At 37.4% G+C, this 461,373-nt stretch carries 405 protein-coding genes, 2 tRNA genes, 3 rRNA genes and 64 pseudogenes (2 of these 474 running past the window's edge); 212 read left to right on the top strand and 262 right to left on the bottom strand.

Annotated elements, in window-relative coordinates:
• Nucleotides 1–1,667, bottom strand: a pseudogene (locus L3081_RS02845) (Tex family protein) (it extends 722 nt beyond the left edge of the window).
• A 239-nt stretch (nucleotides 1,668–1,906) separates the two neighbouring features.
• On the opposite strand from L3081_RS02845, the gene L3081_RS02840 reads away from it, so the two are divergent.
• The 5 genes from L3081_RS02840 to L3081_RS02825 all read left to right on the top strand — a co-directional run bounded on the left by L3081_RS02840 (nucleotide 1,907) and on the right by L3081_RS02825 (nucleotide 5,637).
• Nucleotides 1,907–2,485 (top strand): SDR family NAD(P)-dependent oxidoreductase, encoded by a 579-nt coding sequence (locus tag L3081_RS02840; RefSeq protein ID WP_274620297.1) that lies wholly within the window; start codon nucleotides 1,907–1,909, stop codon nucleotides 2,483–2,485.
• Nucleotides 2,445–2,687 (top strand): SDR family oxidoreductase, encoded by a 243-nt coding sequence (locus L3081_RS26270; RefSeq protein WP_274620296.1) that lies wholly within the window; start codon nucleotides 2,445–2,447, stop codon nucleotides 2,685–2,687. The genes L3081_RS02840 and L3081_RS26270 overlap by 41 nt, the downstream gene beginning before the upstream one ends.
• Nucleotides 2,688–2,844: 157 nt before the next feature.
• Complete coding sequence (locus tag L3081_RS02835) at nucleotides 2,845–3,546, top strand: alpha/beta fold hydrolase (RefSeq protein WP_242283298.1); 702 nt, start codon at nucleotides 2,845–2,847, stop codon at nucleotides 3,544–3,546.
• A gap of 232 nt (nucleotides 3,547–3,778) precedes the next feature.
• Entirely contained in the window at nucleotides 3,779–5,152 is a 1,374-nt protein-coding gene (locus L3081_RS02830) for a DNA-3-methyladenine glycosylase 2 family protein (RefSeq protein ID WP_242283297.1), read from the top strand.
• A complete protein-coding gene (locus L3081_RS02825; RefSeq protein ID WP_242283296.1) occupies nucleotides 5,149–5,637 on the top strand; it encodes a methylated-DNA--[protein]-cysteine S-methyltransferase in 489 nt (162 codons plus the stop codon). The genes L3081_RS02830 and L3081_RS02825 overlap by 4 nt, the downstream gene beginning before the upstream one ends.
• A gap of 61 nt (nucleotides 5,638–5,698) precedes the next feature.
• Here L3081_RS02825 and L3081_RS02820 read toward each other — a convergent pair whose 3' ends face one another.
• Nucleotides 5,699–6,310: an FMN-dependent NADH-azoreductase gene (locus L3081_RS02820; RefSeq protein ID WP_242283295.1), complete on the bottom strand. Its 612-nt coding sequence runs from the start codon at nucleotides 6,308–6,310 to the stop codon at nucleotides 5,699–5,701.
• Nucleotides 6,311–6,595: 285 nt separating this feature from the next.
• Here L3081_RS02820 and L3081_RS02815 point away from each other — a divergent pair, with 285 nt between their 5' ends.
• The 4 genes and pseudogenes from L3081_RS02815 (at nucleotide 6,596) to L3081_RS02800 (ending at nucleotide 11,340) form a co-directional block, all read left to right on the top strand.
• Nucleotides 6,596–7,714, top strand: a complete 1,119-nt coding sequence (locus L3081_RS02815) for a bifunctional alpha/beta hydrolase/OsmC family protein (RefSeq protein WP_242283294.1) — start codon at nucleotides 6,596–6,598, stop codon at nucleotides 7,712–7,714.
• Between the two features lie 35 nt (nucleotides 7,715–7,749).
• A pseudogene (locus L3081_RS02810) lies at nucleotides 7,750–9,618 on the top strand (monovalent cation:proton antiporter-2 (CPA2) family protein).
• 3 nt (nucleotides 9,619–9,621) lie between these two features.
• Nucleotides 9,622–10,515 carry a LysR family transcriptional regulator gene (locus L3081_RS02805; RefSeq protein ID WP_242285509.1) on the top strand — a complete coding sequence of 298 codons (894 nt, stop codon included), beginning with the start codon at nucleotides 9,622–9,624 and terminating at the stop codon, nucleotides 10,513–10,515.
• A gap of 128 nt (nucleotides 10,516–10,643) precedes the next feature.
• Nucleotides 10,644–11,340, top strand: a pseudogene (locus L3081_RS02800) (pirin family protein).
• Between the two features lie 88 nt (nucleotides 11,341–11,428).
• Here the strand turns inward: L3081_RS02800 and L3081_RS26265 are convergent.
• The 13 genes and pseudogenes from L3081_RS26265 to L3081_RS02745 all read right to left on the bottom strand — a co-directional run bounded on the left by L3081_RS26265 (nucleotide 11,429) and on the right by L3081_RS02745 (nucleotide 19,257).
• A complete protein-coding gene (locus L3081_RS26265; RefSeq protein ID WP_274620295.1) occupies nucleotides 11,429–11,683 on the bottom strand; it encodes an Orn/Lys/Arg family decarboxylase in 255 nt (84 codons plus the stop codon).
• Complete coding sequence (locus L3081_RS26260; RefSeq protein ID WP_274620436.1) at nucleotides 11,673–11,912, bottom strand: Orn/Lys/Arg family decarboxylase; 240 nt, start codon at nucleotides 11,910–11,912, stop codon at nucleotides 11,673–11,675. Before L3081_RS26260 ends, L3081_RS26265 begins: the two co-directional genes overlap by 11 nt.
• Nucleotides 11,913–11,987: 75 nt before the next feature.
• A pseudogene (locus L3081_RS02795) lies at nucleotides 11,988–13,586 on the bottom strand (Orn/Lys/Arg decarboxylase N-terminal domain-containing protein); the annotation flags it as partial.
• A 733-nt stretch (nucleotides 13,587–14,319) separates the two neighbouring features.
• Nucleotides 14,320–14,682: a ferredoxin reductase domain-containing protein gene (locus tag L3081_RS02790; protein ID WP_242285506.1), complete on the bottom strand. Its 363-nt coding sequence runs from the start codon at nucleotides 14,680–14,682 to the stop codon at nucleotides 14,320–14,322.
• A complete protein-coding gene (locus tag L3081_RS27880) occupies nucleotides 14,660–15,190 on the bottom strand; it encodes an FAD-binding oxidoreductase (RefSeq protein WP_242283293.1) in 531 nt (176 codons plus the stop codon). The genes L3081_RS02790 and L3081_RS27880 overlap by 23 nt, the downstream gene beginning before the upstream one ends.
• An 84-nt stretch (nucleotides 15,191–15,274) precedes the next feature.
• The gene (locus L3081_RS26250; protein WP_338027080.1) at nucleotides 15,275–16,366 is read right to left on the bottom strand and encodes a PepSY-associated TM helix domain-containing protein; all 1,092 of its coding nucleotides are present in this window, start codon (nucleotides 16,364–16,366) and stop codon (nucleotides 15,275–15,277) included.
• On the bottom strand, nucleotides 16,326–16,607 hold the full coding sequence (locus L3081_RS26245) for a PepSY-associated TM helix domain-containing protein (protein ID WP_274620293.1): 282 nt from the start codon (nucleotides 16,605–16,607) through the stop codon (nucleotides 16,326–16,328). Before L3081_RS26245 ends, L3081_RS26250 begins: the two co-directional genes overlap by 41 nt.
• A gap of 108 nt (nucleotides 16,608–16,715) precedes the next feature.
• Nucleotides 16,716–17,150 carry a DUF2271 domain-containing protein gene (locus L3081_RS02770; RefSeq protein WP_242283292.1) on the bottom strand — a complete coding sequence of 145 codons (435 nt, stop codon included), beginning with the start codon at nucleotides 17,148–17,150 and terminating at the stop codon, nucleotides 16,716–16,718.
• A gap of 222 nt (nucleotides 17,151–17,372) precedes the next feature.
• A complete protein-coding gene (locus L3081_RS02765; protein WP_242283291.1) occupies nucleotides 17,373–17,771 on the bottom strand; it encodes a PepSY domain-containing protein in 399 nt (132 codons plus the stop codon).
• A 120-nt stretch (nucleotides 17,772–17,891) separates the two neighbouring features.
• Nucleotides 17,892–18,458 (bottom strand): ferredoxin reductase domain-containing protein, encoded by a 567-nt coding sequence (locus L3081_RS02760; protein ID WP_242285500.1) that lies wholly within the window; start codon nucleotides 18,456–18,458, stop codon nucleotides 17,892–17,894.
• A 28-nt stretch (nucleotides 18,459–18,486) separates the two neighbouring features.
• Complete coding sequence (locus L3081_RS02755; protein WP_242283290.1) at nucleotides 18,487–18,762, bottom strand: hypothetical protein; 276 nt, start codon at nucleotides 18,760–18,762, stop codon at nucleotides 18,487–18,489.
• Nucleotides 18,744–19,028 carry a hypothetical protein gene (locus L3081_RS02750; protein ID WP_242283289.1) on the bottom strand — a complete coding sequence of 95 codons (285 nt, stop codon included), beginning with the start codon at nucleotides 19,026–19,028 and terminating at the stop codon, nucleotides 18,744–18,746. Before L3081_RS02750 ends, L3081_RS02755 begins: the two co-directional genes overlap by 19 nt.
• A gap of 4 nt (nucleotides 19,029–19,032) precedes the next feature.
• On the bottom strand, nucleotides 19,033–19,257 hold the full coding sequence (locus L3081_RS02745) for a hypothetical protein (RefSeq protein WP_242283287.1): 225 nt from the start codon (nucleotides 19,255–19,257) through the stop codon (nucleotides 19,033–19,035).
• Between the two features lie 298 nt (nucleotides 19,258–19,555).
• On the opposite strand from L3081_RS02745, the gene L3081_RS02740 reads away from it, so the two are divergent.
• From L3081_RS02740 to L3081_RS02730, 3 genes are all read left to right on the top strand, one after another.
• Entirely contained in the window at nucleotides 19,556–19,945 is a 390-nt protein-coding gene (locus L3081_RS02740; protein WP_242283285.1) for a response regulator, read from the top strand.
• An 80-nt stretch (nucleotides 19,946–20,025) separates the two neighbouring features.
• Nucleotides 20,026–20,217, top strand: coding sequence for a winged helix-turn-helix domain-containing protein (locus L3081_RS02735; protein WP_242283283.1), 192 nt, complete (start codon nucleotides 20,026–20,028; stop codon nucleotides 20,215–20,217).
• A gap of 111 nt (nucleotides 20,218–20,328) precedes the next feature.
• Nucleotides 20,329–21,531 carry a sensor histidine kinase gene (locus L3081_RS02730; RefSeq protein WP_242283281.1) on the top strand — a complete coding sequence of 401 codons (1,203 nt, stop codon included), beginning with the start codon at nucleotides 20,329–20,331 and terminating at the stop codon, nucleotides 21,529–21,531.
• 53 nt (nucleotides 21,532–21,584) lie between these two features.
• Here the strand turns inward: L3081_RS02730 and L3081_RS02725 are convergent, their stop codons facing one another.
• The 7 genes from L3081_RS02725 to hemN form a co-directional block, all read right to left on the bottom strand.
• Complete coding sequence (locus tag L3081_RS02725; RefSeq protein WP_242283280.1) at nucleotides 21,585–22,235, bottom strand: cytochrome b/b6 domain-containing protein; 651 nt, start codon at nucleotides 22,233–22,235, stop codon at nucleotides 21,585–21,587.
• A 1-nt stretch (nucleotide 22,236) separates the two neighbouring features.
• Nucleotides 22,237–22,704 carry a hypothetical protein gene (locus tag L3081_RS26240; RefSeq protein ID WP_274620292.1) on the bottom strand — a complete coding sequence of 156 codons (468 nt, stop codon included), beginning with the start codon at nucleotides 22,702–22,704 and terminating at the stop codon, nucleotides 22,237–22,239.
• Between the two features lie 7 nt (nucleotides 22,705–22,711).
• Complete coding sequence (locus tag L3081_RS02720; RefSeq protein ID WP_274620291.1) at nucleotides 22,712–23,917, bottom strand: tetrathionate reductase family octaheme c-type cytochrome; 1,206 nt, start codon at nucleotides 23,915–23,917, stop codon at nucleotides 22,712–22,714.
• 259 nt (nucleotides 23,918–24,176) lie between these two features.
• Nucleotides 24,177–24,467 (bottom strand): hypothetical protein, encoded by a 291-nt coding sequence (locus tag L3081_RS02715; RefSeq protein ID WP_242283278.1) that lies wholly within the window; start codon nucleotides 24,465–24,467, stop codon nucleotides 24,177–24,179.
• 51 nt (nucleotides 24,468–24,518) lie between these two features.
• On the bottom strand, nucleotides 24,519–25,715 hold the full coding sequence (locus tag L3081_RS02710; protein WP_242283276.1) for an NnrS family protein: 1,197 nt from the start codon (nucleotides 25,713–25,715) through the stop codon (nucleotides 24,519–24,521).
• A gap of 60 nt (nucleotides 25,716–25,775) precedes the next feature.
• Entirely contained in the window at nucleotides 25,776–26,825 is a 1,050-nt protein-coding gene (locus L3081_RS02705) for an NAD(P)/FAD-dependent oxidoreductase (protein ID WP_242283274.1), read from the bottom strand.
• Nucleotides 26,826–27,026: 201 nt separating this feature from the next.
• Nucleotides 27,027–28,427, bottom strand: coding sequence for an oxygen-independent coproporphyrinogen III oxidase (gene hemN, locus L3081_RS02700; RefSeq protein ID WP_242283273.1), 1,401 nt, complete (start codon nucleotides 28,425–28,427; stop codon nucleotides 27,027–27,029).
• A gap of 343 nt (nucleotides 28,428–28,770) precedes the next feature.
• On the opposite strand from hemN, the gene L3081_RS02695 reads away from it, so the two are divergent.
• From L3081_RS02695 to L3081_RS02655, 11 genes are all read left to right on the top strand, one after another.
• A complete protein-coding gene (locus tag L3081_RS02695; RefSeq protein ID WP_242283271.1) occupies nucleotides 28,771–29,217 on the top strand; it encodes a c-type cytochrome in 447 nt (148 codons plus the stop codon).
• A gap of 9 nt (nucleotides 29,218–29,226) precedes the next feature.
• On the top strand, nucleotides 29,227–29,562 hold the full coding sequence (locus L3081_RS26235) for a cbb3-type cytochrome c oxidase subunit I (protein ID WP_274620290.1): 336 nt from the start codon (nucleotides 29,227–29,229) through the stop codon (nucleotides 29,560–29,562).
• Complete coding sequence (locus L3081_RS02690) at nucleotides 29,519–30,208, top strand: cbb3-type cytochrome c oxidase subunit I (protein WP_338027079.1); 690 nt, start codon at nucleotides 29,519–29,521, stop codon at nucleotides 30,206–30,208. Before L3081_RS26235 ends, L3081_RS02690 begins: the two co-directional genes overlap by 44 nt.
• Nucleotides 30,133–30,471 carry a cbb3-type cytochrome c oxidase subunit I gene (locus L3081_RS02685; protein WP_242283269.1) on the top strand — a complete coding sequence of 113 codons (339 nt, stop codon included), beginning with the start codon at nucleotides 30,133–30,135 and terminating at the stop codon, nucleotides 30,469–30,471. Before L3081_RS02690 ends, L3081_RS02685 begins: the two co-directional genes overlap by 76 nt.
• A 13-nt stretch (nucleotides 30,472–30,484) precedes the next feature.
• Nucleotides 30,485–30,628, top strand: coding sequence for a hypothetical protein (locus L3081_RS02680; RefSeq protein ID WP_242283267.1), 144 nt, complete (start codon nucleotides 30,485–30,487; stop codon nucleotides 30,626–30,628).
• A 40-nt stretch (nucleotides 30,629–30,668) separates the two neighbouring features.
• Nucleotides 30,669–32,540, top strand: coding sequence for a nitric oxide reductase activation protein NorD (locus L3081_RS02675; RefSeq protein ID WP_242283266.1), 1,872 nt, complete (start codon nucleotides 30,669–30,671; stop codon nucleotides 32,538–32,540).
• Nucleotides 32,541–32,606: 66 nt separating this feature from the next.
• Complete coding sequence (locus tag L3081_RS02670) at nucleotides 32,607–32,870, top strand: hypothetical protein (protein ID WP_242283265.1); 264 nt, start codon at nucleotides 32,607–32,609, stop codon at nucleotides 32,868–32,870.
• Nucleotides 32,860–33,510 (top strand): ATP-binding protein, encoded by a 651-nt coding sequence (locus L3081_RS02665; protein WP_274620289.1) that lies wholly within the window; start codon nucleotides 32,860–32,862, stop codon nucleotides 33,508–33,510. Before L3081_RS02670 ends, L3081_RS02665 begins: the two co-directional genes overlap by 11 nt.
• A complete protein-coding gene (locus L3081_RS26230) occupies nucleotides 33,482–33,679 on the top strand; it encodes a CbbQ/NirQ/NorQ domain-containing protein (protein WP_274620288.1) in 198 nt (65 codons plus the stop codon). The genes L3081_RS02665 and L3081_RS26230 overlap by 29 nt, the downstream gene beginning before the upstream one ends.
• A complete protein-coding gene (locus L3081_RS02660) occupies nucleotides 33,666–34,235 on the top strand; it encodes a cytochrome c oxidase subunit 3 family protein (RefSeq protein ID WP_242283264.1) in 570 nt (189 codons plus the stop codon). The genes L3081_RS26230 and L3081_RS02660 overlap by 14 nt, the downstream gene beginning before the upstream one ends.
• Before the next feature lie 5 nt (nucleotides 34,236–34,240).
• The gene (locus L3081_RS02655) at nucleotides 34,241–34,549 is read left to right on the top strand and encodes a cytochrome C oxidase subunit IV family protein (protein ID WP_242283263.1); all 309 of its coding nucleotides are present in this window, start codon (nucleotides 34,241–34,243) and stop codon (nucleotides 34,547–34,549) included.
• 33 nt (nucleotides 34,550–34,582) lie between these two features.
• Here L3081_RS02655 and L3081_RS02650 read toward each other — a convergent pair whose 3' ends face one another.
• The 22 genes and pseudogenes from L3081_RS02650 to L3081_RS02560 all read right to left on the bottom strand — a co-directional run bounded on the left by L3081_RS02650 (nucleotide 34,583) and on the right by L3081_RS02560 (nucleotide 54,889).
• Nucleotides 34,583–35,062, bottom strand: a complete 480-nt coding sequence (locus L3081_RS02650; protein ID WP_242283262.1) for a cytochrome P450 — start codon at nucleotides 35,060–35,062, stop codon at nucleotides 34,583–34,585.
• Nucleotides 35,063–35,109: 47 nt separating this feature from the next.
• Nucleotides 35,110–35,724, bottom strand: a complete 615-nt coding sequence (locus tag L3081_RS02645; protein WP_242283261.1) for a cytochrome P450 family protein — start codon at nucleotides 35,722–35,724, stop codon at nucleotides 35,110–35,112.
• 68 nt (nucleotides 35,725–35,792) lie between these two features.
• Nucleotides 35,793–36,791 carry a nitric oxide reductase transcriptional regulator NorR gene (gene norR, locus L3081_RS02640; protein WP_242283260.1) on the bottom strand — a complete coding sequence of 333 codons (999 nt, stop codon included), beginning with the start codon at nucleotides 36,789–36,791 and terminating at the stop codon, nucleotides 35,793–35,795.
• Between the two features lie 41 nt (nucleotides 36,792–36,832).
• Complete coding sequence (locus tag L3081_RS02635; protein ID WP_242283259.1) at nucleotides 36,833–37,333, bottom strand: GAF domain-containing protein; 501 nt, start codon at nucleotides 37,331–37,333, stop codon at nucleotides 36,833–36,835.
• 127 nt (nucleotides 37,334–37,460) lie between these two features.
• Nucleotides 37,461–37,931, bottom strand: a complete 471-nt coding sequence (locus tag L3081_RS02630) for a hypothetical protein (RefSeq protein ID WP_242283258.1) — start codon at nucleotides 37,929–37,931, stop codon at nucleotides 37,461–37,463.
• A 22-nt stretch (nucleotides 37,932–37,953) separates the two neighbouring features.
• Nucleotides 37,954–38,091: a cytochrome C oxidase subunit IV family protein gene (locus L3081_RS28870; protein ID WP_420839691.1), complete on the bottom strand. Its 138-nt coding sequence runs from the start codon at nucleotides 38,089–38,091 to the stop codon at nucleotides 37,954–37,956.
• A gap of 134 nt (nucleotides 38,092–38,225) precedes the next feature.
• The gene (locus tag L3081_RS02625; protein ID WP_242283257.1) at nucleotides 38,226–38,852 is read right to left on the bottom strand and encodes a cytochrome c oxidase subunit 3 family protein; all 627 of its coding nucleotides are present in this window, start codon (nucleotides 38,850–38,852) and stop codon (nucleotides 38,226–38,228) included.
• A 288-nt stretch (nucleotides 38,853–39,140) separates the two neighbouring features.
• Nucleotides 39,141–39,596: a hypothetical protein gene (locus L3081_RS02620; protein ID WP_242283256.1), complete on the bottom strand. Its 456-nt coding sequence runs from the start codon at nucleotides 39,594–39,596 to the stop codon at nucleotides 39,141–39,143.
• 27 nt (nucleotides 39,597–39,623) lie between these two features.
• Nucleotides 39,624–40,052, bottom strand: a complete 429-nt coding sequence (locus L3081_RS02615; protein ID WP_242283255.1) for an FTR1 family protein — start codon at nucleotides 40,050–40,052, stop codon at nucleotides 39,624–39,626.
• The gene (locus tag L3081_RS26225; RefSeq protein WP_338027243.1) at nucleotides 40,040–40,210 is read right to left on the bottom strand and encodes a hypothetical protein; all 171 of its coding nucleotides are present in this window, start codon (nucleotides 40,208–40,210) and stop codon (nucleotides 40,040–40,042) included. The genes L3081_RS02615 and L3081_RS26225 overlap by 13 nt, the downstream gene beginning before the upstream one ends.
• Complete coding sequence (locus tag L3081_RS02610; protein ID WP_338027078.1) at nucleotides 40,197–41,456, bottom strand: c-type cytochrome; 1,260 nt, start codon at nucleotides 41,454–41,456, stop codon at nucleotides 40,197–40,199. The genes L3081_RS26225 and L3081_RS02610 overlap by 14 nt, the downstream gene beginning before the upstream one ends.
• A 275-nt stretch (nucleotides 41,457–41,731) precedes the next feature.
• Nucleotides 41,732–41,941 (bottom strand): GGDEF domain-containing protein, encoded by a 210-nt coding sequence (locus L3081_RS26220; RefSeq protein ID WP_338027242.1) that lies wholly within the window; start codon nucleotides 41,939–41,941, stop codon nucleotides 41,732–41,734.
• A gap of 2 nt (nucleotides 41,942–41,943) precedes the next feature.
• A complete protein-coding gene (locus tag L3081_RS02605) occupies nucleotides 41,944–43,290 on the bottom strand; it encodes a response regulator (protein ID WP_274620286.1) in 1,347 nt (448 codons plus the stop codon).
• A gap of 143 nt (nucleotides 43,291–43,433) precedes the next feature.
• Nucleotides 43,434–43,811, bottom strand: coding sequence for a response regulator (locus L3081_RS02600; protein WP_242283254.1), 378 nt, complete (start codon nucleotides 43,809–43,811; stop codon nucleotides 43,434–43,436).
• A gap of 19 nt (nucleotides 43,812–43,830) precedes the next feature.
• Entirely contained in the window at nucleotides 43,831–44,343 is a 513-nt protein-coding gene (locus L3081_RS02595; RefSeq protein WP_242283253.1) for a response regulator, read from the bottom strand.
• The gene (locus tag L3081_RS02590; RefSeq protein ID WP_242283252.1) at nucleotides 44,340–46,898 is read right to left on the bottom strand and encodes an ATP-binding protein; all 2,559 of its coding nucleotides are present in this window, start codon (nucleotides 46,896–46,898) and stop codon (nucleotides 44,340–44,342) included. The genes L3081_RS02595 and L3081_RS02590 overlap by 4 nt, the downstream gene beginning before the upstream one ends.
• A 155-nt stretch (nucleotides 46,899–47,053) precedes the next feature.
• Nucleotides 47,054–48,691, bottom strand: coding sequence for a translocation/assembly module TamB domain-containing protein (locus L3081_RS27875; protein WP_242283251.1), 1,638 nt, complete (start codon nucleotides 48,689–48,691; stop codon nucleotides 47,054–47,056).
• On the bottom strand, nucleotides 48,648–50,909 hold the full coding sequence (locus L3081_RS02580) for a translocation/assembly module TamB domain-containing protein (protein WP_242283250.1): 2,262 nt from the start codon (nucleotides 50,907–50,909) through the stop codon (nucleotides 48,648–48,650). Before L3081_RS02580 ends, L3081_RS27875 begins: the two co-directional genes overlap by 44 nt.
• Nucleotides 50,906–51,421 (bottom strand): autotransporter assembly complex protein TamA, encoded by a 516-nt coding sequence (locus L3081_RS02575; RefSeq protein ID WP_242283249.1) that lies wholly within the window; start codon nucleotides 51,419–51,421, stop codon nucleotides 50,906–50,908. Before L3081_RS02575 ends, L3081_RS02580 begins: the two co-directional genes overlap by 4 nt.
• Complete coding sequence (locus L3081_RS02570; RefSeq protein WP_242283245.1) at nucleotides 51,387–52,664, bottom strand: autotransporter assembly complex protein TamA; 1,278 nt, start codon at nucleotides 52,662–52,664, stop codon at nucleotides 51,387–51,389. Before L3081_RS02570 ends, L3081_RS02575 begins: the two co-directional genes overlap by 35 nt.
• A gap of 185 nt (nucleotides 52,665–52,849) precedes the next feature.
• Nucleotides 52,850–53,705 (bottom strand): annotated as a pseudogene (gene fghA, locus L3081_RS02565) (S-formylglutathione hydrolase).
• A gap of 53 nt (nucleotides 53,706–53,758) precedes the next feature.
• Nucleotides 53,759–54,889 (bottom strand): S-(hydroxymethyl)glutathione dehydrogenase/class III alcohol dehydrogenase, encoded by a 1,131-nt coding sequence (locus L3081_RS02560; RefSeq protein WP_242283243.1) that lies wholly within the window; start codon nucleotides 54,887–54,889, stop codon nucleotides 53,759–53,761.
• Between the two features lie 122 nt (nucleotides 54,890–55,011).
• Here L3081_RS02560 and L3081_RS02555 point away from each other — a divergent pair, with 122 nt between their 5' ends.
• Nucleotides 55,012–55,878, top strand: coding sequence for a LysR family transcriptional regulator (locus tag L3081_RS02555; protein WP_242283241.1), 867 nt, complete (start codon nucleotides 55,012–55,014; stop codon nucleotides 55,876–55,878).
• Nucleotides 55,879–55,902: 24 nt separating this feature from the next.
• Here L3081_RS02555 and L3081_RS02550 read toward each other — a convergent pair whose 3' ends face one another.
• Both L3081_RS02550 and L3081_RS02545 read right to left on the bottom strand, forming a co-directional pair.
• A complete protein-coding gene (locus tag L3081_RS02550) occupies nucleotides 55,903–56,952 on the bottom strand; it encodes a CNNM domain-containing protein (protein WP_242283239.1) in 1,050 nt (349 codons plus the stop codon).
• A 114-nt stretch (nucleotides 56,953–57,066) separates the two neighbouring features.
• Nucleotides 57,067–57,297 carry a hypothetical protein gene (locus L3081_RS02545; protein ID WP_242283238.1) on the bottom strand — a complete coding sequence of 77 codons (231 nt, stop codon included), beginning with the start codon at nucleotides 57,295–57,297 and terminating at the stop codon, nucleotides 57,067–57,069.
• A 373-nt stretch (nucleotides 57,298–57,670) separates the two neighbouring features.
• Between L3081_RS02545 and L3081_RS02540 the strand changes: the two genes are divergently transcribed.
• The 3 genes from L3081_RS02540 to L3081_RS02530 all read left to right on the top strand — a co-directional run bounded on the left by L3081_RS02540 (nucleotide 57,671) and on the right by L3081_RS02530 (nucleotide 60,868).
• Nucleotides 57,671–58,438 carry a SapC family protein gene (locus tag L3081_RS02540; protein WP_242283236.1) on the top strand — a complete coding sequence of 256 codons (768 nt, stop codon included), beginning with the start codon at nucleotides 57,671–57,673 and terminating at the stop codon, nucleotides 58,436–58,438.
• Between the two features lie 188 nt (nucleotides 58,439–58,626).
• Nucleotides 58,627–60,186 carry a coiled-coil domain-containing protein gene (locus L3081_RS02535; protein WP_242283234.1) on the top strand — a complete coding sequence of 520 codons (1,560 nt, stop codon included), beginning with the start codon at nucleotides 58,627–58,629 and terminating at the stop codon, nucleotides 60,184–60,186.
• A gap of 82 nt (nucleotides 60,187–60,268) precedes the next feature.
• A complete protein-coding gene (locus L3081_RS02530) occupies nucleotides 60,269–60,868 on the top strand; it encodes a YjaG family protein (RefSeq protein WP_242283232.1) in 600 nt (199 codons plus the stop codon).
• Between the two features lie 65 nt (nucleotides 60,869–60,933).
• Here the strand turns inward: L3081_RS02530 and rsmD are convergent.
• Nucleotides 60,934–61,519: pseudogene (rsmD, locus tag L3081_RS02525) on the bottom strand (16S rRNA (guanine(966)-N(2))-methyltransferase RsmD).
• A 53-nt stretch (nucleotides 61,520–61,572) separates the two neighbouring features.
• On the opposite strand from rsmD, the gene ftsY reads away from it, so the two are divergent.
• The 4 genes from ftsY to rpoH all read left to right on the top strand — a co-directional run bounded on the left by ftsY (nucleotide 61,573) and on the right by rpoH (nucleotide 65,845).
• A complete protein-coding gene (gene ftsY / locus L3081_RS02520) occupies nucleotides 61,573–63,018 on the top strand; it encodes a signal recognition particle-docking protein FtsY (protein ID WP_420839690.1) in 1,446 nt (481 codons plus the stop codon).
• Nucleotides 63,019–63,064: 46 nt separating this feature from the next.
• Nucleotides 63,065–63,763, top strand: a complete 699-nt coding sequence (gene ftsE, locus L3081_RS02515) for a cell division ATP-binding protein FtsE (protein WP_242283231.1) — start codon at nucleotides 63,065–63,067, stop codon at nucleotides 63,761–63,763.
• Complete coding sequence (ftsX, locus tag L3081_RS02510; protein ID WP_242283229.1) at nucleotides 63,756–64,733, top strand: permease-like cell division protein FtsX; 978 nt, start codon at nucleotides 63,756–63,758, stop codon at nucleotides 64,731–64,733. Before ftsE ends, ftsX begins: the two co-directional genes overlap by 8 nt.
• A 257-nt stretch (nucleotides 64,734–64,990) precedes the next feature.
• On the top strand, nucleotides 64,991–65,845 hold the full coding sequence (gene rpoH / locus L3081_RS02505; RefSeq protein ID WP_242283227.1) for an RNA polymerase sigma factor RpoH: 855 nt from the start codon (nucleotides 64,991–64,993) through the stop codon (nucleotides 65,843–65,845).
• Nucleotides 65,846–66,120: 275 nt separating this feature from the next.
• Here the strand turns inward: rpoH and L3081_RS02500 are convergent, their stop codons facing one another.
• The 9 genes from L3081_RS02500 to L3081_RS02460 all read right to left on the bottom strand — a co-directional run bounded on the left by L3081_RS02500 (nucleotide 66,121) and on the right by L3081_RS02460 (nucleotide 75,258).
• Complete coding sequence (locus L3081_RS02500) at nucleotides 66,121–66,735, bottom strand: PEP-CTERM sorting domain-containing protein (RefSeq protein ID WP_242283226.1); 615 nt, start codon at nucleotides 66,733–66,735, stop codon at nucleotides 66,121–66,123.
• An 11-nt stretch (nucleotides 66,736–66,746) separates the two neighbouring features.
• Nucleotides 66,747–68,048 (bottom strand): ExeM/NucH family extracellular endonuclease, encoded by a 1,302-nt coding sequence (locus L3081_RS02495; protein WP_242283224.1) that lies wholly within the window; start codon nucleotides 68,046–68,048, stop codon nucleotides 66,747–66,749.
• Nucleotides 68,045–70,726, bottom strand: coding sequence for an endonuclease (locus L3081_RS02490; RefSeq protein ID WP_242283222.1), 2,682 nt, complete (start codon nucleotides 70,724–70,726; stop codon nucleotides 68,045–68,047). The genes L3081_RS02495 and L3081_RS02490 overlap by 4 nt, the downstream gene beginning before the upstream one ends.
• A gap of 462 nt (nucleotides 70,727–71,188) precedes the next feature.
• Entirely contained in the window at nucleotides 71,189–72,430 is a 1,242-nt protein-coding gene (locus L3081_RS02485; protein WP_242283220.1) for a DUF4932 domain-containing protein, read from the bottom strand.
• A 240-nt stretch (nucleotides 72,431–72,670) separates the two neighbouring features.
• Entirely contained in the window at nucleotides 72,671–72,883 is a 213-nt protein-coding gene (locus L3081_RS02480; RefSeq protein ID WP_242283218.1) for a hypothetical protein, read from the bottom strand.
• 91 nt (nucleotides 72,884–72,974) lie between these two features.
• Nucleotides 72,975–73,139, bottom strand: a complete 165-nt coding sequence (locus L3081_RS02475; protein ID WP_242283216.1) for a hypothetical protein — start codon at nucleotides 73,137–73,139, stop codon at nucleotides 72,975–72,977.
• Between the two features lie 116 nt (nucleotides 73,140–73,255).
• On the bottom strand, nucleotides 73,256–73,480 hold the full coding sequence (locus L3081_RS02470; RefSeq protein WP_242283215.1) for a hypothetical protein: 225 nt from the start codon (nucleotides 73,478–73,480) through the stop codon (nucleotides 73,256–73,258).
• A gap of 186 nt (nucleotides 73,481–73,666) precedes the next feature.
• On the bottom strand, nucleotides 73,667–74,158 hold the full coding sequence (locus L3081_RS02465) for a DUF3592 domain-containing protein (RefSeq protein ID WP_242283213.1): 492 nt from the start codon (nucleotides 74,156–74,158) through the stop codon (nucleotides 73,667–73,669).
• Between the two features lie 206 nt (nucleotides 74,159–74,364).
• Entirely contained in the window at nucleotides 74,365–75,258 is an 894-nt protein-coding gene (locus L3081_RS02460; RefSeq protein WP_242283210.1) for a LysR family transcriptional regulator, read from the bottom strand.
• A 140-nt stretch (nucleotides 75,259–75,398) separates the two neighbouring features.
• Here L3081_RS02460 and L3081_RS02455 point away from each other — a divergent pair, with 140 nt between their 5' ends.
• Nucleotides 75,399–76,031 carry an NAD(P)-dependent oxidoreductase gene (locus L3081_RS02455; protein ID WP_242283208.1) on the top strand — a complete coding sequence of 211 codons (633 nt, stop codon included), beginning with the start codon at nucleotides 75,399–75,401 and terminating at the stop codon, nucleotides 76,029–76,031.
• A 291-nt stretch (nucleotides 76,032–76,322) separates the two neighbouring features.
• Here L3081_RS02455 and L3081_RS02450 read toward each other — a convergent pair whose 3' ends face one another.
• From L3081_RS02450 to L3081_RS02440, 3 genes are all read right to left on the bottom strand, one after another.
• On the bottom strand, nucleotides 76,323–76,532 hold the full coding sequence (locus L3081_RS02450) for a DUF6463 family protein (RefSeq protein ID WP_242283207.1): 210 nt from the start codon (nucleotides 76,530–76,532) through the stop codon (nucleotides 76,323–76,325).
• A 297-nt stretch (nucleotides 76,533–76,829) separates the two neighbouring features.
• Nucleotides 76,830–77,141, bottom strand: coding sequence for a DUF4124 domain-containing protein (locus L3081_RS02445; RefSeq protein ID WP_242283205.1), 312 nt, complete (start codon nucleotides 77,139–77,141; stop codon nucleotides 76,830–76,832).
• 684 nt (nucleotides 77,142–77,825) lie between these two features.
• Nucleotides 77,826–78,368, bottom strand: coding sequence for a carboxymuconolactone decarboxylase family protein (locus L3081_RS02440; RefSeq protein WP_242283203.1), 543 nt, complete (start codon nucleotides 78,366–78,368; stop codon nucleotides 77,826–77,828).
• 111 nt (nucleotides 78,369–78,479) lie between these two features.
• Between L3081_RS02440 and L3081_RS02435 the strand changes: the two are divergent.
• Nucleotides 78,480–79,066 (top strand): annotated as a pseudogene (locus tag L3081_RS02435) (TetR/AcrR family transcriptional regulator).
• 100 nt (nucleotides 79,067–79,166) lie between these two features.
• Nucleotides 79,167–79,457 (top strand): hypothetical protein, encoded by a 291-nt coding sequence (locus L3081_RS02430; RefSeq protein WP_242283202.1) that lies wholly within the window; start codon nucleotides 79,167–79,169, stop codon nucleotides 79,455–79,457.
• Nucleotides 79,458–79,736: 279 nt separating this feature from the next.
• Here L3081_RS02430 and L3081_RS02425 read toward each other — a convergent pair.
• Nucleotides 79,737–79,916 (bottom strand): annotated as a pseudogene (locus tag L3081_RS02425) (NAD(P)/FAD-dependent oxidoreductase); the annotation flags it as partial.
• 103 nt (nucleotides 79,917–80,019) lie between these two features.
• On the opposite strand from L3081_RS02425, the pseudogene L3081_RS02420 reads away from it, so the two are divergent.
• Nucleotides 80,020–81,205, top strand: a pseudogene (locus tag L3081_RS02420) (BaiN/RdsA family NAD(P)/FAD-dependent oxidoreductase).
• A gap of 129 nt (nucleotides 81,206–81,334) precedes the next feature.
• On the opposite strand, the gene L3081_RS02415 reads toward L3081_RS02420, so the two are convergent.
• From L3081_RS02415 to L3081_RS02325, 20 genes are all read right to left on the bottom strand, one after another.
• A complete protein-coding gene (locus L3081_RS02415) occupies nucleotides 81,335–81,853 on the bottom strand; it encodes a hypothetical protein (RefSeq protein ID WP_242283201.1) in 519 nt (172 codons plus the stop codon).
• A gap of 104 nt (nucleotides 81,854–81,957) precedes the next feature.
• Nucleotides 81,958–82,842, bottom strand: coding sequence for an IS982 family transposase (locus L3081_RS02410; protein ID WP_242282747.1), 885 nt, complete (start codon nucleotides 82,840–82,842; stop codon nucleotides 81,958–81,960).
• 99 nt (nucleotides 82,843–82,941) lie between these two features.
• A complete protein-coding gene (locus L3081_RS02405) occupies nucleotides 82,942–83,694 on the bottom strand; it encodes a phospholipase D-like domain-containing protein (protein WP_242283199.1) in 753 nt (250 codons plus the stop codon).
• A gap of 43 nt (nucleotides 83,695–83,737) precedes the next feature.
• Complete coding sequence (locus L3081_RS26210) at nucleotides 83,738–84,406, bottom strand: HsdM family class I SAM-dependent methyltransferase (RefSeq protein WP_274620285.1); 669 nt, start codon at nucleotides 84,404–84,406, stop codon at nucleotides 83,738–83,740.
• Nucleotides 84,403–85,278 (bottom strand): type I restriction-modification system subunit M, encoded by an 876-nt coding sequence (locus tag L3081_RS26205; protein WP_274620284.1) that lies wholly within the window; start codon nucleotides 85,276–85,278, stop codon nucleotides 84,403–84,405. Before L3081_RS26205 ends, L3081_RS26210 begins: the two co-directional genes overlap by 4 nt.
• 426 nt (nucleotides 85,279–85,704) lie before the next feature.
• The gene (locus L3081_RS02395) at nucleotides 85,705–86,202 is read right to left on the bottom strand and encodes an HNH endonuclease (protein ID WP_242283198.1); all 498 of its coding nucleotides are present in this window, start codon (nucleotides 86,200–86,202) and stop codon (nucleotides 85,705–85,707) included.
• Nucleotides 86,199–87,953 (bottom strand): AAA family ATPase, encoded by a 1,755-nt coding sequence (locus L3081_RS02390; protein ID WP_242283196.1) that lies wholly within the window; start codon nucleotides 87,951–87,953, stop codon nucleotides 86,199–86,201. The genes L3081_RS02395 and L3081_RS02390 overlap by 4 nt, the downstream gene beginning before the upstream one ends.
• Nucleotides 87,953–88,171, bottom strand: coding sequence for a hypothetical protein (locus tag L3081_RS02385; RefSeq protein WP_242283193.1), 219 nt, complete (start codon nucleotides 88,169–88,171; stop codon nucleotides 87,953–87,955). The genes L3081_RS02390 and L3081_RS02385 overlap by 1 nt, the downstream gene beginning before the upstream one ends.
• A gap of 4 nt (nucleotides 88,172–88,175) precedes the next feature.
• Nucleotides 88,176–88,661 carry a restriction endonuclease subunit S domain-containing protein gene (locus L3081_RS02380; protein ID WP_242283190.1) on the bottom strand — a complete coding sequence of 162 codons (486 nt, stop codon included), beginning with the start codon at nucleotides 88,659–88,661 and terminating at the stop codon, nucleotides 88,176–88,178.
• On the bottom strand, nucleotides 88,636–88,794 hold the full coding sequence (locus L3081_RS02375) for a restriction endonuclease subunit S domain-containing protein (protein WP_242283188.1): 159 nt from the start codon (nucleotides 88,792–88,794) through the stop codon (nucleotides 88,636–88,638). Before L3081_RS02375 ends, L3081_RS02380 begins: the two co-directional genes overlap by 26 nt.
• A 447-nt stretch (nucleotides 88,795–89,241) precedes the next feature.
• Nucleotides 89,242–89,763 (bottom strand): restriction endonuclease subunit S domain-containing protein, encoded by a 522-nt coding sequence (locus L3081_RS02370; RefSeq protein ID WP_242283186.1) that lies wholly within the window; start codon nucleotides 89,761–89,763, stop codon nucleotides 89,242–89,244.
• Between the two features lie 2 nt (nucleotides 89,764–89,765).
• Complete coding sequence (locus tag L3081_RS26200; RefSeq protein WP_274620283.1) at nucleotides 89,766–91,706, bottom strand: type I restriction-modification enzyme R subunit C-terminal domain-containing protein; 1,941 nt, start codon at nucleotides 91,704–91,706, stop codon at nucleotides 89,766–89,768.
• Nucleotides 91,675–92,571, bottom strand: a complete 897-nt coding sequence (locus L3081_RS26195) for a DEAD/DEAH box helicase family protein (RefSeq protein WP_274620282.1) — start codon at nucleotides 92,569–92,571, stop codon at nucleotides 91,675–91,677. Before L3081_RS26195 ends, L3081_RS26200 begins: the two co-directional genes overlap by 32 nt.
• 48 nt (nucleotides 92,572–92,619) lie before the next feature.
• Nucleotides 92,620–93,534: a restriction endonuclease gene (locus L3081_RS02355; protein ID WP_242283183.1), complete on the bottom strand. Its 915-nt coding sequence runs from the start codon at nucleotides 93,532–93,534 to the stop codon at nucleotides 92,620–92,622.
• A 32-nt stretch (nucleotides 93,535–93,566) separates the two neighbouring features.
• Nucleotides 93,567–94,592: a DUF4917 family protein gene (locus tag L3081_RS02350; RefSeq protein WP_242283180.1), complete on the bottom strand. Its 1,026-nt coding sequence runs from the start codon at nucleotides 94,590–94,592 to the stop codon at nucleotides 93,567–93,569.
• 2 nt (nucleotides 94,593–94,594) lie between these two features.
• The gene (locus L3081_RS02345; RefSeq protein ID WP_242283177.1) at nucleotides 94,595–95,395 is read right to left on the bottom strand and encodes a hypothetical protein; all 801 of its coding nucleotides are present in this window, start codon (nucleotides 95,393–95,395) and stop codon (nucleotides 94,595–94,597) included.
• Nucleotides 95,382–96,107: an NYN domain-containing protein gene (locus L3081_RS02340; RefSeq protein WP_242283175.1), complete on the bottom strand. Its 726-nt coding sequence runs from the start codon at nucleotides 96,105–96,107 to the stop codon at nucleotides 95,382–95,384. Before L3081_RS02340 ends, L3081_RS02345 begins: the two co-directional genes overlap by 14 nt.
• Nucleotides 96,108–96,329: 222 nt before the next feature.
• On the bottom strand, nucleotides 96,330–97,046 hold the full coding sequence (locus L3081_RS02335; protein ID WP_242283172.1) for a hypothetical protein: 717 nt from the start codon (nucleotides 97,044–97,046) through the stop codon (nucleotides 96,330–96,332).
• Nucleotides 97,047–97,108: 62 nt separating this feature from the next.
• Complete coding sequence (locus L3081_RS02330; RefSeq protein ID WP_242283169.1) at nucleotides 97,109–98,947, bottom strand: SUMF1/EgtB/PvdO family nonheme iron enzyme; 1,839 nt, start codon at nucleotides 98,945–98,947, stop codon at nucleotides 97,109–97,111.
• Nucleotides 98,948–99,192: 245 nt separating this feature from the next.
• Complete coding sequence (locus tag L3081_RS02325; protein ID WP_242283166.1) at nucleotides 99,193–99,432, bottom strand: helix-turn-helix domain-containing protein; 240 nt, start codon at nucleotides 99,430–99,432, stop codon at nucleotides 99,193–99,195.
• Nucleotides 99,433–99,911: 479 nt separating this feature from the next.
• Here L3081_RS02325 and L3081_RS02320 point away from each other — a divergent pair, with 479 nt between their 5' ends.
• The gene (locus tag L3081_RS02320; RefSeq protein ID WP_338027073.1) at nucleotides 99,912–100,082 is read left to right on the top strand and encodes a DEAD/DEAH box helicase family protein; all 171 of its coding nucleotides are present in this window, start codon (nucleotides 99,912–99,914) and stop codon (nucleotides 100,080–100,082) included.
• Between the two features lie 77 nt (nucleotides 100,083–100,159).
• Here the strand turns inward: L3081_RS02320 and L3081_RS02315 are convergent.
• From L3081_RS02315 to L3081_RS02300, 4 genes and pseudogenes are all read right to left on the bottom strand, one after another.
• Nucleotides 100,160–100,299 (bottom strand): annotated as a pseudogene (locus L3081_RS02315) (FAD-binding protein); the annotation flags it as partial.
• Between the two features lie 13 nt (nucleotides 100,300–100,312).
• Complete coding sequence (gene ftnA / locus L3081_RS02310; RefSeq protein ID WP_242283164.1) at nucleotides 100,313–100,840, bottom strand: non-heme ferritin; 528 nt, start codon at nucleotides 100,838–100,840, stop codon at nucleotides 100,313–100,315.
• A gap of 150 nt (nucleotides 100,841–100,990) precedes the next feature.
• Nucleotides 100,991–102,697, bottom strand: a complete 1,707-nt coding sequence (locus tag L3081_RS02305) for a methyl-accepting chemotaxis protein (RefSeq protein WP_242283161.1) — start codon at nucleotides 102,695–102,697, stop codon at nucleotides 100,991–100,993.
• Nucleotides 102,637–103,005: a hypothetical protein gene (locus L3081_RS02300; RefSeq protein WP_242283159.1), complete on the bottom strand. Its 369-nt coding sequence runs from the start codon at nucleotides 103,003–103,005 to the stop codon at nucleotides 102,637–102,639. Before L3081_RS02300 ends, L3081_RS02305 begins: the two co-directional genes overlap by 61 nt.
• A 175-nt stretch (nucleotides 103,006–103,180) precedes the next feature.
• Between L3081_RS02300 and L3081_RS02295 the strand changes: the two genes are divergently transcribed.
• A complete protein-coding gene (locus L3081_RS02295) occupies nucleotides 103,181–103,741 on the top strand; it encodes a UbiX family flavin prenyltransferase (RefSeq protein WP_242283157.1) in 561 nt (186 codons plus the stop codon).
• A 92-nt stretch (nucleotides 103,742–103,833) separates the two neighbouring features.
• Here the strand turns inward: L3081_RS02295 and L3081_RS28865 are convergent.
• Nucleotides 103,834–105,888: pseudogene (locus L3081_RS28865) on the bottom strand (TonB-dependent receptor).
• A 253-nt stretch (nucleotides 105,889–106,141) separates the two neighbouring features.
• Between L3081_RS28865 and L3081_RS02275 the strand changes: the two are divergent.
• The 4 genes from L3081_RS02275 (at nucleotide 106,142) to L3081_RS02265 (ending at nucleotide 108,322) form a co-directional block, all read left to right on the top strand.
• Nucleotides 106,142–106,408, top strand: coding sequence for a hypothetical protein (locus L3081_RS02275; protein ID WP_242283148.1), 267 nt, complete (start codon nucleotides 106,142–106,144; stop codon nucleotides 106,406–106,408).
• 4 nt (nucleotides 106,409–106,412) lie between these two features.
• Nucleotides 106,413–106,712 (top strand): hypothetical protein, encoded by a 300-nt coding sequence (locus tag L3081_RS02270; RefSeq protein ID WP_242283144.1) that lies wholly within the window; start codon nucleotides 106,413–106,415, stop codon nucleotides 106,710–106,712.
• A gap of 105 nt (nucleotides 106,713–106,817) precedes the next feature.
• Nucleotides 106,818–107,174: a hypothetical protein gene (locus L3081_RS27870; protein WP_338027072.1), complete on the top strand. Its 357-nt coding sequence runs from the start codon at nucleotides 106,818–106,820 to the stop codon at nucleotides 107,172–107,174.
• On the top strand, nucleotides 107,165–108,322 hold the full coding sequence (locus L3081_RS02265) for a PepSY-associated TM helix domain-containing protein (protein WP_338027071.1): 1,158 nt from the start codon (nucleotides 107,165–107,167) through the stop codon (nucleotides 108,320–108,322). The genes L3081_RS27870 and L3081_RS02265 overlap by 10 nt, the downstream gene beginning before the upstream one ends.
• 47 nt (nucleotides 108,323–108,369) lie before the next feature.
• Here the strand turns inward: L3081_RS02265 and L3081_RS02260 are convergent, their stop codons facing one another.
• From L3081_RS02260 to prlC, 16 genes and pseudogenes are all read right to left on the bottom strand, one after another.
• Complete coding sequence (locus L3081_RS02260; protein ID WP_242283142.1) at nucleotides 108,370–109,575, bottom strand: urate hydroxylase PuuD; 1,206 nt, start codon at nucleotides 109,573–109,575, stop codon at nucleotides 108,370–108,372.
• A gap of 89 nt (nucleotides 109,576–109,664) precedes the next feature.
• Entirely contained in the window at nucleotides 109,665–110,981 is a 1,317-nt protein-coding gene (guaD, locus tag L3081_RS02255; RefSeq protein ID WP_242283139.1) for a guanine deaminase, read from the bottom strand.
• Between the two features lie 131 nt (nucleotides 110,982–111,112).
• Nucleotides 111,113–111,664: an ureidoglycolate lyase gene (locus L3081_RS02250; protein WP_242283136.1), complete on the bottom strand. Its 552-nt coding sequence runs from the start codon at nucleotides 111,662–111,664 to the stop codon at nucleotides 111,113–111,115.
• A 63-nt stretch (nucleotides 111,665–111,727) separates the two neighbouring features.
• Nucleotides 111,728–112,081 (bottom strand): hydroxyisourate hydrolase, encoded by a 354-nt coding sequence (uraH, locus tag L3081_RS02245; protein WP_242283134.1) that lies wholly within the window; start codon nucleotides 112,079–112,081, stop codon nucleotides 111,728–111,730.
• The gene (gene uraD / locus L3081_RS02240; protein ID WP_242283130.1) at nucleotides 112,078–112,596 is read right to left on the bottom strand and encodes a 2-oxo-4-hydroxy-4-carboxy-5-ureidoimidazoline decarboxylase; all 519 of its coding nucleotides are present in this window, start codon (nucleotides 112,594–112,596) and stop codon (nucleotides 112,078–112,080) included. Before uraD ends, uraH begins: the two co-directional genes overlap by 4 nt.
• Before the next feature lie 11 nt (nucleotides 112,597–112,607).
• Nucleotides 112,608–113,681, bottom strand: a complete 1,074-nt coding sequence (alc, locus tag L3081_RS02235) for an allantoicase (protein ID WP_242283127.1) — start codon at nucleotides 113,679–113,681, stop codon at nucleotides 112,608–112,610.
• Between the two features lie 76 nt (nucleotides 113,682–113,757).
• A complete protein-coding gene (gene allB, locus L3081_RS02230) occupies nucleotides 113,758–114,690 on the bottom strand; it encodes an allantoinase AllB (RefSeq protein WP_242283125.1) in 933 nt (310 codons plus the stop codon).
• The gene (locus L3081_RS02225; protein WP_242283122.1) at nucleotides 114,677–114,841 is read right to left on the bottom strand and encodes a hypothetical protein; all 165 of its coding nucleotides are present in this window, start codon (nucleotides 114,839–114,841) and stop codon (nucleotides 114,677–114,679) included. The genes allB and L3081_RS02225 overlap by 14 nt, the downstream gene beginning before the upstream one ends.
• Nucleotides 114,842–114,855: 14 nt before the next feature.
• Nucleotides 114,856–115,110, bottom strand: a complete 255-nt coding sequence (locus L3081_RS02220) for a hypothetical protein (RefSeq protein ID WP_242283120.1) — start codon at nucleotides 115,108–115,110, stop codon at nucleotides 114,856–114,858.
• Nucleotides 115,107–115,568, bottom strand: a complete 462-nt coding sequence (locus tag L3081_RS26190) for an XdhC family protein (RefSeq protein ID WP_274620281.1) — start codon at nucleotides 115,566–115,568, stop codon at nucleotides 115,107–115,109. Before L3081_RS26190 ends, L3081_RS02220 begins: the two co-directional genes overlap by 4 nt.
• Nucleotides 115,569–115,578: 10 nt before the next feature.
• Nucleotides 115,579–116,124: a xanthine dehydrogenase accessory protein XdhC gene (gene xdhC / locus L3081_RS26185; protein ID WP_274620280.1), complete on the bottom strand. Its 546-nt coding sequence runs from the start codon at nucleotides 116,122–116,124 to the stop codon at nucleotides 115,579–115,581.
• Between the two features lie 10 nt (nucleotides 116,125–116,134).
• Nucleotides 116,135–118,518 (bottom strand): annotated as a pseudogene (gene xdhB, locus L3081_RS02210) (xanthine dehydrogenase molybdopterin binding subunit).
• Nucleotides 118,511–120,007, bottom strand: coding sequence for a xanthine dehydrogenase small subunit (gene xdhA / locus L3081_RS02205; RefSeq protein ID WP_242283117.1), 1,497 nt, complete (start codon nucleotides 120,005–120,007; stop codon nucleotides 118,511–118,513). Before xdhA ends, xdhB begins: the two are co-directional and overlap by 8 nt.
• 481 nt (nucleotides 120,008–120,488) lie before the next feature.
• Nucleotides 120,489–121,304: a class I SAM-dependent methyltransferase gene (locus L3081_RS02200; protein ID WP_242283114.1), complete on the bottom strand. Its 816-nt coding sequence runs from the start codon at nucleotides 121,302–121,304 to the stop codon at nucleotides 120,489–120,491.
• The gene (locus tag L3081_RS02195; protein WP_242283112.1) at nucleotides 121,304–122,035 is read right to left on the bottom strand and encodes a DNA-3-methyladenine glycosylase I; all 732 of its coding nucleotides are present in this window, start codon (nucleotides 122,033–122,035) and stop codon (nucleotides 121,304–121,306) included. The genes L3081_RS02200 and L3081_RS02195 overlap by 1 nt, the downstream gene beginning before the upstream one ends.
• 4 nt (nucleotides 122,036–122,039) lie before the next feature.
• Nucleotides 122,040–124,113 (bottom strand): annotated as a pseudogene (prlC, locus tag L3081_RS02190) (oligopeptidase A).
• Nucleotides 124,114–124,311: 198 nt separating this feature from the next.
• Between prlC and L3081_RS02185 the strand changes: the two are divergent.
• The 5 genes and pseudogenes from L3081_RS02185 (at nucleotide 124,312) to polA (ending at nucleotide 133,777) form a co-directional block, all read left to right on the top strand.
• Complete coding sequence (locus L3081_RS02185; protein WP_242283109.1) at nucleotides 124,312–127,449, top strand: two-component regulator propeller domain-containing protein; 3,138 nt, start codon at nucleotides 124,312–124,314, stop codon at nucleotides 127,447–127,449.
• Between the two features lie 185 nt (nucleotides 127,450–127,634).
• A pseudogene (locus tag L3081_RS28860) lies at nucleotides 127,635–128,887 on the top strand (putative bifunctional diguanylate cyclase/phosphodiesterase).
• A 72-nt stretch (nucleotides 128,888–128,959) separates the two neighbouring features.
• Nucleotides 128,960–129,916 (top strand): annotated as a pseudogene (locus tag L3081_RS02170) (FAD-dependent oxidoreductase); the annotation flags it as partial.
• On the top strand, nucleotides 129,911–130,327 hold the full coding sequence (locus L3081_RS02165; RefSeq protein ID WP_338027236.1) for an NAD(P)/FAD-dependent oxidoreductase: 417 nt from the start codon (nucleotides 129,911–129,913) through the stop codon (nucleotides 130,325–130,327). The pseudogene L3081_RS02170 and the gene L3081_RS02165, both read left to right, overlap by 6 nt.
• Before the next feature lie 653 nt (nucleotides 130,328–130,980).
• Nucleotides 130,981–133,777: pseudogene (gene polA / locus L3081_RS02160) on the top strand (DNA polymerase I).
• A 131-nt stretch (nucleotides 133,778–133,908) separates the two neighbouring features.
• On the opposite strand, the gene recG reads toward polA, so the two are convergent.
• The 8 genes and pseudogenes from recG to L3081_RS02120 form a co-directional block, all read right to left on the bottom strand.
• On the bottom strand, nucleotides 133,909–135,996 hold the full coding sequence (recG, locus tag L3081_RS02155) for an ATP-dependent DNA helicase RecG (protein ID WP_242283104.1): 2,088 nt from the start codon (nucleotides 135,994–135,996) through the stop codon (nucleotides 133,909–133,911).
• A gap of 15 nt (nucleotides 135,997–136,011) precedes the next feature.
• Nucleotides 136,012–136,718, bottom strand: a pseudogene (gene trmH / locus L3081_RS02150) (tRNA (guanosine(18)-2'-O)-methyltransferase TrmH).
• A 140-nt stretch (nucleotides 136,719–136,858) separates the two neighbouring features.
• Complete coding sequence (locus L3081_RS02145; protein ID WP_242283101.1) at nucleotides 136,859–137,248, bottom strand: RidA family protein; 390 nt, start codon at nucleotides 137,246–137,248, stop codon at nucleotides 136,859–136,861.
• 59 nt (nucleotides 137,249–137,307) lie between these two features.
• Nucleotides 137,308–139,415 (bottom strand): annotated as a pseudogene (gene spoT, locus L3081_RS02140) (bifunctional GTP diphosphokinase/guanosine-3',5'-bis pyrophosphate 3'-pyrophosphohydrolase).
• 194 nt (nucleotides 139,416–139,609) lie between these two features.
• On the bottom strand, nucleotides 139,610–139,897 hold the full coding sequence (gene rpoZ, locus L3081_RS02135) for a DNA-directed RNA polymerase subunit omega (RefSeq protein ID WP_242283100.1): 288 nt from the start codon (nucleotides 139,895–139,897) through the stop codon (nucleotides 139,610–139,612).
• A gap of 100 nt (nucleotides 139,898–139,997) precedes the next feature.
• Complete coding sequence (gene gmk, locus L3081_RS02130) at nucleotides 139,998–140,630, bottom strand: guanylate kinase (RefSeq protein ID WP_242283098.1); 633 nt, start codon at nucleotides 140,628–140,630, stop codon at nucleotides 139,998–140,000.
• A 109-nt stretch (nucleotides 140,631–140,739) separates the two neighbouring features.
• Nucleotides 140,740–141,930, bottom strand: a pseudogene (locus tag L3081_RS02125) (amino acid aminotransferase).
• 179 nt (nucleotides 141,931–142,109) lie between these two features.
• A pseudogene (locus L3081_RS02120) lies at nucleotides 142,110–142,821 on the bottom strand (DUF445 family protein).
• Between the two features lie 257 nt (nucleotides 142,822–143,078).
• Here L3081_RS02120 and L3081_RS02115 point away from each other — a divergent pair.
• The 8 genes from L3081_RS02115 to L3081_RS02080 all read left to right on the top strand — a co-directional run bounded on the left by L3081_RS02115 (nucleotide 143,079) and on the right by L3081_RS02080 (nucleotide 150,821).
• Entirely contained in the window at nucleotides 143,079–144,023 is a 945-nt protein-coding gene (locus tag L3081_RS02115) for an OmpH family outer membrane protein (RefSeq protein WP_242283096.1), read from the top strand.
• Nucleotides 144,024–144,110: 87 nt separating this feature from the next.
• Nucleotides 144,111–144,434: a hypothetical protein gene (locus L3081_RS02110; protein ID WP_242283094.1), complete on the top strand. Its 324-nt coding sequence runs from the start codon at nucleotides 144,111–144,113 to the stop codon at nucleotides 144,432–144,434.
• A gap of 78 nt (nucleotides 144,435–144,512) precedes the next feature.
• Nucleotides 144,513–144,866 (top strand): hypothetical protein, encoded by a 354-nt coding sequence (locus L3081_RS02105; protein WP_242283093.1) that lies wholly within the window; start codon nucleotides 144,513–144,515, stop codon nucleotides 144,864–144,866.
• Nucleotides 144,867–145,150: 284 nt separating this feature from the next.
• Entirely contained in the window at nucleotides 145,151–145,990 is an 840-nt protein-coding gene (locus L3081_RS02100; RefSeq protein ID WP_242283091.1) for a peptidylprolyl isomerase, read from the top strand.
• Between the two features lie 6 nt (nucleotides 145,991–145,996).
• Nucleotides 145,997–146,464 (top strand): transcription elongation factor GreB, encoded by a 468-nt coding sequence (gene greB, locus L3081_RS02095; protein WP_242283089.1) that lies wholly within the window; start codon nucleotides 145,997–145,999, stop codon nucleotides 146,462–146,464.
• An 83-nt stretch (nucleotides 146,465–146,547) separates the two neighbouring features.
• Nucleotides 146,548–147,516, top strand: a complete 969-nt coding sequence (locus L3081_RS02090) for an extracellular catalytic domain type 1 short-chain-length polyhydroxyalkanoate depolymerase (protein ID WP_242283087.1) — start codon at nucleotides 146,548–146,550, stop codon at nucleotides 147,514–147,516.
• Nucleotides 147,517–147,679: 163 nt separating this feature from the next.
• A complete protein-coding gene (locus L3081_RS02085) occupies nucleotides 147,680–150,001 on the top strand; it encodes a TonB-dependent receptor (RefSeq protein ID WP_242283086.1) in 2,322 nt (773 codons plus the stop codon).
• Between the two features lie 151 nt (nucleotides 150,002–150,152).
• The gene (locus tag L3081_RS02080; RefSeq protein WP_242283084.1) at nucleotides 150,153–150,821 is read left to right on the top strand and encodes a response regulator; all 669 of its coding nucleotides are present in this window, start codon (nucleotides 150,153–150,155) and stop codon (nucleotides 150,819–150,821) included.
• A gap of 11 nt (nucleotides 150,822–150,832) precedes the next feature.
• Here L3081_RS02080 and L3081_RS02075 read toward each other — a convergent pair whose 3' ends face one another.
• The gene (locus tag L3081_RS02075; RefSeq protein ID WP_242283082.1) at nucleotides 150,833–154,294 is read right to left on the bottom strand and encodes a PAS domain-containing hybrid sensor histidine kinase/response regulator; all 3,462 of its coding nucleotides are present in this window, start codon (nucleotides 154,292–154,294) and stop codon (nucleotides 150,833–150,835) included.
• Nucleotides 154,295–154,456: 162 nt separating this feature from the next.
• Between L3081_RS02075 and L3081_RS02070 the strand changes: the two genes are divergently transcribed.
• The 10 genes from L3081_RS02070 to L3081_RS02035 all read left to right on the top strand — a co-directional run bounded on the left by L3081_RS02070 (nucleotide 154,457) and on the right by L3081_RS02035 (nucleotide 161,479).
• Nucleotides 154,457–155,341, top strand: coding sequence for an MFS transporter (locus tag L3081_RS02070; RefSeq protein ID WP_242283080.1), 885 nt, complete (start codon nucleotides 154,457–154,459; stop codon nucleotides 155,339–155,341).
• On the top strand, nucleotides 155,316–155,675 hold the full coding sequence (locus tag L3081_RS02065) for a hypothetical protein (protein WP_242283079.1): 360 nt from the start codon (nucleotides 155,316–155,318) through the stop codon (nucleotides 155,673–155,675). The genes L3081_RS02070 and L3081_RS02065 overlap by 26 nt, the downstream gene beginning before the upstream one ends.
• Nucleotides 155,663–156,598, top strand: a complete 936-nt coding sequence (locus L3081_RS02060; RefSeq protein ID WP_242283078.1) for an alpha/beta hydrolase — start codon at nucleotides 155,663–155,665, stop codon at nucleotides 156,596–156,598. Before L3081_RS02065 ends, L3081_RS02060 begins: the two co-directional genes overlap by 13 nt.
• A gap of 310 nt (nucleotides 156,599–156,908) precedes the next feature.
• On the top strand, nucleotides 156,909–158,087 hold the full coding sequence (locus tag L3081_RS02055; protein ID WP_242283077.1) for an acyl-CoA dehydrogenase family protein: 1,179 nt from the start codon (nucleotides 156,909–156,911) through the stop codon (nucleotides 158,085–158,087).
• The gene (locus L3081_RS26170) at nucleotides 158,084–158,602 is read left to right on the top strand and encodes a CaiB/BaiF CoA transferase family protein (RefSeq protein WP_274620279.1); all 519 of its coding nucleotides are present in this window, start codon (nucleotides 158,084–158,086) and stop codon (nucleotides 158,600–158,602) included. Before L3081_RS02055 ends, L3081_RS26170 begins: the two co-directional genes overlap by 4 nt.
• A gap of 23 nt (nucleotides 158,603–158,625) precedes the next feature.
• Complete coding sequence (locus L3081_RS26165) at nucleotides 158,626–159,117, top strand: CoA transferase (RefSeq protein ID WP_274620278.1); 492 nt, start codon at nucleotides 158,626–158,628, stop codon at nucleotides 159,115–159,117.
• Nucleotides 159,117–159,359 carry a hypothetical protein gene (locus L3081_RS02045; RefSeq protein WP_242283075.1) on the top strand — a complete coding sequence of 81 codons (243 nt, stop codon included), beginning with the start codon at nucleotides 159,117–159,119 and terminating at the stop codon, nucleotides 159,357–159,359. Before L3081_RS26165 ends, L3081_RS02045 begins: the two co-directional genes overlap by 1 nt.
• Nucleotides 159,356–160,336, top strand: coding sequence for an acyl-CoA dehydrogenase family protein (locus tag L3081_RS02040; RefSeq protein WP_242283074.1), 981 nt, complete (start codon nucleotides 159,356–159,358; stop codon nucleotides 160,334–160,336). The genes L3081_RS02045 and L3081_RS02040 overlap by 4 nt, the downstream gene beginning before the upstream one ends.
• Entirely contained in the window at nucleotides 160,327–160,440 is a 114-nt protein-coding gene (locus L3081_RS27860) for a hypothetical protein (RefSeq protein ID WP_338027070.1), read from the top strand. Before L3081_RS02040 ends, L3081_RS27860 begins: the two co-directional genes overlap by 10 nt.
• A 67-nt stretch (nucleotides 160,441–160,507) precedes the next feature.
• Complete coding sequence (locus L3081_RS02035) at nucleotides 160,508–161,479, top strand: NAD(P)H-dependent flavin oxidoreductase (RefSeq protein WP_242283073.1); 972 nt, start codon at nucleotides 160,508–160,510, stop codon at nucleotides 161,477–161,479.
• Nucleotides 161,480–161,533: 54 nt separating this feature from the next.
• Here the strand turns inward: L3081_RS02035 and L3081_RS02030 are convergent, their stop codons facing one another.
• Nucleotides 161,534–162,430, bottom strand: a complete 897-nt coding sequence (locus L3081_RS02030) for a LysR substrate-binding domain-containing protein (RefSeq protein ID WP_242283071.1) — start codon at nucleotides 162,428–162,430, stop codon at nucleotides 161,534–161,536.
• 206 nt (nucleotides 162,431–162,636) lie between these two features.
• Nucleotides 162,637–163,428 (bottom strand): 2-(1,2-epoxy-1,2-dihydrophenyl)acetyl-CoA isomerase PaaG, encoded by a 792-nt coding sequence (gene paaG / locus L3081_RS02025; protein WP_242283069.1) that lies wholly within the window; start codon nucleotides 163,426–163,428, stop codon nucleotides 162,637–162,639.
• 375 nt (nucleotides 163,429–163,803) lie between these two features.
• On the opposite strand from paaG, the gene L3081_RS02020 reads away from it, so the two are divergent.
• The 6 genes from L3081_RS02020 (at nucleotide 163,804) to nhaC (ending at nucleotide 171,226) form a co-directional block, all read left to right on the top strand.
• Nucleotides 163,804–165,462, top strand: coding sequence for a thiamine pyrophosphate-binding protein (locus L3081_RS02020; RefSeq protein ID WP_242283067.1), 1,659 nt, complete (start codon nucleotides 163,804–163,806; stop codon nucleotides 165,460–165,462).
• A 27-nt stretch (nucleotides 165,463–165,489) separates the two neighbouring features.
• Nucleotides 165,490–166,692: a pyridoxal phosphate-dependent aminotransferase gene (locus L3081_RS02015; protein ID WP_242283066.1), complete on the top strand. Its 1,203-nt coding sequence runs from the start codon at nucleotides 165,490–165,492 to the stop codon at nucleotides 166,690–166,692.
• 11 nt (nucleotides 166,693–166,703) lie between these two features.
• Nucleotides 166,704–167,459 carry an aldehyde dehydrogenase family protein gene (locus L3081_RS02010; protein WP_242283065.1) on the top strand — a complete coding sequence of 252 codons (756 nt, stop codon included), beginning with the start codon at nucleotides 166,704–166,706 and terminating at the stop codon, nucleotides 167,457–167,459.
• Nucleotides 167,390–168,211, top strand: a complete 822-nt coding sequence (locus L3081_RS02005) for an aldehyde dehydrogenase family protein (protein ID WP_242283063.1) — start codon at nucleotides 167,390–167,392, stop codon at nucleotides 168,209–168,211. Before L3081_RS02010 ends, L3081_RS02005 begins: the two co-directional genes overlap by 70 nt.
• Nucleotides 168,212–168,246: 35 nt before the next feature.
• Complete coding sequence (locus L3081_RS02000; RefSeq protein WP_242283062.1) at nucleotides 168,247–169,587, top strand: MmgE/PrpD family protein; 1,341 nt, start codon at nucleotides 168,247–168,249, stop codon at nucleotides 169,585–169,587.
• A gap of 175 nt (nucleotides 169,588–169,762) precedes the next feature.
• Nucleotides 169,763–171,226 carry a Na+/H+ antiporter NhaC gene (gene nhaC / locus L3081_RS01995; RefSeq protein ID WP_274620277.1) on the top strand — a complete coding sequence of 488 codons (1,464 nt, stop codon included), beginning with the start codon at nucleotides 169,763–169,765 and terminating at the stop codon, nucleotides 171,224–171,226.
• A gap of 249 nt (nucleotides 171,227–171,475) precedes the next feature.
• Here the strand turns inward: nhaC and L3081_RS01990 are convergent, their stop codons facing one another.
• The 8 genes and pseudogenes from L3081_RS01990 to L3081_RS01955 all read right to left on the bottom strand — a co-directional run bounded on the left by L3081_RS01990 (nucleotide 171,476) and on the right by L3081_RS01955 (nucleotide 179,428).
• Complete coding sequence (locus L3081_RS01990) at nucleotides 171,476–172,051, bottom strand: LysR substrate-binding domain-containing protein (RefSeq protein ID WP_242283058.1); 576 nt, start codon at nucleotides 172,049–172,051, stop codon at nucleotides 171,476–171,478.
• Nucleotides 172,018–172,392, bottom strand: coding sequence for a LysR family transcriptional regulator (locus tag L3081_RS01985; RefSeq protein WP_242283057.1), 375 nt, complete (start codon nucleotides 172,390–172,392; stop codon nucleotides 172,018–172,020). The genes L3081_RS01990 and L3081_RS01985 overlap by 34 nt, the downstream gene beginning before the upstream one ends.
• Before the next feature lie 14 nt (nucleotides 172,393–172,406).
• Nucleotides 172,407–173,616 (bottom strand): annotated as a pseudogene (gene pcaF, locus L3081_RS01980) (3-oxoadipyl-CoA thiolase).
• Between the two features lie 5 nt (nucleotides 173,617–173,621).
• Nucleotides 173,622–175,181, bottom strand: coding sequence for a 3-hydroxyacyl-CoA dehydrogenase (locus tag L3081_RS01975; protein WP_242283056.1), 1,560 nt, complete (start codon nucleotides 175,179–175,181; stop codon nucleotides 173,622–173,624).
• Between the two features lie 12 nt (nucleotides 175,182–175,193).
• Entirely contained in the window at nucleotides 175,194–175,982 is a 789-nt protein-coding gene (gene paaF, locus L3081_RS01970; protein ID WP_242283055.1) for a 2,3-dehydroadipyl-CoA hydratase PaaF, read from the bottom strand.
• Between the two features lie 12 nt (nucleotides 175,983–175,994).
• Nucleotides 175,995–177,677, bottom strand: a complete 1,683-nt coding sequence (locus L3081_RS01965; RefSeq protein WP_242285473.1) for an electron transfer flavoprotein-ubiquinone oxidoreductase — start codon at nucleotides 177,675–177,677, stop codon at nucleotides 175,995–175,997.
• Nucleotides 177,678–177,749: 72 nt separating this feature from the next.
• Nucleotides 177,750–178,679: pseudogene (locus L3081_RS01960) on the bottom strand (electron transfer flavoprotein subunit alpha/FixB family protein).
• Nucleotides 178,679–179,428, bottom strand: a complete 750-nt coding sequence (locus L3081_RS01955) for an electron transfer flavoprotein subunit beta/FixA family protein (RefSeq protein ID WP_242283053.1) — start codon at nucleotides 179,426–179,428, stop codon at nucleotides 178,679–178,681. Before L3081_RS01955 ends, L3081_RS01960 begins: the two are co-directional and overlap by 1 nt.
• A gap of 467 nt (nucleotides 179,429–179,895) precedes the next feature.
• Between L3081_RS01955 and L3081_RS28855 the strand changes: the two are divergent.
• Nucleotides 179,896–182,473, top strand: a pseudogene (locus tag L3081_RS28855) (TonB-dependent receptor plug domain-containing protein).
• Nucleotides 182,474–182,570: 97 nt separating this feature from the next.
• On the top strand, nucleotides 182,571–182,966 hold the full coding sequence (locus L3081_RS01945) for an acyl-CoA thioesterase (protein ID WP_242283051.1): 396 nt from the start codon (nucleotides 182,571–182,573) through the stop codon (nucleotides 182,964–182,966).
• 12 nt (nucleotides 182,967–182,978) lie between these two features.
• Here L3081_RS01945 and L3081_RS01940 read toward each other — a convergent pair whose 3' ends face one another.
• On the bottom strand, nucleotides 182,979–183,890 hold the full coding sequence (locus tag L3081_RS01940) for a LysR family transcriptional regulator (protein WP_242283049.1): 912 nt from the start codon (nucleotides 183,888–183,890) through the stop codon (nucleotides 182,979–182,981).
• Nucleotides 183,891–183,995: 105 nt separating this feature from the next.
• Here L3081_RS01940 and L3081_RS01935 point away from each other — a divergent pair, with 105 nt between their 5' ends.
• Together L3081_RS01935 and L3081_RS01930 are read left to right on the top strand one after the other, a co-directional pair.
• Nucleotides 183,996–184,427, top strand: a complete 432-nt coding sequence (locus tag L3081_RS01935; RefSeq protein ID WP_242283047.1) for a VOC family protein — start codon at nucleotides 183,996–183,998, stop codon at nucleotides 184,425–184,427.
• A gap of 1 nt (nucleotide 184,428) precedes the next feature.
• Entirely contained in the window at nucleotides 184,429–185,049 is a 621-nt protein-coding gene (locus L3081_RS01930; protein WP_242283045.1) for a glutathione S-transferase family protein, read from the top strand.
• Nucleotides 185,050–185,210: 161 nt separating this feature from the next.
• Here L3081_RS01930 and L3081_RS26160 read toward each other — a convergent pair whose 3' ends face one another.
• The 8 genes from L3081_RS26160 to L3081_RS01905 form a co-directional block, all read right to left on the bottom strand.
• A complete protein-coding gene (locus tag L3081_RS26160) occupies nucleotides 185,211–185,402 on the bottom strand; it encodes an efflux RND transporter permease subunit (protein WP_274620276.1) in 192 nt (63 codons plus the stop codon).
• Nucleotides 185,347–185,739: an efflux RND transporter permease subunit gene (locus tag L3081_RS26155; protein ID WP_274620275.1), complete on the bottom strand. Its 393-nt coding sequence runs from the start codon at nucleotides 185,737–185,739 to the stop codon at nucleotides 185,347–185,349. The genes L3081_RS26160 and L3081_RS26155 overlap by 56 nt, the downstream gene beginning before the upstream one ends.
• Nucleotides 185,708–186,217 (bottom strand): efflux RND transporter permease subunit, encoded by a 510-nt coding sequence (locus L3081_RS26150; protein ID WP_274620274.1) that lies wholly within the window; start codon nucleotides 186,215–186,217, stop codon nucleotides 185,708–185,710. Before L3081_RS26150 ends, L3081_RS26155 begins: the two co-directional genes overlap by 32 nt.
• Nucleotides 186,204–186,326, bottom strand: a complete 123-nt coding sequence (locus L3081_RS26145) for a hypothetical protein (RefSeq protein ID WP_274620273.1) — start codon at nucleotides 186,324–186,326, stop codon at nucleotides 186,204–186,206. The genes L3081_RS26150 and L3081_RS26145 overlap by 14 nt, the downstream gene beginning before the upstream one ends.
• Nucleotides 186,327–186,333: 7 nt before the next feature.
• Nucleotides 186,334–188,166 (bottom strand): efflux RND transporter permease subunit, encoded by a 1,833-nt coding sequence (locus tag L3081_RS01920; RefSeq protein ID WP_242283043.1) that lies wholly within the window; start codon nucleotides 188,164–188,166, stop codon nucleotides 186,334–186,336.
• A 136-nt stretch (nucleotides 188,167–188,302) separates the two neighbouring features.
• A complete protein-coding gene (locus L3081_RS01915) occupies nucleotides 188,303–189,421 on the bottom strand; it encodes an efflux RND transporter periplasmic adaptor subunit (protein ID WP_242283041.1) in 1,119 nt (372 codons plus the stop codon).
• A gap of 186 nt (nucleotides 189,422–189,607) precedes the next feature.
• On the bottom strand, nucleotides 189,608–190,894 hold the full coding sequence (locus L3081_RS01910) for an ABC transporter permease (RefSeq protein ID WP_242283039.1): 1,287 nt from the start codon (nucleotides 190,892–190,894) through the stop codon (nucleotides 189,608–189,610).
• Entirely contained in the window at nucleotides 190,894–191,625 is a 732-nt protein-coding gene (locus tag L3081_RS01905) for an ABC transporter ATP-binding protein (RefSeq protein WP_242283037.1), read from the bottom strand. Before L3081_RS01905 ends, L3081_RS01910 begins: the two co-directional genes overlap by 1 nt.
• Nucleotides 191,626–191,719: 94 nt before the next feature.
• On the opposite strand from L3081_RS01905, the gene L3081_RS01900 reads away from it, so the two are divergent.
• On the top strand, nucleotides 191,720–192,298 hold the full coding sequence (locus tag L3081_RS01900) for a DUF3299 domain-containing protein (RefSeq protein WP_242283035.1): 579 nt from the start codon (nucleotides 191,720–191,722) through the stop codon (nucleotides 192,296–192,298).
• Between the two features lie 61 nt (nucleotides 192,299–192,359).
• On the opposite strand, the gene L3081_RS01895 is transcribed toward L3081_RS01900, so the two are convergent.
• Both L3081_RS01895 and L3081_RS01890 read right to left on the bottom strand, forming a co-directional pair.
• Nucleotides 192,360–193,031, bottom strand: a complete 672-nt coding sequence (locus L3081_RS01895) for a DUF1826 domain-containing protein (protein ID WP_242283034.1) — start codon at nucleotides 193,029–193,031, stop codon at nucleotides 192,360–192,362.
• Between the two features lie 44 nt (nucleotides 193,032–193,075).
• Nucleotides 193,076–193,471, bottom strand: a complete 396-nt coding sequence (locus L3081_RS01890; RefSeq protein WP_242283032.1) for a MerC domain-containing protein — start codon at nucleotides 193,469–193,471, stop codon at nucleotides 193,076–193,078.
• Between the two features lie 698 nt (nucleotides 193,472–194,169).
• Between L3081_RS01890 and L3081_RS26140 the strand changes: the two genes are divergently transcribed.
• The 9 genes and pseudogenes from L3081_RS26140 (at nucleotide 194,170) to istB (ending at nucleotide 202,185) form a co-directional block, all read left to right on the top strand.
• Complete coding sequence (locus tag L3081_RS26140) at nucleotides 194,170–195,054, top strand: hydantoinase/oxoprolinase N-terminal domain-containing protein (protein WP_338027064.1); 885 nt, start codon at nucleotides 194,170–194,172, stop codon at nucleotides 195,052–195,054.
• Nucleotides 195,041–196,558, top strand: coding sequence for a hydantoinase/oxoprolinase family protein (locus L3081_RS26135; RefSeq protein ID WP_274620272.1), 1,518 nt, complete (start codon nucleotides 195,041–195,043; stop codon nucleotides 196,556–196,558). Before L3081_RS26140 ends, L3081_RS26135 begins: the two co-directional genes overlap by 14 nt.
• Nucleotides 196,555–197,247: a hydantoinase B/oxoprolinase family protein gene (locus L3081_RS26130; RefSeq protein ID WP_338027063.1), complete on the top strand. Its 693-nt coding sequence runs from the start codon at nucleotides 196,555–196,557 to the stop codon at nucleotides 197,245–197,247. The genes L3081_RS26135 and L3081_RS26130 overlap by 4 nt, the downstream gene beginning before the upstream one ends.
• Nucleotides 197,237–197,782: a hydantoinase B/oxoprolinase family protein gene (locus tag L3081_RS26125; protein WP_274620271.1), complete on the top strand. Its 546-nt coding sequence runs from the start codon at nucleotides 197,237–197,239 to the stop codon at nucleotides 197,780–197,782. Before L3081_RS26130 ends, L3081_RS26125 begins: the two co-directional genes overlap by 11 nt.
• Before the next feature lie 298 nt (nucleotides 197,783–198,080).
• Complete coding sequence (locus tag L3081_RS01875) at nucleotides 198,081–198,242, top strand: hypothetical protein (RefSeq protein WP_242283030.1); 162 nt, start codon at nucleotides 198,081–198,083, stop codon at nucleotides 198,240–198,242.
• Entirely contained in the window at nucleotides 198,178–198,603 is a 426-nt protein-coding gene (locus L3081_RS01870; RefSeq protein ID WP_338027234.1) for a winged helix DNA-binding protein, read from the top strand. Before L3081_RS01875 ends, L3081_RS01870 begins: the two co-directional genes overlap by 65 nt.
• A 137-nt stretch (nucleotides 198,604–198,740) precedes the next feature.
• Nucleotides 198,741–199,624 (top strand): annotated as a pseudogene (locus L3081_RS01865) (glutaminase).
• A gap of 289 nt (nucleotides 199,625–199,913) precedes the next feature.
• Complete coding sequence (istA, locus tag L3081_RS01860; protein WP_242283028.1) at nucleotides 199,914–201,407, top strand: IS21 family transposase; 1,494 nt, start codon at nucleotides 199,914–199,916, stop codon at nucleotides 201,405–201,407.
• Entirely contained in the window at nucleotides 201,400–202,185 is a 786-nt protein-coding gene (gene istB / locus L3081_RS01855) for an IS21-like element helper ATPase IstB (protein ID WP_242283027.1), read from the top strand. The genes istA and istB overlap by 8 nt, the downstream gene beginning before the upstream one ends.
• Nucleotides 202,186–202,824: 639 nt before the next feature.
• On the opposite strand, the gene L3081_RS01850 is transcribed toward istB, so the two are convergent.
• Nucleotides 202,825–204,972 carry an ATP-binding protein gene (locus tag L3081_RS01850; RefSeq protein WP_242283026.1) on the bottom strand — a complete coding sequence of 716 codons (2,148 nt, stop codon included), beginning with the start codon at nucleotides 204,970–204,972 and terminating at the stop codon, nucleotides 202,825–202,827.
• An 85-nt stretch (nucleotides 204,973–205,057) separates the two neighbouring features.
• Here L3081_RS01850 and L3081_RS01845 point away from each other — a divergent pair, with 85 nt between their 5' ends.
• On the top strand, nucleotides 205,058–205,210 hold the full coding sequence (locus L3081_RS01845) for a hypothetical protein (protein ID WP_242283024.1): 153 nt from the start codon (nucleotides 205,058–205,060) through the stop codon (nucleotides 205,208–205,210).
• 169 nt (nucleotides 205,211–205,379) lie between these two features.
• Here L3081_RS01845 and L3081_RS01840 read toward each other — a convergent pair whose 3' ends face one another.
• The 11 genes from L3081_RS01840 to L3081_RS01790 form a co-directional block, all read right to left on the bottom strand.
• Nucleotides 205,380–206,360, bottom strand: coding sequence for a hypothetical protein (locus L3081_RS01840; protein ID WP_242283023.1), 981 nt, complete (start codon nucleotides 206,358–206,360; stop codon nucleotides 205,380–205,382).
• A 17-nt stretch (nucleotides 206,361–206,377) separates the two neighbouring features.
• The gene (locus L3081_RS01835) at nucleotides 206,378–207,085 is read right to left on the bottom strand and encodes a hypothetical protein (protein WP_242283021.1); all 708 of its coding nucleotides are present in this window, start codon (nucleotides 207,083–207,085) and stop codon (nucleotides 206,378–206,380) included.
• The gene (locus L3081_RS27825; protein WP_242283020.1) at nucleotides 207,085–209,244 is read right to left on the bottom strand and encodes an ATP-binding protein; all 2,160 of its coding nucleotides are present in this window, start codon (nucleotides 209,242–209,244) and stop codon (nucleotides 207,085–207,087) included. The genes L3081_RS01835 and L3081_RS27825 overlap by 1 nt, the downstream gene beginning before the upstream one ends.
• On the bottom strand, nucleotides 209,241–209,579 hold the full coding sequence (locus tag L3081_RS01825) for an ATP-binding protein (protein WP_242283018.1): 339 nt from the start codon (nucleotides 209,577–209,579) through the stop codon (nucleotides 209,241–209,243). The genes L3081_RS27825 and L3081_RS01825 overlap by 4 nt, the downstream gene beginning before the upstream one ends.
• A 1-nt stretch (nucleotide 209,580) precedes the next feature.
• Complete coding sequence (locus L3081_RS01820) at nucleotides 209,581–210,927, bottom strand: site-specific DNA-methyltransferase (RefSeq protein WP_242283016.1); 1,347 nt, start codon at nucleotides 210,925–210,927, stop codon at nucleotides 209,581–209,583.
• Between the two features lie 119 nt (nucleotides 210,928–211,046).
• Nucleotides 211,047–212,648: a Tn7-like element transposition protein TnsE gene (locus L3081_RS01815; RefSeq protein ID WP_242283014.1), complete on the bottom strand. Its 1,602-nt coding sequence runs from the start codon at nucleotides 212,646–212,648 to the stop codon at nucleotides 211,047–211,049.
• Complete coding sequence (locus L3081_RS01810) at nucleotides 212,648–213,469, bottom strand: TnsD family Tn7-like transposition protein (RefSeq protein ID WP_242283012.1); 822 nt, start codon at nucleotides 213,467–213,469, stop codon at nucleotides 212,648–212,650. Before L3081_RS01810 ends, L3081_RS01815 begins: the two co-directional genes overlap by 1 nt.
• A gap of 135 nt (nucleotides 213,470–213,604) precedes the next feature.
• Nucleotides 213,605–213,868, bottom strand: a complete 264-nt coding sequence (locus L3081_RS01805; protein WP_242283011.1) for a Rho-binding antiterminator — start codon at nucleotides 213,866–213,868, stop codon at nucleotides 213,605–213,607.
• On the bottom strand, nucleotides 213,849–214,133 hold the full coding sequence (locus tag L3081_RS01800; RefSeq protein ID WP_242283009.1) for a DUF2024 family protein: 285 nt from the start codon (nucleotides 214,131–214,133) through the stop codon (nucleotides 213,849–213,851). The genes L3081_RS01805 and L3081_RS01800 overlap by 20 nt, the downstream gene beginning before the upstream one ends.
• Nucleotides 214,134–214,620: 487 nt before the next feature.
• A complete protein-coding gene (locus L3081_RS01795) occupies nucleotides 214,621–215,154 on the bottom strand; it encodes a MarR family winged helix-turn-helix transcriptional regulator (protein WP_242283007.1) in 534 nt (177 codons plus the stop codon).
• Between the two features lie 443 nt (nucleotides 215,155–215,597).
• Complete coding sequence (locus L3081_RS01790; protein ID WP_242283005.1) at nucleotides 215,598–216,521, bottom strand: diiron oxygenase; 924 nt, start codon at nucleotides 216,519–216,521, stop codon at nucleotides 215,598–215,600.
• Between the two features lie 358 nt (nucleotides 216,522–216,879).
• Here L3081_RS01790 and L3081_RS01785 point away from each other — a divergent pair, with 358 nt between their 5' ends.
• The 3 genes from L3081_RS01785 to L3081_RS01775 all read left to right on the top strand — a co-directional run bounded on the left by L3081_RS01785 (nucleotide 216,880) and on the right by L3081_RS01775 (nucleotide 220,168).
• Entirely contained in the window at nucleotides 216,880–217,845 is a 966-nt protein-coding gene (locus L3081_RS01785) for a flavin reductase family protein (protein WP_242283004.1), read from the top strand.
• A gap of 276 nt (nucleotides 217,846–218,121) precedes the next feature.
• Nucleotides 218,122–218,565 (top strand): glutamine amidotransferase-related protein, encoded by a 444-nt coding sequence (locus tag L3081_RS01780; RefSeq protein WP_242283003.1) that lies wholly within the window; start codon nucleotides 218,122–218,124, stop codon nucleotides 218,563–218,565.
• Nucleotides 218,566–218,815: 250 nt separating this feature from the next.
• Nucleotides 218,816–220,168 (top strand): YncE family protein, encoded by a 1,353-nt coding sequence (locus tag L3081_RS01775; protein ID WP_242283002.1) that lies wholly within the window; start codon nucleotides 218,816–218,818, stop codon nucleotides 220,166–220,168.
• An 87-nt stretch (nucleotides 220,169–220,255) separates the two neighbouring features.
• Here L3081_RS01775 and L3081_RS01770 read toward each other — a convergent pair whose 3' ends face one another.
• The gene (locus L3081_RS01770) at nucleotides 220,256–220,417 is read right to left on the bottom strand and encodes a hypothetical protein (RefSeq protein WP_242283001.1); all 162 of its coding nucleotides are present in this window, start codon (nucleotides 220,415–220,417) and stop codon (nucleotides 220,256–220,258) included.
• A 112-nt stretch (nucleotides 220,418–220,529) separates the two neighbouring features.
• Between L3081_RS01770 and L3081_RS01765 the strand changes: the two genes are divergently transcribed.
• The 9 genes and pseudogenes from L3081_RS01765 (at nucleotide 220,530) to glyA (ending at nucleotide 227,247) form a co-directional block, all read left to right on the top strand.
• Nucleotides 220,530–221,252 carry an MOSC domain-containing protein gene (locus L3081_RS01765; RefSeq protein ID WP_242282999.1) on the top strand — a complete coding sequence of 241 codons (723 nt, stop codon included), beginning with the start codon at nucleotides 220,530–220,532 and terminating at the stop codon, nucleotides 221,250–221,252.
• 360 nt (nucleotides 221,253–221,612) lie between these two features.
• Entirely contained in the window at nucleotides 221,613–222,116 is a 504-nt protein-coding gene (locus tag L3081_RS26115) for an MIP/aquaporin family protein (protein ID WP_274620269.1), read from the top strand.
• The gene (locus L3081_RS26110) at nucleotides 222,107–222,280 is read left to right on the top strand and encodes an aquaporin (RefSeq protein ID WP_274620268.1); all 174 of its coding nucleotides are present in this window, start codon (nucleotides 222,107–222,109) and stop codon (nucleotides 222,278–222,280) included. The genes L3081_RS26115 and L3081_RS26110 overlap by 10 nt, the downstream gene beginning before the upstream one ends.
• Before the next feature lie 343 nt (nucleotides 222,281–222,623).
• Nucleotides 222,624–223,130: a thiol peroxidase gene (tpx, locus tag L3081_RS01755; RefSeq protein ID WP_242282997.1), complete on the top strand. Its 507-nt coding sequence runs from the start codon at nucleotides 222,624–222,626 to the stop codon at nucleotides 223,128–223,130.
• A gap of 55 nt (nucleotides 223,131–223,185) precedes the next feature.
• Nucleotides 223,186–223,803, top strand: coding sequence for a globin domain-containing protein (locus L3081_RS01750; protein ID WP_242282995.1), 618 nt, complete (start codon nucleotides 223,186–223,188; stop codon nucleotides 223,801–223,803).
• 28 nt (nucleotides 223,804–223,831) lie between these two features.
• Nucleotides 223,832–224,014, top strand: coding sequence for a ferredoxin reductase domain-containing protein (locus tag L3081_RS01745; protein ID WP_242282994.1), 183 nt, complete (start codon nucleotides 223,832–223,834; stop codon nucleotides 224,012–224,014).
• Complete coding sequence (locus tag L3081_RS01740; RefSeq protein WP_242282992.1) at nucleotides 224,008–224,361, top strand: NO-inducible flavohemoprotein; 354 nt, start codon at nucleotides 224,008–224,010, stop codon at nucleotides 224,359–224,361. The genes L3081_RS01745 and L3081_RS01740 overlap by 7 nt, the downstream gene beginning before the upstream one ends.
• A gap of 110 nt (nucleotides 224,362–224,471) precedes the next feature.
• Nucleotides 224,472–225,685: pseudogene (locus L3081_RS01735) on the top strand (pyridoxal phosphate-dependent aminotransferase).
• Between the two features lie 304 nt (nucleotides 225,686–225,989).
• A pseudogene (gene glyA, locus L3081_RS01730) lies at nucleotides 225,990–227,247 on the top strand (serine hydroxymethyltransferase).
• Between the two features lie 777 nt (nucleotides 227,248–228,024).
• Here the strand turns inward: glyA and L3081_RS01725 are convergent.
• The 18 genes and pseudogenes from L3081_RS01725 to L3081_RS28850 form a co-directional block, all read right to left on the bottom strand.
• Nucleotides 228,025–228,624, bottom strand: a complete 600-nt coding sequence (locus L3081_RS01725; protein WP_242282990.1) for a MarR family winged helix-turn-helix transcriptional regulator — start codon at nucleotides 228,622–228,624, stop codon at nucleotides 228,025–228,027.
• 32 nt (nucleotides 228,625–228,656) lie between these two features.
• Nucleotides 228,657–229,103 (bottom strand): TlpA disulfide reductase family protein, encoded by a 447-nt coding sequence (locus L3081_RS01720; protein ID WP_242282988.1) that lies wholly within the window; start codon nucleotides 229,101–229,103, stop codon nucleotides 228,657–228,659.
• A 185-nt stretch (nucleotides 229,104–229,288) separates the two neighbouring features.
• Complete coding sequence (locus L3081_RS01715) at nucleotides 229,289–229,582, bottom strand: DUF2024 family protein (protein ID WP_242282986.1); 294 nt, start codon at nucleotides 229,580–229,582, stop codon at nucleotides 229,289–229,291.
• Between the two features lie 286 nt (nucleotides 229,583–229,868).
• Complete coding sequence (locus tag L3081_RS01710; protein WP_242282985.1) at nucleotides 229,869–230,615, bottom strand: hypothetical protein; 747 nt, start codon at nucleotides 230,613–230,615, stop codon at nucleotides 229,869–229,871.
• Between the two features lie 111 nt (nucleotides 230,616–230,726).
• Nucleotides 230,727–230,984, bottom strand: coding sequence for a thioredoxin family protein (locus L3081_RS01705; RefSeq protein ID WP_242282984.1), 258 nt, complete (start codon nucleotides 230,982–230,984; stop codon nucleotides 230,727–230,729).
• 639 nt (nucleotides 230,985–231,623) lie between these two features.
• On the bottom strand, nucleotides 231,624–232,739 hold the full coding sequence (locus L3081_RS01700; RefSeq protein WP_242282983.1) for a TnsD family Tn7-like transposition protein: 1,116 nt from the start codon (nucleotides 232,737–232,739) through the stop codon (nucleotides 231,624–231,626).
• Complete coding sequence (locus L3081_RS01695; RefSeq protein ID WP_242282982.1) at nucleotides 232,684–233,136, bottom strand: TniQ family protein; 453 nt, start codon at nucleotides 233,134–233,136, stop codon at nucleotides 232,684–232,686. Before L3081_RS01695 ends, L3081_RS01700 begins: the two co-directional genes overlap by 56 nt.
• A gap of 1 nt (nucleotide 233,137) precedes the next feature.
• A complete protein-coding gene (locus L3081_RS01690; protein WP_242285467.1) occupies nucleotides 233,138–234,796 on the bottom strand; it encodes an AAA family ATPase in 1,659 nt (552 codons plus the stop codon).
• Nucleotides 234,797–234,798: 2 nt separating this feature from the next.
• Nucleotides 234,799–236,883, bottom strand: coding sequence for a DDE-type integrase/transposase/recombinase (locus L3081_RS01685; RefSeq protein WP_242282981.1), 2,085 nt, complete (start codon nucleotides 236,881–236,883; stop codon nucleotides 234,799–234,801).
• Nucleotides 236,870–237,694, bottom strand: coding sequence for a TnsA endonuclease C-terminal domain-containing protein (locus tag L3081_RS01680; protein WP_242282980.1), 825 nt, complete (start codon nucleotides 237,692–237,694; stop codon nucleotides 236,870–236,872). Before L3081_RS01680 ends, L3081_RS01685 begins: the two co-directional genes overlap by 14 nt.
• 145 nt (nucleotides 237,695–237,839) lie before the next feature.
• On the bottom strand, nucleotides 237,840–239,672 hold the full coding sequence (gene glmS, locus L3081_RS01675; protein WP_242282978.1) for a glutamine--fructose-6-phosphate transaminase (isomerizing): 1,833 nt from the start codon (nucleotides 239,670–239,672) through the stop codon (nucleotides 237,840–237,842).
• A 16-nt stretch (nucleotides 239,673–239,688) separates the two neighbouring features.
• Nucleotides 239,689–240,459, bottom strand: coding sequence for a DeoR/GlpR family DNA-binding transcription regulator (locus tag L3081_RS01670; RefSeq protein WP_242282976.1), 771 nt, complete (start codon nucleotides 240,457–240,459; stop codon nucleotides 239,689–239,691).
• A gap of 200 nt (nucleotides 240,460–240,659) precedes the next feature.
• The gene (locus L3081_RS01665) at nucleotides 240,660–240,908 is read right to left on the bottom strand and encodes a type 2 periplasmic-binding domain-containing protein (RefSeq protein ID WP_242282975.1); all 249 of its coding nucleotides are present in this window, start codon (nucleotides 240,906–240,908) and stop codon (nucleotides 240,660–240,662) included.
• A 10-nt stretch (nucleotides 240,909–240,918) separates the two neighbouring features.
• Entirely contained in the window at nucleotides 240,919–241,395 is a 477-nt protein-coding gene (locus L3081_RS01660; protein WP_242282973.1) for a type 2 periplasmic-binding domain-containing protein, read from the bottom strand.
• A gap of 29 nt (nucleotides 241,396–241,424) precedes the next feature.
• Nucleotides 241,425–242,796, bottom strand: a pseudogene (glmU, locus tag L3081_RS01655) (bifunctional UDP-N-acetylglucosamine diphosphorylase/glucosamine-1-phosphate N-acetyltransferase GlmU).
• 66 nt (nucleotides 242,797–242,862) lie between these two features.
• Entirely contained in the window at nucleotides 242,863–243,609 is a 747-nt protein-coding gene (locus tag L3081_RS01650) for a hypothetical protein (protein WP_242282971.1), read from the bottom strand.
• Between the two features lie 56 nt (nucleotides 243,610–243,665).
• Nucleotides 243,666–245,303, bottom strand: coding sequence for an alkaline phosphatase family protein (locus L3081_RS01645; RefSeq protein WP_242282969.1), 1,638 nt, complete (start codon nucleotides 245,301–245,303; stop codon nucleotides 243,666–243,668).
• Nucleotides 245,304–245,333: 30 nt separating this feature from the next.
• Nucleotides 245,334–246,918: pseudogene (locus tag L3081_RS28850) on the bottom strand (alkaline phosphatase).
• A gap of 353 nt (nucleotides 246,919–247,271) precedes the next feature.
• Between L3081_RS28850 and nirB (L3081_RS01635) the strand changes: the two are divergent.
• The 3 genes and pseudogenes from nirB (L3081_RS01635) (at nucleotide 247,272) to L3081_RS01625 (ending at nucleotide 251,107) form a co-directional block, all read left to right on the top strand.
• A pseudogene (nirB, locus tag L3081_RS01635) lies at nucleotides 247,272–249,802 on the top strand (nitrite reductase large subunit NirB).
• 12 nt (nucleotides 249,803–249,814) lie between these two features.
• On the top strand, nucleotides 249,815–250,162 hold the full coding sequence (gene nirD / locus L3081_RS01630) for a nitrite reductase small subunit NirD (RefSeq protein WP_242282967.1): 348 nt from the start codon (nucleotides 249,815–249,817) through the stop codon (nucleotides 250,160–250,162).
• 9 nt (nucleotides 250,163–250,171) lie between these two features.
• Nucleotides 250,172–251,107, top strand: a complete 936-nt coding sequence (locus L3081_RS01625) for a PhzF family phenazine biosynthesis protein (RefSeq protein ID WP_242282965.1) — start codon at nucleotides 250,172–250,174, stop codon at nucleotides 251,105–251,107.
• A gap of 385 nt (nucleotides 251,108–251,492) precedes the next feature.
• On the opposite strand, the gene L3081_RS01620 is transcribed toward L3081_RS01625, so the two are convergent.
• The 14 genes and pseudogenes from L3081_RS01620 to L3081_RS01555 all read right to left on the bottom strand — a co-directional run bounded on the left by L3081_RS01620 (nucleotide 251,493) and on the right by L3081_RS01555 (nucleotide 264,086).
• Entirely contained in the window at nucleotides 251,493–251,915 is a 423-nt protein-coding gene (locus L3081_RS01620; protein ID WP_242282963.1) for a F0F1 ATP synthase subunit epsilon, read from the bottom strand.
• A gap of 60 nt (nucleotides 251,916–251,975) precedes the next feature.
• A pseudogene (gene atpD, locus L3081_RS01615) lies at nucleotides 251,976–253,359 on the bottom strand (F0F1 ATP synthase subunit beta).
• A gap of 84 nt (nucleotides 253,360–253,443) precedes the next feature.
• Entirely contained in the window at nucleotides 253,444–254,307 is an 864-nt protein-coding gene (gene atpG, locus L3081_RS01610) for a F0F1 ATP synthase subunit gamma (RefSeq protein WP_242282961.1), read from the bottom strand.
• 38 nt (nucleotides 254,308–254,345) lie between these two features.
• Nucleotides 254,346–255,887, bottom strand: a complete 1,542-nt coding sequence (atpA, locus tag L3081_RS01605; protein ID WP_242282960.1) for a F0F1 ATP synthase subunit alpha — start codon at nucleotides 255,885–255,887, stop codon at nucleotides 254,346–254,348.
• Nucleotides 255,888–255,902: 15 nt separating this feature from the next.
• Nucleotides 255,903–256,438, bottom strand: a pseudogene (atpH, locus tag L3081_RS01600) (F0F1 ATP synthase subunit delta).
• Nucleotides 256,439–256,450: 12 nt separating this feature from the next.
• Nucleotides 256,451–256,921: a F0F1 ATP synthase subunit B gene (gene atpF / locus L3081_RS01595; RefSeq protein ID WP_242282958.1), complete on the bottom strand. Its 471-nt coding sequence runs from the start codon at nucleotides 256,919–256,921 to the stop codon at nucleotides 256,451–256,453.
• Nucleotides 256,922–256,969: 48 nt separating this feature from the next.
• The gene (atpE, locus tag L3081_RS01590; protein WP_076417406.1) at nucleotides 256,970–257,191 is read right to left on the bottom strand and encodes a F0F1 ATP synthase subunit C; all 222 of its coding nucleotides are present in this window, start codon (nucleotides 257,189–257,191) and stop codon (nucleotides 256,970–256,972) included.
• A gap of 89 nt (nucleotides 257,192–257,280) precedes the next feature.
• A pseudogene (gene atpB, locus L3081_RS01585) lies at nucleotides 257,281–258,048 on the bottom strand (F0F1 ATP synthase subunit A).
• Nucleotides 258,049–258,106: 58 nt separating this feature from the next.
• Nucleotides 258,107–258,493: an ATP synthase subunit I gene (locus L3081_RS01580; RefSeq protein WP_242282954.1), complete on the bottom strand. Its 387-nt coding sequence runs from the start codon at nucleotides 258,491–258,493 to the stop codon at nucleotides 258,107–258,109.
• A gap of 397 nt (nucleotides 258,494–258,890) precedes the next feature.
• A pseudogene (locus L3081_RS01575) lies at nucleotides 258,891–259,783 on the bottom strand (ParB/RepB/Spo0J family partition protein); the annotation flags it as partial.
• Nucleotides 259,784–259,805: 22 nt separating this feature from the next.
• Nucleotides 259,806–260,632: pseudogene (locus tag L3081_RS01570) on the bottom strand (ParA family protein).
• 37 nt (nucleotides 260,633–260,669) lie between these two features.
• Nucleotides 260,670–261,296, bottom strand: coding sequence for a 16S rRNA (guanine(527)-N(7))-methyltransferase RsmG (gene rsmG / locus L3081_RS01565; RefSeq protein ID WP_242282951.1), 627 nt, complete (start codon nucleotides 261,294–261,296; stop codon nucleotides 260,670–260,672).
• Nucleotides 261,297–261,313: 17 nt separating this feature from the next.
• Nucleotides 261,314–263,205, bottom strand: a pseudogene (gene mnmG, locus L3081_RS01560) (tRNA uridine-5-carboxymethylaminomethyl(34) synthesis enzyme MnmG).
• Nucleotides 263,206–263,630: 425 nt separating this feature from the next.
• On the bottom strand, nucleotides 263,631–264,086 hold the full coding sequence (locus L3081_RS01555) for a flavodoxin domain-containing protein (protein ID WP_242282949.1): 456 nt from the start codon (nucleotides 264,084–264,086) through the stop codon (nucleotides 263,631–263,633).
• Between the two features lie 289 nt (nucleotides 264,087–264,375).
• Between L3081_RS01555 and nirB (L3081_RS01550) the strand changes: the two genes are divergently transcribed.
• The 5 genes from nirB (L3081_RS01550) to L3081_RS01530 all read left to right on the top strand — a co-directional run bounded on the left by nirB (L3081_RS01550) (nucleotide 264,376) and on the right by L3081_RS01530 (nucleotide 272,401).
• Nucleotides 264,376–266,097, top strand: coding sequence for a nitrite reductase large subunit NirB (gene nirB, locus L3081_RS01550; protein ID WP_242282947.1), 1,722 nt, complete (start codon nucleotides 264,376–264,378; stop codon nucleotides 266,095–266,097).
• A 156-nt stretch (nucleotides 266,098–266,253) separates the two neighbouring features.
• Complete coding sequence (locus tag L3081_RS01545; protein WP_242282945.1) at nucleotides 266,254–267,720, top strand: NarK family nitrate/nitrite MFS transporter; 1,467 nt, start codon at nucleotides 266,254–266,256, stop codon at nucleotides 267,718–267,720.
• Between the two features lie 3 nt (nucleotides 267,721–267,723).
• A complete protein-coding gene (locus L3081_RS01540; RefSeq protein WP_242282943.1) occupies nucleotides 267,724–269,493 on the top strand; it encodes a bifunctional protein-serine/threonine kinase/phosphatase in 1,770 nt (589 codons plus the stop codon).
• 179 nt (nucleotides 269,494–269,672) lie between these two features.
• On the top strand, nucleotides 269,673–270,752 hold the full coding sequence (locus tag L3081_RS01535; protein ID WP_274620265.1) for a molybdopterin-dependent oxidoreductase: 1,080 nt from the start codon (nucleotides 269,673–269,675) through the stop codon (nucleotides 270,750–270,752).
• A gap of 41 nt (nucleotides 270,753–270,793) precedes the next feature.
• Nucleotides 270,794–272,401, top strand: coding sequence for a molybdopterin-dependent oxidoreductase (locus L3081_RS01530; protein WP_338027060.1), 1,608 nt, complete (start codon nucleotides 270,794–270,796; stop codon nucleotides 272,399–272,401).
• 7 nt (nucleotides 272,402–272,408) lie between these two features.
• On the opposite strand, the gene L3081_RS01525 is transcribed toward L3081_RS01530, so the two are convergent.
• The 6 genes and pseudogenes from L3081_RS01525 to rpmH form a co-directional block, all read right to left on the bottom strand.
• Complete coding sequence (locus tag L3081_RS01525) at nucleotides 272,409–272,729, bottom strand: hypothetical protein (RefSeq protein WP_242282941.1); 321 nt, start codon at nucleotides 272,727–272,729, stop codon at nucleotides 272,409–272,411.
• Between the two features lie 11 nt (nucleotides 272,730–272,740).
• Nucleotides 272,741–274,172: pseudogene (mnmE, locus tag L3081_RS01520) on the bottom strand (tRNA uridine-5-carboxymethylaminomethyl(34) synthesis GTPase MnmE).
• Between the two features lie 139 nt (nucleotides 274,173–274,311).
• Nucleotides 274,312–275,945: pseudogene (gene yidC, locus L3081_RS01515) on the bottom strand (membrane protein insertase YidC).
• A gap of 151 nt (nucleotides 275,946–276,096) precedes the next feature.
• Nucleotides 276,097–276,345, bottom strand: coding sequence for a membrane protein insertion efficiency factor YidD (yidD, locus tag L3081_RS01510; protein ID WP_242282939.1), 249 nt, complete (start codon nucleotides 276,343–276,345; stop codon nucleotides 276,097–276,099).
• Nucleotides 276,312–276,695, bottom strand: a complete 384-nt coding sequence (gene rnpA / locus L3081_RS01505; protein ID WP_242282937.1) for a ribonuclease P protein component — start codon at nucleotides 276,693–276,695, stop codon at nucleotides 276,312–276,314. Before rnpA ends, yidD begins: the two co-directional genes overlap by 34 nt.
• A 36-nt stretch (nucleotides 276,696–276,731) precedes the next feature.
• The gene (gene rpmH / locus L3081_RS01500; RefSeq protein WP_011045771.1) at nucleotides 276,732–276,866 is read right to left on the bottom strand and encodes a 50S ribosomal protein L34; all 135 of its coding nucleotides are present in this window, start codon (nucleotides 276,864–276,866) and stop codon (nucleotides 276,732–276,734) included.
• A 583-nt stretch (nucleotides 276,867–277,449) separates the two neighbouring features.
• Between rpmH and dnaA the strand changes: the two are divergent.
• From dnaA to L3081_RS01465, 7 genes and pseudogenes are all read left to right on the top strand, one after another.
• Nucleotides 277,450–278,815: pseudogene (dnaA, locus tag L3081_RS01495) on the top strand (chromosomal replication initiator protein DnaA).
• An 85-nt stretch (nucleotides 278,816–278,900) separates the two neighbouring features.
• Nucleotides 278,901–280,010 (top strand): DNA polymerase III subunit beta, encoded by a 1,110-nt coding sequence (gene dnaN, locus L3081_RS01490; protein WP_242282935.1) that lies wholly within the window; start codon nucleotides 278,901–278,903, stop codon nucleotides 280,008–280,010.
• Nucleotides 280,011–280,033: 23 nt separating this feature from the next.
• Entirely contained in the window at nucleotides 280,034–281,230 is a 1,197-nt protein-coding gene (recF, locus tag L3081_RS01485) for a DNA replication/repair protein RecF (RefSeq protein WP_242282933.1), read from the top strand.
• Between the two features lie 34 nt (nucleotides 281,231–281,264).
• A pseudogene (gene gyrB / locus L3081_RS01480) lies at nucleotides 281,265–283,709 on the top strand (DNA topoisomerase (ATP-hydrolyzing) subunit B).
• A 149-nt stretch (nucleotides 283,710–283,858) separates the two neighbouring features.
• Nucleotides 283,859–284,808, top strand: a pseudogene (gene glyQ, locus L3081_RS01475) (glycine--tRNA ligase subunit alpha).
• Nucleotides 284,808–286,883 (top strand): annotated as a pseudogene (glyS, locus tag L3081_RS01470) (glycine--tRNA ligase subunit beta). Before glyQ ends, glyS begins: the two co-directional pseudogenes overlap by 1 nt.
• A 218-nt stretch (nucleotides 286,884–287,101) precedes the next feature.
• Nucleotides 287,102–287,323, top strand: a complete 222-nt coding sequence (locus tag L3081_RS01465) for an HP1242/YdcH family protein (protein ID WP_338027059.1) — start codon at nucleotides 287,102–287,104, stop codon at nucleotides 287,321–287,323.
• A 68-nt stretch (nucleotides 287,324–287,391) separates the two neighbouring features.
• On the opposite strand, the gene tusA is transcribed toward L3081_RS01465, so the two are convergent.
• Nucleotides 287,392–287,637, bottom strand: coding sequence for a sulfurtransferase TusA (gene tusA / locus L3081_RS01460; protein WP_242285461.1), 246 nt, complete (start codon nucleotides 287,635–287,637; stop codon nucleotides 287,392–287,394).
• 101 nt (nucleotides 287,638–287,738) lie between these two features.
• Between tusA and L3081_RS01455 the strand changes: the two genes are divergently transcribed.
• From L3081_RS01455 to L3081_RS01440, 4 genes and pseudogenes are all read left to right on the top strand, one after another.
• The gene (locus tag L3081_RS01455) at nucleotides 287,739–289,673 is read left to right on the top strand and encodes a transglycosylase SLT domain-containing protein (protein ID WP_242282931.1); all 1,935 of its coding nucleotides are present in this window, start codon (nucleotides 287,739–287,741) and stop codon (nucleotides 289,671–289,673) included.
• 129 nt (nucleotides 289,674–289,802) lie between these two features.
• A complete protein-coding gene (pepQ, locus tag L3081_RS01450; protein ID WP_242282929.1) occupies nucleotides 289,803–291,134 on the top strand; it encodes a Xaa-Pro dipeptidase in 1,332 nt (443 codons plus the stop codon).
• A gap of 5 nt (nucleotides 291,135–291,139) precedes the next feature.
• Complete coding sequence (locus L3081_RS01445) at nucleotides 291,140–291,760, top strand: YigZ family protein (protein ID WP_242282928.1); 621 nt, start codon at nucleotides 291,140–291,142, stop codon at nucleotides 291,758–291,760.
• A gap of 45 nt (nucleotides 291,761–291,805) precedes the next feature.
• Nucleotides 291,806–293,256: pseudogene (locus L3081_RS01440) on the top strand (TrkH family potassium uptake protein).
• A 39-nt stretch (nucleotides 293,257–293,295) separates the two neighbouring features.
• Here L3081_RS01440 and trkA read toward each other — a convergent pair.
• The 4 genes and pseudogenes from trkA to def all read right to left on the bottom strand — a co-directional run bounded on the left by trkA (nucleotide 293,296) and on the right by def (nucleotide 297,599).
• Nucleotides 293,296–294,672, bottom strand: a complete 1,377-nt coding sequence (gene trkA, locus L3081_RS01435) for a Trk system potassium transporter TrkA (RefSeq protein ID WP_242282927.1) — start codon at nucleotides 294,670–294,672, stop codon at nucleotides 293,296–293,298.
• Nucleotides 294,673–294,720: 48 nt separating this feature from the next.
• Nucleotides 294,721–296,066: pseudogene (rsmB, locus tag L3081_RS01430) on the bottom strand (16S rRNA (cytosine(967)-C(5))-methyltransferase RsmB).
• Nucleotides 296,067–297,060, bottom strand: a pseudogene (gene fmt, locus L3081_RS01425) (methionyl-tRNA formyltransferase).
• Nucleotides 297,061–297,083: 23 nt separating this feature from the next.
• Nucleotides 297,084–297,599: a peptide deformylase gene (def, locus tag L3081_RS01420; RefSeq protein WP_242282925.1), complete on the bottom strand. Its 516-nt coding sequence runs from the start codon at nucleotides 297,597–297,599 to the stop codon at nucleotides 297,084–297,086.
• Between the two features lie 127 nt (nucleotides 297,600–297,726).
• Here def and L3081_RS01415 point away from each other — a divergent pair, with 127 nt between their 5' ends.
• The 10 genes and pseudogenes from L3081_RS01415 (at nucleotide 297,727) to L3081_RS01375 (ending at nucleotide 304,496) form a co-directional block, all read left to right on the top strand.
• Complete coding sequence (locus L3081_RS01415) at nucleotides 297,727–298,830, top strand: LysM peptidoglycan-binding domain-containing protein (protein WP_242282923.1); 1,104 nt, start codon at nucleotides 297,727–297,729, stop codon at nucleotides 298,828–298,830.
• A gap of 69 nt (nucleotides 298,831–298,899) precedes the next feature.
• On the top strand, nucleotides 298,900–300,015 hold the full coding sequence (gene dprA, locus L3081_RS01410) for a DNA-processing protein DprA (RefSeq protein WP_242282921.1): 1,116 nt from the start codon (nucleotides 298,900–298,902) through the stop codon (nucleotides 300,013–300,015).
• Nucleotides 300,016–300,046: 31 nt separating this feature from the next.
• Nucleotides 300,047–300,520 carry a DUF494 family protein gene (locus L3081_RS01405; protein WP_242282919.1) on the top strand — a complete coding sequence of 158 codons (474 nt, stop codon included), beginning with the start codon at nucleotides 300,047–300,049 and terminating at the stop codon, nucleotides 300,518–300,520.
• A 125-nt stretch (nucleotides 300,521–300,645) separates the two neighbouring features.
• Nucleotides 300,646–301,236 (top strand): DNA topoisomerase family protein, encoded by a 591-nt coding sequence (locus L3081_RS01400; RefSeq protein WP_242282917.1) that lies wholly within the window; start codon nucleotides 300,646–300,648, stop codon nucleotides 301,234–301,236.
• Nucleotides 301,237–301,304: 68 nt separating this feature from the next.
• Nucleotides 301,305–301,809, top strand: a pseudogene (gene purE, locus L3081_RS01395) (5-(carboxyamino)imidazole ribonucleotide mutase).
• A gap of 82 nt (nucleotides 301,810–301,891) precedes the next feature.
• Nucleotides 301,892–302,455, top strand: a complete 564-nt coding sequence (gene tsaC / locus L3081_RS01390; protein WP_242282915.1) for an L-threonylcarbamoyladenylate synthase type 1 TsaC — start codon at nucleotides 301,892–301,894, stop codon at nucleotides 302,453–302,455.
• Between the two features lie 200 nt (nucleotides 302,456–302,655).
• Nucleotides 302,656–303,327, top strand: a complete 672-nt coding sequence (locus L3081_RS01385) for an OmpW/AlkL family protein (RefSeq protein WP_242282913.1) — start codon at nucleotides 302,656–302,658, stop codon at nucleotides 303,325–303,327.
• 115 nt (nucleotides 303,328–303,442) lie between these two features.
• Nucleotides 303,443–304,024, top strand: coding sequence for a shikimate dehydrogenase (gene aroE, locus L3081_RS01380; RefSeq protein ID WP_420839689.1), 582 nt, complete (start codon nucleotides 303,443–303,445; stop codon nucleotides 304,022–304,024).
• Nucleotides 304,014–304,256 carry a hypothetical protein gene (locus L3081_RS28845; RefSeq protein WP_420839688.1) on the top strand — a complete coding sequence of 81 codons (243 nt, stop codon included), beginning with the start codon at nucleotides 304,014–304,016 and terminating at the stop codon, nucleotides 304,254–304,256. Before aroE ends, L3081_RS28845 begins: the two co-directional genes overlap by 11 nt.
• A 9-nt stretch (nucleotides 304,257–304,265) precedes the next feature.
• Nucleotides 304,266–304,496, top strand: a complete 231-nt coding sequence (locus L3081_RS01375; RefSeq protein ID WP_242282911.1) for a hypothetical protein — start codon at nucleotides 304,266–304,268, stop codon at nucleotides 304,494–304,496.
• Nucleotides 304,497–304,550: 54 nt separating this feature from the next.
• Here L3081_RS01375 and L3081_RS01370 read toward each other — a convergent pair whose 3' ends face one another.
• A complete protein-coding gene (locus tag L3081_RS01370) occupies nucleotides 304,551–305,090 on the bottom strand; it encodes a gamma carbonic anhydrase family protein (RefSeq protein ID WP_242282910.1) in 540 nt (179 codons plus the stop codon).
• Between the two features lie 808 nt (nucleotides 305,091–305,898).
• Here L3081_RS01370 and L3081_RS01365 point away from each other — a divergent pair.
• The 13 genes and pseudogenes from L3081_RS01365 to hemB all read left to right on the top strand — a co-directional run bounded on the left by L3081_RS01365 (nucleotide 305,899) and on the right by hemB (nucleotide 319,527).
• Nucleotides 305,899–307,435 (top strand): 16S ribosomal RNA (locus L3081_RS01365).
• A 227-nt stretch (nucleotides 307,436–307,662) separates the two neighbouring features.
• Nucleotides 307,663–307,739, top strand: a tRNA-Ile gene (locus tag L3081_RS01360).
• A gap of 680 nt (nucleotides 307,740–308,419) precedes the next feature.
• Nucleotides 308,420–311,312, top strand: a 23S ribosomal RNA gene (locus L3081_RS01355).
• Between the two features lie 178 nt (nucleotides 311,313–311,490).
• A 5S ribosomal RNA gene (rrf, locus tag L3081_RS01350) occupies nucleotides 311,491–311,605 on the top strand.
• The 16S, 23S and 5S rRNA genes sit together here with 1 tRNA gene alongside, the layout of an rRNA operon.
• Before the next feature lie 430 nt (nucleotides 311,606–312,035).
• Complete coding sequence (locus L3081_RS01345) at nucleotides 312,036–313,583, top strand: putative bifunctional diguanylate cyclase/phosphodiesterase (protein WP_242282908.1); 1,548 nt, start codon at nucleotides 312,036–312,038, stop codon at nucleotides 313,581–313,583.
• 140 nt (nucleotides 313,584–313,723) lie between these two features.
• Nucleotides 313,724–313,972 carry a twin-arginine translocase TatA/TatE family subunit gene (gene tatA, locus L3081_RS01340; RefSeq protein ID WP_242282906.1) on the top strand — a complete coding sequence of 83 codons (249 nt, stop codon included), beginning with the start codon at nucleotides 313,724–313,726 and terminating at the stop codon, nucleotides 313,970–313,972.
• A 3-nt stretch (nucleotides 313,973–313,975) separates the two neighbouring features.
• Entirely contained in the window at nucleotides 313,976–314,443 is a 468-nt protein-coding gene (gene tatB / locus L3081_RS01335; protein ID WP_242282904.1) for a Sec-independent protein translocase protein TatB, read from the top strand.
• On the top strand, nucleotides 314,440–315,288 hold the full coding sequence (gene tatC, locus L3081_RS01330; protein ID WP_242282902.1) for a twin-arginine translocase subunit TatC: 849 nt from the start codon (nucleotides 314,440–314,442) through the stop codon (nucleotides 315,286–315,288). Before tatB ends, tatC begins: the two co-directional genes overlap by 4 nt.
• A 14-nt stretch (nucleotides 315,289–315,302) precedes the next feature.
• Nucleotides 315,303–315,734, top strand: coding sequence for a hypothetical protein (locus tag L3081_RS01325; RefSeq protein WP_242282900.1), 432 nt, complete (start codon nucleotides 315,303–315,305; stop codon nucleotides 315,732–315,734).
• A pseudogene (locus tag L3081_RS01320) lies at nucleotides 315,734–316,531 on the top strand (TatD family hydrolase). Before L3081_RS01325 ends, L3081_RS01320 begins: the two are co-directional and overlap by 1 nt.
• 124 nt (nucleotides 316,532–316,655) lie before the next feature.
• A complete protein-coding gene (locus L3081_RS27820) occupies nucleotides 316,656–317,132 on the top strand; it encodes a 7TM-DISM domain-containing protein (RefSeq protein WP_242282898.1) in 477 nt (158 codons plus the stop codon).
• Entirely contained in the window at nucleotides 317,098–318,474 is a 1,377-nt protein-coding gene (locus tag L3081_RS01310) for a sensor domain-containing diguanylate cyclase (protein WP_242282896.1), read from the top strand. Before L3081_RS27820 ends, L3081_RS01310 begins: the two co-directional genes overlap by 35 nt.
• 10 nt (nucleotides 318,475–318,484) lie before the next feature.
• Nucleotides 318,485–319,527 (top strand): annotated as a pseudogene (hemB, locus tag L3081_RS01305) (porphobilinogen synthase).
• Between the two features lie 75 nt (nucleotides 319,528–319,602).
• Here the strand turns inward: hemB and L3081_RS01300 are convergent.
• On the bottom strand, nucleotides 319,603–320,538 hold the full coding sequence (locus tag L3081_RS01300) for a Ppx/GppA phosphatase family protein (RefSeq protein ID WP_242282894.1): 936 nt from the start codon (nucleotides 320,536–320,538) through the stop codon (nucleotides 319,603–319,605).
• An 18-nt stretch (nucleotides 320,539–320,556) separates the two neighbouring features.
• Nucleotides 320,557–321,823, bottom strand: a pseudogene (gene rhlB / locus L3081_RS01295) (ATP-dependent RNA helicase RhlB).
• 170 nt (nucleotides 321,824–321,993) lie between these two features.
• On the opposite strand from rhlB, the gene trxA reads away from it, so the two are divergent.
• The 5 genes and pseudogenes from trxA (at nucleotide 321,994) to L3081_RS01270 (ending at nucleotide 326,685) form a co-directional block, all read left to right on the top strand.
• Nucleotides 321,994–322,320 (top strand): thioredoxin TrxA, encoded by a 327-nt coding sequence (gene trxA / locus L3081_RS01290; protein ID WP_242282892.1) that lies wholly within the window; start codon nucleotides 321,994–321,996, stop codon nucleotides 322,318–322,320.
• A gap of 299 nt (nucleotides 322,321–322,619) precedes the next feature.
• Nucleotides 322,620–323,878 (top strand): annotated as a pseudogene (gene rho, locus L3081_RS01285) (transcription termination factor Rho).
• Nucleotides 323,879–323,960: 82 nt separating this feature from the next.
• A complete protein-coding gene (ubiD, locus tag L3081_RS01280) occupies nucleotides 323,961–325,457 on the top strand; it encodes a 4-hydroxy-3-polyprenylbenzoate decarboxylase (protein ID WP_242282890.1) in 1,497 nt (498 codons plus the stop codon).
• A 16-nt stretch (nucleotides 325,458–325,473) separates the two neighbouring features.
• Nucleotides 325,474–326,199, top strand: a complete 726-nt coding sequence (gene fre, locus L3081_RS01275; RefSeq protein WP_242282888.1) for an NAD(P)H-flavin reductase — start codon at nucleotides 325,474–325,476, stop codon at nucleotides 326,197–326,199.
• A 39-nt stretch (nucleotides 326,200–326,238) separates the two neighbouring features.
• Nucleotides 326,239–326,685 carry a GNAT family N-acetyltransferase gene (locus L3081_RS01270; protein ID WP_242282886.1) on the top strand — a complete coding sequence of 149 codons (447 nt, stop codon included), beginning with the start codon at nucleotides 326,239–326,241 and terminating at the stop codon, nucleotides 326,683–326,685.
• 7 nt (nucleotides 326,686–326,692) lie between these two features.
• Here the strand turns inward: L3081_RS01270 and L3081_RS01265 are convergent, their stop codons facing one another.
• From L3081_RS01265 to cyaY, 6 genes and pseudogenes are all read right to left on the bottom strand, one after another.
• Nucleotides 326,693–327,919: a heme biosynthesis HemY N-terminal domain-containing protein gene (locus tag L3081_RS01265; RefSeq protein WP_242282884.1), complete on the bottom strand. Its 1,227-nt coding sequence runs from the start codon at nucleotides 327,917–327,919 to the stop codon at nucleotides 326,693–326,695.
• A pseudogene (locus L3081_RS01260) lies at nucleotides 327,916–328,862 on the bottom strand (uroporphyrinogen-III C-methyltransferase). The gene L3081_RS01265 and the pseudogene L3081_RS01260 overlap by 4 nt, the downstream one beginning before the upstream one ends.
• 157 nt (nucleotides 328,863–329,019) lie before the next feature.
• Nucleotides 329,020–329,193, bottom strand: coding sequence for a hypothetical protein (locus tag L3081_RS01255; protein WP_242282882.1), 174 nt, complete (start codon nucleotides 329,191–329,193; stop codon nucleotides 329,020–329,022).
• Nucleotides 329,194–329,261: 68 nt separating this feature from the next.
• Nucleotides 329,262–330,041, bottom strand: a complete 780-nt coding sequence (locus tag L3081_RS01250) for a uroporphyrinogen-III synthase (RefSeq protein ID WP_242282880.1) — start codon at nucleotides 330,039–330,041, stop codon at nucleotides 329,262–329,264.
• Between the two features lie 37 nt (nucleotides 330,042–330,078).
• Nucleotides 330,079–331,026: a hydroxymethylbilane synthase gene (hemC, locus tag L3081_RS01245; RefSeq protein ID WP_242282878.1), complete on the bottom strand. Its 948-nt coding sequence runs from the start codon at nucleotides 331,024–331,026 to the stop codon at nucleotides 330,079–330,081.
• A gap of 22 nt (nucleotides 331,027–331,048) precedes the next feature.
• A complete protein-coding gene (gene cyaY / locus L3081_RS01240) occupies nucleotides 331,049–331,375 on the bottom strand; it encodes an iron donor protein CyaY (protein WP_242282876.1) in 327 nt (108 codons plus the stop codon).
• Between the two features lie 169 nt (nucleotides 331,376–331,544).
• Between cyaY and L3081_RS01235 the strand changes: the two genes are divergently transcribed.
• From L3081_RS01235 to L3081_RS01200, 9 genes and pseudogenes are all read left to right on the top strand, one after another.
• Nucleotides 331,545–331,676: a lipoprotein gene (locus L3081_RS01235; protein ID WP_242282874.1), complete on the top strand. Its 132-nt coding sequence runs from the start codon at nucleotides 331,545–331,547 to the stop codon at nucleotides 331,674–331,676.
• The gene (gene dapF, locus L3081_RS01230; protein ID WP_242282872.1) at nucleotides 331,676–332,506 is read left to right on the top strand and encodes a diaminopimelate epimerase; all 831 of its coding nucleotides are present in this window, start codon (nucleotides 331,676–331,678) and stop codon (nucleotides 332,504–332,506) included. The genes L3081_RS01235 and dapF overlap by 1 nt, the downstream gene beginning before the upstream one ends.
• Before the next feature lie 112 nt (nucleotides 332,507–332,618).
• A complete protein-coding gene (locus L3081_RS01225) occupies nucleotides 332,619–333,305 on the top strand; it encodes a DUF484 family protein (protein ID WP_242282870.1) in 687 nt (228 codons plus the stop codon).
• Between the two features lie 17 nt (nucleotides 333,306–333,322).
• Nucleotides 333,323–334,084 (top strand): HAD-IA family hydrolase, encoded by a 762-nt coding sequence (locus tag L3081_RS01220; RefSeq protein ID WP_242282868.1) that lies wholly within the window; start codon nucleotides 333,323–333,325, stop codon nucleotides 334,082–334,084.
• 87 nt (nucleotides 334,085–334,171) lie between these two features.
• Nucleotides 334,172–336,359: pseudogene (uvrD, locus tag L3081_RS01215) on the top strand (DNA helicase II).
• 208 nt (nucleotides 336,360–336,567) lie between these two features.
• Complete coding sequence (locus L3081_RS01210) at nucleotides 336,568–336,828, top strand: response regulator (protein ID WP_242282866.1); 261 nt, start codon at nucleotides 336,568–336,570, stop codon at nucleotides 336,826–336,828.
• A complete protein-coding gene (locus tag L3081_RS01205; protein WP_274620264.1) occupies nucleotides 336,816–337,556 on the top strand; it encodes a response regulator in 741 nt (246 codons plus the stop codon). Before L3081_RS01210 ends, L3081_RS01205 begins: the two co-directional genes overlap by 13 nt.
• Before the next feature lie 35 nt (nucleotides 337,557–337,591).
• Entirely contained in the window at nucleotides 337,592–337,831 is a 240-nt protein-coding gene (locus L3081_RS26080; RefSeq protein WP_274620263.1) for a GGDEF domain-containing protein, read from the top strand.
• 163 nt (nucleotides 337,832–337,994) lie between these two features.
• Nucleotides 337,995–338,651: an HAD family hydrolase gene (locus L3081_RS01200; RefSeq protein WP_242282865.1), complete on the top strand. Its 657-nt coding sequence runs from the start codon at nucleotides 337,995–337,997 to the stop codon at nucleotides 338,649–338,651.
• Nucleotides 338,652–338,727: 76 nt separating this feature from the next.
• On the opposite strand, the gene gabT is transcribed toward L3081_RS01200, so the two are convergent.
• Together gabT and L3081_RS01190 are read right to left on the bottom strand one after the other, a co-directional pair.
• Nucleotides 338,728–340,008 carry a 4-aminobutyrate--2-oxoglutarate transaminase gene (gabT, locus tag L3081_RS01195; protein WP_242282862.1) on the bottom strand — a complete coding sequence of 427 codons (1,281 nt, stop codon included), beginning with the start codon at nucleotides 340,006–340,008 and terminating at the stop codon, nucleotides 338,728–338,730.
• Nucleotides 340,009–340,051: 43 nt separating this feature from the next.
• Nucleotides 340,052–341,512 (bottom strand): annotated as a pseudogene (locus tag L3081_RS01190) (NAD-dependent succinate-semialdehyde dehydrogenase).
• Nucleotides 341,513–341,625: 113 nt separating this feature from the next.
• Here L3081_RS01190 and L3081_RS01185 point away from each other — a divergent pair.
• Both L3081_RS01185 and L3081_RS27815 read left to right on the top strand, forming a co-directional pair.
• A complete protein-coding gene (locus L3081_RS01185) occupies nucleotides 341,626–342,270 on the top strand; it encodes a LysR family transcriptional regulator (RefSeq protein ID WP_338027058.1) in 645 nt (214 codons plus the stop codon).
• On the top strand, nucleotides 342,224–342,544 hold the full coding sequence (locus tag L3081_RS27815; RefSeq protein ID WP_338027057.1) for a LysR substrate-binding domain-containing protein: 321 nt from the start codon (nucleotides 342,224–342,226) through the stop codon (nucleotides 342,542–342,544). The genes L3081_RS01185 and L3081_RS27815 overlap by 47 nt, the downstream gene beginning before the upstream one ends.
• Before the next feature lie 114 nt (nucleotides 342,545–342,658).
• On the opposite strand, the gene L3081_RS01180 is transcribed toward L3081_RS27815, so the two are convergent.
• From L3081_RS01180 to L3081_RS01115, 14 genes and pseudogenes are all read right to left on the bottom strand, one after another.
• Nucleotides 342,659–342,844, bottom strand: a complete 186-nt coding sequence (locus L3081_RS01180) for a hypothetical protein (RefSeq protein WP_242282860.1) — start codon at nucleotides 342,842–342,844, stop codon at nucleotides 342,659–342,661.
• A 67-nt stretch (nucleotides 342,845–342,911) separates the two neighbouring features.
• Nucleotides 342,912–343,525: pseudogene (gene ureG / locus L3081_RS01175) on the bottom strand (urease accessory protein UreG).
• 39 nt (nucleotides 343,526–343,564) lie between these two features.
• Nucleotides 343,565–344,302, bottom strand: a complete 738-nt coding sequence (locus tag L3081_RS01170; RefSeq protein WP_242282859.1) for an urease accessory protein UreF — start codon at nucleotides 344,300–344,302, stop codon at nucleotides 343,565–343,567.
• Entirely contained in the window at nucleotides 344,265–344,729 is a 465-nt protein-coding gene (locus L3081_RS01165) for an urease accessory protein UreE (protein WP_242282856.1), read from the bottom strand. The genes L3081_RS01170 and L3081_RS01165 overlap by 38 nt, the downstream gene beginning before the upstream one ends.
• Before the next feature lie 272 nt (nucleotides 344,730–345,001).
• Nucleotides 345,002–346,703, bottom strand: a pseudogene (gene ureC, locus L3081_RS01160) (urease subunit alpha).
• Between the two features lie 12 nt (nucleotides 346,704–346,715).
• Nucleotides 346,716–347,024 (bottom strand): urease subunit beta, encoded by a 309-nt coding sequence (locus L3081_RS01155; RefSeq protein WP_242285459.1) that lies wholly within the window; start codon nucleotides 347,022–347,024, stop codon nucleotides 346,716–346,718.
• 129 nt (nucleotides 347,025–347,153) lie between these two features.
• Nucleotides 347,154–347,456 carry an urease subunit gamma gene (locus tag L3081_RS01150; RefSeq protein ID WP_242282855.1) on the bottom strand — a complete coding sequence of 101 codons (303 nt, stop codon included), beginning with the start codon at nucleotides 347,454–347,456 and terminating at the stop codon, nucleotides 347,154–347,156.
• Nucleotides 347,457–347,513: 57 nt separating this feature from the next.
• Nucleotides 347,514–348,419 carry an urease accessory protein UreD gene (locus L3081_RS01145; RefSeq protein ID WP_242282854.1) on the bottom strand — a complete coding sequence of 302 codons (906 nt, stop codon included), beginning with the start codon at nucleotides 348,417–348,419 and terminating at the stop codon, nucleotides 347,514–347,516.
• A gap of 39 nt (nucleotides 348,420–348,458) precedes the next feature.
• Nucleotides 348,459–349,154: an urea ABC transporter ATP-binding subunit UrtE gene (gene urtE / locus L3081_RS01140; protein ID WP_242282853.1), complete on the bottom strand. Its 696-nt coding sequence runs from the start codon at nucleotides 349,152–349,154 to the stop codon at nucleotides 348,459–348,461.
• A 67-nt stretch (nucleotides 349,155–349,221) separates the two neighbouring features.
• Nucleotides 349,222–350,034 (bottom strand): urea ABC transporter ATP-binding protein UrtD, encoded by an 813-nt coding sequence (urtD, locus tag L3081_RS01135; protein ID WP_242282852.1) that lies wholly within the window; start codon nucleotides 350,032–350,034, stop codon nucleotides 349,222–349,224.
• Nucleotides 350,031–351,199 (bottom strand): annotated as a pseudogene (gene urtC, locus L3081_RS01130) (urea ABC transporter permease subunit UrtC). Before urtC ends, urtD begins: the two are co-directional and overlap by 4 nt.
• A gap of 12 nt (nucleotides 351,200–351,211) precedes the next feature.
• Complete coding sequence (gene urtB / locus L3081_RS01125; RefSeq protein WP_242282850.1) at nucleotides 351,212–352,882, bottom strand: urea ABC transporter permease subunit UrtB; 1,671 nt, start codon at nucleotides 352,880–352,882, stop codon at nucleotides 351,212–351,214.
• Nucleotides 352,883–353,115: 233 nt separating this feature from the next.
• Nucleotides 353,116–354,399: an urea ABC transporter substrate-binding protein gene (gene urtA / locus L3081_RS01120; RefSeq protein ID WP_242282848.1), complete on the bottom strand. Its 1,284-nt coding sequence runs from the start codon at nucleotides 354,397–354,399 to the stop codon at nucleotides 353,116–353,118.
• A 93-nt stretch (nucleotides 354,400–354,492) separates the two neighbouring features.
• Nucleotides 354,493–355,482: an outer membrane beta-barrel protein gene (locus tag L3081_RS01115; protein ID WP_242282846.1), complete on the bottom strand. Its 990-nt coding sequence runs from the start codon at nucleotides 355,480–355,482 to the stop codon at nucleotides 354,493–354,495.
• Nucleotides 355,483–355,802: 320 nt separating this feature from the next.
• Between L3081_RS01115 and L3081_RS01110 the strand changes: the two genes are divergently transcribed.
• From L3081_RS01110 to L3081_RS01090, 5 genes are read left to right on the top strand one after another with little or no spacing between them, the layout of a single operon-like run.
• The gene (locus tag L3081_RS01110; RefSeq protein ID WP_242282844.1) at nucleotides 355,803–357,239 is read left to right on the top strand and encodes a purine-cytosine permease family protein; all 1,437 of its coding nucleotides are present in this window, start codon (nucleotides 355,803–355,805) and stop codon (nucleotides 357,237–357,239) included.
• A gap of 40 nt (nucleotides 357,240–357,279) precedes the next feature.
• Nucleotides 357,280–357,723 (top strand): hypothetical protein, encoded by a 444-nt coding sequence (locus L3081_RS01105; protein ID WP_242282842.1) that lies wholly within the window; start codon nucleotides 357,280–357,282, stop codon nucleotides 357,721–357,723.
• A complete protein-coding gene (locus L3081_RS01100) occupies nucleotides 357,686–358,030 on the top strand; it encodes a sensor histidine kinase (protein ID WP_242282841.1) in 345 nt (114 codons plus the stop codon). Before L3081_RS01105 ends, L3081_RS01100 begins: the two co-directional genes overlap by 38 nt.
• Before the next feature lie 22 nt (nucleotides 358,031–358,052).
• Entirely contained in the window at nucleotides 358,053–359,174 is a 1,122-nt protein-coding gene (locus L3081_RS01095) for an ATP-binding protein (RefSeq protein WP_242282839.1), read from the top strand.
• Nucleotides 359,164–360,051: a response regulator transcription factor gene (locus L3081_RS01090; RefSeq protein WP_242282837.1), complete on the top strand. Its 888-nt coding sequence runs from the start codon at nucleotides 359,164–359,166 to the stop codon at nucleotides 360,049–360,051. The genes L3081_RS01095 and L3081_RS01090 overlap by 11 nt, the downstream gene beginning before the upstream one ends.
• Before the next feature lie 255 nt (nucleotides 360,052–360,306).
• Here the strand turns inward: L3081_RS01090 and L3081_RS01085 are convergent.
• Nucleotides 360,307–360,382 (bottom strand) — tRNA-Arg (locus L3081_RS01085).
• Between the two features lie 609 nt (nucleotides 360,383–360,991).
• Here L3081_RS01085 and L3081_RS01080 point away from each other — a divergent pair.
• The 6 genes from L3081_RS01080 to prsR all read left to right on the top strand — a co-directional run bounded on the left by L3081_RS01080 (nucleotide 360,992) and on the right by prsR (nucleotide 368,381).
• A complete protein-coding gene (locus L3081_RS01080) occupies nucleotides 360,992–361,762 on the top strand; it encodes an efflux RND transporter periplasmic adaptor subunit (RefSeq protein WP_476728544.1) in 771 nt (256 codons plus the stop codon).
• A gap of 5 nt (nucleotides 361,763–361,767) precedes the next feature.
• Nucleotides 361,768–363,264 (top strand): efflux RND transporter permease subunit, encoded by a 1,497-nt coding sequence (locus L3081_RS26075; RefSeq protein ID WP_274620262.1) that lies wholly within the window; start codon nucleotides 361,768–361,770, stop codon nucleotides 363,262–363,264.
• Nucleotides 363,265–363,269: 5 nt separating this feature from the next.
• Nucleotides 363,270–364,838: an efflux RND transporter permease subunit gene (locus tag L3081_RS26070; protein WP_274620261.1), complete on the top strand. Its 1,569-nt coding sequence runs from the start codon at nucleotides 363,270–363,272 to the stop codon at nucleotides 364,836–364,838.
• Between the two features lie 3 nt (nucleotides 364,839–364,841).
• Nucleotides 364,842–366,053: a hypothetical protein gene (locus tag L3081_RS01070; protein ID WP_242282836.1), complete on the top strand. Its 1,212-nt coding sequence runs from the start codon at nucleotides 364,842–364,844 to the stop codon at nucleotides 366,051–366,053.
• Nucleotides 365,966–366,880, top strand: a complete 915-nt coding sequence (gene prsK, locus L3081_RS01065; RefSeq protein ID WP_338027232.1) for an XrtA/PEP-CTERM system histidine kinase PrsK — start codon at nucleotides 365,966–365,968, stop codon at nucleotides 366,878–366,880. The genes L3081_RS01070 and prsK overlap by 88 nt, the downstream gene beginning before the upstream one ends.
• Nucleotides 366,881–367,025: 145 nt before the next feature.
• Entirely contained in the window at nucleotides 367,026–368,381 is a 1,356-nt protein-coding gene (prsR, locus tag L3081_RS01060) for a PEP-CTERM-box response regulator transcription factor (protein ID WP_242282834.1), read from the top strand.
• A gap of 114 nt (nucleotides 368,382–368,495) precedes the next feature.
• Here the strand turns inward: prsR and prsT (L3081_RS01055) are convergent, their stop codons facing one another.
• Complete coding sequence (gene prsT, locus L3081_RS01055) at nucleotides 368,496–371,297, bottom strand: XrtA/PEP-CTERM system TPR-repeat protein PrsT (protein WP_242282832.1); 2,802 nt, start codon at nucleotides 371,295–371,297, stop codon at nucleotides 368,496–368,498.
• Between the two features lie 234 nt (nucleotides 371,298–371,531).
• On the opposite strand from prsT (L3081_RS01055), the gene L3081_RS01050 reads away from it, so the two are divergent.
• Nucleotides 371,532–372,461 carry a PEP-CTERM sorting domain-containing protein gene (locus L3081_RS01050; protein ID WP_242282831.1) on the top strand — a complete coding sequence of 310 codons (930 nt, stop codon included), beginning with the start codon at nucleotides 371,532–371,534 and terminating at the stop codon, nucleotides 372,459–372,461.
• A 176-nt stretch (nucleotides 372,462–372,637) separates the two neighbouring features.
• Here L3081_RS01050 and L3081_RS01045 read toward each other — a convergent pair whose 3' ends face one another.
• From L3081_RS01045 to L3081_RS01020, 7 genes are all read right to left on the bottom strand, one after another.
• Nucleotides 372,638–373,702, bottom strand: a complete 1,065-nt coding sequence (locus L3081_RS01045) for an XrtA/PEP-CTERM system-associated ATPase (protein ID WP_242282829.1) — start codon at nucleotides 373,700–373,702, stop codon at nucleotides 372,638–372,640.
• Nucleotide 373,703: 1 nt separating this feature from the next.
• Nucleotides 373,704–373,919: a hypothetical protein gene (locus L3081_RS01040; RefSeq protein WP_242282828.1), complete on the bottom strand. Its 216-nt coding sequence runs from the start codon at nucleotides 373,917–373,919 to the stop codon at nucleotides 373,704–373,706.
• A gap of 94 nt (nucleotides 373,920–374,013) precedes the next feature.
• Nucleotides 374,014–375,315 (bottom strand): TIGR03016 family PEP-CTERM system-associated outer membrane protein, encoded by a 1,302-nt coding sequence (locus L3081_RS01035; protein ID WP_242282827.1) that lies wholly within the window; start codon nucleotides 375,313–375,315, stop codon nucleotides 374,014–374,016.
• The gene (locus L3081_RS27810; RefSeq protein WP_338027056.1) at nucleotides 375,275–375,589 is read right to left on the bottom strand and encodes a P-loop NTPase family protein; all 315 of its coding nucleotides are present in this window, start codon (nucleotides 375,587–375,589) and stop codon (nucleotides 375,275–375,277) included. The genes L3081_RS01035 and L3081_RS27810 overlap by 41 nt, the downstream gene beginning before the upstream one ends.
• Nucleotides 375,582–376,172: a P-loop NTPase family protein gene (locus L3081_RS01030; RefSeq protein ID WP_338027055.1), complete on the bottom strand. Its 591-nt coding sequence runs from the start codon at nucleotides 376,170–376,172 to the stop codon at nucleotides 375,582–375,584. The genes L3081_RS27810 and L3081_RS01030 overlap by 8 nt, the downstream gene beginning before the upstream one ends.
• Before the next feature lie 3 nt (nucleotides 376,173–376,175).
• Nucleotides 376,176–377,765, bottom strand: coding sequence for an XrtA system polysaccharide chain length determinant (locus L3081_RS01025; RefSeq protein ID WP_242282826.1), 1,590 nt, complete (start codon nucleotides 377,763–377,765; stop codon nucleotides 376,176–376,178).
• Between the two features lie 174 nt (nucleotides 377,766–377,939).
• Complete coding sequence (locus L3081_RS01020; RefSeq protein ID WP_242282825.1) at nucleotides 377,940–378,578, bottom strand: XrtA/PEP-CTERM system exopolysaccharide export protein; 639 nt, start codon at nucleotides 378,576–378,578, stop codon at nucleotides 377,940–377,942.
• Between the two features lie 319 nt (nucleotides 378,579–378,897).
• On the opposite strand from L3081_RS01020, the pseudogene L3081_RS01010 reads away from it, so the two are divergent.
• The 5 genes and pseudogenes from L3081_RS01010 to L3081_RS00990 all read left to right on the top strand — a co-directional run bounded on the left by L3081_RS01010 (nucleotide 378,898) and on the right by L3081_RS00990 (nucleotide 384,136).
• A pseudogene (locus L3081_RS01010) lies at nucleotides 378,898–380,300 on the top strand (TIGR03013 family XrtA/PEP-CTERM system glycosyltransferase).
• A gap of 86 nt (nucleotides 380,301–380,386) precedes the next feature.
• Nucleotides 380,387–381,715, top strand: a complete 1,329-nt coding sequence (locus tag L3081_RS01005; protein ID WP_242282823.1) for an Ig-like domain-containing domain — start codon at nucleotides 380,387–380,389, stop codon at nucleotides 381,713–381,715.
• A gap of 125 nt (nucleotides 381,716–381,840) precedes the next feature.
• Entirely contained in the window at nucleotides 381,841–383,454 is a 1,614-nt protein-coding gene (locus L3081_RS01000) for an Ig-like domain-containing protein (RefSeq protein ID WP_242282821.1), read from the top strand.
• Nucleotides 383,442–383,681 (top strand): hypothetical protein, encoded by a 240-nt coding sequence (locus L3081_RS00995; protein WP_242282820.1) that lies wholly within the window; start codon nucleotides 383,442–383,444, stop codon nucleotides 383,679–383,681. The genes L3081_RS01000 and L3081_RS00995 overlap by 13 nt, the downstream gene beginning before the upstream one ends.
• Nucleotides 383,678–384,136, top strand: coding sequence for a LamG domain-containing protein (locus tag L3081_RS00990; RefSeq protein ID WP_242282818.1), 459 nt, complete (start codon nucleotides 383,678–383,680; stop codon nucleotides 384,134–384,136). The genes L3081_RS00995 and L3081_RS00990 overlap by 4 nt, the downstream gene beginning before the upstream one ends.
• A gap of 15 nt (nucleotides 384,137–384,151) precedes the next feature.
• On the opposite strand, the gene L3081_RS00985 is transcribed toward L3081_RS00990, so the two are convergent.
• The 14 genes from L3081_RS00985 to L3081_RS00925 all read right to left on the bottom strand — a co-directional run bounded on the left by L3081_RS00985 (nucleotide 384,152) and on the right by L3081_RS00925 (nucleotide 395,646).
• A complete protein-coding gene (locus L3081_RS00985; protein ID WP_242282816.1) occupies nucleotides 384,152–384,946 on the bottom strand; it encodes an acyltransferase family protein in 795 nt (264 codons plus the stop codon).
• Nucleotides 384,900–385,199: an acyltransferase family protein gene (locus L3081_RS28840; RefSeq protein WP_420839686.1), complete on the bottom strand. Its 300-nt coding sequence runs from the start codon at nucleotides 385,197–385,199 to the stop codon at nucleotides 384,900–384,902. Before L3081_RS28840 ends, L3081_RS00985 begins: the two co-directional genes overlap by 47 nt.
• A gap of 1 nt (nucleotide 385,200) precedes the next feature.
• The gene (locus tag L3081_RS00980) at nucleotides 385,201–385,902 is read right to left on the bottom strand and encodes a GDSL-type esterase/lipase family protein (RefSeq protein ID WP_242282814.1); all 702 of its coding nucleotides are present in this window, start codon (nucleotides 385,900–385,902) and stop codon (nucleotides 385,201–385,203) included.
• Between the two features lie 55 nt (nucleotides 385,903–385,957).
• Nucleotides 385,958–386,944 carry a polysaccharide deacetylase family protein gene (locus L3081_RS00975; RefSeq protein WP_242282812.1) on the bottom strand — a complete coding sequence of 329 codons (987 nt, stop codon included), beginning with the start codon at nucleotides 386,942–386,944 and terminating at the stop codon, nucleotides 385,958–385,960.
• Nucleotides 386,944–388,134: a hypothetical protein gene (locus tag L3081_RS00970; RefSeq protein WP_242282810.1), complete on the bottom strand. Its 1,191-nt coding sequence runs from the start codon at nucleotides 388,132–388,134 to the stop codon at nucleotides 386,944–386,946. Before L3081_RS00970 ends, L3081_RS00975 begins: the two co-directional genes overlap by 1 nt.
• Complete coding sequence (locus L3081_RS00965; RefSeq protein WP_338027229.1) at nucleotides 388,134–388,898, bottom strand: glycosyltransferase family 2 protein; 765 nt, start codon at nucleotides 388,896–388,898, stop codon at nucleotides 388,134–388,136. Before L3081_RS00965 ends, L3081_RS00970 begins: the two co-directional genes overlap by 1 nt.
• Nucleotides 388,899–388,901: 3 nt before the next feature.
• Nucleotides 388,902–389,282, bottom strand: a complete 381-nt coding sequence (locus L3081_RS00960) for a glycosyltransferase (protein WP_242282808.1) — start codon at nucleotides 389,280–389,282, stop codon at nucleotides 388,902–388,904.
• A 15-nt stretch (nucleotides 389,283–389,297) separates the two neighbouring features.
• Nucleotides 389,298–389,783, bottom strand: a complete 486-nt coding sequence (locus L3081_RS00955; RefSeq protein ID WP_242282806.1) for a glycosyltransferase — start codon at nucleotides 389,781–389,783, stop codon at nucleotides 389,298–389,300.
• Nucleotides 389,784–389,800: 17 nt separating this feature from the next.
• Nucleotides 389,801–390,487, bottom strand: a complete 687-nt coding sequence (locus tag L3081_RS00950) for a glycosyltransferase (protein WP_242282805.1) — start codon at nucleotides 390,485–390,487, stop codon at nucleotides 389,801–389,803.
• Between the two features lie 3 nt (nucleotides 390,488–390,490).
• A complete protein-coding gene (locus L3081_RS00945; RefSeq protein ID WP_476728549.1) occupies nucleotides 390,491–391,252 on the bottom strand; it encodes a glycosyltransferase in 762 nt (253 codons plus the stop codon).
• Between the two features lie 4 nt (nucleotides 391,253–391,256).
• Entirely contained in the window at nucleotides 391,257–391,613 is a 357-nt protein-coding gene (locus tag L3081_RS00940) for a glycosyltransferase family protein (protein ID WP_242282801.1), read from the bottom strand.
• A gap of 28 nt (nucleotides 391,614–391,641) precedes the next feature.
• Nucleotides 391,642–392,994, bottom strand: a complete 1,353-nt coding sequence (locus tag L3081_RS00935; RefSeq protein ID WP_242282799.1) for a phenylacetate--CoA ligase family protein — start codon at nucleotides 392,992–392,994, stop codon at nucleotides 391,642–391,644.
• Nucleotides 392,995–393,289: 295 nt separating this feature from the next.
• Nucleotides 393,290–393,784, bottom strand: a complete 495-nt coding sequence (locus L3081_RS00930; RefSeq protein ID WP_242282797.1) for a hypothetical protein — start codon at nucleotides 393,782–393,784, stop codon at nucleotides 393,290–393,292.
• A gap of 332 nt (nucleotides 393,785–394,116) precedes the next feature.
• On the bottom strand, nucleotides 394,117–395,646 hold the full coding sequence (locus L3081_RS00925) for a glycosyltransferase family 4 protein (RefSeq protein ID WP_274620260.1): 1,530 nt from the start codon (nucleotides 395,644–395,646) through the stop codon (nucleotides 394,117–394,119).
• Between the two features lie 90 nt (nucleotides 395,647–395,736).
• Here L3081_RS00925 and L3081_RS00920 point away from each other — a divergent pair, with 90 nt between their 5' ends.
• The 4 genes and pseudogenes from L3081_RS00920 (at nucleotide 395,737) to L3081_RS28835 (ending at nucleotide 400,433) form a co-directional block, all read left to right on the top strand.
• Complete coding sequence (locus L3081_RS00920; protein ID WP_242282794.1) at nucleotides 395,737–396,840, top strand: GNAT family N-acetyltransferase; 1,104 nt, start codon at nucleotides 395,737–395,739, stop codon at nucleotides 396,838–396,840.
• A gap of 19 nt (nucleotides 396,841–396,859) precedes the next feature.
• Nucleotides 396,860–397,786, top strand: coding sequence for a glycosyltransferase family 2 protein (locus L3081_RS00915; RefSeq protein ID WP_242282793.1), 927 nt, complete (start codon nucleotides 396,860–396,862; stop codon nucleotides 397,784–397,786).
• A 105-nt stretch (nucleotides 397,787–397,891) separates the two neighbouring features.
• On the top strand, nucleotides 397,892–399,214 hold the full coding sequence (locus L3081_RS27805) for an O-antigen ligase family protein (protein WP_242282792.1): 1,323 nt from the start codon (nucleotides 397,892–397,894) through the stop codon (nucleotides 399,212–399,214).
• A gap of 155 nt (nucleotides 399,215–399,369) precedes the next feature.
• Nucleotides 399,370–400,433, top strand: a pseudogene (locus L3081_RS28835) (acyltransferase family protein).
• Here the strand turns inward: L3081_RS28835 and L3081_RS00895 are convergent.
• The 10 genes and pseudogenes from L3081_RS00895 to xrt form a co-directional block, all read right to left on the bottom strand.
• Nucleotides 400,427–401,293, bottom strand: a complete 867-nt coding sequence (locus L3081_RS00895) for a glycosyltransferase (protein WP_242282789.1) — start codon at nucleotides 401,291–401,293, stop codon at nucleotides 400,427–400,429. The pseudogene L3081_RS28835 and the gene L3081_RS00895 overlap by 7 nt on opposite strands.
• A gap of 285 nt (nucleotides 401,294–401,578) precedes the next feature.
• Nucleotides 401,579–402,055, bottom strand: a complete 477-nt coding sequence (locus L3081_RS00890; protein ID WP_242282788.1) for a lipopolysaccharide biosynthesis protein — start codon at nucleotides 402,053–402,055, stop codon at nucleotides 401,579–401,581.
• 112 nt (nucleotides 402,056–402,167) lie between these two features.
• Nucleotides 402,168–402,833, bottom strand: a complete 666-nt coding sequence (locus L3081_RS00885) for a lipopolysaccharide biosynthesis protein (protein ID WP_242282787.1) — start codon at nucleotides 402,831–402,833, stop codon at nucleotides 402,168–402,170.
• Between the two features lie 281 nt (nucleotides 402,834–403,114).
• Nucleotides 403,115–403,858, bottom strand: coding sequence for a hypothetical protein (locus L3081_RS00880; RefSeq protein ID WP_242282786.1), 744 nt, complete (start codon nucleotides 403,856–403,858; stop codon nucleotides 403,115–403,117).
• A 98-nt stretch (nucleotides 403,859–403,956) separates the two neighbouring features.
• Nucleotides 403,957–405,074 (bottom strand): annotated as a pseudogene (gene rfbB, locus L3081_RS00875) (dTDP-glucose 4,6-dehydratase).
• A 112-nt stretch (nucleotides 405,075–405,186) separates the two neighbouring features.
• Complete coding sequence (rfbD, locus tag L3081_RS00870) at nucleotides 405,187–405,951, bottom strand: dTDP-4-dehydrorhamnose reductase (protein WP_338027053.1); 765 nt, start codon at nucleotides 405,949–405,951, stop codon at nucleotides 405,187–405,189.
• Between the two features lie 29 nt (nucleotides 405,952–405,980).
• Entirely contained in the window at nucleotides 405,981–406,526 is a 546-nt protein-coding gene (rfbC, locus tag L3081_RS00865) for a dTDP-4-dehydrorhamnose 3,5-epimerase (protein ID WP_242282785.1), read from the bottom strand.
• A gap of 75 nt (nucleotides 406,527–406,601) precedes the next feature.
• A complete protein-coding gene (gene rfbA / locus L3081_RS00860; RefSeq protein WP_420839685.1) occupies nucleotides 406,602–407,402 on the bottom strand; it encodes a glucose-1-phosphate thymidylyltransferase RfbA in 801 nt (266 codons plus the stop codon).
• Nucleotides 407,403–407,434: 32 nt separating this feature from the next.
• The gene (locus L3081_RS00855) at nucleotides 407,435–407,794 is read right to left on the bottom strand and encodes a hypothetical protein (RefSeq protein ID WP_242282784.1); all 360 of its coding nucleotides are present in this window, start codon (nucleotides 407,792–407,794) and stop codon (nucleotides 407,435–407,437) included.
• A gap of 225 nt (nucleotides 407,795–408,019) precedes the next feature.
• Nucleotides 408,020–408,775, bottom strand: a complete 756-nt coding sequence (gene xrt / locus L3081_RS00850) for an exosortase (protein WP_242282783.1) — start codon at nucleotides 408,773–408,775, stop codon at nucleotides 408,020–408,022.
• 209 nt (nucleotides 408,776–408,984) lie between these two features.
• On the opposite strand from xrt, the gene L3081_RS00845 reads away from it, so the two are divergent.
• From L3081_RS00845 to L3081_RS00830, 4 genes are all read left to right on the top strand, one after another.
• The gene (locus L3081_RS00845; protein WP_242282782.1) at nucleotides 408,985–410,799 is read left to right on the top strand and encodes a tetratricopeptide repeat protein; all 1,815 of its coding nucleotides are present in this window, start codon (nucleotides 408,985–408,987) and stop codon (nucleotides 410,797–410,799) included.
• Nucleotides 410,799–411,746 (top strand): tetratricopeptide repeat protein, encoded by a 948-nt coding sequence (locus tag L3081_RS00840; protein WP_242282781.1) that lies wholly within the window; start codon nucleotides 410,799–410,801, stop codon nucleotides 411,744–411,746. Before L3081_RS00845 ends, L3081_RS00840 begins: the two co-directional genes overlap by 1 nt.
• Nucleotides 411,747–411,916: 170 nt before the next feature.
• Complete coding sequence (locus L3081_RS00835; protein ID WP_242282780.1) at nucleotides 411,917–412,210, top strand: hypothetical protein; 294 nt, start codon at nucleotides 411,917–411,919, stop codon at nucleotides 412,208–412,210.
• Nucleotides 412,211–412,291: 81 nt separating this feature from the next.
• Complete coding sequence (locus L3081_RS00830) at nucleotides 412,292–412,756, top strand: PEP-CTERM sorting domain-containing protein (protein ID WP_242285434.1); 465 nt, start codon at nucleotides 412,292–412,294, stop codon at nucleotides 412,754–412,756.
• A 110-nt stretch (nucleotides 412,757–412,866) separates the two neighbouring features.
• Here the strand turns inward: L3081_RS00830 and L3081_RS00825 are convergent, their stop codons facing one another.
• The gene (locus L3081_RS00825; protein ID WP_242282779.1) at nucleotides 412,867–413,757 is read right to left on the bottom strand and encodes a ThiF family adenylyltransferase; all 891 of its coding nucleotides are present in this window, start codon (nucleotides 413,755–413,757) and stop codon (nucleotides 412,867–412,869) included.
• Nucleotides 413,758–413,974: 217 nt separating this feature from the next.
• On the opposite strand from L3081_RS00825, the gene L3081_RS00820 reads away from it, so the two are divergent.
• From L3081_RS00820 to prsT (L3081_RS00805), 4 genes are read left to right on the top strand one after another with little or no spacing between them, the layout of a single operon-like run.
• A complete protein-coding gene (locus tag L3081_RS00820) occupies nucleotides 413,975–415,420 on the top strand; it encodes a mannose-1-phosphate guanylyltransferase/mannose-6-phosphate isomerase (protein ID WP_242282778.1) in 1,446 nt (481 codons plus the stop codon).
• Nucleotides 415,420–416,820 (top strand): phosphohexomutase domain-containing protein, encoded by a 1,401-nt coding sequence (locus tag L3081_RS00815; RefSeq protein WP_242282777.1) that lies wholly within the window; start codon nucleotides 415,420–415,422, stop codon nucleotides 416,818–416,820. The genes L3081_RS00820 and L3081_RS00815 overlap by 1 nt, the downstream gene beginning before the upstream one ends.
• Before the next feature lie 49 nt (nucleotides 416,821–416,869).
• A complete protein-coding gene (locus tag L3081_RS00810) occupies nucleotides 416,870–417,724 on the top strand; it encodes a tetratricopeptide repeat protein (RefSeq protein ID WP_242282776.1) in 855 nt (284 codons plus the stop codon).
• Nucleotides 417,661–419,622 carry an XrtA/PEP-CTERM system TPR-repeat protein PrsT gene (prsT, locus tag L3081_RS00805; protein WP_242282775.1) on the top strand — a complete coding sequence of 654 codons (1,962 nt, stop codon included), beginning with the start codon at nucleotides 417,661–417,663 and terminating at the stop codon, nucleotides 419,620–419,622. The genes L3081_RS00810 and prsT (L3081_RS00805) overlap by 64 nt, the downstream gene beginning before the upstream one ends.
• Before the next feature lie 163 nt (nucleotides 419,623–419,785).
• Here prsT (L3081_RS00805) and L3081_RS00800 read toward each other — a convergent pair whose 3' ends face one another.
• Nucleotides 419,786–420,604: a PEP-CTERM/exosortase system-associated acyltransferase gene (locus L3081_RS00800; protein WP_242282774.1), complete on the bottom strand. Its 819-nt coding sequence runs from the start codon at nucleotides 420,602–420,604 to the stop codon at nucleotides 419,786–419,788.
• Between the two features lie 139 nt (nucleotides 420,605–420,743).
• The gene (locus L3081_RS00795) at nucleotides 420,744–421,601 is read right to left on the bottom strand and encodes a patatin-like phospholipase family protein (RefSeq protein WP_242282773.1); all 858 of its coding nucleotides are present in this window, start codon (nucleotides 421,599–421,601) and stop codon (nucleotides 420,744–420,746) included.
• Between the two features lie 156 nt (nucleotides 421,602–421,757).
• On the opposite strand from L3081_RS00795, the gene L3081_RS00790 reads away from it, so the two are divergent.
• The 11 genes and pseudogenes from L3081_RS00790 (at nucleotide 421,758) to L3081_RS00740 (ending at nucleotide 430,767) form a co-directional block, all read left to right on the top strand.
• Entirely contained in the window at nucleotides 421,758–422,522 is a 765-nt protein-coding gene (locus L3081_RS00790; protein WP_242282772.1) for a S1 family peptidase, read from the top strand.
• 314 nt (nucleotides 422,523–422,836) lie between these two features.
• Complete coding sequence (locus tag L3081_RS00785; protein WP_242282771.1) at nucleotides 422,837–424,474, top strand: TonB-dependent receptor; 1,638 nt, start codon at nucleotides 422,837–422,839, stop codon at nucleotides 424,472–424,474.
• 74 nt (nucleotides 424,475–424,548) lie between these two features.
• Nucleotides 424,549–425,094, top strand: a complete 546-nt coding sequence (locus tag L3081_RS00780) for a TonB-dependent receptor domain-containing protein (RefSeq protein ID WP_338027228.1) — start codon at nucleotides 424,549–424,551, stop codon at nucleotides 425,092–425,094.
• 26 nt (nucleotides 425,095–425,120) lie between these two features.
• A complete protein-coding gene (locus tag L3081_RS00775) occupies nucleotides 425,121–425,672 on the top strand; it encodes a TonB-dependent receptor domain-containing protein (RefSeq protein ID WP_338027227.1) in 552 nt (183 codons plus the stop codon).
• A 92-nt stretch (nucleotides 425,673–425,764) separates the two neighbouring features.
• Nucleotides 425,765–427,107: pseudogene (locus L3081_RS28830) on the top strand (DUF5690 family protein).
• 66 nt (nucleotides 427,108–427,173) lie between these two features.
• Nucleotides 427,174–427,983 (top strand): phosphonoacetaldehyde hydrolase, encoded by an 810-nt coding sequence (phnX, locus tag L3081_RS00760; protein WP_242282769.1) that lies wholly within the window; start codon nucleotides 427,174–427,176, stop codon nucleotides 427,981–427,983.
• Complete coding sequence (locus tag L3081_RS26055) at nucleotides 427,980–428,579, top strand: FAD-dependent oxidoreductase (RefSeq protein ID WP_274620259.1); 600 nt, start codon at nucleotides 427,980–427,982, stop codon at nucleotides 428,577–428,579. Before phnX ends, L3081_RS26055 begins: the two co-directional genes overlap by 4 nt.
• Entirely contained in the window at nucleotides 428,521–429,387 is an 867-nt protein-coding gene (locus L3081_RS26050; protein WP_274620258.1) for an FAD-dependent oxidoreductase, read from the top strand. The genes L3081_RS26055 and L3081_RS26050 overlap by 59 nt, the downstream gene beginning before the upstream one ends.
• On the top strand, nucleotides 429,387–430,007 hold the full coding sequence (locus L3081_RS00750; RefSeq protein WP_242282768.1) for an HD domain-containing protein: 621 nt from the start codon (nucleotides 429,387–429,389) through the stop codon (nucleotides 430,005–430,007). The genes L3081_RS26050 and L3081_RS00750 overlap by 1 nt, the downstream gene beginning before the upstream one ends.
• An 18-nt stretch (nucleotides 430,008–430,025) precedes the next feature.
• Entirely contained in the window at nucleotides 430,026–430,253 is a 228-nt protein-coding gene (locus L3081_RS00745) for a winged helix-turn-helix domain-containing protein (protein WP_242282767.1), read from the top strand.
• Between the two features lie 73 nt (nucleotides 430,254–430,326).
• Nucleotides 430,327–430,767 carry a UTRA domain-containing protein gene (locus L3081_RS00740; RefSeq protein ID WP_242282766.1) on the top strand — a complete coding sequence of 147 codons (441 nt, stop codon included), beginning with the start codon at nucleotides 430,327–430,329 and terminating at the stop codon, nucleotides 430,765–430,767.
• A gap of 114 nt (nucleotides 430,768–430,881) precedes the next feature.
• Here L3081_RS00740 and phnW read toward each other — a convergent pair whose 3' ends face one another.
• From phnW to gpmI, 4 genes and pseudogenes are all read right to left on the bottom strand, one after another.
• The gene (gene phnW, locus L3081_RS00735) at nucleotides 430,882–431,973 is read right to left on the bottom strand and encodes a 2-aminoethylphosphonate--pyruvate transaminase (RefSeq protein WP_242282765.1); all 1,092 of its coding nucleotides are present in this window, start codon (nucleotides 431,971–431,973) and stop codon (nucleotides 430,882–430,884) included.
• Between the two features lie 285 nt (nucleotides 431,974–432,258).
• Nucleotides 432,259–432,996: a divergent polysaccharide deacetylase family protein gene (locus L3081_RS00730; protein WP_242282764.1), complete on the bottom strand. Its 738-nt coding sequence runs from the start codon at nucleotides 432,994–432,996 to the stop codon at nucleotides 432,259–432,261.
• Nucleotides 432,997–433,078: 82 nt separating this feature from the next.
• Nucleotides 433,079–434,164, bottom strand: coding sequence for a murein hydrolase activator EnvC family protein (locus L3081_RS00725; RefSeq protein WP_242282763.1), 1,086 nt, complete (start codon nucleotides 434,162–434,164; stop codon nucleotides 433,079–433,081).
• Nucleotides 434,165–434,302: 138 nt separating this feature from the next.
• Nucleotides 434,303–435,890 (bottom strand): annotated as a pseudogene (gene gpmI / locus L3081_RS00720) (2,3-bisphosphoglycerate-independent phosphoglycerate mutase).
• Nucleotides 435,891–436,144: 254 nt separating this feature from the next.
• Between gpmI and L3081_RS00715 the strand changes: the two are divergent.
• The 4 genes from L3081_RS00715 to gpsA all read left to right on the top strand — a co-directional run bounded on the left by L3081_RS00715 (nucleotide 436,145) and on the right by gpsA (nucleotide 438,603).
• Complete coding sequence (locus tag L3081_RS00715; RefSeq protein ID WP_242282762.1) at nucleotides 436,145–436,564, top strand: rhodanese-like domain-containing protein; 420 nt, start codon at nucleotides 436,145–436,147, stop codon at nucleotides 436,562–436,564.
• Nucleotides 436,565–436,615: 51 nt separating this feature from the next.
• Nucleotides 436,616–436,891, top strand: coding sequence for a glutaredoxin 3 (gene grxC / locus L3081_RS00710; RefSeq protein WP_242282761.1), 276 nt, complete (start codon nucleotides 436,616–436,618; stop codon nucleotides 436,889–436,891).
• A gap of 127 nt (nucleotides 436,892–437,018) precedes the next feature.
• Nucleotides 437,019–437,489 carry a protein-export chaperone SecB gene (secB, locus tag L3081_RS00705; protein ID WP_242282760.1) on the top strand — a complete coding sequence of 157 codons (471 nt, stop codon included), beginning with the start codon at nucleotides 437,019–437,021 and terminating at the stop codon, nucleotides 437,487–437,489.
• A gap of 109 nt (nucleotides 437,490–437,598) precedes the next feature.
• Nucleotides 437,599–438,603: an NAD(P)H-dependent glycerol-3-phosphate dehydrogenase gene (gene gpsA, locus L3081_RS00700; RefSeq protein ID WP_242282759.1), complete on the top strand. Its 1,005-nt coding sequence runs from the start codon at nucleotides 437,599–437,601 to the stop codon at nucleotides 438,601–438,603.
• Nucleotides 438,604–438,668: 65 nt separating this feature from the next.
• Here gpsA and trmL read toward each other — a convergent pair whose 3' ends face one another.
• Nucleotides 438,669–439,133 carry a tRNA (uridine(34)/cytosine(34)/5-carboxymethylaminomethyluridine(34)-2'-O)-methyltransferase TrmL gene (trmL, locus tag L3081_RS00695; RefSeq protein WP_242282758.1) on the bottom strand — a complete coding sequence of 155 codons (465 nt, stop codon included), beginning with the start codon at nucleotides 439,131–439,133 and terminating at the stop codon, nucleotides 438,669–438,671.
• Nucleotides 439,134–439,213: 80 nt separating this feature from the next.
• Here trmL and L3081_RS00690 point away from each other — a divergent pair, with 80 nt between their 5' ends.
• Together L3081_RS00690 and L3081_RS00685 are read left to right on the top strand one after the other, a co-directional pair.
• The gene (locus L3081_RS00690) at nucleotides 439,214–439,501 is read left to right on the top strand and encodes a hypothetical protein (RefSeq protein WP_242282757.1); all 288 of its coding nucleotides are present in this window, start codon (nucleotides 439,214–439,216) and stop codon (nucleotides 439,499–439,501) included.
• Nucleotides 439,502–439,509: 8 nt separating this feature from the next.
• Nucleotides 439,510–440,157, top strand: coding sequence for a cation diffusion facilitator family transporter (locus L3081_RS00685; protein WP_242282756.1), 648 nt, complete (start codon nucleotides 439,510–439,512; stop codon nucleotides 440,155–440,157).
• A 69-nt stretch (nucleotides 440,158–440,226) separates the two neighbouring features.
• Here L3081_RS00685 and L3081_RS00680 read toward each other — a convergent pair.
• A pseudogene (locus tag L3081_RS00680) lies at nucleotides 440,227–441,227 on the bottom strand (alpha/beta fold hydrolase).
• A gap of 131 nt (nucleotides 441,228–441,358) precedes the next feature.
• Nucleotides 441,359–441,619 (bottom strand): ubiquinone biosynthesis accessory factor UbiK, encoded by a 261-nt coding sequence (gene ubiK / locus L3081_RS00675; protein ID WP_242285423.1) that lies wholly within the window; start codon nucleotides 441,617–441,619, stop codon nucleotides 441,359–441,361.
• A gap of 256 nt (nucleotides 441,620–441,875) precedes the next feature.
• On the opposite strand from ubiK, the pseudogene rep reads away from it, so the two are divergent.
• Nucleotides 441,876–443,895 (top strand): annotated as a pseudogene (gene rep / locus L3081_RS00670) (DNA helicase Rep).
• 35 nt (nucleotides 443,896–443,930) lie between these two features.
• Here rep and ubiB read toward each other — a convergent pair.
• The 3 genes from ubiB to ubiE form a co-directional block, all read right to left on the bottom strand.
• Nucleotides 443,931–445,592: a ubiquinone biosynthesis regulatory protein kinase UbiB gene (gene ubiB, locus L3081_RS00665; RefSeq protein ID WP_242282755.1), complete on the bottom strand. Its 1,662-nt coding sequence runs from the start codon at nucleotides 445,590–445,592 to the stop codon at nucleotides 443,931–443,933.
• The gene (locus L3081_RS00660) at nucleotides 445,589–446,197 is read right to left on the bottom strand and encodes a ubiquinone biosynthesis accessory factor UbiJ (RefSeq protein WP_242282754.1); all 609 of its coding nucleotides are present in this window, start codon (nucleotides 446,195–446,197) and stop codon (nucleotides 445,589–445,591) included. Before L3081_RS00660 ends, ubiB begins: the two co-directional genes overlap by 4 nt.
• A 111-nt stretch (nucleotides 446,198–446,308) precedes the next feature.
• Entirely contained in the window at nucleotides 446,309–447,100 is a 792-nt protein-coding gene (gene ubiE / locus L3081_RS00655) for a bifunctional demethylmenaquinone methyltransferase/2-methoxy-6-polyprenyl-1,4-benzoquinol methylase UbiE (RefSeq protein WP_242282753.1), read from the bottom strand.
• A 546-nt stretch (nucleotides 447,101–447,646) separates the two neighbouring features.
• On the opposite strand from ubiE, the gene L3081_RS00650 reads away from it, so the two are divergent.
• From L3081_RS00650 to L3081_RS00615, 8 genes and pseudogenes are all read left to right on the top strand, one after another.
• On the top strand, nucleotides 447,647–449,626 hold the full coding sequence (locus L3081_RS00650) for a methyl-accepting chemotaxis protein (protein WP_242282752.1): 1,980 nt from the start codon (nucleotides 447,647–447,649) through the stop codon (nucleotides 449,624–449,626).
• A 457-nt stretch (nucleotides 449,627–450,083) separates the two neighbouring features.
• Nucleotides 450,084–451,058: a DUF1852 domain-containing protein gene (locus L3081_RS00645; RefSeq protein WP_242282751.1), complete on the top strand. Its 975-nt coding sequence runs from the start codon at nucleotides 450,084–450,086 to the stop codon at nucleotides 451,056–451,058.
• An 80-nt stretch (nucleotides 451,059–451,138) separates the two neighbouring features.
• A pseudogene (locus L3081_RS00640) lies at nucleotides 451,139–452,168 on the top strand (methionine synthase).
• Between the two features lie 365 nt (nucleotides 452,169–452,533).
• Nucleotides 452,534–453,363: pseudogene (locus tag L3081_RS00635) on the top strand (sulfite exporter TauE/SafE family protein).
• Nucleotides 453,364–453,539: 176 nt separating this feature from the next.
• The gene (locus tag L3081_RS00630; RefSeq protein ID WP_242282750.1) at nucleotides 453,540–454,421 is read left to right on the top strand and encodes a LysR family transcriptional regulator; all 882 of its coding nucleotides are present in this window, start codon (nucleotides 453,540–453,542) and stop codon (nucleotides 454,419–454,421) included.
• A gap of 112 nt (nucleotides 454,422–454,533) precedes the next feature.
• Complete coding sequence (locus L3081_RS00625; RefSeq protein WP_242282749.1) at nucleotides 454,534–454,740, top strand: ParD-like family protein; 207 nt, start codon at nucleotides 454,534–454,536, stop codon at nucleotides 454,738–454,740.
• A complete protein-coding gene (gene map / locus L3081_RS00620; RefSeq protein WP_242282748.1) occupies nucleotides 454,733–455,515 on the top strand; it encodes a type I methionyl aminopeptidase in 783 nt (260 codons plus the stop codon). Before L3081_RS00625 ends, map begins: the two co-directional genes overlap by 8 nt.
• A gap of 103 nt (nucleotides 455,516–455,618) precedes the next feature.
• Entirely contained in the window at nucleotides 455,619–456,503 is an 885-nt protein-coding gene (locus tag L3081_RS00615; protein WP_242282747.1) for an IS982 family transposase, read from the top strand.
• A 158-nt stretch (nucleotides 456,504–456,661) separates the two neighbouring features.
• Here L3081_RS00615 and L3081_RS00610 read toward each other — a convergent pair whose 3' ends face one another.
• The 4 genes from L3081_RS00610 to L3081_RS00595 all read right to left on the bottom strand — a co-directional run bounded on the left by L3081_RS00610 (nucleotide 456,662) and on the right by L3081_RS00595 (nucleotide 459,264).
• Complete coding sequence (locus L3081_RS00610) at nucleotides 456,662–457,462, bottom strand: hypothetical protein (protein WP_242282746.1); 801 nt, start codon at nucleotides 457,460–457,462, stop codon at nucleotides 456,662–456,664.
• Nucleotides 457,462–457,881 (bottom strand): hypothetical protein, encoded by a 420-nt coding sequence (locus L3081_RS00605; protein ID WP_242282745.1) that lies wholly within the window; start codon nucleotides 457,879–457,881, stop codon nucleotides 457,462–457,464. The genes L3081_RS00610 and L3081_RS00605 overlap by 1 nt, the downstream gene beginning before the upstream one ends.
• Before the next feature lie 4 nt (nucleotides 457,882–457,885).
• Nucleotides 457,886–458,647: a hypothetical protein gene (locus tag L3081_RS00600; RefSeq protein WP_242282744.1), complete on the bottom strand. Its 762-nt coding sequence runs from the start codon at nucleotides 458,645–458,647 to the stop codon at nucleotides 457,886–457,888.
• 203 nt (nucleotides 458,648–458,850) lie between these two features.
• Nucleotides 458,851–459,264 carry a GFA family protein gene (locus L3081_RS00595; RefSeq protein WP_242282743.1) on the bottom strand — a complete coding sequence of 138 codons (414 nt, stop codon included), beginning with the start codon at nucleotides 459,262–459,264 and terminating at the stop codon, nucleotides 458,851–458,853.
• A gap of 364 nt (nucleotides 459,265–459,628) precedes the next feature.
• Between L3081_RS00595 and L3081_RS00590 the strand changes: the two genes are divergently transcribed.
• Nucleotides 459,629–459,886, top strand: a complete 258-nt coding sequence (locus tag L3081_RS00590; protein WP_242282742.1) for a hypothetical protein — start codon at nucleotides 459,629–459,631, stop codon at nucleotides 459,884–459,886.
• Between the two features lie 310 nt (nucleotides 459,887–460,196).
• Nucleotides 460,197–461,373: the 5' portion of a hypothetical protein gene (locus L3081_RS00585; RefSeq protein WP_242282741.1), read on the top strand. The gene runs 101 nt beyond the window's last position; the window shows 1,177 of its 1,278 coding nt (coding positions 1–1,177); it begins with the start codon at nucleotides 460,197–460,199; the stop codon falls past the right edge of the window.

The raw sequence follows: 461,373 nt of genomic DNA, 5'->3' as shown, positions 1-461,373 counted from the left end.
GAGCAACACCTTTCAATTGGTTTCTATTAGTAAAAGCGCCTTGTTCATCTCGAAACTGAACAATATTATTAGCCATCGTCTTATTTAAACCAAAGAACACGGGTTAGTAAAGCTGCTGAAGCTGAATTAAGATCTACCCCAACGGCATTTACACAATCTTCAACAACATCATCTAAGCTTTTACTTAGCCGGCTCTGACTCACGTCATGTTGATATTGACCAACGCCTATCGCTTTAGGATCTATTTTTACAAGTTCAGCAAGAGGATCTTGTAATCGTCTGGCAATAGAGACAGCTCCACGTATTGATACGTCAAGATCAGGAAATTCTTTCGCTGCAAATTCAGAGGCGGAGTATACCGATGCTCCCGCTTCACTGACTGTCATTTTTTTCGGCTTTGCTTGGCCTGTTGTTGAATCAAATTGAGCGATAACTTCACTCACTAATTTGTCACTTTCACGCGATCCTGTACCATTGCCAATAGCAATCAATTCTACTTTATGTTGACGACAAATATTAACCAACGTACGGATAGACTTTTCCCAATGATTTTGCGGTGCATGAGGAAAAATTGTAGTGGTATGCAACAATTTACCGGTAGCATCAACAACGGCTACTTTACACCCTGTGCGTAAACCAGGATCTAAGCCAAGCGTTACCTTAGCGCCGGCAGGCGCAGCCATTAATAAATCAGCCAAGTTTTCAGCAAAAACTTTAATCGCTTGTAATTCGGCTTGCTCACGCAACTGAGTTAAAAGTTCATTTGTTAAACTGATACTAAATTTACTTTTCCATGCTAATCGTACTGTACTCGCTAAAAAATCAGCCGCTTTTTGATCTTGGCTTGGCGAAAAACATCTCAAAGTTAAATGGTCACTAATAAGCTGCTCTGCACTAGAAATCGTTTGTTTCTCTTGGCTAGGATCAACATCAATTTTTAACTGTAAAAACCCTTCATTACGGCCTCGTAACATAGCTAGCATACGGTGTGAAGGTATCGATTTTAACTTTTCGCTGTGTTCAAAATAATCGCGAAATTTAACTGCTTCGGTTTCTTTACCTTTAACAACTTTACTGGTTAGATGTGCTTGTTTGATTATGTGAGTACGAAGTTTAAGTAACAAATTGGCATCTTCACTAAAGCGCTCTGCCAAAATAAAGCTAGCCCCCTCTAATACCGATTTAATATCATCAAAACCTGCGTCCGTTTTTGTTCTTTTATCGAGATATAACTGCGCTTCATGCTCAGGATCAAGCTGCCAATTATTAAATAAACTATTTGCTAACGGCTCAATACCCGCCTCAATGGCAATTTGCCCCTTGGTTCGGCGTTTAGGTTTGTAAGGCAAATATAAATCTTCTAAACGGGTTTTATTATCGGCATCTGCGATTTGCTTAGCAAGGTCGCTAGTTAGCTTATTTTGTTGCTCAATGCTCGTTAAAATAACCTGACGTCGAGCCTCTAAATCACGTAAATAAGTTAGCCGCGTTGCCAATTCACGCAGATGATTATCTGTTAAGCCCTGCGTTGCTTCTTTTCTATAACGAGCGATAAAAGGTACTGTTGCACCATCATCCAACAAATTAATTGCAGCATTAACTTGTGACGTTTTAACATTTAGTTCATGAGCAATTTGCTCGCTGATTTGCTCTGCAGTAGTTGACATTGATTTACCGTTCCAACATTAATTAAAGTGTAATTTTCCAATAAGGTAGATCATATCAGATAGTTGCTCTATCTAATAACCTCAAATCGAAAATATCCCATCCTTGTAATTGACTGGCATGTTATACAGCTCAGCGTCTAGCACTATGGTGCTAAATATAAAGTAAAGTAATTGCGTTAAAATTATCGATAACAGGTTGACTCAATGTCGATTATTGAATGATTAATGGGAATATTAATATGCTTAAAGGTAAAACAGCACTCATCACAGGCTCAACCGGTATTGGCTTAGCAACAGCACATACACTAGCAGAACAAGGCATTAATTTAGTTTTACATGGGTTAATGGATCAAGCTGAAGGTGAAGCTTTAGCACAAGAGTTTGCCACAAAATATCATATCAAAACATATTTTGATAACGCCGATTTAATGGATGCTGACGCTATTTCAGCCTTTATGGCTCACGCTAAAAGCATCATGGGGTCTATTAATATTTTGATCAATAATGCGGGTATTCAGCACACTGAAAGTGTTGAAAATTTTCCAGTAAGTAAATGGAACGCCATTATTGCTATTAACTTGAGCGCAGCTTTTCATACTATTCAGCAATCAATACCCGAGATGAAAGCCGAAGGTTGGGGCCGTATCATCAACATTGCGTCTGTTCATGGCTTAGTGGGTTCAGTCAACAAATCCGCTTATGTCGCTGCCAAACATGGCATCATTGGTTTAACAAAAGTTGTTGCGTTGGAGTGCGCGGAATCAGGGATTACTGCCAATGCCATTTGTCCTGGTTTGGGTAGACACACCATTAATTAATAATCAGATTAAGGATATTGCTCAAAAAGAACAGGTTGATTTTGAACAAGCTAAATATAATTTAGTTACGGCCAAGCAACCCTTACCCGAAATGATGAATCCTCGTCAAATAGGTGAATTTATTTTATTTTTATGTAGCGATAGTGCACGCAGTATTACGGGATCAGCTCTACCGATGGACGGCGCATGGACCGCTCAATAATTCACAAAACTAATTTTTAACCATGCTTTATGGCACTAAAGAGCCACTTATTTTTGTTTATTTTTTAGCTAACCTTAAGATGTTCTAATTTTAACTAATATGAACATCTCTTGGCTAAATAAAGCCAAAAAGTCAAAAACTTAAAAAGGCGAATAAAATGAAAATAACAACATTGCTTAATAAATCATTATTAGTTTTAGGCTTGCTAATGACCACGGCATTTGCACAAGCGGCTTGTGTTGATAACGTAGTACTTGTTCATGGTAATACCGGCTCTCCATCAGACTGGGATAATACCTATGAGTTATTACTTACCAAAGGTTATAGCAGCAATCAAATTTATCGTCCTTCATGGGGGAGCAGCTATGCCGCTAATAATAATCATAGTGGCTCAGAAGAAACACCGGTAAGAAATGATATAACCGCCGCATTAAATTCATCTTGCACTGGAAAAATTGATGTTATCGGGCACTCAATGGGCGTTACCCTAGCTGCCCAACAAATTATTAAGCTCAATAAAAGCAGTCAGGTAGATAGTTTTGTTGGTGTTGCAGGGGCTTATCGTGGTTTATGGACATGTGGTACGTACCCTTGGAATATTTGGTCACCAACTTGTGGTGCTAGTGGTTTATCAATATCTAGCCCCTTCCTTGACTGGCTCGGTACCAAAGTTATCGCAAATCGCATTTACTCTATTAAAAGTTGGAATGACCAAATAGTGTGCGGTAGCGGTGTTTGTTCTGTCGGTGGTATACACTCAAGTCGTATACCCAACGAGAATGCTAGTTATACTTATGCACTGGGTCATTTTGGTTTACAAACATACACTGCTAGCAAGCAAGTTGCGTTAATTCAATAATATACCTATGTGAATTGGATTTCAGTTCGAAAAAAAGGGGGTAATAAATTACTCCCTACATCGAACCTAAAAGCTAAGTTGCACTTCAGTCCGACAAAAGAAATATTTTAGCTATCATTTGATAAATTAATGTCTTAAAACCAACAAAAGAATGACTATTGAGTTCCGATTTTGGCTAGTCTTATTTATTTTTATAGTAAACTCTTTATATCAAAACCGTGCAGAGTAGATTATGAAATTCAGTGAGATGCAATCAGCTCGTCTTTCCAAAGACCCACGTTTTGACGGTTTATTTTTTATTGCCGTCAAAACAACGGGTATCTATTGTCGTCCAATTTGCCCTGCGGTTAGTCCAAAAGAAGAAAATGTGATCTATGTCAGCACAGCCATCGAAGCCGCTAATTTGGGTTGTCGCCCCTGTTTACGCTGTCGTCCTGATAGTGCCCCAGGCTCTAATCCTTGGAAAGGCACAAATACCACGTTTGAACGGGCTATCAAACTGATTAATAACGGTGAATTAATTGACCACTCTATAGTTCAGCTTAGTGAGCGATTAGGTATTAGCAGTCGTTATTTGAATAGCTTATTTCAAGCGAGATTAGGTATTAGCGCCAAAAAATATGCGCTTTACCAACAAGCTTTATTTGCAAAAAGCCTATTGCAACAAAGTCATTTAGCCGTCAGCGAAGTCGCTTTTGCTTGTGGTTTTGCTAGTGTTCGCCGTTTCAATGACTATTTTGCTCAGAATTTAAAAACTACTCCATCTAAAATACGCAAAAACAAGGCAGACAAAAGCCAATGTATTCAATTATTTCTTAGTTACCGACCACCTTACAATTGGCCTCATTGTCGTGATTTTTTGCAAGTTCGTGCCATCGAGTCCATGGAATGGCTCACCGAACATTCCTATGGCAGAGCCTTTACATGGCCCTGTGCAAATGGCGCATTATGCACGGGTTGGTTTGATGCTCGCCATCAGCCAGAAAAACACGGATTTATTGTTAATATTCAACTGAGTGATTCAAAACAATTACTGCCAGTAGTTAAGAATATTCGCCGTTTATTAGATTTAGATGCCAATAGCCAACAGATAGACCAACAATTGAAAGCAAGCGGTAAATTGGATACGGTAATTCCGGGTTTGCGCTTACCGGGTATATGGAATTTATTTGAGGCGGGCTGTCGTGCTATTCTAGGGCAACAGATTTCTGTGGTTGCAGCATTAAAGTTAGTTCGCACGCTAGTGCATGGCTATGGTAGCTCGTTAGATAACAAAATCTTTTTCCCCACGCCAAAGCAAGTGGCAAACTCAGATTTATTACTTTTGAAAATGCCTAACAGCAGGCGTGAAACCTTGCTTCGCTTTGCTCATTTTATGATGGAGCATCGAGATGATCAACATCCAGACACTTGGTTATCACTTAAAGGCATAGGACCATGGACTGTAAATTACGCTAAAATGCGCGGCTTAAGTGATAGTAATATTTGGCTAGGCTCAGATTTAGGCATAAAAAAAGCCTTAGCAGCGCAACAGATCGAGTTGCAACCAAGCAATAGCTCGCCATGGCAATCTTATTTAACTATACATATTTGGAACTTATTATGAGTTTTATTAAAGACGATGGCTCGGCTCAGTACCGTAGTAACTTATCAACACCCATGGGTGATTTTTTTGTTTTATGCTCAGAGCATTCGCTTCAACGTGCCGAATTTTTTGATTCTAAACCTGCTTTAGAACAAGCAACCTGCCTATGGCCTGAAAACCCCTTAAGCCTTCATGCTAAACAACAACTACTAGAATATTTTGGTCAAAAACGACAACGTTTCGATTTACCCTTAAACCCCAAAGGCACAGATTTCCGTTTACAAAGTTGGCAGGCGTTATTAAACATTCCCTTTGGTCAAACGGCGTCTTATAGTGAACAAGCTCAAGTAATGAACAAGCCAAAAGCGGTTAGAGCCGTTGGTGGTGCTAATGGTGCTAATCCTATTTCTATCATTATCCCCTGTCATCGGGTGATAGGAAAAAACGGCAGCCTTACCGGTTATCTTGGCGGTTTTATCAAAAAAACAATGGTTATTACATTTTGAACAAAGTCTGGCATTAAACAAGCAAGACTTTGAACTAAATTAGCTAACAAGCACTGCATAGTTAGTAAGATTGGTATAACTTGCTCACTATTGTGCTTATCTCTTTTCTCGCTTGAATTAAACTCTCCTCCTTGGTCGGCATATTCAAGCCTTCAGCATAGACAAATTCAACATCAGTTATACCAATAAAGGCGAACACATCTTTAAGGTATTGGCTTTGAGTATCTTTAGAGGTTCCTTTATAGACTCCCCCACGCGCCGCAACAATAATCACTTTTTTATCGGCTAACAAACCAACAGGACCTTGCTCTGTGTATTTAAACGTAATACCGGCTCTAGCTATTCGGTCAATCCAGGCTTTAAACGTTGAAGGAATACCAAAGTTATACATTGGCATGCCAATAACAAGCACATCACTTGCTTTTAACTCTTCAATTAACGTATCTGAAATAGAAGCTAACTGCACTTGCTCTTCACTGCGCTCGTTTACTGGCATCATCCATGCTGTCATTTCTGGTTGAGTTAAATGTGGCAGTATTGGTGTATTTAAATCTCGTGCAACAATAATAACGTTAGACTGTAACGCTAAACTAGAGGTCAGTTCTTTTGACAATAAAGACGAATTACCCTGTTCGCCGTTAATAGATGAATTAATAACAAGTATATTTTTCATAATAAGTACCTTTCTTAGGAATTAAATAATGTATAAGTTGACTAAGTATTCATTAATTATCACTAGATTAAAATCATTAAAAAAAGCACTATTCATTCTAATAAAAAGAATGTACGTTATTAGTGATTAATTTAACATAGCCATAATATTAAAAGCATAGTTTCTATTGCCTATACTGTTAACATTACTAAAAACAGAATAATAAACCTCACATCGGGTTAATAAGTTAGGTTTTTGTCAGTAAATTCTTTAAAATTTATATGCTAATAAACGAAGGGGACAGTGATGGAAAAGCGTGTTGAATTTATCAGTAACGGTCAAAAGCTAACAGGGTTATTAGAATTTCCCTCTGGAACAGTTAAAGCTTATGCGCTTTTTGCTCATTGTTTTACCTGTGATAAGGCGAATACAGCAGATTCCGTTATTGTAAGAGCATTAGTTGAAAAAGGTTTTGCCGTTTTACAATTTAATTCTACAAAATCAGAGAATAGCGATTTTTCCAATGCTAATTTTGCCTCAAATCTTGACGATCTAAAATCAGCAGCTACGTTTTTAAAACTAAATTATGCGGCGCCACAACTATTGGTTGGTCATAGTATCGGAGGCGCTGCAGCACTTGCAGTCGCGAGTGATATTAAATCAATATCGGCTGTTGCAACAATTGGTGCGCCTGCGCTCTCTGGGTATATTACACAAGACATTACAAACAAAGACGATAAAACCAATCCGCCACAGTTTATATTGAAAGGTAAATCCGTATTGTTGATGCATAGCCCTGTGGATACTATGGTTTCGATAAACGAAGCGGAGAAAATATATTCACACCTTAAACATCCTAAAAGCTTTATCTCGTTAGACACTGCTGACCATTTTCTTTCCACTCATTCAGATGCTGTTTATGTTGCAACAGTGATCAGTAGTCAAGCTGATAAATACATACAAGCATCTGAAAAGACTGGCGAAACTATTATTAAACCTGAAAAGGGTACCATTGTCGTATCAGAGAAAGATCATAATTTCACTGTCAATGTTGCCAGTGATGATCATTCTTGGTTGGCTGATGAGCCACTAAACCTTGGTGGTAAAAATTTAGGGCCCGATCCATATGAGCACCTTTTAGCAGCTTTAGGGGCTTGTACAGTAATGACATTAAGAATGTATGCCAAGCATAAGAAAATAGATTTACACGATATAAAAGTCACTTTGGAACACAGTAAAAATCATCAGAATAACAATCCCAGTAAGGAATCACTGAGTGATGGTGAGCAAATTACTCGTAAGGTAACATTGGTTGGTAATCTTTCTGAAGAACAAAAAAACAAACTCTTGGTGATTGCGAATAAATGCCCTGTGCATCAAACACTAAACAACAAACTTACTATTACAACGACAGCGCAAGACTAACGATTGAAGTAATAATACCGTTCAAGGAAGTTACCATGTTAGAAATGGCCGTTATCTATTTAGCTGCAGCAATTATTGCAGTGCCAATTGCAAAACGTTTAGGGCTAGGCTCTGTGCTTGGTTATTTAATTGCGGGTATTTTAATAGGCCCATATATTTTAGCTTTGGTGGGCGATCAAACTGACGTAATGCATTTTGCAGAGTTTGGTGTAGTGATGATGTTATTCCTTGTTGGCTTAGAACTACAACCTAGCCGTTTATGGAAATTAAGACATTCAATTATTGGCTTAGGTGGTCTACAAGTCATCATTACTAGCCTATTATTTTTTGTCGTTTGTTATCAACTTTTAGCGTTAACGTGGCAAGCATCACTTGCGGTGGGATTAATGTTATCGCTGTCGTCCACGGCAATTGCATTACAGACCTTAACCGAGAAGGGTTGGATTAAGCAAGATGCAGGACAAAATGCATTTTCGGTCTTATTGTTTCAAGACATAGCCGTCATACCTATTTTAGCATTGCTCCCCTTATTGGCTATAAATGATAGTCCAAAGCATTTGTTGCAAACCACGGTAACTTAATTAAACACTTACCGGCATATGGGCAAGTATTAATCTCACTTTCAGTAATTGCGTTAATTATTCTCGCAGGAAAATACGTTTCTGCGCCACTGTTTAGATATATAGCAGAAACACGATTACGCGAATTATTTACTTTATTTGCTCTATTTTTAGTGATTGTCATTGCAGTAATTATGCAAAAAATTGGTTTGTCACCCGCATTAGGCACATTTTTAGGCGGTGTTGTACTGGCAGAAAGCGAGTTCAGACATGAATTAGAAGTGGATATAGAGCCCTTTAAAGGTTTACTGCTCGGTCTGTTTTTTATCACTGTAGGCGCATCGATAGATTTTCCCTTGTTAACAGGACAATTTACTACGGTGGTATTATTAGTCTTTGGGTTTAATTGTATTAAAAGCTTTCGTGTTATACGTTTTATCGGTGCTGTTTAAAATAAAAAGTAAACAAAAACTTCTATTTACACTGGCCTTAGCTCAGGGTGGTGAATTTGCATTTGTTCTGTTGTCATTGACATCCTCTTTGCAAATTCTCGATGTAGAGCAAACTAAATTAACAACGTTGGTGGTTGCAATATCAATGCTAATGGCTCCTTTACTATTAATGATTTATGAAAAAATGAGTCATCAAGTAAATATTCAGCAAGCATTTGATTCACTTGAAGAAATAGAAGCAACTAAAAACGTGATTATTGCGGGGTATGGGCGGTTTGGTCAGATCATTGGTCGCTTACTAACGGCACAAGGCTATCACCTGTCTATTCTTGATCACAGCCCTAGTCAGATAGAAATGCTGAGACGTTTTGGCAATAAAGTTTTTTATGGTGATGCCGCACGACATGATTTACTTGAAGCCTCAGGCGCAAGTGATGCTCAATTATTAGTGATTGCCATTGACGATGCGGATAAAATTTTAGAAATTGTAACCCTTGCCCACAAACACTTTCCTCATTTAAAAATTGCTGCACGCGCAATTGACCGACGCCATGCCTATCAATTAATCGCTTTAGGCGTTACTTCATTTAAACGAGAAACCTTCGATTCTGCACTAAATTTAGGCGTTGAAGCATTATCATTACTCGGTCATAACAAACAAGATGCTAAACGTCTTGGTCAGCTATTTGCCGAGCATGATAATGAATCATTAGCCGCCCTCGCTAATTTGTGGGGTGATGATCACAGTTATGGTATTGCCGTTAGGCAACGTATTGAAGATTTAAAACAAGTATTGAAAAAAGACAAAGAAGAGCAAGACAAGTTAAGCATTTGCCAACAAACGGAAGTTGATTCAACTGAGATTAAATATAACAAATCACAAAGAGACTAAATGATGTTGAGAATTTCTTTAGAGCAATGGCGAATGTTTCGCTCTGTTGTGGAATTTGGGGGCTTTAACCAAGCTTCACAAGGTGTACATAAAAGTCAGTCCAGTATTCATAATGCAGTAGGGAAAATAGAAGAGTCATTACGCATTAAGTTATTCAGAATTGAAGGACGAAAAACGGTATTAACCGAAGCGGGTGAGTTAATGCTAAAACGAGCAAATTATTTACTCGATGAAGCCGAAAAAATTGAAGCTGTAGGAAAAACTTTGGGCAATGGCACTGAAAGTCAGTTAAAAATTGCCATAGACGAAATGTTTAATCAAACCATTCTATATCAAGTGCTAGAAAAGGTCTCCCGGTTGTATCCCATGTTGCAGATTGAATTAGTTGAATCCATTCTCAGCGGAGCGAACGAACTGATTGAAAATGCCGAGGTTGATATTGCTATCTCACCTATCTCATTACGTGATGGATTTAGTGAGCCTTTATGTCATATCGAATTCGTTGCTGTTGCAAACCCTGAGCATTCACTGCACCTGCTTGAGCGAGAATTAACACTACAAGATCTTAAGGGACATCGTCAAATTGTCGTGCGCGATTCTGCTCTCACAACCAAAAGAAATGAAGGTCGGTTAGGGGCAAACCAACGCCGGACAGTTAGTCATATGCAAACGTCTATCGATATGGTCTGTAACGGCTTAGGTTACGCATGGTTACCTGCACCATCAATAAAAACGCAGCTTGAAACCGAGCAACTCAAACCATTGCAATTAAAACATAATGGCAAGCGATCGACGCAACTTCAATTGATTTTTAAAGATGCCGACAGACTAGGTCCCGCCGCAAAAAGTTTTTTAAGTGAGCTACGCGCACAATGTAAGAACTTACCGACAGTTTAACAGTAACTTACTATATTAATCACCCAACCATTCCAAAAATTAGAATGATATGCACTAAAATAGATAATTTCAATCTTTATATTAGAATAATAAACTAATGCGACATTCAATCAAAGGAAGAATATCGTATGCAATACATTAGAAAATCAGCCGATCGAGGCCAAGTAAATTTAGGATGGTTACAGAGTAAACACACCTTCTCTTTTGGGCATTATTATGATGACAAACATATGGGAGTTTCAGTTCTTAAGGTCATCAACGATGATACGGTAATGCCTGATAAAGGTTTTGATAAGCACGGCCATCGCGACATGGAAATTATCTCTTACGTTACTGAAGGCGCCTTAAAACATGAAGATAGTACAGGCAATAACTATGTTGTTCCTGCTTGGTGACGTTCAACGCATGAGCGCAGGCCACGGTGTGACACATTCAGAATTTAATGCCTCAGCAACTGAGCAAGTAAAGTTTCTACAAATTTGGATTCAACCAAATATTATGGGCATTAAACCAAGCTATGAACAAAAAAATATTGTACAACAAGGTCCATTAACGCCTTTAGTCACGCCGACAGGTGAAAATGGTACTTTGTCTATTAATCAAGATGCATATTTATCACGTTTAATACTCCAAAAGAATGAAGTAATTACGTTAACAACTGCAAAACGCATTGGCTATTTGCATCTTATTAAAGGAGAAATTATCAACGCTAGACGCAATTTTTCTCTTGGTGATGCTTTTACCGTTGAACCAGAACAAGCGATTGAACTAACAGCTACCTCAGCTATTGAAGCATTGTGGTTTGATTTACCTATAGTACCCTAGCGGTACGCTGTTACTTTGTTTGTTTAGAGGTCGGCAACACTGTCAGCCTCTCTCATTTTGTAAGTCTACCATCTATTACGCTTTCGGCTTACTTTACACAATCTACATAGTACACGGCTTTCCCCGTAGATTTATCGGCAACTAAACCGTGAATAAACGTTTCAAAACCTGGAAATTGTTCGTTAAACAAACGGGCGAAACGCAAATAACTGACAATGGTTTCATTAAACACTTCACCGGGTACTAGTAGTGGAATACCGGGAGGGTAAGGCGTGATCATTACCGCGGCCACTCGTCCTACTAAATCATCAATGGCAACTCGCTCTAGTTTTTTATGCGCCATTGCTGCAAAAGCATCGGTCGATCATGGCAGGTACTAAATCAGATAAATACATAGATGTAGTTAATTTAGCAACATTATTTTGTGTGTATATTGCATGAATTTTGTCGCATAAATCTTGTAAGCCAACACGTTCATATTGCGGATATTGTTGAATAAAGTCAGGCAATATACGCCATAATGGCACATTTTTATCATAGTCATCTTTAAATTGTTGTAATGCGGTTACCATGGTATTCCAACGGCCTTTGGTAATCCCGATAGTAAACATGATGAAAAATGAATAGAGCCCCGTTTTTTCAATAACCACACCATGCTCGGCTAAATATTTAGCTACTATGGCAGCAGGAATGCCCGAGTCTTCAAAATCACCGGCAACATTTAAACCTGGAGTTAATATAGTCGCTTTTATTGGGTCAAGTAAATTGAAGCCTTCTTCAATAGCGCCAAAACCATGCCAATTTTCATCCGCTTGCAGCGTCCACGCATCACGCTTATCTAACCCTTCATCTGTTAAATCGTCTGGCCCCCACACTTTAAACCACCAGTCATCATTACCGTATTCGTCATCAACCTTGCGCATTGCCCGTCTAAATTCAAGTGCCTCATCAAGTGATTCTTCAACTAATGCCGTACCACCCGGTGCTTCCATCATGGCTGCTGCCACATCACATGAGGCAATAATTGCATATTGTGGGTCAAGTTGATGTATGCATTAAATAGGCTTCATTAAATAAATGAGTATCCACTCATTGTGTTTCGCGTTTTGTACTAATATTTGTGATGCCTGAGAAAGCCCTGCAAGTAATTTATGGGTTGATTGCGTTGCAAACACCATAGACGTTTCACAGCGAGGCCTATCTTCACCAATAGCGTGGTAATCACCATAAAAATCATGAAATGCGGCATGCGGTAACCAAGCTTCGTCAAAGTGCAAGGTTTCAATTTCACCATCAAGTAAGTTTTTAATTTCTTCAACGTTATATAGAACCCCATCATAGGTAGACTGCGTAATTGTTAATACACGCGGTTTAACGTTAGGGTTCTCTTTTAACACCTCCCTGATGAAAGGGTTTGCTTGCATTTTTCGCTTGATGTTTTCTGGTTGAAACTCACTGTAAGGAATGGGGCCAATAATGCCGTAGTGGTTACGTGTCGGCATTAAAAATATAGGAATGGCGCCTGTCATCATAATTGAATGCAAAATTGATTTATGGCAATTTCGATCAACCACCACAATATCATTTGCTGCAACCGTTGAGTTCCATACAATTTTATTTGACGTTGAGGTGCCATTAGTAACAAAAAACAAATGATCAGCATTAAATATGCGCGCTGCATTACGCTCAGAAGCAGCGATTGGGCCAGTATGATCTAATAATTGCCCTAATTCTTCCACGGCATTACAAACATCAGCACGTAACATATTTTCACCAAAAAATTGGTGAAACATACGCCCTACAGGCGATTTTAAAAAAGCAACACCACCTGAGTGGCCTGGACAATGCCATGAATAAGAGCCATCTTGAGCATAATTTGTTAGTGCGCGAAAAAAAGGTGGGGCCAAAGTGTCAATATAACTTTTAGCTTCACGAATAATATGACGTGCTACAAATTCTGGCGTGTCTTCGTGCATGTGAATAAACCCATGAAGTTCACGAAGTATATTATTGGGTATGTGACGTGCCGTACGTGTTTCACCGTATAAATAAATAGGGATGTCAGGATTACGGTGCCGAATGCCATCTACAAACGTGTGTAATTGAGACAATACTGAATGAGTATCAGCCGAGCTACCGTCACCAAACTCTTCATCATCAATAGATAAAATAAACCCCGCAGCACGACTTTGTTGTTGGGCAAACGAAGAAAGATCGCCATAGTTGGTGTAGCCAACTACCTTCATATCTGCTTTTTCAATGGCCTCAGCAAGTTCACGAATGCCCGAACCACTGGTATTTTCTGAACGGAAGTCTTCGTCAATAATAACGATAGGAAAATCAAAACGCATGAGGTTATCCTTCAAACAAAAAATAGATTCTAATACTAGTGAACGGGTCATTTGTACCAATCTCAGTAGCTATGTGATCATTTCTACTTGCTAAAATCACCCACTACATCGTTATTTATTTAATAATGAGAACAACTAGTTATTGAAATAAATGCCTTGTATTTGGCAATTTTTTCTACGTATAAAATAGATCACTAAATTAATGAAACTGGGATTACTTGCAGAAGTAACCTATTTCTAGCCCAAAAATAAACGTTTGGATCAGACCACTTTTATTCACTAGATGCAAGAATTACTCTTAGTGCGTTGTGCTTTATTTCAATAAAACTACTATGTGCTTTATTTCAATAAAACTACTAATGGTTAGCCTACCTTTTTGTTGATGTTCATGTGATACACCTGTCTAGTTGGATTTGGCAGTATTAGCTAAACGGTAGAAAGGTTTGTCTCCTAATTGATATGGCAAATGTCTGTATGTTAAATCGCTTGTATGGATACTTTACTCGTGTTGTAGCTGAGCTTGTTACTATAGAAAATTCATTCCATTAGAGTGGCATTAATATCCAATGAAGCGATTTTTACTTTTGCTTCACTGGTTGAGCAATCATCGCTATTGACCAATCTTCAACTAATAAACATCTTCACGATATCGTCCTTGCGCTTTGAGGGCGATAACGTCAGTAGCAAGCGGCGCGATGATTTCGTCTATTGCTAGCATAACGCTGTTTGCCATGCTTCTACCACCGCACACTAGAATTTGTGCGCCTGATTCGATCAATTGGCGTAATTCTTCACCATCTACTGCTATTTTATCTTGCACATAACAACCCTCTGTAACCCTTGAGAATACTGCATTTAGCTTTGTCAGTCGCTTGTCCTTAAGGTAGGTGTTCAGTTCAGGCTCGTAAAGGAAGTCTGACTTTGGACAACGGCCACCCCAATAAAGATACATTGGGCGATGTGCGGTATTATGCGCTGTGTTGTGACGGATAAAACCAACTAACGGCCCTATGCCTGTACCAAAGACCGATTAAAATTATCGGTGCTTTAGTTTTTGTTATTGCCTTAGTCTCTGTATTAGCCTTGATACTAGTAAGCGCAGGGCGAAAACCTGGGTTTGGCTTGATAAACGCCTCAATAGTGTCGCCCACATTAAGTGCATAAAGGAAACTTGAGCACAGGCCACCGCGATGTTCGCGTACACAAATTTCTAACTCACCATCACTTGAAGACGAGGCCAACGAATAGAATCGCGGCACGTTGCTTCCTGGAGGTATAATACCGACTAAGTCACCGTCGAATTTTGGTAAACCTGAGCGTTTCCAAAGTCGATTTAGCCAATTTTTATGGCTATTTTCAGGTAACTTAAAATGCAGCACGGCTGTTGGCGCATTTACGGCAACGCCGTAATTTACGCGCTCGACAAGTGCCAAGCTAGTGCTGGGTGGATGAATAGGTATGTACGCGAGTGTTAAGTCAGCATCTATTACCGTGCTCACTGATTCACCCCAGCCGGGCGAATTCTTGAGTCGACTGCCGATTAATGGTATCTAGCGGCAGCAGTTGTCGCCAACCTTTGGCGCTTAGTGCTGTATCGACTTCTTTTGCGAACTGGCAAAAGGCGGGAATTGACGATCGCCAAAACCTAGCACGGCATAAGGAAGTGGCGCAGTAGGCTTCATCAATGCCAGGCGTTTAAGAAATTGGTCGGCTGAGGCCGGTGCATCGCCATCGCCATAAGTCGCGGTTAGGATAAACAACCGCTTAGCTTTTGCATAATTGCTTGCAAGACTGTTCATTGCGCTAGTGTGCACAAGAAACCCCGCTACGTTAAGTTCATCATGAAGCGTTTTCGCAAAACCCCAGGTACTATTGCTCTCGCTGCCCACCAGTATTACCGTGTCGGCAAGGTTAGCTGCGATATTATGATCAATAATTGTGGCTGACTGTTGACGACTCCACCAAATTTGAATACCCGTCCATGCCATTAGTGGTACGGTTAATGCGCCCAAGCCTAGTAGTAATCCGAGCCACCAAAGTCCTTCGCCCGTATGGAGCATATAGATAAATTCATACCGTTTCTGATCACTGCCAAAAGGTTGAAAGGAGAGTAATTGGCCTGTTGATTGGTCGATAAAGCCGCTACCTTGCTGCGTGGTAATTGAATAAACATCAGTGCTATCGCCCTTATACGGATAAACTAGCTCTCTAAGTTCACTTACTGGGATAGCCTTTAAAGCGGCAAGTGTGTTGATGGGTGTTGGCAAATCTCCTTTAACATTGGTTGGAAAGGCAGGCTCAGCGGCTTGATATTCAGGTAGTAGTTCAAAGGTTACGGCTGACATATACAGGCCAGTAATAGCGGATAACATTAATGCAAGCACGGCTACTCGTCCCACCTGACAGTGTAAACGTTGCTTAAAATCGCCTTGAATAGGGCGAAAAACCTGACGCCAACCGCCAAGTCGTTTGGTTAACATCAAAACACCTGAGATAATTAATAGCAGCATAAAAAAAGCGGTTATGCCTACGCCAACTCGTCCTGGTGTGTCCAGTAAATATGAGCGATGCAAGTTTTTCACCCACACCATAAAAGATGAGGCTACAGGTGAAGTCGAATAATCGCCGAGGGTTTCACCCGTTATTGGGTTGATTAAATCTGCGCCAAAGATCACCGTTGTCGGTGTAATAAACGATAACAGTACCTGCAGGCGTTCTCTGTATTTGCTCTGCATTAGGATAATTTAATGCTAGTTTACCGGTTAGCTCGGCAACACTTATCGAAGAGGTTCCTGCTATTTTGGCTTGAGCACGCTCTAAAACAGGATTAAATGAGAGCACAGCCCCCGTAACAGCAAGCATTACAACGAGTAATGCTGCTATTAATCCAGACCAAGAGTGAAATTTACGTAACATGACTAAACCTTAGGTGATGTTTAAGCAATTTGTTTAACTAATCGATTTAAGCAATCCGTTTAAAATGCATAAGAAAAAGTTTTTACGTAGCCTCGTCCATCGGAAGGTTTACCGAAGACCTGCCGTGGTTAATGGCACCACGATATCATTGCGATTGTCGCGCTTATCTTCAACAGAGGTATCTATTTTGAGTTGATAACCTGAATCAATATAAGCATCAGCTAGATCAAGCGTTATCGTGAGTGTTTTGCCACTGGTAACGCCGGCGCCCGTTAGTCCGTCATATTCACTGGCTTGCAAACCACTGGCACGCGCCCAACCGGTTAAATGTTTATAATATTTCGATTTTTGCCCCGCGACCCACAGTGTTTCTTGATATTGATCTGCGGCATTGGTTACATAAATGGCTAGGTAAGCACCGTTACCGCTATAGCTTTGTAATTCGGTTGTTAGGGTAACTTCACGCGCTGTAGCCTTTGTGCTTATTACTGCGGTGCAAAATATGGCATAAAACAAGCACAGGGTTATGGATAAATTTTTCATGGGGTTATCTCCTTACTCTTAAATTTAAAATGTGGGTGGGCTTTAGTTTATGTACTTTAGCTCGACACAGCGCAATAAATTACGCGCTACAAATGATTTTCAGCCCATGTAAGTTGGGCTTTAGCCTATCATTTTAGGCCATAGTTTTAGGCATTGACGGTTTAAATGCCGACCTACAGTAAATGTAACTCTTTTTTTGAGCGAATTGCCTTAAGCAAGTTGTTAATCGATAGTCACTTTAGGTTTGTTTTTATGCTTATTTTGGGGCTTATTACTTTCTGTTGGCTGCGTTTTTAGAGCCGTGGGCGGCGTTCCAAAATCGAAGTAATCACTGGCGTCACCTGAATTGCCAAATTTAATGCTAAGCGCCCTCAATCTCAGTGAAGCAGGCGAAAAAGTTGCCTTTACACGGTTTCCTTTTTGATCGAAGCCTTTTACTTCATAACAACCGTCATCGACTTTGATGCGTTTAACCTGCCGGCCTTTGTTTTCTATCATTAATCGTAGTTGCTCACGAGGTTGCCACGCTGATACCGGATCATTACAGTCATCGTCGTCAGCCAATGCGGTGCCACTGAGCAAACAAGAGGCGATTAAAAGTGTTGTTAATTGTTTTTTCATGGGTTTTCTCCTGTTTATTAGATTACTAATTACATCATATATAGTAGACGGGTTTCCTGACATTAAGCTGAAAGAAAGCCCTTATCTATCATTCTTATTACTACTGTTTTAGTGATAGTTTTATCGTAGCTCAAATGCCTCCTTATGAAAAAGTAGTGAGCCTTGTAATTTTTCTCGCAATTCATTTTCTAATTCTTTTGCCCGACCAGTCGGTCCACAAAACCACACTTCCATCGCTCCTTTTTTTAACTCTTGGTTTAGGAGTTTGTCGGTAGTGAGTTTTTTGCCTTCATTACTGTTATATATATGCAGTTGAATATAAGGTAGGCCGAGACAAGCTTGTTGTAATCGCTTAACAAACGGATCTGTTGAACTATCGTTGGTGGAATAATGCATTTGAACCTGTGATCGTACTTGAATGGGAGACTTAGCTTGAGTCCTAGAAGATAGTTCAGACTGATTTTGCAGCGCTTCAAGCCTTGCTAAAAAGGGCGTGACACCAATACCTGCCGCGATCCATATTTGTTTTGCAGTCGTTTTTTTCGCTTTTAAATTAAATCGTCCATAAGGACCTTCAATTGTGATTGATTGCCCTACTTTTAATTTGTGATCCAAACGTTTGGTATAGTCACCTAACGCCTTAATTTGGAAAGTTACTTGGTTGTCACCGTGATCCGAGCCGGCAATGGTAAAAGGGTGAGCACCTTCTATTTTATCAAAGGTAACGAACGCAAATTGTCCGACTATGTCCTTGCCATTTTTTTTCTAGCTGACATTTAACTTCAATAATACCTGCCGCCGGCGCTGAAACGGATAGAATACTGCCTTTTACTCGACGCGATTGTCCTATTTTTCCTGTGAGTGAGAGTATGCCGGCAATGCTTCCCCCAGTTAACAACAACACCATCAACAAGCCTACGGGTTGTTGCCACCAAGCTAACGGCGCTAACAAAGCCGCATGAAACACCAAGACTAGGTAAAGTATTGGCATTGCACGGTGTACATAGCGCCAAATATTGTAAGGAAAGCGTTTCCACAGGGTAAGCACCGGATGGCAAAAACTAAATAAATAGCCCATTCCCCAAGGTCTTCAGCGACATCTCTCATCATCTCATAAAGACCTGAAAAATCTTCTTCAGGTAAACGACCACCTCGGCCAAAAAGTGCCTTAATGACATCATCACCCATTTCTATCAGCCAATGTAGGGCTGCAAAGACAACCGCTAAAATCCCCGTCAACTTATGCAGACGATACATTTTATCAAGACCATTGAATGGCACTTCTAACCAAGGCCGGACGGGTAGCCAACATCATGGTTATTGACATTAATGCAATAGACAACAACCCACTAAGATAGAGACTATTATCATAAATTTCCCATGGCAAGGAAGCTGCCGTGATATTCATTGTATAACTCCAACCCCAGACAATGAAAATGCTAACGGTGATTAATGCGAGTGTTATACTGAGTTTGTGTTGTTTCATTTTAACTCCGTTGGTGCTTTGAATGCTTATACCATTAATTAAATTTATTCTTTAGTCAGAGCTAATGTAATCAATTTGGCATAAGTGTATCGAGCATTCCTGACAACAACCTTAAAAGGAAAAAAAGGAGTTGAAATATCACAAGGTCGGTTAGAATTTATTCTGACACAGCGCAATAAATTAAGCCCTACAGAGGATATTACCTTTGCTTAAAAATAGTATCTAAACAGGTTTTTTCAGCTTATTGTCAGGAACGTGGGCTATGATCAACTTTGTTGGGCAGGTATGGAGGTAAAAAATGCGGATATTATTGGTAGAAGACACGACAGGTTTAGGCGAGATTATACAAGAGCAAATAACGGATGAAGGTCACGCCGTTGATTGGGTGTTAACCATTGCCCATGCCGATGCAAGTCTACGTTCAGTTGACTATGATTTAATTCTACTTGATTTAATGCTGCCAGACGGTAATGGCCTTGATTTGTTAACTAAAATACGGCATTCAGGTAAAACAACGCCAGTGATTATTTTAACCGCCAGAGATCAAATTTCTGACCGCATAAAAGGCTTGAACGCAGGGGCTGACGACTACCTTGTTAAACCCTTCGACCTCTCAGAGCTTTCTGCTCGTATCGCCGCCGTTTCCAGACGTTATGCTTTGGCAACCCCAACCCAATCGTTAACATAGGCGCATTAGGCATTGATCTAACCAAACACTTGGTTTATCGCGATGGTACAACAATCAATTTAACCGCGCGGGAATGGGCCTTGCTCGAAGCGTTTATTCAAAGGCCTGGCACCTTGCTTTCTAAAGCACAATTGGAAGATCACCTTTATGCTTTTGGCTCTGAAATTGAAAGCAATACGATTGAAGTTTATGTTAGCCGCTTACGTAAAAAACTAGGTAGCGACCAGTTAGAAACCGTGCGCGGGCAAGGATATCGAATGAAAGCGCTATGAAACTATTAAAAGAGAAAATACTGAAAAGCAGCGCGCCAACAAGCCTGCAAAAAAACCTCAGCATCAGTTTAACGTTTGGGATGACATTTTTGTGGATGCTTGGCGCTATTAGTGGCAGTGCTTGTTTCACAAATCAAACTGAATGACTTATTTGATAGTGCGTTAGCCGAAACTGCACAACGTATTATGCCGCTAGCCGTTGTTGAAATTCTTAATAGAGAAGATATAACCCAACCACAAAATATTATGTCTTTTGCCGCGCATGATGAACAACTGGTTTATCTGGTACGGGATAATCTTGGAAAGATATTACTACAGTCTCATAACGCAGAGCCGACTGATTTTAATCAAACCTTACTCGAAGGTTTTAGCTCCTCGACAACCCATCGATTCTATGGTGCTTGGGCGGTACAAAATAGCCTACACATTGAGGTTGCCGAACTACTAATTGATAGAAAAGAAGCGATAATCGAGTTAGCACTCTCTTTTTTATGGCCGTTATTATTGCTAGTACCGCTTTGTTTGTCGGGTACTTGGATATTGGTGCGTTACAGCTTGCGCTATATTATTGCCTACCGTAAATCCATCGAATCTCGCGGTAGTGGCGATCTCTCACCCGTTAACGTGAATGGTTTGCCAACTGAAATTCTTGCTACCGCAGAGTCCGTTAATAACCTGTTAGAGCGTTTACGACGAGCGTTGGAAGCAGAGCGTTCGTTTACCGCTAACAGTGCTCATGAATTACGTACACCAATCGCGATAGCGCTTGCGCAAATTCAACGGTTACAACAAGAAGTTCCAACAGGAAAAGCGAGAGAGCGAGCGATTAACGTTGAATCTTCCTTACGAAAATTATCAGATTTGTCAGAAAAATTAATGCAGTTGGCTAAAGCAGAAGGCGGGGGGCTTTTATCTACCGAAAAACATGACTTGATTAGCCTGCTTAAATTGATTGTTGATGATAAGAAACGATCTTCTGCTACTTCTGGCTTGGTTATTGATATGACGCTACCAAAAAGTGGCGTATTTATGTCGACTATTGACCCCGATGCTTTTGCCATTTTAGTGCAAAACCTACTGGATAATGCCATTAAACACGGCACAAAAAATCAACCTGTTGTGGTAGGTTTTTCAGAACAAGGCGAGTTGAGTATCGTTAACGCAGCTGAAGTTGTTCCTGAAGAACCCCTTAAACAGTTACGACGTCGTTTTGTTAGAGCTAATACGTCGGTTCAAGGCTCAGGGCTTGGCTTGGCAATAGCTGATGCTATTGCTACTGGTATAGGGGCAAGTATGACCTTCAATTCGCCGTGACCTCAGGTAGAAAAGATGGGTTTGAAGTGAAAGTTAGTTTTCTTTCATAACCGTTAGTCAATATGGTCTGGTTCATCTTTTTCTAAGTAAGCTTCTTCTTCAGGGGTTAAATCAACATCATCAAAACCGTTTATCATTGGTTGTAGTTGCTTGCTAAAGGCATGGCCAACAGTGAGCAGGTAAACATGCACAATAATAAACATCACAATAGCAAATGCGGCTGCGATATGAATACCCGCTACCCAAAACAATAATTCGCTAGAGCTACTCGAGGCCCAAAGAGGATAAAACAAATAGAGCAATCCCGTTAACCAAATAGCGGGAAACAAAATTAATTTTAATGCCAAATAAGTCAATGCCTGTAAAGGATTATGTTTACGGTGAAAAGCTTTACGGTAAGGGTGACGTTCACCCTTGAATACTCCATAAGCATAGAATCTTGCTACTTGCCATAAACCCTTCGTGGTGGGGAGATAATGCCGCCAAGTGCCTGTAGTGAAGTGCCAAAAAATAGCAAAAATCCATAATACCATTAAGGCTAAGGCGCTATAAGTATGCAAACTTACCGTATCATGAAAATTCATTAATGAGTGAAAGCCATGCAATCCGAAGCCAGTAAATAGCAATAACATGATTAACAGCATTTGACTCCAGTGCCAGAACCGTTCAAAACGAGTGAATATCATAATGTGTCGTTGATTCATGTTAATCCCCTTTAGGTACAGAAGGTGACGCAGAAAGTTTTCGAATAATACCGTGGACCAATACGCCTAGTAGCGTAGCAAACACTAAAAATAGCCCTAAAACATCTAACCACTTATGGCTAGTATTACCTGGTATATAAACACCGTTTAGCGAACTTAGTCGGCCTGTTTTAGCGTGACAATCAGCACAGTGAAGGGCGTTTTCTTTAGGGGCGACCATATGGGTAATTGGCCAGTACGAATGAGTTTCAATAAAGCCAAATTCACCGCTGTACGGTAGGTTGTTCTTGTTCATACCTTTCTCAATAGCTTTACTGTAGTCATAATTCCCCCAGAAAGCCGCGTCATCAACACCCCACAAGTGCATGTAAACCAGTGTGTTATTACCTTTGTCGTAGGGCTGAACCGTGTGCATTTTCTTAAAAGGCCAAATGCGCGACGCGGGATCTGTTGCGTCACCACTCATCATATTAACGTTAATTGGTGCTTTGCTTGGCATCAAACTGAGTATTTATAGTGGTATAAACCATTTGCCCGTTAAACCAGTGATACTCAGGGGCAAAGTTTTCATCATATTTAAAACTACCTTTGATGGATTTGTAAGTAGCCCGTTGCTCGCCATCACCTTGAGTATATTCATGGTCTTTATAGCCTTCACCGTTTTTTAATTTGCCTGCAGTACGCCAATCCCAATCCACTTTGGTTGCCACACCGCCGCGTGCCATTTCAGGGATATGGCAAGTTTGACAAGCGATTTTTTCAACGTGATGATTTAATTTAATGCCAGTAAGATTTTGACTATTATGAGGAGTGTTACTATGACAGGATTCACAACTAGCGACGTGACGTCGTTCTCCTGGTTTTCCTGTGCCGTCCGTGTCTTTGGCAACCATATCGTATCGACTGCCTGCCCAAATATGTTTTTGGGTAACATGGCATTGAGTACAAGCAAAGTTCAACCCTTGCTCATCCATATGCACATCAAGTTGCTTGTTAGGGTGGATCAAGGAAGAATCTAAATCACCATGCTTAACACCATCACCGCCACCGCCAAAGAAGTGGCAACCACCACAGTTTTCACGCGCAGGCAGGGCGACGCTTTGAGCGACCTTATCCCACTGTATATCCTGTTTGCCCTCAAACATAATTGAGCAGGCTTCGTTACCTACTGAATTTGGGGTTTTGTAATAACTGCCGGTACGATCATGGCAGACAACACAGTCAATATTGTTTTGATCGGTAAAGTCAAACGTTTCATCTTTCCAACCATAGCCTGCATGGCATTGAGCACACATGCCTTCGTTACCGCGAGCATTGGTACAAAAGTTATTTACAACATGTTTCTTGCCAAGTAGTTGTCCTGTTTTAGGGTTTTTATATTCCCAAGTCCAGTGAATATTTTGCATAAACTGGTGGCCGGCTTCAGTGTGGCATTCTAGGCAGGCTTTGGTGACTTCTGAACCGTTGGTGAAAGGCTGATTTAACTGGGCAAACTTACTATGATCTGCTGTGGAATTTGAATCTGTGCGGTTACTAGGTTTTTCCACGACAGGTTTCAAGCGGAAGTTCATGTTTGAATCTGGCTCAGTGCCATCACTCGCCCATAACATGCTCGTTTGTATTAAAAAACTGAATATTCCAAGAACAAATAGCTTAACTGGAAAATACCGAAATGCTGACATACACACCTCCCATGACCTATTATAATTTATTCATAATAAACTTAATTCTAAAATAGCACTGAACAAATAAGATAATAGCTAAGTAGACAACCCAGAATTCATTTTTAAACGAGAACACTGCTAAATGAGAAATATTCCATGTAGGTTAGAATTCATTCTAACAGGGGGTAATAAATTACCGCCTACAGTGGAAGTCACTATTTTTCTGAGCGAGCCGAATCATTAATAATATAGGTGATGTTGTGTAAGTATCCTAGAATTATTTGGGGTTATTATATAAATCAGTATTTAGATCAATTTTTAAAAAGAATATTTTCTCAGTGTTTCCTTTTAGATGACGCCCTGTTGTAAGTAATAAGCTTAGCAGCAGGGCTGTGAGTTTATCTTTATTCTCCGCCACAACTGCCGCAGCATACGCCATTTTCGCCATGAATTTTTTCTTTTCAGGTGTTGGGCTGTTAGCTTCAACTGCGCTCTTAAATTGATCAGGTTCTGATGAGGCTGCTTCGTTTGAAGTTTGCTCTGTACTTTTTTTAAATATATTAAACATAATATTTTCCTTTCAGTTTTCGGTTATAGGGTTGTGATGGTTCTAAAACTACTATCCACTTCGACCATCGGGTCTGGCGGTTAATAATTTAGGGCTGTAATAAATTAGATAGATGACAAAGCCAAGACTCCAACAAAGGGCGGCAAGTAAATAACCCATGCTGAATAAGCCTAATACTGGTAGTAATACACGAAATAAGGTGGCGCTAAGCAATAAGATAAAAGAACAACTGATCCACGTATTTATTTGTAGTGATCTTCCCGTATGTCCTAATGACACACGCGACATCATCGCGATGATCATGGTACCTATGGTGCCAACCGTAATAATATGAACGGCTGATGAAAAACCTATACCTGTGGTTATATAGCTCATCCCAATTGAAATAAAGCCTAACCCCATATTGATATAAGATAAATGTAACGCCCATAACAAAGGTGTTTTAAAAGTTTTGCTTGTCTGCCAATTTACCATTCGTAATAACTGAAGGCACCCGGTCACCACAAATAATACTGCTAGAACGTTTGTTATATCAATATAATAACTACTAACAAAACTGACGAGCGTGACAACCATTGCTATCGCTATAACTCGTTCTAAAAACAAATTGCCCTTAATCGTTGCTAAGTTAAGTGCGCGTGAGGTAAAAAATGGAATGACTCTACCACCAACGATAGTGACCACGCAGGTGATCATAAACACCGCGGTATAAGCTAAATGTGTAGATAAGCTATAATTTCCGACAAAGGCAAACATTAACGTTGCGATATCTAAGCCCATTATCAAACTTAATAGTGGTATAAAAATTAAATTTCGTCGGTTATTTGATTTAACCACCATATAAGCAAGGTAGCTAATAGCACCCGACCACCATAAGGCTTCACTGATAGTGCCTATAATCAATACAGGGGTTGAGCTTGATAACAAGGCAATTCTAGCAATTAACCAAAACAAAATTATCACTGCTAATTTCCGGCTATTGATACTTCTAATACCTGTCCACGTTTGTGCCGCACTTAAAAGAAAACCCACAGCTACAGTAGCAGCAAAGCCAAATATCATTTCATGGCCGTGCCAAATGTTAGCAGGTAACAAACTATTCCAATTTAGTTTGCCTTGTAATACACAAACCCAAGCGAGCAAAGCTAAAATAGAGAATAGCGCAGGTAAAAGAAAAAAAGGTCTAAACGCTAAACGCAATACGGGCGGTATCGCTTGCTCTTTTTCTAAAATTTCGGGTTGTAACATTTTTCTTTCCTCGTCTTATACTTTTCACAATGACTTACTATGTGATGCTTAACATGATGATTACTCCAACATGCTGTCAATTGAGTGAATGACACCCATTCGTTTATGCACTACGGTACTCGTTGTAGTGTATAACGTGGGAATTCGCTCTTTTTCTAAAACCGTTTCAGCAATAGAAAATGCCGCTAGCGCAGCTTCATGAAAACCACTTAAGATAAGTTTTCTTTTACCGGGGTAATAATTAATGTCACCCACCGCATAAATACCTGCGACCGATGTTTGAAACGATTGTGTGTCTACCTTAATTTGATGCTGATGCATATCAAGATGCCAGTTATCTATCGGTCCAAGCTTAGGTGACATACCAAAACAAACCACCAATTCATCAAGTGCCACCCGACGATTAATGCCATCTTTCGACGTAATGGTTAACCCAATGAGCTTATCGTCATTCTGTTGAAAATCGCTCACTTGCCCACATAAAAATTGCATTTTTAGCTGATCACATAAAGCATACATTTGATTTACACTGGCTGTTGATGCTTTAAAGTTTGTTGTACGATGAATAAGCAGTACGCTTTTAGCTGTTTTTTGTAAGGTTAAACTCCAATCTAATGCGGCATCGCCACCGCCTAAAACAACAACGTCTTTATCTTTAAAATGTTCTAGGTTACTGATTCGGTAAAACAGTTGTTTATCTTCAAACTTGTCAATGAGTGGCACCTTTAATTTAACGGGGGAAAAGGCGCCATTGCCTGCAGCAATAATGACCGCACGACAAACAACGGTAGTATTTTTATGGGTTATCACATTGAAACAACTCTCTGAAATTTTTTCAATATGGTCAACGCGTTCACCTAATAGAAAAGTAGGATCAAAGGTTGCTGCCTGTTGCCAAAGGTTATCAATAACATCACTTGCCTTAGCATTAGGTAATGCAGGAATATCATAGATGGGTTTATCAGGATATAACTCACTACATTGGCCGCCAACTTCTGCCAAGCTATCAATAACAATGGCGGTTAATCCTTGTAACCCCAATTCAAATACTTGAAATAAACCCACAGGGCCGGCACCGATAATTACCACGTCTGTTGTTAAGGTTTTCATACATACCTCCTTGGTATTGTTAGCTTATTATTCACAATTTACCCTATTTCAACTATATGAAGCAGAAAACATGCCATTAAGAAATATCAAATAAAAACATATAGATAAATAATAGCACAAATGAGATACAAACTATTCGTGTCTATATACACCACAAATCGATGTCATTTAGACATCGATAATATTAATACGAATCCATGATTATATTGTTCTAGAAAATATCACTTTATTTTTGAGGGTTTTATCATTAGTAGGTTCAATATAGGCATCAAATACCATAGCAATATTACGTAGTAGCAATTGACCTGCTCGTGTTATAGAAATTTCTTTTTCGTTAAAGGTAAGCAGTTTATCTTCCACCATCGGAAACAGTTCAGTTATCTCGTCTGAAAAATATTCAAAGAAATTAATCTGGTATCTATTACTAATTGTATTGATTGACACCCTGTTTTGGCACATTAATGACTGAATAATATCACGACGAATACAGTCATCTTTATTTAAGCGATAACCTCTGGTTACCGCCAAACCACCAGTATCAATATCGGCAAAGTAAGCGTCTTCTGTTGCTTGATTTTGAATAAAACAATCATTTATTTGGCCAATTGAGGTCATGCCAAAGCCAAGAAGATCACTATCTGCATGGGTGGAGTAGCCTTGAAAATTTCGTTGTAAGGTGCCGTTTTGTTTGGCGTATGTCAATTCATCATCAGGCAAAGCAAAATGATCCATGCCAATATAAACATAACCCGCATTTTGTAAGTAATTAACGGTCATTTCAAAAATGGCTAGCTTGGTAGCGGCATCGGGTAAGTCTGCAGCATTCAGGGTGCGTTGAGATTTAACTTTATGTGGCATATGTGCGTAACTATAGATTGATAACCGATCAGGACGTTTTTGCATTACCAAATCTAACGTTGTTTTAAAGCTATCTACGGTTTGACATGGCAATCCATAAATAAGGTCAATACTTACTGACTTATAGCCAACGGCTCTCGCTGAGTCTATTACATCAAACGTTTGCTCTACCGACTGAATACGGTTAACGGCTTTTTGTACTTTGGGATCAAAATCTTGCACTCCTAAACTAATGCGATTAAATCCAAGGTTACGTAACACAGGAATAGTACTAGCTCTGACTGCTCTGGGATCAATTTCAATTGAAAATTCTCTTTCTTCAACAGGCGCTAAATTAAAGTTTTCACGTATATTATCGAAAATTTCTTCAAACTGTTCGTCACTAAGAAACGTAGGCGTACCACCGCCAAAATGCAATTGTTCAACTACCCGTTCGGGACTAATTAACGCCGATTGATGACGTAATTCTTTATAAATCCTCTCTAAATAAGGAATAGAACGTTCAGGTTTCTTGGTAATAATTTTTGCACATGCGCAATAAAAACATAGTGAATTACAAAAAGGGATATGAAAATACAAAGAAAGTGATTTGTTACTTTGGTTACTTTTTGTTAATTCCTCAATATATATGTCGCTGTTAACCTCACTATTGAACTGTACTGCGGTTGGGTAAGAGGTGTATCTAGGACCATGTCGATCATATTTTCGAATCATGTCGGCATCAAAATTTATTGCTGTACTCATTAACATCTCACTTATCGTCTTAAAACCTCTCTTAAAGCAAATATAACGCCAACATAAAAAACAACTATTTAACAATCACTTAAATTTAACTCTCAGTAAAACACAGCAAAAACGATGTTAATATAACACGCCAACTATGTTATCGAATTAAACAAAAATCTCCCTGAACACCCAAAATGGCTTGAAATCCATAGTAAAAAGACATCAAACCGCTGTCATTAACACATCACCTACTATGTAAACAAAAAACACTTGAAAATAAATCCTTTATATACAACAACTTAAAAATTGGCACATTGATTGCCCTATCGTTGTTGTTATTACATTTTATTAGGAGCTATCAATGGCAGAAAAATTTACTAAAAGCATGGCCAGAAATATTTACTATGGCGGCAGCTTTTTCTTTGTACTTTTACTCTTTGGCTTAACGCTAGATACCGTTCGGCAGCTGCCTAAACGAGATCACCGAGAGAATATCACAGCAGCTGTGATACAGGGTAAAGAGCTTTGGGAAAACAATAATTGTATCGGTTGCCATAGCTTAATGGGAGAAGGTGCTTACTACGCACCCGAACTTGCCAATGTTTTTGACCGCCGAGGTGCGGGTAATGAAGAAGCGTTTAAAGCTTATCTTAATGGTTGGATTAATGCACAACCAATGGATATTCCTAAGCGACGTAAAATGCCGCAATTTAATTTAACCAAAGAGGAAACTGATGCCTTGGCAGAGTTTCTTATTTGGGCATCACGCATTGATGATAATAACTGGCCACCAAACATTGAAGGATAAGATTAAAAAATGAAATTTACTTCACAACAGGTTGCAAAACCCTACTTTATTTTTGCTTTACTACTTTTTGCGGGTCAAATTGTTTTTGGTCTACTAATGGGCATGCAATACATTAACGGCGATGTCGGCTTCCCCTATATTCCGTTTAACGTTGCCCGCATGGTACACACTAACTTGCTCATAGTTTGGCTGCTGTTTGGATTTATGGGGGCAAGTTACTACCTAGTCCCCGAAGAAGCGAACATTGACTTATTTAGCCCAAAATTAGCCAAAATTACCTTTTGGGTATTTGCTGCGGCAGGTGTTGCGGTTATCGGCCGGTTATTTATTTGTGCCTTATGCTGAATTGGCCAAGTTAACTCACAATGAACTCTTACCCACCATGGGTCGTGAGTTTCTAGAGCAGCCTACCATTGCCAAAATAGGTATAGTGATTGTGTGTCTGTCTTTTGTGTTTAATATCGGAATGACCATTCTTAAAGGCCGTAAAACCGTTATAAATATGGTGTTAATCACTGGCTTAATTGGCTTAGCGGTGTTTTTCTTATTCTCATTTTATAACCCCATTAATTTGGCTCTTGATAAATTCTTCTGGTGGTTTGTTGTTCACCTATGGGTTGAAGGTGTTTGGGAATTAATCATGGGTGCTTTACTTGCTTATGTTTTGATCAAGGTAACTGGGGTTGACCGTGAGCATATTGAAAAATGGTTATATGTCATTATTGCGATGGCACTTATCTCTGGTTTGATTGGTATGGGTCATCACTTTTTCTGGATTGGTGCCCCTAAATATTGGTTATGGATGGGGTCTGTCTTTTCAGCCTTAGAGCCTGTGCCGTTTTTCATGATGGTATTATTTGCCTTTAAAATGGTAAATGAACGTCGTATTGAACATACCAATAAAATTGCCATTACTTGGGCAAAAGGCACCGCGGTTATGGCCTTTTTAGGCGGTGTGTATGGGGATTTTTACATACCCTTGCACCCGTAAATTACTACACACATGGTACACAACTCACTGCTGCTCATGGCCATTTAGCTTTCTTTGGAGCCTATGCCATGGTGGTTATGTGTGTCATTTCTTACGCCATGCCCATTATGCGAGGACGTCCAAAAGGTAACTGCGAAAAAGCACAAAAAGTTGAATACATTGGTTTTTGGTTAATGTGCATTTCCATGTGCGGTATTACGCCGGCACTTACTGCCGGTTGGAGCATGGCAAGTAGCGTTACAACGCCTGCCGGCATCAGGTGATGCTTTAAGCTTTATGTCGAGCCAAGATGAGCTTGTGTCTTTTTATTGGGCTAGGCTTGCCTTTGGTGTGACGTTTGCCGCGGGCCTTGTTGCTTACTTCGTTAGTTTCTTCGTGGGTGAACACGAGCCACAAAGCGAACAAGTGAATGCGTATTAAGTGAACATCATCACCTAAATCTGTAAGACATATTAATTAAATGGACTTAATTGCTATGTTTTACCTTAATACTAAAACGACTATCGAGGTTAAAATGGAAGAAGTTGTTGGAAAGCTTTGGGATAAATGGTTAACACGCCAAGTGTCGACCGACTTTCCTGATAGCGTCATTAAATTAGACGATATTCAATCACAGTTACAGATTTTTCATCGATCTTTGGGGGGCGATAGTAGCAAAACATTTGAACCCTGCGAGCCTCGTCGTATCAAAACAAAACGGTCAACCATGCAAAAAATTGCCGGCAGTCATCAACGTTTTTATCTTGCTTGGCAAAATGAATCGACTCTTCGGCTGCCACCACACATTGCACTTTTTCCTGAGCCATCACTGAATGAATTTTTGTACTTTTGGTCGGTTGCCTTAGCGGCATTTATGCCAAAAATGACACATTGGTTATGTGATAATCAACAATCTACCGCTCAAATATTGGCAAAGTATCCTGGGCTAAAAAAACAATATTATCAATTAGTAAACGCTTACCTATTAACACGACCCAACTGCGACACGTTAGACCCAGTTAATAGTACTAATGAACAAAATATTCAGTTGGCTTTAAAGGGTGAAAAGTATATTTCTTCACTGACTACAACGGTGTCACAACCCTACCCCAATATGCTTTGGATATATCCTGCACTCGTAGAAGATATAAACAAGCCGGCGTCATATGATCCTAATGATGAAAACCGTAAAAAAACGGCATCTAAAAAAGAAATTAAAGAATTAAAACAACGTAAAAAAGCGCAATATGTTGATGAAGAAAAAGCGACAGACGGGTTACTAATGTTCCAAGCGGAAGCATTATCAACCTGGACAGAACAAATAGATTTAGATCGTAGCCAATCAGAAAACCAAGAAGACGATGTAGATCAAATAGCCAAAGACATGGACGTCATCAATCTATCAAGACAGCGAAAAGCGGGTGCTGCAGGTATTCGCTTTAATTTAGACTTACCCGCGGAAGAAAATGATGATTTATGCTTAGGTAAAGGTATTCCTCTACCTGAATGGCATTATAAAAAGAACCAATTAATCGCTAATGTTTGTAACTTACAAGTGATGATAGCTGATGAAATAGCGCCCGTTGAGCTCAGTGCTAACCAACAAACATTAGCTCGGCAAGTGCAGCAATTATTATCTATGTTGGCGATATCTAATCGGCCGAAAAAAGGTCAATTAACGGGTAATGAAATAGATTTAGATGCTTGGATAGATCACTACACCAAACCAGTTAAAGACAGTAATCAACAAAGCTTCTATATTGATAATCAACACAAATATAGAGATGTTAGTTGTTTGTTATTGGCAGATTTATCATTATCAACAGAGTGTTATGTTAATAACGAGAAAAAAGTTATTGATTGTATTCAAGAGGCACTGTTAATTTTTTCTGAAGCCTTACATTCATTAGCTGACCCGTTTGCTATCTATGGTTTTTCGTCTATTCGTAATAACCATGTTCGCTTTCATATTATTAAAAATTTTACCATGCCATACGACCAGTATGTTAGGGGGCGAATTGCTCGTATTGAACCGGGTTTTTATACACGCATGGGCGCTGCTATTCGACAAGCTAGTCAAATTTTAAGTGAACAATCATCTAAAGATAAAATTTTATTATTACTGTCAGATGGTAAACCTAACGATCTTGACCAGTATGAAGGACGCTACGGTATTGAAGATACGCGCCAAGCAATACTCGAAGCGAAAAAGTTAGGCTTAACCCCTTTTTGCGTGACTATAGACAAAAAAGGCAATGACTATTTACCTTACCTATTTGGCCACATGGTTTTGCCATTGTTCAAGATGCGAGTCAGCTTGCCAAAATATTACCTAAAATTTATGCCAACTTAACCCTTGGCTAGTTAAAACTAGCACACAGCTAAGCGTGTAAATAACCAAGCTCCTAAGGAGATTATTATGCAAATAAATTTATATCATCAGCCAAAAGATAACACTGCTTTATTAAATAGAATAGCTAGGAGAACAGCCGATAGAGTTATTCATTGCTTTGAATACACACTGTCTAAACTCAATTTAGACAAAAATAGACACCTTATCTTGTCGTATTCATTACAACATCCACAGAACAGTGAAGCCCTGTTAGATTGTGTTATGCAGCTTAATTGTGTTTATCAACCTCATGATCTTAACGCCATATTAGGAGAAAACAATGCAAGCTAGTTCATTGGCTCAGACGCTAGAAAAAGCCCCTGGGTTAAACACAGCATTTTATCAAGCACAAGACGATGAAATTGAAATGTTTCATTTTGCACGTAGCAATCATCTTGCTTTGTTGCTAAAAGGACCGACGGGCTGTGGAAAAACCCGTTTTGTTGAGCATATGGCACAACAAATTGAGCAGCCGCTTTATACTATTTCGTGCCATGACGATCTCAGTGCTGCTGATCTAATAGGCCGCCATTTAATTGATAGCAACGGCACCTATTGGCAAGATGGACCTATGACAAAAGCCGTGCGAGAAGGCGGCGTTTGTTATTTAGATGAAATAATTGAAGCCAGAAAAGACACCACAGTATTATTGCATTCATTGACTGATCACCGCCGCGAACTCTACATTGAGCGAACAGGAGAAGTCATTAAAGCGCATAAAGATTTTATGCTGATTATTTCTTACAATCCGTCTTATCAAAGTTTATTAAAAGGCTTAAAGCCGAGTACTCGGCAACGCTTTATTAGTCTGAGCTTTGATTATCCGAGTGTTGAGAAAGAAATCGATATTATTATTACTGAAACAGGTGTTTCTTATCAAAATGCCCAAAGAATTAGTTGCTTTGGCAACCGATCTGCGCAGGCTCAGTGATATAGACATTAAAGCGGCAGCGTCAACACGCTTGTTAATTTATGCCGCAAAAATGATCCAGTCAGGCTGCCCTATTAATAAAGCGTATCAATATTGTATTGTTGAACCACTAAGTGATGAACCCGAAACCATTAACGCCTTAAAAAGGGTGATCAGTGCTTACTGTTAATAAGATAAAAGTACCTGGTTCGGTGGCTGCATGGATTTTTATTTATGCAGAACTAACTGAATTTGGCTTCTTTTTTATCGCTTTTTTGTTAGCCAAACTCTACTACCCAGTTGAATTCTATCAAGGTCCTACACACCTACCGATTTTAACGGGTTTATTGAATACACTGGTATTACTCAGCAGTAGTTTTTTTGTTGCGCGAGCCATGCAATCTATAAAACGTGATGACAAAAAGCGTACCGTGTTTTGGTTATTGCTAACTATTTCAGCCGGCCTCACTTATTGCGGTATTAAAACGTGGGAGTATCACTTAAATGAACAGGCAGGCATTGGCCCACGCACAAACTACTATTTTGCCGCCTATTATTATATTACCTTTAATCATCTGCTCCATGTATTAATTGGCACTTGCACTATCATTTTTGTCACTATTTTGACCGCGTTAGGTTATTACAATAAATCTAATCATGAAGGATTAGAAAGTGCTGCAAGCTATTGGCATATGATTGACCTTGTTTGGATTCTTATTTTCCCACTCTTATATGTATTGAGGTAAAAGCATTGCAAACTAACCATTATCAGCGAATCAAACGCTATTTAACTGAAACAACATTCAACATTTGGCTGCGCCTTGTGGGCTTAACACTTGTTAGTGCCATTATTGCAGAAACTAAAAATACGACGATTGTCGCTACGGTTTTTGTGTGTGCAATAGTCATTGTTAAGGGTCATTGGATAATTGAGGAATTTATGGGGCTTAAGCATGCTGCACCGCTTTTTAGAAAAATTATAAAAGGTTATTTTTATGCCATGACAACCCTAGTAGGGGTAATCGTGGCATATTCACAAGCGTCATTTCTCGGTGTTTAGCGGTATATTTGCGCTGATTTATTCTCAATAAGTTTAGCTAAGTATAATAGGTACCTTGTTATAACCGCCAACAGGCGCAACTTCACGCTCTAATGCTTGGTTTGGTGCTATGGTAATTGCATTTACCGAGGCAAGCAGCGCTTGTAATGCTATTCTTAGCTCCCATGTAGCCAATAACCGGCCAGGACAAACATGCTTTCCTATACCGTACACAAGATTGGCCTCTGCATTGTTTTGCGGTTCAAAAGTTGTATTATCAAAAACGGCTTCATCACGATTAGCTGAGGTCCAGTTTAGCTTAACTAATGCGCCTTCTGGAATGTTTTGCCCGCCAATTTTTACTGGGCAGGTGGTAATGCGTCGATTAGACACAAAGGGATCATCTAAGCGTAATATTTCATTAATAAAAGCGTCTATTTCTGATTCTTTTGCTGTACGAAGGCAAGCTATCGACTCAGGTTTTTGTGCAACATAGGCAACAATAACACCAACACACAACGCAATAGAGCCCAAATCACCGCCAGTCCAGTTGCGCAGAATTGAAATAATTTCTTCTTCTGTTAATAATCTACCGTAAATAGTTTCTTGGCAAAGTCGGTGGTAACATCATTAAAGTTGTTGCTGTTAGCAGTACGACGAGGAGCAATTACGGAACGAATAATATGATCAAATTGCTCTGCGACATTAGCCATTTTAGACCGGTCACCAGAGCGGGTAGCCGCATGGTTTTTTGCCATCCATGCTAATAATTTTGGTTCTAACTCTGCAGGCCATCCTAACCATTTACATTGAGCACGTACCGCAAAGACAGCGCCGATATCATTTACCGCATCTAAGGTAGTATTCTTAGGTAATTCTTTCATGAGTTGGGCAGCAGTTTGCTCAAACACAGGAATATACGGTGTCAGTGCTTCAGGCGTTAAATGCCGGTCGATAATTTTTCGATAGTCTTGGTGTTCTTTTCCGTCTAACCCGTTAGGCACATGAAGATGTTGTGAAACGTTACTCGAAAATCGCTCATGGTCAAGTGCGGCAGTTACCACATCAGCATGTTTGAGCAACACCCATTCACCCAGAATGTTTTTAATGACGGGGTGTTTAACGCGTAATGTATCAGTGAACGCTCGTAAATCTTTTCCTTGAATAGACAGATCGTCGGGCATGTGATCGCTCATGTGAACTCCTTAATATTCAAAATACGCTTATATAAAAATGTACCTTTAAACCAATAATGTTTACAAGATTAAGTCAAACCTAAACGTTTTGCCTGCCGATATAAATTACCTCGGTCTAGTTGAAGCTGACGTGCGGCCTTTGCCCAAACATGGTCATTTTCTTCCATTGCTTGTGTAATTAACTGTCGTTGAAACTCAGCCACAATTTCTGTAAAAGACTTATTATCGGTTGTAATTGCGGGTGTAATATTATTACTGTCGTCGGTGTTATTAACCACAAAGTCTAACCCTAAATGATTAATTTCTATTACACCTACTTTGCCTGATGTAGTGGCTGCCGCCCTTAAGGCAGCGCGCATGAGTACATGTTGTAACTCTCTAACATTACCTGGCCAGTCATATTGCAATAGCTGATGCATTGCAGATTTACTAACCCTGACATTATTTGTGCCTATTTTTCCTTTTAAATTATGTAAAATAAAGCCACTTAATAAGGGAATGTCATCAATTCGTTCTCGTAAGGCAGGCACCTTCAACGGAAATACGCTTAAACGGTGATATAAGTCTTCTCTGAATCTTCCTTGGGCAACTTCCTCTGATAAATCTCGGTTTGTTGCCGCAATAATTCTAACATCCACATAAATATTTTTATCGGCACCAACTCGTTGAATTTCACCCTCTTGCAATGCCCTTAACAATTTGGCTTGGATATTTAATGAAAGCTCGCCTATTTCATCTAAAAACAAGGTGCCGTTATTCGCCAGTTCAAATTTACCCATGCGATCTTTATTAGCGCCGGTAAATGAGCCTTTAACATGACCAAATAATTCACTTTCGGCAATATTTTCAGACAGGGCGGCACAATTTATTTGTACTATGGCTTCGTCACACCGACGCGATTGAGCATGCACAGTTCGTGCAACCACTTCTTTACCTACCCCTGTTTCACCGGTGATTAATACCGATAGCTCTGAGCCGGATACAACCCTTATTTCATTTTTCAACTCTACCATTTTTAGGCTTTCACCCACAAAACCATCTCCTTTAGCCTTGTGTGCGTCTTTCACCAGTTCATGCGTTAAACATAAGGATTTCTCATTGCTTTTTTCTAAACCAAAGAAATACAATTCGCATTTCGAATGGTTGCGGCAGCAAGTGCAGCTAAAGTAGCAACACTAATATCATCAACATCACTAAACGCGCCAACTTGTAAGGCATCGAGTGTAAGCACACCAACAAGGCTTTCCTCAACGTATAAACAACATCCCATGCAATCGTGTACATCAAGCACACGCTTTGGGTCCATCGACAATAAACCATCATAGGGGTCGGGATAACTTGAATCCGCATCAAAGCGAATGGGCTTATGAGATGATAAAATTGCTTTTAATCTTGGATGCTCATCAGGTAAAAAACGCATACCTAACACTTCAGGCGACAAACCATCAACGGCAACAGGAACAAGCTCATCGCCTTGTAATTCTAATAAGGCAACTGCATCACAATGCATTATTTCATTAACCGCTTGCATTAACCGCTGATAATGGGCTTTTTTAGGTAAACTAAGGCTTAAATCTAAAGCAATTTTTAGTAACGTTTTTTCAAGCACAAGTAATATTCCAATGGTGAAAAATAAGCATGAACTATTATACTCATTTGATCAAATTAATACCGCTTAGGGTTTAATTATTTTGCAGTAAATATTACCACAAAGCGCACCGAGAAAACGCTATCCATTAGTGTTGTATACTTTGCCAATTGGTATCAGCAAAATAGACAGGATACGCTCGTAACGCTTGAATAATTTGCACTGCGCCTTGTTTCTTATTGGTTGAGTGTTTAATGTTATCAACACCTTGCATCACTTTTGCTAGTAACGTATGTAGCTGCGCATCAGCTGAAGGTGGTAATTGGCAATTGGCAAACAAAAAGTTCAAGTGTGCTTCTAACCTTGTTGCTAGCACTGTATATTGCTCAGCAGAAAACTGATCATGATGAATGTCACTTAGGTTATTGGCTATTTCTATTTTGATCTTATTCATACCTATGTGTAGGCTTTTATCAATAGGCCATTTATGACCGTCGTTTAAAGATAGTTTTGCCTCATTCACTTCGTGGTGATGCTCATGCTCTGCAGCAATCACCTTGTGATGTATCAACGTTGATAAAATCAAAACTAGGGTGAATATAAGTAAACTTTTTTTCAAGAGAATATCCTTAAAATAGTATTCAAAGGTATATGATGATGGCCAATATACTTGGAATTAAAATGATATAACTTAACAGGAACCAACGCCATTTAGCCGGAGCATTTTTTAACTCCATAAATACATCAACAATTTGTTGGCCTTTGATCACTACAGACAAAGTAACCAAAGAGGGCAAGTATACTTGTTTGCAGTGTAGATTGAGCCAACAAAGTACTTATAATGGTTAATACAATCAAAGCAATAGCAGTAAAGTGAATATTGTTAATCAAGCGATTCATCATACTTCCTCAACTAATGAATAATGTAAATAAGAAAAAACACAATAATCCAAACAAGATCTACCATATGCCAATAGGAAGCACCTGCTTCAAAACCTGTACAGTCTGTTGGTGAATAAGTGTTCTTCCGTGCTTTTATGCTCATATAGGCCAAAATAATCATACCTAATATTACATGCATAAAATGAAAACCGGTAATGAAAAAATAGAGCGTATAAAATGAATTGCTTGATAAATCAAACCCCTGTTCTACTAAATGCGTATATTCAGATAATTTTAATACCAGATAAACTGTTGCGCTCAGCATTGCTAACATTAATTGGCGACTTGCGGTTAAGTTTTGACTTTTTTTGATTGCCTCAACTGCTAACGCCACAAAATAACTACTAATAATTAATGCTAAGGTACAAAAAAAACCGATAAAAGCACTAAGGGTCGCCCTGCCTTCGGTAAACATAGTGTTATGCATTCGCTGAGTGACGGCAAAAGCAATAAAGAAAATGGCGAACACACTGAGTTCCATGACAATAAATATCCACATGGCAAAATCACCAGGTAATTTTTGATCACCGGTTTTTTCGGATATCGACGTATTAATCAGGATAGTATTTGTTTTATCAACGTGCGTAAAAGCAGTCATTTTTCCCAATGTCCTATTATGTTTGCAAAGCAATAATCTACACACCTATTAATTACCTATGTGCACTTTTTTACTTTTACATTTAAAATTATCAATTATACCAATCTTAAACTGAGCTCAGATTAATTAACTGGTATTACTCAGCATGTTTCATGCCATGATATTTTAGCTTTGATATCAAATAGTTGGAGTTTTTTGTGTGTATATTAAAACAAGTTGATGTCTAAAAAACATCAACTTGCTGTAAATTTAACACTCATTTTAGCAGGTTGTATTAACAAAATAAGATCACATGTCATCCATTCTGTGCACCGTGTGCACAAGCTTATGGCTTTGTTGTGAGTGTCTCTCGATTAAATCATTGATATGTTCTTTCACGGTGTTATTTGTGGAAACATCCGCGACTAATAATAACCAATTATTGATTGTTTCGATTATGTCAATATTGATAGTTAGCAAGTCATCTACGCTATGAATTGTTCGTTGTTCTAACGATAAAAATTGTTTTTCAACGTTGTGTTCAATTTCTTCATCTACCCAACTATCAGTAACTTTGTGAGACTCCGAGTGAATAAGTTTATCGAGATAGGTATTATTTTCATGCAGTTTATCGATAATATAATGAGTAAACATACGCAACCTTTCGTCTTTAGTTTCTAGTAAAAGTTGTTCGCAAAACGTCTCAAATTGTTTATTAATATCTTTTACATGTTGATAAATTTCTTTTATTTGATGAAATCTCATGATCTTTCCTTAATTAAATAACTGTCACTACTTCTTTTTCAGCCAAGGTTTAAATAATAACGCACTGGAACATATTAGAATAGATAGCTGCATTATGATTCCTTGCCAGGTCGAATTGATACCTAACCAAGCGATGTTAAATTCAATTGGTAAAGGTGTAATACTAATAATAGCAGCTTCTTGCAATGCCATTATCCCTTTACCGGCTAAAATAAACGACAGTGCTAGCAACAAATAGGTCGTTGTAGAGAAAAAGCGCGCTATCGGTAATTTAATAGAATATTTAATCATTAACCATGCAAGTATAATTAATAGAACAACCGCGGTTCCAAAACCACTTAACACCGCAAGTTGTTGTGAAGACGTTGTTTGCGTTAACAATGATTGATAAAACAAAACGGTCTCAAAAACCTCACGATATACGGCAATAAAAGCCAGTCCGGTTATTCCCCACAAGGTTCCGCTTTTAGGCTTTTATTGATATTGTTTTGTACATAACGCTGCCATTGATCCGCCTGTGATTTGTTATGCATCCAAAAACCAACATAAAATAGCACAATGGCAGCTAGCATTGCTGCTACACCCTCCATTGTTTCTCGGCTAGCACCACTGATAGTTATTAAGTTTTGGGCTACTAGCCATGTTAAACCTCCGGCAAAAGAGTGCTGCTATCCAACCGAAATGAAGATATTTAACCGCTGCTTGCCTATTTGAGCGTACCAGTATAGTAAAGAGTGCTAACACAACTAATAAAGCTTCTAATCCTTCGCGTAACAAAATGATAAAGCCGGCACTAAATAGTGTTGTATCTGACATAGTTGATTCAGTTAGTAATAATTCTGCTTGCGTTAATTGCGCCATAATTAAAGACACAAACTCATCAACGTCATCTGAATTTTCTTTGTTGCTTATTTTTTGTCGTAAACTTAACAGGTTTGATTCAATAGTTTTACGCAATAAATTATCGTAAGCATCAAGGTTATTTTCAATTAATTCAAACCCATCTAAATAAGCACTAACGGCAAATTGTTGAGCAAGGTTAAAATCGTTTTGTTTATACGCCATCAGTGTTTTATGTAACTGATCACGAGCAATCGTTAAAGGTGGTTTATTATTCTCAGGAAATTGCAAATTAGGATTAGCTCTAAGCTGCTCAATAGCTTGTTTATCAAGGTTTTCTTTTACACCAACCAATTCGTTTGGCGTATACTGAACGAGTTCAACGAGCGAAATATCAACATTGTCCGTCTTAATATTTTTTTCATCGTCGGCAAATCCCAAACTACCTACGTAGAATGCTAATGACCAACGTTCTTTGGCCGTTAGGTGCTCAAATGCTGTCATTGAAGTACCTTCAAGCCCACCCGTTAGTGCATCATAAAGGCCTAAGATTGATCGATCTAATGCACGTGTTTTATCGGTAAAATTTGTTGGTTGGGGAGTTAATGTTGTTGCAAGTTCTCCATCACCTTTTCCTGTTATGCCATGACAACTTGCACAATTACTTTGAAATAGTTGTTTAACTTTCACAGGAGCAAGTAAAGAGGTGGGCAGCGATAATTGTGGCGAATTTTCTATCAATAAGTTTTTCAGTTGGCTTGTCAGGTTTTTAATCTCTGCTAGCGTTTTCTTTTCTTGCACGGCAAAAAGTAGTGACTTTGACAAGGTAATAATTTGTTTTTCTTCTGTTAATTCAGTGGCAGATTTTTCAGCAATAATGATCGAAAAGTCGAGCATTTCCTGATATTCACCGTCATCGATAACCTTGCCATCAGCTATCGCTGAGGCATAATCAACGCCAATATACTCAGTAAGTTGTAAAAGTTGACGCAAACCGTCTATTTTCGTATTTGCCAACACGTGTGTTGACAGCAAACAGCTGACAATAAAAAAATTTATTATAAAGAAGTGTTCAAATATGCGCTTTGATATGCTCGCCGGTTTTTGTAAACAGTGGTAAAAGAAAGGAGCCATTTGGTGACCTATAATAAATACAATTGAGAATTATTCTTATTATAGATTATTTACTAGGGGTTGTGCTAATTATAATGGCAACAAAAATAGACTAACCACACAAAATAAACCTTTGTGATGGATTAAGTGACTATTAACAATAATACTCATCTACCTATTGTTTATGGGTGTCGGCAAACAACTTTATTTCTACCACTTTCTTTTGCTTCATAAAGTGCTTTATCGGCTTCATTACCGAGCGAAATTATGTTATCGAAGTCAGGAAAGGATGCGATGCCACAACTAAATTGACAGCTAAACTCGCCATTCTCGTGATGGTGTTTTATTTCACTAAAAGCTATTCGTAATTTATTCATAATATTTTCAGCTATTTTTAACGTTGTATTTGGTAAAATAACAACAAATTCCTCACCGCCATAACGACCAAAGCAACGTCATAATTACGCAAACGTGTTTTTAGTAAGTTAGCAAGGCTTTTAAGTACTCTATCACCCGTTGGGTGTCCGTAGTTATCATTAACCCGTTTGAAAAAATCAAGATCTAGCATAACAAATGATAGGTTAGCTTCTTCTCGTTTCGCGCGAGAAAGTTCAATTTCAAAGCGCTCTGTCACTTTACTATGGTTTAACAAGCCAGTTAAACCATCCGTTTCGGCAAACTTACGAATAGTTCTACCGCGTATTACTCTGTTTGAGATAGCAGAGACTAAATGCCAGGCTTTAACTGGTTTAGATAAGAAGTCATCGCCACCTAAGCTTAGGGCGCTTAGCTTTTGACCCAAGTCTTTTTCATGTGACAAGAATACAATAGGAATATTTATGTAAGTATCAATTTGTCTAATAACCTGGCTGAGTTCAAGACCCGTGCAGTCTGGCATATAAAGATCCATTAGAATTAAATCGGCGGGATATTCAGCTAAAACAGTTAACAGCTCTAAAGGGCCATTAACTTCCTTAGTTTCCATTCCTGCTTGTTGTAACACTAAGGCGGTAAAACTTGATTGTTCTACTGAATCGTCCACAATGACAATACGAAAAGGGTCAGTCTGTATTTGATGAGTTAGTTTGTCCAATGCATCAACTAATTGTTCAACTAATACTGGTTTTGTAAAAAATGCGTTGCCATGAGCACGAACAGCATCAAGTCGCGTACTCAGATCATTTCCTCCCGTGATAAAAATTGTGTTTAATGGCTGATCTCTTTTACTATTAATTTGGCTAATATGATCAATGCCACTATTGTTCTTTTTACCAAACTTAACATCCATAATAACGACGCCAGGCTCTTGCTTAGCCAGGGCTTTGTCAAATTCTTCCAAAGTTGAAAAGCTGAATATGTTATAGCCAAAGTTACTTATTTGTATTTCAATTTTTTTGATAAAATCATCATCATCATCAACTAAATAAACAATTTTACTTTTAAGAGAATACGTTTGAGTTGGCGCAAGTGAAACGGTTATTGAGTTTGTTTCAGAGAATTTTCTATAAGAGGCTACAATCGCAGCTTTTTCCATATTTTCTAATAAAGCTCCTAGCTCCGAAAATGGAAATGACTGCTCCGTATTTTCAATAAATTCTTGAACTATGAGCTCCATTTCTTTAGCTCTATCAGCAATAGCTTCAAAACCATAAGTAGCCATAGTGCCGGCTAAAGTATGCGTTTTATGGTGAAGTAATTGTATGTCATCCGTTTTATCAATACTTTTTTCAATTGCTCCCAAGATGATCGTATCTCAGCAACTTTAACTGGAATTTTTTTTGCAACTTCCTTCGTTAGCTTAGCTATCGCTTCTTGAGCACTTGGTTTCATTACAGCCGTTTTTTTAGGTTTTCCTGGCCTTCATCACAGCGTTTAGTCATATCATTATTCACTTTGTTCAAAAATTTCACGTATTCGATCAGCTAGTGCCATGGGATCAAAGGGTTTGTTTATAACAGCAACAGCACCCATATTAAGAAGTCGGTTAACTTCTTCGGGTTGTACTTTTGCGGTCATAAAAATGGTCGGCGTATTTTTGAAAGCTCCCATTTCACGCATGCTTTCCAAAGCTTTAGGACCATCCATATTAGGCATCATCACATCTAATAGTATTAACTGAGGTGAAAAAGGCTCTATTGCAGCTAACGCTTCAGCCCCATCATTACAGACTTTTAGGGTGAAGCCACCTATAGTTTCTAATGCAATGACGGCTATTTGTTGAATATCTTCATTATCTTCCGCATACAAGATACGCTCTAACATATATTAATTCCTGTCTTCATCAATGCTTTCTGTTGATGGCTTGTTTAATCTGTCGCAAAAAGTATTCATTGTTTGTTTTAGACTTAACTAATGTCATCAATACCTCGGAAGCTGTTTCTTCTGGCACATCTTGTGCGGAAAAAATTACCACGGGCGTTTGATGATCCTCACCACGAAGCAGAGGCAAAATATCTAACCCTGAACCATCGGGTAAACCAATATCTAACAACACTAAATCAAAACGGTTATTGCTCACCAACTTTTTAGCCTGTGTTAGTGTATTTGCATTGATCACATTAAATTCATTATCTAAAAGCGAGGCGACGATAGCGGTAATATCTGGGTCATCTTCAATGTGTAAAATATTACCTCCCTTAGTACTATTAGCCGCTAAAGAGGTGTTAATCGCGTTGACGAGTCGATTGTTATCTATGGGTTTTTCAAGCCAATCTACCATTTCAAAAGCGTCACAAGCGACTTCATTTTGAATTTTATCAGCAATGGCTGACACAACAATAACTGGCAATGTCATGGTTGCTTCATTATTACGTAATTCACGTACGATGTTAATACCATTCCCCCTGGAATCATCAAATCTAATGTAATAACATCATATTTATTTGCGCTAATTTTCTCTATTGCCTCTTCGTAATTAAAAGCATGGTCTAGTTGATAATTTTCGTTTTCGAGCATAATACTCAGTAATTTAGAAACGTCGCGATCATCTTCTATTATTAAAATAAGCGGCTTATCATTATGCTCCTTTTGTTGTACAACCATGACTTCTTTTTCATCGTGCTTAATATATAAGGGCAAATCAATATAAAAGGTGGTTCCTTTCCCCTCTACACTGTCATAACCAATACTCCCTTTATGTTTTAATATAATCGCTTTGGTGATATTCAAACCTAGTCCTGTACCGCCTTTTTGCCGTGTATCAGAACTATCAGCTTGGGAGAAACGGTTGAATATTTTTGATCTAAAGGCTTCAGGAATACCTTTGCCTTTATCATGAACAGATACTCGAACACTGTCACCTATTTGTTCAATTTTAATATCAACCTGTTCTCCAGTGGGGGAATATTTAGCTGCATTAGACAAAAGGTTAGACATACCTTGCAGCAAGCGTTTTTCATCTACCCGAACCGTTAATGCTTTTTCAGGCGCGGAGACTAGTTTAAAGCTAACATTGAGTTTGGCTCCGTAACCTTTATTTTCGTCAAGTGACTGTTTTATTAATGGGGTTAAGCTAATAACTGAAAAATTAAACTGCATTTTCCCCGCTGAAATTTTTTCAATATCAAGAATGTCATTTATGAGAAGAATAAGACGTTCACTATTGTTGTTTGCAATCGTGATTAACGCGCGTGCTTTTTCAGGTAATTCACCTGTAGCACCACCAAGAATAAGGCCTAATGAACCACTAATGGAGGTCAAGGGGGTTCTTAACTCATGACTTACAGTGGATATAAATTCTTTTTGCATTAACTCTATACGTTTGCGCTCAGTAACATCGCGTGTAATACCGATAAAATGCACCGCATTATCCATTTTTACTTCACTGACGGCTAAATCTAATGGAAATTCTGAACCGTCTTTACGAAGCCCAACAATTTCGGTACCGACTCCCATACTTTTTTCGATCATTTGCGCTAGATTACGACTAAAATTACTATCCTGACTATCACAAGAAGGTTTGGGTACTAGCATACCAATGCTACAACCCATGACTTCGTTATTTTGGTAACCAAACATTTTTCGTGCTGCTTGATTAAATGTTTTAATATTGCCTTTATTGTCGATAGTGATAATACCATCAACAATATTTTCAATAATGGCCGATAATTTATGAGTTTGTGACTCAATTTCCTGTTGCAACTTAACGGTAAATTCTTGTTGTTTAATGGTAAAAGTGTTGATTGTTTTGTATAACGTTCGAAATTCGTCATGTACTGACAATGCATCAAGACGAACCGTTAAATCACCGTCTTGTAAACGTTCTGCGGCAGCGGCGAGATTAAGCACTGGTGCCAAAATTCTGCGAGAAACAAAGCACACAATGAGTATTAATGACAGTACACCTATTATCAGCCCGACAAATAATATTTGGTTAAGTACTGTTCGAATATCGGCAAAAACAACACTTTCGGGTACTCGTTGTACTATTAACCAATAACGTGTTTTATCAAAAGGAGAGAAGTAAATTTTTTCAAAGCCTAGTATTTCTGCAGAGTTATTAAAACTACGCATAAGGTTGTCATTTTTATGACTAAAAGAAGCAAGTTGCGGGTAGTCTTTATGAAAGTTATGATCTAATCCCTTATCTTTGGCAAAGGTTTTTTCTACTAGGGTGTGTAATATATAATTTCCGTTTTCATCCACCATAAATTGCGAAGTGCCTTGGTTAATCAACTTTATATCATGAAACAGTTTTTCTGTAGCCAAGTTAATTACAATAATACCTTTTACTTGGTTATCGTCTGTAAAAACAGGTGCTGCCAGTCTTAGCACTGGTTGATAGGGAACTTGAACTACGCCATGCTCTCGATTAAGAGAGACATTTGAAAAATAGACTTGCTCCGATGGCATTTCAAGGGTTTTAATGACATAAAGCTCATCGGCTTTGTTTTGCAGTAAATTGTCACTTACTACTTCTATTTCATTAAATTCATTAATTTGAACTCTTACTATCTCCTTGCCATTAAGACCAATGTACCGAATCTGTAAATACTCAGTATTATTAGCAATAAACGCTGAAAATATAGCTTTTAAACGGTTCTTCCACACGGCTAACGAGGAGCCACTATCTGGATCAATACCCTTGTTTGATTGTGCACGCAATATAGCTTGAAACGCAGGGATGTCTCTTAACGACAATAACGTATTCTGATGACTTTGCAATGAACCTAAAATAACATGATTTAAAACATCGAGCTTACTCTTTTCTAATTCTATTACTTTGCGTTCGGCAACTTGTTTCGATTGTAGGTAACTTGATAGACTGGTAATCAAAAGAGAGATAATCAATATCAATGCCAATCCGAGTGTAACCTTGCCTCGCAACCCGAATTGAGACTTTCTGAGCATAATTTATCCCTTTGATTTGTTTTTATAAAATAAAACTACGTACATTACGCTTTAAACAAAATGAGTACATCTTAACCATAGTACAAAATAGTTAAAAAGATAATAAAAAATGCATAATCAAGATCCATTCAAAATACACAGACCCTACCTTTTTATTACTCAATATCAAACGAGTAATAGATGTCGGTAGACTTTTCAATACCACTGACTATTTCTAACCAAAAACGATTAAACATATACAGCCTGACAGTTAGCTCATTAATAGGTTCATAAACACCAATCCCATATTTTAAATAAACTCGATTACCAATATAACCACTAACGGTGGCTTGAGTTTGCTCACCTACGCCTTCAGTATCAACAGCAAGGTTGTTAATAAGGGGAAGTTTTTCAATCTGTTCAAATAAGCCAATATTATTGGTTAGACTCATTCCCACTAATAACCCCGCTGCCGTGGTACTATTTTCTGTATCGGCATCTAGCCCCCTACCTCTCACTAAATATGAAAGTATTTCCGGTGTTTGCATTACCGGTGACGAAATTAACTGCATGGTTAAAGCATCAGCTAAACCAGAAACTTGAATTCCGACCGTCACATCTTCCGCCGGAATACTTTTACTGGCGCGTAAGTCTAGGTAAGGATTAGTTGTTGGACCATTAAAAGTAAGATCGCCTTTTTCTATTTGTAATTTTTGACCATACGCTTTAAAAACACCATTATCGGATTGAATTCTTCCATAAAGTTGTAATGGTTGTTTTTGTTCTTGGTTAATTTGCAATTGACCAGATAAATGGCTTTGTAAGCCCTGCCCAGAGACAGTAAATGCTTTAGCAATATTAACATTAACCTTAGTGCTAACATTGGTATATGCCGTTTTTTTAGCAATCACCTGCCCATCTTGGTCCACAATAATAACATCGTCACTAAAGGGCACGCTACCTTCAGGCAATTTATCAATGTTGTAACTTCCTTCAAGTACATCAACATTACCACTCACCACAAGTGCATTGTCAGAGAATGAAAAATTCAGCGTAGGCGATATATTCATTATTAACTGTGGAGGAAAAGCCACAGGGATAGTTTTTGCATTTAAATCAAGGTTGATCACCAAACTGTCTTGCCATGATAACTGCCCCGCTAACATGGCCTCTTTGTCTTCTAAGAAAAAACGGCCAATGAGTGAAGCCTTGTTATTATTAATAATAAGCGTAGTAGATAAGTTATCGATCACGTTAGCATTTTGTTCAAATTTTAATTTGCCGTGATTTAATTTAACTTCCCCATTAATTAAGGGTGAAGTTAGCGTACCATCAATAGTAATATTTGTGGTCAGTTTACCTTGTAAATTAACCACTTTACTCAACATAGGTTGAAAAGGCTGTAGGTCTATTTCGTGCAAGATTATTTGAGCGTCAACCGGAAAATTATCCGTTAACTTAAGCGCCGCGTTAATATTGATAATTGGTTGGTTATTGATATCCGCCAGTTGTATTGTATTCGTTAATTGTTCCCCATTAAATTCAACCGACCCCCCCCCCTGTGACCACTGTGATAACGTATGTTCACTAAATTCATCACTCACCTTAATATAACCAGGTAACAAAATAAAATCTGCTTTGGCTTTAATAGTTTGCTGTGGTGACCAAGTAGCAGCAACATCACCATGAAGTTGACTTATTAAATCAATATCTTTTGGCAAAAACAATTCATCAATAGCATTGAGATCCACCGTCACTTTTGCCGCTATATCACCAAACTTCCCCAATAATAGCCTGACGAGGTAAGCAAGCACTCACACCAAAACCTTCCCAACAATGACTTGATATTGTTCCCGTTGAACTAGCAAAATCAAATTGTAATTCAAATGCTTGAGCATTCGTTAAGGCCATATCTTTATAGGCTAGTGTACTTTGTTCAATAGTACTGTGCCGAGTTAAGGTGTTATCAAAATGCCCCGTCAAATCAAGTTGCCCACTAATATCACCCAACCAGTGTGCTTGCAATTCATGCTGTTTAGCGTCACCAGACAGCTTTAAACTAATGTCATGTGCGCTAGTTATTTTTTCTTTATTCGTCCAAGTTAAGTGATCGTTGTTGATCGCTAACTCAATTTGATGATTCTGCTTTGGTAAATAGACTCCATTAATATGTAATGTATTACTGCGCCACTTTGACCAATTTACCTTTGAAGCTTCAGCATTTAAACGAATTGTAGGATTATCTTTTGTCCCTGTTATTGAAAAATCACTGTTAAAAGCGCCTTTTGCTTCTTGATACCATTGTTCAAGATTGTTCACAGATACATTCCCAGTAAGATCCCAGAAAGCATTATTTGCAGAGCGCAACGTTAACTCACTGTTATTGGCCACAAGCAATAACTCTCCTTGGGTGATATGCCCTGAAGGGGTAAAACCAATATCCCCTTTTATTTTAAACGCTGTATTGTTCAATGTGCCTGAAATATCAGTGTCTGTTATATTAGCTTGCCACTGTTTATCAGACCACGCCCCCTCACTAGTGATACGCCCTTGTATCCGACCTGATAAGGTATTAGGCATATTTGAAGTAAAATCATTTATTTTGTTTTGCACTTGCAGTAATTCGGTTAACTTATACAGATTTATTGTGGGTAGTGAAATACCCGTTGAATGCATCGATACTTGCCAGTTAAAGTCTGATGGCAGTACCGCTACATTACCTTGCAAACTTAGCCGGCTAGCGGAGTCTTCTTCACTTATTAATAACTCATCAATATTGAAATTTCCTTCTTGATGCGTTGCCGCTAATTTAACTTGCGCATTATTATAACCATAGCTTGTTAATTGACTAGCTAACTCAAGATGTTGCTTGTGTAGATCGCCCGACATGATGATAGATAAAGACGAAGGCTTACCATGTTGTCTTAAGGATGGAGGTAATGGCATTTTATCCGCATCGACGGTTATGTTAAACGGTATATCAGGGTGAATTAAATTCACGTGTCCGACACTGCTGAAGGCTAAGTTGCCTTGGCTACTGATGTCAATATTAAGATCTTCTAGTGACCCTTGTATGGATATTTTTTGATTTGAATCAGCGATATCAGGCCATAGTGGCAGGTTAATAATATGACTAACAACATTACTGTTTATTTGGTAAGGATTGGTTAACTTAGCATTGGCCGTGAATTCAGTTATTGCAAAATTCGGTGTTGTGGTTTTAAACTGCCGAATACGGAGATCTGAATTTAACCAGGTAGCCGTGATTTGGTTATCCCTTGATTGCCATACTTGATTTTGCTCATGTTCTGTTATTTTTTTAGCCACCGTTAGATTGCTAATACTTAGCTTTTCAACCGCAAGAGAGATAGGTAAATGAAGGTCAGGTAATGTCGCAATAATATCAGCTATTGAAGTAACTAAAGGTTGCTGTTTACTTAAAGCCTCTGGTGTATTTTCCAGTTGAATACTTACTTGATTAACAGAAGGTTGTAATAGGCTAAATTGACTCTGTTTAATAGCAAGTTTAGCTTGTAGTCGGGTGAGTAAGATAGCGCTTTTATCAATGACTATTTGGGCTTTTTTTAAGGAAATACTGTCAATTTTAATAGCAAAAGGCACTTTAAAAAGAGTATTGGTTGATTTTTGAGTGGCGGTATCATCCACACTTTCATGCTTGCTATCTATGCTAGCTGAATAACTATTATTAGCAGCCGTTGTATAACGTAAAACAAGGTCATCAGCAGAAATAGATTTTACACATAAGGTTTTTTTCCAAAGACATGAAAAGTCTATTTTTGTTGCGAACCCATCCACCCTAATATCCACATCATCCAATGGTAAATGGAAGCGATTGAATTGCACATCACGAATTAAAGAGCCACTACGGTAATCAACAGATATGGAGCTAAACGTATTTATAATGGCTACCGTTAACTGAGTCCCCCAAGGCGTGGTTAATAAAATAGTAATAGAAAAGAGAATTATCGCCAAATACTGAGTAATTTTATAGCTTAAACGACGCCAACTCATAATTCGGCTCCTAAGCTGAGATGAAGACGCCAACTTCTGTCATCACCATCAATGCCATAGGCAAAATCAAGTTTTATAGCACCAACGGGCGACATATAATGTACGCCTGTACCTAATGAGTACACGGGTTCAAATTCACCTTGATCTGCAACACTACCCCCGTCAGAAAAAATCCCAAGTCGCCATTTATTGTTTAAATAATATTGATATTCAATGCTTGCCAGTATTAACCTTGTACCACCGACAACAATGGGTACAGCCTTGTCGGGATCTGATGATGAAGGAATAGTTGACCCAATAGATTGGTAAGCAAAGCCGCGAATACTTTGATCTCCCCCCGCATAAAAGCGTAAAGAAGGAGCTAACTGAGCATCTTTATCAATGTAAATTGCCCCTAACTCAGCGCGAGTAACTAATCGGTGCTTGGGTTTTAAGGTAGTAATATAGCGCCATCTACCCTGTATTCTAAAAAAACTATTATCTGAACCAAAGATCCAAATGCGCCCCTTCAATATTATACGTTTGTCGAAAGCCAGAAGTAGGATCTAAGGCCGCTCCTTGACGCATAGTTTTAGACCAAGTAACTCCAGGAATAATGTAATGAACACTATCTTTTTCAGACCAAATAATATTGGGATTACTGTCATCAAGATCATACTGCCATGACTCTTGATGATAGCGGGTATAAATCTGCCTGTTCCAATTGTTTTTACTGGTTACACGCCCAACTTGAGCTGAATAAAATTTTGTGGTGAAATCAGCGTAATCTTCGTTTTCAACCGTAATTTTAAAACGTAATACATCCTCGAATGGGTGATTTATCGGGATATTATAAATAAACTTTCCGGTGGGGTTTAACGCAGAATATTCTAGCTTTGTTTCCTGATAGTGCCCATATTTATTAATGATAGGCGTACGCCACCCTGCAGATAGACGAAACTCGGTATCTGTGGCATAGCCTATACCTAAATCAAACTGATGACTTTTAGCGGGCGTCAATGAAACGTTTATGGGCACTCGATATTGATCAGCTCTTGCATCAGTTATTTTTTCAGCCGGCACCGCAATAACATTGCTAAAATATTGGGTAGATTGCAATTGATATTGCAACTGATGCAATTTTTGGGTGCTGTAATAACTGTCAGCTTTAAACGGAATTAAATTTGAAAATAATTCAGGAATAAGTTCAAATTCATCAAAATTAATATCACCAAATCTATACCTTGGGCCACTGTCATAATGTATAACAATATCGGCAAATCCATAGTCTTTTTTAATGGTAATGTTACTTTCTGCTAACACCCCATTTAGATAACCACGCTGTTGCCCTAAGGATAATAAATTTGATTTAAGCGTTTCATAATGCCCATGATGCAGTGCTTCACCTTGCTTTAGTTCATGATTATCAATTAAAGCAAGAAAAGCAGGGTCGTCCTTGGCTTCTCCCGTCACACTCACATCAATGTTATCAATCAACGTGGGGTTAGGTAATTTAACCGTTAGAAGCAATTGCCAGGGATCTTTTTTAACAACAACACGGATGTCCGCTTGATAATAGCCTAAAGATTGTAAAGCTTTATGTGAATTACCTTTGGCTGAGTAGATAAAAGCGGTACGTTCTAAGTCTGTTTCTGGCAGTTTACCTAAATAAGATAAAATATTTTTTTCAACCGCTTTCGGTAATTCACCATTTAATATCACGGTTAAATTACTTGCATACACCCCATGCGAGACGAAATAAAATACCGAAGCCATAGCGAACAGCTTGATTTTATTATCAAAATACAACCCGATCGCCTTAATATGACCTATTATTATCAACACCATTAATTAGACAACATTCCTGAAGATTTTTAGGTCAGTTTATCTGACATTTAGACGACAACTCTCCCGTAAATATTACGCTATTAATGGTACTGTGACTACGATAATAAATAAGATTAATGGCTAAGATAATTAGCGTGAAAACGTAAATGTTCTTCAATAAAACTCGCGATAAAGTAATAACTGTGATCATAACCTTCATGTAGGTTTAACGCTAAAGGATAACCACTCACTTTCGCCGCAGACTCTAATACTTCAGGTTTTAATTGTTCTGTTAAAAAACTGTCTGCCTCACCTTGATCAACCTTTGTTGGGACAAAGTGTGTTGCTTTCTTCATTAGTTCGCCGGCATCGTATTCCCGCCAAGTATCTTTATTATTGCCCAAATATGCGGTGAAAGCTTTCTCCCCACGGACAATGAACAGGGTTACAAATAGGACTAAAGGCTGAAATAGAGCAGTAACGGTCAGGATTTTTCATACCTATCATTAAGGCGCCATGCCCTCCCATTGAATGCCCACTAATGGCACGTTTCTCTGCTACTGGGAAAGTTGATTCAATTAAAGCCGGTAACTCATTTACCACATAATCATACATTTGATAGTGACGACGCCACGGGGTTTGGGTGGCATTAACATAAAAACCGGCTCCTTGGCCTAAATCATACCCCTCATCATTGGCTATATCATCACCCCTAGGGCTTGTATCTGGTGCCACAATAGCAATACCCAATTCAGCTGCTATCCTTAGTGCTCCCGCTTTTTGCATAAAATTTTCATCGGTGCATGTTAGCCCCGAAAGCCAGTAAAGCACCGGAACTTTTGTGCCATTAGAGGCTTGCGGCGGTAAGTAAATAGCAAACTGCATAGTGCAATTTAACGTTGGAGACTGATGGCTATATTGTTTATGCCGCCCACCAAAGCTTTTGTTCATACTTATGTTTACCAGTGAGCTTTCAACAAGCTTGTTCATTGCCACGTTATCACCTTTGTATGTTATGAGAATAAGTTACTTTTCGAAATAGATTATTTATCAAAATGAACAACACTACGAATACTTTTGCCTTCATGCATTAAATCAAACGCCTCATTGATGCGTTCAAGCCCCATAGTATGAGTAATAAAATCACTTAATTTGAATTCACCTTGTAAGTAACGTTCTACATAATCAGGTAATTCGGAACGACCTTTTACCCCACCAAAGGCAGAGCCACGCCAAACACGACCCGTGACTAATTGGAACGGACGAGTTGAAATTTCTTGTCCTGCACCAAGAACACCAATGATGACAGATTCCCCCCAACCTTTATGACAACACTCTAATGCTGAACGCATTAGATTAACATTACCAACACATTCAAAGGAATAATCAACACCTCCATCAGTTAATTCCACAATAAGATCTTGAATGGGCTGATCGTAATCTTTTGGATTAATGCATTCTGTAGCTCCAAGTTTTTTTGCCAGATCAAACTTACTTTCATTAATATCTATCGCAATAATTCGGCTAGCTTTAGCCATGGTTGCACCAATGACAGCAGATAAGCCAATACCACCTAAGCCAAAAATAGCAACGGTTGCCCCTGCTTCAACTTTCGCCGTATTCATTACCGCGCCCATACCCGTAGTAACACCACAGCCCAATAAACAAACTTCTTCCAGTGGTGCGTCTTTATTCACTTTCGCTAACGAGATTTCAGGCAATACAGTATACTCAGAGAATGTTGAACAGCCCATGTAATGAAAAATAGGCTGACCGTCTTTATAAAAGCGAGTAGTGCCATCAGGCATTAAGCCTTTACCTTGAGTTTCCCTAATTTTTTGGCAAAGGTTTGTTTTACCTGATAAACAAAACTTACATTCACCACACTCAGGTGTGTATAAAGGGATAACGTGATCACCCACTTGTACGCCGGTAACCCCCTCACCTATTTGCTCAACAACTCCTCCACCTTCATGACCTAAAATCACGGGGAAGATACCTTCTGGATCTTCGCCTGATAAAGTAAAAGCATCGGTATGACATACGCCAGAAGCAATAACTTTAACCAACACTTCACCTTTACGGGGTAGCATTACATCGACTTCTTCGATAGATAATGGTTGCTTAGGACCCCAAGCAATAGCAGCTTTCGATTTAATAAATTGATCTGACATAATAATTCTCACGGTTGAAATAAACGAATTAACGCATTTTTAATATGCGCCTATTATATTTGTTTCTTCAGTAATGATAATATACCTATTTTGTAAATTACTTTTACATATAGGTAACAATCATGCAGTGGGCAGGTATTAGTGAGTTTGTGCATGTGGCAGAAAGTGAAAGCTTCACACTTGCCTCGAAAAAAATGTCGATTTCAACGGCTCAAGTAAGTCGGCAAGTCAGCGCATTAGAAAGTCGCCTAGATACAAAATTACTTTATCGAACTACGCGCAAAGTATCATTAACTGAAGAGGGACGTATATTCTATCAACACTGTCGCAGTGTACTTGATGGTTTAGAAGCTGCTGAGCGCGCGATAACTAATTTACAATCTAAACCCCGAGGTAAAATCAAACTAACCGCCCCTATTACCTATGGCGAAAAAATGATCATGCCTTTAGTTAATAACTTCATGAAGCAACACAGTGAGATAGAAGTATACGCAAACTTAACCAATCAAAAAGTTGCCTTGGTAGAAGAAGGTTATGATTTGGCTATTCGTCTGGGTAAATTAGCAGACTCAACGCTTATGGCAAAAAAACTCGGTAAACGAACCAATTATCTATGCGCATCACCGGCTTATTTACATCAATACGGTATACCTCATACGCTAGCCGAACTAACTAAATACAGCTGTTTATTAGGTACATTAGACTATTGGCACTTTCGTGAGGCAGGTAAAGAAAAAAATATTCGAGTTACGGGTAGGTTAAGGTACAACAGTGGTTATAGCTTAGTAGACGCCGCATTAAAGGGGTTAGGCATAGTACAATTGCCCGATTATTATGTTCAGCATTATATACAAAAAGGCGAATTGGTTACCTTATTAGACAATTTTAGAGAGCCTGACGAAGGTATCTGGGCGGTGTATCCACAAAACAGACATTTATCACCGAAAATAAAATTATTAGTAGAATATTTATCAAAGTATATCGTTTAAATCACTACGAAATTTTATTCATAACTAAACGTTTTTGTTCTTGGGAAATTTATGCTTTAGTCGCTGACGATATTTTGATTTTGCTAACTTTTGTAAATTTTCTACCTGATCACTTTCATCAATAATTTCACGACCTAAGAATGTTTCAATTGCATCTTCAAGGGAAACCACACCTGCTGTTTGCCCAAAATGGTCTTCCACAATAAAAATATGTTCATTTCTTTTAATAAATAAATCCAACAAATTCAAAACAGGTAAGCTTTCCGAAACTCGCCAAATTGGTGAAATAACATCACTTAATGCCAGTGTGCCATTTCCCTGTCTTTCATTTTCATAAAGATCTGCTTTGATCACAACACCCGCAACATTATCAATGGTGCCATCGTATACAGGTATGCGAGTGAAGTTAGCCGTTTTTTCATTAGAAATAGCTTCACTTATGGTTATTTCTTTTGCTAAAGCATGAACAACACTACGCGGTGTTAAAATATCTTCAGTTTTCACTTCTCGTAAGTTCAGTATATTTTCGACTAATTGGCTTTCTTGTCGATCTAACGTACCTCCTTTATGACTAAGTGCTGCAACAGTCAATAATTCTTCTCGAGTAATCACATCAGAATTTCCTTGATTAAACATTCGGGTCAATAATGAAGAAAACCAAACAAAGGGATAAACAAGTTTCACTAACAATGAAATAACATAAGCCGACGGAATCGCTAAATTACGCCAAAAAGTAGCACCTAGGGTTTTGGGGATAATTTCAGAAAAGTAGAGAATACATAATGTTAATAAAAAGGCAATTAAGGTTTCTTTTTGCTCGCCAAAAACATGTATTGCTTGTGCACCAACACCCGCAGCCCCCATGGTATGAGCAAAGGTATTTAGAATTAATATACTTGAAATAGAATGGTCAAGCTTATCTTTAACTTGTGCTAATTTTTTTGCACCTTTTTTATTTTCTTTCAGTTGTTGCGCCACAAAAGTAGGCGTAACTGACAACAACACAGCTTCAAGAATGGAACATACAAATGATACGCCAATAGCAACAATCAGGTAGGTTATAAGTAAAGCCATATAAGTGTTTTTTATTCCTAATACATAGAGTAAACAGCCCTATATTACTATATAAAATGACCGTTATGCTATTTTATTACTATCATGAATTTGGTAAATTCATTGTTATCTAGGTTAATTAATTTGACTGTATTGTGGATATAAGGATAAATAATCACACCAGGTACTAAAATTAGCATAATTGAATCGAGTATCTGTTGCCTTATACCATTGGGAAGGTCGGTTCGCCGGTAAATGAAAATAGAGTTTATGGCCATCAATTGCCACATAACAAATTAAAGCTTTACTGGTTTGATTTGTTATTTGTATTTCAGCTAAATTTGTCGCGCTACGTTGGTGCTGCACAAGCACCTTGGGTCAAGTAATAACTGACGCAGAAAGCAGTATACAAATAAAAAAATATAATATTTTTGACGTCATAAACTTACCAATATAGTCCTAACTCAGTCCGAAGTAATACAGTGTACCAATATAAAGCATACCTTGAGCATAAATGAGCGACTAAAAACGAACAAGTTATTTTGAAAAACGATAGTTTTTCAGCTTTTTTATAAATTATTTCAAGTTTAGTATTGAAACCGAAAACAGCCGCCTCCATAACTTAGGTACACAGAGAAAGAACACAGTAATTAATTTTCATTCAATTACATTATTATAAGAAATGTGCTCTTACATTCAAGCAGTGTGAGAATAGTCGCACCAAACAAGAGAATAAATTATGGCGAACTTCGTTCCAGTAAATAAAGAACAACATCAAAAATTAAAACTTTCTAGCACTCGCAATATTTCACATGTTGCCGGACAACATATTATCCCTGTTGCAGCAGTAGAATATGCTCAAGCGTCATCAAGTTTTCCTATTGTATTTGTTAAAAATCCTGATTCAGATCGCTACCGTAGTGTTGGTATGTTGGGCTTAGAAGCAGGTGAAAACTTATATTTTCAAGATGATAAATGGCTTGCTTTATCAATGCCACAAAGTATTTCCATGGTGCCTTTTTCATTGGGACTAGATCCTGAGAAAGAAAACACTTTAACTGCTTGTGTTGATATTGAAAGTGAATTTATTGGCGAAGATAAAGATCTAGCACTGTATGAAGAAGACGGTAAAGAATCTGAAGTACTTGTCAATGTACAACAAGCATTAGGTCGTTTATATGACAATGAACGCATGACAGAAAATTTCATTAAAGAAATGCAAGACAATGATTTACTGCAAGAACTTGAATTAAATATTGCATTAAGCAGTGGTGAAAAAAAGAAATTAGTCGGATTATTCACGATTAATGAAGAGAAAATTAAAAACTTACCTGATGATAAAGTAGTAGATTTTCATAAACGTGGCTTATTTGTACCTATCTACTCAATGTTAGGTTCATTAACACAAGTTAATCATTTAGCACAGTTACGTAATCGCGTATCTGATGCAAAAGTTTCAGGTGTTCAAATTGTACCCGTTGGCCAAAAAGCTGCAAATGAAAGCTAATTTATAGCAAATATTAACAATTTATTTACGTAAGTTACGAGAATAATTGGTTAATATATCTAATGTACATTAAAAGGAGCTTTTGCTCCTTTTTTCATTTTTTTAGTAAAATAATCGTAATTCCTTATTTCGATACAGGCTTTGTTGTGCTAATTTAAACAATAATAAATCTTTCACAGTGAAAAATAATGACCGAAAATAATAAGCTATCCAAGGAAATGGAAGAGAAAATACAGAGTCTAGCGAGTGACGTATTTATTCAAGTAGAAGAAAAATTAACACAGCTTATGTGTACCGTCACACCGAAAGAGCCGGCTAAAAAAACGATTATAGAACAAGAACCTGCTTATATAGAGTTACAAAATAGCGCACAAGCTAGTCAAAAAGAACTGTCTGAATATAACAAAACGCTTTCTAGTCAAATTAGCCAGTTAGAGCATGAGGTGACACAATTACGTACTCAATTGGTAGATGAACAAAAAAATTATGCACAAAACCAAGCATCATTAAAAGCCAATGATCAAGATTTACAAAAACAATTTAATCAATTAACACTCGAAAGCAATCAAATAAAGCAACAATTAAAAGACGCCTCAGTTAAACAACAAGAAACTGAACAAAAATACCAAGTTGAATTAACACAAAATAATATTAATTATGCAGAAACACTGGCTCGCTTAGAGCAGGAAAATGCTCGCCTTAATGGTGTCGTGTTAGAAGAAAAAACAAAATTAACCAATCAACAAGCACAGCAAAAACAACTTACTGAGCAGGATAAAACCCAACAATCTACTATTGCCGCGCAAGAAAAAACCGTTACAGCACAACAGCATCAGATTTCAACACTCAATGATCGTTTAACCGCGATTAACAAACAAGAACAGGCACTGAACAAACGTTTAGAACAAGTTGAAAGTGAACGTAAAAAAGCTGAAGAAAAATCACAAAAAGCGGAAGAAGCAAGAAACAAAGCTGAACAACAACAATCGGCAACTCTCGCTCAACAAAAAACACAAATTTCAGAATTAACCAAACAACTAAAAACATCCGCCAGTGATTTGGCGAAAATACAGAAAAAACATGACAGCCAGATAAATAGCACAACAAAAGAACTACAACAAAAACTCACTCAAATAACTGCGGAGCTTGCAAAAGCTCAAAATGAAGTGAATGAACAGAAAAAAGCACTAACCGAGCAACAAGAAAAAGTGGTGTTTTTAGAAGGCGATGTTAAACAACATGTAAAAACCTCTCAAGATTACAAACAAGCATTAAATCAATTAACTGATCAACAAAAGCAGTTAAAAGAACAGCACCAACAAGAACAACAAAATCACTTAACCAAAGAAAAAGAACAACAAAAAATTCAAGCCGATGTACAACAAAAAGTGATAGAGCTAGAGAAGAACAATCAAGCGTTAGTCAGTAGTGTTATTTCTGAACAATCGGCAGTGAAAGCCCATCAAAAAGAAATAGAGTCACTTAAATCACAAGTTAAATTAGCACAAGATGGACAAGAAAGTGTGTTAAAACGGTTAAATGCAAACCGAGAAAAACAAGAAAAAGAAAATGACCAAGTACGAGAAACCATTAAATTCTTACGTGATGAAAACACAGAATTGATTAACCAAGATAATCAGAAAAAAGAACACTACCTAGAACAAATTCATGAGCTAGAAAGTAAGCTCACAGAATACAGATTAAAATTTGAATATGCGCAAAAACAATTATCTAAAAATACCGCGTAATTGAAAACACAACTATTAAGTGGTTTGGGTATAATTCCTCGTTTATAATGTAGCATTGCTATTATTTTTAACGAGAACCCCTTTGGCCATACAACTTCCTTTTGCAACATTAAGTCATTGGCAGCAAGTTGCCTTTGCTAGTGCAGTACTAGAACGCATGCTTCCTAATTATCAAATGTTTTCTGAAAGCAGCCAGTTTGGTGACTATGGTGTATTAAAAAATCAACTTAATTTAGTGTGGCAATGGTTAGATAAACAAAACCCTATCAAAATTAATGTAGAAGCTCAGTTAACGAAATTAGAAGAACAAACGCCAGACCCACAAGCATTTGACTCTTTTGGTGTTTACCCTGCCCTTGATGTATGTATGGCAATGATGTCTTTACTACAGCTTATTCAGTCTAATGGTAAAGATAAATGCCATGAAGACATAAATTGCGTCAGTCGCTTATCCGACAATAGTGTTAGTTATTATGTTGAGTTATTATTAATTGATGAAGGTGAAACAGAAGTGCAGCCAAGACACATAAGTGCGCATCCTTTGGCTGTGTGGGAGAGAGAAACACAAGAAGAATTGTTTAATTTTTTAAAGTTTGCAGCAGAAAATAAACGTTCCTGCCAATTAGCCAAAACAATGGTATTGGCCGAAGGTCTGTCTAATTTAGGTATTGAAATAACCTAATTTGCATAAATGTCGAACCACTGAATTCCTCTAAAAATACTCTAAAAACTAAGGGGTGTTCACTTTTACTCTCGTTGAAACAAGCGATAAGCAACTTGCCCGGCAATTTTTTCTTTCAACAAGCGCCAATTATTAGGCAAGGTTTGGCTACCTTCAGACTCCATTTCTACATAAATTAGTGCTTGTTCATTTAACCACTTTGCTCCAATAATTCGCAGGTTTGAGAAACTAAATCTTGACGAAAAGGCGGATCAATAAAAACAATATCAAAAGTGCTTGTTGCAGGCGCCTGTAAAAAATCTAAAGCATTGCCATTGATAATATCTAAGTTGTTAGCATTGAGTAACTGCTTGTTTGCTAATAATTGCTTTACTGCGTTTTTATTTAGCTCAACTAATTTTACCTTCGCAGCACCCCGTGAAAGCGCCTCAAAACCTAAACTACCCGCGCCAAAGCAAAGCAATCTAAACAATGAGCATCATGAATATAAGGCATTAACCAATTAAACAATGTTTCTTTTACACGGTCTGTCGTTGGTCGTAAACCATCGGCCATTAACACAGGAAGTTTCCTACCTCGATGCTTTCCAAGAATAATACGAATATTGCCTGATGCCGTCTTTTTATTTTGTTGTTTTCGCGCTTGATTCATATCACTGACAGTTATCATTATTAATGCTAATATAGCGGCAATTTTACACCATAATGATATTCAAGCGAACTGAAACCTTTCATGGCATTCGCTTTGATACATCAATACTGTTAGGTCGAATCAAGTGTCGAAGAAAAAAAGGTATGTTTTCCTGGTTAGGCTTTGGTCAGGACAAAAAAGAACAAGTTGCTGATGAAGACAATACTTCTCCAGAACAGGTCGAAAGTGAACAAACACAAGAATCTATAAATGAGGTATCGGCTAGCGAATCCATCGTAAATGATGTGAAGATAGAGACCGAAGAACAAACTATAGAGGCGATGCCACCCTTAACGCAAGAAACAGAGCAAGCGTTATCAACAACGTTAGAGCCCGAGTTAGTGCCCACGCCAGAACCAGAGATGGATACTCTCGATGTGAGTGAACCGGAAGAAACAGAATTAGCGCTACAGCCCCTTAAAGAATCTAACTCAAATATTGAGCCGGAAACGACAGCACCAAACACTACTGAGCACGTAGAGCCTGAGCAGGGCTCTTCCTCAGAAGCTGTTATAGAACCTGAAACAGCCAAAGAAACTAAACTCGGATTTTTCGCGCGCCTTAAACAAGGCTTAAGTAAAACTCGCCTTAATTTAGGCGGTGGGCTATTTGACTTGTTTAAAGGTAAACAAATCGATGACGAGCTATTTGAAGAGCTAGAAACTCACTTATTGTTAGCCGATGTTGGTGTTGAAACCACCATGAAAATTATTGACTCGTTAACTAAAAGTGCAAACCGAAAACAATTAAAAGATGCGGAAGCCTTATATGATTTACTCAAAGTTGAGTTAAAAAAGGTTATCGAGAATGTCAGCCAACCTCTGGTAATACCTGAAAGTGACGGACCATTTGTTATGTTAATGGTGGGTGTTAACGGTGTAGGAAAAACCACAACAATTGGTAAGCTAGCTAAACAATTTCAAGCACAAGGGAAATCTGTTATGTTAGCCGCAGGCGACACATTTAGAGCCGCTGCCGTAGAGCAATTGCAAGTATGGGGTGATCGTAATGATATTCCTGTTATTGCCCAAGATACAGGTGCAGATAGCGCTTCGGTAATTTTTGATGCCATTAGTGCAGCTAAGGCACGTAAAGTAGATATTATTATTGCCGACACAGCAGGACGATTACAAAATAAAGCCCATTTAATGGAAGAGTTAAAAAAAGTCGTTCGGGTAATGAAAAAACTCGACGTGAATGCTCCCCATGAAGTTATGTTGACTCTTGATGCCGGCACTGGTCAAAACGCATTAAGTCAAACTAAATTATTTGATGAAGCCGTTGGCTTAACAGGGCTAACAGTAACTAAATTAGATGGAACCGCTAAAGGTGGTGTTGTGTTCGCTATTGCAGATAAACACAATATTCCTATTCGTTATTTAGGCGTAGGTGAAGGTATTGACGATCTTCGTCCATTCAATGGAGATGATTTTATTGATGCTTTGTTTGCAAAAGAGTAATAGACTGAAAAAAGATTTTTAAAAAACATGTCTAAAAATAATAATTATGATTAGCTTTCACAATGTTAACAAAACTTACCCGGGTGGTTTTCTTGCCTTAAAGCAGGTTAATTTCACGCTACAAGCCGGTGAAATGGCCTTCTTAACAGGACATTCTGGCGCAGGTAAAAGTACATTGCTAAAGCTAATTTCTATGATGGAGAAGCCAAGCTCTGGCAGCATTTTAGTCAACCATACCGAATTAGCGACGATTCAGTACAAACAAATACCTTATGTGCGTCGTGGTATTGGTATGATATTTCAAAGCCATAATTTACTCAAAGACCGTACAATTTTTGATAATGTTGCTTTACCGTTGATTATTGAAGGCGTTAGTCGCAAAGAGATTAAAAAGCGTGTTGAAACAGCCTTAGATAAAGTACATTTAAGCGCTAAACTAAAATGTTTTCCTCACATGCTTTCTGGTGGTGAACAACAACGTGTTGGTATCGCTCGTGCAATAGTCAACAAACCACCTATTTTACTTGCTGATGAACCAACAGGTAATTTAGATCCCAAATTATCCCTCGATATTATTCGCCTTTTTGAAGAATTTAATGCGGCAGGAGTTACAGTGTTAATTGCCACGCATGACCTTGGTTTGATCGCCCGTATGAAATATCGCACCTTAACGTTAAAAGAAGGTACCATGATCAACGATGGTATTGTGGAAGGTTTGCAAGCACAAGGTGTTACTTATGAGTAGCAATAGACATTCGAGTGGTTTGCGTCAACGCAGTTCCCTTTTACAGCGATTACTCACCTTGCCTATTCGCCACTTACAACAAGCGGTTGGTAGTTTAGGTGATTTATGGCGAACACCCTTTACCTCTGTTATGACGGTATTTGTACTGGGTATTAGTTTAGCTTTACCTGCCACATTACATTTATTTGTAAAAAATGCCGAGCAAGTCAGTGAACAATGGGACAGCGCCTCTCAAATCACCTTGTTTTTAACATTATCAACAACTGACAAAAGCGCAAAAAACTTAGTAAAACGAATTAAGTTATACACAGAAGTAAGTGACGTACATTATATTTCTGCCGAACAAGCACTTAAAGAATTCAAAATATTGTCTGGTTTTGGCCAATCACTTGAATATCTTGATAAAAACCCATTACCGGCTACCATTTTAGTCACCCCAACTGAACGTGCCAGTCAGCCAAGTGCTGCTAATGAACTTTTAGTAAAACTAAAACAAGAGCATGAAGTTGACCAAGGTAAATTGGACTTAGAATGGCTCACTCGTCTGGAAGCAATAGCCCAATTAATTGAAGATATCGTTATAGGCGTAGCATTATTATTATGCATGTCTGTCGTGCTTATCGTCGGCAATACTATTCGTTTAGCAATTTTGAACCAAAAAGATGCCATTGCCGTGATGAAACTTGTTGGCGCAACAGACAGCTTTATACAACGCCCCTTTTTATACAGTGGCGTTTGGTATGGTATTTTTGGTGGCATACTCTCCTGGTTAGCAGTGACCCTGCTTGCGCACTATTTAACAAGTGCTATCAGTAAAGTAACCGATTTATACCAAAGTAACTTTCAGCTGCAGGGATTATCTATTGATGAAGCACTTATTTTAATTGCTGTTGCTGTTATTTTGGGCTTGGTTGGAAGTTATATCTCGGTACGTAAACACATACGTGCTATTGAGCCAAATGCTGAGTAATATTTCTTATTATTTATATAAGCCTATCTTATTGTAAATAAAGAACAAATATCACTCGCAACATTATTTAACAACTCTGTCACAAAAAAATTGAAAGATCGTCTTGTTTTGCCCTTTCTATTACGATAATGTTTGTGCTCGCTCAATATTACCTGCTATCTGTATATAGGTAACAAGCCACAATTATGTTACAATTACGTGTGCACAAAATTATATCTTGAGCAAAAAATTTTAGTAAAAAAATAGAGGTTAATTAAATGAGTAATACAATGCAACTTACCGTACCACGAAGTGGCAGTATTGAATCTTACATGCAATCAGCATATAGCATTCCAATGCTTACTGCAGAAGAAGAGCAAGATCTCGCGACTCGCCTTTATGAAGAAAACGATCTGCAAGCAGCACAAAAACTGATTATGTCGCATCTGCGCTTTGTGATTCATGTAGCTAAAGGCTACTCAGGTTATGGTTTAGCCCAAGCAGATTTAGTGCAAGAAGGTAACGTAGGCTTGATGAAAGCCGTTAAACGCTTTAATCCAGAAGTAGGCGTTCGTTTAGTTTCATTTGCTGTACATTGGATCAAAGCTGAAATTCATGAATACGTATTAAAAAACTGGCGTATTGTGAAAGTTGCAACCACTAAAGCACAACGTAAATTGTTCTTTAACCTACGTAAAAACAAAAAGCGTTTAGGTTGGTTTAGCAATGACGAAGTAAATACTGTTGCCGAAACATTAGGTGTTAGCACTAAAGATGTATTGGAAATGGAAAATCGCATGAGCAGCCATGACCAAGCATTTGAATTATCGACTGATGATGATGACAACGCTAGTGCAGGTAACTTCTCACCCGCTTTATACCTTGAAGATAAGCAATCAGACCTTGCTGTTGAAGTAGAAAATGCGAACTGGGAAAACCATGCTAACAGCCGTTTATCAACGGCATTAGTAGCACTTGACGAACGTAGCCAAGATATTATTAACACCCGTTGGTTAGCTGAAGATAAGTCTACATTGCAAGATTTAGCTAATAAATATCAAATTTCAGCTGAGCGTGTACGTCAATTAGAGAAAAACGCACTCAACAAACTTAAAAATACTATGGTGTTATAACACCATTTTAATGTAGTGTTTTATAAACTATTTCAAAAACCGCCTTCTGCCGGTTTTTTTACATCTATGGTTTATGGTTTATGGTTTATGGTTTATGGTTTATGGTTTCAGTAAGCTTAATGTCTTGCTGTTTATAGAACAAGTGCTGATAACCCCTAAGGTAAAATATAAAAGCCCTTATTCAATGAATAAGGGCTTTGCTTAGTGATATAAATAGTAAGGTAAAAACGTTTTCGGTGAATTACATTTCACTGAATGGTTTTTATATAGTAAAACTAATGTGAGGATTTAACGCATTTTTGTCGTATAACGAAGAAACCCATCGCGATTAGCATTAAGAAAACTGTTGATGGCTCTGGCACACCAACAGAATTTCCATTTTTTACTGAATAGGTTTGCCCTATGGCATTTACAGCTAGAAAGTCATCGCCATAGGCATCGCCAATAGCAACCTCAGACAAGTTGACAAAGCTCGCTCCTGTTCCAATAACATTAAAGTCAATACTGGCCAGTACAAAACTGGTTAAACCATCTTGAGCAAAGAATAAATCAGAATCTAACGCATAGCTGATTTCTGATAGAAAAACACGGCCCAACGAAGAGATAATAGATTGGTCACTTGCCCAAAATGGGTCTGGGTCTACATCGAGTTTGTCACCAAAGGCTGCTGAAACAAATTCAATGATAGTGTTATCGAATGTTAAATTAAATTCAAAATCGCCCACTATTTTTTGAAATGTATAATCCAGTTCGATCTCTGAAATAACGATATTTGCGCTGAGAACATCGCCAACATTATAGTCAGTATTATTTAATTCTACCGTGATCAAAGTTGCGTTAGCACTCAATGAAAACAGAAAAGCGGTTAATAACATTGTTAATTTTTTCATTTTATTTCCTTTTATTCTACGGCACAACGAGTACGAGTACATAAAGACATCATTGCTCGTACATCTCTATTATTCACGCTATTGTCGTGGTTGAAGTCGTATTTAATATCGAGTGTGTTAGTACTGCGAACCAGTGTGGTAAATTGGCGAATATCAAGTTGATCTATATCGTTGTCGCCATCAAAATCACCAATCAATATTTCATTGGAATTTAAATTTAGTAACACTATAACGGGATCATGATCTGACGCTCTATAAGCATCATCACCATAATATTTGGTTAATTGCTCAGTAGATTTGAATTCAGTGTTGTAATCAAAAATGCGCGGTTCATCAGCATTTATATGCCAGATAGTGGCATCAACAATTTTTGGCGCTAGGTCAGAAGATGCTAAAGCATGGTCTAAATACCCCACTTCACCACCAAAATTATAAGAATAACCACCAATACCAATGTGATCAGAAATTAAGTTTTTATAACCCTGCATGGTTATTGCGTTAATGGGATCTTCTTTACCATATGAATTAAGGTCGCCAATAATGAGAATGTTGCCATTAGTTGACCCCGTAGGATTAGTATTTAACCAACTAACTAATTCATTGGCTGCTTGTGTTCTAAGCTCGTTCCAACACCCTTGACCATCACCTTGATCTGCATTGTTACCAGTAGCGCTGTCGCAACTGCCTTTAGATTTAAAGTGATTAACAGCAATAGTTAATTCTTTATTATTTGCAATCTCTTTAAAGGTTTGAACAAGGGGTTGACGATTGCCAAAATCAAATGGTGATTGTGATGTTGTTACGGCACTGCCTACCAAAGAAACAGTTGATGGTTTATAGATAAAGCCAACAGTAATTTCGTCACTGCCAATACCAGTTTGGTTTAAGTTTACATAGTTGTATGTATTGTTACCAAGCTGAGTATTTAGCTTATTTACTAGATCTGCTATAGCACTATGACTACCAAAACCGTCATTTTCAATTTCCATCAAACCGACTACATCGGCATTTATGTCAATCAGTGCTGCAACAATTTTATTGCTTTGACGAGCAAATTCTTCCGCACTATCTGCCCCTCTTGAGGTTGGGAAACCTTGACCAGTACCATCACCATTAAAGTAATTGAGTACGTTAAAACTAGCGATTTTTAATGACCCTGTACCGTTAAATTCAGGATTAGAGGTTCTGGCATTTGTTGCCATAAACTGAGGCGTTTGAGTAGGCAAAACACGGAATTCGCTATAGCTATAGTCAATAACCCCAGTTAAGTTTGAAATAGTATCTCCTAAACGTAACGAATTTTGATAACTCAACTCTGGCGCCGAAATGGCACATTTTCAGGGTTTTGTGCGTTATTCATATCATCAAGAATGATTCTGTTTCTACTGTTTTTATCTGCCAAGGCAACAGCTTGTGTTGTGCCTGCAGAATAAATATTAGTCGGTAGAATTAATCGACCGTTAGAAAGCGTTAATTGGCCATACCTTGCTAGGTTATATGTGTCGCTGACAGACAATGTGTCTTCAAAACTCACTAACATACCTTCTATAGCTTCCAAATCGCTTGAGCTTATTACTGGTAATGTCGCAACGGTATGATTAATAGCTTCACCAACACCACAATCTAAAAAGTCTGAAGTAGCGGTTAATTGTGTACGGCCATAATTTTCTTTAACTGTACCTTGAATACGTATTTTATTGCCAATGATAGGGAAGTTTTCAGAGCTATCAGAGTAAACAAAAATCCCCTCTGATGTTGCGTTATTTGCATCTATATCAGTAGTTTCTTCCTGAACAAAATACCCTTTCAAACCTGGCACTACGGCTGTTACCACACCTTCAATAGTCTTTGTTTCGCCAATAACGGTGGATTCAAAGCCACTGCCCTGTATGGTATGAATTTTATTAGATTCATCATTACAAACACCTAACGTGGGTTCTTCTCCAGTATCAGGCACAGTGGCATCAACTAAGTGATAACCTAAGAAATTAAACGTGTTACTTGGGTGAGATTCCCATTGTGCAGCTTTATTAAATGCATCAGTTCTGTCTGTGTCTCCTGACGTTACTGTGGCTAAGCGTACCAAGGTGGTATTAGCACCCCAAGATTGCTTAACCGCATAAATACCTACATTATCAATAATGTTGTCACCATGAAGTAATTCAATGTAGTCATCACCATTGAAATTAACAGCACTCGTAAATTGGTCAATATAAGGTTTTAATTCACTATCATCTGTTATTTGTGTTCCACCTAGCACAATCACATCGTGAGGTAATATTTCACCTGTTAAAGCATAAGTGCCTGTTGCTGTAGCGCTGCCATTAGAATATAGCTTAAAGGTATAGCCCGCTAATGAAATAGTTTCACTGGTTGGGTTATAAATTTCGACAGCTTTGTTGAAACTACTTCCCTCAATATACTCTGAGATGTATAAGTCAATGGCTGTATTGACAGGATCAGGGTCTACTGGTTCAGGCTCAGTGGGATCAGGCTCTACAGGACTTGAACCATCACAAGATTGTGAATACAGCATTGAAACCCATTCAGGGTGGTCAATAAATGGGTTTCTATTCCCTTGAAATTCGTAAATGCTGTCATTCCTGCTTTGTTCAAACTCATCTACAGGATCAGCTTCGCTCCATGCTAACAAAGTACATAATTTTCCTAACTTTGGCTCGCCTGTTGAAGTTAAAGCATCGACTACTTGTAAATCAGGTGTTACCGAGTCAAAGCCGTAACGAGTGTCCATATAGAACACAATACGAGCAACATCACCTTTGACTTGGTCACGAGGTTCAAACGAATCACTGTCAACTCGGTTTTCTGGTGATTCTGCTAATGGCATATCACTATTATCAAAATCTAAATTGCCACGTGACGAATTTACTGAGATATCCGTTGGTCTTAAATGGTGAATATCGGTATAAGCATAAGCACTTGAACTAGGAAAACCATGGCTTTTTGCCCAAGTATGTTCACGGTTCCAGTTATCTTGGTTTGTTGATTGACTACCACTACCATTAGCAAATTTAGGCTTAGTAATGCCGCGATAAAATAAAATAACATTATCAGCATTTAACGGGTCTTCGTCAGTAACCGTTAAAGCAGTCCATACTTCTGAATAAGATAATTGTTTATGGTTAGCAGATATGACTTCGTTAATATCTGCTTTAATATTTTCGGCGCTGTCGTTTGCATTAATTGCATCAATAACTTGTGCATAATAAGCTGCATCATTAAATTCAGCTGCATTGGCGATACGACTTAAATCTGGACAATTAAAACAAGCATTAGTTACTGTTGCATTATTGCTATCATCACCATTGTTATTATCGCCACTATCGTTGTCGTCACCGCCGTCACCATTTCCGCTATCGGTGTCAGTAAAAGTTTGCCCAATATTTACATCACCAAAGGTATTTACACTAGCCGCTTGCCACGTTGTGCCATTAAACTGTAATGAATAACCAACCGGCGTAGTACTGGTTTCAGCCACACCAATATCAGTACTCAATAAGCCATTTGCAGGACCATTTGTAGCAACAAGCGTCCCTTCATAACTTAAAAATTCAACAACATTACCGTTTGCATCAACTAAGGCAAGCCCGTCTGGCGCACCGTTTTGAATTCCATTAGCAGGGTAATTAAATGGCACAGCTCCAAATCCATCTTGTTGATCTGGAATAATGCCTGAAAGTTCTAGTGCACTGTTATAGGTTGCCCCGCCCTTTCCGTTATATAAAACAACTTGCCATCCTGATAAATCAGTACCTGCTAAACCTGCGATTTCTATTGCTTCGCCTACATCACCACCCGCATTGTCATAGTGAATTTCGTTAATAAAAACATCTGCTGCAAATGCTGTTTGCGTAACGGAAAAGCAAAATGCTGAGATGAGCATTGCTTTTATTACCGAAGATTTAGGTTTTTCAGTTATCGTTATGCCAAGTGAATTTTTCTGCCGAAAGGCCAATTGTTTCTCTTGCATTGTGCTTCTCTCTATATTGTTAAAGTGTGTAAAGCGACACTATCTGTTTGGTTTTAAAATGATTGTCTTTAAAAATACGTGCTATTGTCTGGTCGTTTCTTGCGCTTACCTGCCAAAAGCCGAGGCAAAGCAGCACCTTTTTATTTAAAAAGGTGCTAAATTTTAAGCAAAGAATGTTACTGTTTTGTTATTTAATCATGACAATTTTATAAAACCTGACTAATTAGTCAGTCGTTAATTAATTGTAAAATATTGATTATTTTTGAAATAAATCCATTTGGTTATAAGGTCGGAAATATAGGCTTATACCAAGTCTATTAAGTTATTTTCTCGATTGGATTGAAAACGTGGGTAATATAAAAGGGAAATATTATATAGCGTTAATGCATCATAGTTTTACTACTGTGCGGGAAAACTCTTAACTAGCAGCTAAAAGTCCCTCTTCATACTACCAATGAGATGCTAACCATGCATTTTGCGTTTAGTATTTTTAGTGTTTTTTCGTATCCGGCGTATTATTGCAGGATAAAGATCTGTGATTTTTTCTTCAGTCGATTTGTTTTTATACAAACGAATCAATTCATTATTAAAAGCTTTAAAACGATAAAAGCCTCTCTTATTCACCATAAAGTCTTCAGTATAGTTTTTTATAAATTGATATTCTTGCGTAGTATAATTATCCATTGCGTATAAAGAGACTAATGACCACGTCATATACTCATTGAATGTCAAATAAGGTTTATTATATCCACCGCCTTTATACCATGACTTTAAATCGGGAAAAGCAGTATTTATATCATCTATATATTTGTCTGAGATTGGATTAACGTATGTATGATCAATTTCAGTAAAAAACGAACGGGTGAATTTTAACGCTTGAATTGATACGTCATCATTTTCATAACGGTTGGGTGCGCTAATAAACATAATAGATTCATTAAAATCATTATGAGCAAACATGCGGGAACTGTTATTACCTGCTCCTAACGGGGAAAAGAAAACCTTATAACTGTGGTACCTAGCCGGAAAGTGAGATTCTAACCACCTCCAAATACTTTTAGGCTTAGCACCTGCTTGAAAAACGTTACTTAACCTTGAGTAATACCCTTGATGTTGTTTATAAAACGTTTTGAAATCGCTCTTCTTAGCGAAATCTTCTAACACGCTAATATTTTCTTTAACTTCATCAATGGCTCGAAAGCCTTTGTATAAAGAGGACTGTTCTATTTTATCAGCATTAAAGACATACGCTGCCGCATTTTCAACTAATGAATAATAGTCAACGTCATCGAGTTTCATAAATATTTCATGGTCTTTAAACGGAGAAAACCATGTTAAAACATCGGCGTAATAATCGCCTATAGCTCGCATTTTATAATTAGATTGATGAAACTTGTCCGATAAAGTTAATATTATATTACTAAGCTCATACACTTCAGGCGTTTCAACACTGACTTTCCCTGTATGCTCTTGAACATATTGATTATTATAACTAGCAGGGTTAGTCTGTATATTGAATGAAATCGTTTTCACTTTTTTATTAAATTGTAAATATACTTGCTCGAAAGCAATGTTTTTACCCGAGACAAATAAATTTTTGCCCTTATATTTAATTTCAGCTTTTGGATTATTTCCCCAATAAGTTAAGTTAACCACCTTATTTTCAGGCAAGGTGTTAAAATCTAAATTCTGACTAAAAAACACATCTTGTACCACTCAAAATTTGGATTTTCTAATTCTATATAATGCTCACTTGCTTGCGTTAACTCAATTGCACAAAGCAATAAAGCTAACAGTATATATTTCATCCTAATTTATCCTTCAAAATTCATTGCTGACGTTAGCTTCATATAAAAGCTCTGTTAATAAGGAAAGTGTAGTCAAGCTAAAAATGTATAACACAAAACTAACCAACTGTAATTTATCCATTTAACCCGCTTTTGTTTACTTCAATTTGAAACTATTTACATTAGGTATTAGTATTTCTTTATCCACGTCCCAGTCATTTTCAGCGCCTGTAGCAGTAACTAGATATACATGATTGTCTTTTTTAACTGCTTTAGCATACCAATGAAGATCGAACCCTTGCATTGTTCCCTTGTATTCAAAGGTTATTGAATTGTCCTTTTCTTCTAACGAAATAATAGATAAGCCCATTTGCTTAAATTGACCCTCAGATAATTCTTTATATTGCGTGATAGTGCCAGAATAAGCCTGAATTTGAATATTTACATTTGCAGCAAAACCATTATTTGTTTGGGAGAAACATTTGAAGTGGCTGAATCACACCTGTTGTAGGGCTAGAATCCAAACTATCAATTGAAAAACCTGATTTTGTAAATTCCAATGTTTCTGCATGAGCAAATGAAAATACAAAACTCGTTGCACATAGAATTACTTTAAAAATACGCATAAACTCCAAACTCCCTTGTATATGTTGTCCCAATAAGGACTTAAATGATAATTAACTAAAATATAAAACGAACACAACCAACTAATTTTTCAACTTGAATACCTTTGCAGGTCAAGTTAGTCACCACCACCGCAATCGCCTCCACCAGAATCCCCCCAACCGGAGCCACTATCACCGCCCCAACCAGAACCACTGCCATTCGAAGAGGAAAATGCTGATAATATAGTAACAATACCAACAACGAGAAGAACCCGACCTACATCATCTGTTTTTTCAAAAGTAATTCTCTCTCCGCCAAGCCAAATAAAAACAGCCCCGATAATTAAATTGATTATTTTCATGTGTTCTCCCTAACATACAATACCACTAAGTGATGGAATTTATTAGCAAAAATATACAAAGCTCGAGTATAACTAACTGTTTTAGTCTTGCTTTATTGACTTATACTTCAATGGCCCATATCGATAATGTCCTGTGATTTTATAATCACAAACCAATTATTTTAACTTATTGATTTTTGATTATATTTATCTTAACTCTATAATGCCACTCCAAATTAATAAAGGAAAAATCACTGTAACAATGCCAATAATAATTCGAATGTAATGTGTAAAATGTATACCTGGGTTGATTACATTTATTTCAGGAGCAGACGGCTTATAATGTATAAATAAGGGGTTCATCTGTTTTACTAAATTAATTTTATCTTCAGCTTTAGCTTTGGAACCATAGCCGGCACTGAGGTCATATTCAGTTCCTTTGAATTCAGAGCCACCAACAATAAATTTACATTTAATATCAGGGGTATAACTTCTCCCACCCGATCCACTTGAGGTAGACTTCAGCGAAGCCCTTAATAATTTTGCTTCTACTTTGGGCCAATTGTGACTGTCAATGGCTTCTTTTCTTGTAACTATTCCAGTGATAAAAATAAAAACACCTAAAATTATTAACATAACCCAAGCAATACTATCTAGGAATGCATTATTAGTGAACATAGCTGCAGGTGCTACACACATAAACACCGGAGATAATAAGTGGAGTACTTACTTCTACCTGTAGCAACTTTCATAAAACCTTCAGTCATTCGCAAACTTCCTTATAACAACGCTGTATTTATACTCCGCTATCGCAGAGGGTCTAAGCTATCAATCCTGTAGGTGATGGCTAACTGTATCACCATCACCTACGGTTAGAGCCACCAATTTTATTAATTTTTACTATCTTAATTAAAAACATCGATATCTTTTTGCCATTTATTTGCCAAAAAGTCGATAAATGCTCTCACCACTGGTCGCTGATAACTACGAGACAAGTATACTGCCCAAAGTGACATAACAGGCAACGGGGTATCAGGCATCAGTTGTACTAACTCACCACTTTTTAAATAGTGATTTGCTAAATCACATGGCAAATAGGCAATACCTGCACCATTAACCGCAGCTTTAACTAATACTCCAATATCATTCGCTTGAATACTTCCTTTGACAGTGATGGAATATAACTGCTGCCCTTCAATAAAATTCCAATAGCGATGAGGTATATGAATTAAGCAATTATGATCAACAAGCTGTTGAGGTGCGGTAAGTTTGTTATGTGTTTCCAGATATCTTTGGGAGCAGCACAATGCACTTGAGATACGCATTAATCGACGAGCAATAAAGCTCTCGTCTGGTTGCTCCGTGTATCGTAAAGCAAGATCTATGCGCTCTTCCACTAATAATGCATTTTTGTCCGACATGATTAGTTGAATGACAACTTTCGGGTTTGCTGCCGTGAACTCTTCCACCATATCATAAAGTAAATTTTGTCCTAAGCCTATTGGGCTCGCAATTCGAATTTCACCAATCAGCTCTTCATTATGACTACGCGCCAAACTTTCTAAACTAGCTGTTTCATTTAATATCCTTTCACAATGCTGTAAAACATCTAAGCCTGGTGCAGTTAAGCTAACTTTTCGAGTTGTACGATGTAATAACCGAATATTTAACCAATCTTCGACTTCTTTAACATGACGAGTAACCTTAACTCGACTTAAATTTAGCTGTATTGCAGCGTCGGTAAAGCTACCTGTATTGGCGACTTCAACAAAGCTCTTTAGCGCTTCAAACTTATCCATACACACCAACTGTTACATTTAATGAAACAATTATTTGCATAAATCGATATTTATTTCAACAAATAACGAGTTCATAATCCATTCCAAGATAAATAACCTGAGTTTAGGTTAAGCAAATTTTAAACACATTGGAGAATATTATGAAAATAGCAATTATTGGTGCAACAGGTTGGATTGGTTCAACTATTATGGCGGAAGCATTAATGAGAAAACATCATGTTGTTGCAATTAGCCGCGAGGCAAATAAAATTACTCAAGCCGGCGTTACTACTCATTCAGTTGATTTAGAAAATGGCAATGGGTTAAAAGAGGCGTTAGATGGGGTTGATGTTGTTATCGCATCCATAGGTGGAAGAGCTAAAGGCAATCATGGAATAGTAGCTCAAGTTGCGCAGCGATTATTAAATGACTTACCCTCTTTTAATGCCAAACGCTTAATTTGGGTAGGTGGCGGAAGCTTAGAAGTTGCACCAAATGTTCAACTTGTATCGTTACCTGACTTCCCAAATGATTATAAAGATGAAGCCATTGCTCAAGGGCAAGCATTAACCGTATTTAAAAATACTAACAGTACTTTGGATTGGTTATTTGTGAGTCCTGCTGCAGAAATATTTCCTGGTGAACGCACAGGAAGCTATAGAACTGGCGGAGATAATTTACTTACTGACGCGAATGGAGATAGTAAAATATCTGTGCAAGATTATGCAGTAGCCTTATTAGATGAAGCTGAGCAATCAACGCATCATAGTACCCGTATTGGTGTAGCTTATTAACCTCAACTCGGGTTAAGAAGTTTTTAACTCATTGAAAACTAGTGTTTAATTTCCCTCTTATCACTATAATGAGATAGTTTTGCTTAATTCAAGGCAAATTTACGCGTCAATAGCTAGTCTATTGCAAGTGAATTTAACGAAGAAGTTAGTAAAAATAGCCATTATAGAAAGATTTATTAAGCCGAGCTGAGGTTTATTAGTTTACTAATAAATTACTTAAAGTAAAAACCGTCTATAAGACGGTTTTCTTTCAATCAATAAGTTATTTTTCTATGTTTAATTGCTGATAATTTAAAGTTGAACATTAGCTTTTCGGTTTCTTAAAACGATAGCCACTACAGTAGGGTAAATAAGCCAAAAACCTGATGCCGGCATTAATATGACACCCAAACTTGACTCCGCCAGTTTATTCACTGGCTCCAAATTATCAACGATCTCTTTCATTTCAAGAGACACTAAAGAGTATTTCGCTTTAGCTATGTTTAATTGTGCAAGATGCATATGGACCTTCCATGATACCTAAAAAAATCCCATTAAGCTGAAGGCAACTACTGTTATTCCAAAAACCTCCATAAGTAACTTCCTTTTCAAACGATGAAATAATACGAGCCTGCAGAGTTACTCGTTTTTATCTAATTTTGAATCAAATTCTTTGATATGTTGTTATATTTCCTGTGCGGTCCAATGATTTGAGACTTTCACTTGAAACAAAAGTAAATATTTCAAAACCGCTAACACTCTTTATATATTTTCGTTGTCTGTTTTTTTCTAAATAACCAGATAAAGTATTGTCCATTTTTACTCCTTGTAACTTCCGCTACCATGCATTTCTCCTTTCATTTTTCCCATTAAAATCATTGACATTGTACGATCTTCATTGATTTCAATGTCAAATGTATTGCCATCACTACTAATACAACGCCAATTTCCAATTAACTGCTCTTCAGATATTTTTACCGAAGAAGAGTGTTGAGGGGTTACCGCTAGCTCTTCAGATTTGATTTGTTTATTTTCAGGAGGAAATTGAGAAAATTTTATATTTCCATCTTCGTCTATCCATTTGTATACTTCAGCAAAACTAATAGAGCTGATAAGTATTAATAGGCACAAAATATATTTCATAAAACACTCCGTAAAAATTATTTAAAATTAACAAGAATAAACGCGACATATATCTTAGTTGTTATAACGTACATCACTCATATCCTTGTTGTTGAGGTAAGTTATCAGAAATATCATGCCAAGCAGCTTTACTACCAACATAAATATGACGAGCCTGCAGAGTTACTCGTTTTTATCTAATTTTGAATCAAAATACTCTAACTGGATTATTTTCTTTTAACAATCAAAAACATTCACGGTTTTAACACTATGATATTTTTTATCATATTCGAATAGTTCCTGCCACAGGTTAACCGATAATCATTTAGTGTCCTTTTGCCAGAAAAAACGATGGATAAAGCAGGCTGTGAGCAAACTTATTTCTTATGTTTCGTAAACCATGGGAAAAGTTTTTTGTAGGCTCATTAGTTATAACTAGACTGAATGCCATGCTTATTTTATTAGAAATAATTACTAATACCGCAATCTTTCAGTTTAGAGCCTTGAATTGATTTTAAATTAACGAGTTTCCTAAGACTACCTCTATCACTTTCGATTGATAAGGCATTACGATGCTCTTTATCGACTGATTTTATTCTAACAGGCTAAAATGGTTGATAAATTCTATTAACATCAAGAAATAAAATACAAAAGGCAACCTAAGTTGCCTTCCATTATTTGTAAAAATTGTATTTATTTTGCGAATTTTTTAAATGGTTCATCTACGGGAGTATCAGCAAGATGGTTAGTATAGTTACTCATTACTTTCTGAGATAAACCTAGAATAATTTCAAGTAGTTGTTGCTTGCCATAACCTGCTGCAAAAAATTTCTCAAGTTGCTCATTACTAATTACGCCGCGCTCTCGTGTCATTGCTAATGTGGTTTCACGTAGTGCTTCTAGCTTAGGGTTTGCAAGTAGTGTGTTATTTACAAGTGAATCAACGATACCTTGGTCAACTTTCATTGCGGCAGCAATTGCACTATGTCTTGGTACACAGTAGTGACAGTTATGCTCAACATTAATTGATTGCCAAACTACTGTTAGCTCTTCTGCATTGAACGATGTTTTTTGAAATAAATCATGCAGTACTTGGTAACCTTTAAGTAGTGTTGGTGCCTCAGCCATTACTGCATGTAAGTTAGGTAACATACCAAATGCTGCGACTGAATCAACCATTAATGATTTTGCTTCTTCTGGTGCATTTTCTGCTGTGTATAAAGTAAATTCTGTCATGTTTAGCTCCAATAAATAATTTGGTTTAAGTAAATTTACGCACATAGTATTTGATTTTGAGCGACTGCTCAAGTTAAAATTGAGCGATTGTTCAATTTGATTGGTGAAAGTATGGCTAATAAGGTTAAATTTGAACGCGAGAATGTAATTCGTGTTGCTAGCCGCTATTTTGGCAAAAAGGTTTTTATGCTACTTCAACGCGTGACTTACAAGAAGCCGTTAATATGCGTCCGGGTAGTATTTATTCTGCATTCGGCTCTAAAGAAGGGTTATACAGTGAATCACTGAAGGATTACACCGTACAAATGAAAACCCAAATAGAGGGTTTTTTATCAAGCGCCGATTCGATACTCGAGGGATTACATGCGTTTGTAGAAAATGTGATAATTCAATCAAAAGACAGTACTCCAAGTGCTATTTGTATGTTGGTTAAGGCAAACAGTGAATTTGCAAAAAAAGACTCAAACTTATACGAGTTAACTTTAATTCTAGCGGCTCAATTTGAACGCTATTTAACACAATTGTTTGAGCAAGCAATAAACAATAAAGAGTTAAAGGACACGATTACTGGGCTTGAATACGCGCGTTTTTTTCAAGTGCAATTTACCGGTTTACGCGGTTATTTTAACCGCCCTGGTGTAGAGAAATTTGCTCAACCAATGATCAATCAAATGTTTGCACTAATAAAAACATTATAGTTATTAATTACCTGTAATACATAAGGTGTTTTTGGTAGTTTAAAATTTATAGCGGGTTACTTTACAGCCCGTTAAACAACCATCATTAAAAGGAACGTTTATGACTAAATTATTTATGTGTTTTGTACTTGTTTTAACCAGTTTTACTTCTCTAGCTGAAGCAGAATTTGATTCTCAGCCGAAAAATTCAATTCTTTTAACTGTTTTTTTAAAGCACGACCAAGGTAAGAGCTTAGACGAAATTCAGGACGTTTTAGCCGAACAAGGCTTCTTTGAAGCATTTCCACCTAAAGGTGTTTCTATTGTAAGTCGGTATGTAATGATGGGTATTGGGCAAGTGGTTACTTTAGAAGTGCCTGCACACCACTTAATGAAGTTAACCTTGCAATAGAGAGAAGCGCATGGAAAGCATTTTCGACTGAATTTTATCCTACCTATAACTTGTACCCTATTTATAAAGATAGATTAAAAAACAAAGCTAAAGTGTCTTACAAGTAACTACAGGTTCACTAATTTCATAGTACCGTGTGGACTTAATATTCATAAGATAAAACTTTGTTAAATATGAACTTATTATTAATAAAGAGCCTATAAAATCATAGCCTTATTGAACATTGCATACATCAAAAGTAATGGGGCATTCTGACCCTACTACTTTTGATATTGTTAGCTAAACATCCTGGCCGCATGCTACACCACTGCTCCATGCAAATTGAAAATTATAGCCTCCGAGCCATCCTGTTACATCAATCACTTCACCAATAAAATACAGCCCTGAAGATTTTTTAGCTTCAAACGATTTAGAAGACAGTTCATTGGTATCAACCCCTCCTAATGTGACTTCTGCTGTATTCCGAACACATTCCAAAAGTTGTCAATTTAACGGTATTAGATTAAGAATCATCCTTATCAATGATATAATTATATTAAAGGTAAATATTGAGAATATGAAAGTGTTGAAATACGATGTTGTTGTTGTTGGAGCAGGGGCTGCAGGCCTGATGGCTGCCTCGAAGTCTGGCGAAAGAGGAAGGAAAACGGTTATTCTCGATCATGCTAAAAGGCCAGGTAAAAAAATATTAATATCTGGTGGGGGACGATGTAACTTCACAAACTACTACATTGAGCCAGAAAAGTACTTATGTGAAAACCCTCACTTTTGTAAGTCTGCACTTAGCCAATATACTCAGTGGGACTTTATTTCATTAATGGAAAAATACAAGATTGCATACCATGAGAAAACTTTAGGGCAATTATTTTGTGATGACTCGGCTAAAGACGTTGTTGCTATGCTCGTTGCTGAATGCGAAAAAAACTCCGTTAACTTTAGCTATGAAACCGAAATACTTAATATTGAGAAGTTAGAGTCTGGTCTATTCTTAATAAAAACAAATAAGTCTGATTACCAATGTGAGAGTGTAGTGATTGCAACTGGTGGTTTATCTATGCCTAAACTTGGTGCAACTCCATTTGCATATAAAATAGCAGAGCAGTTTAATCTTGAAGTACTTCCAACCAGAGCCGGTTTAGTTCCTTTTACTTTGGAGCCTGCATTAAAAGAAGTTTTGGCAGAAGTTTCTGGTATATCAACCAATGTCACCGTAACAACGAACAACACCTCTTTTGCCGAAGATATGTTAATCACACATAGAGGCTTATCAGGGCCTGCCATATTACAAATTTCCTCTTACTGGAATCCTGGCGATATTGTCGAAATAGATTTACTCCCGAGTGAAAATATAACAGACATTATTAACCAAGCATTATCTGAACAACCTAATGTATCTACTAAGAATTTGCTGTCGAACCATTTTGCTAAAAGATTCGTAGAAAAGTTAATAGATATATATGAAATCCCTAATGTTCCTATCAAACAACTTAGCCATAAACAAATTCAGTTATTATCCAAAAACATCCATTCATGGAGCCTAAAACCCTCGGGAACTGAGGGGTATCGGACGGCCGAAGTTACTATTGGGGGACTTAATACTAATCACTTATCATCTAAAACAATGGAAGTTAAAACAGTGCCTGGTTTATTCTTTATTGGTGAAGCTACAGATGTTACAGGTCCGGCTCGGAGGATATAATTTTCAGTGGGCTTGGAGTAGTGGTTGGGTTGCAGGGATGAATGTCTAAATGTGGCTTGCCGGAATGAAGTCAGGGACAATGTCCTTGATTTTGAAATTAATCAAGGACAGATAAGCATCTGAAGGAGTATATTCAAACTTGAAACAATCAAATGAATATAGTTAAGTTTGTCTCTTTTTAGAAACTGATTCTTATAGGATACCCTAGTGCTCTTAACGATTTATTCGTTCTACCGTTCCTAGGTGGCGTAGTTTCTGGTTGTGCCCAACCTACAACTTCAGCAATTGAGTTAATTCCATAATGAGGAATCCAAAGTTCATCTGTCATGCTTGCTGAATATATTCGTTCCCAAATATTTTCTGGTTTTCCTGTATAAAGAATATCAAACAAAATTTGACGGATGTCTTGACCTTTCTTGTTACGTTGAGCCATTAGCCGGCTAGCAAATAATGGCAATCTTTCTTCACGAGATAGTGTTTTTATATCTGGTCTACCTAATGTTGCAGTAGTCATTTTTATCAAATGGTCTTTAGTTGCATGAGTACATCTGCACATTTCTTCAATATCATCTACAGATAACGATAACAGCTTGCCTTTAGTAAGAAGCTCCCTAAGTTTTGGTGCACTATAGTTGAACGTGTCATCTTCATTAGAAGGAGCCTCAGAACTACCTTGCCACCAAACTAAGGCATTCATTAACGCTGAATTAGGATCTCTTTCGTGATTTGAATAAAATTCCTCATATGGATAGGTATTATTTTTCTGCCTAACTTCGTTGTAATAATAAACCTCAGATCGGGTTAAGCCCTAACCATAGCATTCTTCTCTACGTCATTAATATTAAGGGTTGGCTTATTTTCTTTAAGGCAATAAGCCACTAACCCCGCAAGTAAATTCAACATAAAACCATTAGGACTGCGATGACGAGAATGCTCTATTTGAGAAATATTCTTTAATTGATCATTTATCGTCTCGATAATAAACCGTCTAGATAGCATGGCTCTATCCCATAACGACATCGCTTTTGCTTTCATATTACTGCGAACAGTTGTTATCAAGTCAACACCAGTTTCCTTTAAATCGGCGGTTAATTTTTTGCTGATGTAACCTTTGTCAGCATATAACTTTCCTTTGAGGTTTTTAGCTAACGCAAACACAGGCTTGGTGTCATGCACATTGCCAGTCGTTAATTTAGCATCAACTATTTCCCCCCTAAAGTTGGTGACTAAATGCAGTTTGAACCCATAAAACCAACCCATTGTTCCTTTGCCTCGCTCGGCTATACCGTCAAATGTTTTGTGTCTAGGTATTCGTAGGTTATGGCATACTTTTATGCTCGTAGAGTCAATGAATTCAATGCCTGTAGATTCACCCTTGAGTATGGAAAAATAGCTAGAAAGAGGAACGATAGCTTTAGGCATTACCTCTAAAAATCGAGTGTAGCTCAATAAACTAGGGAAGTGAGAACGATAAAATTTAGCGATATAACCTTTATAATAATTTTTAAAGTCGCGATGATTTGATGTATGAAAAGCAATAAGGATAGTGATCACCTCGCTCATCGTCATACGACAGGGGCGATTTCGCTTTATATTACCATCAGCAATTAATTGTTTTTCCCATTGTGGAATAAATACGCGACAAAAATCATCGACATCACAGAATATTTCAACTAGTTTGTTCATGCCCGTTCCTTATTATCTTTCTGTTTTTTCTTGTTCGAAAGATCGGATCGTGGAACGGGCACTTAGTTCAATTTAATTTATTCTTATCCCGAGCTGAGGTTAATAAGCATGTAGAAATTGATCAACTTGCCAATAAACAGGTATATCAGCTGAAATCCATTTAGGGCGGAAATCGTTAATTTGGGATGCGATATTATCAATTTTAGCAATAGTCGATTGCCACTCTTGTCTAAAGCGTTCCTTTTTCTTATCAACTACAGAGCCTTTAGTGTAATCACTAACACCATTGAACACAGGGACCTTTCTGATTTTCTTTGCTTTATCATCTATTTCATCAGCACCAGATTTTTTTCTCAACGCTAAAATTTCTATTTGTTCGTCAATAATATCTTGGGATAAAGGGATAGATTCATCTAAGTCATTAAGTTCATCAAAAAAGGATTCGAGCTGAGATGTTAAGTTATTGGAGATAATATCTTCTTCTGTAAAAAACATCCCCGTTTCAATATTTGTCCACCAAGCTCTGTTGGTCAAATTGGCTGAGCCAATATACGCACCGTAACCTTTCCACCAAATTATCTTCGAATGCAGTACATCAGGGATCAGCCGGCAAAATATGTTGTTTTTAATATTTTTTAACAACTGAGAAAGTAGGCGAGGTTGTACAGGAACCGTATGATCATAACGCATCCAAATATCTAGCCGATATTTGTTATCAATACAGTTTTTTAACAGTGTATCGGTATCATTACCATAGGCTATGGCGGCTAATACTCCATCTACTTCGTCTCCTATCTTTGGTAAATAAGACGATAAAAATTGTTTGTTCACACCACTTGCTATTAGTTTCATAAATTCATCCATAAAAAAGCCGCATATTATTGCGGCTAACTAATTATTCCACTGTACTATCTGGCAAGCCACTCGCTACGTCTTTAAATGCTGCTAATGCTGCTTCTAAATGGTCGATAATCTCTTGCTGTAAAATATCTGGTGGTGGCAAGTTATCAAGGTTATCTAAACTATCATCTTTAAGCCAAAATACATCAAGGCTAGCTTTATCACGATTAATTAATTCGTCATAACTGTAATATTTAAAACGTTCAGATTCTTCACGTTTATGACGATTATCCGGGTTATAACATTGAATGAAATCTTTAAGGTCGCTCAACATCATTGGGCGTTGTTTTAACGTAAAGTGCTTATTAGTTCTTAAATCGTAGAACCAAATACCTTTTGTATGTACTTTTTCATCACGAGCCGCATTGTCGAAAAACACAACATTTGCTTTAACACCATTGGCGTAAAATATACCAGTTGGTAAGCGTAAAATGGTATGAACATCACAGTTGTTTAACCACTTACGACGTATGCGCTCGCCCGCACCACCTTCAAATAATACATTATCGGGTAATACTACCGCCGCTTTACCTGTGTCTTTTAAACTAGAAACAATGTGTTGCAGGAAATTAAGTTGTTTGTTGGTGGTAGTTGCCCAGAAATCTTGACGTTCATACGTCAACGCATCTTTGTCCTCACCACCTTCAGCGTTGGTAATTGTCATGCTGCTTTTTTTCCGAATGGCGGGTTCGCGAGCACGTAATCTACCTTGTCCTCTCCTTCGATTTTAGTGAGCAATGCATCTGCTCTCTCTACTTCTGGTTCGCCATCAATACTACCTATATTGTGCAAGAACAGGTTCATTAAACACATACGGCGAGTCGATGGGACTATTTCGTTACCACGGAAAGTTTCGTCACGTAAAGCTTGAACTTGGCCTTTATTAAGCTTTGATTTGGCGACAATGCTCGGATCGTGTTTAGATGGATTCCAATGGCTCATGCCCTTTTCAATCCATTGTTCATCTCCATAAGTGATCCAATCACTTGCCGTTAAGAAGAAGCCCCCTGTCCCACAGGCAGGGTCTAAAATAGTTTTTTTCGGTTCAGGACGAACACAAGCAAGCATTGCATCGATCAATGCACGAGGCGTAAAGTACTGACCAAGACCACTTTTGGTATCTTCCGCATTCTTTTGCAGTAAACCCTCGTATAAATCACCTTTCGCGTCTGAATCTAAACTAATCCAATTTTCATCGTTAATCATTTTAACAATACGCGCTAATTTAGCAGGATCAGGTATTTTATTTTCCGATTTATAGAAAATTGCTCCAATCATGCCGCTTTCGTTGGCTAGACTTTTTAAAACTTTACGGTATTGTTCTTCTAATTTTTCACCTGTTAAACCTTGTAAAGTTTCCCAATTAAATTCAACTGGCACTTTAGTGTCGCGAGAATAAGGTGGCAAAGCATACTCATGCGCCATTTTTAAAAATAACAGGTAAGTAAGCTGCTCTAAGTAATCACCATAACCCACACCATCATCACGTAATGTATTACAGTAATTCCAAACTTTTTGTACTAATCTTTGGAGCATTCATTTATCAATCTCTTTTGTTTATATTTACTAACTCTAAGCTTTTATTGTTAGCCGACTGTTCTAATTAACTCACCAATCCATGGATGTAACCTATCTTTTTCTTTGTCTTGTTCAAGTTGATAAACTAGAAAACCCAAGTAAGTATTTTTATTTTTTGGGTGAAACCACTCCCAATTTTCCGAAGTTCTTTTTCAAAATATGCATCGGCACCTTGGTCTTGTCGGAGTTTTTTTAAGTACCAGTTTTTCGTTTCTTCGACCTGAGGTTTAAACAGCTTCCATTGTGCAAGTCGCCCTTCATTTAATCTTTTTTGGTCAAGATGATACAGCCGTATAGAAAATTTAATTTTAATATCTTCAGGAGAACCGTTTTCAAATCTTGAAAACGGTATGCCCGATTTATCATAGGATAGTAATCGCCATTCTAACCGTTTGCATGGGTCGAGTAGTACTGGAACTTCATTATTTTCGTCAAGCTTATTATAAGCTCGAAGAGGTTCATTAACCAAAGGGAAATAATTCCATTTTCCGCCGGACTTCCTTGTAAATCTTTTCTATATTCGTTGCAATGTTGACATGAAAATCGAAAATTTTCTGGGTTAAATGCTGCCCATTTATAACCTGAGTGCTCAGGCGCAATATTATATCTGATTAACGACTTACCCTCTTCAGCTAGTGCAACTCCCTGTACTTTTCCTTTAGGTCGATAATGATCTACTGCGTTGTCCGTTCTAGGAATGTTTGTTTCACAATACCAACATCTTCCATTGGAGAGTTCTTCTAAACTTTCTCTCAAAGCTTTCCAAATAACACTGCGATCATCAGCAACAATAGTCCCATCTAATAATGCTTCTGTAGCAGCCTCAGCTCTATCTTCCCAACCGACAGGTAAATCTACATAGGTGTTATCAACAAACCTCATTGTTCATTCTCGTCTAGTAGTTTTGTAATAGCTTGCTTAGCCACAACATCACGTTCTTCTTGTGATAGGCTTAGCGCAAAATCGACTAGTTCTTGAAAGCTTTCCGCATCAGACTTTTCATATAGGAGAGAGTTACGAATCTTTATATAACGCTCATAGTCATCATCGCGTTGCGACATACTGAATCTATCATTATCCAACCACTCAGAAATAACTTGAAAGCGTAACTCTTCAAACTTTGTCTTATGATCAATACTTGCTAATGCTCTATATGTTTCAAGCCTTTTTTGAGTACGCTTATCTAATGAAGACCCTAGACCAAACATGTCACTAGTAATAATTCCTGCATACCCCATTCCTTGAGGATCGTGATGTGGTTTATGTGACTCAATTGTTCGCGTTTCATCATCACGACTTAATATTTGAACTTGATCACGAGTTAATTCAGCAATAGCAATTGGATTATGTGTGGTTAGTACTATATGACTATTGTTTTCACCTTTTGAACCAGAAGTAACAAATTTATTAAGGTAATCAATATAATCAACACTCCACTTAGGGTTTAAATGGGTGTCAGGTTCATCTAGTAAAAATAAACTTTCTTCTTCGGCGGTGAACCGAAGTAAGCCTAATACCGTTAATAGTTGCTGCTCGCCTTCACTTAATTCTCGGAAAGTTACTGTACCATCATTTTTTTTAAGCTTAATACGAATACGAACTTCGCTTATTAACTCTGAGACATAAGTACTTTCAAGGTCTCGAAAAAAGTCCCTCGGTTCTTGATCACCAACTAACTCAGTTAATCCATCAATATCTTTAATGAACATATAAAGATATTCACGTTCTTTTTTATTCCAAAGTGTCGCTTCATCTTTTCTTTTTATCTTTATTGGTGCGGTGGAAACTCTATGTACGCGATCTAAAAAATCGCGAACAACACCCTCCGCACCCCAGAATATATCTGGTGTGCTCTGACATGCATCATGGGAGCCTTTTGGTGTTTTACTTTTATTTAAATTCCATGAAGGCTCATTTAATTCTAATAATACCGAATCAATGCTTTCAGCATTTTCATCGGTTTCTAGGCCTAGTTGGGTATCCAAAAAATGTCTGACTAGATCATCTTGTTTTAATACAAACGCTAACAGTACAAATTGGCTATGAACAGGTAAAGCATAGAACAGACGCCTTAAGCCAGGATCTTCCGACTTCGCATTACGTAACTTTTTATCATATTGCTGAAGGTACGGGCGAAATACCGACTGCATTCTGTCACTATGGCCAGAGTAATAACCAAACACATATTTAGGTAAAAACTCATCTTGTCGTTTTTTGAAATCCGTAAACTTCATGTCAGCTAATTCAGCTTTACCCGTTAACACACTTAATAAATCTGCTTGCGCTGTTTGTTCCGTCTTTATTTCACCTAAGTCTTTATAACTGACTTTATATGCATTTTTTGAAAGGTCAGGATCTGCATTGATTTCTATTTCTTTTTCATGGCAAAAGTAGCGAAGAGTATAAGCAAAAGAAGGTTTGTCTTTGTCGTTCTTGTCATTTTTACCCATGATTAAATCACGAAAAAGTACTGCCAATGCCTCAAGTACATTCGATTTACCCGTTCCATTCCAACCTATAACCAAAGTAACCCATTCTTCTTCTTCAAAATCGATAGTGACGTTTTTCAGGTTTTTAAACCGTTGGCGATCACCTTCACGCTCTGAACCTATGGTAAATGAGGCTAATCGCATTAGTCTTCCTTAACTTCTTGCTTGATAAATATTAATTGATCATAACCACCGTTACGTTCAATTTTAATTTTGCCTTCTTTTTCTAACTTACGTAGTTCTGTGTAAATTTCTTCGATACGATCCGTTGAGGTACCATCAATAATACCGCATTTCTTAAAGGCTTCTTGCGCATCAAACCACTTGTCTTCAGATGTTAAAACTTCTAATAAAGTATCCATTACATTAACTTTTTTTAGGTTGGCGAGATTTCTTTGGCTTAACTTGCTTAGCCAACTCTTCACGTTCTTTTTTAATTTTTTCTAATAATACTGATCTTGGCTCATCATTCGGATCTTGTGGCACAAGTTGACCTGAAAAGGCTGATTTAAGGATATTCTTACGTTGAGCATCAGATTGTTTTAAACCAAGTGCAGTTGCTTCAACTTGCCTATCTATAGTGTCAAATTCATTGGTAATTTCTTCTATTAACGCTTTTTGTTCAGCAATAGAAGGTAAAGGAATTGCCAAATCACCTAACTTAGTGCCATTAACGTTTGCTTGCCCCGCGGTCTGATTCATCACTTCAGCTAGCCATTTTTTACCCAAAACTGAATTAATATAGTGTGCTGCTATTTCGGGTAGAAAATGTTCTGTAAATGTCACAGAGATAAGATACGATGCATATGAAACAGGTTTTCCGATATCACGGTAAATAGCTGTTTTCCCCACCCGACTCAGCACTGTTCGTACGATTAAACAATAAGTCTCCGTCATTTAGTAATAAATCAGGGAATTCTTTATGGTCAACAGGCAAAAACTTTAAGTTGCCATAATCTAACTTCCCACCTTGAATATTACCCATACGTAATACAGGTATACCCGAACTATCATCATTGGTTTTTGATGATGAGCCATAACGCTTATTAACCGCTAACTGGTCTATTGTCGCCCAGACCCGCCTTCAGGTAATTGCGGAAAATCTTTAGTATTTGGATTTACTGGCTCAGGGTATTTTTCTTGCCAGTTTTTCGGAGGCGTTTTATCTTTGGCTTTAAATTCTTCGAGCTTTTTTTGTTGCCATTGTTCACGGCGATCAATAAGAATACGTTCTAATAGCTGCTCACCATTTTCTTTAATACTACCTCTGTTAGTTTCTCGCCATTTTTGTGTGAGTGAACCTTCGATAGCACTCTTTAATAACGATTGACGATATTGAGTAAGTTTTATTTTCGCGGCTTTGAGTTCATTAACACCGGATCTAAATCAGAAAAAATCTCATCTAGTTTGTCGATTATTCGGTTTTGTTCATTCAGAGGGGGAAACGGGAAGTAAAGTGCTCTAAATCCAGTTTTATTAAATTTTTTTGAGCAGTTCCTGTTGTTATTTCAGTTACTAATTCTTCAAACCATTTTGATTGAAAAAAGTACCTTAAAAAGTCATTAAGTTTTTTTGAGGTAGATTTCAATAATATAGAGTTTGGCCCTAAAGTCATAGGTTGGTTTAAATTAGGAACCACAAATGATTTCCCAGGATCTCCAACATTTGCAATTACAATATCACCAGGATTTACAGCACTCTTAGACAAAAACTCATAGGCTTCTTTAGTCACATATTTAAAAGCCCCTTCCCATTTCTTTGTATAATCTCGTAACCTAACCAACACCGCATAATCTGGTTCATTAAGGTAAGTGACATTTTCTTTCAAGGAAGCAAAGCTGCCATTAGCCACATAATCTGTAACTTCACAAATTTCATCAGTTTTAACCATAAGCCAAGATTCAGGGATATTGCTTTCATTCTCTTTTGAATGTACTTCATATATTTTTTTCATGTTTAGGCTATTAATTCCTGATTCATTTCAGCCATTAGGCTATCCAATTCATTTTTGTTTTCGTTGGTAAATAATCCCCACACCTTTTGCAATCCACCATGATCTGAGAAGGGGCTGTAATCAAAATCACCATGTTCAATGGTACAACTGGCGGTAATATGATCTTTTATCAAACGTAACCACTGGGTTTGTTGTTCGGTAAAGGCAGTTGAACGGCGGGCGTTATGGCGGAAAATCCACTTTTTAAATTTCGCGTCTACTTGCTCGGCAAAAGGCTTTAATTCTGAGTCTAAACCTACCGCAAACTTGATAAGCGAGATTATATCGGTTAGTTGCCGTTGACTGTTATTTTTCTTCTTTTTATTTTCGTCTTTGACCTGATTAACTCGTTCATATGCATTCCATAATTTTTCTGTAGTTAACAGTAGTGGTGGTTTACTTAATGCTTGGTGTAGCTCTTCTAACATAGCAAAGGTTAACCCTCTTCGTTGATAAGGCTGTTGGTAAAAAAAGCTTAATGCTTGAATATCGTCTTTGTGTTGCTCGATAAATTCTTTGAAGCTTTGAATTACTTTTTCTGCATTGTCGGCCGCTTGGCTGCTATAACCTGAGTAGGACACTGTATCGAGATTAATATGATCGATAAGCTGTTCACGTTCACGACGTGCTGATTCAATCATTTCTCGTGTTTCAGGGTTATCGAATGTTTCGCAAGCTTGATCAATTAACTGTTCTTTAGCTGTTTGGCGTTCGTTTTCAGTTAAGGTTTCTTCACTGCGAGTGATTTCAGCTTGTTTAGCATTCATCAGTGCTTGCTTATTAATGGCATCAGGGTCTATTGCGGTAAGTAACTCTCGTGCCAATTGTGGTAGTGGCTTACCTGCTAGCTCTTCTACTTTGTCTAAGCCGCGCTTGTCTAACTGCTTACTCAGTCGAGTTAGACGATTTGCCAAACTTTGAATAGTGTCGTCATCTCTGTGACCCATTGCCACCCCTTGCAATAAGTCTTTCATCGAAAGGTTGGGATTGCGTTCTAATGGGCGGCTTTCTGTTTTTAATGACTTTTCAACACCAACCGCATCTATTAATATAAAACGGTCTTTGTCGGTGGCACTTTTACTTACATTATGAAGATCTTCATAACTTAAGCTACGCACACCACGACCTTTCATTTGTTCGTAATAACCTTTACTGCGGACATCACGCATAAACAAGAGTATTTCTAGCGGTTTAACGTCTGTGCCGGTAGCGATCATATCGACTGTTACTGTCATGCGGGGATTAAAGTCATTACGAAAATCGTTAAGTATTCCGTCAGGATCTTTTGCGTTGTAGGTTACTTTTTTACAGAATTCATTCCCTTGGCCGTATTCTTCACGCACCATTTGAATAATGTCGTCGGCGTGGCTATCAGTTTTAGCAAAAATTAAGGTTTTTGGCACTTCTTTACGATTAGGGAATATTTCTGTTTCAACCGCTTTTTTCATCGCTCGGACGACTTGACGAATTTGGCTTTTGTTTACAACTGAACGGTCAAGCTCTTTACTGGTATAGGCTTTGTCTTCTTCTGCCTGTGCCCGGCGTTTTTTACGGGTGAGTTTGTCTCGGTGATCAAGCCATTCTGTCGCTTTAAGCTCTGCGCCTTTATTACCAATTTCGGTTTCAATTTCATATACGTCGTAACCTACGTTTACGCCATCAAGAACTGAATTTTCATAACTATATTCAGCAACGATGTTTTCATCAAAAAAACCAAAAGTACGTTTATCTGGCGTTGCGGTTAAGCCAATGGTGAAAGCATCAAAGTAATCTAGTACTTGCTTCCATAAGTTGTAAATTGAACGATGGCATTCATCTGCGATGATAAAATCGAATGTCTCAATGGGTACCGCAGGATTGTACTTTACTAATTTAGCTTGTTCTTTGGTTTTGCTTAATTTCATGTAGCGATAAGTCTTCAGCACTTTCATCGATTGGCTTGCCGCTTAAAATAGAATACATGCGTTGGATAGTACAAATGCAGACCTCCGCAGCACTGTCGATTGTGCTACTACTAAGGCGTTGAACAATGTGATTCTCATGAAAAAATGTTTGTTTCCCTTGAGGTTTAAATCCATGGAATTCTTGTTGTGCTTGTTTACCTAAGTTGCGCGTATCAACTAAAAATAAAATACGCTTTGCATTACCATGATTAAGTAAACGATAAACGGCATTTATTGCCGTAAAAGTTTTACCTGCGCCTGTTGCCATATGAATAAGCGAACGAGGCCTATTCTCAGACAAAGATTGCTCAAGTCCTGTGATTGCATTGATTTGGCATTCCCGTAAGTTCGCCTTTGGCAATTCAGGCATGTTGTTTTTCAAGCTATGTCGTAATGAGTTTTCTTGCTTCATCCAATCTTGTAATGTTTCTGGCTTGAAAAAATGAAAAATTTCTCTCGCTCTTGGTGCAGGATCTCTTAAATCTGTGAAGTGGATAACTTGGCTAGTGGCTTCAAAAAGAAAAGATAACGGTGCTTCATCTTTACGGAATTTAATTTTACTGGTGGCGTAACGAAGTGTTTGCTCTTCAACTTGGGAAAGAATAGTTTCATCTTTCTTCGCTTCAATAACACCGACAGCTTGGCGGTTAACAAATAGCAGATAATCAGTTGGACCTGTATCTGTTGGATATTCGCGCACAACCACACCTAAATCTTCACCTAGATTTACCTTCGGCCATGTTTGTACCTTCCAACCTGCGAGCTTAAGTTGCTCATCAATTGATAAACGTGCCTGTGTTTCTGGTTTTAATCCGTCAATATCCATAATTTTGATCCAAGCTTTGTTTTATTATTCTTTAATTAGGTTTCAAATTTAACTTTCAAAAAATTCTTCGTCTATTTTCTTTAAGTGCAATACCTGTTCGTCTCTGCTGCCGATGTTATATCGCAACATGAGTTTAGCTAATTCGGCTCCGTTGATAAGTACAATGCGCATACCTAAATCTTTAGCTGTTTGGCTTGCTGATGGGGTGAAGTCAGACGTAGTAATAAATATTCCCTTCTGTGCTTTTTTCAGATTTAAAGCGCCAAAAAAATCTCTGATATCACCTGAACCAATGTTATTACCTTGAGCATACCGTTTAGCTTGTATGTATATCTGATCTACACCTAACGGGTCTTGATCTATAACACCATCAATCCCATTGTCGCCGCTTTTTCCAAGAGCATGTGCAGCACCTTCACCCGTACCACCGTATCCCATAGCGAGGAGTAATTTGATAAGTAGATCTTCAAAAAAATCAGGGGTTACCTTACGTGTACGATTTAGAATATCTTCCGTTAAGGTATCATTAATTTTCTTGTATGCTGCACGAAGTGCTTCATCAGGCGTAACTTCATCGGTAACCTCTAAGTCTGAGATTGTCTCTATGGTATCGTTTTTCTGTTCTTTAAACGCGATGAATTCGTCAAACTGCTTTAAATATTTATTATCAATAACTACACCAATATCTTGAAGCGCATTTATTCCGCGTTCAGTGATGACAAAATGTGCTCGTCGAGTAACTTCTAATAGACCGACTTTACTAAGATATGTGCGAGCCCAACCAACACGGTTATCCAATACGCTCTGATTACCACTAGGGAGTGTTTCTGCTTTTTCTTCTTCGGAAAGATTAAATTTAACGGCAAGTTCATTGATGACATCACGAAGTTTAACTTCATTGCCATTGGCGGCCTGAGCTATCTCAAGAAAAGGGCGCATAAATTGTTGGTAATTAGGGATCATTATTAGTCATTTCCATGTTATTTATTTTTGACTTACCAAAATTGAACCGTCTTAGCATCGAACAAGTTCACTTTACACTTAAACTTACTCTTGATTTTATTTATATGCTTTTCATCGTTTGCTGAGTAAACGCCAATGTATATGCTGAATAACTTGCCTTTACGGTCACTATTGTAAGAACAAGCATTATTTACCGCCTCAATAATATGATCGTCATACTCACCAAAGTTAAAGCCAAAGGTGACTAGCGATCCCGTAATATTTGAGAGTTTATCGTAACAATGGGTTAAATATTGGTTGTGTAGAATATGGGTGAGTTTCTCTTCAGCATTACCCGCAGTTACAAAAATTGGATACTCTTTTTTGGCAACACGTTTATTTATATTTTCAAGAATAAAATTTCCATTATATTCTTCTTTTATTACACGGTAACCAAGATCAAATAGTGGTAAAGCCCCATGAACATAATGAACATTCTGCTTTGGCTTATTTGGTCCCCAAATCAATTCTGACCATTCCATTTCGTCTACATTATATGAAAGCTGATCAACCTCACGACCAAAGCCATCAATTGCGTTTGGTACTTTATTTCGCATAAGTACCCAATAAAGCAATATGTCGTAGTTTGTTGTAAAAATATTACCTCCGTCTTTGAGATATACTTTTAACAATGATGCACATTTTTGGCTTTTGTCATCGGGTATTTTAAAAACATGTTCAGGGTGTAAAGCTTTAACCGCATCGATGAGGCTGTGCTTTAAGCTGTCACTGGCCTCTTCAATTTTGTCGATAAACTCTTGGTCTGAACTGAAAGCATTGGCTAACTCACAAAAATTGTCGAGTGATTGCATCACCAACTCAAAGTTCTTGGTGTTAATGATATTAAATAGTTTAGTAATTAATGGATTATTCAACTTATCAATAAACTTATTTAAAGCATTATATGAAAAGATTTCAGGGTCATAAGACATACTAAAACCATTACCCAACAATAGATGTTTCTGTCTTTTATTCTTGTCGAGGTAATCTAAAACCTCTTGATATGATTGTAATGGCATAGTTATGTAACCTCAGGTGCTTCTTCTTTAGGCATGTTCAATTTATATGCTTCAGTCATTTTTTCAATGACTTGATCCATATAAATATCTAGTTCGGAGAAGCTATCTTTATCATTAAACATTAATCTTTTTTTAAACAATTCCTTTGTATTTTTATAAGTTTTTCTTCCACATGTTTTTGCTAGTGCAATAATATCACCTTCTAATTGAGAGAGTGACTCATCTATCGCTTGTTCTGACATTTTGGATGAAAAATCAATAACTACATTCTTCATCCACTCCATACCTTCTGGAAAGTCGATATTTTCAGGAAGTGATTCACTATAACTATTGGCTTGCAATAATAGTTTCCCTAACTGCTCTCGACCTTTTAAGCTATAAGATAAAACAGGATTTATCGTAGCAAGTTCTAATAGTGACTCCTCATAAGGTTGAACAAGGTCAGTTTCAGCCTTTGTTTTTAATGTAGAAATTAAATTTTCAAAGTGACCTCGAATTAAATCAATGAAATTTGATTCAAAGTCCTGCCTGGTAAGTTTTATTCCCTTAATACTAAGATGATTACAATAATGTTCTATGTATGATTCTGTTGCTTTTTCAGGATCAAATAGTGAGGTAAGGATAAAATATCTAATTTCTAAAAGGTAATAGAGTGACTTTTTAGTGCTTTTCTTTGCTTCAGCACGAACCTTATAAAAATATGCCCCAAATAGCTTAATACAGATGCTAAAAATACGCCTAATAAAGCAATGATTGCTGCAATTAATTTTACATCTATTCCGTAAACCATTATTTAGACGCATCCTTTTGTTTTGCTTTTTTCTTATCTCTTACCCAAGTAGTTTTTGAATTACTTTGCTTCAACTCAAACAAATCAATAGCGGAAAACAGGTCGCTCAATTTTTTAAAGCCATAGTTCCTAGGATCAAATGAAGCGTGATTAGCTATATGAGTACCTACAGCTCTAAGTGCCGCCCGACCATCATCTTCTTCCGCTGATTCAACTGCCTGGCGCAACATATTCATTAACTTTGTATCACACTTAATACTTAGCCCTTTTTTATTAACTACTTTTTCTTCTGCTTCAATTTCATCCAAGTAGAGAAATTTAGAACAGGAATTAACAAAAGCTGATGGTGCTTTTCGTTCACCAAAACCAATGACAAATTTTCCATCCGCAAGAGCGCGTGTTACGAGGGGAGTAAAGTCACAATCAGAGGAAACAAGGCATATGGTATCGACATCTTTAGTGTAGAGTGTGTCCATAGCATCAATTACCAAAGCAATATCGGTAGCATTTTTACCTTTGGTTAAATCGAATTGTTGGATAGGTTGGATAGCAAAGTCATGAAGCACATCCTCCCAAGGTTTTATGGTTGGACTTTTCCAATTACCATAGGCTCTGCGAATGTTAACGACGCCATAACGAGCAAGTTCGGAAAGAATAATATCTATTTTGGATCTTGGTGCGTTATCTGCGTCTATGAAAAGCGCTATTTTTTCTTTATCTTTCACAATATAATTCCATTTAAATCTTAATCACGTCTAATTGTACATTTATCTCATATCAGCATGAAATTGCAATTGTTTTTTATAAGGGGGATAAGAATTAAACGGTAACCAAATGAGAGTTGTTGGTTACCATTTCTATTTAACGAGATGTGCAATTAAGGCTTTGGAACTTAAATTTGGTTAAGCTTTTCCGATATAAAACCATTAAAGCTTTCGTTATAAATATCAAGTTCTTAAAATATCAAAATTAGCTGCATAATCAAAAAAATCAGGCTTTGATGCTATTGGGCTACTTCTCGATAATTCAGCTACAGCACCGTCATAGTGTGTTGGCATAAATGTTTTTATCGTACAGGTTTTAGCTAATAGGCCTTGGCTATTTATACCAATATCTAGCGCTAAAGGTAAAAAAATATCATCAACTACAGTGCAGTCTTGCCTTATCTTCCCGTTACTTTTAGTATATTGATCAGATAACTCTAATGCTGAAAATACTAAAGTTTTAGTGATCTTTTTAAGGTATAAATATAAATTATGAGGATTTTTTAAGTGATGTTGACTCCTCATAATCAACCTAACTAAGGCATGCTTAGACAAAACGATATAAAATGATTTATAACTAACTCTACCTCTTACATTGATAGTTAAATCAAATGCAATTTGGTCGTAAAGCTCAATATCACTATTACTTGTAAATAATTTTTTCTTTGCACTAAATAAGCACCACTCCCCCCATATTAACTGCCATTTATTCGTATTTGTGAATCGCTCGGCAATGAATACAGCATTGGTTTTTTCTTTACACAGTCCTTTTATTTTTTTACAAATTTTTCTCTGTGAGTATTCAAAATTTTGAGGTGTACTATTTTCTGCCGCTGCATATAAGTTTCTAAATATTCGCTTAACAAGCCCTTTGGCTTGGCTTTCGTCGATGTAAGACATAACTTACTCCAGTTATAAAGTTGATTAGTTAAAAGTTAATTTCAAATTCAGTGAAATTAGTTCTAATGATCAACCTCGTAACATAAGCGAAAGCCTATTTTAGTACTTTTATATGCACCAGTTGTGCTTAGAATATTATCTCTAAAGCAGTCATCTCCATAAAAACTAGATAAATCACCACTTCTCACACATGTTTTTTCCATAACCCATTCCGCGAAATAGTTTAATGGAATAAATTTAGTACCATCGTCCATAATGTCCCATGTGAATTTATTTGGAAATTTCACAAAGGTATTGTGGCCACCGGTACCCTTCACATCCATATCAATTTTTCTAATTGGACCAATCTTGAAACCTAACTTATCGGTTTTTCCACTATTTGTATTAAGCAGTATTCCTTTGCGGCGAACATTTTCAAATTCATTTTTTTTAAACAACCTTAAGGAAAGCCCCGTTATTTTTTCTTTCCAGTTCAGGTAAGCCATAGCATCGTACCAAGTGCATGCCACAGGAATCCCCTTGTCATTATCTAAGTTATTTCTGTCAACTCCTGTTTTTTCTCTTTCCGCTAGTTCTCCAGGAAAACTCTCTTGACGGTATTTATAATATTCAGGGTTAGCTTTAAGAAATTCATCAAATTCAGCTATGGTAACTAAGTCTGTTACAAGTATGTTCGTGTTGGCAATTGCCTTGAATTCATTGGGCACAGGTGTGGAAGCAGAATTTACATGCCTTTTAGGCGAGTAAGTTTCGTTTTCAACGTAAAAGGCTTCAAGCAAACTATAATCAGGGTAATTACTCGTAGTTCCGCCGCTTTGATAATGAAGTTGCTCTGCATGATGTTCATCTAATTCTCTTTGTCCTTGGTAGTTAAAGTAATACCAACGCGCATAATCATAATCATTAATACATGTGGGAAGATCTATGAGCTTAAGCGCGCCTTCGCGGTAATTGAACACAAAAGGCTTGTCACGCATATTTTTAAAGACGAAATCATATTCACCATTTGCACCTTTTAAGAATATTAAATTATCGTTAAAAGGAATGACTTCTAACCAACCTTCAGCAAAGTCTCTTATGCGGTTTCCAAACAGCTCACATGCTTTAGTTGCCTGATATATTTCAAGTTCGCAATCACCCCCTTCAGGGGTATACATTTGAAGCTCTACACCTGCATTGCTTGGCTCAACTAACAAATCTCCTATCAGATTAAACCCTGAAATTAAGTCCATTAAGTATTTGCCAATAATTACATCAATTACACTTCTGTTTTTCCAGTAGCTTGGTAAATCTTTGAGAATTACATTGCGACATTGCTCAACAATAAGTAGATCTTTATCTATAGAGACCTTAGAAACGATTCCTTTTCTTTCTATCCCAAAGCTTTTAAGTTCTTCATATCCCTCTTTATTAAGTCCCGTTCCATTTACTAAAAAATGTCCGTCCGAAAAAGTACTATCAAAAGGAAAGTTATACCCAGTAAAAACTTTTTCTGGTATTTTACCTCCATTAAAAAATAAACGTTCTGATATTTTCTGAGGGGATATTTTTGTAACAGGTACGCAATAACCTTCGCGCCTAAAAGTAAATAAGTCACTTCTATTTACTAGGTTATGCTTAACCATAAAAGGAAGAATTTCATCTTCATAGGCGTTATTATAGTTTGAGAAGCCTCCTTTAAAACCTAGAGTACTTGCAATCCTATTGAGGGCTGTTGTTGTTTTGAGTTTTTTACGATTTTCGTTGGCATGTTTTTTAGAGTTATCACTAACATTTTTAGCTGCTAATTTTATAGAACTTGGAGATAAATCTTTTAATTCAGCAAAGTGATAGTCGTCAAAGACTAGAAATGAAGCTTGTACGTGATTTTTATTCGAGTTTTTCGAGGTGAAATTACTCATGGTTTATACCTTTATTTTTATACGTAAAACGCACTACTCCTCGATTAAAGGATAAAAAATAAGACCCAGAATAATTTTTAGGGGGTGACTCTTTGTTTGAAAGGAGTAGAAATTCAACCGGTTGAGTCGACCATTTACAATATTATCGTCTAATCAAAGTTAAGATGTCAACTGGTTTTGATTACTTACTTGATAATGGCCGTAGCTTTATAGACAAATAGAGGTATAAATTCCAATAAATATAATCATCGATTAAATTGTGTTTCGACTTCTGGGGGCTGTGGAAATATCTCATCAATATTACACTGTAGGATATGGATAATTTCATAAATCCTTTCATATGAAACAGGAACGGTACCTTTTTCAATTCGGCTTAGGTAGCTCGCTTCAATTCCTAATTTACTAGCAACAACTGATTGATTTATAGAGCGCTTAGTTCGAGAAATTTTGATATTCATGCCTATTAATTTTTGTACGGGCTGCATTCAACTTTGACCACTTCACGACAAGTGATGTCCGATCAGCATGTTTTGCTTTAAAAAGTGACTCAACTTTAGAGTCAGCAAGTGTGAGACAATTTATTTATGCGGAGCTGTTAAAGCTAATTAATAAAGGTTGGCTGACAAAGCCCAAGTCGAATAAAAAAAGGCCTTACTAGATTCCATAAAACCGAATTTTTTGATATTAAAAAAATAAAGGAATTAGCTGCAATTAAAATAAAAGACGTAATCACTTCTTATGCTAAATATGACAAATTACTTACGAAATTAAACAACTACAAATCAGAGTTATTATTGAATATTGGTGAGTCTGAAGCTTACAAGGATCTGAATTCTGAATTTCCTAAATTGGTTGAAGAAATACAACCTCAGTTTAATAAAGCTAGAGATAATAATACAAGAATACTCGGGTAGATAAGAGCTATTGAAGGCTTACTTGAGCAAGATAAACCTGTAGAGAAAATATGAAATTAAGACAATGGCAAGCTGAATGTATTTATTTGGCATTGAAACAATACGGTGATGGTAATAGCCATTTTTTAACCTTGGCAACACCTGGCGCAGGTAAAACGATGATGGCCTCAGAATTGGCTGTTCAATTATTAAAGAGCAACTTGGTCGGATTGGTGGCCTAGTGCTTAAAAAACAAGCCAGGTCTTAATTTAACTGATGTAGAGCTTAATGCTATGGTCGTTGCTTAAACCGATCTCAAGTTAATTAAAATTTTTCGGCCGCTTTTTTGCCCATATCAACGACGGTAACGCTACGACCTCTATATCCGGCGGTCGCTGCACACATTAAACCGGCAGCGCCGCCAATAATTAATACATCGGTAAGGATTATGTTTTTCATTATGGCTGAGTTGCTATGCGTTACCGTCAGTCATAATGCTTGTACTACCTTTTTTCGCCATTTCAGCAAGGTCTTTGTCTACAAAAAATAGTGCATGACCGTCATGGCCAACTAAGTTAATTTTATCTAAAATACTTTTAAATAACGTTTCTTCTTCATGTTGCTCAGAAACATACCATTGTAAAAAATTAAAAGTAGAATAGTCTTGATTAGTAAAAGCTTCATGGGCTAACGCATTAATTTTTTCTGTAATTAAACATTCATGCTCATAGGTTTTTTCAAACACGTCGGCTAATGATTTAAATTCATGTGGTGGCGCATCAATAGCACCTAAAATAGGTAATGCGCCTGTTTCGCTCACGTAAGTGAAAAGACGCGTCATATGGCCCATTTCTTCATCAGCGTGTTTACGCATAAACTGCGCTGCGCCTTCAAACCCTTTTTCTTCACACCATGCACTCATTTGTAAGTATAGGTTTGATGAGTAAAACTCTAAATTAATTTGTGCATTGAGTTGGGTAACCATTGTAGATTTTAACATGAGCGATCTCGTCTTTTATATAGCATTAGTGCAGCTGTATACTTTGACATATAAGCTAATCAATTAACAATGCCTTGTCTTGGCTTTATCAGCCAAATAACCGCATTTACTCACTTAAACGCCGCTCTTTTGAGCAATAAATAAAAGCAGTTAAACATTAAAGGCATGAACAACGTCTTTTAAGTGATTCGTTTGGGTAACCATATTATCTAATGACTGTGCCGTTTCTTTTGCGCCTATAGCTGTTTGGCTTGTTAAATTATTGATGGCGATAATTTTTTTGTCTATTTCTTGAGCAACAATCGTTTGTTCCTCTGTTGCCGTCACAATTTGCGCATTAAAATCAACAATAGCTTGAGCCGACATTGAAATGCGACTTAACGCTTCCCCAACTTCTTCAGAGGAGGAAACACTTTTACCTACATTTTCATGGCTGATAGACATTGATTGTGAGGTGTCTGAAACCCCCGTTTGTAAACGCTGTATTATTTTTTCAATTTCTTGGGTTGATTGTTGAGTGCGTTGGGCTAATGTTCTTACTTCATCAGCAACAACAGCAAAACCACGTCCTTGCTCTCCTGCACGTGCTGCTTCAATGGCAGCATTAAGGGCAAGTAAATTGGTTTGTTCTGCAATACTTTTTATTACGTCAAGCACCACTGAAATACCATCACTCTCTTTAGCCAGTAGGGCAATCATTGTCATTGAGTGATCGATATTAGTTGAAAGTAATTTAATGCTTTCTAGCGAAGATGCAACTAATTGATTACCGGCATTGGCCTCGTTATTCACTTGAATAGACGCTTCTGATGCTTCTGAACTTGTTTGGGCAACGTTCTGCACACTAAGTGACATTTCATTTACGGCCTTTGTTATTTGTTCAATTTCATTACTTTGTAGGGCAATTGCTTGGCTACTTTGGGTAGCAATATCATCTACTTTAGACGTTTGAGTAACCACAACGTCAGACGTGTTCGTTACCTCTTGAATGAGGTTACGAATATTGCGGGTCATCTGATTGAACTCTTCGCTGAGTTGACCTATTTCATCTTTGCTTCTTGGTACTATTTGTGTCGTAAGGTCACCTTTAGAAACATCGCGCGCAACGGTTAAAATAGAGTCAATACCACGTCTAACTGACAAGTTAAAACCTAACATTAAGTAGCTCACAAACGCTAAAACAAACAAGCAAGACACCAACAGTATATAAAAATCTTGTTGTTGTGCGTCCGCTCTTATTTGCAAGTCGTTTTCAATTGATGTGATTGCTTCTTCAATAAAAGTATTCATCATCGCAAGTGCTTGTGCGCCGTTGGCAAAATAGTTTTTCCAAGGTTGGTTAAAGTTTTCATTTAAAAGAATGTCGTCTAAGGCGACTATATCAAGTTGTAATTGTTTAACAACATTAAGACTTATTTCTTTCAATTGGCTATCGTTTACAAGGGGTTGTAATTTTAACTCTACGTTTTTAGCGTCTTGCTCTAAAAAAGCCAAGAGTTGGTCAAACGTGTCTAAGGATTGACTTGATAAACTACCAATTTTGAAGGCAACACTGGCAAAACTTCGATGCATGCCTTGGTGTTTTATAGCAAGTTCAAGATCATCAATAATTAATTTCATTAATAAAAAGTTTTTTGCGTTATGGTCTCTAGACAAGCCAGTATCGTTGGCGATAGCACGTACAAGTCCCCAAGTATTTGAGACTGACTGATTAAATACATCAAATTTTTCAGCCATGCTCATTCTTGAAACTTCGGTCATGCGATTAATTTGAATTTCTTTAGTTAATTTTTCAATTAACGATAAGGTGCTTGCGTGTTCATTACCTTCAACCGTTTTTTTAATAACGTTGAGCAATTGAATATAGTCAGTTTCGTTTTGTTGAATACGTTTTCCAAGGCTTTCGTCAACACTAGACTCATCCCCCTTACTAACATTAAATCACGACGTTCGGCTGACAGGGATACTAACGATAAAGTGTGACGCAACTCAATTAATCCATTTAACTCTTTCTCCGTCACTAGTTTAGCTTTATGTAGTGTATTCAATTGCATGTAGGCAAGCGTTAATAAAGGCACTAAACAGATCAAACTGATTAGAATGAATTTTTGCAAATATGTTAGCTTGTTCATTAAATTGGTAGCAGGTCGTAATATAATGCTCATCGTTAATTTCTCGAATACTTTAAGTTTGTTGTTTTTAGAATAATACTTAGTAACCGGTATATATTCGTAAAGTATAGCAGGTTAAAATATCATTAAGTATATTAGCCTATGTTATGATAGCCATAGGTGAAATCTATGTACATTCATAGACTTGGTTTATTAAGAGGCTCAATTAATGCGTTTAATTATAGGTATAAGCGGCTCAAGTGGTGTGATTTATGGCATTCGCTTACTGGAAATGCTTAAAGCAGTTGAAGGCATAGAAACGCATTTAATTATGAGCTCATACGCACGCTTAAATATAAGTATTGAAACTGATTACACACCTCAACAAGTAGAGGCGCTTGCTGATGTTGTGCATCACAATAAAAATCAGGCCGCTACTATTTCTAGCGGTTCATTTAAAGCGGACGGTATGATTGTTGCGCCTTGTTCCATGAAAACATTGTCTGCCATTGTGAATTCGTACGCTGACAGTTTAATTGTGCGCGCCGCTGATGTAACACTCAAAGAACGACGTAAATTAGTGCTAATGCCACGAGAAGTACCTTTGCATACAGGCCACTGTAAATTAATGTACGACGCCTCTCAATTAGGCGCAATTATCGCCCCACCCATGCCCGCTTTTTATAATAAACCTAAAACCATTGATGATATTATTAATCACAGTGTTGCACGGGTGCTTGATTTATTTGATGTGGAAATTGGGACGATAAAGCGCCGGGATGGGCAATAGAATAGTAATGCTAAAAGCTTGCTCGTGTGAATATGAGAAAGCTTTCATTCACCGGTGTTTTTTCTTTGATGTGTAATGCGAACCTGAGTTAATTAAAATGAGTAAGTCACAGAGGCGCCAATGTTCCTTGGGTCAACAATGGCTGAATAACCTTTGGGGTATGATCTGCCTGCCGGTTCATTGCTCACAAATTCTTGCTCATCAAGTACGTTGTTAACAAAGGCGGTAATTAACCAGTTGTCTGTTGTATAGTTTACATTAAGACGCGTTAGGGTGTAACCACCCGCAATACGTTCTTCTGTGTTGGCAAAGTCACCAAAATATTCACCCACATAATTAACCGATACACCCACATTGAATTCGTCAGTTAACCAATATTTTCCGCTAATTTTTGCGGTGATTTCTGGTGCTGAGTTTAACTCATTACCGGTCGCATCTGCGTAGTTTTCACCTGCGTCTTTAATATCAGTGCTTAATAAACCTACGCTAGCATTTAATTGAAAATCATCAGTGATCATTGCTGTTACGTCAAACTCTGCACCATAGGTTTGTGCTTTATCCATATTAACAATTGCACGGGTTGAACTGAGCGCTTGATAACCATAGAAGTTATTAAAAAAAGCGTTTGCGGTAAAGTTAATATTTTTAGTGACGCTACTACGCACGGTAAATTCGTAGGTATCTACCGTTTCTTCATCATAGTAATAGTAAGCTTGTGTTGCCCAGTTTAGTGCGCCGCCTGCTGCGTTATAGCCTCTACGACCACTTAACGATAAAGTGGTGTCGTCTGAAATTTGATATTGAAGTACTAACTTAGGTAAGGCAATGGTTTTACTTTTATCTAATAAAGCGTGATTTATATTATTACTAGGCATATCAAAATCACGGTTTTGGGTTTCTCTTTCGATTCGTCCGCCGGCAATGATTGACCAAGCGTCAGCAAACTCATATCTAACTTCACCATAAATAGCATTAGAATCACTACTGTCGTCACCACTGTATACAGTAGTGCCGCTGCTATTAAAGTCTTGCTCGCGCTCAAAATACGCTAAGCCAACAAAGCCATTGAGAGCGGGGTTATTATTACCAAAGTTAATTTTTGCATCGAGGGTGGTGTTGTTTTCAGCCATTATTACTAGTTGTTCGCCTGCTTCGGTTTCTGCGTAGGCATCCATTGTCCAGTCATAATCCATAACGGCGGCTAAAAAATCTATTGAGATCGAATCATTAACTGCATAATCAAGCTTTATGCTGACGGTTTCTGATTCGGTATCCATATAAACAGGGTTAATAGGTTCAAGCGCATAAGGATCATCGCCGGATAATATTTGCGACCTGAGTTACCTTTTTCATCATTGGTTGAGTAGGTCAACATCACTGAGAAATTTTCAATGGCTTTAGGTTGCCATAATAATTTGGTTTTAAGTCGGTTGGTGGTGATTGCGTTTAAATCATGCTCACTCAGGTTAGTATCATAGATAACTTGATTGTCGATAGTGTCACCATCAAGACGCTGAAAAGAGGCTCTAAAGGCGAGTTCGTCTTCAACAATTGGCCCAGAAAGGACAAAAGAAGAATCAATATAACTATCTTGATTTCTGTAGCCTAAGCGTGCTGCACCCTCCCAATCAAACGAGGGATCTTTTGTTTTTACATAGACTGCACCACCAATACTATTTCTGCCATTGTTTGGTTGACTGTGGCCCACGAAAAACTTCAACTTGTTCAACATCCCAAATACCAGAGTCGGCAGTTACAAATGCCACAAAAGGTTCAACCACACCATCAATTAAGGTTGATACACGTGCTTTGGCACCACCACTAAAAGCATTAAATCCTGATGCGCCACCATTGCCTGAAACTCCACGTATATCAGGTGTTGCACCCGATAGCACCACCACATTTGGAATATCTGCAATTACATTGCTCATGGTTAGGCTTTGCATAGTTTTTAATGTTTCTTCTGTAATGACAGACACTGAAGAGCTAGTGTCCTTTAAGCTACGCTCTGTTTTTTCACCCAAGACGGTAATTTTTTCCATAGACTCTAATTGCTCTGCATTGTCTTCTGCAAATGCGTAAGGTGTAGTTAGCGCTGTTAAAAAAGCAGCAGTCAGTGCACTGATTTTAAATTGTATATGTTTCATGTGAACCTTAAATTTTATAAGTTTTAAATATTAATTTTTGTAAGTAATAGTGATTTTGTAGATTTTTCTGGGCAATAATCTAACGTAACAATCCCGTCAATGCAAATGAAAACCATTGCTATTTGCATTGACGGTGGTAAAATGTCTTTCTGTCGTTTGAGTGAGGGTGAGGTTGACGCCTATTGAATAAATAACTCACTCGCCTATAGCAATGAAATGTAATAATAATTTTTATACGATGGAAACAATTGAAATGTCGCAATTTATAGCTCTAATGATAACGTTGATTGGCGCAACCTTTATTTATCTATCCAACAAACACCAAACTATTTTTAGCAAGCCGCTAAACAAATTTTGGCGTTTAATTGGTTTAGTGCTTTGTTTATTGGCTTTATTTGTTTGGTTACAAATATTTGTTACTAGTTCAGCCGTATTTATTTGGCTATTTACGTTAAATATTGTACTGGTGTGTATTCCGTTAATGACGTTGATCCCCCTTTTTTCAAAAATTGAGAGATAGCATAATGGCAAGATTATCAGCAGATGAAAAAATTCAGCCCCATTGGTGGGTGAAAACGTTTGCCGGACTAATACTGGGCTTATCACTAAGTTATGCATTCGTTATGATATTTGCTTGGTATGGTCCTGGCGGTATTGATACCCCCGTGAAAGTACAATTTAATATGTGGATGATCAGTCCTATTTGGCTACTTATTTTAAGCTTTACATATTTGTTTAAAACAGGCTTAAAAGCGGTGAGCTATTTATTATTAGCAAATTTGCTTGGTTACGGTATGTTTTTCTTATTGGGGGGCGGGGCATGAAAATTCGCGGCGATATATTACGTACCTATCAATCCATTCATACTTGGACAGGTATAATAGCAGGTTTAGTGCTCTTTATTGGTTTTTATCTTTGGCTCTTTGAGTATGTTCGAAAAAGAGATATCTCATTGGGCAACACCCTCCAACCATTATTTACCGCAAATTCCACTTGAAAAATTTGATACGTTAATTACAAAAGCATCAACTAATTTTGACAAAGCTCAGCAAGGTTTTACCGTTAATTTTAACGAACATGAATCGCCATTAATATGGACTGAAACAGGTGGTGGTAGAGGTTTACAGTTAAATCATATTGTTAAGCACGCTACATTGTCACCACAAAATGAGTTGGTTACACAGGTTAATACAAGTAATGAACTAGGCGATTTAGTTGATAATTTGCATCGCACAGTGGCATCGTTGGCAAGATCGGTCATGAAGACCTTGGTGTTTTGGTTTTAGGTGTAGCAGCCGTGCTTTATTTTTTAGCTTTAGTTTCTGGCATTATATTTTTACTGCCAACATTAACGAAAAGTTTTTTTGCTTTGAGAAAAAATAAAGGAGCTAATCGTTTTTGGCTCGATAGTCATAATCTTATTGGTGTGATCAGCCTACCTTTTCATATTATTATTGCGATTACTGTGGTTGTCTTTGCTTTTCATGATGCTTTCTATGGTGGGCTTAGTGTAGGTTATGGTGAAAGACCTCTCTTTGAACAACCGCAAAAATCAACTATGGCATATTCTATAAAACACTTGCCTACTATGAACACTTACCTTAAAAAAGTAAGTGAATTAACAGACGGTTATGAAGTTCAGTCCATGGCATTTTCAGGATTGAACTCAGCCCGCCCATCGGTTGGCATTACCATAATGAACACGCAAGAAATGATGCGTAATAGTGCAGGTGATTTCATTTATATGAACCCATACACGTTTGAAGTTACCTTTAGTAGCATACCGATGAATGCTGCGGATGTTTACACACCACTGATTAGTAGCTTTTTCTCGTTACATTTTGGTGGTTATGGTGGTGACTTAGGTCGTTGGCTGTATTTCATTATGGGCTTATTGGGTGCTTTTTTGTTTTATAGTGGTAACTTGCTTTGGTTAGAAAAACGCAGGCAAAAACATGCACAACAAACTAAGCCTAACCGTTTTATGGCTTCGTTAACTATTGGGGTATGTTTAGGCTCTGTACTGGCGGTAACAACAACACTACTTTCCAGTAAATGGTTATATTTAACAGGTGTTCAAACCAATAACTATTACTTATGCTGCTATTATGTGGTGTTTTTTATTGCGTTTAGTTATGCATTTGCTAGCGGTGCGGCAAAAAGCGCTATTAATTTGCTGTATTTAATGAGTTTAGCTTGTTTATTTATACCGTTAACCACCTTACTAACCCTTTTTATACCAAGTATGGGTTTATGGGAAACTAGGCAAGTAGCATCAATTATGGTTGAGCTTGTTGCTTTTGTGTTTTCTGGGATATTTTATTATGCGGCATGTAAAACAAAACACAGGGCTTATTATGGTGAACGTAATAGTATTTGGGCACTGTCATCCACAATACAACCATACGAAGACAAAAAAACCGTGCTATTGTAACCGTGCTAAATAATCTAAGCACGGCATAATCAAGGTATTGCTAGTCGCTATTTTCCAGTTTCTTGGTTAATTGTCGTTAACCAAATCGCTAAGGTATCTCGCTCATCGTTTGTCATGTTAGTTTTATTCATAAACGGCATATCTTTCGCGTCAATCACTCTCGCTTTTATCCTTGGCGCCCATTGTTTAATAGACGATATATCACTAAAAACAATGCCTGCTTGTGCCGATTTAAAAACATCATCGGTATTGTTATTTGAATGACAAGCGCTACAACGCTGTTCAATAATGGTTTGTACTTGCTCTGTAGTTACCGTTTGTTGTTTTTGCTCTGCCGTTAACTGGCTTGATTTAGGCGCAATCAAAAAAGCAAGCGCTAAAGTGGCAACAACCGCGCCCACTAATACCAATGGTTTTTGTTTACCAAAATGGCGTAACACAAAATATTGGCGAACTGCGGCAGTAATTAAAATAATAGCAATTAATACCAACCAATTAGCATGGTGGTTAAATGTCATGGGGTAATGATTCGAGATCATAATAAAGATAATAGGAAGCGTCGTGTAAGTATTATGAGTTGACCGCACTTTAGCGTTTAAACCAAAGGTCGGATCAGGTGCTTTTCCTTCTTCGACTGCTTTTACTAGTGCACGTTGTGACGGCATAATACCGAAAAACACGTTACCGGCCATAATAGTGCCGATGATAGCTCCCATGTGCATATACGCACCACGAGCACTAAATATTTGCGTTAAACCATAAGACAATGCTGTAGCTACAACAATTAAGATCATTCCTAAAATAATGCCGTGATTACGTAACTTGGTTCGCACTAATGCTTCATAGAGTCCCACACCAATCACAATAGAACCAATGCCTAATGCAATGGCTTGCAGTTGCGTTAAATCAGCGACGCGTTTATCAATTAAATAGGATTCTGCGCCAACATAAAACATTAATGAAAGTAATAAAAAACCAGTAATCCATGTGGTATAGGCTTCCCATTTAAACCAATGTAAGGTGGTTGGCATTTTTTCAGGAGCAAGTTTATATTTTGCCACTTCATAAAAGCCACCGCCGTGAATCGCCCATAAATCCCCACCAATCCCTTTGTCGGTTTTCCATTGTGGTGGTTTTTCTAAATGATTATCTAGCCAAACAAAGTAAAATGACGCACCGATCCATGCGATACCTGTAATAAGATGAGCAAAGCGAATAACTAAGTTAAGCCATTCTGTAATATACGGATCCATAATATTCCCTAAGTTTTTGCTTAGTTACGTAAACGTTAAATAACGTAACTTTTTGTTTTTTGTGTTTATACAAATTTTATTATTAGCTTTTATACTTTTTCGCCCATGACTTTTTCACCCATGACTTTTTCACCCATGATATAGGTCGATTTAATATGACGTTCGTCACCTATCATGCTTAAAATGAAAAGCTTTTCAGACAAGGTAGTACAATGTTGCATACGCCTCGCTATCAAGGGTGTTGCATGGTAATCAAGTACAATAAAATCAGCTTCCGCGCCCTTAGTGAAGTTACCTATAGTGCCTTCTAAATCTAATGCAACCGCACCACCTAATGTGGCTAAATAAAACGACTGAAATGGGTCAAGTTTTGCTGAGCGTAATTGTTGCGTTTTATAGGCTTCATTTAGCGTACTTAACATCGAAAATGTTGTACCCGCACCAATATCGGTACCATAACTAACATTGACATTAAATTTTTGTGCTTGCTGAAGGTTAAATAAGCCACTGCCTAAAAACAGATTAGAACTTGGACAAAAAGCTACTGCTGAGTTAGTTTCACCTAAACGCTGACATTCGCTGTCATGCAAATGCACACCATGAGCAAAAATACTACGGCGACCGAGTAATTTACTTTTATCATATACATCGAGGTAACCTTCGCTGTCAGGAAAGAGCTCTTTTACCCAAGCAATTTCGGCTTCGTTTTCACTTAAATGCGTATGTAAATATACACTCGGGTTTTCGCTCAGTAGCTGCCCTGCTTTATTCAATTGTTCTGTTGAACAGGTTGGTGCAAAACGTGGGGTTATCGCATATTGTAAACGATCGGTATTGTGCCATTTTTCAATAAGTGCTTTGCTATCATCATAGCCGCTTTGAGCGGTATCAGATAAATAATCAGGGCAATTTTGATCCATTAACACTTTACCGCAAATCATGCGTAGTTTTTTCTGTTGCGCAATAGTAAAAAAAGCTTCAACTGATTCTTTATGAACCGTACCAAAAACTAAAGCAGTGGTAGTACCTGCAGCAAGTAATTGAGTTAAAAAGAATTCAGCTACATTCTTACCGTGCTCTAAATCAGAAAATTGGCGTTCAAAGGGGAAGGTATAATTTTCTAACCACTCAAGTAGTTGTTCGCCATACGAGGCGATCATTTCTGTTTGAGGGTAATGAACATGTGTGTCGATAAAGCCAGGCATAATTAGCCCATTTTCATAGTGAGTAACCGCTATGTCTTTATCTAATGTGGGTAATAAGTCAACAGCGTCACCTACTTGTTCTACTATACCGTCTCTAATAATCAGCAAACCATCTTCCAGATATTGATAGCTGTCTTGTAGAGAAACTTTGGCAGGATCTGCTAAAAAGTGCAGTAACTCTCCACGAAATACTTTTAACATTTTTTCACCTATATTCATTCTTGCATATTTCGCCAATTTTCAATTATTTATTAACGAGATATTGGCGATATCTTCAAATCACATTGATCTGTTTGCGTTCGGTTATGTTTGCTATTTACAATTTAATAATTTCAAGTCGTTGCAATAACCAATGAACCATCTAATTCAAGCACATCACAGTTGTCGCCTGCGCCACCTCTATCAACCACTAAAAAGTCACTTTCGCTGCCCATTGCTAAACAAAAGTGATGCCAAGTGCCTTTATGGTAATTAACCCCTTGATTAGCCTTAGCGATAAAAACTTCAATTTTATTGAGTTCAAACTCGCCTGCCGGAGCAACAACAACCAAATAAAGATTATCGCCAAGCGGCATAAATGCTTGGCTACCATGAGGATGGCGTTCCATCATTTTTATAGCGATCGGTTGTGCTAAAGGTGTAGAGCGAAAAATACTGATTATGGCATGACCCATATTATTGTCTGCATCGGCCTCATTAACATCTACTTTGGCTAAGTCATGATAACGCTGCGTATAGCCATTATTGATCGGAAAGTTTTTTACCTGGTCACTTGCCTCAATAACATCACCAAAAGCAGCAAATGCACTTTGTGTCAGAGGTTTTGGGCTTAGCGTTTTAGGCGTTAGCTTTGTTGGCGCAATAAATGGCAACGTATCCGTCATAATCTTTCCTATTTAGTTATCTTGATATTAGTTATCTTGATAATATTCGTCTAAGCACGTGTATTAGCTACCACGATAAGTTGAATAACCAAACGCCGTTAGTAACAAAGGAATGTGATAATGGCTAGCACTGTTATGCGACACATCATCGAGCTCGAAAACAATATCTACATATGGATAAAATCCCGTTTCGTTATTAGATGCAAAATAAGGCTTAGTGGCAAAGTGCATGCGATAAATCCCTGCAGCAAGTACCACATCATCAGCTAACAAATCAGCAACTCTACCGTCAGTGTTAGTAATACCTGTGGCTAATTGCTGCCAACTATCACCCGTTTGCGCAAATAAGGTGATCGGTAAGCCTTTTGTCGGTTTGCCACGAGTGGTGTCTAAAACATGAGTAGTTATTTGGCTCATAGTAATTTCTCTAATCTAAGGTGAAATATCTTACGTTGTTCTTCTGCTGCATTAGCCAGTTCGGTTGCTTTATCATTCGGCAAACGCGCCTCTAACAGCGCTAACATTTGTGCCGCGCTTTTACCGGTTGCACAAACAATAAAAATAAAGCCAAACTTTTTAAGGTAGTCAGCATTACCTTGGGCTAAAGCTTGTAACACTTGTTCACTGGCTTCGTTTACTGCGCTTTGTTCACCACTAGCCAATGCTTTAGTATTGGCATATTTAGCACGTAGTGTATCAACATTACCTATTTGCGGGTGTCCTTCAAAAGCTTCTAAATAATCAACTTCGCCTAACGCTTGCCAAGCAGCATCGGCATGCTCATTTAAGCTACGTTCGTCGGCATAAGGCCGAGCGGCAACCATAGCGTTCACCCAACCATTTGAGGTACAACATTGCATAAAACGATGCGTTGCTTGCTCTACACTAGCCTTATTTAAGTTGTTTAAGCCTTTTAAATTTTCTAAACTCATACACACTCCTGTTACTGTGCTCGTTTGCCAAACACACGCAGTCGAGAAACACCACCGTCAGGGAAAATACTTAAACGCACATGAGTAAAGTGTTGTTTGTTATTAGCAAGGATTTCACTAATAAATAAATGTTCACGGTTAGCATATAATTTAGTGCGCGCAATAATCGGTTGCCATTGATCTTCTTGTTGACCATCACTAAAGTCATCGTTACTTGATACCATGCCTTCTAGCGTGAAAGTGTCAGGGTAGTTACCTTTAAAATGACAAGTATCAACAATGACTTTTTCAATACTACCTTGGCATGCTAGTTTAACAATAGACCAATCTGGACCTGGGTCACGACGACGTTTAGTTTCCCAACCATCGCCCATATTTTTACCTCGACCTGGTAAAATCAAATTGTTTTTATCACTAAAAAACATGTCACTTACTAACAACGCTTTACCACCGTTTTTAATTAAGGCTAAGTCAATTAGTTCGCCGTCAATAAATTCATTCCAATTTACGTCGGCTTCCCCATAAACCCTAAGTCTTGCAATACCGCCATCAGGAAACATATTTAAACGTACATGAGTATAAGATTTGTTATTGTTGTGAGTATCGGCACTGTTAACTTCAAAAATATTTTGGCTATGTGGTTCAACTAATGTTTGCGCTAGGACGGTTTCCCAAACAGTTTTTTCATTAGGTTCAACGTCACTTACACAAGCTTCAACAGAGACCATTTCAGGTGCATTACCACGGAAATAATTAGTATCAATGTCAAAACCGCGAATAACACCTTTAATGCCTAAGCGAATAATACACCAATCAAAGTCACGACCATCATCTCGGCCATAACTACGACGAGACTCCCAACCGTCCATCCATTTACCTCGGTTGGTAAATTTGTCATCGATGAAAATACCGCGTCCTGGTTTAATTAAATTTTCCATGCCGGCAAAAAAGTCATCACTACAAGACAATGTTTCGCCGCCAAGACGTTCGGCTAAATCCACACTGTGTGTTTTTAGTTTGCGTTCTAATTCTAGTGGCTCTCCACTCAATTTATTCTGTTGTTGAGTATCTATGTCTAACATCATGATTTGTTCATCCTAATTATTTATACTTATTTTTATATATTTTCTTATTCATAACTTAACGTTTGTAATAGCCTGATTAAAACTGCCCTTTAAGTAGCGGTTTTCCTATCGGCACATTATTAAATTGATCTTGTTGATATACATGATGACCACGCACAAACGTATGTAATACTTGACCCGTAACCATACGACCGGCATATGGAGTAATATTGTGGCGGTGTTTAATCATCGCATTGGTGATTTCGTAGCTAGTATTTGGGTCAAACACTAAAAAGTCCGCATGAAAGCCAAGCGATATCTGCCCTTTAATTTGATCTAGCCCTGCAAATTTCGCCGTTTCTCTGGACATCAACCGTGTTATATCAACCAAACTAAAGCCACGTTCTTTTGCTTCTGTCCAAATCAATGGCAAACCAAACTGTAATGCAGAAATACCGCCCCATGCTTTCTCAATATCGCCAGTATCTATGTGTTTTAGCTCTGGCGTACAAGGCGAATGGTCTGACACAATAAAATCTAGGCGACCATCTGTAATTGCTTGCCATAAATGCTCGCGATTTTGGTTATCGCGAATTGGCGGACAACATTTAAATAAAGTTTTACCGTCAGGAATATTTTCAGACGCTATGGTTAAGTAGTGTGGGCAAGTTTCGGCTGTAAAACGTAAACCTTCTTGCTTCGCTTGTGCAATAGTCGCTAACGCTTCATCAGAAGATAAATGCACAATATGCACTTTACAGTTATCACCTTTAGCTTTTGATTCACGTGCCATTTCGACCATTAACGAAATAGCATCGTTTTCCCATTTTTTCGGACGAGACGCTAAGAAACTATTGTACTTTTCATTGATAACAACTTCATTAAAGCCACCACAGTCTAATTCCGCATGAATTAAATAAGGCACATCATGTTTCGCTAATATAGGCATTGCCGCGCGAATATCTTTTGCTTCAACGTTAGGAAATTCTTCTATACCTGAATCAATGAGAAATGATTTAACGCCTAACACTCCGATTAAGTAACTCGTCTAAGTCATCAATATTTTGTGGAATAACACCGCCCCAAAACCCGCAGTCTACCCATAATTTATCGTCAACCGAATCGAGTTTTTCTTGAAAAGCCGCTTTGGTAGTAGTTACCGGAATACAATTAAGCGGCATATCGACTAAAGCAGTTATACCACCGGAGCAGCGGCTTGTGTTGCGGTATTAAAACCTTCCCATTCGGTACGTCCTGGCTCGTTTATATGTACATGCGAGTCAACTAGCCCTGGCATAATAACGTAGTCACCAAAGTCTTTAATTTCACAATCTAGTGCTTGTTCGTATGCATGAATAGCATAAATGAGCTCGTCTTTAACTTCGATTAAAGCAGATTTTATTTCACCATTAATTACGACATTTTTACTTTTTAATGCAAAATGATTCACTTTAATGCTCCAATTTCAGTTTTTGTCTTAGGCTCAGTTATCCGCTCAGATGTTTGCTCGAACATTGGCTCTGCTTGAAGCTGAGCGGTTTGTAGTGAAAGCAGCTGTTTAATTTCTTTCCAAGCAACACCCTTGTTTTTACTTGCTTGCTCATTCGTCGGCTGTTCACTGGGTAATAAGGCCTGATAAGATTCTATAATTTTCCCTGCAACACTGATGGCAACTTCCATCGGCATTTTACCCACCACTTGTTCAAGTCCTATGGGGCAATTCATACGCTTTACTAACGACGGGCTTATTTCTCGGTGCTTATAACGTTGTTGAAAGCGTCGCCATTTGGTGTCTGAGGCAATTAAGCCTAAATAATGAAAGTCTTCACGTTTGAGTATTTCAAGGCTAATGTCAAAATCTAACTGGTGATTATGGGTCATTACCACATAAAGACTGTTACTTGCCATGTGCGATATTTCACTGGTCCGGATCGTCGGTAATAAGTTTAGTGACATTCGCGTATCGCTCAGTATTTGGCGGGAATTGTGATTCACGATTATCAACCCAAGTGACACGGCAAGGTAACCCGGCTAACATCGGAATTAATGCTTGCCCAACATGACCGGCACCAAAGACCGCGATATGAATAGTGTTAGCCGCAAAACATTCAAACAAGATGCTAGCATTACCACCACAACATTGTCCTAACTGGCTGCCTAATTGAAAATGTTCGATTAGTTGGCAATCATTATTTTCTGCTAACAGTTTTTTAGCTTGCTTTATTGCTTTATGTTCAAGGTGACCACCACCAATAGTATCAAAAGTATTGTTTTGGCTAACCACCATTTTAGTGCCGCTATTACGTGGTGTAGAGCCTGTTACGCCGATAATAGTAATCAACACATATGACAGTCCTCGCTGACCTAGTTTAAGACTGGCTTGATTCCAGTTCCATTTAAACGCGTCATCATGTTCTTCGGCGCAATCACCTTTTGCGACATTATGATCATTATAAAGTGTCATCTTGCGATCCTTACTGATTAGCCGCTTTCATTGATTCAACCGCCCAAAGTACTCGCTCTGGTGTTGCCGGTGTATCAAGTATAGGACTTTGTTTGTAATCAGAAACACTTGAAATAGCATCTTTTAGCGCAGACCAAACAGACATACCCAACATAAAGGGTGGCTCACCTACGGCTTTTGAGTTGTATATCGTATGTTCGCGATTAGTTGCATCTGGCACTAAAGCGACGCGGAAATCTTCTGGCGCATCGTTAATCGCCGGTATTTTGTAGGTTGCAGGGTTATTTGACAGTAATCGCCCTTGTTCATTCCACACTAACTCTTCCGTTGTTAACCATCCCATACCTTGAACAAAAGCCCCTTCAATTTGGCCTATATCAATAGCAGGGTTAATTGAATGACCAACATCTTGCAAAATATCGGTACGTAGGGTTTTATATTCACCCGTTAAGGTATCAATAATCACTTCAGACACTGCCGCACCCGTTGCAAAGTAAAAGAATGGATGCCCTTTACCTGTTGCGCGGTCAAAGTGTATTTTAGGGGTTTTATAAAAACCAGTAGACGATAATGAAACACGCCCCATGTAGGCTAATTGCGAAAACTCTGCAAAACTAAAGATTTGATCACCAACAATCACATTACTGTTTTCAAACTTCACTTGGTCAGCAGTAACTTGATATTGCTCACAAGCAAAATCAATTAAACGCTGCTTAATGGTTTTTGCTGCTGCTTCTGCTGCTTTACCGTTTAAGTCTGTTCCTGAAGAAGCTGCCGTTGGTGAGGAGTTTGGTACTTTGTCAGTACGTGATGAAGAAGTAGCCACCGTATCAACATTCACTTGAAATTCTTCAGCAACAATTTGGGCAACTTTGGTATTTAGCCCTTGGCCCATTTCACTACCACCGTGACTTAAATGAATAGTGCCATCGGTATACACATGAACAAGCGCCCCAGCTTGATTAAGATGTTGCACTGTAAATGAAATACCAAACTTAACGGGGGTTAATGCAATACCCTTTTTAAGAATTTCGTTACCTTTATTAAACTCAGTTATTGCTTTACGACGTTTTTGATAGTCAGAACTTTCTTCTAACGTATCAATGATTTCAGCTAGATTGTTATGCTCAATTTTTTGGTGATAGTGGGTTTCATTACGCTCATCTGTTCCATATAAATTAGCTTTACGAATGGCTAAAGGGTCTTTACCAGTGTGGCGAGCGATATCATCCATCACCATTTCAATCGTCATCATCCCTTGAGGACCACCAAAACCACGAAAAGCAGTATGTGACACAGTATTAAGTTTACAACGGTTTCCCGTAACGGTTGCTTGATCTAAAAAGTAGGCGTTATCAGAATGAAACATCGCTCTGTCGGTAACGGCATCAGATAAATCGGGTGAGTAACCACAGTTACTATTCACTTCAATATTGATCCCTTTAATTTGACCCTTGTTGTCAAAGCCTACCGTATAATTGTTCTCAAAGGGATGACGTTTACCTGTCATAACCATGTCATCTACACGAGCTAATTTAAATTTAACAGGGCGCTTAGTTACATTAGCAAGCAAAGCAGCAATACATGCCCAAGGAGCAGCTTGCGTTTCTTTACCACCAAAACCTCCCCCCATACGACGCATATCTACTAGCACTTTATTTAAGGGAATATCTAATACTTCAGCAACCACTTTTGCACTTCGCTCGGGTGTTGTGATGAAGTATATATGTTCATGCCACCGTCTTCGGTTGGCTCAGCGGTTGATACTTGCCCTTCAAGGTACATGTGCTCTTGCCCACCCACAAAAATTTTACCTGACAACTGGTGTTCAGCGCCTGCAATGGCTGTGTCTGAATCACCACGCTTCATGGTAAATGGCGGACGAACAAAACTTTTTTTGGCTAATGCATCTTTAACCGTTAGTACTGCTTCAAGCTCTTGATACTCAACTTTAGCTAATTTAACCGCTTTTCGTGCTAGTTCAAAACTCGTTGCCGCAACCGCAAATATTGGCTGACCCACATATTCTACTTTACCAATAGCAAGCACAGGATCGCCAGGAAACACAGGACCAATGTCCGTATGTCCTGGCACGTCTTCCACGGTAATTACGGCGATAACACCTTGAGCTGCTTTAACAGCTGACAAGTCCATAGAAACAATATTAGCGTGCGCATGTATTGATTGACCGACAGCAGCATGTAATTCGCCACGTAAAGATGCACGGTCATCAACATAAAGTGCTTCACCGGCAACTTGTTTGTCGGCACTTTCGTGCTTTTTAGAGCGACCAACGCCACCTAAACCCACATTGTTTTTTTCGTTTTCAATACTTGCGTTGTTGTTATTTGTTGTTTTTACATTAACCTTATTTATCTCTATTAAGCTACGCATAATTTACCACTCGTGTTTCTATAACTTTTCTTGCATTAGCGCTTTGAAGCTCTAAGTAACATTTTTCAATAAGGTTTTGAGCAACCGTCATACGGTATTTGCTCGACGCACGAACATCCGACATAGGTTGAAAATCACGCGTGAGTGCTTCTTTTGCTTGGCTGATAAGTGCTTTCGTAAGAATTTGCCCTTGCAACACAGCCTCTGCGACTAGCGCTCGCCTAGGAATAGCTGCCATACCACCAAAAGCCATACGAATATTGGTAACCTTTTGACCAGTTTCTTGGTCATTAGCGCCGACTTTCTGCTCAATAAATATCGCCGCTAATACCGCTGAAATGTCATCATCAATACGTTTAGATATTTTATATAGTTTTAAGGTTTGGCCTTCAACAGGCTTAGGGATTTGCACTGACTTGATAAATTCTGAAGGCTGTAGCACGGTTTTTTTATAATCAACGAAGTAGTCTTCTACTAGCATGGTGCGTTCTACGCCATTAGCATGTAAAGTCATCGTTGCACCAAGCGCAATCAGTGTCGGCGGCATATCACCAATAGGTGATGCATTACCAATATTTCCACCTAAAGTACCCGTATTACGCACCTGCTTAGAGCCAATACGCTCAATCATTTCACCTAAATCAGGGTAATAATGATGCAATGTATCAATAAACTTGCTGTACGGTAGCGCTGAACCAATAATGATCTCAGACTCGGTTTCTTCAATAGTCGTCAGCTCTTCAACATTACCCAAATATACAAGCTTATCTATAGTAGTTAAATTCTGCGTAACTGACAGTGCTAAATCAGTTCCGCCTGCTAGTAACGTTGAGTTAGGCTCACTCAATAGTTCATAAGCGAGTTCGTCAATATTTTTAGGCGCAATAAAGTTATGGCCGTTATTTGAGAGTACTGGCGTAGGTAATTTTTTTAATTCAGTAAGTGCACTAACCGTTTCTTGATAATGGCGAGCAAACGAATCAGCTTCAGCGTGCTCACTTGAGGTAATAGCCGCTTCAATAATGGAACGATAGCCAGTACACCGACATAAATTTCCCGCTAACGCTTCAAGTACCTGTGCACGTGTTGGCGTTTTAGTCTGTTTATGTAAAGCAAAGGACGACATAACAAAACCCGGTGTACAAAAGCCACATTGTGAACCGTGATTATCAACAATGGTTTGTTGAGCATGATGCAACTTAGCGCCGTCTTTTAAGTTCTCAACCGTAATCAACTGTTTACCATGCAAATTACCTACAAAAGTAATACAAGCGTTGACTGATTTATAATTAAGTTGCTCACCTTTATCACTGTCCAACTCTGCAAGTACCACGGTACAAGCGCCGCAATCGCCAGAGGCACAGCCTTCTTTAGAGCCAGTATTAAACTGGATTTCACGAAGGTATTGCAGAACGGTTAAATTCGGATCAATATTTTCTAGGGTTACAACATCATTGTTCAATAAAAAACGAACTGTACTATTTGTCATGTTTAATTCCGTCATTGCTCTTGTTTATGTGAACCATGCTCAATTTCCAATAGATACAATATAGCAGAATAAAAACCTGACACAAGTGTCAGATTGTAGAAAGGTTAATTATATGCATAAGACATGGAGTAAATAATAGCGAGCTTCAAACAAGCAAAAGAGCTCAACGTCAAGACACTGCCTCTTAGGATAAGAAACCTAAGCTCGGTTTAAGATATGCTTAACTTGTTGAAAATTAGACATTAAAATTTTTATTCACTTCTAGCTTGATAGTTTTACTACTTTAGTCCGCAAAATAAGCAAGGCAAATTTACGCGTCAATAGGGAGCTATTGCAAGTGAATTTAACGCCGAAGTTAGTAAAAATAGCGGCTAGAAGAACATTTATTAAGCCGAGCTGAGGTTAAGTAAACTGTGGTGATACAACTAACGTACATCGAAGATAGATTTGGTCACTAGCAAACCTCAGAGAAGCTGCCCGATTAAGCTTTTGGTATCGCTTGATTCACATAAACATCAAAACGATTTTTTTTCATAGTGATAGAGGTACTGGGTTTTTTATTGGGTAATGAAGCACAACTTAACGGTGGAGCATAGCTAGGCCGTTTTACTACCACACGATATTTTGCTAATGCCAATGCAGGCGCTAATAAATCATCGGCATCTAAGTCTTCACCCACTAAAGATTGAAATACACGCATTTCTTTTTTCACCGCTGCGGATTTCTCTCGGTGTGGATACATGGGATCAAGATAAACAACGTCTACTTCTTGCGCTAAATTCATGTTTTCAATAGAGGAAGCATGCACTAATTTCATACGGTTGGCTATATCACCAACTTCGCTATTAAGCTTGGCTCGCGCTAAACCATCATCAAGTAGTGCCGCTACTGCGGGCATACGTTCCATCAAGGTAACTTGGCAACCTAAGCTTGCTAATACAAAGGCATCACGCCCTAATCCTGCGGTTGCATCTAAAACATGTGGGGTAAAACCGTGTTTTAATCCAATGGCTTTGGCAATATCTTGTCCTCGGCCACCGCCAAATTTTCTGCGGTGAGCTACAGCACCTTCAACAAAATCAACATTAATGCCACCAAGTTTAGGTTCGTCTAGCTTTAGCAGCTCTAATATTTGGTTATTAAGCTGTAATAAAAAATCAAGTTGTGTTTGTTTCGTTGCAGCTGCTGCATCACCTAGGTAGTTTAAATGCCATTTTTTAGCAATAAGCTTACAACGATCGCTGTCGAAAGCATCACAATAAGCCACTGCAATATTTTTATGGTGAGAATCAATCATTATTCTTGCTCAACGTGAACATAATTATCGCCACTGGCAAAGGCAATTAAGCGACTAAGTTGGGTTAGACTGTAACCTGACTCTTGTTGGAGTTGATTAAAATACGTTTGAATTGCAGTTAAACTTTTTTTGCTTTGCAATCCACCATCAATGATTTTTTTTGCTCTAAGATAACCTTCAACGTCTGAACTTAATATAAAGGTATCTTTGCCTAATAAACGCAAAGCGTAAGGACCAGTATTACCGCCTAAACGTTGCCCATGCTTTTTTAGGTAAGTCCATAAGCCAATAATATCGCTACTTGGCCAGTTCGCAATAAATTGAGCAAAAGATGTTTTGTGCTCCATGTGATGGTTAAATATCATTTGCGCATTGGCTTGAATGGTTTTTACTTTATTGTAATTACGAATGATTTTAGGATCTGCTGCTTTTTGCTCTAGCATTTCTTCTGGCATCATCAGTATTTTTTCAATATTAAAATTGAAAAAGCTGTCTTCAAAATCTGGCCATTTATTTTCTACCACACGCCAAACAAATCCTGACTTAAAAATTTGTTTGGTAAATGCTGATAAAACACGATCGTCCGTGAGTGCAGCTACATTTTCCTGAGCCGCCTTATCGGGTAGTAATTTTTTGCCAACAATTTTTAGTCCAAGCAATAATTCTAAGGCGGTGCTACCGCCTTTTCTTGCAGCAGCACGTTGATATAAATGGTCAAATTTTTCAGTCATAAACTTACACTTCAATGCCGCTGTGGCGTAATAACGCTTCTATTTCAGGCGCTCTACCTCGAAAAGCTTTAAATAACTCGCTTGGCTCTTTACTACCACCTTTTTCAAGAATATTAGTTAAAAAGGAGTGACCCGTATCCGTATTAAATATCCCCTGTTCTTCAAACAGACTGAAAGCATCGGCGGATAACACCTCCGCCCATTTGTAACTATAGTAACCGGGCATAACCACCCGCAAATATATGGCTAAAACCATGTTGAAAACGATTAAACTCAGGGGCTTTAACTACCGAATATTGCTCACGTACCTGGTCTAACGTTTGCTGTATGTATTCGCTATTGTTTTCGGCTTTAGGGTTATAGTTAGCATGCATAGTAAAGTCAAAAATGCTGAACTCTAATTGACGCAACATTTGCATCGCAGATTGAAAATTCTTAGCTGCTAGCATTTTATCTAACATTTCTTGCGGCAAAGGTTCGCCCGTTTCATAATGACCCGAGATAAATGCTAGCGCTTCAGGTTGCCAAGACCAGTTTTCTAAAAATTGACTAGGTAATTCTACGGCATCCCAAGGTACACCATTTATACCAGATACCGCACTGACATTAATTTGCGTTAGCATGTGATGCAATCCGTGCCCAAACTCATGGAAAAGCGTAACAACTTCGTCATGGGTGAAAAGCGCAGGTGTGTCGTCAACTGGGCCATTAAAGTTACAGGTAAGGTAAGCAACGGGGTATTGTATTACGCCATTAGGTAATTCATGACGTCCAACACATTCGTCCATCCATGCGCCACCACGTTTTTTGGCGCGTGCGTATAAGTCTAAATAAAAACTACCACGAAGCTCTCCTGCACTATCGAAAACATCATAAAAAGTAACATCTTCATGCCAAGTATCAATATTTGAACGTTCTTTAATATTCAGCCCGAATAATTTATGAACCACTTCAAATAAGCCATTCACTACTCTACCTTTTGGAAAATATGGGCGTAACTCTTCATCAGATATCGCATAACGAGCGTGTTTAAGTTTTTCACTGTAATAGGCAAGATCCCAAGCTTTTAATTCTGTATTTGTAAAGGTTTGTGAATACTCACTTATTACGAATTCTTTTAATTCTTTAACATCTTGCTCACCTTGATGTTTAGATTTAACCGCGAGCCCTTGTAAAAACTCCATTACTTCATCGCTACTACTGGCCATTTTTGTGGCCAAAGATTTTTCACCATAATTACTAAAACCAAGTAAATTAGCTAACTCGTGACGTAAAGCTAAAGTCTCATCCATAATGGCACTATTGTCAAACTCTCCCGCGTTAGGTCCTTGGTCTGAGGCGCGAGTAACAAAGGCGCTGTACATTTTTTCACGTAATTCGCGATTATCACAATACGTCATTACCGGTAAATAGGCGGGAAAATCTAAAGTAAAAACATAACCCGTTTGTTCTCGGCTTTTTGCTAAAGCTTTGGCTGCAGCGAGTGCGCTTTGAGGCAAACCAGATAATGCTTTTTTATCCGTAATATTAACGCTAAACGCATGGGTGGCATCTAATACATTATTGCTGTAGCTTGAACTTAAATCAGAAAGGCGACTTACAATTGCGCCATAACGCTTTTTGTCTGTTTCGTTTAAGGCAATGCCTGATAATTTGAAATCACGCAGTGCATTGGTAATAACTTTTTGTTCTGCAGTATCTAATCGATTGAATAACTCACTGTCTTTTAAATCTTGATAAGCTTGATATAACCCTTGGTGTTGTCCAACAAACGTGCCGTATTCTGATAATAACGGTAGGCAAGACTCATATGCATCGCGCAGTTCATCACTACTTACCACTGAGTTCATATGCGAAACTGGTGACCATAGTTTAGATAAAACATCATCTACTTCATCAATGGGTTGTATTAAATTTTCCCATGTAAACGAGGTGTTATTTTTTAAAACATCATTGATAACTTGTTTACAGTCGGCGATAGCTTGCTCTACAGCGGGTTTTATATGTTCAGGTTTTATTTTAGAAAACGTGGGTAAATCAATGTTTTTTACAGCTTGTGGTAATAATGGGTTAGTCATAATGGGCACGAAATAAATGAACGATACTAAACTATGTGATGACAAAAATGGAATATTCAAGAGAAGTTTGCAATGCAAAACCTATTTAAGACAATTTTATATTCAGTAATTTACGTCAGTTAACACATTACTGTTATAATTAACCTAGTGAAAGGTAGTGATATCTTTGCTGTTAACAATGAATGTTGGAATAAACCGATGATATTTAGAATTAAATTTATTTTCTTGATTTACCTTATTAGCTTATTTATTCCCCTTACCAAGGTAAGTGCCAATAACAACATACAAAACTTATTTTTAACACAACTTTCCGTTGAAAACGGCTTATCTCAGGGCACCGTCAATTCAATTTTAGCAGATAACAGAGGTTTTATTTGGCTCGCGACAGATAATGGCCTCAATATTTATGATGGTTATTCTTTCAAACAACTATCGGGCCCTAACAACAGCTTTATTGACTCAAGTATTTTTTTTGTTAAACAAGACAGCTTAGGTTTTATCTGGATCAATGTTGACCAAGGACTTTATCGGTATCAACCAGAAACTGATCAATATCGGTTAGTTTTTGCGAGTAATATTGACAATTTAGGTCCGGCTGCAGTAGATATAACAGAAGGTAAAAATAGTGAAAACCAATCAGGCTATTGGGCGGCAACCAATAGAACCATTAATTTTTATCAAGCAAATAAAAACAAAGTTATTCTCACCCTTGATTTGTCAAATGAACTTCCTGAAAAAGAAAATATATATAAAATTAAATACCACAAACACGTATTATACATTGCGACAAGAGTCGGTGTTTATGCCTATCATGTCACCTTAAAAAAATGGCGACAACTACCAAAATTATCTACTGAAAACACGACAGAAAAGACTAGTCTTGTAAAAGCAAATAGAGTTTTTAATTTGCATATAGATGAGTATGAAAATTTGTATATGGGAACAGATAATGGGATGTTTAGCCTCAATATCAAAAACATTCATGAGTACATTCAAGCAAATAGTGAAATAAATGCATATAATCTAGTCGTTAAAAATATTGCTGTTTGGCAATTTTTATCTGACGGCAAACAACTCTACGTTGTCAGTAATCAAGGTTTACATGTTATTGATGTAACCAAGCAGCAAAGTAAATTTCTTTTTGGTCTGAGTGATTATTTTGAAAACATCGCGAATAATGAAATTATTTCTATCACACAAGATAAAGGCGGTGTGTTTTGGCTTGGATCACGTTCCTCTGGTGTTTATTTATGGGATCCCTCATTAGAGCTTATTAAAAACTATCGTTATCAAAAAAATACCGCCAATAGCTTAAGTGACAATGCTGTTTGGGTAGTTACCAAACAACTGAATAATCAACAAAAAGTTTGGGTTGGCACTAGTCATGGCTTGAATATAATTGATACTGAACAACATACGGTAGAACAGATTACCTCCTCATTAACAACAAGCAAACAATTGAAGGATTTTGAGGTTTACAATATTTTTCCATACAAAACTGAGCTTTTATTATTATCAACAAACCAAGGAATAATTCTCTATAGTCAAGAGTTGAAGCAGGTAATACCGTTTAATTACACTGATGAGATAATCTCAATTTTAGCAAAAGATCATTATTCAGCTTACTTACATGAACAACGCTATCTTTGGTTAATTTTTGATGAAGAAACGGCTGCAATCGACTTACAAACTGGGCAACTTGATACCTTAAGTGAGTTAGGCAAAGTAGTTCCGTTAAATACAATCTTTAACTTCTTAGGAAGTTTGCCTAATAGCCAAACATTATTATTTTCAACTAATGACAGTTTATGGAGCTATGATACCAACACAAAAGAAACGGTTCGGCTATATAAACATCCCAATATAATTGAGAATGAATGGCTTTCATTTGAAAATTGGGTAATAGATAAAAACAATATTTTTTGGCTTAGTTACCCAACAAAAGGCTTAATTGGCTTAGAATACCCAACATTTAAACCAAAATATTTCTATCATAATCGGAACTCAATTATCGATAATAATGTTTACAGCTTATTAACTGATGATGAAGGTGACCTTTGGTTTTCCTCTCACAAGGGCTTGTTTGTATTAAATACGGATAATCAGTTTATTCGTAATTTCACTATTGCTGATGGCTTTTCAGCAATGGAATTTAATTCAAGAGCGGGGCTTAAATTACCGAATGGCTCTTTTGTTTATGGCTCAATGGAAGGCGTTAGCGTATTCGACCCCATCAAATTAAAAAACAAACACGTTGATGACAAAATCAATATCTATATCACTGCAATTAATGTCTTATCTCGACAACTAAACACCCCTTTGCTTATTAATCAAGATGACGATGTTCTATTGAATTATGATGATGTTGGTATTCGTTTTGATTTCTCCACCCTGTCATATGCCGATAGACGAGAAGTGATTTATGAATATCAACTAACGGGTGACAGTAACGTGAGCTATCCCCCCACAACTGAAAATAGAGTTACTTTTGCCGCCTTACCTTCGGGTACTCATTTTCTTTCTGTACGAGCTAAATCACCCATAACAGGAGAATACAGTACAAGTAAAAAAATTAAACTTGTTGTAAGTTATGCGCCTTGGAAATCACCACTAGCATTTACTGTTTACGCTATATTATTACTGTCTTTGATGATTATATGGTTATATCAACGACATAAACAAAAACAGCAATTATTAACGACGCATGAAGAGGTTAAATTCAGAGAAAATCGTCTTCAATTGGCATTGGTAGGAAGCAATAGTGAAGTATGGGATTGGCAAGCAAAAGACAACATGATGTTTGGTAAACGCCTTGCTCAGGAATTAGGTTATGTCGATTTAACCAATGCACATACCTTTGATCAACATGTGAAATTAATTCATCCGGATGATAAAGAGAGTTTTCTAACACAGTGGCATTTATTTATTGAAAAAAATGATTTGAGTGAAACATTTACTTGCACATATCGACTTAAACATGCCCAGGGTCATTGGCTATGGTATAGAGATTTAGGAAAAATAGTCACGTTAGATAATCAAAATAAACCCAGTAGAATTACGGGTGCTTATACTAATATAACTAAAACACGTGCAGCCGAAGTACGCAGTCATTATTACGGCGAAGCCTTTAAACAAACTAATGATTGGGTATTGATCGTCAATGATGATTTTACTCGTATAACGGCTAATCAGTCATTACGCAATGTGTTTGGATTACCTGAAGAAGAATTTAGCCTACAAAGTAATTTTATGGGACTATCTCACCGCGTTGGCAGTTTTTTAAATCCTTATTTCCTTCATTACATGAAGGACAGCATTGGCGAGGTGAAGAGCTAGTTGCCACTGACTCGGGTGAAGAATTTCATGTTGTACTCAATATAAACGTTGGTAGAAATAAAACCACTCACAATTTACATTATGTTTGTGTTTTCACCGACATTAGTGCGCAAAAATTAGCAGAAAAAGAGCTACGTTACTTAGCAAACTATGATCATTTAACAGACCTACCTAATCGAAGTTTATTGCTAGAACGTATTAAGCATGCAATGGAATTGTCTAACCGGAAACGTCAATCTATTGCACTCTTTTTTGTTGATTTAGATAGATTTAAACAAATAAATGACTCATTAGGACACGATTGTGGAGACCAATTATTAGTTGAAGTTACACGCAGGTTATGCGAATTATTAAGGGTAGATGACACCATTGCTCGCATTGGTGGCGATGAATTTGTTATATTATTAGAGTCTTTCCGTGATACTGAACATTTAGGGTTGGTGGCACAAAAAATTATTACCGAGGTAGAGAAAACCGTATTACTTGAAGGTCATGAGGTAAGTATTGGCGCCGGCATCGGTATTGCGTTATACCCTGACGATGCCAGTGACTCTAATGAACTTCTGCGTCATGCCGATATTGCTATGTACCAAGCTAAACAATTAGGCAGAAATACGTTTCAGTTTTTTACACAACAAATGAACATTCAAGCGGCTGAACGCTTGACTAAAGAAAACGCAGTTAAAATCGCTTACAGTAACAATGAATTTATCAATTACTACCAACCTATTATTGATACGCGAACCAAAGAAACCGTAGGCTTCGAATTATTAATGCGTTGGCAGAGTAATCAAGGATTAATTGCTCCGGCCGGCTTTATTAACATTGCCGAAGAGTTAGGATTAATCATACCAATGACTGAAGCAGCTTTTGAGCGTGGCTTGATTGATTTGAAAAAGTGGCATTTAGATCGACCAGAATTATATTTATCAGTCAATTTGTCACCTCAGCATTTTGCTAAAGCACATTTGATCGCCTATATCGAAAAATTGTTAGAGAAACACGACTTACCGCTAAGTTATTAAAAATAGAAGTCACTGAAAGTGCGCTGTTATCTGAGCCAGAAAACGCTATAAACACCATGAATGCAATGTCTGATCTTGGAGTTATATTAGCACTGGATGACTTTGGCACGGGGTTTTCTTCCTTGTCATATTTAAAACGGTTACCCCTTGATATTATAAAAATAGATCGTAGTTTTATTTCAGGTATCGGTATTGAAAAAACGGATGAAGCCATTGTTGATGCAACCATTGTTTTAGCAGAACGTTTAAACATGCATTGTATTGCCGAAGGTGTGGAAACCAAAGAACAACTCAACTATCTGGTACAGCGTAATTGTCATTACATTCAAGGATATTTGTATAGTAAACCTTTGCCGGCAAAAGCAATTGCTGATTACTTAAGGGCTAATGCTTTTGAGCTAGAAGAAAATTAGTGTCAAAATCAATTGAATAATTGTATTTTACCCCCAGATCAAACCTTATAAATTAACTTCTTGGAACATATTATGACTCAACATTTTGATTATCTAGCAATCGGTGCAGGTAGTGGCGGAATAGCTTCAGCTAACAGGGCCGCACGATTGGGGAAAAAAGCTGCAGTTATTGAAGCAAAATACTTGGGTGGCACCTGCGTCAATGTCGGTTGTGTTCCAAAAAAAGCTATGTGGTATGCCGGCCAAATTAGTGACGCGTTAAAGTATGCCCATGACTATGGATTTAAGTTAGGTGATTTTAAAGTAGAGAACAACGGTTTTGATTGGCACCGTTTAGTTAAAAACAGAGAAGCGTACATTGAACGAATTCATGGTGCTTATCAACGTGGTTTTGATGCTAATGACGTCACAGTGATTCAAGGTTTTGCCAAGTTTGTTGATAAAAACACCGTAGACGTTGATGGTACATTATACACTGCAGACCATATTACTATTGCGACAGGGGGGCGTCCGTCAATTCCCACCATTGAAGGCGCAGAATTTGGTATCAACTCAGATGGTTTTTTTGCACTAACCGAACAACCTAAGTCGGTGGCCGTCATTGGCGCAGGATACATTGCCGTTGAATTAGCCGGTGTATTCCATGGTTTAGGTACAGAAACACATTTATTAGTGCGAAATGAAAAACCATTGCGAACCTTTGACGAAATGCTAAGCACTACCTTGGTAGAGCAAATGGCAAAACACGGTCCTACCTTGCATAACCACAGCACGCCAGAACGCATAGAAAAATTAGCCGATGGTAACTTGGTTGTGCATCTTACTAATGGTAAAACCGTTGGCCCTGTTGAAACGCCGTTTGGGCTATTGGCCGTGAGCCTGCAACGGATAATATTAACTTAGATCTTCTTCGGAGTTGAACTCGATGATCGTGGTTATATTGTTACCGATAAGTATCAAAACACTAACGTGCCTGGCATTTATGCAGTAGGAGATAACACGGGACGCGCACAATTAACCCCAGTGGCCGTTGCCGCAGGTCGTCGTTTGTGTGAACGCTTATTTAACAACAAACCAGACCTACATTTAGACTATACAGGCATTGCAACGGTAGTGTTTAGCCACCCCGTTATTGGCACAGTAGGCTTAACAGAGGCTGAAGCAGTGGCGCAATATGGTGAAGATAACATTAGTGTTTATAACTCACAGTTTACTGCGCTTTATCAAGCAATTACTGAAGATTATCGCGATCCTACCCGCATGAAATTAATTTGTGCAGGCAAAGACGAAAAAGTGGTTGGCTTACATAGTATTGGCTTTGGTAGTGACGAATTATTGCAAGGCTTTGCAGTAGCCATGAAAATGGGCGCAACAAAAGCAGATTTTGATAATACTATTGCGATTCACCCTACATCAGCTGAAGAGTTTGTTACTATGTAGATGTTTGACATAAAATAAAGCGATATATATTCTATTATGTCATGTAAAAAAGACATTTAAAAAACATAGTGCCAAGCTCGGTTGGCACTTTTTTCAAACAAATATAAATACTATTTATTTCTCAAATCAACAAAAACTCAACACTCTATTTGACAGAAAATTGTATACAAAACTCTTGTAAATATAGCTAACAATTTTATTTAAAAAATAATTTTTATGAGTATTGCCGGTTGACCTCTTCGGAGGTCACGCTACTTGTGGCTTATGTTTTTTTGTTATTTTAAGTTGTCAAAAATCCTTAAAAAAAGTTTAATAATAGTCTGGTAAAACTTCGAAATTCTGATAATCTCTGTACACGTTATTTCTTTTGGTTGATCTTTGTACAACAAAAAAGTAACGAAGATAAATTTATTTATCCACAAAAATAAAAATAAAAATATTGTGCAAGAAAAGGACTCCACCCTCTCTTTTTATCAATAAAAACATGAAGATAACCAACAACACCCAAAAAGTAACGAATACTTCCTTGGCGTTTTACTGTGCTTATTAACAAAGTTATCCACAATAAGTCCAAGACAATTATCACTACACAGTAGAGCTGTAGCCCTCTTTGTGGCATGCTTAACCTTTCTTATTGTTTAGACAAATATCTTATGACAACTTTGGCAGAAAATTCATCATTATCCCCGCTTATTTTAGTGGATGGTTCTTCGTATTTATTTCGCGCATATCATGTTCCTTACTTACAAGCTTTATCAACCGCGAGTGGTCAACCTACGGGAGCAATCACTGGTGTATTGAATATGATTGGTAGCTTAAAAAAGGATTACCCTAACGGTAACGTAGTGGTAATTTTTGATGCTAAAGGCAAAACGTTTCGTAATGATTTATACCCAGAATATAAAGCTAATCGCCCACCAATGCCTGAAGAATTGCGTTCACAAATTGCCCCTTTGCATAATATTATTAGTGCTATGGGGTTGCCATTATTGGTTATTCCAGGTGTTGAGGCAGACGATGTAATTGGCACATTAGCTAAACAAGCCAGTGAGCAAGGTATTGAAACGGTTATTTCCACTGGTGATAAAGACATGGCACAACTTGTTACACCGCATGTACGCTTAATTAATACCATGACGTCCGTTGAAATGGATGAAGCCGGTGTCAGTGAAAAATTTGGTGTTCGCCCCGATCAAATTATTGATTATCTCGCCTTAATGGGTGACAAGGTTGATAACATTCCGGGCGTAGTTAAGTGTGGGCCTAAAACCGCAGTTAAATGGCTAGCAGAACATGGTACCTTGGATAACGTGATTGCTAATGCTGATAAAGTTAAAGGTAAAATAGGGGAATACTTACGTGATGCATTAGAGCAGTTACCACTTTCCTATTTGTTAGCAACGATAAAATGTGATGTTGAGTTAGAGCAAACGGTGGATCAATTACAGCCAACAACGCCAGACATTGATGCACTTACCTCGCTTTACCAAGAATTTGAACTAAAACGATTGCTTGCCGATTTAAATAAAAGTACTGGCACAGGTAATACTGCCGAACAAGCAGCTACCAGTAAATCAGCACTTACTGCTACAAGTACAACAACCGATAATGTTGATGTTGCTATTGTTGAAGTAGCTAACTGTGAATACGACATTATTCTTGAACAAGCGAGTTTTGAAGCTTGGTTGGAAAAATTAAAAAATACCGATGCTTTTGCATTTGATACCGAAACCACTAGTGTTGAGTACATGAAAGCCGAATTAGTTGGTTTGTCTTTTGCGGTAGAGGTTGGTAAAGCCGCTTATGTGCCGTTAACTCATGATTATGTAGGTGCACCTGAGCAATTAGACAGAGACTGGGTACTAGCGCAATTAAAACCCCTGTTAGAAAGCACAACCATTAAAAAGATTGGACAAAATTTAAAATACGATGCCAATGTATTAAGTCAATATGATATTAAATTACAAGGTGTTGCATTTGATACCATGATTGAATCATATTGCTATAACAGTATTGCAACCCGCCATAATATGGATGCACTAGCCCTCAAATACCTTGGATATGAAACCGTTCACTTTGAAGATATTGCCGGAAAAGGCGCTAAGCAATTAACCTTTAATCAAATAGACATTGAAAAAGCCGGTCATTATGCCGCAGAAGATGCCGATATTACCTTACGTTTGCATCAGGCAATCTTTCCGAAGACTTGAGCAATTACCAGAGCAACTCAGTGTTTTTACTGAGATTGAGATGCCCTTAATGCCCATACTGGCACAAATGGAACAAACAGGTGTATTGATTGATTGTGATGTGCTTGATGAACAAAGTCATAGTATTGGTCAACGGTTAGATGAACTTGAGATTGAAGCACATAACCTTGCAGGAAAAAGCTTTAACCTAAGCTCGCCAAAACAATTACAACAAATATTATTTGATGAGTTAAAAATACCTGTTATTAAAAAAACCCCAAAAGGTGCCCCTTCTACCGCAGAAGAGGTATTACAAGAATTAGCGCTTGATTACCCATTACCTAAAGTTATTTTAGAAAACCGTGGGCTTAGTAAATTAAAATCAACCTATACCGATAAACTACCTTTAATGGTGAGTCCAAAAACTGGTCGGGTGCATACTTCGTATCATCAAGCCGTTACCGCAACAGGTCGTTTATCATCAACCGATCCAAACTTACAAAATATTCCAATTCGTAGTGAACAAGGCCGTAAAATTCGCCAAGCATTTATTGCCCCAAAGGATTATAAAATTGTAGCCATCGATTATTCTCAAATTGAGTTACGCATCATGGCACACTTATCCAATGATAAAGGCTTAGTCACCGCTTTTAGCGAAGGCAAAGATATTCACAAAGCAACCGCAGCAGAAATTTTTGCGGTTGAGTTAGATGAAGTGACTACCGATCAACGTCGTAGCGCTAAAGCGATTAACTTTGGCTTAATTTACGGCATGTCAGCATTTGGTCTTGCTAAGCAATTAAATATTGGTCGTCATCAAGCGCAAGAATACCAAGACAAGTACTTTCAACGTTATCCCGGTGTGCTAACTTATATGGAAGAAACACGCCAACAAGCGAGCGAACAAGGTTACGTAGAAACCTTATTTGGTCGTCGTTTATATTTACCTGATATTAATGCAAAAAATGGTATGCGTAAAAAAGCCGCTGAACGTGCTGCTATTAATGCACCTATGCAAGGTACGGCAGCAGATATCATTAAAAAGGCGATGATTGCAGTCGCAACATGGCTGAACGATAAAAATGATGATCGTATCAAGATGACGATGCAAGTACACGATGAATTAATCTTTGAAATACATCAAGATATTTTGGAAGAAACAACGGCAAAATTGGTTGATTTAATGAATAATGCGGTTGAACTGAGTGTACCACTTATTGCTGAATATGGTATTGGCGATAACTGGGATGAAGCGCATTAGTTGATTAGTCCGAACTCTATATTATGAATGTTAATATAGAGTTCACTCTAAATTAGCAACAAGATACGAGTTAGTGACTAGTTATTACAGCCAATGGTAAAATACAACGCTTATCACAAAAAAAGACCAAATTACGCATTAGAGTAGCGTTCTTTGTTACCTAGCCAACGCCGGATTAAGGCTTGTGCACATTCGGGGTTTTTACGCGATAACAGATACGCTTTTTGCTTTATATCGGGGATAAGATAGCCATCGCGAATTAAATCAGCAATTTTAAGCTCAGCTAAGCCTGTTTGGCGAGTACCAAGTAATTCACCCGGGCCACGAATCTCAAGATCTTTTTCTGCAATGACAAAGCCATCGTTGCTTTCTCGCAGAACCGCTAAACGCTTAGTAGCGGTTTTAGAAAGCGGAGCTTTATAAAGTAACACACAATGGGAGGCAACGGATCCTCGACCAACACGCCCACGTAGCTGATGTAATTGCGCCAAACCTAAACGTTCTGGATTTTCTATCACCATTAAACTGGCATTGGGCACGTCTACCCCCACTTCAATCACTGTAGTTGCAATAAGCAGGTGGGTATTTCCTGCTTTAAAGTCATCCATCACTTGTTGTTTTTCATCTGCTTTCATGCGTCCATGTACTAAACCAACTTTTAGCTCTGGTAATTGTTCTTGTAAATGTAGCGCCGTATCTTCTGCTGCTTGACATTGTAATACTTCAGACTCTTCAATTAGCGTACAAACCCAATAGGCCTGGCGATTGTCATTTACGCACCCTTCTCTAATACGTTCAATCACATTATCGCGGCGGGTATCGGGTAGTGCTACTGTATTAATAGGTGTTCGCCCTGGCGGCAATTCATCGATTACTGATGTGTCTAAATCAGCATAAGCCGTCATGGCTAAAGTACGTGGAATTGGGGTTGCTGTCATGATCAGTTGATGAGGATAATTATTATCAAACACACCTTTTTCACGTAACGATAAGCGTTGATGAACACCAAATTTATGTTGTTCATCAATAATAATCAGCACTAATTTATTGAATACTACATCGGCTTGAAAAAGTGCATGGGTGCCAATCACCATTTGCATTTCGCCACTTTCAATGTGTTCTAATGCTAAGCGTCTTGCTTTGGCTTTCGTTTTACCTGCAAGCCAACCCACTGAAATTTCTAGGGGATTAAACCAGTTAGCAAAATTGATAGCATGTTGCTCAGCTAAAATTTCTGTTGGTGCCATTAAGGCAACTTGAAACCCTTGTTTTATTGCATCTAACGCGGCCAATGCCGCTACAAGGGTTTTGCCAGAACCAACATCGCCTTGCACAAGGCGCATCATAGGGTGATCTTTAGTGAGGTCTTGCTTAATTTCTGATACCACACGTGTTTGCGCATTCGTAGGTGAAAAAGGTAATGTTGCTAGAAAAGCTTTTTCAATTGCGGGGTCACCAATTAATGACACGGCTTGGTGCACATCGCTGTTTTGTCTGAGTTTTAACATACTCAAATTATGAGCTAGCAACTCTTCTTTAATTAAACGAATTTGAGCGGGATGCTTGCCGTTTTCAAGTTGACTTGTGGAGATTTCGGGCGGCGGTCTATGAATAATAGTTAATGCTTGAGCGAGTGAGTAAGGTTCATCAAATAAACTGGTTGGTAATAATTCTTCTACTTGCCCGCGCTTTAATCGAGTCAGGGCTTGATCTGTTAAATTTCGTAACGAAATTTGCTTCAAGCCATCAGTCGTTGGGTAAACAGGGGTGAGTGTTTCTTCTACTGGCGTTAACGCTCTGTCATCGTCAAGAGATTTATATTCTGGATGCACAATTTGAAAACCACGGGGACCACGTTTTATTTCGCCATAACAACGGATACTCTTACCAATATTAAGACTATTTTTTTGACTTGCCGAAAAGCTAAAAAAGCATAATTGAATTTCACCTGTGCCATCGTTCAAGGTAACGACTAACATACGGCGTTTACCGTTTGTAATTTGGCTATTGGTTATTTCACCAATAATATTGGTATGCGTGCCAGATAAACAATCACGAATAGTAGTGACCCGGGTACGATCTTCGTAACGTAACGGTAGATGAAATAATAAATCTTGAACTGACAGCAAGCCTATTTTTTCAAGCTTTGCCGCCATACTTGGCCCCACACCTTTAAGCGTGGAGAGAGCAACGTGTGATAATTGGGTTAGTGCTTCCATGTGTAAAAATAAGCACTAATCATCAATATGCTGCCAAGCACTTTTATTCATTTGCATTTTTTGCCACCACTCATCATCTGCTACAATTTGACCTTCTTCATCAATTATTGGATAAGGTAAGCCTTTACGTTGACACGCTTCTGCAAAAATAGGATGACCTCCTTCAAATAATGTCCGTTGACGTCGTTCATGGCTTAACCTAGCTTGATTATACATTCCGCTAGCTGTCGCTGCCGTTGTGCTTCATAAAGCACCACAGAGCATGCAACAGAAACATTGAGTGACTGCACCATACCAACCATAGGGATCACAATATCTTGATCTGCTAGTTCGAGCGCCGCTTGCGAGGCGCCAAATTTTTCTTGGCCTAAAATAATCGCCGTTGGTTTAGTATAATCAATTTCACGAAAATCCACTGCTGTGTCAGAGAGATTTGTTACCAACACCTGCATTCCCTCTGCCTTTAAGGCCGCAATAGCATCAGCTGTTTTATTATGGTTATGCACATCAATCCAGTTTTGACTACCTGCGGCACTACCACCACGAACCTCGGCTTCTTCACTTTTCCATACTGCATGTACATCACTAATCCCTATGGCGTCACACGTTCGCACTACAGCGGCAAGGTTATGTGTTTTGTGTACGCCTTCCATACACACAGTAAGATCAGGTTGGCGTTTATCTAGCATTGTATTAATGCGTTGCAGTCTTTCAGGAGTCATAATTTTTCAAATAATAAGGTCAATATTCTAAATGTGGTATTTAGGCAAACTGGTAAACTAAGAGTCCGATGAGCTTGTTACTTGAGGGTGGACGAGTAGCGCAGTCAGTGCAGCGTAAATTTTGATTTAAGACAAATACATTAGCTTAAACTTGGTAATTCCATAATCCCATCAATTTCAATATCAACATCCTTGGGTAATTTTGAAATTTGAATCGCAGCACGCGCCGGATAAGGCTTTTTAAAATATTTTGCCATAATTTCATTAACCGTAGCAAAGTTACTTAAATCGGTCATAAAAATATTTACTTTAACCATGTCGTTAATATCTCCTCCTGCCGCTACACATACAGCAGAAAGGTTTTGAAAAACTTGTTCTGTTTGCTCGCTAAATCCGCCCGTGACAACTTCCATGGTTTCGGGTACAAGTGGGATTTGCCCTGATAAATACACGGTACTATTGACTTTAACCGCTTGACTATAAGTGCCAATAGCACTGGGAGCTTGATCTGTTGAAATGATGCTTTTCATTTTACTTCCTACTGTTTATTTTAGATATTGTTGAAACCCAACATGTTTTATTGCCTATTCTATTTGTTTCGAATAACACGTTGAACATCAATCATTACTTTAATTTTACGGATAATATCAGCTAAATGGATTCTGTCTCGACAAGTAATTTCCATATCGATAACATAAAGACCCGCTTCTTTCTCACCTGAATTTAAACTGTGAACATTTGAACCGCATTTAGAAATAACATTAGTCAGTAACGCTAGTGCGCCTTGATGATTAATGATTTCTACACGCAGTTTTGCAATAAATTCTCTATCAATATCGCTATCCCATTTTACCGGAAACATAGTACCAGGTTCATGTCCTTTAATATTTCGACAACCATGTTGATGCACTATTAACCCTTTGCCAGGGCTGAGATAGGCCAAAATAGAATCACCCGGAATTGGACGGCAACATTTACCGTAATTAACTAGCATACCTTCGGTGCCTTTTATTGGCATTTTAGTTTTACTATTAACCGGTTGAAGCTCGCTATTTTCGGTAAACTCGTCAGTTAAACGCCTAGCAATACCTATGCTTAGTGCATTCCCTAAACCTATATTAGTAAGTAAATCATCAAATGACTTATTACCACTTTGTTTGACGACTTCTGCTATTTTTTCTTCACTAATGTTTTCCAGTTTCACTTTACCTAAGGCATGACTCAATAAACGTTTGCCTAGGGCTTTTGATTCGGTTTTCTCACGGCTACGTAAGTAAGTTCTTATTTGTAATCTGGCTTTTGCTGTTACCACAAAGTTCAACCAGGTTGCATTCGGTCTTGCCGCAGCCGAGGTGATTACCTCAATGGTTTGTCCTGAATCCAGTGGCCGACTTAAAGGGAAAGGTTTGCGATCTACCTTAACGCCAACACACGAGTTACCTACATCAGTATGCACAGCATAGGCAAAATCAACCGCCGTTGCGCCCATTGGTAATTCAATAATACGACCTTCGGGGGTGAAAACATAAATTTCTTCAGGAAAAAGATCCGATTTTACATTTTCAATAAATTCAAATGAGCTACCCGCACTTTGCTGCAATTCTAATAAACTTTGCATCCACCGGCGTGCTTTCATTTGGGCGGTGGTATCAGAATTATCCCCCCTTCTTTATAAAGCCAGTGAGCAGCAACACCTTTATCAGCCATTTGATCCATATCTTGTGTACGAATCTGAATTTCGACTGGAATACCATAAGGGCCAATAAGAGAGGTATGTAATGATCGATAGCCGTTAGTTTTAGGAATCGCTATATAGTCTTTAAAGCGCCCTTCAATAGGTTTAAACAAATTATGCATCGCACCTAAAGCACGGTAACAATCATCAATTTTGTCTTCTACGATAACGCGAAAAGCATAAATATCCATGACCTCGTTAAACAATAATTCTTTATTGAGCATTTTGCGGTAAATGGAGTAGAGGTGTTTTTCACGCCCGACTATTTGTGCCGAAATGTTACTTTCTTTTAAGCGAGCAGCCACTTCTTCTTGAATATTATCAATAATCGCTTTTCGATTGCCTCTGGCACTTTTCACAGCCGATTTAAGTGCACGTGAACGCATGGGATATAACGCTTGAAATCCCGGCAGTTCTAATTCATTTTTTATGTCGTGAATACCAAGACGGTTAGCAATAGGCGCATATATTTCAAGTGTTTCTCGCGCAATGCGACGACGTTTATCAGGTCTTAGCGCCCCAAGGGTTCGCATATTATGCGTTCTGTCAGCAAGTTTGATTAAAATAACACGAATATCCTGCACCATGGCTAACACCATTTTACGGAAGTTTTCCGCTTGCATTTCTTCTTTGTTATCAAATTTTAATTTATCTAGCTTACTAACACCTTCAACTAACTCTGCGACGGTATTACCAAATAACTCGGCTAATTCATCTTTAGTAACGCTTGTATCTTCAATAACATCGTGCAAAAGTGCTGCCATCAAGGTTTCATGGTCTAAACGCATTTTTGCCAAATTCAGTGCGACAGCAACAGGGTGAGTAATATAGGGATCACCACTTGAGCGCATTTGACCATCATGTGCTTCTCTAGCAACAATATAGGCATGCTTGAGCAAATCAACTTGTACTTTTGATAGATAAGTAGAACTTAATTCTTTTAATGGTTCAAATAGGTACACCCATCACTCCCAATTGGCTTTAAATTGACTGAATTTTGCGACATTTTACCAAATTGATTACATTGGCATAAGACTAGAATACGTGGCTTTGCTTGAAATGAAAAGCAATAAAAAACGCGTAGCCCTTTCGTATATATTTGTAGATATAAACAGAAAAAATTACGCGCTTTTATATTGGATTATTTGACGTGAAATTAACCCAATTCTTGTGTTTGGCTACCAACAATAGCGGCAACAGCATCTAATTCTGCAGTATCTTGCTGAATTTGAGTTTGACGATCAGATGAATCCATCACAGCCGTAGTGATTAAACCGGCTTCAATTTCACGCAAAGCTAATACCGTTGGTTTATCATTTTCGATATCAACCAAAGGTTCTTTACCGCCCGTTGCAATTTGACGAGCACGACGTGATGCAACTAGCACCAAATCAAAACGATTACCGACTTTTTCTACGGCATCTTCAACAGTTACGCGAGCCATTGGGTCACTCCAACTTAAACTTTATAAAATAGCGCTGCATTTTACTGCTCGCTCAGGCATTTAGCAAGTAAAAGCCTTATTTGAGTGAAAAATCTTCTATTTACTTTGTTAACTCATCAAGTAATGCTTTGTGTTGCATCATTTGCTGACTTCGTTTTAAGCGTTGGTTATTTACTATGGTAGTAAGATCAATTAACGCTTGTTCAAAGTTATCATTGATAACAATGTAGTCAAATTCATGAAAATGGGAACATTCTTTTTTGGCTTGTGCCATACGTTCTTCAATGATTTCATCACTATCTTGTCCACGATTACGTAAACGTGATTCAAGGGCTTTTCGTGATGGTGGACTGATAAATATGGTTGTTACCGATGGCTTTTTCATACGTACTTGTTGTGCACCCTGCCAGTCAATATCAAGAAAAACATCAATACCTTGAGCAAGTTGTGCGTCAATCGCCGCTTCTGACGTTCCATAATAATTACCGAACACTTCGGCATATTCATAAAAGGCATTTTGCTTAATTTGCTTTTTAAAATGACCAACGGAAACAAAATGATAATGTTCACCGTCATTTTCACCCGGACGAGGAGCGCGTGTTGTATGAGAAACCGATACTTGCATAGGTCTTGACGCGTTGTCTTTGCCTTGTTCAAGTAACGCCTTGATCAAGCTAGATTTACCAAGACCACTAGGCGCAGAAAGAATAAATAAGTTACCAGTTGCTATCACAGTGTTTTCCTTTGAATTGCATTAAAATGCCGCATAGACGAAAAAGGCTAAGCATTATTTTACTCTATTAGAATAAAAAAGCCTAGCCTTGATGGCAATTAAGAGCTATTTACAACACGCTAGCAATAGACTGCGCTAAGTAGTCAACATTGCTATTAGATATTCCAAAAGAATACTTATACGGCTAGAGCCCACCATATATATACTATATTCGTCTTGTAACTGCTGAACTTGCGCCGGCGTTATCCCTAAGAAAGAGAACATACCCGCTTGTTTTGTAATAAAGCTAAAATCGCGTGTTACACCATTTTCTATTAATTTATCCACAATAAGTCGGCGATTACCGTTAATGCGATTACGCATTTGTGCTAATTCTACATACCATTCATTGCGTAACTCGTCAGACGTTAGAATGGTTTCAACCAGTGCCGCACCATGCGGGTGGCATTGAGTAAATTACACGAACTACTGCCAGTACAACTGAATAAGCAATGTCTGCTTGTAGGCTTGTTGCGCCAATAACAGTACAAGCACCAATACGTTCACGATATAAACCGAAGTTTTTTGAACATGAGCTACAAACCACCATTTCGTTTACCGATTCTGCCATTAAGCGTAAGCCATAAGCATCCTCATCTAAGCCTTGACCAAATCCTTGGTACGCCATATCAATAACGGGGGTAAAACCAATTGTTTTTGCTACATCTGCAACTTGCTGCCACTGCTCATTATTTAAATCCATGCCACTCGGATTATGACAACACGCATGTAATAACACAGCATCATCAGCCGAAACTTGTTTAAGGGCAGCTAACATACCGTCAAAATCTAGGTTTTTATTGTCGTAATCATAATAAGGATAGGTTTTTACGATTAAACCCGCCGCTTCAAACAAACCTGTATGGTTTGCCCACGTTGGATTACTGACCCAAATAGTTGCACCGGCTTTACATGATTTTATAAATTCAGCTGTTACACGTAACGCTCCCGTACCACCTGGAGTTGAAACCGTGCGAGCACGATTTTCATTTAAAACCTTATGGTCTGGGCCAAAAATAAGTTTACTCATTTCATCATTAAAAAGCGTTGAACCGGTAGGACCTAAATAAACCTTACTGGTTTCGGTATCAGTACGATGTTGCTCAGCTTTTTTCACGCAATTAAGCACGGTGGTTTCACCACCTTCATTTTTATAAACACCCACACCTAAATCAATTTTTTTAGGATTAGGATCTTCTTTATACTTAGCTAATAGGCCTAATATAGGATCGGCAGGGGACGCTTTTAAGCTAGCAAACATGACTGAAATTTACCTTATATTGGATGGGCTTGATTTTGATTGTTCAAACACATGAAAATGAACAAGCAGCATAGCGTAAAACGCTCTTAAAAATAAGGTTTGTTCGATAATTTATATGTATTTATTGTGTAATTAATATGAGCAATTATTGTAAGGATTTCTTTGCGTTATTTAATGCCTTAGAAATTACTGGTCAACGCCGCAATCAAGCCGATAACACCACCAAAAACGCCGCCCCAAACCACCAAAAATTTCCAAGTGTTTTTTGATCATCCCTTGAACAATTTCTTTTACTAATTGTGGTGTTAATTCATTGAGGCGTTTTTCAATAATATCGCTGACTTTGACTTGTAGGTTTTCAATCATGTCTGGTTGTTCTAATTCTTCACGGAGTAAATTGTTGAATTGTTCACTTTGACTGATTTCTTGTATTGATTGTTTCATTTTCTCAATAAAGGGCTCTTTCATTGGTTGTATGGCTTCACTACCACCTACCATGGCTAGCATGGGGCCGAATGAAGAGCCTTCAATTACTGTGACCAAATTATTAAACGCAGGGGTTAAGTCAACTTTTTCAATGACGGACGTTAAATCAATGCTGCTAGCGGCACCTGAACCAGTAGATAAAAAGCGGTCGATATTTTCTTTAGTAAAAAACTGCTCCATCATTAATTCACGAATTGCTAATTTGAAATCTTCAAAACGGGCAGGAATAACACCTGAACCATACAATAACGGCACTCTTTCAAATAGCATATGAATTGCTAACCAGTTGGTAATTGCCCCAGATAAAGCGAATAAACCAACCGTATATAAAATATTATTACCTAAATAAAAGCCTAATAATGTTGCAATTAGGGCAATAAAATTGGTGGTGATACTTTTGTTCATTAAAGGCTCCGTCAGTAGATGTTTTCGTTAATGATTTTTTATAAGCGCCATGATAGCATTCAATTCATCATGCTAGAATAAAATAGCTTAGGATAATGAGCATAGTAACTTAAAAATCACTTGCTCTAACTTGCTAACATTTATTATTCACAAGCCTATTTTTAGGTGCTAATATGACCGCTACTTAATATCGAAGCTTTGCTAGATTAATAAGTATGTAGCTTCAATCGGATTGATCTTTTTTAACGGAATAAACTATGCCAAACAATATCGCGTTATGTTACAGCAGTAACAATACTTACCCAGTAGATCGTAACAACCCAAAAGCTTTTGCAGATTTCAAACGAGATAACCCTAATATTTCGGATACTTTTATCTCGGCAGGCACACCTTTTATTTTACGAAATGGCAGTAGCAATGCCAGTAGCAACAGTAAAGATTGGCGACAAGTCAGGCCTGATTTAATTTGTCCGCTTAATCACATGAAATCTTTACCTCCGCAAGCAAAACGAAAAATAGCCTTGATGGATTCAATCCTTGGTGGTGAATACCTTCAAGCACTGGCTGATTTTTTTCAAACGGAAATGTTAGGGGCAGTCGGTGCTGCGTCAACAGCCTTAGAAAGTCGGCTAAGTAACTTTGCAAAAGCCGCTAAAGAACTGCAAGAAGCATTAGAAGATGTAAGAAAAGGTGTAAAAGCTAAGCTTCCTAAAGCTCAAATACAGAAGTTAGAACAACACGTGCACGCACTTTCTAAAGATTTTAACCGTAAATTTCAAACTGAAATAAATAAATTTATAGGGCGGGTAAAAAGTAAAAAAGGGACTGTTTACAGTGATAGTGAACGAGGGGTTAATAAAGCAAAAAGCGGCAAGGGCGTAAAACCTATTCAGTTTACCTCGACCAAGGCGTTTAATAATTTACGTGCGTTTGAAAAGAGTGCGAATGTTGTTGGTAAAAGCTTGATTGTGCTTGATGCAGGGTTACGAGCAAATGCAGTTCATAATGATTATTTAGCCGGACATAATTGGCAGAAACGTGCCGCGGTTGAAGTCTCAGGCTTTGGTTTGGCTACAGCGGGTGGGCTCTGGGTAGGGGGTCAAGCAGTAACCGGCCGGTCTTGGTATTGCGATGTTGGCCACACCAGTTGGTTGGGTATTTATTATTGGCTCATCTATTGCGGTTGGCATGGTGGCGGCTAAGGTCGGCGATGGGATTGGAAAATTTGTTGCTAATCAAGCCTCCGATTTAGGTAATTGGTTGAGTAGCTTTTAGGAGGATAGAAAACCATGTCAGAACTATCGCCTGAAAACTGGATGGCTATAGTGAGTGCCTTTGTCTTTTTTATGTGGGGCATTGCTATTATTTTATTTGGTCGTATTAGCGTTAAGCATATCGAACGTGAAATGGCGAAAGAAAGAATAGAGCCACCTGTTTGGGATAAAGGTATTGGAATGAGATACCCTGCCTATGCGAGTATTATTCTGCGCCCTAATGCTAAAAGGCATGCTTCTACGGTTGATATCGAAGCTACTAAACGATTTAGTCGAAAAATTGATTGGTACTTGGCTTTACTTGTACAAGTTTTTAGTGCTCTTTTTTTATTGTGTTGATTGTGTTTTATTTCTTTTTCGCCCCTGACGATATACTAAGCTAAAGCGACTAGTTAAGCAGTCTATTGCGAGGAGCTTATGTCAGAATTATCAATTGAAGACTGGATGGCTATATTGTTCTTTATTGTCCTTTGTACATGGGGAATTGCCACTTTTTTATTTCGCCGCATTAGTATTAATCATATTGAACGTGAAATGGCGAAAGAAGGGATAGATCCACCTGTTTGGGATAAAGGAATAGGTTCTATTATCGTTACTTATTCCTTAATTATGGTGTTCCCAAAGTTAAATCCAATAATTGTTGATTTTGCAGCGGTGAGACGATATACCCGAAAAAAAGATAAAAAACTCGCGTGGTTCTATTTCATCGTTACAGTCGTCACTTTTGTACTTATGTTCACTATTGCCTATTTATATGGCTCCGAGAGTTAACAATGTGAATTGGGGGATTATCGCTGCTGTAACGATTGGAGTTTTGGCGGCTAAAGTCGGCGATGCGCTCGGGCAAGGTATCGCAGGATATTTGCATGATAAAAGCTCAACTTTGAATTGGTTTTAACGAATATGGGAGAAATTACTACAGAGGGTTGCTTCTATTTAATTGAGCAAGAATATTTTAGCTCAATAAATACAGTGCTATGATAGCATTGTATTTACAGAGCTAAAATATTACTAAGTTGATCGCAATGATTTATTCCATTACAAAAAAACTACTAATGTTAATTCCCTTCATATTCATTAGTGCCTGTGGTGCAGATAATGCAAATGAGTCAGAATGGCGAACATTAGATTTAAATAACACTGTATTATTAACTTTGCCGCAAGGTAAAGTGGTGATTGAACTTGCACCACAATTTTCTCCTAAGCATGTTGAGCAGTTTTCAAGTTTAGTACAAAAATCTTTTTATGACGGCACCAAATTTTACCGCGTTATCGATGGTTTTGTGGCGCAAGGCGGACCGAAAGATGGCAGCGAGCAAGACAAATCAGTTCCTCTTTTAGCGATGGAAGGCCAATTTTCCACTGATGGAAAAGCCCCTTTTACTCTTGTGCAACGCGATGATTTATTTGCTAAGAAAACAGGATTTAAAGAAGGCTTTGCTGTGGCAACAAACAACAGTAAAAGCGGATGGTTAACACATTGTCCTGGTGTATTAGCCATGGCAAGAAGTAACGAAGCCGACTCTGCCTCTAGCCACTTTTACTTTGTTATTGGACAAGCGCCTCGGTACTTAGATAAAATAATGACTATTTTTGGGCGAGTGGTCTATGGTATGAATCATATTCAAGCGATACAGCGCACCACTGTGATTGATGGTGAGTATGCTGTTGATAGCCGAGAACATACACCAATTATTAGTATGAAGCTTATGGCAGATGTACCAAAAAAAGATCGCATTATAATTGAAGTAGAAAATACTGAATCAGCAAGTTTTGCTGAGCGATTGGTAAAGCGTCGCGCACGGGCAAGCGAATTCTTCTACAAAAAACCACCGCCAGTGCTAGATGTTTGCCAAGTACCTATTCGAAGTCGTTTAGTAAAATTACAGGATTGATCAGGCGTGAAAACCAATTTAATTACCCGAGAAGGCTTTGAATTACTTCAAAAAGAATTAACACATCTTTGGAAAGTTGAACGCCCTGAAACCACCAAAAAAGTGTCTTGGGCGGCAAGTTTAGGTGACCGGTCAGAAAATGCCGACTACCAATATAACAAAAAACGTCTTAGAGAAATTGATCGCCGTGTACGCTATTTAACAAAGCGGTTAGAAGATATTAAAGTAATAGACTATAACCCACAGCAAGCAGGCAAAGTTTTTTTTGGTGCATGGGTGGAGCTTGAAAATGAAGACGGCGAACAACTTAAGTTTAAAATAGTTGGACCCGATGAAATTTTTGGTCGAAATGACTATATATCTATCGATTCACCAATGGCACGCGCTTTATTAAAAAAAGAAATTGATGACGAAGCGGTCGTCAGTACACCTTCAGGTGAAAAATACTGGACTGTATTAACCATTAATTATTAATTAAGCCCTGCACTAAAGTACCATACACCTTTCAGTCTATATCAGCCATGATCAAGATATCTGTTCTTTATGGCTAAATTACCATGTCTACGATTTTTTCTATATCACTGTATAAAGCAAGGTTTCTAAAAACTGTTTGCTTAACGATTCCGCTCTTTTTATTTAGTCAGTTAGCCTTAGCTGATTTTGTAAAATTAACGCATTTTGGTGCAAACCCAGGGGATCTTCACGGTAGCTATTACCAACCTGAAAAAGCTAACGCGGATAAGAGTTCTCCCGCAATTGTAGTATTACTTCATGGTTGTGCACAAAAAGCTGAAGAGCTTGCTCAGCAAAGTGGTTTACTCAGTTTAGCAAAACAGCATAACTTTGTTTTACTTCTACCCCAACAAGAGTTGGGAAATAATATTAAACGTTGTTTTAATTGGTATTCTGCAGAAGATTTTACTAAAGATAAAGGTGAAACCTTATCAATAAAAAATATGGTGGCCACACTAACACAACAATTTTCAAGTGAAAAAGTATATGTTATTGGGCTATCGGTCGGTGGCGCAATGGCCAGTAGTATTTTAGTTAACTATCCTGAACTTTTTACCGGTGGTGCTGTGGTTGCGGGTATTCCTTTTCCTTGTGCTGATGGTTTAATTACCGGTATCTCATGTATGAAAAATGGACCTTCTCAAACAACTAATGAGTTAGTTAACTTAATTGAAAAAATATCCCCTAAGCAGGCTATTTGGCCGAAACTATCCGTGTGGACAGGTGCAAATGACAGTATTGTTAATCCCTTGAATGCCACTATGCTTGCCCAACAGTGGGCAAAATTATCAAACATCACCGCGAACCCTATCATTGATAAGCAACTAGGTTATCAAATTACCCGTTGGAACAATACAGAAACTAACGTACAGGTTGAACTCGTTGAAGTTGACGAACGTGGTCATGGCATTATGGTCAACCCAAATGTGGCACATGGTGGTGAAGCCGCTGACTATGTACTTGCTGCGCCATTAAGTACGGCCAAACATGTCGTTGAACTATGGGATTTATAAAAAATACTGAATTACTATAAAAAACAACAAGATAGTAGTAGCACCATAGTGCTAATTATTTCTTTGAATGAATGAGATAGAGTGTAAATAGTTGGTAAAAAAGCGGCACTGAAAATACAAACGCAGACACCAATAACACAATAATTATTAATAGGGGTTCCTCATGAAACATTTTCATCATAAAAACAGTTACTGTAAAAAAAATCGCAGCTACCTTGCTTTGGCAATTGCGGCGGCATTAACAAGTAGTGTGTCATTAGCCGAAGAGTCAACAGATTCACCGGCAACAAAAAAAATAGGACTAGAGATTATAGAGGTCACTGCACGAAAAACAGTAGAGAGTTTACAAACGGTTCCTGTTTCATTAACCTCTATTGGTGCTGCCGAGCTTGCTGAAAATGGCATTTCAGTAATGACTGAAGTACAACGGTTCTCACCCAATACTACCTTACAAAACAGTCGTGGAACTAATTCAACCTTAACTGCCTTTATTCGTGGTGTAGGACAGCAAGATCCACTTTGGGGTTATGAACCCGGTGTTGGCATTTATATTGATGATGTGTATATGGCTCGCCCGCAAGGTGCTGTACTAGATTTATTAGACGTAGAGCGCATTGAAGTATTAAGGGGGCCTCAAGGCACACTTTACGGTAAAAATACCATTGGTGGTGCGGTAAAATACGTGACTAAAGCGATGTCAGGTGATACTGAGTTTAATATCGAAGGTACGGTAGGTAGTTATAATCAAAGAGATCTGAAAGTAACGGGTCAAATTCCGCTAGTAGAAGACAAATTATTTATTGGTTTTGGTCATGCCGAGTTGAATAGAGATGGTTTTGGCGAGTTTTTAATTTCGGCCTTAGATAACCAAGACACTGAAAATTATAATAAAGATCTATCAGCATCACGTTTAACGCTAGAATTCCATGCTACCGATGATCTATTTATGCGTTTAGCATGGGATAAAACTACCGATGATTCGAATGCGAAAGGTGGTTATCGTTTACTGCCAAGTTTATTAACGGACGCACCTGTTCCAGACAGTGTATATGACTCATATACCAGTATGCCTACAAAAAACTCTGTCGAGCTTGAAGGTTTCAGCTTTTTAGCCTCATGGCAAGCAACAGAGGCACTTTCAATAAAATACGTAGGAACCTCTAGAGAAGGCTATTCAGATACTAATATCGATTTTGATAATACCCAGTTAGATATTTTTGATGTACCCGCATTTTATGATGACGACAATACTAGCCATGAATTACAAGCCAATTATGTAGGTGAAGGTTTCACTCTGGTTAGTGGGCTTTATGCTTATGATGGTGAATCTTGTGGTCATTTTGATGCTGTTTTAGGATTTTTAGGTAGGGCTGCGTATGGCGAGTCACTTGGCGCAACGGGGTTAACGCGTGAAGTTACCGGCTGTAATAACAGTAATAGCATAGCTGCATACGTTCAAAGCAGTATAGATATAACAGAAAAACTATCACTTACCTTAGGCGGACGTTATACCAAAGAAGAAAAAGAAGCTTACGTTAATAATGGCTTAGCGTTTAGTAATGTTTACCCAAGCGATGGTTGGATCCCTGGTTATGTGCGTGGTGATGTTTCATTTCCGCAAGTACTAGGTACTGACACTGATGGCGATGGAGTGCCAGATGCACCTAAAAAGAAAGAATGGTCACGCTTTACACCACGATTAGGTATGGAGTATCAGCTTGATGACGATACCATGATTTTTGCAAGTTACTCACAGGGCTTTAAATCAGGTACTTTTAACCCTCGGGCCACTGGAAATGAGGCAGCAGCAAATCCAGAGGTAGTCGATTCAATTGAATTAGGCTTTAAGAAAGATTGGAATGATGCGGTACGGACCAATGTGACGATATTCTCGTTAGATCATAAAGATCGTCAATATATCACTATCACCCCAAGTGAAGATGCTAGTGTCTTAAACCAAAACTTAGGTAATATTAAAGGCTCAACGGTAAAAGGTATTGAAGCCGAAGTAACATGGGCAACCACCGAAAACTTAAGAATAGATTTTTCACTTGGATATTTAGATACAGAAATTGAAGATGATCCAACAATTGCAGCACCACTTGTTGGCTTATCAAATACCCCTGACTACACCCTAAACCTAGCGGCAAACTACACCATGGATACGGATATGGGTTACTTTGTTTTCACAGGCGGTTATTACTATCGTGATGACTACTTATTATTTGAAGATAGCGATTTATTAGTACAAGATGGCTATGGTACGCTTAATGCCAGTGTTACCTGGGAAAGTATTGAAGGTAACTGGTATGCCGGGCTTCACTTGAAAAACTTAACCGATGAAGAAGCCATGGTGGGTGGATATAATTTTGCTGCCAAAAATGAAGACGGCACTTATACGCCTGGTTTAGGTGGAGATACCACATTAATTGGTTACTTTAATGACCCTAGAACAGCACATTTAACTGTGGGTTATCGTTTCTAATAATGGTATTAAATTAATCTGAGCTCGGCTTAAATTTAACTAATACCGAAAATGTTACCTATGATTAATAGGGTTAGACTATAAGAAAGGGCCGGTTTTTACTGGCTCTTTTTTTGATAATAGCAAAATAAATTTATCTAAAAGGTATTATATGAATCAAGCTAAAGTGGCGATTGCCGATGATCACCCATTATTTCGAACTGCGTTAAAGCAAGCTGTTTTTGATTGTATGCCCGATGCTGAAATTAAAGAAGCATCAAGCTTTGGTGACTTACTTGAGGTTATTGCAAAATCACCTGAGCTAGAGATTATTTTTTTAGATTTACACATGCCCGGTAACGACGGTTTTACAGGCTTAACTCAGCTACAAAACAATCATTCAGATTTAATTGTTATTATGGTCTCGTCTGATGAAAATCCCGACATTATGCAAAAAGCCATTAACTTTGGTGCCGCTGCTTTTATTCCAAAATCTGTTGATTTAGCAACAATTGCCCAAGCGATCAATACGGTACTTAATGGTGAAACGTGGTTGCCTGCAAACATGCCCGTTAATAGAGATAGTGAATTAGCACAAGAACATAAAAAATTAGCACAACAACTCGCGCAATTAACGCCCCAACAATATACGGTTTTATCTTTGGTTGCTGATGGCCAACTTAATAAACAAATTGCGGGTATTTTAGATATAAAAGAAAATACGGTGAAAAAACATGTATCCGCTATTTTACTTCAACTGGGTGTTTATAACCGCACGCAAGCCGGTTTAGTTTATCAACAACTGATGTTAGCGCCGCCAGAAAACGACAATATCAGCTAATACTTGTATATTTATTGCGATAATAATTGTCGCATTAACTTTTTCAGCGCCAACGCTTTAATTGGTTTGCGCATAAAAGAAAATTTAGCATTACTGGTGTGTTCTCGCACTTGTTCTGAAGGGTCAGCCGAGCAAATAATAACAGGGGCTTGCCAAGCATATTTGGCCATAGTTTTGCTTACTAAATCAACGCCATTTTGTTCATTGTCTAAGTGATAATCCGAAATGATAATAGCAGGTGTCATCTCTTGCTCAGATAACGCCGCTGATAAACTGCTATCATCTTTTACTGCCATTACCCGACAACCCCATTCCTGCAACTGTGCTTGCATAGCGGTCAGCATGAGTGATTCGTTATCAATTAAAACAACATTTAAGTCTGCAAACTCATTACTTGTTGGCGAAAAAGTAGATGGTCTGCTTGCACTTTTTTTAGCCTGTTTGGAGTAATTACGAGGTAAGGAAATACTAAAACAAGTGCCTTTATCAAGCGTAGACTTTACTGAAATAGTTAGACCTAGTAATTTAGCTATACGCTCTGAAATAGCCAACCCTAAGCCTAGTCCTGACGCGGCTTGGTGTGGATTTAAACGTTCAAACTCTTTGAAAATAGTAGTTTGTTTGTCTTTTGGAATGCCGGGGCCATTATCCCACACTTCAATAATACAATTATTTTGCTGATGCCTAACACCAAGCAATACTTTGCCCTGACGGTGTGCTTGTGGACAATAATTAATAGCATTAGATAAAAAATTTTGCACTACACGTCGTAATAGTCTTTGGTCAGTTTCTACAACACAACTGGATTTTACATACTGAAAAGCCAAATTTTCCTGTTGTGCTAATACCGCAAATTCCTTGCTCAACGGAATCAATAAGTCATTAATTGAAAAATTGTGCTTATCAATTTTTTGTGAGCTATTATCGAGTCGTGAAATTTCAACTAAATCCGAAAGTAAGGTTTCAGCCGCGTTGAGAGAATTTTGAATATTCGTTGCCAGTTCTTTTAGATCTGTCTTCTCTACTTTTTTATTGAGCATATTGGTAAATAACGACATCGCATTAAATGGTTGCATTAAATCATGGCTAGCAGCTGCTAAAAATTTTGTTTTACTGCTGTTTGCGGCCTCGGCCTCCGCTTTGGCTTTACTTAATTCTAGCGTGCGCTCTATTACTCGCTGTTCTAAATTTTCATTCGCTTGTTGCAGTGCCTTTTTCGCTTCAATATGGGCAGTAATATCTGAAAATGTACTAACAAACCCGCCACCTGGCATGGCTTGCCCTCGAATTTCTAACACAATACCACTGGGCATTTCTCGTTGGAAATGATGACTATTTCCTTGGCGCATATGCTCAATACGGCGTTTAATAAAGGCATCATTACTATCTGCCTTACCACTGTTATCCGAGAGGTGGTTCATATTAGTTTTAATCACACCTCTATCGGCGTTAAATTGAATAAGATCAGCAATGGGCTTACCAACGCAAACAAAATTTTCAGGGTAGTCGAGTAATTCAACATACCGTTTATTCCAAGCAACTAAACGCATGTCTGCATCAATAACACTAATCCCTTGTTCTATATTTTCTACGCCCGCTTGCAATAATTCACGATTAAATTGAAACAGTTTATTGGCTTCATCAACGATATTTACTACATCTTGCAGTGGCATGCTCTGTTTTGTGGTAACGGCTTTCATTACCATACGAGTAGAGGCCGAGCCTAAAATACTGGAAAGTTGTAAACGGGTATGTTCAACCAATTCACGACTTACCGGTGCGTTAGATAATGGTTTACCAAACTTGTGTAAAAAAGTGCTCGCCGCCGCATCATCAATAAAACGTTGTAAGAGGTGATATAAATCTTTAGACGACAAATGTTGTTCAAAATCAGATTGTTGCTGATATATAAATAACTCTGTCTGTAGCTTTTCTGACACACTTCGGTGACTTAATAGCGAAACAATAATAAAACACATTGTATTAGCAAGTAAGCTAAAGAATAGACCATGGCTAATGTGATCTAAAGAAGTAAAACCAAATAAGGCATATGGCTTAAGCCAAATTAATCCCCAGGGTCCTGCGTTAACCCAAGCCAGGTTAGGCAATAAACTCGGCAATAATAAAGTATATAACCAAATCATACTCCCAACCGTCAAGCTAACTAAGGCAGCTTTTGTCGTTGCTTTTCGCCAATATAAAGCCCCCACAACCGGTGCTAATTGTGATAGCAAAACAAATGACAAAAGACCAATCGTTGCTAAGTGGTTTTGTTGATCAATTACGCGCTCAAAAACCAAAGCTAGCAGTAATAATAGGGCGATAGCCACACGGCGAATATTTAATAAAAGACCTGACAGTTGCGTTTTCTGTTGGCTTACAAAGCTATTATAGTGCAGTAATAGCGGGTTCACTATTTCTGTAGTAACCATGGTACTTAACACTATGGTCGCCACAATAACCATACTCGTTGCCGCGGCTAAACCGCCTATATACGCTAAACCACCTAACCAAGCTTGTTGAAAAAATAAAGGAATGGTTATTACATAGGTATCAGCATCAACATTACCACCTGGAAATAAACTCTGCCCTGCCGCTATCGGCAATATAAAAGTATTAATCGCAATTAAATATAAAGGGTATAAATAGCGAGCACTTTTTAATTCATTTTCATGATGGTTTTCTATCATCAACATATGGTATTGCTGTGGCAATATAAATATAGTGATCATTCCTAATAACGCTTGTGATACAGCCAAATAAATACTGTTTGTGGATGACACTTGTTGCGCACTTTCAGTGTGGTTAAATAAATCGCTGACACCATCAAAAATAAAAAATGTGGCGAAAATACCGACCGCTGTCAACGCAAATAATTTGACGACAGAACTAAAAGCAATGGCCGGCACTAAACCTTGGTTCTGTTTGTTTACTTCAACTTGTCTGGCACCAAATAATATACTGAAAATAATGAGAACAAGGGTGACAATAAAGGTAGTGCTAATACCAGATTGATAAGAGCCTGTGAGTAAATCAAAACTTTTACTAATAGCGCGCAACTGTAGAGCGATATAAGGAATAGTGCCTAATAAAGCAACCAAAGTAACTGCTGCAGCTATCACAGGAGAACGGTCATAACGACAAGCAATAAAGTCGGCAATTGAGGTAAGGTTCTGTTCTTTACTAATACGCAGTATTCTTAGCAACATCGGCCAAGCGACTACTAAACATAAAATTGAGCCTATATACACTGGCGCAAGCCAAGCTCCTGTAGTCGCCGCTTGACCAACCGTGCCATAAAAAGCCCACGACGTACAACTAACGCCCAACGACAAACTATATACCCAAGGACGAGAAAGCCACTTGCTTTTACTTTGCTTTTGACCGCAGTAGGCAACGACAAACAATAATAATAAGTAAGCAATTGAAATGAATGAAATTAGCCAAGTATCAAGGGAAAGCCAAACTAGCAATGATAAGTCCTCTATTTTTTGGAAGTTGATCAGTATATTGTCACAATGAAATCAGCATATCATGCGTATAAATAAAACGCAGTGAACGAAGGTAGTACATCATTGATTTATTTATTTAGTTAAGCTCAGTATAAGTCGTTAGTTATAGTTAAAGTTTTCTCAATGAATTTACCTAAAATAAATAATAAATACTTAGTAGCAATACTTGTTTTTACCAGTTACACCCTATTTGCTATGGCATGGGTTGGTGGCACGGCAAGTATGAGCCAAATTATGTCAGCGATGCAGGTTAATAGTTTAGCCTCGGCTAGTTTTATTAGTGGTGCGGTGACATTGGCTAAAATTGTTGGCACCTTTATCGCCGCAGCCTTGGCATTAAAGTTAGGAATAAAAAATGCGTTTTTGGTTTCAGGCCTCTTAATTTCTATCGGTTTGTTAACCCCCTTATCTCCCAATTATGAACTATTACTTCTTAGTCGTTTTTTAATGGGGTTAGGCGGTGCTTTCATGATTGTGTACTTTAACCCTATCGTAATGGCTTGGTTTGCCCCTGAAGAAAGACCAACAATAAATGGCATTAATGCCGTGGCATTCAATGTAGGTACGGGTATTATCTTATGGCAAATGAATAATTTTAACCGGCTAACGGGTAGTTGGAAAAACACACTGATTCTTTTCTCTTTAACCAGTTTGGTACTATGTATTGCTTGGTTATTGGTTAAAAACAAAACTAACGATGCGCATTCATCAGAAAAACAAGCGATACAAGAACCGGCTCATTACTCCTACACTGATGGCTTAAAAGATAAGTTTAATTGGGTTTACGCACTTACCTATTCTGGCATTCTCGCCTTTTATATTTGTTTATTTACATTTTATCCTAAAGCAGGCATTAGCCAAAGTGCACTAGTGATCGGCTCTGGTATTGTTGGTACCTTAGCAGGAGTGTTTTACAGTAAAAAAATTATCACTCGCGTACCTGTTATTCGGTTGGTCTGGCTTAATTATAACCTTAACGGTAATGGGATTATCATTTGGTCAGTCTGATTTATTGCAAACATTGTGTGCGATGGCGCTAGGCTTTTTTATATTCTTTCCCGTTACCGCACTTGTTACTATTCCCCATGAATTGCCTAAAATGACAGGACAAAAAGTCACCGTAGTTTTTAGCTTGTTTTATTCAATCAGCTATTTAGTCGCTACGGTTGTATTGTGGAGTTTTGGTAAACTCGTTGATATGAACCAAGGCGACTATTCATCAGCCTTTGTGTTAATTACCGCAGTGAGCAGCACCTTTTTCATCGGCAGCTTTTTCTTACCAGAAACAGCACCACAAGCAAACGTTTCAAACAATAAAAAGGAATCATCATGCGAGGCATAATTTCCCCAAAACTCAGTGATTTTATTGAACAAGCAAACATAGCGGCTGAAGAGGCTAAAGCAAGTGGCGTTATATTTACTCCTAGCTTAGTGCGAGGGAATTTAGATAAACTGGCAGTTTTCATTGGTCAAGGTCCTGAATTAGTGCATGTTACAGAAAACACCTTAGACACAGTCTCACATCGCATTCCCGTCAGAATATATAGTCCGACTCCCGATGAAGTCTTACCTGTCGTTATTCATTATCATGGGGGCGGTCACATGTGTGGCGATATAACAATTTATGACGCGATTAGCCGAAAAATAGCTAAATCAGGTCATTGTATTGTAATCGCCGTGGAGTATCGATTAGCCCCTGAACATCCCTACCCTGCAGGTATTAATGATTGTCAGTATGTTTTAGAACATTACCAAACACTGTTAACTAACATAAAATATAATGAACAACTCATCATTCTTGGTGACAGTGCAGGTGGTGCTATTTGTACAACATTAGCTAGCCATAATTTGCACAACAATAACATAAAAATAAATAAGCAGATTTTAATATACCCGAGTGTTGATTACTCTATGAGTTTTCCTTCAATTGAAGAAAATGGCGTTGGTTTTCTATTAGAAACAAGTAAAATCAACTGGTATTTTAAACACTATTTTCAACATAATGAGCCAAGAAAAAGTGTTTCACCTTTATTTATGCCCATGGATTCAAGCATGCCAGAAACACTTATTTTTACTTCAGGGTGTGATCCGTTGAGGGATGAAGGTCTTGCCTATGGACAAGTATTAAAACAGCTTGGTGTGAAAGTAGAAGAGCACACATTCGATGGCATGATCCACGCTTTTATGTTGCTTGATAGCTTAGTAAAAGCTGAATGCGATAAAACCTATGAATTAATAGGAAAGTTTATTAAAAATAAATCATAGCTTCGATCGTTACTTTAATGACCATAATAGAAGCGCCCTACTCTTTACTTTTTCCTTGCTAGATCCATCTTAATATAACCTTGTGTATGCATTTGTTTTTAATAAAACTCATGTAAATACACAAGTACAAATCAACATTAACCAAAATATAAACAATCACTTACAAATAAATCAAAATCTATTCACACTCGGCTGAATCCAATTCTCTTGTGCCTTTTGTTAAAGCAATTCAACATAGTTTCATGTTTCGATATTAGTCAATATCGAAATTAAACTATCGCTGAATTTTATAACAGCCTCGGAGATTGATATGCGGCTAATACCAACAAATGATGAACTAAATACACTAAGACAAGAGGTGTTAGACTTTTGTGAAAAATTGATACCTGAAACAACAAAAGGACTTGAACGCCAAGGAACAATGAGTGATGGAGATTCAGTTGAATTCTATCGACAACTTGGTCAAGCAGGTTGGATTGGTCGACATTGGCCCGAGCAATATGGCGGCAAAAGTTGCAGCCATCTTGAAACATTCATTGTTGACGAAGCGCTAGGTTACGCTCGAGCACCGTTAAGTGGATATCTATTATCTGTGAAGGTTTTTGGTAACAGCTTAATGATTTTCGGAACGGAAGCACAAAAAGCAAAGTACTTACCAATGATCACGAGCGGCGAAGCTATTCTTTGCCAAGGATTTTCTGAGCCTAGCGCAGGTTCTGATTTTGGTTCTTTACGGACATCAGCCCGTTTAGATGGCGATAACTATGTCATTAACGGTCATAAAATATGGACATCAAGTGCCGAAGTCGCTACGCATATGTATCTTGCTGCTCGTACTGACCCTGATGCAGTTAAACACCGAGGAATAAGTACTTTTATCCTCGATATGAAAACACCAGGCGTTACTGTTAACACCTTTGAAACACTTGGTGGTGGTGTTATAAACGAAGTTTTCTTTGATAATGCGCGCATTCCTGCAGCAAATTTAGTGGGTGAGTTAAACCGCGGTTTTCATCAATCAATGAAGAGCCTGGATTTAGAACGCTCTGCGATGGATAGAATTGGTGCGGCTCGACGTGCATTAGATGATTTATCTAAATACATTCATAAAGACGGTACAGCCCCTGATGGCGGTCGTTTATCTGATGTACCTGCAGTACAAGAAAAAATGGCTGAATTATACAGTCAAGCTCAAGTATCCCGAACTTTTGGTTACTTAATTGCCCGTCATTTAGATGCAGGAACGGGCACTAGTAACGAATTTTCATACGGTAAATTGTACATAGGTTTATTATCTCAAGCTATTGCCAATGCGGCTGTTGACATGATTGGTACTCGAGCAATATTTGAGTATGGCTCTGAATTAGCGGTAAATGATGGCTTATTGACTGCCTTATATCGTGCAAGCCCCGCGTTAACATTAGTTGGTGGTAGTAGTGAAATTCAAAAAAGTGTTATTGCTACTCGCGGATTGGAGTTACCACGATGAATGATTCAACTAATAATTTACCTTTAAACGGTGTTCGCATTGTCGATTTTTCTGGTTATGTTGCGGGTCCTTTTTGCTGCATGCTACTTGGTGATATGGGAGCAGATGTCATTAAAGTTGAATCGCCAACCGGCGAACAATGGCGCCATCAAGACCCTTTTGCACCCGGCGTAAGTCAAAGCTTTATGGCATTGAACCGGAATAAACGTTCTGTCGTGTTAGATTTAAAAACAGAAGAAGGCCGAGAAAATGCAATAAAACTATTAGAAACAGCCGATGTAATGGTTTCCAACTTCAGACCTGGTGTGGCTGAACGTTACGGCTTAGGTTATGAAAAATTGAAGGATTTGTTTCCTCGTTTGATCTATACCACGAATACCGCTTACGGACCTAGTGGCTCACGCAGTCTTCAGCCAGGATATGACCTAGTTGTACAAGCATTCAGTGGCTTATTAAGCTCTAACCCTGCACCTGATGGTGGCGTGCCTAAACGCTATGCTTTGGTGTTGCTTTAGTCGACTTCACTGCGGGTCACTATATGCTTTACGGCATTATGTGTGCCTTGTTTCAACGCTACCAAACAGGCAAAGGACAAAAAGTTCAAGCTTCGTTACTTGAAGCGGCACTAGGTTTACAACGTCAAAAAATGCTGACTGTTGAAGGGGCTGTAAAATTACCTGTTAGAAAGGGTAATACCATAGAAAAAATGGCTGAAGTTTCTAAACAATCTAACGCCTTTGGTGCTCGTGAGCTGTACTACCGTACGTATCAAACCTCTGATGGCTTTATTACGGTTGGTTGTTTGAATGTACCTCAGCGTCTTGTCTTTTTGAAATTATTAGACATGGAAGACCCTTGGCATACTAATCCTGATGGTCTTCCGGCAACAGAGGAAATTGATCAAGCACGTCGTCAATTGTCGTTAACTGCCGAAACGCGTTTTTTGAAACGTTCTACCCAAGAATGGGTAGGGTTATTTGAAGCCCAAGGCGTACCAAACGCACCATTACAAATGCTTCGGAACAAGTAATGGAAGACCCACAAGTAGTCGATAGTAATTTTCTCTACGAGTATGACTATCCTGGATACGGCAAAGTTCAAAGCGTTGGAACGGGTGTTCGCGTTGGAGAAGGTGGAAAAGTACGAAGACCACCACCTCGATTAGGTGAACATACCGACGAAATTTTACAAGAAATAGCTGAATTCAAAGTTAAAAAAGAAAATAAGCCCCCGATAATTAAAACAATCAATTTTGCAGGAGGAAGATCATGAATCTGTCTAACCACGTACAAAACTATGATGAAAACGCAGCGATGACTGATCTTGAAGCTGAAATGGTTCGAAATGCAGCACAAAGCTTTGCAACATCTGAAAGTCCTTTAACACTAGTTAGAACGGCAGAAGCAGGTGATTGGTCGCAAATAAATAAAAGTTGGGAAAAACTTGCTCAACTCGGTTGGTTAGAAATTCTTCAGTATCAAGAAACAGAAAGTGAAGGTTTAATCTCGGCTTGTGTTATTGCAGAAGAATTGGGACGCGCAGCCTACCCATTACCCTTTGCTGAAGCTGCTACGCTTGCTTTACCTTTGTTAGCAGAATACGCACAAAATAAAGTTGATATCGACAGTATTACGCTAGGTAACAAAAGAGTCGCTTTTGCTATTCCGTTAATGGGATTACCAACTAAATTCGAACGACTAACAGCACTTGATTCAGATAATGTTTGGATTGCTAATCAATTAGATGAAGCAGAGTTATTAATTATACCTACGCTTCAAGATGGACAACCGGCCATTGCATTAATTAATAGACCGACTTCCGGTTGGCATTCTACGCCTATGCCAGACTTAGCAAACAATGCTTACAGCCAAATTAGTACTGAAGATCTGGCAAATGCTGACCTTATTCCGGTGAATTGGCAATCGCTATCTAAAGCCTTTGATCATTTCCGTTTAGTGACTTGTGCCTACATTGTAGGGCTATCATCTCAAGTCGCTGATATTGCCATTGAGTATGCTAAAGAACGTATTGCATTTGATAAACCTATCGGTAGTTTTCAAGCGGTACAGCATCGTTTAGCCGAATCTGCTTTAGAATTATCAGCAGCACATCTATTAGTCAGAGAAGCCTCTGTCACTGGAGACTTGAGCCAAATTGCTATTGCCTGTATTCAAACATGCGAAGCAGGGAAAAAATCGACATTTACTGCCCGCAAATATGGGGTGGCATGGGGTATACCATGGAAGTAGATGTTCAATTATTTTTCCGTAGAGCACGGGCTTATCAATTATTACTTGGTACGCCATGGGAATTACGCGAAAGAGTATGGCATGAGATTGTTCCGCACCACTAAGCGACGCTATTAACTTATAAGCAAGGAATATAAATTCCTTGCTTAATAAAATTTTGGAGATATAAACATGTTTAATACACGTTTAACAGAACTACTGAATATAAAGCACCCTATTATTTGTGGTGGAATGTTTCGCTTAGGACGAGCTCAATTAGCGGCAGCAGTTTCAAATGCGGGTGGCTTAGGTATCATTACGGCTGCAACCTTTCCAGATGAAGAAAGTTTCCGTAATGAATTGCATCTACTAAAAAAATCAACTGACAATCCTTTCGGCGTCAATATTAACTTATTTCCAACAGCCCGAAAATTTCAAGCACAAGATTATATTGAGATATGTATTGAAGAAGGTGTACAGGTTATTGAAACATCTGGCCGTAGTCCTGAAGAATATATGAACCAGCTTAAAGACGCTAATATGAAAGTGATTCATAAAGTACCAGGGGCACAATATGCGCTAACGTGTGAACGCATTGGTTGTGATGCTGTCAGCGTTGTAGGTAATGAAACTGGCGGTCACCCAGGTATGTCTGAAGTTGGTACCATGGTAATGATTCGTAAAGCAGTTGAAAACGTCAGCATTCCTGTTATTGCAGGTGGTGGAATTGTTGATGGCCAAGGCTTAATGGCTGCATTAAGTATGGGTGCAGAAGGCATTATTATGGGAACACGTTTTGTTGCAACCCAAGAATGCCCTGCTCATAATGCAGTGAAAACTTGGATGAAAAGCGCAAGTGAAGATGATACGGTTATCGTACAAAAAACAATAAAATCGCCAACTCGAGTTGCAAAAAATGGTATGGCAATGAGAGTGCTCGATTTAGAACAAAGTGGTGCAAGTTTAGATGAACTCATGCCATTGATCACAGGAACAAGAAATCCATCAGTATATTCTGAAGGAAACCTTGATGATGCCATATGGTCATGTGGGCAAGCTGTCGGTTTAGTAGAAGATGTGCCAACCTGTAAAGAGCTTATAGATAGAATTATTGATGACGCATATATCTCAATGACAAGAGTGAATGCTTTATACTCAAAGTAACTATGCCACTTCAAATCATTGAGTGAAATCATTAAGTGATATTAGATAGAGTGTTTAGTCGGTTGTATTAGGCTGACATTCTTCTAATAACCATTCACGCAAATGCACTACATTATCAAATTTAGCGTGATGTTCAGGATATACTAAATAGTAACCTTTACCTGTTTTGGCTCTAATTGAATAGGGTTCGACTAATCGCCCATTTCGCAAATATTCTTCTACATAGGGCATTCTTCCTATGGCAATCCCTAAGCCTGAAGAGGCAGCCTCTAATACTAAGCCTCTGCTATCTAGGTCTAACCAATGATCACTACTAAAATGTTCATTACCTGTTGCTTTAATCCACTCTTTCCATTCATCTGGGGTTAAACTACAGTGTATAAGTGTATGGGTTTCAAGTTGCTTTAAGTTATCTAAGCTAGGTAAGTCTTTAGCAATTTCAGGGGTGCAAACTAACAGTAATTCATCTTCAATTAAAAAATCACTTTGTAAACCTAGCCAGTTGCCATCCCCATACCTAATAGCAGCATCAATATCTCCGCTGCTAAACTCAACAGGAGTAGTAGCACTCATTAATTTTATGTCTAAATTTGGACAGCGTATTTTTAGTTTAGGCAATAACAAAAGTAGCCAACAAGAAGCTAAAGAATGAAGCAATTGTAGCGTTAAGGAAGACCGTGTTCCGCGCTTGGTTGTTGCATTAGTGGCACTTTCTAAACGGTCGAAAACATCTTGGATTTTTTCTAAGTACTCAGCGCCAATACTGGTTAAGGTGGGTTTTCCTTTTTCTCTATGGAATAGTTGAACGCCAAGATACTCTTCTAATGAACGTACTTGATGGCTAACCGCTGAGGCAGACAAACATAAATCTTCAGCGGCCAATTTAAAATTATTATATCGAGCAGCCGCCTCAAATGATCGTAAAGCAGCAAACGGTGGGAATCGGCGCATCAGGTTACACTCCACGATGAAAGATATAATTTATACAGTGTTTTTATAATTATTTCTACTATTTCAATATATTATCGAATAGTAAGTGTTAATAAAACAAATAGAAAATTAAGATATCTACACTATTTAATGCAACAACAAGGGAATGAAATATTGAATAAAAGTTAAGAATAAATCCATTTATCCTTAACTTTTAACGCAAAAAGCTAATGACCTAAAAATTTGGGTTTACGTTTTTCCATAAAAGCCGTGACCCCTTCTTGGTAATCACGACTCTGTCCTGCTAAGGTTTGTAAATCACGTTCTAAATCAAGTTGTTGATCTAAAGTGTTTTGTGTGGAGCTTTGTAACGCTTTTTTAATGAGAGCTAAACCTAAAGTGGGTTGTTCCGACAGGTTAACGGCCATTTTCATCGCTTCGTCATAGAGTTCGTTAGGTGGGTAAGTTTTCCATATCATTCCCCATTGTTCAGCCTGTTCCGCCGTTATTTTATCTCCTAATAAGGCTAAAGCCATCGCTCTAGGCATGCCTACTGCACGCGGCAACGTCCATGTTCCACCAGAATCAGGTACTAAACCTATTTTACAAAAAGCTTGTATAAAACTTGCCTTGGTAGATGCTAAAACAATGTCACAGGCTAACGCTATATTAGCTCCCGCTCCCGCCGCCACACCGTTTACAGCACAAATAACCGGCAGTTGAAGTGAACGAATTAATCGAATCAAAGGGTTGTAATTTTTTTCTATTGAATCACCTAAATTAATAGGGGCTGCATCAGGATCATACTTTCTTTCACTTAAATCTTGTCCTGCACAAAATCCGTTACCCTTAGCCGTAATGAGTAAGCATCGTATATGGCTATCAGCACTTATCTTTTTAAGAACTTCACGCACTTCTTTGTGCATTACCTGATTAAAACTATTCAATTTATCAGGGCGATTAAAGGTTAAAACAGCAACGCCTTTGTCGATAGAGAATTCAATATGTTGATATGACATTAAGCATATCCGCTATTAAGGTAATTGTGTAAAGAATGTTGCCTCATTACTAAAGAGTGGGCAAATGAAACAATTTCAGCCGAATATGAATTTTTTATAATAATAAACAACATACATTCATCAACATTGTCAACCGGCGAATATTATTCACTTATCGACAAAATTAATTCGTTTGCGGGAATCTTTTAGATTGAACTAAAGTGTTCCAACTATCTTGTTATTGTTTGGTAGAAATAATGTTTAATAATCATTTACTATCAAATGCAATGTATACATAAGAGTAAAAATAATGGGTATTAGTATCTTCATTTTATTCAAGAAATAAGAGCTTCAATACTAATACGTAAAATAAATTTATGAATGAGTGAACAGACGATGATGAAACGTACTGGTGGTAAAGTATTAATTGATGCATTAGCAATAAATGGGGTTGATAAAGTATTTGGTGTTCCTGGTGAGAGTTACCTTTCAGCATTAGATGCTTTGTACGAACATGAAACAGGAATGGAATACATCACCTGTAGACAAGAAGGCGGTTCCGCTTTTATGGCTACATCGTATGCTCGTTTAACGGGTAAAGTTGGTGTTTGTTTTGTTACTCGCGGACCAGGAGCAACAAATGCGTCGATTGGGGTTCATACAGCTTACCAAGATTCAACTGCAATGGTTTTACTTATTGGTCAAGTACCGCGTAAAAATCTAGAGCGTGAAGCGTTTCAAGAAATTGATTACCGTCGTATGTTCGGTCAAATGTCAAAGTGGACCGCACAAATTGATGACCCGACTAGAATTCCTGAATTTCTTAATCGTGCTTTTCAAGTGGCTCAATCAGGACGACCAGGACCTGTAGTACTTGCTCTACCTGAAGATATGTTACGAGAGCTAACTGATGTTGGTGATTTGACGCCGGCAGTACCGGTAAGAACCTGCCCTGGTACCAATGAACTTGCTCAAATGCAGTCAATGTTATTAGCATCGAAAAAACCTTTAGTGATTATTGAAGCGGCTTCTTGGGAAGATGAACCTCGCTTAGCTTTTGAAGACTTTTGTTTACGCAACAATATTCCTGTTGCTGCGGCGTCTCGACGCCAAAGTTTATTTGATAATCGTCATGACTGTTATGTGGGTGACGTGGCTTGGGGAAATATTGCTAGTTTAACGAAAGCCATTGATGAATGTGATTTACTAATTGCATTTGGCGCGCGTTTAGATGAAGGCACAACCTGTAAGTACACGGTATTTACACCGCCGGTTTTAAAGCCAAAATTTATTCATATATACCCTCAAGCCGAAGAGTTGGGTCGTGTATTTAAAGCAGACTTGATGATTAACGCCGGTATTAGCGAAATGGCATTAGCATTAAGCGAGCTTGATTTAAATACAAAGGCAACATTAGCTGACTGGCGCGAAACATTACGTGAAGGTTATTTAGACTCTTTGATAGCAGAGCCACAGCCGGGCGATTTAGATATGGGCGTAGTAATGACCCATTTACGTAAAACGTTACCTCGTAATACCATCGTTACTACAGGTGCAGGTAACTGTTCAGACTGGCCAAACAAAATTTACCAATACAGTGGTAAAGGTACTAATTTATCATCGGTAAGTGGTGCTATGGGTTATGGTGTTCCTGCCGCAGTCATGGCGAGTATCGTTCATAAAGACCGACGCGTTGTTTGTTTTTCAGGTGATGGTGACTTTTTAATGAATGGCCAAGAGCTAGCAACAGCGATTCAATATGGCGGTAAACCTATTATTTTAGTCATCAACAATGGCTTATATGGCACTATTCGTATGCATCAACAACGTCGTCATCCAGGCCGAGTCAGTGGAACAGAATTAGTTAACCCCGATTTTGCTGCGTTTGCTGAATCTTTTGGCGCCTATGGTGAAACGGTAACACGTACTGAAGATTTTGCCGGTGCATTTGAACGCGCACGAAATTCGGGACTTGCTGCAGTGTTAGAATTACAAATTGATCCAGAATCTATTTGTTACAACTGCCCTCCTTTAAGCGAGCTACCCGCTCTTTAGTCATTCATTAAAATGGAACGAAACATCATGCCACAATTTAATAAGCAGCTTGAACGTTTTCAGCCCTCGGCGATAAACACAGTTTTTTCACTTGCCGGTAAGCTTAAATCTGAAGGGAAAGATATTGTTGATCTAAGTATTGGTGAACCAGATTTTGATACGCCGGCTCATATAAAAGCAGCGGCGATTCAAGCAATTGAAGCAGATCAAACTAAATATACGCCATCAGACGGTGCTAAAGACTTAAAGCAAGCCGTTGTTAATAAGTTTAAACGAGAAAATAACCTAAACTATAACGTTAACCAAATCGCAATCGATAGTGGTGTAAAACCATTACTGTTTCATGTAATGAAAACACTATTAGACGAAGGCAGTGAAGTTATTGTTCCAACTCCCTGTTGGACTTCCTATCCTGGCATGGTGATGCTAGCGGGTGGAGAACCTGTTTTTGTAGCATGTCCACAAGATAAAGGTTTTAAGTTACAAGCCGCTGATCTTGAAGCAGCAATTAATGATAAAACACGTTTAGTAATGCTTAACTCGCCAAGCAACCCAACAGGGGCGGCTTATAGTGTTGATGAAATGAAAGCATTAACTGATGTGTTAATTAAATACCCTCATGTTTGGATATTAGCTGATGATATCTATGAACATATTGTTTTCGACAAGTTTGTTAATGCAAACCCTGCAGCTGTCGAGCCCAAGCTCTATGATAGAACAATAGTGCTTAATGGGGTATCTAAGGCTTATTGTATGACAGGTTGGCGTATTGGTTACGCCGCCAGTTCTGAAAACTTTATGCAAATGTTGCTAAAAGTACTTTCTCAAGCCGTTGGGTGCCCTTGCTCTGTTAGCCAAGCTGCTGCTATTGCTGCACTTGAAGGACCCCAAGAATACTTACAAGATTGGGCAAAAACATATCAAGAAAGACGTGATTATTTAGTCAAACGTTTAGATGCCATCGATGGGATAGAGTGCAATTCACCAGAAGGTGCATTTTATTTATATCCTGGTTTCAGTGCGCTTATTGGCAAAAAAACACCCCAAGGTATAGAGATAAAAGACAGCATCGATTTTGTTTCATATTTATTAGAACACGCCCTCGTTGCTGTAGTGCCTGGTAGCGCCTTTGAATACGAAAATCATTTCCGTTTATCGTATGCGACCTCGTTGAGTGAACTTGAAAAAGCGTGTGATCGTATTGTATTAGCCATAGAAGCGTTAAGTTAAGGAGAACTATTTTGCAACACTTACTAGAAAAAAATCATGCCTTTTGGCAAGCCGAAGCGGAAAAAGTTCGGATTGAAACAGGCCTATATATTGATGGCGTTTATAGAGACGGTGCCGATCGTCACACACTAGAAACAGTTAATCCTGTTTCGGGTGAAGTAATTGGCGAGTTAGCGATTGCGACTAAAGCCGATGTAGATGAAGCAGTAGCATCTGCTAAACAAGCATACGACGCAGGCGTGTGGTCTCATATTTCACCTCGCAAACGCATGAATGTACTCTTTAAATTTGCCGATTTAGTAGAGCAGCATGCTGCTAAGTTAACCGTACTTGAAAGCTTAGATATGGGAAAACCCGTAACACGCGTACTTACCGCTGATTTACCTGAAGTTATTAGCACTATTCGGTATTTTGCTGAATGTATTGATAAAATGGAAGGTGCTGTAACCAATACGGATAACAGCGCATTTCATTATATTTTACGTGAGCCTCTAGGTGTTGTTGCGGCAATAAGTCCATGGAACTTTCCTATGATGCTTGCTATGTGGAAAGTCATTCCTGCATTAGCAGCAGGTAATACCGTTGTACTTAAACCGGCTGAACAATCACCATTGAGTTGTTTGTTTTTAGCTGAGTTATTTAGTGAAGTCAAGGCGGCCCTGACGGTGTTTTTAATGTCATTAATGGTCCTGGTGAAGTGTCAGGCAAAGCACTTGCGTTGCATATGGACGTCGCAAAAGTATGTTTTACTGGTTCAACCGAAGTAGGTCGTTTAATGATGGTTTATGCAGGGCAGTCTAACCTGAAAAAAGTGTCTTTAGAGTGTGGAGGTAAAAGCCCACAAATAATTTTAGCTGATGTACCTAATTTAGATGATGCGGTTGATGCAACTATTGCCGGTATTTATGCTAATTCTGGACAAGTTTGTAGTCTTGGATCTCGATTATTAGTTGAACGTTCAATTCATGATGAGTTTGTTAAACGCTTTACAGAAAAAGCCAAAACGGCTTTTGTACCGGGTGATCCGCTTGATCCTGAAACGACGATGGGACCATTAGTCAGTCAAAGTCACTTTAATACCGTTATGGGTTATGTTGAAAAGGGAAAAAGTGAAGGTGCAACCTTATTGTTTGGTGGCAAAAAACCGCAAGGATTCGATAAAGGTGCCTACATCGAACCTACCCTTTTTGATAATGTCACCTCAAATATGACCATAGCGCGCGAAGAAATCTTTGGGCCTGTTGCGGCAATTATTCCCGTTGATGATGCCGATGATGCAATTCGTATTGCTAACGACAGTATTTATGGCTTAGGCGCTTCGGTTTGGACTCGAGATTTGAGTAAAGCGCACAAAATGGTCAAGGAAATTGAAGCAGGAACTGTTTGGGTAAATTGTTATGGCGATGGCGATGCGACACAACCATTTGGTGGTTATAAGCAATCGGGACATGGTCGAGATCGTGGTATGGGATGCTTGTTGTCTTACACCCAAACTAAGTCAGTTTGGCTTAAATTATAAACTAGTCGCTTTTAAAGAAAATATTGAGGATTACTATGACTATTTCCGTTACAGAATTTATTCAGACGATACGCTATCAAGACATACCAGAAGACGTTTTAGCTGTAATGCGTCGAAGTTTGTTAGATACAATAGGCGTTGCTGCCATAGGTACAACAACACGAATTTCAAATATTGTTAAAGAGTTTGCTCGAACCCAAATGCCTGCGGGAGTTGATAGTGCAGCTTCACGATTACTCTTTTCAGGTTTAACGGTAAGTCCTGTTGGTGCCGCTATGGCAGGAGCATTCACTGTCGACTCTATTGATGCCCATGATGGTTACTCTAAAGTGAAAGGGCATGCCGGATCAGGTATTTTTCCTGCGGTTATTGCGCTTATTGATGACCTATTGCGTCAAGGTAAAGACGTCAGCAGTCAAGACTTATTAGTCGCCTTAATTATTGGGTACGAAGTAGGATATCGTTCAGGTTTATGTATGCATGGTACAGTTGCAGACTATCACACTTCTGGAGCGTGGACAGCAGTTGGCGCCGCCGCCGCCGGCGCCTATTTACTCAAGCTTGATAAAGAGCAAACGCGTCATGCGCTTGGAATTGCTGAATATCATGGACCACGTAGCCAAATGATGCGATGCATTGACCATCCAACGATGTTGCGAGATGGTGTGGGTTGGGGAGCGCCATCAGGTGTCTCTGCCGCTTATATGGCACAATTAGGTTTTACTGGTGCACCTGCTATCACCGCAGAAGGGGAAGAAGCAAAACCCTATTGGGACGATTTAGGTCAACGATGGGAAGTCAATAATACACATTATAAGGCTTATCCAGTCTGTCGTTGGGCTCATCCTGCCATTGACGCAGTGCAAGATTTAATGAAAGACAATAACCTTGTCAGTACGGATATTGAACGCGCTCAAATAAACACGTTTCATTATGCTACACGATTAGTCAAGCATGCCCCTAAGACAATGGACGAACTGACTTATGCTTTAGCTTATCCATTTGCCATTATGGCAGTACATGGCGAAATTGGACCCAAACAGTTACAAGAAAGCATTTTACAAGACAAAGAAGTACAACGTATCAGTACTGCAACTGAATTAGTTGATGATGCACATTACACCGCAATCAGTATAGATAAACGTTGGGCTGATGTTACCCTATTTTTAAATGATGGTAGAGAATTGCAATCAGATGCCCGAACACCAAGGGGTGATCCAGATAATCCACTGTCCGATAAAGAAATCAGTGATAAATTTCATTTACTAGCAGATGATATTATTGGGGCTGATCGCGCTCATAAAATAGAAGCGCTCATCTCTGAAGTTAATTTTGATTTACCACAACTACTCACACTTATCACCGATAAGTACTAAATAACCTGAGCTCGGCTTAATAAATGTTAAAAAAAAACTTTAAACCGAGTGCAAGTTAAATAATTAATCTGTTTGAATAAGCGTTCAAACATCTTGCTATGATACTTGAACGCATTATCCATTGTTAAGGGGATTCATTTATTCCTTCTATAATTAATACCTGAGGAACTTAAAAATGCAAAGTCTCCGAAAAAAGCCATCTCTTTTAGTTTCGTCATGCCCCGTTATTGTACTAATCCTGTTAATGTTTTTAAATTTTTTACTGGGTGATGATGCAATACCGACACTTTACATTCTTGTAATTAGTTCTTTTATTGCCGGCAGCATTGCCTTGTTACACCTTAAAATTCCTTATAATGAAATTGAAAAAGGTATGCGCAAGGCAATTGATTCTGCCATGCCTGCAATATTGATTATTTTCATTGTTGGGTCTTTAATTGCTGCATGGATTATGTCTGGCATAGTACCCATGTTTATTTATTATGGTTTACAAATTATAAACCCAACTTATTTTCTTTTTGTTGCCTGTTTACTGTGTTGCATTATCTCACTTGCCATAGGGTCAAGTTGGTCAACAGCAGGCACAATAGGTTTAGCTTTAATGGGGATTGGTGAATCGTTAAATATTCCCATGGGCATGACCGCAGGCGCTGTTATTTCGGGGGCTTATTTTGGCGATAAAATGTCACCTATGTCTGATACAACTAATCTTGCTCCTGCTATGGTCAATACAGATGTTGTCACTCATATTAAGCATATGATGTTCAGTTCTGGACCCGCCATTATTATTTCATTATTGATTTATTTAGTGGTTGGGTTTTCCTATGCTAATGGTGCTATCGATAATTCAACACTTGACGAGGTAAGATCAACTATTACCCAACATTTTACCATTACGCCATTATTACTCTTTGTTCCATGTGCCGTATTGTTTCTCGTTATGAAAGGCGTATCTTCTATGCCTGCATTAATCAGTGGCTTATTGTTAGCGGTGATCGCTATTCCTATTTTTCAATGGCCATTACTTAGTAACATGTTAGGTGGCGAAGTTACTGGGTTAGGCGCTTACTCACTAATATTTTCAACACTTTCCAATGGTTTTAGCATAGAAACAGGCAACGCCATGATTGACCGATTATTTTCTCGTGGCGGTATGATTAGTATGACGCAAGTTAATTTATTAGCGATAGTTGCTATGGTGTTTGGTGGCATAATGGAAGTAAGTGGTATGTTAAGTCGCCTCACCGAAACTATTTTAAAAATGGTTCACAATGTTGGTAGTTTAGTGGCTGCAACAATAGCAACTTGTATTTTTACTAACATTACCGCAGCCAACCAAACGATGGCGATAGTGCTTCCTGCAAGGATGTTTGTAGAGTCATTTAAACGTTTTAAATTACACCCTAAAAATTTATCTCGCTGTATTGAAGATGGCGGGACAGTAACAGCCCCCTTGGTACCATGGAACACTAATGCTGTTTATATGGCGGGTGTGTTAGGTGTAAGTACCGGGGAATATCTACTATTTGCTTTCTTTTGTTTATTAAGCCCGATAATTTCTATTGTGTTAGGAGTTACTGGATTGACGATGACAAAATTAACCGAGAACGAAATTACTGCAAATACAAAAGTAAACTAAATTCAACGAATTATTTCCTTTTGGCCAGGTATCGGTTACCTGGTCTTTTTTTTACTAAGATCTAATTAATCACACATTTATTAATGATTCGCACACTATCAAGGGCATCTGTTTTTACTATGAAATTTACAATAGAAGAATAACGGCGCGAAGTACTTTAAGTGATATTGCCGAAAACGAACGAAAACCACTGATTGTTTGGTGTACCTCTTTTAAATCAGTGGTTCTTAGTGTATTAATACAGGGAAATTATGCCACTATACATTCTTCAAGTAGCCACTCTCTTAATTTAACGACATTATCAAAGTTAGCATGGTGTTCAGGATAAACTAGATAGTATCCTTTACCTGTTTTTACACGAATAGGATAAGGCTCTACCAATCGGCCTGATTTTAAATACTCGGCTACATAAGGCATTCTGCCAATGGCAATACCTAAACCAGAAGATGCGGCCTCAAGTACTAAACCTCTACTATCAAGATCTAGCCAATGCGAACTAGTAAATGAGTCACTACCGGCAGCCAGCAGCCAATTTTTCCATTCATCAGCGGCTAAACTACAATGGATTAGTGTTTGTTGTGATAACGCTTCGATTTGCTTTATTGACGGAAGCGATTTTGCAATCTCAGGGCTACACACTAACAATAATTCATCTTCCATTAAAAAATCACTCTGTAACCCTAACCAGTTTCCATCTCCATAGCGAATAGCAGCATCAATATCATCACTGCTAAACTCAACGGGGCCTGTTGCACTGAGTAATTTTATATCAAGTTCAGGGTGTTTTGATTTTAACTTAGGTAGTAAGGAAAGTAACCAAGACATGAAGCTAATGAATGCAATAAATTCAAAGTTAACGATGAGCGTTTACTACGTTTAGTTACAGAATTTGTGGCACTTTCAAGGATATCAAAAACCTCTTTGATACTTTCTAAATAAACAGCGCCTGTACTGGTTAGTATTGGTTTTCCTTTTTCTCGATGAAACAGTTGAATACCGAGATACTCTTCTAATGATCTAACTTGATGGCTAACAGCTGACGCCGACAAACAAACATCTTCAGCAGCAAGCTTGAAATTATTATGACGAGCTGCCGCCTCAAAAGAGCGTAATGCAGCAAAGGGGGTAATCGACGCATCAGTTACATCCTCCAAAACTGTATTCAATGATATTCATCTCTTTATACTCGTTCAATAATAAGAGCGATGCCCTGACCAACACCAATACACATACTACATAAAGCATAGCGTTCTTGTGTGCGTTCAAGTTGATACATTGCTGTCGTCACTAATCTAGCTCCACTAGCACCTAACGGATGACCTAAGGCAATAGCACCACCGTTTGGGTTCACTTGCTTAGCATCGTCAGCTAAACCTAAATCTCGCATTACAGCTAAACTTTGCGATGCAAATGCTTCATTTAACTCAATCACTGCCATTTGATCTAAGGTTAATCCCGTTTGCTTGAGTAGCTTTTTAATAGCAACTGCCGGTCCAAATCCCATGATTCTTGGTTCTACCCCTGCGGTAGCCATGCCAACTATACGGGCTTTAAGTGTTAAACCCTGTGATATAGCCGCTTCTTTTGAAGCAATAATTAAGGCACAAGCGCCATCGTTAACACCAGAGGCATTGCCCGCCGTTACAGAACCATTTTCTCTAAAAGGTGCTCTAAGTTTATTCAATGTTGCTAGCGTTGTATCGGCACGAGGGTGTTCATCCGTGTCGATAATCACTGGCTCCCCTTTTCTTTGAGGAATACTGACAGGAATAATTTCTTTAGCAAAAAGATTGTTCTTTATTGCTATTGCTGTTTTTTGCTGACTATTAAAGGCAAATAAGTCTTGATCTTCACGGGAAATATTAAAATCTTCAGCAACATTCTCTGCCGTTTCAGGCATTGAATCCACGCCATATTCATGTTTCATTTTGGTATTTACAAAGCGCCATCCGATAGTCGTATCATAAGGGCCATTGATGTCTCGACTAAAAGCTGATTCTGCTTTACCCATAACAAAAGGGGCACGCGACATTGATTCACAACCGCCTGCAATAATCAAATTTGCTTCTCCCGATTTTATCGCACGTGCGCCTATACCTATGGCATCCATTCCTGAACCACATAATCGGTTAATAGTATTTCCGGAAACATTAACAGGTAAGCCGGCAAGTAATGCCGACATCCGCGCAACATTGCGATTATCTTCACCTGCTTGGTTTGCATTGCCATAAACAACATCATCAACTTGAGACCAATCAACCTGAGGGTTTCGTTCCATTAAGGCTTTTATTGGTATAGCACCTAAATCATCAGCTCGCACTGAAGATAAACTACCAAAGATAACGTCCAAAAGGGGTACGGATTGCATCACAGATATAAGCGTTTTTCATTTGTATTATCCTGTTGTTATACTCTTTTTAATAACATCTAATTGTTGTTGTGCAACTTTTCGTTGTAATAATGGCGAAGCTCTGAAGCGATCTTCGCCATAAGTTATCGCTAAATTATTTAATACTTTTAATGTGAAGCTTAAGCCTAAATTGTTAGCCCATTTTATTGGACCACATGGATAATTAAGACCGGCTTTCATCGCAATATCTACGGCATCTTCGTTACACACTTGCTGATTAACGGCGTCGAATCCTTCATTAGCTAACATGCAAACAGTGCGCATCAATACCATACCCGGCACATCGTCAATAACGACCACTGTTTTTTCAATAGTTTGGAAAAGAGCAATGACACAATTAAGGGCTTGTAGAGATAATGTTGAACACGGAGAAAGGGCGATAACCTTGGCTTTTTGATAATCTAAACTCAAATCAACATGGACTAAATTTGGACATTTTAGATCCGTGGCGCGTTGTGTAGTGAATTGACCATTAGTGAGCATTAATATGGCATCACCTATGATTATCCTTCCTTCACTTGTTTGTTGATGATCTGCAGCCGGCACTCTGTTTATTTTTAGCCCATTGTTTTCAAATAATGGAAGTAATGTTTCAGCTATCCCCAGATCACCTTCAATGGTAATTAATTGTGTATCTAATGCTAAATCAGGTTGTTGTTTGCTGTTTTCTGTTTGTGTATTTTGAGGATATTGATAAAAACCTCGACCAGATTTACGACCTAAATGCCCCGCATCTAAGAGTTCTTTTTGCAATAAAGATGGTAAAAAGCGTTGATCTTGATAAAAAGCCTCAAAAACCGAACAAGTAACCGCATAGTTCACATCGTGACCAATTAAGTCCATTAATTCAAAAGGACCCATTTTAAAACCACCGCATTCTCTAAATAATGCATCAATAGTGGCTATATCAGTAGCCCCTTCTTGCAATACTCGTAAACTTTCAGCATAAAAAGGGCGAGCAACACGATTAGCAATAAAACCAGGAGTAGATTTAGCATGAACCGCTAATTTACCCCAATTAATTGCTAATTCAAAAATGTTGTCAGCAACCTGTTTATCCGTATCTAAACCGCTAATCACCTCTACTAATTTCATGATGGGTGCGGGATTGAAAAAATGCATACCAATGAGGTTCTGTGGTCTTAACAGTTTCGCACCAATAGCAGTGATCGAAATGGAAGAGGTATTAGACGCTAAAATAGCATTTTCATGACAAATGTCTTCAAGTTGACGAAAGAGCATTTGTTTAACTTCAAGTTTTTCAACAATAGCCTCAATAACTAAATCAGCTGAGGATAATTGTTTAATATCAGAAATAGGCACAATGCGAGAGACAAGTGCATCGAGTTCAAGCTGAGTCATACGGCTACGCAGAACTAATTTACCTAAGCCTTTACGGATATTGTCGATACCTTTTTCAGCAGCACCTTTTGCCACATCAAATAATAAAACTTGATGATTTGCTTTGGCTGCTACTTGTGCAATACCGGCACCCATAGTACCGCCGATAATGGCAATAACAGAATCTGTGGTGAATTTATTCATTGGTAATGACTCCTATTGACCTTGAAACACAGGCTTACGTTTTTCCATGAAAGCCGCTATACCCTCAGCTCTATCTTCTGTAGCAGCGAGTAAAGTAAACGCTTTTCTTTCTGAAGCAAGTCCTGCTTCAAGTGTGGTTTCATAAGCATTTAATAGGGATTCTTTTGCGATACGCACGGCAATTGGTGACTTTTGAGCAATCACTTTTGCTAAGGTTAATGCGCGAGAATAACTAAGCTCTGGCAAGGTAACTTCACTCACTAAACCGAAGTTTTTGGCTTGTTCGGCATTAATAAACTCGCCAGAAAGCACCATTTGCATTGCCATAGACTTGCCAACAGTACGCAGTAATCTCTGGGTGCCACCAAGACCAGGCATAATGCCTAAGTTGATTTCTGGTTGACCTATTTGGGCATTATCGCCGACAATGACAATGTCGCAATGCATCATTAGCTCACAACCTGCTCCTAGCGCAAATCCGTTAACTACGGCAATAATAGGTTTTGGAAATGCCGCAATTTTACGCCAAAATACTGGGCGAATATCATTAAGCAAACCAACCACATTTAGCTGAGCCATTTCTTTAATATCGGCACCCGCAGCAAATACTTTTTTGCCACCTGTGATGATAACAACCTTGATATTGTTATCATTTTCAACCTTTTCTAGTTCATTTACTATTTCTTGTAACGCATTATTTCTTAAGGCATTGTAAGCTTTAGGTCTATTTAACGTGATAGTTAACACACCATCATCTACATTTGATACTAGAATGTCTTCGTTGCTTTCTTTATTCATCATGTTGATTTCTTCTTACATATTTGGGTAGTTAGGACCACCCATACCTTCTGGAGTAACCCAAGTAATATTTTGGGCCGGATCTTTGATATCGCAGGTTTTACAATGTAAACAATTTTGACTATTGATTTGAAAACTAGGTGTGTCATTCTCAACAATAATTTCATAAACACCGGCAGGGCAATAACGTTGAGCAGGTTCTTGGTATATTGATAAATTATGCTTTAACGGAATATCAGTATCTTTCAACTTCAGATGACAAGGCTGATCTTCTCCATGATTAGTATTAGAGACAAATACCGAAGAGAGCTTATCAAAACTCAATTTTCCATCCGGTTTTGGATAATCAATAGGGGTGAATTGATCGGCAGGTTTTAACTGCTCGTAATCGGCTTTATTGTCTCGAAGCGTAAAAGGTAATTTACCCTGAAAGATGTTTTGATCAATAAAATTAAAGCTGCCCCCTAAAATAGCGCCATACTTGTGCATTGCCGGACCAAAATTTCGGCTACGGTATAATTCATCAAACAACCAAGAGGCTTCGAACGTTTTTTTGTAGCTCACAAGTTCTTTTTCTGGTTGTGTGTTATTTTTATAGGAAAATTCTAGGGCTGCAAAAACTTCTTCCGCCGCGAGCATCCCTGATTTCATTGCCGTATGGCTGCCTTTAATTTTTGCAAAATTTAATGTACCCGCCTCACATCCAATTAAAAGGCCCCCAGGAAATGTCATTTTAGGTAAGGCGTTAAAGCCTCCTTTAGCAATTGCTCTAGCGCCATAAGAAATACGTTGACCACCGTCTAAATATTGTTTTAATACCGGGTGATGCTTAAGTTTTTGAAATTCATCAAATGGACTTAGATAGGGATTTTCATAGTTAAGGTCGACAATTAACCCAACAGTGACTTGATTGTTCTCGGTATGATAGAGAAAAAACCCACCACCCGCATTTTCACCATTAGCTACCCCTAAGCCGTGCATGGGCCAACCAGAACCATGAATAGCGAGTCCGGGTTGATGTTTTTCAGGGGCAATATCCCAAAGTTCTTTTAACCCTAATGCATAATGTTGCGCATCACTATGTTCATCTAAGTTAAACTTTGCATACAGCTCTTTTCCTAAATGACCGCGACACCCTTCACTAAAGATAGTGTATGTAGCGTGAAGCTCCATACCTGGCATATAACTACTTTTTTTCTCGCCATTTTCACTAATGCCCATGTCACCAGTGGCAATCCCTTTTACACTACCGTCTTCATTATATAAAATTTCTGAGGCAGCAAAGCCGGGAAAAATTTCTACTCCAAGTGCTTCTGCTTGCTCAGCTAACCAACGACAGACATTACCTAGACTAACAATATAGTTACTTTCTTCATTGGCAAAAGTGTTGTGCATCGTTTTAGGTACAATGAGATTTGGAAATTTTATTGATTTCTCATTATCTGTTAAGAAAAATACTTGGTCTTCAGTAACGGGTGTATTTAAAGGAGCTCCCCTTGTTTTCCAATCAGGAAATAATTCATTCAGGGCTCTTGGTTCTAATATTGCTCCAGATAGAATATGAGCACCGACTTCTGAGCCTTTTTCAACCACACAAACAGATATTTCTTGATTAGCTTCTTGTGCTTGTTGCATCAAACGACAAGCCGCAGATAAGCCCGCGGGTCCAAGACCGACGATAACAACATCGAAATTCATTGATTCACGCATGGGTATATTCCAATTAATAATTTCAATCACGCATATTTCTCTGCGCAAAGGTGAAAAGGGTTAAAGCTTCTCAGCCAACTCAGGTAAAACATCAAATAAATCAGCAACTAACCCATAATCAGCAACTTGAAAAATAGGCGCATCTTCATCTTTATTTATGGCGACTATAATTTTTGAGTCTTTCATACCCGCTAAATGCTGAATAGCGCCAGATATCCCTACGGCTATATAAAGATCAGGGGCAACAATTTTTCCTGTTTGTCCTACTTGCATATCGTTAGCCACATAACCAAGGCATCAACAGCTGCTCGAGAAGCTCCCACTGCTCCATTGAGTTTATCTGCGACCTTTTCAAGTAAGGTGAAGTTGTCGCCATTCCCCATACCACGTCCACCCGAAACAATAATATTGGCATCCGTTAATTCAGGTCGGTCACTTTCACAGAGTTGCTCTGAAATAAAGGTGGTGTTTTCATTTGTAATAATAAGGTCAACCTTTTCAATAGCTGCACTATCATCCCCCATTATTGAGGCATCAAAAGCAGTAGATCGAACAGTGATGACTTTAATTGGGTCAAGAGACTTTATTTTCGCTATTGCATTTCCTGCGTAAACAGGACGTAAAAACATATCGTTTTCTTCAATGGAAATAATGTCAGATATTTGAGCTACATCGAGTAAAGCTGCCACTCTTGGCATAACGTTTTTACCGGCGGCAGTTGAACAAGTCATAATATGGCTATAATTATTTGCTAAATTAGCGACTAGTTCACTTATGTTCTCTGCCAATTGGTGCTCATAATTTGGATTGTCTGCCACTAACACTTTACTTACGTTAGTAACCGTGGAAAGTGTATTTGCAACAGCTTGGCAATCATAACCGAACGAGCACATCAATATTAGGGCTCAATTGTGATGCGGCCGTAATCGTATTTAGCGTCGCACCTTTTAGTGTTTTGTTGTCGTGTTCCGCAATAATTAAGATTGCCATTAGATCACCTTTGCTTCAATTTTTAGTTTTTCAAGTAATTCGTCAACGCTATTCACTTTAATACCTGCCTGCCGTTCAACCGGCATTTCCATAGATATAAGTTGACAGTGTTCTTTCATCTCAACACCCAATGTTTCACAAGAAACAACGTCAAGCGGTTTACGTTTAGCTTTCATAATATTGGGTAATGAAGCATACCGAGGTTCATTTAAACGTAAATCAGTAGTAATAACCGCAGGAAAGTTCATTTGCAGTGTTTGGGCGCCGCCATCTACTTCACGAGTAACCTCAATCCCTTGTTCGGTAACCTTTACCTGTGAAGCGAAGGTAGCTTGTGGCATATTGTTTAATGCAGCGAGCATTTGCCCTGTTTGATTATTGTCAGAGTCAATGGATTGCTTACCTAATATAGTTAAGCTGATGTGTTCCTTTGTGATTATTTTACTGAGTATTTTTGCTACATTTAGCGGTTCTGGATTATCTGCAGTCTCGACAAGAATCCCTCTGTCAGCACCTAAGGCTAAAGCAGTTCTTATCTGCTCTTGGCAAGCTTTAGTGCCAATACTGACAACGATAACTTCTGATGCTAAGCCTTGTTCTTTTAGTCTAATTGCTTCTTCAACGGCAATTTCACAAAAAGGGTTAATGGCCATTTTAAGATTATTTAAATCGATACCACTTTTATCTGATTTTACTTTTGCTTTGATATTCGCATCGATAGTTCGCTTAACCGCAACTAATATTTTCATAAAACTAGATCTACCATTTGTTAATAATTTTTGTTTACGAGCATTTTTTTAGTTCAGATATGCTGAGGCAAATAATAGAAAGCATCAAACGAAACAATTTCAGCAGCACGTGAATTATTTTTAAGTAAAAATTTAACGATAGGTTTTGAAGATATTACTGTAATCTAGTTGGTATTTATGACGGAAGGAAAATAATTCACCAAGCAGTAAAATTTTTTCGTTTGTGATGTTATTTTGTTCTGTTCTAGAGTAATCGTGACTGTTCTATACAGAGTTTATGAATGTAGAAGCGTTTTTAGTCAACTGTTGTAGCTCTACCTTAGGAAATAAAAACCAACAATCCATAGTTGAATTGTCGATTAATTAAAATCTAATCCTAAGTAAATGAAACTAATTTTAGTTTTAAGCAGAGTGAAAATAATAATCACTGTCAAAAATTACTCAAAAAATACATGGGGAAAAGCTTTATGTTTATCAATTTACGAGTTAGCGCGCTAGCGTTTTCAATAGCGACTGCGCTAAATATAACTACGACATACGCAGCAGAAGCTGATGAAGTAGTTAAAGAGAATACCGGTAAAATAGAACAAATAGTTGTTGTTGGTTCAAGAGGTGCTCCTCGTTCAGTTTCTGACTCACCTGTGCCCGTTGATTTAATTGGCGGAGATGAACTAAGTAAATCAGGATCAAACGATATGCTTGATCAATTAGTGAGTGTTGTTCCTTCATTTAATGTTCGTAGCCACCTATTAGTGATGCTGCAACGTTCATCAGACCTGTTAATCTACGAGGCTTACCATCAGACAGCACCCTTATTCTAGTTAATGGTAAACGTCGCCATAGAGCTGCTGTTATTGCCTTTACTGGTGGCGGCATAAACGATGGTGCTCAAGGGGCTGATATTTCAGTTATTCCGAGTATCGCATTGAAGCAAGTTGAAGTTTTACGTGATGGAGCTGCGGCTCAATACGGTTCCGATGCTATTGTTTGGGGTTATGAACTTTGTTTTAAAAGATGACGCAGACGGTGGATCTCTTGAGGCTAAATACGGCGAATACTATGAAGGTGACGGTGCAGCAACGAGTGTTGCCGGTAATATTGGTATGCCATTTACTGACGATGGTTTTGTTAACTTAAGTTTTCAAATAAAAAACATTGATGGTACTAGTCGAAGCGTGCAATCTCAGGACGGTATAGATGCCATTGCTGCGGGTAACCCTTACGTTGAAGAGCCAAAGAACCATCATATGGGGTAATCCTGATATTAAAGATGATATTACGCTTTTCGCTAATGTTGGCCTTGATTTAGGCAATGATAAAGAATTTTATATGTTTGGTAACTATTCTGATCGTTCTGTCAATGGTGGATATTATTACCGTAGCCCGGTAAATAAAGATGGTGTTTTTACCAATGGCAATGGAGAACTGTTAGTTGGTGATTTAACCCCTGACATGAGTGGCAATTGCCCGACGGTACCGCTTACTGCTAACAGTAATGTATTAGAGTCTCCCGCTTATTTACAGATGCAAGCAAACCCAAATTGTTTTTCTTTTCATGAAATGTTTCCTGGTGGTTATACACCAACCTTAGGTGGTGACATTAATGATACGTCTTTAGTTATTGGTACTAAAGGGGAAATAAAAGGAGGTTTTTTTGATGCAGCAACTTATGATATCAGTGGTTCTTTTGGTCGTAGTAAAGCTAATTTCTTATTATCAAATGCAGTCAACCCTTCTCTAGGGCCAAATACTCCTACTTCTTTTGATGTGGGATCATATACGCAATTAGAAAAAGCATTTAATGCTGATCTAGTGCAATTAATTGATATTGGTTTAGACGATGAAATGAATCTTGCCTTTGGTGCTGAGTGGCGAGAAGATAGTTTTGAAATTACACCGGGGCAACCAGAATCATGGGAATCAGGCTCATTGGCTAGTCAAGGTTTCGGTATTACTACCGCGCCTAGTGGATTTGCAGGATTTTCTCCAGAAAGCCAAGGGGTATTTACACGTCGCAGTATTGCATTATTTGTTGATACTGAAGTGTATTTAACCGACGACTTTATGCTTGGAGCTGCTGTACGTTATGAAGATTATTCAACTTTTGGCAGCACAACTAACATTAAGTTATCAGGCCAGTATTCAATTACTAATGAATTATCAGTACGTGGGTCAATGAGTACAGGTTTCCGCGCACCAACCGTTGGGCAAGCAAACGTTATTAATACCACCACCACAACAGATACTAGTGGTAACTTAACCTCTCTGGCGGCCTATTCCCGGCGTCAAACCCATTGTCGCAATACTTTGGTGCCAAAGAGCCGAGCCAGAAGATTCTCAAAGTTATGCCTTAGGCCTTGTGTATGCTGAAGGCGATTTCTTTTTCACTGCCGATTACTACAATATTGAGGTTACTGACCGCATTACTCAATCAAGTTCATTTTCGGTAGAAAGTGATGACTATGCTAACCTGAAAGCTTTAGGTGTTAATCAGCCAGAACAGTATTCACAGATAAAATACTTTAGTAATGATTTTGATACCACAACCCAGGGTATAGATGTTGTCGCTAACTATAGTATGGAATTATTTGAAGGTGATACACATTTCAGTCTTGCTTATAATTGGAATGACACAAAGGTTGATAAATTCAATCCTGATACAACCAATGAATTGAAAATTAGACGACTTGAAGATGAAATGCCACACCATAAGGGAACGTTCACAACAGCACAAACATGGGATAAAATTAGTATGTTTGTTCGTGCAAATATGTATGGTTCATTCTATGCAGTCCATGCAGACGGTCGGGAGGAAGACGTGAAGCAGGCTCTTCGTTCACGTTAGATGTTGAAATGAGTTATTATGTAAATGACTCATTAACGCTCAGTGTTGGCGCAAACAACTTACTAGACAATGAACCAGAAAAAGTGGATGGCGATTTTGAAGATTACTGGTGGAAAAATTATGGTGGTAAGTACTTTGAAAATAGTCCGTTTGACTTCAATGGTGGTTATTATTACGTGAAAGCAAGTTATAACTTCTAGGTCATAACGTTTTTATAAAGATAAATAAGAGCACGTTAAGTGCTCTTATTTTTTCTGCTTCAACCATTATTTTCAAAAAGTAAATTAAGGAATTAGCGTGAAATTACCCACAGTAAAAGAAACCATTCAAATACGCTATGCTGACTTAGACCCATTAGATCATGTATCTAATGCCGTCTACGGCCAATATTTTGAATTGGGCCGTATTGCTTGGTACGAAGCAATATTAAAAGAACAACCTGACACTGTGATACCAACAACAGTCGTAGCTAAGATGACTATTGACTATATTTTAGAAATTAGACTTGGCGATATGGTCAATGTAGTGACTTCATGTTCTAAAAAGGGCCATAAGAGTTTTGAATTAACACAACTTTTGTTTTCTAATGGTAAGCTTGCCACTCGTTCAACTGTCATCATGGTTGGGTTTAATAAGGAAACCCGTAAAACGTGTGTTCCATTAATTGGTTGGCAGCCATCTGATCCGATGTAATACACTAAAGACTTAAAAAGCTAATTTATCAATTCTACTTTTTAATCTTGGTGATGCAAAATCTAGAAAGCTTTTTATTTTTTGTGGCATGTATTTTCGAGACTTATAGAGTAAATGCACGGGAACTTTAGGCGGTTCAAAATCAGGTAAAATAATATTTAGCTTCCCTTTATCTATCGCGTCTTTAACTTGGTAATGCAATTGTTGAGTTATACCTACTCCGTTTATAGCCGCGGTAACAGCTGACTCACTATCGGTAACCGTTAACCGAGATAAAATTTTTACATTAAATGTGATTTCAGAATCAGGAAGGCAGTAGCTCCAATGCGGAATTGTCATCGAGGTATTTAACGAGATACAAGAAAAATGAGTTAAATCATGAGGTGAGGCTAATGTGTCATGTTCATCTAAAACCTGTTGATTGGCGCAAGTGACAATACGAATTTCGCCCACTTGCGTTGCTATCATTGAGCTATCAGGCAATGCCCCTATTCTAACGGCCATATCCACTTCATTTTCAAAAAGATTAATGTTTCCATCTGACAATACTAATTGAACATTGATGTTGGAATATAAGGATAAAAACTCGGTAACAATTGGCAATACATAAAGCCTACCAAACATAACAGGTGCCGTTAAAACTAGCTCGCCTTTTGGCTCTGAATATTCCCCTTTTACTCCTCGCTCCGCTTCTTCAACTTGTTCAATAATTCTTTTACACGCACTGATGTAATCCGCGCCTGAATTCGTCAATGATAACTTTCGAGTAGTTCTATGCAATAAACGAACACCAAGTTGATTTTCAAGCTCTGATACTTTTCGGCTTAAGGTTGGTAATGGTACATTCAATTCTTTACTCGCAGCAGAAAAGCTCCCAACTTCTGCTACTCTTACTAACATAGACATTGCTTGTAATTTGTCCATCATTATCTCATATATTGAAAATATCATTGTCAAATTTACAGTATTATCTTCTAAATAACAAAGTGTCATAGTGTACCTACTTGAATAACACGAGAAAAAGCCACTATGAACGTTTTACCTCCTATAAATTCTCAAGCTGCTTTGGCCTATGACCATGTGGGCATTAGAGTAAGTAACAGACAAAATTCAGTGCATTTTTATGAACGCCTCGGATTCAAAGAAACGTATCGAATTGCTGAAGGCGAAGCGAATGAAATGGTGACACCCGCAGGTGTTCGAATTAATCTTATTTTTAATGGCGCAAAAATAAAAGATCAGAAAAATACGTTACTTGATGAAGCAATTAAAAAACCAGGAATCACACACCCGGCATTCATTATTGATAACATAAATGAATTTCAAGATTGGCTATCTATAGCGGGAATAGAGATTACTGAAGGGCCAAAACAATTGGGCCCAAGAAGAATCGCCTTATTTATTCGTGATCCTGATGGCAACGTGCTTGAATTCAACCAACTACTATTAGAGGACGCATAGAATGAAACTATATGATTTAGATTTATCAGGAAATTGTTACAAAGTAAGGCTATTGGCATCATTTATTCATACGCCATTAAATATTATACCCGTTGACTTTATGCAAGGTGAGCATAAAGGGGAAAAACTAATGCAGTTAAATCCTTGGGGAGAAATTCCTATTTTTGAAGATGAGGATGTTGTTTTACGAGATGCACAAGCTATTTTAGTTTATTTAGCCAATAAGTATGGCGGCGAAGCATGGTGGCCTAGCGAAGCATATTTACAAGCGGAGGTTATGCAATGGTTATCCGTGGCTTCTAATGAAATACAGCACGGACCAAATATGGCGCGATTAATTAAAAAGTTTGGCCTGCCAGGTGATCACGCTCAATGTATAGCAAACTCAAATAAAATATTAACGTTAATAGATAATCACCTTAGTAAGAATTATTGGTTAGCAGCTAACCGCCCAACAATTGCCGATTGTGCAATATATCCTTATATTTCGGTTGCTTATGAAGGCGACGTCGAAATAGTTCAATACACAAATATTAACGCGTGGATGTTGCGTTTAGAGCAGTTACCCGGTTATATCTCTATGCCTGGCAATAGCCCAACGGATAACGTGTGCGATTCATAGGTAGCATTTTAACTTAGCGATCGCTACATCACATTGTAGTTTAATCGCTAAGTTCCTTCACCAAGCGCTTCTTTCCTCAGTTAACTCGGGCAAAAGCATCAATGTTATCGTTCATCCGTTTTATAACATTTATGCTTACCATTTCTAGGAACGTGACCTCGTTAATGCTGATACTCAGTTTTTAAATGTAAGGCATTACTGTGATCTTTTGCTAGCAGCATGTAAACCGCAGGTAATACGTAAAGTGTAAGTATAGTACCAATAGCCATGCCACAAACTAATACTAGGCCAATAGCATTACGAGCACCGACCCCTGGTCCATCGGCAAATATTAGCGGAGTATGCCCGGCCAATAGTCGCTATACTGGTCATCATAACGGGTCGTAAGCGGATAATTGATGCTTGTTGTACTGCCTCTAATTTTGATTTTCCTTGTTCTTGTAATTTATTGGCAAACTCCACCACCAATATACCGTTACGAGCGATAAGACCCACTAAAGTTACCAAGCCCACTTGCGAATAGATATTTAACGTAGTGGTCCGGCCGTCTGTCCAATAAGGCATAGGCGCGGGAATTTTTAAAAAGGTAAAAACCATGGCACCGAATAGGGCTAGTGGCACAGAACCCCCCAATATTACCAAGGGATCTCGAAAACTATTAAACTGCGCCGCCAGTACTAAGAAGATCATAGTAATGGCCATTAAAAAAGCAGGTAAAAAAATTTCCTTCCAAACGTAACTGCCGAGACTGACCCGTATAATCAATACCATAACCTTGAGGCATAATCTTGCGTGCTTCGGTTTCCATATAGGTCAGGGCTGCGTCTAACGATGTAGTAGGTTGGCCACTAATTTTTACCGAGTTCATTTGCTGTGTACGGTTAAGGCTGCGAGGCACAGTGTTCACTTCAATTTCAGCAATATCGGCAACACGGATCATATTGCCACCTATCCCTGTTACATAAAGGTCTTTTATATCATTAGGATTAAGTCTGGCTGTTCGTTTTACTTGCGGGATCACTTTATAACTGTAACCTTCCATATTAAAACGGTTAACGTAGTTGCCCCCCAATAATACGGCCAAATCACGGGTAATAGTTTGCATATCTAAACCCAATTCTGCAACTTTATCCCTATTGATTTTTAAGCGTGCATCAGGTTTGGTCAATTTTTAAATCAATCATTGGTGGGAAAGCAAACATGCCACTTTCCATAGCCTTATTTACAAGCACCTGCGAAATTTCAAATATTTGCTCTGGTTCTGCTTGCGAGGTCAATACAAATTCAAATGGAAAGCTTCCACCGCCCGGTAATCTTTGGTGGTGTAAGTGGAAAGATTCGTACCCCGCTGATACCTGACAGTTTCTGTTGTACTTCAGGTAAAATTTCAAACACACTGCGCTCACGCTGATCCCAAGGTTTAACCACCATGCCTGAAAACCCACCGCTAGGAAAAGTGAGTAAGAACGTAAAATCGGTTTCTTCAATACTTTGATAAGCATCATTGGCTTGATCAACGTAAAACACCGATTGGTCAATAGTACTGTTCGGCGGCGCCTCAGTAATACCAAAAATAACCCCTTGATCTTCATTAGGTGCTAATTCAGTGGGTGACATGGTGTACATCACCACAGCCAAAATAGCGATAACCACCCAAAATAAATACACCGCAGGACGATTTTGCAAACTACCCGTTAAAGTTCGGCTATAAAAATTTTGGAAGCTTTCAAAAACTGGCCCTAATGGCGCGTTAACTTTTTTATGGGCTTTAAGCCACCGAGAACCTAACATAGGCGATAAGGTTAAAGCCACTATCGCTGAAATAGTCACGGCTCCCGCTAAGGTTATTGCAAATTCACGGAATAGAGTACCTGTTAACCCCCCTTGAAAACCAATAGGCACATACACTGACACTAAAGTTACTGTCATGGCAATAATAGGTCCACCTAATTCTCTGGCGCCTGTCAGCGCCGCCTGAATAGGCGTTTTACCTTCTTCGATATGTCGTTCAATATTTTCCACCATAACGATGGCATCATCCACCACTAAACCCACACTGAGAACAATGGCCAATAAGGTCAGCAAATTTAAGGTAAAGCCGAACATTTGCATTAAAAACAGGGCACCAATCAATGATAAGGGTATGGCGAATACCGGAATAAGTACAGAACGGCTAAAACCTAAAAATAAGAAAATCACAATAATGATAATCAGCAAGGTTTCAGTTAGCGTCTTTATCACCTCTTCAATGGCTGTTTCAATGTATTCTGTAGAATCATAAGATACAATTGCATCTAGGCCACTGGGTAATTTCTCGCGAATTGCAGCCATTTCGGCCCGAACTGCCTTCATCACATCTAAGGCATTTGCAGTGGGCATTACCCACACTCCCATAAACACCGCAGTTTGGCCCGAGTAACTCACCTCTGTATTATAATCTTCAGCGCCTAACTCCACGTCGGCCACATCGATAAGACGTATAATTCCTTGCTCCGTACGCCTAATAATAAGTTGTTGAAAATCCTCAACAGAATTTAAATCGGTGTCAGCACTTAAATTAACCTGAGTTAACATGCCACGAGTTTGACCCAAGGTTGCTTGTACATTATTGGCGGCCAAAGCTTGGCGCAGCTCAGTTGGTGTTACATTCATTGCTTCCATGGCTTGAGGTTTAAGCCAAATACGCATGGCAAAAACACGTCCACCCAAGGTTTCGGCTTTTTGCACGCCATCTATAGCGGCCAAGCGAGGTTGAATGCTACGAAGTAAATAATCTGTAATTTGATTTTGCGACAAGATGTCAGAGGTAAAACTCAAATACGCTGCGGCAAATTCACTGTCGGCAGAAATAATACTTAAGGCCGGTACTTCAGCTTCTGGCGGTAATTCTCCTCTGACTGAATTAACCTTCGCATTAATTTCTGACATAGCTCTGACCGGATCAAAATTCAATTTTAAATGAATTTTAATATCAGAAAATCCCAAAGAAGAACTCGACTCAACATAGTCAATTCCTTCGGCTGAAGCAACTGCCCGCTCTAAAGGACTAGTGATAAATCCTTTGACCAGATCGGCACTAGCACCAATATAAACGGTTTGGATGTTGATTACCGACACATCACTTTTAGGGTATTGACGAACAGTCAGGTTAGACGCGGCTTGAAACCCGCCAGTAATATCAAAATACTGATAACAATAGAAACAACGGGTCGTTTAATAAATAGATCGGTGAAGTTCATAGTGATATATATGCTCAGGAATCAGTTGGTTGAGGGTTAAGGCTACGCGCAGGTTCAAGGTTTTTGCTTGTTACCACCGACATACCGTTAAATAATTTAAATGCACCGGCACTAACTACTTGTTGTCCGGCCTGCAAGCCTTCTTCAACCGCAACAAAATCCCCTCGGGTACGACCAAGTTTTACAAACTGCTGCCTTACGGTAGCCGGTTTACCCTCTTCACTCTTTTCTATCACAAATACCGTATCGCCATACGGGGCATAAAGCACCGCCGTATTAGGAATAACCAATACCTGTTGTTCATCAGGTAAGGTCACTTCCAACTCAACTGACATACCAGGTAATAAGGTACGCAAAGAATTATCAATTTTAGCTTGCACATGTAAATTACGCGTTTGGCTATTAATTTCAGCGGCAGTGGCAATAATCTCACCGCTAACGCTGTTATTTGGTTGAGTTCCTACAACCACAGAATAACCTGACTTAATCTTGTTGACCCATTGTTGTGGAATGCGAAAATTAACCCGCAGTTGTTCAATAGATTGTAACGTCACCACTTCTGTACCTTTGGGTAAATCTTGTCCCAAATAGACTTTACGTATACCCAAACGACCATCAAAAGGTGCAACAATGCGTTTTTTCGCCAACGTTATGTTCAAATCATCCACTTGGCCTTGGGTAGTATCAACTATTTGTGCCGCTTCATCCAAAGCACTTTGTGATACTGATTGATTGTCACGCAAAGAATGCAAACGCTGCAAATTATTTTTAGCCAAAACAAGTCGCGCCAATAAGGCACGTAATTGGGCTTTTTCATTGCCTGATTCTTGTTCAATTAATAAATCACCCGCTTTTACTATTTGCCCGGAATCAAAATGGATCTTAGCAATGCGACCATCAACTTCAGCGGTTACAGTTAATCCTTGCCAAGCTTCAAGAGAGCCAACTGCCGCTAGGGTATTTGGCCAAGTTTGTTGTTCAACTAAACTGAGACTGACTGTTTCGGGTGGTTGAGCATAACTTGCACCGCTATCAATCATAAAACCAATTTGCTTGGCTTTTATACCACCAATAACAACGATGATGATGACTAATAAAGCCACTGAAAATAAGATGGCAACTCTACGAGACATGACAATTCCTTTTAAAAACTAAACGTGTTTGGGTAAAAACGTGCCAACTAATAACAAGTGTCCACGAAATCAATATGTCAACTGTATATACATCCATACAAAAAATAAAGTCTTAAATTGTTAAAAATTGTATTCTTTCGATTAATTCTTAAGTATTTTTAAGCAACTCCATTTTTTACAAAACTTTCATCTAGCCCCATACAATTGAGAATGTAATGCTTTTTTATATGCCTCAATTCCTGGCATCAATGCAGTCACAACGGTCGCCCCCAAAATAATCACCGATAACGTGAAAGTTTCTGCAGTGAGTAAACTTTGATTTAAAAACAAACCATATTCAGCAGTTAACCACGGGTCTAAAATCATCAGTAATAATGAAACCAGGATGAATGAACAAGCCAAAGCCAAAGCACTAATGATTAAGGCTTCTAGAATAACTAACGAAACAATGAGTTTAGGAGACGCACCCAAGATCCGAAACACCGCAATTTCTTTTTGTCGTTCATTCATTGTGGCTAACAGCATAGTGGCTAAACCAAATAATGAAGCTAATAACACTAAGGAACCAATAATTTGTAGTACTTTTTCAATATTGCCCATCAGCCCCCACAATTGAGTCATCACCACCCCAGGCAATATGGCCATTAATCTATCATCTTGATAATTATTTAGTTGTCGCTGTAGGGTGAAAGTGGCAAATTTATTATTTAAGCCTAATAACACCGCAGTAATTTTTTCAACTGAATGTTCATGCACATGTTCCTCTTCATGCTCGTCTTCGTGACCATGTGATTTTTCATGTTCATGGAATTCTTCTACTAGTTCGTTTAATTGCTCATGAGGTAAATGAATCGCTTCAATAGCTGCTAAGTTAACATGTACCGTTTTATCAACAGGGGTGCCCGTTGCACCAATAATTCCACTGACGGTAAAAGGAGCTTCATCATGATGAACAAAACTTGTGTGCCCTAAACCATGGGACAATACAATCTTGTCGCCTAGTTGATACCCTAAAGATTTAGCGACATCTGCGCCAAGAACAGCATCAAAAGGTCCTTCAAAAATATGGCCTTTTGTCAAAATCAGGGGCTGCTTATTAGCAAATTTATAATGCTGAAAATAATCACTGTTGGTACCCATTACTCGAAAGCCTTGATGAGAATCACCTAAACTAATAGGCACAGCCCAAGCAACAGACGGATTAGACTTGAGCATAGTGAAACTATCATAATCAATATTATTGGTGGGGCTACCCATTCTAAAAATCGAATACAACAGTAAATTCAACTCACCGCTTGGTGCCCCTACAATTAAGTCAACCCCCGATATAGTGCGATTAAAACTCTCTTTCGCTTGTAAACGAATATGCTCAACACTGAGCAACACACTGATACTCACCAAAAAAGATAAAAAGGTCAGGAAAACAGTTTTACGGCGACTCACTAAACTGCGCCATGCAATCGAAATCAACATTAGCATTCCTCCTGCTGCGCAACAGCATCACACAAAGAAGATATAGGTGTATGTATTGAAAAAAAACGTTTTAATTCAAGATCATGACTAACAAATACCATAGTGGTATTATTGGCCTGACACATAGCTATTAATAGCGTCATAAAAGCTGCTTTAGCGGTATTGTCTAATGCTGAAGTGGGTTCATCTATCAACAGTAATTTGGGTGAATTAATAAAGGCCCGCATAATAGCGACACGCTGCTGTTGCCCTACACTTAACTTTGCCACTTGGGTATCTAATATTGTCTTGGGCAGTTTTAATGCCACCATTAATTGTTTAATCGATTCAGACATTTTCTTCTTGGATGATTTAGCCAAATACACCGCTAATTCAATATTTTTAGCTACGCTCAGGTAGGGAATAAGATTAAACTGTTGAAACACCACTCCTATATTTTCAGCGCGAAATCGGTCGCGTTTGCTATTTGACAACTCACTCATTTCAGTACCAAATAAATTAATACTGCCTTGAAGAGGCGTCAAAATGCCAGACAACAAATTTAACAGTGTCGATTTTCCAGAGCCAGAATCACCATACAAAAAAACTTGTTGCCCTATTTCAACTGACCATTGATTAAAACGTAAACACTGATTTTGGCACTTACCATAAGCATGCACCAAATTGTGTAATTCAATCGCAATGGGGTTATTACTACTGCGCAATTGTTGGTTATTGTTGTTAATTGTCATAAATACACTATTTGAGTTATTTGAGTTATTTGAGTGGTATTGAATGTAATTGTTATGTTATAACATTTATATCTATTGGTTATACAGGTTAACGATGAAAACTAATCCTTATTTTGCCCTTTGGCATATTCCCATCTCGTTTTTTTTACTACACTTTGCTATGCCGACTTATGCCGCAAAAGATTCACCCTATCAAGAAATTAAATGGGTACAATTGATGCCAAATGATGATCTAGCTGCATTGCTTAATCCTCCAGATTATTTATCTAACATTGAAGATGGCAGCGTTCAGGATTCTATCGAGGCACTCTCTGATTCACCCACAGCAAACGATACTACCCGTCGCTTTCAACAAGCCTTAACCTCTGTGCGCGTCATTAAAGCATTTGACAATAAAGCGATAAGAATCCCAGGCTACATGGTTCCTCTTGCCTCTGATGAACAACAAAATGTAACTGAATTTTTTATCGTTCCTTATTTTGGTGCCTGTCTACATATGCCACCGCCTCCTCCTAATCAAATGATATATGGTAAAATTGCCAAAGGATTTAAACTGACAGGATTAACAGAGGCTTTTTGGTTTGAAGGCACCTTACATATTGAAACAACTGACACCGAAACAGGCACATCAGCTTATGGTATGACCATAAACAATATTGATATTTTTGAATAACCGTGCCGTGAAATAAAAAAAGCCATCAAAAACTACTCGCAGTAAGGTTCAATAAGCTTTACTACAATATATCTAATGTCATTAACAATCGTTTTTCTCCCGAGCGATATGGGGGCGAACGGTGCACAACTGCAGTGTTTTCATTACCTATCCATGCAGAGCCTTTTAACAAAGCAACATCGCCCGCGGTCATGCTTTCTATGTGAGCATTAGGCGGATAAAGACCAGATTCACAGTCATCAAGCCCCTGGTTTCCGTGGCCTAATTTACTTCTATCTATGTTGTTATTATCTAGCCACTGTGTGCCTTGTCCAGAAAAAGTAGTTACTAATCGGCAAGGTACCCGGTCGATATGAAATCGAGGGCACATAGGTAAGTCAAGTAGGCGAATACGAAACCCCACTTGTTCGAGATCAAACAAGGTGCAAAACATATCAATCAATTGACAGGTATTACTGATAAAAGCATCACCTAAAATAGTAGTACGCAACTCGTCTCGAATATCATCTTCAATATGCTGCGCTCTAATAAAAGCAGAACGTTCAAGGTGTGATGCAGTATTAATAAACTTGTTAACATCAGCTTTGACTTCACTAGTTAAATTTCGCTGCCACAATGCCACATTCACTGATTCATCATAAATATTAGTGAAAATACTGGGTTCGTCTGAAAAAACCGAACGCCTAATAAGGCTACTGCTAACTTGCTCTTTTAAAACAGCTTTTGACTGCATATATTACTCCAATTCAAATATTAAAATTCTGTTATGCTTGTTTACTATTGGCATTGACTTCGTTGCTTGCGGCTTTTAAAGTTTTTAATATGACCGTATGCCACTAAAACAGATCCAAAAACGGATGCTATCACTTCACCTTTGTCACCCAAAACAGCGTGACCTAAAAACGCGGTTAGCACTAAAATACTCATACCAATTGATGTAACAAGCACCACAAACAAATTTCGATGATGAAAATACCCAGACACTAAGGCAAACGCACTTATTGGGATCACCACATACAGTAACCAGGTGTGAAAACGCTCATCACTAAAAAACGCAGTACTGGTTAAGGTAGGCAACAAAATTAAAATAATCGGCAATACTAAACAATGGATCATGCACACCGTGGACAAAGTAATAGCTAAACGATCAGCTGTATTCAGTAAAACTTTCAAACCTTAACTCCAGATAACATTGAATCAATACTCGTTAAAACCAATTTCTATTTTAAATCGCATTGATAAATTTGAACGAAAAAACAAGAAGCGACGTTGTAATTGTTATAATATAACACAAAATAAAAAATGTTACATTATAACATTATGGGGTGAGGATATTACTTCTGGCTATCTCGATGATATGTGGTGTTTCATCTTTAAGATATAAGTCGATAGGTAACACATTACTTTAACCTCCCTTAAAAGTTGATACTCAGAGATTAATTAACTAAGCCGGACATCGCACATCCTAGCCATATTTTTCTGTTATTATTAGAATAATTGAAGAATCTAACATTGCTATTAGATAGCTGATATTTATGAAGGATATTCATGAGATTCTATGTTTGTACAACGAAAATCTCCAACCCCCTTCAGCCCTCGATCTGACGTAATGAAGTAAAGGTTTTCTACGATTTTAACAAATTGTACCGCCTCCTATAACCTTATCTTGTTTGCTATCTAAAGCTGTCTGAGCTAGAGCAGCCGAATCACCAACGAAAACTCATCGCAATAACAACCACAAAATCGATTAAAAAAACACACAAGATTACACTTTTATAGCATAACGTTGACAAAATACTATCGTTATGTGAGTGTTCATATATATTTTTAATTCTATTTATTCGTTGTAATAACCGAAATATGGAGATGTTGTGAATATCGAACCTGATCAATTGGATAAAAAACAGTGGCAGTTTTGGATTGATCGCGGCGGTACATTTACCGATATTGTCGCTAAAGATCCAAAAGGAAAACTGCATACAAAAAAATTATTATCAGAAAATCCTGAGGCTTATAAAGATGCAGCTTTGCAAGGAATAAGAGAGTTTTTAAATATTGTTTCCAACATGCCTATTCCCTCAAAAAGTATCAAGTCTGTAAAAATGGGAACAACGGTTGCAACTAACGCCTTGTTAGAACGAAAGGGTGAACCAACGGTATTAGCTATTTCAAAAGGATTAGGTGATATCCTTGAAATAGGACATCAAGCGAGACCAAAAACGTTTGCATTAAATATTGAGAAATCCCCTTTACTTTATCAAAGCGTGATCGAGATAACAGAAAGGATTAAATTTGATGGGAAAATTGATTTACCTCTAGATTATGCTGCATCTACTGCCGCACTAAAAGCGCAATATGACAAGGGTTATAGAGCTATCGCCATTGTATTAATGCACGCTTACCTTTATCCAGAACATGAACAAGCTTTAGCGAAAATAGCATTAACTATTGGATATGAGCAAATATCGATAAGCTCTGAAGTTAGCCCGTTAACAAAAATTGTCCCTCGCGGAGAAACAACCGTGGTTGACGCATACTTAACACCAATACTTAAAAAATATGTCGATCACATTGAATCATCAATTAATCCAGAACGTGAACCAGGTAAATTACTGTTTATGCAGTCATCAGGCGGGTTAACTGACGCAGGAAAGTTCAGAGGACGTGATGCTATTTTATCTGGTCCTCTTTGGAGGCATAGTCGGTGCTGTACATACAGCAAAGCTCGCAGGGTTCGAAAAAATGATCGGCTTTGATATGGGCGGAACATCAACGGATGTTTCCCACTATGCGGGGACATTTGAAAAAGTATACGAAACCGAAGTAGGCGTTAAAATGCGCGTACCTATGATGTATATACATACGGTTGCCGCGGGTGGTGGCTCATTACTAAGTTATGATGGCGACAGATTTCGAGTTGGCCCAGAATCCGCAGGTGCTGATCCTGGACCAATATGTTATAGACGCGGCGGTTCACTAGCAGTGACCGATATCAATGTATGTTTAGGAAAAGTTCAACCTGAATATTTTCCTAAAATATTTGGGCCAGAGCAAAACCTTGCATTAGATGCAACAGGAGCAATTAATGCTTTTAAAAAAATTGGCGAACAATTAACAAACAAACGATCTCCAGAAGAAGTTGCTGAAGGTTTTTTAGATATAACCATAGAGCATATGGCTCAAGCCATTAAAAAGATTTCGGTTTCACGAGGTTATGACCTACAAGAATACGTATTAAATTGTTTTGGTGGCGGTGGACAACATGCTTGTTTAGTTGCGGAAAGACTAGGGATGAACAAAATTTTTCTTCATCCTTTTTCTGGCGTTTTATCTGCTTATGGCATGGGATTAGCTGATATAAGCACAGAGCAACAACTTGTTTTAGAGTCAGAATTATCAAAAAATGTTATACCGGAAATACAAAAAAACATCATCACCCTAACCAACAATAACGAGAAAGATCTTCTTGAACAAGGCCTCGAAAAAATCAATATCAACCATAGTGTTTGGGCTCAATTACGCTACAAAGGCACTGATACCACTATTCAAGTACTTTTTGAAGACATAGAGTTAATGCGTAAGGCATTTGAACTTAACCATAAACGTCAATTTGGTTTCATCGCCCCAGATAAAGCAATTATCATTGAAACAATAGGGGTTACTTCATACGGTGGTAGTGAAGCGCCGGCAGAAATGATTAGCGCATCAAAAGTAAAAGGAGAGCCTATAGTCGATGCTCACAAACCGATGTATTCCAAAGGGCAATGGCATTCAACTCCTATATATAAAATAGAATCTCTTGAATACGGTCATGAAATTACTGGCCCGGCTATCATTATAGAACCAACAGGCACTATAGTTATAGAAGCTAACTGGCAAGTTGAAATATCTCAATACCGTCATATTATTCTTACTCAAAATGACAAAATATCAAAAGAAAAAGCAATAACGACTACCTGCGATCCGGTTACGTTAGAAATATTTAACAACCTGTTTATGTCCATTGCTGAACAAATGGGTATTGTACTTAGAAACACATCACAGTCAGTAAACATTAAAGAACGTCTAGATTTCTCATGTGCCATATTTGATAAGCACGGTAACTTGGTAGCTAATGCTCCTCATGTACCTGTGCACCTTGGTTCAATGGACTCAAGCGTTAAGGTGATTATTAATAGTGGTCAACAAATTAAAGTGGTGATGTTTTTGTACAGAATAATCCATACAATGGCGGATCACATTTACCTGACATTACGGTGATCACTCCTGTATTTAATGATAAAAAAACTGACGTAATCTTTTATGTTGCAAGTCGTGCCCACCATGAAGATATTGGCGGAATAGCACCGGGGTCAATGTCTCCACTTGCGACTTCAATTCTGCAAGAAGGCGTTATACTTGATAATATAAAATTAGTTAGCGAGGGCGTATTCTTAACCGATGAAATACACCAAGTACTTAGCACAGGAGATTATCCGGCACGTAATATAGAACAAAATATAGCTGACCTAATGGCTCAAATCGCGGCGAATAATACCGGCGTTAACGAACTCAATAAACTCGTTAATGAAAGTGGATTATCAACCGTTCATGCTTATATGGAATATATTCAAGACAGTGCTGAAGAAGCAATTCGTAACGCAATAACACGTTTACACGACAATGAATTTTCTTTTCAATTAGATTCTGGTGCTGAAATACACGTAAGTATTAAGATAAATCATAAAGATCGCTCTGCAATTATTGATTTTACCGGCACAAGTAAACAATTACCTACCAACTTTAACGCACCTAAAGCGATCACTCACGCAGCCGTACTTTATGTATTCAGATGTTTGGTTGATGACGATATACCATTAAATGCAGGTTGCATGAAGCCACTTAAGATCATTGTTCCTCAGGGATCGATGCTTAACCCTGAATATCCTGCTGCAGTAGTTGTTTGGTAATGTAGAAACAAGCCAAGCGGTAACCAACAGTTTATTTGCCGCCTTAGGTATTTTGGGCTCTAGCCAGGGAACAATGAACAATTTAACTTTTGGCAATGAAAAATACCAATACTACGAAACCATTTGTTCAGGAAGCCCCGCGGGTGAAGGCTTTCATGGTACAGCGGCAGTACATACACACATGACCAATACTCGTATGACTGATCCTGAAATAATGGAACAACGTTATCCCGTCTTACTCCAAGAATTTTCTATTCGAAGAAACTCTGGTGGTAAAGGTAAGTGGAATCTTGGTGATGGTATTTATCGTAACATACGTTTTGAAGAACCAATGTCATGTTCAATATTATCGGAACACCGCCTTATTGCTCCCTTTGGATTGCATGGTGGCGAACCCGGACAAGTCGGTCGCAATTGGGTTGAACGTAAAGATCACACATTAGAGGAGTTAAGTGGCTGCGGTCATGCTGATGTTAATGCAGGTGATTGTATAAATATTATTTCTCCTACAGGTGGAGGATTTGGCAAGCGTTAAATAAACTAGTCTATCAGTGGCATCCTAATATCTTTGTTTGGGTGCCCTTTTATAAAAATAATAAGAAGGATAAAATTTTGCTCATAAATAAAATTAAAAAATGGGACCCGGTATATTAGTAACAGCGGCCTTTATTGGGCCAGGAACAATTACCGCATGCACACTTACTGGCGCTAAAAATGGTTAACTTATATTTACGTTTTATCGATAAAACGTAAATATATTACTGAATTAACATGGCTGTTTAGTGTATAAAGTTAAACATACATTCAATGAAATAACCTATGACGAGTAATAAATGACAACTAAAGATAACGATAAAAGAAAAATTGTTTCATCAAAACACTTGGCAGACAGCGAAGCATGGCCACTTTCTGAAGTAGAGCTTGGACTGACTGTTCTTTATAACGCATTTACGAAATGGATCGTTCGTTGTTCATCAGCTGTTTGGGGTAAGTGATCTCAGTCCTATAGATGTACTAACTCTCCACAATATTCATCATCGTGATAATGAGCAGCGTCGGGTGGACATCTGTTTTATGCTTAATATAGAAGACACTCATACTGTAAATTACGCGTTGAAAAAGTTAATCAAGAAAGAATTAATTATAGGTAAAAAGCGTGGTAAAGAGATGTACTACGCGACCACAGAAAAAGGTCATGAACTTTGTAAAGAATATCGTGCTATCAGAGAGGAATGTTTGATCTCTGGGTTATCGTCGATGAATCATGGACCGGAAGATCTTTCAAAAACTGCAGCGACGTTAAGATCTTTATCTGGCATGTATGATCAGGCAGCTCGTGCTGCTGCTTGTTTATAAAACTATTCAGATTAAATGTTTGACTAAAATTCAATAAAGATAAATAGTCAAGTTGTGCCAATTGAGCAGAACAACACCGCTATAATTACCACAGAGGAAATTACTTGCAACATATTTTAAACGAAATTGCCGACATAATGAATCTAAGTACAGACCGTGGCAAAGTTGCTGATTACATCCCTGAACTCGCCGAAGTAAACCTTAACCAATTTGGGATCTCAGTCGCTTTACCCACCGGACAAGTGTTTAGTGTTGGTTGTGCGCAACAGTTATTTTCAATTCAGAGTATATCTAAAGTTTTTAGCCTAACAGCCGGCATTAGGAAAAATCGGTGATGCCGTTTGGACAAAAGTTGGCCGAGAGCCTTCTGGTGATCCATTTAATTCTATAGTTCAACTCGAACATGAACATGGCAAACCTCGTAACCCGTTTATCAACAGCCGGGGCTATTGCTATTGTTGATGCAATTATGATGGGGCATGAGCCTAAAGAATTATTAGCGGAAATTTTACAATTCATTCGCTACATAGCTAATGACAATAGTATAGCCATTGATGAAAAGGTAGCATTGTCAGAGCTAGCTACAGGACATCGTAATGCATCATTAGCACATTTCATGGCATCATTTGGTCGTATCGAACATGCGATCGACTGTGTGCTTGGTGCTTATTATCATCAGTGCTCAATTTCAATGAGTTGTGAACAGTTGGCAAAATCAGGTTTGTTTTTGGTGTCTGATGGCGTAAATCAAACCACAGGAAATAGAGTCGTATCGTCGCATAGAGCTAGGCGTATAAATTCATTAATGTTAATGTGTGGCCATTATGACGGTTCAGGTGAGTTTGCTTACCGTGTTGGTTTACCTGGTAAAAGTGGTGTTGGTGGAGGCATATTGGCGATTGCACCAAGTAAAGCATCTATTGCAGTTTGGTCTCCAGGGCTTGATAAAATAGGCAATAGTAAACTCGGAACCTTAGCTTTAGAAATGTTAGTTCAACGCACAGGATGGTCAGTCTTTTAGCACTTTTGTAGAGTATAATATTCCAGTGCATTAGCGCCCTAAAGTGTTGGTCATCATAGCGCAATACTGCTATACAAAATCGCGTAAGATAATCGGCAATAACAGCAAAAGTTTATGGACCATGTAGATTTTTTCTCTATATTGTGGACCTGATCCTAATATTAAAATAGCTACAGGAAAGAGGCCTTTGCCCTCGGGTATTAGGCGACAATTAGCTTGGCCGGTTCACGACAATTAGCTTGTCTGGTTTTGGTACACTTCAGATATATCAAATTCAACAGAGAAAGATATGTCTGGAAAACCCATAACCAAACAACAGGTTAATTTATATATGTCTTATCGTAAGGACCATAAACAAACAACAGCTGCCGCCCAAGCGGGGATGTCAGAGCGCACAGCCAGTCGCATTGATACAGGGCAACATTCAACAACAAAGCAACCTAGAGCATATCGAACCCGAAAAGATCCCCTTGATGGTGCCTTTGAACTACATCTTATTCCACTACTTAAAGCAGATCCTAAGCTTCAACCTGTAACGTTATTAGATCAGCTAGATAACGTTATGCCGGGTAAGTTCGGCCGTAACCATTTACGCACGTTGCAACGTCGAGTCAAAAAATGGCTAGCCACTGAAGGGCCAGATCAAGAAGTCATCTTTCGTCAAAAGTATATGCCAGGATTTATGGGGATATCGGATTACACCTGGATGAATAAGCTCAATATTAGCATTGCCGGTGAAGCCTTTGAGCATAAACTTTTTCATTACAAGTTAGTGTTTAGTGGTTGGTCGTATGCTCAGGTTGTCTTTAGTGGAGAAAGCTTTGAGTCACTTTCCACAGGCTTACAAAATGCTTTTTGGCGCAGTGGTGGCGTACCACAGACACATCGAACGGATAGCTTAAGTGCCGCATTCAATAACCATTATGAACAAGAAACCTTAACCGAACGTTATCAAAAACTATGCAAACATTATGGCGTTATAGCGACTCGCAATAATAAAGGTGTGGCGCATGAAAATGGTGCGATTGAAGTGGCTCATAGCCATTTAAAACAAAAAGTAGATCAGCAATTGCGTTTACGCGGTAGTCGTGACTTCGCGACAATTACCGAGTATCAATCGTTTGTAGATCTAATTGTCGCCAAAATCAATCGTCAATGTAAAACACGCTTTGATGAGGAGCGCAAGCACTTAACCGCGCTACCAAAACGCCGTACTAACGATTTTAGTGAGCAATATGTTAAGGTCACATCCAGTAGCACTATCAGCATCAAACGAGTGACATATACCGTACCTTCCAGGCTTATTGGTCATCGTTTACTGGTTCATATTTATGATACCCGGCTCGCTTTATTTCTTGGTCATGAAGAGACTTTATCACTGCCCAGAATTTATGCCCAAGGGCACCGGCGAGCACGCGCGGTAGACTATAAACATGTGATCCACTCACTGGCGAAAAAGCCCAATGCCTTCAAATATTCACAGTTACGAGAAGACTTAATACCAGAAGGTGATTTCAGTTTATTGTGGCAGCAGTTAACCGCGCAGCACGTTAGTGACAAAGACTGCCGATATATGGTTGATCTATTATTACTCGCTCATAACTATCATTGCGAAGACGCCCTTGGCCGCTATGTACTGAAAAACCATGAGCAAGGCAAACGTATATCGATTGATATGTGTCGTAAATTGTTTGGCCCTAGTATGGTTACAGTACCTAATATTGTCAGCCATCAACATCACATAAGTGATTATGATAGCTTGCTTGGAGGTATGCATGGCTAACATTCAAAGCTTACCAATATTGTTGAAAGAGCTGCGCTTAAGTGCGATAGCCAAAGAATGGGAAGTTATCGCTCAAAAGGCCGTGTCAGAGCAATGGGAGCCTGAGTTGTTTCTTGCTGAGTTATGCGAACTTGAAGCGAATCATCGCCATGAGAGTCGCTTAAAGCGGCTTCTTAAAGAGAGTAAATTACCCGTAGGTAAGCAGCTTCATCAATATGATTTTGACGAAATCGAAGGGGTAACATCGCTACAAATCAAACAAAAAACGAATCAAATAGATTGGGTTAGACAAGGTCATAATGTATTACTGTTTGGGGCAAGTGGCTTAGGGAAAACTCACTTAGCGTGTGCGATAGGTTACTCATTACTGGAAAAGTCGGTGCGAGTTAAGTTCAGTACTAGCACGACGATAGTACAAGAATTACAACGTGCTAAAGAAACACTAGGTTTGAATGATGCCTTAAGAAAACTCGATAAATATGAGCTATTGATCTTGGATGATATTGGCTATGTGAAGAAGAATGATAGTGAAAGTCAGGTATTATTTGAATTGATTGCTCATCGATATGAACGAGGCAGTATGTTGATCACATCAAATCAAGCTTTCAGTGAGTGGGATAGTATATTCGGTGACAACATGATGACTGTTGCAGCTATAGACCGACTTGTACATCACAGTGATATCTACCAAATACAAGGAGAAAGCTACCGTAAAAAACAAGCAATGAAAATAAACTCAAATACCGCCAAGTTAATTGACGCCGACCGGACAAGTTAGTTGACGTCTAATACTCGGGAAAGGTTTGCGTTCCCGCTAGCTCTACGCCGATTGCTTGGTTATTTTTGAATGAAAGTGGTTCAGTTTTCTTCATTGTTGTCTACGTCTGATTTTTTTCTGGAAAAAACACATCATCAATACGCAAATTAAAGATGTCTGCAATATCAAATGCTAATTGTAAAGATATAGATCGCTTAGAAGGACTTTTAAGCTATTTGAAATTGGAATATAAGAGAGAGTATGGTGGATAATTAGTGCAATGTGTTTTTAATGGGGTGGTTACAGTACCAATTTATATTTAATATAAGTTAAAACTAAACAAACAGCATTTTAATGCTTAAACCAGACATAAAAAAGCGACCACTAAAAAAGTAAGTCGCTTTAATTCATACTGAGGCGATTCCAACTTTATTCAGAATCGCAAATGTAGGAGAGTAATAAAGTATCATACTGGAATATCCTACAGAGCCTATTATTGGGTTGGGTTTTACAAGGTTTTAAAAATAAAGTTTCATACTGACTCAGGATGATTTTATAAATCAACAGCTTTTCGAGTAATAAAGTATCATACTAACCAATACTTATATTATTATGAGTTCGGTTCTCAATCTTGTATTTGACGTTAATTACCAAAAATCACTATACCGAAACATCAAAATATTGATTTAGATCTGACTCTCTTACTTTAGAAACCCCTAATGCATTTAATTCACCCTTTTCAATATTTATCAATACATCACAGATCACCGCAAGATGACCACAAATATCAGCACCAACTTCTATTTTTGGTTTCGACAAAAACCTAGTCGATTGATGGGCTCCTACGTGGGAGATTTTAACTGCACTTTTAAAAACATTAATATCTAGCATGTTGGTAAATGTCGCGTAACTGATATCTATCACTTTTGCTATTTTTGTTCTTAATTTTGGATTCTTTTTCAGTAAAGCAATTATATGTATAACGTTTAAAGATAATTCATCTCCAAGCTCTTTTTTAGTTGCCTTGCTAAAGTTTGACATATTAAGCGAAGAAAACAATTGCTTGTGTTCTTTCAATAGTTTATCAGAAGATATTTCAAAAATAGCCCTAATTGAGCATGCTATTAGAGGTAAATAATCTTCCCTAGACCTTGTAGAATAAGCCTTATCTATAGCGAAGATAAGACTTGATACCGTTTCAAGTTGAACGGTATACCCTGAGCCAGACTGTATTGTAAATAGTGATTTCTCTTGGTCTTTTCCTGAAATAATTGAAAGCTGCTTTTCAAAAGAAAGACATAAATCTGTAGAAACAAGCCCCGTAGATTCATCTTCATACTTATAAACAACCCCTATTTCACAAGGGCTTTCTACAGACTCTAATATTCGGCTAATCAAAATTTGATTATCAACATAAATATCTACATCATCTTTTTTTACATCTTCACCATTACTGTCTTTTACCTGAAAAATATACTCTTCAAGTTCTATTTGCTCAGAAGGAATATAGTAATTAGTAGGTTTCTTTCTATCTAAGTGTATTAATGCGGCCTTACTTTTTGGCTTCTTAGTTACCGTATTTGGACTAGCTTTTCCTGTTGGTACTTTTGTCTTGTTATTCCTTAGTTCTTTCTTTAATTCTGCGGCGTTTGTTTGAACAAACTTATTCAGGAGGCTAAGGTTTGTAGTTAAGCTTCTGGTTAAATTGTTATCTACAAAGTTAGTTCTGTCTGAGTTAAATTCAAGATCTTCACTTTGACTTAAGATACTCACTCTACCAATCATTTGAGCGAGTGTTTCACCTGATTTTTTCTTTCTTAATACATCGGGATCAAATATGACAATGTTATTAAATAGATTATTATTAATATACACAAGTGGATAAAGAGCATCATCATGTACTCTTCGATTAAGATACGATACAGTTTTTGAATTCTTTCCATTCTGAAAATGGAAAAGAACTAATTCTAAGCTAATACCGTAATCTGCACTTTCTATAGAAAATGGTAAAGACTTTACAAGATGCCCTTTGTGGAAAAATTCAACTTTTTCAGTAAAAGTGTCATATGTCACGTAGAATAATTGACTATCTTCATTTTCTTGCTTGAAAGGTTTTAATATATTTGTAGAAACAATTTTTTGCTTATTTTCAATTTCTATATTTATATTAAACGATTTATCAATTATCGTTGCGGCTAGCTTTTCAGATACTCTTTCATCAGACAGATCTAATAACAATTCATCAATTTCTTCTTTGCTTGTGTGAATTGTTATTATTGTTCCATCTTCTATATGAGAATCTGTCGTTATTGGAATTTCAACTCCAAGAACATCTTCTTTTGATACTAAATCAGACTTCCTTACAGAGAACGAGCTGCGAACTCCATTTCTACACGTTACCCATTCAACTTTGTCACCAAATTTGAATGCAGAAAGAAAGCCGAGTCCTTTAGAGCCTTGAGTTAATCTTTTGATACCATCTTGCTCTATTTCATGCCCATAGTTTTTTGTACTCTTGGCTATATGAAATAATGACTTAATCTCATTTGTTGCCATACCGTTTCCACGGTCAGAAATTGTTATCATTTGCTTTGTGGGAGATATTTTAATAGTAACGTCAGGAGAAAATGCATCATATGAATTTTTTATAAGCTCATTTAAAGCAAATAATGATGATGGGATTTTTTGGGATAACTCCTCTATTAACTTCCCACCGAACTTTAGTGACGCAAACGACATATAAGAAACATCCATATTTTCAATAAAATTATAGTTTTCATCAATGTAACCGAGACTTGATAAATTCACAAGTTACTGAATCAATAATTAAAAAATATTAGCTTTCATTCTTCAAATTTTGATATTATTGCGTCAAAAATAAGAACTAACTAAAATGGTATTATTAAACACTTATGAAGATCGTGATGAAGCCGAAAAGGCTGAGATTTTGATATCTGGAGACAAGCGCTTAGCTAGCGAGCGAGACGGAACAGAATTAATTTATAACTTATTTGGTCAAGCTAGTCGGGTAACCTACATAAGCTAAAAATGTTTAACCTGCCGTTACTAAAAGAACTTATTGAACAACGGGAAGCTAATAAAAAATACGACAGGGTGAAACATAAAGAAATAATTACCATGCTAAGGTATGCTGCTAATTCATTTGAATTAGAGATACCTAAACATTGGTTGTAAAGGTATCGTAAATGATTTTATTATGAGAAGTCGATATCAAATGCAGTCCGAGCTTTATAATCAACATAATAGCTAGACATTAATTCTTCTATAAATGGACTGCGCAATTGTTTAACCCTTTTACCATTGATTGATATAGTTTTCTCTGTTGTTATCACAGGGAATTTATCACCCTCAAACATAGTAAATAACTTATACTCAATTGGCAGGCTTTCTTTTAATTTGTTCCCGCTAATTACACACTCTTTAAATGTGGCAAAACGCTTAATCCATCCAGGAAGAAATAACAGGTCATCATCTTCTTGACCTACAGTAAAGCTCAACTCACCTTTCGCATTAAAAACAGCTAGATCTAAAAGGTGAGAATTAACATTAATTGCACCGCTAAAATCAAACCTATAGTACTCTTTCTTTATTGAATCAGATGCCTTTTGCATCATATAATATTTATCTAGGTTTTGATCATCTCTAAAGTCAGCTGGGCTTCTCTTTTTTACTTCAAACGGTACTAATAATACTTCTTTTGCAATTCTTACTCCTGTACTACCACGAACATTCAAATCACAAAGTCGGTCAATCAATATATATTTTTTTACAACATCGCCTTCCGTGAAATCAAAAACATCTCCACATGATAAAGGGCTATGTATCATATTTATTGAAAAATCGAACATCTCATTATGCCTTAATGAAATAAAATGAGGAGAAGTCATCATTGATTTTTTGATATATTTATCTTCGTCTTTATTTGCTACAGCTCCCTGCACTGAACGGAATTTTTTTAATTTAGTAATAAGATCAGGATTATCTGTTAAATTTTTATGCATAACTTCTCTTTGCTTAATAGCAAAAAGCCTGTGCAATAAATCAAATTCTGATAAACCTTCACCTAAAGACTTATTAAAAATAGCTGTATCTACTTCATATATTGAATTTTGGCTAAGATCCCCTTTCAGCGCATCCAGAGAAGTCGATATTGTAGTTTTTACAGTATCAACCATTTCACAGCTTAACTTTCTTAAGAAAATTCTTTTAAGAATTCAGCTGATTTAAAATCCAATGATACTTTCCCATCGCCCTCATCAATAATATTTTTAGATAAAACAGAGAAATGGTGGTGGTCTATACTAGCATCTAACTTATCGATTATGCTCTTGCGTGCGGTTTCTTCTTCAATCCCAACATTTGTTTCACTTGTAAAGAGAACAAAATAACAATTTTCAGTATCGAGGTTCATTAATTCACAAACTATACTTTCGCCATGATCAGCAGGTAAACCTTCTTTCTCGAAATTTAAATCAACTAAAAATAATTTAGTACCATCCTTTTTAAGGATATCATCTTTACTTTTCTCCCAGTCAGCATTTGATAAACTCAACATTGAATCAGAAGCTTCTTTAAGTAGTTTTATTAAATTATCAAATTGCGAATGTGAAAGGTCTGGAACACCTTTATCTAAATGTTTATAAAAAGCCGAGATGGTAACATCATCTTTTGGAAGAGAGTCTTTAAGAACATCAAAAGGTAAACCCCAATCTATTTCTTCGAAGGCAGGCAAGGTTTTAATAACCTCTAAGTCATCTACTTCATACATAGCCGAGATATCGTTAAAATATTCATCCTCAAGTTTATCTGCATTTTTTAAAAATCTATCATCAACCCAAATAATTTCATTTATTCCAATTGCATCAAAGACGCTTTTTTTAAAGTCAATTTGTAAATCCATTATACAAGTGCCTCTGTCAGATCAATTTCAAATTTAAATCTTCTGTCATGACTATTTCTTTCTTGGAGTAATGAAATAGAGCAGTTTTTTTCTTTAAGCAACGTTTGAGTTATGTATAAACCTAAGCCTTGACCGTACTCCTTATCTGATGCGAACATGTCAAATAATACATCTTCTAATGGAGGCCTGATGCCTTTGGCGTTATCCCAAATAATAATTTTATTGTTTTCTACGTTAATATTTATATTACATTCATAATTGGGATTATGTACTTTAAAAACAGATAACCAATGCTCCGAGTTTCTAACTATGTTATCAATAACTTGAAATAACTTACCTCGGTTGAAATGAATTACTTTAGAATTACTACTATCGTTAACTTTGATCGATATTAATTTTTTTTCAAAGTAACTAACTCGTAAATCAAAGTAGTCATTTATAAAGTTGGAAATATTAATTTTTTCTACAACTTCTCGTTGAGCTTTAACTAGAGGATTAAGCGAAGAAATTGATTTCGACAGTGTTTGTGAATCCCCCCTAATACCATTTAATTCTTTTGTTAATACGGTATCTTTAATACCAAGTTCATTCACTCTCTTTTTGGCTGAATCAAGATGGAATCGAATATTTCCAACTTGTTCATTTGCATCATGAGCAAGAGCTTGAGCAGATAAACCTATTGCCACATGGTCATAAAAATTCTTTATTTGATTTTCGTAACTTTGAATTTCATCTAAAACTTTTTTAGTAGAATGAACATGTGATGCAAGTTCATCATTAAAATTTTTATAGTTAGCTAGGTTGGTATTCGTTTCTTCTTCCAACGAACTAAGCATTTCTTTAATTGACAATAACTCTTTTTCTAAAACAGGATCGTTATACAAATCTTGCTGATTTTTTGTAATTGAATCATCAATTTGTTTTTTCTTTTCAATAAACGTAGTCTTAATTTTATCTATTTTACTTGTTACTTTCGGTTGTAATGAAATACTTTTTTTTACTAGGTTATTGAGTTCGACTGTTGCAATTCGGGCAGAATAACCTTTAGGTTTCCCTGCTTCGTCTAAAATTTTATCGTCTAGATAAGCTAGTGAGAGTCTTCTAGTACCATTCAAAAATTTATTGATTTGCTCAAGCGCATATTGACAAATTTGGTAGAAACTTCGGTATTCGATATTATCTACAAAACTTTCTCGATCTGACTTTTCAATTAGACCATTGTTGTATGTTGATGATAAATTTATATAGCCTGTAACATTACTAGGTCTTAATGAATAAGCGGCCGCACCAGAAGTCATTTCATCTGAAAGCCCTAACCAATCTTTACTGCTAGAGCCTATACGAAAGCCATCTCTATATGGAGAAATCTCCCCGGAAATTCTTTTAATTGACTCTTTTATGTTCTTAAAGCTTAAGTCTTCGATATCAAGGGCTTCTTTAGTTAAAGTAAAGTTGTATATTTTACTTTCGAAGTCACCTGGATGAAAAAATTGGCTCAATTTTAAATCAACTTCACTCAACTCAATAATGTGCTCAAATTCCAAAAAGTATTTATCGTCAGATATCTTCAAATTGAAGTCTTTAAGTGTGGTATGTTCTTCTATGTACTTGAAGAATTTAATGCCTCCATCTGATTTTATATATTCATCAAAGAGTACTTTTCGTTCGTTCGTATTAGGTCTAAATGGAAGAAGCTCAATTTTACCTTGGATCGAGAGGATTTCGCCTCTTAAATCAAAATCAAAAATACTCGATGCTTGTTCTAATAATCTATCGGAAAAAGCTTCTAACTCAAGAGATAGTCCATTATGAATGTAATAAGTTTTAAATTTACTAATTTGCCCGTGAGGAGACACCATTGACGCTATTTTTGTAGGAAACTCGCTACTTCCGGCTCCTTGCCAAAATGCTAAGTTCTTTATACCAATAGCCTCTATTATTGTTCCTGTTTCTTTTTTAGCTTCGACCCTATGTTCAGATACATGAACAGATTCTAAAGTTTTCCCATGTATGAAATCATCCCATGAAAAAGAAACACAAATACCGTCTTCAGAGCGCTCAGATTGAGTTGATATTCTGCAAATTGTACCTAGCTGCATAGAACCAAGCCTACCTAGGCCCTTATCACCAGTTAAGGAGCGTTTGAATTTTTTGGTCACTGTATTATTTTTTTTAGCTTCTTTTTTTCAGAGTAACTAACAGTTAACCAAGATCTATTTATACGCTCTCTATCCATACCGTGACCATCATCTCGGATAGAGATTTTACCTTTGTATGTAATAGGTGTTCTAACTTCTTTACCGTCAATGACTTCAACATGATCAATGACTTCAACATGGTTAGTATCAACTTCTATGTAGCAAAAACTAGCGTCCGCATCATGTGAGTTTTTAATTAACTCTAAAAGAGCAATTTCTGGTCCACTTATAAGTTCAGCGCCAAGTTGCTGTATCACATGAGCATCAATTTTTAATTTTAACTTTTCCTTGTCCATTTTATCTCCGCATTATTAAGACAGACTCTTTGCCCATTGTTGACGCTATTTGGTTTCTTGAAGCCATACGCTTACTAGGTATAGTTCTTTCAATTTCATAAACGTAAGTACACCCTCTAGATTCTAATAGTTCTCGCATAATTTTATCTAAAGGAACTTCAATATCTGAAATTCTGCGATTACCCAAAGTCCAAATCATATAGGCATTGTCTCTTAATTCTTCTATTGCATTTTCTAATGACAAATCGAGATCATAAATAAAACTAATTAACTTTTTAATATTTTCTGGATTAACTTTGGTTATTTTCTCTATACATTCTTCTAATGAATGAGATCTATTAATTAACTTTAAACGCTTCTCTTTAGACTCTTTTAAAGAACCACCAAGGCTTGAACTATCAATTGCATTTTGATAACTGAGTATTGATGGGTCTATTTTTTCATTGATATCAGCTAAATCTATCCATTGAAGTGGAAGATATGAAAATTGGCCATATGTAACCGTTGTAGAATTATCGCCATACGGAGGTGAACTAATTAATAAGTCATATTTAAGCTCAGATTTTTTACGTAATTTAGCATCTACATTTTTAATTGTTACTTGGCTAACTCCTTTTGAACGTTTCAAGTAACCTTTTTCATCGAGCATTTTTTTATGCTCTTTAATATTGTTCAAACTTTTTAATAAGTTCTTTTTAAAAAGTTTTTTAGCTGAGCCAATTTTTTCAATTTGCTCTTCTGATTTTATATGAAGTTTATACGTAGAGTTTCTAGAGTTACATGTAGATCTAACAGTGTTACTTAATGCCAACCAAAAAACCTTACGAGCCCACTTTGATGGTTCTGCCTTAATAGCTAAATATATACTACTTAATTCTAATTGAATCTCTTTTATAAACCATTTATCAATTCCTTTAAAATTAACAGCTACTTCACTTGCTTTATGTTGTTCAATAACACTCAATAAATCATTTATTTTTTCATTCAGCTTTTTTACATATAGCGGCCCACTTTTAACTTCACAAGCGAGTATGGCTAATGGGTTTATATCGTGACCAACAAAATCAAGCCCACGCATCATTGACTCACCCATAGTGGTTCCAGAACCCACAAAAGGGTCAAATACAGTAGTTATTTCTTTATCAACACTTTGAATAGCGTCAATTAACTCCCCTTGCATTTCAGGAACCATCATAGCGGGATATTGAATTAATCCATGACAATGATTTCTTTTAGAGCGTCCTTTAAAAGACCAATAAGATGCATCCTGCAAAGAATAAGCGTCTATATTTTGAATCAATGCATTATCTGCATTTAAATCTGCATTTTGAATGATTGGTTGATTCATAGTTAACTCATTAATTTTATTAGATCAATTTATGTTTAAATAATATCATTTTGAGCGTAAACACACCAGGGTTGATTGTGATCACCCAGTACATAACTTATTCATTATTTCTTTACTACTCAATACACAAATTTTTGATAAAATCGTTTACCCCAGTTATTAATATCTTCTTGCGTTAAGCTTCCATTCTTATCTGACTGTTGATGAGAGATTCCGAAGTGATTACTCTTTCCAACAAAATTATCAAAATACTTTTTAGGCCATGAAATAGAAACTCTAAGCAACTGTTTTTCAACATTTTCAATAAAATTATCAATATGCTCGATTGTGGATGCATGGATAACTTTTGTAGATAAAGGCTTATTTGTATCGGATGTGTCAACTTCTAACAGGTAATACGCAACATTATTTATTTCGATATAAGACACTGACAAACACCTAGGATTACCATCTGTAGCCAGAATATGTTTTGTACAACGAGCAACCTTAGGTAACTTTCGTAACGAGTAAACTACTAATTTACATCCGTAATTATCTTTAAGTAAATCTAGCATTTTGAAATAGCTTTCAAATTTATTTAAATACAAATGACTATCGTCAGTTTGATCATCTATATTATCCCAATCTGCATTAGGTAACTCACCCGTCGTAGTCGCTTCATCGGTACTAACATCTTTAGAAGCCGCTTCAGGTGCATCATCATCTTGTTGACCATTTCTGCTAATACGATTTTTTTGAGTTACTTTTATCGTTTCTACAGCCTTATCAAATGACATGGCAATGCTAGGAGGTTTTATTATTACGACCTTGTTATCAGCACTTGCACTCGCTTCATCATCAATATTATGCTCAAGTGGCCGCTCTGTTCCTGCGGCATAGCCACCATTGCCTTTGCCACTAACATCTTTAGTAAAATTAGGATGTGAAAATAGTACTTTTTCAGGCAAGTTAATTGGTATGTCAGCAAGTCCCTCGATCTCATGCACGAACATTGAGTTTAAATCAGGATCAAACCATCCTTTAACTGAAAAACGGGTATTTTCCAATGAAGGTGGGGTGAACCTGAAATCCCATACTCTATATTTACCAAGCTCTTCACCTTCCAAAAGTTGATAACGGCCAATACTTTCATACGAACGACGGACGTTATCATTAATCAATATCCAAATAAGTAATCTCCTACAGCTTGGTTCATTATAATAATCAATTTTATAAGTACAGTTAGGCATTACATCAATTGTTGCTATGCCTATATCCTTATTTACTATCACATCAAATTCAGCCTGTAATACATCTGGAGTCATAGCCGTGCGAGATAAGTAGCCATCATGTAAAAATAATGCTCTAGCTAATTCAAATTGAGGTAAGTAAACAGTTGTACCATCACCTATTGGAAAAACAAAACAATACTGCTCACCGTCAACTTTACGATGATGTTTAATAACTTGGCAATCTTTTACCTTAGCAACCTGCCGCCCATGAGTATCTTTGATAGTAAAAGATTTATGGTAGCCTTTTTTGCTCACTTCTGTTTTGGAATTTAAAACCCGTTGACGCACGATAATGGGGGATTGAGACAAAGTAAGGTACGAACGCTCACTTTTTACAGGGGAAGTGGAAAGATTGATCCGCCAGAGAGAACCGTCAGTTCTCCTAAACAAAGAGCCTATACCATTGATGACTGAATCATCACTAAATCCATCTATTCTAAACTTATCCATTAAATCCGTATAATCCTAAGTAGAAAAGTATCAGCAAGAGAAATTAATCTTTGCTCACTTAATCCTGACATCCTTAATATTTGCCAACGCCGTAATGTATTATTCGATAAACGTTGAGTAACAGCAGCGCACGTTATTCTTCTTATTTGATACTCTGCTATATTTTCACAAAACTTCATAAAAAACAATTTACAAAGCGGTAAGTCATTCAAATGTTTTCCAACAGTTGATCCACAATAAAGTTTTGATAAATACCAATTCATTGAATGCCGAGGATCATCTAACTGAAGTTCAGTATCATTTTTAATTCGGCATAATAGCTTTACTAAATGTCGATCACGTTTATGCCAATCAATACGCTGATTTTCAGTAATATTAGGTACTTTATATTGATTGTTAACTTGTAGTAACCAGTCTCTATCATGGCGGTAAAGCCAAGCATATACGTAGCCGAATTTGTACTTACGAGCATAATTAATACCATTTTTAACTACCGCGACTAACCATAAACCTCGGTACTTCGTCTTGTCTTTTTCTGTTGCATCAAGTAATGGTGTTGCTAATGATTTATTACCTTTAGTTTGCAAGTGTACCTGCTTCAATATATCAGCAACCTGCCAACCACTTCCTAATATGCTATGCCAGACGACTAGGTGTTCTAAGTAACTGAATGCTTTTCTGTGTTTACGAAAAATAGTTTTAAGCCAACATACTTCACTGCCTTCAGGATATAAATCATATTTTTTAAGCCATTGTGTTCCAAAAGCTGAAATCACTATTTCTTTTAATAAATCATAATTAATATGTTTACCATTATTCAATCCACGTTCAAATAATAAAGATCGATAAAAACAGCTCCATTGCTCAAAAGTAGGAGAATGGAAAGGTTTAAGCTGCGATCATGATATGAAGAAAAAACCTATTAGCTTTACTTTTATAACAGATTGTTTATATCTTTAAATAAATGAAATTCTTGCAAAGTAATTATTGTAAGAAATGGCTTCCATAAATTTTATAGAGAGTAAGTTTATATCGATATCTTCGCTTAACGACTTTACTCTGAATGTTAAAAATTCTTCCTTTTCTTTTGATGTAATAGTAATAATGGGAATACCTTTCACTATATTACCGTCTTTTAACGTGAGCATAACTTCAATTTTATATAGGCAAGCTACCTCTATATAATCATGAATATTACAGTCAAGCATTGCTCTTTTCATCGCTTACATCATTTATGCGTTCGAGTTGTAAAATATAATGCCCCTCCCGTTCTATCGTAGTTCGAACATCATGATTAGCAACTTCACTATGGCAAAATTGGCATGAATTTAACACTAACTGATGTTCGGAAATCCCTTGTTTAGCAATATATGCCTCAGCATATTGTTGTGCATTGGCTTTATTTTCATCATTTACCAGTACATCAAAATGTAAATACAAACCTGAATTGGTTTTTACATGGGTATCATAAATATGAATGTTCATTTTTAATCCTTTTATTTCAGATCACCTAATTAATGGAACTGGTGTAATAGCCCCAAACATATCAGTTGGTAAGGAAATGTGTTCGTTGGATGTCACTTGACCTTTATAACGTATTAGTCACTGTATGCTTGAGTCTAAGTGAGTGCACAGAAGTGTCAGAATATGTGGACTTATTATTTGAATGCAAGGTTTTGAGGGGTTATTAGGTTAGCGTTCGATTGCGCCAAATAAATCGATCCTCCAATAATTGTCATTGGAGGTAAACCCCTTTATTTTAGGAATACTGCCCGCCATTATTTAATAACGCCAAAGTATAAAATAACGATATAGTATAAGATATCATTCTTTGGTCACTAGCAGGGTGTAATTCTCAATTCTATCATTAAGAACTTTTCAGTTTTAATTGACTACTTAATTGTTTTTATTAATTTTTACATGGTTATTGTGGTGTGATGATATAGCCGGAATGTGTTCACGGCAAATCAAATTACCAAGCTGTTTCTAAGGCTTCACCCGTTAATTCGCAATGAAAGTGTGTCTTTGATATTGGTCGATGAAAAGTGCAAGTATTACACAAGCCAAAGCTACTGTTGTTATTACCACCTTGTAAAGATAGTAAAATATTCTCTAATTCTGTTTGTAATATATTTCTCTGTTCAGCGGAATAGTTTTCTAAAGCTAGTTTTAAGCTTGATGGTGGAGTGCTTTTTTTCGTGACCCCCTCACCTTTTTTGGTTAACAAAAGGTGTATTATTCTACGATCATTTTGGTCTTGAACTTTTTCTAGCAATTTCTTGGATTGTAATAGTGTAATTGACTGCGACATGGTTCCTTTGGTGATTCCAATATACTCAGTGACACCTGCAGGCGTATTACTATATTTGTTACAACGAGATAAATAAAATAATATGTCTAGATGAACGGGTTGTAAGCCATATTTTAACCCTGCAAGTCGAGTTTCATTACGAAATAATGTACAAACTCGTTCTAATACATTATATATCCCGTTTATTTTTTTCAAGAGAATTTACAGCCTTAAACTTTAATTGGTTTTTATTCGAAACTATTTTAACTATAACAAAACTGTAACAATGAGTAAATATTTGAATGGCATATTCGGTGTTCGTGCTTTGAGTGAAACCAAATAAAGGTTAATACTCTCAACAAGATGGGGAGTAAATGCAACAAAATGGAAATATGATGGAAAGTGTTAAAACCTCGAAGATTTTGACTCATCGCTAGTAAGAATCTTCGAGGTTCCATAGTCCACTTAGGTGGGCAAATTTGTTTTTCATTAACTGTGTATAATTGTCGATTGAGTTTGGCTAATTTTCAGCTCCGAGCATACAATATTACTGGTGTCATACCGTTTACTGTTGACATTCTCCTATCGCCACATTCAAAATAATCTGCCAATATTTTATACAGCGAAGTTTAAGTCATCAATTAATGTCTTTTCAGAGCTTAAGCCACTAATTTTATGTTGCGTTCGTCAATGCCAAGGCTACTCAATAGCTTAGCAATACCTTTTACGTCTACACAGATCCCTTGGCTTTGTTCGTTCCGAGAATCTGTTATTATTTGTTGATAGTTGGGGAAATTAATGGTCGACAAAACACTTTCCCAGACATCTAACTCATTGTCACCAAAGGCCTGCACCGCTTGCGGTAGAGTATTGATATAAAGCGATTGATGCTCCGGAGATAACTGTTGAAAAATTTCAGCCATGACATACGAAAAAACACTAGCATGACTCCATTCATCAGCCACGTGAGCTTCAACTGTTTTATAACACAAAGGTTGCAATCTGTCCTCTTTAGATAATGCCCCTAAATAGTCAGTGATTAAGGTTTCTGAGGCACAAGCGACTGCTAGTCTTACCAACTTACGCTCCTCATCATTTTGGCATTTTAATAACATTTTATCTAGTTGATGGATAAGTTGGAATTTTGGCATTTTAATGCGTTTTAGGGCCCGTTCACGGTAAACAATATTAATACTCTTGACCGCCATCAAAGTATGAAAGCCTTCGTCAACTAACGCTTGGCTAATCGAATTTTGAATCGCATCATTTCTCGATCCTGGATATTCCGCATCTATGATTAAATCGCAAACTGGCGCGATTAATTTAGACTCTATCTGAATGGTTTTTTCGTTATAAATAATCCAACCATACGATAATACTTTACGCTTTATTTCTTCATCCGCACTCAGCCATGCAGCATGTTGGTGAAAAGGTAATAAGTTTTCTTTAAAGTCGTCTTTTTCTGGTTCAAAAGTAAGGTCTACACTAGGATCACCGTCAAGTACTTTAGCTCTGTCATTCCATAAATTTGTTAAACCATTCAATACCTTCATGACCTGATTATTATCTGCTTGATGTATCATAACTATTATATCCTCTTAAATTAATTTTTGTTTATATAACTACTTTGTTCACACCGACTTTTAACGGGTTAAGTCTCGTTAATGAAGCGCTCATTTCATTTAAAAAAATAGAAAAATACGAACGTAATAATTCGACGCGGACAGTAAACACTAAATAAGCTTTCGAATCAATACAATATAAATATAAATATAAATATAAATACAAGCATATGATTATGTTTAATAAATTAAAATAAAAGATAAATATTTACATTGGCCATTTTTATGATGTATAGTATCGCATCGAAACTAAATGGACTTTATAACATCATGAATAAACACGCTGTTTGTATAGACATTAAACAAGATGTTCTTTGGAGTGAAAACTTTCTGCTTCAAACCTAATGAGAATTTATATTTTTCAGCGGGACAATTTATTACCATATCACTACCGACGGATGAAGGTAGTATTCATCGCAGTTACACCCTGAGCAGCTCACCAAAAAATAACTGTACCTTTTCGATCACTGTACGAAAAGTGTTAAAGGGTATAGGTTCCCATTGGCTCCATGAACATTTGAAATCCGATAGCCAAATAGAATTTAGCGGCCCCTATGGTCGTTTTATACCAGACGAATTTGAACAGAAAAAATTGTTATTGCTTGCTGCAGGTAGTGGTATTACGCCATTTTTATCCACCTTACGTGGATGGCGTGATAGAGGGATTTCTGTTGATGCCCTTATGATTTTTAGTATTCGAAACCCAGAGCAAATAATTGAATATCAAGAGCTTAAGTCACTTTGTTACAGCATAAAAGGGCTTTCAGTTATTTTTTTTCCTGAAAATGTCGAACAGCAAAGTTGGAATGGCATATATGGTCGCTTGGATGCTTTATGGCTGTCCTCCTTGTGTAGAGATATAGCCAAACGGGAAGTTTTTACGTGTGGGCCAAGCCTCTATATGCAGACGATTAAGGAATATTTACAAGACACGGGGATAGGTTTAGCAAACTATCACGAAGAAGCTTTTATTTCCCCTCAACAAGCGCCAATTATACCGTTACCAACTGAGCAGGGGAGCAATAAATTCACAGTTTATTTTGCCAATTCAGATATCAAAGTAAGTTGTCATGACCAAGAAACACTATTAGATGTCGCTGAGAATGCAGGTATATCCATAAAAACGGCCTGTCGTTCAGGTATCTGTGGAAGCTGTATGACAATGAAACAATCAGGTAGTGTCGATATGCAAGATTTAGGCGGAATTTTACCTACTGAGGAGAATAAAGGTATGGTCTTACTGTGCTGCAGTAAACCAACCAGTGATATCGTGCTTGATATTTAAACGTACCATACTAAGGAGGAAATATGAAAAAAATACACGTGATCCGTCATTTAGCTTTTGAAGACCTAGGTAATATTCAGCCAGTTTTAGATCAACTGAGGGCCGAGGTAACTTACGTTGAAGCGGGCCAAGATCTCATTGATAGCAGCGTTAATGATTGTGATCTGTTGGTCATTCTCGGCGGTCCTATCGGAGTTTATGAAGAGGTAGATTACCCTTTTATAGCAGACGAATTAGTTTTAATTCAGCAGCGTATTACATCTAAGAAACCGTTCTTTGGGTATTTGTCTTGGTGCGCAATTAATTGCCAGAGCCATGGGCTCAAAGGTATACCCAGGTCATCAAAAAGAAATTGGTTGGGGTCGATTAACGCTTAATGACCTGGTCAATAATCCTCTGGCGATATTGGGTGAACAAGCAATATTACATTGGCATGGAGATACCTTTGATCTGCCATCATCAGCGACGTTACTAGCCAGTAATGATAATTATCCTAATCAAGCTTTTGCCATTGAAGATTTTTGCTTAGCCGTACAATTTCACCCTGAAGTGACCGTCTCTGGTATGGAGCGTTGGCTTATCGGCCATACGGCGGAAATAGCAGCAACAGATAAGGTGAGTGTCACTTCACTTCGCCAAGATAATGCTGAAATTGGTCGGACATTACAACCGATAGCGCAGAAAATATGGACAAATTGGTTCAAGAAATTACCGTGGTAGTTAACCGCGAGCACAATAATAACGCTAGAGAATAGATCAACATTTATTAAACAAGGCTAAAATAACTATGCATAAGATCAACAAACTGTGCCGCGTTTTTTATTGAAAATATTTGAGAGTAACACTCTCAAGGAATACAAGTATAAGGTCAGATATACGTAGTTGTCGCTTAACAACTAGCTTGGCCTCACTTGATAAATAAACTAAGCAAATAATTAATTTAACTTTAACAATAAAATAAGGAAATATTATGAAAAAATCAATACTTTGGTCAGTTATGGCGACTATGGGGATCTTAGCCACTAACAGCATGGCAGAAACTACTTCCGCAGACTATAACACCTACCCATTAGAGTTTCAGAGCATGGCTGCGCCTTTGTCAGAAGTTTCTAAACTGAAAAATGTAATGGTGGCTGTCGATATGATGGAAGCTGAGCTTATTCTTGTAAATGTACACAACGACATCATGCTTCAGCAGTGTTTAGACTGTTTAGCCGGTTGGCCAGGAGGACGTCCACAGCACGTTGTGGTTTCTTCTGACGCTAAAACAATTTATGTCACTACAGATGCTTCTGCCGATTCTGCTGCTCGAGTAGTGATCCTAAAGGTTAAAAAATATAACTGGAATGAAGGGTTTGCCGAACTGAAAGTAGTCAAATCACTACTTGCTGAAGATGCAGGTACGTTATCAACCTTCAACACTCCAACGCAAACATCATACGAACAACCTATCGCGAGTTGGACACAACCGGGTATGACGCAGCTACATGGCCCAACACTTCTTCCTTATTCAAAATACGCTTATTTTAGCCAATGGACGGATAACAAAATCCGTGTTATTGATACCAAAACACAAGAGTTTGCGGCGGTAGATCCCATTGTTATTGAAGGTGTTACTGAGAATAGCCACGGAGTATTTTTCAATAAATCAGGTACTTTAGGCATTTCTACTGGTTATTATTATGATAATTACAATATTGACTTATTTAAGGTTAATAAGAAAACTGGCGGATTGAAACTGAAAAAGAAAATACGCTTAGGTGATGAAAATTCTTATGCTGCTTTTACTCATTTTAATACTTGGCTCGACGAGCGTTATGCAGTAACGGCTTCGATGCAATTCGGCGCAACGTCATTAACACCTGAAGGCGTAAGTATCATTCCACCAAGTGTGTGGATGATCGATACTTGGGAAGGTGAAGCGTGGAAGATTTTAGACAGTACAAACGATGAGTTTGGCTCTGGTGTATTACGTTCAGCGTCTGATCTTACGGTAGCTGCGGGCAAACTCTATATCGCAGAGGAAGACTCTATTGATGGTATTTATGGTGAAGATGGCTTTATTTCAATTTATGATTTATCAGATAGAAATGAACCTAAATTTATCAAACGCTTGAAGCCTGGGGTTGAATTACCTGCTGACTTTACTGTCGCTCATGGTTTAGGTGTTACTGCAAATCAACGCTTCATCTATATTACTAGTTATGCCTCTCGGTATATTTTAAAATTGGATACAAAAACAGATACCATCGTAAAAGTTTATGGTGCTGAAGATGGTTTAACCATGCCACATGGCGGCTATGTTTCAGGTGCGATACGATAAGGTTGCATAGGACGAGTAAACTCGTCCTATTATCAATAAAAGGGCACTAATTTTTCTTTATTTAATGCCCTCTATTATTCATATTCACTAAGGAAAGTTTCCTTGGTTAGTGATATCAAAATCAATTCTACTCGTTTCATTAAGTTTTTGATTTTGTTGTGATAAAAAACAAATCAGAGCGCAGGTTACTTTAAGTACATATCGGTGTAGATCAAGTGCTCTATTGGCTTCTACAGGGATGTAGACCATTAGAGCAAGCCGCCTTGGAATATTTGAAATAGCACAAATGAGCAATAATTAAATGATATTGGTATTCGTTTGATATCTCTAAGTTAACAGAATAAATCGTAAAAGGTATTTCATGCAAAGAATTATTAATCTGTATACCGGATTGCCGTGCTATCAAGCAGATATAAAAGGTGTAACTGCGATTGAAAAATTTCCCGTTAGTACTGCGCTTTATGTTGATAGAACAGGTTTGCCTGGTGATGGTGTCGGTGATGTTGAACGTCATGGTGGCATCGAGCGGGTAGTGCATCAATATCCGGCAGAAAATTATCGACATTGGTTAGCTTTATTTAATATTCAATCAAGTGCGTCTATATTTCAACCGTCCCTATTTGGTGAAAATATTTCGTCTCTAGGCATGAAAGAAAGTGATACCTATATCGGCGATATATATCGCATTGGCTCTGCTTTGTTGCAAGTATCCCAACCAAGAAAACCATGTTGGAAATTAAATTGGAAATCGGGACTTCCTAATGCATCAATATTAATGCAAATGAACGGGCTAACCGGTTGGTTTTATCGAGTAATAGAACCTGGTTACATCAAAGCCGGTAATTCAATTCTCTTAATTGAAAGAATGCCTCAACAAATGAGTATAAAAAACATTGTTAGTGAATTATACGGTAAAGCAGAATCACCTATGTACAAAACAATGCTTAATGAGAAAGAACTTCATGCGATTGCTGATAATCAATTACTCTCAGAAAACTGGCGAAAAGTAGCACTTGAAAGGCTTAGTACAGGTAATATCGAAAGTTGGCAACATCGCCTCTACGGTCCGCCGACCGTCATATAAAAATTAGCGAACATTTGCCCTCTTAATTTCCCTGTATACTAAAGATAAGTATTCTCTTTTTAAATTTATATAGTCATAAAACTGTCAGGGCTTTCTATAGCCATAAAACCGTGTTCTGAAGATATTTGTCCTAAAAAAGATAGACGGTTAAATATGATAATGAACGGTTGACTTTTTCAGGTAGAGCGATGACAATCATTAAGGTATCGAATCGATACTAAAAAAATGAATATCAACTAAATTACCGGCAGTCGCTACAAATATTTTTTGTATTGGTTGCTACAAACAATTTAATCACCCTATTTTTTATTAAATAAAATAATGCCGTTATTAAATGGCATTGAGCATAAGGAGTACAGCATGAACAAACCGAGCCAATCATTGTTAGGTCAATGCATTAGTGAATTTTTAGGCACCGCCCTCATTATTTTTTTTGGGGTCGGTTGTGTCGCCACCCTTGTCCTTTCGGGGGCTAGTTTGAGCCAGTGGGATATTGGCATCATCTGGGGACTTGGTGTCGCCATTGCTATCTATGTTTCAGTGGGCGTAAGTGGTGCACATTTAAACCCTGCGGTTACCTTAGCCTTGATGGTTTTTAAAAATTTTGATAAGAAAAAAGTATTACCTTATATAGCGTCACAATGCCTTGGGGCTTTTACTTGCGCATTGTTAATATACTTCATGTATTTTCAACTATTTATCGAATGGGAACTGTTAAATGATGTCGTCAGAGGATCCAACGAGAGTGTCGCAACGGCGGGTATATTTGCCACCTTTCCGCTTGAGCCTTTAACTAATCTACAGGCCTTGAATGTAGAGATCATCATAACAGCTATTTTAATGCTTTGGGTATATTGGCTTTAACTGATGATAAAAATGGTGTACCAAAGGGTATGGCAGGACCTTTACTTATTGGTCTTCTTGTCGCTATTATTGCCGCAAGCATGGGCGGATTAACTGGATTCGCCATGAATCCGGCCCGTGATTTTGCACCAAGATTGTTTGCCTATTTTGTTTGGTTGGGGTGACGTCGCTTTCACAGGTGGTCGTGACACGATGTATTTTTGGGTACCGATCATAGGACCAATTATTGGCGCGCAATTTGGGGCGGCACTTTACTGTAAAGCTATCTCACCTTTTCTTATCAAAAGCACGGTGATACCGATATTACCACAAGATGATACGAACTCTGTTTCGGAGCTTGTCTCAAACGAAACTTGATTAAAACCAAATTCAAGCAACTATCAATCCCTTGTCGCTCTGATTCATAGTTGCTCTTAGGGTTCATACCGACCTTGATATTCACAGAGTTGCAATTAGACAAGATACAGATTAATTTTTATCAGTAATAAATGAAAGAAGGATCTCACAATGAATAAATTAACATTTAAAGGCCAGGCTATTGAAGTTGAAGGTACATTTCCACAAGTGGGTGAGCAAGCACCAGACTTCACCTTAATCGATAATGCCTTATCGTCTATAAGCAGAAAGGATCTACTGGGTAAAAAGGCGGTATTGAATATATTTCCTAGTATTGATACCCCTGTTTGCGCGACTCAGTTAAGGACCTTTAATCATCAATTATCTGGGATGAAAGATGTCACACTATTATTTTCCTCTCTTGATTTACCGTTTGCCTATAATCGATTTTGTGCCGCTGAAGGGATCGAAAATATCATTACCGCGTCAGATTACAAGCTGTCATCATTAGCAGCCAACTATGGGGTGAAAATGAAAAATGGGCCGTTAGGCGGCCTCTACGCAAGAGCAGTAATCATTCTAAATGAGGCACATGAGATTATTTATGCTGAAAGGGTTAATGAAGTAACCGATGAACCAAATTATGATGCTGCCTTGGCAGTACTAGCATCAAGTTAAACGATGGGTAACTTTACCCAATCTTCTTGTTCCAACTAAATACAGGATGTACTCCATGTTAGATCAAAGGACCGTAGAGGTCATTAAAGCCACCATCCCGGCTGTTAAAGCAAATGCTAATGCAATTACTGAGCATTTTTACCCTTTGTTGTTTAATCAGTATCCAGAGGTTATTCCGTATTTCAATCAAACTAACCAGGGGAAGGGAATCCAGGCTAAAGCATTGGCAGGTGCTGTAGTCGCCTATGCTGAAAATATCGATAGTTTGGGTAATCTGAGCAGCGCTGTAGAAAAAATAGTACAAAAGCACTGTGCATTAGGCATAAAACCCTCCCAGTATGACATGGTTGGCAGCTGCTTGCTCCAATCAATAAAAGCCGTTTTAGGTGAAGCCGCTAACGAGCAAGTGATTGCGGTCTGGGGTAAAGCCTATCAACAGTTAGCTGATATATTGGTCAGCGCTGAAGAGTCCGTCTATAGCACAAACGAGAATCGAGATGGTGGTTGGCGTGGCGAGCGTGCATTTAAACTCTTTAAAAGAGAAAGTGAAAGTCAAATTATCAGTTCTTTCTATTTTAAACCGGTCGATGGCGGTGCTATACCAACGTTCAAACCGGGTCAGTTTCTTACCTTAGTACTGGAAATAGGGGGAAATTACACGTCGGAACTATAGTTTATCCAACGCACCAAATAAGGATTATTTGCGTATCAGTGTAAAGCGTGAGCCTAAAGGTTTGGCCTCAAATTACCTACACGATAAGTTAGAACTGGGGAGAACAATAATTTTATTACCTCCGTGCGGGGATTTTACCTTACGTAAAAACGATAAACCATTAGTCCTCCTCACCGGGGGCGTGGGGATCACTCCGGAATTAGTATGTTGAATACTGAAGTTAATTCAAAACGTGATATTCATTTCATTCACGCCGCGCTCAATAGCCAAGTTCACGCTTTTAAGCAGCATGTCACACAACTAACGAATGACAATAGCAACGTCTCGTCTTATTATCTTTATAGCCAACCGACGGCAAGTTGCAAGCCTAACGGGCAAGGATTTATCACCGCAGAGCTTATTGCATCGCTGATACCCAATGATCGAGACGTAGAATACTATTTTTTAGGACCAAAACCGTTTATGTCTGCCGCGTTGAGAATAGCGCAGGAGTTAGGGATACCTGAAGGTCAGATTCACTATGAATTTTTCGGACCGAGCGAAGCCTTAGTAGTTTAAATAAAAAGGGGGATTTTATTAATACCGAGTTAAACCAATGCGCTCGTCTCCAAGTTGGAGAAATAATAGAGTTCTGCACTAACGCAGTATTAAAAGTCAGGAATTCCAGAATGAAAAATATCAATAAATCATCAAAATTAGACTATGTCTGTTATGAAATACGAGGACCAATAGCGGCAGAAGCTCGTCGTCTTGAAGATGAAGGACATAAAATTTTAAAATTGAATATTGGAAACCCTGCTTCATTTGGATTTTCCGCGCCTAGTGATATTTTAAAGGATGTTATTCATAATTTACCAAGATCTCAGGGCTATGCTGATTCTAAAGGCATTTATTCTGCTCGGGTAGCTATAATGCAATATTTCCAACAACAACAAATTCAGGACGTTAGTGTTGATGATATATACATTGGCAATGGTGTTAGTGAACTTATTGTGATGGCCATGCAAGGATTATTAAATAATGGAGATGAAATATTAGTACCCGCACCCGATTATCCTTTATGGACTGCTTCAATTTCATTATCAGGCGGTAAAGCTATTCACTATAAATGCGAGGAAGAAAATCAGTGGTTTCCAAACATGGACGACATGGCTAATAAAATTAATCAGAATACCAAAGCTATTGTTTTAATTAATCCTAACAACCCTACCGGTTCAGTTTATTCTGAAGAAATATTGCAGGGTATAATTGCGTTAGCTCGTAAACATAGTTTAGTGATTTTTAGTGATGAAATTTACGATAAAATTATCTATGACGAAGCAGTACACATACCTATTGCACGATTAGCACAGGATGTGTTAATTATTACCTTAGGTGGATTATCAAAAAATTATCGTATTGCAGGCTTTAGAGTTGGTGGATGGTACTATCCGGTCCAAAAGAACATGCAAAAGGCTACATAGAGGGGCTTAATATTCTTTCCTCAATGCGTTTATGTGCCAATGTGCCTTGCCAAAATGCCATACAAACAGCTTTAGGCGGCTACCAAAGTATTAATGACCTTATTCAAGGAGATGGTAGATTAAATTTACAACGTAATTTGGCGCATAAAATGATCAATCTTATCGATGGATTATCTTGTAACCCTGCTATGGGAGCTTTATATTTATTCGTAAAAGTTGATGCAAAAAAATTCAATATTAAAGATGATGAGAAAATGGTCTTAGATCTACTACAACAACAACAAATCTTAGTTGTGCATGGAAGTGGGTTTAATGCCGACGATAAAAATTATTTTCGACTTGTATTTTTACCACATATTGATGAATTAAGATTGGCAATAGGAAAAATAGAAACGTTTTTTAGTAATTATCATCAATAAACACAATAGTAATATCAATCACCAGAACCAATAAATTTCAAGTGTTGAATGAGAGTTCTTTAAGTGATTAGGCTGTCTACGGTATAAACTGAAAACAACAGGGAAAGCTCGTTGAAATTACGCCATAACGAACTTATCCAACCCATTTTAATTATTAACAATTTTACTTTAAGGCTTTGATAATAAACTAATATAAAAATTTTAATATACGAACATGCAAGCTTCAGCCAATATATGTTTGATAAGATTTTGTTAAAACAAACTAGTTTATTACGACCTGTAGTCGATACCCCAAGGAAAGAAAATGCTTACACGTAATATGAACATTGCTGATTTTGATACTGAACTTTTTCAAGCGTTAACCAATGAAGTTACTCGCCAAGAAGAGCACATTGAGCTCATAGCTTCTGAAAACTACTGTAGTACTCGTGTACTAGAAGCACAAGGTTCTCAATTAACCAATAAATATGCAGAAGGTTACCCAGACAAACGCTACTATGGTGGTTGTGAATATGTTGATGTTGTTGAACATTTAGCGATTGATCGTGCTAAGGAATTATTTGGGGCGACCTATGCTAACGTGCAGCCACATTCAGGCTCACAGGCGAATGCGGCTGTTTTTCAGGCTCTTGTTTCCCCAGGAGGGAAAGTCTTAGGTATGAGCTTAGCGCACGGAGGCCATTTAACCCATGGCTCTCAAGTTAGCTTTTCAGGAAAATCATACGAAGCTATTCAATATGGTTTGAATAATGAAACAAGTTTAATTGACTATGAAGAAATTGAACATTTAGCATTAGAGCATAAACCAGAAATGATCATTGGTGGTTTTTCTGCATATTCAGGAATTGTTGACTGGGCTCGTATGCGTGAAATCGCTGACAAAGTGGGCGCATATTTCATAGTTGATATGGCTCATGTTGCCGGCCTTGTGGCAGCAGGCTTATATCCCAATCCTGTACCACATGCTCACGTCGTCACTACGACTACTCATAAAACCTTAGCGGGTCCTCGTGGTGGTTTAATTATTTCAGCCTGTGATGATGAAGCTATTTATAAAAAACTAAATAGTGCAGTTTTCCCTGCTATCCAAGGCGGTCCATTAATGCATGTTATCGCAGCAAAAGCGGTTGCTTTTAAAGAAGCATTACAACCTGAGTTTAAAGTTTATCAGCAAAAAGTTTTAGATAACGCTAAAGCTATGGTTGCAGTATTACAGGAACGAGGTTACAAAGTTGTCTCTAATGGTACAGAGAATCATCTTTTATTGCTTGATTTGGTCGATAAAGATATTACAGGTAAAGATGCCGATGCTGCATTAGGTCGCGCAAATATTACTTCAAATAAAAACTCAGTACCTAATGACCCTAGGTCTCCATTTGTCACTTCAGGTTTACGTTTGGGTACCCCAAGCAATTACTCGACGTGGTTTTTATATCGAAGAAACTAGAGTATTAACAGGATGGATTTGTGATATTTTAGACGATATTACTGACGAGAATACTATTGCTACAGTGAAAGTTAGTGTTCAGGAATTATGCTCTCGTTTTCCTGTTTATAGTTAGGAGATTAGTCGTTTGCTATTTTTGACAAATTAAAAATCAAAATGTCCACGTTCAGTTAACAGGCGAATGTGGATGAATACCGGTAACTTTACTATTTTGATCAAAATACTTTCACGACATTTCACAAACAACTAGTTATCATTTAAGGAATAATTAACACGAAAAGATCATTATAAATTAAACATGTTGAGTAAATAGCGAACAGCTCAAGGCATATCACAACTTTGGTATTCACAAATGAGCGCTATTTTTCTTAAATACTTTGATTCTATCACTGAGTACGCATCGACCGCTTCAAAAGCATAACTTACTCGATCTTTTTTTTACCCTCAATTAGTGCTGTACACTTTGGCGCAAAGGGCCGGAAAGGTATCCAAGATTTGGTCACTTAAAACTGCAATGGATTATTTGAAGCGAGCATTGAAAAGCATGACACCATTGCACGTGTTATTTGTCGGTTAAAGGCGAGTGAAATACAAGGGTCGCTTGTATTCAATGTGATACGTAAAATAGCGATGGTACTATTCAAGCAAGATACAACAAAATCAGCGAGTATAGCGAAGAAAAAGAAAATGGAATGCCTCTACAATGATTATAGCTTAACCCTACTAGAGTCTGGGATTAAAAGGCGCTAGCCGTGATGGTTACGGGTATGGGGTAACATAATATTTCAAATTAACGATTGTATATTATGCTAACTTCTTTATGATCTGCCTATTAATATTCAGAATTGGCTAGTGTCTAACCGTTAAACAACTCTGGTGAATTGGGCGGAAGTCAACTAGATTTCAGATGCTCAGGACAATCTAATCGAAGCGCTTTAGCCGGAAGTTCTTTCTTCATTAAATGGCAATAAAATCCCCCATTCTTTTGTTGATAATATTGGCACGAATAACACATTCGGCATGTTATTAAGCCTGACTGACTAAAAATATTGAGCATCTTTAAATTCAAATGGCATAACTGTATTAACTCATTTTCATTTAATGAGCTTAATGAGCTCGACATCAACAAACCAAAATGAGTCAGTTCATTAACCATAGGCTTAGCAATATCAACAATAACAAAACTAAATGCCCGTGCATCATCAGGGTTATAAACTTTTTCTATATATGATTTGTTAACCAGTGTTTTTAAAGAATCACTCGCTGTTGCTTTAGTAACCGAAAACTCTTTTGCTAACATGGTCACTGAGCATAATTTAGTAGAGTGTTCGGCAATAAATATTAATAATTGAGCTTGCAGAGGTGTTAACTTATATCGTTTGGCGGTATCTTGCAGACTGCTTTTAAAAAGAGTCGCTAAGCGCTCAATACCGGCGATGACCTTAGCATCAAGGTTATCTATTTGTTCTATAGGAGAAAAAATATTTTTCATTAGAGATACCTAATTGCGACTTTGCATAACGTTTAGGAAAGAAGAGAGCCTAAAATAAAGCCTAGTTCTATATCATCCACATGCCCAAACCTTCGTAATTTAAGGTCGCCGACCTTATCATATATTAACAAAGTAGGAGTGCCTTGCATTGAATACTTTTCCATGGTTTGTGGTATTCCCCTCGATACACTTGCTTTATCTATCGCAACAGGAAACTTGACCTTAAATTCATGTATAAAAGCAATTAAACTTTGCTCTTTCATGGCATCGTGGTGTTCAAAGACACTATGTAAACCGAGGACTTGTAATTTTTCCTGAGCAAACATCTGCTGTATTTTATTTGCTTGTGGAATAGAGGCAATTACGCAAGCAGGGCATAACATTTGAAAAACATAAACTAAGATGACACTGCCTCGTAAATTATCCAATGAAATTTCATCTTTAGTGTTAAGCCATTTTGAAACGATTAAATCAGACATAATATCATTATCCTAGTCACATTTCTTGCTATTTTAAGCCGTATCATCTTGTAGAAAAATAGAAACAATTACTATTGTACCCTTATAAGATTTATAACTCTGTCCCATTTGAATGCTTTACCGATTTAACGGGTAGATAAATTATTTCGACATAACCAACCCTAGTTATCGTTAATCCCGAAGTATTACTTGATTAACCTGTTAGGGCAACCTTGCATCGGAATAATGTAATAACCTCTATGCAGTATTTCATCTTGAACTGTTGGGTTTGCCATTTCACTATGGCAGAAATTACATTTTTTTTGGTCTATTTCTGCTTCCAACAAACCTAATTCTTTAATATATTGTTGAGCAAATTCTGTTGCTCGGTTTATGCCTTCATCTGAAACCAATACATCAAAATGGTAATAATTGCCATTTGACGTTGTTACGTGTGTATCATATATATGTACCTTCATAGCTTTAGTTTGTACTGTCATCATTATATCCTTAGGTGTATCACCAAATATTTATTAACATCTTTGGAGTCCCCGGCCTTCGAAAGCGAGGTGTTTATCTCACAACTAATATTCTTCTTTCTTAAAACACGACTTACCTGTTTGGCATATGAGACTAGCCCTAAAGTATGCGTATCTAACATAGGCGTCACTTAAGTTTCAGTTTTATAGTTACCAAAAGGTTTGTTCTTTGAACCTATGACTCTATCCATAGGGGGAAATTGACCAACATAAACAAATAGATAATGTTGGCCTTTATTTGTTTTGATTAGCCACTAATACCCGGAAGGCTTAAATTACCAGACGCAACATCAAAAACATTAGTTACACACAATAAAGGGGCATGTACTTGTTGATTTACTCTCAAAGCTGCGGTGACACCGTCATAATTGAACGCTTCACTGAAACCTATATCTTTCATCGGAACACGAACTAATACCTCACTATTTTTCATGCTAAAGTCATAACCTGGACTATCGATGAAAATAGGTAATCCTGGCCACGTTTCAGGCATTGTCGGTTTTTGACCTTCAGGGATATCACGCACCTTCAGAGCGCCTGAACCACAGCTTTCATCTGGAACTAGAACCACCCAGTGACTGTGCCACTTGTCACCATCATTAGCTTTATTGCCGTCATTATCTTCATCGTACAATGGCGTATCATCAAAATCAGGATGAACGGTCAAAGCTAACGCTAAAATCCCTTGATCGGCCTCAAAACCAACCACAGAACTATTCAATTTTGTCGGCCAAACATAGCTATAAACATCAGCCCCGGAAAGTTTACCGTGTGCTTCAGGAACGCTTTTACCAATAGTTCCTCGTACTTGTTGTTGAAAAACTAAATGTGTACCTTGGGTAGTTATTTTAGTATGTAAAATATCAAATTCAGCTAACGTTTTTTCGGACTTTTCGGCCTGAATATGACCTGTATGGTCGTTGCTATGTGCCTGAGCCGTTGAGAATAAAGTTGTCGCCAGTAAAGCGGTAAATATTTTTGTATAAGTTTTCATATTGATGACCTGTAAATAAAAGTTAAATGATCTCTGACCAAGTAGTAGATATAAAATAAGAAATAAAAAAGAAGCCTTTGTATATCCCGGAGAACTGGGGATATCAGGTCATTAAGCTACGCCAACTGCTTTTTTAACATCTTCCATGCTTGCACCAAAATTAATGTGCAATACCTGTCCATTGGTTACTAAAGCGGGTACAGATTTAACACCTAAATTTTGAGCTTCGCCAATACGGCCTTTTGCTTCGGCAAAATGTACAATTTCAAGATCTACGTTTTTCTGGTCAAGTAGGTCTAAAATTTGTTCTTCTGCAGAAACACATACAGGACAGCCGTGTGATAAAAAGTTACTTTGTTCATTATTCATCTCCTTGAAAGATGCTTTTAGTTAGGAATCCTTACTATATAGTTAATATGAACACCGAGTCAACAAAAATTATTAAATTATTTATTCGATCCATGTATATCATCTTGAAGGTGAATTTTAATAAACTAACCAAAAGAGCAAGTATAAAACAAAGTTTTAACAATATGCCTGGCAGTATGAGCTGCTGCTCTTATATCCTTTTTTGCTACCAACAATTAAATGATATTGAATACACATAGATCACAATAATTAAAGCCAATAGAATGGGCTTAGATTGTTAGCCGTATCATTCTTTAAATTAGGCAAAAACAGATCTTAGATAGCTCGAATACTGAATATGAGCAGAAGAATTGTTAATGAATGGGTTACAAAATACCTTAGCCAAGGAAAAACTGTGCTTGAGAGTAAAAACCAACAGAACGACCAAGCTTCTTATCAGAGCAAGAAAAAACGATGAGATTATAATTATATAAAGGCTCTAAGCCGTTCCGATGCCGGAGGAAGGTTACAGTGTAGTATTACGCACAGGGGAATTGGAAAGATTGATCCGCCAGAGAGAACCATCAGTTCTCCGAAACAAAGAGCCTATACCATTGATGATTGAATCATCGCTAAATCCATCTATCCTAAACTTATCCATTAAATCCGTATAACCCTAAGTAGAAAAGTATCAGCAAGAGAAGTTAATCTTTGCTCACTTAATCCTGACATCCTTAATATTTGCCATCGCCGTAATGTATTCTTCGATAGGCTTTGTGCAATAACAGCGCATGTTATTCTTCTTATTTGATATTCAGCTATATTTTCACAAAACTTCATAAAAAACAATTTACAAAGTGGTAAGTCATTTAAATGTTTTCCAACAGTTGATCCACAATCAAGTTTTGATAAATACCAATTCATTGAGTGGCGCGGTTCATCTAACTGAAGTTCGATATCATTTTTAATTCGGCATAATAGTTTTACTAAATGTCGATCACGTTTATGCCAATCAATACGCTGATTTTTAGTAATATTAGGTACTTTATGTTGATTATTAACTTGTAGTAACCAGTCTCTATCATGGCGGTAAAGCCAAGCATATACATAGCCGAATTTGTATTTACGAGCATAATTAACACCATTTTTAACTACCGCGACTAGCCATAGATCTCGATACTTCGTCTTGTCTTTTTCTGTTGCATCAAGCAGTGGTGTTACTGATGCTTTATTTTCTTTTGGTTGTAAACATACCTGTTTAAAAATATCAGCAACCTGCCAACCACTTCCTAATATGCTATGCCAAACAACTAGGTGCTCTAAGTAACTGAATGCTTTTCTGTGTTTACGAAAAATAGTTTTAAGCCAACATATTTCACTGTCTTCAGGGTATAAATCATACTTTCGAAGCCATTTGCTTCCAAAGGACGAAATTATTTTTTCCTTTAACCTGTTGTAATCAATATGTTTGCCACGATTTAATCCATGCTCAAACAATAAAGTTCTATAAAAATAGCTCCATTGCTCAAGAGTCGGGGAATGAAAAGGTTTAAGCTGCAATAACTTATCTAAACTCTGAGTTATTAACTCAGATTGATAGCTATTTGATTTATGATTCAGGTCGATTTTGCAAGAGTAGGAAGTTGCAGGGGTGTATTCGTGTTTGTGATCAGGGTGTCTAAGTAAACTAGAATCAACTAACGTTCCATGTAACAAGCAACTATCTGCACCAAAGAACTTGAAAATTACGTAACCAATAATACTCTCCATATTCATTTTTTTGTTCCAAAAGACAAGCAGGGCAATACCTTAACCACCTAGGTTGTTTAATCCGGGAAGCTGCGACTCCTAAGGTTAAATGAATACTACTTTTTGCTTTCTGTTGCATGAATTTAATGCATTTTTTGCGACGCTGCTCATCAATAAATGGAGCATATAAAGGAAATAGGGTATGTGAATAAATTAGTCCAATAGAAGACTTGGCTTCACATTTAGGGTAAAAACTAGATATTTTATTAACATGATTAGGTAAATCAACTGTAGCTACTACCTTTCTATCATTATAAATCTCATCCGGCAGCTCTTTAGGAGAAATAATCCCTTGATGAACCCTATACCTTGCAATTACGCTATAAAGCAGCTCATTGTGATAAGGAAAAGGAAAGCCAAACATATTATCCGACTTTTTTTATCCAGTTGGGTAAATCAAATAATTCATCACCGTAGTTTAATGTTTTATATAATTTTCCCTTTTCAGCCTGTGAGAACTTAAAACGCATGTCATCTGAATCTAAAGTGTGCCAGTTTTTTTGTTGGATCTTCTGTTGTTTTTTATTCACTATAGGCTTAGTGGGTTTTTCATACCAACCTAATACAATAGGTATAAGTTCTCGTACAGTTAATGTAGGGTAGTCTTTGAAAGCCTGTTCAATTAATGGCAGTAATATTTTAGAGTTACAGTCCATCGCCAATAATAAATTATAAAGCCTCATAGCTTGTTCGTTATTCATAAACGATGGTTCTTTTTCTTGTTCAACTTTTAATTTATCTATCTTTTGCCGTAAATCTAATATCTTTTTATCGATATCAGTTAATTGTAAATCAGAAAAGTCCTTTATCTTTTCTACATCACCTGAACGTAAAGCAGCTAACATAGGATGCACTGGTTTAAGTTCATCGTGATAAACCTGTTTCAATAAATTAACTGTTATGCGTTCAACGCCTGTAGCTATAGCTCTAAGCTGAGCTAATACGAATAACTTAACAACTATATCTAGTACCCCTTGTGATAAATCATACCAACACTCTCGAATTTCATCAGTTAATACTTCGTCTCGCTTTAATAACCACTGATAACGCCATAGTTTATCGCTAAATGCTATCCATTCTGTTTTACGTAATTTTCCAGTTTTTTTATCTTTAGTAGGTTTATCAGCTCTCATTGGCTGCCAAGATAAAGAACCAAATCCAAGACTTCTTCGACCGGATTGTAATTCCAATTCAAATATAGGCCGAGCTTTTGGTGTGCCTACCATAATTACAGGTACGCCTATTACATTAACTAGCTCAACGAAAAACTCTAACATTTTTTCTTTGCCACCTGCATGCTTTCGGCTTAAACGCTGAATTTCGTCAATAACCAGTATTCCTATAGCTTTCTGAGTTGCAGCTTGACTCATTAATGCTAATAACATTTCAGGGCCATGACGTTTTCTTGTATATTTTTCTTCGTAATTAGTATGCAGAACACGATCAAGTTCACGAAAAAAATTTAGGCATAAGCTTTTTAAAGAACCATTGTGGGGGCACTCAATTTTTAAATATGATAACTGAATAAAATTATGTTGTTCGTGATAAATAACTTGGGGATATGTAGCTAATATTCTGTTTATAGTGGAGCTTTTACCACTACCAGAGCACCCTATCAGCGATAAACTCTTAGCTGTCGAATTAGTTTGAGCAAAACGAAAACTATCTAATTCACCAGACATAATTCGCTCATATCCATTTTGCATATGAGTATTTAGCGATCCATCTACTAAGTTGCGACCTACATAACCTCCACGGATCATAATAGAAATTTTTTCTTCCAACTGAAGGTGATTAGCTATTGGTTGAAAAAAATCATCTAGAAGTGAAGACACTTCATGAGCTCGTTCACGGGCATTACTAAACACATCTTTAGGGTTATACTTAACTTTTCCTGTCAGCCTTTTTCTGATTTGTTCTACTGACATTATAGGTGTTAACGCTTCAATAAAGGGATTATTACGATACCGTTCAATACCAGGGTCTTTATATACTGCAGAAATAAAATTACTAGGTAAGGCCATCACTAATCATCCTCATTAAATAGGTCATCAATATGATCTGGATAACTATAATCCTCTTCAACATGTTCATTTATATAAATAACATCTGCTTTTTGATCCTTATTGCTAATATTTGGTCTATAAGCATTATCTTGTCGTTCTATTGCTTTAACTTTACGTTTATTATCATTAATTGCAGAAATTCTTTCTGCGTTTGATAAATGGTCAGTATTTGCAGATTTTTGAATGGCCTGTTTAATTTTATTTTCAACAAACTCTTCATGCTCTCGTTTCCTCTGTTCTGCTATGACTTTACTTTTAGCCATAGTTTTCTTTTGTTCATCTTGTATTTGCCAAACATCCCAAAAAGATGAACCTTCAAATTCACGAGAACGAATAGCTAATTTACAAATCCAATAACTAGTACTATTTTTTTTAGGAAAAATATAGATATGATCAGCTGAGGCCGGATCATATGCGGCATCAATTTTTTCGGGTCTTATAGTTTCATCAGATCTATGTAGCCAACCTTGTTGAACAATTTCAGCTGAAGTGTAATAAACACCATAGATACAAACACCTAAATCTGAAAGTGTAGCCTTAACACGAGGTAATAAAGAAACCCGTATAGCATCATATGAAAAAGACCTTAATCTACCTGTTCTATGCTGTAACCCCCATTGCCATAATGCTTTAGGTATTAAAGGTAAACTATTAGGCATATCTATATCCCTGTCATACTTTTCAAGAGGTGCAAATTGATTATGATATAAAATGGATGACAATATAATCTCTTTAAATTCAGTAACAGTTAGTTTTGCATCTAGTCTATAATCTTTATCACCGCGTTTTTTTATCTTTGTACCCGTTACTACACCCGGTGCGAAAGGGGTAAAATTAGCCTGTAATGTTCTAAAACTCCGTTCTACAATGCCTTTGGCATCGCCTCTATACGATGGAGTATTTTCAATACGGATAGAAAAACTATTTTCTAAACTTTCAATTTGATAACCTAAAATTTCCCCTCTATCAGCCAGAATAGCATCAGGTAATCCAACAGCCGGCCAGTCATCGCTTTCTATTTCAAAACCATATCCTTTACAAAATTCAACCTTATCTGTCATAGCCATTGCCAATGATTGTATGGCCGCTACATACGACGCATTTTCAAAGCCTACGTAATAACCCGCAACCATTCGACTAAAAACATCTATAACCATATAAATGACTGGGCGACCAACAATGTTAGCTCTATCGCTATCTGACACTAAGTAAATATCTGCTATGGTCGCATCTATTTCATATCGAGAGCCAGGTCCTAATACTTGGGTATTAGCCGTACTACCCAACGGTCGTACATCTTTCTTATATTCAATACTCGAAACCCGTTTTTGTATCTTCTCTACCTGATGATATTCTCTTTTATAGAAGTGTAGCATTTGCCAATTAGTAGGGATTTCTTCTTCAGGGATACCAGGAAAATGATTTTCATGTAAAGATTTAAATCGACGATGCGCATAAGGAAAAGAGTAACCTTTATCAGTCAATAAATACTTATCAATAGCTATTCTAAATAACCTTTCAATGAAGGGATCAATTATAGCTCCAGTGCCAGGCATATATATTCTTGGTCGACCAAGCTTTTTATTAGTGGGGGTACGTTTTTTACCTTTCGCTCCTGAGTTTTTATAGTCAGGGAGCAAAGTATTTGGTGTTTGTCCGCGCTGCCAATACCTACGAGCTAAACGATAAAGCGTTTGTTTAGTTGAGCCATGATCTTCAATAATTTGGTTAATAATCGCCGAACGTGACTTGGCTAAATAAAACTCTGGTGATTCAAGCAAAGGCTTTATCAACTGATAGTTATTATCTCGTTTTGTTTTTGCTATTGAACCTTCTTCTGGTGTTTGAAAAGCTAACTCTGCATACGGGTCTTCTATCCTTATTAATACTTCTTCATTAATATTATTTTCTAATTCTTTCTTACTCATCAATTGAGGAAATGCAGAGGTATTAGTTAATGAAATCCATATCAGATGGTCTGGCATCAGCATTAAAACTCTAAAAGGCACATCGTTGTACTGAACAACTTCATTAATTTGAAACACTGTAAGCCTCCTGTAAAAACTTAATTGTTCCTATTTTTAATTGGTGTGCTTTTAATTTTGGAGCTAATGTGAAAATATCAAAGGTAAAACAACGTTTAGCTAATAAGTGTCTAACTTCTGCTAAAGATTCTCCAACTTGTAGCTCATATGCTATATCTAATTTCTTGCATATATCTATGATGTTTTTATCAGGGTTTTGTGAAAAGTGATAATCATAATAATCAACACGCTGAATTAACAACTCCATATCTATTTCATCACGCTGAGCAGGGTACAACCATTTGATATTTTTAATAACCGTTTGAGGAATATCCTGCTCCGTGACCAGAAACCAAGGAACTTCTTTTAATTTCCAATACCTACGCTCTAATTCAAGTTTTTCAACAGTTCGTGCATCACCTATGGCTTCCGCATATTTTGCCTGAAGAACAAATTTAGGCTGATTAGGATTATGAGAGTTTACGAGAAAATCTGATGACATGTATTGTTTAACCCCTGATAAACTAGGGTGTGAAATACCTGACTCTGCAGCTACCTGAGTAGTTGTTTCTAGTTGTAATGGAAATTGCTCGCGGATTTGTATAACGTCTTGATGCCATTCGAGTAATAAGAATACGGCAAGTTCTAGATCTGAAAGCAGATGATGTGTTCGTTGTGATTTATGACCAAATACTCGATGTACACGACCATCAGAAGGTAAATCCCTAACTGTTATCCAAGGTTTATATTCTGAGTTTTGACCAGAACCCCTACCTTCTTTAATCCATTTGTTGTTCTTAGCGTCCGAGTTTCCTAACTTTCTAGATGCCATAAAAAAACCGCCCTAAAATATGCTCATAATTTAAGCATAGTTTAGACGGTTTCAGTATGCAACTTTATTACTCAGTATGATACTTTAATACTTAGTATGATACTTTATTACTCTCTCACAGCAAAAAGTTAAAAATAAATTCTATTTATTCAACCGTTACTGATTTAGCTAAGTTTCTCGGTTGATCTACGTCTGTACCTTTAATTATTGCCACATAGTATGACAATAGCTGTAAAGGGAGTGTGTATACAATAGGGGCAATAATGTCGTCACAATGCGGTACGTTTATTACCTTCATGGTGTCGTCACTTAAAAAGTTTGCGTCAACATCAGCAAATACATACATGAGGCCACCTCGAGCACGTACTTCTTCTACGTTTGATTTTAATTTTTCAATTAAATCATTTTTTGGTGCAACAACAATGACTGGCATTTCGGCGTCAATTAGGGCTAAAGGCCCATGCTTTAATTCACCTGCTGCGTAGGCTTCTGCGTGAATATACGAAATTTCTTTTAATTTCAACGCACCTTCCATTGCTATGGGGTATTGATCACCGCGTCCTAAAAACAAAGCGTGTTGTTTATCAGCAAAGTCTTCGGCTAAATCTTCAATTGAGCTCGCTAACGCTAATACTTCTTCAAGTTTATTAGGTAAGGTTAATAATGATTTGGCAATACTTTCTTGCTGTACTAGTGGCATACTATGATGTTTACCTATGGCTAAGGTCATCATTAGCAGTCCAACCAATTGCGTGGTAAACGCTTTAGTAGAGGCTACGCCTATTTCAGCGCCCGCTTTGGTCATAAACGATAAATCTGACTCGCGTACTAAGGATGAGCCCGGTACATTACAAATGCTTAAACTTGATGTGTAGCCAATTTCTTTGGCTAACCTTAATGCGGCAAGGGTATCGGCTGTTTCTCCTGATTGCGAGAGTGTTACAATCATTGAGTTTTTAGGCACAAATGACTTACGATACCTAAACTCACTAGCTATTTCTATATTACAAGAAATCCCGGCAAGCTCCTCTAACCAATAACGGGCAACCATGCCTGAATGATAACTAGTACCACAGGCAATAATTTGTACGTGTTCAACATTTTTAAAAATGTCATCAGCGCCATTGCCAAAGGTTTCAATATTAAGCTCAGTACCAGTCAAACGCCCTTCTAAGGTGTTTCGTATCGCCGTTGGTTGCTCGTAGGTTTCTTTGAGCATGTAATGACGATATTCACCTTTATCACCACTGTCATGATTTACTGAGGCTTCTTTGGCTTCTCGCTCTACTGAATCACCATTAATATCGTACACATTCACATCAAATCGAGTGACTTCTGCTACATCGCCTTCTTCTAAGAAAGCAAACTTACGAGTAACAGGTAATAACGCCATCATGTCTGACGCAATAAAGTTTTCACCTAAACCGTAACCAATAACTAATGGGCTACCTGAGCGTGCAACAATAATTCGGTCTTTGTCTGTGCTGTCCATCACCACGGTGCCGTATGCACCTTCAAGTTGTTGAACCGTTTTTTGTACTGCGGCAAGTAATGTATCGCCGGTTTTTAATTCATGATGTACTAAATGTGCAATAACTTCAGTATCGGTTTGAGAAACAAACTCATAACCAAAGCCTTTAAGAAGGTTACGCAAGGCTTCATGATTTTCAATAATACCATTATGAACAACAGCAATATTACCACTAGAAAGATGTGGGTGAGCATTTACTTCGCTTGGAGCACCATGTGTGGCCCGGCGAGTATGCGCAATACCTGTACCACCGCTAAGCGGGCTATCTTGTAATGCTTGCGCAAGTTCTTGCACTTTTCCTAGACGTTTAGCGCTAACTAATAGGTTTTGTTGATCTATGGTTGCGATTCCTGCTGAATCATAACCTCGGTATTCTAAACGTCTTAGTCCTTCGACTAAAATTTCTGCTACATCGCGTTGTGCTACTGCACCGACTATGCCACACATAGTTTATTTCCTTGCTTTAATTTACCGCTTTGGCGCATATTAAATTTACGCCTTGAGCTACTAATTGTGTTCTAACTGATTCAGACAAGTCATCATCAGTAATGAGGGTGTGTATTTGTTGCCATCCTAACTCTAAATTAGGTATTTTTTTAGCTATTTTATCCGACTCAACCATAACAATAACTTCACGCGCTACTTCTGCCATTACTCGGCTTAAGCCTGTTAATTCATTAAACGTGGTTGTACCGCGGTCAATATCAATACCGTCTGCACCGATAAATAGTTGGTCAAAATCATATGAACGGAGAACTTGCTCAGCGACTTGCCCTTGAAAAGCTTCTGAATTTGCGTCCCAAGTACCACCGGTCATCAATAAAGTGGGTTCATTTTCTAAGGCATGTATTTCGTTTGCTATGCTTAACGCATTCGTCATTACCACTAAGCCTTTTTTACTTTCTAACTCACACACTAAAGCCGATGTTGTTTGACCGCTGTCGATAATAATACGGTTATGATCACGAATCAGTGTTGCTGCATACTTGGCAATTATTTTTTTTTGTTTAGAAAGCTTTTCAGTTTTAGGTTCTGTTATTTCACTTGGTAGCGCTATCGCCCCACCATAACGGCGTAAGAGCAAACCGCTATTTTCAAGCGATGCCAAATCTTTTCTAATAGAAACTTCAGATATATCAAATTGTTTAGCTAAACTATCAACGCTTACTTCGCCATTAATATTCAATTCGGCAATAATACTATGTCGACGTTGTTGAGTGTTTCTTTTAGACATGATGTTTAAAATAAATTTTCAGTTAACTTTCATTTATGTTGTTATTATGTTTCATTTCGAAAGTTAATGCAATAAATCTATATTTCCTTCGCCGGAAGACAAAGTTGATAAATTAGAGGCTATTTCGAAATTATTGAACTATTACAACCTTATTAATTTCTTTAAACTTAGCTATATATAATTGAATTTAAACTGTCTACTTACTCATCAAGAAGACGATAGTATTCCGGTGTTTTACTAAACTTAGCAGCCGCTCGTTGTAGTTGCGTCACTAGTTTTTCATCACTATTTTTATTTATCGCTATATAACCTACTCGTTGATTTTCTAAAGTTATATTTTTATAGCGAATAGCAACATCGGGCTGATTAATAGCCTTTAACCCTATTTTTACATTATTAGGATCTGAATAGATTAAATCGACTCGGCCGTTAATTAATAAATTAAGCATTTTATTGCCATCAGAAACAATATAAATATTTTCTTTCTCTGAAAAACCGGCCGCTAATAAGTTCTTTATGTGCAGCAGAACCTAAAATAACAGCAATGAGTTTATTCTTTGCTTCAGCCATCGTTTCAACATAGCTTTCTGGTTTACTTTTCAATGAAATGAATACACGGGCTGCTTGGCTAACCTTAATAATCCAATGAAAACTATCCTCTCTCTCAGGTGTTCTTAACATGCTTAAAATTAAAGTGTTGGGCGTATTTTTAGCAATTGAGAAAGCACGAGCCCAAGGCATATAAGAAACATTGGCGTTAAATTCTGTTTCCTTTAGCAAAGCATTGAGAATTCCAATGGTAGGACCTTTATTTTCACCCTCTTCTTGATATTGAAGTAAGCGACTTGAAAAGGCCACCACATTAAGATCCGTCGATGTTTCATTTTCTTTCTCTGCAATAGAAAAGAAAGGCGCCAACAAGATAATAAAAAGCAAACATCTGTTATATAACATAATAGTGAATATTACTTTTTAACAGGTCTTTGCCAGTTTTTAACATTACGTTGTTTGCCTCGGGCAATAGATAAGTCTTCTTTTTCAACCTCTTTAGTTATAACAGAGCCTGCGGCAATGGTAGCTGTTTCACCAATAGTCACAGGGGCAACTAACGAGCTATTTGACCCAATAAAAGCATTGTCGTTAATAATGGTTTGTGCTTTATTGACTCCGTCATAATTACACGTAATGGTGCCTGCGCCTACGTTAACATTTTTACCAATGAGGGTGTCGCCAAGGTAGGTTAAATGCCCTGCTTTACTACCTTCACCTAGGGTGGTTTTCTTCATTTCAACAAAGTTACCCACATGTGAATCTTTATGCATGGTTGTGCCTGGACGAATTCGTGCGAATGGTCCAACAGAACAATTTTCACCTATAATGGCATCTTCAATAATAGTATTGGGTTTTATTTCAACATTGTCACTGATATAACAATTTTTCAAAATACAGTTAGCGCCTATTTTCACATTGCTTGCGAGTTCTACCTTACCTTCAAAAATACAATTAATATCAATGCTAACTTCATTACCTATGATTAACGAGCCACGAATATCGATTCGGGTACGGATCACGTAAACTCGCGCCGGCAATCATTAACTCTTGCGCTAATCTTGCTTGATAAGCACGCTCTAATGAGGCTAGTTGTACTCTATTATTCGCACCTTCTACTTCAATTTCAGTTTCAGGGTGTGCAGTTGCTATCGGTTTACCTTCATGATGCGCTGCAGCAATGACATCGGTTAAATAATATTCGCCTTGGGCATTTTCATTAGAAAGACCACCTAACCAACGTTTTAAATCGCCACCATTAGCTAACAAAATACCTGTATTGGCTTCATTAATGGCGAGTTGTTCTGGGCTTGCATCTTTTTGCTCGATGATACCAACCACTTGACCATCAACACGAACAATACGACCATAACCTGTTGGGTTAGCTAAATTAACCGTTAACAAAGCCATGCCATTATCAGGTTTAGCTTGCAGTAGACTTTCTAGCGTTGAGACTTTAGTCAGTGGTACATCGCCATACAGTACTAATACATCTTCATTATCGTTTAAAAAAGGCGAGGCTTGATCAACCGCATGCCCTGTACCTAATTGCTCTGTTTGTTCTACAAAAGTTAAATCTTCACCTGTACCGTTTTCTGTTAATGTAGCTTTAAGTACTTCACCACCAAAACCATAAACCACATAAATGTTTTTAGCGCCAATTTGACGTGCGCTATCAATTACATGTGAAACCATAGGTTTATCGGCAACAACATGGAGCACTTTGGGTAAGGCAGAGCGCATACGAGTACCTTTACCCGCAGCAAGAATAACAACAGAGAGAGACATGATAAATCCATTCAAATTAACTAATTTCTTATAGCTGTTATTGTACCTAAATTTCAACGATCTTTACTAGTGATTATGTTGAATAGCCATACTTTCGCCATTAGCATTGTATATACCAGATGCACTATGGTCGATAAATCCGAGATTAATCATTTTAATTAAAAAGGGATCAGATTCATTATCACCAATGTCGGCAAAATCCGTGCTTTGGTAATTAGCACGTTGGGCAAAAACCTGATTGATCACATCCTGATTACGCTCAATTTTTTGTAATTGCCAATGACTTTTTTTATCACCTTGTGTAATGGTTAACTCTGTCATTATATTCAAATTTTTATTCCATAACAGTTTGCCGCTTAAATTTGAATCGTCGCTGTGCCATTGATACTGCTCTTGCTGATAACACCCGTCTGCCGTGGTATTAACTAACGTTAACGTATGTTTTTTACTATCTGGAATAAGCTGTCTAATTTGTTGCCAGTATTCTTCTGACATTGGTTTAGCTTGATATTCTATACTTCTTTTAAAATGATCAAAATGAGTGGTTTTTTGAACTAAACCATTATTTAGCCTATACCAAGTTGTCGATTGCTCGCCATTAATTGACAAAACTTTTTGATTAGTTCGCCATAATGAACTGAGATGAACAGCTTTATCGGTAATTGAATATTCTTGTTCATTACTGTGTGTATTGCTATTTGTTAATTGATAATACGCGCCGAGTAAGTCTGCTCTAAGATGGCAAGTTTGCTCTGCTTTTACCAAAAAAGAAGTGAATATCAACAGTAAAAAAATCGCTATATAACTTTTCATTAAATACTCCAGGGGAGTTATCACTAACTCCCCTTAATTGCTTAAAACAGGTAACGTTAGTCGTTGCTACTCGTTAAATTAGCCGCATAATTCATAATATGAAAAATAATACTTTGTTCATTTGTACCCGTAACTAAATGTGCGCCTGGTCCTGATGCAAAAATGGCTACGTCTTCACCCGCATGGGTTTCTGATGATAAAGGCACTAGTGCTTCTTGATGAAAGCCGGCCGTTGTTGTATCTACACTGGTCAAGTCAACACGACCTGCGCCATTTTCATGGCCATAAGCGGCATCAGCATCAGTTTCTTGCCCTAAATTTTGATATCCAAGACCATTGGTATACCCCAATGTAGTGTATGGCATACCATCACTCGCTAAACTTTCTTCTGTTTGACCTACACCCACTACTTTACCGAGTATTGGATTACCGCGTTTTGGATAACCCGCTATGGTAAATACATGGCTATGATCCGCAGTAACAATAATGAGTGTTTCTTCAGGGTTAGTGCTATCAATAGCCATTTGTACCGCTTTGGCAAACTCAATGGTGTCGTTTAATGCGTTATATGCGTTACCCGCATGATGCGCGTGGTCTATACGACCTGACTCAACCGTTAAGAAAAAACCTTTATCATTATTATCTAATATATCAATGGCTTTGCTAGTCATTTCACTCAAGCTAGGCTCACCTGCGATATCATTGGCTCTATCGGCTTCATATTGCATGTGTGATTCATTAAATAAACCCAATAAGTGGGTTGTTGTTTCAGGATCAATTGCATCAAAACTCGCTTGATCTACAATATATTTTCCTGAAGTGTAATTAGCTTGCCACTCAGCAGTTAAATCACGGCCATCACTTCTATCGCCTTCTTTTTCACTGACGGCATCAATGCTGTTAAAGGCTGCATCTTTAGGTAAAAAATGACGTCGCCCACCACCCATAACTACTTCAATACCATCAACATCTACACCTGCCATTCTCGCTTCTAAATTAGCTTCAAAATTCACTAATTGCGAAGCAATATCTTCACAACCTGCGGCAATGGCGTCAGCGGGCATATCTGATACATCTTCCCAATTACGCTCTGCTGATTTTGCATAAGTCGCTGCCGGTGTTGCATGAGTAATTCGTGCTGTGGAAATAACACCCGTAGATTTACCGGCAATTTCAGCAAGCTCTAACGCCGTAGTCATTTCATTACCGGCAACACTTGCACAGTTACCTCGCTGAATATCGGCATCAACACCTAATACGCCGGCATCTGTTTTAACGCCTGACATCATGGCTGTCATGGTTCCTGCTGAATCAGGCGTTTGTGCATCAACATTGTAGGTTTTAGCAAACCCTGAAAAAGGAAAGTTTTCAAAACTTAAGCGATTACTCTCCCCTAACATACCTTTGCGCTGCCCTTCAAGAATTCGCGCAGCGGTTAAGGTAGAGATACCCATGCCATCACCGACAAATAAAATAACATTTTTTGCTTTGCCTTTGAGTTCTGATATTTCAGACACACTTTTCCAATTAGTTTCTGCCGTTTCTATTGCTTTTTCCCCTTGAATAAACCATTCATTGGAAACGTTTGTCGATAAGTTTTCTTTAGTTAACGTATTATTTTTATCACTATCATCACATGCGGCCAAACTACATAAAATGGTAAGGGCAATTATTGAGTTATTAAAGTTTTTCATAAATTTTTCCTAAATTATTAACTTTGGCCACTATTCAGTTAAGCCAAGCGCTTTATTGATGATATGGAATATAACGCTCTGCTCAATATTACCTTGTACTAGTTGAGCACCTGGTCCCATGGCGTGAACAGAAATATCTTCGCCTGCATGAGTTTCTGAACCTAAAGGAATATTAGCTTCTTGATGATAACCACTGTCCATCGTGTTAATTGTTGTTAAATCTATACGCCCTGTATTAATCGCTTCGTTGTAACCTTTGTCCGCATCTGTTGCACCAATAAGGTTACGATGTCCTAAACCATTGGTATAACCTACTGTGGTATATGGCATACCATCGCTTGCTAAACTGGCTTCTGTACTTCCGACAGATACAACTTTACCTAAAATAGGATTGCCCCGTTTTGGGTAACCCGCAATGGTAAATACATGACTGTGATCGGCGGTAACTAAGATCAACGTTTCTTCTGGATTAGTATTATCAATGGCAGCTTGAACGGCATTAGCTAACTCAATGGTATCGGTTAATGCATTGTATGCACTACCTGCATGATGACCATGGTCAATACGCCCAGATTCAATAGTAAGAAAATACCCATTTTTATTGTTGTCTAAAATATCTAAGGCTGTAGTCGTCATTTCAGTTAAGCTTGGTTCACCGGCAATATCATTAGCTCTATCAGCCTCATATTGCATATGCGACTCATTGAATAATCCTAAAACTTGCGGTGTATTGGTGGTGTCTAATGAATCAAAACCCGTTTGATCAATAATATATTTGCCTTTTGGATAACTTGTTTGCCATTGCGCAGTTAAGTCAACTTCATCGGTTCTGTCTCCTTCCACTTCACTCATTGCATCAGCACTATTAAAGGCGATGTCTTTTGGTAAAAAGTGACGGCGACCGCCCCCAAACATTACTTCGATGCCATCAACATCAATGCCTGGATAACGTTCTTCTAGATTTTTTTCAAAATTGATAAGTTGTGAGGCAATATCTTCACAGCCTTGGTCAATGGCTTCGCTCGGCATATCAGAAATATCTTCCCAATTGCGATCTGCTGATTTTGCATAGGCTGCTCTTTGGTGTTGCATGGGTAATACGAGCTGTCGATATTATACCTGTTGATAATCCGCGTATTTCAGCAAGTTCTAGTAAAGTGGCAACTTCATTCCCTTTTACTGTTGTACAGTTACCTCGTTCAATCTCTTCATTAACCCCAATGACGCCAAGATCGCTTTTTAATCCAGACATCATCGCTGTCATTGTGCCGGCAGAGTCTGGGGTTTGCGCATCAACATTATAGGTTTTTACCAAGGCACTAAAAGGAAATGTTTCAAAACTTAAATAACCTTCTTCTCCTGACTTTCCGGCTTGCTGACCTTGTAATATTCGTGCTGCGGTTAATGTAGAAATACCCATACCATCACCAACAAAAAGAATTACATTTTTAGCTTTGTTTTGTGTTGTTTGTGCCAATTTATTCGCTAGTACTTGTTCACCTTGTTTATACCAGTCGTTAGTTTTTTGATCATTAAATAAATCAACAGCTAACGCAGAGAGGCTTACACTCGGCAGCATAGTCGCTAAGACCAATGCGATGGTTTTTTTGTGCATTATTTACTCCAACCAGATAAATTAAAAATTAATATGCGAGCTAAAATAAAGCATTTGTGTGAAGTAAATATGACTAAAATATGGTGTTTTATTGATGCTTATATGACAATTATATTTCAATAAACTAAAGCGTTATTTAACTGAGTGTTGATTATTTAACTATTATTTTTCCCTTGCACACATCAAGTGCAAATGAGCTTTAATTCGCCCTTTAATTACGCAAAAAGTTAAGACGTTCACTTATACCTACATAGTTTTATTTATATTTTACAATTACTTATATTTTATAAAACCTTTGGTACACATATTGCGGTAGCACTATCAATATTGTCTGTGAGAGTGATAAGTAAACTATGAGTTCAAAAATAAAGTTAGTGGTGGTGGGTAATGGTCCCGTTGGTCATAATTTTTTAGAGTATTTGGTTGAAAGCGGTCAAAGTGAAAATTATCAAGTCACTGTCTTTGGTGAAGAGCCTATTCCGGCCTATGATAGAGTTCATTTAACTGCTTGGTTTAAAAATCAATCGGTTAAAGACATTAATATGGTTCACGATGACTTTTACCCTCGTAATAATTTTGCTCTCCATACGGGTGACAAAGTCACACAGATTGATCGCTTTAAACGTGTGGTTATTGCTGAATCAGGGATTGAAGTGAGTTATGACAAAATAATTTTAGCCACTGGCTCTTTTCCTTTTGTTCCACCAGTACCCGGACATCAACGTGATAATGTATTTGTTTATCGTACCATTGATGATCTTGAGAAAATTACCGCGGCAGCAAAAACAGCTAAAATAGGTACTGTAATAGGTGGTGGTTTACTTGGCTTAGAAGCAGCAAAAGCGGTAATGGATTTAGGCCTAAAGACGCACGTAGTTGAGTTTGCTCCCCGTTTAATGGCTGTACAGGTAGATGATGGCGGCGGTAAAATGCTGAGCAAAAAAATTGAAGATTTAGGTGTTAGTGTTCATACACAAAAAAACACTCAAAACATTAGTGATGGTGACGGTGCTTTTCACAAGATGAGCTTTGCTGATGGCAGCGAGCTAGAAACCGACCTAATTGTTTTCTCAGCCGGTATTCGTCCTAGGGATGAATTAGCTCGTCAAGCAGGTTTAGGTATGGGTGCTCGTGGTGGTGTGGTAATTAATAATAATTGCTTAACTTCAGACCCTGACATTTATGCCATTGGCGAAGTAGCCCTTTGGGATAATAAAATTTATGGTTTAATTGCGCCAGGTTGGGCAATGGCTCACGCAGCTGTAGATCACTTAACGGGTACAGGCACGAGCGAGTTTCTTTGGTGCTGATATGAGTACCAAGCTAAAATTGATGGGAGTTGATGTAGCTTCTATTGGTGATGCTCATGGTACTACCCCTAACTGTCGTAGTTATACTTACGTTAATGATCGTGAGGAAGTCTATAAAAAAATTGTAGTCAGTGAAGACGATAAACTCTTACTTGGCGCTGTACTTATTGGTGATGCCGCTGAGTATGGTTCTTTATTACAATTCATGCTTAACAAAATGGAATTACCATCAGAGCCAGAAGGATTAATTTTACCTAGCCTTGATGGCTCTTCAAGTGGTATAGGCGTTGATGCGTTACCTGATTCTGCACAACTGTGTTCATGCTTAAATGTTACCAAAGGCGATATTATTGATGCCGTAGAAGCGGGTGCTTGCGATATGGCAGCAATCAAATCATGCACCAAAGCAGCCACAGGTTGTGGTGGTTGTACAGCCTTAGTCACTCAAGTATTAAATTGTGAATTAGAAAAGCAAGGGGTAGAAGTTAATACCGATCTTTGTGAACATTTTGCCTATACTCGTCAAGATTTATATAACATTATCCGCGTTGAAAAAATTAAGACCTTTGCCGAATTACTTGAAAAACATGGCACAGGCTTAGGCTGTGATATTTGCAAACCAACAGCAGCTAACATTCTTGCTTCTTGTTGGAATGACCACGTACTTGATAGCAAATTACAAGGTTTACAGGATACCAATGATTATTTCATGGGTAACATGCAAAAAGATGGGACGTATTCTGTTGTGCCTCGTGTAGCCGGAGGTGAAATTACCCCTGAAAAATTAATTGTTTTAGGTGAAGTCGCTAAAAAATATAATCTGTATACTAAAATTACTGGCGGTCAACGAGTTGATTTATTCGGCGCTCGGTCTGAGCAGTTACCTGATATTTGGCGTGAATTGGTGGATCTTTGGTTTTGAAACAGGCCATGCCTACGGTAAATCTTTAAGAACGGTTAAATCATGTGTTGGCTCTACCTGGTGTCGTTATGGCGTTCAAGACTCAATGGCGCTGTCTATCTTATTAGAAAACCGTTACAAAGGTTTACGTTCTCCCCATAAATTAAAAATGGCCGTTTCTGGCTGTACTCGTGAGTGTGCTGAAGCACAAAGTAAAGATGTGGGTATTATTGCCACCGAAAATGGTCAGAACATGTATGTATGCGGTAATGGCGGCATGAAACCTCGTCATGCTGACTTGTTTGCATCAGATCTCAGTGATGTAGATTTAATTAAATATATTGATCGCTTCTATATGTTTTATATTCGTACAGCTGATCGCTTACAACGTACTTCAGTTTGGATGGATAACATGGAAGGCGGTTTAAAGTATTTAAAATCTGTCATCATTGACGACAAATTAGGTTTAGCTGCTGAATTAGAGCAAGAGATGTCACACGTGGTTGATACTTACCAATGTGAATGGAAAACCACCATTGAAGATCCTGAAAAATTAAAGCGTTTCACTCACTTTGTTAACAGTAAACAGCATGACGAAAATGTCATATTTACCACTGAACGTGAACAAATACGCCCTGCTATGGCTTCTGAACGAAGCACTGAAACTATTTAATAAGGACCTGATATGAGCATACCACAACAACAATGGTTTGATATTTGTACTATTGACGACATACTTCCTAGCATGGGACGTTGCGCACTTTTTAACGAACAGCAAGTGGCTATTTTTCGAATAATCGATAAACATGGTCAAGAACAACTATATGCTATAGATAATTACTGTCCGTTTAGTCACTCCAATACTTTATCCCGCGGCTTAACAGGCAGTATTGCTAACAAGGTAGTAGTCGCCTCTCCGCTTTATAAGCAACATTTTGAGTTAACAACTGGACTTTGCCTTGAAGATGGCGATGTTAGCGTTAAAACTTACCCTGTGCGCCTTAACGGCACTACCGTTCAGCTTGCAGCTTAAGGAATTACAATGAATAATTTTACTAAGTATACTTACTACACTGCTGATGTTTTCACTGACCAAGCATTTCATGGCGTTCCTTTACCTGTTTTTCCCGATGCTAGTGGCTTAACCGATGAGCAAATGCAAAAAATATCAAATGAATTAAATGCTTCAAGTACTATTTTTTTGCTACCTACTGTTGATGAAAACACTCGAAAAATTCGTGTATTTTCTAAAGAAAAAGAACAACCTACTACTCTTCATGCTATTTTGGCGGCGAGTTATATTTTAGCTAAAACTACAATAACTCTCACCAATAAACATACTTTGATTTCCCTTATTTCAACTATGAAGGGTCATAATCAAATAATTAATAGTTACGTATCTAAAAATGAGGACGGTGACGTAGATATTATTCAACAAACCTACGATACACATGCAGCAATTGATTATTACACGCCAACTACTGAAGAGTTAGCTGCAATGTTGTCCCTTAATCCTGCCGATATCAGCTTTGATCATTATCGCCCTTTGATTGTTTCATGTGGTGTACCTTATTTAATAGTCCCTATTATGTCTTACACCGCGATACGTGAAGCTAAGTTTAACGAATCTGCATGGAGTAATTCATCGGCTCCTAGTTCATTAGCACAAGAAATATTACTTTTTGCTAACAATACCGATGACAACCCGACCGATTTTCATGCCCGGTTACTAGGTCCTGCTATCGCACATCATGAAGATCCACCTATAGGTGGTGCAATAGCAGCATTTGCCAACCATATTTGTGACCATCCCCATGTGCAAACAGGCACTCATATTTTTGGCATACAACGTGGAGCAAACGATGCCCGTAAGAGTCTTTTTTATGTGGAAATGGATAATAAGCAAAGCAAAGACTTAACCATACGCGTTGGTGGCTATGGGGTGTTAATGAGTGAAGCTTGTATTAGAGTTGTGTAGATTAACGTAGTGATTAAACGTATTGATCGCTTCGTTTTATTATAATTAGTAATGTGCTTTTTAGTTATTTTAAATTCTAAGGAACTTTTTCTTATTTACCTACTCTTATTATATGTAAGTTTTATTTCCCCTTAGTATTTCATGTTTTATGCGTCTATTTAATAGGCGCATTTTTTTATCTCATTTATAAATATCCTTATACTCTATTAATCTGATACCAGTTCCATTAATTAAGTGATCTATTTTATACGTAGAAAAAATTAGAGTACAAACGAATAAATCCATGAAAATGTTTTGCACAAAAAAAGCCCTGTTACTTTGCAGTAACAGGGCTTTTCTAATTTAATTCACTAAACCTTAGCTTATGACTAAACGGGAAAAATAATTAATTTCTCTTGCTTGTCGCCTGAATAACACGTAATTGCGCAACTGCTCGCGCTAATTCTGCAGCTACTTCAGCATAATCTACATCACCACCATGATCATTCATGTTGGCTTCTGCTCGTTGCTTAGCTTCAAGTGCAGCTTGTTCATCTAAATCATCAGCACGTGTTGCTACATCAGCTAACACAGTAACTTGATTTGGTTGAACTTCTAACATGCCACCAGAAAGATAAATAACTTCTTCGCTACCATCATTTCTCGTAATAAGTGCCATACCAGGTTTAAGTGAGGTCAGTAAAGGTGCGTGACCAGGCATAATACCCAACTCACCTTCACTACCTGTGATCTGTAATGATTTTATACTGCCAGAAAACAAACTTTCCTGTGCACTTACTACATCCAGATTAACAGTTAATAATGCCATTTGACTCGACCTCTATAGTAATAAGTACTTAGTAAGTAACCCTAAGTACTTATCAGATGATTACATCTTGTTAGCTTTCTCTACAGCTTCTTCAATAGAACCAACCATGTAGAATGCTTGCTCAGGCATATCATCATATTCACCCGCTAAAATTCCTTTGAATCCGGCAATGGTGTCTTTTAATGATACATATTTACCTGGTGAACCTGTAAATACTTCAGCAACAAAGAATGGTTGAGATAAGAAACGTTGAATCTTACGTGCGCGAGATACTGTTTGCTTATCTTCTTCAGATAACTCATCCATACCTAAGATGGCGATGATATCTTTTAATTCTTTATAACGCTGTAATACTGTTTGAACACCACGAGCAACTTCATAATGCTCAGCGCCAACCACTAATGGGTCAAGCTGACGAGAAGTTGAATCTAGTGGGTCAATCGCAGGATAAATACCTAACTCAGCAATAGAACGAGAAAGTACTACGGTTGCATCTAAATGCGCAAAAGTAGTTGCAGGACTTGGATCCGTTAAATCATCCGCCGGTACGTATACCGCTTGAATTGACGTGATTGAACCCTTGTTAGTTGACGTAATACGCTCTTGTAATACACCCATTTCTTCAGCAAGTGTTGGTTGGTAACCAACCGCTGATGGCATACGACCAAGTAACGCTGATACTTCAGTACCTGCAAGTGTATAACGGTAAATGTTATCTACGAAGAATAATACGTCACGACCTTCGTCACGGAATTTTTCTGCCATAGTCAAACCCGTCATGGCAACACGTAAACGGTTTCCTGGAGGCTCGTTCATTTGACCGTATACTAACGATACTTTATCAAGTACGTTAGAATCGTTCATTTCGTGATAGAAATCGTTACCTTCACGTGTACGCTCACCAACACCGAATACAGAATAGCCGCTATGCTCAATGGCGATGTTACGAATAAGTTCCATCATGTTTACTGTTTTACCAACACCAAGACCACCGAATAAACCTACTTTACCACCCTTAGCGAATGGACAAACTAAATCGATTACTTTGATACCTGTTTCTAACAATTCGTTAGACATGGCTTGTTCTGCGTAAAGCTGGCGCTTCACGGTGAATTGTCCAACGGTCTTTTTCACCGATTGGACCTGCTTCATCGATTGGCTCACCCAATACGTTCATGATGCGACCTAACGTCTCAACACCAACGGGTACTCGGATACCATCACCTGTGTTTTCTACATTCAGGCCACGACGCAAACCGTCTGAGCTACCCATTGCGATAGTACGTACAACACCGCCGCCAAGCTGCTGTTGAACTTCAAGTACTAAACCTGCAAGGTCACCTTCGGTTATTTTTACTGCGTGATATACCTGAGGTACGGCATCTTGTGGAAATTCAACATCCACAACTGCGCCAATGATTTGGACGACTTTACCTGTACTCATGTTTATTCCTCTTAATTTAAGCTAATCAACGCTTTGCGCGACTAGCTTTTCGTTAAATTACGTAAACGTTTATGTTAATAACTCTTAACCAACCGCAGCTGCACCTGCTACAATTTCACCCAATTCTTGAGTAATTGAAGCTTGACGTGCTTTGTTGTATACCAGTTGTAAATCTTCAATCAAGTCGCCAAGATTATCTGTTGCGGCTTTCATGGCTACCATACGGGCAGCTTGTTCACAGGCTAGGTTTTCAACCACGCCTTGATATACTTGCGATTCTACATAACGAACTAATAATTGATCTAACAATACGTTAGCATCTGGTTCGTAAATGTAATCCCAACGATGCTTAATTGCGTCATCGTCAGATTTAGGTAAAGGTAATAACTGATCAATTGTTGGTGCTTGTGTCATTGTGTTAACAAACTTGTTATACACAACAAACAACTTATCAATTTCACCGTCATCATAAGCCTTAAGCATTACCTGTACACTACCAACAAGATCGGTAATTGACGGGTTATCTCCTAAGCCTGATGTTTGTGCAGATACTTTAGCGCCCATATTATTGAAAAACGATGTAGCTTTAGAGCCAACAACCGCAAATTCAACTTCAGCACCAGATGTTTGCTTTTCAGCAGCATCTGCAAGTACTTTTTTAAATAAATTTATATTTAAACCACCACACAAACCACGGTCTGTTGATACAACAATATAGCCAACGCGCTTAACTTCTCGTTCATCCATATAAGGATGACGATATTCTAAGTTACCAAGCGCAATATGACCGATCACGTTACGTATATTTGTCGCATATGGACGAGAGGCTGCCATACTCTCTTGTGCTCTTCGCATTTTAGATGCGGCAACCATTTCCATAGCGTTTGTGATCTTTTGAGTGTTTTTAACACTCGCAATCTTGGTTTTTATTTCTTTACCAACGGCCATGACTCTCTCTCCGAAAAGATTACTTAATTAAAAACGTCTTACCAAGTTTGGGTAGACTTGAAATTTTCAAGTGCTTTAGTCAAACTCGCTTCAATGTCTTTATCGTAGTTACCTGATTCGTTAATCGTAGCCATAAGCTCAGCCTGATTACTACCCATATAGGTTTGTAACGCGTCTTCAAAATCATTGATTTTGTTAATAGCAACGTCGTTCAAGAAACCTTTTTCCGCAGCAAATAAAGATACTGCAGTTTCAGCAACAGATAATGGGCTGTATTGCTTTTGCTTCATTAATTCAGTTACACGTTGTCCATGCTCTAATTGAGCACGAGTTGCGTCATCTAAATCTGAGGCAAATTGAGCAAATGCCGCCAATTCACGATATTGAGCCAAGGCTAAACGGATACCACCACCAAGTTTTTTGATGATTTTCGTTTGCGCTGCACCACCTACACGAGATACTGATAAACCGGCATTTACCGCAGGACGAATACCTGAGTTGAATAAATCAGACTCTAAGAATATTTGACCATCCGTAATAGAGATTACGTTAGTTGGTACGAAAGCAGATACATCACCAAATTGTGTTTCAATAATTGGTAAGGCAGTTAAAGAACCTGTTTTACCTTTTACTTCACCGTTCGTGAATTTTTCAACGTAAGCTTCGTTTACACGAGCTGCACGTTCTAATAAACGACTATGAAGATAGAAAACATCACCTGGGTAGGCTTCACGACCTGGCGGACGACGAAGTAGTAATGAAATTTGACGGTAAGCAACAGCTTGCTTAGACAAATCATCATATACGATCAACGCATCTTCACCGCGGTCACGGAAGTATTCACCCATTGAACAACCAAGATATGGCGCTAGGTATTGTAGTGCAGCAGCTTCAGAAGCTGAGGCAACAACAACAATAGTATTTGATAATGCACCGTGCTCTTCTAAGCTACGTACAACGTTAGCAACGGTAGAGGCTTTTTGGCCAATCGCTACATAAATACTTTTAATACCTGTGTTCTTTTGATTAATAATCGCGTCAAGTGCAATCGCTGATTTACCGATTTGACGGTCACCAATGATTAATTCACGTTGGCCACGACCAATTGGGATCATAGCATCAATTGACTTAATACCTGTTTGTACAGGTTGGTCAACTGATTTACGCTCAATAACACCTGGTGCAACAACTTCTACTGGAGAGAAGCCATCATTTTCAATTGGGCCTTTGCCATCAATTGGTTCACCTAAGGTATTTACTACGCGACCTAAAAGACCACGACCTACTGGTACTTCTAGTATACGACCAGTACCTTTTACTTTTTGTCCTTCAGCTAAGTCCGCGTACGGACCCATTACTACCGCACCGACCGAATCACGGTCTAAGTTCAATGCGATAGCAAAACGGCTGCCAGGAAGTTCGATCATTTCACCTTGCATTACATCGGCAAGGCCATTAATTCGAATAATACCATCTGTTACAGAAACGATAGTACCTTCGTTACGAGCTTCGCTGACAACGTTAAACTGTTCAATTCTATTCTTGATCAGTTCAGCGATTTCAGTGGAATTCAGTTGCATGCTCTGTTCCCTTATCTAAGATTGTAATGTTGTTGCTAAACGGCTCAATTTACCTTGTACAGAGCCATCAATGACCATATCTCCGAAGCTTGTATAACCAAACCTGATATAATGCTTTCATCAACAAGACAATTAAGCTTTACTTTACGTGCCAAGCGCTTTTCAAGCGCGGCGCTTAATGTTTTTGTCTGTGCTACTTCTAATTTAACAGCAGAGGTAACATCCACAGTAATTTCTTGATCAAGTTCAGCTTTTAATGCTGTAAATTGTTCAAGTACTTGTGGTAGCACCAACAAACGTTCGTTTTCAGCCATTACTTTTAAAAAGTTTTGGCCTTGGCTGTCTACTTGCTCTCCACAAACAGTTAAAAATATTGTTTGTGCTTGCTCAACCGATACATCACCCGTTAAATAACCGATAATAGTTTGGTCTTTCGCAACCTCAGCAGCAAATGTTAACTGGGCTAACCAGGCATCTACCGCTTTAGCTTCAACAGCAAAGTCGAACGCTGCTTTAGCGTAAGGACGAGCGACAGTTGTCAATTCAGACATAGCTCTTTCCTCTTAAAGTTCAGCGACGAGTTTATCTAAAATGTCGCTATGTGCAGCGGCATCAATTGAACGCTCAAGAATTTTCTCGGCACCGGCAACTGCAAGAATAGCCACTTGTTGGCGTAATTCTTCTTTTGCACGGTTACGTTCAGTTTCAATTTCTGCGTGACCTGAAGCTAAGATTCTTTCTTTCTCAACTTGCGCTTTACCAAGAGCTTCTTCAACAATTTTAGCTTCATGCTTTTTAGCAGCATCAACAATAGATGCAGCTTCAAGTTTAGCTTTTTTAAGTTGAGCTGAAGCTTTTTCTTGAGCAAGCTCAAGATCTTTAGCAGCACGGTCTGAAGCAGCAAGTCCATCAGCAATAGTTGCTTGACGTGCTTCAATGGCACCAATAATTGGTGGCCATACATACTTCATACAGAATATTACAAATACGACAAATGCGATTAATTCACCAAGTAATGTGGCATTAAGATTCATTTGTGTACCCTCCTATTTAAATTCGCGATTAAACAATGGACTTAAAAATTAAGCACCAACTGCGAATAATAGGTATAAGCCAATCGCAACACCGATCATAGCAATCGCATCGATTAGACCCGCTACGATGAACATTTTAACCTGTAATTGTGGGGCAAGTTCAGGTTGACGAGCAGCAGATTCTAAGAATTTACCACCTAGTAGACCAAAACCAATCGCAGTACCTAATGCACCAAGACCGATTAGTAACGCAACAGCGATGTATAACATGTTTATCTCCGGTTATTTAAAGTTATAAAGTTAAAAAAGTAAAAATTTGTACAAAAACTAATATTAATATGTTGATTTATTTCAATATATTAATGATCTTCATGCGCTAAACTCAAATATAGAATGGTTAACATCATGAATATAAACGCCTGTAATGGGATTACCAACAAATGAAATGCTGCCCATAAAAAATGTACTGGCAACTGGAATAATCCAATGGTTGCTATCAGTAAGAAAATTAGCTCCCGGATATAAATTACCAAACAAACGTAAGGCTAGTGATAATGGACGTGCTAATAAGGTAACCATTTCAAGAATAAAGTTCACAGGATAAAGTGACCAATGACCAAAAGGTTGTGTGGTGAGTTCTTTAATGAAACCACCAATGCCTTTAACTTTAATTGAATAGTAAATGATCAGTACAAATACACCTAATGCTAAGGCAAAAGTCATATTTGGATCGGTTGTTGGTACAGCTTTCATATAATGAACGCCAAACAACTCAAAGATTCGAGGAATTAAGTCAACAGGAACCCAATCCATCGCATTCATTAATAATACCCAAACAAATATTGTTAGGGCTAATGGTGCTATAACCGGGTTTTTACCGTGAAAAGTACTTTTAACACTATCGTCAACGAACTCTATAATCATTTCAACAGCACATTGCCATTTACCCGGAACACCAGTAGTTGCTTTTTTTGCAACTGCACGAAATGATAGAATGAATACTAAGCCCAAAAATATTGACCACCTAAAGTATCTACATGAAAAGACCAAAAGCCTTCTCCAACAGTTAGATTCTGAAGGTGATGTTTAATATATTCTTGGCTAGTAATTTCAGTACCTGAAGCCATATTAATTATCCCAATGATTAAAGTTTAAAATAAAAATCTTTTTGATTAGGGTTTGCTGTTAATAATACTTTTTCAAAAAAAGTGGTGTTATTAATGGCATAACCATAACCAGACAAAACGTTACAAAAAATGGTATTGGCAATAGCACTAAAAATTTAAAGGCGAGTGCAAATAATAAGGCCGTAAGAACCATTTTTAATTTTACGCCACTAAAAAAGGATTCAACCACTTTTTTTGATGACTGTGCCCCTGCATATTGAAAAGCTTTAAGGGCAAAAACAATATTAGGTACTATTGCTACTAATCCACCGCCTAAAGCTGATATGGCATATGAAGCACCCAATATAAAATAAATTATTAGCGTTATAACTATCACAATACACGTTGTGAATAATATTTGCGAAAAGGCTATTTTACGCCCTGCTTTTGTTAATTTATTATTCATAACTTCAGTATAAAACGAATTAAAAGGTTACTTGGCAAATTATCTTTTTAATTACGAAAAATATCGTAATTAACTGAATTTTTTAAAGTAAAATATTTAACACTAAAAAGTTTGCGCAAGTATACTGATTCTGGCTTTTATTGCAACAAATTAGGGCAGAGAACAGCGCTTATTTATACTAATAATTAACATTTTTTATAAAAATACAACTAAAGGACTAGAAAATTTTAATTTACATTTTTAATAAGAATAAAATCACATTTTAATAACACTAACTACTCTGATCAGTTACCTTTACTATTATTTAAGATAAAAAGTCACAATTGAGGTTATTTACCTATATTTTACAATGACAGACTATTTTATGAAAATTTCAACATGTTCAAGATAAAATCATCTATTCTTTTATTTTTGCTATAAATTTATCTAACTCAGCTAAATTTGAATAAGAGATAACTAATTTTCCTTTACCTTTTTTGTTGTGACTTACGGAAACTTTTAAACCTAATTTCTCCGTTAAGTTTTGCTCCATATTAGTGCGTGTTTCATCTTTTTCTTTGGTTGGTTTTTCTTCGTTGGGGTTTTGAATTTTTTTAATAAGTGCTTCGGTTTCTCTTACCGTTAATTCTTTTGTTGCTACCGTTCTTGCTGCTTCTGCTTGCAGTGAATCATCAAGTGCTAATAGGGCACGTGCATGACCCATTTCAATATCACCATTTTCTAAAAAAGTTTTTACTTCATCATTTAAGTTATTTAAACGTAAAAGGTTAGTAACCGTTGTACGAGATTTACCTACCGCTAACGCAACTTCTTGGTGTGTTAAATCAAATTCACTTAATAAACGGTCAAGAGCGACTGCTTCTTCCATTGCATTAAGATCTTCTCGTTGAATGTTTTCAATTAATGCAATAGCAACAGCAGATTCATCAGGTACGTCTTTAATTAAGCAAGGAACTTCAGTAAGTTGCGCAAGTTGTGCAGCACGCCAACGGCGTTCACCGAAATAATTTCATATAAACTTTCATCCTGACTATCTTTATTGATAAGCCTAACAACAATAGGTTGAATAATACCTTGAGACTGAATTGATAAAGAAAGCTCTTCGAGTGCCGCATCAGACATATCTTTACGCGGTTGATATTTACCAGGTGATAATTTAGTTATCTCTATTTTTCTTAAATCACCATCTTTAGGATTATTTGAATAATTATTTTCATTATCTTTTGTAGAAGATCTTGGTTGTGGCGTAAGAAGTGCGTCGAGGCCTCTGCCTAAACCTCTTTTTTTGCTGCGTTCATAATAATCCTTTAAATTATTGTGCGATGTTTTTGGTTTGGCTTAGTTCATCGCTTGGTGTTTTAATTGGTTTATTACTCGTAGTATTTCTACGTAGTACTTCTCCTGCTAAAGCTAAATAGGCTTTTGCACCTGTTGAGGACTTATCATAATACATTGCAGGAGAACCAAAACTTGGTGCTTCTGCTAACCGAACATTGCGAGGAATAACGCTACGATATACTTTATCACCAAAATGACGCTTTAATTGTTCAGACACATCGTTCGCTAATCGATTACGAGGGTCATACATGGTTCGTAAAATACCTTCAATATGAAGTTTATCATTAACAACTGATGTTAATTTAGATATTGTATCCATTAAGGCGGTTAACCCCTCTAAAGCATAATATTCACATTGCATAGGTACCAAAACAGAATCTGCTGCTGTCATGGCATTAACGGTCAACATATTTAAGGAAGGGGGCAGTCTATTATAATAAAATCATAATAATTTTTAACCGGTGCAAGTGCCTTTTTTAAACGTTGTTCACGAGCATAAACTTCCATTAGTTTAATTTCTGCTGCCGTAACATCTGTATTAGCGGCAATTAAATCATATAAGCCGGTTGTTTCTGTTTGTACTACTTCAGCGACAGGCTTTTCTTCAATAAGTAATTCATAACAAGTTGCAGGAACATCATACTTATTAATACCACTGGCCATAGTAGCATTGCCTTGAGGATCAAGATCTATTAATAATATTTTTCGCTTAGTTGCGGCTAATGACGCAGCTAAATTCACTGCTGTTGTTGTTTTACCCACACCACCTTTTTGATTCGCTACCGCTATTATTTTTCCCACAAGCGCCTCTATATTTTATTTATTATTAAGCTAGTGTTTAATTCTTTTTCAATATAAGTACATGACGTTCACCGATCAATTCAGGCACTTTTATTTCATGACTAGACACTAAACTAATGTTTTTAGGTAAATCAGCTATTTCATCAACTGGGTATTGGCCTTTTAATGCAAAAAACTGTCCTTGCTCATTACTAATTAAATGTGAACACCAATTAACCATATCATTAAGTGATGAAAATGCTCGACTTAACACACCGTCAAAAGGTGTTTCTCCATGATATTCTTCTACACGTGATTTTACTGGTTGAACATTAGTTAATTTTAATTGAAAAACCACTTGTCTAAGAAATGTGATTCGTTTTCCCAAACTATCTAATAATACAAAAGTTCGTTCTGGATACAAAATTGCTAGTGGTATACCTGGTAAACCTGGGCCTGTACCGACATCTATAAAATTTTTACCTTGCAAAACTTCACCCACCATTAAGCTATCCATAATATGCTTTATCAGCATTTCTTGTGGGTCTCTTACTGAGGTTAAGTTATAAGCTTTATTCCATTTATGTAAAAGCTCTACATATTGAATAAGTAAGTTTACTTGTTGCGATGAAACTTTCAAAGTAGTTTTACTTAGCAGGCTTTCAAGTTTTGAAGTTAAAGTCATATTATCTTTTTAAGTTTTTAGGCTATTTTTTTACTAAGTAAGCCATGTTTTTTTAAGTAAACCAATAATAACGAAATAGCAGCCGGAGTAATACCAGAAATTCGTGATGCTTTACCAATAGTTTCTGGACGAGCATCTTTTAATTTAGCTACAACTTCATTTGATAATCCTGATAATTGAGTATAATCAAAATCAACAGGGATCTTAGTATCTTCATTACGTTTTTTCTTAGCTATTTCATCAAGCTGACGATCAATATAACCTGCATATTTGGTTTGAATTTCTATTTGCTCTGCTGCTTGTGTGTCTGTAATAGCGGGACCTAAACCTTCAATCTTCATTAAATCACTGTAACGAACTTCTGGGCGACGAATAAGATCTTCAAGACTGGCTTCTTTGCTCATAGGTGCTTTAAGTAGACTATTAATTTGATCAATATTACTTTGATCCTTTTGTACCCAAGTTTCTTTTAATCGTTGACGCTCTAATTCAATATTTTCCATTTTCTCATTAAAACGTTGCCGGCGCAGATCATTAACCAATCCTATTTTTCGACCTTGTTCTGTTAAACGAATATCAGCATTGTCTTCACGTAATAATAATCGGTATTCTGCGCGTGAAGTGAACATACGATAAGGTTCTTTAGTGCCTAAAGTGGCTAAATCATCTATTAATACGCCCATATAAGCTTGATCACGACCTAAAATAAATTCATCAAGACCTTTTACACGACAAGCTGCATTAGTTGCGGCTAATAAACCTTGTGCACCGCTTCTTCATAGCCTGTGGTACCGTTTATTTGTCCGGCAAAATATAAATTTTCAATAAATTTACTTTCCAATGACTGTTTTAAATCTCGAGGATCAAAATAATCATATTCAATGGCATAGCCAGGACGAGTAATAAACGCATTTTCAAAACCCTTGATCGAACGAACTAAATTCATTTGCACATCAAATGGTAGGCTAGTTGAAATACCATTAGGATAAATTTCATGAGAAGTTAAACCTTCAGGTTCAACAAAAATTTGATGTGATGTCTTGTCAGCAAAACGATTAATTTTATCTTCAATTGAAGGGCAATAACGAGGCCCTATACCTTCAATTACGCCTGTATACATGGGTGATCTATCAAGACCATCTCGAATAAATTGATGAGTTTTTTCATTTGTATGAGTAATAAAACATGATACTTGTTTTGGATGATTTTGTTGTGAACCCATAAACGAAAATACTGGACGAGGGTCATCACCTGGCTGTTCTTCCATCACTGAAAAATCTAATGATCTTGCATCAAGACGTGGTGGTGTTCCCGTTTTTAAACGATCCATTCTAAAAGGCATATCACGCATTTTAGCCGCTAAATTAACACTTGCAGGATCGCCTGCACGGCCACCTTGGTAATTATTTAAACCTATGTGTATTTGCCCAAGAAGAAAAGTCCCTACCGTTAGCACAACTGTTTGACCTTTAAATTTTAATCCCATTTGGGTTGATACACCCACAACACGTTCATTTTCAAGGATTAAATCATCACAAGGTTGTTGGAAAATTGTTAGGTTTTCTTGGTTTTCAAGAAATTGACGAACAAAAGTTCTGTACAAAGCTCTGTCTGCTTGCGCTCTGGTAGCTCTGACAGCCGGACCTTTACTTGCGTTTAATGTTCTAAATTGAATTGCACTATGATCTATGGCTGTTGCCATTAAACCGCCTAAAGCATCTATCTCTTTGACTAAATGTCCTTTACCAATGCCACCAATGGTCGGATTACAAGACATTTGCCCTAAAGTATCAATGTTATGAGTTAGTAAAAGTGTTTTACAGCCCATTCGTGCAGATGCAAGTGCTGCCTCAGTGCCTGCATGGCCACCACCAACAACAATTACTTCATAAGACTCTGGATACCACATAAATTTTTAACCTTAGAAAAATATAATTAAAGAATATTGCTTTAAGAAAATCAGGAGACGTATTTTAGCCTTTTTTTGGCTAGAGTGAAATGATCAAATGAGTAAAAAGATCATCGTGTGATCTCGGTAATATATAATAAGATCTTTATATAGATCTTATTGTTATTACTTATTAAGGGAGCTATTTTCTGTGGGTAAGTGCTTTTTTACTAATAGTTTTATCAAGTTAAAGAGATGATAAGCTTGTGATCAAACATTGATCAAGTCTATTTAAAGCGGTGATCAAAAGCACTAGTTATGCACAGGTGAATTAATTATCAATTATATACACTGAATAATAATAGATAATTAATACCTTATTCATACTTTTATCCACAATTGATGTTTTATAATCCTATTATTGTTAGTAAATAATGTATAAGCCTTTATAAAAGATCTTTATTTTGAATTAACCATTGCTGTGCAAGATCTTCTGGATCTATATCCTGGCTCATATCAAACATTTCTATTGCTACTATTTCACTACAGCCTTTTGTTATTAATAGTTTTTTTATTTCTAAGCCGGCTTTGCAGAATGTGTCGTAACTTGAATCACCAATAGCAATGATCATAAATTTAATAGAGGATAGATCTTGTTCACAATTTTTAAGATCATTAACAAATTCTTGGATGTTGTCTGGGTAATCGCCTGCGCCATGAGTTGAAGTACAAATTAACCAAATGCTATTTTGAGAAAATGTTTCTTCAATAATTGATGAAAAATTAGGCTTTAAGTGTAAATTAACTTTATGTTCAAGCGTAATTAATTGTTCTTCACATGCTTCTGCAACATATTCTGTGCCACCAAGCATACTGCCTACTATTATTTGAAATGTGCTCATATTTGCTTACTGATAGATTAATAATGCACTCATTGTATTATGTTAATTACGCTAATTTAACTTAAATTTTAGAGCTGCAGAAAATAGTTCAGTATTGCTCTGATTAAGTGCATTAACTGAATTATCTTTGTGCATTTTTATCTTTATTATAATTAGTAATTTAACCATTAAAAATATAATCAAGGTAAATCAATTGGTTATTTTGTTTTCTTTAATGGGATTTAACTTGGTATCAAATTTGCGGTAACCCTGTATATGAATATTTTTATGATCGGGTTAGGAACATTAAATGAGTCGCAAAGCATTACTGAATAGGCAAAAAATTATTGTTGTTGGTAACGGCATGGTTGGTCATCATTTTATTGATCAGCTACATAAAAGTAATAGTAATGAATTTGATATTGCAACATTTAGTGAAGAATCCCAACTTGCCTATAACCGCGTTATGTTAACAAGTTATTTTACTGGTAATAGTGCCGATGATTTAGCGTTAACAACAAAAGAAAAGTATAAAAATCAAGGTGTTGATTATTATTTAAACGAAGAAGTACTTGAAATAAATCGTGAAGATAAAAATCTTATCACGGCATCGGGAAGAATTTTAACTTATGACAAACTTATATTGGCTACGGGTTCATTCCCTTTTGTACCTCCTGTTCCAGGCAAAGATCAAAATCATATTCATGTTTACAGGACACTTAACGATTTAGAAGCCATTAAATGTTCAGCAAAGACTTCCAAAGTAGGTGTGGTAATTGGTGGTGGTTTATTGGGCTTGGAGGCTGCTAATGCTATAAAACAACTTGGTCTTGAAACCCATGTAGTTGAATTTGCACCAAGATTAATGGCTGTTCAACTTGATCAAGATGGTGGTGAATTACTTCGAGATAAAATTACGGCTCTTGGTGTTACTGTGCACACAGAAAAAAATACTTCAGAAATTATCACCGGTGATAAATGCCGCTATCGAATGAATTTTGCTGATGGTTCATTTTTAGAAACTGACATTATTATTTTTTCAGCCGGTATTAGACCGCAAGATAAATTGGCTCGCCAAAGTGGTTTAGTTATCGGTGATCGTGGTGGAATTGTAATAAATGATCAGTGTTTGACTAGTGATAATTCTATCTATGCAATAGGTGAGTGTGCTTTATGGGATAACAAAATATTTGGTTTGGTTGCCCCAGGTTATGCAATGGCAAAAGTTGCTGTTAGTCATTTAACTAAAATAGGTAATAGAGAATTTATGGGTGCTGATATGAGTACCAAGTTAAAGCTCATGGGGGTTGATGTTGGCAGTATTGGTGATGCTCATGGTAATACTCCTGAATCACAAAGCTATAGTTTTATTGATTCAATGCTAGGTACTTACAAAAAAATTGTTGTTAGTTCTGATGGTACAAAATTATTAGGTGCCGTCTTAGTTGGTGACACAAGTGATTATAGCCAGTGGTTATCTTTGGTACAGAACAACACAGTATTAACACAGCCACCTGAATATTTGTTAATACCTAATCAAAATAACGATAATTTATCGAATTCTAGTGTAGCTGCTTTACCTGCAAGTACGCAAATTTGTGCTTGTTATGATGTACCTAAATTAGCAATAGATGACGCCATTCTAAAAGGTGCCCATGATATAGCCGCTATTCAATCTTGCACAAGTGCCGGTACTGGGTGTGGCGGTTGTCTTTCTTTAGTTACTCAGTTATTAGAAACTGAACTAGAAAAGCAGAGTATCAATAAGCATGAAACTGATTTTATTGAAGTAAAACCTGAACAAGATAACGAACATACTTATTTCATTTTCCCTCGTATGCCAAATGCCGATCTAACACCTGAACATTTAATATCTATTGGTGAAATAGCCAAAGAATATAATTTAAATACCAAAATATCTACAGCTCATCGTATAGATCTGATTGGATTAGATTTAGATCAATTATCCATCATCAAAAAAAGAATGGCTGATGTTGGTTTAGAGACAGAGTCGGTATTAAAAGAGAAATAACCCAATTTTCCCCTTGAGTAATGAGTAATGAGTAATGTTTCACTTGTCATTACTCAAGCTTCCAAATTTAATTTTAAAAGGCAATACAATGATAAATTTAACAAAAAATATAATTACCCTCATAAAAAGTTGTGTTATTGATGGAGGGAATACTTTATGAGTTCTTTAAAATTCAATTTATTTTCGTTAAATGACAATATGAAGGTATTACACTATAGTTGGGTTGCTTTTTTTATTACCTTTTTAGTGTGGTTTAACCATGCACCTTTACTTGGTTTAATTGCAAAATCACTCAACTTAACTTCAGAAGAAATAAAAACATTATTGATACTAAATGTTGCCTTAACTATTCCTGCGCGTATTTTTATTGGTATGGCTACAGATCAATACGGGCCTAGAAAAACATTCAGTGTATTATTGTTACTATGTTCCATACCTTGTGGCATGTTCGCATTAAGTACTAATTTTGAACAACTTGCTCTAGCACGATTTTTATTAGGTTTTATTGGAGCAGGGTTTGTCATTGGTATTCGTTTAGTCAGTGAGTGGTTTCCTGCAAATCAATTAGGTACAGCTGAAGGTATTTATCTTGGTTGGGGGAATTTTGGTTCAGCGGCAGCTGCCATTATATTACCGGCAGTTGCATTATTTATAGGTGGCGATAATGGTTGGCGTTGGGCTGTAGGTGCTACGGGCATTATCAGCTTTGTATATTCATTTGTATTTTATTTTGGTGTTCGTGATACACCACAAGGGGCAACTTACTTTAAACCAAAAAGCTCTAAAGCGATGGAAGTGACAAGTGTTGGCGATTTTTATTTATTGTTATTGATGAAGCTACCTTTGTTTGCAACTTTGGCTTTATTAAATTGGAAATTATCACCTGAAGGAGTCAGTTTAATTAGTCAAAATATTACAGTAATTATATATTTAGGTTTAGTTGTTTGGTTTTTATATGAAGTGTATAACGCTTACCAAGTAAATAAAGACGTTTTTGTAACCCCTGTTGATCCCATTCATCAATATTCTTTTAAACAAGTTGCAGTATTAAACGTTTTATATTTTGCTACCTTTGGAAGTGAGTTAGCGGTTGTTTCAATGTTGCCATTATTTTTTAGTGAAACTTTTGATTTAGATATTGTTTTTGCAGGTTTATTAGCTTCAACTTATGCCTTTATGAATTTATTATCTAGACCTTTAGGTGGTTGGATTAGTGATAAATATGGCCGTAAAAAAACCTTAATTATTTTAACAACGGGTTTAAGTTTAGGTTATGCAACCATGGCGTCAATTACCGGTGATTGGCCTTTAGTGTTAGCCGTTGCTGCTGCTATGGGGTGTTCTTTCTTTGTGCAAGCAGGTGAGGGGGCTGTATTTGCAGCAGTACCACTTATTAAACGTAGATTAACAGGCCAAATTGCCGGAATGACTGGCGCTTATGGTAATGTTGGTGCGGTTTGTTATTTAACCGTGTTATCTTTTGTAAGTTATTCATTCTTTTTCTGGGTTATTGCAGGGTGCGCTTTTATTGGTTTAATGATGTTATTTTTAATGCAAGAACCTAAAGGAAGTATGGCTGAAATAATGCCGGATGGCAGTGTAGAATTAATACAGGTGGATTAACCTTTGATTGACTCATACGCAGTAGACTTGCAACGTAATAACACTCAAAATCAGTTTAATGACAGCCTTGCTATCACCTTTGGTGGGTATTCTAGCCAAGGTGATAAAAGTGAAAATCAAGATGCCTTTGCGTTGAAAATGAGCGAAGGTTTAGATCTCGAACTTAAAGGTCATGTTGCTGTTATTGCTGATGGTTTATCAAGTGCTAATTGCGCAGCTAAAGCGAGTCAAATGAGTGTTTGCCATTTTATTGAAGAATATTTAGCAACGCCAGAAACCTGGTCAGTAAAAAAGTCAGCAGCCAAAGTTATTTCTTCATTAAATAAATGGCTTTATTCAAGGCAATTGATAGCTGATGAAAAAGGATTATCAGAACAGTGGTTTAGTACTTTTTCGGCGCTAGTACTTAAAGGTGATCGCGGACATGTATTTCATGTTGGTGATTGCCAAATAGTTAAAATTAATAGTGATGGTTATCAAGAGTTAACAAAAGATCATGCCACAATATCAGGTACTTTAACCCGAGCTTTAGGTGCGGATTCTCATATTGAAGTAGATTACAAATACACTTCATTCGCGCCACAAGATATTATAATGCTAAGTTGTGATGGTGTTCATCACTTTGTAAAACCTAAACAAATCATCGGATTACTACAGGAAAATAAAAATTTAGAGAAAGTTAGTAAGGCTATTTGTCAATTAGCCAGTGAGCAAGGATCACAAGATAATTTAACTTGTTTATTGATTAAAATAGAACAATTACCGCAACAAGCATTCAACCAATTAGTATTCACTCGATTACAGCAAGTAATACCGCCGACCCTGAAACTAGGTAGCAAGTTAGATCATTTTGAAATACTGGATGTATTACACCAAACCAGTCGATCTCATGTGTATTTAGCAAAAGATATAATAGAGAAAAAATTAGTAGTAATAAAAATACCCTCTGTAAATTTCGTTGATGATATTGAGTATTTAAGTAGTTTTATTAAAGAAGGGTGGATTGGTGAAAAAATCACTCATCCTGCAATCATGAAAATTTATCCTAGGATTATTGATAGTAAGTTTTTATATCATGTTTGTGAATATATTGAAGGGCAAACGTTGGCAGCCTGGATGAAAGATAATCCGAAACCATCACTTATTAAAGTACGTGATATTTTAGATCAGTTAATAAAAATACTTCGCGTTTTACAGCGTCAAGACGTTGTTCACTGTGACATTAAAGGTGATAATTTTATTATTGACAGTCATGGACGTGTAAAGTTAATAGATTTTGGTAGTAGTGTGGTCGGGGTTGAACTGGATAATTCATTATCTGAAAAAGTAGATCAATATAGTTTTAACCAAGGTACACTCAATTTCAGTGCACCAGAATTATTTTATGGGCATGAAAATAATCATCAAAGTGAGTTATATTCTTTAGCTGTTTTAATTTATCAAATGTTAACTAATCGTCTACCTTATAAAGAAATTAGTCAATTAGACACGGTACCTAAACAATATAATTTATGGCGCTATAAACCTATTACGACTTATAGAATAGATTTACCTAAATATTTAGATAGAGTGATGTCTACAGCATTAGCCGCTAATCCGGTCAATAGATATGAACACTATTCAGAGTTTCTTGCTCAGTTCACTATTTCAAAGAATACACAACTAAATGTACAAGACAATTTACCATTGTTAGAACGTGATCCTGTTAAGTTTTGGCAAGGTATTAGCGCGGTACTTCTTATGATATTGATCAGTGTATTGATTTATAAATAATGATGAGGTTGCACAAAAAATTATATTTATTGCACTATAGCAGCTCATTTTTTTATTTAATGTTGAATGGTTAAATAAATATTAAATAAAAACAATAGGTTATTTGTTTTTATCTCTGGCGTAACAGTTGCATTAAACTCTTTGTATTGTAATAGCCAACTAAGTTAACTAAAAACATAATGCCAAATATGATTAAAAACCATCACCACCCGATAATAGACTCTACACTTATTACTCATGATATTAATACTACATGTCCATACTGTGGGGTTGGTTGTGGTGTTACTGTTTCAAATAGCACTAAACATTCCTCTCAAGCAGTACTTGTGAATGGGGATAAAAATCATCCCGCAAATTTTGGTAAATTATGCATAAAAGGTAAAAACTTAGCTGATACGTTAGATAACAATAATCGCCTTATGGCACCAAAAATAAATAATAAGGAGCAAAAATGGTCAAGAACACTTGATTTTGTTGCCAGTAAAATAAACCAAAGCATTGAAGAATTTGGTAAAGAATCTATTGGTTTTTATGTTTCAGGGCAATTACTCACGGAAGATTATTATGTTGCCAATAAACTAATGAAAGGGTTTATTGGTAGCGGCAATATTGATACAAATTCTCGCTTATGTATGTCATCCGCAGTATCTGCACATAAACGTGCTTTTGGCGAAGATATTGTGCCTATGAGTTATTCAGATATTACCAAAGCGGATTTAATTGTTTTAGCGGGTTCAAATTTGGCCTGGTGCCATCCTATTATTTATCAACGAATTAGAGAAGAAAAATCTCGTAGACCATCGTTAACTATTGTTGTGATTGATCCTCGTGTAACAGCTTCTACAGAATTAGCCGATTTACATTTACAGATTAAGGCAGGACAAGATGTTATTTTATTAAACGGTTTACTAAATTATTTAGACAAACACGGTTTTATTGACCAAACATTATTAACGTCTGTAGATAAAGTTTCTGGTTTAAAGCAAGCATTAAAGAATGCAAAAGAAGATAGTTTATTGCTTGAAAATACAGGTTTATCACCAAAAGTAATTGACGAATTCTATCAGCTTTTTGCTAATACAGACAAAGTGGTTACGTTATTTTCTCAAGGTATAAATCAATCAAAGCAGGGGACTGATCAAGTAAATGGTATTATCAACAGCCATTTAGTGACAAATAAAATAGGTAAAATTGGTTGCGGTGCTTTTTCAATAACTGGGCAACCTAATGCGATGGGGGGCGAGAAGTCGGCGCTTTAGCAAATACGTTAGCAAGTCATATAGAGTTTAAAGATACGCATTTGCATGCGGCCTTAGCAGATTTTTGGCAAACTGATAATTTGGCGACCAATGAAGGCTTAAAAGCGGTTGATTTATTTGATGCAGTTGAATCTGGCAAAATAAAAGTATTATGGATAATGGCAACTAATCCTTTAGTGAGTATGCCTAATCATGAAAAAATCAAACAAGCCTTAAAAAAATGTCCGTTAGTTATTGTTAGTGATTGTGTGGCAACGAATGACACACTTAACTATGCTGATGTTGTTTTTCCCGCTCAAACATGGGGAGAAAAATCAGGTACAGTAACAAATTCAGAAAGACGAATTACACGACAGCGTTCATTTCTAACTCCTTTTGCCCAAGCAAAACCTGATTGGTGGATTATGAGCGAGGTAGCTAAACGTATGGGGTTTACCACGCAATTTAACTACGAGTCTGTTTATCAAATATTTACAGAACATGCCCGTTTATCAGGTTTAAATAATCATGGTAGTCGTGCGTTTGATATATCAGCATTTGGTAAACTATCAGCAGAACAATATCAGCGATTACAGCCTTTTCAATGGCCGCAGCCTCAAGGTTACCCAATAAAAGTAAGTGAGCAAAACTTTTTTAGTGACGGGCATTATTATCACGATAATAATAAAGCACGAGTTGTTGCCATTAAAAGTGAGGTGCAACAACACGACCAACAGTTATTTACTCTAAACACTGGTCGAAATCGAGATCAATGGCATACCCAAACCCGTAGCGGTAAATCGGGTATTTTATCTCAGCGTCACCCCGAGCCAGAAGTTGAAATTAACCAACAGGATGCTGATTACCTCAATATTACTCATGGGCAATTAGTTGCAATAGAAACTGATAATAAACGTGTGAAAGAACAATTTTTAATTAGAGCAAGTATAACGGGTACTCAACGAGAAAAAGAGTTATTTATTGCTATTCATTGGTCAGCCAGTAATTTTAATCAGGGTTGTGTGAGTAAGTTTGTTAAAGCAAATATAGATATTATTTCTGGTCAGCCCGCATTTAAACATAGCAAGGTGAGCATTAAACCATGGCAAACGTGTAGTGAAGCAATGTTGGTTGTTAAGTCACCCATAAGTGATAATTTGGCAACCTATCAAGTTGAGCAAAAAATTACCGGAGGTTATTGCTATCATTTAGCAAGTACCGAATCATCTGCTGATTTATTTAGACGGTTAAATGATTTTGTTTTAACTAACCCAAATCAAGCTGTTAATAAGAGCGATATTAATGTGCTCAATGCAAGTGATTCAACAAAAAATTATTTTAGAAAAAGTTATTTTATAAAAGATAATATGCAAGCAACTATTTTGGTTGCCCAGCAAAAAAGTGACTTACCAAACGGATGGATTAGTCAAATTTTCACTTTAACCGATAATAATGATATTCAAAGAAATATACTTTCTAATGATAGTAAGTGCTTACAGTTAAAAAATACTTTTTGTCACTGTTTACGTGTTGAATTAAAGGATATTGAACACGCTATTGATTCTGGAGAAATAACTGTTGATAGTATTAGAGCAAAAACTAATGCGGGTAATGGCTGTGGCAGTTGTATTGGAGACATAGCGCTTAAGCTTAAACAGTGCGGCGTTTAACGTGCTTTTAAATGAAGTTTTTTTCCATTATGCCTAAGATCACAGTTTCTGATATTTCGGTAAGTTTGTATTCTTCGGATGAATAAATACAACCTTCTTTATTGCCTAGTGTAATGTTGACAACATCGGGTTTATTGTCATGAAGTAGAATTACTATTTTTTTATCTAAAGCAACACAATCTATAGTAATTGCGTCCGCTTGTATGCCTTGTTTTCGTAGGTTTTTATCCATTATTCCCATTAATGTATCAATCTTATTAAATTTGCTATAAAACAAATCATTAGCTCTAGCAACAATTTCTGATAATTCTTCTAAGTTACTTTTCATAGTATTCCCTGCTATTTACCGATACAAAAAGAGCTAAAAATCTTACCGAGTAGATCATCACTGGTGAATTCACCTGTGATTTGATCAAGCTCTAACTGACAAATTCGTAGTTCTTCAGCTAAAATCTCTCCGGCGACATAAGATTCTAATTGTTCTAAACCAGTGATTAAATGTTTGGTGTGCATTGTTTAAAGCGGTTAAATGGCGTCTTCTGGCCATAAACCCACCTTCAGTACTACCTTGGTAACCCATGATTGATTTTAAGTGCTCTTTTAAGCTGACAACGCCTGAGCCTGTTTTAGCTGAAAGTGTTATTGCCGTGTGTTTTTTGTTATTTGTATCGGAAAATTCAGTTAAGCCAATATTCGTTTGCGTAATAGATGGATTTAGATCGGCTTTGTTTCTTACTAACGTTAAGCCAATATTACTGGGAAGTTTCTCAAAAAATTCAGGATAGTAGTTTTTTATATCTTGTTCATTTTCTAATATGTTGTGATTTTTACTGGCATCAACCATCAACAGTACTCTGTCAGCTTGATTTATCTCTTGCCAAGCGCGCTCTATACCAATTTGTTCAACTTTATCATCACTATCACGTAAGCCTGCTGTATCAATTATATGCAGAGGCATACCATCAATATGAATTTGCTCGGTTAATACATCTCGGGTTGTCCCCGCAATATCCGTAACTATTGCACTGTCTTTACCGCTTAAGGCATTTAATAAGCTTGATTTACCTGCGTTTGGTCTACCGGCAATAACAACGCGCATACCTTCTCTAATAATGCTGCCTTGTTGCGCCTGTTTACGTACGTCTTCAACTTTTTTGATAATAGCTTTAAGGTTGGTTACTATTTTTTTATCAGCAAGAAAGTTTATTTCCTCTTCTGGGAAATCAATGGCTGCCTCAACATACATGCGCAGATGAATAATGCTTTCTACCATTTCATTAACAAGTTTCGAAAAATTTCCTTGTAGTGAGTGCAGGGCAGAGCGTGCAGCTTGTTCAGAGCTTGAATTAATTAAATCGGCAATGGCTTCGGCTTGGGTTAAATCGAGTTTGTCGTTTAAAAAAGCTTGTTCACTAAACTCTCCGGGTTTTGCCATTATAACATTGGGCAATGCTAGAATTGCTTTAAGTAACATATCCAAAATAACTGGGCCACCATGACCTTGAAATTCAACAACATCTTCACCTGTAAATGAATTAGGTGCTTGAAAATACAATGCAATACCTTGGTCTAATACTTCACCATTCGTATTTGAAAAAGGTAAATATTCAGCTTTTCTTATCTCAGGTACTCGACCTAAAATGGCTTGAGCAACATTTTTTGCCTCTGGCCCTGATACACGAATAATACCAACACCACCACGCCCTGGTGCAGTTGCTTGTGCCGCAATTGTTGTTTTTCCACTAAGTTTGTTACTAGAAAATGATGTCATTAGTTGATGCAAGCCTAAAAATTCTGAAAAAATTGAAATAAAATATTTTACTGTATTTGATGAAATCTAACAAAAAAGCGATTTCATTATCTGAAACCGCTTTCCATTTTAACAAGTTAAAAATAGGTATTAATCAATGTTAACTTTCTTTTGCCTGTTTTTTCTTTTCAATACCGCTGAATATTATTTTCATTTGTACTATTGAAATCACATTACTTATAAACCAATAAAGTACTAAGCCTGAAGGGAACCATGCCATAAAAATAGAGAATACAACGGGCATATATTGCATTATTTTTTGTTGCATTGGATCTTGTATTGTCATTGGTTGCATTTTTTGCATTACAAACATACTTATACCCATGAGAACCGGCAATACATAGTAGGGATCCATTGCTGATAAATCTTGAATCCAAAATATAAAGGGAGCATGTCTTAATTCAACACTTTCTAAAAATACCCAGTAAAGTGCTAAGAATATAGGCATTTGTAATAATAAAGGTAAACAACCGCCCGCAGGGTTTACTTTCTCTTTACGGTACATTTCCATAGTGGCTTGCGACATTTTTTGTCTATCATCACCAAAACGCTCTTTTAACTGTGCCATTTTAGGGGCTAGTTCACGCATTTTTGCCATAGAGGTATATTGCGCTTTAGTTAGTGGGTACATACCACCTTTAACTATTAAGGTAATGATAATAATAGCAACACCCCAGTTAGTGACAAAACTTTGAATGGTTAGTAGTAACAGAAATAAATATTTACTAATCATCCATAAGAAACCGTAGTCTATCGTTAGATATAAGTTAGGCTCAATTTTCTTTAGAACTTCTTGGTCTTTAGGACCCACATATAAAATGGCTGAGGTTTGACCTTGTTGACCTGCGTCTATAGTGATTGAAGGACCTTTAAAGCCAATTACTGCTTCTTGGTTGTTACTATAACTGGTATACAGTTGATTATTATCGGCTGCATTAGGTACCCAAGCCGATACAAAGTAATGTTCAAGCATGGCAACCCACCACCTGGAGTAGTTTTGTTTAAGTTTGCTTCGGCAATATCATCAAAGTCATACTTTTCATAACGGTCTTCAGAAGTAGAGAAAGCAGCACCGCGGTAAGTTGGAAGCATGCCAGAAGACGTGTCTTTAAGTGTTGACTGTTTTAGTTGACCATACATTTGTACTGAAACACTGTTGCTAGTGTTGTTATTTATTAAGTATTTAATATCAACGCTGTAACTATCAACATGAAATGAAAAGCGTTTTATTACACTAAGACCATTGTTATCTTGAAAGGTTAAATCTACAGTCAGGCTCTCACCAACCAATTCATAGTTGCTTTGAACACTGCTATAAATAGGGCGCCCTTTAATAACTCTATCAACCCCGTTAGCACCTGTTAACCCAGATTGTGCAACATATTTTTGATTACCGTTTTGTAGAATAGTAAATGGAATACCATTACCTTGTTCGGTATCAAATTTACGCAGTTTCGCCTCAACTATATCACCACCTCGAGTATTAATTTTTATAATTAAATCATCTGTGGTCACACTAATTAGTTTCGCATTTGAAGCTATTTCTTTTGCAATGGGTGCTGTCGAATCACTTGACTCAGGAACAAATTCTGCATCATTAGCTTGTTCAATATTAGCACTTTGACTAATAGCGGGTTGTTCAACTGCCGGCGCATTTTGTGCTTGCCACTGACTAAATAGTAAGTAGGTAACAACCATAAGCGCAATAAAAAGCAGACTGCGTTGAGATTCCATAAGATTAATTTCTCTTGTTTTGGGTTGGCACGAGGTTTTTACCTCTTGCATAGTATTAATAGCAAAACATTTTAGACTAGGTTTAACTGCAAACCAACTCTCTTTTAGTATTAGAGTATAAAAATAGGTTTACCTTTTAGTTGTTCTGATTCTATTGTTCTTTTTTTAGTGGAGGAACTGGATCATCACCACCTTCATTTAACGGATGACATTTTATTATACGTTTACTTGCTAACCAACATCCTTTAATTACACCAAAACGTTCAATAGCTTGATGCGCATAACACGAACAAGTGGGATGAAACCGACAATTTGTTCCTAATATAGGACTAATAAAACGCCGGTAAGCTTTTATAAATGCTATGGCTAGTTTTTGTGGCGCTGAATTATTTTTCGCCATATTTTTGCTAATTCTTGATTGATTTCGGTATTATTGAGTTGATCAATACCCGACTTTACCATAACCACCATGTCGATAGCAGGTAAGTCATGCTGATTTAAGCGAAAACTTTCCCTAACAATTCGTTTTATACGATTTCGTTGTACGGCAAGTTTAACGCGTTTTTTGGCTATAGCTAACCCAAGACGATTATTTTTACATGAATCATTAGGTAGATTTGTAGGAGTTATTAGTATTGTAAAGTGGCGAGAACCAAATCTGATTGGTTTTTTAAATACACATTGAAAGTGATCGGGAGTCAACAGACGTGACTCCCGATTAAATTCATAAGTAACCGTGTTGGTTACCATCTTAATTCTATTTCTAAGTAAGAAAAAAAGTTAAGATTAAGCGCTAAGGCGCGCACGGCCTTTTGCACGGCGACGAGCTATAACAGCACGGCCATTTTTAGTTGCCATACGAGCACGGAATCCGTGGTTACGCTTACGCTTTAATACGCTAGGTTGAAATGTTCTTTTCATTACGCTAATCCGTCGGTTGTTGTTGCCCTAACAAAAAAGCTAGTTGAGCACACAGGTCTAAAAAAAGAGGGCGAATTCTAAATCTAACTAGCTTTGTTGTCAATGATTATCCCCTTTATTTTACAAAGATCTTTGTTTGATCGCTTCGATCGTGTTGTTTTTTATTTTTTGTGTATGTAAAAAAAGCCAATATTGTGAAAATATCCACAGGCTTAACGATATTACAAGCTTAATTAGTCAACTTTCTATTTTTTCTCTACATAAGTAAATATACTAAGCATAGTTTTTTAACTTTTATTTAATCTAAAAAACTCGTTATATTCTGGTTTTATAAGCCTTTGGTATTTTTTTATCAAAATAATGACGAATAGTTGCTTAACAATATTGCACTTGTGGATAAGTATAGAGATAATGGGCACACATAATAAAAATTTCCGTTTGTTTCTATTTTTCAGGTGTATTTTCCTGTCTTTTTTAAACAATGTTCTTATTGTGCACATTTTCACTTGTGACTTTGTTGATAATTTTGTGAAAATTAAATGTGCGTAATAAACGGTTAAAATATATTCCATTGGAGTTTTGGTTGGAACATTCTCTTTGGCAGCGATGCCTCACTGTTCTTCAAGAAGAATTACCAAAGACAGCAGTTTAGTATGTGGATTCGTCCCTTACAGTGTGTTGTTACGGAAAACATATTAACACTTTATGCCCCTAACCGTTTTGTACTAGATTGGGTGCAAGATAAGTATGTTAATAGGATCAACGAATTGATCACTATGACAGAAGGGGAGGATCCTTATCTTCTTAGGTTTGATGTTGGTAGCAAACCTGTAATAGCAACGTCTAATAATAGCGTTGATAATTCGGCAAGTGCCAATTTTAGCCCACATAAGAAATCTATCCCGTCTACTACGGAAACAAATCTACCTAATAAGCCTAATGTTAGAGTGAAATATACTTTTGACAATTTTGTTGAAGGTAAATCTAATCAATTAGCTAGAGCAGCAGCGTCACAAGTTGCTGACAACCCTGGTGCAGCTTATAACCCGCTTTTTATCTATGGTGGAACAGGTTTAGGTAAAACGCATTTATTGCATGCCGTAGGTAATGGTATATTACAGAATAATCCGAATGCTAAAATTGCTTATATGCACTCTGAGCGATTTGTACAAGATATGGTAAAAGCCTTGCAAAATAATGCCATGGAAAAGTTCAAGCAATACTATCGCAGTGTTGACGCTTTGCTTATTGATGACATTCAATTTTTCTGTGGTAAAGATAGAACACAAGAAGAGTTCTTCCATACATTCAATGCGCTACTTGAAGGTAATCAACAAATTATTCTAACGAGTGATCGATATCCAAAGGAAGTTGCTGTTGAAGATCGCCTTAAATCTCGGTTCGGTTGGGGGCTTACTATAGCTATTGAGCCACCAGAACTTGAAACCCGTGTTGCTATTTTAAAAACCAAGGCCCAAGAAAGTAATATTAATTTAGCTGATGAAGTTGCTTTTTTTATTGCTAAACGTTTACGTTCTAATGTCCGTGAATTAGAAGGTGCGCTTAACAGAGTTATTGCTAACGCCAATTTTACAGGCAGGGCAATTACCATTGATTTTGTGCGTGAAGCCCTACGTGATTTATTAGCTTTACAAGACAAGTTAGTTACTATTGATAATATCCGCCGAACAGTGGCAGAATACTATAAAATTAAAGTTTCTGATTTACTCTCAAAACGTAGAAATAGATCGGTAGCTAGACCTAGACAACTTGCAATGGCATTATCTAAAGAGTTAACGAATCACAGTTTGCCCGAAATTGGGGATGCTTTTGGTGGTCGAGATCATACTACCGTATTACATGCCTGTCGCAAGGTTAAGTCATTACGTGAAGAATTACATGATATTAAAGAAGACTATTCTAATTTGATTCGTACATTATCGTCTTAATATCTTTTAGTACATAATTATGTTTACATTAAATTTGCCCGTTACTATTAAATAATAATAAATTTGCTCAGAATCAGGAATATAGATGAGATTTTCACTTAACAGAGAATTACTACTTAAGCCATTGTTGTTAGTTTCAGGTGCTGTTGAACGAAAAAGTACGTTGCCTATATTGGGTAATATTCTTTTTGATATAAAAGGTCAGACTTTAACACTCACAGCGACTGATTTAGAACTAGAAATGGTTGCTCATGCACAATTGGATAACCAAGGTACTGATGGTAAAATCACAATACCGACTCGTAAGTTGCTTGATATCTGTAAAAGCCTACCTGAAAATTCCTTGCTTACCTTCAATGCAGAAGGAGAGGGTGATTCGGTTAAACTAATTTCAGGTAGAAGTAAGTATTCTTTATCAACCCTGCCTGCTGAAGATTTCCCAAATATTGAAGAATGGAAAGGCGATGTAGAATTCAAATTACTTAAATCTGACTTGTTACGTTTAATTGAAAGCACACATTTTTCTATGGCAAATCAAGATGTTAGATATTATTTAAATGGTATGTCTATTGAAAGTGAAGGTCATGAAATCCGCTCTGTTGCAACCGATGGACACCGGTTAGCTATTTGTAAAATATCTAATGATTCTATAACGTTACCTGCTAGACAAGTTATAGTTCCTCGAAAAGGTATTCTTGAAATTATCAGATTACTTGCTCCTGTTGATGAGGAAATTCAAGTTTATCTTGGTTCTAATCATTTACGTATTATTGACACAGAATTCTCTTTTACCAGTAAGTTAGTTGATGGTCGTTTTCCTGATTATCGCCGTGTTTTACCACGTAACGGTGATAAAGTTTTCGTTACTGACAAAGAGCAATTACGTCAGGTTTTATCAAGAGCTTCAATTCTTTCTAACGAAAAATTCAAAGGTGTACGTTTAAATTTCTCAAATGCGTTATTGAAAATCACTGCCAATAACCCAGAACAAGAACAAGCTGAAGAAGAATTAGAAATCGATTTTCCTTATGATGAACTAGAAATAGGATTTAATGTTAGTTATGTGCTTGATGTTCTCAATGCTATTAAAGATGATCAGGTTAAATTTACTTTAGCAGATGCAAATTCTAGCGTGGTTATCGAAGGTGCTGCTTCAGGTGAAGCCCTTTATGTTGTCATGCCGATGCGCTTATAGTTTTTTATTTTGACAAATTTTTAATGAGTGTAGATAAATTAATTACCCGTAACTTTCGTAATTTGCATGATTTGGATATTAACTTCCACAGTAAGTTTAACTTTTTTGTTGGTGATAATGGTAGTGGTAAAAGCAGCTTATTAGAAGCATTGTTTTACTTAGGACATGGTAAGTCCTTTAGAACGAGTAAAACTGAGGCACTTGTTTGCTATAAAAAATCTGATTTTGTTGTAAGTATTAAAAATGACAATAACTGTCAACTTGGTCTTAGTCGTAATGTATCTACGGGTGAAACTAATATCAAAATTGATGGTGAACGACATTATCGTTTATCTGTTTTAGCTAAGAACATAGCGATTCAGATTGTTACACCTGAAAGCTTCAAACTCTTTTTTGGTGGTCCTAAAGAGAGAAGAAGATTTATTGATCTTGGTATGTTTCACGTGGAACATGATTTTTCAACGCTATGGAAAAGTTTTAACAGGGTGCTCAAACAACGAAATGCTTGCATACGTTTAGGTAATAGTTCAAGTAATTCAAGTTCAATGTTAACTTATTGGACTGATCAATTCTGTGAATTATCAAAACAAGTCGCGCAGGTAAGGTTTGAGTATACAAGTGCAATAATCAAAGAATTAGATGTATGGTTAGCTATGTTGTTACCAGATTTAAAAAGTAGGGTAACTGTTCAATATTTACAGGGGTGGCCACAAAAAAAAGAATTAAAAGAAGTACTATTTGACAACATAATGAGAGAAGCAAGTTATGGATACAGTCTTTATGGTGCACATAAATTTGATGTTAAATTCCTTCTTGATAAACAATCATTGGAAACACAGTTATCACGAGGACAACAAAAGTTGTTTTTACTGGCATTAACTTTTGCTCAAGCAAAATTGATTGCACAAGTTAATCGAGTAAAACCAATTTTATTGATAGATGACATTGGTGCGGAGTTAGATATTAATTCCAGACGTGCCTTGTCATCTGCATTAGAACAACTTGATTGCCAAGTATTAATTACAGCAATTGAATGTGAGGTTTTACAACCATTTTTTGATCGTTTAGCTATAATAGATAACGATCATAAATATGATAGTTGTATTGATTCTGACAAGATAAACCCAGAGTCAAATTCGACTACAAAGCTTGAAAATTACAAAGTGTTTCACGTGAAACATGGCGAAATAACAGCAATGTACCCAGATAATTCTGAATGAAAAAACAGAAAAAGCAATTGAATAGGCTAAAACTATGACAGTAGAAAATGAATATGACTCGGCCAGTATTAAAGTATTAAAAGGACTTGATGCCGTACGAAAAAGACCAGGTATGTATATTGGTGACACAGATGATGGCACAGGCTTACATCACATGGTTTTTGAGGTTTTAGATAACTCAATTGATGAGGCCCTTGCGGGACATTGTACTGATATTGTTGTAACCATTCACTTAGATGGCTCGGTTTCTGTTATAGATAATGGTCGCGGTATACCAACAGAACTTCATCCAGAAGAAGGGGTTTCAGCAGCTGAAGTTATTATGACTGTGCTACATGCAGGTGGTAAATTTGGTGGAGCCGATTCTGGTTATAAAGTATCTGGTGGTCTTCATGGTGTTGGTATTTCAGTTGTGAATGCTCTGAGTAGTAAATTAAAACTAAATATTCGCCGTGATGGTAAATTATTTGAACAATTTTACTCTATTGGTGTTCCAGACGAACCGCTTAAAGTGGTTGGAGAAAGTGATAAAACAGGAACAGAAGTCAGGTTTTGGCCAAGCGTTGATGTATTCGCTGATGTGTTATTCCATTATGACTTATTAGTTAAACGTATTAGAGAATTGTCTTTCTTAAATTCTGGTATATCAATTAAATTAATTGATGAGCGCGAAGAAGGTAAGGAAGACCACTTCAAATTTGATGGTGGAATACAGGCTTTTGTAGATTATTTAAATACAAACAAAACACCAGTTAATGAAGAAATATTCTATTTTGATTTAGCAAGAGAAGATGGAATTATTGTTGAAGTTGCAATGCAATGGAATGATGGCTTCCAAGAAAGTATCCATTGTTTTACGAATAATATTCCACAAAAAGATGGTGGCACACATTTAAGTGGTTTCCGTACCGCTTTAACACGTACGTTAAATAGTTATATGGTAAAAGAAGGCCTTAATAAAACGAAGAAAGGCGGTAGCACAGAAACGAATGCTTCAGGTGATGATGCTCGTGAAGGGTTAACTGCTGTTATTTCGGTTAAAGTACCAGATCCTAAATTTTCATCACAAACTAAAGATAAGTTAGTATCGTCGGAAGTGAAGACAGCTGTTGAGCAAGCAATGGGTGAAAAACTTGGTGAATACTTGTTAGAAAAACCGGCTGTTGCGCGAACTATCATAATGAAAATTGTTGATGCGGCAAGGGCACGTGAAGCTGCACGTAAAGCGCGTGAAATGACGCGTCGTAAAGGTGCATTAGATATTGCAGGTTTACCTGGTAAATTAGCGGATTGTCAGGAAAAAGATCCAAAGATTATCAGAACTGTATATTGTGGAAGGGGACTCTGCCGGCGGGTCAGCTAAGCAGGGGCGTAACCGTAGAAACCAAGCCATATTGCCACTTAAAGGTAAAATATTAAACGTAGAAAAAGCGCGCTTTGATAAAATGATATCGTCACAAGAAGTGGGCACATTAATTACAGCATTAGGTTGTGGTATAGGCCGAGATGAATATAACCCAGAGAAATTACGTTATCATAGTATTATCATCATGACCGATGCAGATGTGGATGGTTCTCATATTCGTACTTTACTGTTGACCTTTTTCTATCGTCAAATGCCAGAAATTATGGAACGCGGTCACATCTTTATAGCACAACCACCACTTTATAAAGTGAAGAAGGGTAAGCAAGAGCGTTATATTAAGGATGATGATGGATTAACTGAATACTTAACAACGTTGGCATTAGATAATGCCTCTATTCATGTAAATGAAGATGCACCTGCTATATCAGGCATTGCATTAGAACAGTTAGTAATTCAGTTTAGATTTACGATGGAAACAATTAAACGCATATCAAGACAAATCCCGCCGATATTCTAGAGAAGATGATTTATAGTAAAAATATTGTCAAAGAAGACTTTTCTGATAAAGCAAAGGTTGATGAATGGTCAAAAGATTTAATTACTCAACTGGAAGATCAAGATGGCAATGGCTCGATTTATAGCGTAACTGTACAGTATAATACAGAACGTAATATTTATTATCCTCAGTTTATTGTACGTAAACATGGTATAGATAAAACTTATAGCTGTAGCTATGAGTTTATTCAGTCGAATGAGTTTGGGGTAATCACCTCATTAAATACGGCAATTAATGACCTGATGGAAGAAGGTGCCTATGTTAAACGTGGTGAGAAATCCAAACCTGTTACAAGTTTTGAAGAAGCACTAAACTGGTTAATGGCTGAATCAAAACGTGGCCAATATATACAACGTTATAAAGGGCTAGGTGAGATGAACCCAGATCAACTGTGGGAAACTACCATGGATCCCGCGACACGTCGTATGCTCAAAGTAACAATAGAAGATGCCATAGCAGCTGATCAACTGTTCAATACGTTAATGGGCGATAATGTAGAACCGCGCCGTGCTTTTATTGAAGAGAATGCACTGAAAGTTGCAAACTTAGATTTTTAGGCAAAGAAAGTAAAAAGTAGGCATATTGAGGGAAATATTTTACCTTAATATTAATTATATGCTCGGTCATCAAAACCGAGCATTTCTACTTTAAAACCGCACGTAATTAATGCGTGTAAATTTATAACTTATAGTGAATTTCAATACCCATGACTAGTTTCAATTGTAAAACGTTTCAAGGCCTAATCTTGCAGTTGCAAGATTACTGGTCACGACAAGGTTGTGTTATCGTTCAACCGTTAGACTTAGAAGTTGGCGCCGGAACATTCCACCCAATGACATTTTTACGCTCAATAGGACCAGAGCCTATTAGCAGTGCCTATGTACAACCTTGTAGACGACCAACAGATGGCCGTTATGGTGAAAATCCGAATCGTTTACAACATTATTATCAATTTCAAGTAATGCTAAAGCCTTCACCAAAGAATATACAAGATTTATATCTCAATTCATTAAAAGAGCTTGGTATCGATCCGCTTGTGCATGATATTCGTTTTGTTGAAGACAATTGGGAATCACCTACGTTAGGTGCATGGGGTTTAGGTTGGGAAATTTGGCTCAATGGGATGGAAATAACACAATTTACTTATTTTCAACAAGTGGGCGGCTTGGAATGCACGCCAGTTACAGGTGAAATAACCTACGGTTTAGAACGTTTGGCCATGTACATTCAAAATGTTGATAGTATTTATGATCTAGTATGGACTGACGGTCCAATGGGTACCGTATACTATGGCGACGTATTCCATCAAAATGAGGTTGAGCAATCTACTTACAATTTTGAATATGCCGATGTAGATGCATTATTCGGTCAATTTGACCAATGCGAAAAAGATAGTCAAAAATTAATAGCAGCTAACTTACCATTGCCGGATATGAGCAAGTAATGAAAGCATCACATGCATTTAACTTACTTGATGCCCGTCATGCCATATCAGTAACAGAACGTCAGCGTTATATATTACGTGTTCGGACTTTATCTAAAGCCTGCGCAGAAGCCTATTATGCTAAACGTGAAGAGTTAGGGTTTCCCTTGTGCAAGAATGATATGGATAAAGATAAAAAAATAAAAGAATCAGTTACAAAAGGAGAAAAATAATGACGACTGAAACTCTCCTTATCGAACTTGGAACAGAAGAACTGCCTCCGAAATCACTAAAAACATTAGCGACAGCATTCTTTGATAATATTAAAAATCAGCTAGATAGTGGTGATTTAAGTTATTCCGATATTAAATGGTTTGCTACGCCTCGCCGTTTAGCGGTGCAAGTATTTGATTTAGTAGCTAAACAGCAAGATAAAATAGTTGAAAAACGCGGACCGGCAGTTAACGTTGCTTTTGATGAACAAGGTAAAGCAAGTAAGGCAGCAGAAGGTTGGGCTCGTTCTAATGGCATTACTGTAGAGCAAGCTGAGCGTTTAATTACACCAAAAGGTGAGTGGTTACTATATAAAGCAACGGTTGCCGGTAAAGCGATTAGCGAACTAGTACCTGATATGGTTTCAAGCGCTTTACATAAATTACCGATTGCAAAACCTATGCGTTGGGGTGCCGAACGTACTCAATTTATTCGTCCAGTTCATACGTTAACAATGATGTATGGTGATAAAATCATTGAAGGTGCAGCGCTTGGTGTTATTTCAAGCAATCAAGTGCAAGGACATAGATTTCATCATCAAGGTTTAATAACCCTTAGCCATGCTAATGACTACCAAGCAGAATTATTAAAAGCCTATGTTGAAGTAGATTATCAAGCTCGCCAAGATAAAATTGTTGCGCAAATCAAACAGGTTACAAAAGATATTTCAGCGGTAGCATTAATTGATGAAGACTTGTTAGAAGAAGTTACCTCATTAGTTGAGTGGCCAGTGACTTTGGTAGGTACCTTTGATGCTGATTTTCTTAACGTGCCAAGAGCCATTAATTTACTCAATGAAAGACCATCAAAAATACTTTCCAGTAACGACAACCGATGGCGAGTTAGTAAACAAGTTTATTTTTGTTAGCAATATCGAATCAAAAGACCCAAGTAAAGTAATATTTGGCAATGAAAAAGTCATACGCCCACGTTTAGCCGATGCCGAGTTTTTCTTTAAAACCGACCAAAAGCAAACACTTGAATCAAGATTGTCGACGCTAGAGTCAGTATTGTTCCAAAAACAGTCAAGGGTACATTAAAGGCTAAATCAGAGCGAATAGCTGAACTGAGTAAAGTGATTGCTCAGCACTTAGGCGAAAACAGTGAAGATGCTTACCGTGTTGGTTTGTTAAGTAAAACCGATTTAATGTCTGATATGGTTTTAGAGTTTCCACAAGTACAGGGGACAATGGGTAAGTATTATGCCATCAATGATGGTGAAAGCTCAGCAATAGCACAAGCATTAGAAGATCAATATCGACCTCGGTTTGCGGGAGATAGTTTACCTGAGGCTAATATTGGTTGTGCCGTTGCTATCAGTGATAAAATTGACACCTTAGTAGGCATCTTTGGCATTAATCAGCCACCTAAGGGGGATAAAGACCCTTTTGCGCTTCGAAGAGCGGCAATTGGTGTAATACGTATTATTATTGAAAAACAGCTTGATTTAGACCTTAAAACGCTTATTGATGAAAGTATCAAGTTATTTGGTGGTGCGAAAGGTGATAAATTATCAAATGACAATACTGCAACCAATGTATTTGATTTTGTAATGGGACGTTTTCGTGCTTTTTATCAAGAGCAGGGGATTGCTGTTGATGTAATACAATCAGTATTAGCTAAAAAACCGAGTGCTCCGTTAGATTTTGATAAACGTATTAAAGCAGTGAGTTATTTTGGTAACTTACCTGAAGCTGAAACATTGGCGGCAGCGAATAAACGTGTTGGTAATATACTTGCCAAGTTTGATGGGCAACTTTATACAGATTTTAAAACAGAGTTGGCAACGGAACAGGCAGAAAAAGACTTAGCAATAACTTTTCATGCAATCAGTTTGAAAGTAGCGCCACTTGTAGCTGATAAAGACTACCAAGCTGCATTAACAGAGTTAGCGCAATTGAAATCGCCGATTGATACATTTTTTGACAACGTAATGGTCATGAGTGATGATGAAGCGGTAAAAATAAACCGATTAACTTTACTGAATGAAATACGTAATAGTTTCTTTGCAATTGCAGATATATCGCTATTATAAAGTATTTATTTATGACTAGATGACAGTTTAAAAGAGCAATTTAGTTGTTCTTTTTTTTTGCATTGTGGTCTGATGTAGAGGTTAAGTCAAAAAGGGAAACTAACAACATTAAAGATGAGGGCCTTGAGCTAGATCAATTCTTAAAATTAATATAGGTGTAAAGTATTAATTAGGAACGATTGAATTGATAGATAATTAAAAGCGTACAGGAGAATACTATGACATTAGAAAAACATGACCTTCATCACGAATTTCCAGAGTTTGAAGCTGAAATCCACCATCTGAAAATGAATGATAATCATTTTATGCGTATTTTTAATGACTACCATGAAGTCAATCAAGAAATTCATCGTATAGAGCAAGGTGTAGAAAATACAAGTGATGAATATTTAGAACAGAAAAAAAGGAACGTCTACAATTTAAAGACGAATTATTTGTGATGTTGAAAAAAGCAGAATTACCCGCTTAATGCATAAAATAGGGCAAACATGGCGAGGGGCTACTTATACTAGCTCTTCCTAATCACATATAAATAAGGTTTTTGATCTGTTTTTTTAGCAACAAGATCATGCTCCATAAATTGGCAAAAACTAGGTATATCACGCGTGGTTGACGGATCATCGCACGAGATTAGTAAGGTTTCGCCACTCAATATCTTTCGTATTTTTAGCCGGACCATCATGACTGGCTCAGGGCAACGTAAGCCTATAGCATCGAGGGAGTGATCCGTTTGTTGGAAAATGTCACTAGGCATAAATATAAGTTCATCAGATGAAATTGCTATTGTCATCGTATTCTACACCATTTTTATTTATACTCTAGCGTAATGAATAGGTTTTACGGATAGAGAAGTTAATGTTAACTAGTTTAGTGTTTAAACGAGTATTAGCGCTAATAATAGTGATTTATAGCTCAAGTTTGTGTGCAAGTGAGCCGTTAAAGTTAACCGTGAATAAAATTCAGCAGGAAAATTTTATCAAAGCCGAAAAGCTGACACATAAAAGTAATTCTGCACAATATCAAACACTTTATAATCAACTTCATTATTATCCTCTGCAGCCTTATTTAGATCAGCAACGTTTGATACATAAAATGAAGCTTTCCGATGCAACAGAAATTGATACGTTTTTAGAAAAATATCAAGGAACACCATTAGACTGGCCACTAAGGAAGAAGTGGCTAAACTATCTCGCTGATAAAAAGCAAGGCTTGTTATTTTTGCAAGCATACAAACCGACATCAAATGTTGAGTTAACATGTCACCAACTAAACTTCAGTTTGCAATCAGGAATACCTGAAACAGTGATTCTCCCACAAGTAACAAAGTTGTGGGTTGTGGGTAGATCTCAAGATAAAGCTTGTGACCCACTCTTTGAGCGTTGGCAGAAAGCCGGATATCGTACTAATGATCGTGTTTGGCAACGTATTAGCTTAGCTGCAGATGGTGGAAAACACACACTGATACCTTATTTAACCAAATTATTACCAATTAATCAGCAATATTTGGGGAAGTTGTGGCACAAAGTTCGACGTGATCCTTCCATTGTCAGTAAATTAAAATATTTTCCTAATAATTCAGATAAGGAAACAGAAATATTAACTTACGGCTTAAAGCGGCTAATATGGCGCCACCCTGAAACAGCATTGAGTAGTTATAAGAAAGCACAATTGAAATTTGCTTTTACCCAAACACAACAACAAGAAATTACTGAAAAATTTGCATTAGCATTATCATCAAAAAAACATCAGTTAGCACAATTATGGTTAGACAAGCTTGATTTTAATTTACTAAGTAAAAACATGCTGCAATGGCGTTTATCTCAAGCCTTGAAACAAAGGGACTGGGAGCGTCTAATTATTGAAATAAAACAATTGCCTAGCCTATATAAAGATGATTTAAAGTGGAAGTACTGGTATGCGAGGGCGTTAATAGAGACAGGTTCGCATGAGCGGGGTGATCTGGTATTGCAACAAGTTGCTAATGAGCGGCATTATTATGGTTTTTTGGCCGCTAGTTATTTAAAAATCCCCGTTAATTTGCAAAACAAGCCGCTAAATTTTACGTTGGTAGAAAAGCGTAACTTGATCAGTTATCCTGCGGCTAAAAGAGCTTTTGAATTTCATTCTATGGGCCGATATAGACAGGCAAGGTCGGAGTGGAATTATTTGATTTCTCAATTAAATGACCGAGAAAAATTGGTTGCTGCAAAAATAGCGAATGAGAATCAATGGTTTGATCGAACCATTTTTACCTTGGCGAATGTTGGTTATTTAGATGATGTAGCGCTGCGTTTTCCTAAAGCTTTTGATAAAGAGATTAACTACTATGCTTTAGCACAAAAAATAGCCCCTTCTTGGGCATTTGCTATAGCGCGCAGAGAAAGTTCTTTTATGCATGATGCTAACTCACCCGTAGGCGCAAAAGGATTAATGCAATTAATGCCTAATACAGCGAAACACCTGAAGAAAGGTAAAATAAATACGCGCTATTTATTAAATGCAAAGAATAACATTCAATTAGGTACTAAATATTTAAAAATACTACTGGGTAAAACAAATGGTAATGCGGTGCTTGCCACAGCGGCCTACAATGCAGGACCTTATAGGGTAGGTACATGGGTTGATAATGCACAATCAGTTCCGGCTGATATCTGGATTGAAATGATCCCTTATAAAGAAACCAGAAATTATGTTAAAAGTGTTCTTGCATACCAAGAGATTTACCAGAATAAACCAGGGCAGGTTAGTCAGATTTTTGAAAACGTAATCAATATGAGTATTGGCGGTTAATTTCATTATTATTTATTAGATAAAATGAAGTGTAAAAAAAGCTGCACAACTTTAGATAAGCGTCATAATGCTATTATAGCTTGCTAATAATAGGGTGTGTTATGATATCGCAAAATTTTCGGAGGGTTTATGAGTACATTATCCAACAAGTTGAAAGAAGAATATTCAGCACATATTGATTGTTTACAGCAACGCACCAAACAAGCGTTGTCTTATGAAAAAATTGAAGGTGTTGTTATCCACTCAGGCCAAGAAATAAAAGCATTTCTTGATGATAATGCATACCCTTTTAGAGTTAACCCTCACTTTAAACATTGGTTACCCTTAATCGATGTACCTAACTGTTGGCTGATTGTGAACGGTGAAGACAAACCAACGCTTATATATTATCAACCTGTTGATTTTTGGCATAAAGTAATCCCTTTGACCGATGATTATTGGCATGAGTTTTTTCATATTAAAGTGCTGACTCAAGCAAGTGAAGTTGATAAATTACTTCCTTATGATAAAAAAGATTTTGCTTATATTGGTAGTCATATTGAGGTAGCAAAAGCGTTAGGTTTTGAAGATATTAATCCTGAACGGTTACTTAATTATATTCATTATCACCGTGCTTATAAAACGGCTTATGAGCAAGTTTGTTTACGTCAATCAAATGCGTTAGCGGTTAAAGCCCATATTGCGGCAAAAAGAGCCTTTTTAAATGGAGGGACTGAGTATTCAATTCAAAGTGCTTACCTCAGTGCTATAGGGTATACCACCGATGAAACTCCGTATGGAAATATTGTAGCCTTAAATAAGAATTGCTCTGTTTTGCATTATATGGCATTGGATAAAACTCCACCGCAACTTCATAAATCTTTTTTAATTGATGCAGGCGCAAATTTTAATGGTTATGCAGCAGATATCACTCGCACTTATGCCTTTAAACAAGATAAATTTGCAGACTTAATATTACGTATGAATGAATTGATGTTAAACGCTGTCAATGGTTTGAAACCAGGCGTTAACTATGTTGATCTACATATAGCAACGTACAATGAAGTAGCAAAAGTATTAGCTGAATTTAATTTTATTAAAGTGAGTGCTGAAACAGCAGTAGAGTCAGGTATTGTTAGTACATTTTTTCCTCATGGGTTAGGGCATCATTTAGGTTTGCAGGTGCATGATATGGGTGGGTTTATGGCTGATGAACGTGGAACTCATATAAACGCACCTGATAATCATCCATTTTTACGTACTTCAAGAACAGTTGAAGCCGGTCAAGTGTTTACGATAGAACCTGGTTTGTATTTTATTGATTCTTTATTGAGAACATTAAAAGAATCAGCTTATAGCGATCAAATTAATTGGCCTAAAGTGGATGAAATGCGTGATTATGGTGGTATTCGTATTGAAGATAATATCATCGTTCATCAATCTCATAATGAAAATATGACACGTGATTTAGGGCTAGATTAATCGTAATGGTTACACCATATAAGATAGCCGTTAATAAGGTTGAGCATGAAACTGTTGTCAACCGAAGTCGCTTTATTTGTTTCTTAGAGCCTTGTGAGAGTATTGAAGAAGCTAAAGAACAAGTAAAGCAATGTCAGCTTTTACACCCGCAAGCAAGCCATTATTGTTATGCTTTCCTAACAAAGGCTGCTAATAATAGTTTGGGTTATGGGTATTCTGATGATGGTGAGCCTAGTGGTACAGCGGGGAAGCCTATGTTAGCCGTTTTACAAGGCGGGGGGATTGGGCAGGTTTGTGCTGTTATTGTACGATATTTTGGTGGAACAAAGTTAGGTACTGGCGGTTTACAGCGTGCGTATGGAGATAGTGTTCGTCAAGCGTTGGTTTTTTTACAATCGAAAACTAAAATAGCGATGGCGACAAAAACATTAGCATGTCAATATAACCAAGTTGATGATGTACTACATATAATTAGCCAAGTACAAGGGCAGGTTATTGAACAAGAATATCTACAGCAAGTGCAATTTAAGCTTTCTTTACCTAAAGCAGAATTAGCTTGGATAGAACATAAACTGCAAACATTATCTGCAGGAGAGCTATCACTAACCCCATCGGATAATTTGTAACTTGGTTTATAGCTGAAATAAATAAAATAACAATGAAAATAAAACGTGCAATATAAAAATATTATTCGAATTTTAGGTTTATTGGTGGCATTACTTAGTGTCACTATGCTACCACCTGCCTTAGTTTCTCTTATCTATCGTGATGGCGGTGGGGTACCTTTTTTACTGGGGTTTTTATGGTGTTTATTTACGGGGTTTTTAGCCTGGTACCCCAATCGAAATCAAAAAACAGATTTAAGAGCCCGAGAAGGCTTTTTGATAGTCGTATTATTTTGGTTAGTTTTAGCAAGTTTTTCTGCTATTCCTCTTATTCTTCTCGAACAACCATCACTGTCGATAACGGACGCTTTTTTTGAGTCATTCTCTGGCTTAACAACAACTGGAGCAACCATTCTAACGCATATTGAAGGCTTGCCTCATGCTGTATTGTGGTATCGCCAACAATTACAGTGGCTAGGGGGATGGGAATCATTGTTTTAGCTGTTGCTGTTTTGCCTATGTTGGGTATTGGTGGAATGCAGTTGTATCGTGCAGAAATTCCTGGACCGGTTAAAGATTCAAAAATGACGCCAAGAATCGCTGATACGGCTAAACATTTATGGTACATCTATTTATCGTTAACTATTGCCTGTGCAACGGCTTATTGGTTGGCGGGCATGTCAGGTTTTGATGCTATTTGTCATTCTTTTTCCACAATAGCTATTGGTGGTTTTTCTACCCATGATGCAAGTATGGGGTATTTTAACAGCCCTGTTATCAACTTTATTTGTGTGTTTTTCTTGATTATATCAGGTGTTAATTTTGCGTTGCATTATGCTGTACTACAAAGTAAATCCCTCAAAAATTATTTTTATGATCCTGAATTTAAAGTTTTTATTGCTATTCAGTTAATGTTAACTCTAATTTGTTTCACAGTACTGATGACATCAGGTACTTATCAAGATTCTGATAAAGCATTTGATCAGGCATTATTTCAATCTGTATCAATAAGCACCACTGCCGGTTTTACAACCACCTCATTTGCAGATTGGCCTACGTTATTACCTATATTATTGATTTTTTCTAGTTTTATTGGTGGTTGTGCGGCCAGTACAGCGGGTGGAATGAAGGTTGTACGTGTATTGTTACTTTACTTACAAGGCGTACGTGAGTTAAATAAATTAGTTCATCCTAAGGCTATATTCAGTATCAAAATTGGAAAAAAAGTGCTGCCAGATCGTGTTGTTGAGGCTGTTTGGGGATTCTTTTCTGCCTACGCTGCTGTGTTTGTTATTTGCATGTTATTACTTTTAGCCACAGGTATTGATGATATTACTGCTTTTACCGCAGTTGCAGCTGCTATTAATAACCTTGGCCCAGGATTAGGTGAAGTTGCTGCCAATTTCTCAAGCATTGGTGATGATAGTAAATGGGTATTGATTATGGCTATGTTATTTGGTCGATTAGAAATATTTACCTTGCTAGTGTTGTTTACTCCTGGATTCTGGCGCACTTAATAATGCAAAACATTATTAAGTGCCACAATATTTTAAAGCCTAAAAGTAAATAGCACTCACTTGGAATAACTTTTCAACATCGCTGATATAACGTTTATTAACTAAGAATAAAATAACATGGTCTTCTTCAATTATCAGTGTATTTGAGTGCGCGATTAATACTTCAGTGCCACGAACCACTGCCCCAATTGTTGTACCTGGTGGTAGCTTAATATCTTTGATGGCACGACCAACTACTTTTGAAGATTTTTCATCGCCTTTAGCAACAATTTCAATTGCTTCAGCAGCACCACCACGCAAACTATAGACATTATCTATTGTTCCACGTCTAACATGAGTTAGTAGTGCTGAAATTGTTGCTTGCTGAGGTGATATTGCAATATCAATAGTCCCACCATGTACTAATTCAATATAGGCATCTCGTTGAATAAGAACCATGGTTTTGCGTACCCCAAGCTTTTTAGCAAGCAGTGATGACATAATATTAGCTTCATCGTCATTGGTAACAGCAATAAACACATCAAATTGCTCTATGTTCTCTTCAGTTAATAACTCTATATCAGAAGAGTCGCCATTGAAAACTAAGGTATTATTTAATTCAGAGGTAAGCAGAGCTGCTCGTTCTGGAGATCGTTCTATTAGTTTTACTTGGTGATTATTTTCTAATATACGTGCTAAACCAAGACCTATATTACCACCACCAACAATCATGATGCGTTTATAGGCAGCTTCCAATTTCTGTAATTCATTCATGACGGCACGAATATGAATACTGGCAGCAATGAAAAACACTTCATCATCTGCTTCAATCACTGTTGTACCTAATGGTCTAATAGGCTTTCCATTACGGTAAATGGCGGCTACACGTGTATCTACATTGGGTATATGGTCTCTTAGGGTTGATAATGCATGACCAACCAATAAGCCACCATAATAGGCTTTTACTGCTACTAAACTAACACTACCATTAGCAAATTCTAGCACTTGAAGTGCTCCAGGGTAGTCAATAAGCCGTGCTATATCACGAGTAACCAATTCCTCAGGTGCTATAACGTGATCAATAGGTATTTGGTTTTTATGAAATAAAGGCTCGGCATATTTTAAAATTTGGTTTGAACGAATGCGAGCAATTTTTTTATGGGTATTAAACAATGATGAGCAAATTTGGCAAGTAATCATGTTAGTTGCATCATCTGATGTAACCGCAATAACCATATCCGCATCTTCTGCACCGGCTTTTTTTAATACGTCTGGATAACAACCTTGACCTGTAACTACTTGAAGATCCATTCTGTCTTGTAATTCACGCAGCTTTTCTCCGTCAGTATCCACAACAGATATTTCGTTATTTTCACCTACTAGGTTTTCTGCTAATGTTCCGCCTACTTGGCCTGCACCGACTATTATAATTTTCATTTTGTTATTTTTATTCTCAAGTTCTGTATGTACGTCTTGAATTTTATATTAAGTTTTTATTTTTAATAACTTAGCGTAATAAAAACCATCCATGTTATTTATACCGGGTAATAATTGCCAACCAATATTATTGTCATGTTCGGCATTCTCAAAAGGCAATAACTGCGCATCAGGATGATGCTCAAGAAAGTGTACTATTTGTTGACTGTTTTCTTGCGGTAAAATACTACAAGTAGCATAAAGTAAAGTACCACCAGGTTTAAGCAAAGACCATATTTCTTTTATAATTTGCTGCTGTAAAATCATTAAAGCATCTATATCAGAAGCTTTACGTAGCCACTTTATGTCGGGATGGCGGCGAATAACACCTGTGCCTGAGCATGGGATATCCGGAAAATACGGTCAAAGTACTGTCCTTGCCACCATGTTTTAGCATTGGCTGCATCAGCAGCTATGACGGTTGCTTTTAAACCTAATCGAGCAAGATTTTCTTCTACTCTTACTAAGCGATTCGCTTCAATGTCAATGGCTGTCATTGAAGCAATCTCTGGGGTGAACTCTAAAATATGACAGGTTTTTCCACCGGGTGCTGCGCAGCAATCTAGTACTACATCATCTTTTTGGCAATTTAGCAGCCGAGCGGCTTGTTGTGCTGCACCATCTTGAATTGACACCCAACCTTGTTCAAAACCAGGTAAGTTCAATACATCTGTTGGGTGTGTTAATTCAATAGCTTGACTTAATGGCTCTACAGAATTAATTGATATTTCTGCTGTTTCGAGCAGTTTTTTATAATCATTAATAGTGTGATGTTGCTGATTTACTCTTAACCACATTGGCGGTTTTTGTTGGTTTGCATTGAGTATTTGTTGCCATTGTTGGGGGTAACTTTTCTGTATTTCTTTGATAAACCAACTGGGATGATTATATTGAATTGAAAGAGGTAAATCAGATGTAGGTAAGGGTGCCTCTATGGCGTTTTCTCTAGCGCGTAAATAGTTTCGAAGTACACCGTTAATTAGCGCTTTCATATGACGATTTTTAAGTGCCCCTGTAGCACCAACAGTTTCACTTACAGCGGCATGGTCAGGAATACGCATATATTTAATTTGGTATACCCCGACCAATAATAAAAAATGAAATACGCGTTGTTTTCCTGTTAAAGGCTTTTGGATTAAACCTCGAACGTCATGCTCTAATTCAGGTAAAAAACGTAACACACCGTAACAAATCTCTTGTAATAAGGCCTTATCTTTTATTGAGGCTTTATCTTGTTGTTTTGGCAGCTCGTCTCCAAGACTACGGCCTTGATCTATTACGCTGTAGCAACATTTAGCGGCTAATGCTCGAACATTAACTCGTTTTTGTTTATTGTCTTGAGTTATCGATGTCATTTAACTAGCATCACTCTTGATAAAAGCACCATTAATATTAGTGCCGAGCGTAAACCACTCAGATCGACCATTTAAGATATCTTGAACTGGCAATGCTTTTTTGTTTGGTAATTGTAAAACTTCTAAACAAATTGCGCCTTTTGCTGTGGCAACAACAATGCCTGCTTTATCTACCGAGAGAATGGTTCCTGCAGGCTCTGAACTTTGTGTTTCGTTAATTGAAGCTTGCCAAACTCGAATTCTATGTTGTTTTTTATCTTGGGTACCTTCTGTAAAGGTAAACTGTGCAATTGGCCAAGGGTTGTAGGCTCTAATTTTTCGATCTATTTCATTTGCTGTCAGTTGCCAATTTATTTCCGCTTCAGCTTTTTCTAGTTTATGTGCATAAGTAGATATATCATCATTTTGTCTGGTCGCACTATAATTCTCTTCTGCCATCAATACTAACGAATCGATTAATGCTTTTGGACCAAGTTGAGCAAGCTTTTGATAAAGGCCGGCACTTGTATCAGTATTTTCAATAGGGCATTCAGCCGTTAAAATCATATCACCAGTATCAAGCCCTTTATCCATTTGCATAATGGTTACGCCTGTTTTTTTATCGCCGCTTCTAATGCGCGTTGAATAGGAGCTGCACCTCGCCATTTTGGTAATAAAGAACCATGAACATTAATGCACCCTAAACGTGGTGAATTGAGTATAACTTCAGGAAGCAATAAACCATAAGCAACCACCACCATAACATCGGCATTGTATTGAGCTAATTGTGCTTGGTCGCCTGTGTTTTTAAAGTTAATAGGTTGTTCAACAGGTAAGTTATGATCAATAGCTAATAATTTGGTGGCGCATGCGGTTAATTTCTTCCCTCGTCCTGCCGGTTTATCAGGAGGGCAATAAACAGCGACAACATTGTGTTGGCTATTAATTAGTGCTGCCAAATGTTGGGCAGCAAAATCAGGCGTGCCAAAAAGATAATATTTAATGGTTTTGACAAAAGAGCTATCCTAAAAGTGAGTATTAAATGTTGTCTTGTTCTAAACGTGCTTCTTTTTCTAGTTTTGTTTTAATTCGTTGACGTTTTAGTGGTGATAAATAGTCGACAAATAAAACGCCATTTAAATGGTCAAGCTCGTGCTGAATACAAATACTTAATAAGCCATCACCATCCAAGGTAAATTCTTTACCCGTTTTATCTAGTGCTTTTACTGTGCAGCTAGTGTGACGGTCGACTTTTGCGTAAATTCCAGGAACCGATAAACAACCTTCTTCATTGATTACGGTTTCATCACTTTTAGCGATAATTTCTGGGTTGATTAAAACAATAGGTTGGTCTCCATTTTCAGAGACATCCATTACGACAATGCGTTGATGGATGTTAACTTGGGTAGCGGCTAAGCCGACACCTTTTTCTTCATACATGGTTGACAACATATCATTTATGATTGTTAATGTAGCGTCTGTAACTTCAGTTACTGGGCTAGCTGTTGTTTTTAAACGAGGATCTGGGAATCTTAATACAGTTAAAATAGTCATAATCTTATAAATGTTTGATAAAAGAATTAGCGATAATGCTTTTAGAGTGTTATGTTTACCATTATAGCAACTAATAATGCTGCATTTCTATAAAAGCATGAAAAACCATCATAAAGGAACTAGACACATGCTAAAAAAAATATTGTTAACACTCTCTTTATTTGCGTGTTCTACTATATCATTGGCTGATCAACTTAAAATAAATGATGATGCACCCAAAACATATGTCGTTGTTAAAGGAGATACCCTTTGGGATATATCATCTGTATTTTTAAACCAACCATGGCTTTGGCCTAAACTATGGCGTTTAAACCCTGACATTAAGAATCCCCATTTAATTTATCCAGGTGATATTATTTCATTAGTCTATGATGAAAATGGTGAGCCTATGTTGGTGCTTAAGTCAACTAAGGGTAAACCCGGCTTTAAATGGTCTCCAAAAATTCGTCAAAAAAACAAAGAAAACTCTGCAATAAAATTATTACCATTAGAAGTTATTGCGCCATTTATCAAGTATGATCAGTTATTTAGTGCTGAGCAACTTGAACAATTCCCGCATGTTATAGGCAGCGATGAAGGTTATAGATCAAGTATCACAGGGTTTAAAGTTTATGTTAATAAAGATCTAGAATTATCTAAAACATACGCGATTTATAATAAAGGTGAAGAAATCATTGATCCAGAGACTGAACTCTCTCTAGGTTTTTATGCTGATCTTGTAGCCACAGGTCAAGCGATTAGATCGGGGAATATGGATGAAAAAGAACCGGCAACCTTAAAAATCAGTACAGCCAAGCGCGAAATACATTCAGGTGATTATGTTGTTCCCGTTAATGAAGGACAAATGTTACCTTCAATTTTTACCATGAAAGCGGTTGATAAATCATTTCGTGGCACAATTGTAAAAGCGGTTAGTGAAGGGCGAGAATTTGGCAAATTAGAAGTTGTAATGATTAACCGTGGTACTGAACATCAAGTTGTTGTTGGTGATGTTATGTCAATTAGACGTTTAAGTCCTGGTGTAGTAGAGACTAATACTGGACCTAAATATACCCACGAGGCGTCTAGATGGCACCGTTTATTAAGTGATAATGGTTCAGATTATAAAATGCCAGAAGAGTATTTAGGTGAATTAATGGTTTTTAAAGTTTATCCGCAAGCGAGTATGGCGTTAATATTGAAAACTGAAAAACCGGCGAGATTACAAGATAGCGTTGCTGCACCAGAATAAGCACTATTTAAAAAGGTTATAACTGTTATTGTTCTATATTAGAGGAGATATGTCTTAGGGAGAAGACAAGTGCAAAAAAGTAATATTCATTATTGGTTAGCCTTAAAGTCCGTGCCTCGGCTAGCCATTCATAAAAAATTAGCGTTGGTGAATCACCACGGTTTGTCAACGCTTTTTACTTCTTCAAAATTAACATCAGCTAATAATTTAACAGTAAAACAATTGTCCGCTTTTCATCAGCCCGATTGGCAAGCAATTGATGAGATAATTATCAACAGCCAACGTTGCCATAGTGAAATTATTGGTTTTGATGACGAACAATACCCACCTATGCTCAAACAAATTTATGATCCGCCTCTGGTGCTATTTGTACAAGGTAATAAGAGTTTATTGCATCAAAATCAATTAGCGATTGTGGGTAGCCGATCAGCTAGTATTAATGGCAGAGAAACCGCTTTTAAAATTGCTCAACAATTAGTTGACGTTGGGTTAGTCATAACAAGTGGCTTAGCGCTAGGTATTGATGCTGCAGCACATAAAGGAGCGTTAACTCGTCATGCTAGTACTATTGCAGTAGTGGCTACAGGATTAGATCAAGTATACCCAAGAAGACACCGATCTTTAGCTAAAAATATTATAGAAAAAGAAGGGGCTATCATAAGTGAATTTTTGCCTGGTACTTCACCCAAAGCAGGACATTTTCCAAAAAGAAATAGAATTATCAGTGGATTAAGTGGTGTGTTGGTTGTCGAAGCGGCTTTGCAAAGTGGTTCACTCATAACAGCTCGTTGTGCGCTAGAGCAAAACCGTGATGTTTTTGCAATACCAAGTGGTATCGGTAACTTACAAGCAAAAGGGTGTCATTGGTTAATTAAACAAGGTGCTAAACTTGTTGAAGAACCTGCCGATATAATAAATGAGTTAGTTTTTCTGGATAATTCTAGTCTACACTTATCACAGCACCCGAAATTAGAATCAAGCGTAAATGAAGAAATTGATGGTGAAAGACTAAATAAGGACTTGTGCGATGATGAAATGTTGGATAGTGTGGGGTTTGAAATTACGCCCGTAGATACGGTTGTACTGAGGAGTAAACTTCCAATTCAAGAAGTGCTCACTCGGCTAACTATATTGGAGTTGAAAGGTTTGGTAGCTGCAGTACCAGGGGGCTACCTTAGATTGTAGTAACATATCCAAGGTGAACAAGGGGCTAGTTATGTTCGATATTTTAATGTATTTGTTTGAAAATTATATACATAGTGAAGCCGAAGTTATGGTCGATCATGATATATTAACCGATGAATTAACGCGAGCCGGTTTTCATCAAGATGAAATATACAAAGCACTGAGTTGGTTAGAAAAGCTAAGTGCGCTGCAAGATTCTGATGCTTATCCTTATTTAACACGAGTGGGTAATCAATCTTTCCGCATTTATACTGAAAATGAAATGCAACTGCTTGATACACAAAGTCGAGGATTCATTTTGTTTTTAGAACAAATAAATGTCTTAGATTTTACCACGCGTGAAATGGTTATCGACAGGGTGATGGAGCTCGATACAAATCATTTCTCTTTAGATGATCTAAAGTGGGTTATTTTGATGGTGTTATTTAATGTTCCAGGGCAAGAAAATGCCTATTCTCAAATGGAAGAACTTATTTTTGATGAACAAGAGGGACTATTACATTAGTATCGTGTTAATTCCGTATTAATCGCTATCTTAACCCATCTATAGGCCTATAATTTAGGTACTAGTCTTTTTAAGGGAAGTTGTGGCATAATATGTCACAACTTACTTGTGCTTTTGTTTAACTAATGCCTAATTCAATTGATCCTAACAAAGGAAAACCTTTATTTTCTCGACACGAGCATGCGCTAGAGAAAGCGTATGAAGTTTGTCCTGAATGTGGTTCAGAGCTAACAATAAAGCGTGGAAAGTCGGGGGCGTTTTTTAGCTGTTCCAATTATCCTAATTGTCAATATACCCGTTCAGTTGTAGAGCATGAAAGGGTAGAGGATACGCCTTTGCCGGGTAGTGAATGTCCCTTATGTGGGCACGAATTAGCTGTGAAACAAGGCCGATATGGTATGTTTATTGGTTGTACAAGTTACCCTGACTGTCACCATATAGAAGAAGAGCAAGCACATGATACGCCGAGTGTCCCTTGCCCTGTTTGTCTAAGCAAAGGCTGTATTGGCCTATTAAAAGAGAAAACTAACCGCTTTGGAAAAACATTTTACTCTTGTGATCAATACCCAAAATGCAAATATGTTTTAAATCATCAACCTGTCGAACATGTTTGTCCTCAATGTCATTGGCCTATATTAATTAAGCGCGTAATGGCAAGTGGTGAGGTGCTCAGTTGCCCACAGAAACAATGTGATTATAAACTTAAAACGTTATAAGTTATTCATTCCAATTTGAACTTAATTGTAAACCTTTTTATTTTTAAACCTAAAGAAAGAGAAATATTATGACTTCACCTTTTGTTGCCATTTTAATGGGGTCTGATTCAGACCTACCCGTAATGCAAGCTACTATTGAGATTTTAAAGCAGTTTGATATTACTCATGAAGTTCGTGTTCGTTCAGCGCACAGAACACCTGATGCTGCTAAAGCCTATGTAAAAGACGCCGAAGAACGTGGTTGTAAAGTGTTTATTTGTGCTGCAGGTTTAGCCGCTCATTTAGGCGGTGCAGTTGCCGGTATGACAACTAGACCCGTTATTGGGGTTCCTGTTGATTGTGGTCCATTGCAAGGGCATGATGCATTGCTTTCAACCGTTATGATGCCTGGTGGTATTCCTGTTGCTACAGTCGCTATAGGTAAAGTCGGTGCTAAAAATGCTTGGTTACTTGGCTGCACAAATTCTAGGTGTCGCAGATCAAAGTATGGCGGATAAGGTGAAAGCTGAGCGTGTATCAAACGCTAAAGCTTTGTTAGCTAAAGATGAAGCTATGCAAGCAAAATTGAGTTAATACTACGTATTTTAGGTGAACTTTTAGCTTATACTTTCAGAAAGTTCACCTATTATTTAACTACCGCTAAAGTGATTTTTTTATGAACGATACTTCAGCAATGAAAACCGCGACCAAGATATTTTATCAGGGCGGTATTATTGCTTATCCAACGGAGGCTGTTTTTGGTCTAGGTTGTGACCCCGATAATAATTTGGCAATTCGCAATTTATTAACAATTAAACAAAGGCCTACTCATAAAGGATTAATATTATTGGCAGCTAATTACTCACAACTGTTAGCCTATATTGATGATGACCTGCTGAGCGAATCTCAAAGACAAACAATCTTATCTCGTTGGCCTAATGCAATAACTCAAGTATTACCCGCTAAAAAAAATATTGCACCTTTACTTTGTGGCAAGTTTGACTCGATTGCTGTACGTATTACTGACCACGAAGATGTCGTCTCTTTATGTAATCAAACAAATAAGCCAATAGTGTCGACTAGTGCGAATTTAGCCGGAGAAACACCTGTTAAAACGTGGCAGGAAGTTGAAGCACAGCTTGGCGATAAAGTAGACTTTATTATCAGAGGAAAAACGTCTGGATTACTAAAGCCTTCAAAAATTATTAATGGATTAACAGGAAATATATTACGTAGTTAGTATTTAATAACATATCTCTGTGATAAATATCACACTCATTGTTTTTGTTTTGTTTTTGGTATAATAAAACAATCGCATAAGTTGATTTAAATCAATATTATCTAGTTCATCAATTATCTAACTTGAAAACATTGCGCTAAATCAAGTTTTTAAAAGTGAATAGATCTATTATATCCACAAATTATTTAGGGATATATATTATGAAAAAATCATTATTAACAATTGCATTATTATCAAGTCTTTCAACAGCTGTTCTTGCTCATCAAGCAGGTGATATTTTAGTAAGAGGAGGAGCAACATCGGTTAATCCTGATAGTGAAAACGCAGCCGTTTTACTCTCTGGTGCTGATTCTACCATGTCACTTTCCGTTGATGATAATACTCAACTCGGTTTAAACTTAGTATACTTTTATGACAGTAACTGGGCCGTAGAATTATTAGCGGCAACTCCGTTTACACATGACGTTACTATTTATGATCCTAACGCAGTTTTAGGTGTTGATGGCGCTAAGCTTGCCGAAGTCACACATTTGCCACCTACATTAAGTGCGCTTTACTACATTGATATGAATTCTGCTTTTAAACCTTATGTGGGTGTAGGCATTAATTATACGCACTTTTTTAACGAAGAGTTTGAGGCCGCACCAAAAAGCTTAGGGTTAACTAATTTAAAACTAGACGGCTCATTTGGTTTTGCTGTACAACTAGGAGCAGACTATGAAATTGATGAAAATTGGTCGGTGAATTTTTCTGCACGATATATTGATATTTCTACAGATGCAACATTTGATGTAGCGGGTGACAATATTGGTAAAGCGAAAGTAGATGTTGATCCAATGGTTTATTCATTAATGGTTGGCTATAAATTTTAATACAATGTTAAAATATAAATAAGAATAAAAAGCAGTAATCCGATACTGCTTTTTTTATGTCCTTAAAACACCAATTCGGTTAGTCTACCTATAATTATAATCTTAGGTAAATTTTATGGATCAATATCGTGTTTTTGGTAACCCAATAAAACAATCACGCTCACCGTTAATTCATCAGTGTTTTGCTAAAGAAACAAATCAATCTCTTAATTATGAAACGCAATTTTCAGAATTAGATAGCTTCAAGGAGACAGTAACAAAATTTATTGCTCAAGGTGGTAAAGGAGCTAATGTAACGGCACCATTCAAAGAGCAAGCGATGGCTATGTGTGATGAGTTAACTGCGCATGCTAAGTTTTCTGGTGCGGTCAACACACTAACGTTTAAAAACGGTAAAATATATGGCGATACGACAGATGGTGTTGGTTTAGTAAATGACCTACTTGCCAATAATGTTCAGCTTGAAAGCAGCCGAATATTATTACTCGGAGCGGGTGGGGCGTCGAAGGGCGTAGTTTTACCTTTATTAGATCAAAACCCTGAATCTTTAACTATTGCTAATAGAACTGTATCTAAAGCACAATCGATAGTCGAGCAATACACAAATAAACCACTTTCAGCTTGCTCATTTGATGAAGCTAATGAACAGGTGTTTGATATTATTATCAACGCAACTTCTGTTTGGTTTGACTGGTAATGGCTTACCTATATCTGAGAAGCTTATTACGGAAAACTGCGTTTGTTATGATATGACTTATGGAAAAGAGCTAACGCCATTTTTGCAAAAAGCAAAAGCACTAAAGGCTAAAAAAGTTATTGATGGCTTAGGTATGCTTGTTGGACAAGCAGCGGAAAGTTTTTATATTTGGAGAGGGATTAGGCCAAGTGTTGATTCAGTTATCTTGAAATTAAAATCATCCTTTTCATAAGGAAAAGCTATGAACCAAGCAATTTTATTTAATGATGATTTGGTATTTGATGAAAAACAAGCTGCTTGGTGCTTTACTGCACAAGCATCAGGACAACTTGTTACTATTTACTGTCATTCGGCGCAATTAGAAAAATTAGAATATATTGATAACTGCACAAAATTTGATATTGAAGAGATAGTTGAGCTCTGGTTCGAAAAGAATGAATTGGAAGGCGATGTAATCCATATAAAAATTTAATGATTTAAATAACGATAACTATTACATCATTATAAATTAATATAAGGTTTAGCATTACTGAGCCAAATAGTCATTTTTTAAATTAATATAATTTATTGCTGACTGTTTTAAGAAATGTAATTCACTATCTTTTAGTTTTCTAACCTGTTTCACAGGGTTACCTACATAAAGGTAACCACTTAGTAATGTCTTGTTAGGGGGAACTAAACTTCCGGCTCCGATAAAAACATCATTTTCAATAATTGCACCATCCATAATAATAGCACCCATCCCTACAAGAATACGATCGCCTAATGTACACCCATGTAACATGCATTTATGGCCAATTGTTACATCGGCACCAATAATTAAAGGGTTACCGTTAGGATTCTGGGTGCTTCTACGGGTTACGTGTAAAACCGTACCATCTTGAACATTAGTTCTTGCGCCGATAGTAATCGTATTTACATCACCGCGGGCTGCAACTAAGGGCCAAATACTAACATCATCTTCTAGGGTGATATCGCCAACAAGCACTGAAGAGATATCAATATAATTACCATTACCCAAAATTGGGAATGTGTCATTGTATTTTCTTAAGTTTGGGGAAGTCATAAAATTACCTTGTACAAGAGTTGATTAAATTAGAATACATGATGACAAAATAACATAATAAAATAATAATTATAATTAACAGCATATATATAATTGATGAAAGTAACGACTTAGCTATTAAAGAAAATAGTAACATTGAACGTTACAGCATAATAAAACCGCAATATTGGCAGGGTTTGTACGAATGCTAAGCAGTTAAACAATTATTACGTTTTTTTTACAAAAAAGAGTTGACGTCAGCATATAAATCTCTACAATGCGCTCCAGTTCCAAGGGGTTCAGCCAAAAAGCTTAACCAACTGGATGTTTTGATAAGTTATCTCGCTACTTATTTAAGTAAACAAGTTAACTTAACGTTTTAAAATGAAAAGCTTGGAAGTTTAAAAAAACTTTTAAATAAATTCAAAAAAACGTTGACATCAAAACTCGGAAGCGTATGATACGCATCCTGCTTCGGGGCAACAGCAACGAAGCAAAGGTTAATTCCAAAGTAACGAACGAATGCGATTCTTACTTATCTTCTTAAGAAGATGTTCTTTAACAATTAGTTATCATGCAATTTGTGTGGATACTCACATTAACTTGTTTTTACATAGTTCTTTAGCTTTTATTAGCGAGAACAAAAAAACGCTTTAATGAATGATGTTCACATAAATGAATACTTTTCTTCGGAAAGGTAATACTTATATATGTAATGCGATATTTACTTTGGCTTTTATAAGCTAAGTAAGTATCACGACAGAATTCATTGAGCAGTAACACATCATTATTACTTCGGTAAAAAGGGTGAGGTTACACAAACGATTTTTAATTGAAGAGTTTGATCATGGCTCAGATTGAACGCCGGCGGCAGGCTTAACACATGCAAGTCGAGCGGTAACATTTCTAGCTTGCTAGAAGATGACGAGCGGCGGACGGGTGAGTAATGCTTGGGAATATGCCTTATGGTGGGGGACAACAGTTGGAAACGACTGCTAATACCGCATAACGTCTACGGACCAAAGGGGGGATCTTCGGACCTCTCGCCATTTGATTAGCCCAAGTGAGATTAGCTAGTTGGTGAGGTAATGGCTCACCAAGGCGACGATCTCTAGCCGGTTTGAGAGGATGATCAGCCACACTGGGACTGAGACACGGCCCAGACTCCTACGGGAGGCAGCAGTGGGGAATATTGCACAATGGGCGAAAGCCTGATGCAGCCATGCCGCGTGTGTGAAGAAGGCCTTCGGGTTGTAAAGCACTTTCAGTAAGGAGGAAAGGGATGTAGTTAATAACTGCATTCTGTGACGTTACTTACAGAAGAAGCACCGGCTAACTTCGTGCCGGCAGCCGCGGTAATACGAGGGGTGCAAGCGTTAATCGGAATTACTGGGCGTAAAGCGTTCGTAGGCGGTTGATTAAGCAAGATGTGAAAGCCCAGGGCTCAACCTTGGAACTGCATTTTGAACTGGTCAACTAGAGTACTGTAGAGGGTGGTGGAATTTCCAGTGTAGCGGTGAAATGCGTAGAGATTGGAAGGAACATCAGTGGCGAAGGCGGCCACCTGGACAGATACTGACGCTGAGGAACGAAAGCGTGGGGAGCGAACAGGATTAGATACCCTGGTAGTCCACGCCGTAAACGATGTCAACTAGCCGTTTGTGGTCTTGAACCGTGAGTGGCGCAGCTAACGCACTAAGTTGACCGCCTGGGGAGTACGGCCGCAAGGTTAAAACTCAAATGAATTGACGGGGGCCCGCACAAGCGGTGGAGCATGTGGTTTAATTCGATGCAACGCGAAGAACCTTACCATCCCTTGACATCCAGAGAAGAGACTAGAGATAGACTTGTGCCTTCGGGAACTCTGTGACAGGTGCTGCATGGCTGTCGTCAGCTCGTGTTGTGAAATGTTGGGTTAAGTCCCGCAACGAGCGCAACCCCTATCCTTATTTGCCGAGTTAAGTCGGGAACTCTAAGGAGACTGCCGGTGATAAACCGGAGGAAGGTGGGGACGACGTCAAGTCATCATGGCCCTTACGGGATGGGCTACACACGTGCTACAATGGCAGGTACAGAGGGCAGCAATACCGCGAGGTGGAGCGAATCCCACAAAGCTTGTCGTAGTCCGGATTGGAGTCTGCAACTCGACTCCATGAAGTCGGAATCGCTAGTAATCGTAGATCAGAATGCTACGGTGAATACGTTCCCGGGCCTTGTACACACCGCCCGTCACACCATGGGAGTGGGATGCAAAAGAAGTGGCTAGTTTAACCTTCGGGAGGACGGTCACCACTTTGTGTTTCATGACTGGGGTGAAGTCGTAACAAGGTAACCCTAGGGGAACCTGGGGTTGGATCACCTCCTTATCTTGAAGTAAAAACGATTAATGGAATCCTCGGATTCACGAGTGTTCACACAAATTGTATGATGACGAAAATGAAGAAGTTCTTAATGTTAGTTTCAGATCGTTTAGGCGAAGTAATTTTACTTTAGTTCAAGGCGTGCGAGGTATGAGCGTTGAAGTTACCGTCTGGTAATGACAAGCAAATAACGAGTACAACGATGAAATTAAGTAAAAGGACAAGCGTAAAATAGGTCTGTAGCTCAGCCGGTTAGAGCGCACCCCTGATAAGGGTGAGGTCGGCAGTTCAAGTCTGCCCAGACCTACCAAATTCTTCGTTATACCGCGTTATTTAATAACTCGCTTAGAAAAGACTAAGCTTCGCTATTAAATGCCTTGTCTAACTTGAATTGTATTTAACTTCTTCACAAAAGAAAGAGACCAAATTTAAACGGTTGTAGGGGTAAATATATTTACGCTTTTTATGACACTTTAAATTTGGTTTTTTAAACCAAATTTCTTAGCGAATGCGACTAAGAGATGAGTTCTTTAACAATCTGGAAAGCTGATATAAATACCGATATTTATAGGGCAAGCACGGTGTCGCGCTGTTGCTCGCATAACTATAAATATCAAGCTGTTATTTATCCAATATCGTGGGTAAGTAATGGTGATAAGGCGTTCTCCTCGAATGTCTTATCAAATTGTTTTTAACGTTTGTTTTTAAACAAATGTTATGAGCTCTTATTCAAGTAACTCATCACTTTTATTTAGCAATAAATGAAGTGAAGTGCGTGAAAATGTCAGACTTTACAATTAACTCGGTTTAGTCACCGAGTAGTCTAAAATGTTTGAAATGTCTTTTCTCTTATTATAAGAAAAATGATTTTTCGCAGGATTTTTGCTTGTTAGACAAGACGCTTATTTGTGACGTGTAGTTTCTTCTACGCAAACACGTAAGCAACACAGTATAACAATCAAAAGACAATGAAACAATTTGGGGTTGTATGGTTAAGTGACTAAGCGTATGTGGTGGATGCCTTGGCAGTTAGAGGCGATGAAGGACGTGTTAATCTGCGATAAGCGTTGGTAAGGTGATAAAAACCATTATAGCCAACGATTTCCGAATGGGGAAACCCACCTGTCATAAGGCAGGTATCATTAAGTGAATACATAGCTTAATGAGGCGAACCGGGAGAACTGAAACATCTAAGTACCCCGAGGAAAAGAAATCAACCGAGATTTCGTTAGTAGCGGCGAGCGAACGCGAATCAGCCCTTAAGCTTATTGGGCGCTAGTGGAAGGTTCTGGAAAGGACCACGATACAGGGTGATAGTCCCGTACACTAAAGCAACCTTTAAGTGAAATCGAGTAGGACGGAGCACGTGAAACTTTGTCTGAATATGGGGGGACCATCCTCCAAGGCTAAATACTACTAACTGACCGATAGTGAACCAGTACCGTGAGGGAAAGGCGAAAAGAACCCCTGTGAGGGGAGTGAAATAGAACCTGAAACCGCATACGTACAAGCAGTGGGAGCCAAATTTAGTTTGGTGACTGCGTACCTTTTGTATAATGGGTCAGCGACTTATATTCTGTAGCAAGGTTAACCGATTAGGGGAGCCGTAGCGAAAGCGAGTGTTAACTGCGCGTTTAGTTGCAGGGTATAGACCCGAAACCCGGCGATCTACCCATGGGCAGGTTGAAGGTTGAGTAACATCAACTGGAGGACCGAACACACGTATGTTGAAAAATGCGGTGATGACTTGTGGGTCGGAGTGAAAGGCTAATCAAGCCGGGAGATAGTGGTTCTCCCCGAAATCTATTTAGGTAGAGCCTCGGATGGACACCACTGGGGGTAGAGCACTGTTAAGGCTAGGGGGTCATCCCGACTTACCAACCCTTTGCAAACTCCGAATACCAGTGAGTGATATCCGGGAGACACACTGCGGGTGCTAACGTCCGTTGTGAAGAGGGAAACAACCCAGACCGCCGACTAAGGTCCCAAAGTACTAGTTAAGTGGGAAACGATGTGGAAAGGCATAGACAGCTAGGAGGTTGGCTTAGAAGCAGCCACCCTTTAAAGAAAGCGTAATAGCTCACTAGTCGAGTCGGTCTGCGCGGAAGATGTAACGGGGCTAAACTAGTCACCGAAGCTGCGGATTCATAATTTATTATGAGTGGTAGGGGAGCGTTGTGTAAGCCGTTGAAGGTGAATTGAGAAGTTTCTTTGGAGGTATCACAAGTGCGAATGCTGACATGAGTAACGATAAGGGGAGTGAAAAACTCCCCCGCCGAAAGACCAAGGTTTCCTGTCCCATGTTAATCAGGGCAGGGTAAGTCGGCCCCTAAGGCGAGGCGGAAACGCGTAGTCGATGGGAAACAGATTAATATTTCTGTACTTCTATATATTGCGAAGGAGGGACGGAGCAGGCTAGGTGAGCACAGTGTTGGTAATCTGTGTGAAAGTGCGTAGGTCGGGAGTTTAGGTAAATCCGGACTCCCTTAAGGCTGAGACACGAGACGAGACTCCAAGGAGTTGAAGTCATTGATGCCATACTTCCAGGAAAAGCTTCTAAGCTTCAGATATATAGGAACCGTACCCCAAACCGACACAGGTGGTTAGGTAGAGAATACTAAGGCGCTTGAGAGAACTCGGGTGAAGGAACTAGGCAAAATAGTACCGTAACTTCGGGAGAAGGTACGCCCTCAATGGTGATGGAATTTACTTCCTAAGCGATGGAGGGTCGAAGTAACCAGGTGGTCGAACTGTTTATTAAAAACACAGCACTGTGCAAAATCGAAAGATGACGTATACGGTGTGACGCCTGCCCGGTGCCGGAAGGTTAATTGATTGGGTTAGTTTTCGGACGAAGCTCATGATCGAAGCCCCGGTAAACGGCGGCCGTAACTATAACGGTCCTAAGGTAGCGAAATTCCTTGTCGGGTAAGTTCCGACCTGCACGAATGGCGTAATCATGGCCACACTGTCTCCACCCGAGACTCAGTGAAATTGAATTTGCGGTTAAGATGCCGTATACCCGCGGCTAGACGGAAAGACCCCGTGAACCTTTACTATAGCTTGACAGTGAACATTGCTCCTACATGTGTAGGATAGGTGGGAGACTTTGAAACTTCGTCGCCAGATGGAGTGGAGTCAACCTTGAAATACCACCCTTGTATGCGTGATGTTCTAACCTAGGGCCCTGATCGGGCTTGGGGACACTGTCTGGTGGGTAGTTTGACTGGGGCGGTCTCCTCCCAAAGAGTAACGGAGGAGCACGAAGGTTGGCTAAGTATGGTCGGACATCATACGGTTAGTGCAATGGCATAAGCCGACTTAACTGCGAGACAGACACGTCGAGCAGGTACGAAAGTAGGTCATAGTGATCCGGTGGTTCTGTATGGAAGGGCCATCGCTCAACGGATAAAAGGTACTCCGGGGATAACAGGCTGATACCGCCCAAGAGTTCATATCGACGGCGGTGTTTGGCACCTCGATGTCGGCTCATCACATCCTGGGGCTGAAGTCGGTCCCAAGGGTATGGCTGTTCGCCATTTAAAGTGGTACGCGAGCTGGGTTTAGAACGTCGTGAGACAGTTCGGTCCCTATCTGCCGTGGGCGTTTGAGAATTGAAGAGGGCTGCTCCTAGTACGAGAGGACCGGAGTGGACGAACCACTGGTGTTCGGGTTGTCATGCCAATGGCATTGCCCGGTAGCTACGTTCGGAACTGATAACCGCTGAAAGCATCTAAGCGGGAAGCAGGCTTTGAGATGAGTTCTCACTGGAGCTTTAAGCTCCCTAAAGGGTCGTTGGAGACTACAACGTTGATAGGTCAGGTGTGTAAGGGTTGTAAGGCCTTGAGCTAACTGATACTAATTACCCGTGAGGCTTAACCATACAACACCCAAGTGGTTTTGTGTGAAGACTGACAAATAAAGGCTATGAGAATAGCAACATCACGCACGTGAGACTTGAATGAATAAATGTATTTATATCGTAGGTAAGAATATTCTTGCTTAAGTGTTTTCCAAGATTGCTAATTACCAACGTAAGTTGAGTGATTAAAAAGTTTTTGTTTAGCGACAATAGCGCTGTGGTACCACCTGACTCCATTCCGAACTCAGAAGTGAAACGCAGTAGCGCCGATGGTAGTGTGGGAGTTCCCATGTGAGAGTAGGACATTGCTAAACTTCTATTAAGAGAAGCCCGATTCGAAAGAGTCGGGCTTTTTGCTGTATGAAATTTAAAAATAAAATTAACGACAATAGCACAACAGTAACAATAGCGCAGTGGCACCACCTGACTCTATTCGCACATACTGCCGCGGCGCCCAGAAGTGAAACGCAGTAGCGCCGGATGGTGCAAAGCGTGTGGGTGTTCTTCTCTTTAGGTGAGCGTAGTACATTGCTAAACTTCTTTTATTAAAAGTATAAGGGAGAAGCCTGTTACATAAGTGACGTGCTTTGTGCTGTTTGGGAATTAAAAAAATTATGTAAATAGGTCATTTAGTACTAGCCACTTGATTAATTTTTGTTACACTACTTGCTCAAAAATAATACTAATAATAAATTATATCAATAGCTCCTTGTTTGAGTTTGATGTATATAAATGGGAACCTTGATGGAACCAAGGATAAATTGTCTAAATAACAACGCAACTGAACATGCTGAAGTACAAATATTATTACAAGATTTATATTCAGCAAATGAACAGCTTAAGCGAGCAAATGCTTTCAATGAAGATTTGAGACGTGGCTACAAATCAGAACTCGAAGCACTTGTCGAAGAACGAACTCATGAACTTGAAACAGCGAACACCAATTTACGTTTGCAAATAGCTGAAAGAGTTAAAGCAGAGCAACAGCTTTATTTTGATGCTCATCATGATTCATTAACTAAGCTCCCTAACCGTGCAATGTTTTCAGATAGGTTAAGTCATGCTATCAGTCACTTAAAACGCCACCCCGACCAACGCTTTGCGGTGTTATTTATCGATCTTGATAGATTTAAGATTATAAATGATACATTAGGGCATCACGCAGGTGATACTTTTCTTGTTGAAATTGCAACTAGGCTTAATGCTTGTGTACGAGATAATGATGTTTTAGCTCGTCTTGGGGGCGATGAATTTGTTATTTTGTTAGATTCGCTGCAATCTGAAAATGTTGAGGATGTTGCTAACCGTATTATAAGCAGTATAGAAAAACCCTATTTAATTGAGAGTAACACTCTGTATTCCAGTGCTAGTATTGGTATTGCCTTGTGTAATGAACATTATCAAAATTCTGATGAAGTATTACGTGACGCAGACGCCGCAATGTATCAAGCAAAGAGTTTAGGACGCGGTCGTTTTGTTTTTTTTGATGATAGTATGCGAGATAAACTCCTTGCAACGATGACCTTAGAACAAGAGTTAAGAATAGGGATAGAACAAGATCAGTTTGAACTACATTACCAAAAAATATCAGATTTAAGTTGTAAAAAAATTATTGGTTTTGAAGCTCTGCTTCGGTGGAATCATCCAAAAAAAGGTTTGTTAACCCCAAGCCATTTTTTGCATCTTGCAGAAGAAACAGGAATTATTCTGACAATCGAAACCTGGGTTGTTGAAGAAGTAGCCAGACAGTTACAGGAATTAAAAAATGATCCAGACAACCGACATGCTTTTATTGCCATTAATTTATCGGGTAGACATTTAACACAAGCTAATCAACTTAATAAGCTTGTTGCTTTGATAAATGATCAAGACTTTGAACCTCAAAGGCTTATTTTAGAGTTTAATGAAACTGCTTTTTCTCAACATGAAGAGCTTTCTCTCAAAGGCTTACGTAAATTAAAAAGTATCGGGGTCAAATTAGCCTTAGATGATTACGCATCAGGCGTTTCGTCTTTTAATTTTCTACATAATTACCCGTTTGAGTTTATAAAGTTAGATCGTGGGTTTATTCGTACTTTAACAAATAGTGATAGGAATTTGCCCTTAGTAAAAGCGTTACATGATCTAGGAGAACAATACGGATATCGATTAGTTGCAGAAGGAATTGAAAGTGAAAACGTTAAGAAAAAATTACATTCTGTAGGCTGTGATTTTGGGCAGGGTTACCATATAAGTAAACCTGAGAAACTTCAAAAAGGCTTATCAATTAGTAAAACAAAGAGTTGTGCCTAATGGTACTTATTCACAAAGGTGTATTAGCATTTCATAAAATTTGTCTTAGCTCATAATTTTTTAAAACAATATAGGGTTTTACTCGTTTACTCAATTAGTTTCGGTGTATACTGCTGTTAAATTGTTTATAGGAGCTTGTTATGGGTGGTATTGGTATTTGGCAATTATTAATTGTTGCACTTATTATTGTTTTATTATTTGGCACTAAAAAATTACGTAATCTTGGGGGCGATTTAGGCTCGGCAATTAAAGGTTTCAAAAATGCAGTAACTGATGATAAAGAATCAGAAACAAAATCAGAAGGTAGTGCAGATTCTTTGGCAGATAAATCAGCTGCAGCAACCGAAGCAAGTAAAAAAGAAAGCCATAAAGAAAATAGTCAGGCATAACTAATGTTTGATATAGGTTTTTGGGAGCTAATGCTGATTGGTGTTATGGGGCTAGTTGTATTAGGTCCTGAACGTTTACCTGTTGCTGTAAGAACTGTAAGAGGTTGGATAACTGGCGCGCGAAAGTTTAGCGATACAGTAAAAGCGGAACTGTCCGAAGAGCTGAGAATTCACGAATTGCATGCTAATTTGAAAAAGGCAGAGCAAGGGAATATGGCAAATCTTTCACCTGAAGTAGCAGAATCTGTTAAATCCTTACAAGAAGCTACAGCGATGGTTAATGAACCATTCAAAAAGGTAGATAGAACAGCTTTAGATTCGATGATATCTACTTCACTTGCTAATTCAAAGGTTACCCAGAAAGGGGCATCTGCATTGGAGGATAATGAACAAGAACTGAATAATGACAATTTAGATCATTCTCAAATAAATGATACTGATGTTATAGACAACAATGTTAAAGACAAATGAATTCAACTAATCAATCGAATCAGACATCCTCGGAAGCTACACAAAAAAGTGTAACACTTTTTGATCATCTACTCGAATTAAGATCTCGTTTATTGCGTGCAGTATTAGGCGTTATCTTAGTGTTTTGTAGTTTGGTTTACTTTGCGCAAGATATCTATCAGTATTTGGCGCAACCTTTACTTCAGACTATGCCTTCTGGTTCACAAATGATTGCAACCGATGTTGCCTCTCCTTTTTTTGCACCTTTTAAGTTAACCATAGTGCTTTCGATTTTTATAGCAATGCCTCATATTTTGTATCAAATTTGGTCTTTTATTGCTCCAGGATTATATCGTAATGAAAAGAAATTAATTGCACCTTTAATGCTCGGGTCAACATTGCTTTTTTATGGTGGTATTGCCTTTGCTTATTTTTTAGTTTTCCCTGTCGTATTTGCTTTTTTTACTTCAGTAGCACCTGAAGGTGTTGTAATTGCGACTGATATTAGTAGTTATCTTGATTTTGTATTAAAATTGTTTTTTGCTTTTGGCGCAGCCTTCGAAATCCCTATCGCGATAATATTACTATGTTGGACTGGCGTTACTAGCCCAAATAGTCTGCGAGAAAAACGTCCGTATGTCGTTGTTGGTGCCTTTGTTGTCGGTATGTTACTTACTCCTCCTGATATCATTTCTCAATCTATGCTTGCCATACCTATGCTGATCTTATTTGAGTTGGGAATTATTATCGCTTCTTTGTATCACAAAGAAGATGAAGAATTAGAAAAAATGAAATATGAATATCAAAATAGTAACAATAGTTATTACTTTTATTTTACTAGTATCGGTAGATACGTATGCGAGTAACTCGGCAAAATTAGTTGATAGATTATCAATGTGTACCAAAGATTTCAAATGATGGTGAACGCTTGACTTGTTTTGATAAATTAGCAAGTAACACAGTTGTAAATTTAACAACAGAACAGGAAAGCGATAAATTAGTTTCCCAAATAAAACAGGCTAAACGAGAAGAAGCTCAAAAAATAGCAGACTTTTCCAAAGAAGATATTAAAAAAACTGGAGATGACATAGAACTTGTTAGTATTACAGGGACAATTAGTAAGTTACAAAAATTATTAAGGGGTCAGTGGGTGATCTCTTTAAAAAATGGCCAGAAATGGCAACAAACAGATACATCAAGATTAAATTTAAAAGTTGGGAATGATATACGTTTACTAAAGGGAAGTTTGGGTTCCGTATATTTGTTTGTAGAAGGTAGTCAGCGTAGTATCAGAGTTAAGCGGCTTAAATAGTGATTGATATTGGGGTTAACCTAACCAATAAACGTTTTGATAAAGATCGAACGGAACTGATTGTTCGTGCGAAAAAAATAGGGGTAGAACAGCTAATTATTACCGGCACTAACGTGGAAGAAAGTAAACAAGCCTTGATGTTGTGCCAAAATTATCAGTCACAGTTCCCTAATGCTTTGTTTGCGACTGCCGGAGTTCATCCTCATGATGCTGATGGTGTTTGCGATAATTATTTATCAGATTTAGCGCTATTAGCTAAACAACCCTTTGTGAAAGCTATTGGCGAGTGCGGTTTAGATTTCAATAGAAATTTTTCATCAGCCGAGCAACAAGTAAAAGTATTCAAGGCGCAAATTCAACTAGCAACACAACTAGGTATGCCATTATTCCTACATCAGCGTGATGCATTTACGGATTGGTTTGAACTATTAAAACCTTTTGTAGACCAAGTTCCGGCAAATGGTTTCCCATTGTTTTACGGGGAATAGAGAGGAGCTGAGCAATGTATTGATGTGGGAATGTATATAGGCATTACTGGATGGATATGTGATGAGAGAAGGGGGCAAATGCTGCAAGATATTGTTGGCAACATTCCTTTAAACCGTTTATTAATTGAGACAGACGCGCCTTATTTAACCCCGAGAACAATTACCCCTAAGCCGAAGAGTAACCGTAACGAACCAAGTTATTTACCTTATATTGTCGAAAAAATTGCTGACATAACAGCTCTTGACCCTAACGACATTGCTTGTCAAACTACTCTAAACGCTCAAAAAGCATTTAATTTACCCACTTAATTCGTCACACTTACTAAGGTTTGAACTAAGTATTAACTATGGTTAATTTTTTCACCAAATATTAAAGACGATACAAGTTTTATGCTTGTTTAGTTGTATTTTTTTTATAATGCCTATCACACAAGTGAAAGCTGAAAGCCCTACTTATATAATAGATCAAGATAAGCAATTAGTTGTTCATTATTTACATCATCTTCTGAACGAGTCAGAGCAAAAAACCACAATTAAAGTCAGAGATTTACTAAATTTTAAATGGAAAGATGTTTCTTTGACCAATGGTGATTTATTAATTATGCCAGGTAAAAATTGGTTTACATTCAATTTGGTTAATCAACAGGCTTTCTCACAGCAAGTGGTCATAGATATAGCGAATCAAGTACGTATGAGTAAAGTTGAACTCTTTACCCTTGATATACACAATAATCTTGTTCAACAAGCGATGCATTTGCAGCGAAGCAATAATAGAAGCGCTAAAATCACAGTGTCAGCAATGTCTCAGTTGACTCTGTATGTAACAATTGAAAGTGCTAGCCAGTTGCGTTCATCTGTCAATATATACTCAGCAAATGAATATATTAAAGCCGAACACACTTCAGTTTAGACAAGGTATTGCGATAGGGGGGCTGTTTTGTCTATCTATTGCTTTTATGTTGTTATTCTTTGCAACAGGTAATAAACCTATTTTGATTCTTTTTGGGTATTTTTTAAGTAACACTCTGATGCTTTCAGCGATGCTTGGTTTTAATATATATTACTTGTTACCCTCTTCAGTAAAATTAATTGGTATTGAGATTCCTATACTCGTATCAGTTTCAGCTATTTTTTTGTTTGTGTTTACCTCTCAACTTTTTAATTTAAAAATTAGGTTTTATGGTATTTACCAAATAATTCGTGTTTGTTTATGGTGTTTATTATTCTATATACCACTGAGTCTTCAGCTTACTATTGCGGATAACATAGCGATTAGTATGGCTATTTATGCTTCAGCAAATTTTTCGCTAATTGTTTTGGGGCTTTATTTACGGAGACAGGGAAGCAGGCTAGCGTTACTTTTTACATTTGCTATGGCAGTCCAATTTATTCTGGCTGTAGTAGTTATAGCTTGTGTAAACTGGTTTGATATAGGCTTTATTGCCTATAGAGATATATTTTATGGTGTTCTATTTTGGCTTAATTGCTTATTGATGACTTTTATTTTAAGTCGTCAATATCGTTATCAATTAATCGATAAACAAACAGCGCAACGTCAAGCTCTACAAAATGCCATTGCCTCTGAACGGGCACAGGAGGAGCTGCTAAGATTGAAATTACAAAACCAAGAAGAATTGGAAAACCGTGTTCAAGAGAGAACGTTAGAACTCAATATTGCTTTACAAGAATTAGAAGAAGTAAATCAAGAGCTTGAACAAAAAAATACACTTGATGAATTAACAGGGTTATTTAATCGTCGTTTTTATGATCAAAAAATTCTAGCAGAATACCGTAGAAGTAAACGAAATTTAACGCCGTTAAGTTTAGTGTTAATAGATATTGATCACTTTAAAAAGGTTAATGATACATATGGACATTTAGGCGGAGACCGTTGTATTTCATGGCTTAGTGAGCATATAAAGCAAAGTTTAAAACGCAGCTCAGATATGGCTTTTCGTTATGGCGGGGAAGAGTTTTGTTTGATTTTACCTGATACCGATGAAAAAGGTGCATTAGTCTTGGCAGAATCATTACGAAATAACATTGCTAAACAGGCTTGTCTCTACAAGGATATATCTATTCCATTAACGATTAGCAATGGTATTTTTACGTATCACCAACAAGATAATGTGTCGGTAGAGCAAATATTTTTCAGTGCAGATAAAGCACTTTATCAAGCAAAACATGACGGCCGAAATCGTAGTCAGGTAGGCGAAGTAAGTATTGAAAGTACAAATAACACAAAATTCTAGGAATATAGTAATGAACAATAACAGTAATATCATAGGACAATATCCTGCACGTCGTATGCGCCGTATGCGTAAAGATGATTGCACTCGTCGATTAATGGCCGAAAATCAGATCACCGTCAATGATTTAATTTACCCGGTATTTGTCTTAGAAGGGGAAAATCAGCGAGAAACTATCCTCTCAATGCCAGGTATAGAGAGAAAAAGTATTGATTTATTACTTGAAGAAGCGCAAGAACTGGTTGAGCTAGGCGTTCCGCCATTGCGCTATTTCCGGTCACACCTAATGATAAAAAATCACTAATGGCAGAAGAAGCATATAATCCTGAAGGTCTAGCACAACGCGCTGTTAAAGCATTAAAGGCTAAATTTCCGCAGTTAGCTGTAATTACTGATGTCGCTCTCGATCCTTTTACTACTCATGGACAAGATGGTATTTTAAGCGAAAGTGATGAAAATAAAGCGGGCCCAGAGGGTTATGTATTAAATGAAGTAACTAAAGATATTCTAGTAAAGCAAGCGTTATCTCATGCACAAGCAGGTGCAGATATTGTTGCTCCCTCTGACATGATGGATGGTCGAGTAGGAGCCATCAGAGAAGCGGAAGCCAATGGTTTTGTAAACACCAAAATTTTAGCTTATTCAGCAAAGTATGCGTCTAATTATTATGGTCCATTTCGTGATGCTGTTGGCTCTGCGGGTAATATTAAAGGTGGTAACAAACACACATATCAAATGGATCCTGCTAATAGTAATGAAGCGTTACACGAAGTGGCTCAAGACATTGCTGAAGGGGCAGATATGGTTATGGTAAAACCAGGTATGCCGTATTTAGATGTAGTACGTCGTGTTAAAGACACTTTTCAAGTGCCTACCTATGCATATCAAGTGAGTGGCGAATATGCTATGCATATGGCTGCAATTCAAAATGGTTGGTTGGCAGAGAGACCTTGTGTGATGGAAGGTTTGCTTGCCTTTAAACGAGCCGGTGCTGATGGTGTTTTAACTTATTTTGCTAAACAAGTTGCTAGATGGTTGAAAGAAGATAACGCGTAATAAGAAAAGTGCCGAGCTCCACATCATTGGAACTCGGCTTAATTTAAATTTAATAGATTTGGTATTAAAGCCGGCCTAAATGGGTAGTAGCTTGTGTAATAAACCCTCTCGTAAGGCACCTGTGGATAATCTAAGTTCTTTAATTTCTAAGCAATCAAATAGCGCAATTAAAATACATAATCCGCTCGCTAATACTGGTGTACGATCAGCTCTTAACCCTTCTAAAATAACATGATCTATTGATTTACACTCAATAAGCGCTTGTTTAATTTCTTGTAAAAAATCAGGCGTAATAACGATACTCTGATTACGATAAGAAAGAATTTCTGTTAAGGCTTGAATAGTTCCAGAACTTCCCACCACCGATTGCCAACCAAGGGCAATAAAATCAGCCCTGACAGGTGTAATGATATGGCATGCAGCTTTAATAGCCGAAGTGAAATTCTGTGAAGAGAGTTTTTTATCAGCAAAATATTTTTCTCTAAAACTAACACAACCTAAATCCAAACTAACAGCTTTATTTGCTGTAGAGCCTTTTCCTATAATTAATTCTGTACTGGCCCCGCCTATATCAATCACTAGTCTTTCTTGTGTTAAATCACTATTACAAGTGTAAGCGACACCACTGTAGATGGTTTCCGCTTCCTGTTTACCAGAGAGCAGCTGTATTTCTACAGGAAGTATTTTATTGGCTTTGTTTAAAAAATCATTACGGTTTTTAGCAAGTCGTAGAGTTGCAGTTGCAACAATACAAATATTGCTCAGAGGAATAGTCGCAAGGTGTTTGGCAAATAATTTTAAGCAATCAAGTCCACGCTCAATCGCTTCATTGCTAAGTTCATTATCTTCACTTAGGCCAGAAGCTAAGCGAACTTTTCGTTTAACTTTGTTAACGGGGATAATCTTATTCTGCTGTAAACAGACTATTGATAAATGAAAGCTATTAGAGCCTAGATCAACCACAGCATAATGGTGAGCACCGTACTGTGGTATTTCGTTGAGCTTTATCATATGACGACGAACTGTCTACTAACGACGACCGCGATAATTGCTATTACCGCCTTGTCTAGTACCGCCAGAACGCGCAGAATTAGGTCTATGTCGGCGCGGGCGAGGTTTAGGTTTAGGTAAATCCTCAAGTAAAGCATCATGTTCGTATTTTGTTACAGGCAGTTCATGCTCTATATAAGCTTCAATTGCAGGAAGGTTAAATACATATTGTTCACAAGCTAAACTGATAGCATGACCTGTGGCACCGCGACCAGTACGACCGATACGGTGAACATAATCTTCACAATCATCAGGTAAGTCGTAGTTAAATACATGGGTAACAGCGGGAATATGTAATCCTCGAGCTGCAACATCAGTAGCCACTAGAAAATCTATACTACCTTCGGTAAATTGTTCTAATATTTTCAAACGTTTTTTCTGTGGTACATCACCAGTTAATAAACCAACGCGTAACTTATCAGCAACAAGGTGGTCATATACTTTTTCACAAACATGCTTAGTATTAGCAAAAATAATCGCTTTTTCTGGCCAGTCTTCTTCTATAAGTGTTTGCAATAGTGTCATTTTATCTTCGTTAGATGGATAAAAAAGTTCTTCACTAATACGGATGTTGGTTTTTTGGTCTGGTTCAACCTCAACACTGATTGGATCATTCATATGCTCAAAAGCAAGCTCTTTCACACGAAATGATAAGGTTGCCGAGAATAGCATGCTTAAACGTTTTGTAGCCGGCGGCATTTTATTAAACATATAACGAATATCTTTAATAAAACCTAGGTCAAACATTCGGTCTGCTTCATCGAGTACAATGACTTCAAGATTTGATATGTTGTATACGCCTTGCTTCATGTAATCAAGCAAACGACCGCAGGTACCAATTAAAATATCGACACCCGTTTCTAATTCAAGGCGTTGACTTTCATAACCTTCACCACCATAAACGACACCAAGGCGTAATCCAGTGCTTTTAGACATTTCAAGGGCATCTCGGTGAATTTGAATTGCTAATTCACGTGTGGGTGCCATAATCAATGCTCTAGGTTGATTATGCGTTGGTGCTTCTTTTTGTAATAAATGGTGGAAAGTTGCGGCTAAAAAGGCAATGGTTTTACCTTCTCCTGTTTGCGCTTGACCAAGAAATGTCAGTACCTTGAAGCAGGACGGGTAAGGATTTCGCCTGAATAGACGTACAATAATCGAAGCCCATGGCTTCTAATCCGGTCACTACTTGCGGGGCAAGATTTAAGTCAGCGAATTTTGTTTCTGTTAAATGTGTTTTTTTCATGGCGCTAGCTTAACATCATAGTAGCTTAATAACTAATTTTAGCGTCTAGTAATTAATATAATAGAAACAAACTTGATATTTAAAGAGTAAAGCCCCATAACTGTTTTATATTGACAATAAATGTTGTAATTAATAAATTGGCCTAAGTGCCGCAAATGATGGAGAATAAGATGAATGACAAAATTGTTCAGCTAACCGATGATAGTTTTGAAGCTGATGTGTTAAAAGCATCTGGGTTAGTGTTGGTTGATTTTTGGGCTGAATGGTGTGGTCCTTGTAAAATGATAGCACCAGTGCTTGACGATATTGCGACAGAGTATGACGGTAAAGTCACTGTTGGTAAGTTAAATATTGACCAAAACTCTGATACGCCGCCTAAATATGGTGTACGTGGTATTCCTACGTTATTATTATTTAAAGACGGTGAACTTGCTGATACCAAAGTAGGTGCATTGTCAAAAACACAATTGAAAGAATTTTTAGATAAAAACCTGTAAGTTTTATCGCAGAACAGATAAAAAAAGCCTGAATTAATTATCAGGCTTTTTTGTTGATTTTTTAATCCGTAAAAAATATTTGCTTACATTTTGACTAGTGCCTTTACGTGGTCAAGCTTTTAATGCTAAATTTAAGCCCTGAGTACAAAATAACATCTCTTTATCCCTATCTTACTGTCTTTATTGGCTACATATAAGCCACATTATATTGATATGAAGGTTATAAAACACATTTGAAATATACTGTCGTCGGCAATCGCCTTAGACGTAATCACTTAAAATAATTTAAGAAACCCCCTATGAACCTTACCGAACTAAAAGAAAAATCCGTTAATGAATTGGTTAAACTAGCTGAAGAAATGAAGTTAGAAAACCTGGCTAGAACACGTAAGCAAGATATAATTTTTGCAATATTAAAAAAACATGCTGAAAACGATAATGATATTTTCGGAGGCGGTGTTTTAGAAATTCTTCAGGATGGTTTTGGCTTTTTACGCTCCGCAGACTCTTCTTACTTAGCCGGCCCAGATGATATCTATGTTTCTCCTAGCCAAATTCGCCGTTTTAGCATGCGTACAGGCGATACAATTCAAGGAAAAATTCGCTCTCCTAAAAAAGGGGAACGTTATTTTGCTTTGTTAAAAGTTACTGAAGTTAATTTTGACCGTCCAGAAAATTCTCGTAATAAAATTTTATTTGAAAACCTAACACCAATTCATCCAAATGAACGATTCACCATGGAACGTGGTAATGGTTCAACTGAAGATATCACTGCCCGTATATTAGATTTAGCTTCGCCAATTGGTAAGGGGCAGCGTGGTTTAATCGTAGCGCCACCAAAAGCAGGTAAAACATTATTATTACAAAATATTGCACAAAGCATTGCTTATAATCACCCTGATGCAGAATTAATGGTGTTGTTGATTGATGAGCGACCTGAAGAAGTAACTGAAATGCAGCGCCTTGTTAAAGGTGAAGTAGTTGCTTCAACGTTTGATGAACCACCAGTCGCCATGTTCAAGTAGCAGAAATGGTGATAGAAAAAGCAAAACGTTTAGTTGAACACAAGAAAGATGTAGTGATTTTACTTGATTCTATTACTCGATTAGCTCGTGCCTATAACACGGTAGTGCCGTCATCAGGTAAAATCTTAACAGGTGGTGTTGATGCAAATGCATTACATCGTCCAAAACGTTTTTTTGGTGCTGCACGTAATATTGAAGAAGGTGGTAGTTTAACTATTATTGCTACAGCGTTAGTTGATACCGGTTCTAAAATGGATGAAGTTATCTATGAAGAATTTAAAGGCACAGGTAATATGGAATTACATCTGTCGCGTAAAGTATCAGAAAAACGTGTTTTCCCTGCTATCCATATTAATCGTAGTGGCACGCGTCGTGAAGAATTAATTACTAAGCCAGATGAGTTACAAAAAATGTGGATTTTACGTAAGATTGTCCATGAAATGGATGAAGTTGGCGCAATTGAATTTCTTATTGATAAGTTAGCGATGTCGAAAACTAACGATGAATTTTTCGATTCAATGAAACGTAAGTAAGCATTTAATCTTTATTTAGAACCAGTCGTACCGGCCGGTTTTTTTGTTTTTAAACCGTTTTGCTTAATAAGTAATGCTATTTATGAAATATAATGATTTAAGAGATTTTATCAGTCAATTAGAAAAAACAGGGCAGTTAAAACGCATTACTATCCCCGTTTCGACTCATCTTACCATGACTGAAATTAGTGATCGTACTTTACGCGCTAAAGGACCAAGATTATTATTTGAAAATGCGGTGGATGAAAGCGGACAGCCTTATGATATACCCGTATTAACTAATCTTTTTGGTACACCTGGCCGTGTTGCTTTAGCCATGGGGCAAAATGACGTTAAGGCTTTGCGTGATGTTGGCAAATTGCTTGCCATGTTAAAAGAGCCTGAACCCCCAAAAGGTTTTAGAGATGCGTTAGGTAAATTACCTATTTATAAACAAGTACTTAACATGCCAACTAAAATGGTCAAAAAACCATTATGTCAGCAAGTTGTGTTAAGTGGTAATGATGTCGATTTATCTAAATTACCAATTCAAACTTGTTGGCCTGGAGATGTTGCACCGCTTATTACTTGGGGTTTAACAATCACTAAAGGACCATATAAAGAGCGGCAAAACTTAGGGATATACAGGCAGCAAGTCTTATCTAAAAATAAAGTGATTATGCGTTGGTTATCTCATCGAGGTGGTGCGTTAGATTTTCAAGAATTTAAAAAAACAAATCCCGGAGAAAAATACCCTGTGTCAGTTGCTTTAGGAGCTGATCCCGCAACTATTTTGGGTGCAGTAACCCCTGTGCCCGATACTTTATCAGAATATGCTTTTGCAGGGTTATTGCGTGGTGCAAAAACTGAAGTTGCTAAGTCCATAAGTAATGATTTGGAAGTACCGGCAACAGCTGAAATTATTTTAGAAGGTTATTTAGATCCTGAAGAAATGGCACCAGAAGGACCTTATGGAGATCATACAGGTTATTACAATGAAGTAGACGAGTTTCCCGTGTTTACGGTGACGCATATTACCATGCGTAAAGATCCTATATACCATAGCACTTACACGGGGCGTCCACCTGACGAACCGGCTATTTTAGGGGTAGCGTTAAATGAAGTTTTTGTACCAATTTTACAAAAACAGTTTCCCGAAATACAAGATTTTTATTTACCGCCAGAAGGCTGTTCTTATCGTTTAGCAGTGGTAACCATTAAAAAGCAATACGCCGGGCATGCTAAGCGTGTCATGATGGGGGTTTGGTCGTTCTTACGCCAATTTATGTATACTAAATTTGTTATAGTATGTGACGATGATGTGAACGCTCGAAGTTGGGAAGATGTGATTTGGGCAATGACTACCCGAATGGACCCAAGCCGAGATACGGTATTAATTGAAAATACACCAATAGATTATTTAGATTTTGCTTCGCCAGTGTCGGGTTTAGGCTCCAAAATGGGGTTAGACGCGACCAATAAATGGCCAGGTGAAACGAATAGAGAATGGGGAGAGCCGATAGTCATGAATGAAGCTATTAAACAGCAAGTTGATGATATTTGGGATGAACTTAATATCTTCTCAGATGAAAAAAATTAAAGAGTAAGGTTAATAAATGAATACAGTTAGTTGTCAAATAATGTCGTTAACATCGCTTACACCCCATGTGTTTAAAGTGTTGTTAAAACCGAGTGAAAAAGTCGATTTTATTGCCGGTCAATATTTGAATTTTGTTATGGATGATGAGGATAAACGACCATTTTCTATTGCAAGTTCGCCTAATAGTGAGTTAATAGAATTACAAATTGGTGCTTTTATTGCTGACAGCTATCCTATGCAAGTGATTGAACGTATTATAGCCTCTCAAGCAGAAGATAAACCTGTAACTATTGAAATTCCGTTAGGTACTGCACAATTACGCACAGAGAGTGATCGCCCGCTGTTATTGCTAGGCGGCGGTACAGGGTTTTCTTATATTAAGTCCATGTTTGAATATTTAGTAGAACAGAATTCACATCGCCATATTATGGTGTATTGGGGCTTAAGAGAGTTATCAGCTGCTTATGAATTAGAAGAAACAGCAGCAATGATCGCTAAGTTACCTCATGCTAACTTTATTCCTGTTATTGAAAATGTGGCAGAAGATACGAGTAATAATGATGGTTGGCAAGGAAAAACAGGGTTAGTTCATCAAGCAGTAATGCATGATATTATTAGCCTAGAGCCTTATGATATATATCTTGCCGGGCGTTTTGATATGGTAGGTCTTATTAGAAGTGATTTTATTGAGCATGGCGCGTTAGTAGAACATATGTATGCAGATGCTTTTGCCTTTATTTAAATATCTTGAACACGCTTTAAGTGTTTTTTAGGGGGTGAAATGGAAATAGACTATAGCATCACCACTGACAAGAATAAGGCGGATATTGATGCTATACATCAATATCTATCACGTTCTTATTGGGCAGAAAATGTACCTATAGAAGTTGTTGGAAAGGCGGTAGAAAACTCTTTGTGTTTCGGTGTGTTGGTTTGTGATGAAAAAGGTAACGAAAGCCAAGTGGGTTTTGCTCGGTTAATCACAGATAAGGCTACTTTTGCCTACTTAGCTGATGTTTATATTTTAGAAGAACACCGTGGTAAAGGCTTAAGTAAACGGTTAATGTCTACCATTATTGAACATCCCCAGTTACAAGGTTTGCGGCGCATGATGTTAGCTACTCGTGATGCACATAGCTTATATGAACAGTATGGCTTTACGCCCTTAACGGAGCCTACCATGTTTATGCAATTATGGACGCCTGATGTTTATCATCAAGCGCTGTGATCACCCTTTAAGACTGAGTAGGAAATTCATTTACCTTAACCCAAACCTCATTGGCAGCTTGGTGCTGACCTTCTGCCATTAAGGCTTGTGCAAACGCCCGTAAGTCTTCTTTGTCATATTGTTTTGTTTGTTGGTTTGCTTCTAGCTTAACTAAGCTGCCAAAGGCTTTTTCAGCCATTGACCACTGTTCACTCATTAGTGCTAGATGGCCCAAGCAGCTCAACCACTGTGCACTGTGTTTATCATTATGTAGGTGCTTTTGCACAATAGCGATCAGGGGTTCACTTTGTTTAATGGGTAATGTACGAAGGCGTTTTAGAAATTGTACATTAGGTTCTTTTTTCAAAACTGGTGTTATTAGCTCTGTTAAAGGCTCTGAAATATTGTGCTCAGCTAATACTTGGCAATAAGTAAATAATACAGCCTCCCGCTGTTTTATTTTACGACCTAAAGACTTCCAATAAGTTTGTAAACTTGCATTGTCTTGTTTGGTAATAAGGTCGTTAAAAACGCCATAGTAAGCTTGATCTTCCCATGCTTGTATCTGTTTATCACTGATGCTTTTTGCTTTTCGGGCCGCTGACAACCAAGCAACCGCTGCTTCAAAGCGTTTCTCAATAATACACAAATCAATTTCTAAAGTTAATAACCGCGTGTCATGACCAATTTGTTTGTGGTTATCATCAATCAATACACGTGCTTTTTTGTAAGCTTCACTTCGAGCTTGGTTCATTAATAACTTAACTTTTACAATAACACTGGCTAAATCTGTGTCATTATTTTTTTGGCTTTCCTGTGCTAATAAATCTAAATAATGATTAGTGTTTGCATCTAAATTTTGCTTTGCTGAGGCAGCGGCAGCAAGTAAATAAGCACTTTGGCTTTGGCGTTTGGCGGGTTCAGCACTTTTAGCAAATAATTGCTCTGCATTTTCGTAATCTTCTAGCATGTATGCAGCTAAACCTTTATTAAAGTTGGCAATACCACGTCGCCTACTTGCAAAAGCTACGGTATGCCAAGCGTTGAAACTGAGTTTAAAACCACCTCGTAACATTTTGACAATAATAAAAGCACTGATAGCAAATAGCAGGAATAAAATGGCTGCTGAAAGCACGGTTAATTCTATTATTGTTTCGCCCATGGCAATAAGAATATAACCTTTTTCATCAATTAATAACGGGCTTAGCGCTAGCATAGTAAAAAACAGCGCAATGATGATGATAAACCGGATCATAGGTTACCCTCACTTTTTGGGTCCTGAGTTGCATCGTTTGTAGCATCAGTCGCGTTCTCTTCAGGTGTGTTGTCGTTTTCTTGAATAGATTGTAATGGTTGAATTTGTTGATTTCTTAACGTAGCTCTAATGGCAGTTAATGAACTTAATTCACTTGGATAATCATAAGCTACTTGTTTATTTTGTAATGCCGTTAATGCGTTATAAAAAAGTTGGTTGGCATTATCTTCCATGTCAAAAAACTCATTAAGCCACTGTTGAATATCTGTTAAGGTTTTTTGATAAAGTTCACCTTTACGCTCAGTGGCAGCCCATATGGCTAGCTGAATTTTTAAATTTAAATTCTGTTTTAAATTTGCTTGTTGTTCAGGGGATATCAATGCTTCAACAGTGCCGACTCTTTGACGAACTCGGATAAAATCATTCAAAAACTTCTGCCAAGTTTTAGCTAAATTACTTTGCCAATCATTGATATTATCTGACAATGCTATATCTGTTGCTGTGTTTTCTTTTCCTAAATCAATTATAGCTAATGATAAGTCTGTAACTTGTTTGTTCATTGCTATTAGTGTCACTATCACATCATCTGTTTCTAGTGTTGGCATGCGAGTTAGCGTATTAATATCTTGATGAATTGTTTCACGAACGGGTAAAAAGTCGGGTCGTTCAATTCAGTTAAGCGAGCATCGGCATCCTTTAGTAAACCAATCGCAGCACGAGAATCATGTTCTAACCATAAAGTACGAGCAGAAATGCGAATTAAATACTCGGCTTCATGTAATAACCAATCGCTCGGTTGACGATTTTTAATACCTTGTTCAAGTTTTGCGACGGTGTTTTCTAGTGCTGTTATTTTACCTTGGCTCGTTTGTTGAATTTGCGCTGATATTTGCTGTAATTTATTACTAAGCACTTGTTCTTGGTTGCTAAGTGCTTGTTGCATTTGTGTTTTATAACGACTCAATGTTGCGCTATTTTCATCTTTGATTTTTTGCGTTAGCGATTGTACTAGTGTTTGGTGTTGTAATTGTTGCCAATAGTAATGGCCGGCAGGTGCTGCAATAGCGATAATTATTGCCACTATAGCCAATTTAGATATTTTATTGGGCGATTTGCTTGGTGGTTTTTGTTTTGTATTTGCTTGGTTTAGCACCCACGGCTTTAGTGTCGTTCTTCTGGGTGGTTTGTTTCAGCGTAGCTTTGCTCGTTGAACTGACTTCAGGGGTTGGTTCGCTCATCTTTTCTGAGGTTAATGGCGTTTTTGATTCAGTCATTATTTATTCCATTATCTAAAATAAGCCTAGTATAAGCTTAGTATAAGTCTTCAATTAATATAAGAATGTTAAATACTACACCGCAGTTTTTCTTCTTCGAGCTGCTTCAATGTTGTGATTATTGCCTTTTCACTTGCACCATCACTCACGATAACCTGGGATAACCCTAAGCTTTTTGCCGATTCGGCAATTCGATGACTTGCTACGAGCCATAAACATTCATTCTGCCAATATTTAGTTAATTGTCCTGTGTGCTTTGCTTCCTGCTGCGGAAGCATTAATTGTACAAGCTTTTCTAATATTGCGTTACTAGTAACGACAATACAATTTATTTGCTGTTTAAACCATTGTTGTGCTATGTCTTTGGTAAATGTTCGCCATACACATTGGTAACTTTCTAAATAATTTACATTGGCTCCTAGTTCGCGTAACTGAGATGCCAAATGCTCTCTGCCCCTATCACCACGTACAATAGTAATAGGAGCATTATTGAAAGATTTATTTAGCGCGGGTAGCGCCAATAAACCTTCACTATTTTCTTGTGTGGGGCAAAAAACAGGGGTAATGCCTAATCGCTCCAATGCTAACTTAGTTGCATTGCCCACGGCAAACACGGATTGATATTGCCAATAATTTGCAGGAAATACGTTATTTGCAAATTCAACAGCAGCAACGCTAACAAAAATAATAATGTGGCCGTGAGTTAATAAACGTTGGCTTATTTCTGCATCGTCTTTTGTTTTATAATCAAACAAGGGCTGATTGACACAAGCAATCCCCAACGCTGTGAGTGATGTTTCAAGCGCCTTTGCTTTATTTGTAGGTCGTGTTATTAATACGTTAAGCATGCTGTTTTTACTGATCATAAATTATTAATACAGATTATTACTGAGTATCAGTTTTATTGGTGGCATAAACCTCTTTAAGTATTCTGTCTGCACCACGGCTTAGTAATTCTTGCGCTAAGGTATGACCTAATACTTCACCTTGTTCCACGGGGCCAGTAATTTCACTTTCAATAAGTTCGCTGCCGTCTATGGCGCCAACTAAGCCACGTAAGTGCACTTCTTTACCATCGTTAGATATAACGCTGTAACTGGCAATAGGTACCTGACAGCCACCTTCTAGTGCTTTGTTCATCGCTCGTTCTGTTAATACGCGAGCGCGAGTTGTACTACATTCTAAAGGTTTGAGTAATGCCTTAATAGTATCATCACCAATACGGCATTCAATACCTACAGCACCTTGTCCGTTAGCAGGTAGCATCTCTTCGGGTTCAATATACTGGGTGATACGTTCACTCATTTTTAAACGAATTAAACCGGCAGCGGCTAATATAATGGCATCATATTGACCTTCATCTAATTTTTTAAGTCGGGTATTGACGTTACCGCGTAAATCACGAATATCAAGATCAGGTCGTTTGGCTTTTAATTGACATTGACGGCGCAAACTTGAAGTGCCCACTATTGCACCTTGTGGTAATTCACTCAGGGCAGTAAAAGTATTAGAAACAAATGCATCGCGGGGATCTTCTCGTGGGCAAATTACCTCTAAACCTAACCCTTCAGGAAAATCTACGGGTACATCTTTCATTGAATGGACGGCGATGTCAGCTCTATCTTCTAACATAGCAACTTCTAATTCTTTAACGAAAAGCCCTTTTCCACCTACTTTGGCAAGCGGCGTATCTAAAATGATATCGCCTTTGGTTGTCATTGGTATAAGCTCAACGTTAATTTTTGGATGAAAGTGTTCTAATTGAGCTTTTACATATTCCGCTTGCCATAACGCAAGGGCGCTTTCGCGAGTTGCTATTCTTACTGTTGTCATTTCTCTTGTTCCCAAGGGTATTTTATTCTGCAGATAGAGTTACGTTTGTTTCTGCCTGTGTACTTACTGCCTGTGATAAAAACTGCCAAAACTCATCACCACTGCGTTTATCTGTCCATAGCTGAGCATCGTCAGCGTAGGTAAAATGGTGACCATTAAATTTAGTGGCCACCCAAATTTCATGCAAAGGAGCTTGTTTATTAATGATAATTTTAGTGGTGTTTTTAAACGTCAGGGTCAACAAGCCGCCAACGCCTTCATAGTCTATATCAACCCCACAATCTTCAATGGCTTCTTCAACAGCAAGTAACAAATCTTCGGCTATTAAGTTATATTGGCTATCGTTCATTGTCTTTCTTTAGTTGTTTGGTGAATCAGCATGTGAGTATAATAGCAATCTGACAAAATAAATACCCATTAAGTTAAGTTGAAAAGCTTGATTTAAACGACTTTCATGGCAAATACTGGTAATCATGCGGCTTATTAAATACTTTTCTTTTTTGATTTCATGCTTTTCGATGAGCATACTTTTAACTGCGTGTGGCTCAAAAGGTGACTTATACCAAGTTAATGAGCCTAACTCAGTTGATAAAACAGTAGTAGAAGACTCTCAACTCAGCACACAAGAACTTAAGAAGAAGCAGCCTTAATGTTAGTTAATTTTTCAAAAATGCATGGTTTAGGTAATGACTTTTTAGTGCTAGATAATGTGACACAAAATGTTTTTTTATCTAACGAACAAATAGCCAAATTAGCGGATAGAAACTTTGGTGTTGGTTTTGACCAATTACTCATTGTTGAGCCACCTTATGATCCAGACTTAGATTTTCATTATCGAATTTTTAATGCGGATGGTAGCGAAGTTAACCAATGTGGCAATGGTGCGCGTTGTTTTGCTCGATTTGTTCGTATGAAAGGATTGTGTAATAAAAACAAAATTCGTGTATCAACAGCTTCCGGTAAAATGACCTTATTTGTTGAGCGTGATGGTAATATTTCTGTGACCATGCCTGTGCCTCAATTCGAGCCGCCTAAAATCCCTTTTATTGCCCAAAAAGCGGAAGGTACCTATATTTTGCGCAGTGATTCTGAAACCGTACTTTGTGGTGCCGTGTCGTTAGGAAATCCGCACTGTGTTGTGACCGTTGATGACGTACTAACTGCCCCGGTAGAGCGATTAGGAAAAGCACTTTCTTTGCATGAACGTTTTCCTGAGCATGCTAATGTTGGTTTTATGGAAGTTGTTGCACCTAATCAAATAAAGCTGCGTGTTTATGAACGTGGGGCTGCCGAAACACTTGCATGTGGCAGCGGTGCTTGTGCCGCGGTTGTTATTGGTCAAATGCAAAACAAATTAAGCCGACAAGTAACCGTTGAGTTACCTGGTGGCAAATTAAGAATTTATTGGAAAGGGCCCGGACACCCAGTGAAAATGTCAGGGCCTGCTGTGCATGTCTTTGATGGGCAATTATCTATCTAGTGATCAATTTAAAACTGGATTTAAGTTTCGGGTAGCGTAAGACGTTTTATCGGGTGAAACTTAGCCAAGATAGATCATTTATATTAAGAATTTATGTTAAGAAGAAGTTGATATGAAAAGCGAACAAACAGTGATTAATACTGATGAATTACCACTAACTGATGAGTTAGTTAGTGCTTACCTTCAAGATAACCCCGAGTTTTTCAATAGAAATAATGCTTTGATGACAGGGTTAAGGCTCGCGGATCCACATCGAGGAACGGTTTCTTTAATGGAAAGACAGCAGCAACAGTTAAGACAAAAAGTACATAATTTAGAAGATGAAATTACGCAGTTAATGTCTGTGGCTAGTCATAATGAAAGTTTGTTTGTGCTGTACAGTGATTTGTATTTACGTTTGATTGATTGCCAATCGGCAAATGAATTACTTGATTGTTTAGTCCAAGCAACTACTGAGTTATTGTCGCTATCTGCTTTTAAATTATATTTACTTGATGCGCCAAGCATTGAACATAAGTGTTTGTCGACTGGTGACTGTCAGGGTGTTATGCAAAATCGTTTAGGGAAAAGTGATTATTATTTCGGACGTTTGCAGCAAAGTGAACAGCAGCTTATTTTTTCTCATGACTGTGCGGGTTCTGTTGTGTTAGTCAAACTGGCCCATGATGAAAAGGAACTTGGTTTCTTAGCGATCAGTAGTGATGATGCACACCATTTTGATCCGCGCATGGACACTTTGTTATTAAGTCAGTTTAAGCGTTTAGTTGCTAAATTATTGAAACAGCACTTAGCTGTTTAGACACGCTTCAAGCTAATATGAAAATATATCGACGCTTATCTACGATCAAAGCGATCAGCTTTGATCTAGACGATACCCTATACAATAACAAACCTGTGATGATGGCAATTGAAGAAATTATGATTGCCTACTTTGCAAATTTACCTGTGTTGCAAGCAAAAAAATCTGATTGGCCTGCAAAACAGTCTAACGAATTAAACCATCATTTTTGGTACACTTTTCGTTCTCAAGCAACAATAGCACAACCAGATTTAGCACATGATGTTGTGCAAGTACGCTTAGTGACTTATCGTCTTGGATTTATCGCTTTAGGGCTAAGTGAGCAGGCGGCAGACTATGAAGCACAAGCTGCATTAGACTATTTTATTACACTGCGCAGCAATTTTATTGTACCTGAAACGAGTAAAACGCTACTGGAACGTTTAAGTAAAAAATATCCTCTTGTGGCAATTAGTAATGGCAATGTTGATACTCAAGCGATTAATATTTCAAAGTATTTTCAGTATATATACCATGCAGGTTGGCAAGCAGGCGGAACCTTGCTAAGACAAAAACCGTGTGTTGATATGTTTGATTTAGCTTGCCAACAACTCTCTATTTCACCATCACAATTACTGCATGTGGGAGATTGTGGTCGTGCTGATATTCAGGGCGCATTACGTGCGGGTTGTCAAACAGCATGGCTATGTTGCTATGATGTTGGCAAGCCAATTACGGTTTTACCTCATATTGCACTAAGTAAACTCTCAGAACTTAATCTATTGTTAACTGAACAATAGATTAAGGAATTAAATGACTGTATATAAAGCCAGTGATATACTGGTTGGATTTTATCATTACCCTTACCACCGCAAAAAGGTTTCCAGATGGATGTTTCAGAATTACTCGACTCTTTAAATGACAAGCAACGCGAAGTTGTGGCAGCGCCGAAACAAAATATGTTGGTGTTAGCGGGGGCGGGATCTGGAAAAACACGGGTATTAGTTCAGCGTATTGCTTGGTTAATGCAAGTTGAACAGGTGGCACCTCATGCTATTCTAGCAGTAACCTTTACCAATAAAGCCGCGGCAGAAATGCGTGCACGTGTTGAACAAGCTACGGGTGGAAACACCCATGGCATGTGGATAGGCACTTTTCATGGTTTAGCACATCGCTTATTACGAATGCATTTTCAAGAAGCAAAATTACCGCAAAGTTTTCAAGTACTCGATAGTGATGATCAGCTGCGTTTGATAAAACGTATTGTGCGTTCATTAGAATTAGATGAAAAAAAATGGCCGGCTAAACAATTTGTTTGGTATATCAATGGTAAAAAAGATGAAGGGTTAAGACCGCAGCATATAGATGATCAGTTTGATCCCACAGAAGCGCTGTTTGTTAAAGTGTATAAAGCCTACCAAGAAACCTGTGACCGTCTTGGCTTAGTTGATTTTGCTGAATTATTATTACGTGCCCACGAACTTTGGCTTAATAATCCAGAATTACTTTCACATTATCAACAACGATTTACTCATATTTTGGTGGATGAATTTCAAGATACGAACGCGATTCAATATGCTTGGTTAACAATGTTAGGGCGAGCGCGTTCTAATGTGATGATTGTGGGTGATGATGACCAATCCATTTACGGCGGCGTGGCGCCCGTATTGAAAATATTGAACGTTTTACCCATGAATTTAAAGACACACAAACCATACGCCTAGAACAAAACTATCGTTCAACTGCTAATATCTTAAATGCGGCCAACCAACTCATTAGCAATAATAATAATAGGTTAGGCAAAGAGCTGTGGACAGATGATCAAGCGGGTGAAAAAATCTCGGTTTACACAGCATTCAATGAAATAGATGAAGCACGCTTTATTGTTGGTTGTATTAAAAAGTGGCAGGATGACGGGGGTAAACTCGATGAGGTTGCGATTTTATATCGTTCAAATGCCCAATCACGATTAATGGAAGAAGCACTGTTACAAAGGCAGCTACCTTATCGCATCTACGGTGGACAACGTTTCTTCGAACGCCAAGAAATTAAAGATGCGCTAGCTTACTTACGACTGATCAATAATAGAGATGATGATGCTGCCTTTGAACGTATTATTAATACACCTACCCGCGGCATAGGTAATCAAACGGTTGCATTGATACGTGACGCAGCGAGAGGTTCAGAAGTAACATTATGGCAGGCTTGCCAACAAATGCTGCAAGCAGAGCAACTTAAAGGCCGTGGTGCTAAAACAGTAAGTCATTTTATTGAATTGATAAACCAACTTGAAGATGACACAACTAACTTAGATTTAGATCAGCAAGCGAATTTTGTTGTTCAGCATTCGGGTTTGAAGGCTATGTACCAAGCTGAAAAAGGCGAAAGAGCAGAGCAACGCATTGAAAACTTAAATGAGTTAGTGACGGCTTGTCAAACGTTTGAGAGTGAACCCTTATCTGATCAAGAGTTTATGGAAGAACAAACACCATTAACGGCATTTTTAACCCATGCTGCGCTAGAGTCTGGTGAATCTCAAGCGGATGAATTTGAAGCGGCGGTACAACTAATGACCATGCATTCAGCAAAAGGCTTAGAATTTCCATTAGTGTTCATTCTTTGGGATTAGAAGAGGGCATGTTTCCTTCGCAACAATCAGTAGAAGATATAGGGCGTTTAGAAGAAGAACGCCGTTTATGTTATGTTGGCATGACAAGGGCCATGAAAAAATTATATTTATGTCATGCAGAAAGCCGCCGGATTTATGGGCAAGAAAAATTTCATAAAGCGAGTCGTTTTTTACGTGAACTACCCGAGGCGTGTATTGAAGAGATTCGTATGCAAAGCCAGGTGGCAAAGCCAAAAGCAGTAGGTAAATTTTCTAATACCTTTACTTTAGAAACATTTGCCAATACAGGGTTTAAGTTGGGACAACAAGTAAAGCATGCTAAATTTGGTGAAGGTGTTGTACTCAATTATGAAGGTAGCGGTGCACAATCTCGTATTCAGGTTAATTTTGCGGATGTTGGCAGCAAATGGCTAGTGGTTGAATACGCTAATTTACAAGCAGTTTAATATCAGTGTCATTAATGACGTGATCTATTTTATACGTAGAAAAATTGCCATATACAAGGCATTTATTTCAATAACGAGTTGTTCTAATTATTAAATAAATAACGATGTAGTGGGTGATTTTAACCAGTAAAAATGATCACATAGTTTGTGAAATTGGTATAAGTTACCGTTGTAAAAAATCATTATAAAAAAGAAGAAGGGCTTAAAAATGTCACAAAAATTATTAGTTGTAGAAGACAGTAAACCTATTGCTACTGTTATTAAACAAATTGCACAGTCGTTACATTTCGACGTTGTTATTGTGGGCACGCTAGCAGAGGTTGAAGACGTACTTTCTCGTGACACCGATTTTTTTGCCGCTACGGTTGATTACGCCCTACCAGATGCTTTAGATGGAGAGGCCATAGCTTGTGTGCTATCTCATAAAATTCCCGAAGCATTGTTATCACAGGTAAAATGGATGATGTAACAAGGCAAAAAATATTAGACCAAATTCCCGTTATTGATTATATTCCAAAAGAAAACAGCCAGGCTTTTTTGTATTTAAAGCGTGTATTACATTGGCAACAAACTAACAGTAAAAATGCAGTGTTAGTTGTTGATGACTCTTCTGCGGCGCGTTCTCATATTAGCGCCTTATTAAAACGTCGAAATTTTACTGTTGTTACCGCTAATAACGGTGTTATTGCCCTAGAAAAACTGAAAGAACATAAAAATATCAAAATGGTGATTACCGATTTAGAAATGCCAGAAATGAACGGTATCACCTTAACCAATGAAATTCGAAAAAAATATACGCGCGAGCAATTAGCTATCATTGGTATTTCAGGCGCAACGAGTGGTATTCATTCTGCTCGTTTTATAAAAAATGGCGCAGATGATTTTTTGCGTAAGCCTTTTTGTCCTGAAGAGTTTTATTGTCGTATCACCCAGAATATTGAAAGTTTAAATAACATAGCCAAAATTCAACATGCAGCAAATACAGATTACTTAACGGATCTGTCTAATCGAAGAGCGTTTATACATAATGCTAATCATCGTATTGCAGAATATGTGAAACGCAAAGTTTCATACTGTTTAGCTGTGCTAGATGTCGATTATTTCAAAAAAGTAAACGATAATTACGGTCATGATGCCGGTGATCAAATATTAAAAGTATTAGCGTTGTACATGCGTAAACACTTTGGGGGGGATTAACCGCTCGATTAGGTGGCGCCGAATTTGCCGTATTATTGCATGGTGTAGATGCAGACCAACTCTATATTAAACTAGATGATTTCCGCCGTGATATTTCAGTATCAACATTAACTGCAGGCGATAATAAAATCTCTATTACCATGAGCATTGGTGTGGTTTTTAGTAGCAGTGACGGGCTGTCAAAGCAAATGAATGAAGCCGATAATGCGCTCTATTTAGCTAAAGATCATGGCCGTAATCAGATTGTGATATCAGGAAGTGAAGAGTTTGACTAACGCTATCTGTTTTTTTAAAGAGACGTGATGAAGGGGATAAGCATGGAATTTAGATCAGGTAGATTGGCAATAAAGCAATGAGTGATGATATTTTACCTATTTTAAGGTTTAACCATTATTGTTGCATTTCAGAAAATTTGTGCCAGAAGGAAGACTAAAAACGATGACAATTTTATCTCAATATGATCTTTGGCTTTTTGACTGCGATGGCGTAATTTTACAGAGCAATCAAATAAAATCACAAACTATGTATCAGGTAGCGTTGCACTTTTCTGATGAAAAAACGGCCAAAACATTCCAACAATATCATCAAATTAATGCCGGCTTTACCCGTTTCAAAAAATTTACCTGTTTATTTGAAACCTTATTAAATCGTCAATCATTTGAAGATGATTACCAAAAAGCATTAATGATGTTTAGTCAGATGTGTATGGAGCAACTAATTGAGTGCCCATTAACGGCTAACGCAGAAAAACTTCTAACGCAAATACCTGAAAATAATCATAAATATATTATTTCTGCAGCTTCAGAAACCGATTTGCAGCATATTTTTTCGGAAAAAGAATTAGATCATTTATTCACTGATATCTATGGCGGTCCTCGCACAAAAACTGAAATATTCGCAGACGTTTTAGCGCGTTATCCAAATGCAAAGCCCATATTTTTTGGTGATGCTAAAGCAGACTATCTTGTTGCTGAAAAATATAATGTGGACTTTGTTTTTCTGTCAGATTATACCGATTTTCCAGACTGGAAGGCGTATTTTCGTCAAAAGAACAATGTAAAAATTATTAAAAATTTCTCTGGGCTATTTGTCTGATTGTTTCTTAAATAATCAAGTAGGTTGAAGATGCAGAACTTATTTGTTGTAATCCACATCTTCATTGATAACCTGATTAATTTTTTGCAACGTGATCAAATAACTTGCTAAATTGATCTAGCCCTTCATTTACTGTTTCATCACTAATAGTCAGTGGTGGTAGGAAGCGGATAACGTTACTATAGAAACCACAAGCCAATAGTACTAGCCCATATTTTGCAGCGTTGGCGATAATTGCTTGAGTCAATTCTGTATTGGGCTGCTCACTATCACCGTCTTTGAATAACTCGATAGCAATCATTGAACCTTGGTTACGAACATCGCCAATAAGGCTTGGGTACTGCGTTTGTAATTGAGATAAACGATCGTTAAAAATAGCGCCAATTTGTGCGGAGCGGCTAACTAGGCTTTCTTCTTCAATCACGTTTAATACTGCTAATGCTGCGGCACAGGCTACAGGAGAGCCGCCATAAGTTCCGCCTAAACCACCTGGAAGCGGTGCGTCCATAATGTGGCTTTTGCCCACAACAGCTGCAATAGGAAAACCACCGATACCTTTGGCCATTGTGATTAAGTCAGGTTCAATGCCTGAATGTTCACAACAGAACATTTTACCGGTACGGCCAAAACCTGTTTGTATTTCATCCGCAATTAATACAATGCCATGCTCATCACAAATTGCGCGTAATGCCTGTAAAAACTCTACAGGCGCAGCATAAAATCCACCTTCACCTTGAATAGGTTCAACAATAATTGCTGCCACATCCGATGGTGCAATGTCCACTTTGAACAAGTTTTCAACTGCTTTTAGTGATGCTTTAACTGAAATGTCATGACACTCAATAGGGAAGGGGGCATGAAAGATATCACCGGGGAAAGGTCCAAATAAATTTTTATAAGGTGTGATCTTGCCTGTTAATGCCATGGTCAAATTAGTGCGACCGTGAAAGCCACCATTAAAAGCAATAACGCCTCGACGACCAGTATGCGCTCTGGCTATTTTCACGCAGTTCTCAACGGCTTCAGCGCCAGTAGATACAAATATCGCTTTTTTATCTGAATCGCCTGGGGCAATGTCTGTTAATTTTTCGGCGAGTTCAACACCCACTTCATAAGGGTTTACCATGATGCAGGTATGGCTGAATTTGTCTAGCTGCGCTTTGGCTGCCGCAACTACTTTAGGGTGACTGTGGCCAGTATTACATACCGCAATTCCGGCACCAAAATCGATAAAACGATTGCCTTCCACATCCCAAATTTCAGAATTTTTAGCGTGGTCTACATAAATTGGGTATAGGTTGCCTTGCCCTCTAGCAACCACTTTTGTTTTACGGGCTTGTAATTTTGCGTTTGTCATTTTCATTTCCTGTTCGATTTGTTTATAGCGTGATTAATGCGGTTTACTTGTCTAAACCACCCATGCATAAATATTTAATTTCCAAATAATCGTCTAGGCCGTACTTAGAGCCTTCTCTGCCATTTCCTGATTGTTTTACACCACCAAAAGGTGCTGCAGCATTTGAAATAATGCCTTCGTTTATGCCGATCATGCCAAACGCTAAACCTTCGGCAACCCGCCAAATAACACCTATATCGCGAGAATAGAAATAAGCAGCCAAGCCGTATTCAGTGTCATTAGCTATTGCGAGTGCTTCTTCTTCATTTGCAAACGAAATTAATGGCGAAACGGGACCAAATATTTCATTGGCAGCAATAGGCATGTCATTCGTCACATTGGTTAAAATAGTGGGTTGATAAAAGCATGATCCTGCTTGTTCTATTTTTCCGCCTAATACAAGCTTGGCGCCCATGTTAATGGATTCATCAACTAACTTTTGCACATCGATTACGGCTTGCTCGCTGATCATGGGGCCGACATTAACACCATCAACTAAACCATTACCCATTGATAAACCACTCACTGCGGCAGCAAGTTTTTCACTAAATTCTGCCATTACATCTTGGTGAACTAAAATACGGTTTGTACACACGCAAGTTTGCCCGGCATTACGGTACTTAGATACTAATGCACCTTGTACTGCTGCATCTAAATCGGCATCAGCAAAAACGATAAAGGGCGCGTTACCACCAAGCTCCATAGAGACTTTTTTCACAGTAGAGGCACATTGGCTAATTAACGTTTTGCCCACAGGTGTTGACCCGGTGAAGGTAAATTTAGCCACATCAGGATGTTCCGTTAATACTTTACCCATGCCGCGAGCATCGTCACCGACTACAACATTAAATACACCTGCAGGAATGCCTGCACGTTCAGCAAGTTCAGCCATTGCTAATGCAGAAAGAGGCGTTTGTGTTCTTCGGACGAACTACAAAAGTGCAACCCGCGGCTAATGCTGCAGCAGCTTTACGCGCGATCATCGCGTTAGGGAAATTCCATGGCGTTATCGACGCAACCACACCTACGGGTTGTTTAATAACGACAATACGTCTATCGCTTGTTTGGTCCAGGAATAGTATCGCCATAAACACGTTTACCTTCTTCAGCAAACCATTCAATAAAGGCAGCACCATAAGCAATTTCACCTTTGGCTTCAGCGAGTGGTTTACCTTGCTCTAACGTAAGAATACGACCTAAATCGTCTTGATGCTCCATCATTAAATTGAACCAATTGCGTAGTAATCCGGCACGCTCATTGGCTGATTTTCCAGACCACATTTTAAATGCGTCTTTAGCTGCTTTTATTGCTAATTCTGTTTCAGCTATGCCGGCATTGCTAACATTAGCAACTAGATCACCTGTTCTTTGGGTTGTTTACGGCTAATTCAGTCTCACTGCTATGCCAACTACCATTGATATAAGAAAAATTTTTAACTAACTGGCTATCTTTTAAAGCGTACATTTTCATCTCCACAATATGAACTCTACAAATGAATCATTTTCTCTATTGAATAACAAAACAAACTCAGGTTAAATATAAAACATTCAACACAATGTTTTACAGTGGTAAAACTAATGAACAAATCATCTATTATTCCTAAACCCGTCACTGAGTACGATTTACGCTTACTACGTATCTATAAAGCGGTGGTTGAAAATGGTGGCTTTGCCGCTGCTGAAAATGAATTAGGTATTACACGCTCTACTATTAGCGTGCACATGTCTAATTTAGAAACCAGAATGAAACTTAAGTTGTGTTTACGCGGACGAGGCGGTTTTGCGCTCACTGAAGAAGGTCAAGCCGTTTATTATGCGGCCATTAACTTATTTGACTCCCTTAACGATTTTTCTTTGTTGGTCGGTTCTCTTGGTAGCGAACTAAGCGGTGAGTTAGTTATTTTATGTGCTGATCAACTTGATGCAGCTAAACAGCAAAAACTCGCTAAAGTGATTCAAATTGTACACGATAGCTTTCCAAATCTACATTTGGTCCTTGACGGTGACAGTATTCATAATATTGAAAAATTACTATTAAAAGACAAGGCGCATATCGCATTATTTCCGGGTTATCAGCAAACGGAAGGGCTTTGTTATCAACCTATTTATAGTGAGCCTATTTATTTATGTTGTAGTAAAGAGCATGAATTCTTTACTCAGGTTGATACGGTAATCAGTGCTGAAATGTTGGCGTCGGTGCCGGACCATTCATCCCGGAATTGATATTGATGCATCGGGCAGGGAACAATTAAAAAAATTACATTTGTCAGCGAAGGCTTATCAATTTGATATGCGAAAAGCGATGGTATTGTCAGGTAGATATATTGGTTATTTACCGCAAAGTTATATTCAGCGAGAATTAAATAATGGTGATATTCGTATTATTCAGCCAAGCTCATTAACGTATCAATTTAATTTATCGTTGGTTTATAAAAAATCACCTAGGGAAATGAATAAGGTTGAGTTACTTAGAGAGGCCTTTGCTAAAGCATTTTAGTTTCATTATATCTATTTCATATAATCTATGGGGTCCATGAATAGCAGAAAATTGTATGTGTTGCATTACGGTTAGCGCCTAGATAGTATCAACGTATTTAGGCGCTTTACCTTATTAATCTTTAATTTTTTTTGCTCTTTTTCTGAACCATTTAACGCCAGTTACAACGACAGCGATTAGTAAAAATAATAAAATAACGTGTACTAAATTGTGGGCAAAACCTTCTCCTAAGTAGTGGTCGTCATGAGCTTGTGCTTGAAAGCTAAAGATAAATGCGCAGAGGTATGTTAAAAATTTCATTGTTATCTCCAAATAATTAATGGTTTTTCAGTCGTTGTGTTAAGGTAAATTTTACTAAGTTTAAAGTTTAAACGGTTAACATGCCTTCGCTTTCAATAAAGCTAATGATTTCTGCCAGGCCTTGTTCTGTTTTCATATTACTAAAAATGAAGGGTTTATCACCACGCATTTTTTTAGTGTCTCGGTCCATTACTTCAAGGGAAGCACCAACTAAATCAGCGACATCAATTTTGTTGATGATTAATAAATCAGACTTAGTAATGCCTGGACCACCTTTGCGTGGAATTTTATCACCGGAGAAACATCAATAACATAAAGGGTTAAGTCAGAAAGCTCAGGGCTAAACGTAGCGCTTAGGTTATCACCGCCACTTTCAACAAGTACAAAATCTAAACCAGGATGACGTTCTTGTAACTCGTCAATTGCCGCTAGGTTCATTGACGCATCTTCACGAATAGCGGTATGTGGACAACCACCGGTTTCAACACCAATAATTCGATCTTCTGCTAATGCATTATTCTTTGTTAAAAATTCAGCATCTTCACGAGTATAAATGTCATTAGTAACAACAGCCATATTGTATTTGCTGCTAAGGGCTGCACATAAATTGCGTAATAATGCGGTTTTGCCAGAGCCAACAGGTCCGCCAACACCGATACGTAATACTTGTTTTTTATTCATGAGTTTCAATTCTCTTTTTAATAATTCTTTAAATGTGTTTTAGCTTCTAAATAAGCGAGTATATTGTGTTTCATGCCAAGCACTTGCCATGGCTAAATGCGGCAGACTAGCGCCAATTTCATCATCGGGCAATGTATTAGCCATATGCATGGCTTGTTCAACTTGTTCAGTTAATTCAAAGAGTAAATTTTGTGATTGCGTTTGCCCTAAAGGCACGAGTTTTGTCGCGGCGGCAACTTGGTTGTCGATATACGCCCAACAAAAGCCACTTTGTGCATAATGTAAATCTAAATCAAACAAGTAAGCTGCTACGGTAAATGCACTGACAAAGCTAACATTTTTTTGCGTTAAAATGTTTTGGTATTGCTCAGTATTAACGGACTCTAACAAGGTTAATAGTCGAACCAGAGCTTTACCCATAGCAAGGTCCGCTAAGCGAAATTCACTACTTTCTCTGCAGGCAATTAATAATTGGTTCCACTGATTAAACTCAGAAAGATCATTAGCTTCTATAGCAGCATATAAACGTTTCATTACGGCTAAATCAGTTGGAGCAATCGCTTGTGTTAAGGTTAATGACACCCAATCTAACGTTTGTTTGTCGTCTTTTATCCAACCACTATCTATTGCATACTCTAATCCTTGTGAAAAAGAAAAACCACCAACAGGTAAGTTAGCACTACACAGTTGTAATAACCGATTAAGTTTTAATGCCGAGTGATTGCTTGAATTCATCATGCTAATGCTCGTGTGAATGGCCGTGGCTATGCCCGCCATTTTTTGAACCATAAGCACCATTTTCAGGCTCAAACATTGCCGGCGTATGATTAATGGTTAAACCATATTTTTCGCATAATTCATCAAGTACGTAATCAGGCTTATAGCGCACCCACAACTCACCTACTTGTAGTACCGTATGGCGATTACCTAAGTGATAGCAAATTTTGGCAAAAGTTAGCCAATCACTAGCAATGGCAGTAGATACAAGCTCTGCCTCACCTTTCACTTCAATCAGTAAACCACATTCAGTACGTAACACCTCACCCACTAATAATGGATGGCCACGCTCCATAAAAATACCAATATCAACACCCTTGTCAGTTTTACCTTTAATACGTGCCTTTTTGCGTGTGTCTTGATCGAGTGTGATGGAATCAGTGATTTCATCATGCGTATGATCAAGGCGATCGTATGCTTTTAACATTCTATATTCCTAAAACGTTTAATTTCTAAATTCTGGCTGCTAAATTCTGTTTTATAGCTTCTGAATATGATCCCAATCCCGCCATCAAATGGTAACGAGTTTGTGCCGACAATACCGCACAGGATCCATTTCCTTGTGCTAACTCTTTTGTACTCAGTAGATGGGCTTTAGGCAAAGCCGTCGAGTTTTTAATATTAGGAGCATATGTTTTATATGTGACTTATGTTAAAAACGATGGCAATGACGCATAAAGTTCATCAACGACGTACAAATTAGAACAAGCAGTAGCGTTGAGCTAATGGTAACTCTGTCGCCGGCTCACAAGTTAACAACTCACCATTTGCTCTCACTTCATAGGTTTGCGCATCTACGGTAATATCTGGCTGCCAATCATTATGTACCATGTCGCTTTTACCTATATTACGGGTGTTTTTACATACGCCTACCATACGGGTCATGCCAACCTGCTTAGGCACACCTAAATCAATGGATGCTTGCGACATAAACGTCATGGACGTTTTTGCAGCTGCACTACCGTGGGCACCAAACATAGGGCGGAAGTATACCGGTTGCGGTGTTGGAATAGATGCGTTGGCATCGCCCATTGGGGCAGCAGCAATAAAACCTGATTTTAAAATCATCGGGCTTAATACCGAAAAATGCCGGTTTCCATAACACTAAATCAGCCAGTTTTCCTACTTCGACAGAGCCGACTTCGTGGCTTATACCATGGCTTATCGCCGGATTAATGGTGTATTTAGCAATATAACGTTTTAGGCGAAAGTTATCGTTGCGCTCGGTATCGGGTGCTAATGGGCCACGTTGTTGTTTCATTTTATGAGCGGTTTGCCAGGTACGAGTGATCATTTCGCCTACACGCCCCATTGCTTGTGAGTCAGATGAAATCATACTGATTGCGCCTAAGTCATGCATAACATCTTCTGCAGCAATACTTTCTTTTCGAATACGGGAGTCGGCGAAGGCAATATCTTCTGGAATTGATGGGTTTAGGTGGTGACAAACCATTAGCATATCTAAATGCTCATCAATGGTATTTACTGTATAAGGGCGTGTTGGATTGGTTGACGATGGTAAAACATTGGGCTCGCCACACGCGCGAATAATATCAGGAGAATGTCCACCACCGCGCCTTCGGTATGATAGGTATGAATAGTTCTACCTTTAAATGCGCCGAGGGTGTCCTCTAAAAATCCTGATTCATTTAAGGTGTCGGTATGAATAGCCACTTGCACATCATATTTTTCAGCGACGGTTAAACAGTTATCAATAGCTGCCGGGGTTGTCCCCCAATCTTCATGCAATTTTAAACCACAAACACCGGCCTCAATTTGTTCTTCAAGGGCAATAGGTAAGCTAGCGTTGCCTTTACCTAAAAAGCCAAAATTCATTGGGAAGTCATTTGTGGCTTGCAACATTTTATGAATATACCAAGGACCTGGCGTACAGGTGGTTGCTTTAGTACCTGTTCTTGGGCCTGTGCCACCACCAATCATGGTAGTAACGCCAGACATTAACGCTTCTTCAATTTGCTGTGGGCAAATAAAATGAATATGAGCGTCAATGCCACCGACCGGTTAAAATTTGTCCTTCGCCTGCAAGTACTTCCGTGCCAGGGCCAATTTCAATATCTATATTGTTTTGAATATCCGGATTGCCCGCTTTACCAATAATGGTAATGCGTCCGTCTTTAATGCCTACATCGGCTTTTACTATACCCCAGTGATCTAAAATGAGTGCATTGGTGATCACTAAATCAACAGTTTTAGTGCAAGACGCTTGGCTTTGTCCCATGCCGTCACGAATGACTTTACCACCACCAAAGGTAACTTCTTCACCGTATTCAGTGTAATCTTTTTCAACTTCTAACCATAAGTCGGTATCACCAAGGCGAACGCGATCACCTACTGTAGGGCCGAACATGTGTGCATAAGCGTTTTTATCAATACTAGCCATAATAAATATACCTTAAGAAAGGTCTCCTTGAATTTCAGCTCTAAAGCCAAATACTTTTCGTCTGCCTTGATAGGGTATTAAGGTAACTACTCGCTCTTGCCCCGGCTCAAAACGCACTGCGGTACTTGAGGTAATATCGAGTCGGTAGCCTCTGGTTTTTTCTCGGTCGAACACTAAGCCATGATTCACTTCATAAAAATGGTAATGTGAGCCCACTTGAATAGGACGGTCACCTGAGTTGGCTACGGTTACAGTAATTTTTTCACGGTCGACATTTAATTCTCGTTCACCTTCGTCGGTAATAATCTCACCGAGGATCAAACGACGACTTTTTAGGTCTTTATTAGTGCTAGGATTAGTGCTGTGGCTAGCATCTGTATTAGACATGGGATTAGACATAGAAATTCCTTAATGTGTTATTTACGCTTGTAAACATGCGCTTAAACGAATTTAGATAATCGGATTATGTACGGTGACTAATTTAGTGCCGTCAGGGAATGTTGCTTCAACCTGCACGTCAGTAATTAATTCTGGAATACCCTCCATTACTTGGTCACGAGTTAACAAGGTGCGACCGTAATCCATCATTTCTGCAACGGTTTTTCCATCGCGTGCGCCTTCCATAATTTCCATAGAAATATAAGCCATTGCTTCAGGATAATTGAGCTTAACGCCACGCTTTAAACGGCGTTCTGCTAATAAAGCTGCGGTAAAAATCAGTAATTTGTCTTTTTCTCTTGGTAATAAATCCATAAATTTCTCGGTTATCGCTATGTTTGTCTGTCTAGTTTGTTAATTGGTGTAGCTATATTAGGTATACCAAATACGCGGCTGTGTTGCCTTTTTGTCTACAGTTAATGGCCTGAGTACTTGCCATAATAACAGGAATAATTTTTTACATTGCTGCGCTTGATGACCTATGTACCGTATAACTAATAGACCATCAATATCGGTAATACTAATATGTTGTTGCGCTTGTTGTTCATTAATAATAGCACGCATGTTTGCCACAACAATTTTACTACTTGGGCTTTGGTCTTGGTTGTGATTTAGTTGTTGTGGTGCATAAATAAGGAAAGTAGCAAAAACGCTATTGCCGGCTAAACCTGCAGGATGATGCAATAAGTTATTGCTTGCCGAGATGGCAATGCGATCATGGTAGATCAGGGTGTTATCAATAAACACACGGTTTAGTTGAGTGTATTGTCCCAAGGTAAACAACTCGTTTGAGCTAGGTAAACCCATACAAGTAATATCCCAACCTAAATAGACGCTTTGCTCAGTTAAGTGGATATCAACAGTATTAAAGCCGTCTGCGCCGTTATAAATAATGGTTTCTTGCGGAAAGTTTTCACATTTTGCGCCATTATTAACGTTTAATGTCGTCACTTGTACTTGTTTAGAAATACCTATGTTGGCATCTTCGCGAGCCCGATAAAAACGGTTAGCGCCAGGTGTTGTTATTAAGGTATGAGCGTTGTCAGCCAGATTGATTTCGACGTGTAATTCGTCACCAGAGACAATGCCGGCAGGCGGATGTAATAAATAGATATGAGCACAGTCTTGCCCTTCAGGATAGAACGCTTTTTGTACGGTAAGTGGCCCATTACGTCTGGTGCGACGTAACTGGGTACCTAAGCTGTTAAAACTGAAATCGAGGGTTAAATTAGCGACCCATTGTCTGCTATTAACCACGGCTGTTGTGCTTTGTATCATTATTACGGTTTTACCTTAAATTCATCCGTTGTTTGTTAATTAAACCGCCAGATACATACCAACTAATTCGTCGGTTAATTCTGCCATAGGGCCTGATGCGATTACTGAACCTTTTTCCATTAAATGAAATTCTTGGCCAACGGCTCTAGCAAACGGTAATTTTTGTTCAACCAGTACGATGGTCATGCCGTGTTCTTTGTTAAGTTTAAGCAATACATCACGAATAAGCTGAACAATGTTTGGCTGAATACCTTCATTAGGTTCATCTAAAATAAGTATGTTCGGATTAAGCACCAAAGCTCTACCAATTGCAAGTTGCTGCTGCTGACCGCCTGATAAATCGCCACCTCGACGATGTAGCATTTCTTTTAGTACCGGAAACAATTCATAAATATGCTCAGGAATCGTTTTACTGGTTTGACGTTTACAGTTCAGGCTGATTTTTAGATTTTCTTCCACGGTTAATTGCGGGAAAATATGACGACCTTGAGGTACATAACCTATACCTAACTCAGGACGCGCCTCTACTGAGGCTTTAACGCAATCTTTATCATTAATAATTAACGACCCAGAGCTAATAGGTAACATGCCCATAATAGTTTTTAATAAGGTGGTTTTACCGACACCATTACGTCCCATAATACAGGTACGCGAGCCTTTTTTGATATTTAAATCTAAATCCCAAAGGATTTGCGTACCGCCATATTTTTGATTTACATTTTTTAATTCAATCATAATTTTTACTCTTTGCTACTGCGTTTATCTGCTTTGCTGCTCGCCAGGATTAGTTGTTTTGGGTAGTTTAACTAGCCACATCTTCCCCTAGGTATACTCGAATAACTTCAGGGTTTGATTGAATTTCATTCATAGTGCCTTCAGCCAAGACCGAGCCTTGATGTAAAACAGTAACCTTTTTAGCAATTGAGCGGACGAACGCCATGTCGTGCTCAACAACCACCACAGAATGTTCACCGACTAATGAGGTTAATAGCTCAGCAGTACGTTCAGTTTCTTGTCCTGTCATACCGGCTACAGGCTCATCAACCAATAACACTCGTGGTTTAGCGGCTAACAACATGCCAATTTCTAACCATTGTTTTTGTCCGTGAGACAAACGACCTGCAGGATAATAGGCTTCTTCTAACAGACCTATGGTCTCAAGAATTTCGCCAATACGGTCGTTGTCTTCACCAGATAACTTATTAAATAGCGAGGTCATAATGCCTTTATCACCGGCAAGGCTGAGCTCAATATTTTCAAAAACCGTTAACGCTTCAAATACGGTAGGTTTTTGAAATTTACGGCCAATGCCGGCACGGGCAATTTCAGACTCATCTAATTGCAGTAAATCAATTTGTTGGCCAAAGTTTACTTTGCCCGTATCAGGACGAATTTTTCCAGTAATCACATCCATTAAGGTTGTTTTACCTGCGCCGTTAGCTCCAATCAAACAACGCAATTCACCGTCGTTAATATATAAATTTAAATCGTTTAAGGCTTTAAACCCATCGAAACTAACACTGACATTTTCAGCGTAAAGAATAACGCCATGACGCGTGTCGGGTTTTATGTTTTCGGTTGCGGTTAATGGCGAACCTGTTTTATCGACAATCATGACTTCACCTCCGCGTCAGCAACATCTTTTTGTTCAGTGTCTTTATCTGTGTCGCTTTTGAATACTGAAAATTTATCAAATACGTTAGGTAATAACCCCGCAATTCCTTTAGGTAAATACAAGGTAACCAATACAAATAAACCACCTAAACCAAATAACCAAGCTTCAGGCATAATGGCAGTGAAACGTGTTTTAGCGTAACTAACAACAATAGCGCCAATAATTGCGCCGTATAAAGTACAGCGGCCACCAATGGCTACCCAAATAACCATTTCAATAGAGTTTAATGGTGAGAATTCGCCAGGATTAATAATACCTACTTGTGGTACATACAAAGCACCTGCAACACCCGCTAACATAGCCGATACTACAAATATCCATACCTTGTAGTTTTCAGGTTTGTAACCAACAAATCGTACGCGGCTTTCAGCATCACGGGTAGCGGTAATAACACGACCCATTTTAGATTTTACTATGTAGTTACTGATGTAATAACCAATGGCTAATGCGATAGCAGTTAAAATAAATAAGACAAGTTTGGTGTGTGGTTCTTGTAAAGAAAAGCCTGCGATTTCTTTAAAATCAGTTAAGCCATTATTACCACCAAAACCCATTTCATTTCTGAAGAATGCGAGCATTAAGGCGTAAGTCATTGCTTGCGTCATAATTGATAGATAAACGCCACTGACTCGTGAGCGGAAAGCCATCATACCAAAAATGTAAGCGAGTAAACCCGGGCCAATAAATACCATAGCAACCATCCACCAGATACTACTTGAACCGCCCAAAACCAGGGTAATTCAGTCCAGTTTAAAAACACCATGAAATCTGGCAGGTCAGGGTTGCCGTAAACCCCACGGTCACCAATTTGACGCATCAAATACATACCCATGGCATAACCACCTAAAGTGAAAAATGCGCCGTGACCAAGACTTAAAATACCGCAATAACCCCAAACCAAATCGACGGCTAAAGCGAGTAGGGCGTAACATAAGTATTTTCCAAATAAGCTTACTGTATAGTTACTTACGTGAAGAAATGAACCTTCAGAGAAAAATAAATTACACACAGTAACGTATAGGGTTGCGATGAATAAGGTGCCAACGACAATATGAAGGTGGCTAAGTTTGTGAACTGTATTTTGAATAAACGAAGATAATTGCATAATAAATACCTATTAGTCTGCCGAACGGCCTTTTTGAGGGAATAAGCCTTTAGGTCGTTTTTGAATAAACAACACTAATCCGACTAACACGATAATATTGGCTAACACTGAACCCGTTACCGGCTCTAAAAATTTATTAATGGTTCCTAATGACATTGCTGCAACGAGTGTTCCCCATAAGTTACCTACACCACCAAATACGACCACCAAGAAGGAGTCGATAATGTAAGCCTGACCTAAGTTAGGGCCCACGTTAGTTAATTGACTTAATACCACACCCGCAATACCTGCAACACCTGAACCTAAACCAAAGGTAATAGCGTCTACCCAGTCACTTTTTACACTTAAGGCTCTAGCCATTTCACGATCTTGAGATACCGCACGTACATGTAAACCTAACGAGGTTTTTTTTAAGATCATCATTAGGGCGAAGAACACCATTAATGAAAATAATAAAATATATAAACGGTTATACGTTAAGGCAAACACAGGGTTAATTTGTAATGAACCTGTCATCCATTCTGGCGCTTGTACCTGACGGTTTAAGGGTGAGAACACAGTACGCACTAGTTGTTGTAGAATTAATGAAATACCAAAAGTTGCTAATAAGGTTTCGAGTGGTCTACCTTTTAAATGACGAATAACAAGACGTTCAATTAAAATACCAACAATGCCTGACACAAGAAAAGCAGCAGGTACGGCAATAAGTAAGGAATACTCAATTAAATGAGGAAAAGCTAACTGAATTACATAAGTCGTATAAGCACCCAACATGATCATTTCGCCATGTGCCATATTAATAACGCCCATCACACCAAAAGTAATGGTTAAACCAATTGCAGCGAGTAAAAATACTGAACCTAAGCTTAAACCAAAAAATACTGTTTCAAGGTAACCAAAAATGTCACGCCTATCGTCAATGGCATTAATTGTTTTGGTTAATTTAGCGGCTAGTGTTTTTTGTTCTGTAGTTTTACCGGTTGCCGGTAAGCTGTTGAGTAATTGTGTCATCGCGTTTAACACGACCGGTTGCAGTGAATTTTCAAGCTCTGTAATCGCGGCTAGTTTCTCTTCATAGGTACCGTTGTTAAGTTGCTCTGTGTATAAAGCCGCTTTCATCAAATCTAATACATCTTCATCTTTTTCTTTTGGAATACTCACTGCAATTGCCGCTAAAGCGTCTGTTGAAGGTTTAGATAGAATTTGTTTAACCGCTGCCATACGTGTATCAGCACTGTTTGAGGTTAAATCGATTTGCGCTAAATATCCGCGGATGGTGCCACGTAATCGGTTGTTGGTTTTTATCTTTTTAATTTTTGACTTTTTAACGGGGTCAAAAGTTTTATTTGTTAAGATATCAGTCAGTGCGTATTGTTTATCATCAGTCATTATCGCACGAACAATGTGTTTATCAGCTTTGAGATAATAAAGCTCACCATCCATCATATATTGCAATATATCACGGGTTTTTTCGGCGTTAGCATCAGTTGCGGTTTTGGCAATTTCTTTCACTAAAGGAGGAAGCTTTCGTAGGCTCGTTTTAGGGAGCTTTTGTACTAACGTAGTTAGTACTGTTGATTTATCGTTAATCGCAGATGCAGCGTCAGGGGTAATAGCTTGGCTGTTTGCTAGGGTTTGCCAGGATATTAAACAACTGATCAACAAAAACATTAGTCGCATCATTGCGTTTTCCTTATATAAATAATGTGGTTGTTTAATCGTTGTAGCAGTCATAACAGAACACATTTGGGGAGTTGAACAAAATAATAAAATATACTCAAAACATTCTTAGCTATTTGTTTTCTAGGCAAAATTGCTTTGAGTATAGGGGAGTAAACAATACGCTTAACTCCCATGTCGATATAAATCAGCGGCCATTAAACTAGGTGGAAAATGGCCATAGAGAATGGGTAAACTTAGAAGTTTTGACCAGAACACTTAGCTGTTTTCACATCGAAGTTGCCGCATTTTACTGGCGCTGTCCAATCTGAGATTAGGTTTTGTGAACTTGGTAAAAAATCTGACCATGCATCGCCAATAACGGTATCTGGGGTTTGTGAAACCACTTCAAATTGACCATCTTCTTGTATTTCGCCAATAAGCACTGGTTTAGATAAGTGATGGTTAGGGTTCATTACTGCAATACCGCCAGTTAAGTTAGGTACGGCAATACCGATAAGTGCTTGTTCAACAGCATCTACATCAGTAGTGCCCGCTTTCTCAACCGCTTTTACCCACATTTTGAAACCAAGGTAAGTTGCTTCCATTGGATCGTTTGTTACACGTTTGTCATCACCGATGTACTTTTTCCAACTAGCGATAAAGGCTTCGTTTTCGTCAGACTCTACACTTTGAAAGTAGTTCCAAGCCGCTAAATGACCTACCAATGGTTTAGTATCAAAACCTGAAAGTTCTTCTTCACCTACCGAGAAGGCAACTACTGGAATATCTTCAGCAGAAATACCTTGGTTACCTAACTCTTTGTAGAAAGGAATGTTGGCGTCACCATTAATCGTTGAAACTACGGCTGTTTTCTTACCTGCAGAGCCAAACTTTTTAATGTCTGAAACAATACCTTGCCAATCGGAATGACCAAATGGTGTGTAGTTCACCATAATGTCAGCATCTTTAACGCCTTTAGATTTTAAATAGGCTTTTAAGATTTTGTTGGTTGTACGAGGGTAAACATAATCTGTACCTGCTAACACCCAACGTGTCGCACCGATATCTTCCATTAAGTAATCAACAGCAGGGATTGCTTGTTGGTTTGGCGCAGCACCTGTATAAAATACGTTTTTAGATGATTCTTCACCTTCATATTGAACCGGGTAGAATAATAAACCGTTTAATTCTTCAAGTACTGGCAATGCGGACTTACGAGAAACTGATGTCCAACAACCGAAAATAACATCTACTTTTTCTTTTGCTAAAAGTTCACGTGTTTTCTCAGCAAATAATGGCCAGTTAGAGGCAGGGTCAACTACCACAGGTTCAATTTGTTTACCTAGAATGCCACCCGCTTTATTTTGTTCGGCAATCATCATTAAAACGGTATCTTTTAATGTGGTCTCAGAAATAGCCATTGTGCCTGATAATGAATGTAGTACACCCACTTTGATGGTGTCTGCTGCTATAGCAACGTTAGCGATTAAACCACTTGCTACAATTGAACCGGCAATTAATAATTTTTTAAATTTCATTTTAATATCCTTGAATTATGTACTTGGTTTTTAAGAGGCGCGCACTCAAGAGAGGTAAGCACGCACCGCCTTAAAAAAACTTTTAATGGGTAATTAGAACGTTACTAGTGCTTCAACAGCCATTGAGTTAGCATCGGTACCGAAGCCTTCGTTAGAATCCATACGGTATTCAAACACCATTAATAGATTGTCATTCACTGCGTAACTAGGCGAGATAGTGATACCTGATGATTCTTCTACCGTCGTTCCATCCGCACTTTCTACATCCCACGAGTTATAACGAAGTGTTAAACCTATTTTGTCAGTAAATGCGTAGTTAACCATGGCTAAGTAACCTGTTGCTTCTGAATCAGTACCGGCAATGTTATAAGAGGCTTGTGTGTTTTCAGACATACTGTATTCAATCCCCAACGTTAATGGACCTTTTGCGTAGCTAGCCCAAGTATTGATTACGGTGGTATCTTCACCTGTTGCTAATTCATCCATTGAATAAAATGCTTTAAGGGTGATTTCGTCCGTGGGCATAAAAGCAAGCATAGTTTCAATGGCCGGCGATTCAGCGTCGGTTGCTTGCGGTCCTGCTAATGCATTGACTAAGGATACGGCAACAGCAAATTTGTCGCTGCTATACATACCTGAAACACCTTGTTGATAGTAACCGTAGAAGTATTTAGCATAACCAGTACCCGAATATTGGTATAAACCAGTAGGCTCTTCTGCTTCAAAACCTGAATAACTTAAAAAACGACCTGCTTTAACACTGAAGCTCTCGGTAAAGCTATAATTAATATAGGCTTGCTCAAGATCTACACCTTCTGAGGAGTTTTGATATTCAATATCAACATGTGCGGTTAATTTATTGCCAAAGTCATAAGATATATCTATCTCGGCTTGGTCAAGGCCAGAAGTCGTGCTTGAGTCTCCTCCATCGATATCAAGCGAGTAATAAGACATGTCAATAAAGCCGGTAACGCTTAACTTGTCAAATAAGCCGGTATCATCAGTAGCGTTAGCAACTGACATTGAACCTAAAGAAAGCAGCAAGGTTGCTGCTATCGGTGTTAATGTGGTTGGTAATTTCATTTTGCGTATCCCTTGTTCTTTTTAGTGTTAGGTGTTGTTATCCGTTTTATGAGTAACGGTTTAAACACAGTGCTATTTTTTGGACTGGGTCTAGTATCAAGGTTTATGTCCAGAGTTGATATTCGCAAAAGCGCGCAATGACCTACGTATATATACGCATATCATTTGGCTTTTTTGTTCTGTAATATGAGGTTAGGGAAAGGTGGCTCTATTAAAACGACTTCTTCGTGATTGGTTCATGTTTGATTTTAGTTGCCTAAACTAGCCTAAAATTAGGCTGTTATCGACAATATAAGCCAGATAAACGATAAGCCATATTAATGCATTCAAACCAAAAAATATTATCGACTCGCCGAACTTATAATAAGTTTGCGGCTAATGAAATGATGGAAGATTTTGCCTTACGTTTTACCGCAAGAAGGGCAAGACTGTGGTCATTAAGTCGTATTGCTAGTACCGCTTTAGGTATTGTTTCGTTTCTTGTTTTGGAAGCCATTGGCGGAGCAGTTACGCTTAACTATGGTTTTGTTAATTCCGCTTGGGCCATTTTGGCCGTGATCTTTGTCGTGTTTTTAACAGGGTTACCTATTAGCTACTATGCCGCTAAATATGGAGTAGATATTGATTTGCTCAGTCGTGGCGGTTTTGGTTATATCGGTTCCTCTATCGTCTCCCTAATCTATGCGTCTTTTACTTTTATATTTTTTGCGCTTGAAGCGGCTATTATGTCAATGGCTTTACAAATACTTTTTGGTTTGCCGCTCAGTATTGGTTATGTTATTAGCGCTGTTGTTGTGATCCCCTTGGTGACTCATGGTATTGCGTATATCAGTCGATTTCAGGTGTGGACGCAACCTATCTGGATTGTGTTGCAGTGTTTACCGCTATTTTTTGTGTTTACTCATGAAGATAGCCAATTACAAGAGTGGCTTAGTTTTACTGGCAAAGCAGGAGAAGAGGGTGGTTCTTTTAATCTATTATTATTTGGTGCTGCTTCGGCAGTGTTACTTTCTTTAGTTGCGCAAATAGGTGAACAAGTTGATTTTTTAAGATTTTTACCTGAAAAGCCTAAAAAACAAAAGTGGCGTTGGTGGTGTGCGTTAGTTGTTGCGGGTCCTGGTTGGATTATTTTTGGTGCCCTTAAACTTTTTTTAGGTTCTTTTTTAGCTTATTTAGCATTAGAGCAAGGTATATCGGCTGACTTAGCGGATGATCCCGCTCATATGTATCAATTAGCCTATGGCTACGTTTTTGATAATGCTGATCTGGTGGTTGTTTTTTCATGTGTTTTTGTGGTTATTTCACAATTGAAAATTAATGTAGCGAATGCTTATGCAGGATCATTAGCTTGGTCTAATTTCTTTTCTCGAGTCACTCATACTCATCCTGGGCGTGTAGTTTGGATGGTGTTTAATGTTGCCATTGCTTTATTGTTAATGGAGCTAGGTATTTATCAAACGATTGAAAGCATGCTGTCTGTGTATTCAGTGATTGTGCTTGCTTGGTTAAGTTCAGTGGTCGCTGATTTAATTATTAATAAACCGCTTGGGATTAGTCCTAAACACATTGAATTTAAACGCTCACATTTATACGATATCAACCCCGTTGGTGTTGGCTCTATGTTTATTGCTTCTTTGGTAGGTTTTACCGCACATTTTGGTCGGTATGGTGAAACACTACAGGCTCTAGCATCTTTTCTTGCCTGTGGTTTGCCTTTTATTACGGTACCGCTTATCGGTCCGGTTAACAAAAGGTAAGTTTTATTTAATTGATGCCAACAGAATTGAAATCACCGAAATGACAAAATGTCATATTTGTGAAAATACTTTTGATAAAGAAGATATGACTGCTTGCCCAAGATACGGAAATGCAATCTGTTCACTTTGTTGTAGCTTAGATGTTCGTTGTGGTGACCAATGTCGAACCGATGCCACCTTATCTAAGCAGTCACGTCAATTTTGCAGGCGCTTTGTTAGTGATGAGTTTCTTCGAAAAATATCAACGCCATTAATGCACTTTATTGCGGTAACATTTGCCTTGAGCTGTATTAGCGCTTGTATTCTTTTTCTTATATACATGCAGTTGCCGATGGAAAGTGATGAGATACGTCGTGTTTTTGCTATTACTCTAATTAAGATATTCTTTTTATTAGTAATTATTATTGGTGTGGTGAGTTGGCTATTTGTTCTAGCCCGTAATGGCAATGTCTTTGGCGTTGCGAGAATTACGTTTTCAAACTAAGGCACTAGCCGATGAGTTTACTGCCCATGAAAAAACTTCGTTAGCATTAAAAAATGCAAAAGACGTTGCTGAGGCTGCGAATGAGGCAAAAAGTCGTTACTTGGCGGGTTTGAGCCATGAATTAAGAACACCGCTCAATGTGTTACTCGGTTATGCGCAATTACTTAGTCAAGATCAAGAATTACCCACAAGACATAGAGAAACGTTAGGCATAGTAAAGCGTAATGGCGAACATTTAGCGGATTTAATTGAAGGTTTATTGGAGATATCAAAAATAGAAGTCAAGGCGGGTAACGTTACAACGTGATGAATTTAATTTAAAAGCCATTATGCAGCAGCTTGTTGATATGTTTCAAATGCAGGCTAGCCATAAGGGCATTAAATTTCATTATATTACAAAAGGTTTGATACCTGACTTTGTTGCCACGGATAAACAGCGTTTTAGACAGATATTGATTAACCTAATTTCAAATGCGATTAAATATACTGAACATGGCTCGGTTACCTTTGAGCTTAATTACCGTAACCAAGTCGCCCATTTTAGCGTTATTGATACGGGAGCCGGTATTTCTCAAGATAACCAAGAATTGATTTTTAAACCGTTTGAGCAAGTGCGGAATGCGCATACTCAAGCTATTGGCGGTACTGGTTTAGGTTTAACTATCTCTCGTTCTTTAGCTGAATTAATGGGGGGCGAAATTACGTTGTCGAGTGTTTTAGGGCAAGGCTCTACGTTTAAGTTTCGTTTAATGCTATCGGCAATACAGCGCGAGCTAAATGAACCTGAATACGCTAAAACTAAAGCAGTTGGTTATGTCGGTACGCCACAAACTATTTTGGTGGTTGACGATGATGATGACCAACGTCGATTAATGGATTATTTATTAACGCCATTAGGTTTCACTGTATTAACTGCGCAAGATGCTCATCAAGGTTTTACTTTACTTAGCGACAATCATGTCGATTTAATTTTACTTGATGTACGTATGCCAGACGTAAACGGTTGGCAAATGGTACAACAAATACGGGAGCAACGTTATTTAATGCCAGTTATCATGGTGTCGGCTAACGCGCGTGATGCAGAGTTCAATTTACAAGCCGAAGGTTACCATAATGATTATGTCGCCAAGCCAGTAAGTTTTGATACCTTGCTAGGCAAAATAGGGCATTTATTAGAGCTCACATGGCAATATCAAAACATTCAACAAATCGATGAAACAGCAGAAGATAATACGGATTTATCAAAACCTTTTGCAAAAACTGATGAGTATCAAGCCTTAATGGCATTAGCTGAAATAGGCTATTTGTCGGGCTTTAAAGATAAGCTTGCTGAGTTAAAAGAAACGTATCAATTTCCGGTTGAAGTACAATCACAATTAGCAGAATATCTTGAGTTTTGTAATTTCCCCGCCATTATCAAGTATTTAGATGAGATAAACCATGAACAATAAAATTAGTGATGTGGTACTTGTCGTTGATGATTCACCTGAATCATTAGGCATGTTAAATGTTGCATTAAATACACAAGGTTTTACGGCCTTAGTTGCTTTAAATGGCATTCAAGCCTTGGCTATTTGTGATAAGGTTCAGCCCGATGTTATTTTGTTAGATGCCGTGATGCCAGAAATGGATGGTTTTGAAACGTGTCGACGCTTGAAAGATTTACTACCCAATACCCCTATTATTTTTATGACTGGGCTAACGGATGTTGAGGATATTGTCAAAGGCTTTGAGGCGGGCGGTATTGACTATGTCACTAAGCCCATATCACCTGATGAAGTTATTGCGCGCATTAAAACCCATGTACAAACAGCAAAGCTTGCGTTAAGTGCACAAGATGCATTAGACCATGTTGGTAATAATGTTTTTTGTGTGAACAATGAAGGACGACTTTCTTGGGCAACACCGCATGTGCACGCCTTAATAGAAGAAACAGCAGGTGATGATAAAAGCCCTTGGGCAACACTTTCTACGTATCTTCAAGATTGGTTAAAAGATGATACGTCAATTAACTTACGGGTAAAATGTTTTAATGATCCCGTTGAAATTGGTTATGAACACGCGCAAAAAAACATGCATTTATTGCATATTAAGGAATATAAACAAGCCAAAAGTGCTGAAGATTTAAAAACACATTTACCCATCACCAAAAGAGAATCTGAAGTGTTATTTTGGGTGTCTTATGGCAAAACAAGTTGGGAAATATCTCAAATTTTGGCAATGAGCCCCAGAACGGTAAATAAACATTTAGAGCAAATATTTCGAAAACTAGGTGTTGATAATAGAACTTCAGCCGCCGCTATTTCTATACGCATTTTAGAGTCTTAATGAGGTATAGAGGATGTAGCTAGTTAACCTTAACACGGTTTAAGAAGCTTTTAACTTATTGTAAATTAATAATTAATTTTTCTTTGTTTACTATAGTGAGATAGTTTTGCTTAATTCAAGGAAAATTTACGCGTCAATAGGCGGTCTATTGCAAGTGAATTTAACGAAGAAGTAAGTGAAAATAACCACTATAGAAAGATTTATTAAGCCGAGCTGAGGTTAATTAATATTGGGAGAAATAAATATATAAATAGGTGGCCCGCCACAGAGGATTCGAACCTCTGACCTCAGCCTCCGGAGGGCTGCGCTCTATCCACTGAGCTAGTGGCGGATAACTTTTAGCATGTCAGTACTAATAAAATAGTATAATTTATTAAAGTGTTTATTTATCTTTTTTTGCCGCTTCCCTTCAAGAAGTTTGGGCTTAAAGGGCTGCGCTCTATCCACTGAGCTACGGGTGGCTTAAGATTAGCGCGGAAATACTATAGCTTATACAGGTATTTGTCTAGCGGTGTGTGTGAATAATTATCGATTTACATAAGTCTGGGCATGTCTGCGTAATGTAAGCCTGTAATAGTAATGTACTTTATGTTAAAAAGTGCCTAAAGTAGTAGTTATACTTTCAATACTTTATTGAATATTGACGTTTTTATTATGATGACATTACACTTGCTTTATTTATCACTACACCGATTATTAACCTCAAGCCAGGTTAGATATATTAGTTCCATACTGTTTTTTTGTTGTATAACATCAGTGCAGAGTGCGCCTAATGAAGGTTATCAATTAACACAAGTTGACACGGAGCCTTATACTCAAGTAATACAGCGAACCGGAAAGGTTGATTTTGCTCGTGTTGTAAATCTCTCATTTAAAACTGTTTGGTTTTTTAACGCAATTATATGTTGATGAAGGTGAAATTTTTAAAGAGAATCAGTTATTGGCTGCTTTAGATATTTCGGAGTTAGAAGCAGAAAAAAATGCGGCCTATTCCCGCTTACTTCAGGCAAAGCGCAATATAGAGCGAGTAAAAACGTTAATGAAAAAAAAGTTAAGCTCACAGCGAGACTTAGATGATGCCATTACCTCAGTAGAAACAACCCGAGCTAACTATAGAGTTGCCAATTATAATTTAGAAAAAGCTCAACTATTTTCACCTTTTGAGGGTGTGGTTGTTCAGCGATATACGGATTTAGGTGAGTTACAAACCCCTGGCTCTACCGCATTACAGGTAGCCTCATTAACGGGTAATTTAATTGTTCGTGTGTCACTAACAGGAGAAGAGATATCCTTAGTGCACTTAAATCAAAAAGTAGAAGTACATTTAGCCTATTTAGGAGTGGTGGATGGGAAAATAAGTAAAATACCTGCTATTGCTGACAGTCAAAATCATTTGTTTAACATTGAAATTTCATTGGAAGAAAATCAAATTACCAAACCGTTCATTGTTGGCCAATTAGCGCGTATTCTTATTCACTCACAAACTGACAACTTAGTTTATCGTTTGCCAATTGAGGCCTTAAATGCAATAGATGAACAAGGAAAAGCCTTGATTACTATCGAACATAATAATAAGCCTGTACAACAAGCGTTTACTATTTTTAAACTAGATAATGACTTTATTTATTTGTTGGCACAAGATAACGCAGTAACCTTAGATGTGATAACTCAGGGGTGGAATAAGCTACCGCTTATTTCTACTAAGAAGTAACGATAATGAAGTTACCTAGTTTAGCGATTAAAAATGCACAATTTACTCTTACTGTTGTTGTATTGCTTGTGCTTGTTGGCATTGTTTCATATTTTCATATGCCACGTAGTGAAGATCCACAATTTGATATTCCTATTACCTTAATCGAGGTAATTTATCCTGGTGCATCGCCGACTGATATTGAAACCTTAGTTGTTGACCCACTCGAAGAAGAATTTGCTGATATTGAGAATATCAAAAAAGTAGAGTCGCAAATAAAAAATGATGGTGCTCGTATTGAAATAAAATTTCACTATGGATCCGATCCTGAGCTTGCCTTTAATAAAATACAACTTGCCGTTTCTTCTGTAAAACCGACCTTACCTGCAGGTGTACAAGACTTATTAGTGTTAAAAGCTACTCCTACGTCTGTTGCTATCGTTCAACTTGCACTATGGACAGAGCCAACTGATTACAAACAAATGGAGTTTTATGCAAAGTTGTTAGAGAAGCGCTTGGAAACGATAGAAAGTGTTAAAAAAGCAGATATTTGGGGATATCCTCAGCAAGTTGTTGCTGTTGATCTTAATTTAGACCTACTGTTGCAGTATCAAGTGTCGACCACACAAGTGATGCAAATACTTCAAGGTAGAGCCCTTAATATAACCCCAGGATTTGTTGATACTAAAACACGCCGCTTTAATGTGAAAACCGGTAATTTTGAAGAAATTAAAGTACTTGAAGAGACCATTATCGTTTCTAATGACGACTTTATTTTACGACTAAAAGATATAGCACAGGTTGGCTTTAGCAGTCAGGAAGCGAGCTATTTAGCCTATTATGATAAAAAACCCGTGATTTTTATTACGGTTGAACAGCGGATAAATACAAATATATTTTCATTAACTAACGCTATTCAAGACGAAATAGCGTCATTTAAACAAACCATACCTTCATCGATAAAAATGGATGTGTTATTTGAGCAAGCAACGAGCGTTGAAAACCGAGTAAATGGCTTTTTCAGCAACCTTTGGCAAGGGCTAGTGTTAGTTGGGGTACTATCACTACTATTTTTAGGTGTGCGAGAGGCTATCGTTGTCATGATTGCCATTCCACTCTCTTTTCTTGTTGCCATTGGTTGGTTAGATTTTGCCGGTTTTGGCTTACAGCAAATGTCAATTGTTGGGCTCATCATTGCGTTAGGGCTATTAGTGGACAATGCCATTGTTGTCACCGAAAGTATTCACCGAGAGAGAAAAAACTATAAATCACTTGCTGAAGCTGCTGCTGCAGGCACAAGTAAGGTTGGTCGGGCCATTGCCAGTGGTACTATTACCACTATGTTGGCCTTTTTACCTATGCTAATGCTGTTAAGTGATACAGGTGATTTTATTCGTTCTATGCCGGTGACGGTAGTATTGGTATTGTTAGCTTCATTACTGATTGCTTTAACGGTTACGCCTTTAATGGCCAAGAAGTTTTTTCAGCCCAATCAAGTAAAGTCAATACAACCAGAAAAATGAGAACGTTGCAGCATTACATTAATCATTTTGCCGAAAATAATTATGCTAACTGGCTACAAAAATTATTCAAGTGGAAGGTAAGGGTGATTGCCGTCGCGTTGGTGAGTTTATTACTAATGTTGTCACTTTTTTCTCAAGTGGGTTTGAGCTTATTTCCCAAAGCAGAAAAACCAATGATTTTGATTGATGTAGAAGCACCGCCAAATTCAGCGTTAAGTTATACAAATAACATAATGCAACAAATGACACTCTATATCGAAAAACAATCACTTATTGATAAAGTCGCCTTAAACGTAGGAAATTCTAATCCGCGTATATATTACAATGAAATTCCTAAACGCGGTGTTGCTAGGTATGGACAAGTGTTGGTAGTGTTAAAGACGTTTGATCCTGTTGAAATGGAAAAATTAGTCGATAATTTGAGAAATGAATTTGATCATTGGCAACAGGCTAAAATCACCGTAAAAGAATTCACCCAAGGTCCGGTTACGGATCAACCTATTGCTATTCGGTTAATTTCTGAATCTTTAGAGGATTTAGAGCGTGTTGCTAATGATTTGGCTGCCAAAATGGCCGAAACAAAAGGGGTTATTAATATTGATAATCCAATTGGTGTTGCTAATACTGAGCTTAGTTTACAAATTGACTATGATAAGGCAGGCTTATCAAATATTGACATTAACACACTCGACAATACACTTCAGGCTATTTTAACGGGTACGTATGTTGGGCGTTTTAATGACTCGAATGGTGAGAATTATCCTATTGTTGTGCGCCATAAAAATGCAGACATAAATACGTTGTCAGATGTTTATATTACCAGTGCTACTGGGCAGCAAATACCCTTAATGCAAGTTGTCAATGCGCAGCTAACAAAAGGGCAGACGGATTATTTTCATCATCAAAAACTGCGTATGGCAAAAGTATCTGCCGATGCCGCATCAGGTTATTCAATTCAATCGTTGACGCAAGAATTTGTACAATTTCTTGAAAATTATGATTTACCAATGGGGATGTATTACACCTTAGGTGGGGAGGAAGAGTCTAGGCAAGAATCTTTTTCTGGCTTAACACAAATTATGCTAATAACGGCCATTGGGATTTTTTCGGTGCTAGTCTTGCAGTTTAAGTCTTTTTTACAGCCACTGATAATCTTTAGTTCAATTCCGTTTGCCATGGCAGGGTCTGTGATAGGTTTATATCTTACCGGGCTTTCATTTTCAATGATGGCCTTTATTGGGCTTATTAGTTTATTTGGTATTGTGGTCAATAACGCCATTATTTTAATTGATAGTGCTAATCGAAACTTAGCTGAAGGGTTAACGAAACAAGCCTCGGTACTTAAAGCCAGTGCAACTCGCTTTACACCCATATTATTAACAACATTAACCACCATTGGTGGATTAATTCCATTGACCTTGTACGGTGGTGGGTTGTGGCAACCACTGGGTGTTGTGCTTATTTCAGGGCTGTGTGTTTCTGCCATTTCAAGCTTTTTATTGGTACCAGTGTTAACAGAACTATTAACACGCACGGATGACAAAATTCACGCAGAACAGGATATAAAGAATTAAGCTATGGAAATGTATACTGTCGGTATTTGGGGTTATAGCTTTGGTAGTATTGCCTATATTCTTTTCTCACTACTTGTTCTTGCGGCTCATAATGAATCGAGTATTGCCAAGTTGGTGCTGTTTAGTGCTTTAATGGCGGTTGTCGCTAATGTCGTTGCGGCATTACAAATTAGTATTGGCTTTTCTTTGCAGTGGGCGATGTTAGCCGATATGGGTAAAATTGCTGCATTTTCCGTATTAATACTTAGCTTTAATGTTGAAAAAAATACCATTAAAGATATTTTAAAAAATAAGACCGTCGGTAAATATCTACTTTTTTGGTGTGGCTCCGTTATTGTTTGTTGGACAGCAAGCTATACAGTTAATTTTTCTTTTGAATATTTATTCTTACTCTTTGTTTTATTTAATTTAATCAGTTTGGTTTTTCTCGAACAAATTTATCGTGGTAGTAATACTGAGGCACGAAAATCGATAACACCCTTGGTGATTGCTTTAGGCAGTATTGCTGTATTTGATTTTGTACTTTACGCCCAAGCAGCCATGGTTGGCGGTGTAGAATTTAATTTTTGGTATGTTAGAGGCTATTTGGCAGCCTTAGCCGTACCGTTGTTATTGATCAGTATTCGTCGCTTTAAAGAAGGTGCTGTACGAATATTTGTATCACGAAATGTCGTTTTTTATAGCTCAATGCTAATGATCGGCGGCGTGTACTTATTGTTAATGGCCATCGCCGGTTATTTAATTAATTATTTCGGCGGCAAGTGGGGCAATTTAGTTAGTTTTGGTTTTTTTATACTCGGCGTAATCGTGCTTGCTGTTTTGCTAATGACCGAAGCGGTGCGCCGTCAGGTGAAAGTTTTTATATCAAAACATTTTTTCGCTAACAAATATGAATACCGTGAAGAGTGGCTTGAGCTTATTGAGAAAATTGAAACGGCAAATGCGGATAATTATTGTCAAATGTCTTTACAAATAATGATGTCAAAAGTTGGCGCAACGGGTGGCGTATTATTAAAAGCAGAGGGAAATAATCGGTTTCTGGTCAGGCATAGTGAAGGTGTTAAGTTAGACGAATCGTTCAATAATGATCTGATTTTACTGGAACATTTTACCAAAAACCAAGGTGGATTATCGATATTAATGATTATGACGAAGATCCAATTTCTTACCCAGGATTATTTATTAATACCAAAATATGGCAAGCCATTGGGGTGAATATTTTGGTACCTATCTTTATAGGTAAGGCGTTTTACGGGTTTTTTATTCTGTCAAATAGTGATGAAGATAATAAACTGAATTGGGAAGACCGGGATTTACTGTTTGCTATATCTCAGCAATTAGGCAATCTCATCTCGCTAAACGAAGTCAACGATAAGCTTGCTGAAGCTAAACAATTTGATGCATTCAACCAAATGTCTGCCTTTTTAGTGCATGATTTAAAAAATGTTCAAGCACAATTAGCGTTAATAACCTCCAATGCGACGCAACATAGAAACAATCCAGAATTTATTGATGATGTTTTTGAGACGGTAGAGTCAGCGACAGAGCGACTGGGGAAAGTATTAACACAGTTAAGAAATAAGCAGGTAGCGCAATCGACTAGTAAAAGCGTTGATCTTGATGATATTATTGAACGAGTTATAGCTCAGCGCAATGTAATGCAACCTCAAGTTATTATTAAAAAGAATGAAAAATGTTTGGCGACTATTGATGATGAGCGTTTTTTTTCGGTGATGAATCACTTAATTCAAAATGCTCAAGAAGCAACCTCTGATGAGGGTTGGGTAGAAGTTTCTCTAGAACAGCTAAGCGATAGTATTCATATTGCCGTGAGTGATAATGGTTGCGGTATGTCTGAAAGCTTTATTAAACATCGGCTTTTTAAACCGTTTGATACAACAAAAGGTAATGCAGGGATGGGCATTGGTGTATTTGAAGCAAAGCAATTTTTTGAAAGTTTAGCCGGCAGTTTAACCGTTGAAAGTGTTGAAGGACAAGGCACAACAATGCGGATCAGTTTGCCAATAAAACGTAGTGAATAAAGTCGCTAGTTAAGGTTTCTCAGACAAATTTACATTAATTGTAAAATTAAGAGAGTATAGTGACGAAAACAGGATGTAGGCTGTGATATTTTGAAAATCATGACCTTCTTTGTTTGGAGCTAATACCAAGTAGGATAAGGCAGTAATGGAAAAAGTATTAATTGTTGATGACGATAAAGGCATTCAAAAACAACTGAAATGGAGTCTTTCTGATTATAGTCCGATACTTGCCGGAGACAGAGAAGCTGCAATAGCAGCCGTAAGACGTCATGAGCCTAAAGTTGTGACGTTAGACTTAGGGCTACCGCCAGACGCAGCTAATGCAAGTGAAGGGCTTAAGGCCTTAGAAGAAATACTTGCAATAGCACCGCACACCAAGGTAATAGTGATTACGGGTAATGAAGATAGAACCAATGCATTGAAAGCCGTTTCTGCGGGGGCTTATGATTTTTACCAAAAGCCTATTGATGCCGAAGTGATTAATGTCATTATTTCACGTGCGCTAACACTCGCAACCATTGAAAGCGAAAATCGCTCAATGCGTGCCGTAACGGATAGTAATATTGGTATTATAGGTAATAGTGAAGCCATTGAACGTTTACGTACCATGGTAAAGCGTATTGCGCCTACAAATATTACCGCCTTGTTACTAGGTGAAAGTGGTACCGGTAAAGAAGTAACCGCTAAAGCGGTACATTTAGCTAGCGATAGAGTAAATAAACCCTTTATTGCCATTAACTGTGCATCTATCCCAGAAAACTTACTTGAAAGTGAATTATTTGGTTTTGAAAAAGGTGCATTTACAGGCGCACATAAAACAACCAAAGGTAAAATAGAATGTGCAGAAGGTGGTACCTTATTTCTTGATGAAATAGGGGATATGCCCTTTAATTTACAAGCTAAACTGCTACGTTTTTTACAAGAAAAAGTAGTCGAGCGACTTGGCGGCAGAGAAGAAATTCCGGTCAATGTGAGAGTCGTTTGTGCCACTAATCAGAATTTAGAGGAAATGGTTGCCAACAAAGAATTTAGGGAAGATTTGTTCTACCGCGTGAGTGAAATAACGTTGAATATTCCGCCCTTACGTGATCGGGATGAAGATGTACTCATTTTAGCTCAATATTTTCTACAACTTTATGCAACCGAATACAAAAGCAATGCTAAATCGTTCTCTGAAGATGCTATCGGTGCTATTAAAGGACATAAATGGCCAGGCAATATACGTGAGTTGCAAAACAAAGTTAAATCGTCTGTGGTGATGTGTACCGGCGTACAGGTAACCGCTTTTGATTTAGGATTTTTTGATCATGCTGAAAGTAACAGTGCTTATGAGCTTTCATTAAATTTACGTACAGTAAGAGAGCAAGCAGAGTCAATTGCTATTCAAAAGGCGTATGCCTTGTCTGAAGGAAATATGTCGAAAGCGGCAGAATTACTAGGAATAACTCGACCAACCTTGTATTCGCTTATTGAGAAGTATGAATTGAATATTAATAGTTAGTTAATAATTTAGCATGTATAAGAGGTTTTTTAGTTTCCTCTTATACACTGTATTTATGAAACAGAGATTGGTGACAACAAGGTGAACAGATCAGTATTGTTGTCACCAAAACTGCTAGTTTTCAGCAGATTTTTCCTCTTTCCATTGCACAAGTAATTGCTTAGCGATTTTCTTATCCATAAAGTCTTGCTCTGCTTTCACTGCTTCCGATAGTAATTTGTAAGCCTCGCGATCACGTTTTTCTGCTTTCAATGTGATAGCTAAGTGATATTTTATTTCGGCATTGTCATAATCAACAACCAACGCCTCTCGATACAATGATATCGCTTCTGTTCTTTGATTTTGTTTTGTTTTTATCCAAGCTAGGGTGTCTATTACACTAGGGTTTTTTTGGGCTTTTTGGTAAGCCTCGTTTGCTAACTCTGCTGCTAAAGGTAGTTCTTCTAATTGTAGAGCAATATTAGCGGCATTATTGAGTAAAATGGGCATACGACGATATTTATCAATCATAGACTGATATAAAGCTAATGATTTAGGAAGTTTTTCTTGCAGTGCATAACTTTCTGCTAGGGCAATGTCAGCCAAAATATCTTGTGGATGACTTTCAATCCATTTTTCAATTAGTAATTGAGATTCTTTATATTTTTGTTGTTTATTTAATGCATTAAATAATCCTAAGGTAGATTTTCTACTTTGATATTTTTTCAACGCTTTTCGATAACTTTGTTCCGCTTGTACAAACTCATTTTTGGCAACAAATAGCTGTGCAGATAAAATATCAACCACATCTTGTTCTGGTATCAATTTATTAAGGGTATAAATTACCTGTTCGGCTCTTATATAATCTTTTTGAGATAAGGTGATTGGAAAAAGCATCATGAGTGGTTCAATGCGTTTTTCATCCCATGCTGTTGCTTTATTTAACGATTTTATGGCTTCATCTCTGTTGTCTATTTTAAGTTGAGCTTGTGCTAACAACATGTAAGTTTTGGTTCTATCGACTGAATCCGTAACCGCTGATTCAAAGGATTGAATAGCTTTTAAAGGTTTATTCAACATGCCATATAAATGCCCTAATTTTATTTTAACGTCACTGTTTTTGGGATGTTTTTGTAAAAATGCAAGTAAAATAGGTTCGGCTTTCTGAGCATTGCCCGTAACCGTATAATGATCTACTAATTTAGTCAGAGTGAATGCGTTTTGGTTATCATAATCGAAAGCTTGTTGGTACAAGGGTAATGCGAGGTCTGGTTGGCTATTTTTCATGTACATATCAGCTAATTCTACAATGAGTGGCACATTATTAGGTTGGGCGTTGAGTTTACTAGTTAATAACTTAATCGCTTGTTCAGGGCCTTGCTCTATAAACTCCATTCTCACTAAATGAATGATAGCTTGGGTATTATTGGGTTGGATTGTTATTGCTTGTTCAAAGGCTTTTCTAGCCTCTGCAATTTCGCCAGAAAATCCTAGGGCAATACCGTGCTGCTGCTGAAAATAACTGTTTAATGGTTGAGCTTCCGTTAATTTTTTAGTCAACAATTTTGCTTTATCGAACTGTTTAGTTTTGAGGTAAGCTTCAATGAGTAGTAAGGTAATGGAAGTGGAATTATCATCACTTTTTTTTGCATCGAGTAAATTGCTTATTGCTTGAGAATAGTCGCCTGAAAGAATTTCATTTTGTGCTAAATTACTTAGAGAATCAGCATAACCAGGGGTTAGGTTAACCACCTTTTCAAAATAATATTTTGCTTGCTCTATTTTACCTAATTCCATTAACGAAATACCGAGTAACGACATTAACGCCGGGCTATCAGGATAATAAACAGTCGCTTTTGTCAGTAAGTTTTTGGCATTTTCGGGCTTACCTTGCTTTAATTCAATAATGGCAATGTATCGTAAACTGTTATAATCGTTTTCTTTTATGGTTAAATAGTTTTGAAAATAATGGTACGCATCTTCCAAATTGCCAAAATTAAAATTAGTTACACCGGCCAGAAAAAGATAACTTGGGTTTTGCATCATTACGTCATCTGGAATGCTATTGAGGGTAACAATGACTTCATTTAATTTGGTTTTACTGTCTTCATCATTACCTAATTTTGCACTTACTACGGCACGTAAATATCTTGCTCTAGGCTCAAGGGGGATTTTAGCTAATATATAATCTAGATCTTGCTTTGCGCCTAGCCAGTTTTCACTACTTATGTATAAGGTGGCTCGATTTAACCTTGCTTGTAAATGCTCTGGGTTTTTCTTAATCGCCTTATCAATGGTTGTGAGTGCTTGATCATTTAACCCTTGCATTTGATAGAGGGTTGATTTCATAATCCAGGCATTAATTAAAGGCTCATATAACGACAGAGCTTTGTCGACATAATGATTCGCCTTAGCGAAGTCGTTTTGATTCATTGCCACTTGAGCTATACCCAACATTGCCAGTTGAAAGTCAGATTCTAGCTTTAATGTTTCGGTAAATGCTTCTTCAGCTTGACGTAACTGATTTAAACCAAGATAAGCTTGTCCTCTAGCAAACAGTATAAGGCTTTCAATATGGTTACCACGATACCCTGAAGTCGCTACCTCTAATACTTGTTTATATTTATTTTGTAAAACTAAGGATTGCGCAAGTAAAGCCACAATTTGATTAAAATCAACACCGCTTGCTTGAAGATCATAAAGTTCGGTTTCAGCCATTTCGCCTTTACCTTGGGCAATTAATGTTTGTGCCAGTAGAATTCGAGAAGGAATATGATCAGTATCTTCTTTCAGGGCATTTTTTAAGTGAATGATAGTGGTATCGTATTTTTGCTGATGAAAACTTTTTAAGGCGTCTTCATAGGCATCATTAGCCATCAAATTAAAGTGCATAGAAAGTGTAAAGAATAATAAAGAATATTTTAATGCGGTTATCATGGTGACTTCTGTACTTAAATGTTACGTATAAGGATTATTGCACTATTAAAATTAAACGTTAAGCACTATACTTGTTTATATCGAATAAAAAGTGTCGTGAATTTTTACAGTGACGAGATTTACATTTACAAAATACAATAATAAACAATAAAAAGCAACAACTTGTATTTTTGGCGTGTTTTTTGCTTGTATACCTGTAATTAGACATGAAATTAATTTTTAATGGAAGTATTTATGAAATTTATTACAAAATTAGGCGTTACGTGTGTCACTGCCGCCATGATGGTCTCGACGATGAGTCATGCAAGCAGGGTTGTTCCAGATGATGCATTACTCGATAGATATATCGGTAATAGTTATGGCAACTATAGTAATGAAGATTACATGCCAAATGATAACAATGCCCACTATAATACAAATTGGATGACAGTAGATAAATCTGACCAAGGGATATTAACTGTAAAAATAGATTCCAATTTTATTGGTTATGACAGTGTATTCAAACTTGGTGATTTGTTTTTAATGGATGCAAGCAATGATAATTATAAAGTAGCAGACGCCTGTAATGATAGTTCTGGCAATACAGGATACCGTGGTTGTAATGAAGACTCTTACGATTCTGGAACGAATCAATGGGAGTATGCATTTGATTTAGGTCTGGAATTAAATAGCTATAGCACAAATAATTCAACAAATGATTACATTAATCAGTCTGGAACGCTAAGGAAAATAGGTAGCTCTAATGATGTGACAAATGTGGGAGGAGCGTATCATAAATCTGTTAAAACCTCTAGTCAGTTAAAAACATCAAGTAGTGGTGGTAGAGGTTGGCAAGTTGTTGATGTATTAAGTTCTGCTGATGCTGTAGTTGATGCAAATGGAAATTATTATGGAACCAATGATGGTTGGAGTACTGATGTCAACAATAAGCTGTTAACTATGACGTTTGATATATCAGGTACTTCTTTAATGGGGGCTGACCAAATAGCTTTACGTTGGGCTATGAGTTGTGCCAATGATATTATTGAAGTGGTAGCTAATTTGAAATCAAATAAACCAGGTAACACAGCAGTACCTGAGCCAAGCACAATGTTGTTAATGCTGCTAGCAGTTGTCGGTTTATTTGCCTCAAGAAAGAAGCAAGCTAGTGGTTTTAAAGCGTAATATTCTGCTTGCTTTGATTAGGTATTATTAATAAAAAAATAGACTGTTTTCAGTCTATTTTTTTGCGTAAAATTCATGGTAGGCTTGGCTATGTCAGTATGCGTGTCCATAATGTTCAGCCATCATAAAACAGGGGCAATAAAATGAATTACCCGGCGGTCGAATATTTTGGTCGATTAATTTTCGTCTGATAAACTATCTTGTTGAGCTTGTTCTTGCGCATATTGGCGACTTTTCTGTTTAAGCAGTTTATCAACATAACGTGCCATTTTTATTTTCTGTTTAATACTGCTTTCCAGAATTTCTTCAACGTCTCTTAAAACTTCTTTAATATTTTGAACATTCTCTGTGGAGTTTACTACAACTTGTTGTACGTCAGATTGATTACTATGCTGATTATTTTCAAGCACTTTCGAGCTTAGTGAGCCAGTTAACTCAACAGACATTTCTTTGGCAACCGTATTTATATCATCAACACCAAAATGCGTTAATTCTTCTAAAAAACCAAAAAGTAATAAACGGTCAACAAAAATATTGATTTTTCGAGGCACGCCTAGCGTAGTTTTATGGATAATTTCAAAGGCATCATCAGAAAACAAAGCTTCTTTTTTACAGCCTGCTTGTTGTAAGCGATGGTTAATGTAGCTTTTGACCTCTTCTACACTCAAAGGCTGTAAGTGTGCAGAAGCGATTATACGCTGCCTAAACTGTTCCATATTAGGGGCTTGTATAATATCTTTAAGTTCTTCTTGTCCCAGTAAAAAACTTTGTATAAGTGGTTTATCGTCAAGCTGAAAATTTGATAGCATTCTGAGCTCTTCAACTGTTTCTGATGGTAAGTTTTGTGCTTCATCAACAATTAGTAAGGCGCGCTTTCCTTGCTTGTGCAATTGAATTAAAAAGGTCTCAATGCTACGTAACACTTCCGCTTTACTGTTGCCTTTTAAAGGTATTTTAAACTCAGCCGCGACTAACTCGAGTAATTCGTCAGGTGATAATTTAGTTGTCACTAATTGAGCTGCTACAATGTTATCGTCACCAATTGTAGATAATAAATTGCGTGCAATGGTTGTTTTTCCTGTGCCAATAGGACCGGTTATTACAATGAACCCTTCACCTTGATTCAAGCCATACTGCAAATAAGAGAGTGCTCTTTGATGATGACTTGTGGCGAAGAAAAACCGGGGATCTGGGCTTAATTGAAATGGTTTTTCTGTAAAACCATAGTAACTTTCATACATATTAAAATTCTTTCGTTACGTTAATTATTGCGCGGGTTTCATCGTAAGTGTATTGTTCTAGATTTGAGTCTCTATTTACATGTTGAAGTGTAAAGTGAGCTGATAATGATGAAGCCAAGTCTTTAGTATATGTTGCTGAAATTGTTCTATAATAATCTTTTTGTCTAATGCCGTCTGGGTTGTTTTTATCAAAAGCAAGATAGTTATATTTAGTCAACAACGTTAACTTACTTTTACCACTAATTTTTCGATTAATACTTAAAGAAATACCTAAGGTATCATCGGTAATTTGAGACTCAATTCCTTCACGTCTAGAGGCTGAGGTGTTGAATGTGAACGTTGTGCGGGCTAATTGTAAGTGAAACCCATGATAGGCGTTTATCTAAGGTAAATTCATTACTCTCAATAGGTTCTAAATAAGAAACGTTTACAAAGGGTAAATCACCACTTCCTGCTTGCTCTGATTGAGCATAGCATTGCAGATTACTTTCTGGTTCCTCTCCTGGAAGGCACCAGAATAACCCGACATTTATTAATTCGAAATTGTTTCGGTCAAAAACTTGCAAGCTTTCATCATAAGAGATTGAGTTGGTTAAGCGTCTAGTTTTATGTTGAAAGTTAAGATTATATGAGTCACCAAAAAAACGTTTGCTATAACCCGCAGATAAAGAGGTTCTTGCTGAAGGCTCCCATTGAATCGACGTTGCTACATAATCATCACTTACTTCATCGTCAGTTACAAAGTTGTATGAAAAATTCAGAATAAAATGATCTGATACCAACCAACGAACCCCAGGCCCCCATGAGGACGTTGTTTGTTGGCTTTGATTAGCTAATTCACCCGAAAAATCTTCATCATAGAAACGTATAAATGGAGTTAAATTTAATGAGGTGATTAACCCTATTTTAGCTTCAACGTTGTATTGATCACCTGTTCTTGTTTCACCCGCAAAATCTTGATCTTTTGTGGAAATGCTACTTGCAATTTCCCAATAAGTAACGCGTGCATTATTATTGTTTCTGGCATTGAAAATAGCTGACACGCCATTGTACTCACCAATACCATCTTTGTACTGTTGATCGCTATAGATAAGAGATGACTGTAAAGTAAAGGTACTGTTATCAACATTATAACGTAGGCCTGTAGAATAAAATTCTGATTGAACTGTATCGCCAGAAACTAAATCAGCAAGGCCATTTTTAGCTGAATTTCTATTGGTATTATCAACTCTTGCGTTAGCAATTAATTCAGGGCCACTGGTCCAAAGGTAAAATTGACCTTGTGTATTAAGTGTTAGATAACTGTCATTAATATCACTGTCATGACTGAAGGAAAGGTTATTATTTTTACCTGAAAAAGTGAAACTTGATAAACTTGATTCATATTTTGCATCTAAACCAACAATGGCTTGAGAAACAAGACTCCCTGTTGTTTCTGTTGGAGTCAGTTCAACATTGTCAGTATAGGTTTCTTCTATGCCAAAATTAGGCACAAACTGCCATTCTCCGGCAACGGTTGAAGTTGAAATAGCAAACCATGAAAGTAATGCTAATACATTGGCTGTGCGAAAATTATGAATGTTTCTTACCGTAGCCATAGCCATAATAACCATATTCATCCTTTTTAGATCTGACAGTTTTATTCATTACAAAACCTACAGCGATATCTTCATTAAGTTGTGATACTGCTTTCTTCACATCTTCTAATTTTGTGGTAGATTCTTCAACTACCACCACAGCCTGTCCAACCAAGCTAGAAAGTACTGGTGTTTCCGTGACGCCCAGTATTGGAGGGCAATCGAAAATAACTATACGGTCGGGATAACGTTGTGCTAATTCTTCTGCTAACGTCGCCATTTTAGTACTGGCAAGTAATTCATTAGTCAAATGATGCGGTTTTCCAAAGAGGAATTATTTTTAAGTTGGCAACATTGGTATTATAGATAACATCAGATAATGATGTGACTTTGTCAAGCAAGTACTCAAGTAAGCCCTGTTTGCTCTCAAACTCTAATTCTCTATGTATACTTGGTCTTAAAACATCAGCATCAACTAATAAAACGGTTTTTTCTTGCTCAAGGGCAATACTTAAGGCGAGGTTAATCGAAATAAAGGTTTTACCTTCATTAGGATTAGAGCTACTTACCATAATTAAGTTGCTGTTTTTTAGGGTTTTAGCAGCAGGGCCAAAAGCATTATTTAACAACTTACGCTTAATATGACGAAATTCTTCCTGTATATGATGGGCACTACCCGCGCTATAGATAAAACCTCGTTCAGTTAGGCGATCACCGTTTAACATTAGGGTTTCTTTCTGGCTTTCGTGACCCTGATTTTGATTTTGTGATTCAGCTGAAGAAGCGGTTAACTTATCACTAGGTGGTGAGCTTAAGGCTTCATCTTTTAGGTTATTTTTATTGTCTTGAGCAGATTGTTTCTGCTTAGCCAATGCTTTTTCTATCGTACTCATGGCTTAAAATATCCTTTTCAATGGTGCTTGAATGGCATCAGGAAATAAAAAATAACTCATAAACATAAGAAGTATCATTAAGAGCATTAGATTTGAGATAACAAATAGAATAGTTTTCTTTTTATGCCATTTTTTCAGACCTAAATTCTCACTAGCGGATACAACGCCAAATACAGGCACGCCAGTGGCTTTAGATAACTGCGCAGTAGACGTGGCAACAGGTGATAATTGACTTAACAATAAGGATATTCCTACCCCAACCCCAAAACCAACAACAGTTACTAATATAAAGAACAGAATACGTTTTGGCCCTGTCGGCTCTGTAGCGGCTCTAGGAGGGTCGATCACTTTAAACTGTATTTTATTTGTTGTTTCATCAGCTTGTTGTGCTAATTGCGCTGTTTCTTGGCGGCTTAAGAGTTCTTCGTATTTCTCTTTGGTTATTTCATAACCGCGATTTAGTGCAACAAGCTCTGCTTCAATTTCAGGTAACACATGAATTTTATTTTCTAAATCTTTAACTTTAGTGCGGAAATCATTCGCTCTGACTTTTATTGATGCTACTTGATTTTCATACTCGTTTACTTGAATTTGTAGCTGTTGAATAACAGGGTTTTGACTAGTGATAAGGCTATTGCCATTATCACTACTTGTAACGGATAAATAATCGTCAATCTCTTTAGCACGTTGTTTTTCTAAATGTGTTAAACGTCTTTGAGCTTCCATTACATCTGGGTGTTGATCGGTATACCTAAGTTGTAGCGAATCTAAAACAAGTTCCAATTCAGAAATACGTTCATCGTAGTCGGTTTTTATAGAACTAGAGTTCTGGATTTTATTTTGAGCGTTACTTGATTCTGTAGGGACAGTACTTAATTGTGCTTTAGCTGATTTCAGTCGTGTCTCAGCTTCAAGTAAACTGAGTTCAATCACTTGTAATTGCTCTTTTGCAATATTAAGTTTGTTGTAATAACCACCATACTGATCAGGAAGCAAGTTACTGTATTTTTGTTTGAACTCAGTTAGGCGAGATTCTGCGCTAGTTAGCCTGTTTTCATATTCAGAAATTTGATTTTTCAAGAATTTTTGTGCTGAATCGGCATCTGTTCGGTTTTCACCAAGGGTGTTTTCTATAAACACTGTTAATGAAGACTGTACAACATTCTTAGCCATTTCAGGGTCGGTATCCTCAAACGAAATAGTAAAGATATTGTCCCGTCCACGAGCTTTAATAATCTTTATATCGTCTCTCAATCGGTTAATAATATTTTCATATTGTAGAGGTGTTTCCGCCTGAATATCTAAATCAGTCATACGTGATATACGTTCTAAATTTGGACGACTTAACAGTGTTTTAACCATTAAATTGATTTGCATGTCCGTATCTGTTTGAACGGTTAACCCTTTTAATAAAGGGGCTAGAATAGACTGCGTGTCAGCATAGACGCGAGCTTTAGATTCATATACATCGGGCATCATAGACACTATACCCCAACCGATAGGGCATATTAACCAAGTAGATATAATAATATATCTACGCTTAATCCAAATACCTTTTAAATAATCTATGAGATCATCAAATATTTCTTGCATTCTAAACTTTAACCTTAAGTAAACTGTATCATTTGTTAGGGTTATTTATGCCCTATGTATCGAGTAGAAACGGCCAGTAAGAAACAAGATACGGCTAGAAGTACAAACAAAAAATGAATATTCACTTTTGTTACTATTACTTATCATACTCGCAACTTGTTACTGTTTTGAACTTTAAAACCACGCTTCAGGAATGATAATGATATCGCCTGGTAACATATCAATGTTGGCACTGATATCGCCATCTTTTAATAATCCATCAATTTTAATTTCATATTGTTTTTGTTGGCCATTCTCTATTCTCACTAATACAGCGTCATTACCGTCGGCAAATTCGGTTAAACCACCTACCTTAATCATCACATCGAGTAATGTCATGTGTTGGGTATAATTAATGGCTTGTGGCTCTGTTGCTTCACCAATAACGCGAATTTGTTCGCTGAATGGGCCAACAAAGCTACTAACCGTAACTGTCACAATAGGGTCTCGTAAATAAGTACCTAAAATTTCTTCAATTGAGCGCGCAAGTTCAGTGGGTGTTTTACCGGCTACATTAATATCTTCTACAAGAGAAGTAGTGATCATACCATCAGGGCGAACAACAAAAGATCCTGAGACTTCAGGGTTACGCCAAACAAATATATTAAGCACATCTCCCGCGCCAATAAGATATTTATACGAGTTAATATCTGCGGTATTCGACGGATGTACGGTTGCCGATGGTAAACTATGAGTACTAGAGCAGGCAGAAATGATTTGTACTAAAAATAAAGTCAAAACTACTTTGAGTGATTTGGTAAAATTTTTATCCATGGTTCATACCTTTTACATTAAAAATTATTTTTAATTCAGCTGTTGATTGTATGGTATTTTTTTCTGTTATGCTACATTTTAACCTAGGTAAATAAAGCGTTAACTTTAGTTGTATTTTTGCTAGAATCACTCGTCCAATACTGTAGTATAATATTTTATAAGGCTGTTTTGGCAAGTGAATTGGAAGGGGAGAGTACACCTCATCCTTATGTTATAAAAAATTTATATCAGAATAAAGTCAATCTGCACTCTTTGGTTATTGCTGTAGAGTGGCACTTATTTCAATAAAGATATCATTCATCAAGGAATCTAGTCTCTTATGTCTAGCCCCAAATTTCGCGATTTATCAGTTGCCAGTAAAACTTTAATAATAATAGAATTTCTTTTATTTTTAGGTGCTTTACCATTAGCTATTTATAGCAATAGCTTTATCGGTTTCATTGAAGTACCAGATATTCCTGATAATTACATACTTATTTATGCTTTAGTTTTTGCATTACTAAATCAATTAACCTCATTAGCGTTAGGTTTATATAACTCTAAATTACGTGTTAATTTTCGGGGTGTGATACGCCGAGTGTTAATGTGTGTTGCCGTAGCCTTTTTTATTCTCACTATTATAAATCCATTCTATGGTCAATATGCATTGCCAATTGAAATGTTGGCAATAGCTTCACTTGCCGCTTTATTGTTGTTAGTATATTTCGCTATCTAACTTGCCAAATAGATTTTTTCGGCTTTAATAAACGCGTTATTTTAGTATTGGGTGCAGGAGAACGAGCATCAATAATAGAAAGAAGAATGCGCAGAGATGTCGACAGACAAAATTTTTCAGTACATGGTTATATCGTCATGGATGGAGATGCTGAAGAAGGGATTAAACAAGAAACCAGAATTGATCTTGAGGGCTCATTAGTCAATTATTCGCTTAAGCATCACATTGACGAAATTGTGGTGGCGAGTGATGAACGACGAAATAACATACCAATTAATGAGTTATTTGCCTGTAAAATTCGCGGTATTGAAATCACTGAGATTTTAGATTTTATTGAACGAGAAACTGGACAAATAGCCGTTAACCTTATTTACCCTAGTCAAGTTATTTATTCAAATGGTTTTGCTTCATTGAACCATCTTCGTAATACATTAGACTGGATTTTTAACGCGACAATGGCTTTTGTCCTTTTTGCTTTTACCTGGCCAATCATGTTGTTAACGGCGATTTTAATTAAATTAGATGAAGGGTTTAACGCCCCCATTTTTTATTTTCAAGAACGAGTGGGCTTGGATGGGAAACCGTTTAATATTATTAAATTTAGAAGTATGCGTTTAGATGCGGAGAAGTTTGGTGCTCAAATGGCTTCGGAAGATGACCCTCGTATTACCAAGATAGGAAATATTTTACGCAAATATCGTATAGACGAACTGCCTCAAATTTATAATGTAATGCGTGGTGATATGGGCTTTGTTGGCCCAAGACCAGAACGACCAGAGTTTGTCCAAAGCCTTATTAAGAATATTCCTTATTATAACGAGCGCCATAATGTTAAACCCGGATTAACGGGTTGGGCACAATTAAAATATCCCTATGGTGCTACTGAGGCAGATTCATTAGAAAAATTAAAATATGATCTTTATTATATTAAGCATCGTAGCTTTATGTTGGATTTACTTATTTTAATAAGAACAGTAGAAATAGTATTATTTGGTAAGGGACGTTAATTAATTTGTACAGACCTAAAATTTAAGTGCTATACATTAATCGCTCCATTGCCTTTTATTATTAGATATTACTTAGGACTCAGGAAATGAATTTTTGTAATTGTCGATCTGTTTTTTTTATCCTTTTTGTTTTGAACTTTGTCAGTTGTGGAGGAGGGGGAAGCGAAGGCGAAAAGACTGCATCAATTACACCAGAATCGATTAAATTGTCGGTAGCAACAGTCAAGCAAACCACACCGAGCAATCAGGAACGCGATGTAGGAATAGACGTAGCAATAGATATTGAATTATCTGCTGCTTATAGTACTGATGATATTATATTTGAATTTAAAGAACTAGAATCCAATACCACTGTACAAGGCTTACTTTCAAGTAATGGTCAAAAACTACATTATACGCTCAGCAGTCCATTAAATTATTCTAGTGAATACACCGTCAATGTTTCATCTAAACAGACCTCATCACGCACTTTAAAAGATTACTCCTTTTCATTTGAAACTATAGCGGATCAATCCGTTGAAAAAGGCAGTTTTCATCCGGCAGTTCGTCGAACGGGTAACACAAAATTTTCTATAATACCGATTGAAAGCATTAAAGAAAATACACCCACTAAAGTCACCTTTGGCATTCCTTTCCCTAAAAATTATTTATATGGTATTGATAAATTTCGATTGTTTGACGAAAATGGCCAAGAAGTTGCCATTGCAGCAAAAGAAATACTCACGTGGCGTAATTCTGATGGTGAAAATAATAGTATTAGGTCGGTTCTGGTGCAACTCGAATTAGCATTTAAAACTAATGAATATGGCTTGCTTTCCTCTAGAGATCTTATTTTAGAATGGGGTGTAGAAAGAATAGTTAATGATTTGCCAATTGAACCCGTAAGAGACTCATGGGTTTTGGTTGATGATGAAGAATTTTCTGCCTCAGATAATATATATGAACCTCAGGCATACGCATTGTTTCAGCCGGATTGGTACGGTGATAGTGTGATAAAGACGCGGTTATTACCGTTTAATAATAATCAAGACTTTTCAGCTTATGATGCTGCATTTAAATTATTCGGTGACACAGCTATTAATCAGGTTGACCCGCGTGTAATTGATGACAATTTGATCCCTTATCGAGACAGTTATGCAGCATGGTTATTTGATCGCGCAATGACGATATACCAATTAGCTTTTAGAGCCGGTGAATTTAAATATTTGAGAGCAGCGCACCGTGCTTCACAATTTTATCTTCAACATATCAATGATCAAGGTTTCTTTTCCCTTAAACCAAGTAATGATATGAAATATAGTTATGGTGAAAGCCTAGTTGCGGAATATATTTTATTTGGCGATGAACGGATTCCAGATACTGTAAAAAAAATGGTACCTGCTTGGGATTCATTTGATAGTAATTATAAAAAGTAAGTACAAAATTTTGGACTGAGCGTCACGCCGCCTTTCAACTTAAAGGGTATGTTTCAGCATACGAACTTTTTGGCGGTAACGAATATAAGATAAAAGCACAAACTACATATGCACACCTAAGAAGAATGCAAGAATCTCCTGACGATGGTGTTCCTAAGACGGGCGCTTTAATGCACACGTCGTCATCGCATGGAGAAGGGAGGGCTAACTTTATTGCTAGTCCTTGGATGTCTGCGTTGTTAATTGACGCTGTTGAAAGATATAGTATTCACATTGAAGAGGATAGTATTTCAGATTTTGTCATCAAGATGGCAAAATATTTTCAGCAAGAAAATGTTGCCCTTTATAATTGGGTTGGCTATACAGGGAAAGAAAAATATTTTGTTCCTTACTATTTAGCAGGTAAAAATTTAACAGAACCTGAGCATGGAGGGATTGGTTTCAAAGATTTAGAGCATGGTATAGATGTTATTAAAATATTTAGCTCTGCTTATTTTTATTCTTGTTTTATAGGTGATTGTGATGAGAGCTTCTTATACACAATCTCTCGGCTTTACACCACCGCTTTTAGTCAAATAGTTCCTTACTGGATAAGGCCTGATGCACCGAGTTTATACCTTTCTTCCTATAGGTTGGGGCCTCCTAGGAAATTTAATTGGTGGTTTAATATTACGGCAAATAATGATTTTTTATTGGGAAAAGAAACATCTTTTTCAGTTGTAGAAGAAAACACACCCTTACTGAAATTAGTTCAGGATGATGTGAAGTCCTTAGACTTTAAGCCAGGAGACGAAATAACCTTCAGCTTTCGATTAAAAAATATTGGCTCTGTGGTAGCCAAAAATATTGTTATAAAAGCGAGAACGAAAATGGAAAGTCCTGGAGGACTGATAGAGATACACTCCATTAGTAAAGATGGAGCCAACAGGTCAGGTGAAATTATTTGGCATCTAGAAAGTATAAAACCAAACCAAGAGTTAACTGGTTTTAGTTTTATTGTACAAGTTAAAGACTTCCCAGTATTGCAAACAAAAAAAAGACCTTTAGGTAACATCATATCTTATGCTGAGGTTAATTACTGTAGCCAAGCAGATACTGTTGATAATTGCCAATTGTGGGATAACCTTTGGGCAAGCGGAGAACAAACTCATATCACCCAAAGTAATTGGATTTCAATAGCCCCCATATTCCCAACAACTCCCCCAGTTATTCAAGTCGTTTCGCCTCTTAATTTTGAAATGATTTCTGGAAGACACAATGTAATTGCTGAAATAGAAGATGATGATGGTATTGCAAAAGTAGATTTTTTGTTAGATGGAGAGATTATCAATACATTGACCTTGCCTCCGTATCAAACTGAAATTCAATTTGACGCTTTATCACCAGAAATGCATGAATTGATAATAAAAGCATGGGATGTATTTGGTAGCGAAGCGAGTCAGAGTGTTGTTTTGGAAGCTAAATTCCCAGATATAGTTGCACCTCAGATAACGATTTTATCTCCAGAAGAGCAACAACGTTATTGTAAGTCAGTTGGAATTAAATATGAAGTTGAAGATAAGTTCAGTGTAAATAGTTGCCAAATAGCATTAAACGATAACAAAGTCAGCGTCCCCGATTGTGGCGAATTAACTATCCCTAGTGTCATTCCTCTTTTTTTGCTAAGGCGCATCTTCCTCTTGATGGTCTATCTGAAACCATTGAAAGTAGCAATGGATATGCTTTATTGGGAACTTTAAAAGGTGCATCATGGAATGTAACTCAGGAGAGACAAAGTCTTAATTTTTCGGAATTTGATGATTATGTCGATTTTTCTAAAACAGAGTTAGATATTGATAATGACATAACAGTTGCATTTTGGATTAATCCTTTCGCAGAGGAGGGGGTTATAATGTCTCAAGATTGGGGGTATATAGGGAATGAGTATGGTCAAGGGCCATATCAATGGGAGCTAATCACCACTTGAACAACAATCCTCTTGCTGTAACTTGGTCATCAGGCACTAATGTAAGTAATTTGAATGAAGGAAATGTAATTCAAACTCCACCCTATACTCTATCACTTAACCAATGGCAGCAGATAGTAATCAGAAAAGAAGATAAACAAGTTGATATCTTTATTGATGGAATTTTAGTTACAACAGCACAATTAAGCGAAGGTGCCATCGCCTGGCCACTTACATCTGAAAAGAAATTTTCGCTTGCTAAGTCAATGGGTCATCCTGATATGTATAATAGTAATTATCAAGGGTTGCTAGATGATATCGCAATATGGAATGAAGCGTTAACCGATGATGAAATAAACCAACTGTATGGTGGACTACCAAACAACACTATTCAGAGTTTAACAATCACAGCATATGACAAAGCCGGCAATGAAGGCTCATCAAAAGTTGATTTTTTTATAAACAAGTGTAATTAATCTAAGTAAGTATACTTAAAGGTGTTTGTCCATAAGTCTTTTACAAATGTTTTTGATATGGTTTTCTAAATATTTAGATATAATATATGAAATCAGTAAAACAAACGAAATAGCCATTATCGGAGGCATGATCAATGGAATACTTGGAAGCAAATTTGATAAATCAATAACCATTGAGATCATCATGTTTTCGTGTATTAGATATAATGGGTAACTTATAAAGCCTACAAACATCAAAACACGATTTTGCAGCGTTTTTTGAATTACGGGACTGATAAAAGTTAAAGTAAAGAAAAATGAAATAGCGAATGCAAATACCATAGTATGGTAATTATCTCTATATAAAAGAAAAGAACTAATCATAGCCATGGAAAAACCACAAATAAACCATTTCATTTGCTTACTTTTATAAAAAAGGTAAAGTGAGGCGCCTGAAGCAAACCAACCAAAAAATCCTAAACTTAAGTGTGTAGAAATTGAGTGAATACTATAAATAATGGAATTATTATATGTTTGATTTAATTGATTTGCGCTAACTGCTATGAGAAAAAGACCAAACAATGAAAAGGTTAATTTTTTTTCATTGAGAATATAATATAAAAATGCTGCAATAAGATAAAATTTAAATTCTACATATAAAGACCAAAATGCTCCCTCCAGACTTGAAAAGGGTATACCGCTTATTTTTTCAAACCAGTAAGGATCTATAAATGTTAAACCTGGTATTATGTTTTTGAATTCTATTTCACCTATTGGTCTTGAACTAAATAGGTTGGCCGATAACACAATAATTAAAGTGCAAATAAGCATTGCTTTGAAATAACCTCAACCAACGTTTATATAAAAAACTTGAAAAGGATTTGGTTCTTTCAAGAGTCATTAATATAACAAACCCAGAAAGTAGGAAAAACAATTGAACCCCAAGAAATCCTTGATTGAAAACAATATTTGTAAATGAATTACCGTAAGGTAAAATTTCACTCCATCTAGAAAAAAGGTGGTAGAAAACAACGAACAATATCGCTATACCGCGATGGCTATCAAGATATTTGATTCTTTCCATACTATTCAACTCTCCTAGTTAGTGTTTCTTTTAACGCGTCAATCCAGACTTGATAGCCGCCTGTATTCAAGTGTATACCATCACCAATGTGGTATTGACTCAATAATTCATAATTATGATTAAGTGTTGAGTTGATATTAAGGAAGGTAGTATTTTCATAATTTGAAGAGAATTTGGCTAACTTATTATTTAATAGTCTAATGTCATTATTATTAACTGATAATAACGCAGTCCCAGTATCTATGTTAAAGACCGCACAAACAATTTTGATTGTATCTTTAGGGGTGCTATCAAAAATTTTTTTATAATTTTCAATTATTTCTTTAGACGTTCTATATTGTAAGTCGTTTATACCAAATGAAAAAACAATTGCCTTAGCAGATTGAATAGATTGATATTCTTTAATTCTTTTTAGAACAATTTTTGAAGTATCTCTGCCTATTCCAAAGTTAATTCCATGTCGAGTGACTTCATTTACAGCTAAACCTTGGACATGACTATCTCCAATGAAAATGACCTTACCTCTTGATAAGTTCTTGTCAGTCCTTAAATAAAAAGCATGCGTTACTTTTTGTGTTTGTTGCCATTCTTGAGGAGTATTATCAAGTTTGTAGGATATTTTATGAAGCACATCATATTTTACAAAACAAGTAAAAATAACGATGTGAAGGATAAAAAAATAAAAAGATAAAAAATATTTCATATTCACATCCTTCTCAAATTAACTTTGAATGTACAACTCATGGTGATTAATAAATTTATATGAACTTTATTATTGCTTTGTTAATTTGCTTTTTAATTTGATTGACAGAACAATTATTATCAATAGAAAATCGGTTCAAATGATACTTATTGACACCAAGCCTCCGATTAATACCTGGAATAAATGAAAAACCAAAAGAATAACCAGTATTAGCTAATATCTTTTCAGTTTCTAATGTGAAAGCATCTTTGCCCCCTACGGGGTAAGCAAAACTTGAAATATTATCACTTAACTCAGTATTAATTCGTCGTTTAGAATTATCAGCTTCATGCTGTTGTTCGTTTGTTGATAAGTGAGACATAATATGATGTGAACATGATTGCGAACCAATTGACATACCATTCTTTTTCATTTCCCTTAACATATCCCAATTCACGAACAAATTTTCATGTGGAGTGATAAAGTCTTTCTCGATACCAAGCGCCACTTTTAGTAGAACTATTTTCTCATGCATAGTTTTAGTGGAATCAATCTTAATAGTTTGCAGAACGTTTTTAATCACGCCACACTTATTTAATGAGGAAATTGATAGTGATTTATTCCAACCTGAAAGCCGAATAGTATCCTGGTCACTCTTCTTAACCAAAAATGCAATTTCATCCCACCAGGGTAATATCTCTTTATCAATAAAATCAGTTGCAATAAAAAAAATAGCAGGGGTTTTGTATGATTTTAAAATAGGGTAGGCGAGTTCATAATTATCTATGTAGCCATCGTCAAATGAAATAATAGCAAACTTATTATTAAATTTTGTGGTCGTTTTTGAAAGCGTTTCTAATTCTTCAATACTAATGACATCAAAATTTGATTTGTAAAACTGTATGTGTTTTTCAAATACCTCTTCATTACAACTGTAAACGTTTGGATCATAAAGCGTTGAATTGGGATCTCCAATTCTATGATAATTAAAACAATACAACCCGTTTGGTTTAGAGTGCCACAATAAAGGGTTTGATATGAGCATCTGACTAAAGATACCCATTAGTCAACGCTCTCTTTTTTTGTCGATATATTTTGATATTGAGAGGCAGGAATCACATAATCACGGAAAGCATTAGGGGTTCCGATTTCTCCTTTTTCAGCAGCTTTAACAATATTGAACATTTCTCTAGAAGATACAAAATGAAGTGAATAATTTTCACCATCATTATATTTATCCACTAAATACTGGTTCATCTCCTCAAAAGGTTGTCCAAGTAGTGTGTCCATATCTTGTTCTTGGGTGCCATGAGTATGAATTTTTATAAAAAGCCAATCAGGCTTACCTTTGACAGATATAGCTGTGTCTACCCAAAGATCAACCCGGTCTTTCGTTGGAGGCATAGATTTACGAATATCGCTGTTTTCAATCTGTGGGAAAACTCCTTTCTTACGATGTTTCCAATTTAAACCTAATGGGCCAGTTATTAGCATCATATCACCCCAGTCACTTCCGCCAACAACAACTTTTTGCCCTGTATTGTGAGATTTTGGTTTAATTGGATCGTCTTTAGCATAGTAAATTTCGTTAGCAAAGGCAGGTTGTGTATCGCTAGGTGCAGACGGGAAAGTAAAGTCGGCATAACAACCCGTTTCCTTCAATACTATTAATTCATCATTGACACCACACCACTTTCCATCAGGTCGGCTATTATCTAGACACCAATTGCCGTGAATAAAATTGTATTGCAGTTTACCCGTTGATTTATTTCGTACAAAGACCCCATGATTTTGGTGTAATGTTTCTGTAAATTGTTCCAAAGTAGATCGTAAGTTATCACTCGTGTCATTATCATGATGAAGATGTATTTCTATCTCACCGAGTCCTTGTTGACAAAGATCGGTTATTTTATCTAAGTGTTCTTGCCTATATTCTTCTTCAGGATAGAAAAATGTGTGTTTTGGGTGACAACCATCAGCATCTTTAAATTTCTTGGCAGTTTTAGGATAATCCTCATGCCATCTTTTGACCCGAGCACATTCTTGCTCATAAGAAATATTTTTACCCCACATCGGCTCATAATGGTCAACAAAACAAAACATGATGTGTTTGGTTTTGTTAGGAGCCTTTTCCAATGTCAGCTTTCTTTTTAAATAATGGGGAAGCCATAAATGCATTTGTTTTTTTTGAACAATAAGCGCAAAAAGAGTAAACAAGAGTAGAACGAAGGTAATAAAAAGCATAAGTATCATTATCGAGAGGTCCTTTGCCATGTGCCTTTAATATTTTTAAATGCAAAGCGATAAAAACCTTGCAGTAATGCATAATTCATTGATACGAAGAAGGTTAATAGTGCAATTGAAGCAGGAATAGGGCGTCCTCGCTCACTGACTTTTTGTCCCCAAAATGCCAAATAATAAGCAATTAGTTGGATTAATAAAACAGTATTATAAAACATATTACCAATAAGAATTACATTACTCATAAACGCTATAATCATAAAATGAGGGGTAAACCACCGTAACACTTTATGGGAAAAATAGCTGAAAAATCGCCAACCAATAAAAGGGTTCAATGCCCAAAATAAACGTGTAAAAGCTTGATAGTTACCTGTGCCTATTCTTATTCTTCTCTTACCTTCCTCTGCGATTGAAGGAGCTATTTCTTCATGTGCAAGCGCGTTTTTATCATAAATAATCTTAAGTTTCTGTTTAGCGACATTCATTACAATCAGGAAGTCATCTACAACGGTATTAACAGGAATTGGGGTATATAGATGTGTTCGAATAGCGTAAATGGCACCATTAGCACCAAGTAAAGCATCTAGCTGTCCTTCTTTATCTTTTAAGAATTGTTCATAAAGCCAATATGTACTATCTTGATTATTATTGTCTCCAGGATTAAATAAATTCAATTCACCACAAACTGCACCAACTTTGTTATCGTCAAAGTGTGCAACTAAGCGCTTAATAGCATCAGGTTCAAAATGCGTGTTAGCATCAGAAAATACAACAATAGGTCAAGTTGCGAGTTGAATTAAATCATTGAGAACACTTGCTTTGCCTCTATTTGTTTCAAATAGTTGTGCTTGAAGTCTTATGTCAGTAAATTCTTTAAGAATATCGTTAGTCTTATCTGTACTACCATCTGAACCAATGTAGTAAGTGATTTTATCTGCGGGGTAATCTTGGGAGATCAGATTTTCAACACGCTGCTTTATATCTTGTTCTTCATTATAAGCGGCTATAATAATAGCAACATCAGGCCATTCATTTCTGGTAGTTATATCTATATTAGGCGTTTTCTTCCCACACAACTTAACTAAAATAGTCAATAATATTGGGTACACAATATAGCTGTATATGATGAGTAGTACACTTAACCAAAAAATTGCTTCCATCGAAAATCTCATCAGTTACTTAATTGGGCTAGTATTATTAGCTAGTTTTATTATTTGTTCAGCATTGTGTCGCCATTGACGGTGGGTTTCAATATATTCAATGGCATTTTCACCAACTTTTTTCAATAGTTCTGGATCTGATGCAATTTCAAAGAAAAGCTGTACACAATGCTGCTTATTTTTTCGCTGAAAAAGCCAACTATTATATTTATCTGTCACTACTTCGGTTATTGGTGTGTAATCAGGAACAATCATCCCTTTTCCCATAGCCATAAATTCAAATAATTTCATTGGTGATCCATAATCATTTGAATCAGGGATAATACCAAAATCCATAGCAGCCACTGCATTAGGGATTTCATCATGTTCAAGTCGTCCCGGCATAACAATTTGTTCAGTAAGATTGTGTTTTATCGCTAACTCTTGAATGTATTGGTGTCTAGGGCCATCGCCTACTAAGAATAAAACAAGTTTCGGATGATTTTTAAGCTCTAGAATCACCTCTTCAACAAACCAGTCTATCCCGTGCCAATGGTGAAAGGCACCAAAAAACCACAGACTACTTTTCCCGATAATCCAAAAGAGGCTTTTGCATCATCACTATTATAGTTATTTGGATTAAATACCTCAGTATCTGCAGCATTTGGTGAAATAACGCTAGGGGCAAGGTTCTGGTAGTTATTTTGTGCCAAGGTTTGAAAATAGCCCGAGATGAAAACTAAACCTGTAGCATTTTGAAATGTCCATTGCTCAATTTTACAGGCAAATTTTTTGAATAAAAGATGGCGTACGCGTTCAACCAACGCAGAGTCATTTACTTCAAGAACTATCGGAATATTACACTTTTTTGCATACCAAACTGTGGCAAATAAGAATAACGAATAACGTTCATAGATAAAGGTTGGTGTATGGTTTTTTAGTGTTTTTCTGACCTGCCTAAGCGCAATGATATTATAAAGAAGCTCTAACGCTTCAAATACAAACTCAGGCATGTATTTAGTCAACTCTAAAATTTTGTGCTTAATAGACTTTTTATTTTCTGTTGGTGTTGTTGTCTCTTTAATCACTGGTTTTGTAGGATCTACATTATGAATGGAAGACAAAGTAACCTGATGTCCAAGCTTTCTAAATGCAGTAACAATACCCTTAATGTGAGCACCTTCTGCACCTTTACCTCGTGTACGGTGATGATACAAAATATTCATCGTTTAATTCTTTTCCTTTAAATGCATCATACTGGTGAGTTCATCTGTGTTTTTAGTCCAACTAAATAATTCTGCATGAGCCCGAATAGCTTGGTGGTCCCAATTTTTTTCTAACGCTTGTATTAAACATTGTGAAATACAGTTAGCGGTAATTTCGTTGGCAATTATACCTGTAGCAGGCGTCACTACTTCAGGAATACCCCCTACATTTGTGACAACAACCGGTGTAGCGCATGCCATGGCCTCTAATACAACATTTGGCACACCTTCATTATAACTTGGTAATACTAATAATGTCGCGTTGGCAATAATAATGGGTAATTCATCATGACGTTTAACCCCTTCAAGCTTAACTTTGTCTTGAAGCTGATGCTCATTTATAATGTTTTGTAGTTGAGGGGCCATATTGCCAGAGCCAATATATTTTAGCTGTAAGTGAGGGAATTGAGTGTGAATTTGAATAAAGGCATGGAGTAACTCAACTACACCTTTGTCTTGTTTTAAATTACCAACAAAGACAAGATAAGGTGATTCATTAACTGATTTTTGCGGGATAAATTTTTCTAAGTTAACCCCATTGTAAATAACATGAATTTTATCTTTGTTGATACCCATGTCGACCATTTTATTTGCTAAGTCTTGACTGACGGATAAAATGCCCTTGGCCTGTTTTGCCATACTGACTATTTGTTGGGCTCGTTCTGGAAATGTTGCATGCATGTTGATATCACTACCATGCACTTTGAAATAAAAGTCAGCGCCAATTTGTTTAGCGATGCCAACTGCAGCAACCGCATCGGGATAAGCCCAAACTCGCTAAAACTTTACTCGGTGAAATTTTTTTAATCCACGCCTTTGCGGTTAATATCAACGACCATTGCATTAACTTTCCATAAAATCTTCGACCGATTTTTGGGGTATAAAAATACGGAACATATAGGTGGTTATAGTCCGTGTTTTTCAGCTCATTACGGTGTTTCCACCAATCAGGAAAAGCAACAGGTATTAGATAAAATACATCGGCATGTTGCTCTAAATAACCAAATTGTTGAAAATTAAACATAGCCCTAGTCGGTTGCCATGGCAGAGGGTAAAGGTTAGTTATGATCAGTATCTTTTCTTTCACAATATTTTATAGCCGACGATAAAGTTTTTTATAATTCAGATATTGTAACACGATATTTACCACTACTTGTTAATGGTATGTCGTCTACGATATGAAAATTAATGGCTAATGCTTGTTTGCTATATTTATTTATTTCTTCTGTAATAAGCTGTTTATCACTTGGATTAAACTTTTCATTTGTCACAAGATAAATGTCAATATTGTTTATGTTTGATTGTTTTACTTGAAACTTAGTGATCCCCTCAAATTCTTTAAAAAGGTGAGGAAAAAGTTCGCCAGGGATCATATGTCCGGCTATGGTTTTTATAACATCCGACTTTCTTCCATTGACTTTTTCAATCATAGGTAAAGGGTTGCCACAAGTGCATGCTGAGGTAGATAAAGTGGCTCTATCACCATTAACATAACGAATTAAGGGCATACCATAATTCATTAGATCTGTGATAACAATATCACCCACCTCGCCCGTAATGGGCTCTTTTTTTTCATTTAAGGTTTCAACCACCAAATGATCGATATTGATATGTAGGCCTTGTTGTTTCTTACACTCAGCAGCAATCAACATAAACTCTCGACAGCCATAAGTATTATATACTTTTGCATTAAAGGCTTTTTCTATCTCAATTCGTTGGAAATCATATAAAGGTTCAGCACCAGTGAGTAAAGTTTTGGGAGAAAATACTCTCATGTTGTTTTGATTAATAAATTGAGCAATTTTATACAAGGGATTAACATAGCTGATGATGGCTTCCGGTTTGTAAGTATTAATTGTGGTGATATATTCCTCAAGATTATTTAGGTTCATTGTGAAAGTACTAACCATCTTTCGGTTATAGAATCGATGGTATAGATTTTCTTTTAATGCTCTTAACCTGGATGCTTCACCTATGTTATCACCCCATAAAAATAACGATTTAACACCTAGTCCAAGACCTAACCAACCATAACCTCGCCACATAATTGCTTGGCGCGCATCATTACTAAGTTCATTTAACTCAAATCGAAAAGGGGTACCGGTTGATCCTCCAGTCGCTTTTTTTATATTTTTACCTTTATAGATCGAGGGGATTAACTGATCATAATGTTCGGCAACATCTTGTTTAGTGAGTACTGGCAATTTTGCAAAATCATCAAGGTTTTTTATTTCTGAAATGTCTGTAATACCAGACTGTTTCCAATGCTCTTTGTAAAAGGGGACATTATGCCAACAGTGATGAAGTAGTTTCTCGAGTTGTTGCCATTGAAAATCTATAAGCTCACTTTTCGACCAATTCAATCTGGTTAGAGAGCGAGAATACTCATTGTAAACTTCTGATTTTTTGATAAAAGAAGAATAAAAAGGAAAAATAATATCTCGATAAAGTTTGCTATATATGCTCATTTCAAGTCCATTAAGAATACGTACTTAAGCTAAAAGCTTATGTGGTAGCTATAATAAGTTAATTTTGAAAACAATAGAATGCTAATTCTTGTAATTAATGTCTAGCTCTTGTAGTAGCCAAGTAAAGCTAGCTGTAGTGCCATACCACCAATTAAATTTCCGAGCGGGTACTATTGGCAAAGCATCTGTACTATCTCCTCTATACATAGATCTGTGACAAGTTTTTAACATGTCGTTTAATATTGTGGTTAGCTTAGAGTAGTCTTTTTTCTGAAACTTTTTTAGATACGCCGCTTTAGCTAATGAACCGGACTACATCACAGGCATGATGTAACTCTGACCAAGGATCTGTGCTTTCTATCTCCTTCGTATCAAAGAGGGACAAGTATTTTGGGACAGCTGAAATTTCATTACGATAGGTGAAATAGAATACTCCTTTGTCAGATAAAAATTCAGAAAAAATTTCAATAATATGTACGCTTCTAAAATCATCGGTTAGATGAAAAAAACGCCAGAATTGCTCAACTAATAATGCGGTCATCCATGGCGAACAAACACTGGCATCGAGACCTTTACCTTCGTGTGACAAATACGAATGCTTTAGACAGTTATTATTATACGTTTTTTCTAAAAAACTAATGGTATTAACGAAAAACTGATCTATTCGCTTTAATGTTGTTTTATCATTGGTCACCACCCAGTGTGAAATTGCGGAAGTTAATGCGACATTATGATGGCGTTCTGTCCAAAAACCTTCCTTTTTCACCTCAGGTTTCCAATTAGAGGTCATTATGTAAATTCTATTTATAGCGTCTAAAGTGCTCTGCATGGGATAGAATATATGATCAAAAATGAGTCCTTGTGTGTTTGCATATTTCATATCCCCTGATTTTAATGTGAAATAACCATTTTTATCTATATGGTCCTTATAAAAAACTGCAGCTTCATGAGCTTTATTTTTCCAATACAAATCACCTGTTGAAAGGTAAAGTAAATATAAATTGTATGGCCTGTCATAAAGCCAAATGGAGGGAGTGTTTAAGTCGAATTCATACTTTGGTATTAATGTAGGTTTAGCAACAAATTTACCATATGCTTTGTGAGAAGTATCAAACCACTTATTTAGTGTGTTTTTGGTGGCGTCAACATGGGGGCGTAGTGTGATAATGACAACCAGTTTGAAGATAATATTGCATGGTGGGTTACATTTGCAATTTCGTTTTTGGTTTGAATGTTGCTGTTGTATTCGTTTTCCCATTGTAAAGTATAAAATGTTTTAGGTGATGGGCTGTCGACAGAAATATACAACGAGCGTATATATCTTCGTTCTTGTTTGTTCGGCCAAAGCAGCACAATACTATAATTCGCTTTGATTAAAGTGTTACTTTCATCAAATAGCTGTATGTTACTTCTTTTGTCTACCAAATAATTTGGGATGGGGATTGTCCATGAGGTTTTTGAGTCATTAGTTATTTTGTTAATGGGAGTTAGCTCAAATGCCAAGGTTTCTGCCCCTGCAGTATTTAGGTATATGCAAAAGAGAAAACTAATAGAAAATATTAAATTAACTATCAACTGTACTTTGTGTTTACATATTGTAAAAATAATTATACTCCGCGCGGTTTTCTCCAATGAATAATTGTCTTGAACATGTTTTTTCGCATTATTGCCATGACGCTCCAGAACTTCCATGTTTTGATAATAAGTTAAAATGGTATTTGATAATTTTTTAATATCACCATATTCATATAGATAGCCAGTTAAATCATCTTTTACTAATTGTGGGTTACCACCTACTCTAGTTGCAATAACAGGTTTAGCGTGAGCCATTGCCTCCAATATGGCAATTGACAAACCTTCGCTTTCGGAGCTAACAACAAGTAAATCAAATAAAGACAAAATATCAAAACGGTCACTTAAAAAACCATGAAAAAAAATGGACATTTGTGCATTTAAATTAACGACTTGTTGCTCTAAAATCTCTCTACAGACACCATCGCCTATTAGATGAATTTCAACCTTTGACCTGATTTTTATTGGTAAATTTGCCCAAGCCAGAATTAAATCCTTTTGACTTTTTAGAGGCACCATTCGGCCTACTGAACCGATTCGTAAGACGGTTGGTTCATTATCAACAATAATATCATTAGGAATGTTTATACCATTTTCTATTACTTTTTGTGGTGTGTTTTTCCAACCATGCACTTTATTAAATACGTTTTGTCCATTTGTTGAAACATAGGTGGTAGCTGAGATGAATGGCCTGGCAAGTATGTGGACTACTTTCCAACTTATCGTGTCGTATTGCCCCTCTCCATGACGAGTATAAATTAACTTACGGTGTGTTAATGCAGGGATGAGTAGCAAAATTACTTTTAAAATTATGGGAGAATGCAAATGAAGAACATCAAACTTTTTTAGCACATCAAATGTGTCTAGATTTTTCGACCACCATTTTTTTTTTAATAATATAACTCGGATATTCGCTTTTACCGCAACTTTATAGAGGTCATCATCTTCTGATCCGAAACTTAAAATGGTTGGCATGAGGCCATTTTTTTGTTGTTGTAACGATAAGTCAATTACAAAACGTTCTGCACCTCCAACGTTTAATGAACTTAATAAATGACAAACATTGATTGGTTGCTGCATAATAGTCTCTTTTAAAGTCCTGTGGCCTGTATAAATATTATTAGCTTAGAACTTAGTTAGATTAATCGATTAAAGGATTAGATGGAATAGATGATTGATAATAATTTAGATAATGAAATACTCGTTGAAGTTGTTACAGCTTGGGGGCTTAGCGATAAACAAATAGCCGCTTGGCACTCACTTTCCGAAAATCATTATAATCCTAATATATTCCTAACGTTAGAATGGTTGAAATTATGGTGGGAAATATTCCATTTAAGCAGTGACCTCTTGCAGATTGTGTTTATTTCGGTATCTGATCGTATTGTTGCAATATGCCCCTTATATATTCAAGCAGGAAAAACACTCCGATTTATAGGAACAGGTGAAGATGAAGAATGTGAGGTTTGTAGTGAATATTTAGATTTACTTGTTGAAAAGGGTAATACCTCTTTTGCAATTGATATTATTTCGCAACAAATTAGTTCGTTATTGAATAGTGTTAGTCGTATTGAATTTAACAATGTTCTAAAAGAGGGTCACATTTTGAGTGTTGTTGAACGTTTAGGTCAAAGTTGTTTTATCAAAAAACAATGTATGGGTGTTCGTTATAGTATTAATTTATCGGATAATTATCTAGAATACACATCATCACTCTCAAAAAACTTTATTGCCCAAGCGCAAAGAAAAGAAAGGAAATTCAATAAACAGCTTGGAAAAGTAGTTGAAGTTAAAAATCTTAATGAGTTGGACAACATTTTTAACCATTTAGAACTGCTGCATAACAGACGATGGAATAAAAAAGGCTTTTCAGGTGCTTTTAAAGCAGAAAAATTTGTTTATTTTCACAAAAAATATACAGAGTTTCTCCTCTTAAATAATCAACTTTCTATGAAAGCTCTTGTTGTTAATGAAAGGATTGTCGGTGTTATATATAATATAAAATATTGCGGCCGTCGTTTTTTCTATCAAATCGGTATTGATACAAATCATAAAGATAATTTTTCACCAGGGACTCTGTTACATCTTAATGAAATAAAGACAAGTATTGACGAAGAAGAGGTATTATACGATTTCATGAAAGGTGACCTTTACCGTTCATACAAGGAAAATTTCAGTAATGTAAAGGAGGAAATGTTTAATGTGATTCTTCTAAAAAAATCCATAACGAATAGCTTAACTTTGTTAAAGTGGAAATTTTATTGCAAGCTATGAATAGACAATAGGTGTTAAAATGATTGAAGGATTAATTTCAATAATAGTTCCCGTATACAACGGACAGCGTTTTATCGAAAAAACGTTAAAAACGTTAACAGAGCAAACATATAAAAATATTGAGATTATATTAGTTAATGATGGCTCTACAGATAATTCCAAAAATATTATTAACTTAATTTCACAAAATAACCAGATTTTCCGTGTGTTTCATAATACTAACGCGGGAGTTGCGGCAGCAAGAAATTTTGGAATTGCGCAATCTCGAGGAGAATTTTTAGCCTTTTGTGATCAGGACGATCTTTGGCACCCAACTAAGCTCTACAAACAAATAAAATTATTTGGTCCAAAACAAATTGGCTTAGTTTATACCGGTGTTATTGTAGAACTAACTGAACAGCAAGTAACTACAAATCATAATTTTAACAACAAGTTGAGAGGATATGTTTTTCACGAGTTAATTTTTAAAAATATGTTTACTTGTTGTACAGTTATGGTTAGAAAATCTTTTTTAGAACAAGTTGATGGTTTTGAAGAAGATAGAGGTTTGATGGGCGTTGATGATTGGCATTTATGGTTGAAACTTTCCTTAGTTTGTGAGTTTGATTACGTTGCTGAACATCTAGCAACACATGTTTTTCATGGTGATAATTATTCATTAAATGAGTTGAAAATGTATGAAGCTGAATTGGCTTGTTTATCAAACATAAAAAAGCATGTTATGAGTTATAAAATTGAGGTGAATTGGTATGATGTAGAACAACAAATTCACCTTCGTTATGCACAAGAATTTGTAGCAAGTGGTATGTATAAAAAAGGCGGCAACGTTTATTTATTAGCTAGTCGTAATAATATAATAATTATTATTAAAGGGTTGTTGTTCAAATTTTTACCTTATGCTATTTTGAGTTATTTACAAAAAGTCAAGCGAAATTTTAGTGCATAATATTAAATAATTATACGCTAAACAAAATAGCGTAAATATGATTTTTTATCAAATGTTTGATAGAAAATACAACCGTTGTCGTTATAACTTATTAAAAGGTCGATTGTGTCTAGATACACCCCTGAAATTAGATCAAAAAACTCTGAAATAGGCTTCTTTTTTTTATTACTTTACACGCTTTTAGTTTTCGCAAGGCCACAGGAGTGGGGCCAGTCTGTTATAGAATTCCCATTTATTAGAATTTTTCTGATTTTATCATTTGTTTTTTATTTACTTCAGCAAGCACCTAAAAATTTTTCAATTCACAGTACTTGTCTATTTAGTCTGATTATTATTATTTTGCTTTCTGGTATTCGCAATTACTGGGCTATGGGTGGGGTGTATTCTGCTTTTGGTTTTATTATTTCAGTAATTATACCGTATTTATTATTCACTTCATTGTTATATGATTTAAATAAAGTAAAAAAGATCATGTTTGCTTCTTTAATCGCCACTTTTGTTATGTTATTTCATGGTTATTCTCAGTTAAATTCTCCATCAGGTACCGCATGGACGGGTGAACCTTTATCTCAAGGCACACGTATTACTTTTGTTGGTGTTTTTAACGATCCTAATGATTTAGCTATGTTTTTTGTAATCAATATTCCTTTTGCTTATTACTTTTTTGTAACGAACAAAAGCAAAGTAATTAAAGTAGGTATGTGCATTATTTTTCTTTTGTTGTTCTGGGGGGTATATAAAACAAATTCTAGAGGAGCGTTACTAGGTCTTCTTACTATAATAACTGTGTTTATTTATCTTACCTTTGGTAAAATTAAAACATTATTTCTATTACTTATCACAACGCCTATAGTAACTATTGTCATTGGAATGTTTCGGACCATTGACGCGGAGGAAGATAGTGCAGGACAAAGGATAGAGGCTTGGTATACTGCGATAGATTTGTTCAAAAGTCATCCTTTTGTAGGGGTGGGGATGGGGAATTTTACAGATTATCATTACATCACAGCGCATAACTCCTATGCACTCGTTTTAGCCGAACTAGGTTTTTTGGGTTATACGTTGTGGTTTGTTGTATCGGTTTTTCCTCTACTTAAACTATATTCTATTATAAATGATACATTGCCTATTTCGCCTGAAAAAGAAAAAGAATGGTTAGCAAATAGAGATGAATACAAATTAGGGGCTAAAGTACTGTTCTTATCTCTAACGGGCTTTTTGGCAACCGGTTTTTTTATTAGTCGTAGTTATAGCATTATTTGGATTTTTATAGTTTCTTTGTCAATAGCGTTGACTTATTTAGTCGAAAATATATTTATTTCTAAAATTTCTCAACGAAAATTTAATGTAAATTTGATAAAAAAAGCAATATTTTGTTCTGTTATCAGTATGATTTTACTTTATTTTTCAATAAGATTATTGCTGTAGAATTCTTGCTATTTTTTTACTTTGCTTTGTTATGACCAAGCAGGGACAATTCTGATTGTTTAAAGAGAACCCTAAATTTTGACCAACCCCTAATATCTTAATTACACTTTGTAATTAAGATATATTTTTAGAATTTTCAGTTATTAAGGATATAAATGAAATCATCATCAGGAAAGTACTTTATTGGCTTAGATCATATAAGGGCTTTTGCATGCTTTATGGTTTTTACGTGGCATTTTATTCATATTAATAACGGTCAACTGAGTGAACCTCCTATATTTCCATTTTCATTGCTCACAGAAGGGCATACAGGGGTTGCCTTATTTATGGTATTGAGTGGTTACCTTTTCTCTAAACTACTATCAGGTAAAAAAATAATATTCAAAGAATTTGTTTGGAATCGGTTCTTACGTCTTGCACCCTTACTACTTGTTGTAATTATTATTGTAACCTTTGGCAGGGTTGTGAAAGAAGAAAGTGTCATCGGCTATTTATGGGAAATTTCCGAAGGTTTGATAAAACCAGTTTTACCAAATGGGGCCGGTCAAACACAGTGGAATTTCACTTTTATTTGTTACTACCTTTATTATTTTTTATTAAAAACAGGTGGAATAGTGGACTTTTTTTAATACTCATTGCAACTTTAATATTAAGGTGGGGGCTTCATCATGAGATTGGTCAAATCCAAACATTATCATATTGGACTATTATTGGAAGATTAGATCAGTTTATATTAGGTATGCTAGCTTTTGAATATCGTCGTTACTTTGTTGGTCGCCATTTACTTATTGTCTTTAGCTCATTACTTTTTGCAATTTTTTATTGGTATTTCGATAATGGAGGGGGATTTTATATGAGTCCTTCTTACCCAAGTCCTGATCCTTTATGGATATATTTACCTACTATTGAAGGTTTAGCTTATGCTATATTTATAGCATGGTATGATAATTCGTTTTCACATTCAGTTGGAAAATTTTCTCGGTTCATAGCGTTAATTGGCACTTATTCTTACTCAATCTACCTACTTCATTTTTTCATTGTTTTTAGAATTGCTAACGCAATAAATAAAAATTTAATTGATTTGTCAAATATTTATATTGCTATGGTTTTTTCTTTATTGTCTTTTTTAATAATGATTCCAATTGGGTATTTTAGTTACCGCTTTATAGAATCACCTTTTTTAATGTTTAGGACTAAATATCTCAAATCAGATCAATAAGTGAATAATGACGTTTTAATTGTTTTCCAAAATAAGGGCCTTTGAATTTTCTTTATATTTTTTGTTAATTTATAAATATGGTAGATTAAGTAAAAGTATTTAATTGTACTTTTACTTTTTAGGATCACGTTTAGAGAATTTTTAATCAAAAATTGTAGTCTTAGATCTGATATTTCTTTTGCGTTTATTTCATCACTCGCGTAATCTGCAGTTTCGCTACCTCCAATATAATGATCATAGAAACTAGTTTGGCAACTATAAATACTATAATCATTCCTATTCATATCTATGCATATTTCGAAGTCGACCCAATCAATAAACATATCTTCAAAAGAATAACCGTATTCTTTAAAGTAAATTAAATTAGTTAAGCTACCTGCACTAATTACTAGGTCACATTTGTATATTGATGGGCGTAAATTTGGTTTTGTTAACCTTAACCAACTTGCATTATTTCCTCGATATAAGTTGCCATTTTTTTTAGAGATACCAGTGGAAGCGATAATGCCAATCTTTTCATCGTTAATATGATTGACGCTTCGTAATAGTTCTTCTAAGGCATTTGGTCTAGCTACACTGTCTTGATCAAAAGTCCAACACCAATCCATTTTTTGTTTTAAGGCTTCTTTAAAAGCCAATATATAAGCACCAGATATTCCTAAGTTTTTATTAGGTGTTAATATCTCTACATTCGCGGTGTTATAGATGGAATGTGCTAAATTAGGTTGCTCGGTATTGTCGACAACAAACACTTTAGCAACTGACTGTGATTGATCTAAAATACTTTTAACACAGCTATAAGTAGCATGATAGTCTTTATAGCAAACCACTAAAGCACAAATTTTCTTTATATTAATCATTTTTTTGAAACCCCTTACCGATAGACATGTTATTGTCACGTTGTAATATTAGCGTTTGCCATTGCTTAATAACAATTAACTTTATATATCCATAATAAAAAACAGAAAATACGCAGCAAAAAATTAAATTATAAAAGATAAAAGTCAACCAATCATCAAGTTTTACCATAGTACTAGCCCAGTAAGCGAAAATACTAAATGTAACCAATGGTGGTAACCATATCCGAGTGGAAATTTTTAGATCGTGTTCACTAAAGTCATTATCATATGGGTATAATTTATAAATTAAATAATGGCGGGTGTAGATAAATGGAAAAAAACCGCAAATGCTTGACCAACGATACCGAATAAAGGTGTCAATAATACTGAGAATAGAAAAATCATGCCGACTTCAATTAAGGATAATTTTAATAAATGATGATGTTTAGCTTTAGCATAAAATAACCGCGAAAATGGCTGTTGACTGCTAAATAAACTTATATATAAAGATAAAATTACACCAACAAAATAGGTGTCTGTGTCATAAATCTTGAAAACTAAGGGAATAAAATCTCGACCGGAAAAAATAAATCCGACAATATACAAAGACAAAGGCACTATTACCAAACAATATGAATAATTTATCGATTTTAGTATGTTACTCGCAGACTCTTTATATTCTTCTATAGCCATTATTTTGGTAAAATATGGCATTAATGGTGCGGTCGACACGGCAATTAATTGACCTATATAAGTTGCTATCATATAACCTATATTATACAAAGCAATTGCTTCTAAATTGATATAATAAGTTAGAGTAAAATTAGGTAGAGAGCCCCTTAATCTTTCTGTAAGCCATATAGCAATAGTAGGTGTTGAATATTTAATTAACATTTTAGCTTTGATAATAGAGGGGGGTATATGATAGAAGGTCAATGCCTTTAAGATTAATGGCAAAAAATACAATTAAGAAGCGACTCGCTAATTCGGTAAAGGATATGATCAAAGCTAAATGAACCAAATCAGCAGTTGTACCAACAATAAATATAATTAGTATAAATTTAACAATGATCATTACCTGTTCAGAGATGACTGTTAGGTCGTGTCTTAGTTCTGAAGAAAGAATTGCTTGAAAGGCAATAGTGGGTAGTAAAAGTGCTGTCTTGATACCAAATATCCACAATATTGTTATTGTTATATCTCTCAATTCACTCTGTTCGATAAATAAATGTGTTATTTGCGATAAAAATGCCACAAAAATAACGGATAAAATAGATAATATAATAAGAGAAAACAAGCCAGATGAGAATATGCATTTATATTCATCTGTTAGTTTTGATGATGTAAGTTTAGCTAGATCTCTCTCAATTGCTGTTGCCAAACCCATATTGAGGATGAGTAAATAACCAACAATAGAATTTATTAATATCCATAAACCGTAATGTTTTGCGCCAAGTGTTAATATTAAAAAGGGCATTAAGATAATTGCAGTGACAATTTCAATTAATTGACCCGTACTTAAATAAAGAGTGCTTTTGAGAATTCTTTTCGTATCGCTCATTAGGAGTAAACTAATTTCTTATTTAGTAAAGTATTGATTTATTTTAGATCTAATATATTTCTCATTATGCAGATGGAATAATGAGCTGAATAATGTAGTGATCTGTTTCCAATTCTTATATCCAATATTAAACAATGGAAAGCCATTTTTTATTGTTTTTAGTACATAATGCAAAGGTGGATCTACCACAACACATTCTTTACCTTTCAAAAATATAGCTTCTGAAAAACCTGAGGGGTTACAAATAACAATATCGCATTGAGCGATTAGCTCTACCTCAGCTAACCGACTTTCCCTGGTAGATAATGTAGATTTTCGTGTTGAAAGTTTAATCCGTATTCGGGGAATTTTGCATCAACTACATATCGATTTTCTTCTGTTGTTTTAACTTTCATTCCTGCTACCAGAACATTGCAATTCCACCGGGTTATGGCTTTTTCTAGTATTTCAGAATATTTCGTTTTTAAGGTGTTTTCATCTGGCATGAACATTGGATTAACAGCACCATTTGCAGAGCGGTAGCGCCACATAAAGCCAATAGTTTTTTTGTCAAAAAAATCAGCAGGTAAATGCGCTTTTATTTCTGTGTAACTTTTCTGGCCACTAAGCGAAAAAGGCAACGAAAAGCGTTTTTGTTTTTTTGCCTGCATCGTATTCATATATATATGAGGAAGTAAGTTATTTTCTAGGTCAAACTTCTTAAGGGTGTCAGGCTTTAATGTTGCTAAGACTTCTTCTTTTAATTCAGCATCGAGTACTTGAAATTGATAAAAATAATCTATTTCGTTCTGTTCAATTTCAGTTGATAGGGCAGCTTTAAAGGCGAATGATAAATCAAGTTTTAAAAACTCTTCCATACGGTAGGGGTTAGCAAAAAACAATAGGAAATTATGGTGTGAATACTTTTCTGCAAGATCAACAATGCATAGTAGTTGCTCAAAATAATCACCATACGCGCCATGGAGTATCGTTGCTATATTCTGAGGCTTCTCATTGTTTTTTATTTGGTATGGCGACAGTTTCAAAATTTAATGTCCGTATGTTTTAATCGTTTATATTGAATAGTAAAGCGTTATTGTGCAAGCATAGTAACGCTGCTTATTTAAATCTTTATTGGTATGTTTTAAGTATTATATTGCGCTTTAATCCAGTTTTGATAACTGCCGTCCATAACACTTTGCCACCATTGTTCATTGTTTAAGTACCATTGAACAGTTTTTTCTATACCCGTTTGAAAGGACTCTTTGGGTTTGTAGCCAAGTTCGTTATTGGTTTTTGTTGCGTCAATAGCATAGCGGCGATCATGACCCGGTCTGTCAGTTACATAAGTAATCAATGATTCCGTATTGGCGCTAATGGCGGCTTTGGCGTCTGGGAAGCGTTGTTGTAGTGACTCGTCATCTGCAAAGGCTTTTTCAACGAGTATTGATATTTCTTTAACAATATCGATATTTGCCCATTCGTTATTGCCACCAATATTGTAGTTTTCGCCAATTCGACCTTTTTGTAATACTAAGTCTATGCCGTAAGCATGATCTTCTACATATAACCAATCTCTAATTTGTCGCCATCGCCATAAATAGGTAATGATTTATTGTGAAGAATGTTAGTGATAACAAGCGGGATAAGCTTTTCAGGGAAATGGTAAGGGCCATAGTTATTTGAACAATTACTGGTGGTTACGTTTAATCCATAAGTGTGGTGATAGGCACGAACTAAATGGTCACTTGCTGCTTTACTGGCTGAATAAGGAGAATTAGGCGCGTAAGCGGTATCTTCAGTAAATGCAGGATCAGTCGCAGATAATGTGCCGTATACTTCATCGGTTGATACGTGATGAAATCGATGATTTTCTTTAGGTTCTTTTCCTTCGGCTTTAGGCGCGTCCAACCATACTATTTTCGCGGCTTTTAGTAATGCGTATGTACCAAGAATATTGGTTTCAATAAAGGCATCAGGCCCTGTTATTGAACGGTCTACATGAGATTCGGCAGCAAAGTGTACTACCGTGTCAATATCATGCTCAGTTAATAGTGTTTCAATCAGGTTCTGATCGCAAATATCACCATGAACAAAGGTAAAATTTTGATTGTCTTTTACTGAGGCTAAATTAGCGATATTACCTGCGTATGTAAGCGCGTCAATCACGACAACCTTGTCTGAAGGGTAGTGTTGCATCCAATAATGCACGAAGTTTGCGCCAATAAACCCTGCTCCACCAGTAACGAGTAATTTTTTCATTTATAAGTTTTCTCTATTTTTTAAGTCATTTAACATGCAATTAAGCTGTTGTCGCCAGTGCACAATTAACCCTGATGGAAATGTATTTACATTTTGTGATTTATCTAACACGCTAAAACTTGGCCTTTTTGGGTGTTGGGTAGTCAGCAGTAGTAATTGCTTTAATCGGAATGTTTTTACTAATTAAATTTTTCTCTAGTGCTAGCTCTTGGATGGCAACAGCAAAGTCATACCGCCTAGCAACACCTTGGTCGGTCCAATGATAAATACCTGATAGCTTATTTACCGCTGCGTGAATACAGGCCTTTGCCAATGTTTTTGCATAAGTTGGTGTACCTATCTGATCACTAATAACACCTAATTCAGGCTTGTTTTCCATTAAAGTAAGCATGGTTTTTACAAAGTTATTACCGTGAGTTGAATAGACCCATGCGGTTCTTATGATGCAGCTATTTTTAGGCATGATTTCTATGAGTAATTTTTCGCCAATCGCTTTACTTGCACCATAAGTATTAACGGGAGCATGCTTATTGGTAGTTAAGTAGGGCGTTGAATTATTGCCATCGAAAACAAAATCGGTAGATAGATGAACTAAGTGCATGGCAAGTGAATTACAAACTTGTGCTAAATAACCTACTGCATAGCCATTAATTTGATTTGCTTGCTCAGATTCTTTCTCTGCAAGGTCGACAGCAGTGTATGCGGCAGCATTTATTACCGCATCAGGGTTTAAGTGCGTTAGCGCTTTTTCAATGGCACTTTTATCTTCGATATTAATATCATGTCGACCTAAACAAATGATCTCTATTTCATCATTTGCTAGGTAACTTAATTCGGTTGCCAGTTGACCACTTTTTCCGATAACAACAATTTTCATTTTAAAACCTTGTTCGTGTCATGATGTTATTAAAATGTTGGCGCTTCTGAAAAAGGCAAACCGTTTTTGTCTTTTTCAGACAATTGAGGCGGCGCATTGTTAACAAGTGGCCATTGAATTGCTAATTCCTGATCATTCCATAACATTGAAACTTCATGCTCTGGTGCGTAATAGTCGGTACACTTATAGACAAACTCAGCTGATTCACTCATGACATAAAAGCCATGAGCAAAACCTTCTGGTACCCAAAGTTGATGCTTATTCTCAGCTGATAATATTACACCCACATGTTGTCCGTAGGTTGGGGAATCTTTTCTCATATCTACCGCAACATCGTATACTTCGCCGGCACTAACTCTTACTAATTTACCTTGAGTTTGTTGTAGTTGATAATGCAAGCCTCTTAAAATACCTTGAGTTGACTTACTGTGATTATCTTGGATAAATGTTCGCGTACAACATAACTTGTTAAAGGTATCGTCGCGAAAGGTTTCCATAAAAAAACCTCGTTCATCACCAAATACTTTTGGTTCTAAAATTTTTACATCCGCAATTTTAGTCTCTATAACTTTCATTAAAAAACCTTCTCGTTAATTAGTTTTAATAAGTATTCGCCGTAGCCACTTTTACGTAATGGTCCGGAATTTCTTTTAATTTTTGATCTGATATCCACCATTTCGATAGGCAACTTCTTCAGGGCAGTTTACTTTTAACCCTTGTCGTTTATCTATTGTGGCAATAAACTGTGCAGCCGCGAGAAGATCGTCATGGGTACCCGTATCTAACCAAGCAGTGCCTCGACCCATTATTTCTACACGTAACTCACCGGCTTGTAAATATTGGTCGATAACATCGGTTATTTCTAATTCGCCCCGTGCTGACGGTTTTACCTTTTTAGCAAATTCTACTACGCGTTCATCAAAGAAATAGATACCAGGAACGGCATAGTTTGATTTAGGCACTTCAGGCTTTTCTTCAATTGAAATGGCAGTACCGTTTTTGTCAAATTCAACAACACCGTATGATCTAGGATTAGAGACATGATAGCCAAACACCGTGCCGCCTGACGTTTGAACATTGGCATTTTTAAGTGATTTGACTAAATCGTGACCATAAAACATATTATCGCCAAGTACTAGTGCCGCAGAACAGCCATTTAAAAAGCCTTCCGCAATGGTAAATGCTTGTGCAAGACCATCTGGGCTTGCTTGTACTTCGTAGCAAAGCTTGATACCAAACTTATCACCATTGCCAAGTAAATCACGAAATCTGTCTATTTCTTCAGGTGTTGAAATAATTAGAATTTCATTGATACCCGCTTGCATTAAGGTTGCTAACGGGTAATAAATCATTGGTTTATCGTAAACAGGCATTAATTGTTTACTGACAACTTTTGTTAAAGGGTAAAGGCGAGTACCACTGCCACCTGCTAATATAATGCCTTTTCTCATAATAAAACCTTTTGTGAATGTATTTATGTTATTTAGTCTAGCGTAAATAGCCAATGTAATTTGGTTTGATCATTTCCAATCATGGCATGTTTTAGTCTTTCAAGTTTGAATTGAGTACTACTGCCAATTTTTGAACCAGATATTTCATAACTAACCGTTATAACAGCTGTGTTGGTTCCATTTTTAATTTTAATTTCTTGTGCATCATACTTAACAGTTTGACTGAGAACAGACCAATGCTCAGGAATAAAATTATTTTCAAAAAAAGTGGGTTTTGCTTCTAAATTATTATTATTAAAATTATAAACTAGTTGTGTTTTTGTAAGGCTTTGAGTGATAACTTCAACAGCGCTTGCATTATAAATATGAGGTTGAACGGGAATGTTTATCACTGTGGCGCCAGTTGCAGTTGTTGCGAATTTAGTAAATGAAGTAGCAGAGCATAGTAAAACCGATAATAAAAGTATCGGTAATGGCCAATGAAGTTTATTACGTTGTTGTGGAGAGGAGCTGTTAGTTGTTGTCGTAGTGTTTTCTTCATTCTTGGTGAGGTAGCCCCCGAGTTTAAAGAGTAACAGCATGAATGGCGCGTAAAGATACCACCAAACATATTATGATCAGTCATTAAGTCGGTCGGTCATTTCGGTTTGATGGCCGATAATAATTAAAATAGCAATGCGTAACCAGTTGGTTAATAGAGCACCTAAAATGGCAATCGAAGCAAAGATAGCAATGTTTTTAATGTTTCTAAGATGAAGAAAAATATATAAAGAGCTAATGGCTAAAGACGTAAGTAGGTAACGTAAGCCACTACAGCCGCCGGCAATTTCAAAAACACCCGATGGTATGTGTACAAATTGATTTTCGACGTATACAGGGATACTGGTAAGACCCATTAAGCTATTGACCGCTATAACAGATAAGTTTTGCAGTGGAACAGTGAGAATGCCCCATAAAGGAATGAGAAATATAAAGTAAAGTGCCGGAAAAAATAGTTTTATAGTCGGCTTAAATAAAAAATTAATGGCCGCACAAAGTAGCATTAAGGTTGCTAACCAGTAAGTTAAAGTGATTTGTGCTGTAGAGGTAACAAATAGACTATAAGCTGAAAAAACCAGTAGCAATAATGCAAGCCAAGAAAAATCTTCTCTAAATTTTAATTCAGAGTTTTCATGCAAAACAAAGTATAAATAAAGTACAATAAAGGGAATTAAATAAGCATGTGAGTAGGTACCATCATCAAAGCTGTAGCGCCATAATGTTGCCATAATAGGCATATTTAACAAAGCGACTAGTACGGTAATTAATAAAACACTAATGAATGGAGTATAAGGATGTTCGAATACGTTAGATTCCATTTTTTTTATATTCAAAGTAGTAACCTTACCGGTATGAATTGGATTTTCGCTTTGTTTTAGCGTGTGTACCTTTTAATAGGATAACTTTCTATTTACAAGTGTAGGTGAATAAAAGACCTCAGCAGTTTGTTAATTATAACTATTTTTGTGCTATTGTCGTTAACAAAAATCGTTATATAGAAATAATATAATAATTTAGCGGATAAATCTCCAAAGGAATAAAGATGAATTCTAAAAAAAGTTTACTGCCCTTAGTACTTTCTGTTGCTTTAGCGGGAGGACTAGTTAGTTGTAGCCAAAATAAAACGATTGAAGAAAATTTAAATGACGCTCAAATTTATTTACAACAAAATAAAACTGGCGAAGCTATTATTAGCCTTAAAAATATTTTAAAAGAAGATGCTAATAACATAGAAGCTCGCTTTCTTTTAGGTAAATCATATATTAACCAAGGCAATTGGGTAGTCGCTGAAAAGGAGTTGAATCGTGCAAAAAAATATAATTATGATAGTAACCTAGTTTACCCGTTGTTAGCTGAAGCGTTTAGTCATCTAGAAGATAGTTCTGGCATAGAGCTTTTGTTAAACGATGTGGTTGATAACAATTCCTTAGAGCAAAGTGTACGCTACTTTTTAGCCGTAACTTATGTCTATGAAGAGGCAGAAATTAAAGCATTGAGCGAATTTGATACTGTTGTTAGTTTAGGAGAAGATACTGCTTATGGGCAATTAGGCCAAGCATGGTTATATGGTATTAGGAAGCAATTTGATAAAGGAGCAGAAATTGCCAACAAACTGATAGAGAGTGAATTATATTCAGCGATATCACTTGAATTGCTAGCGAAAACGTATTTTTCAGCAAAGAAAATGGAACTTGCTGCAAAAAGTTTTAAAGCGTATTTACAATTACGTTCTCAAGACCATCAAAATAGGCTTATGTACGCTATTGCGCTAGCGGAATTTTTTAGTTTTGATGAAGCTGAAATTCAAGCAGACTTTATTATGGAGATCAGCCCAAATAACGTTATAGCAAATCAGATAAAGGCACAGGCAAGATTTGCAGCTAACGATTTTAAGGAAGCTAAAAAGTTCGCAGAAAATGCGATAAAAGGACCAGGAGCTCAAGCAGTATCATACATTGTGGCAGGGGTAAGCGCATACCAATTAAATCAATTGGAAGTAGCTCACACCCATCTTATGTCAATTAAAGATAGTTTGTCATATCAGCATCCTGCCCGAAAATTATTAATTCAAATTCGCTTTCAATTAGGTTACTCAGATGAAAATTTTAACGATTTATCAAATGCGCCTAATAATGATTTAGACACACTATTACTCTCAGAATCAGCACAAGAACTGTTTAAAATTGGTAAAATAAATGAAGCAGAAAATCTGATAGATAAAGCGAATAAAATAGAACCGGAAAACGCTAGAATAATTTACCGGCAGGGGGTGCTTAAGCTTTTAAATAAAGATGACTCAGCAATTGAATTTTTTAAGTTAGCGCTAAAGAAAAATCCTGAATTAGACGCAGCAAGTTTGATTTTAGCAATGGAGTTAGCTGAGGATAAAAAATATAATGAAGCATTTGACGTTGCAAATGAACTACAAAATAGAAACCCTCAGTTGGCATTCAGCTTAATTGGAGCGATCTACAATCATCAAGGCAAGTTGGCTGAATCTAAAAAAGCATTTAATCGAGTCTTAGCATTAAATGAAAAGCATATTGGTGCTATATATAATTTAGGCATCATAGCGCAACAAGAAAATGATCTAGATTCTGCAGTTACCTATTATCAACAAATATTAGATATCAATCCTCAGCATTTACTGTCAATAAAAGCGTTATTAACGCTTTCTAGAGACAAAGCGCTACAAGAAAAAATTAAGCAGGATTTTGAAAATAGACTAGCAACAACTCAAAGTGAACCTGCAACTATTGCATTAACTGAATATTATTTAATTCAACAAGATTATAGTAAAGCGAAATCGATAGCCATGGTTGCCTTAAAAAGCCACCTACAAGTGTCAAGTTGTTAATGTTAGCTGCGAAAGTAGAAGTCTATTTAAAAGACTATGATAATGCTATGGAACATGTTGATACCGTTATTACCGCTAATCCGACAAACAGCGTGATACGTGCGTACAAGGCAAGTTTATTTATTTTAAAAGAAGATCTCGATAACGCAATTGAAGAGCAAAAAATTGCCACAAAAAATAGCCCTGATGCGCTAGTGTTTAGAACTAACTTGGCTAATTTATATTTGAAAAAAGGTGATTTAGAATCTGCAAAAAAAGAATTTCAGGTATTGAATAAAACCCATAAAGATAATATTGACGTAATGGAGGTTGAAGGACGAATTGAGTTTTTAGCTAAAAATTATCAAAAAGCCAGTGAACTATTATTAGCAGTGTATCGACAAAAACCGGTTGAATTGGTACTACTTGAGTTATTAACATCACTAGAAAAAACAGACCGTGCTTTGCTAGCTATAAATATAATTAATACGCTTGAGAATTCATCCAGTAATCCTTTACCTATTAAAGTTGTACTAAAAAAAGCAGAACTGTATACCTTAACCGCACCTGAAAAAGCAATTGCACTATATACAAAGCTTGAGAGTATTACTAATGGGCATTATATGATTCTAAACAACTTGGCTTGGTTATATTTAAAGCAAGGAAATCATAAGCAAGCCTTAGATAAAGCAAACTCAGCCATTAAATCAGCACCAAATGAAGTGGCTATTCAAGATACTTATGGTGTTATGTTGTTAAGCTCAGGTGATAAAAGTAGAGCGTTAGAAGTATTAGCAAAAGTTTATGAAGCAACACCAACTAAAGCAAGTTACAAGGTTCATTATGCTGAAGCGTTACTTGAAAATAATGATAAAAGTAAGGCTAAAGAGTTAATTGAGGGAATTAATAAATTGGATTTAGATGATGATGCGTTAACTCGTTTATCAAAAATAACTAAAAGACTATAGCGTACAAGGGATAAAATCGTTTTTTTGCAAATTACATAGGTGTCAGTTATTTTTACATTAATTATTTTGCAATATTGATGTCGGATGTAAATTACTTTAAAAACAATTGGTTGAAAAGTTGGCCTGTTGGTTGCATTGTATTGATTATATTCAAACTGGAGTGTTAAAAAATGAAAAAATTTAAATTTATTGCGGCAGCAGTTGTTGCTATGTCGTTCGTAGGTACCGCTTCTGCTGATCCAATTTCTTGGAATGCCCCATGGGGTAGTTCAGAAGGTAATGTAATCAATGAATTCGTATTTGCTTATAATTCTCAATCATTAGTTAATGATACTAATAGTAACGGTGTATTAGATCTTGGTGATACCATTCTTTCTGCCGGTGGTTTTGGCGCGAATGGTTTTAATGCATTGCCACCACTTGCTTTGGTGCAGGATTTGAAACTATCCAAGACAACCAAGTAGGCCGGATTTGCACCAAACCCGTTTCCTGGTCTTACTGGTTATACAAGTGATTACATCTTTACTTTCTCATTTAATAATTTGATGGGTGCATATGATGGAACAGACTTTATTTATAATTCTGGTTCAATTCAATTTGGTGTTTATGCATCTGCAACAGCAAATGGCTTAACTGCCGGTTTTAATTCTTTATTTGACATGAGCCTAACAGGTGGTGGTCCAGATAATACATTAGGTCAACAAAAACAAATATTTAATGGTGCTGTAACTACAACTGCTAATAATGCAGGTAGTATCTTTTCAGTTGGTTCACAATCATTAGGTGATTGGTTAGCAACAAGTGGTGTAAACATGGCTACTAACCAAACAGTTACTGGTGGTATTGGTGGTTTTAATGCTGATACTGTAACATTTGTAAACGGTGTTGGTGTTTTAGCGGCTAACCATACAGGTAGAATGAGCTTGAGTGTTCCAGAGCCTGCTTCTATTGCAATCTTAGGTTTAGGTTTATTAGGTCTTCTTGGCGGCGCACGTCGTCGTAAGTCTTAATTACCAAACTAAATCCTAGCGAATGTATTAATGTAGTTAGGACTTAGTTAAAATGAAAAAACCGCCAATTGGCGGTTTTTTTATGTCTGAAATATATGTGTGTAATGTATCTAATTGTTATCTTTTAATAACTGTTTAACTCGCCAAAACATGTATTTTTGAATAGGGTTCTTATTACCCCATGGACGCCAAGTTTTGATTAATTTATTTCTGTAGGCGTCAAAGTGTAAACCACACGGAGCATGAATTACATGACCACGATTAAGAATGATTTTTAAAACATTAGTACACAGTGTACCGGCAGCTAGTGAAATACCCATGCAAGTGGAAGGTACTTTCTTTTTAAGAAAGTTTACTGAGGCCCGCTCAACTAGATAGTGCCGTTGTTGCACAGAAGGTGAAACACCTATGACAAATCGAATGATATTATCATTAAAAATTTGCTCTTTTTCTTCTTCACTTGCATTTATAGACGGTTCAACAATCGCAAAGTATTCATCAAAAGACATTTTACCAGGCATAAAAACTAAAAAGGCGGTGCCCATACCCATGGGTGCTGCCGTTATGGTTGGTATACCTTTTTCATAACAACGTCTAAATACTTTACGGCGAATATCTAAACAAAAAATATCGAGACTATCCACATAGATATCGACACCATCTAAAAATTCTTCTAGATTTTCTTCATTAATACCGCTGTCAAAGTTTTTTACAGTTGCTTCAGGATTAATGCCTTTAATGGTATCTTCCATTACAGCAGCCTTCGCTTTACCTAATGTAGACATGTTGGCACCGGCTTGTCGGTTAAAATTAGCTACATCATAATCATCAAGATCTGAAATATGAAAATTACTAATGCCGAGTCTGGTAAGTACGGTAGTATGATCACCACCCACGCCGCCCAATCCACCAATAGCGACTTTTGTATTTCTTAACTTCTCTTGTTCTGCTTTTGTAACCCAACCAATATTTCGAGAAAATGCTTCCTCATAATTAAACATTGAATACTCCTTGATAAGACCAGACTAGTATTTTGTCATACATGAAAAAAGTATAGTGTTAAATTGATACTAATTCATGTTGAAATAATCGCATTAGCGTAATTTACCGTAGTTATTCTTAATAAGGTATTAAAACGCTTATATTTTTTGAAAAAAACTATTACTATGTTCTATAACGGCTCTTTTAATGTTTATCACTAAATAAAATGGAAGATGAATGAACCCAGTAAAAACTTCTTCAACAGTTATTTCTCCCGTTATCATGTGTGGTGGAAGTGGTACACGTTTGTGGCCGCTATCTAGATCACAATTTCCAAAACAATTTTTATCCTTAGTCAATGAAGCGAGCATGTTGCAAGACACGTTAGCGCGATTACCAGAATCGCATCAAGCACCTGTGTTTATTTGCAATGAAGACCATCGATTTTTAGTGGCTGAACAGGTGAAACAAGTTAAATGTAATGACGCAACAATACTACTTGAGCCTCAGGGCAAAAACACCGCACCTGCTGTGGCATTAGCTGCGCTTAATGCATTGCAATCAAATGACGATGCCTTGTTATTAGTGTTGGCGGCAGATCATGTCATTAAAGATATTGATAAATTTCATAAAGCGGTTGATGTTGCTGCTGTTTTAGCACAACAAGGAAAATTAGTTACCTTTGGTATAGTCCCTACACATGCTGAAACAGGCTATGGATATATTAAGAAAGGTGATAAGCATGGGGGAGGGCAAAATGAGGCAACATATCAAGTTGCTCAATTTGTTGAAAAACCGGATGAAGACACCGCTAATGCCTATTTAGCTTCAGGTGAATATCTATGGAATAGCGGTATGTTTTTGTTTAAAGCAAGTCGTTATATTGAAGAATTAACACAGTTTAGACCTGATATTTTAGCTGCTTGTCGCAGCGCGATGGCTAAAGTGGAAAAAGACCTTGATTTTATTCGTCCAGATCGCGATTCATTTTTACAATGTGCAGATGAATCAATAGATTATGCTGTGATGGAAAAAACGGCAGATGCTGTTGTCGTTCCCCTTGATCTTGGTTGGAGTGATGTAGGCTCTTATTCTGCTCTTTGGGAAGTATGCCAACAAGATGCGCAACATAATGTACTTAAAGGCGACGTTATCGCTCATGATACTTATAATAGCTATATTCATAGTCAAAATAAATTGATCGCCACGTTAGGTGTTGATAATTTGGTTATTATTGACACGCCTGATGCGGTTTTGGTGGCAGATAAAAATAAAGTACAAAATGTTAAAGATATCGTTAATGAATTGAAAAGATTACAGCGACCAGAGCCAAAATTACACCGTGAGGTTTACCGCCCATGGGGTAAGTATGATAGTGTTGATCATGGTGAACGTTTCCAAGTAAAACGTATTACGGTGAACCCTGGAGCCAAATTATCTGTGCAAATGCATCATCATCGAGCCGAGCACTGGATTATTGTTTCAGGTACAGCAAAAGTGACCCTTGATGGCAAAACTATTTTATTGAGCGAAAATCAGTCAACATACATTCCTATTGGCGTTGTTCATGCGTTAGAAAACCCTGGGAAATTACCATTAGAGATGATTGAAGTGCAGTCGGGAAGCTATTTAGGCGAAGATGATATTGTACGTTTTGAAGATCGTTACGGAAGAGCAAAATAATGACAGAATTAACATGTTTTAAAGCCTATGATATTAGAGGGAAACTTGGTGAGGAGCTTAACAGCGATATTGCTTATCGCATTGGACGTGCTTTTGCCCAACACACGGGTGCGAAGCGGGTAGTCGTTGGTGGTGATGTTCGTTTAACCAGTGAAGCATTAAAATTAGCACTTGCTAACGGTTTGATGGATGGGGGCACCCAAGTTATTGATTTAGGTTTAAGTGGCACTGAACATATTTATTTTGCCACCAGTTATTTAAAATGTGATGGTGGCATCGTCGTTACGGCAAGCCATAACCCCATTGATTATAACGGTATGAAGTTGGTTAGAGAAAACTCTAAACCGATTAGTGGTGATACGGGTCTTTTGGATATTAAGGCGTTAGCAGAAAAAAATGAGTTTGCAGATATTATCGAAAGAGGCAAATTGTCCAGGTACGATATTAGCCAAGCTTATACAGAACACTTATTAACATATATTGATGTAAATAACTTTTCCTTACGTAAAACACCCTTGAAATTAGTTGTGAATGCAGGAAATGGTACTGCAGGCCCGGCGTTAGATGTTATTGAGCAAGCTTTTGCAGCATTAAGTGTACCCGTAGAATTTATTAAAGTTCATCACGAACCCGATGGTAATTTTCCTCATGGTATTCCTAACCCGTTATTAGTTGAAAATAGATCGGCTACCCGAAATGCGGTAATAAAACACGGTGCTGATATGGGTATTGCATGGGATGGTGATTTTGATCGGTGTTTCTTATTTGATGAGCAAGGCGAATTTATTGAAGGCTATTATATTGTAGGATTACTAGCTGAAAATTTTCTTGCTAAAGCCGCAAATGATGTTGAAAACAACACAAAAGCACAGAAAATTATTCATGATCCACGCTTAACATGGAATACTATTGATATTGTTGAACATGCAGGCGGCCAAGCTATTCAAAGTAAAACAGGGCATGCGTTTATAAAAGAACGTATGCGCAGTGAAGATGCGGTTTATGGCGGTGAAATGAGTGCACATCATTACTTCCGTGATTTTTTCTATTGTGATAGTGGCATGATCCCTTGGTTATTGATTGCTGAATTGGTGTGTTTACGTAATCAACCATTATCGAGCCTAGTTAAAGCACGTATTGAAGCCTATCCATCATCAGGAGAAATCAACAATAAAATTAGCGATCCTAAAAAAGCAATTGAACGGGTCTTTAGTGTTTATGAAAAGAATGCGCAAGTGATAGATGAAACTGATGGTATAAGCATGGAGTTTGGTGACTGGCGTTTTAATCTACGTACCAGTAATACCGAGCCAGTAGTGCGATTAAATGTAGAGTCGAAAGGTAATATAGAATTAATGAAAGAAAAAACCCAAGAGGTTTTAGCGTTATTATTGCAGTGAGCGTAAGAAGGTAAGTCGTCACTATTATCATCTCAAACAGGAAAGTTAAATGAAATTTATAAAATCAACAGTATGTGCAAGCCTTATTTTAGCAATAACGGCATGTGGAGATAATGAATCAGCACAAACCTATATTAGTAAAGCGGAAAGTCAGATTGTTGAAAAACAAGATAGTGCGGCGATTATTTCGTTAAAAAATGCGCTTAAACTGGATGCTAAAAATGCTCAAGCAAGATTTTTATTAGGTAAACTTTATTTGAACATGGGGGATGCAGAAAACGCAATAAAGGAATTTGAACGAGCGAACAAATTCAAATTTAGTGTAGATCAAGTGCTGCCATTGTTGGCACGTGCGTATATGTTGGCAGAAGATGATGAAGCTATTTTGGCGCTTGCCCCGCAAGAAAAACAACTATCAACCCCTAGTACTCAATACTTAGCTTATAAAGTCATGGCGGCATTGCGAACAGATAATAAAGCGCTTGCCCAAGAAACGGTAGAAGCCGCGTTTTCTGTTTCCGAAAGTGATGGTTATAGCATGCTAGCAAATGCTTATTTAGCTTTCTTCGAACAAAAATTAGATCGTGCCAGTACATCGGTAGGACGAATTTTAGTAGCAACGCCAGATAATGTTGATGCCTTGATGTTGCAAGGACAAATTGCAACAGCACAAAATAATTATGCTTTAGCCGTAGAAAGTTTTACCCAATATTTAAAACTACAACCAAACTCAGGTAGAGCACAAATATTTATTGCCGATTCATTAGTTAAAAATGGGCAGTTTGACGAAGCAGAAAAAATTGCAGATACCATTTTAGCTAAAGTTCCAAACCGCCCTTTTTGTTATATATCAAAGCAATGGTTCGATTTGAAAAGAAAGATTATGAATCGGCTAGTAGTTTAGCAAATCAATCGTTAAGTGCAGGCTTTAAGAATTTTAGATTAAAATTAGTGGCAGGTGCTAGTGCTTTTTATCTACAAAATTACGAGCAAAGTAACCACCACTTAAAAGAGTTACTCCCTTATATTGCCCCTGAGCATCCGGCTAGAAGAATGCTTGCGATAAGCCAACTACAACTTGGTTTAATAGACGATATCAGCGAGACGTTAACAGATTATGATTCAACCTCAAAAGAGAATGCCCAATTTCTATCGACATTAAGTTATGAATTGTTGGAAGTAGGGGCTTTTGAAAAAGCCAAAGAAATGGCCAATTACGCAGCGGCATCAAATGGCATGACCGCTGAACAAACGGCAAGAGCCGGTGTGCTGAAGCTATTAATGAACGATCCGTCCGGGATTGATACCTTAGAGTTAGCGGTACAACAAAATCCAGAGTTAATTTCAGCAGAGCTAGCTTTAGCTTTTGCTTCTATTAAATCTGGTGATTTAGTACGGGCAACAGCAATTTCGGATAAATGGTTAAAAGAATACCCTAATAATCCTGGGGGCTATAACCTGAAAGCGACTATTTTTTTCAAAGAGAATAAACTAGCGGAAGGTAAGGCGGCACTAGAGAAAAGTTTAGAAATAGAACCAAATAATGTGTATGCATTAACGCAATTAGTGAAACTTGCGAACCATGAAAAAGATAAAGATCTTGCCGTGTCGTTAACCGAACAAGCACTTAAGGCGCACCCTGAAACTATTGAAGTACTGGGCCTATATTTTGAATTTCATAAAGATAAAGATGGCTTAGACGTAATTACTCAGGCTCAGCAAAACCATGCAAAAGATATTAAATATGGTATTTTGTTAGCTCAGTCATTGATGCAACTTGAACAATTTAAGCAAGCGAGTTCTGTATTAGATGGTTATGATGTCAATGTAAAAACGCCAAAACGCTATTGGCAATTATTGCTGTCGGCTAATGCACAACAAGCAGACGGAAAGGACCTATTATTACTTTTAGAGCAGTGGCATAAAACTAATGCTTATCACATTGAGCCTGTATTTTTGTTAGCAAACTACTGGGCAAATAAAAAAGCGCCAGACAAAGCGCTGAATATTTTAAATGATGCATTTAAAAATCATCCTAAGAATGTAATGCTTCATTTAGTGAAAATGCAGTTGTTATTAAATAATAATGATTCCAAGAATGCTAAATTATTATTTACAGCGGTTGAGAAATTTGATCTCAATAAAGATTTACTTGCGGGTATTGAAGGGCGAATTCTTTTGTTAGATAAAGAATATGCAGCAGCCATACCTAAACTAAAACAGCAGTATCAATCCCAACCAAATAATATAAATGCATCTTATTTAGCTTTTGCTTTAGAGGCTAATAGCCAGAAAGGTGAGGCGATAAAGTTACTGGAACTGCACGCCGATAAGGATAGAGTTGATAATAAAATCAATCCAAAAATGACGTTAAGTTTAGCAAATATGTATTTGGCTGATGATAAAAATAAAGCTATTGCGGAATATGAGCGATTGATTAAAGCAGTACCTAATAACGTTGTGGCTTTGAATAATTTATCGTGGCTGTATATGGATCAAGGTAAAACTACTCAAGCAGTGGCATACGCTAAACAAGCCTATGAACTGGCACCTAAAGTACCCAATGTCGTTGATACTTATGGGCAAGCTTTACTAAAATCAAACAAAAAAGGTGCAGCCGTACAGAAAGCGAAAGAAGCTTATGACTTATCTGAAGGAAAAGACATTGATATTGTGTTGAATTTTGCTGAGGCATTATTAGCAAATAATATGAACAAGGAAGCACAGGAAATATTGAATGAAGTCACGGCGGTAACCAAAGAGCAGAAAGATAAAAAACAGCGTTTGTTAAAATCGATGTAATAATACCAATATCATTCACTCTATGATTTTTTATACTACGTATAAAATAGATCACTTCATTAATGAAACGGGTATAAGTATTGAGTTGCGAGTGTTGATCTTTCTTCACTCGCAACTGATAAAGCCGAATTTACTAAGTAACCTGAACTCAGGTTAAGTAGCGCTACGTTAACGTATCAAGTTGTTTTGATATATCAAGTTCTATTGCTTTGTATAAATGTTTAAAACCTGGTGATAAATTAGAGAGGAATATTTCAGGATTAATATAGTACGGTGCCCTTAAACCATGATATTCAATTGGTTCACCAAGCGGCCGGAATTTGATACCAACAAACTTCATACTGCGAGCTAGCCTTGGCTCCATCATCACATAAACATGTTTTAAACCTGTATCTATTGCCATGGTGGCAGCAGCCATATATAAACCAATGGCGATAAAAGGGAAGCAACGTAATTCAACTTCAGAGTAGGTGGTTTCGTGAATAGCACCGGTACCTGAACCTTTAAATTGATCTGTTTTACGACGTCTAAAGTCAGCCTTAACCGCTAGCCGAGAAATTTCACAAATTTCATCTCTTTTAAAACGTTTTGGATGTAACTCTTCATTGGTAATAGAATCAAGACAAAATTTTTCTATGGGTAATAGTTGTCCTTCCTCCATAATTTTTACCAAGCGAACGCAGCCGGTGTAATTATTTGTGGGTTTGTGTTTTATAAGCGAGAAAATGGATTGATCATCAAATTCGTCTTTTTCTTGACCTCCTTCTTTAATATCTTCAAAAGCCAATTCTTCACAATAAACATTATGACGTATTTTAAACGCTTCTTCTTTCAGTGCATTATTAACGGCAACCTGTGGCTCTAAAAACCTAGTGAAGTGTTCAGCAATATTATTTGCCGCATGATTCACCTTCATGGAGGCCAGTTTTTTCGTAATATCACCAATAATAGGAGTATTTAGCAAACGTTTATTCCAATTCATTTATTTTCCAAGTCAGCGTGTTGATACTCATTTGATTATATTACAGTATAACCATTACTAGGCTTAGTCGCGATAGATAATCATGCCCTATTTTAAGAAGTAAAAGTAATATCATCTTCTTTCAGTATAGTTCAATCTATCATATAGGTGTTGTATTAAATATTACATCTTTAATTGCAGTGACTTTCGCCTTGATAGGAATGATTTCTTTCGCTGTTTTATAACCAATATCAAACAGCGTGTTTTTTTGTGTTTGTGACATTTTAAAGTCGATACCTGAACAAGATCCAGTATTTATCACAATGGTATTATGCCAAAAACTTTCGTTGATATATTCACGAGAAATCGTAGTCATGAATGCGCGTATTAACAAGGTAATATAATTAAAAATAGGGAATATTCCTGAGACTTTTATTTCGTCATATTCATTATCGCTGCGTAATCGAAAGCATAATACCGGCGTGCCTTTAGTGTCCCAATCTCGATGTAAAGCATCTTCAGATAAGATACTACCATCCACCATAATGTGCTTTCCGAAAGACTTGAAACTAAAGACGAGTGGAATTGACATAGAAAAACGAACCGCTTTTGATACTTTCATTTTAGGTGTGTTGGTTTTATTAAAAATAACGGGTTTACCATTCGTAACATCTGTGGCGACTATGTGTAAGTCTTTATCTAAATCAGAAAAAGTTTTACCTGATAATTGCTTATCTACCCATTGCTCAAAAATATCGCCAGAACTTAAGCCGCCATAGCGAATTAACTTGAGTAATGAAAATTCTCGAAATTGATTATAATCCGTGTTAAAAGCTATCTCTTTACTTTTCTCTAATGAAAGGCCTGCGGCATGAAAACTCGCCACAATACTTCCTCCAGATACACCCACTAAACTGGTAAAAGGAATGGTTAACTCTTCTAAAGCTTTTAATACACCTAAATGAGCGGGTAATCGGGTGCCTCCTCCCGCAAAAATTGGGACAATGCTATGATTCATGCTGTTCCTTTTATTTATGCATCGACTATATTTAAGTATGGACAATTGTTGAAATATTGCGAATGTACGATTATTAGTGTATTTGAGGTAAACTAAATACTAAACACTACAGACAATAATGTCTTGATTCTTATAAAGGTTTAACAAAGGAAACGTATGAAAATATTACACGGATTATTATTGGCTGTTTTGGCGCTGTACACCAATACTGTAAAAGCAGAGTTTGTTGATCTAGTCGCAAAAATTAAACCTTCGGTAGTTGGGGTCGGTATTCACACGCCAACGAGTAGACCACAAAATATTTTGCACGGAACAGGCTTTGTCATTGGTGATGGACACTATGTGGTAACTAATGCGCATGTGTTACCGACAGAATTAGATGACAATTTACTACAGAAAATGGCGGTATTTATCGGCTCTGGTAAGGAAGCAATGGTTCGAGAAGCAGAAATAGTTGTTACTTCACCATTATACGATTTAGCTATTTTAAAACTATCAGGCGCTGCCTTGCCGGCCATGACATTGGCAGATGAGCAGTTTCGTGGTGATGGGACTTATATCGCTTTTACTGGGTTTCCTATTGGTGCGGTACTGGGTTTATATCCGGTGACACATCGAGGCATAATATCTAGCACTACGCCAACTGTTGTACCTGCACAAACTGCAGGACAAATAAGTTTGAAAATGCTTAAACGTATGCGTAATCCCTACTTAGCTTATCAACTAGACGCTACAGCCTACCCTGGTAATAGTGGTAGTGCTATGTATGATATGAAAACAGGTGAAGTATTAGGTATTATTAATAAAGTATTCGTGCAAACAACGAAAGAGGATGTGATAAGTAAGCCGAGCGGAATAACCTATGCAATTCCCGTTAAATATCTACATCAGATAATCAAAGAAAATAAAATTAAGTGGTAGTGGATATTCAGTCAACTCAATTATTACGTTTAGGGTAGTAATCACCAAAGTTTGTATAATGATCCCATTCTAACTGGCATAGCGTAAACCTTGAAGGCTTACGCTATGCTAGATAGCGCACACAGAAGGATTTCTTGTGACGCAATTTTCCCATAAAAATCCAACGAGAATGTAAATTCATAACAATTTCTTGTTTAATTATCATTTTTCAATTTTCTGAAATATTAATGTCATAACTTTCCCATAGACTATGCTAAATATTCTGGTCTAGACCAGTTTTTAATAATAATCTAAATTAGAGCACAGGAAACAACATGACAAAGCTAACACCAATTGCCGCAAGCCTCTTAGCCTTAAGCAGTTTTAATACTTTTGCTGATGGCGCTATTTCAGGCGCAGTATTAGATAATTCAGGCGCCTTGTCTGGCGCAAAAATAACTGTTGTAGGGAGTAAATTACAAACAGCAACTGACCATAAAGGTCAATTTAGTTTAAACCATTTAGCTGCGGGCGATCATACGTTACGTATTGAATATCTTGGTTATCCGTCGAGCGACTTTGATATTAAGGTTATTGATAATAAATCAACGGATATTGGTAATTTAACCGTCAATATTTATGACCAAGCCATGGAAGAAGTTGTTGCCGTGGGTTACATGCGTCGCGGCACTATGATGGCCATGAATATGCAAAAAGAAGCAAACAACATTAAAAATGTAATGTCTGCTGACGGTATTGGTAAATTGCCTGACCGTAATGCGGCTGAGGCTGTTCAACGTATGCCGGGGGTTTCTATTGAACGTGACCAAGGCGAAGGGCGCTTTGTTGCTGTCCGTGGTTTACCTGCGCAATGGAACTCCACTTCAATAAATGGCGATCGTCTTCCAACTGCAGAAGAAGAAACGACCAGTAGAGCGGTTGCATTTGATTTTTTTCCAACGGATATGATTGAACTTGTTGAAGTATCAAAAGCGATTACCCCAGATATGGAAGGCGATGCTATTGGCGGAAATATCAACTTTACTACCCGCAGAGCACCTGACGAGAGAACATTATCATTAAATCTTGGTGTGGGTAGTGCAGAAAAAGCGGAAGGCGGTAGCCATTCATTTAATGTTTTATATGGTGACCGTTCTGACGATGGCAAGTTTGGTTTTATTATTAACGCAACGGGTTGGGAACGTGATTGGGCTACTGATAACTATGAGCCACGTCGTGAAATTGACAGTGACGGTGTTGCCGGTGTGCATCGTCTAGAATTACGTGATTACACAGGCACACGCACCACTTATGGTTTGAACCTTGCCGGTGAATATTTGTTAGATGATGGACTGGTTTACGCGAAAGCAATGTATGGCACATTGTCTGACGAAGAAACTCACTATAAAACACGCGTTCGATATAATAAAAATCGCGTTGAGTTACAACATATATATAATGAATTGATCACTGAAATGAGTGGATTAGAAATTGGTGGTGAGCATGACTTTAATATTAACACACGCTTTGAATGGAAATTAAGTACTTACCAAAACCAGTTTGAATATGGTGATATCCCTAATGGCGATGACAATGCTTATTATGTCGTTAAATTTAAGCAAGGTGTCGAGTTTGATGATGAAGTAGGTATGCGTGATGGTGTGCAAACCGGCAGTGGGCTTATTTATAATGAAATTGATGGCGGTACAGATCCGGCGTTAGACATTGGTATGCACTTACCTAGCAATTGGCAAATGGACCCAACGCAAGCGGTTTTAGCTGATGTTGAGCTTTATGGAATAGACATTAAAGAACGTGACAAAATTGTTGCGCAATTTGATTTAATACATTCGTATAATGAAAAGTTAGAATTAAAAACAGGTGTTAAATATCGTTCCAAAGAGCGTAATGCCGGCTTTTACGATAAGTTTTATGGGCGAACGAAGCTGAATTTGGCCCTACACCAACGTTAGCCGACGTTGCCAATGATTTAGATGTTTCATTAGTTGATCAACCGGGGCGTTCAGAATATTTAGATGATTTTTCTATTGATTATCAATCACATTTTTCACAAGTTATCCCTGTAAATGACCTGAAGCATTGGTGGGACGATAACCAACATAAATTGTCATTCTTATCAGGCGACTCAGAAGTAGTAGAAAACGGTGGTGGGTTAAGCCGAAACTTTGACTTAGAAGAAACTCATACTTCTGTTTATGGTATGGCAACTTACAAAGCCTCAGATAAGTGGACCGTATTAGGTGGGCTCCGTGCTACTCAAACTAAAACAGATGTTGACGGTTTTGTTGCGGTAGAAAATGATTCAGGTACTAGCGTAGAGCAAGAAAAAGGTGGTAAAGATTATTGGTCTGTTCTGCCATCATTGCATGTGACTTATCATCAAAGTGACGTAAGCAATGTGCGTTTAGCTTTAACTCGTAGCTTTGCTCGTCCTGACTTTGGTCAGTTATCACCAGGAGCAACGTATTTGGAAATGGAAAACCAATTAAACTCTGGGAATCCAAATTTAGACCCAACGTATTCAAATAACTTTGACTTAATGTATGAGCATTATTTTGATGATCTTGCGTAGTTACGCTTGGTTACTTCTATAAGCAAATTATTGATCCGGTATTTTCACAAAGTTTTCAGGGTACATATCGAGGACAATCGGTAACAGTAAAAAGTCCATTAAATGGTGATGATGCGTGGTTGCATGGTCTAGAGTTTGCGACTAATTCAAGCTTAGGTTTTATTGATAATAGTCTTGAAGATTTCGGCTTCTCTTTTAACTTCACTTTGATGGATTCTGAAATGGATATTCCAGGTCGTGAAGATAAAGTACAAATCTCACGTCAAGCTGACAAGCTCTATAACTTTGCGCTTTACTACGACAATGGTGATTTTGCTGCACGTGTTGCGGTAAACCACAAAGGCAAATATATCGAAGATCATGGTAGCAATAGCACATTAGATACTTACTACGGCGATTACACCAGTGTTGATGCAACAGCCTCTTATTATATTAATGATAATGCCATGATATACCTAGAGTTAAACAACCTAACTGATGAGCCTTTACAGTATTTTACTGGCTCAGAGCAACGACCTAACCAAATCGAATATTACGGTCTTCGTGGTCAAATTGGCTTTAAATACGACTTCTTTTAATCGTACTGTCAACTGGGAAGGGTTACCTTCCCAGTGTTATTTACTTTTTACAACAAGGTAAAAAGTTACTCGCTTAAGGTCTAGGTAAAATTATGTCTGCATTACGCTCTTATCTTCAACGCTGTCATACTGCAATATTTGTTGTTTATGCCTCTAGTGCTGCGTTTATGACGTATTTTTGTATGTATGCTTTCAGAAAGCCATTTTCGGTAGGCACGTACGAACAAGGCGATGATCTCTTAGGAATGGATTTTAAAGTCGCTTTAGTATTAGCACAGGTTTTAGGTTACCTACTGTCAAAGTTTATTGGCATTAAAGTAGTTTCAGAATTAACTGCGAGCCGCAGAGCCTTAACTCTACTTAGTTTAGTGATGGTTGCACAACTTGCATTAGTATTATTTGCTGTAGTGCCAGAGCCGCTGAAACCAATGATGATGTTTATTAATGGTATTCCGCTTGGCATGATTTGGGGGATCGTCTTTAGCTTTTTAGAAGGACGTAAAACTTCTGAAATATTAGGGGCTTTTTTAAGCGTTACCTTTATTGTTGCCTCAGGTCTAGTACGTACCGTAGGACAGTGGTTGCTTGTCGATATGCAAGTGACTGAATATTGGATGCCACCACAACAGGCGCAATCTTTATCGTTCCTTTGTTTGTCTCGGTGTTTTTTCTCTCGCAAACACCACCTCCTTCAATAAATGATAGGTTAGCAAGACAAGTAAGAGCACCAATGAACGCACAACAAAGGCTTAAGTTTTTTGTCAAATTTGCGCCGGGGTTAATTTTATTGGTAACAAGCTTTTTATTATTTACTGGCTTGCGTGATTTTCGCGATAACTTTTCAGCTGAAATTTGGCAAGCACTTGGTTATGGCGAAGAGCCGGCAATCTTTACTTATGCGGGAATACGTATAGCAGGGGTTGTGTTAATCGTTTTAGCTGCAATGGTCTTAGTAAAAGATAACGTAAAAGCATTTTTAACTAACCATGGTTTTATTTTATTAGGCTGTTGTTTACTAGGACTTACTACCTTTGCGTTTCAACAACAATGGATAGACGGAAAGTCTTGGATGGTATGGCTAGGCACTGGCTTATACATTGCTTACATCCCTTATAATTGCTTTCTGTTCGACCGTATGATTTCAGCGGTAGGGTCAACCGCCAATGCCGGATTTCTGATTTATTTAGCTGACTCAGCCGGCTATGTAGGTAGTGTCAGTATTTTGTTATATCGCACTTTTGCCTCGCCTGACATTAGTTGGTTAAATTTCTTTATCCAGTTGTGTTACTTCGTCGCTATTGCCGGTGGCGCTTTAGTGTGTTGCTCATTGGTATATTTTGGTTATAAATTAAAAGTTCAAAAGCGAGTACAAACACACTCAATAAATTCATCTAATCAAGCCACTAACCTTGCGTTAGGTGAAACAAATATTTAGTCATTTATCGGGTTATTTCAACAGAATTAACCCATGAAAAACATTTTAAGTTGTAAGGAATTATCTATGAATAAAATTGAAGCCGTTGTACTAGATTGGGGTGGTACTGTTGTTGATTATGGCTCAGTTGCACCAACCACCATTTTTGTTGAAGCATTTAAACAGGCTTATAATTTTGATATTTCATTAGACGAAGCTCGCGTGCCAATGGGAATGGGTAAATGGGATCATATTAAAACCTTGGGGCAGTTACCCAGTGTCGACCAACGTTGGAGTCAGCAATTTGGTTCAGCGATGAGTGACGACGTTGTTGATGAAATTTACAAAACGTTTATGCCTTTACAAAAGGCCAAGGTGGTTGACCATGCAAAACCAATTAATGGCGCATTAGATACGATTAATTGGCTAAAAAGCCATGACATTAAAATTGGTTCATGTTCGGGTTACCCGCGTGAAGTAATGGAAATACTTGTACCGGTTGCTGCAGATTATGGCTATCAGCCCGATTGTTGGGTGGCAAGTGACGATTTACAAGTCGGCTCTCGTCCGGGCCCTTGGATGGCACTACAAAATGTTCAAAAACTTGGAGTAAATAATGTTGCCAATTGCATAAAATTTGACGATTCAGCACCCGGAATCACCGAAGGTCTTAATGCCGGCATGTGGACTGTAGGGCTTGCATTAACGGGTAATGCGGTAGGGTTAACCGAGCAAGAATGGCAAGCCCTATCAGCTACAGAGCAAGCGCAATTAAAGCTAAAAGCTTACGATACCTTATATCAAGCAGGCGCTCATTTTGTTGTTGATTCATTAGCCGATGCACGAGGCGTTGTTCAGAAAATTATGGCGTTACGTGTGAGAAATGAGCGTCCATGAATTCAACATATCAGCAGCAAACTCCTTTTTGGTTTAAGCAGGCATTGTCAGAAATTGCTATGCCTGAAATGCCGGCCTTGGGCAAAAATATTAAAGCGGATGTTTGTATTATTGGTGGCGGTTATACCGGATTATGGACCGCCATTAAGCTTAAACAGCAAGATCCCACATTAAATATTGTTATTATTGAAAAAGGGCGTTGTGGACAAGGAGCGTCGGGAAGAAATGGTGGTTGCATGCTCACCTTTTCGACTAAGTTTAATACTTTAATGTCTTTATTTGGAGCGCAAGAGGCTATTCGTCTTGTTAAGGCGTCAGAGCAAGCGGTATTTGATATCGCCTCGTTTTGTCAACGCCATAATATTGATGCTGACGTTAGAACGGACGGGGCTATTTATACAGCGACTAATCAAGCGCAAAAGAGGTCTGTTGCACAACCGCTAGCTTTGCTTGAGCAATATAATGTTAATCGTTGGAAAAACTGTGACCCTAAGACCATAGCAAACTTAACAGGCTCTGCAAAAAATATTCTTGGTATTGAAACGCCGACAGGCCGGAAGTTTACATCCTGGCAAGTTAGTGGTGGGCTTAGTTAAGCAGGCGCTTGCACTAGGCATTAGTATTTTTGAGCATACGCCTTACTTAACGATGGAAAGCGGTAAGCCTGTGAAGATAAAAACCCCTGATGCGAAAATTACTGCAACAAAAGTGGTATTTGCAGTAAATGCCTGGATGGGGCAACATTTCAAAGAATTTAACCGCCATATTGTGTTAGTTTCTTCAGATATGTTAATCACAAAACCTATACCTGAACAATTAGCTGAAATAGGGTTAACTCATGGAAAAGCGATAGCAGACTCGCGAATATTTGTGCATTACTATCGAACCACTGAAGATGGTCGTCTAATGCTTGGAAAAGGGGGTAATCTCTTTTCTTATAAAAATAAAATGTTATCTGCCTTTGATCAACCAAGCCAGTTCAGTGGTATGTTGAAGACGTCATTTGCTGCGTTTTTTCCTACACTGAAAACAAGTTTTGAAACCACTTGGACAGGTGCTTCGGATCGATCTACCACGGGTGTGCCTTTCTTTGGTTCATTGACACCAGATAATAATGTCTTTTATGGCTTAGGGTATTCAGGTAATGGTGTAGTGCAAAGCTACTTAGGGGGCGATATATTGTCGTCGTTAGTGCTTGAGTTGGACAATGCATGGACTCGATCAGCAATGGCAAAAGGCCCGTTAAGCACTTTTCCGCCTGAGCCCATTCGTTATATTGGTACTCAGATGGTTAAGCATGCCATTTTAAGAAAAGAACAAGCTGAAGATAAAGGGCAATCACCTAAGTGGTATGATCAGCAATTAGCAAAGTTTGCAGCAGCAGCGGGTAAAGCCGATAAATAATGACCATTAATACCAACAAAGCTATCCAAGCAACAAAAGTAGATCAAGTCAAAGCATCAGATACCTGTGCGGTTATAGAACAAATGTTTAGTGATTATGGTGGTCAGCACTATGGTGAACAATGTGATCAATTAATCCATGCGATCAGCTGCGCCCATCATGCTAAGCAAGATAACGCTCCAACCCTACTTATTGTAGCCGCGTTATTGCATGATATTGGTCATTTTATTGCTGATCAACAACAGCTTGAAGGTTTTGATCAATGGGGACATGTGAACCATGCTGAAATAGGTGCTAATTGGTTAGCACAAAGGGAATTTCCTGCTAGCGTTTATCAACCCATTCGTTATCATGTTGAAGCTAAGCGTTATCTCGCTGCAAAATCAAATGAACAAAAGCGAATAGCGGTGTCCTTGTCTTATGCCAGTGAACAAACTTTGCAACAACAAGGTGGTAGAATGTCAGAACAACAGCAAAAGTTATTTGAACTTAACCCCTTTTTTCATCAAGCCGTAGCGTTAAGGCAATATGATGATTTAGGTAAACCAAATGAACCTATTACAGTATCTTTAACACCGTGGTTATTGATGATAAAACAAATATTAGCTATCAAATATTAATGGAGCTACAAGATAAAAATGTTACTTTACCAAGCAATACGAGAATACCTTTTTAGCTTAATTGCTGAACAGCCTGATATGAAAAAATTGCCGTCTGAACGTGAATTACTTGAGCAATTTAATTCAACTAGGATTACCGTGCGTGAGGCGCTTATACGTTTAGAGGCTGAAGGGGTTATTTATCGTCAAAACCGTAAAGGTCGGGTTTATTTGTCCGCCTCGGTTACAGTGGAATCCCGTACATAAAGTTAATTTTTATCAATTAGCGCATGAGCAAAATTTTGTTGCCGATACACGGTTAGTCTCGATAGAAAAACTTATGTTTAACTCGGATTTTAGTCAGTTGAACCAAGAAAAGGAGGAGTCAAAGCAACTATTACTTAATACAATTAATCTAGCATTTAATCAACCCACAAAGGTATATGAAATTTGTCGTGTTCGTTCATTAGATGAACGTCCCGTCATGGTTGAAGAAATATATTGTTTAGCGGATGATTTTATTGGTTTACCTGATAAAGAGTTAACAGGATCAATTACGGCTATTTTTCAGGACGACTATCAAGTTAATATTACCGCAGAAAGCAGTAGTATTTATGTTACAGCATTACCTGGACATGTTGCCAAATTATTAAATTTAAACAGTGGTGCATCTTGTTTAAAAATAATTCGTCAACGTTATGCGGCCGAACACATCTTAGTTGACTATAACATTGAATACTGGGTTCATGGCGCGATAGAAATTAAGGTGGAAAGTCACTAGGGTTTCTTGCGTATTTTATATCGTATAGATCAAAGGTAATACACTATTCTATTGCCTAAACACTCTAATAGAGTGTTTAGTTTTTTTTGAGTTTTATTGATTTAAAATAATGCGTCACCAGTATTTTGCTTGCGCTATAGCAGTGATTAATCGCTTAATGTCTTCAGGGTAAACTTCACCAATATTTCCAATTCTGAAACAATCGGCATTAGATACTTTGCCAGGATAAATCACAAAACCTAGTTGCTTTAACGCGTGATAGAAACGTTTAAAGTCATATTCAGTTTCACTTGGTGAGACAAAAGAGGTAATAATAGGTGAATGGTGTTCATCAGGTAACAAGGTGGTAAAGCCTAGCTCTCGCATCCCTTCAACTAATACTGTTTGGTTGGTGGCGTAACGGCTCGCTCTTGCTGAAATACCGCCTTCTAGTTCTAGCTCTTTCATTGCTTGCGCGAATGCTCTTACTACATGAGTGGGTGAGGTAAATCGCCATTTGCCATTAGATGTTTCCATGGTGTGCCATTGGTCATATAAATCTAGGCTAAGTGAACGGGCTTTACCTTTGCATTCTTTCATCAATGTTTGTTTTGCTATAACAAAACCAAAGCCGGGTACCCCTTGAATACATTTATTAGCAGAACTGATCATAAAGCCCACATCGAGCTCACCAATATCAAATCTCATGCCGCCAAAACTTGACATAGCATCAAGAATAAAAGTTACGCTATGTTGTTGGCAAAGTTCTGCTACTGCAGCGATGGGGTTTAACATACCTGTAGTTGTTTCACAGTGAACCATGGCTAAATGGGTAAAGCCAATATCAGCAGTTAATGCTTTGGCGATATCTTCAACATTAGGCACCATTACTTCGTCGAGCTTAATCACATGATAATTTAATTTAAGTACTTCACAAATTTCAGCCATGCGGCGGCCGTAAGCGCCATTATCGATCACTAAAATTTTATCATTATTGCCAATAGCACTTCCTAAAACCGCTTCAACACATGCGGTGCCACTACCTTGTAACAAAGTACTGGTATAACCTTGATGTGAGGTGGCTAAAATGAGTAAATCGTGTCGAATTTTTTGTACAACGTCTATGTTGTAGTCATCGTCCCATGTGCACCAATCTTGAAGCATTGACTGTTTAACAGTTTCTGAAGTGGTTAACGGGCCGGGTGTTAAAAGTAAATAATGTGCCATGTGCTTACTATCTCAATAGGTTAATTTTTATTGGTCTAGACCAGATGGTAAGCGAACAGTGCTTTGTGTACAAGTAGCGAAAGGTAAACTTCACGTAATTGTCATATTTGGTTAACACACTTTATGCTAATGATTTCTACTGGCCAAAATCACCAACTACTTCGTTATTTATTTAACCTGAGAACGGTTTAATATGCTTTTAAATTATTGAAAAATAAGCATTAAAACTTTACTTGCTTCTATCTTGATAGTTTTACTTATTATTGAAACGGATATTATTTTTTGTTATTCGCCAACCACTAATTGAGTTTGATACGCCTCAAGTGTTGAATACAAATCAGAGAGTGGTACAAGCTCAATATTATTTTTGGCTAGTGTCGGAAGCAAACGTTTTAATGCTTGAATAGTTTCTGGGTGTGGGTGGGCAATTGCAATGGCCATTTTTTGAGATTTTGCTTGGCGAATTAATGCCTGAAACTGTTTAGTAATGTAACTTTGAGTTAATTGATTATCGAGAAATATATGACGGTTATGTACAGGTACCCCTACCATTCTTGCGATACTTTCAGCCTTAGAGTACGGGCTAGTTTTACTGTCTAAAAACAATAAATGGTGTTGTTTCAAAAAGTTCATTGTCCATAGCATAGGATCATCTAATTGTGTTAAGTGGCTACCCATATGATTGTTAATACCAATAGCGAAAGGAATTTCTGTTAAAGAAGCATTCAAGCTTGCCACAATCTCTTTTTGATTCATTGCACTCGTTAATCCGCCAGGACCGAGTTTTTTACCATTTTCTGCTTCCATTGGTATATGTAACATAACATCTTTGTGGTTGGCATTGGCTTTGATAGCAATTCTTTTGCCGTAAGGTGTATGGGGTAAAATAGAGTAGGTAATAGCACCGGGTAATGATAAGGCGTTTTTGTCGGTATAACGATAACCAATATCGTCAATAATAATCGCAATACGAACAGGTGCTGCTTGTCTTTGGCGTAGTAAATAACGTGCACAAAAATACAAAGAGATAGAGTGAAAATAAATTAGACACAGCAGACATTATGGTATTGAGTTTGGTCATAAATAGGGGCGCGAAGCATATCATTTAACGACACCAAAGTCTTGGATTAACCGCTTGGCCTTGATGACGGATTTCAAAATAAAGCCCGACTTGATCTTGGCCACCACTTTGTCCAACAAGCGCAATCGGCTCGCCTGTTTCTACTTGATCGCCCACCGATTTTAACAAGGTTTGATTATGAGCGTATAAACTCATATACCCCTTACCATGGTCAATTACCGTGAGTAAGCCATAGCCTTTCAACCAATCTGAGAAGATAACCGTACCGTTATGAATCGTTTGTACCTGTCTGCCTACCGGCGCCCCTAGTAAAACGCCTTTCCATTTTAAGTAACCTTGTTTTTTACTACCAAAGCTTCGAAGTAATCTTCCCTTGACGGGCCAAGATAATTTTCTTTTGAGTTTGCTTAACCCCATTAAATCAACTTCTGCTCGAATAAGGGCAGCGAGCTTTTGCAGTGCGGCAGCTAAATTCGCCTCATCTGCTTTTAGTTTTGCCAATTTTTGCTTACTTGATAACAGTTCTTTTCCTAATGATGCGAGCGTTTTGCTACGACTATCTTTATTTTTACTTAATTTAGTTCTTTGTTTTTGTTGGCTTTGTTTTAATGATTGGAGTTGTTCAACTTGTTCTTTATGTTTTGCAGATACCGTCACTAATTGTGCAATAGTCGCTTGAAATTTTTCTATTTCATCAATGCGTGCTTTATTCATGTATTGATAATAGGTAATAGTACGTTGAATTTTTTCGCTTTGTGCTTGGTTTAGCAGTAATTTTAAATAATCATGTTGGCCAGTGGTATAAGCAGAGCGAAGTTGTTTGGCTAGTAATTGCTCTTGGGTTAATTTTTGCGAGGTCAGCTGTTTCTTTTCGTCACTTAATATAGATATTTTTTGTTGGGTGTCTTTTAAAGCTTGTTCGGTGTCGCTGATTGCTTTGGCGACTTTTGCAATGGCTAAATCGTCATCTTTTAATTGCTTCTCTAACACTGAACGTGCTTTGTTTTTTGCAAATATATTTGATTCTTGTTTAGCAATAGCTTGCTGCACATCATTAAGCTTGGCAGCGTTTCGCTGTTTTGCTATTTCGTTACTGCTCTCACTTGCCAAGCATTCAATAGAGGTAAATAAGCAGCTTACTATTAGGCAGCTGCTTATTGTTTTTTTAATGAAGGTAATCGCTATGCGCATCAATAAGTTATTCTTTTTGTAGATTAACTTACAGTTTGCCCCATTAATCTAAATGCATCAACTTAAATGCATCAAAATGGAGCCAGTCATTTCTTCGGGTTGTTCCATTGCCATTAAATGCAAAAGGGTAGGTGAAATATCACTTAAAGCACCTGTTTTTGCCGGCGTAGCAGGTCTGCCAACATAAATAAGAGGGACTGGCCCACAGGTATGGGCAGTATGCGCTTGGCCTGAGGTTTCATCTAACATTTGTTCAGCATTACCATGATCTGCGGTAATTAAACATTCACCACCGGTTTTTTTCAATGCGGAAACGACACGTCCAATACAGGTATCTACAGCTTCACAGGCTTTCACCGCGGCATCGAAGTTCCCTGTATGGCCAACCATATCACCGTTAGGGTAGTTACACACAATAAAGTCAAATTTACTGCTCTCTATTGCTTCGACTAATTTATCGGTTAGCAGAGTGGAGTTCATTTCGGGTTGTAAATCGTAAGTTGCTACATTGGGTGAAGGTACTAAAATGCGCTGTTCCCCTTCAAATTCACTTTCTTGTCCACCACTAAAGAAAAAAGTCACGTGGGCATATTTTTCAGTTTCAGAAATACGTAATTGTGTTTTATTGTGTTTAGCTAGCCATTCGCCCATCACATTATTTAGTGCTTCTGGTGCAAAGGCGCAATTTGCTTTAATATCGGCAGAATACTGCGTTAGCATAACAAAATCGCTAATGGCAGGAACTTTTTTACGGGCGAAACCATCAAAGTCTTGTTCAGTAAAACAGCGACTAAATTGACGAGCGCGATCGGCTCTAAAGTTCATAAAAATTAACGCATCGCCATCGTTTATCTCTACAGCTTTGCCTTGTTTATCCAAAATCGCACTGGCACTAACAAACTCATCATTTTCGTCACGTTGGTAAGCAGCTTCAAGCGCAGATAAAGCGTCGTTGTATTGGTACTTTCCTTTACCTGAAACCATCAAATCGTAAGCCGCTTCAACACGATCCCAACGTTGGTCTCTGTCCATTGCAAAATAACGACCGATTATTGAGGCTATTTGACCTTCGCTTTCTGAGTTAGCAAAAAGTTTTTCAAATTTTTGTTGAGCTTTTTCTAATGAACCTTTTGCACTGCGTGGTGGGGTATCTCGACCATCTAAAAAGGCATGTAAATAAACCTTTGTTGCACCGCGCTCTTTAGCAAGTTGCATCATTGCAAAAATATGGTCTTCATGGCTGTGTACACCACCTGGTGACAATAAACCAAAAATATGCACCGCTTTGTTGTGTGTTACGGCTTTATCAACAGCATTACATAATGCTTGGTGTTTGCGAAAACTCACCATCTGCAATCGATTTGGTTATACGGGTAAAATCTTGATAAACAATACGCCCTGCGCCTAAATTCACGTGACCTACTTCGGAATTTCCCATTTGACCTTCGGGTAATCCAACGGCCATGCCTGAAGTTTGTATTAGCATATTGGGATAATCTACTTTCAGCTTATCTAATACAGGTGTGTTAGCCGCTTGTATTGCATTTGAATTCGTTTGCTCGCGATAACCCCAACCATCTAAAATAATTAACACGGTTGATTTTTTTATCGATCCTTCTTTGTTCGACGCTGCTTTGTTCAACATAATCACTCGCCTTGTATTGTGCTTAAAATGAAATTACCGATATTGTACACATTGATCTCCATTTAATTAAGTAAGAAATGATTCATCTGGGGTTACCAATGCCAACAACTAAACTCGCAATTCCAAGCAGCTTGGGTATAATGTGTCGATTTTTTTATTTATGAAAATAATTAATTAAAAAGTCACACCTTTTACTATTTACTAATAGAGTCCTCATTTATGGAACAATTTATTACGTTTGCCGCAATAATGGCATGTTAAGTGCGATTTGGGTTGCCCTTGTTGTGTTGATCATCGTAACAACGATTAAAATTAATTTATCACCAGTTAAGCAAATAAGCCCACAAGACTTAACGTTTTTAATGAATAGAGAGCAAGGTGTTGCCCTTGATATTCGCTCAGAAAAAGATTTTAACACAAGCCATATTCTTGATTCGATAAATCTATCCAATGAAAAAATCAATAAAAATGGCTTTGTTAGCCTTGAAAAACACAAAGAAAATCCCATCATAGTTGTATGTAGTGTCGGTCTTAGCGCAACAAAAATTGCCAATGATTTACATAAGGCGGGTTTTGCTCGCGTTAGTATATTGAAAGGTGGCATGGGAGCTTGGACAGGTGCTTGGCTTACCCGTAACGAAAAAATAAATGTTGTGTTGTTCGTAACTGACTAAACACTTTAGACAATGCGCAATAAAAAATGCGCTCCAAGAGGAATTGAGGTTATGGCAAAAGTCGATATTTACACAAAAGCGTATTGTCCTTTTTGTTCACATGCAATGGCATTACTTGAACAGAAACAATTGCAAAACCCATCGTTACAAATTAATGAAATGAGTATTGATGGTAACATGGCGCTACGTGAAAAAATGATTGAACGTAGTGGTGGTGGTTATACCGTACCACAAATATTTATTGATGATGTTCAAGTAGGGGGCTGTGATCAATTAGTCGCTTTAGAAAGAAACAATCAGCTTGACGCATTATTATTAAAAAATTAGCCGAAAAGATATAAAAATAGCTTAAACGCTAAATAGATTAAAACAAATATTAAATTTTTATACAAAATACAGGAAATTCCCATGAGTGATGAAAACCAAAACCTAGCAGGCGAAGCCGCAGCAACAGATGCACCAAAGACAACCACAATTTGCAATTCAACGTATTTATACAAAAGATGTTTCATTTGAAACACCAAATTCTCCTGCAATTTTTCAAAAAGAGTGGAAGCCTGAAATTCAGTTAGATTTAGATACGCGTTCTAACAAAATAGCAGATGATACCTATGAAGTAGTTTTAGCTGTAACTGTTACAGCAACGGTTGAGGGGCAAACTGCCTTTTTAGCTGAAGTGCAACAAGCGGGTATTTTCACTATTGGTAACTTACCTGAACCACAACTAGCACATACTATTGGTGCTTTTTGCCCAACTACTTTATTCCCATATGCCCGTGAAACTGTAGCAAGTTTAGTGAATCGTGGTTCATTCCCACAATTTAACTTGTCACCGGTAAACTTCGAGGCATTATTTGCGTCTTATGTGAAGCAACGTGCTGCAGAAGCAAAAGTGAATGCACCAGAAAGTGCAGAAACACATTAGTTAATAATACTAAGCTGCGAGTGTCTGTTAATCCATAGCTCTTAAGGTGTTATCAAACCTCGCTACTTTCCTGCGTTAAACTTCATTTCCCTACAATTATAAGGTATTTATGACTGCTTCCGCCAAAATTACAGTATTGGGTGCTGGCTCTTATGGCACGGCATTAGCTATTTGTTTAGCTAGAAATGGTCATAAAACACTATTGTGGGGGCGTGACGCTAGCCAAGTTAATGACATGATTAGCGCACGTGAAAACACTAAATATTTAGCCGGTTGTCCATTCCCTGATAGCTTGGAGCCTACAAGTGATTTGGCCGTAGCCGTTAAAGCAAGCGATAATATTTTAGTCGTAGTGCCCAGTCATGCCTTCGGTAATATATTGAAAGATATTCAACCAATGCTTAAGCCCGGTGCTAAAGTTGCTTGGGCAACGAAAGGGTTAGATCCACAATCGGGTGATTTATTACAAAATGTCGCTAAGCGAATTCTGGGTGATAAAGTGGCATTAGCCGTTTTGTCAGGACCAACATTTGCAAAAGAAATGGCAATTGGGTTACCTACCGCTATTTCGTTGTCGTCTACAGACGAAAGCTTTGCATCTGAATTGTCAGACTTATTACATTGTGAAAAATGCTTTCGTGTTTATCCCAATAAAGATTTTATTGGGATGCAATTAGGTGGTGCCGTTAAAAATGTTATTGCTATTGGTGCAGGTATTGCTGATGGTATCGGCTTTGGTGCTAATGCGCGTACAGCATTAATTACACGGGGTTTGGCCGAAATGACGCGACTAGGCGTAGCATTAGATGCTGATCCTGCAACGTTTATGGGCATGGCAGGCTTAGGTGATTTAGTCTTGACCTGTACGGATAATCAATCACGAAATCGTCGTTTTGGTTTAGCATTAGGGCAAGGCATGGGCGTTGAACAAGCAATGGCAGATATTGGTCAGGTGGTAGAAGGCTACCGTAATACCAAAGAAGTTTATATGCTAGCTGAGCGTATGAATGTTGAAATGCCCATTGTTGAACAAGTGTATCAAGTGTTGTATCAGGGGAAAGCTGCTAAATTAGCAGCGGCAGATTTACTGTCTCGTGATCAAAAACAAGAATAATCCCCATCACTTTTTTGTTATTTAACCCAATTTTTGCGTTAGAAGTACTCATTGACTGGCGTTAATTACACTGCATTAATAAAGCCTAATTGACGCCATGCATCATACACAATAACGGCAGCGGCATTCGATAAATTCATGCTTCGACTTTCCTTTAGCATGGGAATACGGATTTTATCTTGATCGGGAATTTGTATGCGTACTTCTTCAGGCAAACCGGCTGTTTCCGATCCAAAAAGTAAATAATCGCCTTCAGTAAAGCTGACATCACCATAATAATTATCTGTTTTAGTTGTTATTGCTAATATGCGTTTAGGCTGCTCATGTTCAACAAAAGCGTTAAAATTTTTATGTCGCTTAATGGCGGCGAATTCATGATAATCCGACCCTGCTCGTCGTAGTTTTTTATCCTCTAAATCAAAACCTAAGGGTTCAATTAAGTGTAAACGGAAACCTGAGTTGGCGCATAAACGAATTATGTTACCAGTATTGGGGGGAATTTGCGGTTGAAAAAGTACAACATCTAACATAATGATAACCACTTGAGTTTGAGTGAGAGCCTAGTTGTTTGCTATTATAACGACAATATTTCTGTAAAGTCTGCTTTTTCATGTTAGAAAATAAACCTACAACCGCGGTAACCGAGGCGTTAACACAAAGTGAGGAATATGCTTACTGGGTGCGCCTAGCCGCAATTACCTCTTCATTAGTAGCGTTAACGCCGGTTGTGATTAAGTTTTATGCTTGGTTGGTTAGTGATTCTAGCGCTATCTTGGCTTCAACGACTGACTCTATTTTAGATTTATTTGCCTCTGTAATGAACATTGTTATTCTGCGTTTTGCGTTAGCTCCGGAGATGATGAGCATAAATTTGGCCATGGTAAAGCAGAGAGTTTAGGCGGTTTAGTGCAAGCCGCTTTTGTACTAGGTTCTGCTACGTTGCTTATCTTTAATGGTGTTGATAGAGTACTTCACCCGCGTGTTATTGTACAAAGTGATATTGCCATTGCCGTCTCCATTATTGCTATTGCATTAACGCTTTTTTTGGTTGTCTTTCAGCGTTACGTCATTAAGCGTACATCTTCTATTGTGATCAGTGCTGATGCACTGCATTATCAATCTGACTTATTGTTAAATTTAGGGGTATTGTTTGCAATCTATTTAAGCCAAGGCATTTGGCTACAAGCAGATGGTGCTTTTACTGTTGCTGTGGGTTTATATTTACTCTTTGGTGCGGGACAAATTATTTATCAAAGTGTATTCCAATTGATGGATCATGAATTAAGCGAGGAAGAAGTAACGCAAATACGAAGCATTGTATTATCGCATGATTATGCGCTAGGTTTACATGAATTACGCACAAGACAATCAGGTGTTTATCGGTTTATACAATTTCATTTAGAGCTAGATAATTCTTTATCTTTACTAGAGGCTCATAGCATTGGGGATGATATTGAAGCAGAAATCTGTCAATCATTTGCCCCTTGCGAAGTCTTTATTCATCATGACCCTAGCGCTGTTGTCGCTGAAGAGTTAAAAACAGAGCAAGCTTAGTGTTGTTCAAACCATGTTATAGCAGCCAATAAAGCTTGTTGACGATAAACATCGCTTTCAAAAAACAACTCATGATACGCTCCTGCTACTACCAAAGGTTTTCCGCCGGGGCATGATTGAACGTGTGACTGATGTAGTTGCTTGGCAAAAATCATTTTGTGCTTGGTTATTAACAATCTTGTCATCACCCGCTTGGATCACTAACGTCGGTGTTGTTATTTTATCAATATTTGAAAATATTGTATCAAGTGCCTTGAGTGATTCATTTAACCATTGCACGGTGACACCACCAAGTTGAATAGCAGGTGTTTGGTTATATAACTGAGCAAATTTCTCAAAACGTAAGGCGGAATGCATCAGCGGATTATTGGCAAAATCGGTAAGTGTGCCCGATTTTTGATCAAAATCTTTTTGGCCAAAAAAGTACCACGGCGTCTCATCAAACCACTCATTAAGTTGTGCTGAAGTGCTAATTATTGATCTAGCAATAACATCAGGAATACCGCCACTTTTAAAACCTAGCATAGGCGACGATAATACAGCCGCTTGAATTTTACCTGGGTAGTCTTGTAAAAAACGGGCCGCAATAGCTCCCCCATAGAATGAGCTAATAAGTACGGTTTATAAGTGTTGTCACCAAGGGTACAGTGTGGGGTGACAATACTTTCAATAAAAATAGCTAAATCATCAATATAAAATTGAAAATCTTCTACATACCCTTTGTGTGAGTTATTAAGTGCCCGTTCTGATAAGCCTTGGCCACGATGATCAATAATAAAAAGATCATAGCCGAGGTTGTATAAATCAAAGCTTAATTCTTTGTATTTCAAATAAGCTTCACTTCGGCCTGAAGAAATAACGAGGCATTTTCTTGGTAAACGGGTTGTGTTTGCAAGATCGGATGCTGATTTTTCGTCTTTGTGACTAAATGCCGCATAGTTAATACGTGTGTTTTTTACACCACTAAAGTGCGAAAACTTACCTTGTTGCCAAAAGTCAGCGATTTCGTCACTGTAGCGGGAGGTTAGCTGTGACTCGGTAGTAAAACTGTTTGCACTAGTGTCTGTCATAAATCCAACGATAACAAAGAGAATAAACGCATATTTCAACATGAGATTTTTATGTTTTGAGTGTTAGTAACGAGTGGCGATAATAAACTTAGACAAAGTGGTATTAGGGTATTCATCACTCGAAATTTTTGTTACTCAACAGTCCCTTGGTTTGCTTCTATTTCAGCTAAACGTGCTTCAAGTTCAGCCAATTTTGTACGTGTTTTAATTAAAACTTGCGTTTGTACGTCAAATTCTTCACGGGTTACAACATCGAGTTGAGATAATTTTCGTTGTAATACGGTTTTAGTTTTATCTTCAAAATCGTTAGCTAAATTTTTCAAACTCGGTGGAATAGCATCAGTAACTTGCTTAGCTATTTCTTCAATTTTTTTGCGTTGATCATATTCAATACCTGGGTTAATACTTGGGTTAATAGTTGAGTTAATACCTAAGCTATTACGTCTTAATTTCACTTGAACACATTGTAACTGTTTTGCTAATGAGTAAAAACAGGTAAAATCAGCATCCGTAAAAATTTAGTCATTTGTGTAACTATGAAGCTTAGTGCAATTTAGTTCAAGCGCGAGAAGAAAGCAGCGTTTACCAGTATAACTAGGTTCTTTTGACCACGTAAATGAGAAAATAGTAATAAGATGAATAGTGACGATGAAACTTAACCCAGGACAAAGCGAAGCGGTAAAATATGTCAGTGGCCCTTGCCTGGTTTTGGCAGGCGCAGGCTCGGGTAAAACAGGCGTTATTTGCCAAAAAATTGCCTATTTAATTCAAAAGTGTGAATACAAAGCACGGAATATTGCCGCGGTAACTTTTACCAATAAAGCCGCCCGAGAAATGAAAGAGCGTATTATCAAAATGCTTGGGAAAGAGTCAACGCGGGGATTAACCGTTTCAACTTTCCATTCGCTTGGGCTAGATATTGTTCGCAGAGAAATTAAAACTTTAGGGTATAAACCTGGGTTCACACTGTTTGATGATCAAGACAGTTTGTCGTTACTAAAAGAATTAACACTCGATGAGCTTGATGGTGATAAAGACTTATTGAACCAACTGCAAAGTAAAATTTCAAATTGGAAAAATGAATTATTATTGCCTGATGCTGTACTTAAAATGGCACATGATGCTGATAGTCAGGAATTTGCCGAATTTTATCAACGTTATCATCAACACATGAAAGCCTACAATGCGCTCGATTTTGATGATTTAATTCTTATTCCTACGTTGTTATTAAAGAATTATCCTGAAGTACGAGAGCGCCGGCGTAGCAAAATTCGCTATCTGTTAGTCGATGAGTATCAAGACACCAACGCAAGTCAGTATGAGTGGTAAAGTTAATTGCCGGCGAACGCGGACGTTTAACCGTGGTGGGTGATGATGATCAATCCATCTATTCTTGGCGTGGTGCAAAACCTGAAAACTTAGTGTTACTAGGTAAAGATTTTCCACAATTAAAGCTAATTAAGCTTGAACAAAACTATCGTTCAAGTGGCCGTATTTTAAAGTGCGCTAATATTTTAATTGCTAATAACCCACATGTTTACGATAAAGCACTGTTTAGTGAGCTAGCTTATGGACCTGAACTTCGAGTTGTTCAAACTAAAAATGAAGAAGATGAAGTGTCGCGTATTATTGGTGAACTAATCGGTCACCGGTTTATGAATCGTAGTCACTATAAGGACTATGCCATTTTATATCGGGGTAATCATCAATCGCGCTTGCTAGAAAAAGCGTTAATGCAAAACCGTATTCCATATAAAATTAGTGGTGGCACCTCATTTTTTTCTCGCTCTGAAATTAAAGATGTGATGGCATACTTGCGGGTATTGGTTAACCCAGATGATGACAATGCGTTTTTGCGGATTGTTAACGTGCCTAAACGAGAACTTGGTCCGGAACACTAGAAAAACTAGGTAATTACGCTAATATGCGGAAAATAAGTATGTTTGCCGCCAGTTTTGAATTAGGCCTAGAACAAACCTTAACAGGCCGTGCGTTAATGAAGATGCAAGCATTTACACAATGGTTAGTGGATGTTGCCGACCAAACTGAGCGTGGTGATACCGCGGCCGTATTACGTTCAATGATACGAGAAATCAATTATGAAGATTTTCTCTATGATACGTCTCCAAGCGCAAAGGCGGCTGAAATGCGGATGAAAAATGTTACTGAGCTGTTTAGTCAAGTAACACAAATGTTAGAAGGCTCAGATGATGAAGAGCCGATGACCTTACCGCAAATAGTAACACGCTTAACTTTGCGAGATATGATGGAACGCAATGAAGAAGAAGACAATAACGATCAAGTCCAGTTAATGACGTTACATGCGTCAAAAGGCTTAGAGTTTCCCTATGTTTTTCTCATTGGTATGGAAGAGGGCTTATTACCGCATCAAACCAGTATTGATGAAGGTAGCGTAGAAGAAGAACGTCGCTTAGCTTACGTTGGTATTACACGTGCACAGCGTGAGTTAATATTCACTTACGCGAGAGAACGCAGACAGTTTGGTGAAGTGTCACGTACAGAAGCAAGCCGATTTTTACATGAACTGCCACAAGACGATTTAAATTGGGAATTAGGGCAAGCGAAAAAGACAGAAGCCCATAAAGAGCAGTCTAATAAACAAGGCATGGCGAGTTTAAGAGCGCAGCTAGCAAAGGGAAAAAGCTAGCCTTAAACAGCATATCTTTATTTATGGGCTGCTATTTATTTATTGATTGAGTAAACAAAGCAAAGTACAGCAGCAATACCACTGATTGACGAAAATAAAATATTACCTTCGTTCAATAGTAATGTTGAGCTAATGATTAAGCCTGCAGCTAACACTCCAAACATTAAGCGTTGATTACTGGCTTGTTGTTGCTGTGCTATTTTCTCCATTAACTGCATTTGTTGCTGTTGACTATCTTTACCTGCTTTTAAATAATCATAAATTAAATCTGGAATTTCAGGCAGTTTTTCATTCCAAAATGGGATGTTGTCTTTGATCTTGGAAAAAACAGCTTTAACGCCCATTTGTTCTTTTACCCAATTTTCTAAAAAGGGTTTAGCTGTTTGCCATAAGTCTAATTGTGGGTAAAGCTGTCTTCCTAAACCCTCAATGTAAAGCAAGGTTTTTTGTAAAAGCACAAGTTGTGGTTGAACTTCCATATTAAAACGGCGTGCTGTGTTAAATAAGTTAACTAACACTTGGCCGAAAGAAATCTCAGAAAGTGGCTTATTAAATATTGGCTCACAAACGGCACGAATAGCAAATTCAAACTCATCTACACTGGTGCTCGCAGGCACCCAACCTGAGTCAACGTGCAATTGCGCTACTTTACGGTAATCACGATTAAAAAAGGCGACAAAGTTTTCGGCCAAATAACGTTTGTCTTCACGATTTAAGGTACCAACAATTCCACAATCTATAGCAATCCAGGTGGGATCAGCAGGATTTGTGGCATCAACAAATACATTACCAGGGTGCATATCAGCATGAAAAAAGCTGTCTCTGAATACTTGTGTGAAAAAAACTTCCACGCCTCGCTCAGCTAATAATTTCATATCAACACCAAGGTCATTCAAGGTGTTAACTTCTCCAACACCTATTCCGTAGATCCGCTCCATGACCAAAACGTTTTTGTTACTGTACTCACTGTAAATCTCGGGAACATAAAGTACTTTGTCATATTCTCGACCTTGTTCAAAATTGCGTTTCAGTTGAATAGCATTAGCACCCTCACGGTTGAGATCTAATTCGTCTAGAATTGTTTTTTTGTATTCAGCGACTACTTCAACAGGACGTAAACGTTTGCCATCAGGTAACCATCGGGCAACAATGGAGGCAATACGAGACATCACCTTAACATCAGCTAAAATAGTCTTGTAAATATCAGGACGAAGTACTTTGATAACGACTTTAGTTTGTTCTTTATGTGAATTGTTTTCTTCAACGGGGTTTCTAATTAATGTGGCTGTATGAACTTGAGCAATGGAGGCGGAGGCAAGTGGTTTGCTGTCAAAATTAATAAAATGTTGTGTGAACATCTCAATGCCCATGGCATCGATAATCAGCTGTTTGGCTAATTCGCCATCAAAGGGGGTGACTTGATCTTGTAATAAGGCTAGTTCATCGGCGAAGTCGGGCGGTAATAAATCACGCCTTGTTGAGAGCATTTGACCAAATTTAATAAAAACAGGACCTAGCGACTCAATAGCTAAACGAAAACGTTGAGCAACAGGCTTTTGTTTATGTTTGTTTTGCAACCAAAATAAAGAGAAACGACCTAGTTTAGCATACCAAGGTAACATTTTTTTTGGCACTAACTCGTCTAATCCATAATGCAAAAATGTTTTAACAATGTGATACAGTCGTTTGTTACTCACGTGTTTGTATGTCCTTTGGTTAATTCGTCTATGCGTTGGGCTATTTGGTCAACCCGACTACAAATTTGGTTAACTTCCAGATTAAAATTGTCAATTTGGCTGCGTGTGACTACTAAGCGTTTTTCATGCACAATATATTCTGATGCATCAGCTTCGATTTGTTTAGCGGTAAATTTAATTTTATCAGTAACTTGTTTGCCAAATTGCATTAGTTTATGGGTTGGCATGTCACCAATATGATCTGCTAATTCACTTTGCCAATCTATATTTAGGCTTTCTGCAAGTCGGGTGAATTGTTGTGCAATTTTTATATCGCCGGTCAAATCGAGTTTATTTTGTTTAATCAATTCGGTTAAGGACTGTTTTGCTTGTAATGCTTGTAAAGTATTTAAACTCGTGTTCACCGTACAATCAGCGCGTTCTGTTAATCCCGATACGATCACTTTGTTGCTACTTACCGTTAAACTGATAGGAAAACTTAACTCAGACAGCATTATAGTCAGTGTTTTTTGTTCTAGTTTTTTTAGATCAATAGGATCTGTATTTAATGATAATACTTTGTTTATCACAAATTCTATTGATGAAAAGAATACTTGCTGCAACATTAAAGTAGCCTTGCCTTGCACTGTTAGTTGTTAAAAGTAGTTGTTAAAAGTACGTGATTAAAGCACATATTAAATTATGTATGATTTAACATGAATAATTAAACCTAACGCTTAAAATTTATAACCTTTATGTAAAGCAACGACGCCACCGGTTAAATTTTTATAACTCGTTTGCTCAAATCCTGCTTCATCCATCATTGCTTTCAATGTTTCTTGATCGGGATGCATACGGATAGATTCTGCAAGGTATTGATAACTACCACCATCTTTCGCGACTAACTCACCCATTTTAGGTAAAATATTAAATGAATAGAAATCATATGCTTTATTTAATAGCTCATGCTCTGGTTTAGAAAACTCTAATACTAATAAACGTCCACCTGGTTTTAACACGCGATAAATAGAACGTAATGCCATGTCTTTATCAGTAACGTTACGTAAACCAAAAGCGATAGTAACAATATCAAAAGTATTGTCTTCAAAGGGTAAATACTGGGCATTGGCTTGTACATATTTTATGTTTTGCACTAAGCCCTTATCACGTAATTTGTCTCTACCAACATTGAGCATAGAGCTGTTGATATCGGCAAGTACAACCGTACCGTCCTTACCTACAAGCTGTGAGAATTTCGCGGTTAAGTCACCTGTTCCACCGGCTAAATCAAGCACTGCATTACCTGGTCGTACACCACTTGCGTCGATAGTAAAGCGTTTCCATAAACGATGTATACCAAATGACATCAGGTCATTCATTACATCATATTGTTTCGCAACCGAATGAAAAACGCCTGCAACCATCGAGACTTTATCTTCTTTATCAACGGTTTTATAACCAAAGTGAGTAGTGTTCTCTGAGGGAGTATTTTGAAGGTCTGATGTTTGATCGTGTTGTTGAACTGCCATTTTATATTCACTAATAACAAAGATTGCCCCTAGTTTACTGTAAGTCGGTAAGAACACCAAATATAGGCTGACTTTTTGTTGATTTAAAACAGTGTGAAGTTGAAAAAATCATTGTATTACCGCTTACTATAATTATTTTTTTCTGTTTTTTGGTAATAAAACAACAGAATTGTAATTTAATTACAAAAAGTGCTTGCACCATTAGAGCATCTACTCTATAATTACAATTGTTCCCCTATGTGAACGATTGTTGTAATAATTGAATATTCTAGCTCTCCTCATAGCTAATCCGCCGGTAGCCTAGCTACCGGTTTTTTTTTACCAAAAATTGCTGTGCTGACTCATAAGTATCATTATATAATTACAACGTTGTCAGACTTAATTTAGACATTTCAAGCCTTATAAATTCAAGGTTTATAGTCGTATTTTAGTACAAGTGAAAAGAATTCAGATTGTTCATTTGAATTTTACTTCTATACTTAGATTTAATCGAAAAAATTAGTAACCCAAATAGTCATCCGTTTATTACCAAAAATTAGGGAACATATGAATATTTCCAACCTGTCTTTTAGAAAGAAAATCTATGCTTTACTCACCCTACCGACGTTAGGATTTTTATGGTTAAGTATCAATGCAATATTTGGCAACGTTACTATTAAAAATGAGATGTCTGCTATAGCGCCGTTAACTGAACTATCAGTGGTTTATAGCGAATTGGTGCATGAATTACAGAAAGAAAGAGGAATGACCGCGGGCTTTCTAGGCTCTAATGGTACTAAATTTGGCAGTAAATTAAAAAGCCGGCGTCAAAACACTAATCAAAAGCGCACTAAAAAAGACAGTTTTTGGTCTAACACCTCCTTTTCCGACAACCGGGTGCTTAAATTAAATTCTGTTATTGAAACATCATTACAAAAATTAACGGCTATACGCCGACAAGTTGATGCTCAATCCATCTCTATTGGGGAAGCTTTAAGTTACTATACTCAATTAAATAAAGATCTATTAAGTGTGGCTATTTTAAATGCTGAAACTAGTTCAGATGCTTTAGTGACCAAAGAAACCATCGCATATTTTAATTTTTTACAGGGTAAAGAGCGTGCGGGCATCGAAAGAGCTGTATTAAGTAATACTTTTGCCGAGGGTAAATTTGGCCCAGGTATGTTTGTTAAATTTGTTACCTTAGTGAGCGAGCAAAAAACCTACTTCGATAATTTTGTGAGTTTTAGTAATGCGAAAAACATTAAATTTTTTACTGAACAACTAGAAAATAGTGCAGTAAAAGAAGTCGAAAAAATGCGTAGTATTGCCTATGCTAAGCAAAATGATTTTAGTATTGATGCTGAATATTGGTTTACCAAATCTACGGAACGAATAGGGCAGCTTAAAAAAATAGAAAGTCAATTAAGTAATGAAATACTCGCCTTAGTTAAAGTAAAGCAAAATGACGCTTTTAACACTATGGTATTCAATATTATTGCGAGTACTTTATTAATTGCGCTAGCACTAATTATTAGTTTTTATATCATTAATGAACTAACAAATAGGGTAAAAAATCTAACGGCAGTATTGTACAAAGTTAGAAATGATAATGACTTAAGTGTGCGAAGTTCACACGAAGGAGAAAGTGAATTAGGTCAAATTTCCCTATCGTTAAATAAAACGTTACATGGTTTTTCCAGTGTTATTAAAGATCTTTCATCTTCGAGTATGGCACTGGCTTCAACATCAGAAGAAACGGCACAAACCTGTGAATACAACTCTAAATCACTTTTTGATCAGCAAAGCGGTATTGCCTTGATTGCCACCGCGATAGAGCAGTTATCTGCTACGGTTAAAGAAGTAGCTAATAGTACTCAGAATACAGTTGCTTCGGCTAAAATTGCCGATGAAAAAGCTAAAAGTGGTTTAAGTACCACACAAAAATCTTATCATTCGATAGAAGCACTCGCGCAAGAAATTGATGGTTTGGCACTTCAGATTAATAGTTTGCATGAAAGTAGCAGTAATATTACCAGTGTTGTTGATGTCATTAAATCTGTAGCAGAACAAACCAATTTACTTGCATTAAATGCGGCGATAGAAGCGGCGAGAGCAGGGGAGCAAGGTCGAGGTTTTGCGGTTGTTGCAGATGAAGTTCGAACATTGGCACAACGCACGCAAGAATCTACCTCTGAAATTGAAAACTTTATTTTATCTCTGCAAAGTGATGCGAATTCAGCGTATAACGTTATTGAAACAAGTCAGAGAAAAGCGGCAGAAGCGGTTGAAAATTCGAAAGGGGTTGAAAATATATTAGAAGAAATCACTCATTCCGTAGGTGATATTTTTGAAATGACAGACCATATTGCAACGGCAATTGAAGAACAAGCTGAAGTAACAAAGGATATCGCTCAGAATGTGGTATCAATTGAAGAAAAATCTGTTGAAACCACAACAGGAGCCAATCAAATATTGGTAACAGCTAGAGAACAGGCAAGGCTAGCGGCATCATTACAAGATATGGCGAGTAAGTTCAAAGTATAGATGAGCGAATTACATTCGTTTATGGATTTTAACTGTGGAACGTCTTTAACTTCAAAAGCAGGCTAAAGGATTGCTCAATCCTTTAGCCTGCAAATAAACCTACAAATAGAGAAGAAAATGTTTTTGGTTATCTGCCAGTATCTAACTAATTGAGCCGAGTTAAGCCGAATTCAGGTTAAATAATTTACGTCGAAATGTCTGATTAAATATCTCTGAGATCAGGCCCCGCATACCATCAAATCTACAAATCAAAGAAACATATGCATATATTTCATGATTCCATGAAATTAAATCAATTTTATTCATGATATAAACCACGTATAAAACACACAGTACTCTTAACGCATGGCAATATTACCGTTAATTTTTAGTTTCCCGCGGAAATTTATTAATAAAGCCCAGAAAGAGCAAAGCATAAACTCAAATTTTAAATCAGACAATTGGATACCAGATAACGATGAATAACGATTTTACCTTTACAATTAAAAGCATTTGTCTCGATGAAGATTATCATCCCTCGGAAAATACTCGCATCACTACTAACTTTGCTAATTTGGCACGAGGAAAATACCGCCAAGCGAACTTACGTAATGCGTTAAAGATGATCGACAACAGCTTTAACGCCTTAGCGCACTGGGATAATCCGCAAGGTGATCGTTACTCTGTAAAACTTGAAATAATTTCCGTTGATATGGATATTGAAGGCAGTGGTCAAGCATTCCCATCTATTGAAGTATTGAAAACAAATGTCGTTGATCATAAAACTAACAAACGCATTGAAGGCATTGTTGGCAATAATTTTTCTTCCTATGTGCGAGATTATGATTTTAGTGTATTACTGCAGGCTCATAATAAAGGACAGTCTAAATTTAGTATTCCAGATAACTTTGGTGAACTGCACGGGAAACTTTTTCAGTATTTTGTAAATTCAGAAGCTTACCAACAAAATTTTAAGAAAACACCCGTTATATGTCTCAGTGTTTCAGATAACAAAACGTATCATAGAACTGAAAATCAGCATCCAGTATTGGGTGTCGAATATCAGCCAAATGAATCATCGTTAACTGAATTATATTTCCAAAAAATGGGCTTGCAGGTTCGTTATTTTATGCCACCAAACAGTGTAGCGCCTTTGGCTTTCTATTTTTTTGGTGATTTACTGAATGATTACACTAGTCTTGAACTGATAAGTACCATTAGCACTATGGGAACTTTTCAAAAAATCTATCGACCAGAAATATATAATGCAAATGCTGCAGCAGGAAAATCTTATCAGCCAAATTTGAAGAACCAAGACCATTCATTAACGCAAATTGTTTATGACCGAGAAGAACGTAGTCGATTAGGTAATGAGCAAGGAAAATTTGCTGAAGAGCACTTCATTAAACCCTACCAAACTGTGCTTGAACAATGGTCTGCTAATTACGCTTAGCCATCACTTTAAAGAATCCAGTTTAATAGCTATGTTCAATACTTTACTTTAAATAACACAAATATACGGCATCATTTACTATGAAAACACTACTACCGACTTCAACAGCAGGCAGCTTGCCTAAACCGGCTTGGCTTGCAGAACCTGAGACACTTTGGTCACCTTGGAAATTGCAGGGTGATGAATTAATTTCAGGCAAACACGATGCTTTACGCTTGTCATTGCAAGACCAACAACAAGCCGGTATTGATATTGTTAGTGATGGTGAGCAAACGCGCCAACATTTTGTAACGACGTTTATTGAACACCTTAACGGTGTTGATTTTGAGAAACGTAAGACCGTTAAAATTCGTGATCGCTATGATGCCAATGTACCAACGGTTGTTGGCCCAGTTAGTCGACAAAAGCCTGTTTTTGTTGAAGATGCCAAGTTTTTACGTCAGCAAACCAAGCAACCGATAAAATGGGCTTTGCCAGGTCCCATGACGATGATAGACACGCTTTATGATGACCATTATAAAAGTCGTGAAAAACTCGCTTGGGAATTTGCCATAATACTCAATCAAGAAGCCAAAGAATTAGAAGCGGTTTGGTGTTGATATTATCCAGTTTGATGAGCCCGCATTTAATGTGTTTTTTGATGAGGTAAATGAGTGGGGCATCGCTTGTTTAGAAAGAGCAATTGAAGGGCTGAAATGTGAAACAGCTGTGCATATTTGCTATGGCTATGGCATCAAAGCGAATACAGACTGGAAAAAAACATTAGGATCAGAATGGCGACAATATGAAGAAGCTTTCCCTAAATTGCAAAAATCGAATATCGATATTATCTCATTAGAATGTCACAACTCCCATGTTCCTATTGAACTACTTGAGCTTATTCGAGGTAAAAAAGTGATGGTGGGTGCTATTGACGTGGCAACTAATACTATTGAAACACCAGAGGAAGTTGCCAATACCCTGCGTAAAGCACTGAAATATGTAGATGCCGACAAGCTCTATCCTTGCACTAACTGTGGTATGGCTCCATTACCTCATGATGTGGCAAACGCTAAGTTAAATGCCTTAAGCGCAGGTGCAGAAATCGTGAGAAAAGAACTTTTGGCTTAACGCTAACCAGTTTATAAAGACTTGTTGAAGGTTATTTTTGAATTATGCATTTTGAATTATGCATATTGAATTATGCAGGGGTAATATCCAATGTTGAGTTTGGTAGCCCAGTGTTCGATCAATGTAGCGCGTTTGTGTTAGTTCAAACAATGTGTATTCGCGACATACCTACATCGACAGACCTTCATAGACATACTTACGTAGACATAATCGTGTGATAATTGTTATATCTCTGTCTATTAAAATCATATTAATAGACACAAAAGTCTATTAATATGACTATCCTCCATTTATTTAAATAACCTGATCTCGGTTTAAGAAATAGCTAAAGCGCGAAAAATTCGACAAAATAGAAGTAGTAATTAATGAATATCATTGAATTTATAACAAATAATCTCTCCACTTTTTTGACATTGGTTACCACAGGAGTTTTCGCAGGAATTTTAGCAGGTTTACTGGGTGTAGGCGGCGGTATTGTTATCGTGCCTGTGCTATTTTTCTTGTTCCAGAGTTTTGGCGTATCACCAGAATCTGCAATGCTAGTAGCTACAGCAACGTCACTAGCCACCATAGTACCTACGTCTATCAGTTCAATACGTTCTCACAACAAAAAAGGGAATGTGGATTTTGATCTGCTAAAACGTTGGGCTGTCTTTATTCTAATTGGTGTGTTGGTGGTAGTTGGTTAGTAACTCGCGTTGAAGGCACATTGCTTACACTATTGTTTGGTGTGATAGCGACTTTATCTGCGTTAAACATGTTGTTCAGAACGGGAAAATCTGCTTTGTTTCAACAATTACCTAACCAAGCAGGACAAACAGTTATGGGCGCATCCATTGGTTTTTTCAGTGCTATGGTCGGTATTGGGGGTGGCACCATTTCGGTCCCATTACTTACGCTATATAACTATCCCGCCCACAAGGCTGTTGGAACAGCGGCTGCTATTGGGTTAATTATTTCACTGCCAGGCGCATTAACTATGTTAATCGTGGGAAGCACACCAACGGATGCACCAGTGGGAACATTTGGTTTAGTTAATCTAATGGGGTTCATTTGTATTGTACCGCTAACGGTATTATTTGCTCCTTTAGGCGCATCACTTGCGGCTAAACTGGATGCCGCCAAACTGAAAAAGATCTTTGCCGTAGTATTGCTTTTAACTGGCTTACGTATGTTGGCACAAATCTTCTTATAATTTGCACTGTGTTATTGGATATAGCTATCAAAAAGAACGGTATTCTTCACACTGTAGAATATGGTGTCGTTTTATTTTGTGCTATTTTCAATTGAACAAGCATAATTGCACTAATACTTTTTAATGAATAAAAACAATATAGTTCCCACATTTGAACAAAAGACTGGAGTTAACGGATGTTAGACAGGATTCATTTAGAAATACTCACTGCAATAAAAGAACATGGAACGCTAACTAAAGCAGCTGATTCACTGCATTTATCCCAATCTGCATTAAGCCACAGTATTAAAAAATTAGAAGGTCAAGTTGCTACACCTATTTGGAAAAAAGATGGCCGAAATCTTCGTTTAACTGTTGCGGGAGAACGTATTCAAGCACTTGCTAATAGAGTTCTGCCTCAGTTTTTGCATACGGAATTATTATTGAATCAGATTTCAAAAGGTGAAATGGGCTCATTACGCATAGGAATGGAGTGCCATCCTTGTTATCAATGGCTACTCAGAGTAGTTGAACCTTACCTTGTGCAGTGGCCAGATATTGATATAGACGTGAAGCAGGAGTTCCAATTTGGCGCTTTAGGCGCATTACTTAGTTATGAGATTGATGTACTTATTACACCAGACCCGCTCTTTAAACCTCAAATAAACTACATCCCCGTGTTTGACTATGAACATAGACTCGTTGTTTCCTCTTCTCACAAACTCGCGAATCAAGATTTTGTATTACCTGAGCAATTAAGCGAAGAAGTACTATTTAGTTACCCTGTTGAGCCAATGAGGCTTGATATTTTTAGTCAATTTCTTAATCCAAAGGGCTCAGTTAAGAAACATAAAATTATTGAAACAACCGAGATTATGTTACAGATGGTAGCTGCCGGCCGAGGTGTTTGTGCCTTACCAGGTCGGCTAGTAGATGAGCATGCAAAATCAATGGCAATCAAGAGCCTTCGTTTTGGAGAGCAAGGTATTGGTAAACAAATCTTTGTCGGTATTCGCAAAGACGAACAACAAATTGGCTACTTAAACGACTTCATTAATCAAGCTAAAAAAACCAAATAATTAATGCAACCATAGGTAAATTTGGGATCTCATCATAAAAGGTAGACGGCTGAATTGACATTTTATTGTACGGTGTATATGATTCGTATACGATTAATATACGGAACGTATAATGGGAATAGTTAAAATATCTGATGAATTGCATGATGAAATCAGGAAGTCGAGTAATGTTATGTCTAGATCAATTAATTCACAGGCTGAATTTTGGATAAAAATGGGAATGCTTGCCGAGTTAAATCCAACACTTACCTTTCATGAAATCATTAAAAATCAATTGCTAAAAGAAAATCTTACTATTGCGGATCTTTTACATGAATAAAACCATGATAAAGACTGAAGCAGAAATTGATTTCATGAGAGAGTCTGGCAAGCTTTTAGCTCAAGTATTTAAAATGCTTGATGACTCCATCTGTGAAGGTATAACAACACTAGACATTGACACCAAGGTTGAAAGTTACATTGCTAATGAATTAAATGCTCGACCCGCGAGTAAAGGGCAATATGGTTATCAGTATTCCCTCAACTCATCGGTGAATGATGTGGTATGCCATGGTGTACCCAATGATAAGTACCCTTTAAAAGCCAAAGATATCGTAAATATTGACATTACCTTAGAAAAAAATGGTTTTATCAGTGACTCAAGCAAAATGTATACTTTTAGTACAACAAGCGCAGAAGCTAAACGTTTAGTTAAAACCACCTACGAAGCTATGTGGAAAGGTATTAAAGTAGTAAAACCTAAAGCTACGCCGGGCGATGTTGGTTATGCCATTCAAAAACATGCAGAATCTGCGGGTTATAGTGTTGTTAGAGAATATTGCGGTCATGGTATTGGTACAGAAATGCACGAAGATCCGCAAGTTCTCCATTACGGAAAACCTCATTCGGGTTTAGCGTTAGAAGCGGGAATGACTTTCACTATAGAACCGATGATCAATCAAGGTTCAAAGAAAATCAAAACTAAAAAAGATGGTCGGACAGTTGTTACACGGGATAAAAAACTTTCTGCCCAATGGGAGCATACCGTTTTAGTTACAGAAACGGGTTATGAAGTGCTAACCCTTCGCGAAGATGAAATGTTTTCGGGAAGCTAGATAACCTCAGCTCGGGATAAGAATAAATTAAATTGAACTAAGTGCCCGTTCCACGATCCGATCTTTCGACCAAGAAAAAACAGAAAGATAATAAGGAACGGGCATGAACAAACTAGTTGAAATATTCTGTGATGTCGATGATTTTTGTCGCGTATTTATTCCACAATGGGAAAAACAATTAATTGCTGATGGTAATATAAAGCGAAATCGCCCCTGTCGTATGACGATGAGCGAGGTGATCACTATCCTTATTGCTTTTCATACATCAAATCATCGCGACTTTAAAAATTATTATAAAGGTTATATCGCTAAATTTTATCGTTCTCACTTCCCTAGTTTATTGAGCTACACTCGATTTTTAGAGGTAATGCCTAAAGCTATCGTTCCTCTTTCTAGCTATTTTTCCATACTCAAGGGTGAATCTACAGGTATTGAATTCATTGACTCTACGAGCATAAAAGTATGCCATAACCTACGAATACCTAGACACAAAACATTTGACGGTATAGCCGAGCGAGGCAAAGGAACAATGGGTTGGTTTTATGGGTTCAAACTGCATTTAGTCACCAACTTTAGGGGGGAAATAGTTGATGCTAAATTAACGACTGGCAATGTGCATGACACCAAGCCTGTGTTTGCGTTAGCTAAAAACCTCAAAGGAAAGTTATATGCTGACAAAGGTTACATCAGCAAAAAATTAACCGCCGATTTAAAGGAAACGGGTGTTGACTTGATAACAACTGTTCGCAGTAATATGAAAGCAAAAGCGATGTCGTTATGGGATAGAGCCATGCTATCTAGACGGTTTATTATCGAGACGATAAATGATCAATTAAAGAATATTTCTCAAATAGAGCATTCTCGTCATCGCAGTCCTAATGGTTTTATGTTGAATTTACTTGCGGGGTTAGTGGCTTATTGCCTTAAAGAAAATAAGCCAACCCTTAATATTAATGACGTAGAGAAGAATGCTATGGTTAGGGCTTAACCCGATCTGAGGTTAGATACTATTTTCACATCAAGTTTCAAGGTTTTATTTAAGCTCATAGCGAACGTTACGCTAATCCGTTTTTATGACTTTTCTGTGCGCATTCCGGACATTAGCATTTGATTTTTTCAATTTATCCAACAAATTTATCATATTTGTTAATTTACGCTATGCTCAATAGACTGCTCTTGAGGTAATTCATCAAGATAAACAGAGGCAATAATGCGCTCTTGTGATTCAAGCGCATGTTTAGCCCACTTTTTATATTTATGAGATAGGTCAACCCGGTGTGCAAACTCTACTTCTAAAAAGCTATTCTCACTTAAGGGTAAACAATAAAAATCATTGTGAGAGTGGCTGTTGTTTCTGACTTCACTATAAAATATCCAATCCGTTTGATTGAAGCTTTTAATGATGGCAGGTGCTAATGGTTGTCTGCCCTGAAGATCAATAGAAATTGCTACCTGTTCTTCTAGTTCTTCAGGTGTCCATGGACTGGCTCTCTGACTGGAGCGCTCTACTTTTCTTCTCCTAAGCTCTGTATTGGTGCCATCAGGGCCGTAATGGTAATCTATATAAGCTTGGGTCACATAATGTGATAATGCTACCTTATCTAAAACATTAATGTGATTAAGCTGTTTAATGCGTAATTGACAGCTTAACATGCCGTATTCACTACTAGGGAATAAAGCAATGGGTGGCATATACATCCAATTTTTAGTGTAAACATGAACATATTTGTGTTGATCGTATACTTTTGCATGTTCATTAAACCAAGTTAACGAGGTATGTGGGTAATACTTATCATCAGCATTTGGTAAAGCAACAATATTACTATCAGGGATATTAATAGATAGTTGCTTATCTTCTAATAGGAAGCGTCGCGTAATGCTGTGGTGTAAATCAGGCCCACCAACAAAACCACGCCAATAAGCTTTAATGAGTTTGAAGAGATTCATTATATTCTACTGTCACCTTTAGGGAGGGTTTTAATAAATTTTCTGACGATAGTTGATTTTTCTATATTACCTAATAATTGCAGTTGCTCTGCGTAGGTTTCAAGCCCCAAAAAAGGTAAGGTATGCGGGCTAGCGCCTACTTCGTTGCCAAATGTTAATCCCATAAATTTAACTGAACGCGCTAAGCTACTTGATGAAATATCGTTAGTAATATTTGGTACTAGGTCAAAAGGATTATTGCGTATGTTATTAATGGTTAAACCTGCACTGTGCGCCATACGTTTAAGTCGGTCAAGATTAGCGCCCGAGCCATGTATAGCTAATTGTTGAGTGGTTAAAGGTTTACCGTATTTTATACGGTAATGCTCTATGGCAGCACAAAATATAATCGCCCCTTGGCTATGAGCAACCCATTTCACTTTTTTACCTTCTTTGGTTATTTTGCGCCAATACCGCCGCTAGATGTTGGGCATTATGCGATTTACGCCCTAAACGTTTATCAAACACACATTCAGCAGCATCTAGGGCCATATTATCAGTCGGGTTATGAAAGAGCGTGTAGGCTTTTATACCATCACTTTGGTAGGCAGTATCTAAATGGGTCCCCATTAACCATGCCGCTTTTACTACATCGTTTTGCATACCATTAACAGCGGCATGAGCAGTATTCACCTGCGTGGTTGCTTGAGGGGTATTAGTCCAAGCGCCTTGTAGTTCCCTTATGCTTTCTTCGTCCTTGGCTTTATCGTAAGTAGCCGAGGTTTTTCGTGTTACTTCATATAACATGGTTCGCTCTGCTGAAAAAGTGTGTTTTTTACCCTGTAATTGTTCATCAAAGAAAATATCCTTAATGTTAATTTTATTATCTTGATAAGTATATTCCAACAAATAATGATAATTACGAAAAGGGTATTTGGTACGCCATAAACGACGTAACGGGTTGCGACTGTGTTTTAATGAGTTTTTTGCATTAGGGTGTGCGCAAATTTGTTCAATGTCATTTACCACCATATCTTGGTCGTAATCGTTTAACTGAGCCAAGATAGCCAAGGCTTGGCAGGTAAATTTAACTTTATGAAAAGGAAAGTTATGCGCTAACTTTACCCCATAATCGCGGCAGGTATGTGCGTCTAATGCCATAAGCGAATGAGGGGTAATATTTTTATTGAGTTTTGTCCAAGACATACTAAGTTCCGTTTAAGTTGATTCCATTACTGATAGGATATTATCAAACTAATTTCATGTAAAGCTGCAATGTAACCTTATGACGTGGTTTAATGGATTCGACTACCCCAGTTAAGATATATGTAGTTTATCTTTGGAAAGTTGCAGAAGTTATTATGGGGGGGCTGATTAAATTTCCACCACAGCTATTTTTGTAAGTACCACTACTTTACTTCCTTATGAGGAAATTTGTCGTAAGTAGGTGCTTGCAAACGTGCGTCTTCAAGTGAATATTTTTCTTTGTAGAATATCTGTTCTATTTTTTCTACTTCAGGATCCTGATCTAAACAACCCGCCGGTACCAAATACTGTTTTGCGTCACTTGTTTTAAATGGCATACCAGTACCACACTTTTTACAAAACGCCTTATTAAATCCACGACCAGGAACAGTAAACTTTTCAAGTTTATTTTCACCTGAAAGCCATTCAAGATAATTTGCATCAATGAATAGATTTGACGCAAAAGAAGAGCCTGATATTTTTCTACATTGTTGACAAAAGCATGCATACATATTTTTGAAGCGATTGTCTACACGAAATGATACTGCCCCACACAAACAGCTCCCTGATATTTTCATTTTAATTCCTTTTCAATATTAGTGAATAATATCTTCACTAATATTGAATAATAATTTGAAGTAATAATCAATCAAAAAAACACCATAACAAAGGAGTACTCAGGTCAGCCATAATAATTTTTAATCTTGGGTGGTCTAGTTAATTGAAGCAAGGGAGAAAAATTGATAAAAGACATGTTGCATATTTGAAAAACATGGCTAATAGTTAAAGAGTTAATACATACTAACTATTGACATGAGCTTAGCTATATGAAAGGGTAGAATATAATTTGAAAGGAAAATAAGTATATTTAATTATACTTATTGTGTATAATCCGCGCGATTTTATACAAATCAATAAAATTATCAGAGGATAAAAAATATTATGAGTACTTTAATGGGTCTAACTTTGTTAGTAATGGGAATTGCTACTTTAGTCTTTGGTATTCAGGTTTTATCTCATAATAAAGGTGAATATGAGCATAACCATAAGATCACTGGTAATTTAGCTAATGCTATAGCCGGTTCTTTGAATGAAGCCGAAGCATGTTCACCAGACGAAATTTCAAAGGGTTTTACTATTGATACCCGTACAAATGAGCTTGTACCATGTAATCAACTTTCAAGAGAAAGTATTAAATAATTTTGTGAGCAGGCTATCAAAATCCGTAAAAACCGACCAAAGGCGTCTTTAGGCGGTTTTTTTATGCAGTAAATAAAGTGAAATAAATATGAAGTATTTGGGCCGGATACCAAATTTAAGAGGTCGTTTATCATTCTCTACAATAGGGACGAGTACAAAGCCTTATCCTTTCAATAAAAGTCCTAGTTCTGATTTTAATTTCATTTCTCATGACCGCTATCTAAATGATAGCGCAATTCCCCGTATTGTAAGGCAGGTATTTTTTACATTTACATACTCACCTATACGAATATTTTTATTGTTATCTTTCATGGGTACGGCATGGCTAAATGACGCAAAATTATTTTCTAATACCCCGTTAAAGCATTTGATCAAACCATTTTTATTTTTATTTGCGTCGAATTCTTTAGAGAAATTACTTTTTCACAACGGTGATTTTAAGTTTATTTTTATACAAAATAATAAAACATCAAATGAAGACGTTATCCACGGAAAAGTCTTTGTTGTTAACTCAAAAGTAGATCTAAATCAGTTAATAGGCTCTCAAGAAATTAGTGGCGATTTTGGACAATTGATTGATTGTTTTAATAATAATTCTTTGATGCATGCTTCAATAATCCTTCCAAGAGAAGGAATATTAACAATTGATGATGTTTGGTTTGAAAAAATTGATGATAAAAAGTTACGCCGGGTAACCCGAACTGAAGGTTTCGCATTTAATAGCTTTAAAGATGACGCTGTAAGTCAGATATACTATTTTATGAAAGATCTGTGTCACCAACATCAGCACCATGACTCTAAATCAGATATATTACTTCCACTAGTCAAAGGAGATTCTCAGGAGTCTTATAAGGAATTAACTAAAGGAGTCTTAAAGTCCCTCTATCGTACTATATTGAAAATGCGACGAACGCACTCTGAAAATGATTATTATGCCATGAAAGGAATGATGGCATACGTTTCCAGTTTTAAGGAAATTATGGGAAAGAAAAGTGCACTTCGAACAACTCTGTGTGCCTTTTCGACAGAAGGTGATAAAAAGATTTTGTCATCTATTGAAGCTAAAGTAGGGGCACTTCGGGCATTAAGGGAAAGAAAAAATAATTATACAGCTATAGTCCCAAGCGTACTTTCATTATCAGTAGCCTCGATAGGAATTCTATTCGCCTTTTCATCTGTTATCATACTTTCGTTTGCAAGAACTGAAGATAATTTTGCAAAAAACTTTAAAGGGAAACTACCTCTAGATTACGTAGACTATGTTATTCAAATATTAAACCACCCAATAGAAATATTCGTTGTTTTAGCTGCCATATTGCTTGCGTGCTTCTGGATTGTAAGCCCTCATTTTAAAGAGCATAAAATTAGAGCTGATTTAATGCGCTTATGTTACGGATTTAAGAATAAGTATGTTGTTGGTTTAATTATCTTGCTCTCTTCATTTTTCATGATTTATTATGCATTTGCATTGTTGGACTACACGCTTG

This window comes from Colwellia maritima (genome assembly GCF_022669015.1).
GTDB lineage: Bacteria > Pseudomonadota > Gammaproteobacteria > Enterobacterales > Alteromonadaceae > Colwellia > Colwellia maritima.
The sequence above is the reverse complement of the archived record's forward strand: the minus strand, read 5'-3'. Positions and strand labels throughout refer to the sequence as shown.

Bases quoted from the DNA above. Each gene is read 5' to 3' on its own strand.
- L3081_RS01220 (WP_242282868.1), top strand. From the start codon at position 333,323: ATGAAAATATATCGACGCTTATCTACGATCAAAGCGATCAGCTTTGAT.
- atpG (WP_242282961.1), bottom strand. From the start codon at position 254,307: ATGGCCGTTGGTAAAGAAATAAAAACCAAGATTGCGAGTGTTAAAAAC.
- L3081_RS01405 (WP_242282919.1), top strand. From the start codon at position 300,047: ATGTTCGATATTTTAATGTATTTGTTTGAAAATTATATACATAGTGAA.
- L3081_RS26210 (WP_274620285.1), bottom strand. From the start codon at position 84,406: ATGACAATTACCAACGCTGAAGGTGGTGAGGACAAAGATGCGTTGACG.
- rnpA (WP_242282937.1), bottom strand. From the start codon at position 276,695: ATGGTAACCAACACGGTTACTTATGAATTTAATCGGGAGTCACGTCTG.
- L3081_RS01770 (WP_242283001.1), bottom strand. From the start codon at position 220,417: ATGGTCTACATCCCTGTAGAAGCCAATAGAGCACTTGATCTACACCGA.
- urtB (WP_242282850.1), bottom strand. From the start codon at position 352,882: ATGATGCGACTAATGTTTTTGTTGATCAGTTGTTTAATATCCTGGCAA.
- L3081_RS02030 (WP_242283071.1), bottom strand. From the start codon at position 162,430: ATGCGCCGATTCCCACCGTTTGCTGCTTTACGATCATTTGAGGCGGCT.
- L3081_RS26270 (WP_274620296.1), top strand. From the start codon at position 2,445: ATGCCATTTGTCCTGGTTTGGGTAGACACACCATTAATTAATAATCAG.
- gabT (WP_242282862.1), bottom strand. From the start codon at position 340,008: ATGACAAACGCAAAATTACAAGCCCGTAAAACAAAAGTGGTTGCTAGA.
- L3081_RS02490 (WP_242283222.1), bottom strand. From the start codon at position 70,726: ATGCAAGAGAAACAATTGGCCTTTCGGCAGAAAAATTCACTTGGCATA.
- L3081_RS00740 (WP_242282766.1), top strand. From the start codon at position 430,327: ATGTTTAACTCGGATTTTAGTCAGTTGAACCAAGAAAAGGAGGAGTCA.
- L3081_RS01020 (WP_242282825.1), bottom strand. From the start codon at position 378,578: ATGGATAAAAATTTTACCAAATCACTCAAAGTAGTTTTGACTTTATTT.
- uraD (WP_242283130.1), bottom strand. From the start codon at position 112,596: ATGAGTTTAGAAAATTTAAAAGGCTTAAACAACTTAAATAAGGCTAGT.
- L3081_RS02080 (WP_242283084.1), top strand. From the start codon at position 150,153: ATGAATCAAGCTAAAGTGGCGATTGCCGATGATCACCCATTATTTCGA.
- L3081_RS01045 (WP_242282829.1), bottom strand. From the start codon at position 373,702: ATGTATGAAAGTTACTATGGTTTTACAGAAAAACCATTTCAATTAAGC.
- L3081_RS02745 (WP_242283287.1), bottom strand. From the start codon at position 19,257: ATGAAACAACACAAACTCAGTATAACACTCGCATTAATCACCGTTAGC.
- L3081_RS02595 (WP_242283253.1), bottom strand. From the start codon at position 44,343: ATGACATTGCCAGTTATTGTTGTGTCAGCCATTGCTGATAAAATTCAA.
- L3081_RS26265 (WP_274620295.1), bottom strand. From the start codon at position 11,683: ATGGCGCATAAAAAACTAGAGCGAGTTGCCATTGATGATTTAGTAGGA.
- L3081_RS00615 (WP_242282747.1), top strand. From the start codon at position 455,619: ATGAACAAACTAGTTGAAATATTCTGTGATGTCGATGATTTTTGTCGC.
- L3081_RS26170 (WP_274620279.1), top strand. From the start codon at position 158,084: ATGAATGATTCAACTAATAATTTACCTTTAAACGGTGTTCGCATTGTC.
- L3081_RS01445 (WP_242282928.1), top strand. From the start codon at position 291,140: ATGGTTACACCATATAAGATAGCCGTTAATAAGGTTGAGCATGAAACT.
- L3081_RS27860 (WP_338027070.1), top strand. From the start codon at position 160,327: ATGGAAGTAGATGTTCAATTATTTTTCCGTAGAGCACGGGCTTATCAA.
- L3081_RS02390 (WP_242283196.1), bottom strand. From the start codon at position 87,953: ATGCGATTAGCCTCATTTACCATAGGTTCAGAGCGTGAAGGTGATCGC.
- L3081_RS02110 (WP_242283094.1), top strand. From the start codon at position 144,111: ATGTCAGAACTATCGCCTGAAAACTGGATGGCTATAGTGAGTGCCTTT.
- L3081_RS01035 (WP_242282827.1), bottom strand. From the start codon at position 375,315: ATGGTTATTATGGCTATGGCTACGGTAAGAAACATTCATAATTTTCGC.
- urtE (WP_242282853.1), bottom strand. From the start codon at position 349,154: ATGATTGAATTAAAAAATGTAAATCAAAAATATGGCGGTACGCAAATC.
- phnW (WP_242282765.1), bottom strand. From the start codon at position 431,973: ATGGCACATTATTTACTTTTAACACCCGGCCCGTTAACCACTTCAGAA.
- istB (WP_242283027.1), top strand. From the start codon at position 201,400: ATGGCTAACATTCAAAGCTTACCAATATTGTTGAAAGAGCTGCGCTTA.
- L3081_RS02200 (WP_242283114.1), bottom strand. From the start codon at position 121,304: ATGATTGATTCTCACCATAAAAATATTGCAGTGGCTTATTGTGATGCT.
- L3081_RS02455 (WP_242283208.1), top strand. From the start codon at position 75,399: ATGAAAATAGCAATTATTGGTGCAACAGGTTGGATTGGTTCAACTATT.
- ubiE (WP_242282753.1), bottom strand. From the start codon at position 447,100: ATGGCAGTTCAACAACACGATCAAACATCAGACCTTCAAAATACTCCC.
- L3081_RS00925 (WP_274620260.1), bottom strand. From the start codon at position 395,646: ATGCAGCAACCAATCAATGTTTGTCATTTATTAAGTTCATTAAACGTT.
- L3081_RS02740 (WP_242283285.1), top strand. From the start codon at position 19,556: ATGCGGATATTATTGGTAGAAGACACGACAGGTTTAGGCGAGATTATA.
- L3081_RS01700 (WP_242282983.1), bottom strand. From the start codon at position 232,739: ATGAATATGGAGAGTATTATTGGTTACGTAATTTTCAAGTTCTTTGGT.
- L3081_RS00985 (WP_242282816.1), bottom strand. From the start codon at position 384,946: ATGCTTATTTGCACTTTAATTATTGTGTTATCGGCCAACCTATTTAGT.
- rsmG (WP_242282951.1), bottom strand. From the start codon at position 261,296: ATGACTTTAACTTCAAAACTTGAAAGCCTGCTAAGTAAAACTACTTTG.
- dapF (WP_242282872.1), top strand. From the start codon at position 331,676: ATGTTAGTTAATTTTTCAAAAATGCATGGTTTAGGTAATGACTTTTTA.
- L3081_RS02755 (WP_242283290.1), bottom strand. From the start codon at position 18,762: ATGCCAATACTTTACCTAGTCTTGGTGTTTCATGCGGCTTTGTTAGCG.
- L3081_RS01695 (WP_242282982.1), bottom strand. From the start codon at position 233,136: ATGTTTGGCTTTCCTTTTCCTTATCACAATGAGCTGCTTTATAGCGTA.
- aroE (WP_420839689.1), top strand. From the start codon at position 303,443: ATGGATCAATATCGTGTTTTTGGTAACCCAATAAAACAATCACGCTCA.
- L3081_RS01580 (WP_242282954.1), bottom strand. From the start codon at position 258,493: ATGAATAATAAATTAACAAAAGCAGGGCGTAAAATAGCCTTTTCGCAA.
- gpsA (WP_242282759.1), top strand. From the start codon at position 437,599: ATGACTGCTTCCGCCAAAATTACAGTATTGGGTGCTGGCTCTTATGGC.
- L3081_RS01625 (WP_242282965.1), top strand. From the start codon at position 250,172: ATGAATAATTTTACTAAGTATACTTACTACACTGCTGATGTTTTCACT.
- L3081_RS00935 (WP_242282799.1), bottom strand. From the start codon at position 392,994: ATGAGCATATATAGCAAACTTTATCGAGATATTATTTTTCCTTTTTAT.
- tusA (WP_242285461.1), bottom strand. From the start codon at position 287,637: ATGCCTAGTGACATTTTCCAACAAACGGATCACTCCCTCGATGCTATA.
- L3081_RS01775 (WP_242283002.1), top strand. From the start codon at position 218,816: ATGAAAAAATCAATACTTTGGTCAGTTATGGCGACTATGGGGATCTTA.
- L3081_RS01805 (WP_242283011.1), bottom strand. From the start codon at position 213,868: ATGAAAAGAGCAATGCTTGACTGTAATATTCATGATTATATAGAGGTA.
- L3081_RS02335 (WP_242283172.1), bottom strand. From the start codon at position 97,046: ATGTCTTACATCGACGAAAGCCAAGCCAAAGGGCTTGTTAAGCGAATA.
- L3081_RS01185 (WP_338027058.1), top strand. From the start codon at position 341,626: ATGAACAAATCATCTATTATTCCTAAACCCGTCACTGAGTACGATTTA.
- L3081_RS01375 (WP_242282911.1), top strand. From the start codon at position 304,266: ATGAACCAAGCAATTTTATTTAATGATGATTTGGTATTTGATGAAAAA.
- xdhA (WP_242283117.1), bottom strand. From the start codon at position 120,007: ATGACAAATAGTACAGTTCGTTTTTTATTGAACAATGATGTTGTAACC.
- glmS (WP_242282978.1), bottom strand. From the start codon at position 239,672: ATGTGTGGCATAGTCGGTGCAGTAGCACAACGCGATGTAGCAGAAATT.
- L3081_RS00975 (WP_242282812.1), bottom strand. From the start codon at position 386,944: ATGGGTATCTTTAGTCAGATGCTCATATCAAACCCTTTATTGTGGCAC.
- L3081_RS02000 (WP_242283062.1), top strand. From the start codon at position 168,247: ATGACTATTTCCGTTACAGAATTTATTCAGACGATACGCTATCAAGAC.
- L3081_RS00980 (WP_242282814.1), bottom strand. From the start codon at position 385,902: ATGAAATATTTTTTATCTTTTTATTTTTTTATCCTTCACATCGTTATT.
- L3081_RS01990 (WP_242283058.1), bottom strand. From the start codon at position 172,051: ATGTCTTGGTTACTTTCCTTACTACCTAAGTTAAAATCAAAACACCCT.
- L3081_RS01180 (WP_242282860.1), bottom strand. From the start codon at position 342,844: ATGAAATTTTTAACATACCTCTGCGCATTTATCTTTAGCTTTCAAGCA.
- L3081_RS01720 (WP_242282988.1), bottom strand. From the start codon at position 229,103: ATGTCTGATTTAATCGTTTCAAAATGGCTTAACACTAAAGATGAAATT.
- L3081_RS02070 (WP_242283080.1), top strand. From the start codon at position 154,457: ATGAATTTACCTAAAATAAATAATAAATACTTAGTAGCAATACTTGTT.
- L3081_RS26240 (WP_274620292.1), bottom strand. From the start codon at position 22,704: ATGATGAGTGGTGACGCAACAGATCCCGCGTCGCGCATTTGGCCTTTT.
- paaG (WP_242283069.1), bottom strand. From the start codon at position 163,428: ATGTCATATCAACATATTGAATTCTCTATCGACAAAGGCGTTGCTGTT.
- L3081_RS02145 (WP_242283101.1), bottom strand. From the start codon at position 137,248: ATGAAAAGCATCATTTCAACAGATCAAGCTCCCAGTGCTATTGGCACT.
- L3081_RS02555 (WP_242283241.1), top strand. From the start codon at position 55,012: ATGCAGTGGGCAGGTATTAGTGAGTTTGTGCATGTGGCAGAAAGTGAA.
- L3081_RS02475 (WP_242283216.1), bottom strand. From the start codon at position 73,139: ATGCGTATTTTTAAAGTAATTCTATGTGCAACGAGTTTTGTATTTTCA.
- L3081_RS01825 (WP_242283018.1), bottom strand. From the start codon at position 209,579: ATGGACAAGGAAAAGTTAAAATTAAAAATTGATGCTCATGTGATACAG.
- L3081_RS02260 (WP_242283142.1), bottom strand. From the start codon at position 109,575: ATGGATCCGTATATTACAGAATGGCTTAACTTAGTTATTCGCTTTGCT.
- L3081_RS01385 (WP_242282913.1), top strand. From the start codon at position 302,656: ATGAAAAAATCATTATTAACAATTGCATTATTATCAAGTCTTTCAACA.
- L3081_RS02325 (WP_242283166.1), bottom strand. From the start codon at position 99,432: ATGCAGCCCGTACAAAAATTAATAGGCATGAATATCAAAATTTCTCGA.
- L3081_RS01525 (WP_242282941.1), bottom strand. From the start codon at position 272,729: ATGAAAAGTAACTTAGAAGAATTATCAGAAATTGTTGCTAGAGCTAAT.
- L3081_RS26245 (WP_274620293.1), bottom strand. From the start codon at position 16,607: ATGTTACGTAAATTTCACTCTTGGTCTGGATTAATAGCAGCATTACTC.
- L3081_RS02805 (WP_242285509.1), top strand. From the start codon at position 9,622: ATGTTGAGAATTTCTTTAGAGCAATGGCGAATGTTTCGCTCTGTTGTG.
- tpx (WP_242282997.1), top strand. From the start codon at position 222,624: ATGAATAAATTAACATTTAAAGGCCAGGCTATTGAAGTTGAAGGTACA.
- L3081_RS02055 (WP_242283077.1), top strand. From the start codon at position 156,909: ATGCGGCTAATACCAACAAATGATGAACTAAATACACTAAGACAAGAG.
- L3081_RS01905 (WP_242283037.1), bottom strand. From the start codon at position 191,625: ATGACAATTAACAACAATAACCAACAATTGCGCAGTAGTAATAACCCC.
- L3081_RS01965 (WP_242285473.1), bottom strand. From the start codon at position 177,677: ATGAATTTCGATGTTGTTATCGTCGGTCTTGGACCCGCGGGCTTATCT.
- L3081_RS02035 (WP_242283073.1), top strand. From the start codon at position 160,508: ATGTTTAATACACGTTTAACAGAACTACTGAATATAAAGCACCCTATT.
- L3081_RS26075 (WP_274620262.1), top strand. From the start codon at position 361,768: ATGAAGTTACCTAGTTTAGCGATTAAAAATGCACAATTTACTCTTACT.
- L3081_RS01710 (WP_242282985.1), bottom strand. From the start codon at position 230,615: ATGAAAACTTATACAAAAATATTTACCGCTTTACTGGCGACAACTTTA.
- L3081_RS01235 (WP_242282874.1), top strand. From the start codon at position 331,545: ATGAGCATACTTTTAACTGCGTGTGGCTCAAAAGGTGACTTATACCAA.
- L3081_RS01790 (WP_242283005.1), bottom strand. From the start codon at position 216,521: ATGATACATCAAGCAGATAATAATCAGGTCATGAAGGTATTGAATGGT.
- L3081_RS26055 (WP_274620259.1), top strand. From the start codon at position 427,980: ATGAATTCAACATATCAGCAGCAAACTCCTTTTTGGTTTAAGCAGGCA.
- L3081_RS01765 (WP_242282999.1), top strand. From the start codon at position 220,530: ATGCAAAGAATTATTAATCTGTATACCGGATTGCCGTGCTATCAAGCA.
- L3081_RS26155 (WP_274620275.1), bottom strand. From the start codon at position 185,739: ATGATCTTCTTAGTACTGGCGGCGCAGTTTAATAGTTTTCGAGATCCC.
- L3081_RS02440 (WP_242283203.1), bottom strand. From the start codon at position 78,368: ATGACAGAATTTACTTTATACACAGCAGAAAATGCACCAGAAGAAGCA.
- fre (WP_242282888.1), top strand. From the start codon at position 325,474: ATGAATACAGTTAGTTGTCAAATAATGTCGTTAACATCGCTTACACCC.
- atpF (WP_242282958.1), bottom strand. From the start codon at position 256,921: ATGAATCTTAATGCCACATTACTTGGTGAATTAATCGCATTTGTCGTA.
- L3081_RS00745 (WP_242282767.1), top strand. From the start codon at position 430,026: ATGTTACTTTACCAAGCAATACGAGAATACCTTTTTAGCTTAATTGCT.
- L3081_RS01115 (WP_242282846.1), bottom strand. From the start codon at position 355,482: ATGAAATTACCAACCACATTAACACCGATAGCAGCAACCTTGCTGCTT.
- L3081_RS01000 (WP_242282821.1), top strand. From the start codon at position 381,841: ATGCAAGAATCTCCTGACGATGGTGTTCCTAAGACGGGCGCTTTAATG.
- L3081_RS01845 (WP_242283024.1), top strand. From the start codon at position 205,058: ATGGTATTATTAAACACTTATGAAGATCGTGATGAAGCCGAAAAGGCT.
- L3081_RS26135 (WP_274620272.1), top strand. From the start codon at position 195,041: ATGATCGGCTTTGATATGGGCGGAACATCAACGGATGTTTCCCACTAT.
- L3081_RS01070 (WP_242282836.1), top strand. From the start codon at position 364,842: ATGGAAATGTATACTGTCGGTATTTGGGGTTATAGCTTTGGTAGTATT.
- uraH (WP_242283134.1), bottom strand. From the start codon at position 112,081: ATGAGCCAAATAACTACTCATGTTTTAGACACCACTCGTGGCAAACCG.
- L3081_RS02480 (WP_242283218.1), bottom strand. From the start codon at position 72,883: ATGGGCTTATCTATTATTTCGTTAGAAGAAAAGGACAATTCAATAACC.
- L3081_RS00930 (WP_242282797.1), bottom strand. From the start codon at position 393,784: ATGACCTCTAATTGGAAACCTGAGGTGAAAAAGGAAGGTTTTTGGACA.
- rpoH (WP_242283227.1), top strand. From the start codon at position 64,991: ATGAGTAATACAATGCAACTTACCGTACCACGAAGTGGCAGTATTGAA.
- L3081_RS02580 (WP_242283250.1), bottom strand. From the start codon at position 50,909: ATGAGTTGGCGTCGTTTAAGCTATAAAATTACTCAGTATTTGGCGATA.
- L3081_RS01150 (WP_242282855.1), bottom strand. From the start codon at position 347,456: ATGGATTTATTACCAAGAGAAAAAGACAAATTACTGATTTTTACCGCA.
- recG (WP_242283104.1), bottom strand. From the start codon at position 135,996: ATGGAAGCACTAACCCAATTATCACACGTTGCTCTCTCCACGCTTAAA.
- urtD (WP_242282852.1), bottom strand. From the start codon at position 350,034: ATGATTGTCGATAAAACAGGTTCGCCATTAACCGCAACCGAAAACATA.
- L3081_RS00885 (WP_242282787.1), bottom strand. From the start codon at position 402,833: ATGAGCGATACGAAAAGAATTCTCAAAAGCACTCTTTATTTAAGTACG.
- L3081_RS00895 (WP_242282789.1), bottom strand. From the start codon at position 401,293: ATGATTAATATAAAGAAAATTTGTGCTTTAGTGGTTTGCTATAAAGAC.
- L3081_RS01095 (WP_242282839.1), top strand. From the start codon at position 358,053: ATGCAGCAGCTTGTTGATATGTTTCAAATGCAGGCTAGCCATAAGGGC.
- L3081_RS01670 (WP_242282976.1), bottom strand. From the start codon at position 240,459: ATGTCTAAAAGAAACACTCAACAACGTCGACATAGTATTATTGCCGAA.
- L3081_RS26205 (WP_274620284.1), bottom strand. From the start codon at position 85,278: ATGCTCCAAAGATTAGTACAAAAAGTTTGGAATTACTGTAATACATTA.
- L3081_RS02450 (WP_242283207.1), bottom strand. From the start codon at position 76,532: ATGCATCTTGCACAATTAAACATAGCTAAAGCGAAATACTCTTTAGTG.
- L3081_RS02720 (WP_274620291.1), bottom strand. From the start codon at position 23,917: ATGTCAGCATTTCGGTATTTTCCAGTTAAGCTATTTGTTCTTGGAATA.
- L3081_RS01915 (WP_242283041.1), bottom strand. From the start codon at position 189,421: ATGTCTCGTAGAGTTGCCATCTTATTTTCAGTGGCTTTATTAGTCATC.
- L3081_RS01025 (WP_242282826.1), bottom strand. From the start codon at position 377,765: ATGCAAGAAATATTTGATGATCTCATAGATTATTTAAAAGGTATTTGG.
- L3081_RS02820 (WP_242283295.1), bottom strand. From the start codon at position 6,310: ATGAAAAATATACTTGTTATTAATTCATCTATTAACGGCGAACAGGGT.
- L3081_RS00610 (WP_242282746.1), bottom strand. From the start codon at position 457,462: ATGAATCTCTTCAAACTCATTAAAGCTTATTGGCGTGGTTTTGTTGGT.
- L3081_RS01555 (WP_242282949.1), bottom strand. From the start codon at position 264,086: ATGAGCACATTTCAAATAATAGTAGGCAGTATGCTTGGTGGCACAGAA.
- L3081_RS02470 (WP_242283215.1), bottom strand. From the start codon at position 73,480: ATGAAAATAATCAATTTAATTATCGGGGCTGTTTTTATTTGGCTTGGC.
- L3081_RS00625 (WP_242282749.1), top strand. From the start codon at position 454,534: ATGGGAATAGTTAAAATATCTGATGAATTGCATGATGAAATCAGGAAG.
- L3081_RS28840 (WP_420839686.1), bottom strand. From the start codon at position 385,199: ATGGAAAGAATCAAATATCTTGATAGCCATCGCGGTATAGCGATATTG.
- L3081_RS02270 (WP_242283144.1), top strand. From the start codon at position 106,413: ATGGCAAGATTATCAGCAGATGAAAAAATTCAGCCCCATTGGTGGGTG.
- L3081_RS01940 (WP_242283049.1), bottom strand. From the start codon at position 183,890: ATGGACAAATTACAAGCAATGTCTATGTTAGTAAGAGTAGCAGAAGTT.
- map (WP_242282748.1), top strand. From the start codon at position 454,733: ATGAATAAAACCATGATAAAGACTGAAGCAGAAATTGATTTCATGAGA.
- L3081_RS02670 (WP_242283265.1), top strand. From the start codon at position 32,607: ATGCAAATAAATTTATATCATCAGCCAAAAGATAACACTGCTTTATTA.
- L3081_RS27870 (WP_338027072.1), top strand. From the start codon at position 106,818: ATGTTCGAAAAAGAGATATCTCATTGGGCAACACCCTCCAACCATTAT.
- L3081_RS02540 (WP_242283236.1), top strand. From the start codon at position 57,671: ATGGCGAACTTCGTTCCAGTAAATAAAGAACAACATCAAAAATTAAAA.
- L3081_RS01170 (WP_242282859.1), bottom strand. From the start codon at position 344,302: ATGGCGGGCATAGCCACGGCCATTCACACGAGCATTAGCATGATGAAT.
- L3081_RS02695 (WP_242283271.1), top strand. From the start codon at position 28,771: ATGGCAGAAAAATTTACTAAAAGCATGGCCAGAAATATTTACTATGGC.
- trkA (WP_242282927.1), bottom strand. From the start codon at position 294,672: ATGAAAATTATAATAGTCGGTGCAGGCCAAGTAGGCGGAACATTAGCA.
- L3081_RS00815 (WP_242282777.1), top strand. From the start codon at position 415,420: ATGACAGAATTAACATGTTTTAAAGCCTATGATATTAGAGGGAAACTT.
- L3081_RS01225 (WP_242282870.1), top strand. From the start codon at position 332,619: ATGAAAAGCGAACAAACAGTGATTAATACTGATGAATTACCACTAACT.
- atpA (WP_242282960.1), bottom strand. From the start codon at position 255,887: ATGCAACTGAATTCCACTGAAATCGCTGAACTGATCAAGAATAGAATT.
- L3081_RS02410 (WP_242282747.1), bottom strand. From the start codon at position 82,842: ATGAACAAACTAGTTGAAATATTCTGTGATGTCGATGATTTTTGTCGC.
- L3081_RS02715 (WP_242283278.1), bottom strand. From the start codon at position 24,467: ATGTTTAATATATTTAAAAAAAGTACAGAGCAAACTTCAAACGAAGCA.
- L3081_RS02355 (WP_242283183.1), bottom strand. From the start codon at position 93,534: ATGATCCCTAATTACCAACAATTTATGCGCCCTTTTCTTGAGATAGCT.
- L3081_RS01200 (WP_242282865.1), top strand. From the start codon at position 337,995: ATGACAATTTTATCTCAATATGATCTTTGGCTTTTTGACTGCGATGGC.
- rpmH (WP_011045771.1), bottom strand. From the start codon at position 276,866: ATGAAAAGAACATTTCAACCTAGCGTATTAAAGCGTAAGCGTAACCAC.
- L3081_RS02680 (WP_242283267.1), top strand. From the start codon at position 30,485: ATGTCGAGCCAAGATGAGCTTGTGTCTTTTTATTGGGCTAGGCTTGCC.
- L3081_RS02665 (WP_274620289.1), top strand. From the start codon at position 32,860: ATGCAAGCTAGTTCATTGGCTCAGACGCTAGAAAAAGCCCCTGGGTTA.
- urtA (WP_242282848.1), bottom strand. From the start codon at position 354,399: ATGAAATTTAAAAAATTATTAATTGCCGGTTCAATTGTAGCAAGTGGT.
- L3081_RS02395 (WP_242283198.1), bottom strand. From the start codon at position 86,202: ATGAGGTTTGTTGATAACACCTATGTAGATTTACCTGTCGGTTGGGAA.
- L3081_RS02300 (WP_242283159.1), bottom strand. From the start codon at position 103,005: ATGAGCATTATATTACGACCTGCTACCAATTTAATGAACAAGCTAACA.
- L3081_RS01050 (WP_242282831.1), top strand. From the start codon at position 371,532: ATGAAATTTATTACAAAATTAGGCGTTACGTGTGTCACTGCCGCCATG.
- alc (WP_242283127.1), bottom strand. From the start codon at position 113,681: ATGATGTTAGACATAGATACTCAACAACAGAATAAATTGAGTGGAGAG.
- cyaY (WP_242282876.1), bottom strand. From the start codon at position 331,375: ATGAACGATAGCCAATATAACTTAATAGCCGAAGATTTGTTACTTGCT.
- L3081_RS01005 (WP_242282823.1), top strand. From the start codon at position 380,387: ATGAATTTTTGTAATTGTCGATCTGTTTTTTTTATCCTTTTTGTTTTG.
- L3081_RS01835 (WP_242283021.1), bottom strand. From the start codon at position 207,085: ATGGATTTACAAATTGACTTTAAAAAAAGCGTCTTTGATGCAATTGGA.
- guaD (WP_242283139.1), bottom strand. From the start codon at position 110,981: ATGTTAAAAGTATTTCGTGGAGAGTTACTGCACTTTTTAGCAGATCCT.
- L3081_RS00835 (WP_242282780.1), top strand. From the start codon at position 411,917: ATGAAAAAATTTAAATTTATTGCGGCAGCAGTTGTTGCTATGTCGTTC.
- L3081_RS00590 (WP_242282742.1), top strand. From the start codon at position 459,629: ATGAGTACTTTAATGGGTCTAACTTTGTTAGTAATGGGAATTGCTACT.
- phnX (WP_242282769.1), top strand. From the start codon at position 427,174: ATGAATAAAATTGAAGCCGTTGTACTAGATTGGGGTGGTACTGTTGTT.
- L3081_RS02060 (WP_242283078.1), top strand. From the start codon at position 155,663: ATGCGAGGCATAATTTCCCCAAAACTCAGTGATTTTATTGAACAAGCA.
- L3081_RS26200 (WP_274620283.1), bottom strand. From the start codon at position 91,706: ATGAAATTAAGCAAAACCAAAGAACAAGCTAAATTAGTAAAGTACAAT.
- L3081_RS01205 (WP_274620264.1), top strand. From the start codon at position 336,816: ATGGATGATGTAACAAGGCAAAAAATATTAGACCAAATTCCCGTTATT.
- L3081_RS01875 (WP_242283030.1), top strand. From the start codon at position 198,081: ATGACAACTAAAGATAACGATAAAAGAAAAATTGTTTCATCAAAACAC.
- rfbA (WP_420839685.1), bottom strand. From the start codon at position 407,402: ATGAGAAAAGGCATTATATTAGCAGGTGGCAGTGGTACTCGCCTTTAC.
- L3081_RS01955 (WP_242283053.1), bottom strand. From the start codon at position 179,428: ATGAAAATATTAGTTGCGGTTAAGCGAACTATCGATGCGAATATCAAA.
- L3081_RS01705 (WP_242282984.1), bottom strand. From the start codon at position 230,984: ATGAATAATGAACAAAGTAACTTTTTATCACACGGCTGTCCTGTATGT.
- L3081_RS01090 (WP_242282837.1), top strand. From the start codon at position 359,164: ATGAACAATAAAATTAGTGATGTGGTACTTGTCGTTGATGATTCACCT.
- grxC (WP_242282761.1), top strand. From the start codon at position 436,616: ATGGCAAAAGTCGATATTTACACAAAAGCGTATTGTCCTTTTTGTTCA.
- L3081_RS00750 (WP_242282768.1), top strand. From the start codon at position 429,387: ATGACCATTAATACCAACAAAGCTATCCAAGCAACAAAAGTAGATCAA.
- L3081_RS02570 (WP_242283245.1), bottom strand. From the start codon at position 52,664: ATGGCTTCGGTATTTTATTTCGTCTCGCATGGGGTGTATGCAAGTAAT.
- L3081_RS00690 (WP_242282757.1), top strand. From the start codon at position 439,214: ATGTTAGAAAATAAACCTACAACCGCGGTAACCGAGGCGTTAACACAA.
- L3081_RS00630 (WP_242282750.1), top strand. From the start codon at position 453,540: ATGTTAGACAGGATTCATTTAGAAATACTCACTGCAATAAAAGAACAT.
- L3081_RS02105 (WP_242283093.1), top strand. From the start codon at position 144,513: ATGTCAGAATTATCAATTGAAGACTGGATGGCTATATTGTTCTTTATT.
- ftsY (WP_420839690.1), top strand. From the start codon at position 61,573: ATGATATTCAAGCGAACTGAAACCTTTCATGGCATTCGCTTTGATACA.
- L3081_RS02375 (WP_242283188.1), bottom strand. From the start codon at position 88,794: ATGGGTAATATTCAAGGTGGGAAGTTAGATTATGGCAACTTAAAGTTT.
- L3081_RS01715 (WP_242282986.1), bottom strand. From the start codon at position 229,582: ATGACAGTACAAACTAAAGCTATGAAGGTACATATATATGATACACAC.
- L3081_RS00595 (WP_242282743.1), bottom strand. From the start codon at position 459,264: ATGAAAATATCAGGGAGCTGTTTGTGTGGGGCAGTATCATTTCGTGTA.
- L3081_RS01265 (WP_242282884.1), bottom strand. From the start codon at position 327,919: ATGATCCGGTTTATCATCATCATTGCGCTGTTTTTTACTATGCTAGCG.
- recF (WP_242282933.1), top strand. From the start codon at position 280,034: ATGAGTGTAGATAAATTAATTACCCGTAACTTTCGTAATTTGCATGAT.
- L3081_RS02275 (WP_242283148.1), top strand. From the start codon at position 106,142: ATGTCGCAATTTATAGCTCTAATGATAACGTTGATTGGCGCAACCTTT.
- L3081_RS02115 (WP_242283096.1), top strand. From the start codon at position 143,079: ATGCCAAACAATATCGCGTTATGTTACAGCAGTAACAATACTTACCCA.
- tatA (WP_242282906.1), top strand. From the start codon at position 313,724: ATGGGTGGTATTGGTATTTGGCAATTATTAATTGTTGCACTTATTATT.
- L3081_RS01455 (WP_242282931.1), top strand. From the start codon at position 287,739: ATGTTAACTAGTTTAGTGTTTAAACGAGTATTAGCGCTAATAATAGTG.
- L3081_RS00660 (WP_242282754.1), bottom strand. From the start codon at position 446,197: ATGTTGCAGCAAGTATTCTTTTCATCAATAGAATTTGTGATAAACAAA.
- L3081_RS01270 (WP_242282886.1), top strand. From the start codon at position 326,239: ATGGAAATAGACTATAGCATCACCACTGACAAGAATAAGGCGGATATT.
- L3081_RS01650 (WP_242282971.1), bottom strand. From the start codon at position 243,609: ATGAAAAGTTATATAGCGATTTTTTTACTGTTGATATTCACTTCTTTT.
- hemC (WP_242282878.1), bottom strand. From the start codon at position 331,026: ATGACAACAGTAAGAATAGCAACTCGCGAAAGCGCCCTTGCGTTATGG.
- L3081_RS02090 (WP_242283087.1), top strand. From the start codon at position 146,548: ATGTCTACGATTTTTTCTATATCACTGTATAAAGCAAGGTTTCTAAAA.
- L3081_RS00600 (WP_242282744.1), bottom strand. From the start codon at position 458,647: ATGTCTTGGACAAAACTCAATAAAAATATTACCCCTCATTCGCTTATG.
- L3081_RS01740 (WP_242282992.1), top strand. From the start codon at position 224,008: ATGTTGAATACTGAAGTTAATTCAAAACGTGATATTCATTTCATTCAC.
- L3081_RS02675 (WP_242283266.1), top strand. From the start codon at position 30,669: ATGGACTTAATTGCTATGTTTTACCTTAATACTAAAACGACTATCGAG.
- L3081_RS00800 (WP_242282774.1), bottom strand. From the start codon at position 420,604: ATGAATTGGAATAAACGTTTGCTAAATACTCCTATTATTGGTGATATT.
- L3081_RS01690 (WP_242285467.1), bottom strand. From the start codon at position 234,796: ATGGCCTTACCTAGTAATTTTATTTCTGCAGTATATAAAGACCCTGGT.
- L3081_RS01300 (WP_242282894.1), bottom strand. From the start codon at position 320,538: ATGATAAAGCTCAACGAAATACCACAGTACGGTGCTCACCATTATGCT.
- nirD (WP_242282967.1), top strand. From the start codon at position 249,815: ATGAGCATACCACAACAACAATGGTTTGATATTTGTACTATTGACGAC.
- L3081_RS02100 (WP_242283091.1), top strand. From the start codon at position 145,151: ATGTTAATTCCCTTCATATTCATTAGTGCCTGTGGTGCAGATAATGCA.
- rfbC (WP_242282785.1), bottom strand. From the start codon at position 406,526: ATGAAAGTTATAGAGACTAAAATTGCGGATGTAAAAATTTTAGAACCA.
- L3081_RS00810 (WP_242282776.1), top strand. From the start codon at position 416,870: ATGAAATTTATAAAATCAACAGTATGTGCAAGCCTTATTTTAGCAATA.
- L3081_RS01255 (WP_242282882.1), bottom strand. From the start codon at position 329,193: ATGACTGAATCAAAAACGCCATTAACCTCAGAAAAGATGAGCGAACCA.
- L3081_RS02825 (WP_242283296.1), top strand. From the start codon at position 5,149: ATGAGTTTTATTAAAGACGATGGCTCGGCTCAGTACCGTAGTAACTTA.
- ftnA (WP_242283164.1), bottom strand. From the start codon at position 100,840: ATGTTAAAATCTACAATGGTTACCCAACTCAATGCACAAATTAATTTA.
- L3081_RS00830 (WP_242285434.1), top strand. From the start codon at position 412,292: ATGGGTGCATATGATGGAACAGACTTTATTTATAATTCTGGTTCAATT.
- L3081_RS01165 (WP_242282856.1), bottom strand. From the start codon at position 344,729: ATGTTAAAAGCATACGATCGCCTTGATCATACGCATGATGAAATCACT.
- L3081_RS00840 (WP_242282781.1), top strand. From the start codon at position 410,799: ATGTTAGCTGCGAAAGTAGAAGTCTATTTAAAAGACTATGATAATGCT.
- L3081_RS02645 (WP_242283261.1), bottom strand. From the start codon at position 35,724: ATGAGCGATCACATGCCCGACGATCTGTCTATTCAAGGAAAAGATTTA.
- prsT (WP_242282832.1), bottom strand. From the start codon at position 371,297: ATGATAACCGCATTAAAATATTCTTTATTATTCTTTACACTTTCTATG.
- hemN (WP_242283273.1), bottom strand. From the start codon at position 28,427: ATGAGTACAGCAATAAATTTTGATGCCGACATGATTCGAAAATATGAT.
- L3081_RS01750 (WP_242282995.1), top strand. From the start codon at position 223,186: ATGTTAGATCAAAGGACCGTAGAGGTCATTAAAGCCACCATCCCGGCT.
- tatB (WP_242282904.1), top strand. From the start codon at position 313,976: ATGTTTGATATAGGTTTTTGGGAGCTAATGCTGATTGGTGTTATGGGG.
- L3081_RS01645 (WP_242282969.1), bottom strand. From the start codon at position 245,303: ATGAAAAACTTTAATAACTCAATAATTGCCCTTACCATTTTATGTAGT.
- L3081_RS26165 (WP_274620278.1), top strand. From the start codon at position 158,626: ATGCTTTACGGCATTATGTGTGCCTTGTTTCAACGCTACCAAACAGGC.
- L3081_RS02415 (WP_242283201.1), bottom strand. From the start codon at position 81,853: ATGAATGCCTTAGTTTGGTGGCAAGGTAGTTCTGAGGCTCCTTCTAAT.
- L3081_RS00915 (WP_242282793.1), top strand. From the start codon at position 396,860: ATGATTGAAGGATTAATTTCAATAATAGTTCCCGTATACAACGGACAG.
- L3081_RS02195 (WP_242283112.1), bottom strand. From the start codon at position 122,035: ATGACTGAAAAATTTGACCATTTATATCAACGTGCTGCTGCAAGAAAA.
- L3081_RS02250 (WP_242283136.1), bottom strand. From the start codon at position 111,664: ATGACGGATACGTTGCCATTTATTGCGCCAACAAAGCTAACGCCTAAA.
- L3081_RS02620 (WP_242283256.1), bottom strand. From the start codon at position 39,596: ATGAGATTTCATCAAATAAAAGAAATTTATCAACATGTAAAAGATATT.
- pepQ (WP_242282929.1), top strand. From the start codon at position 289,803: ATGAGTACATTATCCAACAAGTTGAAAGAAGAATATTCAGCACATATT.
- nirB (WP_242282947.1), top strand. From the start codon at position 264,376: ATGAGTCGCAAAGCATTACTGAATAGGCAAAAAATTATTGTTGTTGGT.
- L3081_RS01465 (WP_338027059.1), top strand. From the start codon at position 287,102: ATGACATTAGAAAAACATGACCTTCATCACGAATTTCCAGAGTTTGAA.
- L3081_RS02225 (WP_242283122.1), bottom strand. From the start codon at position 114,841: ATGCCGCTTAATTGTATTCCGGTAACTACTACCAAAGCGGCTTTTCAA.
- L3081_RS02535 (WP_242283234.1), top strand. From the start codon at position 58,627: ATGACCGAAAATAATAAGCTATCCAAGGAAATGGAAGAGAAAATACAG.
- L3081_RS01415 (WP_242282923.1), top strand. From the start codon at position 297,727: ATGCTAAAAAAAATATTGTTAACACTCTCTTTATTTGCGTGTTCTACT.
- L3081_RS01895 (WP_242283034.1), bottom strand. From the start codon at position 193,031: ATGCAGTCAAAAGCTGTTTTAAAAGAGCAAGTTAGCAGTAGCCTTATT.
- L3081_RS00960 (WP_242282808.1), bottom strand. From the start codon at position 389,282: ATGGAAGCAATTTTTTGGTTAAGTGTACTACTCATCATATACAGCTAT.
- L3081_RS26190 (WP_274620281.1), bottom strand. From the start codon at position 115,568: ATGGCAAGTAACAGTCTTTATGTGGTAATGACCCATAATCACCAGTTA.
- L3081_RS01145 (WP_242282854.1), bottom strand. From the start codon at position 348,419: ATGATACAAAGCACAACAGCCGTGGTTAATAGCAGACAATGGGTCGCT.
- tsaC (WP_242282915.1), top strand. From the start codon at position 301,892: ATGAACGATACTTCAGCAATGAAAACCGCGACCAAGATATTTTATCAG.
- L3081_RS01105 (WP_242282842.1), top strand. From the start codon at position 357,280: ATGACAAAATGTCATATTTGTGAAAATACTTTTGATAAAGAAGATATG.
- L3081_RS02835 (WP_242283298.1), top strand. From the start codon at position 2,845: ATGAAAATAACAACATTGCTTAATAAATCATTATTAGTTTTAGGCTTG.
- L3081_RS01545 (WP_242282945.1), top strand. From the start codon at position 266,254: ATGAGTTCTTTAAAATTCAATTTATTTTCGTTAAATGACAATATGAAG.
- L3081_RS00920 (WP_242282794.1), top strand. From the start codon at position 395,737: ATGATTGATAATAATTTAGATAATGAAATACTCGTTGAAGTTGTTACA.
- tatC (WP_242282902.1), top strand. From the start codon at position 314,440: ATGAATTCAACTAATCAATCGAATCAGACATCCTCGGAAGCTACACAA.
- L3081_RS02815 (WP_242283294.1), top strand. From the start codon at position 6,596: ATGGAAAAGCGTGTTGAATTTATCAGTAACGGTCAAAAGCTAACAGGG.
- L3081_RS02330 (WP_242283169.1), bottom strand. From the start codon at position 98,947: ATGAGTAATTTCACCTCGAAAAACTCGAATAAAAATCACGTACAAGCT.
- L3081_RS01680 (WP_242282980.1), bottom strand. From the start codon at position 237,694: ATGGCATCTAGAAAGTTAGGAAACTCGGACGCTAAGAACAACAAATGG.
- L3081_RS00650 (WP_242282752.1), top strand. From the start codon at position 447,647: ATGAATATTTCCAACCTGTCTTTTAGAAAGAAAATCTATGCTTTACTC.
- L3081_RS02405 (WP_242283199.1), bottom strand. From the start codon at position 83,694: ATGAAACTAATAGCAAGTGGTGTGAACAAACAATTTTTATCGTCTTAT.
- rfbD (WP_338027053.1), bottom strand. From the start codon at position 405,951: ATGAAAATTGTTGTTATCGGAAAAAGTGGTCAACTGGCAACCGAATTA.
- L3081_RS02830 (WP_242283297.1), top strand. From the start codon at position 3,779: ATGAAATTCAGTGAGATGCAATCAGCTCGTCTTTCCAAAGACCCACGT.
- L3081_RS00795 (WP_242282773.1), bottom strand. From the start codon at position 421,601: ATGAATCATAGCATTGTCCCAATTTTTGCGGGAGGAGGCACCCGATTA.
- L3081_RS02840 (WP_274620297.1), top strand. From the start codon at position 1,907: ATGCTTAAAGGTAAAACAGCACTCATCACAGGCTCAACCGGTATTGGC.
- L3081_RS02385 (WP_242283193.1), bottom strand. From the start codon at position 88,171: ATGGATACTTTATTAGAAGTTTTAACATCTGAAGACAAGTGGTTTGAT.
- L3081_RS01310 (WP_242282896.1), top strand. From the start codon at position 317,098: ATGAATATATTAAAGCCGAACACACTTCAGTTTAGACAAGGTATTGCG.
- L3081_RS01535 (WP_274620265.1), top strand. From the start codon at position 269,673: ATGCCAAATATGATTAAAAACCATCACCACCCGATAATAGACTCTACA.
- L3081_RS01370 (WP_242282910.1), bottom strand. From the start codon at position 305,090: ATGACTTCCCCAAACTTAAGAAAATACAATGACACATTCCCAATTTTG.
- L3081_RS02370 (WP_242283186.1), bottom strand. From the start codon at position 89,763: ATGAAAAAAATATATGAAGTACATTCAAAAGAGAATGAAAGCAATATC.
- L3081_RS02710 (WP_242283276.1), bottom strand. From the start codon at position 25,715: ATGTTACAACCCGAAATTTTAGAAAAAGAGCAAGCGATACCGCCCGTA.
- L3081_RS02600 (WP_242283254.1), bottom strand. From the start codon at position 43,811: ATGTTAGAGCGTATCTTGTATGCGGAAGATAATGAAGATATTCAACAA.
- L3081_RS02560 (WP_242283243.1), bottom strand. From the start codon at position 54,889: ATGTCAGATCAATTTATTAAATCGAAAGCTGCTATTGCTTGGGGTCCT.
- L3081_RS02040 (WP_242283074.1), top strand. From the start codon at position 159,356: ATGAATCTGTCTAACCACGTACAAAACTATGATGAAAACGCAGCGATG.
- atpE (WP_076417406.1), bottom strand. From the start codon at position 257,191: ATGTTATACATCGCTGTTGCGTTACTAATCGGTCTTGGTGCATTAGGT.
- L3081_RS02345 (WP_242283177.1), bottom strand. From the start codon at position 95,395: ATGCGTCTAAATAATGGTTTACGGAATAGATGTAAAATTAATTGCAGC.
- L3081_RS00715 (WP_242282762.1), top strand. From the start codon at position 436,145: ATGTTAAGTGCGATTTGGGTTGCCCTTGTTGTGTTGATCATCGTAACA.
- def (WP_242282925.1), bottom strand. From the start codon at position 297,599: ATGACTATTTTAACTGTATTAAGATTCCCAGATCCTCGTTTAAAAACA.
- L3081_RS01665 (WP_242282975.1), bottom strand. From the start codon at position 240,908: ATGCTTAATTTATTAATTAACGGCCGAGTCGATTTAATCTATTCAGAT.
- L3081_RS01210 (WP_242282866.1), top strand. From the start codon at position 336,568: ATGTCACAAAAATTATTAGTTGTAGAAGACAGTAAACCTATTGCTACT.
- L3081_RS01900 (WP_242283035.1), top strand. From the start codon at position 191,720: ATGAAAACTAATCCTTATTTTGCCCTTTGGCATATTCCCATCTCGTTT.
- L3081_RS01725 (WP_242282990.1), bottom strand. From the start codon at position 228,624: ATGAAAAATATTTTTTCTCCTATAGAACAAATAGATAACCTTGATGCT.
- L3081_RS00820 (WP_242282778.1), top strand. From the start codon at position 413,975: ATGAACCCAGTAAAAACTTCTTCAACAGTTATTTCTCCCGTTATCATG.
- L3081_RS01975 (WP_242283056.1), bottom strand. From the start codon at position 175,181: ATGAATAAATTCACCACAGATTCTGTTATTGCCATTATCGGCGGTACT.
- L3081_RS01840 (WP_242283023.1), bottom strand. From the start codon at position 206,360: ATGGTTGATACTGTAAAAACTACAATATCGACTTCTCTGGATGCGCTG.
- xdhC (WP_274620280.1), bottom strand. From the start codon at position 116,124: ATGACACTTTATAATGATCATAATGTCGCAAAAGGTGATTGCGCCGAA.
- L3081_RS00950 (WP_242282805.1), bottom strand. From the start codon at position 390,487: ATGAATATTTTGTATCATCACCGTACACGAGGTAAAGGTGCAGAAGGT.
- L3081_RS02465 (WP_242283213.1), bottom strand. From the start codon at position 74,158: ATGTGTGTAGCACCTGCAGCTATGTTCACTAATAATGCATTCCTAGAT.
- L3081_RS01100 (WP_242282841.1), top strand. From the start codon at position 357,686: ATGTCTTTGGCGTTGCGAGAATTACGTTTTCAAACTAAGGCACTAGCC.
- L3081_RS00970 (WP_242282810.1), bottom strand. From the start codon at position 388,134: ATGATACTTATGCTTTTTATTACCTTCGTTCTACTCTTGTTTACTCTT.
- L3081_RS02460 (WP_242283210.1), bottom strand. From the start codon at position 75,258: ATGGATAAGTTTGAAGCGCTAAAGAGCTTTGTTGAAGTCGCCAATACA.
- L3081_RS01910 (WP_242283039.1), bottom strand. From the start codon at position 190,894: ATGTTGATTTCGATTGCATGGCGCAGTTTAGTGAGTCGCCGTAAAACT.
- L3081_RS02590 (WP_242283252.1), bottom strand. From the start codon at position 46,898: ATGCTCAGAAAGTCTCAATTCGGGTTGCGAGGCAAGGTTACACTCGGA.
- ftsX (WP_242283229.1), top strand. From the start codon at position 63,756: ATGAGTAGCAATAGACATTCGAGTGGTTTGCGTCAACGCAGTTCCCTT.
- L3081_RS02750 (WP_242283289.1), bottom strand. From the start codon at position 19,028: ATGTATCGTCTGCATAAGTTGACGGGGATTTTAGCGGTTGTCTTTGCA.
- yidD (WP_242282939.1), bottom strand. From the start codon at position 276,345: ATGGCGAAAAATAATTCAGCGCCACAAAAACTAGCCATAGCATTTATA.
- L3081_RS02725 (WP_242283280.1), bottom strand. From the start codon at position 22,235: ATGAATCAACGACACATTATGATATTCACTCGTTTTGAACGGTTCTGG.
- ubiD (WP_242282890.1), top strand. From the start codon at position 323,961: ATGAAATATAATGATTTAAGAGATTTTATCAGTCAATTAGAAAAAACA.
- L3081_RS02020 (WP_242283067.1), top strand. From the start codon at position 163,804: ATGATGAAACGTACTGGTGGTAAAGTATTAATTGATGCATTAGCAATA.
- L3081_RS01800 (WP_242283009.1), bottom strand. From the start codon at position 214,133: ATGAACATTCATATTTATGATACCCATGTAAAAACCAATTCAGGTTTG.
- L3081_RS26260 (WP_274620436.1), bottom strand. From the start codon at position 11,912: ATGGTAACCGCATTACAACAATTTAAAGATGACTATGATAAAAATGTG.
- L3081_RS26195 (WP_274620282.1), bottom strand. From the start codon at position 92,571: ATGGATATTGACGGATTAAAACCAGAAACACAGGCACGTTTATCAATT.
- L3081_RS26115 (WP_274620269.1), top strand. From the start codon at position 221,613: ATGAACAAACCGAGCCAATCATTGTTAGGTCAATGCATTAGTGAATTT.
- L3081_RS02500 (WP_242283226.1), bottom strand. From the start codon at position 66,735: ATGAAAAAATTAACAATGTTATTAACCGCTTTTCTGTTTTCATTGAGT.
- L3081_RS00825 (WP_242282779.1), bottom strand. From the start codon at position 413,757: ATGTTTAATTATGAGGAAGCATTTTCTCGAAATATTGGTTGGGTTACA.
- L3081_RS01110 (WP_242282844.1), top strand. From the start codon at position 355,803: ATGCATTCAAACCAAAAAATATTATCGACTCGCCGAACTTATAATAAG.
- L3081_RS02185 (WP_242283109.1), top strand. From the start codon at position 124,312: ATGATATTTAGAATTAAATTTATTTTCTTGATTTACCTTATTAGCTTA.
- prsR (WP_242282834.1), top strand. From the start codon at position 367,026: ATGGAAAAAGTATTAATTGTTGATGACGATAAAGGCATTCAAAAACAA.
- L3081_RS02295 (WP_242283157.1), top strand. From the start codon at position 103,181: ATGCGTTTAATTATAGGTATAAGCGGCTCAAGTGGTGTGATTTATGGC.
- L3081_RS01820 (WP_242283016.1), bottom strand. From the start codon at position 210,927: ATGAATCAACCAATCATTCAAAATGCAGATTTAAATGCAGATAATGCA.
- L3081_RS01400 (WP_242282917.1), top strand. From the start codon at position 300,646: ATGCCTAATTCAATTGATCCTAACAAAGGAAAACCTTTATTTTCTCGA.
- L3081_RS02430 (WP_242283202.1), top strand. From the start codon at position 79,167: ATGACTAAATTATTTATGTGTTTTGTACTTGTTTTAACCAGTTTTACT.
- dnaN (WP_242282935.1), top strand. From the start codon at position 278,901: ATGAGATTTTCACTTAACAGAGAATTACTACTTAAGCCATTGTTGTTA.
- L3081_RS00785 (WP_242282771.1), top strand. From the start codon at position 422,837: ATGACAAAGCTAACACCAATTGCCGCAAGCCTCTTAGCCTTAAGCAGT.
- secB (WP_242282760.1), top strand. From the start codon at position 437,019: ATGCACCAAAGACAACCACAATTTGCAATTCAACGTATTTATACAAAA.
- L3081_RS02015 (WP_242283066.1), top strand. From the start codon at position 165,490: ATGCCACAATTTAATAAGCAGCTTGAACGTTTTCAGCCCTCGGCGATA.
- L3081_RS02765 (WP_242283291.1), bottom strand. From the start codon at position 17,771: ATGAAAAAACAATTAACAACACTTTTAATCGCCTCTTGTTTGCTCAGT.
- L3081_RS00645 (WP_242282751.1), top strand. From the start codon at position 450,084: ATGAATAACGATTTTACCTTTACAATTAAAAGCATTTGTCTCGATGAA.
- L3081_RS00790 (WP_242282772.1), top strand. From the start codon at position 421,758: ATGAAAATATTACACGGATTATTATTGGCTGTTTTGGCGCTGTACACC.
- L3081_RS02045 (WP_242283075.1), top strand. From the start codon at position 159,117: ATGGAAGACCCACAAGTAGTCGATAGTAATTTTCTCTACGAGTATGAC.
- L3081_RS02625 (WP_242283257.1), bottom strand. From the start codon at position 38,852: ATGACTGCTTTTACGCACGTTGATAAAACAAATACTATCCTGATTAAT.
- nhaC (WP_274620277.1), top strand. From the start codon at position 169,763: ATGCAAAGTCTCCGAAAAAAGCCATCTCTTTTAGTTTCGTCATGCCCC.
- L3081_RS02705 (WP_242283274.1), bottom strand. From the start codon at position 26,825: ATGAAAACCTTAACAACAGACGTGGTAATTATCGGTGCCGGCCCTGTG.
- L3081_RS02550 (WP_242283239.1), bottom strand. From the start codon at position 56,952: ATGGCTTTACTTATAACCTACCTGATTGTTGCTATTGGCGTATCATTT.
- trxA (WP_242282892.1), top strand. From the start codon at position 321,994: ATGAATGACAAAATTGTTCAGCTAACCGATGATAGTTTTGAAGCTGAT.
- L3081_RS01930 (WP_242283045.1), top strand. From the start codon at position 184,429: ATGAAACTATATGATTTAGATTTATCAGGAAATTGTTACAAAGTAAGG.
- L3081_RS02350 (WP_242283180.1), bottom strand. From the start codon at position 94,592: ATGCCATTACAATCATATCAAGAGGTTTTAGATTACCTCGACAAGAAT.
- L3081_RS02770 (WP_242283292.1), bottom strand. From the start codon at position 17,150: ATGAAAAATTTATCCATAACCCTGTGCTTGTTTTATGCCATATTTTGC.
- ftsE (WP_242283231.1), top strand. From the start codon at position 63,065: ATGATTAGCTTTCACAATGTTAACAAAACTTACCCGGGTGGTTTTCTT.
- L3081_RS01620 (WP_242282963.1), bottom strand. From the start codon at position 251,915: ATGGCATTATTAACTGTTAATCTGGATGTAGTAAGTGCACAGGAAAGT.
- paaF (WP_242283055.1), bottom strand. From the start codon at position 175,982: ATGATGAATAAAGAAAGCAACGAAGACATTCTAGTATCAAATGTAGAT.
- L3081_RS01030 (WP_338027055.1), bottom strand. From the start codon at position 376,172: ATGAGTACGATAGAAAAAGCATTGGCTAAGCAGAAACAATCTGCTCAA.
- L3081_RS02065 (WP_242283079.1), top strand. From the start codon at position 155,316: ATGGGATTATCATTTGGTCAGTCTGATTTATTGCAAACATTGTGTGCG.
- L3081_RS01815 (WP_242283014.1), bottom strand. From the start codon at position 212,648: ATGGATAAGTTTAGAATAGATGGATTTAGTGATGATTCAGTCATCAAT.
- L3081_RS02085 (WP_242283086.1), top strand. From the start codon at position 147,680: ATGAAACATTTTCATCATAAAAACAGTTACTGTAAAAAAAATCGCAGC.
- trmL (WP_242282758.1), bottom strand. From the start codon at position 439,133: ATGTTAGATGTTGTACTTTTTCAACCGCAAATTCCCCCCAATACTGGT.
- rpoZ (WP_242283100.1), bottom strand. From the start codon at position 139,897: ATGGCTCGCGTAACTGTTGAAGATGCCGTAGAAAAAGTCGGTAATCGT.
- L3081_RS01345 (WP_242282908.1), top strand. From the start codon at position 312,036: ATGGAACCAAGGATAAATTGTCTAAATAACAACGCAACTGAACATGCT.
- L3081_RS26235 (WP_274620290.1), top strand. From the start codon at position 29,227: ATGAAATTTACTTCACAACAGGTTGCAAAACCCTACTTTATTTTTGCT.
- L3081_RS01935 (WP_242283047.1), top strand. From the start codon at position 183,996: ATGAACGTTTTACCTCCTATAAATTCTCAAGCTGCTTTGGCCTATGAC.
- L3081_RS00845 (WP_242282782.1), top strand. From the start codon at position 408,985: ATGAATTCTAAAAAAAGTTTACTGCCCTTAGTACTTTCTGTTGCTTTA.
- L3081_RS01250 (WP_242282880.1), bottom strand. From the start codon at position 330,041: ATGCTTAACGTATTAATAACACGACCTACAAATAAAGCAAAGGCGCTT.
- L3081_RS02320 (WP_338027073.1), top strand. From the start codon at position 99,912: ATGAAATTAAGACAATGGCAAGCTGAATGTATTTATTTGGCATTGAAA.
- istA (WP_242283028.1), top strand. From the start codon at position 199,914: ATGTCTGGAAAACCCATAACCAAACAACAGGTTAATTTATATATGTCT.